General features: G+C 68.7%; 378 protein-coding genes, 10 pseudogenes, 1 CRISPR repeat array and 1 riboswitch (1 of these 390 only partly in view). Of the genes and pseudogenes, 230 read left to right on the top strand and 158 right to left on the bottom strand.

Going from position 1 to position 461,373, the window contains the following annotated elements:
• From rplO to ACOQPP_RS07205, 31 genes are all read left to right on the top strand, one after another.
• Nucleotides 1-364, top strand: partial view of a 50S ribosomal protein L15 gene (gene rplO / locus ACOQPP_RS07355; protein WP_419164852.1) — the 3' portion only. The gene continues 77 nt to the left of window position 1, outside the view; only the last 364 of its 441 coding nucleotides appear in the window; its start codon lies beyond the left edge, outside the window; the stop codon is at nt 362-364.
• Between the two features lie 3 nt (nt 365-367).
• Nucleotides 368-1,726 (top strand): preprotein translocase subunit SecY, encoded by a 1,359-nt coding sequence (gene secY / locus ACOQPP_RS07350; RefSeq protein ID WP_419164805.1) that lies wholly within the window; start codon nt 368-370, stop codon nt 1,724-1,726.
• The gene (locus ACOQPP_RS07345) at nt 1,726-2,388 is read left to right on the top strand and encodes an adenylate kinase (protein ID WP_419164806.1); all 663 of its coding nucleotides are present in this window, start codon (nt 1,726-1,728) and stop codon (nt 2,386-2,388) included. The genes secY and ACOQPP_RS07345 overlap by 1 nt, the downstream gene beginning before the upstream one ends.
• Entirely contained in the window at nt 2,385-3,164 is a 780-nt protein-coding gene (gene map, locus ACOQPP_RS07340) for a type I methionyl aminopeptidase (protein ID WP_420636186.1), read from the top strand. Before ACOQPP_RS07345 ends, map begins: the two co-directional genes overlap by 4 nt.
• A 1-nt stretch (nt 3,165) precedes the next feature.
• Nucleotides 3,166-3,384, top strand: a complete 219-nt coding sequence (infA, locus tag ACOQPP_RS07335; protein ID WP_419164808.1) for a translation initiation factor IF-1 — start codon at nt 3,166-3,168, stop codon at nt 3,382-3,384.
• Nucleotides 3,385-3,458: 74 nt separating this feature from the next.
• Nucleotides 3,459-3,575: a 50S ribosomal protein L36 gene (gene rpmJ / locus ACOQPP_RS07330; protein ID WP_419164809.1), complete on the top strand. Its 117-nt coding sequence runs from the start codon at nt 3,459-3,461 to the stop codon at nt 3,573-3,575.
• Nucleotides 3,576-3,956: a 30S ribosomal protein S13 gene (gene rpsM / locus ACOQPP_RS07325; protein ID WP_419164810.1), complete on the top strand. Its 381-nt coding sequence runs from the start codon at nt 3,576-3,578 to the stop codon at nt 3,954-3,956.
• Nucleotides 3,957-4,024: 68 nt separating this feature from the next.
• Nucleotides 4,025-4,405, top strand: a complete 381-nt coding sequence (gene rpsK, locus ACOQPP_RS07320; RefSeq protein WP_419164811.1) for a 30S ribosomal protein S11 — start codon at nt 4,025-4,027, stop codon at nt 4,403-4,405.
• Nucleotides 4,406-5,038 carry a 30S ribosomal protein S4 gene (rpsD, locus tag ACOQPP_RS07315; RefSeq protein WP_419164812.1) on the top strand — a complete coding sequence of 211 codons (633 nt, stop codon included), beginning with the start codon at nt 4,406-4,408 and terminating at the stop codon, nt 5,036-5,038. It begins immediately after the preceding gene.
• A gap of 119 nt (nt 5,039-5,157) precedes the next feature.
• Nucleotides 5,158-6,255, top strand: coding sequence for a DNA-directed RNA polymerase subunit alpha (locus tag ACOQPP_RS07310; RefSeq protein WP_419164813.1), 1,098 nt, complete (start codon nt 5,158-5,160; stop codon nt 6,253-6,255).
• A complete protein-coding gene (gene rplQ / locus ACOQPP_RS07305) occupies nt 6,245-6,607 on the top strand; it encodes a 50S ribosomal protein L17 (protein WP_419164814.1) in 363 nt (120 codons plus the stop codon). Before ACOQPP_RS07310 ends, rplQ begins: the two co-directional genes overlap by 11 nt.
• Nucleotides 6,608-6,627: 20 nt before the next feature.
• A complete protein-coding gene (locus ACOQPP_RS07300; RefSeq protein ID WP_419164815.1) occupies nt 6,628-7,131 on the top strand; it encodes a hypothetical protein in 504 nt (167 codons plus the stop codon).
• 7 nt (nt 7,132-7,138) lie between these two features.
• Entirely contained in the window at nt 7,139-7,330 is a 192-nt protein-coding gene (rpmB, locus tag ACOQPP_RS07295) for a 50S ribosomal protein L28 (RefSeq protein ID WP_419164816.1), read from the top strand.
• Between the two features lie 56 nt (nt 7,331-7,386).
• Nucleotides 7,387-8,160, top strand: a complete 774-nt coding sequence (locus ACOQPP_RS07290) for a uroporphyrinogen-III synthase (protein WP_420636185.1) — start codon at nt 7,387-7,389, stop codon at nt 8,158-8,160.
• A complete protein-coding gene (hemB, locus tag ACOQPP_RS07285) occupies nt 8,153-9,130 on the top strand; it encodes a porphobilinogen synthase (protein WP_419164818.1) in 978 nt (325 codons plus the stop codon). The genes ACOQPP_RS07290 and hemB overlap by 8 nt, the downstream gene beginning before the upstream one ends.
• A 50-nt stretch (nt 9,131-9,180) precedes the next feature.
• Nucleotides 9,181-10,143, top strand: coding sequence for a GDP-mannose 4,6-dehydratase (locus ACOQPP_RS07280; protein ID WP_420636184.1), 963 nt, complete (start codon nt 9,181-9,183; stop codon nt 10,141-10,143).
• Between the two features lie 50 nt (nt 10,144-10,193).
• On the top strand, nt 10,194-11,522 hold the full coding sequence (locus ACOQPP_RS07275) for a UDP-glucose dehydrogenase family protein (protein ID WP_419164820.1): 1,329 nt from the start codon (nt 10,194-10,196) through the stop codon (nt 11,520-11,522).
• Nucleotides 11,519-12,478: a UDP-glucuronic acid decarboxylase family protein gene (locus ACOQPP_RS07270; protein WP_419164821.1), complete on the top strand. Its 960-nt coding sequence runs from the start codon at nt 11,519-11,521 to the stop codon at nt 12,476-12,478. Before ACOQPP_RS07275 ends, ACOQPP_RS07270 begins: the two co-directional genes overlap by 4 nt.
• 17 nt (nt 12,479-12,495) lie before the next feature.
• The gene (locus ACOQPP_RS07265; protein ID WP_420636183.1) at nt 12,496-13,266 is read left to right on the top strand and encodes a glycosyltransferase family 2 protein; all 771 of its coding nucleotides are present in this window, start codon (nt 12,496-12,498) and stop codon (nt 13,264-13,266) included.
• Between the two features lies 1 nt (nt 13,267).
• Nucleotides 13,268-14,185 carry a tetratricopeptide repeat protein gene (locus ACOQPP_RS07260; RefSeq protein WP_420636182.1) on the top strand — a complete coding sequence of 306 codons (918 nt, stop codon included), beginning with the start codon at nt 13,268-13,270 and terminating at the stop codon, nt 14,183-14,185.
• 20 nt (nt 14,186-14,205) lie between these two features.
• A complete protein-coding gene (gene bamD / locus ACOQPP_RS07255) occupies nt 14,206-14,946 on the top strand; it encodes an outer membrane protein assembly factor BamD (protein WP_419164824.1) in 741 nt (246 codons plus the stop codon).
• Nucleotides 14,927-15,571, top strand: a complete 645-nt coding sequence (gene nadD, locus ACOQPP_RS07250; protein WP_419164825.1) for a nicotinate (nicotinamide) nucleotide adenylyltransferase — start codon at nt 14,927-14,929, stop codon at nt 15,569-15,571. The genes bamD and nadD overlap by 20 nt, the downstream gene beginning before the upstream one ends.
• Nucleotides 15,565-18,933: a preprotein translocase subunit SecA gene (gene secA / locus ACOQPP_RS07245; RefSeq protein ID WP_420636181.1), complete on the top strand. Its 3,369-nt coding sequence runs from the start codon at nt 15,565-15,567 to the stop codon at nt 18,931-18,933. The genes nadD and secA overlap by 7 nt, the downstream gene beginning before the upstream one ends.
• 10 nt (nt 18,934-18,943) lie before the next feature.
• Nucleotides 18,944-19,378, top strand: a complete 435-nt coding sequence (locus ACOQPP_RS07240) for a hypothetical protein (protein WP_419164827.1) — start codon at nt 18,944-18,946, stop codon at nt 19,376-19,378.
• Complete coding sequence (locus ACOQPP_RS07235; protein ID WP_419164828.1) at nt 19,375-20,565, top strand: aminotransferase class I/II-fold pyridoxal phosphate-dependent enzyme; 1,191 nt, start codon at nt 19,375-19,377, stop codon at nt 20,563-20,565. Before ACOQPP_RS07240 ends, ACOQPP_RS07235 begins: the two co-directional genes overlap by 4 nt.
• Nucleotides 20,562-23,714 carry a glycosyltransferase gene (locus ACOQPP_RS07230; protein ID WP_420636180.1) on the top strand — a complete coding sequence of 1,051 codons (3,153 nt, stop codon included), beginning with the start codon at nt 20,562-20,564 and terminating at the stop codon, nt 23,712-23,714. Before ACOQPP_RS07235 ends, ACOQPP_RS07230 begins: the two co-directional genes overlap by 4 nt.
• Nucleotides 23,711-24,292 (top strand): hypothetical protein, encoded by a 582-nt coding sequence (locus tag ACOQPP_RS07225; protein ID WP_420636179.1) that lies wholly within the window; start codon nt 23,711-23,713, stop codon nt 24,290-24,292. The genes ACOQPP_RS07230 and ACOQPP_RS07225 overlap by 4 nt, the downstream gene beginning before the upstream one ends.
• A gap of 10 nt (nt 24,293-24,302) precedes the next feature.
• Entirely contained in the window at nt 24,303-24,728 is a 426-nt protein-coding gene (locus ACOQPP_RS07220) for a hypothetical protein (protein ID WP_420636178.1), read from the top strand.
• Nucleotides 24,729-25,166 carry a type II toxin-antitoxin system VapC family toxin gene (locus ACOQPP_RS07215; protein ID WP_420636177.1) on the top strand — a complete coding sequence of 146 codons (438 nt, stop codon included), beginning with the start codon at nt 24,729-24,731 and terminating at the stop codon, nt 25,164-25,166.
• Nucleotides 25,147-26,298: an NAD-dependent epimerase/dehydratase family protein gene (locus ACOQPP_RS07210; RefSeq protein WP_420636176.1), complete on the top strand. Its 1,152-nt coding sequence runs from the start codon at nt 25,147-25,149 to the stop codon at nt 26,296-26,298. The genes ACOQPP_RS07215 and ACOQPP_RS07210 overlap by 20 nt, the downstream gene beginning before the upstream one ends.
• Nucleotides 26,265-27,614 carry a glycine cleavage T C-terminal barrel domain-containing protein gene (locus ACOQPP_RS07205; RefSeq protein ID WP_419164834.1) on the top strand — a complete coding sequence of 450 codons (1,350 nt, stop codon included), beginning with the start codon at nt 26,265-26,267 and terminating at the stop codon, nt 27,612-27,614. Before ACOQPP_RS07210 ends, ACOQPP_RS07205 begins: the two co-directional genes overlap by 34 nt.
• Before the next feature lie 46 nt (nt 27,615-27,660).
• Here ACOQPP_RS07205 and ACOQPP_RS07200 read toward each other — a convergent pair whose 3' ends face one another.
• From ACOQPP_RS07200 to ACOQPP_RS07190, 3 genes are all read right to left on the bottom strand, one after another.
• Nucleotides 27,661-30,225, bottom strand: a complete 2,565-nt coding sequence (locus ACOQPP_RS07200) for a GcvT family protein (RefSeq protein WP_419164835.1) — start codon at nt 30,223-30,225, stop codon at nt 27,661-27,663.
• A gap of 82 nt (nt 30,226-30,307) precedes the next feature.
• Nucleotides 30,308-33,475 (bottom strand): VPS10 domain-containing protein, encoded by a 3,168-nt coding sequence (locus ACOQPP_RS07195; protein ID WP_420636175.1) that lies wholly within the window; start codon nt 33,473-33,475, stop codon nt 30,308-30,310.
• Between the two features lie 167 nt (nt 33,476-33,642).
• Nucleotides 33,643-33,954, bottom strand: a complete 312-nt coding sequence (locus ACOQPP_RS07190; protein ID WP_419164837.1) for a helix-turn-helix domain-containing protein — start codon at nt 33,952-33,954, stop codon at nt 33,643-33,645.
• 267 nt (nt 33,955-34,221) lie between these two features.
• Between ACOQPP_RS07190 and ACOQPP_RS07185 the strand changes: the two genes are divergently transcribed.
• The 5 genes from ACOQPP_RS07185 to ACOQPP_RS07165 all read left to right on the top strand — a co-directional run bounded on the left by ACOQPP_RS07185 (nt 34,222) and on the right by ACOQPP_RS07165 (nt 37,773).
• On the top strand, nt 34,222-34,446 hold the full coding sequence (locus ACOQPP_RS07185) for a hypothetical protein (protein WP_419164838.1): 225 nt from the start codon (nt 34,222-34,224) through the stop codon (nt 34,444-34,446).
• Complete coding sequence (locus tag ACOQPP_RS07180) at nt 34,409-34,723, top strand: type II toxin-antitoxin system RelE family toxin (RefSeq protein ID WP_420636174.1); 315 nt, start codon at nt 34,409-34,411, stop codon at nt 34,721-34,723. Before ACOQPP_RS07185 ends, ACOQPP_RS07180 begins: the two co-directional genes overlap by 38 nt.
• 70 nt (nt 34,724-34,793) lie before the next feature.
• Nucleotides 34,794-35,981, top strand: a complete 1,188-nt coding sequence (locus tag ACOQPP_RS07175; RefSeq protein WP_419164840.1) for an ATP-binding protein — start codon at nt 34,794-34,796, stop codon at nt 35,979-35,981.
• A gap of 404 nt (nt 35,982-36,385) precedes the next feature.
• Nucleotides 36,386-37,105: a nucleotidyl transferase AbiEii/AbiGii toxin family protein gene (locus ACOQPP_RS07170; protein WP_419164841.1), complete on the top strand. Its 720-nt coding sequence runs from the start codon at nt 36,386-36,388 to the stop codon at nt 37,103-37,105.
• Between the two features lie 8 nt (nt 37,106-37,113).
• On the top strand, nt 37,114-37,773 hold the full coding sequence (locus ACOQPP_RS07165; RefSeq protein WP_420635323.1) for a hypothetical protein: 660 nt from the start codon (nt 37,114-37,116) through the stop codon (nt 37,771-37,773).
• Nucleotides 37,774-37,905: 132 nt separating this feature from the next.
• Here the strand turns inward: ACOQPP_RS07165 and ACOQPP_RS07160 are convergent, their stop codons facing one another.
• Entirely contained in the window at nt 37,906-38,148 is a 243-nt protein-coding gene (locus ACOQPP_RS07160; protein WP_420636173.1) for a hypothetical protein, read from the bottom strand.
• Nucleotides 38,149-38,985: 837 nt separating this feature from the next.
• The gene (locus tag ACOQPP_RS07155) at nt 38,986-39,123 is read right to left on the bottom strand and encodes a hypothetical protein (RefSeq protein WP_420636172.1); all 138 of its coding nucleotides are present in this window, start codon (nt 39,121-39,123) and stop codon (nt 38,986-38,988) included.
• A gap of 261 nt (nt 39,124-39,384) precedes the next feature.
• On the opposite strand from ACOQPP_RS07155, the gene ACOQPP_RS07150 reads away from it, so the two are divergent.
• Entirely contained in the window at nt 39,385-39,513 is a 129-nt protein-coding gene (locus ACOQPP_RS07150; protein WP_420636171.1) for a hypothetical protein, read from the top strand.
• A 332-nt stretch (nt 39,514-39,845) separates the two neighbouring features.
• Here ACOQPP_RS07150 and ACOQPP_RS07145 read toward each other — a convergent pair whose 3' ends face one another.
• Nucleotides 39,846-40,778, bottom strand: coding sequence for a hypothetical protein (locus tag ACOQPP_RS07145; protein ID WP_420636170.1), 933 nt, complete (start codon nt 40,776-40,778; stop codon nt 39,846-39,848).
• Between the two features lie 661 nt (nt 40,779-41,439).
• Entirely contained in the window at nt 41,440-42,489 is a 1,050-nt protein-coding gene (locus ACOQPP_RS07140; protein WP_420636169.1) for a hypothetical protein, read from the bottom strand.
• Nucleotides 42,490-42,904: 415 nt separating this feature from the next.
• On the opposite strand from ACOQPP_RS07140, the pseudogene ACOQPP_RS07135 reads away from it, so the two are divergent.
• Nucleotides 42,905-43,510, top strand: a pseudogene (locus ACOQPP_RS07135) (IS21 family transposase); the annotation flags it as partial.
• A 307-nt stretch (nt 43,511-43,817) separates the two neighbouring features.
• Here the strand turns inward: ACOQPP_RS07135 and ACOQPP_RS07130 are convergent.
• A protein-coding gene (locus ACOQPP_RS07130; RefSeq protein ID WP_420635870.1) for an IS3 family transposase occupies nt 43,818-44,941 on the bottom strand; the annotation gives its coding sequence in 2 pieces (ribosomal slippage) (nt 43,818-44,665 and nt 44,665-44,941; 1,125 coding nt in all).
• A 142-nt stretch (nt 44,942-45,083) separates the two neighbouring features.
• Here ACOQPP_RS07130 and ACOQPP_RS07125 point away from each other — a divergent pair.
• Both ACOQPP_RS07125 and istB read left to right on the top strand, forming a co-directional pair.
• Nucleotides 45,084-45,923 carry a Mu transposase domain-containing protein gene (locus ACOQPP_RS07125; protein WP_420636168.1) on the top strand — a complete coding sequence of 280 codons (840 nt, stop codon included), beginning with the start codon at nt 45,084-45,086 and terminating at the stop codon, nt 45,921-45,923.
• The gene (gene istB, locus ACOQPP_RS07120; protein ID WP_420636167.1) at nt 45,920-46,738 is read left to right on the top strand and encodes an IS21-like element helper ATPase IstB; all 819 of its coding nucleotides are present in this window, start codon (nt 45,920-45,922) and stop codon (nt 46,736-46,738) included. The genes ACOQPP_RS07125 and istB overlap by 4 nt, the downstream gene beginning before the upstream one ends.
• 847 nt (nt 46,739-47,585) lie before the next feature.
• Here the strand turns inward: istB and ACOQPP_RS07115 are convergent.
• The 6 genes from ACOQPP_RS07115 to ACOQPP_RS07090 all read right to left on the bottom strand — a co-directional run bounded on the left by ACOQPP_RS07115 (nt 47,586) and on the right by ACOQPP_RS07090 (nt 53,061).
• Nucleotides 47,586-47,699, bottom strand: coding sequence for a helix-turn-helix domain-containing protein (locus ACOQPP_RS07115; RefSeq protein WP_420636166.1), 114 nt, complete (start codon nt 47,697-47,699; stop codon nt 47,586-47,588).
• Between the two features lie 398 nt (nt 47,700-48,097).
• The gene (locus tag ACOQPP_RS07110; RefSeq protein WP_420636165.1) at nt 48,098-48,601 is read right to left on the bottom strand and encodes a hypothetical protein; all 504 of its coding nucleotides are present in this window, start codon (nt 48,599-48,601) and stop codon (nt 48,098-48,100) included.
• Nucleotides 48,571-49,335, bottom strand: coding sequence for a relaxase/mobilization nuclease domain-containing protein (locus tag ACOQPP_RS07105; protein ID WP_420636164.1), 765 nt, complete (start codon nt 49,333-49,335; stop codon nt 48,571-48,573). Before ACOQPP_RS07105 ends, ACOQPP_RS07110 begins: the two co-directional genes overlap by 31 nt.
• Nucleotides 49,325-49,663, bottom strand: a complete 339-nt coding sequence (locus tag ACOQPP_RS07100; RefSeq protein WP_420636163.1) for a plasmid mobilization protein — start codon at nt 49,661-49,663, stop codon at nt 49,325-49,327. Before ACOQPP_RS07100 ends, ACOQPP_RS07105 begins: the two co-directional genes overlap by 11 nt.
• Before the next feature lie 213 nt (nt 49,664-49,876).
• A complete protein-coding gene (locus ACOQPP_RS07095; RefSeq protein WP_419164847.1) occupies nt 49,877-50,347 on the bottom strand; it encodes a helix-turn-helix transcriptional regulator in 471 nt (156 codons plus the stop codon).
• Nucleotides 50,348-50,838: 491 nt separating this feature from the next.
• On the bottom strand, nt 50,839-53,061 hold the full coding sequence (locus tag ACOQPP_RS07090) for a Calx-beta domain-containing protein (protein WP_420636162.1): 2,223 nt from the start codon (nt 53,059-53,061) through the stop codon (nt 50,839-50,841).
• A 573-nt stretch (nt 53,062-53,634) separates the two neighbouring features.
• On the opposite strand from ACOQPP_RS07090, the gene ACOQPP_RS07085 reads away from it, so the two are divergent.
• The 7 genes from ACOQPP_RS07085 to ACOQPP_RS07055 all read left to right on the top strand — a co-directional run bounded on the left by ACOQPP_RS07085 (nt 53,635) and on the right by ACOQPP_RS07055 (nt 64,151).
• Entirely contained in the window at nt 53,635-54,567 is a 933-nt protein-coding gene (locus ACOQPP_RS07085) for a site-specific integrase (RefSeq protein ID WP_420636161.1), read from the top strand.
• Nucleotides 54,568-55,700: 1,133 nt separating this feature from the next.
• Complete coding sequence (locus ACOQPP_RS07080) at nt 55,701-57,080, top strand: ATP-binding protein (protein ID WP_420636160.1); 1,380 nt, start codon at nt 55,701-55,703, stop codon at nt 57,078-57,080.
• 4 nt (nt 57,081-57,084) lie between these two features.
• The gene (locus ACOQPP_RS07075) at nt 57,085-60,333 is read left to right on the top strand and encodes a hypothetical protein (RefSeq protein ID WP_420636159.1); all 3,249 of its coding nucleotides are present in this window, start codon (nt 57,085-57,087) and stop codon (nt 60,331-60,333) included.
• Nucleotides 60,334-60,575: 242 nt separating this feature from the next.
• A complete protein-coding gene (locus ACOQPP_RS07070; RefSeq protein ID WP_420636158.1) occupies nt 60,576-61,223 on the top strand; it encodes an NYN domain-containing protein in 648 nt (215 codons plus the stop codon).
• Between the two features lie 279 nt (nt 61,224-61,502).
• Entirely contained in the window at nt 61,503-61,886 is a 384-nt protein-coding gene (locus tag ACOQPP_RS07065; RefSeq protein ID WP_419165050.1) for a DUF6575 domain-containing protein, read from the top strand.
• A gap of 35 nt (nt 61,887-61,921) precedes the next feature.
• Nucleotides 61,922-62,659, top strand: a complete 738-nt coding sequence (locus ACOQPP_RS07060; protein WP_419165051.1) for a DUF1828 domain-containing protein — start codon at nt 61,922-61,924, stop codon at nt 62,657-62,659.
• Nucleotides 62,660-62,858: 199 nt separating this feature from the next.
• Entirely contained in the window at nt 62,859-64,151 is a 1,293-nt protein-coding gene (locus ACOQPP_RS07055) for a hypothetical protein (protein WP_419165052.1), read from the top strand.
• Nucleotides 64,152-64,287: 136 nt separating this feature from the next.
• Here the strand turns inward: ACOQPP_RS07055 and ACOQPP_RS07050 are convergent, their stop codons facing one another.
• Nucleotides 64,288-65,367, bottom strand: coding sequence for an IS630 family transposase (locus ACOQPP_RS07050; RefSeq protein ID WP_420636157.1), 1,080 nt, complete (start codon nt 65,365-65,367; stop codon nt 64,288-64,290).
• Nucleotides 65,368-65,696: 329 nt separating this feature from the next.
• On the opposite strand from ACOQPP_RS07050, the gene ACOQPP_RS07045 reads away from it, so the two are divergent.
• The 8 genes from ACOQPP_RS07045 (at nt 65,697) to ACOQPP_RS07010 (ending at nt 75,594) form a co-directional block, all read left to right on the top strand.
• Complete coding sequence (locus ACOQPP_RS07045) at nt 65,697-67,631, top strand: nitrilase-related carbon-nitrogen hydrolase (protein ID WP_420636156.1); 1,935 nt, start codon at nt 65,697-65,699, stop codon at nt 67,629-67,631.
• A gap of 125 nt (nt 67,632-67,756) precedes the next feature.
• A complete protein-coding gene (locus ACOQPP_RS07040; protein WP_420636155.1) occupies nt 67,757-69,055 on the top strand; it encodes a lamin tail domain-containing protein in 1,299 nt (432 codons plus the stop codon).
• Nucleotides 68,983-69,357, top strand: a complete 375-nt coding sequence (locus tag ACOQPP_RS07035; protein ID WP_420636154.1) for a DUF3006 domain-containing protein — start codon at nt 68,983-68,985, stop codon at nt 69,355-69,357. Before ACOQPP_RS07040 ends, ACOQPP_RS07035 begins: the two co-directional genes overlap by 73 nt.
• Before the next feature lie 69 nt (nt 69,358-69,426).
• Nucleotides 69,427-69,633 (top strand): ribbon-helix-helix protein, CopG family, encoded by a 207-nt coding sequence (locus ACOQPP_RS07030; protein WP_419165056.1) that lies wholly within the window; start codon nt 69,427-69,429, stop codon nt 69,631-69,633.
• Nucleotides 69,630-70,034, top strand: a complete 405-nt coding sequence (locus ACOQPP_RS07025) for a putative toxin-antitoxin system toxin component, PIN family (RefSeq protein ID WP_419165057.1) — start codon at nt 69,630-69,632, stop codon at nt 70,032-70,034. The genes ACOQPP_RS07030 and ACOQPP_RS07025 overlap by 4 nt, the downstream gene beginning before the upstream one ends.
• A 113-nt stretch (nt 70,035-70,147) precedes the next feature.
• Complete coding sequence (gene ggt / locus ACOQPP_RS07020) at nt 70,148-71,887, top strand: gamma-glutamyltransferase (protein ID WP_420636153.1); 1,740 nt, start codon at nt 70,148-70,150, stop codon at nt 71,885-71,887.
• A gap of 81 nt (nt 71,888-71,968) precedes the next feature.
• Complete coding sequence (ggt, locus tag ACOQPP_RS07015) at nt 71,969-73,711, top strand: gamma-glutamyltransferase (RefSeq protein ID WP_420636152.1); 1,743 nt, start codon at nt 71,969-71,971, stop codon at nt 73,709-73,711.
• The gene (locus ACOQPP_RS07010; RefSeq protein WP_420636151.1) at nt 73,708-75,594 is read left to right on the top strand and encodes a CocE/NonD family hydrolase; all 1,887 of its coding nucleotides are present in this window, start codon (nt 73,708-73,710) and stop codon (nt 75,592-75,594) included. The genes ggt (ACOQPP_RS07015) and ACOQPP_RS07010 overlap by 4 nt, the downstream gene beginning before the upstream one ends.
• Here ACOQPP_RS07010 and ACOQPP_RS07005 read toward each other — a convergent pair.
• Both ACOQPP_RS07005 and ACOQPP_RS07000 read right to left on the bottom strand, forming a co-directional pair.
• Entirely contained in the window at nt 75,591-76,367 is a 777-nt protein-coding gene (locus ACOQPP_RS07005; RefSeq protein ID WP_419165061.1) for a DUF6263 family protein, read from the bottom strand. The genes ACOQPP_RS07010 and ACOQPP_RS07005 overlap by 4 nt on opposite strands.
• A 136-nt stretch (nt 76,368-76,503) precedes the next feature.
• Nucleotides 76,504-76,752, bottom strand: a complete 249-nt coding sequence (locus ACOQPP_RS07000; RefSeq protein WP_420636150.1) for a hypothetical protein — start codon at nt 76,750-76,752, stop codon at nt 76,504-76,506.
• 467 nt (nt 76,753-77,219) lie between these two features.
• On the opposite strand from ACOQPP_RS07000, the gene radC reads away from it, so the two are divergent.
• The 22 genes from radC (at nt 77,220) to ACOQPP_RS06890 (ending at nt 98,511) form a co-directional block, all read left to right on the top strand.
• Nucleotides 77,220-77,903: a RadC family protein gene (gene radC, locus ACOQPP_RS06995; RefSeq protein ID WP_419165063.1), complete on the top strand. Its 684-nt coding sequence runs from the start codon at nt 77,220-77,222 to the stop codon at nt 77,901-77,903.
• Between the two features lie 111 nt (nt 77,904-78,014).
• A complete protein-coding gene (locus ACOQPP_RS06990; RefSeq protein WP_419165064.1) occupies nt 78,015-80,237 on the top strand; it encodes a RelA/SpoT family protein in 2,223 nt (740 codons plus the stop codon).
• A gap of 16 nt (nt 80,238-80,253) precedes the next feature.
• Complete coding sequence (uvrB, locus tag ACOQPP_RS06985; protein ID WP_419165065.1) at nt 80,254-82,290, top strand: excinuclease ABC subunit UvrB; 2,037 nt, start codon at nt 80,254-80,256, stop codon at nt 82,288-82,290.
• Nucleotides 82,287-82,772: a tRNA (adenosine(37)-N6)-threonylcarbamoyltransferase complex ATPase subunit type 1 TsaE gene (tsaE, locus tag ACOQPP_RS06980; RefSeq protein ID WP_419165066.1), complete on the top strand. Its 486-nt coding sequence runs from the start codon at nt 82,287-82,289 to the stop codon at nt 82,770-82,772. The genes uvrB and tsaE overlap by 4 nt, the downstream gene beginning before the upstream one ends.
• A complete protein-coding gene (gene tsaB, locus ACOQPP_RS06975; RefSeq protein ID WP_420636149.1) occupies nt 82,766-83,473 on the top strand; it encodes a tRNA (adenosine(37)-N6)-threonylcarbamoyltransferase complex dimerization subunit type 1 TsaB in 708 nt (235 codons plus the stop codon). Before tsaE ends, tsaB begins: the two co-directional genes overlap by 7 nt.
• Nucleotides 83,460-83,924 carry a ribosomal protein S18-alanine N-acetyltransferase gene (rimI, locus tag ACOQPP_RS06970; RefSeq protein ID WP_420636148.1) on the top strand — a complete coding sequence of 155 codons (465 nt, stop codon included), beginning with the start codon at nt 83,460-83,462 and terminating at the stop codon, nt 83,922-83,924. The genes tsaB and rimI overlap by 14 nt, the downstream gene beginning before the upstream one ends.
• An 85-nt stretch (nt 83,925-84,009) precedes the next feature.
• Nucleotides 84,010-84,450, top strand: coding sequence for a single-stranded DNA-binding protein (locus ACOQPP_RS06965; RefSeq protein WP_419165069.1), 441 nt, complete (start codon nt 84,010-84,012; stop codon nt 84,448-84,450).
• 31 nt (nt 84,451-84,481) lie between these two features.
• A complete protein-coding gene (gene ccsA / locus ACOQPP_RS06960; protein WP_419165070.1) occupies nt 84,482-85,300 on the top strand; it encodes a cytochrome c biogenesis protein CcsA in 819 nt (272 codons plus the stop codon).
• Entirely contained in the window at nt 85,297-86,676 is a 1,380-nt protein-coding gene (gene hemA, locus ACOQPP_RS06955) for a glutamyl-tRNA reductase (RefSeq protein ID WP_420636147.1), read from the top strand. The genes ccsA and hemA overlap by 4 nt, the downstream gene beginning before the upstream one ends.
• 75 nt (nt 86,677-86,751) lie before the next feature.
• Entirely contained in the window at nt 86,752-87,702 is a 951-nt protein-coding gene (locus tag ACOQPP_RS06950; RefSeq protein WP_419165072.1) for an NAD-dependent epimerase/dehydratase family protein, read from the top strand.
• Nucleotides 87,702-88,463, top strand: a complete 762-nt coding sequence (locus tag ACOQPP_RS06945; RefSeq protein WP_419165073.1) for a MotA/TolQ/ExbB proton channel family protein — start codon at nt 87,702-87,704, stop codon at nt 88,461-88,463. Before ACOQPP_RS06950 ends, ACOQPP_RS06945 begins: the two co-directional genes overlap by 1 nt.
• A gap of 43 nt (nt 88,464-88,506) precedes the next feature.
• Nucleotides 88,507-88,929, top strand: coding sequence for an ExbD/TolR family protein (locus ACOQPP_RS06940; protein WP_419165074.1), 423 nt, complete (start codon nt 88,507-88,509; stop codon nt 88,927-88,929).
• A complete protein-coding gene (locus ACOQPP_RS06935; protein ID WP_420636146.1) occupies nt 88,926-89,609 on the top strand; it encodes a TonB C-terminal domain-containing protein in 684 nt (227 codons plus the stop codon). The genes ACOQPP_RS06940 and ACOQPP_RS06935 overlap by 4 nt, the downstream gene beginning before the upstream one ends.
• Before the next feature lies 1 nt (nt 89,610).
• On the top strand, nt 89,611-90,972 hold the full coding sequence (locus ACOQPP_RS06930) for a hypothetical protein (protein WP_420636145.1): 1,362 nt from the start codon (nt 89,611-89,613) through the stop codon (nt 90,970-90,972).
• Nucleotides 90,973-91,124: 152 nt separating this feature from the next.
• The gene (locus tag ACOQPP_RS06925) at nt 91,125-91,769 is read left to right on the top strand and encodes an OmpA family protein (protein ID WP_419165077.1); all 645 of its coding nucleotides are present in this window, start codon (nt 91,125-91,127) and stop codon (nt 91,767-91,769) included.
• The gene (locus ACOQPP_RS06920; protein ID WP_419165078.1) at nt 91,770-92,540 is read left to right on the top strand and encodes a tetratricopeptide repeat protein; all 771 of its coding nucleotides are present in this window, start codon (nt 91,770-91,772) and stop codon (nt 92,538-92,540) included. It begins immediately after the preceding gene.
• A gap of 26 nt (nt 92,541-92,566) precedes the next feature.
• Nucleotides 92,567-93,070: a transcriptional regulator NrdR gene (nrdR, locus tag ACOQPP_RS06915; RefSeq protein ID WP_419165079.1), complete on the top strand. Its 504-nt coding sequence runs from the start codon at nt 92,567-92,569 to the stop codon at nt 93,068-93,070.
• A 4-nt stretch (nt 93,071-93,074) separates the two neighbouring features.
• Entirely contained in the window at nt 93,075-93,866 is a 792-nt protein-coding gene (gene tatC, locus ACOQPP_RS06910; protein WP_420636144.1) for a twin-arginine translocase subunit TatC, read from the top strand.
• 164 nt (nt 93,867-94,030) lie between these two features.
• Nucleotides 94,031-96,901, top strand: a complete 2,871-nt coding sequence (locus ACOQPP_RS06905) for an LPS-assembly protein LptD (RefSeq protein ID WP_420636143.1) — start codon at nt 94,031-94,033, stop codon at nt 96,899-96,901.
• Nucleotides 96,902-96,966: 65 nt separating this feature from the next.
• Nucleotides 96,967-97,953, top strand: a complete 987-nt coding sequence (locus tag ACOQPP_RS06900; protein WP_419165082.1) for a polyprenyl synthetase family protein — start codon at nt 96,967-96,969, stop codon at nt 97,951-97,953.
• A 42-nt stretch (nt 97,954-97,995) separates the two neighbouring features.
• On the top strand, nt 97,996-98,238 hold the full coding sequence (locus ACOQPP_RS06895; protein WP_419165083.1) for a hypothetical protein: 243 nt from the start codon (nt 97,996-97,998) through the stop codon (nt 98,236-98,238).
• 39 nt (nt 98,239-98,277) lie between these two features.
• Nucleotides 98,278-98,511: a Sec-independent protein translocase subunit TatA/TatB gene (locus tag ACOQPP_RS06890; RefSeq protein ID WP_419165084.1), complete on the top strand. Its 234-nt coding sequence runs from the start codon at nt 98,278-98,280 to the stop codon at nt 98,509-98,511.
• Between the two features lie 16 nt (nt 98,512-98,527).
• Here ACOQPP_RS06890 and ACOQPP_RS06885 read toward each other — a convergent pair whose 3' ends face one another.
• Entirely contained in the window at nt 98,528-100,360 is a 1,833-nt protein-coding gene (locus ACOQPP_RS06885; protein ID WP_420636142.1) for a peptidylprolyl isomerase, read from the bottom strand.
• Between the two features lie 267 nt (nt 100,361-100,627).
• Between ACOQPP_RS06885 and ACOQPP_RS06880 the strand changes: the two genes are divergently transcribed.
• The 24 genes from ACOQPP_RS06880 to cas2 all read left to right on the top strand — a co-directional run bounded on the left by ACOQPP_RS06880 (nt 100,628) and on the right by cas2 (nt 127,271).
• Complete coding sequence (locus tag ACOQPP_RS06880) at nt 100,628-101,443, top strand: tetratricopeptide repeat protein (protein WP_420636141.1); 816 nt, start codon at nt 100,628-100,630, stop codon at nt 101,441-101,443.
• Nucleotides 101,440-101,913, top strand: a complete 474-nt coding sequence (aroQ, locus tag ACOQPP_RS06875; protein WP_419165087.1) for a type II 3-dehydroquinate dehydratase — start codon at nt 101,440-101,442, stop codon at nt 101,911-101,913. The genes ACOQPP_RS06880 and aroQ overlap by 4 nt, the downstream gene beginning before the upstream one ends.
• Nucleotides 101,910-102,995 (top strand): M24 family metallopeptidase, encoded by a 1,086-nt coding sequence (locus ACOQPP_RS06870; RefSeq protein ID WP_419165088.1) that lies wholly within the window; start codon nt 101,910-101,912, stop codon nt 102,993-102,995. Before aroQ ends, ACOQPP_RS06870 begins: the two co-directional genes overlap by 4 nt.
• Before the next feature lie 49 nt (nt 102,996-103,044).
• The gene (gene efp, locus ACOQPP_RS06865; protein ID WP_419165089.1) at nt 103,045-103,608 is read left to right on the top strand and encodes an elongation factor P; all 564 of its coding nucleotides are present in this window, start codon (nt 103,045-103,047) and stop codon (nt 103,606-103,608) included.
• Between the two features lie 2 nt (nt 103,609-103,610).
• The gene (gene accB, locus ACOQPP_RS06860; protein WP_420636230.1) at nt 103,611-104,090 is read left to right on the top strand and encodes an acetyl-CoA carboxylase biotin carboxyl carrier protein; all 480 of its coding nucleotides are present in this window, start codon (nt 103,611-103,613) and stop codon (nt 104,088-104,090) included.
• 16 nt (nt 104,091-104,106) lie between these two features.
• Nucleotides 104,107-105,447: an acetyl-CoA carboxylase biotin carboxylase subunit gene (gene accC, locus ACOQPP_RS06855; protein WP_419165091.1), complete on the top strand. Its 1,341-nt coding sequence runs from the start codon at nt 104,107-104,109 to the stop codon at nt 105,445-105,447.
• A gap of 33 nt (nt 105,448-105,480) precedes the next feature.
• Nucleotides 105,481-105,906: a 2-phosphosulfolactate phosphatase gene (locus ACOQPP_RS06850; protein ID WP_420636140.1), complete on the top strand. Its 426-nt coding sequence runs from the start codon at nt 105,481-105,483 to the stop codon at nt 105,904-105,906.
• Entirely contained in the window at nt 105,906-108,203 is a 2,298-nt protein-coding gene (locus tag ACOQPP_RS06845) for a DNA translocase FtsK 4TM domain-containing protein (protein ID WP_420636139.1), read from the top strand. The genes ACOQPP_RS06850 and ACOQPP_RS06845 overlap by 1 nt, the downstream gene beginning before the upstream one ends.
• Nucleotides 108,200-109,135 carry a LolA family protein gene (locus ACOQPP_RS06840; protein WP_420636138.1) on the top strand — a complete coding sequence of 312 codons (936 nt, stop codon included), beginning with the start codon at nt 108,200-108,202 and terminating at the stop codon, nt 109,133-109,135. The genes ACOQPP_RS06845 and ACOQPP_RS06840 overlap by 4 nt, the downstream gene beginning before the upstream one ends.
• The gene (rimO, locus tag ACOQPP_RS06835) at nt 109,126-110,574 is read left to right on the top strand and encodes a 30S ribosomal protein S12 methylthiotransferase RimO (protein WP_420636137.1); all 1,449 of its coding nucleotides are present in this window, start codon (nt 109,126-109,128) and stop codon (nt 110,572-110,574) included. Before ACOQPP_RS06840 ends, rimO begins: the two co-directional genes overlap by 10 nt.
• Nucleotides 110,571-111,884, top strand: coding sequence for a glutamate-1-semialdehyde 2,1-aminomutase (gene hemL, locus ACOQPP_RS06830; RefSeq protein WP_420636136.1), 1,314 nt, complete (start codon nt 110,571-110,573; stop codon nt 111,882-111,884). The genes rimO and hemL overlap by 4 nt, the downstream gene beginning before the upstream one ends.
• On the top strand, nt 111,881-113,527 hold the full coding sequence (lnt, locus tag ACOQPP_RS06825) for an apolipoprotein N-acyltransferase (protein WP_420636135.1): 1,647 nt from the start codon (nt 111,881-111,883) through the stop codon (nt 113,525-113,527). The genes hemL and lnt overlap by 4 nt, the downstream gene beginning before the upstream one ends.
• The gene (locus ACOQPP_RS06820; RefSeq protein WP_419165098.1) at nt 113,524-115,569 is read left to right on the top strand and encodes a TonB-dependent receptor; all 2,046 of its coding nucleotides are present in this window, start codon (nt 113,524-113,526) and stop codon (nt 115,567-115,569) included. The genes lnt and ACOQPP_RS06820 overlap by 4 nt, the downstream gene beginning before the upstream one ends.
• 27 nt (nt 115,570-115,596) lie before the next feature.
• Nucleotides 115,597-116,502 (top strand): histone deacetylase, encoded by a 906-nt coding sequence (locus tag ACOQPP_RS06815; protein WP_420636134.1) that lies wholly within the window; start codon nt 115,597-115,599, stop codon nt 116,500-116,502.
• On the top strand, nt 116,499-117,941 hold the full coding sequence (locus ACOQPP_RS06810; protein WP_420636133.1) for an isochorismate synthase: 1,443 nt from the start codon (nt 116,499-116,501) through the stop codon (nt 117,939-117,941). Before ACOQPP_RS06815 ends, ACOQPP_RS06810 begins: the two co-directional genes overlap by 4 nt.
• On the top strand, nt 117,938-119,719 hold the full coding sequence (gene menD, locus ACOQPP_RS06805; protein WP_419165101.1) for a 2-succinyl-5-enolpyruvyl-6-hydroxy-3-cyclohexene-1-carboxylic-acid synthase: 1,782 nt from the start codon (nt 117,938-117,940) through the stop codon (nt 119,717-119,719). Before ACOQPP_RS06810 ends, menD begins: the two co-directional genes overlap by 4 nt.
• A gap of 83 nt (nt 119,720-119,802) precedes the next feature.
• The gene (menB, locus tag ACOQPP_RS06800; protein WP_420636132.1) at nt 119,803-120,663 is read left to right on the top strand and encodes a 1,4-dihydroxy-2-naphthoyl-CoA synthase; all 861 of its coding nucleotides are present in this window, start codon (nt 119,803-119,805) and stop codon (nt 120,661-120,663) included.
• Nucleotides 120,660-121,544 (top strand): 1,4-dihydroxy-2-naphthoate polyprenyltransferase, encoded by an 885-nt coding sequence (locus tag ACOQPP_RS06795; protein ID WP_420636131.1) that lies wholly within the window; start codon nt 120,660-120,662, stop codon nt 121,542-121,544. The genes menB and ACOQPP_RS06795 overlap by 4 nt, the downstream gene beginning before the upstream one ends.
• Nucleotides 121,541-123,082 (top strand): class I adenylate-forming enzyme family protein, encoded by a 1,542-nt coding sequence (locus tag ACOQPP_RS06790; RefSeq protein WP_420636130.1) that lies wholly within the window; start codon nt 121,541-121,543, stop codon nt 123,080-123,082. Before ACOQPP_RS06795 ends, ACOQPP_RS06790 begins: the two co-directional genes overlap by 4 nt.
• 105 nt (nt 123,083-123,187) lie before the next feature.
• Nucleotides 123,188-123,613, top strand: coding sequence for a hypothetical protein (locus ACOQPP_RS06785; protein ID WP_420636129.1), 426 nt, complete (start codon nt 123,188-123,190; stop codon nt 123,611-123,613).
• 25 nt (nt 123,614-123,638) lie between these two features.
• Nucleotides 123,639-124,808, top strand: a complete 1,170-nt coding sequence (locus ACOQPP_RS06780) for an aminotransferase class V-fold PLP-dependent enzyme (RefSeq protein ID WP_420636128.1) — start codon at nt 123,639-123,641, stop codon at nt 124,806-124,808.
• Between the two features lie 49 nt (nt 124,809-124,857).
• Nucleotides 124,858-125,052, top strand: coding sequence for a hypothetical protein (locus ACOQPP_RS06775; protein WP_420636127.1), 195 nt, complete (start codon nt 124,858-124,860; stop codon nt 125,050-125,052).
• A 278-nt stretch (nt 125,053-125,330) separates the two neighbouring features.
• A complete protein-coding gene (cas4g/cas1g, locus tag ACOQPP_RS06770; RefSeq protein ID WP_420636126.1) occupies nt 125,331-126,965 on the top strand; it encodes a CRISPR-associated endonuclease Cas4g/Cas1g in 1,635 nt (544 codons plus the stop codon).
• A gap of 12 nt (nt 126,966-126,977) precedes the next feature.
• The gene (gene cas2 / locus ACOQPP_RS06765) at nt 126,978-127,271 is read left to right on the top strand and encodes a CRISPR-associated endonuclease Cas2 (protein ID WP_420636125.1); all 294 of its coding nucleotides are present in this window, start codon (nt 126,978-126,980) and stop codon (nt 127,269-127,271) included.
• A gap of 217 nt (nt 127,272-127,488) precedes the next feature.
• A CRISPR array of direct repeats spans nt 127,489-129,137; the repeat unit is 36 nt; unit sequence CTTTCCGGGGCGGATTCGCCCCGGCCTCATTGAAGC.
• Nucleotides 129,138-129,151: 14 nt separating this feature from the next.
• Here the strand turns inward: cas2 and csb2 (ACOQPP_RS06760) are convergent.
• The 6 genes and pseudogenes from csb2 (ACOQPP_RS06760) to ACOQPP_RS06735 form a co-directional block, all read right to left on the bottom strand.
• Nucleotides 129,152-129,916: pseudogene (gene csb2, locus ACOQPP_RS06760) on the bottom strand (type I-G CRISPR-associated protein Csb2); the annotation flags it as partial.
• Nucleotides 129,913-130,836 carry a type I-G CRISPR-associated protein, Cas3-extension family gene (locus tag ACOQPP_RS06755; protein WP_420636124.1) on the bottom strand — a complete coding sequence of 308 codons (924 nt, stop codon included), beginning with the start codon at nt 130,834-130,836 and terminating at the stop codon, nt 129,913-129,915. The pseudogene csb2 (ACOQPP_RS06760) and the gene ACOQPP_RS06755, both read right to left, overlap by 4 nt.
• Nucleotides 130,833-133,655: a type I-G CRISPR-associated helicase/endonuclease Cas3g gene (gene cas3g / locus ACOQPP_RS06750; RefSeq protein WP_420636123.1), complete on the bottom strand. Its 2,823-nt coding sequence runs from the start codon at nt 133,653-133,655 to the stop codon at nt 130,833-130,835. The genes ACOQPP_RS06755 and cas3g overlap by 4 nt, the downstream gene beginning before the upstream one ends.
• A complete protein-coding gene (gene csb2, locus ACOQPP_RS06745; RefSeq protein ID WP_420636122.1) occupies nt 133,648-135,351 on the bottom strand; it encodes a type I-G CRISPR-associated protein Csb2 in 1,704 nt (567 codons plus the stop codon). Before csb2 (ACOQPP_RS06745) ends, cas3g begins: the two co-directional genes overlap by 8 nt.
• Nucleotides 135,352-135,353: 2 nt before the next feature.
• Nucleotides 135,354-136,517 (bottom strand): annotated as a pseudogene (gene cas7g, locus ACOQPP_RS06740) (type I-G CRISPR-associated RAMP protein Csb1/Cas7g); the annotation flags it as partial.
• Between the two features lie 142 nt (nt 136,518-136,659).
• Nucleotides 136,660-137,816 (bottom strand): IS3 family transposase gene (locus ACOQPP_RS06735; RefSeq protein ID WP_420636121.1). Its coding sequence is split into 2 segments (ribosomal slippage): nt 136,660-137,567 and nt 137,567-137,816, totalling 1,158 coding nucleotides; the frame shifts between segments, so codons are not numbered across the junction.
• A 748-nt stretch (nt 137,817-138,564) separates the two neighbouring features.
• Here ACOQPP_RS06735 and ACOQPP_RS06730 point away from each other — a divergent pair.
• Nucleotides 138,565-138,921, top strand: a complete 357-nt coding sequence (locus ACOQPP_RS06730) for a hypothetical protein (RefSeq protein ID WP_420636120.1) — start codon at nt 138,565-138,567, stop codon at nt 138,919-138,921.
• 88 nt (nt 138,922-139,009) lie between these two features.
• On the opposite strand, the gene ACOQPP_RS06725 is transcribed toward ACOQPP_RS06730, so the two are convergent.
• From ACOQPP_RS06725 to ACOQPP_RS06695, 7 genes are all read right to left on the bottom strand, one after another.
• Nucleotides 139,010-142,222: a hypothetical protein gene (locus ACOQPP_RS06725; protein ID WP_420636119.1), complete on the bottom strand. Its 3,213-nt coding sequence runs from the start codon at nt 142,220-142,222 to the stop codon at nt 139,010-139,012.
• A 10-nt stretch (nt 142,223-142,232) separates the two neighbouring features.
• Nucleotides 142,233-143,483, bottom strand: a complete 1,251-nt coding sequence (locus ACOQPP_RS06720) for a hypothetical protein (protein WP_420636118.1) — start codon at nt 143,481-143,483, stop codon at nt 142,233-142,235.
• Entirely contained in the window at nt 143,480-143,824 is a 345-nt protein-coding gene (locus tag ACOQPP_RS06715; protein WP_419165125.1) for a 4a-hydroxytetrahydrobiopterin dehydratase, read from the bottom strand. Before ACOQPP_RS06715 ends, ACOQPP_RS06720 begins: the two co-directional genes overlap by 4 nt.
• Before the next feature lie 135 nt (nt 143,825-143,959).
• Nucleotides 143,960-144,157, bottom strand: coding sequence for a hypothetical protein (locus ACOQPP_RS06710; RefSeq protein ID WP_420636117.1), 198 nt, complete (start codon nt 144,155-144,157; stop codon nt 143,960-143,962).
• Nucleotides 144,158-144,311: 154 nt separating this feature from the next.
• A complete protein-coding gene (locus ACOQPP_RS06705; protein WP_420636116.1) occupies nt 144,312-146,126 on the bottom strand; it encodes a DUF2207 domain-containing protein in 1,815 nt (604 codons plus the stop codon).
• Nucleotides 146,123-146,671, bottom strand: coding sequence for a LemA family protein (locus tag ACOQPP_RS06700; RefSeq protein ID WP_420636115.1), 549 nt, complete (start codon nt 146,669-146,671; stop codon nt 146,123-146,125). Before ACOQPP_RS06700 ends, ACOQPP_RS06705 begins: the two co-directional genes overlap by 4 nt.
• Before the next feature lie 10 nt (nt 146,672-146,681).
• Nucleotides 146,682-147,170, bottom strand: coding sequence for an EVE domain-containing protein (locus tag ACOQPP_RS06695; RefSeq protein WP_420636114.1), 489 nt, complete (start codon nt 147,168-147,170; stop codon nt 146,682-146,684).
• 159 nt (nt 147,171-147,329) lie between these two features.
• On the opposite strand from ACOQPP_RS06695, the gene ACOQPP_RS06690 reads away from it, so the two are divergent.
• Both ACOQPP_RS06690 and ACOQPP_RS06685 read left to right on the top strand, forming a co-directional pair.
• Nucleotides 147,330-148,121 (top strand): PhzF family phenazine biosynthesis protein, encoded by a 792-nt coding sequence (locus tag ACOQPP_RS06690; RefSeq protein ID WP_419165131.1) that lies wholly within the window; start codon nt 147,330-147,332, stop codon nt 148,119-148,121.
• A gap of 128 nt (nt 148,122-148,249) precedes the next feature.
• Complete coding sequence (locus ACOQPP_RS06685) at nt 148,250-148,984, top strand: hypothetical protein (protein ID WP_420636113.1); 735 nt, start codon at nt 148,250-148,252, stop codon at nt 148,982-148,984.
• A gap of 32 nt (nt 148,985-149,016) precedes the next feature.
• Here the strand turns inward: ACOQPP_RS06685 and ACOQPP_RS06680 are convergent, their stop codons facing one another.
• The 7 genes from ACOQPP_RS06680 to ACOQPP_RS06650 form a co-directional block, all read right to left on the bottom strand.
• Nucleotides 149,017-150,225: a PQQ-dependent sugar dehydrogenase gene (locus ACOQPP_RS06680; protein ID WP_420636112.1), complete on the bottom strand. Its 1,209-nt coding sequence runs from the start codon at nt 150,223-150,225 to the stop codon at nt 149,017-149,019.
• Between the two features lie 14 nt (nt 150,226-150,239).
• On the bottom strand, nt 150,240-152,675 hold the full coding sequence (locus ACOQPP_RS06675; RefSeq protein ID WP_420636111.1) for a choice-of-anchor B family protein: 2,436 nt from the start codon (nt 152,673-152,675) through the stop codon (nt 150,240-150,242).
• Between the two features lie 35 nt (nt 152,676-152,710).
• The gene (locus tag ACOQPP_RS06670) at nt 152,711-154,642 is read right to left on the bottom strand and encodes an FG-GAP-like repeat-containing protein (protein WP_420636110.1); all 1,932 of its coding nucleotides are present in this window, start codon (nt 154,640-154,642) and stop codon (nt 152,711-152,713) included.
• Between the two features lie 13 nt (nt 154,643-154,655).
• Nucleotides 154,656-155,777: a YncE family protein gene (locus tag ACOQPP_RS06665; protein WP_420636109.1), complete on the bottom strand. Its 1,122-nt coding sequence runs from the start codon at nt 155,775-155,777 to the stop codon at nt 154,656-154,658.
• Between the two features lie 39 nt (nt 155,778-155,816).
• Nucleotides 155,817-158,231, bottom strand: coding sequence for a choice-of-anchor B family protein (locus tag ACOQPP_RS06660; protein WP_420636108.1), 2,415 nt, complete (start codon nt 158,229-158,231; stop codon nt 155,817-155,819).
• Between the two features lie 77 nt (nt 158,232-158,308).
• A complete protein-coding gene (locus tag ACOQPP_RS06655) occupies nt 158,309-159,349 on the bottom strand; it encodes a hydrolase (protein ID WP_420636107.1) in 1,041 nt (346 codons plus the stop codon).
• Nucleotides 159,346-160,596: a cytochrome P450 gene (locus tag ACOQPP_RS06650; RefSeq protein ID WP_420636106.1), complete on the bottom strand. Its 1,251-nt coding sequence runs from the start codon at nt 160,594-160,596 to the stop codon at nt 159,346-159,348. Before ACOQPP_RS06650 ends, ACOQPP_RS06655 begins: the two co-directional genes overlap by 4 nt.
• A 119-nt stretch (nt 160,597-160,715) precedes the next feature.
• Between ACOQPP_RS06650 and ACOQPP_RS06645 the strand changes: the two genes are divergently transcribed.
• Nucleotides 160,716-161,126, top strand: a complete 411-nt coding sequence (locus ACOQPP_RS06645) for an alpha/beta fold hydrolase (protein ID WP_420636105.1) — start codon at nt 160,716-160,718, stop codon at nt 161,124-161,126.
• 99 nt (nt 161,127-161,225) lie between these two features.
• Here the strand turns inward: ACOQPP_RS06645 and ACOQPP_RS06640 are convergent, their stop codons facing one another.
• Genes ACOQPP_RS06640 through ACOQPP_RS06630 form a run of 3 tightly spaced genes read right to left on the bottom strand, consistent with a single transcriptional unit; the run spans nt 161,226 to nt 165,619 of the window.
• Nucleotides 161,226-162,296 carry a hypothetical protein gene (locus ACOQPP_RS06640; RefSeq protein ID WP_420636104.1) on the bottom strand — a complete coding sequence of 357 codons (1,071 nt, stop codon included), beginning with the start codon at nt 162,294-162,296 and terminating at the stop codon, nt 161,226-161,228.
• A gap of 59 nt (nt 162,297-162,355) precedes the next feature.
• The gene (locus tag ACOQPP_RS06635) at nt 162,356-163,792 is read right to left on the bottom strand and encodes an FAD-binding protein (protein WP_420636103.1); all 1,437 of its coding nucleotides are present in this window, start codon (nt 163,790-163,792) and stop codon (nt 162,356-162,358) included.
• A 9-nt stretch (nt 163,793-163,801) separates the two neighbouring features.
• Nucleotides 163,802-165,619, bottom strand: coding sequence for a DUF885 domain-containing protein (locus ACOQPP_RS06630; RefSeq protein WP_419165143.1), 1,818 nt, complete (start codon nt 165,617-165,619; stop codon nt 163,802-163,804).
• A 132-nt stretch (nt 165,620-165,751) separates the two neighbouring features.
• Between ACOQPP_RS06630 and ACOQPP_RS06625 the strand changes: the two genes are divergently transcribed.
• Entirely contained in the window at nt 165,752-165,940 is a 189-nt protein-coding gene (locus tag ACOQPP_RS06625) for a hypothetical protein (RefSeq protein ID WP_419165144.1), read from the top strand.
• Nucleotides 165,941-166,273, top strand: a complete 333-nt coding sequence (locus ACOQPP_RS06620; RefSeq protein WP_419165145.1) for an OsmC family protein — start codon at nt 165,941-165,943, stop codon at nt 166,271-166,273.
• Here the strand turns inward: ACOQPP_RS06620 and ACOQPP_RS06615 are convergent.
• Together ACOQPP_RS06615 and ACOQPP_RS06610 are read right to left on the bottom strand one after the other, a co-directional pair.
• Nucleotides 166,262-166,354 carry an HNH endonuclease gene (locus ACOQPP_RS06615; RefSeq protein ID WP_420636229.1) on the bottom strand — a complete coding sequence of 31 codons (93 nt, stop codon included), beginning with the start codon at nt 166,352-166,354 and terminating at the stop codon, nt 166,262-166,264. The genes ACOQPP_RS06620 and ACOQPP_RS06615 overlap by 12 nt on opposite strands.
• Before the next feature lie 142 nt (nt 166,355-166,496).
• Nucleotides 166,497-167,255: a UPF0149 family protein gene (locus ACOQPP_RS06610; protein ID WP_419165146.1), complete on the bottom strand. Its 759-nt coding sequence runs from the start codon at nt 167,253-167,255 to the stop codon at nt 166,497-166,499.
• A 196-nt stretch (nt 167,256-167,451) separates the two neighbouring features.
• Here ACOQPP_RS06610 and ACOQPP_RS06605 point away from each other — a divergent pair, with 196 nt between their 5' ends.
• Entirely contained in the window at nt 167,452-167,712 is a 261-nt protein-coding gene (locus tag ACOQPP_RS06605) for a type II toxin-antitoxin system Phd/YefM family antitoxin (protein ID WP_420636102.1), read from the top strand.
• Nucleotides 167,713-167,716: 4 nt separating this feature from the next.
• A complete protein-coding gene (locus tag ACOQPP_RS06600; protein WP_420636101.1) occupies nt 167,717-168,130 on the top strand; it encodes a type II toxin-antitoxin system VapC family toxin in 414 nt (137 codons plus the stop codon).
• Between the two features lie 19 nt (nt 168,131-168,149).
• On the opposite strand, the gene ACOQPP_RS06595 is transcribed toward ACOQPP_RS06600, so the two are convergent.
• Nucleotides 168,150-168,887: a UPF0149 family protein gene (locus ACOQPP_RS06595; RefSeq protein WP_420636100.1), complete on the bottom strand. Its 738-nt coding sequence runs from the start codon at nt 168,885-168,887 to the stop codon at nt 168,150-168,152.
• Between the two features lie 256 nt (nt 168,888-169,143).
• Between ACOQPP_RS06595 and ACOQPP_RS06590 the strand changes: the two genes are divergently transcribed.
• From ACOQPP_RS06590 to ACOQPP_RS06580, 3 genes are all read left to right on the top strand, one after another.
• Complete coding sequence (locus ACOQPP_RS06590; protein ID WP_420636099.1) at nt 169,144-170,694, top strand: solute:sodium symporter family transporter; 1,551 nt, start codon at nt 169,144-169,146, stop codon at nt 170,692-170,694.
• Nucleotides 170,695-170,816: 122 nt separating this feature from the next.
• A complete protein-coding gene (locus ACOQPP_RS06585) occupies nt 170,817-171,059 on the top strand; it encodes a ribbon-helix-helix domain-containing protein (RefSeq protein WP_420636098.1) in 243 nt (80 codons plus the stop codon).
• Nucleotides 171,056-171,478, top strand: coding sequence for a type II toxin-antitoxin system VapC family toxin (locus ACOQPP_RS06580; protein ID WP_420636097.1), 423 nt, complete (start codon nt 171,056-171,058; stop codon nt 171,476-171,478). Before ACOQPP_RS06585 ends, ACOQPP_RS06580 begins: the two co-directional genes overlap by 4 nt.
• Nucleotides 171,479-171,514: 36 nt before the next feature.
• On the opposite strand, the gene trxB is transcribed toward ACOQPP_RS06580, so the two are convergent.
• The 4 genes from trxB to ACOQPP_RS06560 form a co-directional block, all read right to left on the bottom strand.
• Entirely contained in the window at nt 171,515-172,480 is a 966-nt protein-coding gene (gene trxB, locus ACOQPP_RS06575) for a thioredoxin-disulfide reductase (protein ID WP_420636096.1), read from the bottom strand.
• A gap of 105 nt (nt 172,481-172,585) precedes the next feature.
• Entirely contained in the window at nt 172,586-173,107 is a 522-nt protein-coding gene (locus ACOQPP_RS06570; RefSeq protein WP_420636095.1) for a hypothetical protein, read from the bottom strand.
• Nucleotides 173,108-173,207: 100 nt separating this feature from the next.
• Complete coding sequence (locus ACOQPP_RS06565) at nt 173,208-174,236, bottom strand: 6-bladed beta-propeller (protein ID WP_420636094.1); 1,029 nt, start codon at nt 174,234-174,236, stop codon at nt 173,208-173,210.
• Nucleotides 174,233-175,489 carry a 6-bladed beta-propeller gene (locus ACOQPP_RS06560; protein WP_420636093.1) on the bottom strand — a complete coding sequence of 419 codons (1,257 nt, stop codon included), beginning with the start codon at nt 175,487-175,489 and terminating at the stop codon, nt 174,233-174,235. Before ACOQPP_RS06560 ends, ACOQPP_RS06565 begins: the two co-directional genes overlap by 4 nt.
• Before the next feature lie 132 nt (nt 175,490-175,621).
• Here ACOQPP_RS06560 and ACOQPP_RS06555 point away from each other — a divergent pair, with 132 nt between their 5' ends.
• Nucleotides 175,622-176,083: a hypothetical protein gene (locus ACOQPP_RS06555; protein ID WP_420636092.1), complete on the top strand. Its 462-nt coding sequence runs from the start codon at nt 175,622-175,624 to the stop codon at nt 176,081-176,083.
• Between the two features lie 43 nt (nt 176,084-176,126).
• On the opposite strand, the gene ACOQPP_RS06550 is transcribed toward ACOQPP_RS06555, so the two are convergent.
• Together ACOQPP_RS06550 and ACOQPP_RS06545 are read right to left on the bottom strand one after the other, a co-directional pair.
• The gene (locus ACOQPP_RS06550) at nt 176,127-176,930 is read right to left on the bottom strand and encodes an AAA family ATPase (protein ID WP_420636091.1); all 804 of its coding nucleotides are present in this window, start codon (nt 176,928-176,930) and stop codon (nt 176,127-176,129) included.
• Between the two features lie 28 nt (nt 176,931-176,958).
• The gene (locus tag ACOQPP_RS06545) at nt 176,959-178,191 is read right to left on the bottom strand and encodes a helix-turn-helix domain-containing protein (RefSeq protein ID WP_420636090.1); all 1,233 of its coding nucleotides are present in this window, start codon (nt 178,189-178,191) and stop codon (nt 176,959-176,961) included.
• 366 nt (nt 178,192-178,557) lie between these two features.
• On the opposite strand from ACOQPP_RS06545, the gene ACOQPP_RS06540 reads away from it, so the two are divergent.
• Entirely contained in the window at nt 178,558-179,646 is a 1,089-nt protein-coding gene (locus ACOQPP_RS06540; protein ID WP_420636089.1) for a DEAD/DEAH box helicase, read from the top strand.
• Nucleotides 179,647-180,046: 400 nt separating this feature from the next.
• Here the strand turns inward: ACOQPP_RS06540 and ACOQPP_RS06535 are convergent, their stop codons facing one another.
• On the bottom strand, nt 180,047-181,519 hold the full coding sequence (locus tag ACOQPP_RS06535) for a ThiF family adenylyltransferase (RefSeq protein WP_420636088.1): 1,473 nt from the start codon (nt 181,517-181,519) through the stop codon (nt 180,047-180,049).
• Between the two features lie 379 nt (nt 181,520-181,898).
• The gene (locus tag ACOQPP_RS06530) at nt 181,899-182,141 is read right to left on the bottom strand and encodes a hypothetical protein (RefSeq protein WP_420636087.1); all 243 of its coding nucleotides are present in this window, start codon (nt 182,139-182,141) and stop codon (nt 181,899-181,901) included.
• Nucleotides 182,142-182,236: 95 nt separating this feature from the next.
• On the opposite strand from ACOQPP_RS06530, the gene ACOQPP_RS06525 reads away from it, so the two are divergent.
• The 5 genes from ACOQPP_RS06525 (at nt 182,237) to ACOQPP_RS06505 (ending at nt 189,262) form a co-directional block, all read left to right on the top strand.
• A complete protein-coding gene (locus ACOQPP_RS06525) occupies nt 182,237-182,581 on the top strand; it encodes a helix-turn-helix domain-containing protein (protein ID WP_420636086.1) in 345 nt (114 codons plus the stop codon).
• Between the two features lie 51 nt (nt 182,582-182,632).
• Nucleotides 182,633-182,839 carry a hypothetical protein gene (locus ACOQPP_RS06520; RefSeq protein ID WP_420636085.1) on the top strand — a complete coding sequence of 69 codons (207 nt, stop codon included), beginning with the start codon at nt 182,633-182,635 and terminating at the stop codon, nt 182,837-182,839.
• Nucleotides 182,840-182,960: 121 nt separating this feature from the next.
• The gene (locus ACOQPP_RS06515) at nt 182,961-184,337 is read left to right on the top strand and encodes a hypothetical protein (protein ID WP_420636084.1); all 1,377 of its coding nucleotides are present in this window, start codon (nt 182,961-182,963) and stop codon (nt 184,335-184,337) included.
• 120 nt (nt 184,338-184,457) lie between these two features.
• Nucleotides 184,458-187,472 (top strand): tetratricopeptide repeat protein, encoded by a 3,015-nt coding sequence (locus ACOQPP_RS06510; RefSeq protein ID WP_420636083.1) that lies wholly within the window; start codon nt 184,458-184,460, stop codon nt 187,470-187,472.
• On the top strand, nt 187,469-189,262 hold the full coding sequence (locus tag ACOQPP_RS06505; protein WP_420636082.1) for a CRTAC1 family protein: 1,794 nt from the start codon (nt 187,469-187,471) through the stop codon (nt 189,260-189,262). The genes ACOQPP_RS06510 and ACOQPP_RS06505 overlap by 4 nt, the downstream gene beginning before the upstream one ends.
• Here the strand turns inward: ACOQPP_RS06505 and ACOQPP_RS06500 are convergent.
• Nucleotides 189,243-189,761: a hypothetical protein gene (locus ACOQPP_RS06500; RefSeq protein ID WP_420636081.1), complete on the bottom strand. Its 519-nt coding sequence runs from the start codon at nt 189,759-189,761 to the stop codon at nt 189,243-189,245. The two genes, ACOQPP_RS06505 and ACOQPP_RS06500, sit on opposite strands and share 20 nt — an antisense overlap.
• Entirely contained in the window at nt 189,727-190,827 is a 1,101-nt protein-coding gene (locus ACOQPP_RS06495) for a hypothetical protein (protein ID WP_420636080.1), read from the bottom strand. The genes ACOQPP_RS06500 and ACOQPP_RS06495 overlap by 35 nt, the downstream gene beginning before the upstream one ends.
• Nucleotides 190,828-191,021: 194 nt before the next feature.
• On the opposite strand from ACOQPP_RS06495, the gene ACOQPP_RS06490 reads away from it, so the two are divergent.
• From ACOQPP_RS06490 to ACOQPP_RS06475, 4 genes and pseudogenes are all read left to right on the top strand, one after another.
• Nucleotides 191,022-194,657: an FG-GAP-like repeat-containing protein gene (locus ACOQPP_RS06490; protein WP_420636079.1), complete on the top strand. Its 3,636-nt coding sequence runs from the start codon at nt 191,022-191,024 to the stop codon at nt 194,655-194,657.
• Nucleotides 194,658-194,666: 9 nt separating this feature from the next.
• Nucleotides 194,667-194,783 (top strand): annotated as a pseudogene (locus tag ACOQPP_RS06485) (cupin domain-containing protein); the annotation flags it as partial.
• 74 nt (nt 194,784-194,857) lie between these two features.
• Nucleotides 194,858-195,013 (top strand): hypothetical protein, encoded by a 156-nt coding sequence (locus ACOQPP_RS06480; protein WP_420636078.1) that lies wholly within the window; start codon nt 194,858-194,860, stop codon nt 195,011-195,013.
• Between the two features lie 409 nt (nt 195,014-195,422).
• Nucleotides 195,423-196,127, top strand: a complete 705-nt coding sequence (locus ACOQPP_RS06475; protein ID WP_420636077.1) for a hypothetical protein — start codon at nt 195,423-195,425, stop codon at nt 196,125-196,127.
• Nucleotides 196,128-196,242: 115 nt separating this feature from the next.
• On the opposite strand, the gene ACOQPP_RS06470 is transcribed toward ACOQPP_RS06475, so the two are convergent.
• Nucleotides 196,243-196,476 (bottom strand): hypothetical protein, encoded by a 234-nt coding sequence (locus ACOQPP_RS06470; protein WP_420636076.1) that lies wholly within the window; start codon nt 196,474-196,476, stop codon nt 196,243-196,245.
• A gap of 948 nt (nt 196,477-197,424) precedes the next feature.
• Here ACOQPP_RS06470 and ACOQPP_RS06465 point away from each other — a divergent pair.
• Nucleotides 197,425-197,652: a hypothetical protein gene (locus ACOQPP_RS06465; protein ID WP_420636075.1), complete on the top strand. Its 228-nt coding sequence runs from the start codon at nt 197,425-197,427 to the stop codon at nt 197,650-197,652.
• Between the two features lie 127 nt (nt 197,653-197,779).
• On the opposite strand, the gene ACOQPP_RS06460 is transcribed toward ACOQPP_RS06465, so the two are convergent.
• Nucleotides 197,780-198,115 carry a hypothetical protein gene (locus tag ACOQPP_RS06460; RefSeq protein WP_420636074.1) on the bottom strand — a complete coding sequence of 112 codons (336 nt, stop codon included), beginning with the start codon at nt 198,113-198,115 and terminating at the stop codon, nt 197,780-197,782.
• A gap of 28 nt (nt 198,116-198,143) precedes the next feature.
• Nucleotides 198,144-199,388, bottom strand: coding sequence for an AAA family ATPase (locus ACOQPP_RS06455; protein ID WP_420636073.1), 1,245 nt, complete (start codon nt 199,386-199,388; stop codon nt 198,144-198,146).
• 371 nt (nt 199,389-199,759) lie between these two features.
• Between ACOQPP_RS06455 and ACOQPP_RS06450 the strand changes: the two genes are divergently transcribed.
• The 4 genes from ACOQPP_RS06450 to ACOQPP_RS06435 all read left to right on the top strand — a co-directional run bounded on the left by ACOQPP_RS06450 (nt 199,760) and on the right by ACOQPP_RS06435 (nt 201,392).
• A complete protein-coding gene (locus ACOQPP_RS06450) occupies nt 199,760-199,921 on the top strand; it encodes a hypothetical protein (protein ID WP_420636072.1) in 162 nt (53 codons plus the stop codon).
• Between the two features lie 256 nt (nt 199,922-200,177).
• Nucleotides 200,178-200,528: a cupin domain-containing protein gene (locus tag ACOQPP_RS06445; RefSeq protein ID WP_419162246.1), complete on the top strand. Its 351-nt coding sequence runs from the start codon at nt 200,178-200,180 to the stop codon at nt 200,526-200,528.
• Between the two features lie 69 nt (nt 200,529-200,597).
• The gene (locus ACOQPP_RS06440; RefSeq protein ID WP_419161624.1) at nt 200,598-200,969 is read left to right on the top strand and encodes a helix-turn-helix domain-containing protein; all 372 of its coding nucleotides are present in this window, start codon (nt 200,598-200,600) and stop codon (nt 200,967-200,969) included.
• A gap of 6 nt (nt 200,970-200,975) precedes the next feature.
• On the top strand, nt 200,976-201,392 hold the full coding sequence (locus ACOQPP_RS06435) for a TipAS antibiotic-recognition domain-containing protein (RefSeq protein ID WP_420636071.1): 417 nt from the start codon (nt 200,976-200,978) through the stop codon (nt 201,390-201,392).
• Between the two features lie 125 nt (nt 201,393-201,517).
• Here ACOQPP_RS06435 and ACOQPP_RS06430 read toward each other — a convergent pair.
• Nucleotides 201,518-201,778, bottom strand: a pseudogene (locus ACOQPP_RS06430) (Uma2 family endonuclease); the annotation flags it as partial.
• 68 nt (nt 201,779-201,846) lie between these two features.
• Here ACOQPP_RS06430 and ACOQPP_RS06425 point away from each other — a divergent pair.
• Nucleotides 201,847-202,062, top strand: coding sequence for a hypothetical protein (locus tag ACOQPP_RS06425; protein ID WP_420636070.1), 216 nt, complete (start codon nt 201,847-201,849; stop codon nt 202,060-202,062).
• Between the two features lie 55 nt (nt 202,063-202,117).
• Here ACOQPP_RS06425 and ACOQPP_RS06420 read toward each other — a convergent pair whose 3' ends face one another.
• Nucleotides 202,118-202,666 carry a Uma2 family endonuclease gene (locus ACOQPP_RS06420; RefSeq protein ID WP_420636228.1) on the bottom strand — a complete coding sequence of 183 codons (549 nt, stop codon included), beginning with the start codon at nt 202,664-202,666 and terminating at the stop codon, nt 202,118-202,120.
• Between the two features lie 137 nt (nt 202,667-202,803).
• On the opposite strand from ACOQPP_RS06420, the gene ACOQPP_RS06415 reads away from it, so the two are divergent.
• Nucleotides 202,804-203,019, top strand: a complete 216-nt coding sequence (locus tag ACOQPP_RS06415) for a hypothetical protein (protein WP_420636069.1) — start codon at nt 202,804-202,806, stop codon at nt 203,017-203,019.
• Nucleotides 203,020-203,046: 27 nt separating this feature from the next.
• Here the strand turns inward: ACOQPP_RS06415 and ACOQPP_RS06410 are convergent, their stop codons facing one another.
• Nucleotides 203,047-204,273, bottom strand: coding sequence for a Uma2 family endonuclease (locus ACOQPP_RS06410; protein ID WP_420636068.1), 1,227 nt, complete (start codon nt 204,271-204,273; stop codon nt 203,047-203,049).
• Nucleotides 204,274-204,448: 175 nt separating this feature from the next.
• On the opposite strand from ACOQPP_RS06410, the gene ACOQPP_RS06405 reads away from it, so the two are divergent.
• Both ACOQPP_RS06405 and ACOQPP_RS06400 read left to right on the top strand, forming a co-directional pair.
• Nucleotides 204,449-207,670 carry a sialidase gene (locus ACOQPP_RS06405; RefSeq protein ID WP_420636067.1) on the top strand — a complete coding sequence of 1,074 codons (3,222 nt, stop codon included), beginning with the start codon at nt 204,449-204,451 and terminating at the stop codon, nt 207,668-207,670.
• A gap of 91 nt (nt 207,671-207,761) precedes the next feature.
• Nucleotides 207,762-209,402: an amidase gene (locus ACOQPP_RS06400; protein ID WP_420636066.1), complete on the top strand. Its 1,641-nt coding sequence runs from the start codon at nt 207,762-207,764 to the stop codon at nt 209,400-209,402.
• A gap of 158 nt (nt 209,403-209,560) precedes the next feature.
• On the opposite strand, the gene ACOQPP_RS06395 is transcribed toward ACOQPP_RS06400, so the two are convergent.
• The 5 genes from ACOQPP_RS06395 to ACOQPP_RS06375 all read right to left on the bottom strand — a co-directional run bounded on the left by ACOQPP_RS06395 (nt 209,561) and on the right by ACOQPP_RS06375 (nt 213,621).
• Entirely contained in the window at nt 209,561-210,346 is a 786-nt protein-coding gene (locus ACOQPP_RS06395; protein WP_420636065.1) for a DUF4097 family beta strand repeat-containing protein, read from the bottom strand.
• 67 nt (nt 210,347-210,413) lie between these two features.
• Complete coding sequence (locus ACOQPP_RS06390; protein WP_420636064.1) at nt 210,414-211,271, bottom strand: DUF4097 family beta strand repeat-containing protein; 858 nt, start codon at nt 211,269-211,271, stop codon at nt 210,414-210,416.
• Nucleotides 211,271-212,005 (bottom strand): zf-HC2 domain-containing protein, encoded by a 735-nt coding sequence (locus ACOQPP_RS06385; RefSeq protein ID WP_420636063.1) that lies wholly within the window; start codon nt 212,003-212,005, stop codon nt 211,271-211,273. The genes ACOQPP_RS06390 and ACOQPP_RS06385 overlap by 1 nt, the downstream gene beginning before the upstream one ends.
• A gap of 57 nt (nt 212,006-212,062) precedes the next feature.
• Nucleotides 212,063-212,785, bottom strand: coding sequence for an RNA polymerase sigma factor (locus ACOQPP_RS06380; protein ID WP_419165182.1), 723 nt, complete (start codon nt 212,783-212,785; stop codon nt 212,063-212,065).
• Nucleotides 212,737-213,621, bottom strand: coding sequence for a DMT family transporter (locus tag ACOQPP_RS06375; RefSeq protein ID WP_419165183.1), 885 nt, complete (start codon nt 213,619-213,621; stop codon nt 212,737-212,739). The genes ACOQPP_RS06380 and ACOQPP_RS06375 overlap by 49 nt, the downstream gene beginning before the upstream one ends.
• 112 nt (nt 213,622-213,733) lie before the next feature.
• On the opposite strand from ACOQPP_RS06375, the gene ACOQPP_RS06370 reads away from it, so the two are divergent.
• The 3 genes from ACOQPP_RS06370 to ACOQPP_RS06360 all read left to right on the top strand — a co-directional run bounded on the left by ACOQPP_RS06370 (nt 213,734) and on the right by ACOQPP_RS06360 (nt 217,516).
• Nucleotides 213,734-214,600, top strand: coding sequence for a cyclase family protein (locus ACOQPP_RS06370; protein WP_419165184.1), 867 nt, complete (start codon nt 213,734-213,736; stop codon nt 214,598-214,600).
• Nucleotides 214,601-214,731: 131 nt separating this feature from the next.
• Nucleotides 214,732-216,477, top strand: coding sequence for a gamma-glutamyltransferase (ggt, locus tag ACOQPP_RS06365; RefSeq protein WP_420636062.1), 1,746 nt, complete (start codon nt 214,732-214,734; stop codon nt 216,475-216,477).
• A gap of 7 nt (nt 216,478-216,484) precedes the next feature.
• Nucleotides 216,485-217,516 (top strand): Fic family protein, encoded by a 1,032-nt coding sequence (locus ACOQPP_RS06360; RefSeq protein WP_419165186.1) that lies wholly within the window; start codon nt 216,485-216,487, stop codon nt 217,514-217,516.
• Here ACOQPP_RS06360 and ACOQPP_RS06355 read toward each other — a convergent pair.
• The 3 genes from ACOQPP_RS06355 to ACOQPP_RS06345 form a co-directional block, all read right to left on the bottom strand.
• Nucleotides 217,476-218,225 carry a hypothetical protein gene (locus ACOQPP_RS06355; protein WP_419165187.1) on the bottom strand — a complete coding sequence of 250 codons (750 nt, stop codon included), beginning with the start codon at nt 218,223-218,225 and terminating at the stop codon, nt 217,476-217,478. The two genes, ACOQPP_RS06360 and ACOQPP_RS06355, sit on opposite strands and share 41 nt — an antisense overlap.
• Nucleotides 218,222-218,797 carry a PadR family transcriptional regulator gene (locus ACOQPP_RS06350; RefSeq protein ID WP_419165188.1) on the bottom strand — a complete coding sequence of 192 codons (576 nt, stop codon included), beginning with the start codon at nt 218,795-218,797 and terminating at the stop codon, nt 218,222-218,224. Before ACOQPP_RS06350 ends, ACOQPP_RS06355 begins: the two co-directional genes overlap by 4 nt.
• A 94-nt stretch (nt 218,798-218,891) precedes the next feature.
• A complete protein-coding gene (locus ACOQPP_RS06345) occupies nt 218,892-220,580 on the bottom strand; it encodes an N-acyl-D-amino-acid deacylase family protein (protein WP_419165248.1) in 1,689 nt (562 codons plus the stop codon).
• A 197-nt stretch (nt 220,581-220,777) separates the two neighbouring features.
• On the opposite strand from ACOQPP_RS06345, the gene ACOQPP_RS06340 reads away from it, so the two are divergent.
• Both ACOQPP_RS06340 and ACOQPP_RS06335 read left to right on the top strand, forming a co-directional pair.
• Nucleotides 220,778-221,623, top strand: coding sequence for a prohibitin family protein (locus ACOQPP_RS06340; protein WP_419165189.1), 846 nt, complete (start codon nt 220,778-220,780; stop codon nt 221,621-221,623).
• 151 nt (nt 221,624-221,774) lie between these two features.
• The gene (locus ACOQPP_RS06335; RefSeq protein WP_420636061.1) at nt 221,775-222,725 is read left to right on the top strand and encodes a PDZ domain-containing protein; all 951 of its coding nucleotides are present in this window, start codon (nt 221,775-221,777) and stop codon (nt 222,723-222,725) included.
• A 34-nt stretch (nt 222,726-222,759) separates the two neighbouring features.
• On the opposite strand, the gene ACOQPP_RS06330 is transcribed toward ACOQPP_RS06335, so the two are convergent.
• The gene (locus tag ACOQPP_RS06330; RefSeq protein WP_420636060.1) at nt 222,760-223,845 is read right to left on the bottom strand and encodes a PA0069 family radical SAM protein; all 1,086 of its coding nucleotides are present in this window, start codon (nt 223,843-223,845) and stop codon (nt 222,760-222,762) included.
• Nucleotides 223,846-223,920: 75 nt separating this feature from the next.
• Nucleotides 223,921-224,544: an outer membrane beta-barrel protein gene (locus ACOQPP_RS06325; protein WP_419165192.1), complete on the bottom strand. Its 624-nt coding sequence runs from the start codon at nt 224,542-224,544 to the stop codon at nt 223,921-223,923.
• Nucleotides 224,545-224,691: 147 nt separating this feature from the next.
• Here ACOQPP_RS06325 and ACOQPP_RS06320 point away from each other — a divergent pair, with 147 nt between their 5' ends.
• Nucleotides 224,692-226,464 carry an amidohydrolase gene (locus tag ACOQPP_RS06320; RefSeq protein ID WP_419165193.1) on the top strand — a complete coding sequence of 591 codons (1,773 nt, stop codon included), beginning with the start codon at nt 224,692-224,694 and terminating at the stop codon, nt 226,462-226,464.
• A 13-nt stretch (nt 226,465-226,477) separates the two neighbouring features.
• Here ACOQPP_RS06320 and ACOQPP_RS06315 read toward each other — a convergent pair whose 3' ends face one another.
• The 6 genes from ACOQPP_RS06315 to ACOQPP_RS06290 all read right to left on the bottom strand — a co-directional run bounded on the left by ACOQPP_RS06315 (nt 226,478) and on the right by ACOQPP_RS06290 (nt 234,425).
• Nucleotides 226,478-227,605: a hypothetical protein gene (locus ACOQPP_RS06315; RefSeq protein ID WP_420636059.1), complete on the bottom strand. Its 1,128-nt coding sequence runs from the start codon at nt 227,603-227,605 to the stop codon at nt 226,478-226,480.
• 18 nt (nt 227,606-227,623) lie between these two features.
• Entirely contained in the window at nt 227,624-228,379 is a 756-nt protein-coding gene (locus ACOQPP_RS06310) for a hypothetical protein (RefSeq protein ID WP_420636058.1), read from the bottom strand.
• A 152-nt stretch (nt 228,380-228,531) separates the two neighbouring features.
• Nucleotides 228,532-230,367 carry a DUF4153 domain-containing protein gene (locus ACOQPP_RS06305; RefSeq protein WP_420636057.1) on the bottom strand — a complete coding sequence of 612 codons (1,836 nt, stop codon included), beginning with the start codon at nt 230,365-230,367 and terminating at the stop codon, nt 228,532-228,534.
• Nucleotides 230,364-231,530 carry a pyridoxal phosphate-dependent aminotransferase gene (locus ACOQPP_RS06300; protein WP_419165197.1) on the bottom strand — a complete coding sequence of 389 codons (1,167 nt, stop codon included), beginning with the start codon at nt 231,528-231,530 and terminating at the stop codon, nt 230,364-230,366. The genes ACOQPP_RS06305 and ACOQPP_RS06300 overlap by 4 nt, the downstream gene beginning before the upstream one ends.
• Nucleotides 231,527-233,476 (bottom strand): cation:proton antiporter, encoded by a 1,950-nt coding sequence (locus ACOQPP_RS06295; RefSeq protein WP_420636056.1) that lies wholly within the window; start codon nt 233,474-233,476, stop codon nt 231,527-231,529. The genes ACOQPP_RS06300 and ACOQPP_RS06295 overlap by 4 nt, the downstream gene beginning before the upstream one ends.
• Nucleotides 233,477-233,507: 31 nt before the next feature.
• Nucleotides 233,508-234,425, bottom strand: coding sequence for a DUF3810 family protein (locus ACOQPP_RS06290; RefSeq protein ID WP_419165199.1), 918 nt, complete (start codon nt 234,423-234,425; stop codon nt 233,508-233,510).
• Nucleotides 234,426-234,564: 139 nt separating this feature from the next.
• On the opposite strand from ACOQPP_RS06290, the gene ACOQPP_RS06285 reads away from it, so the two are divergent.
• Nucleotides 234,565-235,116 (top strand): hypothetical protein, encoded by a 552-nt coding sequence (locus ACOQPP_RS06285; protein WP_420636055.1) that lies wholly within the window; start codon nt 234,565-234,567, stop codon nt 235,114-235,116.
• A 48-nt stretch (nt 235,117-235,164) separates the two neighbouring features.
• On the opposite strand, the gene ACOQPP_RS06280 is transcribed toward ACOQPP_RS06285, so the two are convergent.
• From ACOQPP_RS06280 to ACOQPP_RS06265, 4 genes are read right to left on the bottom strand one after another with little or no spacing between them, the layout of a single operon-like run.
• Nucleotides 235,165-236,820, bottom strand: a complete 1,656-nt coding sequence (locus ACOQPP_RS06280; protein ID WP_419165201.1) for a hypothetical protein — start codon at nt 236,818-236,820, stop codon at nt 235,165-235,167.
• Nucleotides 236,821-236,871: 51 nt separating this feature from the next.
• Complete coding sequence (gene folK / locus ACOQPP_RS06275; RefSeq protein ID WP_419165202.1) at nt 236,872-237,414, bottom strand: 2-amino-4-hydroxy-6-hydroxymethyldihydropteridine diphosphokinase; 543 nt, start codon at nt 237,412-237,414, stop codon at nt 236,872-236,874.
• Nucleotides 237,411-237,782, bottom strand: coding sequence for a dihydroneopterin aldolase (gene folB, locus ACOQPP_RS06270; protein ID WP_419165203.1), 372 nt, complete (start codon nt 237,780-237,782; stop codon nt 237,411-237,413). The genes folK and folB overlap by 4 nt, the downstream gene beginning before the upstream one ends.
• A complete protein-coding gene (locus ACOQPP_RS06265; protein ID WP_419165204.1) occupies nt 237,782-238,567 on the bottom strand; it encodes an SDR family NAD(P)-dependent oxidoreductase in 786 nt (261 codons plus the stop codon). The genes folB and ACOQPP_RS06265 overlap by 1 nt, the downstream gene beginning before the upstream one ends.
• Nucleotides 238,568-238,752: 185 nt before the next feature.
• On the opposite strand from ACOQPP_RS06265, the gene ACOQPP_RS06260 reads away from it, so the two are divergent.
• The 4 genes from ACOQPP_RS06260 (at nt 238,753) to ACOQPP_RS06245 (ending at nt 240,726) form a co-directional block, all read left to right on the top strand.
• Nucleotides 238,753-239,199, top strand: a complete 447-nt coding sequence (locus ACOQPP_RS06260) for an alcohol dehydrogenase catalytic domain-containing protein (protein WP_420636054.1) — start codon at nt 238,753-238,755, stop codon at nt 239,197-239,199.
• Nucleotides 239,200-239,386: 187 nt separating this feature from the next.
• The gene (locus ACOQPP_RS06255) at nt 239,387-239,653 is read left to right on the top strand and encodes a hypothetical protein (protein ID WP_419165206.1); all 267 of its coding nucleotides are present in this window, start codon (nt 239,387-239,389) and stop codon (nt 239,651-239,653) included.
• Nucleotides 239,650-240,015 carry a hypothetical protein gene (locus ACOQPP_RS06250; RefSeq protein ID WP_420636053.1) on the top strand — a complete coding sequence of 122 codons (366 nt, stop codon included), beginning with the start codon at nt 239,650-239,652 and terminating at the stop codon, nt 240,013-240,015. The genes ACOQPP_RS06255 and ACOQPP_RS06250 overlap by 4 nt, the downstream gene beginning before the upstream one ends.
• 138 nt (nt 240,016-240,153) lie before the next feature.
• Nucleotides 240,154-240,726, top strand: coding sequence for a zinc-binding dehydrogenase (locus ACOQPP_RS06245; protein ID WP_420636052.1), 573 nt, complete (start codon nt 240,154-240,156; stop codon nt 240,724-240,726).
• Between the two features lie 60 nt (nt 240,727-240,786).
• Here the strand turns inward: ACOQPP_RS06245 and ACOQPP_RS06240 are convergent, their stop codons facing one another.
• The 5 genes from ACOQPP_RS06240 to ACOQPP_RS06220 form a co-directional block, all read right to left on the bottom strand.
• Nucleotides 240,787-242,460: a serine hydrolase domain-containing protein gene (locus ACOQPP_RS06240; RefSeq protein WP_420636051.1), complete on the bottom strand. Its 1,674-nt coding sequence runs from the start codon at nt 242,458-242,460 to the stop codon at nt 240,787-240,789.
• A 125-nt stretch (nt 242,461-242,585) separates the two neighbouring features.
• Nucleotides 242,586-244,256, bottom strand: coding sequence for a serine hydrolase domain-containing protein (locus ACOQPP_RS06235; protein WP_420636050.1), 1,671 nt, complete (start codon nt 244,254-244,256; stop codon nt 242,586-242,588).
• A 52-nt stretch (nt 244,257-244,308) separates the two neighbouring features.
• Nucleotides 244,309-245,466, bottom strand: coding sequence for a CapA family protein (locus tag ACOQPP_RS06230; protein WP_420636049.1), 1,158 nt, complete (start codon nt 245,464-245,466; stop codon nt 244,309-244,311).
• Between the two features lie 20 nt (nt 245,467-245,486).
• Nucleotides 245,487-246,962, bottom strand: coding sequence for an amidohydrolase family protein (locus ACOQPP_RS06225; RefSeq protein WP_419165212.1), 1,476 nt, complete (start codon nt 246,960-246,962; stop codon nt 245,487-245,489).
• A complete protein-coding gene (locus tag ACOQPP_RS06220) occupies nt 246,959-247,576 on the bottom strand; it encodes a HEAT repeat domain-containing protein (protein WP_419165213.1) in 618 nt (205 codons plus the stop codon). Before ACOQPP_RS06220 ends, ACOQPP_RS06225 begins: the two co-directional genes overlap by 4 nt.
• A gap of 206 nt (nt 247,577-247,782) precedes the next feature.
• Between ACOQPP_RS06220 and ACOQPP_RS06215 the strand changes: the two genes are divergently transcribed.
• Together ACOQPP_RS06215 and ACOQPP_RS06210 are read left to right on the top strand one after the other, a co-directional pair.
• The gene (locus ACOQPP_RS06215) at nt 247,783-250,932 is read left to right on the top strand and encodes a PD-(D/E)XK nuclease family protein (protein WP_419165214.1); all 3,150 of its coding nucleotides are present in this window, start codon (nt 247,783-247,785) and stop codon (nt 250,930-250,932) included.
• Nucleotides 250,929-254,510, top strand: coding sequence for a UvrD-helicase domain-containing protein (locus tag ACOQPP_RS06210; RefSeq protein ID WP_420636048.1), 3,582 nt, complete (start codon nt 250,929-250,931; stop codon nt 254,508-254,510). The genes ACOQPP_RS06215 and ACOQPP_RS06210 overlap by 4 nt, the downstream gene beginning before the upstream one ends.
• 10 nt (nt 254,511-254,520) lie before the next feature.
• Here the strand turns inward: ACOQPP_RS06210 and ACOQPP_RS06205 are convergent, their stop codons facing one another.
• The gene (locus ACOQPP_RS06205; RefSeq protein ID WP_419165216.1) at nt 254,521-255,099 is read right to left on the bottom strand and encodes a hypothetical protein; all 579 of its coding nucleotides are present in this window, start codon (nt 255,097-255,099) and stop codon (nt 254,521-254,523) included.
• A 150-nt stretch (nt 255,100-255,249) separates the two neighbouring features.
• Here ACOQPP_RS06205 and ACOQPP_RS06200 point away from each other — a divergent pair, with 150 nt between their 5' ends.
• The 7 genes from ACOQPP_RS06200 (at nt 255,250) to ACOQPP_RS06170 (ending at nt 263,442) form a co-directional block, all read left to right on the top strand.
• Entirely contained in the window at nt 255,250-256,293 is a 1,044-nt protein-coding gene (locus ACOQPP_RS06200) for a M14 family zinc carboxypeptidase (protein WP_420636047.1), read from the top strand.
• 6 nt (nt 256,294-256,299) lie between these two features.
• Nucleotides 256,300-258,123 (top strand): M66 family metalloprotease, encoded by a 1,824-nt coding sequence (locus tag ACOQPP_RS06195; protein WP_420636046.1) that lies wholly within the window; start codon nt 256,300-256,302, stop codon nt 258,121-258,123.
• Entirely contained in the window at nt 258,120-258,680 is a 561-nt protein-coding gene (locus ACOQPP_RS06190; protein ID WP_420636045.1) for a hypothetical protein, read from the top strand. The genes ACOQPP_RS06195 and ACOQPP_RS06190 overlap by 4 nt, the downstream gene beginning before the upstream one ends.
• A gap of 40 nt (nt 258,681-258,720) precedes the next feature.
• Nucleotides 258,721-260,688 (top strand): S9 family peptidase, encoded by a 1,968-nt coding sequence (locus tag ACOQPP_RS06185; protein WP_420636044.1) that lies wholly within the window; start codon nt 258,721-258,723, stop codon nt 260,686-260,688.
• On the top strand, nt 260,685-261,179 hold the full coding sequence (locus ACOQPP_RS06180) for a hypothetical protein (protein WP_420636043.1): 495 nt from the start codon (nt 260,685-260,687) through the stop codon (nt 261,177-261,179). Before ACOQPP_RS06185 ends, ACOQPP_RS06180 begins: the two co-directional genes overlap by 4 nt.
• The gene (locus ACOQPP_RS06175; RefSeq protein WP_420636042.1) at nt 261,176-263,113 is read left to right on the top strand and encodes a prolyl oligopeptidase family serine peptidase; all 1,938 of its coding nucleotides are present in this window, start codon (nt 261,176-261,178) and stop codon (nt 263,111-263,113) included. Before ACOQPP_RS06180 ends, ACOQPP_RS06175 begins: the two co-directional genes overlap by 4 nt.
• Before the next feature lie 122 nt (nt 263,114-263,235).
• Complete coding sequence (locus ACOQPP_RS06170) at nt 263,236-263,442, top strand: hypothetical protein (RefSeq protein WP_419165223.1); 207 nt, start codon at nt 263,236-263,238, stop codon at nt 263,440-263,442.
• Nucleotides 263,443-263,452: 10 nt separating this feature from the next.
• On the opposite strand, the gene ACOQPP_RS06165 is transcribed toward ACOQPP_RS06170, so the two are convergent.
• The 5 genes and pseudogenes from ACOQPP_RS06165 to ACOQPP_RS06145 form a co-directional block, all read right to left on the bottom strand.
• Entirely contained in the window at nt 263,453-265,159 is a 1,707-nt protein-coding gene (locus ACOQPP_RS06165) for a serine hydrolase (protein ID WP_419165224.1), read from the bottom strand.
• A 252-nt stretch (nt 265,160-265,411) separates the two neighbouring features.
• Nucleotides 265,412-265,573: pseudogene (locus ACOQPP_RS06160) on the bottom strand (DNA-binding protein); the annotation flags it as partial.
• Nucleotides 265,563-267,893: a PQQ-dependent dehydrogenase, methanol/ethanol family gene (locus ACOQPP_RS06155; RefSeq protein WP_420636227.1), complete on the bottom strand. Its 2,331-nt coding sequence runs from the start codon at nt 267,891-267,893 to the stop codon at nt 265,563-265,565. The gene ACOQPP_RS06155 and the pseudogene ACOQPP_RS06160, both read right to left, overlap by 11 nt.
• 137 nt (nt 267,894-268,030) lie before the next feature.
• Nucleotides 268,031-270,100: a prolyl oligopeptidase family serine peptidase gene (locus tag ACOQPP_RS06150; RefSeq protein WP_420636041.1), complete on the bottom strand. Its 2,070-nt coding sequence runs from the start codon at nt 270,098-270,100 to the stop codon at nt 268,031-268,033.
• Between the two features lie 33 nt (nt 270,101-270,133).
• Nucleotides 270,134-270,748, bottom strand: a complete 615-nt coding sequence (locus ACOQPP_RS06145; RefSeq protein ID WP_420636040.1) for a DUF6962 family protein — start codon at nt 270,746-270,748, stop codon at nt 270,134-270,136.
• A 668-nt stretch (nt 270,749-271,416) separates the two neighbouring features.
• Between ACOQPP_RS06145 and ACOQPP_RS06140 the strand changes: the two genes are divergently transcribed.
• The 13 genes from ACOQPP_RS06140 to ACOQPP_RS06080 all read left to right on the top strand — a co-directional run bounded on the left by ACOQPP_RS06140 (nt 271,417) and on the right by ACOQPP_RS06080 (nt 291,544).
• The gene (locus ACOQPP_RS06140) at nt 271,417-272,499 is read left to right on the top strand and encodes a S9 family peptidase (RefSeq protein WP_419165229.1); all 1,083 of its coding nucleotides are present in this window, start codon (nt 271,417-271,419) and stop codon (nt 272,497-272,499) included.
• Between the two features lie 31 nt (nt 272,500-272,530).
• Nucleotides 272,531-275,761, top strand: coding sequence for a leucine-rich repeat domain-containing protein (locus ACOQPP_RS06135; protein WP_420636039.1), 3,231 nt, complete (start codon nt 272,531-272,533; stop codon nt 275,759-275,761).
• Between the two features lie 127 nt (nt 275,762-275,888).
• Complete coding sequence (locus tag ACOQPP_RS06130) at nt 275,889-276,539, top strand: Ig-like domain-containing protein (protein ID WP_420636038.1); 651 nt, start codon at nt 275,889-275,891, stop codon at nt 276,537-276,539.
• 2 nt (nt 276,540-276,541) lie between these two features.
• Nucleotides 276,542-279,052, top strand: coding sequence for a hypothetical protein (locus tag ACOQPP_RS06125; RefSeq protein WP_420636037.1), 2,511 nt, complete (start codon nt 276,542-276,544; stop codon nt 279,050-279,052).
• Nucleotides 279,053-279,132: 80 nt separating this feature from the next.
• Nucleotides 279,133-279,546: a hypothetical protein gene (locus ACOQPP_RS06120; RefSeq protein ID WP_420636036.1), complete on the top strand. Its 414-nt coding sequence runs from the start codon at nt 279,133-279,135 to the stop codon at nt 279,544-279,546.
• Nucleotides 279,543-279,938 carry a type II toxin-antitoxin system VapC family toxin gene (vapC, locus tag ACOQPP_RS06115; protein ID WP_420636035.1) on the top strand — a complete coding sequence of 132 codons (396 nt, stop codon included), beginning with the start codon at nt 279,543-279,545 and terminating at the stop codon, nt 279,936-279,938. The genes ACOQPP_RS06120 and vapC overlap by 4 nt, the downstream gene beginning before the upstream one ends.
• 53 nt (nt 279,939-279,991) lie before the next feature.
• The gene (locus tag ACOQPP_RS06110) at nt 279,992-282,514 is read left to right on the top strand and encodes a CehA/McbA family metallohydrolase (RefSeq protein WP_420636034.1); all 2,523 of its coding nucleotides are present in this window, start codon (nt 279,992-279,994) and stop codon (nt 282,512-282,514) included.
• On the top strand, nt 282,511-283,017 hold the full coding sequence (locus tag ACOQPP_RS06105; protein WP_419165235.1) for an NUDIX domain-containing protein: 507 nt from the start codon (nt 282,511-282,513) through the stop codon (nt 283,015-283,017). Before ACOQPP_RS06110 ends, ACOQPP_RS06105 begins: the two co-directional genes overlap by 4 nt.
• 42 nt (nt 283,018-283,059) lie before the next feature.
• Nucleotides 283,060-283,437, top strand: coding sequence for a transposase (locus ACOQPP_RS06100; protein WP_419165236.1), 378 nt, complete (start codon nt 283,060-283,062; stop codon nt 283,435-283,437).
• Nucleotides 283,438-283,969: 532 nt separating this feature from the next.
• Entirely contained in the window at nt 283,970-284,914 is a 945-nt protein-coding gene (locus ACOQPP_RS06095; protein ID WP_419165237.1) for a LysR substrate-binding domain-containing protein, read from the top strand.
• 409 nt (nt 284,915-285,323) lie between these two features.
• Nucleotides 285,324-288,953, top strand: a complete 3,630-nt coding sequence (locus tag ACOQPP_RS06090) for a leucine-rich repeat domain-containing protein (RefSeq protein WP_419165238.1) — start codon at nt 285,324-285,326, stop codon at nt 288,951-288,953.
• Nucleotides 288,954-288,957: 4 nt separating this feature from the next.
• The gene (locus ACOQPP_RS06085) at nt 288,958-290,337 is read left to right on the top strand and encodes an Ig-like domain-containing protein (RefSeq protein WP_419165239.1); all 1,380 of its coding nucleotides are present in this window, start codon (nt 288,958-288,960) and stop codon (nt 290,335-290,337) included.
• A gap of 127 nt (nt 290,338-290,464) precedes the next feature.
• Nucleotides 290,465-291,544, top strand: a complete 1,080-nt coding sequence (locus ACOQPP_RS06080) for an IS630 family transposase (RefSeq protein WP_420636033.1) — start codon at nt 290,465-290,467, stop codon at nt 291,542-291,544.
• Nucleotides 291,545-291,661: 117 nt separating this feature from the next.
• Here the strand turns inward: ACOQPP_RS06080 and ACOQPP_RS06075 are convergent, their stop codons facing one another.
• Complete coding sequence (locus ACOQPP_RS06075; RefSeq protein WP_419165240.1) at nt 291,662-292,687, bottom strand: hypothetical protein; 1,026 nt, start codon at nt 292,685-292,687, stop codon at nt 291,662-291,664.
• Between the two features lie 442 nt (nt 292,688-293,129).
• Here ACOQPP_RS06075 and ACOQPP_RS06070 point away from each other — a divergent pair, with 442 nt between their 5' ends.
• From ACOQPP_RS06070 to ACOQPP_RS06060, 3 genes and pseudogenes are all read left to right on the top strand, one after another.
• Nucleotides 293,130-293,834 (top strand): transposase, encoded by a 705-nt coding sequence (locus ACOQPP_RS06070; protein WP_419165241.1) that lies wholly within the window; start codon nt 293,130-293,132, stop codon nt 293,832-293,834.
• Between the two features lie 502 nt (nt 293,835-294,336).
• A pseudogene (locus ACOQPP_RS06065) lies at nt 294,337-294,831 on the top strand (phage integrase central domain-containing protein); the annotation flags it as partial.
• A gap of 109 nt (nt 294,832-294,940) precedes the next feature.
• Nucleotides 294,941-296,668 carry an IS1634 family transposase gene (locus ACOQPP_RS06060; RefSeq protein ID WP_419164016.1) on the top strand — a complete coding sequence of 576 codons (1,728 nt, stop codon included), beginning with the start codon at nt 294,941-294,943 and terminating at the stop codon, nt 296,666-296,668.
• 931 nt (nt 296,669-297,599) lie between these two features.
• Here the strand turns inward: ACOQPP_RS06060 and ACOQPP_RS06055 are convergent.
• Nucleotides 297,600-299,054, bottom strand: a complete 1,455-nt coding sequence (locus ACOQPP_RS06055; RefSeq protein ID WP_420636032.1) for a sodium:solute symporter family transporter — start codon at nt 299,052-299,054, stop codon at nt 297,600-297,602.
• 233 nt (nt 299,055-299,287) lie between these two features.
• On the opposite strand from ACOQPP_RS06055, the gene ACOQPP_RS06050 reads away from it, so the two are divergent.
• The 3 genes from ACOQPP_RS06050 (at nt 299,288) to ACOQPP_RS06040 (ending at nt 301,446) form a co-directional block, all read left to right on the top strand.
• Complete coding sequence (locus ACOQPP_RS06050; RefSeq protein ID WP_419163846.1) at nt 299,288-299,794, top strand: hypothetical protein; 507 nt, start codon at nt 299,288-299,290, stop codon at nt 299,792-299,794.
• A gap of 31 nt (nt 299,795-299,825) precedes the next feature.
• Nucleotides 299,826-301,121, top strand: a complete 1,296-nt coding sequence (locus tag ACOQPP_RS06045; RefSeq protein ID WP_419163847.1) for a pyridoxal phosphate-dependent decarboxylase family protein — start codon at nt 299,826-299,828, stop codon at nt 301,119-301,121.
• A gap of 76 nt (nt 301,122-301,197) precedes the next feature.
• Nucleotides 301,198-301,446 (top strand): hypothetical protein, encoded by a 249-nt coding sequence (locus ACOQPP_RS06040; protein ID WP_419163848.1) that lies wholly within the window; start codon nt 301,198-301,200, stop codon nt 301,444-301,446.
• A 9-nt stretch (nt 301,447-301,455) separates the two neighbouring features.
• Here the strand turns inward: ACOQPP_RS06040 and ACOQPP_RS06035 are convergent, their stop codons facing one another.
• The 5 genes from ACOQPP_RS06035 to ACOQPP_RS06015 all read right to left on the bottom strand — a co-directional run bounded on the left by ACOQPP_RS06035 (nt 301,456) and on the right by ACOQPP_RS06015 (nt 305,759).
• Nucleotides 301,456-302,349: a Kdo hydroxylase family protein gene (locus ACOQPP_RS06035; RefSeq protein ID WP_420636226.1), complete on the bottom strand. Its 894-nt coding sequence runs from the start codon at nt 302,347-302,349 to the stop codon at nt 301,456-301,458.
• A 14-nt stretch (nt 302,350-302,363) separates the two neighbouring features.
• Complete coding sequence (locus tag ACOQPP_RS06030; RefSeq protein ID WP_420636031.1) at nt 302,364-302,759, bottom strand: RidA family protein; 396 nt, start codon at nt 302,757-302,759, stop codon at nt 302,364-302,366.
• 91 nt (nt 302,760-302,850) lie between these two features.
• Complete coding sequence (locus tag ACOQPP_RS06025; RefSeq protein ID WP_420636030.1) at nt 302,851-304,968, bottom strand: PQQ-dependent dehydrogenase, methanol/ethanol family; 2,118 nt, start codon at nt 304,966-304,968, stop codon at nt 302,851-302,853.
• Nucleotides 304,969-305,043: 75 nt separating this feature from the next.
• The gene (locus ACOQPP_RS06020; RefSeq protein WP_420636029.1) at nt 305,044-305,463 is read right to left on the bottom strand and encodes a type II toxin-antitoxin system VapC family toxin; all 420 of its coding nucleotides are present in this window, start codon (nt 305,461-305,463) and stop codon (nt 305,044-305,046) included.
• On the bottom strand, nt 305,460-305,759 hold the full coding sequence (locus tag ACOQPP_RS06015; RefSeq protein WP_420636028.1) for a type II toxin-antitoxin system Phd/YefM family antitoxin: 300 nt from the start codon (nt 305,757-305,759) through the stop codon (nt 305,460-305,462). The genes ACOQPP_RS06020 and ACOQPP_RS06015 overlap by 4 nt, the downstream gene beginning before the upstream one ends.
• Nucleotides 305,760-305,901: 142 nt before the next feature.
• On the opposite strand from ACOQPP_RS06015, the gene ACOQPP_RS06010 reads away from it, so the two are divergent.
• Together ACOQPP_RS06010 and ACOQPP_RS06005 are read left to right on the top strand one after the other, a co-directional pair.
• Nucleotides 305,902-306,156: a type II toxin-antitoxin system Phd/YefM family antitoxin gene (locus ACOQPP_RS06010; RefSeq protein ID WP_419163853.1), complete on the top strand. Its 255-nt coding sequence runs from the start codon at nt 305,902-305,904 to the stop codon at nt 306,154-306,156.
• On the top strand, nt 306,137-306,574 hold the full coding sequence (locus ACOQPP_RS06005; protein ID WP_419163854.1) for a type II toxin-antitoxin system VapC family toxin: 438 nt from the start codon (nt 306,137-306,139) through the stop codon (nt 306,572-306,574). Before ACOQPP_RS06010 ends, ACOQPP_RS06005 begins: the two co-directional genes overlap by 20 nt.
• On the opposite strand, the gene ACOQPP_RS06000 is transcribed toward ACOQPP_RS06005, so the two are convergent.
• The gene (locus tag ACOQPP_RS06000) at nt 306,571-308,346 is read right to left on the bottom strand and encodes an N-acyl-D-amino-acid deacylase family protein (protein WP_420636027.1); all 1,776 of its coding nucleotides are present in this window, start codon (nt 308,344-308,346) and stop codon (nt 306,571-306,573) included. The two genes, ACOQPP_RS06005 and ACOQPP_RS06000, sit on opposite strands and share 4 nt — an antisense overlap.
• 181 nt (nt 308,347-308,527) lie before the next feature.
• On the opposite strand from ACOQPP_RS06000, the gene ACOQPP_RS05995 reads away from it, so the two are divergent.
• The 6 genes from ACOQPP_RS05995 to ACOQPP_RS05970 all read left to right on the top strand — a co-directional run bounded on the left by ACOQPP_RS05995 (nt 308,528) and on the right by ACOQPP_RS05970 (nt 319,297).
• Complete coding sequence (locus tag ACOQPP_RS05995; protein WP_420636026.1) at nt 308,528-310,564, top strand: S9 family peptidase; 2,037 nt, start codon at nt 308,528-308,530, stop codon at nt 310,562-310,564.
• A 25-nt stretch (nt 310,565-310,589) separates the two neighbouring features.
• Complete coding sequence (locus tag ACOQPP_RS05990; protein ID WP_420636025.1) at nt 310,590-311,813, top strand: CaiB/BaiF CoA transferase family protein; 1,224 nt, start codon at nt 310,590-310,592, stop codon at nt 311,811-311,813.
• A 165-nt stretch (nt 311,814-311,978) separates the two neighbouring features.
• Nucleotides 311,979-314,273: a tetratricopeptide repeat protein gene (locus tag ACOQPP_RS05985; RefSeq protein WP_420636024.1), complete on the top strand. Its 2,295-nt coding sequence runs from the start codon at nt 311,979-311,981 to the stop codon at nt 314,271-314,273.
• Between the two features lie 268 nt (nt 314,274-314,541).
• Nucleotides 314,542-317,754 carry an amidohydrolase gene (locus ACOQPP_RS05980; RefSeq protein ID WP_420636023.1) on the top strand — a complete coding sequence of 1,071 codons (3,213 nt, stop codon included), beginning with the start codon at nt 314,542-314,544 and terminating at the stop codon, nt 317,752-317,754.
• 109 nt (nt 317,755-317,863) lie between these two features.
• Nucleotides 317,864-319,063, top strand: a complete 1,200-nt coding sequence (locus ACOQPP_RS05975; protein WP_420636022.1) for a hypothetical protein — start codon at nt 317,864-317,866, stop codon at nt 319,061-319,063.
• Nucleotides 319,064-319,072: 9 nt separating this feature from the next.
• The gene (locus ACOQPP_RS05970) at nt 319,073-319,297 is read left to right on the top strand and encodes a CoA transferase (RefSeq protein ID WP_420636225.1); all 225 of its coding nucleotides are present in this window, start codon (nt 319,073-319,075) and stop codon (nt 319,295-319,297) included.
• A gap of 95 nt (nt 319,298-319,392) precedes the next feature.
• On the opposite strand, the gene ACOQPP_RS05965 is transcribed toward ACOQPP_RS05970, so the two are convergent.
• A complete protein-coding gene (locus ACOQPP_RS05965) occupies nt 319,393-321,282 on the bottom strand; it encodes a KGGVGR-motif variant AAA ATPase (RefSeq protein ID WP_420636224.1) in 1,890 nt (629 codons plus the stop codon).
• Between the two features lie 1,150 nt (nt 321,283-322,432).
• Nucleotides 322,433-323,773 carry a M24 family metallopeptidase gene (locus ACOQPP_RS05960; RefSeq protein ID WP_420636021.1) on the bottom strand — a complete coding sequence of 447 codons (1,341 nt, stop codon included), beginning with the start codon at nt 323,771-323,773 and terminating at the stop codon, nt 322,433-322,435.
• A 251-nt stretch (nt 323,774-324,024) separates the two neighbouring features.
• Between ACOQPP_RS05960 and ACOQPP_RS05955 the strand changes: the two genes are divergently transcribed.
• The 3 genes from ACOQPP_RS05955 to ACOQPP_RS05945 all read left to right on the top strand — a co-directional run bounded on the left by ACOQPP_RS05955 (nt 324,025) and on the right by ACOQPP_RS05945 (nt 327,695).
• A complete protein-coding gene (locus ACOQPP_RS05955; RefSeq protein WP_420636020.1) occupies nt 324,025-325,110 on the top strand; it encodes an endonuclease NucS domain-containing protein in 1,086 nt (361 codons plus the stop codon).
• A 197-nt stretch (nt 325,111-325,307) separates the two neighbouring features.
• Nucleotides 325,308-326,000, top strand: a complete 693-nt coding sequence (locus tag ACOQPP_RS05950) for a DUF433 domain-containing protein (RefSeq protein ID WP_419163863.1) — start codon at nt 325,308-325,310, stop codon at nt 325,998-326,000.
• 213 nt (nt 326,001-326,213) lie between these two features.
• Nucleotides 326,214-327,695: an amidohydrolase family protein gene (locus ACOQPP_RS05945; protein ID WP_420636019.1), complete on the top strand. Its 1,482-nt coding sequence runs from the start codon at nt 326,214-326,216 to the stop codon at nt 327,693-327,695.
• 21 nt (nt 327,696-327,716) lie between these two features.
• On the opposite strand, the gene ACOQPP_RS05940 is transcribed toward ACOQPP_RS05945, so the two are convergent.
• The 5 genes from ACOQPP_RS05940 to ACOQPP_RS05920 form a co-directional block, all read right to left on the bottom strand.
• Nucleotides 327,717-331,922, bottom strand: a complete 4,206-nt coding sequence (locus ACOQPP_RS05940) for a hypothetical protein (protein ID WP_420636018.1) — start codon at nt 331,920-331,922, stop codon at nt 327,717-327,719.
• Nucleotides 331,919-333,151 carry an ATP-binding protein gene (locus ACOQPP_RS05935; RefSeq protein ID WP_420636017.1) on the bottom strand — a complete coding sequence of 411 codons (1,233 nt, stop codon included), beginning with the start codon at nt 333,149-333,151 and terminating at the stop codon, nt 331,919-331,921. The genes ACOQPP_RS05940 and ACOQPP_RS05935 overlap by 4 nt, the downstream gene beginning before the upstream one ends.
• A 108-nt stretch (nt 333,152-333,259) precedes the next feature.
• Nucleotides 333,260-334,273 carry a YpdA family putative bacillithiol disulfide reductase gene (locus tag ACOQPP_RS05930; protein WP_419163867.1) on the bottom strand — a complete coding sequence of 338 codons (1,014 nt, stop codon included), beginning with the start codon at nt 334,271-334,273 and terminating at the stop codon, nt 333,260-333,262.
• 105 nt (nt 334,274-334,378) lie between these two features.
• Nucleotides 334,379-335,023, bottom strand: a complete 645-nt coding sequence (locus ACOQPP_RS05925) for a hypothetical protein (RefSeq protein ID WP_420636016.1) — start codon at nt 335,021-335,023, stop codon at nt 334,379-334,381.
• 82 nt (nt 335,024-335,105) lie between these two features.
• Nucleotides 335,106-335,507: a hypothetical protein gene (locus tag ACOQPP_RS05920; RefSeq protein ID WP_420636015.1), complete on the bottom strand. Its 402-nt coding sequence runs from the start codon at nt 335,505-335,507 to the stop codon at nt 335,106-335,108.
• A 212-nt stretch (nt 335,508-335,719) separates the two neighbouring features.
• Here ACOQPP_RS05920 and ACOQPP_RS05915 point away from each other — a divergent pair, with 212 nt between their 5' ends.
• The 3 genes from ACOQPP_RS05915 to ACOQPP_RS05905 all read left to right on the top strand — a co-directional run bounded on the left by ACOQPP_RS05915 (nt 335,720) and on the right by ACOQPP_RS05905 (nt 337,244).
• A complete protein-coding gene (locus ACOQPP_RS05915; RefSeq protein ID WP_420636014.1) occupies nt 335,720-336,502 on the top strand; it encodes a class II aldolase/adducin family protein in 783 nt (260 codons plus the stop codon).
• A 138-nt stretch (nt 336,503-336,640) separates the two neighbouring features.
• Nucleotides 336,641-336,844 carry a hypothetical protein gene (locus ACOQPP_RS05910; protein WP_419163869.1) on the top strand — a complete coding sequence of 68 codons (204 nt, stop codon included), beginning with the start codon at nt 336,641-336,643 and terminating at the stop codon, nt 336,842-336,844.
• A complete protein-coding gene (locus ACOQPP_RS05905) occupies nt 336,780-337,244 on the top strand; it encodes a type II toxin-antitoxin system VapC family toxin (RefSeq protein WP_419943554.1) in 465 nt (154 codons plus the stop codon). The genes ACOQPP_RS05910 and ACOQPP_RS05905 overlap by 65 nt, the downstream gene beginning before the upstream one ends.
• 100 nt (nt 337,245-337,344) lie before the next feature.
• Here ACOQPP_RS05905 and ACOQPP_RS05900 read toward each other — a convergent pair whose 3' ends face one another.
• From ACOQPP_RS05900 to ACOQPP_RS05865, 8 genes and pseudogenes are all read right to left on the bottom strand, one after another.
• The gene (locus ACOQPP_RS05900) at nt 337,345-337,635 is read right to left on the bottom strand and encodes a hypothetical protein (protein WP_419163870.1); all 291 of its coding nucleotides are present in this window, start codon (nt 337,633-337,635) and stop codon (nt 337,345-337,347) included.
• Nucleotides 337,635-338,262, bottom strand: a pseudogene (locus ACOQPP_RS05895) (FAD-dependent oxidoreductase). The gene ACOQPP_RS05900 and the pseudogene ACOQPP_RS05895 overlap by 1 nt, the downstream one beginning before the upstream one ends.
• Complete coding sequence (locus ACOQPP_RS05890; RefSeq protein WP_420636013.1) at nt 338,259-339,146, bottom strand: hypothetical protein; 888 nt, start codon at nt 339,144-339,146, stop codon at nt 338,259-338,261. Before ACOQPP_RS05890 ends, ACOQPP_RS05895 begins: the two are co-directional and overlap by 4 nt.
• On the bottom strand, nt 339,143-340,213 hold the full coding sequence (locus ACOQPP_RS05885; protein WP_419163872.1) for a hypothetical protein: 1,071 nt from the start codon (nt 340,211-340,213) through the stop codon (nt 339,143-339,145). Before ACOQPP_RS05885 ends, ACOQPP_RS05890 begins: the two co-directional genes overlap by 4 nt.
• Before the next feature lie 110 nt (nt 340,214-340,323).
• The gene (locus tag ACOQPP_RS05880) at nt 340,324-341,532 is read right to left on the bottom strand and encodes a winged helix-turn-helix domain-containing protein (RefSeq protein ID WP_420635104.1); all 1,209 of its coding nucleotides are present in this window, start codon (nt 341,530-341,532) and stop codon (nt 340,324-340,326) included.
• Nucleotides 341,529-341,723, bottom strand: a complete 195-nt coding sequence (locus tag ACOQPP_RS05875) for a hypothetical protein (RefSeq protein WP_420636012.1) — start codon at nt 341,721-341,723, stop codon at nt 341,529-341,531. Before ACOQPP_RS05875 ends, ACOQPP_RS05880 begins: the two co-directional genes overlap by 4 nt.
• Before the next feature lie 261 nt (nt 341,724-341,984).
• Complete coding sequence (locus ACOQPP_RS05870) at nt 341,985-344,318, bottom strand: ATP-binding protein (RefSeq protein ID WP_420636011.1); 2,334 nt, start codon at nt 344,316-344,318, stop codon at nt 341,985-341,987.
• A gap of 128 nt (nt 344,319-344,446) precedes the next feature.
• A pseudogene (locus tag ACOQPP_RS05865) lies at nt 344,447-345,681 on the bottom strand (IS256 family transposase).
• Here ACOQPP_RS05865 and ACOQPP_RS05860 point away from each other — a divergent pair.
• On the top strand, nt 345,599-350,089 hold the full coding sequence (locus ACOQPP_RS05860) for a leucine-rich repeat domain-containing protein (RefSeq protein ID WP_420636010.1): 4,491 nt from the start codon (nt 345,599-345,601) through the stop codon (nt 350,087-350,089). The pseudogene ACOQPP_RS05865 and the gene ACOQPP_RS05860 overlap by 83 nt on opposite strands.
• 108 nt (nt 350,090-350,197) lie before the next feature.
• On the opposite strand, the gene ACOQPP_RS05855 is transcribed toward ACOQPP_RS05860, so the two are convergent.
• A complete protein-coding gene (locus ACOQPP_RS05855) occupies nt 350,198-350,968 on the bottom strand; it encodes a SprT-like family protein (RefSeq protein WP_419163842.1) in 771 nt (256 codons plus the stop codon).
• 22 nt (nt 350,969-350,990) lie between these two features.
• The gene (locus ACOQPP_RS05850; RefSeq protein WP_420636009.1) at nt 350,991-353,150 is read right to left on the bottom strand and encodes a prolyl oligopeptidase family serine peptidase; all 2,160 of its coding nucleotides are present in this window, start codon (nt 353,148-353,150) and stop codon (nt 350,991-350,993) included.
• Between the two features lie 154 nt (nt 353,151-353,304).
• Here ACOQPP_RS05850 and ACOQPP_RS05845 point away from each other — a divergent pair, with 154 nt between their 5' ends.
• From ACOQPP_RS05845 to ACOQPP_RS05820, 6 genes are all read left to right on the top strand, one after another.
• Nucleotides 353,305-355,317, top strand: a complete 2,013-nt coding sequence (locus ACOQPP_RS05845) for a M1 family metallopeptidase (RefSeq protein ID WP_419166177.1) — start codon at nt 353,305-353,307, stop codon at nt 355,315-355,317.
• A 35-nt stretch (nt 355,318-355,352) separates the two neighbouring features.
• Nucleotides 355,353-355,691, top strand: a complete 339-nt coding sequence (locus ACOQPP_RS05840) for a hypothetical protein (protein WP_419166178.1) — start codon at nt 355,353-355,355, stop codon at nt 355,689-355,691.
• 24 nt (nt 355,692-355,715) lie between these two features.
• On the top strand, nt 355,716-356,651 hold the full coding sequence (locus tag ACOQPP_RS05835; RefSeq protein ID WP_419166179.1) for an ABC transporter ATP-binding protein: 936 nt from the start codon (nt 355,716-355,718) through the stop codon (nt 356,649-356,651).
• A complete protein-coding gene (locus ACOQPP_RS05830) occupies nt 356,648-357,481 on the top strand; it encodes a hypothetical protein (protein ID WP_419166180.1) in 834 nt (277 codons plus the stop codon). Before ACOQPP_RS05835 ends, ACOQPP_RS05830 begins: the two co-directional genes overlap by 4 nt.
• Before the next feature lie 58 nt (nt 357,482-357,539).
• Nucleotides 357,540-357,779, top strand: a complete 240-nt coding sequence (locus ACOQPP_RS05825; protein ID WP_419166181.1) for a hypothetical protein — start codon at nt 357,540-357,542, stop codon at nt 357,777-357,779.
• A gap of 115 nt (nt 357,780-357,894) precedes the next feature.
• Entirely contained in the window at nt 357,895-359,643 is a 1,749-nt protein-coding gene (locus ACOQPP_RS05820; protein WP_419166182.1) for a stage II sporulation protein M, read from the top strand.
• On the opposite strand, the gene ACOQPP_RS05815 is transcribed toward ACOQPP_RS05820, so the two are convergent.
• From ACOQPP_RS05815 to ACOQPP_RS05790, 6 genes are all read right to left on the bottom strand, one after another.
• On the bottom strand, nt 359,621-360,853 hold the full coding sequence (locus ACOQPP_RS05815; RefSeq protein ID WP_419166183.1) for a DUF58 domain-containing protein: 1,233 nt from the start codon (nt 360,851-360,853) through the stop codon (nt 359,621-359,623). The two genes, ACOQPP_RS05820 and ACOQPP_RS05815, sit on opposite strands and share 23 nt — an antisense overlap.
• 86 nt (nt 360,854-360,939) lie before the next feature.
• Complete coding sequence (locus tag ACOQPP_RS05810) at nt 360,940-361,887, bottom strand: AAA family ATPase (protein WP_419166184.1); 948 nt, start codon at nt 361,885-361,887, stop codon at nt 360,940-360,942.
• Complete coding sequence (locus ACOQPP_RS05805) at nt 361,884-363,146, bottom strand: DUF4350 domain-containing protein (protein WP_420636008.1); 1,263 nt, start codon at nt 363,144-363,146, stop codon at nt 361,884-361,886. The genes ACOQPP_RS05810 and ACOQPP_RS05805 overlap by 4 nt, the downstream gene beginning before the upstream one ends.
• Complete coding sequence (locus tag ACOQPP_RS05800; RefSeq protein WP_419166186.1) at nt 363,143-363,856, bottom strand: DUF4129 domain-containing protein; 714 nt, start codon at nt 363,854-363,856, stop codon at nt 363,143-363,145. The genes ACOQPP_RS05805 and ACOQPP_RS05800 overlap by 4 nt, the downstream gene beginning before the upstream one ends.
• Entirely contained in the window at nt 363,853-364,755 is a 903-nt protein-coding gene (locus ACOQPP_RS05795; RefSeq protein WP_419166187.1) for a hypothetical protein, read from the bottom strand. Before ACOQPP_RS05795 ends, ACOQPP_RS05800 begins: the two co-directional genes overlap by 4 nt.
• A gap of 31 nt (nt 364,756-364,786) precedes the next feature.
• Entirely contained in the window at nt 364,787-366,055 is a 1,269-nt protein-coding gene (locus ACOQPP_RS05790; protein ID WP_419166188.1) for an ATP-binding protein, read from the bottom strand.
• A gap of 189 nt (nt 366,056-366,244) precedes the next feature.
• Here ACOQPP_RS05790 and ACOQPP_RS05785 point away from each other — a divergent pair, with 189 nt between their 5' ends.
• On the top strand, nt 366,245-367,288 hold the full coding sequence (locus tag ACOQPP_RS05785; RefSeq protein WP_419166189.1) for a hypothetical protein: 1,044 nt from the start codon (nt 366,245-366,247) through the stop codon (nt 367,286-367,288).
• Here the strand turns inward: ACOQPP_RS05785 and ACOQPP_RS05780 are convergent.
• From ACOQPP_RS05780 to ACOQPP_RS05760, 5 genes are read right to left on the bottom strand one after another with little or no spacing between them, the layout of a single operon-like run.
• Entirely contained in the window at nt 367,263-367,757 is a 495-nt protein-coding gene (locus tag ACOQPP_RS05780; protein ID WP_419166190.1) for a DinB family protein, read from the bottom strand. The two genes, ACOQPP_RS05785 and ACOQPP_RS05780, sit on opposite strands and share 26 nt — an antisense overlap.
• Nucleotides 367,754-369,151 (bottom strand): hypothetical protein, encoded by a 1,398-nt coding sequence (locus ACOQPP_RS05775; protein WP_420636007.1) that lies wholly within the window; start codon nt 369,149-369,151, stop codon nt 367,754-367,756. The genes ACOQPP_RS05780 and ACOQPP_RS05775 overlap by 4 nt, the downstream gene beginning before the upstream one ends.
• Nucleotides 369,152-369,159: 8 nt before the next feature.
• Nucleotides 369,160-371,118: an alpha-amylase/4-alpha-glucanotransferase domain-containing protein gene (locus ACOQPP_RS05770; RefSeq protein WP_419166192.1), complete on the bottom strand. Its 1,959-nt coding sequence runs from the start codon at nt 371,116-371,118 to the stop codon at nt 369,160-369,162.
• The gene (locus ACOQPP_RS05765; RefSeq protein ID WP_420636006.1) at nt 371,115-372,530 is read right to left on the bottom strand and encodes a DUF3536 domain-containing protein; all 1,416 of its coding nucleotides are present in this window, start codon (nt 372,528-372,530) and stop codon (nt 371,115-371,117) included. The genes ACOQPP_RS05770 and ACOQPP_RS05765 overlap by 4 nt, the downstream gene beginning before the upstream one ends.
• Nucleotides 372,531-372,546: 16 nt before the next feature.
• Nucleotides 372,547-374,067: a glycogen synthase gene (locus tag ACOQPP_RS05760; RefSeq protein ID WP_420636005.1), complete on the bottom strand. Its 1,521-nt coding sequence runs from the start codon at nt 374,065-374,067 to the stop codon at nt 372,547-372,549.
• Nucleotides 374,068-374,252: 185 nt separating this feature from the next.
• Here ACOQPP_RS05760 and ACOQPP_RS05755 point away from each other — a divergent pair, with 185 nt between their 5' ends.
• The 3 genes from ACOQPP_RS05755 to ACOQPP_RS05745 all read left to right on the top strand — a co-directional run bounded on the left by ACOQPP_RS05755 (nt 374,253) and on the right by ACOQPP_RS05745 (nt 377,850).
• Complete coding sequence (locus ACOQPP_RS05755) at nt 374,253-375,053, top strand: alpha-amylase family glycosyl hydrolase (RefSeq protein ID WP_419166196.1); 801 nt, start codon at nt 374,253-374,255, stop codon at nt 375,051-375,053.
• Between the two features lie 504 nt (nt 375,054-375,557).
• A complete protein-coding gene (locus ACOQPP_RS05750) occupies nt 375,558-377,384 on the top strand; it encodes a hypothetical protein (protein WP_419166197.1) in 1,827 nt (608 codons plus the stop codon).
• Between the two features lie 4 nt (nt 377,385-377,388).
• Nucleotides 377,389-377,850 (top strand): carboxypeptidase-like regulatory domain-containing protein, encoded by a 462-nt coding sequence (locus ACOQPP_RS05745; RefSeq protein WP_419166198.1) that lies wholly within the window; start codon nt 377,389-377,391, stop codon nt 377,848-377,850.
• A gap of 405 nt (nt 377,851-378,255) precedes the next feature.
• On the opposite strand, the gene ACOQPP_RS05740 is transcribed toward ACOQPP_RS05745, so the two are convergent.
• A complete protein-coding gene (locus ACOQPP_RS05740; RefSeq protein ID WP_419166199.1) occupies nt 378,256-378,627 on the bottom strand; it encodes a glycogen/starch synthase in 372 nt (123 codons plus the stop codon).
• Nucleotides 378,628-378,646: 19 nt separating this feature from the next.
• On the opposite strand from ACOQPP_RS05740, the gene glgB reads away from it, so the two are divergent.
• Complete coding sequence (gene glgB / locus ACOQPP_RS05735) at nt 378,647-380,635, top strand: 1,4-alpha-glucan branching protein GlgB (protein ID WP_419166200.1); 1,989 nt, start codon at nt 378,647-378,649, stop codon at nt 380,633-380,635.
• A 22-nt stretch (nt 380,636-380,657) separates the two neighbouring features.
• Here the strand turns inward: glgB and ACOQPP_RS05730 are convergent, their stop codons facing one another.
• The 3 genes from ACOQPP_RS05730 to ACOQPP_RS05720 all read right to left on the bottom strand — a co-directional run bounded on the left by ACOQPP_RS05730 (nt 380,658) and on the right by ACOQPP_RS05720 (nt 387,227).
• Nucleotides 380,658-384,635, bottom strand: a complete 3,978-nt coding sequence (locus ACOQPP_RS05730; RefSeq protein WP_420636004.1) for a M66 family metalloprotease — start codon at nt 384,633-384,635, stop codon at nt 380,658-380,660.
• Between the two features lie 154 nt (nt 384,636-384,789).
• Nucleotides 384,790-386,007, bottom strand: coding sequence for an ATP-grasp domain-containing protein (locus ACOQPP_RS05725; protein ID WP_419166202.1), 1,218 nt, complete (start codon nt 386,005-386,007; stop codon nt 384,790-384,792).
• A complete protein-coding gene (locus ACOQPP_RS05720) occupies nt 386,004-387,227 on the bottom strand; it encodes an ATP-grasp domain-containing protein (RefSeq protein WP_419166203.1) in 1,224 nt (407 codons plus the stop codon). The genes ACOQPP_RS05725 and ACOQPP_RS05720 overlap by 4 nt, the downstream gene beginning before the upstream one ends.
• Nucleotides 387,228-387,337: 110 nt before the next feature.
• On the opposite strand from ACOQPP_RS05720, the gene ACOQPP_RS05715 reads away from it, so the two are divergent.
• From ACOQPP_RS05715 to ACOQPP_RS05695, 5 genes are read left to right on the top strand one after another with little or no spacing between them, the layout of a single operon-like run.
• On the top strand, nt 387,338-388,561 hold the full coding sequence (locus ACOQPP_RS05715; RefSeq protein WP_420636003.1) for an ATP-grasp domain-containing protein: 1,224 nt from the start codon (nt 387,338-387,340) through the stop codon (nt 388,559-388,561).
• Between the two features lie 18 nt (nt 388,562-388,579).
• Nucleotides 388,580-389,560 (top strand): hypothetical protein, encoded by a 981-nt coding sequence (locus tag ACOQPP_RS05710; RefSeq protein ID WP_420636002.1) that lies wholly within the window; start codon nt 388,580-388,582, stop codon nt 389,558-389,560.
• 8 nt (nt 389,561-389,568) lie between these two features.
• Nucleotides 389,569-390,756, top strand: a complete 1,188-nt coding sequence (locus ACOQPP_RS05705; protein WP_419166206.1) for an alpha/beta hydrolase — start codon at nt 389,569-389,571, stop codon at nt 390,754-390,756.
• Nucleotides 390,753-392,024 carry an ATP-grasp domain-containing protein gene (locus ACOQPP_RS05700; protein ID WP_419166207.1) on the top strand — a complete coding sequence of 424 codons (1,272 nt, stop codon included), beginning with the start codon at nt 390,753-390,755 and terminating at the stop codon, nt 392,022-392,024. The genes ACOQPP_RS05705 and ACOQPP_RS05700 overlap by 4 nt, the downstream gene beginning before the upstream one ends.
• Nucleotides 392,021-392,773 (top strand): esterase family protein, encoded by a 753-nt coding sequence (locus ACOQPP_RS05695; RefSeq protein WP_420636001.1) that lies wholly within the window; start codon nt 392,021-392,023, stop codon nt 392,771-392,773. Before ACOQPP_RS05700 ends, ACOQPP_RS05695 begins: the two co-directional genes overlap by 4 nt.
• On the opposite strand, the gene ACOQPP_RS05690 is transcribed toward ACOQPP_RS05695, so the two are convergent.
• From ACOQPP_RS05690 to glgP, 4 genes are all read right to left on the bottom strand, one after another.
• Nucleotides 392,770-393,285 (bottom strand): DUF2335 domain-containing protein, encoded by a 516-nt coding sequence (locus ACOQPP_RS05690; protein WP_419166209.1) that lies wholly within the window; start codon nt 393,283-393,285, stop codon nt 392,770-392,772. The genes ACOQPP_RS05695 and ACOQPP_RS05690 overlap by 4 nt on opposite strands.
• Entirely contained in the window at nt 393,282-393,566 is a 285-nt protein-coding gene (locus tag ACOQPP_RS05685) for a hypothetical protein (RefSeq protein ID WP_419166210.1), read from the bottom strand. The genes ACOQPP_RS05690 and ACOQPP_RS05685 overlap by 4 nt, the downstream gene beginning before the upstream one ends.
• A gap of 287 nt (nt 393,567-393,853) precedes the next feature.
• Complete coding sequence (locus ACOQPP_RS05680; RefSeq protein WP_419166211.1) at nt 393,854-394,099, bottom strand: hypothetical protein; 246 nt, start codon at nt 394,097-394,099, stop codon at nt 393,854-393,856.
• Nucleotides 394,100-394,949: 850 nt separating this feature from the next.
• Nucleotides 394,950-397,070, bottom strand: a complete 2,121-nt coding sequence (gene glgP, locus ACOQPP_RS05675) for an alpha-glucan family phosphorylase (RefSeq protein ID WP_419166212.1) — start codon at nt 397,068-397,070, stop codon at nt 394,950-394,952.
• A gap of 285 nt (nt 397,071-397,355) precedes the next feature.
• Between glgP and ACOQPP_RS05670 the strand changes: the two genes are divergently transcribed.
• On the top strand, nt 397,356-399,053 hold the full coding sequence (locus tag ACOQPP_RS05670) for an alanine/glycine:cation symporter family protein (protein WP_419166213.1): 1,698 nt from the start codon (nt 397,356-397,358) through the stop codon (nt 399,051-399,053).
• Between the two features lie 12 nt (nt 399,054-399,065).
• Here the strand turns inward: ACOQPP_RS05670 and ACOQPP_RS05665 are convergent, their stop codons facing one another.
• From ACOQPP_RS05665 to ACOQPP_RS05630, 8 genes are all read right to left on the bottom strand, one after another.
• Entirely contained in the window at nt 399,066-399,527 is a 462-nt protein-coding gene (locus ACOQPP_RS05665; RefSeq protein WP_419166214.1) for a hypothetical protein, read from the bottom strand.
• Nucleotides 399,528-399,530: 3 nt separating this feature from the next.
• Entirely contained in the window at nt 399,531-400,109 is a 579-nt protein-coding gene (locus tag ACOQPP_RS05660; protein WP_419166215.1) for a PadR family transcriptional regulator, read from the bottom strand.
• Nucleotides 400,110-400,238: 129 nt separating this feature from the next.
• Complete coding sequence (locus ACOQPP_RS05655) at nt 400,239-400,817, bottom strand: VOC family protein (protein ID WP_419166216.1); 579 nt, start codon at nt 400,815-400,817, stop codon at nt 400,239-400,241.
• Nucleotides 400,814-401,593, bottom strand: a complete 780-nt coding sequence (locus ACOQPP_RS05650; protein WP_419166217.1) for an SDR family NAD(P)-dependent oxidoreductase — start codon at nt 401,591-401,593, stop codon at nt 400,814-400,816. The genes ACOQPP_RS05655 and ACOQPP_RS05650 overlap by 4 nt, the downstream gene beginning before the upstream one ends.
• The gene (locus ACOQPP_RS05645; RefSeq protein ID WP_419166218.1) at nt 401,590-403,713 is read right to left on the bottom strand and encodes a S9 family peptidase; all 2,124 of its coding nucleotides are present in this window, start codon (nt 403,711-403,713) and stop codon (nt 401,590-401,592) included. The genes ACOQPP_RS05650 and ACOQPP_RS05645 overlap by 4 nt, the downstream gene beginning before the upstream one ends.
• Nucleotides 403,714-403,717: 4 nt before the next feature.
• Nucleotides 403,718-404,530 carry a GNAT family N-acetyltransferase gene (locus tag ACOQPP_RS05640; RefSeq protein WP_419166219.1) on the bottom strand — a complete coding sequence of 271 codons (813 nt, stop codon included), beginning with the start codon at nt 404,528-404,530 and terminating at the stop codon, nt 403,718-403,720.
• Nucleotides 404,527-405,684, bottom strand: coding sequence for an o-succinylbenzoate synthase (gene menC / locus ACOQPP_RS05635; protein ID WP_419166220.1), 1,158 nt, complete (start codon nt 405,682-405,684; stop codon nt 404,527-404,529). The genes ACOQPP_RS05640 and menC overlap by 4 nt, the downstream gene beginning before the upstream one ends.
• Nucleotides 405,685-405,981: 297 nt before the next feature.
• Nucleotides 405,982-408,780 (bottom strand): DUF5916 domain-containing protein, encoded by a 2,799-nt coding sequence (locus ACOQPP_RS05630; protein ID WP_419166221.1) that lies wholly within the window; start codon nt 408,778-408,780, stop codon nt 405,982-405,984.
• 95 nt (nt 408,781-408,875) lie between these two features.
• A riboswitch (SAM riboswitch) is annotated at nt 408,876-408,949 on the top strand.
• A 38-nt stretch (nt 408,950-408,987) separates the two neighbouring features.
• Between ACOQPP_RS05630 and metH the strand changes: the two genes are divergently transcribed.
• The 4 genes from metH to ACOQPP_RS05610 all read left to right on the top strand — a co-directional run bounded on the left by metH (nt 408,988) and on the right by ACOQPP_RS05610 (nt 415,294).
• Complete coding sequence (metH, locus tag ACOQPP_RS05625) at nt 408,988-412,731, top strand: methionine synthase (RefSeq protein WP_419166222.1); 3,744 nt, start codon at nt 408,988-408,990, stop codon at nt 412,729-412,731.
• The gene (locus ACOQPP_RS05620) at nt 412,728-414,596 is read left to right on the top strand and encodes a bifunctional homocysteine S-methyltransferase/methylenetetrahydrofolate reductase (RefSeq protein ID WP_419166223.1); all 1,869 of its coding nucleotides are present in this window, start codon (nt 412,728-412,730) and stop codon (nt 414,594-414,596) included. The genes metH and ACOQPP_RS05620 overlap by 4 nt, the downstream gene beginning before the upstream one ends.
• A gap of 67 nt (nt 414,597-414,663) precedes the next feature.
• On the top strand, nt 414,664-414,903 hold the full coding sequence (locus ACOQPP_RS05615; RefSeq protein WP_420636000.1) for a type II toxin-antitoxin system Phd/YefM family antitoxin: 240 nt from the start codon (nt 414,664-414,666) through the stop codon (nt 414,901-414,903).
• A gap of 10 nt (nt 414,904-414,913) precedes the next feature.
• Nucleotides 414,914-415,294, top strand: a complete 381-nt coding sequence (locus ACOQPP_RS05610) for a type II toxin-antitoxin system VapC family toxin (RefSeq protein ID WP_419166225.1) — start codon at nt 414,914-414,916, stop codon at nt 415,292-415,294.
• Between the two features lie 157 nt (nt 415,295-415,451).
• Here the strand turns inward: ACOQPP_RS05610 and ACOQPP_RS05605 are convergent, their stop codons facing one another.
• Nucleotides 415,452-417,935, bottom strand: a complete 2,484-nt coding sequence (locus ACOQPP_RS05605; RefSeq protein ID WP_420635999.1) for a tetratricopeptide repeat protein — start codon at nt 417,933-417,935, stop codon at nt 415,452-415,454.
• Between the two features lie 202 nt (nt 417,936-418,137).
• Between ACOQPP_RS05605 and ACOQPP_RS05600 the strand changes: the two genes are divergently transcribed.
• On the top strand, nt 418,138-419,100 hold the full coding sequence (locus tag ACOQPP_RS05600) for a hypothetical protein (RefSeq protein ID WP_419166227.1): 963 nt from the start codon (nt 418,138-418,140) through the stop codon (nt 419,098-419,100).
• A gap of 4 nt (nt 419,101-419,104) precedes the next feature.
• The gene (locus tag ACOQPP_RS05595) at nt 419,105-420,520 is read left to right on the top strand and encodes an amidase (RefSeq protein ID WP_420635998.1); all 1,416 of its coding nucleotides are present in this window, start codon (nt 419,105-419,107) and stop codon (nt 420,518-420,520) included.
• A gap of 1 nt (nt 420,521) precedes the next feature.
• On the opposite strand, the gene mazF is transcribed toward ACOQPP_RS05595, so the two are convergent.
• The 3 genes from mazF to pheA all read right to left on the bottom strand — a co-directional run bounded on the left by mazF (nt 420,522) and on the right by pheA (nt 421,956).
• The gene (gene mazF, locus ACOQPP_RS05590; protein WP_420635997.1) at nt 420,522-420,851 is read right to left on the bottom strand and encodes an endoribonuclease MazF; all 330 of its coding nucleotides are present in this window, start codon (nt 420,849-420,851) and stop codon (nt 420,522-420,524) included.
• Nucleotides 420,852-420,862: 11 nt separating this feature from the next.
• Nucleotides 420,863-420,997 (bottom strand): hypothetical protein, encoded by a 135-nt coding sequence (locus ACOQPP_RS05585; RefSeq protein WP_420635996.1) that lies wholly within the window; start codon nt 420,995-420,997, stop codon nt 420,863-420,865.
• Between the two features lie 71 nt (nt 420,998-421,068).
• Nucleotides 421,069-421,956, bottom strand: coding sequence for a prephenate dehydratase (pheA, locus tag ACOQPP_RS05580; protein WP_420635995.1), 888 nt, complete (start codon nt 421,954-421,956; stop codon nt 421,069-421,071).
• A 183-nt stretch (nt 421,957-422,139) separates the two neighbouring features.
• Here pheA and ACOQPP_RS05575 point away from each other — a divergent pair.
• Nucleotides 422,140-422,562 (top strand): annotated as a pseudogene (locus ACOQPP_RS05575) (6-bladed beta-propeller); the annotation flags it as partial.
• A gap of 657 nt (nt 422,563-423,219) precedes the next feature.
• Here ACOQPP_RS05575 and ACOQPP_RS05570 read toward each other — a convergent pair.
• Nucleotides 423,220-426,561 (bottom strand): Ig-like domain-containing protein, encoded by a 3,342-nt coding sequence (locus ACOQPP_RS05570; RefSeq protein WP_420635994.1) that lies wholly within the window; start codon nt 426,559-426,561, stop codon nt 423,220-423,222.
• 258 nt (nt 426,562-426,819) lie between these two features.
• Here ACOQPP_RS05570 and ACOQPP_RS05565 point away from each other — a divergent pair, with 258 nt between their 5' ends.
• On the top strand, nt 426,820-428,064 hold the full coding sequence (locus ACOQPP_RS05565; RefSeq protein WP_419166232.1) for a 6-bladed beta-propeller: 1,245 nt from the start codon (nt 426,820-426,822) through the stop codon (nt 428,062-428,064).
• 89 nt (nt 428,065-428,153) lie between these two features.
• Complete coding sequence (locus ACOQPP_RS05560) at nt 428,154-431,408, top strand: VPS10 domain-containing protein (RefSeq protein ID WP_420635993.1); 3,255 nt, start codon at nt 428,154-428,156, stop codon at nt 431,406-431,408.
• Nucleotides 431,409-431,486: 78 nt separating this feature from the next.
• On the opposite strand, the gene ACOQPP_RS05555 is transcribed toward ACOQPP_RS05560, so the two are convergent.
• On the bottom strand, nt 431,487-432,440 hold the full coding sequence (locus tag ACOQPP_RS05555) for an aldo/keto reductase (RefSeq protein ID WP_420635992.1): 954 nt from the start codon (nt 432,438-432,440) through the stop codon (nt 431,487-431,489).
• 212 nt (nt 432,441-432,652) lie between these two features.
• On the opposite strand from ACOQPP_RS05555, the gene ACOQPP_RS05550 reads away from it, so the two are divergent.
• Together ACOQPP_RS05550 and ACOQPP_RS05545 are read left to right on the top strand one after the other, a co-directional pair.
• Complete coding sequence (locus ACOQPP_RS05550; RefSeq protein WP_419166235.1) at nt 432,653-432,907, top strand: type II toxin-antitoxin system Phd/YefM family antitoxin; 255 nt, start codon at nt 432,653-432,655, stop codon at nt 432,905-432,907.
• Nucleotides 432,865-433,302 (top strand): type II toxin-antitoxin system VapC family toxin, encoded by a 438-nt coding sequence (locus tag ACOQPP_RS05545; RefSeq protein WP_420635991.1) that lies wholly within the window; start codon nt 432,865-432,867, stop codon nt 433,300-433,302. The genes ACOQPP_RS05550 and ACOQPP_RS05545 overlap by 43 nt, the downstream gene beginning before the upstream one ends.
• A gap of 42 nt (nt 433,303-433,344) precedes the next feature.
• On the opposite strand, the gene ACOQPP_RS05540 is transcribed toward ACOQPP_RS05545, so the two are convergent.
• A complete protein-coding gene (locus tag ACOQPP_RS05540; RefSeq protein WP_419166237.1) occupies nt 433,345-434,256 on the bottom strand; it encodes a hypothetical protein in 912 nt (303 codons plus the stop codon).
• A 206-nt stretch (nt 434,257-434,462) separates the two neighbouring features.
• On the opposite strand from ACOQPP_RS05540, the gene ACOQPP_RS05535 reads away from it, so the two are divergent.
• Both ACOQPP_RS05535 and ACOQPP_RS05530 read left to right on the top strand, forming a co-directional pair.
• Nucleotides 434,463-435,017: a DinB family protein gene (locus ACOQPP_RS05535; protein ID WP_419166238.1), complete on the top strand. Its 555-nt coding sequence runs from the start codon at nt 434,463-434,465 to the stop codon at nt 435,015-435,017.
• Between the two features lie 93 nt (nt 435,018-435,110).
• On the top strand, nt 435,111-435,470 hold the full coding sequence (locus tag ACOQPP_RS05530; RefSeq protein ID WP_419166239.1) for a hypothetical protein: 360 nt from the start codon (nt 435,111-435,113) through the stop codon (nt 435,468-435,470).
• A gap of 267 nt (nt 435,471-435,737) precedes the next feature.
• Here ACOQPP_RS05530 and ACOQPP_RS05525 read toward each other — a convergent pair whose 3' ends face one another.
• Both ACOQPP_RS05525 and mtnA read right to left on the bottom strand, forming a co-directional pair.
• Nucleotides 435,738-436,847 carry a hypothetical protein gene (locus ACOQPP_RS05525; protein ID WP_419166240.1) on the bottom strand — a complete coding sequence of 370 codons (1,110 nt, stop codon included), beginning with the start codon at nt 436,845-436,847 and terminating at the stop codon, nt 435,738-435,740.
• 107 nt (nt 436,848-436,954) lie between these two features.
• The gene (gene mtnA, locus ACOQPP_RS05520) at nt 436,955-438,055 is read right to left on the bottom strand and encodes an S-methyl-5-thioribose-1-phosphate isomerase (RefSeq protein WP_419166241.1); all 1,101 of its coding nucleotides are present in this window, start codon (nt 438,053-438,055) and stop codon (nt 436,955-436,957) included.
• A 102-nt stretch (nt 438,056-438,157) separates the two neighbouring features.
• Here mtnA and ACOQPP_RS05515 point away from each other — a divergent pair, with 102 nt between their 5' ends.
• The 6 genes from ACOQPP_RS05515 (at nt 438,158) to ACOQPP_RS05490 (ending at nt 444,973) form a co-directional block, all read left to right on the top strand.
• The gene (locus ACOQPP_RS05515) at nt 438,158-440,272 is read left to right on the top strand and encodes a prolyl oligopeptidase family serine peptidase (RefSeq protein ID WP_419166242.1); all 2,115 of its coding nucleotides are present in this window, start codon (nt 438,158-438,160) and stop codon (nt 440,270-440,272) included.
• A 28-nt stretch (nt 440,273-440,300) separates the two neighbouring features.
• Nucleotides 440,301-442,247, top strand: coding sequence for an NAD(P)-binding protein (locus tag ACOQPP_RS05510; RefSeq protein ID WP_420635990.1), 1,947 nt, complete (start codon nt 440,301-440,303; stop codon nt 442,245-442,247).
• Nucleotides 442,247-443,014 carry a glutaminyl-peptide cyclotransferase gene (locus ACOQPP_RS05505; protein WP_420635989.1) on the top strand — a complete coding sequence of 256 codons (768 nt, stop codon included), beginning with the start codon at nt 442,247-442,249 and terminating at the stop codon, nt 443,012-443,014. Before ACOQPP_RS05510 ends, ACOQPP_RS05505 begins: the two co-directional genes overlap by 1 nt.
• 111 nt (nt 443,015-443,125) lie before the next feature.
• Nucleotides 443,126-443,416 carry a type II toxin-antitoxin system RelE/ParE family toxin gene (locus ACOQPP_RS05500; RefSeq protein ID WP_419166245.1) on the top strand — a complete coding sequence of 97 codons (291 nt, stop codon included), beginning with the start codon at nt 443,126-443,128 and terminating at the stop codon, nt 443,414-443,416.
• Nucleotides 443,416-443,721, top strand: coding sequence for a HigA family addiction module antitoxin (locus ACOQPP_RS05495; RefSeq protein ID WP_420635988.1), 306 nt, complete (start codon nt 443,416-443,418; stop codon nt 443,719-443,721). Before ACOQPP_RS05500 ends, ACOQPP_RS05495 begins: the two co-directional genes overlap by 1 nt.
• Before the next feature lie 34 nt (nt 443,722-443,755).
• Nucleotides 443,756-444,973 carry a hypothetical protein gene (locus ACOQPP_RS05490; RefSeq protein WP_419166246.1) on the top strand — a complete coding sequence of 406 codons (1,218 nt, stop codon included), beginning with the start codon at nt 443,756-443,758 and terminating at the stop codon, nt 444,971-444,973.
• Here ACOQPP_RS05490 and ACOQPP_RS05485 read toward each other — a convergent pair.
• The gene (locus ACOQPP_RS05485; RefSeq protein ID WP_419166247.1) at nt 444,970-445,686 is read right to left on the bottom strand and encodes a pyridoxal phosphate-dependent aminotransferase; all 717 of its coding nucleotides are present in this window, start codon (nt 445,684-445,686) and stop codon (nt 444,970-444,972) included. The two genes, ACOQPP_RS05490 and ACOQPP_RS05485, sit on opposite strands and share 4 nt — an antisense overlap.
• A gap of 299 nt (nt 445,687-445,985) precedes the next feature.
• On the opposite strand from ACOQPP_RS05485, the gene ACOQPP_RS05480 reads away from it, so the two are divergent.
• Both ACOQPP_RS05480 and ACOQPP_RS05475 read left to right on the top strand, forming a co-directional pair.
• A complete protein-coding gene (locus ACOQPP_RS05480) occupies nt 445,986-446,183 on the top strand; it encodes a hypothetical protein (protein WP_420635987.1) in 198 nt (65 codons plus the stop codon).
• Between the two features lie 130 nt (nt 446,184-446,313).
• Nucleotides 446,314-446,397 carry a hypothetical protein gene (locus ACOQPP_RS05475; protein WP_419166605.1) on the top strand — a complete coding sequence of 28 codons (84 nt, stop codon included), beginning with the start codon at nt 446,314-446,316 and terminating at the stop codon, nt 446,395-446,397.
• A gap of 9 nt (nt 446,398-446,406) precedes the next feature.
• Here ACOQPP_RS05475 and ACOQPP_RS05470 read toward each other — a convergent pair whose 3' ends face one another.
• The 3 genes from ACOQPP_RS05470 to ACOQPP_RS05460 all read right to left on the bottom strand — a co-directional run bounded on the left by ACOQPP_RS05470 (nt 446,407) and on the right by ACOQPP_RS05460 (nt 448,960).
• Nucleotides 446,407-447,426: a nucleotidyl transferase AbiEii/AbiGii toxin family protein gene (locus tag ACOQPP_RS05470; protein ID WP_420635986.1), complete on the bottom strand. Its 1,020-nt coding sequence runs from the start codon at nt 447,424-447,426 to the stop codon at nt 446,407-446,409.
• Nucleotides 447,419-448,015 (bottom strand): DUF6088 family protein, encoded by a 597-nt coding sequence (locus ACOQPP_RS05465; protein WP_419166606.1) that lies wholly within the window; start codon nt 448,013-448,015, stop codon nt 447,419-447,421. Before ACOQPP_RS05465 ends, ACOQPP_RS05470 begins: the two co-directional genes overlap by 8 nt.
• Nucleotides 448,016-448,135: 120 nt before the next feature.
• Nucleotides 448,136-448,960 carry a pyridoxal phosphate-dependent aminotransferase gene (locus ACOQPP_RS05460; protein ID WP_420635985.1) on the bottom strand — a complete coding sequence of 275 codons (825 nt, stop codon included), beginning with the start codon at nt 448,958-448,960 and terminating at the stop codon, nt 448,136-448,138.
• 335 nt (nt 448,961-449,295) lie between these two features.
• On the opposite strand from ACOQPP_RS05460, the gene ACOQPP_RS05455 reads away from it, so the two are divergent.
• Nucleotides 449,296-450,336, top strand: a complete 1,041-nt coding sequence (locus ACOQPP_RS05455; RefSeq protein WP_420635984.1) for an Ig-like domain-containing protein — start codon at nt 449,296-449,298, stop codon at nt 450,334-450,336.
• Nucleotides 450,219-452,486: a leucine-rich repeat domain-containing protein gene (locus tag ACOQPP_RS05450; RefSeq protein ID WP_420636223.1), complete on the top strand. Its 2,268-nt coding sequence runs from the start codon at nt 450,219-450,221 to the stop codon at nt 452,484-452,486. The genes ACOQPP_RS05455 and ACOQPP_RS05450 overlap by 118 nt, the downstream gene beginning before the upstream one ends.
• A 56-nt stretch (nt 452,487-452,542) precedes the next feature.
• Here ACOQPP_RS05450 and ACOQPP_RS05445 read toward each other — a convergent pair whose 3' ends face one another.
• Together ACOQPP_RS05445 and ligD are read right to left on the bottom strand one after the other, a co-directional pair.
• Complete coding sequence (locus tag ACOQPP_RS05445) at nt 452,543-453,727, bottom strand: pyridoxal phosphate-dependent aminotransferase (protein ID WP_419166252.1); 1,185 nt, start codon at nt 453,725-453,727, stop codon at nt 452,543-452,545.
• Nucleotides 453,724-456,336, bottom strand: a complete 2,613-nt coding sequence (gene ligD / locus ACOQPP_RS05440) for a DNA ligase D (protein ID WP_420635983.1) — start codon at nt 456,334-456,336, stop codon at nt 453,724-453,726. The genes ACOQPP_RS05445 and ligD overlap by 4 nt, the downstream gene beginning before the upstream one ends.
• Nucleotides 456,337-456,527: 191 nt before the next feature.
• On the opposite strand from ligD, the gene ACOQPP_RS05435 reads away from it, so the two are divergent.
• The 4 genes from ACOQPP_RS05435 to prfA all read left to right on the top strand — a co-directional run.
• Entirely contained in the window at nt 456,528-457,385 is an 858-nt protein-coding gene (locus tag ACOQPP_RS05435; RefSeq protein ID WP_419166254.1) for a Ku protein, read from the top strand.
• Nucleotides 457,386-457,430: 45 nt separating this feature from the next.
• The gene (locus ACOQPP_RS05430) at nt 457,431-459,974 is read left to right on the top strand and encodes a penicillin acylase family protein (protein WP_420635982.1); all 2,544 of its coding nucleotides are present in this window, start codon (nt 457,431-457,433) and stop codon (nt 459,972-459,974) included.
• Between the two features lie 137 nt (nt 459,975-460,111).
• Nucleotides 460,112-460,369: a 50S ribosomal protein L31 gene (rpmE, locus tag ACOQPP_RS05425; protein WP_419166256.1), complete on the top strand. Its 258-nt coding sequence runs from the start codon at nt 460,112-460,114 to the stop codon at nt 460,367-460,369.
• Nucleotides 460,370-460,462: 93 nt separating this feature from the next.
• Nucleotides 460,463-461,373 (top strand): peptide chain release factor 1 (gene prfA, locus ACOQPP_RS05420; RefSeq protein WP_420635981.1); only part of this gene is annotated, 911 nt, incomplete at its 3' end.

Genomic DNA, 461,373 nt, shown 5'->3' with positions numbered 1-461,373 from the left:
GTCGGGAAAGACATCGGGGCGCGGTCACAAGGGTCAGAAGTCGCGAAGCGGCGCCTCGATCCCGGCCTGGTTCGAGGGCGGGCAGATGCCGCTCTACCGGAGGACGCCCAAACGGGGGTTCAAACCGCACCGGCGAACGGAATGGCGGATCGTGAACCTGTCGGATCTGGTGCGGGTCGAGGGCGGCGAGATCGATCCCGGGACACTTGAGGCGAGCGGAGTCATCCGCCGCACCGACCGACCGGTCAAGATCCTCGGACGCGGCGACCTGGATCGGGCGCTCGACGTCCGCGCACACGCCTTCAGCGCCTCGGCCCGTGCGAAGATCGAGGCGGCCGGCGGCACCGCCCGGGTCATCGAGTAGGGCATGGCGAACGCTCGGAACGCGGCCGCCGCCGCGGCGAACATCTTCAAGGTGCCGGAACTCAAGGCGAAGATCCTCTTCACCTTGCTCTGCCTCGCCCTCTATCGGCTGGGCTCGCACATCACGACCCCCGGCGTGGACGTCGTGGCGCTGCAGTCGCTGGCCGGGCAGTTCCAGGGCACGATCTTCGGGATCTACGACCTGTTCGTGGGCGGCGGCCTGCAGCGCGCGACCGTCTTCGCGCTCGGCATCATGCCCTACATCTCCGCGAGCATCCTCTTCCAGCTTCTCGCGGCCGTCATGCCGGCGATCGAGAAGCTCCAGAAGGAGGGAGAGGCAGGGCGCCGCAAGCTCACGCAGTGGACCCGGTACACGACGGTCGTCCTCTGCATCGGACAGTCGTACACCTACGCGCTGTTCCTCGAGTCGCAGGCCGGCGCCGTGCTCGATCCGGGGCTCGGTTTCCGACTCCTGACCGTGCTGATGCTGACCACCGGTGGCGTGTTCGTCATGTGGCTGGGCGAGCAGATGACCGAGCGCGGCGTCGGAAACGGCATGTCGCTGCTGATCTTCTTCTCCATCCTGCAGGGCTTCCCGGGCGCGGTGATCAACACGTTCGAACTGTACCAGGCGGGCGGCATCACGCTGCTCCGCCTCGTGCTGCTCGGGGCGACGCTGGTGGCGGTGATGGCCGCGGTCGTGGCGCTGACGATGGCTCAGCGCAAGATCCCGGTGCAGATCCCGAGGAAGGTCGTCGGAAGGGGCCGCATCCGGGAGGGCCAACGGTCGTTCATCCCGCTCCGCATCAACTCGGCGGGGGTGATGCCGATCATCTTCGCGCAGTCGATCATCATCATCCCGGGCACGCTGGCCGCGTTCATGGGGAATCCGGGGCCCGGCAGTTCCGGCGCCCGCCGCTTCATCTACGAGATCAGCCAGGCGCTCCAGGTAGGGACGTCGTGGTACTACGGACTTTACATCGTCCTCATCATCTACTTCACGTACTTCTACACCTCGATCATCTTCAACCCGGCCGACCTGGCGGAGAACCTCAAGCGGCAGGGCGGGTTCATCCCGGGCGTCAAGCCGGGCGCGAAGACCGCCGACTATATCGATCACGTCCTGACGCGGATCACCCTGCCCGGGTCCGTCTACCTCGCGCTGATCGCGGTTCTGCCTTACGTGATCTTCTCGATCTTCGACCTTCAGACCTTCGTCTTCGGCGGCACCTCGCTGCTCATCGTGGTGGGGGTCGCCCTCGATACGATGCAGCAGCTGCAGCAGCACCTCCTGCTGCGCCAGTACGAGGGCTTCATGAAGAAGGGTCGGGTCAAGTATCGCGGCAAACAGCGATACTTGTGATGGGCGTACGGCTGATCATCATGGGCCCGCCGGGGGTCGGGAAGGGCACCCAGGGCGAACTCCTGGCGGAGCGGTTCGGCATTCCGCGCCTTTCGACCGGCGACATGATCCGGGCGGCGCTGAACGCCGGTACCGCCCTCGGCGAGCGGGTGCGGGTCTACTACGAGGCGGGCGATCTGGTCCCGGACGATGTCGTGCTGGGACTCATCGCGGAGGCGTTCGACGGCCCGGAGACCGCCGGCGGGTTCCTGCTCGATGGATTCCCGCGCACGGTGGCGCAGGCCGATGGACTCGGCGAGTTGCTCGCCGCGCGTGGCCTCGAGCTGGACGCGGTGCTCTCGCTGGAGGCGCCGGAGCCGGAACTCGTCGAACGGATCTCCGGCCGGCGGGTGTGCGAGGCGTGCGGCCTCGTGACCCACGTGCGCGCGGTGGGGGACGACGCCCCGTGCCCGGCATGCGGCTCTTCGCTGATCCAGCGATCCGACGACCGCGCGGAGACGGTCCGCAACCGCCTCTCGGTCTACCGCGAGCAGACCGAGCCCCTGCTCGCGTACTACGCACGGTCCGGGCCGGGGCTGACCGCGGTGGACGGGCTGGGGACGAAGGAGGCGGTCCGGGATCGGCTGCTCGCCGCGCTGCGCCGGGCGGAGACGGCAGCTTGATCCGGCTGAAGTCGCCCGGCCAGATCGAGGCGATCGCGGCGGCCGGGACAATCGTCACCGAGGTGCTGGAGATGGCGGCCGCGCGGGCCGTGCCGGGACGCAGCACCGGCGAACTGAACGAGATGGCCGAGGCGATGATCCGCGATCACCCCGGGGCCACACCGGCCTTCAAGGGACTGTACGGGTTCCCGGCCACTCTCTGCACGAGCATAAACGACGAGGTCGTGCATGGCATCCCGTCGTTTCGGCGCCGACTCGAGCCTGGCGACATCGTCAGCGTCGACGTCGGGGTCAAGTACGACGGACTGTTCGCGGACGCGGCGATCACGATCCCCGTCGGCGAGGTGGCGCCCGGCACGGCGCGCCTGCTCGACGTCACGGAGGAGGCGCTCGAGGTAGGCGTGGAGGCCGCGCAGCCGGGATCGCAACTCGGCGATCTGGGGTGGGCGATCCAGACGCACGTCGAGGCCGCCGGCTTCAGCGTGATCCGGGAACTCGTGGGTCACGGGGTGGGCGAGGCGCCGCACGAGGAGCCGCAGGTTCCGAACTACGGGGTGCGCGACCGCGGCTTCAGGATGCGGCCGGGGCTCGTCATCGCCATCGAGCCGATGGTGAATGAAGGGCGGCCCGGAATCCGCACACTGGACGACGAGTGGACCGTCGTGACCGCCGATGGCCGCCTGTCGGCCCACTTCGAGCACACGGTCGCCGTCACGGCGGACGGGCCGCGGGTCCTGACCCGCGTAGCAACTCCGGCAGCGGCAGGGGAGATCTGATTTGGCGAAGGAAGAACCGATCCAGATGACGGGGGAGGTCACAGAGGCGCTTCCGAACGCGATGTTCCGGGTGGAACTCGAGAACGGGCACCGGATCGTCTGTCACGTGTCCGGCAAGATTCGCATGAACTACATACGGATCCTGCCCGGAGACAAGGTCGCGGTGGAATTGTCGCCGTATGATCTGACGAGAGGGCGGATCACATACCGATATAAGTGAGCCGTACGTTGTTCGGACCGGTTCGGGCTGCTAGCTTTAAAGGCTGTCATAGAACCACCACCAGAGGACGAGACATGAAGGTTCGTTCCAGCGTCAAGCGCATTTGCGAACACTGCAAGGTCATTCGCCGCCGCGGCGTCGTGCGCGTGATCTGCAGTCGCGATCCGAAGCACAAACAGCGGCAGGGATAAATGGCACGCATAGCCGGAGTCGATCTTCCGCGGAACAAGCGGATCGAGGTGGGCCTGACCTACATCTACGGAATCGGCCATTCGACGGCGCGCAACATCCTGGCCGAGACCGGGGTGGGCGCCGACGTGCGGGTCTATCAGCTGTCCGACGACGACGTCAACAGGCTGCGCCGGGTCATAGAGAACCACTACAAGGTCGAGGGCGCGCTGCGCACCGAGACCTCGATGAACGTGAAGCGTCTGATGGACATCGGATGCTATCGCGGGATCCGGCACCGGAGGAACCTGCCCGTCCGCGGGCAGAGAACGCACACGAACGCCCGCACCCGGAAGGGGCCGCGCCGCGCCGTGGCCGGGAAGAAGAAGGCGCCGCGGAAGTAGGCGCCGCGGAAGCAGGCGCCGCACCGACAGGCCTCACCACGTCCGCCCAAATGGAGAATGCATAGGGAATGGCGAAACCCGTACGAAAGAAGAAGCGCCAGGTCGACGCCGAGGGCGTCGCCCACATCAAGGCGACGTTCAACAATACGATCATCACGATCAGCACCCTGACGGGCGATACGGTCGCCTGGGCCAGCGCCGGCAAGGCGGGCTTCAAGGGCTCGAAGAAGTCCACGCCGTTCGCCGCCACGATCGCGGCCGAGACGGTGGGACGGGAGGCCGCCGGCATGGGAATGCGGCGCGTCCACGTCGAGGTGCAGGGACCGGGGTCCGGCCGCGAATCGGCCATCCAGGCGTTGCAGGCCGCCGGCCTCGCGATCCGCTCCATCAGGGATGTGACGCCCATCCCGCACAACGGGTGCCGTCCACCCAAGAAGCGGAGGGTGTAGATGGCTCGATACACCGGCCCCGTGTGCCGGCTCTGCCGTCGCGAGGGGGAGAAGCTCTTCCTGAAAGGGAAGCGCTGCTTCACGGAGAAGTGCGCCATCGAACGGCGCGCCTTCCCTCCCGGCGAGCACGGAGGCGGTCGTCGTCGACGCCGCCAGTCGGAGTACGCCGTGCAGTTGCGGGAGAAGCAGAAGGTCAAGCGGATCTACGGTCTCGCGGAGAAGCAGTTCCGGACGCTGTTCGAGAAGGCCTCGCGCGTACCCGGCGTGACGGGTGAGAACCTGCTCGTCGCCCTCGAGAGCCGGCTCGACAACATCGTCTACCGCCTCGGCTTCGCGCCGTCGCGCAAGGCGGCGCGCCAGCTCATCAGACATCGTCACCTGCGGGTCGACGGGGCGACCGTGGATGTTCCCAGCTTCGCCGTGGCCCCGGGAGCCGAGGTGTCGGTGGCGCCCCGGGCGAGACAGTTGCCGGTGGTCATCGAGGCGATCGAAGACCGCAGGTCGCGCGATCAGTTGTCGTGGCTCGGCGTGGACTACAAGGCGGGGACCGGACGGATGCTCGAACGCCCGTCCAGGTCCGACATTCCGCTGGCGGTCGAAGAACAGTTGATCGTCGAACTCTACAGCAAGTAGGCGGGTTCGCCACGGCCGGGGTTCGCCACGGCCGTGGTCCGCCCCGCCGGGCCGCGGGTGGTCCCGGCTCGGAACAAAGACAGCTCGGAACAAGACACAGAACAGAGAGTGGAGCGCATATGACGGTGTCGGTAGATCTCGCCGGCCTCGTGCTTCCGCAGGCGATGGAGGAACAGCAGCGATCCGAGGAAGGATCGCGGGCGTTGTTCCTCCTCCAGCCGCTCGAGCGCGGGTTCGGACATACGATTGGCAACTCGATCCGGCGGATCATGCTGTCCTCCCTGCCGGGCGCGGCCGTGTGGGCCTTCCGGGCCGACGGTGTCCAGCACGAGCACCAGACGGTCGACGGCGTAGCGGAGGACGTTCATCAGATCATTCAGAATCTGAAGCGCCTCGTACTCGTCATGGACGAAGACAAGACCGAGGCGCAGCTGACGCTTTCGGCGCACAAGGCCGGTCCCGTGACCGCGAGCCTGATCGCCCAGCACGCGTCGGTCCGGGTGGTCAACCCGGACCTCCTCCTCTTCACGCTGCAGGAAGATCTGCCCCGGCCTCTGACGCTCGATCTGTGGGTGAATCGCGGCCGCGGTTTCGTGATGGCCGAGCAGCACGCGCCCCCGGACGAGGCTGACGGGAGCCGGACCTTCCCGGTTGGGACGATACGGATCGATTCCGTCTACAACCCCGTGACGCGCGCCAACTTCTCCGTGAACGAGACCCGCGTGGGGCAGCGCACGGATTTCGACCGACTGGAGGTGGATGTAGAGACGAACGGGGCGCTGAAGCCGGCGGAGGCGGTGTCGCAGGCGGCGGAGATCGCGAGGCTCCACCTGTCGTACTTCAGCCGCATGGGGAGCGTGCCCACGCTGCCCGAGGTCGCACAACCGGACGGCAAGGGGGATGGGGGACAACCCGTCGATTCGGGTCTGGTGGAGTTGCTGGCACGTACCCTCGACGAGTTCAGCGAGATCTCCGCGCGCTCGCGGAACACGCTCGAGCGGCAGAATATCAGTACGCTCGCGGATGTCGTGGTGCGGTCCCGTGACGAGATTCTCAAACTCGAGAACTTCGGCGAGAAGTCCCTCGAGGAGGTTGCGGAGGTGCTCGGGCAGCACGGCCTTCGGTTCGGGATGTCGTTCCAGCGTGGCGACGACGGTAACCTCTACCTGCTGGACGATCTGGCGGAAAACGGGGCCCGGGGCGACGATGAGGCATAGAAAGAAGGGACGGGAGCTCGGCCGGACGCGCAGCCACCGGAAGGCGATGCTGCGCAACATGGCGACGAGCCTCATCCTGCATGAACGGATCCGGACGACCGAGGCGAAGGCGAAGGAGTTGCGACCGTTCGCCGAAAAGCTCATCACTCTGGCGAAGAGGGGCGATCTGCACAGCCGCCAACTCGCGGGCCGTCAGATCGCGGATCGAACGGCGCTGAAGAAGCTCTTCGAGCACCTTGGCCCCCGTTTCGAGCAGCGGCCGGGCGGATACACCAGGATTCTGAAGTTGGGTGCACGGCAGGGCGATGGCGCGGAGCTGGCGTTTATCGAGCTCACCGACCGCGAGGCGTGAGGAACCAGGAGAGGAGACACATGTCCAACAGGGGCGAAGGTGGGCTTGGCGTAATTCTCGGCATCGTGGCGATTGCGGCCATCGCCGCGTTCATGTACTGGCTCAATCTCCAGTCGCAGGGGATCGCGGCGGCGCGCATCGCCGCCGAGGAGGCCGAGGTGGAGGCCGCTCGGGATCTGAACGCCGGGGATCTCCTCAACGATCCGCGGGGAGCGGTCGGGCGCCGCGTCGTCATCGAGGGGATCCGCGTAGCGAGCGGCCTCGGGGAGGGTGCCCTCTTGCTGGCGCTCACCGACAGCCTCGCCTATCCCGTCCTCCTGGAATCCGATCCGATTCAGCGCCTCCGGATGGCGGACGTCACGATCTACGGCGGCGACAGCGTCTTCGTGTCGGGCGCGGTCTACACATTCAACGATTCGATCGGCGCGACCTGGGTCACGGCAGGGGCGGTGCGCGAGGACATGGCCGGGATGATCCCCACTTCGCCGACCTTCCTCCTCGCCGATTCCGTGTTCGTGCACTGAGCGAACCATGGCGAACTTCTGCTACATCTGCGGCAAGGGACCCGGCGTCGGGAACCACGTGAGCAACGCGAACAACAAGCGCAAGCGGCGCTTCATGCCGAACCTGCAGCGCGTGAGAATCGTGGAGGAGTCGGTGCGGCGTCGCGTGCGCGTGTGCACGCGGTGCATCAAGGCGGGAAAAGTCGTCAAGGGAGCTTGACCCGGCCCCCGCCAACCCCTGCCACCGCCCCGCCCCTGGCCGGCCAGCACGTTCTGGTGACCCGGCCGCCCGGGCAGGCCCGCCCTTTGCGGGACCGGCTCGAGGCGATGGGGGCCACGGTCACGACTGCGTCCACGATACGTCTCGTCCCGCCGACCGACCCCCGGGGGCTGCCCCGCGCCGCGAAGCGCCTGGCCGCGTACGACTGGGTGGTCGTCACGAGCGTCAATGCCGTCGAGCGTCTGGCGGAGGCGCTTCGGGCCGAGGGTCGGGCCGACGCGCTGCGGGCGTGCCGGCTGGCCGCGGTGGGGCCGTCGACGGCGGAGGCGGCGCGGGCACACGGAGCCGCGGACTGCCTCGTGCCGCCGGTGTATCGCGGCGAGGCGCTCGCCGACAGCATCGTGGCGGCCACCGCGTCCGGGACACGCGCGGGCACGCGCGTGCTCCTCGTGCAGGCCGAGGGCGCCCGGCCCGTGCTTCGGGAGCGGCTCGTCGCGGCCGGAGCGGAGGTCGAGGTCGCGCCCGCCTACGCCGTCGACGTCAACTGGCCGGTTCGAGCGGCTCTGCTCGAGTTCATCGAACTCGGGCGCGGAGACTGGTTGACCTTCACCGCCTCTTCCGCCGCCCGAGCCTTCGTGCAACTCGTGGGTCCGCAGACCGGAGGCGCCCTGGTGGCCGCCATCAGCCCGGTGACCGCCGCCACCCTGTCGGAGCTGGGGCTTCCCGTGCACGTCGTGGCGGCGACACACTCGATGCCCGGGCTGCTGGACGCGTTGACGCGGGCGGCCGCGCGGCCGGGCCGTCGTTCCGCGACATCCGGCCGTGTCTGAGGCGCCGTTTCCGGTCTCCCGGCCCCGCCGCCTCCGGCGGACGGCCGCGCTGCGGGAGCTGGTCCGCGAAACGCGGCTCGCGGCCTCGGATCTCATCTACCCGCTGCTCATCGATGATCGGGGGCCGGCGCGCCAGCCGGTCGCCTCCATGCCGGGGATCGACCGCTTCAGCGTTGAAGCGGCCGTGGACGAGGCGGGCGAAGCGTTCGAGGAGGGGATCCGGGCCGTGCTCCTGTTCGGCCTTCCCTCGAGCAAGGATGCCCGGGGTTCGCGGGCGGACCCCCCGGACGGCGTGATCCAGCGAGCGCTCCGCGCGCTGCGCGAGGCGCTTCCCGACCTGGTGCTGATCACGGATGTGTGCCTGTGCGAGTACACGGATCACGGCCACTGCGGGCTGCTGGAGGGCGATCGCGTCGCCAACGACCCGACGCTGGAGCGGCTGGCTTCCCAGGCCGTGAGCCACGGGGCGGCCGGGGCCGACATCGTGGCGCCGTCGGACATGATGGACGGCCGCGTCGCCGCCATCCGGGCCGCGCTCGACGAGGCCAGCCTCGAGGACGTGGCCATCCTGTCCTACGCCGCGAAGTACGCGAGCGCGTTCTACGGGCCCTTCCGGGACGCCGCCGAGTCCGCTCCGGCGTTCGGGGACCGGCGCGGATACCAGATGGATGTACGCAACGCGGATGAAGCCCTGCGCGAAGTCGGTCTCGATATCGCGGAGGGGGCGGATCTGATCATGGTGAAACCGGCGCTGCCGAACCTCGACATCGTGCGCAGGGTGAAGGACCGGTTCCGGCGGCCCACCGCCGCGTACCAGGTGAGCGGCGAATACGCGATGATCGAAGCGGCGGGCGCGAACGGCTGGCTGGACGCCGGGGCGGCTCGCCTCGAGGCCGCGTACGCGATCCGCCGCGCCGGCGCGGACCTGATCGTGACCTACGCCGCGCGGCGCCTCGCGCGGGCGCTGTAGCCCGCGATGCCACGACTCCGCCCCAAGGGGACGCCAGGGAGGCCGGTGCCGTGAGGGTGCTGGTCACGGGCGGCGACGGGTTCATCGGGCAGCACCTCCTCGCCCACCTGCTGGCGGGGGACTGCGACGTGACGGCGACGTCCCTCGCCGGGACGCCGGCGGACGGGACCCTTTCACGGGCGGAGAGGGGCGCGGTCGAGTGGCGGAGGCTGGACGTGCGCGACGGCGCGACGGTGGCCGCGGTGGTGGACGCCGCCCGGCCCCGCCGGATCTTCCACCTCGCCGGGTACTCGTCGAGCGCGGAGGCGCGCGCCCGGCCCGCCGACGCGCTGGAGGTGAACGGCATGGGCACGCTGAACGTCGTGGAAGCGGCGGCCCGGGCCCGGTCGGACGTGGAGACCGTCCTCGTCGCCGGCTCCGCCGACGCGTACGGCCGCGTCGACGACGGTCCGATCGGAGAGCGTACGCCGCTGCGGCCGTTGAGCGTGTACGGCACCACCAAGGCCGCGCAGGACGTGATCGCCCGCGGGGCCGGCCCGGCCCTCGGCGTGAACGTCGTCGTGGCGCGGCTCTTCCCGCTCGTCGGGCCCGGCCAGCGCCCGGTGTTTGTGCTCCCGAGCTTCTGCCGCCGCGCGCTGGCGATTCGACGGGGCGCCACCGACTCCCGTCTCACGGTCGGCAATCTCGACATCGCCCGGGATTTCACGGACGTGCGGGACGCGGTGCGGGCGCTGCGGGCCCTGGCCGATCTCGACCGGCCGCCCCACCGCGCCTGGAACGTGTGCTCGGGAAGGGGGACGCCGGTCCGGCAACTGCTCGAGTGGGTCATCGAGGTGGCCGGGATCGAGCCCGAAGTCGTGCGTGACTCGACCCTCGTTCGGCCCGGCGAGCCCGAAGCCGTGATCGGCGACCCCGGACGGCTCTCCGGGGCGACCGGGTGGCGCGCGGAGCGCGACCTGCGGGCCTGCGCGCGCGCGACGCTCGACTGGGTCGCGAGTTCCGACGCCGCCTGAGGGCGGGTCGCGAACCTCGATCAACCGAAGAAACGGGAGCGGAAACGCCGATGGAAGTCACCGTGATCGGCACCGGGTACGTGGGGCTCGTGGCGGGGTCGTGTCTGGCCGGCGCCGGGAACCGCGTGACATGCGCCGATGTCGACGAAGCGAGGATTCGACGGCTCAACTCGGGGGAGGTCCCCATCTACGAGCCGGGGCTCGAGCCCCTGATCACCGAGAACCTCGCGGCCGGCCGGCTACGCTTCACGACGGACGCCGCCGAAGGGATCCGGACGGCGGAGGTCATCTTCATCGCGGTCGGCACGCCCCCGGGGGAGGACGGGTTCGCCGACCTCGGCTTCGTGCGCGCGGCCGCCGGGACGATCGGCGAGCACCTGCGCCCGCATGCCGTCGTGGTCACGAAGAGCACCGTGCCGGTGGGGACGAACGAGATCGTGCGCGCCGAGATCGCGCGCCGCACCGACGTCCCCTTCCACATGTGCGCGAACCCCGAGTTTCTGAAGGAGGGCGACGCCGTCGCCGACTTCATGTATCCGGACCGGGTCGTGTGCGGCGTCGATGCGGACGTCGCGCGCGAGCGCATGACGGAGCTGTACGAGCCGTTCAGACGGTCGGGGAACCCGCTCATCTTCATGGACATCCCCTCGGCGGAACTCACCAAGTACGCGGCGAACGCGATGCTCGCCGCGCGCATCAGCCTCATGAACCAGTTCGCGGAGCTGTGCGAGCGGACCGGCGCCGACATCGAGCGCGTGCGGCGGGGGATCGGCTCCGATCCGCGCATCGGGCCCGCCTTCCTCTACGCCGGCGCGGGATACGGCGGAAGCTGCCTCCCGAAGGACGTCGAGGCGCTCATCCGGTCGGCCGCGGAACGCGACCTCGACCTCACCATCCCGCGCGCGGTGAACGAGGCCAACGACCGCCAGAAGACGCTCCTCGTGCGGAAGATCCGGCGGCGGTTCGGCGAAGACCTGTCGGGGAGGCGCTTCGCCCTCTGGGGGCTCGCCTTCAAGCCGCGCACGGACGACATGCGCGCGGCGCCTTCCCGCGCGATCGTGGCCGCGCTGAGGGAGCGTGGCGCCTCGATCGTGGCGCACGACCCGGTCGCGATGGACCCGGCGCGCGACGTCTACCTCGGAGACGAGGTCGAGTACGGGGCCGACGAATACGAGACGCTGGACGGCGCCGACGCGCTCGTCCTGGCGACGGAGTGGCTCCAGTACCGCCGCCCCGACTGGACCGCGGTCGGCGAGCGCATGGCCCGGCGCATCGTGTTCGACGGGCGGAACCTGTTCGACCCCGAGCGCATGGCGGAACTGGGGTTCGAGTACTATCCGGTCGGCCGCAGGCAGATCGGCCCGGAGGTCGTCGCGTGAGACTCGTCGTCACCGGGGCCGCCGGCTTCCTCGGGTCGCACCTCACCGACCGGCTTCTCGCCGAGGGACACACCGTCCTCGGCATCGACAACCTCATCACGGGGAGGCGGGAGAACCTCTCGCATCTCGAGGACGATCCCCGGTTCCGGCTCCTCGAGCGCGACGTCTCGGAGCACCTCGAGATCGAGGACGAACTCGACGGCATCTTCCACCTCGCCTCGCCGGCCAGTCCCGTCGACTACCTCCGTTTCCCGATCCAGACACTCAAGGCCGGCGCGCTGGGCACCCACAACACGCTCGGGCTCGCGAAGGCGCGCGGCGCCCGGCTCCTGCTCGCGTCCACCTCGGAGGTCTACGGCGATCCGCTCGTCCATCCCCAGCCCGAGTCCTACTGGGGCCACGTGAACCCGATCGGGCCGCGCGGCGTGTACGACGAGGCGAAGCGCTTCGCCGAGGCGATCACCATGGCCTACCACCGCGCCCACGGAGTCGACACGCGCATCGTGCGCATCTTCAATACCTACGGCCCCCGCATGCGCCCCGACGACGGCCGCGTCGTGTCCAACTTCATCGTGCAGGCGCTGAGGGGGGAGCCGCTCACCATCTACGGCGACGGCTCGCAGTCCCGCAGCTTCTGCTACGTCTCCGATCTGGTGGAGGGGATCTGGCGTCTGTTCAACGCTGAACTCCACGCACCCCTCAACCTGGGGAACCCGGGCGAGTACACGATCCGGGCCCTGGCGGAACTCGTCGTCGCGGCCACCGGTTCCGCATCGCCGCTGGAGGCTCGTCCGCTGCCCACCGACGATCCCAGGGTGCGGCGTCCGGACATCTCGCTCGCCTCGGCGGAGCTGGGCTGGACGCCGCGGATTCCGCTCGAGGTCGGTTTGCGGCGCACGGTGGCTTACTTTCAGCGGCTGCAGGCGCTGGGCCGGCTGGAGACGACGCCGGATTGAACGGCCGGGGAGGCGGAATGCGGGAGACGGGTCGGGCGCGGGTTTCCGTGGTCATGCCCATCTACAACGAGGAGGCGACGCTCGAGACCATCGTGCGGCGCGTGAAGGAGGTCGCGCCGGAGGTCGAGCTGGTGGCGGTCGACGATGGCTCGCGGGACGCGTCGGGCGCCATCCTGCGCCGGCTCGAGAAGGAAGGACTGGTCGACCGGGCCCTCGTCCACGAGAGGAACCGGGGCAAGGGGGCCGCGCTCTCGACCGGGTTCAGGGCCGTCCGCGGCGACATCGTGATCGTGCAGGACGCCGATCTCGAGTACGATCCGGCCGAGTATCCGCGCCTTCTGGAGCCGATCCTCGCCGGGAGGGCGGACGTGGTGTACGGGTCGCGTTTCATGGGCGGCCAGCCGCACCGGGTGCTCTACTATTGGCACTACGTGGGCAACCAGTGGCTGACTCGGCTGTCGAACATGGTCACGAACCTCAACCTGAGCGACATGGAGACGTGCCACAAATGTTTCCGGCGAGAGGTCATCGAGGGCCTCACGATCGAGGAGCGGGCCTTCGGCGTCGAGCCGGAGCTGACGGCGAAGATCGCCCTCGGCGGGTGGCGTGTTTACGAAGTGGGGATCTCCTACGCGGGCCGGACGTACGCAGAGGGCAAGAAGATCAACTGGCGCGACGGGCTCTCCGCGGTGCGCTGCATCCTCCTGTACGGACTGGTGCGGCGCTGGACGCGGAAAGGCGTCGCGGGCGCCCCGCGGCGGGCAACCCGGGAGGCGGACGGGAACTGAGATGGTGACGATGCGACGGGCCGGTGGACGGACGAACGGGATTCTGATCGCGCTCGCGCTCGCGGCGTGCGGGGACCCCGTGGACCCGTCGCTCGTGCGCGGCGACCGCTATCTCGCCGTGGGAGACGCGGACAAGGCGATCGCCGAATACCTCCTCGCCCGCCGCTTTCGGGGCGACACGGAGGAAGTGCTGCTCAGACTCGGGCAGGCGTACGCGGCGCGCGGCGATGTCGCCGAGGCGATCACGGTCTACGAGACGCTCACGGAGCGGGATCCCGGACTCCGGCACCAGGCGGCCGCCGCGCTCGCGGGGATCGCGAGGTCCGCCCGCGAGCGGGGGGCGAGGGAGAACATGTCGAGGGCGCTGCAGCCTCTGCTCGGGTGGGGCATGGGCTACCTCCCCGCGGATCTCCAGCGTTCGCTGGCCGACTACTACGCCCGGGCGGGGGACGAGGCGCTGTCGCTGTCGCTCCGTCTCGCGCTCCTCGACGAGGATGGCGATCCCGATCCGGCCGTTCTGTACGAGATCGGCCTCGCCTACAGACATCTCGGCGCCTGCACGCGCGCGCTGCCCTTCTTCAGGGGATACCTCGACGCGGTGGAGGACTCGGACCGGAACCGGGGTGCGGCCAGCTTCCAGTACGGGGACTGCCTCTACGCGTCGGCGGACGAGGACCGGGCCGAGGGCCGCCCCGCGACCGCGCTCGAGAAGCTCGATGAGATGGTGGGACTCGGGGTGCAGCGGCCCCTCATGGTCGACGCGCACTTCCTGCGCGGCGAGCTGCAGCTCGCCCTCGGCGATACGAACGAAGCCCTCGTGAGCTACGCGCGCGTCATCGAGCTCAACCCGACGCGCACGCACGCGCTCGTCCGGCGCGCGGAGGAGCGGATGCGCCAGATCCGCTTCGGGTTCGAATGAGGCGGGGAGCCCGCACGGCCGTGTGCGCCGCCGCCCTCTCGCTCGCGGCGTGCGCGAGTTCCGGCCCTCCGGGCGATCTGTCGCCCCCGGACCTCTTCCAGTGGGCCCACGACGAGTTCGACGCCGGGGAATACCGCCGGGCCGCCGACGGCTTCCTCGCCTTCATGATCCGGGCTCCGCTGAATCCGCTCGCGGACAGCGCCCAGTTTCTCGCCGCCGAGGGCCACCTGCGGGCCGGAAACGAACTCGACGCGGTGGAGGAATTCCGCCGCATGGCCACGGGCCGGCCCAACAGTCCCCTGGCCGACGACGCGCAACTGGGGTTGTGCCGCGCCTATCTCGCCGCCTCGCCCAGGGTCACGCTCTCCCAGGAGTACACCCGGCGGGCGATCGAGGAATGCGGCCGCCTGCTGCAGTTCTTCCCCACGACCCCGTTCCGCGAGGAGGCGGAACGCCTCATGGCGGAGGCGCGCGCCAAGCTCGCTCGCAAGAGCTACGAGATCGGGAAGTTCTATCAGGACACCCGCCGGCTCCCCGAGTCCGCGATCGTGTACTTCGAACTGTCCCTCGCCGAGGAGCCTTCGGAGGACCTCCTCCCGGACCTCCTGTGGCGCCTCTATCAGGTATATCGCCGCGTCGGGTACGAGACCGAGGCCGGCAGCATCCGGGAGCGGCTCCTGGCGGAGTTCCCCGACTCGGAGGAAGCGCGGAATGCGGCCGCAGAGGAAGACCCCGCGGAGAATGCCGCCACCCTCCGCTGATCGTCCGTTCTCCGGTCGCCGGATCGGCGTCTTCGGGGGCAGCTTCGATCCTCCCCACGTCGGACACGCGATCGTCGCGCGGGAGCTGGTCGAGCAGCTTCGCCTCGAACGCCTGCTCGTCATTCCGGCCGCCGACCCGCCCCACCGCAGCGCCGTGCTCCCCGCCGCGACCCGCTTCGAGCTGACCCGGCGGCTCTTCCGCGGCATCCCCCGGATCGAGGTCAGCCCGCTCGAGTTCCGGCGCTCCGGACCCTCCTTCACCGTCGACACGCTGGAGGAGCTGGCGCGACAGTTCCAGGACGACCGGCTGATCCTCGCCATGGGCGCGGACCGGTTCGCGGCGCTCGACGGCTGGAAGGACCCCGACCGCGTCCGGGAACTCGCCCGGATCGCCGTGATGCCGCGGGGAGGCCGGGAGCCGGTGTCCCCCCCGGCCGCAACGCCGATAGACTATCTTGTCGTGAACGTCACACGAATCGATGTTTCGGCGAGCCGGATCCGGCGCCGTCTCCGCGAGGGGCGTTCGGTCCGGCACCTCGTTCCCGAGTCGATCCGACACGATGTCGAGCGCGCCCTGGCCGACCGGTCGGGCAGGCCCCGCAACCCAGCGAGTCCCGGATGTTGAAGAACGTCGTCACGCAGGTCTTCGGAACGCGCTTCACGCGCGAGATGAAGCGCATGCGTCCGATCATCCAGCAGATCAAGGAGCACGAATCACGGCTGGCGGACCTCCCGGAAGAGGCGCTGGCGGCGCAGACCGTGAAGTTCCGCGAGACCATACACGAACGGACCTCGACGTTCGAGGATGCCGTCGAAGCGCTCCGGGAGAAGCGTCGCTACACCGAGAATCCGGCCCGCCGCGCGGACCTCACCGAGCGGATCGCCGTGACGGAGGGCGAACTCAACGAAGCCACCCAGGCCGTGCTCGACGACATCCTGCCCGAGGCGTTCGCGACGGTCCGCGAAGCCTGCCGGCGCCTGCTCGGGGCGGAGATCCTCGTCACGGGCAACGACATGAGCTGGGACATGGTCCCGTACGACGTGCAGCTCATCGGCGGGATCGTCCTCCATCAGGGGAAGATCGCCGAGATGGCGACCGGCGAGGGCAAGACGCTCGTCGCCACCATGCCCATGTACCTCAACGCGCTCCCCGGCCGCGGTGCCCACCTCGTCACGGTCAACGACTACCTCGCCCGCCGCGACGCCCAGTGGATGGGCACTGTGTTCGACTACCTCGGACTCTCGGTGGGCGTCCTCGAGGACACGGAGCCCGGGAGCGAGGAGCGGCGGGCCGCCTACCGGGCCGACATCACGTACGGGACCAACAACGAGTTCGGGTTCGACTACCTGCGCGACAACATGGTCATCGAACTCCGGCAGCGGGTACAGCGCGGACACGCCTACGCGATCATCGACGAGGTGGACTCGGTCCTCGTCGATGAGGCCCGGACCCCGCTCATCATCTCGGGCCCGGCGGGCCGCGACGAGCGCGACGTGTACCAGAAGCACAATGCGCAGGTGGCGGCTCTCGCCCGCAAGCAGACGCGGATGGTCAACCGGCTCGTGGCCGACGGCACGAGGATACTCGAAGCGGCCGCGGAGGAGGAGGACCAGGAGCAGCGCCGGGAGGCGGGACTCAAGCTCCTCGCGGCGCAGCGCGGCGCCCCCAGGAACAAGCGGCTCCTCAAGCTCCGCACGCGCTCGGGCGTCAAGCAGCTCATCCAGCGCACCGAGGCCGACCTCATGCGCGAGAAGCGGCTCCCCGAGATCGACGAGATGCTGCTCTACTCGATGGACGAGAAGGGGCACACGATCCAGATCTCGGAACCGGGCCTCGACGTGCTCTCGCCCGACGACCCCGAGGCGTTCGTGGTCCCGGACATCTCCGAGGACGTGAAGCACGTGGAGGACGACGAGTCGCTGGGCACCGATGAGAAGCGGGAGGAGATCGAACGGATCGAGCGCGAGTACGCGGAGAAATCGGAGAAGATCCACGTCATCCACCAGCTCGTGAAGGCGTACTCGCTGTACGAGAAGGACGTGGAGTACGTGGTCGAGAACGGCGACGTCGTCATCGTCGACGAACACACGGGCCGGAAGATGCACGGGCGGCGCTGGTCGGACGGGCTCCACCAGGCGGTCGAGGCGAAGGAGAACGTGAAGGTGCGGGGCGAGACCCAGACGCTCGCCACGATCACGATCCAGAACTACTTCCGCATGTACGACAAGCTGTCCGGGATGACCGGGACCGCGGAGACGGAGGAGGGCGAGTTTCACTCGATCTACGGTCTGGAGGTCGTGGTCATCCCGACCCACCGGCCGGTGCGGCGCGTCGATCACGACGACGTGATCTTCCAGACCAAGCAGGAGAAGTACGCCGCGCTGATCGACGAGATCGAGCGCATCAACGAACAGGGCCTCCCGATCCTCGTCGGGACGACGAGCGTCGAGGTGTCCGAGGTCATCTCGCGCATGCTCAAGCGCCGCGGGCTGGCGCACGAAGTGCTGAACGCGAAGCAGCACGAGCGCGAGGCCATCATCGTGCAGAACGCGGGCCAGCCGGGCGCGATCACGATCGCGACGAACATGGCCGGCCGCGGCACCGACATCAAACTCGCCTCACCCTGCGTGCAGTGCGACGTGTGCGGGATCCGCTCAGACACGCCGGCGTTCGGGCAGACCGGCGAGGAAGCGGATCTGTCCCGGGCCGAGATCAAGGAACGCGGCTGCGAGGACGAACCCCCCTGCGGCCTCCAGATCCTCGGCACCGAACGGCATCAGTCGCGGAGGATCGACCGCCAGCTGCGGGGCCGCTCCGGACGCCAGGGCGACCCCGGGGCCAGCCTCTTCTTCCTGTCGCTGGAAGACGACCTCATGCGGCTCTTCATGCACGAGCGCGTGGCCCGGATCATGGACCGCCTCGGGGTGGAGGAAGGCGAGGTCATCAGCCACCCGTGGATCACGAAGTCCGTCGAGCGCGCTCAGAAGCGGGTGGAGACCCAGAACTTCGACGCCCGCAAGCGGCTGCTCGACTACGACGACGTGATGAACCAGCAGCGCGAGGTCGTCTACGACCTGCGCCTGTACGCCCTCGAGGGAGGCGAGGACCTGAAGGGCGAGACGTGGGAGATGATCGAGGAGGCGATGCGGGAGGAGATGGACGAATACGTCCCCTCGGAGAGCCCGCACGACCAGTGGGACCTGGCGGGGCTGAGGGAACACCTCCTGATCGAATATTTCCTGCACAACGACTTTCTGCCGAGGGTGGGGGAGGAGGCCGCGGACCCGGGCAAGGAGGCGAGCGCCGACAACTGGGCGGCGGCGGACCGGGTCCACGAAGCGGTCCTCGCCAGCGCGCTCGAGCAGTACCGGGCGAAGCTCGACAGCTTCGGGGAGGTGTGGGAGCAGGTGCTGCGCTTCATCGTCCTTTCCGTCCTGGACGAGAAGTGGAAGGACCACCTGTACGACCTCGACCACCTGCGTTCGTCGATCCAGTTCCGGTCGTGGGGTCAGAAGGACCCGCTCGTCGAGTACAAGAAGGAGGCGTACGAGATGTTCGTGAGCCTCATCACGGACATCCGCCAGACGGTGGCGAACCGTTTCTTCCGGATGCGGGTCGAGGTCCCGCCGCCGGTGCGCCCGCGGGCGCCGCAGATCACGGGGATGAGCGGTCCGGTGGAGCCGGGGGCCGGCGCGGCGGGGCGGCTGCCCGGTCCGGATGCGGCTGCGGGGCCGGGCCGAGCGGGCGGCGCCCCGGGCCAGGCGCCCGCTCTGGAGCCGGCCTTCTCGGCCACGGGCGTCGCGGCCTCGGCCGCGGTCCGGGATCTCACCCCGGACGACACGGCCGCCCGGGCCGCGCTCCGGGGCGGGCGGCCCCGCCGGGCCGGCCCCCCCGCGACCGCCGCCAAGGCGCCCGGCCGCAACGCGCCGTGCCCGTGCGGGAGCGGCAGGAAGTACAAGAAGTGCCACGGCCGGCCCGGCGGCTGAGGCCGGCGCCGTGACCCGACGCAGCGGGCCGCTCGCCGCCGCGATCCTCGTCATCGGGTGCATCGGCGACGCCGAGCCCCCCGACCCGGCGCCCGCCACGAGCGCCGCGGACCCGGCCGCGGCGGCCCCCGACTCCATCTACGCGGCCGACGCCGTCGATGTCGCTCTGCTCGAATACGCGATCGGCATGCCGACCCGGCTCCCGGCCGGCCCCACTCGGCTCCGCCTCAGCAACCAGGGGTTCGAGGGGCACAACCTCAAGCTCGTGGATCCGGAGAGCCGGGCGGTGCTGTGGGAGACCGAAAGGGACGTCGAAACCGGCGAGGTGCGCCTGGTCGAACTCGACCTGCCGCCCGGAAGCTACACCGTACTCTGCGACGTGGCGGGCCACGACACGCGCGGCATGCTCATGACCCTCACCGTCGAGGCCACCTCCGACCCATGAGTTCGTTCCTGAGGTACGTCCCTCCCATGGGGATCTACGAAACGCTGTACGCCTTCCTCGGGGCGTTCGGCACCTACATGGGGGAACGCGGCACGCATCCCTGGAGCCAGGGCTTTCCGCGCACCGTTCGACTGCCGGACGGTCCCGGCCTCCCGTCACGCGTCACCGTGACTGCGGAGCACCGCAAATACCCCAAGGCGTGGGGCCTGCCCGCGCTGCGGGAAGCGATCGCCCGCTACTACCGGGACTCGTACGACGTCGCGATCTCGGCCGACAACGTGATGGTGTTCGCCGGGGGACGTCCCGCGATCGTCGCGCTCCTCCTCTTCCTCGAACCCGACATCGAGGTGCGGGTCGCGTCGACGGAATACACGCCCTACTACGACATCCTCGAACGCCTGCGGCGGTCCTATCATCTCGTGCACAGCGGGGCGGACAACGGGTTCCGGCCCCCGGTCGGCGCCTACACGGCGCCGGGCGACGGGCGGACGCTGATGCTGGTCAGCAACCCCTGCAACCCGACCGGCGTGACGCGGACCGGCGACGAACTCCGCGCCCTGGTCGCGGCTTCGAGGGCCGACGGCATGGGGCTCCTCATCGACGAGGCCTACGAACTGCTGCACGCCCCGCCGGTGAGCGCCCTCGCGCATGTGGACGACATCGAGGACGGCAACCTGTTCGTCGTCGGCGCGGCCACCAAGGGGCTGCAGGCGCCCGGCATCCGCATCGGCTGGGTCGTGTCGGCGAAGCGGCACATCGACGTGCTCGGGAACTTCTCGTCCTTCGGGATGGGCGGCGTGTCGCACCCGTCCCAGTGCTACGCGGTCGAGCTTCTGCACCCGGATCGCGTGCCCCGGGTTCGCGAGGCGGTGCCGGCCTTCTACGAGAGCCAGCGGAACCGCTACGGAGAGGCGTTCGAGGCGCTGGGACTCGAGCTGTTCTCGGGCGACGGCGGCTTCTACCACTGGTGCCGTCTCCCCGATGGCCTCGGCGCGCAGCACCTAAACGAGCGCCTCTTCCAGCGCGGGGCCGCGATCCTCAAGGGGACCGACTGCGACATGGCGCGCCGCGGGGACGCCTCGCCGCTGGCGAGCTTCTTCCGCTTCTCCTTCGGCCCCCTCGCCCCGGAGTCGTTCGAGGCGGATATCGCCCTCCTGGGCGACGCGCTGCGGGATGGCACGCAATGATGTCGGGATCTCTCGAACGGATCAGGAGCGCGTGGCGCGCGCGATGCCGGCTCCGGCGGACGACCCGTTCCCGGGAGGGCGCCGACGCGCGCGCCGGGACGTCTCACGTCGGCGGCGGGCCGCGGCCGGCGGCGGTGCGCGGCAACGACTGGCGGCAGGTGCGGCTGCCGGAGGGCGGGAGCTTCACGCCCACGCTCCCGGTCAGCGTCATCGTGCCCTGCTTCGAGGCGCCCGGAGCGCTGGCGCTGACGCTGGCGGGGCTGGAGCGGCAGGACTACCCGCGGGAGCTGTTCGAGGTCGTCATCGTCGACGACGGCTCCGAGCCGCCGCTACGCCCCCCGGCCGGGACCCCGCTCGACGTGAGGGTGGTGCGCCAGGAGCGGCGCGGGTTCGGGCTCGCGCGGGCGAGAAACGCCGGCGCGCGGGCGGCGGCGCACGGCATCCTCGTGTTTCTCGACGGCGACGTGATCCCCGAAGCCGGGCTGCTGGCGGCCCACGCGCGCTGGCACCATGCGGTTTCGGACGCGTTGACGCTGGGCTTCTGCGCGTATGTGCAGGCGGCGGGCATCGATGCCGGGGCGGTTCGTGGCCGGGCAGGCTCGCTGCGGGCGCTATTCGCGGACCGGCCCGCGGATCCGCCGTGGCTGGAGCGCCACATGGCCCGCACCGCCGACCTGACCTCGGCGCACGAGGACCTGTTCCGGGCCGTGACCGGGAATAACCTGGGGATCGGCAAGGCGTTCTACCGCGAGGTGGGCGGCTTCGACGAGTCATTCCGGCGCTACGGGGGTGAGGACACCGAATTCGGCTACCGGGTGCAGACGCGCGGCGGGCTGCTGGCGCCGGTGCGGGAAGCCTTCGGCTGGCACCAGGGGCGCTTGGCGGACGGCCGGGAAGGGAAGGCGCGGGACCAGCACCTGCAACGTGCGAAGCTCGGCCACTGCATCGCGGACCCCGGATTTCGCCGCCCCGTGCCGGGCCGGTTCTTCGCGGTGCCGCGCCATGTGGTCACCGTGGAGGCCGGGGACGTCCCGGCGGCGCGCGTCGTCGCGGCGGTCGAGGGTCTGCTCGCCGACCCGGGGGGTGATCTGGCGGTGCGGGTCGAGACGCCGGTCGCGCGCGCCGACCTCGGTCCCGCGTGGCTCGAGGCGCATTTCGGGGCGGACGCCAGGGTGCGGGTGGCGCCCGAAGGCCCGGCGCGCGCATCGGCCCGCGCGTCGGTCCTCGAGGCGGCGCACGAGGCGGCGCTCGAGGCGTTTCCGGCGTCGCCGTTTCACATCCGCCTTGGCGCCCGCGCCACCGTGCCCCGCGGCCTCGTGGAGCGACTTCACACCGGGCTGGGCGACGCCGTGGTGGCGACGGCCAGGCTCGCGGGCGGCTCGCGCGTATCCATCGCCCGGGCGTGGGGGCTGCATCGCGCCCGGCGCACGGGGCTGCCCGTGGCTGCGTTCGGCGACGCGCGCAGGTTGAAGGCGGCCGCCGTACGGCCGCGCCCGGTCCGCGGCGCGGTCCTCCTGCGCCTGCCCCCGTCCGCCCGTGCGAATCCGGACCCGCCGCCGCGCCGCGCGCTGCGCGCGAACACGGCCCGGGTGTGGGCGGAGGCCCGGCACATCAGGGGGATCCACACCGCCTGGCGCTTCCTCGCCTGGCTGGCCGTGGCGCTCCGCTGGCGGCTCGGTCAGGCGCGCGCCGCCGTGGCGGCACCGTCACGGGCCGCTGCGACGCGCTCTTCGAGGCCGACGCCGCCCCCTGGGCCGACCCACTGGGACCCCCCGCTGGGGACCCGGATCGCGGCTCTGGGCCCGCGCGCGCGGGCCGTGTTCCGGGCGTCCTCGCGAGTCGCGCATGAGCTGGACGGCGGGCCTGTCGACGTTGCGCTGGCGGACACGGAGGACACGGCGGCGGTCATCGGCGTGCCCACGGTGCGTCTCGACGCGGCGCCGACGCTGGCGGTTCCCGCCTTCGACCCGGCGGCGCACAACCCGGTCGGCTGGGTGAGGGAGGTGGAGCCGCGTGCCGCGTGCGTGGGGCCGCGGCGCCAGCTTCCGTCGTGCGTGCGCGCGCGCGAAGTGCCCCTGGCCGAGCGCAGCCGTCTCGTGCGCTACCACCATGTCGAGGACGTGGGCGCCTTCCATGCCGGGCCGCCCGAGCGCGCCGGCACGCTGGTCCGGATCGCTGCCTGCGGCGTGCCCGTGCATCTGGCCGACCACGACCCGGCGCTCGAGACACTTCTGGGCCCCGAGCTTCATGAGCTCATGAGCGCCCCCATCGGCTATGACGGCGCGGAGGCGCGCGAGGTGCTCAGCATCCGCATGCGGCGTACGGCGCTGCGCGTGCACTCGCTCGGCGCCCGCGCCCGGCAGCTGTGCGAGGCGGCGGGCGTCGACCCGCCGGAGTTTCCCCTTGTGTCGGTATTGCTCGCGACCCGGCGGCCCGGGCGCCTGGCGGCGGCGGTGGCGAATGTCGCGCGCCAGGATTACCCCCGCCTCGAGCTGGTGCTGACCCTGCACGGCCCGGGCTTCGAGGCGGACGAGGTGGCGTGCGCCACCGCCTCCCTCGGCGCGCCGGTGACGGTGCTGCGCCTCGACGAAGACCACCCCCTGGGCACGGTGCTGAACGCGGCTTCGACGGCTGCCGCCGGCCCGCTGCTGACGAAGATGGACGACGACGACGTCTACGGAGCCGAGCATCTGTGGGACCTGGTGCTGGCGCGCGAATATTCCGGGGCGTCGCTGGTCGGCAAATTCCCGGCGACCGTCTACTTGGCGCACCGGGACCGCACCGTGCGCCGCCGCCGCGTGCGCAGCGAAATCTGGTCGCACTCGATCACCGGCGGCGCCATGCTGATCGCGCGTGCGGATCTCGGACGCGCCGGCGGCTGGCGCCCGGCCCGGCGCCACGTCGACGCGGCGCTGATCGAGGATGTGGACCGCATCGGCGGCGGCGTGTACCGGACCCACGACGCGGGCTACGTCCTGGTTCGCCACGCCGAGGGCCACACCTGGAAGGCGGCCGATGCGGCGTTCCTCGCCCAGGCCGAGTCGGTGTGGCCGGGCTGGCGCCCGGCGCTCGCCGGGATCGAAGGCGTGCCGCCGCCGCGTCCCGACCCCGCGCGGCGCGGGACGTCCGGGGCGGGGATGGCGCAATGATCTCGCACCGATACCGCTGCATCTACATCAAGGTGCCCAGGTGCGGCAGCACGACCCTGCGCGACTGGTTCCTGGACCACGGCAGCGGGCGCCACAGCTTCAAGGCCGGGTGGTACGGGGGGATCCTGCCCGACCGGATGCAGTCGGTGACGCGGGTGAGGTTCACGCACGAGAACTGGTTCCGGCGGCAGACGGTGACGGTGAGCGCGGTCTCGTCGGCGTGGGGTACGGCGACGCTTACGCACACCTACGACGGCACGGTCTACGCCAGAACACGGCCGCCGCCGGTGGTGACGGTCTCCGTGGCGTCCTCCGACCGCCCGGACGAGGCCAGCGTGAAGGACGACGAAGCCGCCCGGCTCTGCGCCGCGCTTGGCGCCGGAGAAGAGGTGACCCGGGCATCATTGGCCGCGGCGTTGTGGAAGGAGGGAGCCTTGAGCGATACCCAGCTCGCCGCCCTCGACAGTCTCGGGAACGGGGACGGCGAATATGACCTCGGCGATCTGCTCTCCTGGATCGAACGCTGCCAGCGGGGCGAGGAGTGCTGCGCGGGATCCGGGCCCGCGCCGGTTCCATGACCCGGTGGTCGTGGGCGGCGCTCCTGGCCGGGGTGGCTTCGGCCTGGGGGACGGCATCGCCGGGCCGCGCGATGACGCGGCCGGTGGCGCGATACCGTTGGCGGTAGTGGATCCCGGCCTCCCGCAGGTCCGGTTGACGGCCCCTCCCGAAGGACTTCAGGCTCAGGGACCTGACCGTGTACGAGACCGTGATCTCCCGCTGAGGGGGACGCGCGGCCGGCTGACCGGCACGCCGCACTTCGGGCTCGGGCTGTCGGAGGCCGGACGCGACTTCCGGCTCGGCGCCGTGCCGCTGTACGACCTGCGCGTCGACCTCATTCTCGAAGCGACCCGCTGGGAGGCCGCCGCCGCCCGGCCCGAGCACGGACTCACGCTGAGCGGCGCCCTGCTGCCGGCAGGGGTTCCGAGATTGACGAGGCCACGGCCGACTCGGTAGGTGAAGGTCCTCCTCGACGCCAACGCCTACTCACAGCTCATGCGGGGGCGCCCGGAGGTCGCCGGGATCGTTCGCGGCGCCGGCGAGCTTCTCATGTCAACGGTCGTACTCGGCGAACTCCTGTATGGATTCAGATGTGGCTCCCGTACCGAGGCGAACATCGCGGAGATGCGCGCCTTCCTCGAGAACCCGTACGTTTCTCTCCTGTCGGTGGGGCCGGTCACCGCAGATCGGTATTCCCGAATCGCGGTTTCGCTGCGAGCGAAGTGTCGCCCCATTCCTTCGAACGATGTCTGGATCGCTGCCCAGGCGATGGAAACGGGCGCCGATCTGGTCTCGGCCGACGGTCACTTCGAGTATGTGGATGGAATCGCCTGGGTGCGTATCCCGGCAACGTCATTATTGGGGAGGACCTTCGATGAGGATGACGCGACGTGAATTCACGGGAACCTCGCTCGCGGCGGCGGGAGCTGCGGCGCTCCCGGCCCTGGGTGCCGCGGCATGCACGGGGGAGACTCGCCCCTCGCCGGACTCCGAAGGCGCCGCCGCCGAAAGCGCGGCCCGGCCCGGGCGGTTGCTCATCCTGGGAGGCACCGGTTTCATCGGCCCCCACATGGTGCGGCACGCCCTCGAGCGGGGGCACGAGGTCACCCTCTTCAACCGCGGGCGCACGAATCCCGGTCTCTTCCCCGGCGTCGAGACGCTGATCGGGGACCGCGACGGGGCCCTCGACGCGCTGCGGGGGAGGGAATGGGACTACGTCATCGACAACAGCGGCTACGTCCCCCGCCTCGTGCGCGACTCGGCCGGCCTCCTGCGCGATTCCGTCGGCCGCTATCTGTTCACCTCCACCGGTTCCGTGTACGACTTCGACCAGGACGAACTGCCGGAAGATGCCGGACTCCTCGAGGTGACCGACCCCGAGAGCGAGGATGTGGGGCGGTACTACGGGCCGCTCAAGGTGATGTGCGAGGAGGCGGTGCGGGAAATCTACGGCGGCCGCGGCACGATCGCGCGCCTCCACGTCGTCGCGGGCCCCGGAGATCCCACCGACCGCTTCACGTACTGGCCGGTCCGGATCCACCACGGGGGCGAGGCGATCGCGCCGGGCGACATGGACAACCCGGTCCAGTTCATCGACGTGCGGGACCTGGCCGAGTTCGCCATGCACCTGCTGGAGCAGGACACCGGCGGGATCTTCAACGTGGCCGGCCCGACGCTCGACGAGACCCGCATGGACGAGTTCCTGTACGGCATCCGCGCGGTCACGACGTCGCGCGTGTCTTTCGCGTGGGTGGACGAGGACTTCCTCGCGAGCCGCGAGCCGCCCACCCGCTACCCCCTCTGGTACTCGCAGAACGGCCCCGCGAGAGCGCTGGCGCGCGTCCGGTCGCACCGTGGCGTCGAGGCGGGTCTCAAGTTCCGCCCGCTCGCGGTCACGGCGCGCGAGACCCTGGACTGGTTCCTGAGCGAGCCCGAGGAGCGCCGCCGGCAACTCCAGCTGAACCTCGAGCGCGACGCCGGGATCCTCGAAGCATGGCGCCGCCGCAGCCCGCGGGCGGACTCATGACGGGCGCGCCGGGATCGGGCCAGCCCCCGAGCGTGGACCAGTCGGACCGGATCGTCCCCATCAACCTGCGCCAGAGCGGACGGACGCCGGTCGAGATGCTCATCTCCACCCGGGTCCGGAAGTCGCCCTACTGGCACCTGTCGCACCTGGCGGGCTGCTGGCGGGCCACCGTCTACAACCGCATCTACCACCCCCGCGGCTACGCCCGGCCCGAAGAGGGGGGCGCGGCGGCGGAACACGAGGCGCTCACCCACCGCGTCACGCTGTGGAACGTCGCCGTGGAGCGGCAGATCCGCGTCAGGGGACCCGACGCCGAGGCGTTCGTCGACTATGCGATCACGCGCGACGCGACCCGGATCGAGCCGATGCGCGCGAGGTACGTCATCCTCTGCAACGAGCGCGGCGGCATCCTCAACGACCCGGTGCTGCTGCGGCTCTCCGGCGACGAGTTCTGGTTCTCGCTGGCCGACTCCGACCTCCTGTTCTGGCTTCAGGGCGTGAACGTCGGCCTCGGGATGGAGGTGGAGATCGACGAGATCGATGTCTGTCCGCTGCAGATACAGGGGCCGAAGTCGCTCGATCTCATGGTCGATCTCGTGGGAGGGGCCGTCCGCGACATCCCCTACTACGGGCTCATGGAGGCGGAGATCGCGGACTGCTCCGTGGTGGTCTCGCAGACCGGGTTCTCGGGGGAGAAGGGATACGAGATCTATCTCCGGGACGCGACGCTGCACGCGGGGACGCTGTGGCGAGCGCTGCTGGAGGCGGGAGAGGCGCACGGGCTGATGGTCACGGCCCCCGGCCACCAGCGCCGGATCCAGGCCGGGATCCTGTCGTGGGGACAGGACATCGACCACGAGACGAGCCCCTTCCAGTGCAACCTCGCCTACCAGGTGCCGCGCGAGAAGGCGGGCGACTACATCGGGCGGGCCGCGCTGGAGCGCCAGCGGGCCGAGATCGAGGCCGGGCGCTCGCCCTTCGCCCTCGTCATGGTGGGGATGAAGCTGGGCGGCCGGCCGGTTGACGACTACGCGCCCGACTTCTGGCTCGTGTCCGCCGCGGACGGCGGCGACCCGGTCGGCTACATCACCTCCCCGTGGTACGCCCCGGAGCTGGGCTGCAACATCGCTCTCGGGTACGTGCCGCCCGCCAAGTCCGCCATCGGCACGGAACTCGCCGTGTGGCTCCCCGACGAGTACGCGAGCGAGCCGGCCCGGCCCGAGCCGGCCCGCGTGTGCGAGGTCCCGTTCCGCCCTTCGGTGAACCCGAGCGCCCGCGAGGTCGCCCTTGCCCAGGGGCGCGACGCCGCCCTGTAACCCGAATGCCGGCCGCCGGCTCCGGTGCACCGCGGCCGGCCCCGGGTCATGATCTCATGCGGGCGCCGGACGGGTCGAAGAGCGCGCTGCCGGCGGCCACGGTCACCGGGAAGGCTTCGTTCATGTAGAGGACCCGGAGCCGCGTGCCGGGGGCGGCGAGTTCCGGCGGGAGGTACGCCATGAGGAGGTACTTCCCCACGGAGGGGCCCATCCCCGCCGATGTGACGCGGGACTCCCTTCCGCGGGCGTCGACGATGCGCTCCCCGTCCGGCCCCAGCAGCGGCTCGTTGCCCCCGGTGGGGAAACGGGCGAGGCCGGAGGCGTCGGCGTGGCCGTCCATGGTGAGCGTGCGGAGCACCGCGGCGGGGCCTGCCTCCCGGGCCTCGAGGTACGCGGCCCGGCCGATGAAGTCCGCCCGCTTCACGCGGGGCCGCGCCAAGCCCGCCTCCACCGGCGAGTACTCCGACGTGAGTTCGGCCCCCATGAGCGCATATCCCTTCTCCATGCGGCCCGTGGTGCCGTAGACGCCGGCGCCCACCGGACGCGGGCCGAACGCCCGGCCCGCCTCCCACACGGCGTCCCACACCCGCGGCGCGAGCGCCGCCGCCACGTAGATCTCCCACCCGCTCTCCCCCACATACGAGATCCGGCACATCGTGACGGGAATCCCGCCCAGCGGGACGTCGCGCACCGAGGCGTAGGGGAACGCGGCCTGAGAGAGCTTCGTCCCGGAGATCGTCCCCAGCAGCGCCTCCGCCCGGGGACCCCACACGCCCAGCGTGCACATCCCCTCCGACAGATCCTCGAAGCGGACGGAGCCCGCGCCGGAGCCCTCGCCGGAGCCCTCGCCGGAGCCCGCGTCCGGCAGGTGTTTGCGGAACCAGGCCGCATCGCGCGCGCCGTCGAAGGCGCCGGTCACGATGCGGAAATGGTCCGCCGCCAGCCTCTGGATGGTGAGGTCCGCCCGAAACCCCCCGTCCGGAGTGAGCAGCGGGGTGTAGATGGACGTGCCGGGCGGCCGGTCGCATGCGTTGGCCGCCATCCCCTCCAGATAGGCGAGCGCCCCGGGGCCCGACACATCGAAGATCTGGAACGCGCCCAGGTCGACGACGCCGACCTTCTCGCGCAGGTGCAGGTGCTCGGCCTCGATGATGGGAGACCACCACCGGCGGTCCCACTCGTGCGGCCGGTCGGCCACGCCGTACCGCTCGACCAGCCCGGCGTTCGACTCGTACCACTGCGGGCGCTCCCAGCCGCGGGCCTCGTAGTACACGGCCTCCAGGGCCTCGGTGCGGGCGTGGAGCGCCGAACGGTTCACCCCGCGGCCGGATTCCCACTGCTCGCGCGGGTGGACGATCCCGTACGTCTTGTTGAAGTGCTCCCGGGCGCGGGCCCGCACATGCCGGCGGGTGCGCTCGTGCGGCTGGAAGCGGGTGACGTCCGACCCGTGCGGGTCGCACAGCCGGGGATGGCCGTGCGTGATCCACTCGGCCATGAGGCGCGCCGCGCCCGGGCCCTCCTTGATCCACACGGCCGCCGCCGACCACAGGTTGGCCACCTCGGCGGTCTCTCCCAGCACCGGCTGCGCGTCGGGCGTGAGCGAGAGGAGGCCGTTGATGGCGTATCCGATCTCCGCGCCCTCGAGCAGCTCTCCCATGATCTCGCGCGCCCGCGCGAGCTGGGGTGAGAAGTCGTCCCCCGTGAACGGCATCTCCGTGGGGGAGAGTTCCGACGCCTCGCGAGAGGGGATCTCCTCGGGGCGCACCAGGATGGGACGGTGCGCGTAGGATCCGACCTCCATCGCTTCGTGGCTCTGGCGCTCGTACATGAATGCGTCCATGTCGCGCACGATGGGGTGGCCGATCTCGTTGCCGGTGGCGAGGAGGACGTCGACCGGGCCGAGGTCCGCCATCTGGTGTACCGCCGGCGTGAGCGGAATCGAGGCGCCGGCCATCTCCGCCACGAGAGGGCTCCACACGCCGCAGGCGATGACCGCGTGCTCGACCTCGATGCGGCCGCGCGCGGTGAGGACGGCCCGCAGGCGCCGCCGGCCGCCGCGCAGGGCCGCGACCTCGAGTCCCGTAACCGCCGTGTCGTCCAGGACCGTGAGCGCGCCGCGGGACAGGGCCCGCTCCCGCATGAGGGTTCCGGCCCGCACACCGTCGACCACGGACACGGACGGGGTCCAGAAGCCGCCCACGATGACGTCGGGGTTCACGAACGGGATCCGCTCGGCCACCTCCGCCGGCGTGAGCAGCTCGGCTTCGATGCCCCACGCCCGCGCCGAGGTCATGCGGCGCCGCAGTTCCTCCATCCGGGCCTCGGTGCGGGCGACCTCGGCGCCGCCGCACGTCGTCCGCACACCGAGCGCCTCGTACTGCCGCTGGCTCTCCAGCGTCAGCATCGCGACCTCGCGGTCGTGGTCGGTGGGGAAGATGAAGTTCGATGCGTGGCAGGTGGAGCCGCCGGGGTCGGGCAGCGGGCCCTTTTCGATGAGGACGAGATCGTCCCAACCCCGCCGCGCGAGGTGTTCGACCAGGCAGCTGCCGACGATGCCGGCCCCGATGACGGCGATGCTCGCCGCGGTCGGTTGAGACGCGCGTTCGCTCACGGCCCCGTATGCCAGCGTCTGCGAAGCCTCCTGCTCGGTGCGGCGACGGGCCGCCTGCCGACGGCCCGCCCCCCTCCCGGCGTCAGCTTCGCGGCGGGATCCGGATCGGGTCGCCGAGGTCCGGCATGACCCCGAGGTCGCCCAGCAGCGCCTCCAGCGCCGGCATGCTCCCGGTCAGAAGCGCGTTGATGCGGTCCGCGACCGGCGGCAGCGCCTCCCAGGCCCGGTCGATCCGGTACACCTGATCCGCCGTGGGCTCGCCGGACCAACCTTCCATCTGCGAGATCCCGGTCCCCCCGGCGGCGTCGCCGAGGTCGTCACCGACCTCCTCGAGTTCGCCGGAGATCTCCTCGGCCATCGCCTCGATCCGCTCGCGATCGCCCTCGCCGACCTCCGCCTCGTCCAGCAGGGCCCGGATTTCGTCCAGCCGGCCGTTCATGGCGCCGATCCGCTCCCGCGCGTCGCGCACCGGGGCGGCGAGCGCATGGGCCCGCATCATCGCGTCCTGCCGCGCCACGAGCGCCGCCTGGCCGGCCTCGCGCCGCGGATCGAGCCGCACGCCGACGTCCGCCGTCTGGCTCTCGCCTCCGACCGTGAGGCGCACCGTGTAGGTGCCCGGGAGCACACGCGGCCCCGCGCCCGGCGGCGGCCCGCCCCGGAAGCCCCCGCCGTCCCCGCCGTCCGCCTCGAAGGCGCGATCGACGCGGAAGTCCCACACGACCTCGTTCAGACCGGCCTCCCCGGAAGCGTCCATCGTGCGCAGCACATCGCCGCCGTCGAGGACCTCGAGGCTCGCCCCGTCCGAGTCGACCCCCTCGCCCAGGTAGTAGCGCAGGGCGATCCCCGCCACGGGGTTGGGGGCGATGAAGGTGGCGGGCTGGAAGGGCCAGTCCATCCCCATCGACCACATCGTGCCGCGCCGGGCGCCGAACAGCCGGAAGTCCGAGGCGAACACGTCGGCGGCCATCTCCTCCAGCGCCGTGATGTCGTCCAGGATCCAGATGCTGCGCCCGTGCGTCCCCACGACGAGGTCGTTCTCGCGCGGGTGGATCGCGATGTCGTCCACCGCGACCGTCGGCAGGTTGTTCCGCATGCGCCCCCACGACTCGCCGCGGTCGATCGACAGGTAGACGCCGATCTCGTTCCCGAGGAAGAGGAGATTCGGGTTCCCCGGGTGCTCCCGGATCACGTTCACCGACCACCCGTCGGGGAGGCCGGCCGTGATCCGCCGCCAGCTCGCGCCGTGGTCCTCGCTCACGTAGGCGTGCGGCGCGTAGTCGTCGTTGCGGTGTCCGTCGAAGGTCACGTACACCCGTCCGTCCACCGCGGAGGAGGTCTCGAGACGGCTGACGTATGTACGGGGCGGGACCCCGGGGACCTGGTCGATCACGTTCGTCCACGTCGCGCCGCCGTCGAGCGTCACCTGCAGGTTGCCGTCATCCGTCCCCACGTAGAGGGCGTCCGGCGAATGCTTCGACTCGGCGAACGCCGTGATGTTGCCGTAGTTCGAGATTCCGTCGTTGTCCGACAGCGTCTCGTCCGTCACGATCCGGCCCATGATCTCCAGCGTGTCGCGGTCGATCGCCTTCGTAAGGTCCGGGCTCGCCTCTTCCCACGTCGTCCCGCGGTCGCTGGACCGGAACAGGTGGTTGCCGCCCAGGTAGATCGTCGCCCGGTCGTGGCGTGAGATCGCGAACGGGGAGTCCCAGTTGAACCGGTAGCGGCGCGGCTCGTCGTCCTCCGCCTCATCCCCCGTCGGACGCGGCACGGGCCGGATCGACTGCCCTTCGCGCGTGGCCACATCGATGCGCGCCATGTTCCCGCCCTGCGACTCCGAGAACATGATGTTGGGGTCCATGGGGTCGGAGTGGTTGTGGAACCCGTCCCCGAACCACATGTGCGTCCACTCGCGGTTCCGCACGCCCCACGTCGACTGCGTTCGGTGCGGAGCGCACCAGTTTCCGTTGTCCTGCAACCCGCCGCACACGTTGTACGGGTCGCTCATGTCGACGTCGATCTCGTAGAACTGGCCGATCGCCATGTTGCGGATCGAGCGCCAGGTGACGGACCCGTCGCGCGAGAAGGCGAGCCCGCCGTCGTTCCCGTCGATGAGGTGGTTCGAGTCGTTCGGGTTGATCCACAGCGCGTGGTGGTCGGAGTGGATCTGGTCCGTCGCGTTCCCCGGCCACCAGGTGCGGCCGCCGTCGTCCGAGGCCGAGGCCTGTACGCCGGCGATGTAGATCCGCTCGGGGTTGTTGGGGTCGATCCGTATGAGGGAGAAGTACATGGGGCGCGGATTGCGGTCGCTCATGAACTCCCACGTCTCGCCGCGGTCGGTGGAGCGGTAGACGCCCTGGCCCTCATGCGCCTCGACGATCGCGTACACGAGGTTGCCGTCGCGGCGGTACACGTCGAGCCCGACGCGGCCCAGTTCGCCCTCCGGCAGCCCCTGCTCGAGCCGGGTCCAGTTGTCCCCGCCGTCCGTCGTGCGCCAGATGCCCGAGCCGCCGCCCCCGGCCGCGAAGCCGAAGCCCGTCCGCTGCCGCTGGTAGGTCGCGGCGAAGAGCGTGTTCGGGTCGTTGTGATCCATGACGAGGTCGATGATTCCGGTGTGTTCATCGATATGGAGGACGTTCTCCCACGTCTCGCCGCCGTCCGTCGTCTTGAACAGGCCGCGCTCCTCGTTGGACCCCCAGAGGTGGCCGACCGCCCCGACGTAGACGACGTCCGGGTCGCGCGGGTCGATCCTGATGCGGCTGATGTGCCGCGTGTCCTCGAGTCCCACGTGCGTCCAGGTGCCGCCCGCGTCCGTCGACTTGAACACGCCGACGCCCCACGGCGAACTCTGCCGGTTCGCCGGCTCGCCCGTCCCCACCCACACCACGTTGGGGTTGGACGGGGCCACGCTCACCGCCCCGATCGAGGCCGTGGGCTGGTCGTCGAACACGGGATCCCACGTCATCCCGTCGTTCGTCGTCTTCCACACGCCCCCCGCGCCGAGGCCGACGTAGAAGATGCGCGGGTCGCTCTCGACCACCGCGAGGTCCGCCACGCGGCCGCCCATGATGGCGGGCCCCAGCTCCCGGAAGTCGAGCACCGAGGCCGCGTCGGCCGCTCGCTCCGAAGCCGTCTGGGCTGCGGCGATGCCGGGGAATAGGGCTCCCAGCGAGAGCGAAAGGAGAGCGAGAAGGGGAACGAGAAGGGTGACGGAGAAGCGTGAGCACCGTTCGAACTTCGACTGGAACGCCATCGGAACCTCCGGGGTGACGGCGGACGACTGCGGAGAAGCGGGACAATCCGCACAGTGGCCCGCCCCGTCCCCGTCGCGCAAGACGGTCCCGCCGTCCGCAAGCCCGGGGCGTCGTCGCCGAGGCACCCTGCAGGATGCAAGCGGCGGGTCCCCGCGCCCAGCCTACGTTACGGCGTCGCCAGCCGGTCGACGGTGTCCGGGTACTTGCGCGCCATCGGCATCAGAGCCGCGGCGGCGTGAGGGGGGGAGGACCTGCCTTGCTCCCAGCCCTCAAGCGTCCGCACCGGGACGCGAAGCAGGCCGGCGAACACTCCTCTCGATACGTTGAGTTCATCCCGGATCCCCCGGATCGTCTCGGGCGAAAGCCGGGGCAGCGGCCGCGGCACCCGCGTCGTACGGAGCGTGAGCTTGCCCGCACGGTGGTCCCGGACCTCCCGCAGGCCCTCCAGGACCTCGGCCGCGATATCCCGTTCAGCCATGTTCGATCTCCTCCACCACCTTCCTCCAAGCCGTCTTTTCGGCCCGGGTCATCGAGGTGCGCCGGCAGGTGTCGCGTGAACGTCGTTGTCTCGACGAAGAGCATGCCAATCCATACGTGGTATGAGTACATATAAAGAAGATGCCGCCGCCACGTTTGACGGTCGGCGCCATTTGCTCCCTGCACGACTCGCGACGCGGGATTGGCAGCGGAGGATAGCAGATGATAGCATGCGGGAGGCTACCCCTTCCCGGGCCGAGGAGATGTCATGGGAAAAGTGCAGATAAACGTCCGCGTGGATGCCGCGGTGAAGAACGCAGTGGAGGGTTACTGCCGCCCCAGGGGCGTGGCCATGAATCACTTCGTTCAGGAAGCGCTTCTGGATCGCCTTGAGGAACTCGAGGACATTGAGGATCTGAAGAAGATCCGACACGAACCTACCCGGCCGTTGGCCGATGTACTCAGGGAACTCAAGCTCGATGGCGCGCTATGATGTCGAGATCTCTCGAACCGCCGAGAAACAGCTTCGCAAGCTGCCGCGAGCCGACCAGGAACGCGTAGCGCGCAGGATGTCCGCCCTAGCGGTCGACCCGCTCCCCGCGGGGACGCGAAAGCTCACGGATTACGATGATGTGTTCCGCATCCGAGCGGGAACGTATCGGATTCTCTACAGCGTGGCGGAAGCCGCGCTGATCATCATCGTCCTGCCAGTTGGTTCTCGATCACGACGGCGCGACCTTTCTCGTCCTCCGCGATCGGGTCAACGCTGAAGGAACCGGCGTCGGACCAGAGAATCTCGGTTGACAAAATGACGGGACAGTCGTCATTTTGACCGACATTATGACGACATTGCCGCGATTCCTCGCCCTTCCGCGAGGCAGCTTCTTCCTCTTCGGCCCGCGCGGGACGGGCAAGACCACCTGGCTGGCCTCGGCGCTGCCGGATGCTCTGGTCGTGGACCTGCTGAAGCCGGAGTTGTACCGCAGGCTGGCCGCCCGCCCGGAACGCCTCCGCGAACTGGTGCATGGCGCGCCGGCCGGAGGCGATGTGGTCGTCGACGAAGTCCAGCGCGTTCCCGAACTCCTGAACGTCGTGCACGACCTCATGGAGTCCGGGGGGCGGCACCGGTTCGTCCTCACGGGCTCCAGCGCCCGCAAGCTCAGGCGCGGCGGAGTGAACCTTCTCGCGGGCCGCGCGGCGATGCGCTCCATGCATCCCTTCATGGCCGGGGAAATGGCAGGGGGGGCGGCTGGCGGAGCGGGGCGCCGCTTCGATCTCGATACATGCCTGCGGCTCGGGACCGTTCCCGCCGTGGTCTCCTCGGAAGATCCGGCGTCGGCGCTTGCCGCCTACGCGGCGCTCTACGTGGAGCAGGAAGTGCGCGCCGAGGGCCTGGCCCGCAACGTCGGCAGCTTCTCGCGCTTCCTGGAAGCGGCGGCCTTTTCTCACGGCGCATCGCTCAACGTCAGCGCCGTCGCCCGCGAGTGCGAGACGAGCCGCACCACGGTCGCGGGCTACCTGGAGTTGCTCGAAGACCTTCTGCTCGCCTTCCGCCTGCCCGTGTTCACGCGGCGCGCCAAACGCCGCCTCGTGGCGCACCCGAGATTCTTCTACTTCGACTGCGGCCTGTTCAGGAGCCTGCGGCCGGCGGGCCCGCTCGACCGGCCTGCGGAGATCGGCGGCTCCGCGCTGGAAGGGCTGGTCGCGCAGCACCTTCGAGCGTGGCTGGCGTATTCGGGAAGCGATGCGAGCCTGCACTACTGGCGCACGCGGTCCGGGACCGAAGTCGACTTCGTGCTCTACGGGACGGGAGGGATTTGGGCGTTCGAGGTCAAGAACACGGACCGGGTACGGCCCGAGGACCTGCGCGGCCTGGCCGCATTCGGCGACGAGTACCCCGAGGCGCGCCGGGTGCTCCTGTACAGAGGGACGGACCGGCTCGCCGTGCGGGACATCCTGTGCCTCCCGGCCGGGGACTTCCTCGCGCGCCTGCACCCGCGACAAGGGCTGAAGCATGCCATCGGATAGGGAGCCCCGGCTCCGGCGTACCGAGCAGGCTCGCCTCTTTCTTCTCACTTGGACGATTTCGCGACAAAACCGTCCATGCCGAGGACGATTTCGTAATGAAAACATCCATATCACTCACCGCGTAGATCGCCTGCGGGTGCAGCCACCGGTACAACGATGGTCGCGGCCGTGGCGAAATCACTCCCCGCCGCCGGCAGGCTCGTGGCGGACGTGCGAGGTAACCCACACCAGCTACCTTCCGTCACCTCGATTCGCACCGCCAACGGCCTGCTCGCCTCGCACGTCACGGTTATCTTCGGAGCGGTGGCGATAGCTTACACCCGAGCCGGTTCCGCGAAGGGGCGACGCTCCCCGCCGCGCTCGGCGGATCAGGCGCAACATCGTCGAAAGGACCCGGTCCACCCATGGCCAAGCTCGACCTGCCCTCCGGACCCGATGAACTGCTTGAAGCGGTCCGGAAGCCCCTCGCGCACCACTTGGGTGGCGAACATCACATGCGCCTCGGCGGCGGCACCGCGCTCGCCGCGCGATGGCGCCATCGGCACAGCACGGACGTCGATCTCTTCGTGGATCCCAAGGACTACGAGGGGTTGTTCGGGAAGGAACAACAGTTTCGCGCAGATCTCGAACGTCACGCCCCCAGTGCCCAAAACGTCGTGATCGAGCCGGGATTCGCGCGCATTGTCCTGATGGACGGCGGAGAGGTCAGCATCTCGACCAGTCCCTCGCTCACCTCCTATCCCGTGTCCAAAGACACCGTCCGCGGCACGCGTGTGCCGCTCGAAGCCACGGCCGAAATCCTCGCGAAGAAGCTCCGCTACCGCATGATCCAAAACGCACAGATCCTCCCGCGCGACCTCTACGACATCGCGTTCGCCCGGCGGAACGCGTCCGTTGCGCTTCGCACTGCGCTCTCAACGCTCAAGGTAGAGCACCTACAGGACATTGACGCCGAATTGGGCTACCTTCGCCCCGGCTGGATCGAGCGGCATCGCCAGCCCCTCATCGCCCCGTTGCGCCGGGCCGACGCCGCGAACGCCGTCGGCATCGTTCGCGGGGTGCTTCAGCAACACATCCGTTCGAGACCGCCGCGTGGCGACCGCGGATTCACCTGGGAGCGCTGAACGGATCCATGCTCGATCTTGCGGAGGTCCGACACGCGTACCTGCATCCGCCACCGGACGATCCAAAGCGGGTTCTCACTCGCGAGGAGCTCTACGCGCGCTACGAGCGGCGGCGGGTCGAGGGGTGTCTGCGTCGCGGGGGGGACCCCCGCCGGGAAGGCCTAGGCGAACACGGTTCCTTGATCGGCGGTCCGGACAAACCGCTCACGGCGTTCGGAGTCCAGCCCGAGCGCGCCGGGCGTCTTCAGCCCCTGCCGCTAGCTTGGTTCGACTATCCCCGGGCACGATTCGCCTCCCCGCCACCCGGCGGCACCGACGAAGTGCACGACTTCTTCGCCGCGCTCGCCGCCGATCACTTGGCGGGCATGCCGGACCGGCCCAGCGGCGCAGGGCTGGCCCGCACCTTCTGCTCGGCCCGACTCAAGGGGCGCGAGTGGTCGCAGCTGTGGCACGTCTTCGCGTGCATCCGCATCTGGGATCTCAAACGGCTTCTTTCCAGAGGCGGGCTGTCGGTCTACGAAGTGGCCCGCGCCATCCACCTCTCCGATACATGCCGGGCCGAAGTCGTCACTTGGATCAACCAGTTCGCGGTGCCTCCCGGGGAACAGGGAGACCTCGCCTTCCCGGAAGAGGACACCGGGCCGTCCATCGTCAATGAGGCTTCCTGACACGCCGGTTTCCGCCCTACCCTACCCCTCGGGAACCGAAGATCGTCGATCCTGGGCGATCCTACGGCCCGTAGATTACCCGAATAGCCTCCGGACCGAGCGGAAACGGCCTGAGAGCCTGTCGCGGAGCCGTCAGGTGTCGATCCTCGCTCTCCGCCCACCAGAATAGGCCGCCCAGTCGTTCATGAGCCGACGCCGCCGCTCGGACAGGTCGGTGCGCCGGTACGCGGCTTCGACCCGGTTGCGGACATGTGGGCCCAGTGCTGCCTCGGCGACCTCACGGGGGTGATCGGTTTCCTCGGCCGCCCAGTCCCGGAACGACGACCGGGCCAACAGCGGAGTAGGCTGGCTCACAGCCACGTTAGAGTGGCCCAAGTCAGCCTTCCGGCCGCCGCCGTAACGCCCCTCCGGGCACTGCCCACAACCCCATCAGCAAGTCGCGCGCGATCAGTGGTTGTACCTGGGACTCAGTACCCAGACTACGAATCTCTCCATGGCCCGAGCCTTGGCCGGATCATCTACCTCAATAAACCGGAGGTCCATGTGCTCGATCCTCGGTCCAAGCGCCCAGAACAACTCGCAGAATTGTTCGTTGGAATACAGGTCCTTCCTCGACGAGAGTCCAGCACCTTCCATGGCGATCCGCTCCGCAAGGGTTGCAGCCGTGGCTTTCCGAGGACGAGCAGGTGGCCGGGGAATGTGTTGAAGGATGCGCGCCCGGAGGTGGTTGGTCCGCGTTGTGGCCACACCGACGTACAGGTGGCCCTCCCCTGGTTCGCTGAACAGATAGACGCCGGATACCATCGGGATCTTTCGGCGCTCGGACGGATAAACGGGAGGTCTGGCCAGAAGCTCGCTGACGCGACTAGCAAGGAGGTCCGCGTGGTACCGGATGTCATCATTCATGGCCATAACGCTAGCTTCTCAGCCTTGTGGTCACCAGCCGCAGTGACGACCAGGACGACCGACGCCCTTTACTCCTTGGCGACGGCGGCACGCTCGCTGCCCAACGTCGCCGCGCACCCCTCGGGGACCGATGATCGTGGATCCTGGGCGATCCTACCGGCCCGTAGAATACCCGAAATAACCGGTGGATCGACCGGTCAGGACCTTGGAGCGCACTTAAAGCCGCCTCCACCTACGACACAGACCGCCCCAACGCTTCCATGACCTTTCGGCGGCGCTCCAGCAGGTCGGGCGGGGGCTGTAGGCCTAGCCTCGGCGAGGGTCCGCCCCGCACTCCGAGCAGGTCCAGAACGCACCGATGGCGTTCTTCCATTCGTCAAAGGTCTCGAAGTCCTCGCGGCGTGGCTCTTCCGGGGTGTCCCCCTCGGTGTCGGCGGGGATCATCCCTGAATCCGCCGCGCACTCGCGGCAAATGAGCTTTGTCTCCATTTCGGTCCCTTCTTGTTTGACTCTCGCTCGCTCCAGCCTATCCCGCCGCGAGCCCGCGCACTAGTTGGTGCCCGTTTTGCACGCATCGGCAACTCCCTGGCGTCGGCACAAACCCTTATCGTATGGCTAAAGATAACCGCTTGCCCGACCCCATTCCACCCGATCCACCGTCCTCCTGTCTCTGTTTCTTCAATGGTGACAACGACTTAGGAGTTAATGGACGGGAACCAGCTAGCTGCTCAGGCCCATGTCCACCGCAATGCCGCCAAACTGCTGATCGCCCAAGCCGACATGATCCAGCGTGAAGATGCGATGTTCGAAGATCCCTCGGCCGCGATCAACTGATTCGAGCAGCTCCGCCCGGTCACGGCCGCGCCACGGCGGAAGCCGCGGGAGGGAGAGACGCGCCGATCTGCCAACCGGCAGGAGGCAACGGCAGAAGGACCGCCGTGGGAGCGAGAGACACGCACGCTTGGCCGGGTATCGGTCTGTCTAGGTGCCGTCCAATTGATGCTGTATTCCGGCTATTTCAGTACGGCGGATCCAGGTATGATCTAAGGAGCACGAATGGGAGATCGTGCAGCCCTGATTGAACTTACGTGGCTTCTTACCATGATTCGCGCCACTCGTGCTCCGCTTACCGTTCACCCACCTTTCAGTCGCGCGACACAAGTCCCTCACACCAGCCCATCCTTCGGTGTGGACACCTCTCCGCCAGCGATCGTTGCAGTCCCTTCGGCGGCTCCGTCAGCTCCCCCGCCCGCCATACTCCATCCACGACCCGCCGCATCGCTCACAAACTCCCCCACACCCTCGATAGTGTTCTCGGCAGAGTTCAAACACTTCGCAATAAACTTCGGCGCCATATAAAAGATGCGTGGTTCATCCTTCGTACCTATTCTGTCGAACCATTCTACCGGCCATTTCCTATTCGTCATCTGCTTCTCGAAGCTCTTGCGCTCCCCCAAGGGCCATTCAAGTCCACAATGTAGCATTTTATTTCGGTACGCAAACAGAGCTTCTAGTGTCTTCTTCAGATCACTTGGCAAATAGCTTTGCATCTGAAAGGCACATATGAACTCCCAAATTCCATCGACGATATTTTGCCGTGGTTCGCGACCTCTCCATACCCAATGACAATCCCACTGTCGCTCTCTCCAGATCCGCCAACGTTTGTGCTGACTTGGCATCGGTTGGCTATCTGTAATACTTTCTCCTATTTTATAGAACGTCCAATAAAACAGAGATTCCATTAGCGGAGCGATCAACCCCACTGCCGCCATGCTGTGCGCCGTGGCTTGATAGAAATGTTGCTCAACACGCTCCGTCCATTCGTCGAATGCTCGTTCTGTGAACCCATCCGTCTCAATTTCGGCTCGGATTTCGCCAATCGCCGTCCCAATTGCGTTATCGACTGTATCGTTTCGGCCTAGCAAACCACGAATGGCTATCAGCTGTGCCTCGTAGTTTACTGGATACAGGAATCCAAGTCCCAAATCTCGAGGGTCTACGTCCGGAAACGTATCCTGGAACGTTTCTGCGTCGTGTTCCAGGTTGTAGGGGCTCTCGCCAGTCGGGAGCCCTTTCTCTTGCGTTGAACGATTCGCCATTGTTGTTCTCGCTTTCTTGCTTAGGTTTGTCGGCCGGTGGCGAGGTGACCCCCGCTCACTGCGGCTCACTCCACCAGCGCCGCGTCGAGGTCTCGCCCAGAAAATCCCGTACATGTCAAGTCAATATAGCTGTGTTCGCCCGGCCCAACCATCGGGAACGGGTTCATCAGCGTGTGCAGCGGGATGAAGATCTGATCGGCCTCCTGCTTGGACCGGGCTGGGACCGCGACAAACGTCGGGGTCGATGGCCAACTCGCCCAGGGTGCGGCCGCACCGTTCGTCTTCCCCGCCCTTCCTGGCGCAGCGACGTGTACGACCCGAAAGGTCAGGGTCGAACTCGATCTAATGGGAGATGTCCCGGCATGTGAGAAACGCGATTATCCACGAAGAACTCCGACCCGACATCTCTCAGGAAGCGATTGCCAGACTCAAGCTCTTACCTCAACTCAAGTCTGGCATCTAAGTGCTGGCATCTTAGGGGCTCTCGGAGGGAATGCCTGAATTCGCTGATGGAGCCGGTTAGTGCCATAGGTGTGAGAGTGGTCTGGTGGACATCCGTTCGAAGGCAACCGAGATGCGGGCGGGCGTCCGCCGCGGTGGCAGTGGACGCACCCGGCTGCGGTCTGAATCACGACCTGCGGCCGCCTTGGCATTGGGCTCGTCACATTCGGAGCGTGTTCGACATGGCACCGGATTCAAGCACGTCCGCCAGGCGATACAGATCGCGCGAATGCATCCCCAGGCTGTTGTCGCGCCAGAGTCTGCAACGAATCCCATCGATGTGGCTCTCCGAGTCGGGTGGCGCGTGCTGGCCGGCTTGATAGAAAAGGAGTCTGCTTCCACCGTACATCCACGATGTCGAAAAGCCCGGCGGCCGCAACTGTTTCCAACGCCGAAACTCTGGCAACTCTTCGCCGCCGGCATCCATCCAAGTGTGTTGTCCAACCTGAACGACGACCAGGCCCAACGAGCTAGGCACCAGACCCCAATCGCCGTGGTTGTCTTTCATGGCTGCTCGTGCGCCTCGCGCTACTTGTCCCCCGAGGCGTTGCAACCGCGCCGCGCCATCGAAGAATCGGAAGGTCGCGATCAGGCTTTCGACCACACGCGGAAGGAAGATGGGATAGGGCGTGTTGCTCTTTAGGAGGTTCGCCCCGTGCATTCCGGTCGATTCCTTGAACTTGGTTGTGGGTTCCGCGTAGTACCGGGTGTCCGTGTATACCCGGCTAGCACCCCCGTACGAACTGTCGTATACAGTCAGCAGGTCCGAGATCGTCAACGTCGGCTCGCCAACCAGTTTCAACCGTACATTCAGGTCACACCGAGCAAATCTGTCGTCCGCGTCCCGACGATGCACATCGTCAAGGTCTTGGTACAAATCCTTGAGCGAGTGGTGTTTGCCAGCGTCCTTCTCGGACCGCATCAGATCGGCCTTCATCACAAGTTCGGTGGCCATGACCAGCAGGTGGAGTGCGGGCATCATGCCGACGACCGACCTCGGAGGTCGTCCGGTAGGCATCACCGCTTGATGCGCTGACAGATAGTGCTGCGCGAAACGCGCCATGAGTTCCGGGTCGCCGTGCTGATCCACGACCGTACCGTCCTGGATTGTCCCTTCGCCGCTGGGCAAGACTTCCCGAGTGGCGGTTAGGCACACGGCCGGATACTGCACAGTGGCCAAGAGCTCGGTGTTGTCCCTGATGTCGATCATCGCATGCATGTGCTCCAGCTCGCCCCCGCCGCCGGCCTCGTGAAGGGCTGACGCTGCGCTAGCTTAACCGATGTGGTACGACATCTCTGTTCGGATTTCCCGGCCACAGTTGGCGCAGGTGTACGGCCGCTCGACTTGAACTGGCCGTCCGAGCGTGGCCACGGTGTGGCGATAGATGCGAACAGGTCCAGGCAAGAATTCTTGCTGGCCACACTGATGACACTGTCCTTCCACAAGTTCCCTCGTTGCTATGGATGTTGCGGCGAACCGCGAACGTGTCAGGCTGCGCGGATGCTCTCCCAAGTGTAGCGCGACAATCAGGATGAGAAGCCAGCGACAATCAGGGTGAGAGAGCCGGAGGTGGTTGTGGCCGGCCCGAAGTTTGGTGTTTTCCCCTTGAACGGAGAGACGCCAAGTGCCGGGCCGACACATCACGGACCACCAGAAGGAGCTCTACATGACGCACCGGAAGAAGGACCGTCCCGCGCTGGCTGCGGCGAGGGCGGGGTTCAGCACGGCGACGGCGTACCGGATCGAAGCGGATCCCGGGCGGTCGTCGGAGAAGAGGAAGCCGAGGGAGCGAAGGCGCCCGGATCCGCTGGCGGGGATCTTCGAGGAGGAGATCGTACCGCTGCTGGAGGCGAGCCCGGGGCTGCGGGCGGTGGCGCTGTACGAGGAGATGATGCGGCGCCATCCGGATCTGCACCCCGGGGTGAGGCGGACGCTTGAGCGGCGGGTGCGGGGCTGGAAGGCGAAGTACGGGCCGGAGCGGGAGATCATCTTCCGGCAGAAGCACGAGCCGGGGCGGCGGGGCCTGTCGGACTTCACCGACGCCGGGGCGCTGGGGGTGAGCATCGCCGGTGAGCCGCTGGTGCACAAGCTGTACCACTTCCGGCTGGAGTACTCGGGGTTCTGCCATGTGGCGGTGGTGCTGGGCGGGGAGAGCTACGTGGCGCTGGCCGGGGGGCTGCAGGATGCGCTGTGGGCGCTGGGCGGCGTGCCGAAGGAGCACCGGACGGACTGAGGTGGTCTTACTTCGTTGGACAGTCCGAGGGCAAAGTTAAGGTGGATTCCGAGTGGTTGTGAGAGCCCTCGGGAGCCTTCTCCGTGTGTTCTCTCGGGGTGGATGCTCCACCCATGGGTCCTCCCCCGGCAGGGGAGGGACAGGTTCCAAAATGAACCCCGGCCGGCGGGAGGGGAACCCGGTCGGCGACGGGGGCTTGGCCGCGGGCGGAACGAGGTGCGCGGCATGGGGAGATCCCAGGCTTCTCCCGCGCCCCGCTGCTGCTTTGCGAAGGCGACCGTCGGCGCACGCCGAGATCCGCCGTTCACACCGCCCCCGTGCCGTTGCGGTAGGCCTCGCCCGGCGTCCGTCCGCCGAGGGACGAATGCGGACGCACCTCGTTGTAGAAGTCGAACCACGAGCCGATGATCCGTTCGGCGTCCAGCCCGTCGCGGAGTTCGTGAAGGTACACCGCCTCGTACTTCAGCGACCGCCACAGCCGCTCGATGAAGATGTTGTCGAGGAAGCGGCCCCGGCCGTCCATCGAGAATGCCACGCCCGCGCCCAGCACCCGGTCGGCGAACGCCTCGCTGGTGAACTGGGCGCCTTGATCCGTGTTCAGGATCTCCGGAGCCCTCCAGCCCAGCGCGTGGTCCAGGGCTTCGACGCAGAACGACGCGTCCATCGTGTTCGACAGCCGCCACGCGAGCACGTGCCGGGTCGCCCAGTCCATCACGGCCACGAGGTAGAAAAAGCCTTGCGTCACCGGAACATAGGTGATGTCCGCGCACCACACGTGGTCCGCCCGCGAGATCGTGAGGCCGCGCAGCAGATAGGGGAAGACCCGGTGCTCCGGACCCGCCACGCTAGTGCGCGGCCGCCGGTAGGTTGCCTCCACCCCCATCAGGCGCATGAGCCGCCGGATCCGGTGCCGGCCCGCGGCAACGCCCTCGCGACGCAGATGCCGCACCAGCTGCCGGCTTCCGTAGAACGGATACGCCATGTGCAGCTCGTCAATGCGACGCATGAGCGCCAGGTTCTCCGCGCTCTCCCCCCTCGGCCGGTAGTACAGCGACGACCGGCTCACGCCCACCAGCGCGCACTGCCTCGAAAGACTCAGCGGTCCGTCCCGCTCGATCATCCGCCCCCGCTCCGCCCGGCTCAGCGCTTGAGCCCGCGCCGAAAAAAATCCCGCTCGACCGTGAGCTCCCCGATCTTGGCGTGCAGCTCCCGGACCTTCGCCTCGTGCTCCTTGGCGAGCTTGCGGCCCGCGCCCCCGGCGAACACCTCCGGCAGCCCCTCGAGCAGCTGCCGCTTCCATGTGCTCACCTGGTTCGGATGAAGCTCGTGCCGCCTCGCGATCGCCTGCACGCTGTCGTGCTCGCGCAGCGCCTCCAGCGCCACCCGCGCCTTGAACTCCGGCGTGAACCGCCGTCTCTTCCCAGCCATCTCGGTGCCTCCCGTTCCGTCCTGGAATCCACCTTAACGACCTGTCCAAAAAACTGGGACCACCTCAGACAGCCTGTCGGCGGCGTTCCGGAACCTGAAGCGGGAGGCAAGGGAGGATCTGACGGCGCGGTATGAGGCGCTGTTGGATGACTACGACATGAAGGGGAGCCGGAACAACCGGGGCCGGGCCCACGAGAACGGTTCGGTCGAGGGTCCGCACGGACACCTGAAGCGGGCGATCGAGGATGCGCTGCTGCTGAGGGGCTCGCGGGACTTCGAGACGACCGGGGAGTACCGGGCGTTCCCGGGCCAGGTGGTAAGCCGCCGCAACGCCCGCAACCGGGAGCGGATCGACGCGGAGCGGGCGGTGCCGGGGCCGCTGCCGGGGCGGCGCAGCGACGAGTTTGAGGAGACGCTGGTGCGGGTAACGACCACGGGCGGCTTCACGTTGCGCCGCGTGTTCTACACGGTGCCCTCGCGTCTGGTCGGACACCGGCTGCGGGTGCGGCTGTACGACGACCGGCTGGTGGTGTACGCGGGCACGGAGCAACTCATGACGCTGCCGCGGGGCCACGCGGGCCCGGGAGGGCGGCGCGGGCGGGTCGTCAACCACCGGCACGTGCTGCCGTCGCTCAGGCGCAAGCCGATGGCGCTGCTCAACTGGGTCCACCGCGACGGCCTGTTTCCCCGCGGCGCCTACCGCCGCGCCTTCGACGCGCTGCGCGAAGGTCTGGACGACCGCGAGACCTGCCGCCGGATGGTGGACCTGCTCGCCCTGGCCCACGACCACTGCTGCGAAGCCCGGCTGGCGGCCGAGATCGACCGGGGACTCGATGCCGGGGAACTCCCCGATCCGGAGCTCCTGCGCAAGCGCTTCCCGCCGAAGCCGGACGGCATCCCGGATGTCGGCATGGCCCTGCCGCCCGTGGCGGACTACGACGACCTCGGTGCCCCCGCCCCGCACGCCGGAGGACTCTCATGAGCGACCGTTTCGTCGTGGATCCGCCGCAACTCGACCTGCTGCTGAAGCAGCTGCGGCTGCCGACCATGCGCGCGCTGTGGCGTGGCTTCACCGAGCGTGCGGACCGGGAGGGCTGGTCGGCGGCGCGCCTGCTCGCCGCGCTGGCCAGCCAGGAGGTCACCGACCGCGAGCGCCGGCGCTTCGAGCGGCACCGGGCCGAGGCGAAGCTGCCGCCGGGCAAGACGCTCGACAACTTCGACTTCACCCTCGTGCCCGCGGTGTCGAAGGCGCGCGTGGGAGTCCTGGCGAGCGGCGACACCTGGCTCGATGAGGGCGCAAACGTGCTTTTGTTCGGGCCGCCCGGCACGGGCAAGAGCCACTTGGCAGCGGGTCTCGGGCTCAGGCTGGTCGAGAACGGGTTCCGGGTGCTCTACCAGCGCACGGCGAACCTGGTCCAGAAGCTCCAGGCGGCACGCCGGGACCTCGCCCTCGAAGGAGCCATCCGCAAGCTCTACAAGTACCATCTGCTCGTCCTCGACGACTTCTCCTACGTGACCTCGGAGAATGCGGAGACCAGCGTGCTCTTCGAACTCATCGGCGCCCGCTACGAGAACCGCTCGCTCCTGGTGATCGCCAACGAACCCTTCAGCGCCCGGGGCAGGATCTTCGGCGGCGACGCCATGACCCTTGCCGCCGTCGACCGCCTCGTCCACCGCTCCCACATCTTCGAACTCAACGTCGAGAGCTACAGGCGCCGGGCGGCCATCGCGGCCAGGCGGGCAGAGGCGGGGGAGCCGGCGGACGGGACGCAAGCGGGAGGACCGGAATCGGGCTGACGCGGCCACGAAAACGCTTCGATGTCTGTCGAAAGACCGGCACAGGGCCGAGGATGCGGCTCTGAACGGCGCCCAGAGCCGTCCAAGGGCGCATCAACGAAGCTTCGAACCCCTCCGGATCGCCCAAGCCGGGGCGAAACCGCCCGGTTCCGGGCAATCCCGGCCGCAAACGGCCCGAGGATCCGCCCGCAGAGACCGCCGAACAGGGCTTCACCCTACCCTTACCCCTCAAAGAATCCGCGCTCCACCGCCCCGCCACCCCGCGCCCTCTTGCCCCGCGTCCCCGAAACCGCCTACATCCTCGCACTCGTAGCGTCGCGACCCCTCGTTCTCACCTTGATTGTCGCAACGTTCTCATCCTGATTGTCGCTGGACACCCAAGCTAACCGCACGATAGGTTTCGGCGTACAGTCTGGAAGATAAGGAAGTGAGCGGACTCGCCCCGAAACAGGTGGTCTTCGGTCACGTCTACTCCGGCGGCGACATCCGGCTGACCGCTCCTGCCGGCCCAGATCATCCGGTCTCTGTGCGCACCTGTTCGATCGAGGCACCAGGGGTCCGGTGCTCGTCGAGCAGTGCCCTTCCCGATTGGACGCGCTGCCTGAGTCTCTCGCGCGGCGGACTTCGGGGAGGCGGTCCCGGCAAATCGTTCCGGCTAACCGGTTCGCGGAACAAGGTCCCGCGGGCTCTCGGCGACATCGGCGGAGACGATACTGATGCGACCGGGATTCCCGCCAATCGATTCGGTTTTCCCGCTATGGTGACACCGAGCAGTCAGATTTCGACGAACGGCAAGAATGGCAGATCGTGCAGTCCTGTATGAATTTAGACGATTTCCCGCCGCGATTCACGTCCTCCGCGCTCCGCTGATCCAGCGGTAAATTGTCTGACGGCTGATCCCCAGTTCGCGGGAGATCTCCGTAACCGAGTCCTTCGTCCAGGTTAGTTTTCGCAGAAGCACGCGTCGCTCCCATCCGATCACGGCGCCTCCCCTCTCGACGTGGAAGACGCCAAGTTCTGCATCCCCGGACGGAGCGGCTGCTCCACCCGGCCTACGGAACGACGGATGTGTCACGTTTTCGGGCCGCCATACCTGTCACTTTTCACCCGCTACCGACAAAGGCGTGAGCACCACTGACCGACAAATGCGAACGAACGCGATTCCCGCAGTTTGACGCGACTTCCTCGCCATTCCAGCGCGGCGAGAACAGAATCGGCGTATCGGCAGGAAACGCAGATCGTGCAGTCCCAGTTAGACTTATACGATTTTCCGCCGTGATTCGGCTCACCTGCGGCATGAGCGGACAACCTCTTCAAGGCCTCCGTCAACTGCCTCTCCAACTCGCTCATACAGTTCCCTCACTCTCTCGACAGCTTCAACGCCGGACGGTCCCCGTCCACCCACCAGGGCGGATCGGCCAGCACCCCGTCCGGCACCACCACGAACCGCTCGCCCTTGATCTCGTGGAACACGAGCCCCCAGGTGTCCACCTCCAGCTGGGCCAGCGTCCGCCGGGCGTCCTCGATGTCCCGATTCAGTTCGGCGCGGGTCTCGATCCGGTTCTGGATGCTCCTCGACAGCCAGCGCATCGTCGCCCAGCTTCCGCCGAAGAAACCGAGCCAAAGGCTCAGGCCGACGATCAAGGGCCGTTGCCACGCCTTGGCCAGCAACTCGCGTACCTTGCCGGTCGCCTCCTCCGTATCGCGCTCGATGGAACGCAGCGCGTTCCTCGCGACGCGCCGCGAGTTCTCGCCGAGCCGCTCCAGCTCGCTCGCGGTCAACTCCTCGATCTCCCGTCTCTCGCTCTCCAGCCGCTTCCGCAGCCGGTCGGTCAAATCGTTCGCGGTCGAAGTTCTCTCCATACAGTTCTCCTTTCAGCCGCCACCGGTCCCCGCTCTCGGGGTCCAGCGCGGTGAGGTAGTCCTTGCCCTGGCGCGGCACTTCGAGGCCCGCCTCCCGCAGCGCGGCGACGACATCGGCCCGGTTCCGCGCCGTGCCGTGCTCGACGCGCTGGAGCAGGTAGTCGCGGATCAGGTCTCGGGGGGAGGATTCGAGCCGTAGTCCGGCCCGCAGCCGCGCCGCCTCGATGTAGGCGCCGGTGGCCGGGTTGCTGCACCCTGGCCCGCGCGGGATCGTCCGGCCGAGCCCAGCCGTGTTCGTGGTTGAAGGCGTCCCGGAGGGGACCGAAGGTCTTCTCCCAGCCCGGTGGGGCGATGTTGAGGCTTCGCCCGGTTTCCAAGTCGCACCGCGGGGCGAGGATGTGGACGTGAGCGCCGCCACCGCGCTCGCGGTGCAGCACGGCCGCCCAGGCGTAACGGTCGGGTTCGAGCCCGGCCCAGGCCGTGTCCTCGAAGGCGTCCAGGACCGTCTCGATCTCGGCGTCGGTCGGCTCGTCCTCCGGCGCCCACGCGATCACGCCGGACGTGTACCTGTGCTCGAAGTCGAGCGAGTCGGCCACGGCGGCCACTTCGTTCGGATCGCCCCGGAGGACTTCGACGCCCTCGCGCGGCTTCCCGGCCGTGTCCCGCTCCCCGAGGAGGTAGTCGGCCGCGTCGCGCGCCGAGCCGGTTCCGCGGGCCAGGAACTTAACCAGCATCCGCGTCCGAACTCTCGACGGGAGCCAGCGCCGCGAGCGTCCGCTTGATGGCGATGAGGTGGCCGATCACCTCGACGGCTTCGATGGACCCCCGGTGGGTGTTCGCCCACCGAGCGATCTGGTTGAGGTTGTTCCCGATCCGCGCGATCTGGCGGGTGCGCTCGCGCTCGACCTCGGCGTGCGCCACCGTCCAGGTGCGCGTCCGGCCCACCGACCGGCGCACCAGATCCGACAGCGTCAGGCCCGCGGACCGCGCCTTGGCGTGCCACTCGGCACGCTCCGCCTCGCTGGCGCGGACCTTCACCCAAACGGCCCGTCCGGCGCTCACGGCGCGCCGTTTCCGTTTCGGGGGTCAGAGGGGGCACGGCCCCCCGCCAGCCTCTCCTGGGGACACGCGAAGTGTGGCCACGGAGAGTATGCTGGCTCCCCGGCCTTAGCGGCGTCCGACAAGCCCGTGCGCCGCCGCCGCGGGTGCCCGGACTCGACGCGGCGGACGGGCCTCCTCCGCGTGCTCACGCGGCCCGAGGATCTTGGGCCGGGCTTACCCTCGCACACGCTGCCGCCTATGCGCCCGCACACCGGCGCTCCGCGCGATCCGCTCGCGGATCCAGTTCTCCACCTCGGCCTCGACCCAGCGCACCACGCGCTCGCTCAGCCGGATCGCCTGGGGGAAGCGACCCTCGGCCGACCACCGGTAGATCGTGCTCCGCGACAGGCCCGTCCGCGCCTGCACCTCCGATACCCGCAGGAAGCGGGTCGGCGGTCTCGTTCTCCGTTCCATCGCGTTCTCGGTCTCCGCTCTGCTCTTCCGCGTTCTCCTCGCCCGCGCCCCGGGCCTCGACCTCCGGGTTCGGCCGGGAGGAGCCTGCGCCCTGCCCGGGTCCTGGTCGAAGCCTGCGATGTACGCCAGAATCCGGTCCGCCGTCCTCAGCGACGGCGAGCGTCCCCGCGCGATCTGGCGCAGCAGGTTCGGGTCGCCCACCGCCTTCATGCCGAGCGTCGTCGGCCTCATGCCCGTGCGTCCCAGAAACGCGCTTACCCGTGTGTTGAATTGCTCCTCCAGGGTCTCCATGACTGCGGTTCCAGCCGTGTCAAGGACCTCAACGGTGAAGAGGTGTTTTCGAGGAAGTCAACTCTTAGGAAATCTCCTAAGTGTCCCTCCTGTCCGATGTTGTCCGACGTGTCCGTGCTGTCCGGGAGGCCGCCGCCAACGCGGCGGCGAAGCACCTCCGTTGGGCGGTCTGGGGAATGCCGCTGGGCGGATGTCGCGAAGCCCGGTCGGCGGTGGGGATGGGAGCCGCCGATGCGGGGCTGTCCGGGCGGCGTGGCGGATGGGGAGCGCCGGGGGAGCCGTGCCGGCGGGACCGCCCTTTCGGACGGGGATCCGAGGCGGACGGCCGAAGCGGTGCGGCCCGGTTTCTCGGGAACACCAACCGGAAAGAGGGGCGCGCCGGCCGGCGCACCCCTCTTCACACCATCCTTCCCTCTCGGGCGTCCCGCGCCCTACCGCCCGAGGGCGGCCCTGTAGTCCTCCGGATCGTCGAGCGCGTAGTCCTCGCCCGCGACCTGCAGAAGCTCGACGCGGTACAGCGTTGCATCGGCTCCGGGCGGCGTCAGGATCTCGACGACCGCCGCGCCCGAGATCGGCCCGGCCACGATCACCAGCCGGCTGGTCGGCGATGGCTGGGCGGCCTGGACCACCTCCAGGCCCTGCGCGCGCACGGACTCGATCGCCGGTCCGTCGATCCGGAGCACGGCCCCGATGGCGCGCGACCCGGCCGGAACCGAGAACCGGACCGCGAGCGGCCCGGCGGCGGCCTCGCTCACGCGCGCCTCCTCGTCCGGCGGCCGCACGATGCCGTCGCCCATGCCGCACGCCGAAGCGGCCAGCGCAACCACCAGGGCCGCGCCCCATGCCGCGAACCCCCGGCGGCGCGTGCGGACCGAACGCCCCGTCCGGGCCTTCGAGCCCCGCCGTCCGCCGCTTCCGCCGCCGCCCGGGACTCCGCGGTTCCGCGTCCCGCCGCTCCCGCTCCGGCCCTTGCCGGGCGGCGCGGCCGGGTCGCCGACCGGCGAGGAGGGGCCGACGCCGCAGTCCGCCGCCCCGCGCCCGCAGAGGTGCCTCCAGGCGAGCAGATCGCCCAGATCGTAGCGGCCGTTCCGGTTGCCCAGCCGGTCCAGCGCCGCCAGCCGCGCCTCGTCCAGCTCGCCCTCGCCCAGCAGGACCGCCGCCGCGGCCTCGACCGGCACGCCCGCCGCGAGCGCCAGCGCCCGCTCGTGGCTCAGCTCCGGATCGTCCGCGTCCCCGGCCGCATCGCTCGACGCCGAACTCGACGCCGGACCCTCGACCGTCGCCGACAGCGAGTGCGACAGCGCCCGGCCGTCCTTCGTGCAGACCGCCGCCGGGGTGCCGCAGGCCGCCCCGGCCGCGAGCGTCACCGTCACGTCCGCCAGCGAATCCGGCTCGACCGTCAGCTGCCACAGGTCCCGGCGCCGGTTCACCCGACCGGCCTTCGTCGCCCGGCCCCCGGCCACCGCCACCACGTCCTCCCGCAACCGCCGGCCGTTCATCCAGCTGAGCGGCTCGCTGAACGCCACCCGGAAGGTGAACGCCGTCTCCCCGTCGTGGGACGCCGGCATGTCCCGGAACTCCGCCGTCAACGGCGGCGCCGTCTCGCTGTTCCGGATCGTGCCCGTCGCCTTCGCGTCCGCAATCGTTGCGCCGGAGGCGTTGCTCAGCACCAGCGTGAACGTCTCTCCGTCGTCCTCCACGGCGTCGTCCGTGATCGGCACCGACACCGTCTTCTCGGTGTCGCCCAGCGCGAACGTCAGCGTGCCCGTCTTCTCCGTGTAGTCGGACCCCGCCGCCGCCGTCCCGTCACGCGTCTCGTAGTCGACCGTCACATCCGAGCCCGGATTCCCGTCGAGGCTCACCGTGAAGTCGAGCGTTGCGTCCTCGCCCTCGGTCGCCTCCGCGTCCGCCACCGAGAGCGCCGAACTCCGTGTGGTTTCGCCCCGGGTGGTCACCGTCTTCACGGCAGACCACTCGCCGTAGCCGTCGCCGCTCAACGCCTGCACCAGGACCTCGTATCCGACCTCCGGTTCGAGGTCCGTGCGCTTCACGCTGGTCGGCGGGCTGTCGCCGCATCCCTTTCCGGTGCCGCGAGAGCCGGGATAGGACTGCTTCCGCTTATTGATATCGCCGCTCGGGTGGCGGAATTCGACGAGGTAGCACTCGATCGGGAAGGTGCCCGCGTCGGCCGCGTCCCAGCGCACCTCCAGCGTCCCGTCCTCACCCCGCGGCGCCGTTACACGCACGTTCTCCGGCGCCGACGGCAGCAGGCGCGTGTAAGTCAGCACCACCCTGACCGTGTCGCCCTCTTCCCAGTCGAGGTCGGGTCCGGAGGGAAGACTACTGGCTCGAAAACCGTATTGACCTGTACCGTTAGCACCGAAGTTCGCCAACGGAAACTTCGAGTTGCGGATCCAGAGCGTGATTTCTCCGACGTTGGTTCCGGGTGCATTGCCGGAACCGTCCACAGTAAGATTGAGGTTGCCGCTGTCATCCAAAAACAGGTCTTCCACGGTGAATTCATAGTCGGGGTCGAAGTGATTTTTGTGGGGAGGGGACCAGGGCGGGTAGTTGAACGTCGCGCTGGTGCTGAGTTCTCCCCAGTTTTCGATCTCCGAGTATCCAAGATAATCGTTGGACTCCCCCACCGTCATGGTGGTGCTCCAGAGGTAGAAGTTCGTGGTCTGCGCCTCGGCCGGCCCCGCCGACAGGGCGATGGCGCCGGCAAGCCAGAGGCACGCGACAACGGCTGTCGCGCGGGCGGCACCGAAGAGCGCGCGCCGCGCACCGGCGAGGCGCGCGAAGCCGGCCGGCCGGCTGGCGGCGGTTACGGTGTGTCGAGAGGAACGGCCGCCCCCGCGGGACGGCCGGCGGTCAGGCGGCGTTGGCGGTCTGGGGGAACCTGATTCGGCGTTCGGCCCTCTGCGCTCCGCACTCGCGACCGTAACCCGTCGCATGCCGCACCGGGCTATCTCCGTTCGACCGTTCATTCGCCTCTCTCCTCGATGAATGACAGCCGGGCACGGATGTGGGACGACTCGCTGACTCGGCTGCCTGTCTAACTTCCACGCGGACCCTCCTACCGCTCCTCTCGATAGCTCGCGATAACTGGTAGTTATCGAGCGCAAAGTGCTCTGCGCGTATATCCTTGTACCGGAGTCGTTTATGTCCGTTTCAGCACCGGAATCGTGACCCCCCTTCCCGACCCGGCCACTTCGTGGTCACAAATGGGCGAGCGCCTGGCCGAGGTCCTGGAAGCCGCCGACGACGGCTACCTCAGCGGCAACACCGTGCGGGCGCTGAGAGCCGACCTGGAGCGGTTCGCGGCGTGGTGCGCCGAGCGGGGCTTGAGTCCGCTGCCCGCGCGCGCGGCCACGGTCGTGGCCTACGTCGAGGCGATGGAGAGCGTGCGCGCGCCCGCCACCGTGCGGCGCTACGTCTCGAGCATCGCCGCCGTGCACAAGGCGGCCGGGAAACGGAGCCCGGCGGAGCACGCCACGGTGCGGCGCGCCCTGAGCCGAATGCGCCGGCGCAAGGGGAGCCGGCAGGAACAGGTGGAGGGCCTGACCTGGGCGCTCCGGCGGCGCCTGATCGAGGTCGTCGGCGGCGGGGAGCGCCTGATCGACATCAGGAACCGCGCGATCCTGGCCGTGGCCTACGACGCCATGCTCCGCCGCTCCGAGCTCGTGGCGCTGCAAGTCGGTGACGTGACGATGGATAGGGGCGGTTCGGCCTCGCTGCTCGTGCGCCGCGCGAAGACCGATCCGGAGGGCGGCGGGGCGGTGCTGTACCTGCACCGCGACAGCGTGAGGATGCTCAAGGAGTGGCTCGGCGCGAGCGGGATCGGCGAGGGGCCGCTCTTCCGCTCGATGCGCAAGGACGGGAGCGTCGGCGGGGCGCTCCACGGGAGCCAGGTGCCGCGCATCTACAAGGCCATGGCCGAGCGCGCCGGGCTCCCGGCGAAGGTCGTGCGGAGGCTCTCCGGGCACAGCCCCCGGGTGGGCGCGGCCCAGGACATGATCGCCTCGGGAATCGGCATCGCGGCCATCATGCAGGCCGGGCGCTGGAGGAGTCCCCGGATGGTGCAGCGCTACGGCGAGCGGCTGCTCGCGAAGCGCAACGGCGCCGCCCAGCTGGCGCGGCTGCAGAAGCGCCGGTGAGAGGCCCGCCGGGCGGAACCCTTGGTGCCGATGACTCCGAATGGTTATCGTTGTCAACGGTAGGATAGCGCTCGATAACTACCAGTTATCGCGAGCTATTTTTCAAAGATAGCCGATAAGTGGTGAGCGATTAGTGACCACGCGGGCACAGGTCGTGGCCCGTTAGTGACTTCCCGCGCGAAACGCGCTGTCCACTCCCGCTTGGTCCGGCGGAAACCTGGCCGGACCGATCATTCGGGGCCTCCAGCGGGCTCCGCGCCACCCTTCTGCGGGAAGTGGAGCATCGCCAGCTTGCCGACCGTCCGGTCGGTGGTGGCGGCGCTATCGGCCACGGGACCGGGCGCGAAACGCCGCGGGCAGTATCGGTCGCGTCCGACCTGTCTTCAGCTACATGGAACGTCGCGTTGGGAGTGTTCGGGATCCCCCTCCGAGGGCGGGGGACACAGCGTCCTTACGGCTTCTTGGGGAGGCCGTAGTGGGAGGGCCGCGAGGGGAAAGCGATTCCCGCGAATTGAGGCGATTTCCCCGCCGTTTCTGGACGACGGGAGCAGGTACGATCGAAGGGCAGGAAACGCAGATCGTGCAGTCCTGTAAGTAGTTAGACGATTCCCTGCCTTGATTCGCGCCATTCTCAACCTGACGGCCCGTAGATTCCCCGAAGCCAGACTCCGAGCCTCCAAGAGACGCGCAGTACGAGATGGAACGGCGGCGGTAATCAGAGCAGGTCGAAGCCTTGCGGCCGCTGGATCTGACGCGCCGGCGCGGGCGGGACCACGACCATGGTCCGAGCCGCGGGCCATCCGTCAAGTCCACGGGCCAATCGCCTGGCTCTGGGCGGAGCGCCGCGGCCATCGGCAGGCCGCCGTCCGTGTACGGCGCAGCACCTCGTAACTTCCACGCACCATCGGCTTTCTGCCGAGCAGGCTCCTGGAATGTATGATATGGACGATATTGCGACGAAAACGTCCACTTTATGGACGATTTAGCAATAAAATCGTCCACAGAACATCGGTAACACCCACCGCGATGCTTGATGTCCATGCCCCGACACCATACTGTCATTTCCGATGAGGAATCTGGCTGGATCGTAGGCGGCGGGGGCTGGATTGCCTGGCGTTGACGACATTCGGGGTATGTTGGCCCGCACGGGCTGGTGGAGCCATCCACGCTCGTGGGTTCTGGCCGACCGCGATCTTCGCCGAGCGGCCCGGGCACCTTTCGATTACTCGGCGAACGTACTCGACGATCTTCGGCCGGGCGGTCTCTACCTGCTCCGGGGGCCCAGACGGGTCGGGAAGTCGGTCGAGGTCAAGAAGACGATCCAGCGCCTCGTAGGGGATGGCCGCGATCCCAGCAGCATCGTTCACTTCGCCACCGACGGCCTGTTGGCCGAGGATCTCCGGCGAATCGTGGATGTCGCGTCCGAATTCACGCCGCCGGAGGGGCGGCGTCACTGGTTCTTCGATGAGATCACCGCCATCGCCGACGGGTGGCCCGCCGCAATCAAGTGGCTGCGGGACAACGACGCCCGCTTCGGAGACGACACCGTCGTCCTCACGGGATCGTCGGCCGGGGATCTGGGGGAAGCCGTCAGGGCCCTCGCTGGCCGTCGCGGCGGCGTCCCGGACCCGGACCGCGTCCTCCTGCCGATGTCCTTCAGGGCCTTCGTCCGCGCACGTTCCGACATCGACCTGCCGGAGGACGTCCCCCCGCTCTCCGTGGCGGATCTCGTCCCGTCCGCCCTGCCGGAGCGGGTTCGGGCGCTCGCGCCGTGGCTGAACCAGCTCGTCGAGCAGTGGGATGCCTACATCCGCGTGGGCGGCTTCCCGCAGGCCGTCTCCGCCGCTGCGGCCGGTGACGACACCTCCGGGGAACTGTGCCGCGACCTCTTCCAGGTCATCCACGGCGAGGCTTTCGCGCGGGCGGCGTGGTCCCAAGCCCAGTCGGCCGCGTTCACGACACGGCTGGCGAAAGGGCTCGCCTCTCCGACCAACCGCCAAGACATCGCAACCGATCTCGGCACCTCCCGGCAATCCGTCGGCCGACGGATCGCCGCGCTGCGGGAAGCGTTCGTCGTCTGGCCCTGCTATCCGGAGCGCTCCCTCCGCCCCGCGCTTCGGTCCCAGGAGAAGACGTACTTCGCCGACCCCGTCTACGCGCGCCTCTTCCCCCAGGCCGTACCGCCCGATCCCGGCCCAATGTCGGAGCAGCAGCTGGGCGTGGCGCTCGTCCGGTCGTTCCTGCGCGAAGACCCCGCCTCGTACCTGAACTTCGACTCGGTTCTCTATCACCGAACGGGCGGGCGGCGGGAGATCGACTTCGTGGGATCGGCGTTCGGCGACATGGCCATCGAGTCCAAGTACGTGGACGGCGAGCGGTGGGCTCGCGGGGCGGCCGTGATCCGGGGATCGAAGTGGCGCGGCCTCGTGGCGACGCGGCGGGCGATGGACACCCGCGACCCCGAACTCATCGCGCTCCCGACGGGAATGCTGGTGTGGCTCATCGGAGGCTGACGTGGTGAGGGACCCGTTGTACCGGAAAATCGAGCAGCGGCTGGGCGAGAGGCTTGATCCCCACCTCTTCGAGCGATGTGCGGTGGAGTTGCTGCGTGACGCATATCCGGGACTCGCTCCGGTCACGGGCGGTGCCGACGCCGGGATGGACGGCGCGATCCCGAACGCCGTCGGCGAGCCGCTCCCCTTGATCGCGACGACCGCGGAGGACGTTCTCCGCAACCTGACCGGCAGCCTGGAGTCCTATCGGTGCGGCGGGGGTAACGCCACGGCGGCCGTGCTGGCGACTTCGCAGGCGCTCACGCCGCGGAGACGGCGGAACCTTGAGGCCCGCGCGACGGCGCAGGGCTTCACGCTCCGCAACATCCATGACAGGGCCGACTTCACGGGATGGCTGTATCGCGACTCGAAGTGGCGGATGGAACTCCTTGGCCTCGCGGGCGATCCCCCCGCACTGTCGGCGCTTCCCCGCTTCGTCAGCTATCGGACCGTTCACGCACTGATCGGCCGGGACGTGGAACTCGACTGGCTGCGCCGCCGCAGGGGCGACGCCTTGGTCGTGGGGCAGCCCGGCGTCGGGAAGACGGCGCTCTTTCTGGAGCTGGTCCGGGAAGGGCGCGGGCTGTTCGCGGTGTCGGACGATCCCGGCCAAATCGCCGACGCGTTCCGGGACAACCCCGTTCGATTCATCTTCCTTGATGACGCGCATCTCCGGGAGCCACTGCTCGATCTCCTGATCCGACTGAGGGAAGAGCCGGGCTTCGATTTCGGAATCGTGGTGTCGACTTGGCCGAGCCGCGCGCAGGCGCTGGGGCTGCGCCTCTACTTGCCGAGCGACGAGGTCTTGGCTGTGAAGGGCCTTTCCCGCGAACAGGTCGGGCAGATCATTCGCCGGGAGCAGCCGCAGCTCGGGGAGAATGTGATAGGCGAGATCCTCGACCAGAGCGAGGACCCGCCGGACGAGGTGCTGCAAGTGACGGGTTCGTGTCGGCCGGGCCTTGCGATGACCCTGGCTCGCCACACGGCCCGGTTGGGACTCAAGGACCTCATCGGCGGCGGATTGCTCCTCGATGGCCTGAGGCGAGACTCCGGGCTGTCGACGGCGGGTCTCCATTACTTGGCGACGCTCGGCCTGGGAGGACGAACCGGCATGAGGCTGGGTTCGGCGGCGAGAGCGTTGGACCAGCCCGAGATTGAGTTGGCGGAAGCCTTGGACCCCCTGTCTGGGACCGGAACGCTCACCGATACCCCGCACCGCGCGCTCGCCGTCCAGCCGGCGGCATTGCGTCACGCCCTCGTGGCGCGAACCTACTTCTCCGGCGGGCTGAGGTTGTCTTTGCCGTCGGCCATGGAAGAGGTCGAGGATGCCGTCGCCTGCACCGAGACGCTGCTCGGCGCGCTCGCGCGCGGCGCTGCGGTACCGCACGAACGCATCCAGAACCGGCTCCGGCGCCACAGGGAGGCGGGCGTCGGGAACCGGCCCCTCGACCTGTACGCGGCGACGGGGGTGGAGGGGGCACGGTGGGTGTTGGAGAACTGCCCAGACCGCGCATCGTCGATCGCCTCCGATGCCCTGAGGTTCGCGCCCGAATGGGCCCTCGGCAGGCTCATCTCTCTCGCGATCGAGCCCGAATCCCGCGACCGTCGCTGGGAGACGGAATTCCGCGGCGGGTTCCATGCGCTTGAGCAAACGCGTTCGGGAGACCTCGTCGGGGCGATCGGCGTCTGGGTGCGGGCGGGGCGGCCGGGTTCCGATGCGGTGGACCGCCGCCGCCAACTCCTCCGCGCGCTGGCGGAGCACGGGGCGTTGGTTGAGAAGGGCCGGGAAGCAGCCGCTGAACTCGTTCGCTCGTGTTTCTCGCTCGGCTTCCTCCGCATGCGGGGGGATCCCGTGAGCGTTGAGAAATTCACGATGGGGCTGGGCTCGCTCACGAACGACGATGTCCGGCGTCTGGCGCGCCTTTGGCCGGAGGCGATGGAACTGCTCCGCAATCTCGGAGACCCCGGAATCCGATGCGCGCGGAGCGTGATCCGGCGCTGGGTCACCGGTCCCCGGGTCCCCGGTGAACTTCCGGAGACCCGTGCCACGTCGCGTACCGAAGTCACCCGGATGCTTGAGCTGGCCCTGAAGGGGTGGGAAGAGCCGGGTTTCGTGCACTGGGCGCACGACATCGTTCGTGAGCACAAGCTGAAGGTGGCGGTGCCGAGAGTCGACGATCCAACCGTTGTCCGGCTGTTCCCCACGCTCGGTCAGCGGCTGTCGTCGGACCCCGCGGCCCGACACTTCGATGCCGCCGCCCGGCGGTTCGCCGAACAGTGGCGCCGCGAAGAGCCGGGCGTCGTGGCCGGGCGCATGCTGCGCCTGAAACGCCAAGGCAAGCTGAGCGGCCACCACGGGACGCGTCCGCTGGACCTGATCGCGGTTCAACTGGCCGAACTTGTCGACGACCCGTCAACGTGGCTCGATACATTCGCCGGTCGCCCGGTGCCGGAGGAATGGGTCGGCCCGTTCCTCGCCGCAGCCGTCGCCGCCGATCCCTCAGGTGAGGCCCCCTGGCGGACGTTGGAGCGTCTCAACGGGCACGGCGCGGGCATATGGGCGGGTCTCCAGATCGGTCTGTACCTCCGCGACCCGCCGTCCGTGGCCGTTGAGCACGTCATGGCCGCAGCGCGCGAAAACGCCGGCGTGCTGCGGGATGCCGTGCACTGGCCCGACGTTCCCGGTGAGTGGAGAATCCGGTTGCTCAAGGACCGGGACGAAACGGTTCGCAAGGAAGCGGCCGCCGCCCTCTGGGACCTTCACCAGCGCGAACGTCCGCCGGGCGCGATCGGCATACTCTGGGAAGCGGCGGCGGTGACGTGCGGCGAGCCCGAGCTGCTGCACGATGTTCTCCGCCGTGACAGCGACGCGGCGAACGCTTGGATCCTACACCATGCGGAAGAGAGCTCACGACGGAAGGATGAAGGGATCGCTGGGATCGAGGACCCGCTGGAGTTCCCGTTGTCCCCGGAGGACATGAGAATCATGGCGGAGAACGTTGGCCAAGGGTTGGCGGAGGGTGACACTCGTTACTCGCTGAACACCGAACTGCTCGCCGCCGCACGGGACAACATCGACCCGGAGGACCGGCGCAGGCTCATCCGGGACATCCCGTCCGATGCCGATCCCAGGTTCTTCGGATATCTGGTCGAGGCGACCGGAACCTCTATGCCGCCCTCCTCGCGCGGCGCGCCCCGCGCGGGGCGCACCTAGCGCCACTGTGGACGGAACCACCGCCAGCCAACCCGGACGAACTGGCCCAGTTGGCCAGGGAGTATGGCTACACCGGGGCCCATCTGGAGCACCGCCCGTGGTAGCCCATGGGGCCGGTGCGTTGGTCTCGGACGCGTCGAACCCTATTTTCGGACTCGCCGACCCTGCGGAGCCCGATCTCCCGTGCAGAGTCCCAAGTGGGCGAGGGATCGGCGGAGGCGGCCACCAAACGGAGAAAACACATGGAGTCGTGCTTCATCTACTGGGACCACTCGAACATCTTCATCGAGGCCCAGCGTCTCGCGGAGGAACGAGAGGAAGGACCCGGGGCTCGATACCGCGTGCGCATTCAATTCGACCGTCTGTTGACTCTCGCGCACGCCGAACGGTCCGTGACGAGAGCGTACGCGGCCGGTTCGGTGCCGCCCGAGCTTCGACACCTGTGGAACCGCATGGAGGCCCAGGGCATCGAGGTGAGCCTGTTCGACCGCGGCGAGGTCCACCGAGGCGAGCAGGACATGCCGGATCGCCTGCTCCAGCTTCGGATGCTCGAAGACGCACTCGACTACAACGGCGATCCCGGTATCGCGATGATCCTCAGCGGCGACGGGACCGGCTATCTGGAAGGTGCCGGTTTCCACCGGACGCTGGAACGGATGCACGGGAGGGGATGGCGCATCGAGATCCTGTCTTGGGCGAATTCCTGTAACCAGCGTATGCGGCGCTGGGCGCAGGAGAACGGGGTCTTCGTGGCCCTGGACGACTTCTATGAGGCGATCACGTTCATGGAGCCCTCCCGGCCGGGATACGAACTGGCCGCTCCCAGGGATCCCGCAGCCCTCGACCTGTCGCGTCGCGAGACCTCGCCGCCGGGTTTACCGGCTCCATAGTCCCGGACCGCGAACGAGATGGCCCTCGCCAGCCACGGAAGCTATCGAGAGTCCCTGCCGCCGGACTGCCCTCTGGAAACCACGCCGGGCCTGCGGTCTGTCCGTGCTCGCGGAGCGTGCGCTCCGGCTTCCGACACTTCGGGGGCGGTTGATTTGCCGCCTTCGGCTGCGCGAGGGCGCGGGCCGGATTCAGTAGACCCGGACGCGGATCGCATCACACTTGGTGGCCGCTGGCTGGCCACGACATCCTGGCCCACTGTAACGCGTGAGACCGGCCCCATGACGACGATCACCCACGTTTCGACTCTGTTCGATTACGATGGCCCGCAGCTGTTCGAGGCCCGGGACGCCGCAGGGAATCCTTATCTCGGCCTGCTGGTTCCATCGCCAGAAGCCAACGAAGAGCGCTGCCTCGTGGTCGCAGTGACCGCCAGCCGGTTGCGCGGGTTCCGCGACGGCCACATCGACCTGCGCTCCGCCATCCTCGACGCTGCCAAGGATGTCTGGTATCTGGCGAGGGGTTGTCCAGATCTCGGCCACGGCGTGGAGATCGAGGCGCAGCCCGCTCCGCTTTCCGGGGGAGACCTGCTGCCGGACGAGAGCTTCTTCCTGCCGAACGCTCCCGTCGAGTTGCCGGGCGAAGAGCCCACCGTGCGGCCGTGAGGATGGAGGGGATAGTCAAGGCCTTCAGGGAGAAGGTGTGCGAACAGGTTGAACTCCTTCCCGAGGGGATCAACCGGTACCGGGTGCTCACGCCGTTCGAGTTTGACGACGGCGACGGCTTGGTCATCGTGCTGAAGCAGGATGCGGGAGAGTGGGTCCTCACGGATGAGGCCCATACGTTCATGCGTCTGACGGACGACATGGATGAAGCGGATCCGCGCCGGGGCACGCGACAGAAAATCATCCGCAACGCCCTCGCGGCGTTCGGGGTCGAGGACAGGGATGGCCGCCTCGTTCTCCCCGTTCCCGGCGACCGTTACGGGGACGCGCTGTTCTCCTTCGTTCAGGCGATCATGAAGATCGCCGATGTGTCCTACCTGCAACGCGAGCATGTCCGCTCGACGTTTCTCGATGATCTGCGTTCGTTCCTCGCGGAGTCCGTCCCCGGGGAGCGCCTCCTCTTCGGCTGGCAGGACCCCGTGCACGATCCCAACGGGATCCATCCCGTGGACTGTCGAATCGACGGACCCGCCGAGCCACTCTTCGTCTTCGGAGTCCACAGCGACGGGAGAACGCGCGACGCCACCATTACGCTGCTTCAGTTCGAGAAGTGGCGGATCGCGTTCCGGTCCCTCGCCGTCTTCGAAGATCAGGAAACCATCGGGCGCAAGGTTCTGGCTCGCTTCACCGACGTGTGCGAGCGCCAGTATTCGAGCCTGGGCGGGAACAGGGATCGAATAAGGGGCTACATCGAGCAGACCGTGGCCGCGTGATGAGAGGCGGGCGAAGGGACGACGATCGATCCCAAGGGGCTCAGACACGAACCGTCGCAAAGTCCCAAGGGGGCATGAACAAGGTGGAACTTACCAGGCGGCATATCCTCTTCCAGGAGACCGGGACAACTACCGCCAGGCCATCTTCGCCGCCATGGGCGTCCATCCCCGCTGAGTCCCGATTCATGTGCGCCCGACGATGGATATTCTGAATCTGACGAGGCTGATCTCGGAAAGGGCTGCGCCGCCGCTGAGCCCGCTGCCTCTCGCCCATTTGGGCTACTACGATCAGCTACGGCACCACCGGTGCTTCATCACGCACGGGATGCTCACCATTGCCTCGCGAAACATGGCTCACCTGCAGCGCACCCGACGGCAACTTGGGCACGACGACCTCTCCAATCCTGCCGTGCAGGCCGCCGTGCAGGACGCAATGCTCCGCAATCAGGCTTCAAAGCCCAGTGCCGGCCGACGCTGGCTCCTTGAGGTTACTACGTGGGCACCGTGGTCGGTGTATCTGTGTCTCCTTCTCGCAGAACTCGAACACTACCGTCGGCAGCAGACCCCGGACGTGTCCTACGCGCCCGTCAACGCCTACCTGCACGAAGCCTTACCCTTCACCGATCCTCTTGAAGTATTCCGCGACAAGTTCCTGCACCCTAAGAAGCCCGTGCGGCTCTTCGAGATTCTCCAAGAGTTCATGGCTGCGACAAGTGGGGAAGGCATCGACTATTCGACCGTGGCTTCGATAGGCCAAGGAGTTGTCGACGACTACTTGGGATGGCTCCACGCACGCTTGTACCTCTCCTTGGTGGACCAGAAGTCGCGGCTATCAAAGAGCCGAACGGAGCAAATCGAACGGGTTCTGGCGCTGCCTCTTCCTCAGCCCCCAGGCCAACCGGCGCATGATGTGGTCCAGATGCGGATACAGCCGCAAACCGCAGCTTTCCTCAACGAGATGCAATCAGTGGGATTGGAACTTTCGGCCTCGACGGAAGCGGAGTTTGTGCACCTGTTGCTTCCATCGATTGCAATTCGCAACGAACGTCTTGCTCGGTCCAACGCGAAGATGGGACACGACGGCGCGGCGTGGGCCTCCGGGGGAGACCCGCGAGCCAGCTCGGCAAGGCGGCGAGGCGCCGCGAAACGGGCGGAGGAATCCGAGTTCGAGGCGTCGTGTGACGCCGTCGCTTGGGCACTGCTGCACGATCCCGTGCGGATCTACAGAAAGACGTCCAGGCAGTGGGACTTCAAGGTTGAAGCCATCGAGGACTTGGCGACGGATGAAGCGTTTCGGAAGTACAGTGGCCTTCGGAATATGGTGTTTCACGTCGGCCCCGGGCATGGTGGCTCGAGGGGCGCTGTTCCCGCCGTGGATTGGGCCGAGGCCTTCAGGAAGAGCGACTACACGCAGGTCGTGGCTGGACTGCTGAGGTTGTGCGGCTCCGGCCGGTTAAGGCAGAAGCGCCTCCAGGACCGGCGCGGAGTATGATCCACCCTGATTCGCGGATAGACTGCCGATAGATGCCATGATTCCTGCTTTCATCACGGCGGCTCAGATAGAGGAGGCCATTCGGCGGATTCGTCGCGATGGCGTTCCGCGCCGGAGACGGAGTCGGCGATACTGCCTAGTGTAGTGCCGCTAAAGTGGAGTTCGCACGGTTCACTTTCGCCAGGATGTCCTCCACGGCGGCGGTCCACTTGAACGGCGCCGGGTCCCGGTTCCGGTCGTCGATGTAGGCCGTGATCGTGTCGGTCAGCTGCTTCACGCTGGTCACGGCGAGCCGCTTGAGCTGGCGCTGCGTCAGCTCCGAGAAGAAGCGCTCGACGAGGTTGAGCCACGAGGACGACGTGGGGATGAAGTGGAACTTCACCCGGGGGTGCTTCTCCAGCCACGCCTCCACCCTCCCGTGCTTGTGCGTCGAGTAGTTGTCGAGGATGACGTGAAGGTCCAGCTCCGGATCGACCCGCGTCTCCACCTCGGCCATGAAGCGGAGGAACTCCCGGTGCCGGTGGCGGGGCATGCACTTGTGGATCACCTCCCCGGTCGCCACGTCCAGCGCCGCGAACAGGGTCGTCGTCCCGTGGCGCTTGTAGTCGTGCGTCATCGTGCCGCACCGGCCCTTCTTCCACGGAAGCCCCGGCTGCGTGCGGTCCAGCGCCTGGATTTGGCTCTTCTCGTCGAAGGCGAACACGACCGCCCGCTCCGGCGGGTCCACGTACAGCCCCACCACGTCGCGGAGCTTCTCCACGAACTCCGGGTCGGTCGAGAGCTTGAAGGTGCGCGTGAGGTGGGGCTTCAGCCCGTGCGCGCGCCACACCCGCCCCACCTGGCTGTGGTGCACCCCGGCCGCCTCCGCCATCAGGCGCGTGCTCCAGTGCGTCCCCCGCGGAGGCTTCTCCTCCAGCGTCCGGCGCACGATCTCAGCCTCCACCTCCGGCGTGATGCTCGTTCGCGGACGCCCCGCGCGGGGCCGGTCCTCCAGTCCCGCCGGACCGTCCGCCTCATACCGGTCCAGCCAGCGCTTCACCGTCGGCAGCGAGACGCCCACCTCCCGGCGTAGAGCCCGGGCCGACAGGCCGTCGGCCGAGCCGAGGATGATCCGGGCGCGCTCGACGCGCCGCTGCGGGGTCGTGCGGGCCCGAACCCAGCTCTCGAGCTCCTTGCGGTCCCCGGGTCGCAATCGGATCCTTCGTATCTTGGGCATGCATGAAAGATAGCACCCCCTCAACGTTATGTACATCGCTCTTTAGCGGCACTACACTAGTGGTGGATGGCGCCCACTATCCTCCAAAGTTAGCGATTTCACTGGCCCACAAAGTCGCTACGGGCCGACCGTTGCCCTCGAACGAATTCTCCGGCGGTGCCGAGTCCAACGGCTTCCTGCGAGCCCGCGGTTATGAAGTCGTCGAGCACGGTTGCGCCGGTAGACTGCGGACCGGAAGCCGGATCTCTCCTCCGCGCGGAATTCCGGTCCCGGACCTCGCGCGGAACCGCGTGCGGAACGGCCCGGCAGGTTCGCACAAGTCCGGTGCCGTGAGGGCACGACATCCGGGGGCGCGTCATTCCGAGCGCTGCCGGGAATGCAAGACAAGGGTTGGGGAACTGCTGGAGCGGATCTACGGGGCCTGTCTGCCCAATCACCGGTTCCCGTGGCCAACGAACGTCTCTTCCTACGTCGGCACTGCGGTCTTCCCAACCCTCCGCAATGTGGTCGAGGCCCTGGAGAAGCACGGAGGGTTCCGGCACGAGGAGTTCGTGAGGGCGGCGACGCTGGCGCCGTGCGACTTCTGGGTTCCCGACCCGGGGTTCGTGGTGGAGTTCGATGAGAGCCAGCACTTCTCGGCGCCTCGCAAACTGGCGCTCTCGCACTATTCCGACAGCGAGCAACTCGGATTCTCGGCGAGACGCTGGATGGCGCTGTGCGAGCGGCACAACGCCAGGGACCGCGATCCTCCATACCGGGACGAGCAGCGGGCTTGGTATGACACGCTCCGCGACCTCGTACCGTTGGCGGAGGGTCTCGAACCGACGGTGCGGCTGTACGCCCGCGACCATGTCTGGTGTTCGCTGAACCCGGAGAGCGCCGCGGATCGGCAGCGTTTCTCGGACGTTCTCCGTACGGCCACCCTGCGGGCGGCGCTGGTTTTTCCGCGGATCGGCACGGGGACGGGAGAGGGAGTACCACCGATTGTGGCGGGAGCCCGGGAGCCCGATGTCCCGACCGTCGACTCCTTTCGCGGCGAAGCCGTCGACTTCGTGCTCTTTCCCGAGAGCTACGTCTCGGCGTCGGACCATGTACGCCTCGGTCTGTTGTCAAGGCTCTCGCAGGATTTGCAAGCGACATTGCTGGTGGGCGCGGTCGAGGTGGCCGCGAACTCCGAGGGGCGACCGGTGGAGTGGCAGATCCTCCTCCGCTTCGAGCCCGACGGTTCCCGGCATCGCCAATACACCAAACACTCCACCGCCGCCGGGGTCGCATTCGAGAATCCGGATTGGGAGCCGACGGCCGCGCTCCCGACCTTCGAACTGGGTGGGGTCACCGCGGGGGCCACAATCTGCCATGATCACTATCTGGGCCTTCTCCCGCGTTTCCTCGCGGAGAGAGACGCCCGCATATGGGTCAATCCGAGTTTCGACAACGTCAGAGCCAACAAGTGGTCGGCGGTTCTGCGCCTCCGGGCCGTCGAGAATCGTTTCTTCGCCCTCTGCACGCTGCACGATGACGAGACGAAACACGCCCGCACACGTCCATTCGCGTTCTCGCCGAATGGTAGTGAACTGCGGGCGCGGCGGGCAGGTTCAGCGGAGGCAAGACCTCTGTCGGACTGCAAGGAGTCCGGGGCCATCTACGTAGTCGAACTCGATACGAACATGGCCGGGAAGCCGCTCGACTTGTCGCGGCTCCCACTTCCCGCGAGAGCGGCAACCGAACGGAGGTCGACACCCCGAGACGCCGTCCGGGTCGCGGTGAGAGACGGCCGGCCGGTGGTTCGAGGGCGCTCGGGGTGGCGAACCGTGGCTCAGCCCGGGACGTATGTCGAGACCGGGCGGGGACCGGTGTACGCCGGGGTCGTGCCCAATGAGCGGATTCTTTCCGCAGCCGCCTGTTTCGGCGTCATCGACCGGGCGAAGAAGCAAGGAGGCGCTCCGATCATTTGGAACGCGTGGGATGACCTGCCAACCGATCCGGCGCGTCTGGGCTTCCTCATGTTCGGTCGGGCGATCGAGTGCTGCGCGCCGGTCGTGATCTCCGACCGATCCGGGATTCGCGAACTGGTCGAGATTACGCAATACAAGGACCCGGTTCGCCGACCCGTAGGAACGACCGGAGACACGATCCTTGATCTTCAAAACGCCCGAGGTCTGGACAGCGCGTTCAAGATCGTCGCGGAACACCTGCGCGGGGATATGAAGGGGATGGCGCTGGAACGCTACCGGAGTCTTACAGGACCCGCTACCGATCCCTGAGCGCTCACCGCCTCCACGAGGGGCTCTTGTCTCGCCGTGATCGGACAGGTCAGTTGGCCTCCATGTTCCAGTGCCGCGTGAAGAGGTCCCCAGGGCGGGGGATTGGGCGCTACTCGCCTGCCCGCTTGCCTGCCGTTGTGTCGCTCGCGGCCCTGCTGTCCGTCGCTGCCTCCGCGGCTCCCGCACGCGCGCACGAGGGCGCGCCGCCCGCCGAGACGCGTGTCACCGCTGCGGGCCGGTCCTTTCCTGCCTCACCGGCCGACTCCGTCCTTCGGATCATGTTCCTCGATGTGGGGCAGGGGGACGCGGTGCTCGTTCAGGCGCCCACCGGCCAGGTCGCGCTGATCGACGCCGGACGCGGCGCCGTCGTTCCAATCCTCCGGCAGTTCGGAGTCGGCGAGATCGACCTGCTTGTCGCGACGCACCCCCACGCGGACCACATCGGCGGCATGGTCCGCGTGATCGAGACGTTCCCGATCCGCTTCTACATGGACAACGGCCAGCCGCACACGACTCAGACCTACCGGCGGCTGCTGGCCGCCCTCGACGCGCGTCCCGGGATCACATACCTGGAGGCTTCGCCGCGGACGCTCGCGCTCGGGGAGGTGGAGATCGAGGTGTTGCCGCTACTCCCGCGCGGGAGCACGGAACACAACGATCGCTCGGTCAGCCTGGCAGTGCGCTACGGGCACTTCACGGCCTTCCTCAGCGGCGATTCGGAAGTGCGGCAGCTCAGCCACCTCGTCGAGCAGGGCGCCGTGCACCAGACGACCGTGCTGAAGGCCCCACACCACGGGAGCGACAACGGCTTCACATCGGCTTTCCTCGATATGGCCCGGCCCGACGTCGTGGTGATTTCGGTGGGACGCAACCCGTACGGCCACCCACGGCCCGCCGCTGTGCAGGCATACGACGCGTCGGGGGCCACGATCTTCCGTACAGACCTGCACGGCCATGTGTTGGTGCGTGGCCGTCAGAGCGGCGACTATGAGGTCGCAGTCGGTGGAAACGTGGCGCTTCGCGGCAGCGCGCGCGGCGATGATCCGGGGCCCGTTCGCATCCCGGTGCCCGGGTCCGACCCCGGAGGCACGCGGGACGTCGGCATCCGGATTCGGGTGCACGCCGATGCCCCCGGCAACGATCATCGGAACCCGAATGGCGAGTACGCGGTGATCGAGAATCTCGAGTCCGAAGACCGGGCGATCGGCGGCTGGACGCTCTGCGACCGGGCGAACCACTGCTTCACGTTTCCGCCGGACGCGCTGCTGGCGGCCGGCGGCCGGCTCGTCGTCCACACCGGCTCCGGACAGGCGGACGGCACGCGGTACTACATGGGTCGGAGGCAGGCGGTGTGGAACAACGGCGGCGACACCGCGACGCTCTACGACAGCGGGGGGGCGGCCGTGGTCATGTTCAGCTATTGAGCGCCGACCGGCCGGGGCCCGGTGCCGATCTACACGGCGACATCTGGGTGGTAGACCGGGTGGAAGGACCGGTTGCCGTACTGATACGTGATGGCGATGAGCGCTCTCGGGACGTGCCGCTGCAGGAGTTGCCGGCCGGCACTCGGCCCGGAGCGGTTCTGCGCGTTCCGAGCCCGGGCGGCCACCCCAACTGGTCCGCCGCCATCCTTGACGACGACGCGCGCCGCACTCGACTACGGGAGGCGGAAGAAACACTGGCCCGGCTGCGACGACGCGATCCAGGCGGCGACGTGAAGCTGTAGACCGCCCGTCCGGCCGCCTTTCCCGTCCCCGACCGGTGTCGTACATTGTATGACATGAAAACGGCGACCGTGACCATCAGAATCGATCCTCGGCTGGAGCGTCGGCTGAGTCGCGCCGCCGCGCGGAGCGGACGGAGCAGAAGCGCGTTCGTCCGCGACGCCCTGGAACGTCAGCTCGCGCTTGACCGGCTGGCCGATCTGCGCCGCCACATCACACCGTTCGCGGAAGCCCGCGGATACCTCACGGACGAGGACATCTTCCGCGAAGTCTCTTGAGGATATTCCTCGACACCAACGTGCTCGTCAGCGCACTCGCCACCCGAGGCCTCTGCTCCGACGTGCTTCGAGTCGTGATCGCGAATCACTCGCTCATCGCGGGCGAGACGGTGCTTCAGGAGTTGCGGCGAGTTCTCGACAAGAAGTTCCGAGTCCCGCGTGCCACGATCGAAGCGGCCGACGAATTCCTTCGCGAGGCGGCGGTGGTCGTGACTGCGGCCGCCCCGCTCTCGATCGAACTGGTCGACCCGGACGATGTGCCGATCCTCGGGGAGGCCGTTGCCGGGAAGGCTGATGTTCTGGTCACCGGGGACCGGGATCTCCTTCGGGTCGCAGGGGAGGCGCCGGTGGCGATTGTGAGCCCGCGGGGGTTCTGGGACACCGTCAGATCGGAGAGCTGAACTGTCCGGTCCGCGCTGCATTGAGGCGCCTCGGCACTCTCGGTAGCTCGCGCATTTCTGCGGCGCCACACTAGGATCAAGGTCTGCGATCCCCCCTGCCCAGGAGCCGTTCGATGAAACGCCGAGACTTCCTCGCCACTTCCGCCGCGGCCGCCGCCGGTTCGAGCCTCATCGCCTGCCGTCCGCCCGGGACGTCCGCCGCCCCGCCCGTCACCTCCGGGCAGTGGGGTTCCGGCGACTACTCGCACGTCCCCGGTCTGGCCGGGCCCGCGCACGGGACCGTGTGGGGCCGAACGGGCGTGACGGCCTGCTCCGACTACTACGCCTCCCTAGCCGGCACGATGACGATGATGCGGGGCGGGAACGCCATCGACGCGCTGGTCGCCGCGTGCGCCACCCTCAACGTGTCCGACCCCTACATGTCCGGGATCGGCGGCTTCGGCGGCTACATGCTCATCTACCTGGCCGAGGAGAACCGCGTCGTCGGGCTGGACGCGCTCGGCCGCTCCCCCGCCGCGTCATCTCCCGCCACGATGACGCTGGACGACTTCGCGATGGGCTACAAGGCCCCGATCGTGCCCGGAGCCTTCAAGGGCTGGGCCGCCGCGCTCGAGCGCTACGGCACGATGAGCCTGGGCGACGTCTTCGAACCCGCCATCCAGCTCGCCGAGGACGGTTTCGTGATCTCGAAGTTCGACGAGCGCTACACGCAGTCGAGCGCGGACAAACTGAGCCGCTACCCGTCGACCACGCGCGTGTTCTTCCCGAACGGCCGCCCGCCCCGCATGGGCGAGATCATCAGGCAGCCCGAACTCGCCGCGAGCATGCGGCACCTCGCCCGCGTAGGGGCGGACGACCTGTACAAGGGCGAACTCGCCGACCGCATCGTCGCCTTCCTGGCCGAGAACGGCGGCCACATGACGAAGGCCGATCTCGAAGGCTACGAGGTCGAGTGGAGGGAGCCGATCACGACGACCTTCCAGGGGCACGACCTGTTCGCGATGCCGCCGGGCTCGTGCGGGATGTCGATGTTCCAGGCGCTCAACATCATGGACGGCTTCGACCTCGCGAACATGGACCTGTACGGGTCGGAGTTCGTGCACCTGTGGCTCGAGGCGTTCAAGCTGGCTCTCGCCGACGACGACATGTACAACACCGGGAAGGAAGACGTGGAGATCCCGGTCGACATGATCATCTCCAGGGGATACGCCGATGAGCAGCGGGCCAGGATCGACCCCGCGCGCGTCGCCTCCTTCTCCGGAGCCCCGCTCCCGTTCTTCGGGACGACGAGTCTCTCCACGGCGGACCGCCGGGGGAACGCGGTCGCCTTCACGCAGTCGCTGGTCAACGGGTACGGGAGCGGCGTGATCGCCGGCGACACGGGGATCTTCCTCAACAACGGCCACATGTTCGGCTTCGTGCTGGAGGAGGGTCACGTGAACCACCTCGAGGGCGGAAAGCGGGCCAAGGGCGTGATGACGCCGTGCATCATGATGAAGGACGGGGACCTGTTCGCGGCGGTGGGGGCGCAGGGCGGCTACACGATCCCGCAGACGGTGGGGCAGGTGATCACGAAGCTCGCGGTGGCGGGCATGGACATGCAGCTCGCGATCGCCTCGCCGCGCATGTGCGTCAACCGGGGCGGCGGCCGGACGCCGATCCCGGAGGACTCCGTCACCTACCTGGAGGCGGGATTCCCGCCCGAGGTCTACGAGGAACTGGCGGAACGGGGCCACTATCTGGCCGAGCCCGGCAACCTGGGCGGCGTGCAGGGTGTGTACCGGGATGCCGAGACGGGCGCCCTCGCCGGGGGGTCCGACCCGCGCCGCGATGGGCACGCGATCGCCTGGTGAGACGGGGACGGGGGTCTTGAGCGGCGGACTACTCCCGGTCTAGGATCAGGGACTGCGATCCCCCCTGCCAGGAGCCGTCCCATGAGACGCCGAGACTTCCTCGCCACCTCCGCCGCCGCAGCCGCAGGCTCCAGCCTCATCGGCTGCCGTCCTCCCGAGACTGCGAGCGCGACCACCACCGCAGGCGGGCAGTGGGGCCCCGCCGGCGATTCGAACGTCCCCGGCCTGCTCGGGCCCGCGCACCGGACCGTGTGGGGCGCGCGGGGCGTGACGGCCGCCGCCGACTACTACGCGTCGCTCGCCGGCACGACGATCATGATGCGGGGCGGGAACGCGGTGGACGCCATCGTGGCCGCGGCCGCCATGCTGAACGTGTCCGAGCCCTACATGTCCGGGATCGGCGGCTTCGGCGGCTTCATGCTCATCTATCTGGCCGAGGAGAACCGCGTCGTCGGACTGGACGCGCTCGGCCGTTCCCCTGCTGCTTCGTCGCCCGACAACATGACCCTCGACGACTTCGCGGCGGGGTACAAGGCTCCCATCGTTCCCGGAGCCTTCAAGGGCTGGGCCGCCGCGCTCGAACGCTACGGCACCATGAGCCTGGGCGATGTGTTCGAACCCGCGATCCGGCTCGCCGAAGACGGTTTCGTCGTCTCGCGCTTCGACGAGATCCATACGAACGGCGCCGCCGCCGAGAAGCTCGGCCGCTTTCCCTCGACGATGCGCGTCTTCTTCCCCAACGGACGCCCGCCGCGCATGGGCGAGATCATCAAGCAGCCCGACCTCGCCGCGAGCATGCACCGCCTCGCCCGGGAGGGCGCGGACGACTTCTACAAGGGCGAACTCGGAGACCGCGTCGTCAGCTTCCTGCAGGAAAACGGCGGCCACATGACGAAGGCCGACCTCGAATCGTTCGACGTGACATGGAAGGAACCGATCACGACGACGTTCCAGGGCCACGATCTGTACGCGATGCCGCCGGGCTCGTGCGGGATGTCGATGTTCCAGGCCCTGAACATCATGGACGGTTTCGACCTTCCGAACATGGATCTGTACGGGTCGGAGTTCGCCCACCTGTGGCTCGAGGCGTACCGGCTCGCCCTCATCGACGACGACCGCTACAACACGGGGAAGGAAGACGCCGATATCCCGGTCGACATGATCATCTCCAGGGAATACGCGGACGAGCAGCGGGCGAGGATCGACCCCGCGCGCATCGCCTCCTTCGCCGGGGCCCCGCTCCCGTTCTTCGGGACGACGAGCCTCTCCTCGGCCGACCGCTGGGGGAACGCGGTCGCCTTCACGCAGTCGCTCGTGAGCGGCTACGGGAGCGGCGTGATCGCGGGTGACACCGGAATCTTCCTCAACAACGGCCACACGTTCGGCTTCGTGCTCGAGGAAGGGCACGTCAACCACCTCGAGGGCGGCCAGAAGGCGAAGGGCGTGATGACGCCCTGCGTCGTCATGAAGGACGGCAACCTCGTCGCGGCCGTGGGCGCCGCGGGCGGTTACACGATCCCGCAGACCGTCGGGCAGGTGATCACCAAGCTCACCGTGGGCGGCATGGACATGCAGCTCGCCATCGCCTCGCCGCGCATGTGCCTGAATCGCGGCGGCGGACGGACTCCGATCCCCGAGGACTCGGTCACGTATCTCGAGGCCGGGTTCCCGCCCGAGGTGTACGAGGAGCTGGCGGACCGGGGGCACAATCTGGCCGAGCCCGGCAACCCGGGCGGCGTGCAGGGGGTGTACCGCGACGCGGAGACCGGCGCCCTCGCCGGCGGCTCGGACCCGCGGCGGGACGGCCACGCCATCGCCTGGTGAGAATCAGGCGGTGCGCCCCCGCGGCGGCCGGGCTGGCGGCGCTGGCCGGCCTCGCCTGCGGGGACGGCGCCTCAACCGCCGGCGACCATGGCGCGGTTGCGGCGCCGGTGAGCGCGCTCGTCCGCAACCAGGCCCTGCACGTGCCCATGCGGGACGGCGTCCGCATCGCGGTCGACGTGTGGCTGCCCGACGGTATCCAGCCCGGGGACCGACTGCCCGCCATGATGCGTGCCACGCGCTACTGGCGCGCGCGGGACGAGGTCGGCGTCCCCCTCCAGGAGACCGCGAACTTCGCCGAGGCCGAGCGCTGGAACCGGGCCGGCTACGCGCTCGTCCTCGTCGACGGGCGCGGGAGCGGGGCCTCGTTCGGGATCCGCCGCTTCGAACTGGCCGAGGACGAGGTGCGCGATTACGGAGAGGTCGCGGACTGGATCGCGGCCCAGCCCTGGTCCAACGGACGGGTGGGGGCGTACGGGGTCTCCTACGCCGGCAACACGGCCGAGATGCTGGCCGTCAACGGAAATCCCGTCGTGAAGGCGGTCGCGCCGCTGTTCAACGACTTCGACAACTTCGGCCACCTCATCTTCCCCGGCGGCGTGCTCACGGTCGGCTTCCTCGAGGACTGGTCGAACCGCACCCGCATGCAGGACCTGAACGACATGTGCGGTCTTTCGGACGCGACCGGGCCGGCGTGCGACGAGGTGCTCGGCCGCGTGACCGGGGTGAAGCCGGTCGACGCCGATCACGACGGGTCGCTGCTCGCGGCCGCGGTCGCGGACCACGAGGCCAACACCGTGCCCTTCGAGGCGGCGCTGGAGTACGAGTTCCGCGACGATCCGTTCGGCCCCTACGGCGAGACGAACGTCGGGCACCGTCGCAGCCCCTCCGGCCACCTGCCGCAGATCGAGGGCTCCGGCGTGGCCATGTTCCTCAGGGTCGGCTGGCAGGACGCCGCCACCGTGAACGGCACCCTCGGCCGCTACAACACGATCTCGAACGCCCAGCAGGTCTTCATCGGCCCGTGGGATCACGGCGCTTCCAACGACACGGACCCCTTCAAGCCGGAAGACACGCCCGTCGACCCCGACGCCGGGACGCAGTTCGAGGAGTTGGTCGCCTTCTTCGACGCCCACCTCAAGGAAGACGGGTCAGGGGAGACACCGACCGAGATCCACTACTACACGCTCGGCGCCGGCCGCTGGACCCGCACCGAGACGTGGCCCCCCGAGGGCTTCGACGAGGTGACGTGGTACTTCCGCGAGGACGGCGCGCTTTCGACCGAAGCTCCCGCCACGGAAACGGGGGAGGACCGCTACACGGTCGACTTCACGGCCACGACGGGAACCCGGAACCGCTGGTACACGAACGGCGGGGGCGGCGATGTCGTGTACGGGGACCGGCGGGCCGAGGATGAGAAGCTGTTGACCTACACGAGCGCGCCCTTCGCGGTCGATACGGAGATCACCGGCCACCCCGTCGTCACCCTCCACCTGGCTTCAACGGAGACGGACGGCGCGTTTCTCGTCTATCTGGAGGATGTCGCCCCGGACGGGACGGTGCGGTACCTTACCGAAGGACAGCTCCGCGGGGTGATGCGGGCGGTGACCGCCGACCCGCCGCTGTACCGGAAGTACGGGCCGCACCGCGGCGAGTCGCGCCCGGACGCCCTGCCGCTCGTTCCGGGAGAAGTCGCCGAACTGAGCTTCGATCTGTGGGCGATGTCGGTCCTGATCCGGGCCGGACACCGGATCCGGGTCGCCCTCGCCGGCGCGGACGCCGACACCTTCCTGCGCTATCCTCGCGACGGCGGCGTCCCGGATCTGTCGGTCCGGCGCAACGCGGTCCATGCCTCCCGCATCGTGTTGCCGATGAGGTCGCCCTAGCCCGGATCGGTCACGAGTTCGAGTGTAATGGTCGTCTCCATCGGCATGGCCATGCCCCCCATCCCCATCTCGACGCTCAGCTGGCTCTCCTGACGCACATACCTGCCCTCGTCTACAGCCACGACGAGCGACCCGCTCAGTTCCCCACTGAGGCTCATCGGCATCCCGCCCATGTCGAGATTCGATTCCACGGGGCCCGTGAAGGTGATCGTCGCCTGACCGTCTTCCAGGCTGGTGAAGGTGTACGTGAACTCCACCTCGATGTTCTGCGTCGGTCCGCCCAGCGACAGGGGGACCGGCACGATAGCCGTCCAGGAATCCCCCGCGGCGACCTCGGCCTCGGGTAGCCAGAAGAAGTTCGACCCCTCCAACAAGCCCTGCGCCGCCGCCTCGGCCTCATCGCCCACGGCATCGTCGGCAGCGACGTTCAGCATTCGGCCGCGCGGGTCCATCTCGATCGTAAAGGCCCTTCCCGAGAGATCCGGCGGCGGGGGACCCCCGGGCGTGCTCACCGTCATCGTGGACGAGTCGATCGCCGTGCGCGCACGAATGACCTCGTCCGTCGCGCTCAGGATCGTCTGCGTCTGATGCGCGCGGAGCGTCATGGAGATGGGCATCATCGGATTCTGCATGCTCATCTCCATGGAGTAGACGTAGAGGTTCACCTGGCCCTCGGGCGGGGCGAGCCGGAGGAGCGACTGCCCGCTCAGGGGGAGAGCGAAGGCGAGGGCGATCATGGTGGCGGTGCCGGCACCGCGCCGAACTGATTTCATTGGTTCTCCTCGAGGTACTGGGATTCCGGTAGCGGCCCCGTTCTCCTTCGGCCTCCGCCATCGGGCGCCCGCAACCTGCACTTTCGGGCCCCGGGGGGCCACTCGTTCTTCGCGATCATGTGTTACGGATCCGGTGTCATGGATCCGGCATCAGTTCCAGGGTGGTCGTCGAGTTCGACTTCATCGTCATCCCGGCCATGCTCATGTCGAGGTTCATCCGGCTCGTCTGGCTCTGGTAACGGCCCTCGGCCAGGTTCACGACCGTCGTTCCGGTCATGGTCCCGCTGCCGCTCATCCCCACGCCACCCACGTCCAGATTCATGTCGATCGGACCCTCGAACGAGAGGGTCGCGCGGCTACCCTCCAGGCTGACGAAGGTGTACACGAGTTCACATCCATGGACACCGTTCCGTCGGGCCCCATCGGTAGACTCATCGGCGCGTCGAGCGTCCAGGAATCCCCGGGGCCGACCTCCTCTTCGGGCAGTACGTAATAGTTCGACTCCCCGAACATGCTCTCCAGGCTCAACCCGGCATCATCCGGCAGACCTTCGGTCTCGATGAAGCGAAGCATTCCGCCACGCGTGTCCATGTCGAAGGTGAAGGCGCTTCCGGAAAGGTCCGGCAAGTCGTCCATCCCCGGCATGGCCATCGCCATCGTCGTGGCGGCGGGCTCCGGAGCCCGCGCCCTCGAGCGAACGGCTTCGGCCCCGGCTGGCTGGTTGGCCCATCGCCGCCAGCGAGCCCGCAAGTTGCGCGATCGGGCGCGGACAGGCCACCGGCTCCGAGGGCGATATGCCTTGCCTTACCCCGCGGTTGAGACGGGATTCATGCGCGCCGCGATACATTTCGCATGGCTCCGAAGATCCTGGAACTCCCGGCCAGCGAACGCCCGCGGGAGCGGTTGCGCCGCTTCAGCGCCGACGCTCTCTCGACGACCGAACTGCTCGCGGTCGTGCTCGGGGCCGGTGCTACAGGGCGCTCGGCGGTGGACGTGGCGGGCGGCCTGCTCACCGCCTTCGGCGGCTCGCTGCGCGAGATGGGGAGGGCGGAATCCGCCGCACTCGAGAAGACCGCGGGGATCGGCCCCGCCCGTTCGGCCGCGGTGGCCGCCGCGCTCGCGCTGGGCCGGCGTCTCGCGGCGGAGCCCGCGCGCGCCAGCGCCCGTATCCGCAGCCCGGCCGACGTGTTCGGGCGTCTCGGCCCCCTGCTGCGGGACCGCCGGCAGGAGGAGTTCTGGGTCATCTACCTGAACACGCAGAGCGAGGTCCTGCTCGAGCGACGCCTCACCGTCGGGCTCCTGAACAGCTCGCTCGTCCACCCCAGGGAGGTGTTCGCGCCCGCGATCGCGGCGGCCTCCGCTTCCGTGATCCTCGCCCACAACCACCCGAGCGGCGACCCCGAGCCTTCGCCCGAAGACATCGCCGTCACCTGTCAACTCGTCGAGAGCGGCCGCCTGCTGGGGATACCCGTCCGCGACCACGTCATCCTCGGCGACCGCGGATACGTCAGCCTCCGCGAACGCGGCGTCTGCTAGCCCGCGCTGCGGCGGCGTGCCGGTGGGGCGCGCCGAAGTTGCGTCCCTCTGCTACCTTGAAAGGTTGTAGGAGCGAGCAGGGCGTGACTTCGCACGATCGGAGCGCGAAGCGTGGAGAGCAGCGTCAAGCAGGCAGCCGGCCGGGCCGCGCCGGGAGCGGGCCCGCGTTCGCTGCTGCCCCGAGACTTCATGAAGGCGATCGAGGGGTACGAGGATCGACTCGACCTCGATCTTCTGGCGCTGGCGTTCCAGTACAGCCTCGAGAAACACGAAGGCCAGAAGCGTCGCTCCGGCGAGGACTACATCCGCCACTGTGTCGAGGTGGCCAAGATCCTCATCGAGATCCGGCTCGACACCGTGAGCCTCGCCGCCTCGCTGCTCCACGATGTGGTCGAGGACACGGATACGACGCTGGATGAGATCCGGACCGAGTTCGGCGACGAGATCGCCATCATCGTGGATGGCCTCACCAAGATCTCGCTGTTCGAGTTCGGTTCGATGGCCGAGCGCCAGGTCGAGACATACCGCAAGCTCCTCCTCTCCATGGCGCGCGACGCGCGCGTGATCCTGGTCAAGCTCGCGGACCGCCTCCACAACATGCGCACGCTCGAGCACATGCCGGCCGGCGCCCGCGAGCGGATCTCCCTCGAGACGCGCGAGATCTACGCGCCGCTGGCCCACCGTCTCGGAGTCGCCAGACTCAAGTGGGAGCTCGATGACCTCGCCTTCAAGTTCCTGGAACCCGAGGCCTACCGGCAGCTCGTGGGGGAGGTCAAGGCCACCCGCAGGGAGCGCGAGGGCCTGATCCGGCGCATGGAGGAGCCGCTGGGAGCCGAACTGGCGGCCGCGGCGATCCGCTGCGAGGTCACGGGCCGTCCCAAGCACCTGTGGTCCATCTACGGCAAGATGATCAAGCGCGACGCGCCGTACGAGGAGGTCTACGACACGCTGGCGATGCGGATCCTGGTGGACTCCGTGCGGGACTGCTACCACGCGCTGGGGATCGTGCACAACAAGTGGACCCCGCTCACCGAGCGCTTTCACGACTTCATCGCCACGCCGAAGTCGAACATGTACCAGAGTCTGCACACGACGATCTTCGGCCCCGGCGGCGCCCTGTACGAGATCCAGATCCGCACGCACGAGATGCACCGCACCGCCGAGTACGGGATCGCGGCCCACTGGCGCTACAAGGAGGGCCGGCCGGGGGACGAGGTCGACGACGAACTCGCGTGGTTCCGGCAGGTGCTCGAGTGGCAGCAGGAGACGCGCGAGCCGGAGGAGTTCATGGAGTTCCTCCGCATCGACCTCTTCCAGGACGAGATCTTCGTCTTCACCCCGGCCGGCGACGTGAAGCAGCTGCCGAAGGGGGCGACCCCGATCGATTTCGCGTTCGCGGTCCATACCGAGATCGGGCTCCACTGCGCCGGAGCGAGGGTGAACGAGAGGATCGCGCCGCTCAGCCGGCCGCTGCGGAACGGAGATACGGTCCACATCCTCACGTCTGACTCCCAGTCGCCGAGCCGGGACTGGCTCGGCTTCGTCCGCAGCAGCAAGGCGCGGCACGATATCCGGCAGTGGATTCGTCGGGAAGAGGAGGAGTCGGCCATCGGTCTCGGCAAGGAAATCGTGCAGCGCGAGTGGAGGCGCCGCCGACGCGGGAAGGTCGACGAAGCGGCGATCCGGAAGGCGTGCGGGGCGCTCGGGTACGACACGCCCAATGCCCTCCACGCGGCCACCGGGCGCGGGGATGTCGGACTCACGCGCGTGATGCGGGCGATCCTCCCCGAAGCCGTGCCCGAAGTGCCGGAGAAGACGCCAAGCCCCCTCAACAAGCTCGTGGACAAGGTCTGGGGCGGAGCGGGGAAGGGGATCCGGATCCAGGGGATGGACAACCTCATGGTCCGCTACTCCCAGTGCTGCCAGCCGGTCCCCGGCGACAGGGTCATCGGCTATATCACGCGCGGGCGGGGCGTTTCCATCCACCGGCAGGACTGTCCCAACGTACTCAACCTCTCGAACGCCCCGGAACGCCGGGTCGAGATCGAATGGGAGGAGCACGGCCAGCGCCGCTTCCTCGTGCGGATCATCATGGAGGGGACGGACCGTCACGGCCTGTTCGCGGACATCGCGCGCGCCGTGAGCGACACGGGCACGAACATTCAGTCGGCCGACATCAAGGGCGTCGAGGGCGGGATGCGGGGCCAGTTCGTCGTGGAGGTAGAGAACCTCAGCCACCTGCAGAAGGTCATGCGCCAGGTGCAGGGCGTGAAGGGCGTGCTCTCGGTCGAGCGCAAGGAATCCTTCGGCGAGAGCGACCTCACGCTCGAGTAGCGACTCGAGTACCACTATGCCCAGTTTCGATCTTCAGCTTCCGTTCGAGCCGATGGGGGACCAGCCCGCCGCGATTCGCGAGCTGGCGGACGGCGTGCGCCGCGACGAGAAATGGCAGACGCTGCTCGGCGTGACGGGGAGCGGCAAGACCGTGACGCTGGCGGCGATGATCGCCGATGTCAACCGTCCGACGCTCGTCATGAGCCACAACAAGACGCTCGCCGCGCAGCTCTATGGTGAACTGCGACAGTTCTTTCCGCGCAATGCGGTCGAATATTTCATCTCTTACTATGACTATTATCAGCCGGAAGCCTATGTGCCGTCCACGGATACATACATAGAGAAAGACGCGTCGATAAACGAGGACATCGATCGCCTCCGGCTGCGCGCCACGTCCTCGCTCATGGAACGGCGCGATGTGATCGTCGTCGCCTCTGTTTCCGCCATATACGGACTCGGAGACCCGGCCGGCTACCGGGAGCTGATGCTCACGTTGCGCGAGGGACAGGAGATCTCGCGGCGCGAGATCCTCTCTTCGCTCGTGCAGGTCCAGTATTCCCGAAACGACCTCGACTTCGTGCGCGGGACCTTCCGGGTGCGGGGTGACGTCATCGAGGTCCTCCCGGCGTACGAGGAGCAGGGGGTGCGGATCGAACTCTGGGGTGACGTCATCGAACGCATCTCGAAGATCGATCCGATGACCGGGGTCACGATCACGCGCCTGCCCGAGACGTCGATCTTTCCCGCCACCCACTACGCCACGCTGGGCCACCGGCTGGAGGAGGCCCGCGAGGCGATCTACGTGGAACTGGAGGAGCGGCTGCTCCACCTGCGGCGCGAGGGCAGGCTGCTCGAGGCGCAGCGGCTCGAGCAGCGGACCCGTTTCGACCTCGAGATGCTCACGGAGGTGGGCTTCTGCCCGGGCATCGAGAACTACAGTCGGCACCTCGACCGGCGGGCGCCGGGCGAGCGTCCCTACTGTCTCCTCGACTATTATCCCGACGACTATGTGGTGGTCGTGGACGAGTCCCATGTCTCGATCCCCCAGATCGGCGCTATGTACGAGGGCGACCGCAGCCGCAAGCGGACGCTGGTCGAGTTCGGCTTCCGGCTGCCATCGGCACTCGACAATCGGCCGCTTTCCTTCAAGGAATGGGAGGAAGTCGTGCCCGGCGTGATCTTCGTCAGCGCGACGCCGGGCGAGTACGAACTCCGGAAGAGCGGCGGCGTGGTCGTGGAACAGTTGATCCGGCCCACGGGCCTGCTCGATCCCGCAGTCGAGGTGCGGCCGGTTCGCGGGCAGGTGGATGACCTGCTGGGCGAGATTCGCCGCCGGACGGAACGGCGCGAGCGGGTGCTCGTGACGACGCTGACCAAGCGCATGGCGGAGGACTTGTCGGAGTTCCTGGCCATGCGCGGGGTGCGGGTGCGCTACCTGCACTCCGACATCGCCACGATCGATCGGGTGAAGATCCTCCGCGACCTGCGGCTCGGGACGTTCGATGTCCTCGTCGGAATCAACCTGCTGCGGGAGGGGCTCGATCTCCCGGAGGTCTCTCTCGTGGCGATCCTCGACGCGGACAAAGAGGGTTTTCTGCGCTCGGACCGTTCGCTCGTGCAGACGATCGGGCGGGCGGCCCGCAACCTCGCGGGCAAGGCGATTCTGTACGCGGATCGCGTGACGGACTCCATGCGCCGGGCGATGGACGAGACGGCGCGGCGGCGGGAGGTGCAGGCGGCGTACAACCAGGAGCACGGGATCGAGCCCCGCTCCATCGTGAAGTCCGTGCGGGAGATCCGCTTCTCGACCGCGGTCGCCGACGCGCGCGAGGCGCAACCGGCGGTCTTCGAGCGGGAGGGAGCCTACGAGAAACTGTCGGCGGAGGAGCTGGCCGACGTCATCGAGAAGGACATGCGCGCCGCCGCCGCCGCGCTCGACTTCGAGACCGCGGCGCGTCTGCGCGACGAACTGTTCGAGATTCGCGCGCGGATCGATGGCGGGGCGCGAACGCGTCCCCCCGGGCTGCCGGCTTCCGCGGCGGATCCGGCATGAGAACGGCGGTCCTCGACGAGGCGGGGCTCGTCCGCTGGGGGCGTGCACTCGGGGAGACCGCCGCTCGCGAGACCGTCTTCGTCGCGCTCCTCGGACCCCTGGGGGCCGGGAAGACGCGTCTCGCGCAGGCGGCGTGCTCCGGGGCCGGCGTGCGCGACCCCGTCACGAGTCCGACCTACACGCTCGTCCACTGGTACGAGGGAGACCGGGGGTCCGTCGCCCACGCGGACCTGTACCGCATCCGCGACGCGTCGGAGCTGCCGGGGCTGGGCTGGGAGGAACTCGAGTCCCACCCGGGGGCGGTCTTCGTCGAGTGGGCGGAGCGAGCGGGCGGGGAACTCCCGCCCGACCGGTGGGAGGTCCGGCTCGAGTTCGCCGCGGGCGGAGCGCTGCGGAACGTGACGGCGCGGGCGCTGGGGGACGCCCCTCCCATCCCGGACCCCGCCCTTCACGCCGGGGCGACTCGGGCGCCCTCATGCTGACCCTGGCGCTGGAGACGAGTACGCGGCTGGGGAGCATCGCCCTCGGTCGCGGCGACGAGTTGATCTCGGAGTGCGCGCTTGCGGTCCGGGCCACGCATTCGGAGACGGTGCTCGACGAAGTGGCGCGCCTCCTCGCGCGAGCCCGCGTTGACGCCGGCCGGGTCGAGCGCCTCGTGATCGGCGCGGGTCCCGGCTCGTTTACGGGGGTGCGGATCGCGGCGGCGCTCGCGAAGGGTTGGTGTCACGCGCGGGACGTGCCGCTCCATGCCTACTCCAGCCTGCGCTCCGTCGCCGCCTCCGCGGGGCGCGAGCGGGTGTGCGCGCTGTTCGACGCCCGCCGCGGCGAGGTGTACGGGGCCGCGTACCGGAGGGGCGGGCTGGAGGGTCCGGTCCTCGGGCCCGCGGCGTGCGCCATCGAGGCGTGGCTGGACCGGCTCGACGACCCGGCCGCCTGGTCCTTCGCCGGGGAGGGGGCGATCCGCCAGCGGGCCGCGATCGAGGCACGCGGGGGAGGCGTCCTCCCGGCCTTTCTCGGGGTGCCGCGGGCGGCGGCGCTGCTCTGGCTCGCCGAGAGGATCCCCCGGGGCCGCGTGGACGACATCGAGTTGTGGGAGCCCCGGTACGTCCGGAGTCCCGGCGCCGAACGCCAGGCCCGCCGCCAGGCCGCCCGCCGGGGTGGGCGCCACGGTGGACGCCGGTAAGCCGCCGCCCCGGATCCGGCGGCTCGCCGCGGCCGACCTTCCGCAGGTGGTCGCGATCGAGGAAGCGAGCTTCGCCGCGCCGTGGTCCGCGCAGACGTTCCGGAACCTCCTGCGGCGCCGCGACGCCTGTCTCTTTTCGGCGGTCGCCGAAGGCGAGCGGGTCGTGGGGTACGCCGCCGTGTGGTTCGCCGGCCCACAGGGAGAACTGGGGGACCTCGCCGTCGACCCGGTCGAGCGCCGCGGCGGCATCGGGGCCCGCCTGGTGGAAGCGGTCCTCGCGGAGGCGCGGTCGCGCGGGGCGCGGCAGATCTTCCTGGAAGTGCGCGAAGGAAACCGCGGCGCGCAGGGCCTCTACCGCGGCTGCGGCTTCGAGGTCGTTGGACGGCACCCCGCGTACTACGCGGGCCCGACCGAGGACGCGCTGACCATGCGCCGGTTGCTGGCCCGTTGATCCTCTTTCGGAACCTCCGAAGACATCATCTATTGTCCGGCGAAGGTCCGGCGGAACACTCGATCGATCATCCGGGAGGCGGAAGATGGCGCGCAGTCTGAACAAGGCCACACTCATCGGGAACCTGGGGGCGGACCCCGAGGTTCGGTCCACGAACGCGGGGACGCGGGTCGCAACGCTCTCCGTGGCGACGAGCCGACGCTGGACGAGTCGGGCCGGCGAGCCGCAGGAGAAGACGGAATGGCATCGCGTGGTCTGCTGGGACAAACTCGCCGAAATCTGCGAGCGGTATCTGAGCAAGGGAGATCGCGTGTACGTCGAAGGGCGGATCGAATACCGCCAGTGGGAAGGACAGGATGGCCAGACGCGCTACACGACCGAGATCCGCGCGCTCGAGATGATCATGCTCGGGAGCGGCGGGGGCGGCCGGGAGAGCTACTCGAGCACGGAGGCGGGGCCGGCGAGGTCGGACTTCTCGGAGTTCTCGAACAAGTCGGTGGCGGGGGAGGACGACCTCCCGTTCTGACCGTCCGGAGACGCAACGTCGACCCCCCGGCATGTCGATCCGGATCCTCCTGACCGCCGCCCTCGCCTCGTACGCGGGCGCCTGGCTGCTTCAGATCGCCGATTTCAGGGGGGGCGGTGCGGCGCGCCGTCCTCCTTCGGGCGTCCTTGCCATCGGGGCGGTGTGCCTCCATTCGGCGGCGCTGCTCGCGTTCTGGTTCACGTACGGAACGCCGCCGCTGTCAGGCTTCGGGCCGGCCTCCGCCTTCCTCGCGTTCGCCCTCGCCACGGGATTCCTGCTCGCGAGTCGCGCGCGCGAACGCTGGTCGGCGGGCCTCCTGGTCCTGCCCATGGTGATCGCGTTGCTTGCGGCGAGCCTCGTTGCGGGACTCGCGCCGACCCTGGCCGATCCGCGCCTGCGGGGGCCGTGGCTGGTGGCCCATGTGCTCCTCGTGTTCGGCGGATGCGCCAGCCTGCTGCTCGCCTCCGTCGCCGCCTCCATGTATCTGTTTCAGTTCCGCGCCCTCAAGAGGAAGGATTTCGGCAACGTGTTCCGCTTCTTCCCCTCGCTCGAGAGTCTGGATCGGATGAATCGGATCGGACTCGCCGGCGGGCTTTCCGCGCTTGCGATCGGGCTGCTGGCGGGGTGGAGCCTCTCCCTCACGTTCGGACGCGGTCTGGCGCTGGGGGACTCGGACGTGGCCTTCGGCCTCCTGACGTGGGTCGTGTACGCCGCGGCCCTGGGCGCCCGCCGCGGGACGCGCGGGTTCGGGCCCCGGCCGGCGCGGGTCTCGGTGGTCGCGTGCGTGGCCAGCGGTGTCGGGTTCGTCGCCCTCCGGGTGCTCGGGCCGGCCACGGAGTTCTTCCTGTGACGGGTTCGCGGAGCCGCCCCGGAGCGGAGGGCGCGCGCCCTCCGGCCGATACGCTGCTCGTCGTCGGCGTGAGCCACAGGACCGCGCCGATCGATGTCCGCGAGCGCTTCGCGCCGGGGCGCGAGCGGATGGCCGAGTGGGTCGAGGGCCTCGTCGCCACGCCGGGCGTCTCGGAATGTGTCGTCCTCTCGACATGTAACCGCACCGAGTGCTATCTGGCCGGAAGCGGCGTCCACGAACTGGACGCGATCGCGCGGGAGGCGCTGTGCCGCGCCTCGGGCCTCGGGGCCCAGGGGGCAGGCTACCTGAGAACGCTGGGCGGGGAACGGGCCGTGCGGCATCTGTTCCGGGTCACGAGCGGGCTGGAATCGCTCATCGTCGGCGAACCGCAGATCCAGGGACAGGTGCGGGGCGCCTACCGCGAGGGGCGGCCGACGGCCGCCGGGCCCGTCCTTCATCGCCTCTTTCAGTCCGCGCTCGGCGTCGGGGGCCGGGTGCGGGCCGGGACGGCGATCGCGGGCGGCGTGACCTCCATTCCGGCCGCCGCCGTCAGCCTCGCCCGCAAGGTGTTCGGCTCTCTCGACGACCGGGCCGTCCTCGTCCTCGGCACCGGCGAGATGGGACGGCTCACCGTGAGATGCCTGAGAAGGGAGGGCGCCAGCCGCCTCTTCATGGCGAGCCGCAATCCCGCCCGGGCCGAACGCGCGGGCCGGCCGTTCGACGCCCTCCCTCTGGGGCGCGAGGCGGCGCTGGAGAGCCTGCATCGCGTGGATCTCATGGTGACGTGTACCGAGTCGGAGGCCGCCTTCGTGCGGGAGGAGCACGTCCGGCGTCGGGGGACCGGCGGGAGGCCGCTCCTCATCCTCGACATCGCGGTCCCCCGCAACGTCGATCCGGGGGCGGGCGATGTCGGCGATGTCTTCCTCTACAACATCGACGACCTCCGCCGAGTCGTGGACCGGGCCCGCGCGGCGCGCGAGTTCGAACGTGAACGGGCCGACGCGATCATCGAGCGGCACGTCGGCAAGTACTGGGCGTGGCACCGCAGCCGGCGAGCCGACCCGGCGGTGCGGGCGCTGCGCGACACCGCCCGCCGCCTCGTGTCGGACGGACTGGCCGGGCGCCCGGCGGGGCCTCGCGAGGCGGACGCGGACGAAGCCCTGCGGCTGGCGAGTCGCGCCGCGCTGAACAAGCTTCTGCACGGCCCGACGCGGGCGATCCGGTGGCTGGCCGAACAGCCCGGGGGCGACGCATTCCTGCGTGCGCTGGAACCATGGCTGGCGGCCGGTAGCGGGGGGGCGCCGCGGGCTGCTAGTGTAGACGCGCTGGCGGCCCGGACGGTCGGATCTCGACGGACGCGCGAGGGCACGGACTGAGGCGGATCCCGGAGGCGGATCCCGTTCGCAGGCCCCGGGGACAGTGGAACGGGTGGGGAAGTCAGGAGAGAGTGGATGAGCCCTGGCAGGGTGCTCGTGACGGGTGGCGCCGGCTTTATCGGATCTCACGTCTGTGAAGCGTACCTGGTGCAAGGCTGGGAAGTGACCGCGCTCGACAATCTGGACGGCGGGCGCGCCGCCAACGTGCCGCGGGGCGTACCCCTCATCGAAATGGACATCCGCGACGAGGGCGTCCGCCGGGTCTTCCGCGACGGCGGGTTCGATGTCGTCAACCACCACGCCGCGCAGGCGAACGTTCGCGACTCGGTGTCCCGTCCGCGTCACGACGCCTCCGTGAACGTCGACGGACTCCTCAACCTGCTCGAGTGCGCTCTCGAGTTCGGCCTCTCCCGGTTCGTGTTCGTCTCGTCGGGAGGCGCCCTCTACGGGGAGGCGGCCGAGTTGCCCATCCCCCGCACGGCGCCGAAGCGGCCGGTGTCGCCCTATGGCGTCGGCAAGCTGGCCTCGGAGCACTACCTGGATGCGTTCCGTCGCCTCCGGGGTCTGGAGTACGTCGCCCTGCGCTACGCGAACGTGTACGGCCCGCGTCAGGATCCTCACGGCGAGGCCGGCGTGGTCGCGATCTTCGCCCGGCGCATCCTCGCTGGCGAACGACTCGTCGTCTTCGGCGACGGCGAGCAGACGCGGGACTTCGTCTTCGTGAAGGATGTCGCCGCGGCCAACGTCCTCGCGACGAACGCCGACCTCCCCCGGGCCGGCGGGCTGGACGACGTCGCCTTCAACGTCGGCACGGGAGAGCGCACGAGCATCAACGCACTGGCAACCGCCATGATCGAGATCGCGGGTCGCGCGGTGGGGATCGCGCGCGAACCCGCGCGCCCCGGAGACCCGATGCACAACGGCCTCGACTGCTCGGAGATACGGGCCCTCGGCTGGAGCCCGGCCCATTCGCTGGACGCCGGTCTGCGGGAGACCTGGGACTTCATCGCCCGGGAGGCCGCGTGATGACGGCGGTCGCGATCGTGGCGGCCAAGGTCGTGGCGGCCAAGGTCGTCCCGGTCGTTCAGCAGCTCCCGGAGCGGGTCATCGATTCTCCGCTCGACATGGTGCTGGGCGCCACGCTCCCGACGAAGATCATCCTCACCGTGCTCGCGGCCTTCTCGCTCGTGTCCTGGATCCTCATCATCTGGAAGTTCCGCGAGTTGCGCGCGGTGAACGCGCAGGCCGACGACTTCGTGTTCGCGATGGCCGGGTCCGCTGACCTCGCGAGCCTCAACGACCTGCTCCGGGAACTCGAGGATTCCCCGTTCAGGAGGGTGTTCCGGGAGGGGATCGCGTTCTTCTCCGATCTGCGTCCGGGGGCCCTCGCGACCCGTCATGTCGGCGAGGGTCTGAGTCCCACGCAACTGGAGGCGCTGTGGCTGACGCTCGAGAAGAGTCTCTCCGAGGAAAGGGACGAACTCTCGCACGGGTTGCCGTGGCTGGCGATCATCGGATCCGTGAGTCCCCTGCTGGGTCTCATGGGGACGGTCGTGGGCGTGATGAACTCGTTCATCGGCATCACCTCCCAGGGGTCCGCGAACATCGCGGCCGTCGCGCCGGGCATCGCGGAGGCGCTGACGACCACGGTCGCGGGCCTCGCCGTCGCGATCCCGGCGGTGATCGCATACAACCACTATGCCTCTCGCCTGCGTCTCTTCACGGGGGAACTGGAGGGGTTCGCGAGCGAGTTCGTGGGATCGCTGGCGCGCGAGGGCCGCGTTTGAGCCAGGCGCACGGGCCGCCGGCGGAGCGGGGGAGGCAGCGGGAGTGAGAAGACGGTTCACGCAGCGGGGGGACGGGACCGGAGCGGTGGCGGAGATCAGCGTCACGAGCCTCGTCGACGTCGCCTTCACCCTCCTCATCATCTTCATGATCACGGCGCCCATCCTCCAGGGCGGGATCGAGATCGACGTGCCCGAGGCCGCCTCCGGGCCGCTGAGTGCCTCCGATGCGCTCGTCGTCTCCATCGACGCGGGGGGGCAGATCTACCTCGATGACGTTCCGGTGACGTACGAGGAGTTCAGCGCCGCGATCGAGGCGGCGCTGGAACGCTTCGATTCGGACAACGTGTTCATCAAGGCGGACGGCGATATCGCGCTGCGCCTGGCGCTGCGCGTGATGGGAAGAATCGACGAAGCCGGCGGGATCGTGAGCATCGTGACCGAACCCGAACCGCGGCGCCGGCCGTGAACCGGGATTCGGAACGCAGCCGCGAGCGTCGCCACGGGGGGCCGCCCCGGCAGGCCCTGTACGGCTCGTTCGGCGTGCACGGAGCCTTGGCGGTGCTGGCCTTCCTCGGCAACGCCGCCCTCCGCCCGGTGCAGATGCCGCGGGCCGTTCGGGTCAACATGGTGGCGGCCGCCCCGGAGGACGCCCCGATCCGGCTCGACCCCACGCCGCCGGAGATCGCGGAGGAGGAGTACCGCCCGCCGCCGCCCGAGCCGACGCCGGATCCGGTTCCGCAGGTCGAGACGCCGACCGTCGAGGCCGAGGCGCCCGTCGAGCGCGAGCCCGAGCCGGAACCCGCCCGGGCCGAGGAGGTCGGGGAGGAGATCGAGAGCATCCGGATCGCCGGCGACGCCTCGGCCTACCCCGAGTACCAGCAGAACATCATCCGCCAGATCCAGCGCTACTGGCGGCCGCCGCAGGGGGCCCGCGACCTGCGGGCCGAGGTCTACTTCATCATTCACCGCGACGGCCGGGTGAGCGGGCTCGACTGGGTCGCCAGGTCGGGGAACCGGACCTTCGATCTCGTGGCGATGAGCGCCGTGGAATCCGCCGGCCTCGCCGAGGCCTTCGGACCGCTGCCGGAGAATTTCCCGGCCGACGCGCTGGCCGTCTCCTTCTTCTTCGACCCGAGCGGCCGCTGACGTGGCAGCGATCCCGCCCGCCCCGATCCGGCGCGCCCCGATCCGGCGCGCCGCGGTGCGATGGGCCCCATGGGCCCTGGCCCTCGCCGCCTGCGCCGCTCCACTCTCGGCCCAGGAGCAGGAGCCGGCCGGCGCGGTGCGTCTCGGGCTCACGTACGAACCGGGCTACGTGCCGGGCATGGTCATCGTGCCCGTGAGCGCCGCGACGGGGCTCGACCCGTTGGCCGAAGCGGTGGGCGAGATCCTGCGGACCGATCTCGACTATTCGGACCGGTTCGACATCATCGAGCTGCCCGACACGGTCTCCCTGAGCGGTCCCCAGAACTACGCGCTGTGGAACCAGCTCGGAGCCGTGTGGCTCGTCACCTCGGAGGTTTCCTTCGCGCCGGGGACGCAGACCCCCATCCTCCGGGTCGGCCTGCACGATGTGGTGTACGGGAACCTCGCCAACGTGCAGGCGTTCAGCCTGCCCGAACCGGGAGCGGACGACTTCCGCATGGCCATCCACCGGGTGTCCGACCAGATCGTGTCGTGGGCGACGGGAGGGCAGCGCGGCATCGCCGCGACGCGGATCGCCCTCAGGCGGAAGGACGGCGCCGGTTCTTCCCACATCCTCCTCATCGACAGCGATGGCCACAATCCGCGCCGCCTCTCCGGCGGCGGACAGAACGTCTTCTCCCCCGCCTACTCGCGCGACGGGATGCGTCTCGCGTACACGATCCAGGACGAGACCGGGCACTTCGCGCTCGTCGAAGCGAACCTGATCACCGGCAGCCGCCGCACCGTGGCTTCGGGGACGCTGCTCATGTCGCCGGCCTACGCGACGGACGGACGGCTGGCCTACGCGGAGGGAGTCGGCGGGGGGTCGCGCATCCTCTTCGAAGGAGCGGAACTGCTGACCGAGGGCCGGGGGCGGGCGCTCAATCCCAGCTTCTCTCCGGACGGGGCGTGGTTTGCGTACGAGGCCGCTCCGGCGGATGAACCACAGATCTACGTGCGGCGCATCTCGGGGGGGCCCGCGCGCCGGATCAGCATCTACGTGCGGCGGGAAGACACGAACGCGGCCGGACCGACCTGGTCTCCGAACGGCGACCGGATCGCCTACGCGGCGCTGAGTAACAGTCGGTGGCAGATCTTCACCGTCAACCCCGATGGCACGGACCGGCGCATGCTGACCCGGCGAGGCGAGAGCGAGGACCCGAGCTGGGCGCCCGATGGAAGGCACATCGTCTTCGCATCGCGGGACGCGCAGGGCTCCGCGATCTGGATCCTCGATACCGCGACGGGGCGCGCCCGGCTCCTCACGGCGGGACGCCTCGACGGCCTGCCCGACTGGTCGCCGCCGCTCCCCCCCGGCTCGTGAACGAGGGGCGGTTCGGCGGGTTGCGGCGTGGCTGGGCCGCGATAGGTTACGAATCCGTGGTGAAGCGGACCCATGGGTGGTATGCCTATTCAGGTCGTGTTCGTAACATTCCGCCAACCTCAGGCTCGGCGACCCGCAAAAAGGAGACCTCGATGCGGCTTAGCTACCGATTCGCTCCTGTTCTCGTCATCGCGCTGCTGGCAGCGGCGTGCAGTGGAAACCCGGAACCGGAGCCGGTTCCGCCGCCCCCGCCGCCTCCGCCGCCGCCGGCCGTGGATGATGGCTCCCGCCTTGAGGCCGCCGCCGACCGCATCTGCGAGCGCGCGATGGCCGCCATGCAGTCCGGGGACTACACGACGGCGCGCGAACTGCTCGAGCAGGTCGTGCGCGACTACCCCGGCACGACGTGTGCCGAGTCCGCCCCCGCGCAGATCGAGCGCGCGGTGGCGGGCGAGGCGATCGTGGCCCGGATTCACTTCGACTACAACGTCGCGGACATCACCGACGACGCCGCCGAAACGCTCCAGCGCAAGGCCGACGCGCTGCGCGCGTACCCCGAGGTCCGTCTCAGGATCGAAGGGCATTGCGACGAGCGCGGCTCGCTCGAGTACAACCAGGCGCTCGGCTTGAGGCGCGCCCAGGCCGCGATGGAATACCTCGGCAGCCTCGGAATCGACGCGGGTCGGCTCGATGTCGTGACCTTCGGCGAGGAGCAGCCGCTCGCGAGGGGCAGCAACGAGTCGGCCTGGCGCCAGAACCGCCGCGGTGAGTTCGTGGTCACGGATGGGGACATCTAGGTGAGCCGGGCGGCGGTCGCCGTGTTGTTGGGCGTTGCGGCCGCCGCCTGCGCGTCCCGGGCGGACGTGGAGGAGATGGGGGATGCCCTCCGGGAGGATATCCGCGCGCTCGAGGAAGGGCAGCGTCTCCTCCTCGACCGGGTGGAGGGCAGTCTCAACAGCCTCGAGACTTCAAGCGAGCGACGCGACGCGACCGGACGCGGGGAGCTGGAGCGGCGGACGAGCCGCCTGGAGGGCCTGATCGAGCAGCTCATCCTACACGCCACCCAGAACAACCAGTTGCTCGCCGACATCTACGAGAATCAGCGTCTCGCGGGGGCTCCATCCCCGATGGGAGGCGCGACGGGAAGCCCCCGGCCCGCCGACCCCGGCCCGGTTTCCACCTCCGGGTCGGAGGAGGCTCCCCAGTTCTACGGGATGGCCCTGGACACGTACAATCAGGGGCTCCTCGAGTCGGCCCGCGGGGCGTTCCGCGACTTCATGGTCCAGTGGCCCCGCCACGAGCTGGCGCCGGATGCCCAGTACATGCTCGCCCGCACGTTCGAGGACGACGAGGACCTCGGGAACGCGCTCGAGGAGTACCGCCGCCTGACCGAACTCTACCCCAACTCGGACCGGGCCCCGGCGGCGCTCTATCGCCGCGGGGTGATCGAGGCGGAGCGAGGCAACACGGCGCTGGCGCGGCAGTTGTTCACCCAGATCGAGAGCGGCTATCCGAACAGCCTCGAAGCGCCGGCGGCCAGCCGGGAACGCGAGAGGCTGGGCGGTTAGCGCCGAACCCGTGACCCCTGACGGCCGTGCAGTGCCCTCGCTGTGACGACCCCGAACATCGGGTCGTCGATTCCCGGACGAGTCGAGGCGGGCGTGCGATCCGCCGCCGCCGCGAGTGTCTCTCGTGCGGCGAGCGGTTCACCACCTACGAACAGGTGGAGCGGGAACCCCTCATGGTTCGAAAGAGCGATGGCGGTTCGGAGACCTACGATCGCGGGAAACTCCTCGCGTCGATTCGCCTCGCCTGCGCCAAGCGTCCCGTCTCCAACGACGACATCGAATCCCTGGTGGATGAGGTCGAGGAGCAGTTGGAGGCGGAGGGCCCGCGCGACGTAGCGAGTCGCCGCCTCGGTGAGCTCGTGATGGATCGGCTCCGCGCCATGGATCAGGTCGCGTACGTGCGCTTCGCCAGCGTCTACCGGAACTTCCAGGACACGACGGAGTTCATGGAGGAGGCACGCCGGCTGCTCCGGCGCGCGGGGCACAGCGCGGCGGGACAGGCGGATTTGTTCTCACCAGGGAGTGATTGAACCGATGGGTCTCCGACGACAGGCGGACGGCTCCCCCGAGCAGGCGGAGATGCCTTTCCTCGATCATCTCGACGAGCTGCGCTCGCGGCTCATCCGGGCGCTCCTCGCCCTGCTCGTAGGTCTCGTGCTGGGGCTCGTGGCGGTCATGCAGTGGGACGTGCTGGGGATCGTGCAACGTCCGATCGTGGAACTCCTGCCGGGTGAGAACCTGAACTTCTCCAGTCCGACTACCCCCTTCGTCTTGATACTCAAGCTGGGTTTCATCGTCGGGCTTCTGACGGCGTTCCCGTACATCGCGCTCCAGGCCTGGCGCTTCCTCGCCCCGGCCCTGTACGAGAACGAGCGCAAGTTCGCCATCCCGGCGATCAGTGCGGGCACCCTGCTCTTCATCGCCGGCATCTCGATGGCGTATTTCCTCGTGCTTCCGCTGGGGCTCAGGATCCTGCTCAACTTCTTCAGCGATCAGCTCACTCCGGTCATCATGGTCGGGGAGTACCTGACCTTCGCGACGAGGCTGATCCTGGCGTTCGGCCTCATCTTCGAGCTTCCGGTCGTCCTCGTCTTCCTCTCGCTGCTCGGCATCGTGACGCCGGAGGGGCTGGCGAAGTACCGGCGGCACGCGATCGTCGTGATGGCGGCGGTGTCCGCGTTCCTGACGCCGGCGGATCCGTACACCATGCTCGCCATGATGGTGCCCATGATGCTCCTTTATGAACTCTCGGTCGTCGCGACCCGGGTGCTCCGCCGGCGTCGGCGCGAGGCCGCGCGCGCCGCCGGGGAAGGAAGTTCCGCCTGACGGCACGCGACGCTTCCGGCGTCCGCGCGCCCCGCGGACTTTACGGGCTCCTTGCGCTGGCGGCGCTGCTCGGCGGCCTCGGAGGCGCGGAGACCGCGCGGGCAGCCCCGGCCGGTCCCCGCCCCCTGCGCCTCGCGGCCGCGGCCGACACCGACACTGTGGTCGTGACGGGGCGGGATTCGCTGCCGGCGGACTCGACGACCCGCGATGCGCTGAAGGCGCCCCGGCCCGACTCGGCGGCGCAGGCGGACTCGGCCGCGGGCGTGGACCCCGCCGCGCGCGCGGAACCCGCCGCCGCGGGTGATTCGGCCGCCTCGGACACGCTCGAGACCGCGCCGGCGGACCCCTCCTTCCCCCAGCCGGACGACATCTTCGGCCTGCTCCTCGAAGAAGCCGGCTATCAGGCGGTTCAATATCGGGGGCGCCGCGTGCAACTGGATGTGGGCGAGGAGGCCGTGCACCTCGAACGCGAGGCGCAGGCGAGCTACGAACAGGCCACCATCGACGCGGACACGATCACGTACCGGGCCGGTCTCCAGTTCGTTCGCGCCTGCGGCGGCATCTCGATGACCGGGCAGGGGCAGGACGCGGTCTCGGACCAGTGCCTCCACTACGATGTCTCGGGGACGAAGGGGACGATCCTCGATGCCCGGAGTTCCTTCTCGGAGCGCGGCTCCGAATGGTTCACCCGGGGGAACACGACCTTGCGGGGTTCCGGCACCGCCTTCGTCGAAACCGGGAACTTCACGTCATGTGACGTCGAGCGCCCCCACTACTACTTCCGGGCCGGCCAGATCAAGATCGTATCGAACGACATCATCGTGGCGTGGCCGGTCACGCTGTACATCCAGGACGTCCCCGTCGCGTGGTTGCCATTCTTCGCCCAGGATATCCGCGACGAGCGGCGAAGCGGCTTCCTGCCGCCCCGCTTCGGCGTCAACGACGTCGTCGCGTCCTCCAGCAATACCAGGCGGAGCGTCACCGACTTCGGGTACTACTTCGCCTTCAACGATTTCATGGACGCGCAGGCGACGGCGGACTGGTTCAGCGGCCGCTTCACCCGCCTCAACGGCGCGCTCCGGTACCGCTCGATAAAGAAGTTCTTCCGGGGCAACATCCTGACGAGTTACAGCGTCGGGAACGAGAAGACTCTTCAGTTCCAGATGCGGCACAATCACGAACTGACGCCCGTGACCGACATCAGGGTCAACGCCAACTTCGTGTCGAACACGACGGTCTTCGAGCGGCAGTCGTTCAACCCCGCCCAGCAGACGCAGCGCATCTCCTCGGACGTGGGCATTCAGCACCGCTTCCCGTTCGCTTCCGTCAACCTCAGCGGCAGCCGCCGCCAGGACCTCGGCGCGCAGAAGGGGCGAACCGACCTCACGCTGCCCAAGCTGCAGATGACGTTCTCGCCGCTCACGCTCTTCCGGGCGCCGCAGAACCGGAGCGGACCGTTCAACAACATCGTCGTGAGCGGAGGGATGTCCGCCTCCCGCCTCGATCGAACCCGGGAGGAGCAGGACGGCCAGCGGACGGAACGCGCCTCCGCGAACAGCGCGATCCGGATCGGTTCCTTCGGGGTGAGCGGGAACGCGAACTTCGATCGCCAGCTGAAACTTCCGTTCGAGCCGATGGCCGGTGGCGGGGAGGGAGCCGATTCGACGGTTGCCCCGGAGCGGCCGCCGGGCGTGACGAAGCTGACCTACGGAGCGCAGGCCGACTATCAGGTCGACCTCATCGGAAGCACGACCTTGCGCCCCACCGTCACCATGGACGCGAGCCAGTTCCGGTCGGGGGACACGAACGGGGAGTACGTGACGGCCCCGATGCGCTTGCGCGTCGGCGCGGCGGTCTCGACCGATCTGTACGGGTTCCTGCCGGGATTCGGCCCCTTCGAGCGCGTCCGCCACAAGGTTTCGCCGCGCTTCCACTACGACTACTCCCCTGCCGTGGAGGCGTCCGACTCGCTCCTCGCGATCCCCGGTTTCCCCGTCTCCAACTCGAAGCAGGAGAACCGGCTGCGCCTGACGCTGAACCAGACGTTCGAGGCGAAGCTGCGCGAGGAGGTCCAACTGGACCCCGAGGCGCAAGCCCACCTCGAGGGCCGCTCGCTCGAGGGCGACTCCCTCGGGGCGGCGACCGACTCCGTCCCACTGGCAGGGGATTCGCTCGCCGTGGCGGCGGACCCGGGGGCGGTCGCCGCGGACCCGACCGCCGTCGCGGTCGCGACGGATCCGGAGAGAGGGGTCCAGGATGCGCCGCCCGGCACCGGATCCGGGACCGGAGATCCGGACGCGCCGCAGCGCGCCCAGCCGCGCCGCAACGTGGTGATTCTGGGGATCAACTCGAGCCCCCTCACCTTCGACTTCGCGCGCGAGAACCTGTCGCCGCTGACGACGGATCGCTGGTCGCACCGCATCAACTCGGACCTGCTACGCGGCCTCTCGCTGAACATGTCTCTCGACCTGTTCGAGGGCAGCGGCGAGGAGCAGAGCTTCGCGCCCATCCTGTCGAGCCTGACGGGCAGCTTCACGTTCAGTTCGGCCAGCGGACTCGGGGGCCTGCTCGGCCTCGGGGGCGGCGGCGGGGGCAGCCAATCCGCCGCCCAAAGCCGCTTGCAGACCGCGACCGATTCGCGGTACCGACTGCAGAGTTTCGACGAGAATCCGGACGCACAGGACCCCGGCATGCGGGCCGGCGGCCCCTGGACCCTGTCGCTGACCTATTCCATGCAGCGGGGCCGGGAGAGCGAGAGTTCGCGAGACCGCCAGTCGCTCAATGCCGTCCTGTCACTGAATCCGACGCCGAACTGGCGACTCGCCTGGCGGACGAGCTACAACCTCTCGGAGGGAGAGTTCGGCGAGCACCTCATTACGCTGGACCGGGCCCTCCACCGCTGGATGGCCACCTTCATGTTCGCGCGCTCGCCCAACGGGAACTTCATCTTCCAGATGAGCGTGAACCTTCGCGACGCGCCCGACCTGAAGTTCGACTACGACCAGCAGACGCAGGATCGCCCGGGCCAATTTTGACATTCTCGGGCGCGAGTCCGAAATTCCCGAAGCACTTCACGCGCACCTCGCCCGCCGAGGAGGTCATGCTCCCAATCGCCGCCATCGGTCTGGAACAGGTCCGCCTTCCCGTCAGGGATCGGCTTCACGCCGTCGAGGGGGAGCTCCGCGACATGGTCCCGTCCGGGTTCGAGGCGCTCGATGAAGTGGGAGATTACCTCTTCGAGCGATCGGGCAAACTGCTCCGCCCCACGCTGTTACTCCTCTGCGACGGGATCGCGGGCCGGCCATCCGCGGACGCCGTGAAGCTGGGTGCCATCGTCGAACTGCTGCATGTGGCGACGCTCGTCCACGACGACGCCGTCGATCACTCCGCCCGGCGGCGCGGGCGGCCCACCGTCAACCATCGGTGGACCCATCAGGTCGCCATCATCGCGGGGGACTATCTCTATTCCCGCGCCGTGATCGAGGTCTCGGCCCTGGGGAAGCTCGAGCTGGTGTCGATTCTGGCGCGTACGGCGAACCGGATGACGGTCGGTGAGATGCGGCAACTCGTGCTCCACGACCGCCTCGATTTCACGCGGGACGACTACGAGGATCTGTGCGAGCACAAGACGGCGTCGCTCATGTCCGCGGCCTGTGAACTCGGGACGCTGTCGGGGGGGGCGGCGCACCGCGGCGCGATGCGCGCATACGGGCACCATCTCGGGATGGCGTTCCAGATCGTGGACGACCTGCTCGACTACACGTCGTCGACCGAGGTCATGGGAAAGCCTCCGGGACAGGACCTGCAGGAACACAAGGTGACGTTGCCCCTGATCGCCGCACTCCCCAAGATGGAGTGGTCCGAACGTCGGGCCGTCGAGACGCTGTTCGCGGATCCCGCACCGTCCGCCGGGGCCGTGCGCGAGATCGTCGATCTCGTGGAGGCGCGCGGCGGCGTCGATTCGGCGCGCGAAGAAGCCCGCTCGCGAGCCGGCCGGGCGCGGGACCAGCTCGTTGGCCTGACTCCGGGTCCATGCCTCGAAGCGCTTAGGGCCGCGGTCGATTACGTCGTGGAGAGGGTACGGTAGCCGGTGGAGATTGGAGGGAGACGCAGGCCGTCCCCGATACGGGTGGCGCTCATCATCGTGGGCGGTTTCGTGCTGGGGGGGCTTCTGACCGAGCTGGTGGCGGTTACATTGCCTGCGTCGGCGGCCCGACAGTTCTTCGTCACGACGGTTGCGATCTCGCTGGAGCCCCTGGCCTTCGACGTCAAGGTGCTCGCGCTCTCGCTGGGACCTATCATCCTGCGCGTGAACTTCCTCAGCGTCGTGGGCGTAGTCCTGATAGCCTGGTTCGCGCGATCGCTCCTCTGACCGGGACGAGAGAGACGAGCCACAAGCAAGGAGTCTGAGATGTTCGGTTTAAGCCCGTGGGAGCTGTTGCTGATTTTCCTCGCGATCCTGCTCCTCTTCGGGGCGAAGAGGTTGCCCGAGATCGGGAGTTCCCTGGGCAGGGGGATTCGCGAGTTCAAGGGCTCCATCAAGGAAGTCGAGGGCAACGTACGAGGCGAACTCCCCAAGGAGACGTCCGCCCCGTCCGCACACCAGGAGACCGCGCAGCCGCGGACCTCGAACACGGAGGTCTAGCTGTTGGCGGACCTCGTCAGAAGGTAGGCGCGAACGGCGCATCCTCGGGGACGAGCAGCCGTTCCCGGTGATCCTCGACGAGCGTCCCCTCGCGCAGGGCGGCCAGCCACTTCTGGACGTATTGCCGGGATCGCTCGAAGCGTAGCTGCGTCAGGACCGCATCCTTCACCTCTTCGAACCCCTCGCGGGTCGCGTCCTCGCGTTCGAGCACTTCGAGGACGACCACCCCGTCGCCCGCGTCCAGCGCCCCGCTGAGTTCACCCATCTCCGCCCCGAAGGCGTAACCGATCGCTTCGGTGCCCTGCCCGAGCCCCGGGACGAAATCGCCGCGGCGGAACAACTCGGTCTCCTCCACCGTCCACCCGAGACCTTCCGCCGCCTCGTCGAAGAGGGCGCCGGCCTCGACCGCGCCGAGCAGATCCCGGGCCAGTTCGGCGGCCCGCTCCTTCTTCTTCTCGACGATGAGCTGCAAGCGAATCCCGATCCCCGCCTCCTCGACCGGGATCCGGGACTCGTCGCGCAGCCCGAGCAACTCGAACAGGTGGAAGCCGGTCGGGTTCTCGAACGTCTCCGACAGATCGCCGATCTGGGCCTCCGGGCCGAGCGCCCAGTCTCTCGCGACCCCGAGCTGTCCCGCGCCGGGAATGAAGTCCACGCCGTCGAGGAGCTGGACGTCGGTGCGTACCTCCACGCCCAGCGAATCGGCGGCGGTCGTGAGGTCGGTCCGCAACGCGACTTCCTCCAGGTCGTCGAGGAGCGTGAACACCGAGTCCTCGGTGGCGTCGGAAGCCTCGAAGGGGAGATAGATCTGCCGTAGCGCGAGCGAGTCCGCCGTCCGCTCGTCGACCTGCAGGACGTGGAGGCCGAACGGCGTCTCGACGGGGTCCGTGACCTCGCCGATCTCCACCGCGCCGGCGGCCTCGACGAGTCTGGGGTCGTAGGCGGCCGCCGGACGCTTGCCCATGAATCCGCCCTCGGCGCCCGAAATCGAATCGGCGGACTCGGCGGCCGCGACGGCGGCGAAGTCCTCGCCTCCCCGCACCCGTTCCGCGAGCGCCGCGGCCCGCTCCCGGACGGCCAGCGAGTCGGCCGCGGAGGGGCGGAGCGAGACGCTCACCATGTTCACGCGGGCGCTGGCCGGCCGCATGTACTCGTCCGCCCGCTCGTCGTAGACGTCACGGATTTCGTCTTCCGACACGGAGACCGCCGAGTCCGGCACGAGCTGGGTCGGGTTCAGGTGGACGAACCGGACCCGCGCCCGTTCGTTCGTATCCCGGTAGAAGCGCCAAGATTCGTCGTCCGAGACGTAGATCCCGCTCTCCACCAGCGTCTGCAGTTTCGCGCGGGGCAGGATGGAGCGGTAGTAGTTCTCGATCTGCAGCAGCTGCGTCTCATCCGTCGCCGGATCCGTGAAGAAGCGGCGGTATTTCTCGATGTCGAACTGTCCGTCCGTCTGGAACGCCGCGTAGCTCAGCATCTCCTGCGGCGGCTGCGTGAGGAAGGCCTGGCGTACTTCCGCGTCCGTCACGCGGACCCCGAGCCGGTCCAGCTCCGCCTGGATCAACGTCGCGCCGATCAGGCTCTCCCACGCCCGCTCGGTCACGACGCGCACGTCCTCGTCCGTCATGCCGCGGTCGACCTGGCGGTTGATCGCGAGCTGGTTCTGGAGGAAGATGTTCCACTCGTTGTAGCGGATATCCCGCCCGCCTACCTGGCCCACCACGGGGTTGACCTGTCCGCCGAGGTTGCCCCCCTGCATGGCATTGATGCCGTCGAACACCAGCCAGCCGACGAAGGCCGCGGCCATGATGCCCATCACCAGGGCTGCGCTGCCGCGCATCTTCCGCATGAACATGAGCGCCGAAACCTGCCTGTGACGTGAATCGAGTCGCCCGAACGGGGACGTGACGGGGCCGGGATCCCGAACGGCCGTCCGCGGCTGCCGTCGCATCCCGTGGTTGATCGAAAAACGTAAGCCGGGCCCGCGGTTCGGGCAACGAAGCTCGTGGGGCGGCGGTGCGGACCCCGGTTCGTTGACAACGAAAAAAAACGGTCGGTATGTTGCCCGCTCCGGGCCGGAAGGCCCGACGCGACCGCTTCTTCCCCGGCGACGCCCGTGCCCACCGACCATCATACCGAGGAGATCGCGGACCTCCTGCGCCGCCGGGAGGCCGAACCGCGGACCCATACCTTCGCGCGTTTGGCGGAACTCTACCGGGGGCAGGGCGACCTGGAGAGCGCGCTACGGGTGGTTCGCGCCGGGTTGGCGAATCATCCGCACTACGTCACCGCCCGCCTGGTTCACGCCCGCGTGCTCGGCGAACTCGGACAGGCTTCGGACGCGGTCACCGAATTGCAGCGTATCCTGGCGTTCGACGTGGAGAATCCCATCGCGAGGGCCACGCTGGGTCGGCCGGGCGACGGGTCCGGCGCGGCGGCCGGCTCCGCGGAGCGATGGAACGGGCCCGCGCGGGCCGCCGCGACGAGGCGCTGGCTGGGGCGGCTGGACGAAGCGTGGGGGGGCGGCCGGCGGGCGGATGCGCCGGCGACGGTGGCGCCGGCCGACCGGCCCGCGCCGGAGGGGCCCGAAGGGTCCGGAGCCGCGATCCCGGACCCCGCCGCGGCGGATCTCGACACCGTCACGCTGGCGGCGCTCTACGTGCGGCAGGGTCTGTTCGACCGGGCCATCGGCGTCTACGAGCGAATGCTGGCGCGGGACCCCGGCAATACCCGTCTCGCCGTGGCGCTCGAGGAGGTGCGCCGGAGCGCGCGCGAGGCGGTCGGCGCGCAGCCGGAGGGCCCCGTCGCCGTGGCGCGGGAGGTCTCCATCCGGGAGCAGCTCCGGCGCATCCTCGACGGCGAGGCGCCGGAGAAGCCGTCCCGCGAAGGGTCGTGGCGAGAGTGGCTGGCCGGTCTGGACCATCCGCTTTGAGCCTCAAGCGGATCGGCGTTCTCAACGGACCGAACCTCAACCTCCTCGGCCGCCGCGAGCCGCGCCACTACGGCACGCAGACGCTGGCCGAGATCGAGGCGCTACTCCTCGCGCGCGCGGAGGCGGCCGGCGCGGCGCTCATCTTCTTCCAGTCCAACGACGAGGGAGAGATCGTCGACTGGGTGCAGGCGAACACCGATCGCGTGGACGCCTGGCTCGTCAACGCGGCCGCCCTGACCCATACCAGCGTGGCGTTGCGCGACGCGCTGGCCGGCTCGGCCCGTCCCTTCGTGGAAGTCCATCTCTCGAACGTCTTCGCCCGCGAGCCCTTCCGGCACACATCGCTCCTCTCCGATCTCGCGGTCGGTGTCATCGCGGGCTTCCGCGCGTCGAGCTACCTGTTCGGCCTCGAGGCGTTGGTGGAGCACCTGGGAGCGAGGGGAGAGACGGGGGCGGACGAAGCGGAGTGAGTGCCCACGAAGCGCGGCGCCTCCGGCTCGCAGCGACGGCCGGGGCCGCGGGCCACGGCTCCGTTCTCGTCACCGCAAGGTCGAGCGTCCGCTATCTGAGCGGGTTCACGGGCTCGGCGGGCGTCCTGTGGGTCCCGGTCGAGGGGGCGCCGACGCTCGTCACCGATTCCCGTTACGAGGAGCAGGTGCGCCTCGAAGTCGAGGATTCCGTCCCGGTCCACATCACTCGCGGAGGCTGGATTCCGGGTGTGGCCGACGTGGCGGCCGGCGCGCGGGGGCCCACGTCTTTCGAGGCCGAGAGCCTCACCGTTGCCGAGTACGAGGCGCTCCGCGAGGCGCTTCCGGGGATGGCGTTCGTCTCGTGCCGAGATCTCGTCCGAAAGCTACGGCAGGTCAAGGACGAGGAGGAGTTGCGCGCCATCGAACGAGCGGTGGCCGTCGCCGCGTCCGCCTTCGACCGCCTGCTGGCCGCCATCGACTGGTCCGCGGCTCCGAGCGAGCGCCGGGTCGCGACGGCGCTCGAGGCCGAGCTTCGCCGGGGAGGTTCGGGTCCACTTCCGTTCGACCCCATCGTGGCGGCGGGGGAGCGGTCGGCGCTCCCTCACGCGACGCCCTCCGAACGGCGCATCGAAGCGGGCGACCTCCTGCTCCTCGATTTCGGCGCACGCGTCGATGGCTACTGCAGCGACATGACGCGCACCTGCGTGCGTGGCGTCCCCGAGCCCTGGCAGGTCACGATCCACGAGCGGGTGCTCGAAGCCGGGGCGCGCGCCCGGGAGACGATCCGCGCCGGGGCGAGCTGCCGCGCCGTGGACGCCGCGGCGCGGGACGCCCTCGCGCGACACGATCTGGACGACCGCTTCGGTCACAGCACCGGTCACGGGATCGGGCTCGACGTCCACGAGGGGCCGAACCTGTCCGCGCGTTCCGACGAGACCCTCCGGGCGGGGAACGTGGTGACAGTTGAACCGGGCGTGTATCTTCCCGGTCGCGGCGGCGTGCGCATCGAGGACGATGTGCTGGTCGAGGCGTCCGGGGCCCGCACGCTGACCCGCCTTCCGCGCGCCCTCGTCGAGCTCTAGCGGTCGCACGGGCCGTCGGCGCCCGGCTCCACAACGAGACCCGGAGACCATGGCAGATACTTCGGACTTTCGCAGAGGGATGGTGATCGAGTTCAACGGCACCCTCTACTCGATCACCTACTTCCAGCACGTCAAGCCGGGGAAGGGCGGCGCCTTCGTGCGCACCAAGCTCAAGGACGTGATGGAGGGAGGCGTGATCGACAAGACCTTCCGGGCCGGCGAGAAGGTGAAGGAGGTCCGGCTGGAGCGGCGTCCGATCCAGTACACCTACACCGACGGTCAGCTGTACTACTTCATGAACATGGAGACCTACGAGCAGATCCCGCTCTCGGGAGAGCAGATCGGCGAGGACCAGCTCCGGTATCTTCAGGAGAACATGGAGTGCCAGGGTCTGAACCGTGATGGCGTCGTACTCTCGGTCGAGCTGCCGCAGTTCGTGGAACTGGAGATCGTGGAGACGGAACCCGGCGTTCGCGGGGACACGGCCCAGGGGGGCGCGAAGCGTGCCCGGCTCGCGCCGGGCGCCGTGGTACAGGTTCCGCTCTTTCTCGAGGTCGGCGACGTCGTACGTGTCGACCGGACCGAAGGCAAGTACATCACGCGGGTGACTTGACTATGGATATGGACTGGCTGAAGGGGCTCATCAAGCTGGTCGAGGAGTCCGGCGTGGACGCCCTGGACATCGAGCTGGTCGGCTCGGAGTTGGGGGATCCCACCAGAGTCCGGATCCGGAAGTCCCCGCGCGTCACGGCGGCGGCCGGAGTGGCGGCACCCAGCGCCGGCAGCGTTCCCGGACCGCAGGCGACCGCACCGCCGGCGCCCTCCGCCGCCTCTGACGCGGCCCCCTCCGAGATGCTGTTCGAGGTCCTGTCGCCCATGGTCGGGACCTTCTATCGGGCGACCGCGGTCGGTGCGGATCCGTTCGTCTCCGTCGGCGACCGCGTCGAAGCCGGCCAGACGCTCTGTATTCTGGAGGCGATGAAGCTGATGAACGAACTGCAGTCGGACGTCGCCGGCATCGTGCGCGAGATCTCGGCCGAGAACGCCGATCCGGTCGAGTTCGGCGAATTGCTCTTCCGCATCGAGCCGGACTAGCGGCCGGGCGGGCATCATGTTTCGCAAGGTCCTGATCGCCAACCGGGGCGAGATCGCGCTCCGTATCCTGCGCGCGTGCCGCGAACTCGACATCCGCACGGTCGCCGTGTACTCGGAGGCCGACCACGATTCGCTCCACGTGCGCTTCTCCGATGAGGACATCTGCATCGGCCCCGCCCTCAGCCGCGAGAGTTACCTGAACGTCCCCCGCATCCTCGCCGCCGCCGAGATCACCGGTGCGGACGCCATCCATCCGGGCTACGGGTTCCTGGCCGAGAACGCCGAGTTCGCGGAGATCTGCGAACGGAGCGGCCTCGTGTTCATCGGTCCGACGCCCGAGCAGATCCGCCGCATGGGGGACAAGGCGGAGGCGCGGCGGACGATGACGGAGGCGGGCGTGCCCGTGGTCCCGGGCTCGGCTCCGTTCGATGACGCGGACGAGGCTTTCGAGGAAGCCCGCCGGATCGGGTTCCCGGTCATGATCAAGGCGTCCGCCGGCGGCGGGGGGAAGGGGATGCGGGCCGCCTTCGAGGAGGCGGATTTCCGGAGGCTCTTCTCCGTGGCCCGGAACGAAGCCGAGGTGAGCTTCGGCGATCCGACCGTGTACATCGAGAAGCTCATCGGCCGGCCGCGCCATGTGGAGGTTCAGATCGTGGGCGACCGGCACGGACGCGTCACCCACCTGGGCGAGCGCGACTGCTCGAGCCAGCGCCGCCATCAGAAGCTCATCGAGGAGGCGCCCAGCCCGGCCGTGACGCCGGAACTCCGGGAAGCCATGGGCGAGGCGGCGATCCTGGGAGCCCGTGCGATCGGGTATCAGAGCACCGGTACGGTGGAGTTCCTGCTCGCGCCCGACGGCGAGTTCTATTTCATGGAGATGAACACGCGGATCCAGGTCGAGCACCCCGTGACCGAACTGGTGACCAGCGTCGACCTCATCAAGGAGCAGATCCGGATCGCGGCGGGAGAGAAGCTGTCGGTCCGGCAGCCCGTGGAGTTGCAGGGCCACGCGATCGAGTGCCGGATCAACGCGGAGGATCCGGAGCAGGGGTTCCGGCCATCGCCCGGCACGATCACGGCGTTCCACGCCCCGGGCGGCCCCGGCCTGCGCGTCGACACCCACATCTACGCCGGCTACGTCGTCCCCCCGTACTACGATTCCCTCCTCGCCAAGCTCATCGTGTGGGGCAAGACGCGGGAGGAGGCCCGGGTCCGCGCGTACCACGCGCTGGATGAGTTCACCCTCGAGGGCGTCCCTTCCACGGCCCCCTTCCTCCGCAAGATGCTCGCACATCCGGATTTCGTCTCGGGCAAGATCGACACGGGGTTCGTCGAGCGGTTCCTGGCCCGCGCCTGAGCGGCGGTTCGCCGTGAGCGCGATCGACGTCCTGTGGCTCCCCACGCGCCCGGCGAGTACGACCGGGCGACGGTCGCCGGGCGGACGCTGCGGGCGGTGGCGGGCGACGCGGCCCGCGGCGGGGGCGGCGTGGCGATCGTGTGCGCCGGGCGGCGAGGCCGCGTGAGCATGGACGACGCGTGGTGCGCGGGTCATCTTGTAACGCGGCTCGTCCAGGCGGTCGCGGGGGCTACATTGACCGATGGCGCGCGAGCCGCGCAGGCGCTCCGTACGGAGTTGGGCCCGCCGACCCCGGCCGGCCTCGCCTGCACCGCGGCCGGGCGAGCCCTGCGCGCCATCGGCCGGGCGGACGACCTCCGGGCCTGCGCGGCCGTAGACGATCTCGCGGTCGTGCCGGTCCGGCGTGACGGTGCCCTCGTCTCTGACAGGGGCTGCCAGGGTGGGGAGGAGGACGTGTGATGGTGGATGAACGGCAACGGCGCGAGGTGCTGGGCGTCGCGCTGATCCTGCTTGGCCTGCTCGTGGCGTTCGCGCTCGTCTCCCCGGCGCTTGCCGGCGATGAGAACAACTGGATCGGGACCGCCGGCCGCCGGCTCCACGGTGCGCTCGACTCCGCGCTCGGGCCCCTCGCCGCACTGCTCGCGATCCCGGCCTTCGCCTGGGGCGCGTACTTCCTGGGCTGGGGCGGCCGAGGGCGGGCGGTGCGCGGGACGATCCTCTCCGTCGTGCTCCTCGTCACCCTCCCCGCGCTGTTCTGGCTCATGGCGCCGCGGCCCGACGCGTCCGCCCCCTCCGTGGGCTGGCTGGGCGACAACGCCGGGCGGGGTCTCGAGATGCTGTTCGGCCGGGTCGGCGGATCGCTGATCGGCGCGGGCGTGCTCGTGCTCACCCTCGTCGTCACGATGCGCTGGTCGCTGGCCGGCGCGGTGGCGGCGGGAGGGAGGGCGACCGGGCGCGGGCTGGTCGCAAGCGCGCGTGGCGCCCGCGGGCTGGGCCGCATCCTCGTCGGCCGGTTCCGGCGGGAACGGTCGTCCCGGGCCCCCGGCCCGCCCGCGAGACCGGATCCGCCCAGCGAGGCCCGAAAGACGCGCCGGCCCGCGAAACGGAAGACGACGCGCGCGGCGGCGAAGCCGGACCGCGACCCCGCGGCAAAGCCGGACCGCGACCGCGCGGCGGATGAACCGTCCCCCGTCCCGGAACTCGAGGAGTTCGGGGATCCCGACTCCCGCGACCTCCCGCCCGTCGATCTGTTCGACGAACCGGAGGGGCCGGGGAGCGGTCTCGGCGTGCGCGACCTCGATCGCCTGGGCGAGATTCTCATCGAGAAGCTGGCGACCTTCCGCGTCGCCGGTGAAATCGGAGGCTGGACGACCGGCCCCGTCGTGACGCAGTTCGAGGTCGTCCCCGCCCCCGGCGTGAAGGTGGGACAGATCTCCGCCCGCGCGGACGACATCGCGCTCGCCCTGAAGGCGCCATCCGTCCGGATCGTGGCGCCGATTCCCGGCAAGGGGGCCGTGGGAGTGGAGGTCCCCAACCCCGCCTCGGAGATGGTCCTCGTGCGCGAAGTGCTCGAGAGCCCGGCCTACCGGCGGGGGCGCCAGAAGCTGCCGCTCGCGCTGGGGCGCGACCTCTCCGGAAAGCCCGTGTGCGCGGACCTCACCCGCATGCCGCACCTCCTCATCGCCGGCCAGACGGGATCCGGCAAGTCGGTGTGCATCAACGCCCTCATCACGAGCCTGGTCTGCCGCTACGTGCCGGCCGAACTGCGCCTCCTGATGGTGGATCCCAAGATGGTGGAACTGTCGGTCTACGGAGACCTGCCCCACCTCCGCCATCCGGTCATCACCGACAACGATGAAGCCGCGTCCGTCCTCAAGTGGGCGGTGTACGAGATGAAGCGGCGGTTCGGGCTGCTCTCCTCGAACGGCTGCCGGAACGTCGGGGAATTCAACGGCCGGATCGCGGGCGGCCGCAAGGTGTTCCTGCCCAAGCGGGGCGTGGCCGACGGGCCGGCGCCCTACGAGGAAGGCCCGCTCCCCTACATCGTGCTCGTCATCGACGAACTCGCGGACCTCATGATGACGGTGCAGTCCGAGGTCGAGACCCCGCTCGCGATGCTGGCCCAGAAGGCGCGGGCGGTGGGGATCCACCTCGTGCTCGCGACGCAACGCCCCTCGGTGAACGTCCTCACCGGTCTCATCAAGGCGAACATCCCGAGCCGCATCGCCTTCCGGGTCGCGTCGAAGATCGACAGCCGCACGATCCTCGACATGAACGGGGCGGAGAGTCTGCTCGGGAACGGAGACATGCTCTTCCTGCCCCCCGGCGAGTCCGACCCCGTCCGCATCCAGGGCGCCTACATCTCCTCGGAGGAGACCGAACGTCTGCTCGACTGGTACCGGGCCCAGGCGAAGGCGCGCGCCGAGGCCGAGGCCGAGGCCGAAGCGGCCGCGGAGCGCGACATCCTCGACCTGCTGAAGGAAATTCAGGAAGAGGAAGGCGATGCGGCGGTGTCGGACGAAAGCGCCGGGGACCGCGACAAGCTGTTCCGCCAGGCCGCGGAGATCGTGGTCTCGCATTCCGCCGGCTCGACCAGCCTTCTGCAGCGCCGGCTCAGGATCGGCTACGGGCGGGCGGCGCGCATCATCGACCAGTTGCACGCGGCCGGGATCGTGGGACCCGCGGAGGGGTCCAAACCCCGCGAGGTGCTGGCGACGCTGACGGATCTGGACGAAGGGACGGTCGACGAGGCATGAGGCTCCGGGAAGGGCGGATTCTCGCAGCCGCGGCGCTGGTCGCCGGCCTGTCCGCGGGCTGCGCCGACCGTGGTTCGTCCGCCGGGGCCGAGGCGCGCGCCCGGCTCGAAGCCGAGTTCGGACGGCGCGCGGAGGCGCCCGAACCGGCGCGCGAGGCCGCCGCGGCCGCCGGGAGCCAGCCGGCCGCCGGGAGCCCCCCGATGCCCGGCGACGCGGGGGAGTCGCCGGCGTCCGATGCCGCCGCCGACCCGGCGCCGCCCGCCGACGCGGGGGCGTCCGACCCGGGAGCGTCCGACCCGGTGCCACCCGGCCCGGCGCCCGGCGAGGTGGGCGTCGACTCGCTGCTCGCGCTCGCCGACGCGGCCTACGCCGGGCTCGACCGCCTTCGCGCCGCCTTCTCACAGCGGATCGAGAACCCGCTGCTCGGACGGACGCGCGAGGGGCACGGCATGTGGTACCAGGCGGGCCGAAACCGCTTCCGCATGGACTTCGAGGTCCCGGCGGACGACATCTACATCGCGGACGGCTCCTGTCTGTGGCTCTACGAGCCCTCGCTCCACGACCAGGTTATGGTCTCGCGCCTCGATGAGGGGGTCGAACTCGGCAGCATCGACATCCTCGGCCGTCTGCTCTCCGAAGCCAGGATCCGCTACGACGCGGTGGACGCGGGGGTCGAGGCGATCGAGGGGACGGAGACCCGGGTCGTGGCGCTGACGCCGCGACAGCTTCCGGCGCGATACGTGGAGGTGCGCCTCTGGATCGGGGTCGCCGATCACTACGTCCGCCGCTTCCGGGTCCGGGAGGAGAACGAGATGGTCCGCACGGTGACGCTCACGCGGCTCGAACCGCAGGCGCCGATCGATACCTCGCTGTTCGCGTACGCGCCCCCCTCGGGGGTGCAGATCTTCCCCGGCGACGTGCGATGCGACTAGGCCTCGTCAGCCTCGGCTGCGACAAGAACACGGTCGACTCCGAGCGCCTGCTCGCGGAACTCGTCGGCCGCGGCGCGGAGCGCACCAGCCCCGCGGACGCCGAGGTAATCCTCGTCAACACCTGCGGGTTCATCGACGCGGCGAAGGAAGAGTCCATCGAGACGCTCATCGAGGCCGGTCGCATGAAGAGCGACGGATCGTGCCGCGGCGTGGTGGCGGTGGGGTGCATGGTCGAGCGCTACCGCGACGAGCTGGAGGGCGCGCTGCCCGAGGTCGATCTGCTGCTCGGCCTGCGCGATCTCGACCGGCTCGTGCCCGAACTGCGCGCCCGCGGCCTGCTGAACACTCCGGCCCCGGCCGGAGGCGTGCATCCGGGCGAGCGGATCCCCGTCGCGTCCCGGCACGTGCGCTACCTGAAGGTGAGCGAGGGGTGCGATCACGGGTGCGCCTTCTGCGCCATCCCCCTGTGGCGCGGGAAGCACCGCTCCTTCGAACTGGAGCGGATCGTCGCCGAGGCGCAGCGCCTCGAGGCGCAGGGTGCGGTGGAGGTGAACCTCGTCGCCCAGGACCTCGCCCACTGGGGTCGGGAACGCCGCGACGGGACGGACATCGCGACGCTCGTGAAGGCGCTCCTGCGCGAGACATCGATCCCCTGGTTCCGGCTCCTGTACATCTACTCGGCCGGGCTGCGCGAGCCGCTCGTGGAGCTGATGGCGTCCGAGCCGCGGCTCCTCTCCTACATCGACATGCCGATCCAGCACGCGAGCGACACCGTCCTCCATCGCATGCGCCGGCCCGAGCGTGCCGCGACGCTGCGGAAGAAGGTCGCGTGGCTCCGCGACGCGATCCCCGGGCTCACCCTGCGGACGACGGTCCTCGTCGGTTTCCCGGGCGAGACGGACGCGGAGTTCCGCGAGCTGGTGGACTTCCTGGACGAAGTGCCCTTCGACCGTCTGGGGGCGTTCGCGTTCTCGCCCCAGGACGGGACGCGCGCGGCCGCGATGGACGAGAACTGCGTGCCCGCGGGTGTCGCTCAGGAACGCCTCGAGGAGGTGCTGGTGGTCCAGCGCGCGGTGAGCGGCGAACGGCTCGCGGCGGAGGTCGGCCGCGAGCGCACGGCGATCGTCGACGGGCCGGCCGGCGCGGACGATCCGGTGCCGGGACTCCTGTACGAGGAGGGAGCGCCCGGCGCGGCACAGGTCGGCCGCGTCGAGAGCCAGGCGGACGATGTGGACGGCGCCACGGTGCTCGTCGGCGCGGAGGGGCTCGCGCCCGGCTCGCTGGTGCGCGTCGGGATCGAGCGGGCGGCCGACTTCGACCTCGCCGGACGCGTGCGGGAGGTCATCCGGGAGGCGCCGACCCGGGCCATGACGGCACCCGCGGCCGCCCCGGGGCGCGGGCTCCCCGTCCTCGGGCTCGACAGCGCCTGGGGCCGGTGAGGGCGGGCCCGCGGCAGCCGCCCGGCGCGTCCGACTGGATCCGCCGGGCCCGCGCGGTGATGCCGGGCGGCGTGAGTTCCCCCGTGCGGGCGTTCGGCCCGGTCGGCCTCCCGCCGCTGTTCGCCGCCCGTGGCGAGGGCGCGCGCATCTTCGACCACGCCGGCCGCGGCTACCTCGACTACGTCCTCTCGTGGGGCCCGCTCATCCTCGGACACGCGGCCCCGCCCGTCGTCGAGGCCGTGACGCGCGCGGCCCGCGACGGCATGAGCTTCGGGGCGTGCCACGCGCGCGAGGTCGAACTGGCGGAGCGCCTCGCGGCGTGGGTGCCCGGCGTCGAGATGGTGCGCTTCGTGAACAGCGGCACCGAGGCGACGATGTCGGCCGTGCGGCTGGCCCGCGCCGCGACGGGCCGCGACCTCATCCTGAAGTTCGAGGGGTGCTATCACGGCCACGCGGACGGGTTTCTCGTCGTGGCCGGGTCGGGCGTCGCCACCCTGTCCCTCCCCGATTCGCCCGGGGTGCCGGCGGCCACCTCCGCCCTCACGCTGACCGCTCCGTACAACGACCTCGAAGCGGTCGATGCCGTCCTGGCCGAACACGGGCCCCGGGTGGCCGCCGTCATCGTCGAACCCGTGGCCGGGAACGCCGGCCTCATCCCGCCCCGCAAGGGTTTTCTCCAGGGGCTGCGCGACGCCTGCGACCGCGCGGGGGCCCTCCTCATCTTCGACGAAGTGATGACCGGGTTCCGCGTCGCCCGAGGCGGTGCACAGGAACGCTACGGCGTCACCCCGGACCTCACGACGCTCGGCAAGGTCGTCGGCGCCGGCCTCCCCGTCGCGGCCTGCGCCGGACCCCTCGACCTCATGCGGCGCGTCGCCCCGGAAGGATGCGTGTACCAGGCGGGGACGCTGTCCGGGAACCCCCTCGGCATGGCGGCGGGCCTCGCCCAGCTCGAGGAACTCGAGCGTACCGACCCCTTCGCGCCGCTTGAGCGGCGGGCCTCGACGCTCGTCGAGGGGATCCTGACGGCGGCCCGTGCCCGCGGCATCCCGGCCTGCGGGACCGCGATCGGGTCCATGTGGGGCGTCTTCTTCACCGAGGGCCCGGTGGTCGACTTCGACGGCGCCCGCCGGGCCGACACGGAGTTGTTCGCCCGCTACTACCGGGCGTGTTTCGAGCGCGGCGTGTTCTTCGCACCCTCCGCGTTCGAAGCGGGGTTTCTCTCCACGGCCCACACCGACGCGGATATCGAGAACACGGTTGCCGTGGCGGGTGAAGCGATGGACGCGGCGCTGGCAGGTGCAAATTGAGCTGGCGGGACCGGGTCGTCCCCGAGCGGGCCGGCCCGCTGGTCGCCGGCGGGATGCTCATGGGGCTGGCCCATCCCCCCTTCCACCTGCTGGTGACGTCGTTCGTCGCGCTCGTCCCGTTCATCGTCTGGCTCGAGGGACTCCCGCCCACGGCCGAGGGGCGGAAACAGGCGCGCACCGGAGGGTTCTTCTTCGGGCTCATCTACTACACGCTCGTCCTGTACTGGCTCTTCGTGGCCCTCGTGTTCTACACCTGGTGGGCCGTGTTCGCGTTCCTCGCGCCCATCCTCATCCTGTCGGCGTTCATGTCGTGGGTGGCGGGCGCGATACATCTGGTCCGCAGCCGTTTCCGGTGGCCGCTCTATCTCGTCTTCCCGGTCTTCTGGACGGCGGGAGAAGTGCTGCGCGCCCACTTGCTGGAGGTCTCCTTCCCGTGGATGCAATTCGGCGACTCCCTTTCCGGCTACCCGATCCTGATAGGCGCGGCGGATCTCGTGGGCTCGCGCGGCCTCTCCTTCTGGCTCGCGGCGGCCAACGCCCTCATCGCGATGGGGTTCCTCGCCTTTCGCGCGCGGGGGTGGCGGGCGGCCCGCGGACCGGCGCTCGCGTTGCTGGTCACGCTGGCGGGACCGGTCGCGTACTCGGTGGCGCGCTGGCAGACGCTCGAGACCCGCACCGTGGCCCGGGTGGGCATCGTGCAGCCGAACGTGCCCCAGCACCTGCGCGATCTTGATCCCGTCGCTTCGACGGACAGCGCCTTGCGCGCGACCGCGACGCTGACGTCGCCCTGGGTGGGCCGCGAACGCATGGACCTCGTGATCTTTCCCGAGACGATGCTGCAGGCGACCGTCCTGGATCCCCTGCCTTCCTACCCCCATCCCGGCTGGCCGGCGGCCCAGGAGTGGGCGGAGGGGATCGTCGCCACGCAGGAGGCGGAGGTCGTCGTAGGGGGGCGCGGAGGGGACGACCTCGGCCCCGGGAGATACCAGCCGTTCAACTCCGCCTACCACTTCCGCCCCGGCGACGGCCTCGTCAACCGCTACGACAAGCGTTTCGTCGTGCCGATAGTGGAGCGGGTCCCCTTCGTGCCGCCGGAATGGCTCAGTCGCATCCCCTACACGGGCGGATTGGGCGTCGGGGACTGGCAGTCGCCGATCGAGATTTCGACCGAGCGGGGGACCGCGGCCTACGGGACGATGATCTGCTACGAGTCGATCTTCTCCCCGCTCGCGCGGCACTACCGCCGGAACGGCGCGGACTTCCTCGTCAACATCACGAACGACTCCTGGTACGGTCGGGACGCGTGGTGGAGCCGTTCGAGCGCGCTGTGGCAGCATCCGGCGCACCTCGTCATGCGTTCGATCGAAACCCGCATGGGGGCGGCGCGGTCGGGGCTCACGGGGGTGTCCATGATCGTGGATCCGCTGGGCCGGGTCTCGCACCGGACCGAACTGTTCGAGCCCGCCGCGTTCGTGGCCGATGTGGCGACGACGGACGGACTGACGGTCTACGTCCGCTTCGGCGACATCGTGGGGACGACGGCGGCGGTCGTGGCGATTCTCGCCCTTTGCGCGTCCATATGGGGACGGAAGGTCGACAAGGTCGAGGTGGAACGGTCGAACGAGGCGCGCGAAAGCGGATGAGACGGAGACTCCTGCAGTGGCTGGCGGCCGCGGTCGTGTGCGCGGGCGGGCCGGGCGGCGTCGCGGGGCAGGTGCCGGACACGCTGCGGCGCGACACGACCGTGTTCCGGATGAGGGAACTTCGCATCGAGGCCACGCGGCCGATCGCGAGCGTCTCCGGCGCCAGCGCGGTGCGCCTCAGCCTCCAGTCGCCGCGCGTCGCCGCGGTCCCGCTGCTGGAGCAGGCTCTGCGGGAGCTCCCCTTCGTGCAGGTGCGGGAGAACTCGCGCGGCGAGGCCCAGCTCACCCTGCGGGGGACGGAATCACGCCAGCTCGCCGTGCTCGTCGATGGGGTGCCGCTCACCCTGGGCTGGGACGCGCGCACGGACCTGTCGCTCATCCCCATCGACGCCGCGCGCGAGATCGAACTCTTCCGCGGGATCTCGTCCGTCCTGCACGGGCCGAATGTCCTCGGCGGTGTCGTGTCGATCGAGATCGGGCACGGCAGCGTGGACCCGGCCCGCCGGCTGAACGGCGCCCAGGGCGGCGTGGACGCGACCGGGGCGATGTTCGGCGGCGTGCGCCTGGGCCGCACCTGGAGTTCCGGCGACGGGGGGCTCTCCGTGCAGGGCGGCGGCGCCTGGCGCTCGCGTGACGGCGTGCCCCTTCCCGGCGGCGTGACGCAGCCGGCCGGGGCGGACCCGGAGCGGCGTCTCAACAGCGATCTCGACCACGCGAGCGCCTTCTTCACGGGCCGGTACGAATCGGAGGCGGGCGGCTGGGTATCGATGTCCACCTTCGGCTACCGCGCCGCCAAGGGGGTCCCTCCGGAGCTTCACGTCCGAAGCCCCCGCCGGTGGCGCATCCCCGACACGAAGCGGTTCGTGGGGACCGTCTCCGCGGGGACGGCGTGGGGCCGGACGCCGCTCGGGACGGGGGATTTCGAGGTCAGCATCGGAGTCGACGCGGGCGACGCGCAGATCGACGAGTTCGACACGCTGGCCTACGAGGAGATCGTCGGGCAGGAGTTCGCGGAGGACCGCACGCTCACCCTGCGCGCGCTGTCGGACCACGAACTCGGAGCGGGCGTGCTGCGAAGCGCGCTGACGTGGGCGGAGACGCGTCATGTGGAGCGGCTCGTGCCCGGCGACCGCTCGGTCTTCCGCCAGCGTCTGCTGAGCCTCGGGGGAGAGGCCGAGTTCCCGCTCGCGGGGTCGGGCGGCGGGTTCTGGTCCGGCGTCCGCATCAGCCTCGGGGCGAGCTTCGATCGCGGCAGTACGCCGGAGACGGGCGGGCGGCAGGCCCGCGAGGCGATCGATGACTGGGGCGCGCGGATCGGAGGCTCGGCTCAGGTCGGCCGCCGCGTTCGGCTCCACATGGGGGCCAGCCGCCGCGTGCGCTTCCCATCGCTGCGCGAACTGTACTCGGGCGCGCTCGGCCGCTTCGTCCCCAACCCGAACCTCGCGCCGGAGGCGCTGCGCGCCCTGGAGAGCGGCGTCACCGGCACGATCGACGCGTTCGGGGCGGAGGTCGAGGCGCAGGCCGTCCTCTTCCTCCAGAGTTTCTCGAACGCGATCGTACGCACGGGGCTGGGGGATGGCCGCTTCCGGAGGGAGAACCGGCGGCGCGTGGACGCGGGGGGGCTGGAACTCCTCGCCGACGCGCGATGGGGAGGGCTCTCGCTCGGGGGCGACCTCACCTGGCAGGACGTGAACGTGACGGACGAACGATCGCCCGGCCTGAGTCCCCGGCCCGAGTACCAGCCCGCGATCGCGGGAGGGGTTCACGTCGAGGGTCCGCTCCCCGCGGGGCTCCGCGCGCGGGCCGCGGTGGAGGTGGTCGGCCGTCAGTTCTGCGTCGATCCGGATCTCGGGCGCGATGTCGCGCTCGACCCCACGACGCGCCTCGATCTCGTCGTGAGCCGGGAATTCGCCATCGGAGGACCCATGGGCACGCTCCAGACTTCGCTGTCGCTCGACAACCTGGCCGACGCGGCGGTGTTCGATCAGTGCGGGCTGCCCCGGCCGGGCCGCCTCCTTCGTCTCCAGTTCCGGCTCTTCTAAACGGTCCCGGGGCACGGAGCGCCGCGCATGAGGGTCAACTACAGCCCGGGATACACCGTGCCGCTGCCCGGCGGACACGCCTTCCCGATGGGCAAGTTCGCCGCGCTGCGCGAGATTCTGGAACGGGACGGGCTCATCTCCCCGGCGGAAGTCGTCGAGCCGGGCGAGGCCTCGTGGGAGGAGTTGGCGCTCGTCCACACCCCGGCCTACCTGTCCAGGCTCCGGCACGGCACGCTGGACCGCGAGGAGGTGCGGCGCCTCGGGCTCCCCTGGTCGCCCGCTCTCGTGCGGCGGTCGCGGCTCGCCGTGCGGGGGACGGTGAACGCGGCCTGGATGGCGCTCGAGGACGGCGTGGCCGCGAACCTGGCCGGGGGCACGCACCACGCCTTTCCGGACCACGGAGAGGGGTTCTGCGTGTTGAACGACGTGGGCGTCGCCGTCCGGATGCTGCGGCGGGGCGGCTGGATCCGGCGCGTGCTCGTGGTCGATCTCGACGTCCACCAGGGGAACGGGACCGCCGCCGTGTTCGCCGCCGACCCCGATACCTTCACCTTCTCGATGCACGGGGAAGGGAACTACCCTTTCCGGGAGACGCCGTCGGATCTGGACATGGGGCTGCCCGACGGGACGGGAGACGACGAATACGAGGAGGCGCTGCTGAGATTTCTCCCTGAAGCGCTGGCGCGGTCGCGGCCGGATCTCGTCTTCTATCTCGGCGGGGTCGATGTGCTCGCGGGCGACCGTTTCGGACGCCTCGCCCTCACGAGGGCCGGGCTCGAGCGGCGGGACCGGATCGTCATCGGCACGATTCGCGGCGAGGATCTGCCGCTCGCCCTGCTCCTCTCGGGGGGCTATGCCGCGACGCCGGAGCTGACCGCGGAATTCCATGCCGTCGCGCACCGGACGGCGCGCGAGATCGAGAGCGCGGCGTGAAGGCCATCGAGTACTCCCGCCGCCAGTCGGAGCCCGCGACGGCGGAGTCCGCGCGGGAAGAGGGGGAGAGCTACTTCGCCAGCGTGACGCTCCGCCTGCCGAGTCTCGAGCCCGAGGCGGTGCTCGCGACGCCGCCGATCCGCGTGCGCGGCTTCTGGCAGAGCGGTCCGCACTGGATCGCTCACGCGGGGACGGCGGCCGAGATCGACAGCCGGGAGGGCGAGCCGCCGCCCTCGGCCGCGGGCGCGATCGCGTGGACGCGGGAGCGGGCCCAACGGCTGTTCGCGGCCCGCTGGGTTCACGATCCGGACGGCGAATCGCGCCGGCCGCGCCTGCACGGCGGCTTCGCCTTCGACCCGCGGCCGGACGCGGATGGCGAGCCCGGCTTCTGGGATGTCTTCCCGGGCGCCCGCTTCGTACTGCCCGCCTACGAGGTGGAGACGGATGATCGCGGTGCCCGGCTGACGGTGACGCGCCGCTTCGCGGCGACCGTTCCCGGCGACCAGGCGATCGACGCGCTGCGGAGGCGGGCGACGCGCACGCGGGAGCAACTCGCCGAACTGGAGCGCCGGGGCGCCGGACCGGGCCCCGTCCCCCCGGCCACGGCCTTCGACGAACCGGTGGGCCCCGAACGCTGGCGGCTGGGCGTCGAACGGATCCTCGAGCGCATCCGGTCCGGCCGCGTCCGCAAGGCCGCGCTCGCCCGCCCGCTCGACATCACGCTCTCCGAACCGCCGGATTCGGCCGCCGTCCTCTCGGCCCTCCGGAGCGCGAATCCGATCGCACACCTGTACCTGATCCAGTTCGCGCCCGATCGCTTCCTGGTCGGCGCCGCCCCCGAACTGATCGGATCGCTGCGGGGCGACCGCTTCCGCACCATGGCCGTCGGAGGGTCGACGCCGCGGGGCGCGGACCCGGTCTCGGACGCCTGGCTCGGGCGCCAGTTGGTGCACAGCGGCAAGAACCGCGAGGAGCACATCATCGTCGTCGAGGACATCATCCGGCATCTCCGTGCGGCGGGGGTGCGGGCCGTGGAGGACGTCTCCGAGCCGGCTCTGTTGCGTCTCCCCCGCATCCAGCATCTGCGGACCGAACTCGAGGCGGAGACGCCGCCCGGGACCCACGTCCTGTCGCTCGTCGAGGCCCTCCACCCGACCGCCGCCGTGTGCGGCGATCCGCGCTCCGCCGCGCTGAAGCTGATTCGGGCCGAGGAACCGGTGGGCCGGGGGTGGTACGCGGGGCCGGTCGGCTGGTTCGACGACCGCGGGGATGGGGAGTTCGCCCCGGCGCTGCGGTCGGCCGTGTGCCGGGGTCCCCTCCTGCGGCTCTACGCCGGCGCGGGGATCGTGAAGGGCTCCCGCGCCCGCGCCGAATGGGACGAGACCCGGGTGAAGCTGCAGACGATGCTGGGAGCGCTCGGGGTCGCGCGAGTGCCGTGAGCGGGACGGGTCCGACAGCCCCCAACCGGAACACGCTGTGGGCGCGGGCGCTGGCCGACCGGCTGGCCCGCCTCGGAGTGTCGCACGTCTGCGTCGGGTCCGGCTCCCGGTCGGCACCGCTGGTCGAGGCGTTCGCCGCGGACCGGCGCTTCGTCGTCCACCCGCACGTGGACGAGCGCTGCGCCGCCTTCTTCGCGCTCGGGACCGGCGCGGAGAGCGGCCGTCCGGCCGCCGTCGTCACGACATCGGGGACCGCGGCGGCCAACCTCTACCCCGCGGTGGTGGAGGCGAGCCAGAGCGAGATTCCGCTGCTCGCCCTCACGGCGGACCGGCCGGCGAGCCTCCGCGGGACGGACGCGAACCAGACCATCGACCAGGTCGACCTCTACGGGCGCTATCCCCGGGCCTCGATCGATGTCGCGCTCCCGGAAGCGAGCGAGACGGGGCTCGCCCGGCTGGGCGCCGCGGTGGAGGCGGCCTGGCGTGCCGCGACGGGGGCGCCGGCCGGGCCGGCGCACCTGAACCTGCAGTTCGCCAAGCCGCTCGAGCCCACCCGGGCGCCGGGCGACGTGCCGCCCGGGCTCGAGGCCCGTCTGCCCGACCCGGAGGCGCCTCCCGGCGATCCCGGTCCGCCGGCGCCCGACGCCGGGGCCGAGTTGGCGGCGCTCCTGCGCGCCGCGCGGCGACCCCTGCTCGTGTGCGGCCCGAACCACCGTCCCGAGATCGGGGCCGCCGCGCTCGCGCTCGCGGCCCGGACGGGCGCGCCGCTGGTGGCGGATCCGCTCTCGGGCGCCCGCTTCGGCGCCGGCGCCAGCGATTGGACGATGGGGAGCGCGGACCTCTGCCTCGGCGACGCCGAAATCGCCGCGGCGCTCCGCCCCGACCTCGTCCTCAGGATCGGCCGGGCGCCGACCTCCGCCTGGGTGTGTCGCTACCTGGAGCGGCACGGGGACGTGCCCCAGGTCCTCCTCGACGCGGCGCACCGGTGGCGGGACCACCTCGCGACCTCCTCCAGGCCGCTCACCGGCGATCCGGCCGCCACGCTCGCCGGGGCGACATCCTCCGGCGCGGGGGAGGCGGAACCCGGGTGGGCCGACCGGTGGCGGCAGCTCGACGCGGCGGCGTGGACGGCGGTCGCGCCCGCGCTGGCGGACGGCTGGTTCGAGGGCGCCATCGCCGCGGCCGTGGCGGAGGCGCTGCCGGAAGGGACGCCCTGGTTCATCGGCAACTCGATGCCCATCCGCGACGTGGATGCCTTCGCGCGCCCGACGGACCGGCCCCTCCGCGCCCTCGGGTTCCGTGGCGCCAGCGGCATCGACGGGAACGTGAGCGGGGCGCTCGGGGCCGCGGCCGCCTCGGGGCGGCCCGCCGCCGCCCTCGTCGGGGACCTCACGCTGCTCCACGACGCCGGGGCGCTCCTCGCCCGCCACCCCGCCGGCGCGCGACTCCACATCGTCGTGATCCAGAACCGCGGCGGCGGGATCTTCCACATGCTCCCGATTCGCGAGCACGACCCGCCGTTCACCCCCTTCGTCGTCATGCCCCAGCCCGTCGACCTGGGAGCGGTTGCCGCCGCCGCCGGAATCCCGCACCGTCCCGTCGCGTCGGTCGCCGAACTGAGGGAGGCGCTGGGGGCGCACCGTGGGCAGCCGGCGGGCACCGGGCCCGGACCCCCGGGCCTCCGCCTCACCGAAGCTCGCATCGACCGACACGACAACTGGGAACGGCGAAGCGCCGTCATCGAACGCGCCCGGGAGGCGGCGCGCGCGGCGCTCTGAAGACCCGCCGGCCCGCTCGACGAGAACTGCGAGACGCCGAGGCGGCCGCGCCTCGAGGCCCGCAACCTGACGGAGAACCCAGCATGGCAGAGACCTTCACGCCGCCGGAGAGCGGCGTCGTCTGGCAGCCGGTCGGCGAGTACGGCGACATCACCTATCACAAGACGGACGGGATCGCGCGCATCGGCTTCAACCGCCCCGAGATCCGCAACGCGTTCCGCCCCGACACCCTGTTCGAGATGTACGCGGCCTTCCAGGACGCGCGGGACGACGACCGGATCGGCGTCGTCCTCCTCACCGGGAACGGCCCCTCCGCGGACGGGAAGTGGGCCTTCTGTTCGGGCGGAGACCAGCGCGTGCGCGGCGAGGCCGGATACGTGGGGAAGGACGGGGTCGCCCGCCTGAACGTGCTCGACCTCCAGCGCCTCATCCGTTCGATGCCGAAGCCGGTGATCGCGCTCGTGGCGGGATACGCGATCGGCGGGGGGCACGTCCTCCACGTCGTGTGCGACCTCACGATCGCGGCGGACAACGCCGTGTTCGGACAGACGGGCCCCAAGGTGGGAAGCTTCGACGGGGGTTTCGGCTCCTCCTACCTCGCCCGCTCCGTGGGTCAGAAGAAGGCGCGCGAGATCTGGTATCTGTGCCGCCAGTACGGGGCGGAGGAAGCCGAGCGGATGGGGCTCGTCAACAAGGTCGTGCCGCTCGACCGCCTCGAGGCGGAGGGAGTCGACTGGGCGCGGGAGATCCTCGGGAAGAGCCCGCTCGCGATCCGCTGTCTCAAGGCCGCGCTGAACGCGGACTGCGACGGACAGGCCGGCATCCAGGAGTTGGCGGGGCACGCCACGATGCTGTTCTACATGACCGAGGAGGGACAGGAGGGGAGGAACGCCTTCCTCGAGAAGCGGGCTCCCGACTTCCGGCGGTATCCCTGGCGCCCGTGAGGGCCGGCGGCGCGGGCGCGTGGCTCACCGGCGCCCGCCTGCGCACCCTCCCGGCGGCGGCCGGACCCGTCCTCGCGGGCGGGGGGCTGGCGTGGAAGGAGGGCGGTTTCGCCGCGGGCCCGTTCCTCGCGGCGCTCGCGGGGGCGCTGCTGATCCAGATCGGGACCAACTTCTCGAACGACTACTCCGACTTCGCCCGCGGCGCGGATACGGAGGACCGCCTCGGCACCCCGCGCGTGACCCAGGCCGGCCTCCTCTCGCCGCGGGCCGTCCGGACCGGAGCGGCGGTCGCCTTCGCCCTGGCGACGGTCGCGGGGGCGTACCTCGTCGCGGTGGGAGGGTGGCCGATCGTATGGATCGGGGCGGCGGGGATCCTGGCCGGGATCTGCTATACGGGCGGGCCGCGGCCCTTCGGCTACCACGGCTTGGGGGACCTGTTCGTGTTCGTCTTCTTCGGCCCCGTCGCCGTGGCCGGCACCGCCTACGTGCAGCTCTCGCGCTGGGCGCCGGAGGCCGTGCTCGCGGGGGTGGGGGCGGGGGCGCTCGCGACGGCGATCCTCGTGGTCAACAACCTGCGCGACCGGGAGACGGACGCGGCGGCCGGCAAGCGCACGCTGGCGGTGAGGATCGGGCCGACCGCGACGCGCGTGCAGTACTCGGTGCTTCTCGCCACCGCCGCCGCGGTGCCCCCCGCCGGCGCCGCGGCCGGGCTGTGGCCGCCGGGCGCGCTCCTCGCCTCCGCCGCGCTGCTGCTCGCGGCGCCGCCCCTCCGCACCGTGTGGAGCCATCGGGACCCGCGCGACCTCAACCCCGCGCTCGCGGCGACGGCCCGGGCCACGGGGGCGTACGGTCTCCTGTTCGCGCTCGGGTGCCTGCTGTGACCGGCCCGGGGGCTCCCGGCCCGGGGGCTCCCGGCCCGGCTTCGGGATTCTCCCTCGTCCAGCGGGACGGAGGGTGGTCCGCCGCGGAAGTTCGCGCCGCCAGCGACCGCGTCGCCGCGGTGCTCTCGGAGGCCGGGGCGGGTCCGGGCGTCGTCGTGGCGCACCGGTTCGGGCTGGACCCGGAGGGCGCCGTCGCCCTGGCGGCGATCGCGGAGGCGGGCGCGATTCCGGCGCCGGCTCACCCCGGATGGACCGATTTCGAGCGAGACGCCTTCCTCGCCGCGCTGCGGCCGGCCGCGGCGCTCACGGGCCCCGGCACCGCCTGGCCGGCGCCGGGATGGACCGACGAGGCCCTCTCGGTGCCCGGAATCGGCGAGATGAGGCTCCACCACCGCCGCCCCGCCGAGCCGTCGGCGACGACGGGCGGCGAGGCGGACGAGGAGATCCATGTGGGGGTCGAGACTGGGCCCGCGGGCGGTGCGATCCTCGCCACCTCGGGGACCGGGGGCGTGTCGCGCTTCGCGGTTCACGAGTGGCGGTCGCTGAGGGCGAACGCCGAGGCGGCGAACGAACGTCTCGCCTTCGGCCCGGACGACCGGTGGCTCGCGACGCTGGCCTGGGCGCACGTCGGGGGGCTGGCCGTGCCGCTCAGGGCCGCGGCCGCCGGCGCCTCGGTGGGGCTCGCTTCTCCGCGCTTCGACGCCGCCACCGTCGCCCGGGCGCTCGGCGCACTCGCCATCACGCACGTGTCGCTCGTGCCGGCGATGCTGCACGGGCTGCTGGAGGCCGGCGCCCGGCCGCCGGGCTCCCTGCGCGCGGTCCTGCTCGGCGGCGCGGCGACCCCGCCGGATCTGCTCGACCGTGCGCTCGGAGCCGGGTGGCCCATCGCCCTCACCTACGGACTCACCGAGGCGGGCTCGCAGGTCGCCACGGCGACCCCCCGCCAGCTCCGGGCGGCCGACCGCTCGTGCGGCCGCCCCCTGCGCGGCGTCGAGGTCCGCATCCGGCCCGCCGAAGGCAGGGATGAGACCACCCGGGCCGGGCAGCCCCCCGCCCCCCCCGGCCACATCGAGGTCCGCGGCCCCACCCTCTTCCGCGGATACGTCGGAGACCCCGCGAGACCCCGCGGCGACTGGTTCGCGACCGGCGATCTCGGCCACCTCGATGCGGAGGGTCGCCTCCACGTGACGGGCCGTCTCCGCGACCGCATCGTCAGCGGAGGCACGAACATCGACCCTCTCCAGATCGAAGCCATCCTCACCGCGCACCCCGAGGTGCGGGAGGTCGCCGTGATCGGCTTGCCGGACGAGAGGTGGGGCCAGGTCGTGGCCGCCGCGGTCGCCGGGGACGACCCCGAACTCGCGGTTCGTCTGGACCCCTGGTGCCGCCGCCGTCTCTCGGGCGCCCGAGTCCCTCGCCGCTGGGAGGTGGTCGAACGACTCCCCCGCACGGCGACGGGCAAAGTGGACCGCCCCCGCCTGCGCGCGCTGCTCGCCGGGCGGTCCGGGGAGACCCCCGGCGATCCGGCGACGGGTTGAGACGCGCTTGATGCGCGGGGGACCTCCTGCGGAAGAAGCATCTTTGACAATCGCGGGCGGTGTCGAAGATCTTTCGTTCCGACGCCCACAGGAGCCCTCTCTCACATGACGAAACTCAACGGTCGCGACGCCGAGCTGGTCGAGGCCATCGTACAGGCGGTGGATGCCAGGTTCGAGTCGAGGTTCGCCGGCATGCACGAAGAGTTCGTCGGCCTCCGCACGCAGTTCGACGGCCTCCGCACGCAGTTCGATGGCCTCCGCACGCAGTTCGTCGACCTCCGCGAGCGGTTCGTGCTCCTCGGGGACGGATTCGTCGGTGTGCGCCAGGAGTTTGCCGACGCGCGGCATGAGTTCGCCGACGTTCGGAACGAACTCGTTGCCATGCGCGAGAGGCAGGTCGCCGACCACGAGCGCATCGATGCGCGCTTCGACCGGCTGGAGGCACGCGTGAGCGTGGTGGAACTGCGAATCGCCGAACTCGACGTTCCGCGACGTCCGGCGGGCTTCACGACAACCGACCCCCCGTGCTGAGCTGCCCGCAGGCAGCCGGAGCCCATTGACCACCGCCATCGCACCCGCACTCGCCTGCCAGAAGGGCCGGTTCGCGCTCGACGAAGGCGCCCACTTCCTGAACTGCGCCTATCTCGGCCCCCTGCCGCGCTCGGTCGCGGAGGCCGGGATGGAGGGCATCCGCCAGAAGCTCTCTCCGACCCCGTTCCCGAGCACGGCGTTCTTCACCGACTGCGACCGCGCACGGGAGCGCTTCGGGCGCCTCGTCAACGCCGCGCCCGAGCGAATCGCGCTCATCCCCTCCGCGTCCTACGGGATCGCGGCCGTGGCCCGGAACCTGCCGCTGGAGGCGGGGCGGAACATCGTCATCCTCGGCGAGCAGTTCCCGAGCAACGTCTACGCATGGCGGCGGCGCGCGGCCGAGGACGGCTGCGAGGTGCGGACCGTCGAGCGCCCGGGCCCGCCCCCCTCCGGTGCGCTCTGGAACGAACGGCTCCTCGAGGCGATCGACCCCGATACGGCCGTTGTGGCCCTCCCGCACTGCCACTGGACCGACGGCACCCGGATCGACCTCGAGGCGGCCGGACGCCGGGCCCGCGAGGTCGGCGCCGCGCTCGTCATCGATGGCTCACAGTCCATCGGCGCCATCCCGTTCGACGTCGAACGCATCCGCCCCGACGCGCTCATCAGCGTGGGGTACAAGTGGCTCCTCGGCCCGTACCAGACGTGCCTCGGCTACTTCGGCCCCCGCTTCGACGACGGCGTCCCGCTCGAGGAGACGTGGATCTCGCGCCGCGGGTCCGAGGACTTCCAGGGCCTCGTGGACTACACCGACGCGTACCGGGGGGGCGCCGCCCGCTACGACGCGGGGCAGACATCGAACTTCATCCTCATCCCCATGCTCATCGAGGCGCTCGACCGGATCCTCGCGTGGGAACCGGCCCGCATCCTCGACTACTGCCGGCAACTGCTCGCGGGTCCGGCGGAGGAACTGCGGGCCCGCGGGTGGGCGATCGAGGACGACGCGTGGCGCGCCGGACACATCCTCGGCGTCCGCCTCCCCGAGGGGTGCGACCTCGCGGAACTGGAGGCGCGCCTGGCCGCCGCCCGCGTCTACGCCTCCCTGCGCGGCGACGCGCTGCGCGTCTCCCCCAACGTCTACAACGACGCCTCCGACGTAGAGGCCCTCCGACGCGTCCTCGCGGCCTTCGTGTAGACAGGGCCCGCCGCTACCGCGCCACCGGGAACTTCATTACCATCGAGCCATGAAGATCCCGGGTGAGATAGACGTTCCGCAGCATCTGGTCGTCGCGGTCTGCAAGCGGTGGCGGATCGCCGAACTGGCGTTGTTCGGTTCCGTCGTACGGGAAGACTTCGGACTGCGGGGGATCGAGAAGAGTCGCAACTACCTGCGTAGAAAGGCGATCCTCCGATCGGCCAGGACCATCTATGCGGGATGACGAAGCCTGGCTCCTGGACATGCTCCGGGCAGCGCGCGATGCCGAAGAGTTCGCCTCGGAATTGACCTAGAGCCCTTGGTGCCGCCCGAAGAAGCGTAGCGCGCGGCGGTCTCCGGAATACGGGCTATCTCGTCCACTTGGAGACGCTCATGGAAGGCAGAAAGACGCGGATTACACCGAGTCGGCGGGCAGCCCCCCGTATCCCCCGGCCCGTCCGTCTCGACGCTTCACCCGCGCGCGAAAGTGCTCGATCCCCAACCCCCTTCATCCCGGCACGGATGGTCAACGAGTGGGTCTACTGTCCGCGGCTCGCGTATCTGGAGTGGGTCGAGGGAGAGTGGGCGGAGAGTTCGGATACCGCCGAGGGCAGACGTGCCCACAGCCGCGTGGACAAGGATTCGGGACGGCTGGCGGCACCGGAAGAACTCGGGAGAGAAACGGCTCGCGTCCGCTCCGTCACGCTGTCATCCGAGCGGTTGGGCGTCATCGCCAAAATGGACTTGCTCGACGTACGCGACGGCCTCGTCATGCCCGTGGACTTCAAGAAAGGAAAACGCCCGCACGTCGACGTTGGGGCGTACGAGCCGGAACGCGTCCAGCTCTGCGTACAGGCGATGATCCTGGAAGACAACGGCTACAACGTCGAACGGGCCGCGATCTGGTACGCGGCTTCGCGCGAGCGCGTCCCGGTGATCCTGGACGACGAGCTGCGCGCAAGGACGCTGGAGGCGATTCGAGATCTTCGCGCGGCCGCCGAGAACGGCGTGCGGCCGCCTCCTCTGGAGGATAGCCCCAAGTGCCCGCGCTGTTCGCTGGCGGGAATATGCTTGCCCGACGAGACGAACCTGTTCAGGACGGGACGCACTCCACGTCCACTCAATCCCTCGGATGACCCGGCGCTGCCTCTATACGTCCAGACCCCGGGCGCAAGGCTGCGCAAACGGGGCCGGCGGCTGATCGTCGAAATGGACGAGGACAAGGTGGAAGTGCCGCTAATCGACGTCTCCCAGGTGGTCCTGTTCGGGCCCGTGTCGGTTACGACGCCTGCTCTTCATACGTTGATGCGCGCCGAGATACCCGTGTCTTGGTTCTCCACGGGAGGCTGGTTTCTCGGCCATACGATCGGTACCGGTAACGGCAACGTCGCGGTGCGCGAAGCCCAATACCGCGCCGCGTTCAGCGACGAGCGCCGACTCGGCTTCGCGCGGGGGTTGGTCGACGCCAAGATTCGCAACTCGCGGACGATGCTGCGCCGGAACTGGCGCGCGGAACGCGGTGGCGAGGGGAAGGAAGAGGCGCTGGCCAGACTGACGCGTGTCGCCCGCCGGGCGCGTCATGCGGAGAACGTGCAGGAACTCCTCGGGTGGGAGGGCGAGGCCGCGGCGATCTACTTCGGGCGCTTCGACCGCATGCTGGCCAAGGGCCGCGACAATGGTCTCGGCGAGTTCTCCTTCACCACACGCAACCGCCGTCCGCCATCGGATCCCACCAATGCAATGCTGTCCTTCGGATACGCGCTTCTGGCGCGGGCCATGACGCACACCATTTCCGCAACGGGCTTGGATCCGTACATGGGCCTCTATCACCGTCTGCGGCACGGGAGGCCCGCCCTGGCTCTCGACCTGATGGAACCCTTTCGGTCGATCGTGGCTGACTCCACCGTCATACAGGTCGTGAACAACGGCGAGATCAAGCCGGGCGACTTCGTCATGAACGGGACCGCTTGTTCGCTCAAGGCGGCGGGGAGGCGGGCGTTCATCGCCGCCTTCGAGCGTCGGGTGGATACTCAGACTACGCATCCCGTGTTTGGCTACAGCGTGTCGATGCGACGCCTCATCGACGTCCAGGCCCGTCTCCTCGCTCGCCACTTCCAGGGCGAGATCGCCTCCTACCCGCACTACCTTCCGAGGTAGGACCGGCTCCCGGTGGCGGCGGAACGCGTGTATTTCGTAACCTACGATATCGCCGACCCGAAGCGTTGGAAGAAAGTCTTCAAGACGATGAAGGGGTACGGGTACTGGTTGCAGTTGTCGGTGTTCCAGTGTCGGCTCACGGCCCGTCGTCGCTCGGAGATGGCGGCTGACCTTGAGGAGCTGATCAAGCCATCGGAAGACCATGTCCTCATCGTTGACGTGGGGCTGGCCGACCGCGTGAGCCCACGCGTCGAAAGCCTCGGGAAAACGTATGCTGCCCCCACGAGGCGCGCCCTCATAGTATGACGTGGGGGCGGGACTGCCTGGCTACGGCGCGAGCACTCCGGTGCTGAGCGTTGATCCGGGAGCGGTCGCATCGACCGTTAGCGAAGGCCGGGCAACGCCTTAGCTATTTGACAATCAGGTGTGTGTGAGACGTTATTAGTCCCATCGCGGCCTCGAAGCCCAGCGGTCGCAAACGCCCCGGCATCCCGTTGTTGGACAAAGACGTGGCTCGGGGTGGCTTTCCGGGGCGGATTCGCCCCGGCCTCATTGAAGCGACTTGATCCGCACGCGGTCGGGACGGAGCAGCCGCAGGCTTTCCGGGGCGGATTCGCCCCGGCCTCATTGAAGCGACGGGTACCCGAAGGCGTGGCAGTCCGTCGAGAACAGCTTTCCGGGGCGGATTCGCCCCGGCCTCATTGAAGCATCGAGGCGGACGGCGACTGGGCGCACCGCGAGGCGCGCTTTCCGGGGCGGATTCGCCCCGGCCTCATTGAAGCCATGATAGAGGGCCGTAGTGGCATCTTCCGGGTTACCGATGGGCTTTCCGGGGCGGATTCGCCCCGGCCTCATTGAAGCCGGTAAGGGTGTCCGGGAGGCTGTTCCAGAATCGGAATTCCGGCGGCTTTCCGGGGCGGATTCGCCCCGGCCTCATTGAAGCGGCGACTACGTCATCCAGATCTTGTAGCATGAGAGGGCGGCTTTCCGGGGCGGATTCGCCCCGGCCTCATTGAAGCAGCCCGAGACGCCGCAGGGCCAACTCATCGGCGGCATCCTTTCCGGGGCGGATTCGCCCCGGCCTCATTGAAGCAACCAGAAATGGTCACCAGTCTGCGCGGACGTCCCCTCGCCACCTTTCCGGGGCGGATTCGCCCCGGCCTCATTGAAGCAAACGGGACGGTAACAACCATCGATCGTTACGGCGCGACGGACTTTCCGGGGCGGATTCGCCCCGGCCTCATTGAAGCGGCGAGAGAAGACAACGCTCCGAACTCGCGCGAGAGACAAGCTTTCCGGGGCGGATTCGCCCCGGCCTCATTGAAGCAGCCATTATCGGACGGGTGCGCGCATCGCTTCGGACGGCATGTCTTTCCGGGGCGGATTCGCCCCGGCCTCATTGAAGCTGCTGTCCGTTCAGCGCGGCGCTGTAGGCCGGATCCTGCTTTCCGGGGCGGATTCGCCCCGGCCTCATTGAAGCGACGTCAGCCGGGCAAGCGACCTCGCGGGCCGGGCCACGAGCGTCTTTCCGGGGCGGATTCGCCCCGGCCTCATTGAAGCACTCCGGCCACCTGTGCTCCAGTGATGGGACCGGCGCCATGACTTTCCGGGGCGGATTCGCCCCGGCCTCATTGAAGCTGATCGGCGCGCCGTGCTCGACCGCACTGCGGCAGAAGTTGGGGCTTTCCGGGGCGGATTCGCCCCGGCCTCATTGAAGCCTGCCACACCTGCGATGTCATCCATCGTAGAGAACCCCACTTTCCGGGGCGGATTCGCCCCGGCCTCATTGAAGCCCTGGACGCGTGGGCGTTGTGCCTCGTGGACGTCAGCCTGCTTTCCGGGGCGGATTCGCCCCGGCCTCATTGAAGCAGCCGTACGCCTTGGCCCGTGTCGCGCGCATGCCGGATCTTTCCGGGGCGGATTCGCCCCGGCCTCATTGAAGCCCCTCGGGCCGGAAGATCGTCGGCCACCAGGACAGGATCCTTTCCGGGGCGGATTCGCCCCGGCCTCATTGAAGCGACCCAGCGCCCCATCGACCGGCTCACCGGCCGTACGAAGGTCCTTTCCGGGGCGGATTCGCCCCGGCCTCATTGAAGCTTCTTTGCGAGGCGCATTCCGGCCGGGCAGCGTCTCTGCCTTTCCGGGGCGGATTCGCCCCGGCCTCCTTGAAGTGACATACACAGGCCGTAGCCTCGAAATCGGCCCGCTCCCAGTAGGACCGGTCCGCGTATCGGTTCGTCGAAGGTCAGAAGGGCGTGGCTGTGCTCGCAACGGCCCCCGTCCGCTTTGCGAGTCACCTGCACGAACTTCTCGGCTGGCGGTATGCCGCGGAGGACTGGAGTCGGGTGCAGTCGCACTTTTCGGGGGCGGGGAAGTCCGATGTGCCCGCAGGCGGTCTTCACGCTCTCGGCCGCTCTCTTCCACCGATCTGCACCATTGTAGTGACGGTTCAGGACGACGGGAGTCACGCTGGCCCAGACGCGCGAACCGTGTTCGCCGCCGGTCCAAGCCGTAGGACTGAGGTTCCACGGCGGATCCGCGCGCGTGTCAAGCGCAATCTCACAATCGAGATGCCGACCGGCGAACAATCGATGCCGCCGCGGCAGTCCGGTGTCCGGATCGCGAAGGATGGGCTCGAGACAGTTCCGAGCGTCCTCTCGAGCAAGGTGGCGCGGCAAGACCACGGCAAGCCCCTTGATTCTTCCATCCGCGCGCGCAGAATCCACGAAGGGCAGCGGCGTCAATCCCAAGTGCGGTTCTTTCGTCGGCTCCCCGTCCGTGGTGTGGCCGCTGAACCACTCCGGCGGCGGTTGTTCTGGGCATTCCCGCAGGAGGAGCCCGCGAAGCGCTTCTGTCACCCTGAGCGTCTCGCACAACGAAACGTGTTTGCCCTGGAGGAGAAGAACCACGAGAGTCGGCTCAAAGACCGAGTGAGGCACCGAGTCGGTCATTGCGGCGCTTGATTGTCTTGCCAGAGGATCTCCGCCGGAGCGAACGTGCCGTAGCCTCCTTGGCTGGACCGCCGTATCGAAGCTTGTAATACCGCCGAGACGCCCCAGGATCGAAACCAGTGCCGCCTGTCGTCAGCAGCTCCGTGGGCGTGAGCTAGGAGCGATGTGACGGCGCCCAGCGAAGCAGGTTTCCACCATAGCGGCCACGAGTAGTGGCCCTTCTTCCACGTTCCCGAACAACCACGCGTCAGTGTGCGGCCACGGGTACCGAAGACGGGGTGCAGGCTGAGTCCAAGAATCGCCAGTGCCTCCACTCCAGGGTTCGAGAGCTTCTTGTCTTCGGATGGATTGTTTGCCGTCAAGGCGTAGGTCCGATCATCGGCCACGTCCCACATGAACGACGGGAGCTTGCTCGCATAGGTCCATGGGCCCGTGAGCGCAGCCTTGACCTCCTCGGGCTTGACGTTCTCGAGTATCTTACGGGCCATAGCAACGAATCTCATCTGTCCCGCTGCAAAATAAAGGTCGGTTGGTTTCGCCGAACCCTTATTGTCCACACTGCCCTCGGCGACGAGTGCCGCACTCAGCGACGCGGCTGGTCCGTTCTCCTGAACACTCTCCAGATAGACGCGAATATCTCCCCGAGCGAGCTTCAAGTCGTCTGCTCTAGCGAGCGGTACCCCACCGGGTCCAGCTGGATTCAGCGCGGCGCCCTTGCTCCACTCCCTGAAGACCGGGATGGCCTGATCCACAATGCAGTCGACCGGGAATTCGTCAACCACGGCTCGCGGAGCGATGTCGTCACTCCACCACAGGCGCGGCTGCGGCTGGGTTGAAGCGAAGGCGACCTGAACCCCGAGACCCCCCAAGAATCCCAGCGGGTTTGTGCCGTCCAGTCCGGTGAGACGGGTTCCGGTCATGTTCGTTCCTCATTTGCGCTTTGCCTTTGATCGGCAAGTCGCAGGACGGTTTCGAGCCACGCCAACCCGTGGTAGCCGTAACGTTCCACGAGCCGCCAGAATCTGTCGGCCATGTCCGGTGCCATCGAACTCCTGGCAAGATCCGAGTTTGCTTCGAGCGAATGTCCCTCAACGGTGTGGGTCAATGTCTGAGGGTCGGGATCCTCGAGAATAGGCGGTAGCGGACGAGCCCAACCGTGGTGGGTCGCGACCAAGTGCAGAACCAGCTCGGGATCATGCGCCGACGCGAGGATATCGCCGCTGGACTGAATCATTGCGACACTGGCGATTTCGTGGCGCATCCCAGCCGGATATCGCTGCACGCGGCGCACGTCCGGAGGAGACTTGCCGAGCGGCTCATCAAGCATCGCCAACTGCACGCGGTCGCCCCCGACCAGCTGCTCTTGGAAGCGCGGGTCTACCTTCCCGAGATCGTGTAGCCGCCCGGCCAAGTGCAGGTCATTCACAAGGGTGGCCCCTACTCCAAGGCGCTCCGCGAAACCCCTCGCCCGCGCTGCGACCCCGTCAAGATGCTGACGAAGCGTTACGGCGCTGCCGGTCATGGATCCCGCGTCGTCGGAACCGTCCATTACCGAGGGATCGATAGTCGGTCGGCCCGCAACGGGATCGCGTTGGGTCAGAACATAATATCCTCCACGCGCGTCACCCTCGCTCGGTTGGACGAGATGGTGCTCGAAGGCTGTGCTAGTCCGCCTCTCTGTTTCTCTGCGGGCACCCAGGATATCGAGCACTTCGTAGAGCCACGCCGGGAGCCGCGCCTCGCCGGCGGCCTGCTCTTCCAGCCACTCCTGCACGCGCTCGTGTATCGAGCGAACCTGCCCGTCAAGCTCGTCCTCTGGTGCGGGAGGATCGTGTGAGAACGAGGCTGTCGAGGACAGTCTCATGTCGAGCCGCAACGTTACTCTGCGCTGGTGCGCGAGCTGAGCTTCGTCGCCGAGGTCGGCGACGGTCTCCGTCGAGGACGGATCCCATGTGCCGGCTCGCAGGCCACCCCGGTCGGGGTCCACGACCAGAATATCGCCGGGGCGAATGTCCTGAGCCGAGTTGACCCACTCCGGCCCCTCGCCGATTCCACGCCACCGAATGCAATCCGGCACGCGGTAGTCATCGTCCGCGCCAACGTCGGCGATCGCTACCACGTCGGCGAAGTCAATCTCCTCACGGCCGCCCAACCAGGACTTCGCTGCGTGAATCGGTATCGGCAGAGATTCGGCCTGCCGGGGAGGGACCAGCCTTAGCGCATCGGGAGTGCGGTCGTGACGCCACACTATCGAGACATCGGGGGCTCGGTTCCGTTCGTCGATCCCATGCAGGAACCAGTCGACTGGTGGTTGAATGATCGGCTGGGGGTTGGTCTGCACCCACGCATCCATGTGCGTCTTGAGCAGCAAGGGCGCTGTGAGTCGTGGGGCGAGGGCCTCGGCCGGGAAGTCGGCGAGGGAGTCCGCTCCAACATCTATCGATCCACCGTTCATGCGCCGCTGGAGTTCGGCCCAGGTCTCCTTGACCGCGTCGCCGTAGATCGGATCGGTTCGCTTTCCCGTTAGTTCCGGCTTGATCCCCAGAATCCAAGCTGGTGCCGACGCACCCCGGCGTTCGGAAAGGGTGCCGCGACGGTCAAGCCTGCCGAAACGCTGCCGGAGGCTGTCGACGGGGGCGCACTCGGTGATGAGCGCGTCGAAGCTGAAGTCCGCCCCCACCTCGATCGCCTGCGTGGCCACCACGACCGTGAGTTCGTCGTCGGTCTCCGACCGGCTGGGATCCACCGCGGGCTCGATGGCGCTGACCGCCTGCACGCGGTCCAGCGGACGCATGCGTCCGGTCAGGAGATGTGTCTTGAAGCCCGCGCCGGCGAGCACCTCGTATGTTGATCGGGCGGTCCCAACGCGATTCACGACGACGCCAAGCGTGCTTGCGGTGACGCCCTCTCGGGACTTCGTGATGTCACGGATGAGCTTCAGCACGGTGGTGGGCACCGCTTTGCGGTTTCCCACCTGCTTGAGCCGAGCACTCTTTTCGGCGCGAACTCGACGTTGAAGCTCGGGACAGCCCTCCACATCTTCAATGGGATCCAGACGGAAGGGTTCACCGCCCAGCTCGTCCGGTGTGGCGGACATCCGCACAGTCTGGAATCGCCTCGGAATCGGACCGAAGGGAAGTCTGGAGGCCTGCTCCAGCGTCTCCGCGAAAGGGACACTCAAATGTACTTCGTCTAGGATCACGAGACAGTCGTTACCTGCCAGTCCCGCATGGATCGGGAGCATCTTGGGAGTCACCCCGTAGCCGCGGAAGAGAAGACGCGAGCCGAACTGGTCCACGGTGGAAACGAGCACCCACGGTTGGTCCGGCCGCAGCGTCCACTCCCTGCTGATCGGAATGCCGCCGCGTAGGGCCATCACACCCAGCGGCTTGCCCCCAGACAGGGCTTGAAGCCGTTCGTCCACGCGGCGGAGAACGTCCGTTGAGCCGGCTCGTATTCGATCCCGGACCCGATGGGCGCGCACACACACCTGGTCGACGACGATGCGCCGGTCGATCACGAACACGATGCGTCGAGGTGCCGTCTCGGGTTGCGCAGCAAGCGCGAACACCGCGATGTCCAAGGCGGCTGTCTTGCCGGTTCCGGTCGGCAAGTCGATGACCGTTGGCCACCCTTGGGCAAGCACTTGATCAGCGAGTCGCTCCTGCCACGGGAAAGGCTCGTAGCCATGAACGTCCCGAAAGAAGGGGCGGAAATCGCTGCCCGCGACCTCAGCCACTAGTCACGTCCCGTTCACCCCGTTGGGTCGAGGGCTCGGCCAGCGGGCGCATCAGGCCTAAACCCACGAACCGGCCAGCCCCGAGCGTTAGTGGCCCACGAACAGGATCAGCGAATAGCAGCTCCGCGTGCACGAGTTGGCGCCTCACCGGTTTCCCCTCGCGTCCGGCTTGGCGGAACGCAGGGAACTGCGCGACCTTCCGCGCCCCCCTTATCAAGGGAGAGAGAGACATCTTCACCACCATCGGCGCGGGAAGGCCAACATGGGTACAAGCAAGCCTCACAGCTGCTTCCGCGCGCCCCCACGCCTCCCGGCGAGCTGCGGCGCTTCCACGCGAGAGCGAACCAGGGTGCCTCGGGAGGGCGATGGGGATGGCGGAGACCCATCGGCGGGACGGTCCGCGCCAGATGCTGGACCGCAACGAGATTAGATCCACAGGTCCGACGACCCTCCGTAGTCCAAGCTCATGATCGTGGCCGAACTTCAGACTCAGCTGCGGCGTGGAAATTCCCACACGCCGGGAGGCGGCGCGCTCCCACCCGCCGATCGAGCGGTAGATCGCATCCTGCGTCGTCTCAGCAGAAGCGTTGGGCACGGATACGGCCAACCCGAGGATCCGTCCGTCCGCGTGCTCGAAGGCGACATGCGGGATCGGTACGATCACCATGTGAGGCATCGATGTCGGCGTTCCGTCGTCGCGCACACCGCTAATACCCTCCGGCAGGGGACGCTCGGCCCGAGACAGGATCTCTCGCCGCATCGCCGCCGCCAGTTCGACGGCACGCGACGACAGGTATGCGCGGGAAGCGGGATGGAACTCGAAAACGATCCATTCTCCAGCAGTATTGGGCCTCGCTATCGGCTCCTCCTCCGTTACTTCCGCGCCCCGATAGCGGGCCACAACGTACGGCAGCGCTCTCGGCCGAACCTGCTGATGTCGAAGATGAAGACCCTCCAGCGCCGTCAACTGGCCGGCTCTTACGGCCCGCATCCTTGTGCCCCCTCCGTTGACGACGACCAGATGCGTGGGATTCGGCGGCTCCTCAACGATGCGGCACGATACGAGGGACGAGGAATGTCCGAGACGAGTCACGCGGGCGAGCAACCGGTCGAGCGCATCCTTGACGCCATCGGAAGGGCATGTGTTCCAGATGTACGTGACGCGGGGGACATCCGGAGAAACGGACGGGAACGCCCGTTCCTGTTTGCCTCGGCCGTCCGGCAACATCGCCTCTGCAGACTTGACGGGCGTCTTGCCCACCCTGGCCAGCGTGTCCCCGAGATTCTTCTTCCTGGCCAGCTTCTTCTGCATGCGGTCGGCCTTTGTTGTCACCTCGCCAGCCGACCTAACGAGCTCCGCGTGCAGCTGGTCGCATAGCTCGTAGAATTCGTTCGGCCTCTTTTGCCGTAACGCGCGGTCAAAGACCGAGGTGTCGTTCACGGGCACAAAATGCGACAACACCCGTCGCGGGACGGCATCGGACGCAGCAATCGCCGGAGCGGGTTGGCGTTCAAGCCATTCAAGCGCTCGCCGCTCCAGAGGGTCGTTCTCGTCCGCCCACGTCGCGACAAACGCGGAGAAGAGGCGGGCCGGGTGCGGCGGCCACTCGCCTAGCCGACGATCATTGTGCGATGTCGCGACATACCGGCCTGCGAGGAAGTTCACCTCGACCGCGAACTGCCCTGCATCGAGCATCGTCAGGCTTCCAAAGGTACGGCCACGGCCACCTTGCGGCTCCGCCTGATCAGCTCAAGAAGCTTCGGTGCCGGTTCTAGGCGAATCTCGTCCGCCACCCAGGGGATTCCGACATCGGCCGCGTGCGCGACACTCTCGTCGAGGAGCTTCACGACCGTCGTCCGGTCTACCTCGATGACTTCGGCGGTCGAGCCATCTCGCGCCAGTAACTCGATGCGTGGCGGGTGCGTGGGCAGAAGGAGGCACCGGGACCGGAGATCGAAGTCCACCTCGTACTGGTATGCGACTGCGGCGACGCCCAGCGCAGCAACCGCCGTGCGCGCCGCCTGCTCCGCAGCCAGATCGAAGCCCTTGAACCGCAGTCGGCGCAGCCCTGCGAACGAAATCACGGTGGTCTGAAGGGCCTTGGAGATCGTCGCGCCGCCGGCCTGTCCGTCGATGGACGGGGCAACGTTGCCATGATTGATCTTGGAAGGCTGCCCGGCTTCGCCGCTCGTCCCACCCCTTGTGGCGTACACTAGCTTGCCCTTCTTGTCCTTCTTTGCTCTCGCCTCGTCGAAAGTCCACACTTCGTCCGAGTCTTCGCTGTTAAAAGCCCGGTCGTCGGTGGCCACCTTCTCGATCTGAAGCGGGTCGATCCGGCTCCCTACCTTGTTGCCGATCACTGCGTCGAGACCCACGATTTCCGAGACGTATTGACGCTGAAACTTCGAGCCTAGCCCACCCTTGGGGCCCGTGGAGTCCCACAACCCGAAGAGGAGCGACGTGGGAGAGTGGCGGTACATTTCTGTTGCGTCGCGCGGAGTGGCGCCCGTGATCGCTCGCCCGATATCCGAGAACCGAAACAGCGTGCCGTCCAAGAGGCTGTCCCGGAAGATCGCGTCCGCCAAGCGGTGGGGGGCCTCCAGCACCGTCAACCTCTCGTAATCCGTTAGACCGCCGTCGCCGCTAAAGTCAACGTACGGGACCGGAAACGAGAGTTCACCACGCTCCCATCCCTCCAGCAGCGCCAGCTCGGCGCGATTGGCCTGGGACGCTACTGAGTCCAGGAGGACGGTGACCGAAATCTCTTCGGAGTCGCCGATTCGCCGTTCCTCAACGGCGTATTTGTGGTCTGCCTGTCCGTCCACGGCGTACGAGGGCGGAAACACCTTGTCGCCGTCGCCACCGGCCGGCTTCTGGGCTTACCCCGTTTCAGTGGACAGGTGAAAGTGGTGGTTTCCTCCTTTCTCGCCACCTCGCGGGAGAGAAGAGCGGTCGCCGCGCCGAAGGCGTGGCGGACCGTGGGAGAGGGACGCGGCCCGGGGGTCACGCCGCCTCCCCTTTCTCGCGCGCCTCGAAGCTGGCGGGCGACTCGTAGCCGAGGCTCGAGTGCCGCCGGCGCGGATTGTACCAGCCCTCGATGAACCGGAACACCTCCCGGCGGGCCTCGCCGGGCGTCCGGAACGAGCGCCGCCAGATGAGTTCACACTCCAGCGTGGCGAAGAACGACTCGCACATGGCGTTGTCGTAGGCGTCGCCCACCGAGCCCATCGAGGGCCTGACCCCGGCCCTCCGGCAGCGGCCGCCGAAGGCGTGGGACGTGTACTGGCCGCCTTGGTCGCTGTGGTGGATCACCTCCTCGGGGCGCCGCCGCGCCAGCGCCATGTCGAAGGCGTCCAGCACCAGGGACGTCCTCAGGTGCGTCGCCATCGACCAGCCCACGATGCGGCGGCTCCAGGCGTCGAGCACGACGGCCAGATAGAGGAAGCCCGCCCAGGTGGGCACGTACGTGATGTCGGCCACCCAGAGTTCGTCCGGTCCGGAGGCCGAGAAGTCTCGGTCCACGAGATCCGGCGCGGGCCTGGACTTCGCGGCCCGCTTCGTCGTACTGCCCTTGCGGCGCCGGCTCACGCCCTCGACCCCGGCCGCCCGCATCAGCCGGGCGACCCGGTTCACGCCCGCCTCGCGGCCCCGGGCCCTCAGCTCGGCGTGGATCCGCGGCGCCCCGTACGTTCCGTCGCTCATGGCGTGAATCTCAAGGATCTCCCCGGTGAGCGCCGCGTTCGCACGCGCCCGCTCCGACGGCTCCCGCGTCCGCCACGCGTAGTACCCGCTCGGGGAGAGTCCCAGCAGGCGGCACATCACGCGCACCGGATAGGCGGCCTGGTGATCGCTCACGAACCGGAACCCCCTCGGGGGATCGATCCGCTCTCCTTGGCGAACCAGGCCGTGGCTTTTGCCAATATGTCGCGCTCGATCTTCACACGGCGCAGTTCGCGCTTCAGTTCCCGGACTTCCTTGCGCTCAGCCGTCGTCAGACCGTTGGTGCGACGCCCCTCGTCCAGATCGGCCTGTTCCACCCAGCGCCGGATCGCCGTCGCCGAGGGCTCGAACTCGCGAGCCAACTGGTCCGCGCTCTGCCCCGCACGGACCAGATCCACCATCCGCGCCTTGTACTCCGGCGCGTATCTCCGTCCCGACATGCGACACCTCCTCGTTGTGACCAACGCTCAAAGGTGTCCACCAACTCGGGGTAACTCCAGTTGAACTAGGGACCGCTTGTGGCAAACGGCCAGTTCCAACTCTAACGACCGGTTCGAGCGTGGATCGCGTACCGCAGCTTCAGCCCGGTGGGCGCGGGATCCCGCGTCGGACTCGAACCACCGTGCCAGCAGTTTCCTCCACCATCGCTGGATCCGTCCCGCCCCCTTCGCGCGCGACACTGCGGACGCGGCCGGTGGCCTGTTCGATGATCAGCGCGGCCCGGCCCCCGCGCCCCCGGTCCAGCGCCGTCGAACCCTCGGGGCCCGCTCAGCGTCACGCGGTCCAGCGCCTCGGTCCAGGCCGGGTCGAAGGGGATCGCGAAGGCGAAGGCGCCGTTCCGGTCATCGATCTCCTGCGGGGCGAAGGTCCACGAGAACAGTCGCCGCCCCGCCGCAACGGGACTTGGGACAGACGCTGAGGCGGGAACCGGCACGGGCACAGGCGTCGACCCGGAGCCGGTCCCACCCGCAAAGACTGGCCCAAAGCGCTTTCACGGAAGTGTGGACATCGATCCCGTTCGGGCCGGAAAGATAGTGGCGCAGATCGCGGAGGAGGTAGTGTGTCCCAGGTTGGGTGTAGGGTGTAGACGGGGAAGGCCGGACGGTAGGCACAGGCAGGATTTGCGGCGCGTACCAGATGCGGCCGGTGTAGCACCACGGGTATGCGACGTTGAGGAGCGGGGAAGGGATGATGAAGAATCCGGATCGGTGGATCGCGGGGGCGGGCGGCCTGGTGTCGCTTGTGACGCTGTTTTCCCTGTGGTTCAGCGGAGTGTGGCATCTCGGTACGCGGTTGGGTGCGGTCGAAGCAGGGATCGAGGGGGCGGAACGGCGCTTGGAGGCTCGCGTCGAGGGGGCGGAACAGCGGCTGGAAGCCAGGATCGACGGGGTGATGCAGCAGGTGGCCGGCGTGGACCGACGGCTGGATGGTGTGGAGCGGCGCCTGGATGGCGCGGACGTCCGGCTGCTCAGCATCGAAGAGACGCTTCGGGAGCGCAACGCCGTCTCGGTACCGGGCGGGCCGGGGATGCCGCTGGATCGGTAGTGCCCGGGGGAATCTTCCCCCGAGCGTCCGCAGGGGCATCGCGCGACCCGCGATGGGATCGGAGGCGGAACGCGTGCGGACCGGGACCTCAGCCCCTTGGGCGCGGGAGCCCACGTAGGATTCGAGTCTCCCCGCCAGCGGTTTTCTCCAGCATCGGTGGTACCATCCCGTGCCCGTCGCGGACGACGGCGCGGACGCGGCCGGTGGCCCCGTTGACGATGAGCGCGGCCCGGCCACCCCGGGCGCGGTCCAGCGTCACCGCCCCTTCGGGACCCGTCAGCGTCACACGGTCCAGCAACTCGCCCCAGGCCGGGTCGAAGGGGATCGCGAACGCGAACGCGGCGTTACGATCGTCAATCCGTTCCGCAGCGAAGCTCAGGGAGAAGAGCGGTCGGCCCGCCGTGTCCACCCCCACCAGCCGGTAGGGGCCCGGCGCGGGAGGCAGCTTGGCGGCGGTTGCGTGCGCGAAGGCGGGTTCCAGCCGCAGCGCGCCGTCCATGATTCCGCCCCACAGCAGCAGCATGGTCCCGCGGTGTGCGGCGTCTTGCCGGATCGAGGCGACGCCGCGCGACATCGGAACGCCCGCCGCCCGGGCCGCGGCCGCGAGGCGGTACTCCAGCATCCTCGTGAAGCTGTAGTCGCTGATCCACTGTGGATAACAGTAGGACATCAGATCGCGGTATCCCTCGGGACCGAACAGGTGGCCGAGGCCGGAGCCCTCGATATCCCCGAAGTCGTGACCCCACGCGCCGATGGTTCCGTCCATATGGGGGTAGTCGGCGTCCACCCGCCCCGGGTCGGCCACGGGGTCGTCGCACGGCGTATGCGGGCGGCCGAGGTTGTGGCCCAGTTCGTGCGCGAACACCAGTTGCAGGCGGCGGGCCTTCTGGAGGCGTCCCTCGGCGTCGTGGGAGCCCGTGAGCGAGGTCCGTCCCCCGAGCAGCCCCTGGCCGTCGATCCAGAACGCATCTGGGTGCCGGGAGAGAGGGGCCGGCACCCCGAACAGGCCGCTGTAGTGTTCGTCCGTGTCGCCCGCCTCCATGGTGCGGAGCAGTTCGATCTCATGCAGGAGTCCGGCGACCCCGTCCGCCGTCGTGTCCGCCCACGTGAAGTAGGGCTCCCGCAGGGTCACCTCCAGGTCGCCTACGGGCAGCACGGTTCGGGCGTACCTCAGCACGCTCGCGGCCAGCGGCGAGCCGCCCCCCGCCGCCGCGGCCGCCAGCTCCGCCGCGAACTCCGCCACTCCGTCGTTGACCCCCCGGTTGGCTTCGGACAGGTACTGCACCGGGACGAGCGTCACCCGCAGCGGGGGCACCTCCCGCACGTCGAGGTCCTGCCGCCCCTCGGCCGGAAACCGCGGAAGGCTCGATGGCGCCAGCGGCACCTCCCCCGCCGCGTCCAGTTCGACGACCACGCTGACCCCGGGTTCGAGGATGTCTCCCGGGATGACCGCGTTGAAGGACCGGTCGAGGCGGCTCTCATCGACCTCGCGGGGGATGCCGCCTGCCGGGGACTCGAGCGCCACCCGATGAATCTCGTCCTCCCCGCGGAAGAAGAGAGCCCGCGCGCCCGGCCGGAAGCTGTTCACCTCGTCACCGGTGGCGAAGACGCGGAGCAGCGCCCGCCGCCGAGCGACGAGCGGAACGCCTCCGCCGAGATCCTGGGTCGCCTGGGTCAGATAGGCGGCGGGGACGGAGACCTCCAACGTCCCCGGGTTGGCCACGACCAGCGGGTCCCCCGCCACGACATCGAAGCCGTCGCAGCGCTCGAGGCACAGTTCCGACAGCGCCGCCTCGGTGCCGAGCGTCACCGAAATGGCGTCGTTCGAACCGTCGTCCGGCATCAGCGTCACGCCCGCGCTCGCCGTCGCCCCGGCCGGGATCCGCAGCGAATCGACGGAGAGCGTCCCTCCGCGGGCCGACAGCGGCAGACTCATGGCGAACGGCGCGCCCTCGGCGAGCCGGGCCTCCAGCGTTACCGGACCCCCCGCCATCGCGTCCTCATCGTCCGTCCGCACCAGTTTCAGCGTGAAGGCGAAGGTGACCGGATTCGCCGCCAGGCCCAGCCGTTCCAGGTTCCAGAGCCCCGCGAACACACGGGGCGGAAGCCCGGTCAGTTCGTTATCCCCCAGATACAGCTCGCGCAGCCCGCCAAGGCCGCCGAACACTCCCGCGGGCACCTCTCGCAGCCGGTTGTCGAACAGGGAGAGCCACTGGAGCCTGCGGAGGCCCGAGAAAACCCCCGGCGGGAGTTCGGCGAGATCGTTCCCCGCCATATTCAGAACCTCCAGGCTGGACAGATCCGCGAAGATCTCCGCGGGCAGCCGGGTCAGCCGCTGACCCGCGAGCGAGAGCCATTCCAGGCCGGTGAGGTCGCTGAAGTCGGCCTCGCGCAGCGCCGCGAGGACATCGCCGGGGTCGGAGACCGGGTCGTCCGCGGTGCGGTCCAGTCCCAGCGACGCGAGCCCGGCGAGATCCTGCTGGTCGGGATCGGAGCAGGCGTCGGCCCGGAGCCGCTTGACGATGCCGTCCCGTACCGCCGGCGTCCGGTCGCACACGCCCTCCCGGATCACGACCACCGCCGCCGCGGGTGAGGCCAGCACGTAGCCGGTCCCGCTCCCGGGCCGCTCCAGCGCGATGGTGAGGACCTCGCGCGGCGGCTCGATCTCGTCGTCGTCGGCGATGGCGATCTCGATCCTCGCCCGGCTCGCCCCCGACGGCACCGCGACCGAGCCCGAATCGCTCGCCAGGTAGTCCGCCGTATCCGCGTCGTCCGTGAGACGGGAATCGTCCACGCCGAGCCTGTAGCGGACCGCGAACGGGGCCTCCGCCGGCTCCCCCAGCACGACATCGAGGAGCGCGGTCCCCCCTTCGCGCGCCTGCGCCACGCCGAACGTGAAGGCCAGCGCCGCGCCGACGGTGACCTCGAAGCGCTGCGTGGCCGCGAGCCCGTCCGGATCCACGGCCGTCACCGCCATGTCCGCGGTGCCCCGCGCGACCCCCTCCAGCGTCACCACGCTCCCCGAGACCGACGCCCGGGCCACGCCGGGATCCGGCGACCGCGCCGTGTAAGTCAGCGCATCGCCGTCCGGATCGCGGAAGTACGGGACCACGTCCACATTCGCGATCTGCCGGAGAGGCAGATCCAGCGCGGGGATCGCGTCCACCCTCAAAGGCGCCCGGTTCTCCCGGGGCTCCGGCGAAGTCGCCTCCGGCCCGCAGGCCGTCACCCACCCGGCCGCGGCGGCCACGAGCCCCAGCAGGGCCGCGCGGGCCCCTCTCGACAGCGGAGAGCCGGGCACCGGACGCTCGCTAACCGTGCATGTCCGACTCCGGTGCGCGTCCGGGCCCCTCGACGCGCCGCACCATGACCCCGCCGCCGCCGTCGCTCCGGGCTTTGAACCCGAGGAGGTGGAGGAGCCCGACCACGACGCGGTTACGCGCCCGGCGCGCCAACACCACGGCGTCGCTCCGCTCGGGGTGCGCCCGGACCCCCGGGAGCCAGGTCGCGAGCCGGTCCGCGCCCACGACCCGCAGGAACCGGGAAAGGACCAGCCACGCCGGGGCCAGCCGCCGCGCGATGAAGAACCCGTCGTCCCCCTGCCGCTGGTAGAGAGGGAGGAGGATGCGGCCGGCGCGCACCGCCCGCACCGGACCCGCCCGGTCCGCGCCGACTTCCTCTCCGGCCTCGATGCGGTCGAAGTTCGTGAACCCCGAGTGCATCCGGAACCCGTCCTCCTCCGAGACGGCGTGCCGGTAGCGGACGTCCAGCACGCGCGGAAGGCCCTCCGCGCGACGGGCCAGGCGACCTCGACGCTCCGCCGACCCCGGTGCGCTCCCCGCCTCGAGCAGCCCGAGCGCCTCCAGCAGGATCCACACCGCGTCCTCGTGTGCCTCGACGGACGAAGGCGCCTCGTGCCGTCCGCCCTCGAAGCCGATGCTTCGCCAGCCCAGGCGGTCGAAGTACTGGAGCAGGGCGCCTTCGATCTGTTCCTCCAGCCCCAGGACCACCGGGACCGGGAGCCGGAGCGCGAGTTCCCGGTTCTGGAGCGTGTCGCCGACCGTCGTGAAGGGCGCGCTCTCCGACGATGTCGTATGGAGGTCCAGCACGCAGACCGGCCCGCGGGCCCGCCGGCTCTCGTCCCGGATGGCCGCCAGCAGGTCCCGCTGTTCCAGGAGTTCGGCGCTCCCCACCATCGGGAGTTCGTCCGCCTCGCGGGCCGCGCCGCCGCCGACCGTCTCCCCCTGCCGCAGCGATGCGAGAACCGCATTCACGCGGTCACGCTGCCAGATGCGGTTCAGGTCCTCATCGATGAAGCGCCTCCCCGCCTCCAGCGCCCGCAGATTGCCCCGCAGCCCCACCAGGTCGCCGCGCATCGGGAGGCCGCCGGCGGAGAGTTCCTCCAGCACCCGTTCCAGCGCCGTGCCGCCCGCGGGTTCATTGCCGTGCAGGGAGGCGATACAGAGGAGGAGGGTGCCCGGTTCGCTGCCTCGACACGAGCCGATCCGACGCCCGGGGTCTCCCTGTCCGTCTGTCGCCAGCGAGCAGGTCGGGCGTTTCACGCCCGCGGTTGCTCGAGCGTTTCCGTCTTCGCGGCGAAGACGAAGTCACTCTCGGTCAGCCCGTCGATCTTGTGCGTCCAGATGCGGACGACGACCCGCCCCCAGGCGAGGAACAGGTCCGGGTGGTGGTTCTGTTGCTCGGCGAGTTCACCGACGCGATTCACGAACCCGAGCGCCGTGACGAAGTTCGGGAAGCGGTATTCCTTCTCGAGGTGGTGCCCGTCGATGACGCGCCACCCGCCCCCGAGTTCCTCGGCCAGCGCCTCGAGCGCCGGACCTTCGAGCGGAGGGACGCCCCCCCGGCAGGGGATGCACTGCTGCTGAGCGAGCGGTATCGACATGGGTTGATCTCCGTGGCTGCTCCCCGGCGGCCTCCCCGAACGTGAAGGGGGACAGACAGATAAGAATTGCCGCATCGGCGCGGCGACGCAACGCTTACGGGGGCGTCAGGCCGCGTCGGGGCGCGTCGGGCCGCGTCAGGCCGCGTCGGCGACCGCCTGCCGGACCTCCTTGTAGTCCGGCTCCACGCGCGGGTCTTCCGATACCCACGCGTACGCCACCTTCCCGTCCCTGCCGATGACGAACGCCGCCCGCTTCGCGACCCCCCGGAGCCCCATCAACTCTTCGTACAGGACGCCCCAGTCTCGCGAAACGGTGCGGTTGAAGTCGGACACAGGAGGACGATCCGCTCGCGGCCCAGATGGTCCGCCAGGTCGATCGTGCCTCGGGCCTCGTGGGCGAGCGTGAACGGCTCCACCCGGTCGCCGACCGAAATCTGCATGAATTCTCCTCTCCCGGATTCCAGGAACGTGCCTCTGGAAGGTGCTGCTAGAAGGCGCCTCCGCCTCCACCCCCGAAGCCACCCCCCGAGAACCCTCCGCCGGAGGAGAAACTCGAGCCTCCGACGCTCCGCGGTCCGGCGCTGCGCGGGGCGGACTGCATGACGCCGTGTGTTTCCGCCGACATGCCCTCGAGACTGGACACGAAGACGTGGGCGTTGAAGGCCTGGAAGGCGTGCCCGCGATACCACTCCGGCGGCTCGCGGTACAGGTCGGCGAAGGCGCGCGCCCACTGCCCGGCGACGCCGAGCGCCATCGCGTACGGGAGGTACTTCTCGAACATTTCCGGACCGGTGATCATCCGCCTGTAACGTTCGCCCTCGACCCGGGTGAGGAACTCCTCGAACCCCTTCACCTGGCGCAGCAATTCGGTCCCGCGCTTCGTGCGCGCAGGCATGAAGCAGCCGAACCCGATGATGACGAGGGCGGATAAGGTCGCGGCCAGTATGATGGCGAGCGGTGCGAGCTGGAGCGTCCGCTCCAGGAGTTGTCCGCCGAAGAAGATGGCGATGCCGACGAAGAACCCGAGCCCCACGTACTTGCCGGCCACCCTCGCGGGCGACTCCGAGTAAACGCCGTGCTCGATGAGCGTCGCGAGGAGCTGCGACTTCAGGCGCGGCAGATCCTTGTAGAAGCGGTCCTTCAGCTCCGAGAGCCTGCGGGTGCGTCCACCATCGAACACCGCCTCCAGGAGCGCGGATTCGTGCGGGGCCAGCGTCCCTCCGTCGGCATCGGTGCGGCGGAAGACGTAGTCCTTGTCGGTGAGCAGGCCCAGCACCCGCTTCTCCTCCACTTCCTCGATCGTCAGGCGGCCCCGGACCGCGAGATCCACCAGCGTGGCCGTGATGTCCCGCAGGTCGGCCCGATTGTCGATGATGACGCCGACCTCGGCGGGGCTCAGTTGCTCGGGTGGCTCGTAGCGCGGTTCGATGGACCCGACCTCCGGGTCGCGGCCGCGCTCGTGCCACCGGCGGTACATGAAGGCGAAGGCGAAGAAGGGGAGGAAGAGCGGCCAGTTCGCGAACAGGTACGTCGAGGCGAGGCCGATGGCCGTGGGCCGCTCCACGACGCCGGCATCCCAGCCGATCCCGATCGTGAGCCCTTCGCGGAAGGCGAGGGGCCGGTCGGCCCGTATATCGACGCGAGCCCCCGCGACCTCGACGACCGCGTCCTGCCCCGTCGAGCCGTAACCGCCGGTGAAGGCGTGGGCGCGGACGCCTGTCGCGGCGGCCGGAAGCCGCACCGTGGCGCTCGCCGCATCGATCGGGAACGGCCACTCGGTCCCCGTCACGTTCCAGTACAGCTCGTCGTACGCTTCAATGACGCCTTCTTCATCCTCGCCCGCGCCGTGGAACAGGAGCCGTTGCCGCACCTCATAGGCGAGCCGGACGGTGCGGACCGCGTCCTCGGCGCCGGGGATCCAGATCTTGATCTCGAGATAGCTGCCGTCGCGATCCGCCTCGTACCGGAGGGCGTTACCCGCCTCGTCGGTCACCGATTCGACGGAGAGCCGGAACCCCTGTCGCAGTCCGTAGCTGCGGTATTCGAGCGGGATGGTGCGGAAGATCCCGTTGTACCGGCCTTCGAAGCTCGGACGGATCGTCTCGGTCACCTCGATCGTGCCGCTCTCCAGGACCCGGATGTCGGCGTGGAAGCTCTCCAGCCGCCAGGAACGGTCGTCCTGCGCGACTGTCGGGGCGGGGAAGGAGCATGCGAGGCCGAGGAACGCACCCGCCGCGACGAGTGCCGCTTCGGCCGCCCTGGCCGCCGCGCGGGCCACGCGCCCGTTGCGTCTCCGGATCACGAGAAGTTCACCCTGGGGCCCTCGCGCTGACGCTCGTCGTCGAGGGTGAAGAATTCCTGTGGCCGGTGGCCGGACAGGCTGGCCAGGAGGTTGGTCGGGAAGACCCGGGTCTTCGTGTTGTAGTCGCGAACGACCGCGTTGTAGTAGCGTCGCGCGTTCTGGACCGAATCCTCGATCTCGTCCAGGGAGCCCTGGAGCCCGGTGAAGGCCTCGACCGCCCGCAGTTGCGGGTAGGCCTCCGAGAGGGCGAACAGGTTCCCGAGCGCCCCCGCCAGCATCTCCTCCGCGGCGGCCGCCTCGGTCGGGCTCTGCGCGCTCATGGCCCGGTTTCTGGCGTCGGCCACGGCCTGCAGCGTCTCGCGCTCGTGTCCGGCGGAGCCCTTCACCGTCTCCACGAGGTTGGGGATGAGTTCCCACCGGCGCTTGAGTTGCACATCGATGTCGGCCCACGCGCCGTTCACCCGCACGCGCAGACGAACGAGGCTGTTGTACATGCCGATGAGGACGGACGCGATCACCGCCAATACGATCAGGAACCACAACATGGACCTCTCCCTATTCCCGCTGGCCGTCTCCCCGCCCGAGGCGGAGGATGATCTCGAACTCCTCCTTCGTGACGGGCATCACCGAGAGGCGCATGCCGCGCCTCATCACGTTGATACTCTCCAGGCCCTTCGTCTCTTGCATCATCTGTCGGGTCACCGGGGTCGACAACGTCTCGACATACCGCAGGTCGGGGCACCACCAGCGGGGGTTGTCGGGGCTTGATTTCACGTCGAAATACCCGCTCCCGGGGTCGAACTGGGTCGAGTCCGGGTGCGCGGGGCCGGCGACTTCCGCCACCCCGTAGACGCCCAGCACCGCGGTGTTGGAGTGATAGATGAGGACTTTCTCGCCCGGGTTCATCCGGTCGCGCATGAAGTTCCGGACCTGATAGTTGCGCACGCCGTCCCACTCGGTCTCGCCATCCCGCGCGAGATTGTCGATCGAATACACGTCGGGCTCGGTCTTCGCGAGCCAGTAGCCCGTAATCTCCACCGGCATGTCACACCCTCCTCCAAACCGCCCGTTTCCGGACGGCACCGGCGCCGTCCCCGAATGGGGCAAATCTACCGGCCCGGCGCCCCGCGGTGAACCCGAGGTCGTGGCGGAGGCGGTCGCGGTGCTATTTTGTCATGTGACGCACCGACCCACGGAGATAAAATGAAGATCCCCCTATATCAGCTCGACGCGTTCTCGGACCGGCCGTTCGAGGGAAATCCAGCCGCCGTCTGCCCGCTCGATTCCTGGCTGGACGACGCTGTTCTGCAGAAGATCGCGGCGGAGAACAACCTCTCCGAGACGGCCTTCTTCGTCCCCGGCGGCGCGGGGTTCGGCCTCCGGTGGTTCACGCCGCTCGCCGAGGTCGACCTGTGCGGGCACGCGACGCTGGCCACGGCGTGGGTGATCTTCAACCTGCTGGAGACGGACCGCGGCACGTTGCGCTTCGACACGAGGAGCGGAGAACTGGTCGTGCGGCAGGGCGAAGACGGGCTGCTGGTGATGGACTTTCCCGCCCGCCCGGCGGTACGGCGCGAGGCCCCGCGGGCGCTCGTGGGGGGGTTGGGCGCCGAGCCGGTGGAGGTCCTGGCCGCCGAGCGGGACTACCTGGTCGTGTTTGCCGCCGAGGACGACGTGCGCAAGCTGAAGCCGGACTTCGCCCGCCTGCGCGGCCTGGACCGGCTGGGGATCATCGTGAGCGCCCCGGGGGAGAGCGCGGACTTCGTGTCGAGGTTCTTCGCGCCCAGCGTCGGGGTCCCGGAAGATCCGGTAACGGGCTCGGCGCACTGCACGCTCGTCCCATACTGGGCCGCGCGGCTCGGACGCGGCGACGCCCCGCTCGAGGCGCGGCAGATCAGTGCCCGCGGCGGCCAACTGATCTGCCGCCTCCTCGGCGACCGGGTGACGATCGCGGGTCACGCCGCTCCGTACCTCTCCGGGGAGATTACCCTGTGAGACGGGCCGGTCGCGGAGTTGTGACGTGGTTCGAGGATCCGCAGTCTACGAGACGACGCACGGTGGACGGAACGGACGTTCAGGAACCTGCGGAGGAGAACATGCGCTCGCGGAGATGTCGAACCAACGTGCCTGGCATTGCGGCCGGACTGATCCTGCTGGTGGCGCTCGGCCCGGCGGCCGCGGCGGCACAGCACCGCGGCGCACCGTTCCCGGACCCGCCCTCGCGAGGGGGCGGCGCGCGCTGGGAACTGGGTGCGCTGTTCGCGGTCATGTCGCCGCGGGGCCACTTCGGCAGCCTCATCAACGAGGGCTTCGGTGCGGGCTTCAGCGCCTCGCTCGGCTTCGCGGATACCCCCGCCTTCCGGGTCCGGTTCGACGCCGGATACGTGAATTACGGGTCGGAGACCCTCGGCGTCCCCGTGTTCGCGGTCACCGAGCGGATCATTTCCGACATCGTCACCCGTAACAACATCGGCTACCTGGGTCTCGGACCCGAGATCCGGCTTCCGTACGGTCCCGTCCAGCCCTATGTGAACGGGTTCGTCGGGCTTGGCTATTTCTTCACCGTGAGTTCCGTCGAGCGGTGGGAGCTGTTCGAGTCCTTCGATTCGGGGACGACGGTCAACTTCGAAGACATCCGTCCGGCCTACGGGTTGGGCGGGGGGCTCGCGATCCCTCTCAACCGTTCCGGGAATCCCGTCATGCTGAGACTCGAGGTGCAGTACCGGCGGCACGGCCGGACGGAATACCTCGTGCCGGGCAGCCTCGTGGAGGACGGGCTCGGGAGCACGTCGTTCACCCCGATCGCCTCGGACGCGGACTTCATGCTGTTTCAGGTGGGCGTGACGCTGGGGCTCTGACGCCCCCGCCGCCGGGGGCGCCGCCGCCGGGGTCAGGGTTGGCGGCGCTCCAGCCGGGCCACGGAGCCGGCGATGTCCACCACGTAGAGTTCGCCCGACCCGTCGACGCCGAACGAGGACACGGCGCCCAGGCTCCCCACGTCCCAGCTTCTCTCGTCCGTCGCCTGTCCGTCATCGAGCCGGAAGCTGCGCAGGAAACCGGTGCAGAAGTCCGAGTAGAAGTAGAGTCCGCCGATCTCCGGAAGCTGTGAGCCGCGATAGACGTACCCTCCCGTCACCGAGCAGGCCCCGCCGCCATGGCCGTATTCCACCACCGGGAGCGTGAGGCCGGACATATCGCACCCGGAACTCTGGAAGCACGTCGAGCCCTCCATCGTGTTCCAGCCGTAGTTGACCCCCGCCGCGCCCGCCGGCACCGCGTTGATTTCCTCGATCTCGTTCTGGCCGACGTCCGCCACGTACAGGACATTCCCTTCGGGATCGAAGGTGGACCGCCACGGATTCCGCACGCCGATGGCCCAGATCTCGCCGCGCGCCCCCTCCTCCCCCACGTACGGATTGTCGTCCGGGATCACGTAGGGGTCCCCTCCGTCCACGTCGAGGCGGAGGATCGAACCGTGCAGCGTCCCGGGGTTCTGCCCGTTGCCGAACGGGTCGCCCGCCCCGCCCTCGTCGCCGAGGAAGATGTACAGCATCCCGTCGGGGCCGAACTGGAGCATCCCCCCGTTGTGGTTCGTCCGGCGCTGGGTCACGGTCAGGATCTGCTTCGCCGAGCCGGCGTCCAGCTGGCCGGGGTCGCCCGAGAGAGTGTATCGCGCCACGACCGTGTCGTCGTCCGTGTCCGTGTAGTAGACGAAGACGTGGCCGTTGTCCGCGTATCGCGGGTGGAAGGCCATGGTCAGGAGGCCGCCCTCCGACGCCGTGCCCACCCGGCCGGACAGATCCAGGAATGGGGTGCCGAGCAGCTGTCCACCGGCGTCCGCGATGCGAATGCGCCCGGTCTTCTCGACCACGAAGAGGCGCGGATCGCCGGGCGGTGCGGTCAGGAAGACCGGCTGATCCAGCCCGCTCAGGACCGTATTCGCCGCCAGTTCAAAGGCAACGGGCTCCGGTGGCGGGGGCTCCGGCGGCGTAGGCGGGGCAGGGGCCGGGCCTGTTCCATCCGAGCAGGCCCAGCCGGCCACCGCCGCCAGAACGGCGAGTCCTCGCGCCGCCAGCGGCCGGCGGGCCGCGGCGGTCACACGGCGCGATTCCCTCAGGGCACGAGTTCCGGCCGGCGGTACCTGAGGAAGAACACGCCCTCCTTGCCGCTGGAGACGACGATGGTCCCGCTCGCGAAGAAGGGGTAGTTCGACCACGAACCGTCGAACGTGACGGACTCGTCCCACGGCACCGTATCGAAGAAGCCGACCTCGCGCGGGTTCTCGCGGTCGCTGATGTCGAGCACCCGCAGCCCGCTCACGTAGTTCGACTGGTACATGAGATCGCCCACGATGTAGAGGTTGTGGTCGATCGTGAACGTCTCCCCGAAGTGCTCCTTGGCCAGGATCGGGTCGTCCAGGTCCGACACGTCCCAGATCAGCGTGCGGCTGGCCTCCATGTCCGGGTCCGTCCCCGCCTGCTGCGCCGCGCCGACCGAGGCCATCTCATCGAGTTCGTCGTTCTGGTAGAAGTATCGCTGGTCCTCGGTGAGCCATCCCTGGTGTGTGTAAGCGGCCGCCGGATAGTCGGCCGTGGCGAGCGTGGCGGGATTGTCGCGATCCGTGACGTCGGCGATCACGACCGCGGTCTCGTTGGAGCCGAAGCAGATCTCCTTGCCGACATGGTCGGCGTCCGGCCCGTGGTAGTTGACGCACTGCGCGTCGTGCGTGTACCCGGTCCGCCCCTGGCCCGTACCCTGCTGCGCGTGGCAGCCCACGAAGCTCGGCGCCTTCGGATCGCTGATGTCGATCATGTGCAGCCCGCCGCCGCACGTCTCGCCGCCGCCGCTCGAACCCACGCTGTACGCGGTCGCGGTCTCCTCGTTGATCACGATGTTGTGGGCGCTCGCGATCCCCTCGTACACCACATCGGGGTCGAACTCGACCGGCGCGTTCCGCACGTCGCGGAGCCGCGTGAGATCGAATACCTGCATCCCGTGCCGGCCCGCGTTGTCCGCCACCACGAACGCGTGGTCCGCGTAAACCTTGATGTCGCGCCACGACTGCGTCAGCGAGCCCGGCGTCTTCGGCAGGTTGCCCAGATAGACGGGCGCCGCGGGATCGGAGATGTCGATGAACGCGGTGCCGTCGGTGCGGCCTGCGATGGCGTACTCGCGGCCGGTCTGCGGATCGGTCCAGCCCCACACGTCGTTGGTCTCGATGCCGCGGTCGGTGCCGCCGATCTCATCGAGCGGGAGGAAGGAAAGCACGTCCACCTGGTCACAGGTGAACTGGTCCGCCATTCCGTCCTCGGCACAGTCCACCTCGGTGAGCGCTTCCAGCGGACGGCGCTCCTCCGGGATAAAGATCTTCGCGGTCTCGGCCCAGCGTCCGTCCCGGTTCTCGAGCACGACCGCCGAACCCATCTGCGCGTCGTCGCCCGGCTGTCCGACGACCGCCATGTCGCCCGCGGCCCACATGGCAAGGCCGAAGCCATCCCCGGCGTCGGTGCCGGGACCCGCGTTGATCTTTGTCACCGCACCGAAGCGCCCGGCCTCGGGATCCCACGAGAACGCATAGATGGCGCCGAACATGTCGGCCCCGGGAGCGCTGATCCACAGTTCGCCGTCGTTCGCCGCGAAGCCCGCGCCGAAGCCCGCGCCGGGCTGCCGGTCGAACGCCGCCAGCGATCCGGTTCTCACCCATTCACCGGAGGGACGTCGCTCATTGAGAAGCACTGTGCCCGCCCCGCCGTCGGCGCCGGGCAGGCCGAGCATCGCGTGGTCACCTTCGATGCCGACGGAGACGGACAGGACCCCATTGGGCGCGAGGACCGCGCGAGGCTGCGTCTCGTCGCCCGTGAACCCGAGCCGCCCCTCCTGCACCCAAGCCCTGCTCGCATCGCGCCCGAACACGTACCCGGCGCCGGCAAACCGCGGGCCCGCGACCGCGCCGACGATCACGCGTTCGCCATCGGTGTGGACGCTCCAGCCGAAGAGCTCCAGCTGCGGAGCCGGATCGGACGGGGTCAGGATGCCCTGCTCGATCCACTCGCCATCCGACCCGCGCTCGAACACCCACGCCGCGTCGCCGGTGACGACGAGCAGGTCGCCCGCGAGCGAGGCGGCGATGCCGAAGGCCGCACCGAGAGGTACGCTCTCGGGCCGCAGGTAGCGCTCGAACTCCCAGCTGTCGCCCGATCGCCGGTAGATCAGCACGCGGCCGTCATTCTGACGATCGTCGTTCTGGTCGAAGGCCGGCGCCCCCACGAGCAGTCGGTCGCCGTCGACGACGACGAAGCTGCCGAAGAGGTCCGGTCCCTCGTGGTCGGGTGCGCGAAGCGTCCCCGCCTGTTCCCAGCCCCCGGCGCCGCGTTCGTAGACATGCAGCGTGCCGGGCGTGGACTCCCCTTCGGGCGAAACCGACTCGCTGACGATGATCCGGCCCTCGTCAAGCACGACGGTGCCGCCGAACTCCTGGGCTTCCGCGGCGCCGGCCAGGAAGAGGCCGCAGGCGGCCGCGGCGAAGAACGTCCTGCTTCTATCGATCATTGAACACACCCTCTGCCTTGAATCCCGGTCACGGATCAGCGTCGTTCGAAGTAGTACAGGCCGCCCCCGGCGGTGCCGACGATGAGGTCGAGGTCTCCGTCCCCATCCAGGTCCCCGAATTCCGGGGTCGCGAACACCGGCAGTTCCTCGGGGTCGGGGAACCGGCTCTCCGCCTCGACGAAGCTCGGTGACTCCGGCCCGCCGTCGTTCCGGAAGTAGCGGATCCCGTCGGACTCGGTGCCCACGATGAGGTCCAGGTCACCGTCCCCGTCATGGTCGAGAAGCTTGGGGAAGCTCCGCCGTCCGATATCGATCTCCCCGTATTCGTCGCTCACCAGTTCGAAGCTCGGACTCGAGGCCGACCCCGTGTTCTCGTAGTAGTTCAAGGCTCCGGACGACTCCCCGATCATCAGGTCGAGATCTCCATCCGCGTCGAGGTCGCCGAGGGTCGGCGTCGCGTTGCTGCCGCGAGTGATCTCGACGAACGCGGAGTCCACGAGCGTGAATCGGGGTTCCGTGGCCGAGCCGTCGTTCCGCACGTACCGGATCTCGTCGCGCCATGTGCCGAGCAGCATGTCGAGGTCGCCGTCCGCGTCCAGATCGCCGAAGGCCGGCGCGTTGTGATAGGCGCCCGGCAGCTCGAACCGGCCCCTGCGGCGGAGTACCGGCTCCGTGGCCGTCCCCTCGTTCTCGAACAGGAAGACGTACGAGTTCCTCAGGTCGCTCGGGTCGATCTTGTTGCCGATGAGGAGGTCGAGGTCGCCGTCTCCGTCGAGGTCCACGAGCGACGCCACGCTCTCGCTGCCCACATCGATCTGGGAGATGAAGCGACGCGTCCGCAGTTCGAAGCTCCCGTCGGACTCCTGGGAGAAGAGCATGAGGTTGTCGGCGGTCGTCGTGTTCGCGTTGTACGCGCCGCCGAGCACGCCCATCAGCAGGTCGAGGTCGCCGTCCCCGTCGTAGTCGCCGAAGGTGGGCGCGTTGTAGCCGCTCGTCCGGATCGGGTCGTCGAGGGGGAAGGGGCGCGGCTCGACCCGGAGGTTGGGGGCCTCGCACGAACCGGCGTTCTCGATCAGGAGCAGCCCCGCCTCGAAGAAGTCGCCCCAGAACATGTCGGTGTCGCCGTCCGCGTCGTAGTCGGCGAGCGCCATCGTGTTCGCGCCGTGCAGGGTAGGGCGGGGCCCGTCGCTCTCGCCGTCCGAGCCGTCCGGAGCGTCGAAGGGCGGCACGGCCCCCGCCGCGGCCGGGTCGGCGATGATCTCGATGTCCTCGAAGCGGTCGGTGATGTGCCGGAAGGGCGACGCGTTCTCCCCGATCGCGCCCGTGGCCTCGTAGCGGGTGACGGTCCCCACGAGCCGCCCGATGAGGAGGTCGAGGCGCCCGTCGCAGTCCATGTCCGCCGCGTTCGGGATGTTCTGGCGGTCCGAGAAGATCGCCTCCCCGCGCGTGTCCCTGAGCGTGTCCGCGATGAGTTCGAACACGGCGCCGCCCGTCGTCCCCGTATTCCGGTACAGCCGCATGTAGCTGAAGGGCGACTCGGCGAGGAGGTCGCGGTCGCCGTCTCCGTCGACATCCACGAAGCGGAACCACTCGCCGACCTCGAGCTCCGCGTAGTCCTCCGGGCGCCAGGTGTGCCGCTGGCCCTCGGGCGAGTCCTCCCGCTCGAAGAAGAGCAGCCGGTCCGTCGTCTCCTGGACGAAGAGGTCGAGGTCACCGTCGCCGTCGATATCCACCCACTGCGGGCGCGGCACGTTGAAGCCCCCCAGGAAGGGGATCTCGTACGGCGTCCCGGATTCGTCAAACACGGGGAACGGGGTCACGGAGCGGGTGAACCCCGGCTCCTCTGCGACCAGGTCAGGACCAGACGGTGGAGAGACGCCGCTCGAGGCGCAGCCCGCTGCGACCAGGGCCGCAGCCAGCGCCCCCAGCGGTGTCCGCGTGCTTCCGACTCGTGCCTGGTCGCTCATGCCGCGGCGGCCTTCAGCGCAGCCCGGAGGCGAGACCGATGCCGGACGCGTAGGGGGGCGTCTCGATCAGGTCGATGATCTCGCGCGTCGCGGTGTCGATGACGACGACCGTCCCGCCCGGTGCGTCGTACCCCATGCGGTCCGAGGACTCGTAGCTCCCCGTCTCGTTTCGATTGGCCACGTAGAGCCTCGATCCGTCCGGTGAAAGGGCGCTCCCGTGCGGCTCGGCGAGGCCCTCGCCCCGGATCACGGCGGCCACCGTCCAGTCGGAAGCGTCCACCAGCGTCACCTCGTTCGCGCCCAGGTTGCCGAACCAGATCCAGCGTCCGTCCGCGGACCAGCTCGGGTGCCAGGGCCGGGCCCCCACGTCGACCTGTCCCACGAGTTCCGGGGCCGTGGGCTCGGACACGTCGAACACGAGGAGCTTGGCCGTCATCTCCGCCGTCGCGACGAGCGTCCGCCCGTCCGGCGAGATCGCGTACTGCACGAGCACATGGGGCATGTCCCCCGAACCGGGGAGCCGCAGCAATTCCGCTTCGCCGCTCTCGGCCTCCACGGTCACGACCGAGTTCTCACCGAGGCTGCCCGCGTAGACCCAGTCGCCATCCGGACTCGCCAGCAGGGCGTGCGGGCGGGGGATGAAGACGTCGTATTCCTCGACGTCCATCGACGTTCGGTGGATGCGCCCGATGCGCTGCGGAGGGTTCACCGCCGCCATCGAGCGCCCCACGAAGAGCCACGGCTCCGCGGGATGGAGCGCCAGCAGGCCCGGACGCTCGAACTCGACGGAGGCGACGAGGCTGTTCTCCCGGTCGAACTTCAGCACCTGATTCGCCGCGATCAGCGACACGTACCAGAACGATCCGTCGGGCTCGACCGCGATGTGGTGCGGCTTCGCGTTCGCCCCGTAGCCCATGGCTTCCAGGTCGATGACCTCGACGACCTCGTGCGTGGCGAGATCGATCACGGTCACCGCCGCGGCCTCCTGGTTCGCCACATAGAGGTAGGGGCCCTCCGCAGCCGTCTCCGGAACCGGCCTCGTGACCGCCCCTCCCGCATGGATGGCCGCGAGCCCGGCGATCCCCAGGGCGAGGAAGCCGGGCCGCGCGGCGCTCATGAGCCTCTTCAACATCATCCGTAACTCTCCATCCGTCGGGATTTACTCCCTCGGGCGTTACGGGACCAGTACGGGCTTCTGGTATTTCACCATGAACAGGCCTTCGTTGCCGCTCGTCACGATGATCGTGCCGCTCGCGAAGTACGGATAGTTGCTCCACGAGCCTCCCATCGCCGGACCCTCGGCATACGGCACCGTGTCGATGAAGCCGACCTCCGTCGGATTCTCGGGGTCGCTCACGTTCAGGATCCGGAGCCCGCTGTTGTAGTTCGACTGATACATGAGGTCGCCGACGACGTAGAGGTTGTGGTCGCTCGCCGTCGACTCGCCGAAATGCTCCTTGACGAGGACCGGATCGTCGAGATCGCTGATGTCGAAGATCATCGTGCGCGTACCCTCGAACGGCGTCTGGAGCTCGTCGAGTTCGTCGCCGAGATAGAAGAAGCGATGATCCTCCGTGACCCAGCCCTGGTGGGCGTAGCCGACGCTGGGATAGGTGGCCGTCGACACCGGGACCGGGTTCGCCTTGTCCGTGACGTCCGCGATCGAGATGTCCGTCTCGTTCGAGCCGAAGCAGATCTCCTTGCCGGCGTGCTCCCGGTCGGGCCCGTCGTAGATGAGGCAGAGGGCGTCGTGCGAATAGCCTGTCCCGCGGCGACCCGTGCCCTCGTGCCCGAAGCAGCCGACGAAGCTGGGCTCGGTGGGCTCGTTGATGTCGATCATGTGAAGACCGCCGCCGCACGTCTCGCCGCCGCCGCTCGAGCCCACGCTGTACGCGAAGCCCGTGCTCTCGTTGACCACGATGTTGTGTGCGGACGCGATCCCGTCGTAGTGGGCGTCCACCTCGAAGGTCACTGGATCGCTCCCCACATCGCGGAGATGTGTGAGGTCGAAGATCTGCATCCCGTGCTCGCCCGCGCCGTCGGAGACGATGAAGGCGTGGTCCCGGAAGACCTTGATGTCGCGCCACACGCTGCCGCGGGCGCCCTCGGTCATGGGCAGGCGGCCGACGTAGCGCGGGTTCTCGGCGTCGGTGATGTCGACGAACGACGCCTGGTCCCTGAGGCCGACAAGGGCGTATTCGCGGCCCGTCCGCGGGTCCGTCCAGCCCCACACGTCGTTGACCCGCGTGCCCCGGTTCGCCCCGAGCGTCTGCACGGGCATGAACGAGAGGATGTTGATCTCGCCGCAGTCGAAGTCCGCCGAGACCCCTTCCTCGCAGCCCACTTCGTGCCCGTTGACCGCGGCGTAGTTCGTCGCGTCGCTCCACACCTCGGCGGCCTCCATCCACTCGCCGTCGTGCCGCTCGAAGATGTAGGCGGTGCCCATCCGGTAGTCCTTCCCGCCCGCGACGATGACCGCGATGTCGCCGTCCACGGCGATGTCCGCACCGAACCCATCGCCCGCGCCCCGGTTTGAGGCGTTGAGCGTGCCCGCGAGCCCGAGGCCGCCATTCTCGTCGCTGCCGTAGCGGACAACCTGCCCCTCACGCCCCGTGCCCACGCCGGCGCCGCCGATCCAGAGTTCACCGTCGATCGCCGCGAAAGAGTTTGCGAAGCCGACTCCACCGAACCGGCCCCCTCCACCTACGCCGACGACGGGCGGGAAGAACCGGCCGGCGGGAGTCCAGGCGTCGTCACCCTCCGGAGTGAACGCGTACGCGACGCCCACGCCCCCCGCGCCACCGGCCCCGACCATGAGTCGGAAACCGCTCTCCGTGTCCTCCCCGTGCATGGCGCTCCCAAACCCCGCGCCCTCGCTCGCGTCGGGGGCGGTGAGAGGCTCCGGCGTCGCGGTCCATGTCCCTTCATCGCCACGCATGAAGAAGTAGACGGCTCCCGCCCCGCGCGCGGTTCCCATCGTGGCTCCCGGGGCGCCGATCGCCGCCACCTGCCCGTCCGTCAGGACCGCCGTGCCGAAGCCATCGCCGTCCGCCGCCTCCGGGGACGCCGCGAAGCCGACTTCGCTCCAGCCCGAGTCAACCCGCTCGAACGCGTAGACGCGACCGGCGGAACCCGGTGCCCGGCGGGTCCGCTGCTCCCCTGCCGTGACAAGCGCGACATCACCCGCGATCGCGCCGCCGGTCCCGAACGAGAGGCCCTCCGGAAGTTCGGCCGGGCGCAGCGTCGCGACTTCCTCCCAGCCACCTTCGCTTCGCTCGAATACGTAGGCCGCTCCGGGTGAGCCGACGAGCATCCGATCGCCATCGACCGAGAGCGAGGTCCCGAAACCGCCGCCCTCTTCAGCCGCGTAGGGAGCAAGTTCCGCCGCGACCGCCCAGCCATCGGGGCCCTTCTCGTACACGTAGACGACGCCGGTCGAGGTCTGGCCGCCGCTCTCGGCGATCAGAACCTGGCCGGACGAGACCGCGACGCCCCGGCCGAAGCCCTGGGCGTCGACGGGCTGCGCGAGGTACATGAAGGCGGCCGCGACAGCCGCGAGTACAGCCGCGAGTCGAGTAGGAACGCGCATGACAACCTTCCATTCAATGAGACCGAAGAACGTGGGCGAACCGCACATGGGCGAACCGCACACGACAAGCAGAACTTTTATAAAACAACCTGAGCCCCTTCGGCGTTGCTCGCGGTGCGCGCGGCGGAGAGCGCGGCGGAGATGTATTCGGCGATCGTCTGCTCGAGCCAGCCGCGGGGGCCCGTGCCCGATCCGCGGCCGAGGAAGCCGAGGTGTCCTCCGCGTTCCGTGAGCTGAAGCGACAGATTCGGCTGGCGCCGGATCATGTCAACCGGTATCGAAGCGGCGGGCGCGAGGGGATCGTCCCGCGAATGCAGGAGGAGTGCGGGAATCGTGACCGACCCCACGAACTGTCCGGAGCTGCAGCGCTCGTAGTAGTCCGCGGCGTCGCGGAAGCCGTGTAGCGGCGCCGTCAGCAGGTCGTCGAACTCACGGAGCGTTCGGGCGCTCGCCGCCCCGGGGGCCACCGCGTCCGGGAACCTCGCCGCCTTCTCCCGTGCCTTGGCCCGGAGGCTGCGCAGGAAGCGGCGGCCGTAGAGACGACTGGGGCCCCGGTCGAGTGCCGCAGCGCTCGCCGCGAGGTCGTAGGGCACCGAGATGACGGCCGCGGCACGGAGACCGCGATCGGACCGGTCCCGACCGAGAAGGTTGAGTAGCGCGTTGCCGCCCAGGGAGAATCCGGCGGCCGCGCGGGGTACTCCCGGGTAGCGCTCCCCCACCCAGGCCAGCGCGCGCTCGATGTCGTCGGTCTGTCCCGAGTGATAGGCTCGCGGCAGGCGATTCGGTTCGCCGCTGCAGGACCGGAAGTTGAGCGCCACCGCCTGGATGCCCGCGGCCGCCAGCGCCTTGCTCGTCGTGACCATGTAGCCGGAGCGCGCGCTCCCCTCGAGTCCGTGGAGGAGAAGACACGTCCCCGCCGGATCTTCCGGCCCTCTCCACAGGTCGAGATCGATGAAGTCGCCATCGTCGGTGTCGAGCCGAACCCGGTCGTACCGGGGCTCGGGGCGCCGGCGCACGATGCGCCCGACCACGGTCTGCAGGTGGGGATTCCGGAGCCCGGGCGCCGCCTCGAAGGCGTCGGGCGGTGGCGTGCCCCGAGTCCGACGGACGGATTTCACGCCGCGACACGCAGAGGGAGTGCCGCGAGCCCCCGGATCACCGTCGACGTCCGGTAGTACGGCTCGCGCGCCGTGAGTTCAATCGTGCCGAGCGTGCGTAGCGCCTCCGTGAAGATGGCGCCTGCCTCCATGCGCGCGAGCTCCGCGCCGATACACTGGTGGACGCCGTGTCCCAGCGATGCGTGCCTGGGGCCCTTGCGCGTGATATCGAAGGTGTCGGGATTCTCGAACGCGGCTTCGTCCCGGTTGGCCGATCCCGTGAGCAGGATCGCTCCATCGCCGGTCCTGATCGTCCGCCCCCGCACGATGACGTCCGCCTTCGCGATCCGGAAGTCCGTCTGCACCGGGCTGTCGAAGCGCAGCATCTCGTTGATCGCATCGCGCACCCGGTCGGGCTCTTCGCGCAGGCGTTGCATCTGCTCTCGATGGCGCACGAGCGCCAGCATCCCGTTCCCGATGAGATGGGTCGTGGTCTCGTTGCCGGCAATCATCAGCACGCTGAGCATGTCGCAGGCTTCAACCATGCTGATCCCCTCGCCCGCGGCAGCCAGCCTTGCCAGCGTGCCGATGGCATCGTTCTCGCTCGATTGGGTCCGTTGACGCAGCAGCGTCATGAAGTAGCGTCGGATCTCGGAGCCGGCGATGTGTGCGGCTTTGCGCTCCCGGCGTGTGGCGATCAGCTCGAGTAGCCGGGCGCGCCTCCGCGACCATGCTTCCCAGCGGCCGTATTCGTTCTCGGAGAGCCCCATCATCGCCAGCATCACCCGCATGGCGAGCGGCTCCGCCACTTCGGCGATCCAGTCGATCGTTCGCCGCCGCGCTGCCCGCTCGATGAGCTCAGCCGCGGTGTGCGCGATGGTGTCGTCCAATGCCTCCAAGCGCGCCTTCGTGAAGGCCTGGGCGGCGCACCTGCGCAGCCGCGTGTGTTCGGGGGGGTCCACGAGCAGGATGCTGTAGTCATCCGGGGCCGGCGGGAGTACGCTCCGGGTCGTTTCCCGCCACCTCGGGTTGTTGGAGAAGCGCTCGTGATCCTTCGCCGCGGCGAGTACGTCCTCGTAGCGCGTCAGCACCCAGCTTCCAAGAATCGCGCTTCGATGCACGGGGCTGCGCCGGCGCAGCCGTGCATACGTCTCATAGGGGCTCTGGATGACGCTCCGCGACAAGGGGTTATAGGTCGCGCCGCTCCTTGCCTTCTCCCCGATGCTGACCGCGTGTGCGCCCAGGCTCCGCCACCGCCGTCGGTTCATCGGCCCGCCCGCCTCGCGAACGGCTCGTCGAGGCACATGGCCCCCCTTACTTTTTCGCGGTGAAGTATCCGATAGCCGCGTCGCGCGGACGGCCGACCCCTGCGGAGGGACCATATCCCGTGCCGCGACCACAATTGCACCAGTACACCGTTGCGGAAGCAAGTTCCCGCCGCTGGCTCTACGTGCTGCACGGCATCTACGGCACCGGCCGCAACTGGGCTTCGTTTGCCCGCCGGCTCGTCGCCGGGCGCCCGGAGTGGGGCGCCGTGCTCGTCGATCTCCGGCTGCACGGACATTCGAAGGGCTTCGAACCGCCGCACACGCTGGCGGCGTGCGTGCACGACCTCCTCGGGCTGTCGGCGGCGCTCGAACGGCCCGTGGACGCCGTCCTGGGGCACTCCTTCGGCGGCAAGGTGGCGCTGATGATGGCGGTGGCCGTCACGCCGAGCCAGGCATGGGTGATCGACGCATCGCCCGGGCGCCGCTCGCCGGGCGGCGGCGCGGCTGAACGGCGGCGTGCACGCCCATGAGCTTCGCGGCGGCCACTGGCTCCATGTCGACAATCCCGGCGGCCTCCTCGGGCTGGTCCGCGACCATCTCGCATAGCGGGGACCGTCCCGACGATCCGGCTACCAGACTTCGTACCACGTTCCGGGAATGGCCGCCGCCGGCGCCGTGAGCCGCCTCGCGGCCGTGGCGACCGCGCACGCGTCGAAGCGCAGGTCGATAGTGTGGCCGGCGAAGTCGGCCGCCACGCCCAACCCGCCCTCGATCCCGCTCGCGAGCGTGCCGCGGACCGAGATGTCGCCGTTCAGCAGAAGCGCACCGCCGACGAGGATCAGGCCGTTCCACGCGAACCCCCCGTCGAGCGTCAGATCGCCTTCCACCACCAGAGCCCCGCGCCCGCTCGAAGCGGCGCCCAGCGTGGCGGACCCCGGGATCCGGATGGACGGCCACCCACCGCCGAGCCCCGGTCCCGGCCACGGATCGGGAGGCACGGTGGCGTCGGGTTCCGGACCCCAGGTGGCGAGCAACTCCGTCCAGCGGATTCCCGTCTCCGCCGCCACGGACACGCTGCCGGGGATCCACTGGTCCGGGGGAGATCCCGAAATCGTCAACAGCGAATCCGGCGCCGGCGGCGGTCCGCCCCAGTACGCGACGCCCGCGACGGGGGAGGGCTGCTCGGGACAGGCGCCCCCGAGGGGGTCGAGGCCGGAGATCGCCCCTTCCGGCGGCGGGCCGCTCACCCCGCCGAACAGGACGAGCGCCCCGGGCAGGCGTGGAGGCCCCGCCACCCACATGAGCTGTCCCACCGACCGCTCGAACGTCGCGCCGCCCGAGACGATCTCCCCGCGTGACTCGACGCGGAACACCGTTTCCCCCGGCCGCAGGTCGATCAGCGGCTCGAACGTGACCGTCGCCGTCCCGCCGCCCAGGCCGACGGGAGGGACGGAGGGGTTCGGCCCCTCGGCCAGGGCGAGCGCGGTCGCGAGCCCGCCCTCCGCCACGTAGAAGGCCTCCGTGGCGCGCGCGAAGGCGCGGGCCGACTGGCCCTCGAGCCAGGTGATGAGAAACCCGCTCGCCGCCAGGAGCGACACGAGGAGCAGCACGAGCATCGTCCAGGGCAGGGCGAAGCCGCGGGAATGCCGACGCGTGAGGACGCGTGCTCCGAACCGCCGGATCTTGCCATGCGTGTACATGCCGAGTACGTGCCCGGCGGGATCAACGCGACGTCAACGCGGCCTCAACCGGGGATCGATCAACGGTCCTTCGAAGCGGATCCGAACCCCTCCGAACCGAACAGCACCTCCCGCACGAACGCGTTTCTGAACACGCCGCGGGGGTCGCAAGCCTCGCACACCCGCCTGAACTCGCTCAGGCCCGGATACCTGTCCTCCACTTCCACTCCGTCCGGCGGAAACCACTTTCCCCAGTGCAGCCGGGCCCCGAACAGCGACGACATGGCGTCGGCGAGGAACGCGGCGACGCGTTCGAATCGGGCGTACGGTCTGGTGAGCGTTATGAGGCTGATCGCGTACCAATCCCGGGCCGGCAAACCGTCGCACGAAGCCATCGAGATCAGGGTGTCGTCCGGCCGTACGCGACGAACGCAGATGGGATAGTGGTGGACGTACGATCCGCGCAGCGCCTCGAGCCCGGCCACCGCACCCAGCGAGTCGATCCGCGAGCGCGTCCCGGGTGAGAGTTCGTGGCCACGGTCGTCCGCCGCCTTCAATACCTCGCGGACGAAATCGAGCGCCGACGCGAGCTGCCCGCGCGGAACGAAGACCTCCATCTCGAGGTGGCGAAAGAGGTCATGACGCATGCGAAGCTGACGGTCGCTGCGGTCCGTGACTCGCCACCGGGGGAAGATGACCAGGGGCAGAATGCGCCGGAACACGAGGTGCACCAGGCGGCGGCTCCGCAGCAGCGATGCGGAGAACTTCAGTAACAGATGGAAGCGCACGTCGATCTGGGTCAGCCAGTACACACGGTAGAGAGCCGCGCCCCCCGACCGACGGTTCTCATCGGCGACGCTGCGCTCGTGCGCCAGATACCTCCACGCGTGCGGCATGAGATAGAATTGCTGCAGCGGCGCGTCCCCTTCCTTCTCCAGCACCGCGTCCACACCGGGCCTCCACGCGCACCTCTCGCGCACGTAGTACTGCGGCACGCAGGCCAGCGTGACCTCGAGGACGACGCCCAGCGCCCCGACGGAGCAGCGCGCCGCCCGCAGCATGGGTCCGGAATCGACCGTGAGCACCCTCGCAGTCCCGTTCGCCCCGTAGCACGCGATGCGCATGGACTGGACGTAGTGGGACATGGAGTGGCGCCCGCAGCCGTGCGTGCCGGTGGCGACCGCCCCCGCCACGGTCTGGCGATCGATGAGCCCGATCGACGGCAGCGTGAGTCCCCGGCGGGTGAGGCGTTTCAGAAGGGCGCCGATGCGGCACCCGGCGCCCACCGTCACGCGGGTGCGGCTGTCGTGTACGCGTACGTGCCGAATGTGCCGCAGGTCCACGAGCGCGTCCGGAGTCTCGATGCCCCGGTTCCATGAGTGCCGGGCGCCCACCGCGCGGACCGTCCCGTCGCGGTGTTCGTCCAGGAGCTGAACCACCTCGTCTTCGGTCCGCGGTCTGTACCGATGGCGAGGTGTGAAGCGGATGTTTCTCCCGAAGTTCGTTGTGGACCTCACGACGCGCAGCTAGCCATCGGCTTCCGCAAGCCAGCTGTCGATCGCTTCGCCGAGGGCGGGCAGGCTCAGAGCGCCGTTCTCCAGCACCCGGTCGTGGAACTCGGCGATCGAGAACGCCTCGCCGAGTTGTGCCTCGGCCTGCGCCCGCAGCCGGGAGATCTCGAGTTGCCCCAGCTTGTAGGCGAGCGCCTGGGCCGGCGACGCGATGTAGCGGTCCACCTCGTTCTCGATGTTGACCTCGGCGAGCAGCGTGTTCTCGCGCACGAACGCGATCGCCTGCTCGCGCGTCCAGCCGTAGGCGTGGATCCCCGTGTCGACGACGAGCCGGCTCGCCCGCCACGCGTCGTAGGAGGCGAGCCCGATCCGGCTCAGGTCGTCCGCGTAGAGGCCCATCTCGTCGGCGAGCCGCTCCGCGTACAGCGCCCAGCCCTCGACGAAGGCGACCGAACCCAGGTGTTTCCGGAACTCCGGCAGGCCCTCGACCTCCTGGGCGATCGCCGTCTGCAGGTGGTGGCCCGGGATCGCCTCGTGGAAGCTGAGCACGTCCGCCTGGTAGCGCGGGCGGATCTCCGGCCGGTACGTGTTCACGTAGTACGTCCCCGGTCGCGATCCGTCGGGAGCCGGCTCCCGGTAGTAGGCGAGCACGCTCTGCGGCGCCTCGTACAGCGGGATCGGCCGGATCACCATCTCCGTCCGCGGCGGCGTGCCGAACCACCCGGGCATGGCCACGGCGGCGCGCGCGTACGCCTCCTCGGCCAGCTGCACGATCTCCCCCGGCCAGCGGAAGAACATCTCCGGGTCCGAGCGCAGCCGCGCCTGGATCTCGGCCAGGTCGGAGGTGCCGAGGACGTTGGAACCCAGCGCCCGCAGTTCTTCGTGGATCCCCTCGAGTTCCGCCAGCCCCCGCTCGTGGATTTCGTCCGGCGTGAGATCGAGCGTCGTCAGGTCCCGGATCAGCGCCTCGTAGCAGGCCGGGCCACCCGGAAGGCTGGAGAGCCCGATCTCGCCGCCCTCCCGAGCGTGGGGATACAGTTCGTCCCGCAGGAAGTCGCGCAGCCGGGCGTACGCGGGACGGATCCGTTCCGTCGCCGCCTCCCGGATCCCGGCCCGGAAGTCGTGTCGCGTCCCCTCCGGCCACGCATCGAGCCGCGTGCCCGCCGGCGCGTAGATCGGCCACTCCTCCACCGGCCGTTCGAGGAGCGCATCGAGTTGGACGATCGTCCGGTTCACCGACGCGCGCGCGGCGACCCGTCCCGTCTCCAGCCCCGTTCGCAGGTTCGAGATGTAGTCGTCGATGTAGTCCGCGAACGCGTTCCAGCGCCGGATCATGCGCTCGCCGTCCACCGGCGTGTCGAGCGGCTGGGCGCCCACGATGTTGAGGAAGTCGAGTTGGAACCCCTCCCGGTGATCCACGACCCACACCTCGAGATCGCACGTCTGCTGGGCGATCTCTCCCCTGAGCTGGTGGTCGAGTGCGAGATGCGTCAGGCGCTCGTCCGGGGGCAGGGAGGAGAAGTCGACCGCGGCGAGCGCGTCCACGAGGGCGCGGACCTCGCGCCGCCGGTTGTTGCGTCCCGAGGGAGAGATGTCGCGCACGCGGTCGTCGAGGCGGTGCGCGCCGAGGTAGGTCGCCTGCAGCGGGTGCCAGGCCAGATACGCGTCCCAGAAGCGGTCGGCGAGCGCCGAGAGGTCGTTCTGCACGGGTGCTTCCGCCGTGTCGGCCGCCCCCTCCCCGCACGCCGTGACGCCGGCCGCCAGGAGGACCGGAACCGCGCACCAGCCCGGCAGTCCGCCCCGAAGCCGACCGATTTCGCGGGTTGACGTCATGCTGGCGGCTCTCGATCCTTGGGTTCGCTTGATCTCCGAGTCTCGCGTCCGGGCCTCGCGTCCGGGCCCGACTCTCGCTGACCGAAAATGCGACGGGCCGGGAGCGCCCGTAAAGACAGAGAAGGAGAACCCGTGTCCGATCCGTTCTACACCGCCCGCGCCCGCCTCGAGAAGGTCGAAGGGGTACACCGCCGCGCCCGCCTCGAGGAGGGGACCGAAATCGACTTCGGCGTCCACGGCCCCATCAAGTCCCACTACCGGATCGATGCCAGGGACCTGCCGCTTCCCGTCGACTACCAGGTGGCCGCCACCGGCGCCTGAATGCTGGGCACGCTCAACGGCGCACTGGAAGTGCGCGGCATCCGCCTGGCCCCCGAAGACATCAGCGCCGACGTGGAGGGAATCAACCGCCTCCGCGACCGCATGCCGGCGCTGGAGGAGATCATCGTCCACTACCGGCTCCGCGTGCCCGCCGAGGCCCGGGAGACGGTGGACCGCGCGCTCGCCAGCCACGGCGCGAAGTGCCCCACCGCCCGTTCGCTGGAGGGCGCGATCGAGGTGAGCTGGACCGCCGAGATCGAGGAGACGCCCCCGGCCTCGAAACGCGGTGCCGGAACCAACGGGAGCGGTTCGCGGGCGCCGCTAGACGATTGAGTCGCTCTTCTGTCGGTTACAGTCTGCGCAGAGGATCCGGATGTTGTCCATGGCGTTCCCGCCGCGCGTGGCGCCGGGCAGCCGTCACCTCTTCGTCGCGCGCCCGGATCTTCCGGAGCCGGTCGAGCTTCGCGTCGTGCTTTCGCGACCGGTCCCATACGAGAAGGTCGACATCCTCGGCCGGCAGATCGGGGTCCGCCCAGAAGAAGCCGGAACTTGTCCGCTACAGGACGCGGAGGCGGCCGCAGCATTTCTTGTACTTGCGGCCGCTGCCGCAAACGCACGGCTCGTTGCGGCCGGGGCGGGGCGTCCGCGTGGCCGGCCGGGCACGGTCGTGCTCCGGATCCCGCAACTCCTTCTGAATCGACACGCCGCCCCTGCAGTAGGCCATGAGACTGTGGGGAAAGAAGATCCACGCCTCGTCGATGATATCCGCCAGCGAGATTTCGGACATCCCCTCTGGCGCCTCCTCCAGCGCCTCCTCCAAGGCGTCCTCGGCGAGGCTCTTGTCGGCGAACACGGCGAGCGTCGACACTGCGGCGTGCCACTCCTCGTCAAGGTCGTCGCCAAACTCGTCCCAGTCCTCCCGCAGCCAGAAATGCCCCTGAACAAAGCCTCGCGACCATTGGCGGAGGGGCGCGTCCGGTTCGACGTTCTCCTCCACCTCCTCGCGAAACATGACCGAGGCCGGAAGCCGGCCGTTGCGGTAGCGGACGTCCGCGTTGATCGCGTTGTAGAGAGACAGCAGGATGCCGAACAGGTGGTTGGCTTCGTCAACGGAATCGAACTCCGGCATCTCTCCCCCGAAGGCGAACTCGATCCACTCGGACGGCATGACCGGGATGGGCGCGGCGGCCACCGCGAAGAGGAACCCCTCCAACTCGACAAGGGCCATCGTGCCCTCCGGCCGGGCGGAGTTGGACAGGAAGTCGTCCAGTTCGGCGCGTTCCCGCGGTGTGGGGGGTGCGCTGAGTTCGGTCACAAGGGCTTCCGGTCCGGAGGCGTCGGTTTGCCCGGTTCGCGTTCGGGCCGGGCGGGGTGCGGGCGTTCCTCCCGTGCGCGTGCGCGACGAAGCTACGGGGCATGCGCCCGTCCGGCGAACGAAACGCAGACCTTGCTCGCGCGACGCCTGCGGACTAGTCTGCCGTCTAGTCGGATCTGTGGGCCGAGGAGGGCGCGTGAGCAACACCTGGCAGGTTCAAGAGGCGAAGGCACGCTTCAGCGCGCTCCTTGAGACCGCGTTGAAGCAGGGGCCGCAAGTTGTCACGAAACGGGGCGTCGAGACTGCCGTCCTGGTTCCCATCGACCACTGGCGCCGATTGGAGAAGATGGCCAGACCGAGCCCGAAGGAGTTGCTGCTTGCCCCCGAGGCCCGAACGGACTCGCTGGTCCCGCCGCGCCGGGCAATCCCACAGCGAGAAACGCCGCAGTTCGACTAGAATCTTGTATCTCCTGGATACCAACGTCGTCTCGGAACTGAGGCGACCGAAGCCGCACGGCGGCGTTCTGGCGTGGTTTCGCGAGATTCCTGAAGCGGACCTGCGTATCTCCGCGGTGACGATCGGTGAGATTCAGGCGGGCATCGAAATCACCCGGGAGCAGAATCCGGTCAAGGCGGCGGAACTGGAAGACTGGCTCGGTCAAGTCCTCAAGACGTTCGACGTTTTGCCGGTTGATGCGGCCGCCTTCCGGGAGTGGGCCGGGCTGATGCGCCGGCAGTCGGAGACGCTGTTGCAAGATGCCCTGATCGGCGCCGTCGCCACCGTGCACCGGCTGACTGTGGCGACTCGCAATGTGCGTGATTTCGAGCGGCTCGGGGTGAAGACCATCAACCCGTTCGCGCACGGGGAGGGATGACCCTGCCTGCCGCCCGGGATCACACCAGCCTGAGGCGGCCGCAGCACTTCTTGTACTTCCGGCCGCTCTCGCAGGGGCAAGGCTCGTTGCGACCCGGACGGGGGACACGAACGGCGGGGCGGGGCGGGTCTTCCAGTTCGCGCATGTAGTCCTGAAGCGCCAGGCCGGTCCCCGCGTAAATCGCCGCGCAGTCGGCAAAGAACTCGTGGGCGGTTTCGAGTACGGTTTCGACCGAGCCGCCGGCCCATTCCATCTCCGCCGCCGTCGCCTCGGCGACCGAACGGTCGGCCCAGACGCCCAGCGCCCAAAGCGACATGGACAGTCCCTCGAGCGCCTCCTCCCCGAAGTCCCGCCACTCCTCTTCAAGCCAGAGGTGCCCCTGAACGAAGCCGCGCGACCACTGGGAGACAGGGGAGTTGGAGTCGAGGTTCTCCAGCACTTCGTCCCGGAATCCGACCGAAGCCGGCAGGGCGCCGTCCCGCTCCCGCACATCCGCGATTACCTCGTTGTACAGCGACATCAGGGCCATCAGGATGCGCTCGGCTTCCGCCTCCGAATCGAAGTCCGGCGGCTCGCCGCCGAAGACGAGGGCAAGCCAATCCGAGGGGCGGCGGAACACCGGCGCGGCCGCCAGCGCGAAGAGGAAGCCCTGAACTTCGATCAGGGTCATGGTCCCTCCCGGCTGGCCCGGCCGAGACAGGAAGGCTTCCAGGGCGGCGCGATCCGCCGGCGAGATGCGTCCGACGAGTGCCGTCACATCACACCGACCGCAACCGGCCGCGGCACTTCTCGAGCCGGAAACGTCCCTGAGCGAGTCCCGCAACCACTGGCAGAGGGGTGGGTCGGGTTCGAGATTCGACTCGACATCGGCTTCCGAACAGGTGGTGTGAGGGTGGCGTGAAGAGAGCGGTCAAAGCGGAGCCCGTATCGGCGGCAGCGGTTCGCCTGGTGCCTGGCTGCATTGGCCGGGGCTTCGGCGCCCCGTCTTCCGGCTCGCGCAGCGAAGGTACGGCATGGGCGCCGGACCAGCGAACATGACCTTTCAGCGGCTCGACATCGCGGCGTTCGCGGGGTTTCTGCTCCTCGTCGTGGGCGTGTCGCTGTACGCGTCACGCGGGAACAAGAGCGCGGCCGGGTACTTCCTCGCGGGACGCAACCTGCCCTGGTGGCTGATCGGCTTCTCCCTCATCGCCTCGAACATCTCGACGGAGCACTTCGTCGGCATGGCCGGGCGCGGCTACGACCTCGGCCTCGCGATCGCGAGCTACGAGTGGATGGCGGCCGTCACCCTCGTCCTCGTCGGGCTCTTCTTCCTGCCGCGGTTCCTGGCGGCGGGGATCTACACCATCCCCGAGTATCTCGAGTTCCGCTACGACGTTCGCACGCGCACCCTGATGGCGGGCTTCATCCTCGCGGCGTACGTGCTCGTGGCCCTCGCGACGGTGCTGTACTCAGGCGCGCTCGCCCTGGAGTCGATCTTCGGCCTCGACATGTCGGCCGGAATCTGGCTCATCGGCGTGCTCGCCGGGGGCTATACGATCTACGGGGGACTGAAGGCCGTCGTGTGGTCCGACCTCATCCAGGGGGTGGCGCTCCTCCTGGGCGGCGTGGTCGTCACCGTGCTCGGGTTCCGGGCCATGGGCGGCCTCGGTCCCTTCCTCGAAGCGGCCGACGGGAAGCTCCACACCGTCCTCCCCCTCAACCACCCGGAGATGCCGTGGCTCGCCGTGTTCATCGGCGGGCTGTGGATCCCCAACATCTTCTACTGGGGACTGAACCAGTTCATCACGCAGCGCACGCTGGCGGCGCGGAGCCTCGCGGACGGACAGCGAGGGCTCTTCCTGGCGGGCTTCATCAAGCTGTTCATCCCGTTCATCATCATCTTTCCCGGGATCATGGCGGCGGAACTGTTCGCGGATCAGGTGACGAACCCGGACCAGGCCTACCCGGTGATGATGCGGGAACTCCTCCCGGCGGGGCTGACGGGCCTCATGTTCGCGGCGCTGTTCGGGGCGGTGATGAGTTCGCTCGACTCCATGCTGAACTCGGCGGCGACGATCTTCAGCGTGGACCTCTACAAGCGCCACCTGCGGCCGGAGTCTTCATCGCGGCGCCTGATGGCGGTGGGACGGGTGACGACGGGCGTGCTCGTGGTGGTGGCCTGCCTGTGGGCCCCGCTCGTGGCCCGGGCGCCGAGCGTGTTCGAGTACATCCAGATGTTCTGGGGGTTCATCTCGCCCGGGATCGTGGCGGCGTTCCTGTTCGGGATCTTCGCGCGGCGGACGCCGCCCGCGGCCGCCTTCGGGGGGATGGTGCTCGGGATCCCGGTCTACGGCCTGCTCCTGTGGACGCTGCCGGAGGTCGCGTTCCTGCACCACATGGCGATCACCTTCCTGGCGATCAGCGCCTATATCGCGGTCGTGACGCGCGCGCGGCCGCTCTCGGCCCCGCGCCGGTTGCCGCGCGCCGCGGACGGCGTGGATCTGACGCCCGCCACCGGCGCCGGATTCTGGGCCGGCGGCGTCATCGCGGGGGCGGCCGTCCTCTACATCATCTTCTGGTGAGCCGGAGGAGGGTCACCGCCGCCGAGCGATGCCGGGTTGACCCATCGCTACGCTGGCAGTAATACGCCAAGCGGTAGTATGGTATCACCTTGAGACGTGATACTCGCCACGGAGGGCCGGCCATGATGAGACCCATATCGCTGAAGATGCCGAGACACCTCGCTCGGGAGGTCTCCGAGGCCGCGCGCCGGCGTGGCGTCAGCAGGTCGGCCCTGATTCGAGAGGCCCTCGAGACATTCCTGCGCAGGGAGAGGGCCGCGCCAACCGTTTCCGCTCTGTCCCGGGCGGTCGATCTCGCCGGCGCCTTTCCCGGGCCGGACGACCTTTCGGTGAATCCGGACTACATGCGCGGCTTCGGCCGGTGAACCCGGAGATCATTCTCGATACAGGCCCATTGATCGCCTTCCTCAACTCCCGGGATCGGCATCACGGTTGGGCGCGGGAACAATGGGCCCGGGTCGGACCCCCGTTCCTCACCTGCGAAGCCGTCATCGCCGAGGCATGCTTTCTCGCTCACCGTCTCGCATCCGGAGCGCCGGAAGCGGTGGTCTCGCTTGTCGAGCGGGGTGTCCTCGATGTGTCGTTCGGGCTGGCGGATGAGGCGGCTGCCGTCGCGCGGATGATGAAGAAATACGATGACGTGCCCATGTCCCTGGCGGATGCGTGTCTCGTCCGAATGTCCGAACAGCGCCCGGGAAGCGTGGTCCTCACTCTGGACGGCGACTTCAGGATCTACCGGAGAAGCGGACGCCAACCGATTCCGACTCGGATGCCCGATGCGTGACGCGGAGCACGATCATCGCGGTCCGAGACGCTGTGGTCAGCCGGCCGTGCCGTTGTGGGCCAGGAAGCGCTCGGCCTCGAGCGCGGCCATGCACCCCGTGCCCGCGGCCGACACCGCCTGCCGGTAGTAGTCGTCCATGACGTCGCCCGCCGCGAACACCCCCGGCACGTTCGTCTCCGTGCGCCACGACGTGGGCAGCCGCACGTAGCCGTTCTCCTTGAGGTCGATCTGGCCCTGCAGGAAGCCGGTGTTGGGGATGTGGCCGATCGCCACGAACATCCCGCCCACCTCGATCTCGGACGCCTCGCCCGTCACGGTGTCGCGCAGCCGCAGGCCGGTGATCACGTCGTCGCCCATCACCTCCTGCACCGTCTTGTTCCACAGGAAGCGCATCCTGTCGCTGGCGAACGCCCGCTCCTGCATGATCCGCGAGGCGCGAAGCTCGTCCCGGCGGTGGATCAGCAGCACCTCGCCGGCGAACTTGGTCATGTAGAGGGCCTCCTCCATCGCGCTGTCTCCGCCTCCCACCACGGCCACGACCTGCCCCCGGAAGTGGGGCAGGGCCCCGTCGCACACCGCGCACGCGGACACCCCGCCGCCGCTCTGCGCAAGCCGTTCCTCGCCCGGCACGCCCAGCCAGCGCGCGTTGGCCCCCGTCGCCAGGACCACGGTCTCCGCGAGGACCTCCTGTCCCTCGGAGGAGCGCAGGCGGAAGGGACGTCGGGAGAAGTCCACCTCGACGATGTCCCCGGTGACGACGCGGGTGTCGAAGCGCACGGCCTGCTTCTTGAAGTCCAGCATCATGTCGATGCCGCTGACGCCGTCCGGGAAGCCCGGGTAGTTCTCCACATCGGTGGTGAACATGAGCTGTCCGCCGGGGACCATGGTGCGGCTCCCCGCGCCTTCGTAGACGAGCGGGTTGAGGTTCGCCCGGGCCGCGTAGATGGCGGCCGTCCAGGCCGCGGGCCCCGAGCCGATGATGACCAGAGTCTCAGTATTCATCGTTATTCATCGTTCTGTATTGGTTTCTCGGTCTTCGTCCGGAAGACCGCTCGTTGCTGGTGATGAGATCCGTGCCGGGGGGAAGATATCACCCCTGTCGACCCGTCAGTCGAAGATCTCGTCTTCCCGGAAGCGGGTCCACGATGTGAACACGGGGAAGGGGGACGGTAGGGCGCCGTCCGGATCGTTCACCCGGAACCGGATCCGCTCCTCGTCGAACACGTCCCGGACCGAGATCGAGATCTCCTGAACCGGAATACAGTCGTCGCAGGGTGTGGTGAGCGTCCGTCGCGAGGGGGGCGCGGTGAAGACGAGTCTGATTTCCGCGCCGGAGGCGGACTGCTCGATGCGGTATTCGGAAGAGGAGATCTCCCACTCGTGGATCGCGTGGTTCCCTTCGGCATACTGCGCCCACAGACGCAATCCATCGAAGAAGTCGAGGATGACGCCCTTGCGGGGACTGCCGTCCACGTGCGGATCGAACTGGCGGAACGAGCGGTCGTCCAGCGCCGCCCGGATTTCCGCTTCTTCGATCTCGGGGACGGGCTCGAACGAGCCCTCCGAACCGCAGGCCGCTCCGACGAGCCCGATCGCGAGTATGGTGACCCTGCTCACAGTGCTTCTCATGATTCCCCGTGTTCGCGCGGTATGAACCGCTTCATACCGCTCCCGTACCCCAACGGGGAACGGGCGGTTCGCGGGGTCTGTGACGGGCTACGGCGACTTGTCAGGGGATGTGGTACTCGTAGACGCCGAACTCGTCGCCCAGTCCAAGGGCGTAGACCGTCGGGAAAGAAGCGGCGAAACCGCGGATCGAGGTGCGGTCGAACACATAACGCCCCGTGATGCGACCCCCGAGGTCGAGCACCCAGAACTCCCAGGGATTCACGTCGAGGCTTTGCGGGGATGCGGTCAGGAAGAAAGAACCCTCCCGGAGGGCACCCGGCGGGCTCACCCAGAATTTGCCGCCGCTGATGCGCCGACCGCCCCGGTCGACGAGACGGGAACGCTCCATCATTTCGGTGAAATCCCCACGCCATTCGGCCAGGACGTGCTCCAGTTCCGCGAAACCGACCTCCGCAGCGACCGACCCGTCCAGCTCATACAACCGTCCCTCCGGGATTGCCGGTTTGAGGACGGACAGCAGCCCGTCCCCAACATGATCGAGCGAGAGGCCGATATCGCCCGTCTCGGTGTAACTCCCGTCGCCGAACGAGCCCAGGCTACGGTCATCGATGTGGATGAGTTCAAAGAGGGTACCAGCCGGGCCCGGCGTCACAGCGAGCAGCGTGTCGGAGATGGCGGCCATATCCCGTAGCCGCCGGTCGAACCTGATCTCGTCCCGCATCTCGCGAGTCGCGCGATCGAAGAAGATGAGTTTTCCGTTGCCTTGGTCGAACACCGTTACCTGATCCGTCCCCACCGCAAAGTCCCGCAGGTTGCTTATCTCGCCAGGGCCTTCGCCCCTTCGGCCGAAGTAGCCGGCGAACTCGCCATCGGTAGTGAACTCCACGATCCTCTGGTCATCAATGTCGCGGGCAAGGAGGTGCCCGCGGACCGGGTCGAACTGCAGATCGGAAATTCGGCTGAGCCAGGCTGTCGCGGCCGTCGTGTCGTGACGGACGATCGTGCGGACGCGCTCAAGCGTGATCGGTCGCTCGAGCGAGGCGGACGCGTCGGCCTCCGCGCCGGAGCAGGCCGCCAACCCCGCGGCGAGGAACGGAAGCGTCCATCTGAAGCCGTTCGCAAGAATCATCCCCCCACCTCGATCCTGAAACGGACGACGCGTTCGACGCCGAGCGCGTCGCGGGTCACGGCCCATACGTTGTCGCCATCGAAAACCGGCTGCGGGTAGTCCGCGAAACCCTCCGGCGGCACCACCGCGCCCAGGTAGGTGCCGTCCGGCTCGAATACGTCGTAGCGGAGCGGGGAGGGCCAGGTCACCGGGTCGGAGCGGGGGTTGTCGGGATCGTAATCCTCGTTCTCCAGGCGGTAGGCGTCCGTCCAAACCCTCACCCAGATCCGGCCGTCCCGGCCGGCGATGAGGCCCCGGAAGGGAGGCTTCGTCTCGGGGATCGGGGGTCCGTTCCAGCTCCAGTCGGGCTGGGTCAGGCGCATGCTCCGCGTCGTGTCCTCGCGGTAGTAGCTGCGCTCGGCCTCCGACACGGCGACCGGCTCGTAGACGCGCTCGATGCGGAGCACGCCGGCATCGCCCTCCACATCGATGCGGTAGTCGGTCGACACGCCCGTCACGAAGTGTCCGTCCGGGTTCAGGGTCCAGTGACGCCGCGCCGTCAACGGAACGGGCGATGTCACGGAGCGTTCGAACATGGGGACGTAGACCTCGACGGCGGGAGGTTCGAAGTCACCGCGGGGCGGGACAAGCGTGTCTTGCTGCACGCCGTCGGCGCCCAGGACGGCCACCTGTTCGACGACGTCTCCGGGCACCGGACTCTGCGGTGCGGCGACGAGGATCCGGCCGAGCCGGTCCACGAACAGCGGCTTGAAGGGCAGGACGAAGGCCCCTGCGTCGTAGCTCCACGCCTCCGTCTCGTTCGGTTCGGGCCCATAGACCTGGATGCGCATGTTCAGGGGATCCTGTGCGGCGACCCGACCCCCGGGCAGGACTGCGAGCGACCCGGTCGTGCTCAACTCGCCCGGCCCCTCTCCCGGTCCCCCGAGAGTCTCGATGTGGGCACCGTCGGCGTCGAACCCGCGGACGTTGAGGGCCTGTCGGTCCAGCACGTACACCCGCCCGTCATCGTCCACCGCGATCGACCCGATGGCTCCGAAGAGAAGCTCCTCCGGTCCCTCCACCTCGCCGATCGAGAGCTGCGGAACCAGCCTGGCGGCGGCGCCCCACACGCTTCCCGACAGGGTCCGCACCACGGTGGTGTCGCCGCGGGTCTCGACCACGACGTCGGGACCGGCGCCGGAAGCCCCCGCTCCGGCATCACAGGCAGCGAGAGATGTCGATATGATGAGGCCGGTGAGTGTCCTTGGCGGCACGGGCTCTCCTGGGCTTCGCGCTCCACGACCCACTCCGGTCGCAACAGCTCGCCGTGCGCTGCCGCCTCCCGGTCCGGCGTGCAGATAATCTATTATAAACATAGTAGGGTGGCACCTGCGGCCGGCCAACCCGTGAGCGGCTGGAGCATGGTCCTGGGGCTCGAGTGTGGTCGCCCCTCGATCCGGTTCGGCATCGACCTGGACTTGTATCGCCTCAACGCCGAGGACTTCGTGTTCGGTAGTGCCGTGGGAGTTTCGAGTCTCCTGGCCCGGCTCGGGCACGAGTTCAGACTGGCGGGGAACGGCGGCGGGCCGTGGGTTGTCGTGGCGGCTCAGGCCGGCGTGGTCCGGGCTTCCCGAATCCCAGGATCCTATACGGCGATCCTGCACAGCGGGCGGCAACTTGCCTTCGACTGGGACGTCGCGGCGGGTGGCAACCTCCGCCTGGGGTTCCCTGTCTCATCGCGCTGGTCCGTGTTGTTCGATTTCGCCGTGCGGGCTAACTCCCTGTCCACGTTCGAACCGGGAGGGAGGCCCGGGCTCCGAACGCTCGTGGCCGTCCCGGTTCGTGTGGGCGCCCGTCTGGCCCTCTGAACGCTCTCGGGAGAGAGGCGATAGCGTCTCCGCGCGCCCGCGATCAAGCCTCCGCGGTGGACGACACCTCCTCCTCCCGCGCGGCTTCTGCCTGCCGTTGCCGAACCGCTTCGGCGCGGGCCAGTGCGTCGTTACGCGCCTGTCTTAGCGCGATCATCACATTCTTGATCGAAGGCTCTCCGTCCGGGAACCTGTCTGGGGCGTGCGTCGCATCCTTCGTCATCGGGTCTCTCCCGGTAGAATAATCTCGGCGTCCTAACCCTTCTCGCGCGCCTGCGTGCGGCGCGGCCGGAACCTCCCGGATGCGCCGTCCGAGGGGAGGCAACGGCAGGATGTCAGCACTCTCCGACGCGGCGACGAGGGTCGCGAACCCGCCCGAAGTGTCGTAGACCTGCCATTCGTCGGCAACGGGGCGGTACAGTTCGACGAAGTTGCTCCAGCTTCGCTCGAACCGGCGGCGGGCGACCGTTTCGGGGATGTCGTGGCCGCCCTCGCTCACGCGCTGGGCGACCCGCCTGACGACGTGATCCGCCGAGGGCAGCCGGAGGTAAACCATACGGATCCGGTACCCCTGCTCTCTCCACTTGACGAGGCGGCGCGCGTAGCCCCGGCCGCTAAGGGTCGTCTCGAACGCGAAGTCCCTCCGCTTTGCCGCGTACGACTCCATCCGCTCGAGCGCGATCCTCCCGGCACGCTGCGCGGCCGCGTCGGGCGCGTCTGGATTCAGCTGCGCCGCGATCATGTCGCCGTTTACGAAAGGAATCTCCGACCCCGCGAATTGTAGGTATCGTCGCGAAAACGTTGTCTTGCCGGCCCCGTTGGGACCGGCGATGGCCAGCACCTTCATGGATTCCCCTGTAAGTTGGCTGCACGGATCAATACGGACGCGCGGCCCAAGCGAGGTCGAGCAGTTCCCCGTCGTCGATGGCCAGCTTCCGGCCGATCTCCAGGAGTCGACCGCGAGAGATCGCCTCTTGGCGAAACGCTTCGATCACCAGGCGCACGATCTGGGCGCGCAAATGACGGTGGCCGTCGGCATCCCTCGCGCCCGTCCTTCCCGGCTCGCCCAACAGTCGGATGTACCGGTTTCCGATGTCCCTCTGATCCAGGAGCGCGGCAGACTCCGCAGCTGAGGTGTGTTTGAGACTCTTCAGCCGCGAGAGCGCCGCCTCGAAGCCGACCTTGAAGTGGCGGGCGATCTCCCCAACATCAGCGTACGTGATCCGTTGGGATCCGGGCCGCTCCCGGACCACGGCTCCGGTCACGACATCGTTAGCCACGTCGAAGAAGGCGCGGGTGTGTCGGCTGGGACGGCCCTTGCCGATCCGCCGCAGCCGCTCCGCGACACCCCCCGGCGGCATGATGAACGCGGCGGCGAAGGCGTTCGCACGAGTTTCGCCTCGCTCGGACGCGTTGTCCCGCCGCGACGTGACCACGGTCCGGGAGCGGTCGAACAGCGCGTGCGCGTACTCATGAGCGTAGGCGAACCGCTGCCGCACCGGGCCGTGCCGCCGGTTGACCATGATGGCGAAGCCCGCGGCCGCGTGGTTCACGAACAGCCCCGAAAGGCTGTCGGGCAGGTGAGTGGCCGCCGTCCAGATCCCTTGGTCGTCGACGAGGTCGGCCATATTCGAGACCGGCGTATCGCCGAGTCCGAGACGCCGGCGCTCTTCCCGCGCGATGGCCTCGCCTTGCCGGATGGCGTCGCTCGCGGATGCAGTGCGCGCGGCGTAGTTCGGAACCGCCGGTTCGACGGCCCCGCCCAGCAACCGCCGCAGCGATGCCCCCTCCCGGCACAGCGTCGCGCCAAACCGCACCGCGTGGCCCACCTCCGGATCCCGCGCCATCTCCGGAACAGCCCGGCGCAGGACGTGAATCATATCTTCCGGTCGCGGCTCATCGTCCGACGCGAGGAAGTACGAGGCGGGGAACCCGTACAGGTCGATGAGTTTGGTGAGTTCCAGCGTCGAGACGTTGCGCGTGCCACCCTCCATCTTGCTCAGCGACGTGCGCGGCAGTCCCAGCGCATCCGCCACCTGCTGCTGGCTCAGCCCGCACTCCTCCCGCGCCCGGCGGAGTCGCCCAGCCAGCCGTGCCCCGGTGGTCATGGCGTCACCTTCTCGCCCCTCTTCCCTTCGCTACTGAACCATCGCCGTCGCCGAGCGACGAAGGCCGCCAGCCTAACGTTCAGTTATCGAACTAACAAGGATGAACACGTTGCGTGATGTTCCTAAGGATCATTCTCGTCCGCCCCTTCAGCTCCGAGGTCCGACCCGGGTACGGCGAGGAGCGTGACGCGCCCGACCGCTTGGCTCGAGTCTTGACGATGGCGCATCTGCCGGGGGAATATGCCCTGCGCCAAATCCGATACTGGTCTGTGCCGGGAGATCCATCGGCGCCCGGACCGGTCGCGATTCGCCCACAACGCCAAGAGCGCAGCATCAACTCAACTTCCCAGCCCGCCCCGAGTGCTCATGGACGTATTCGACTTCCGTAACCGAGTCGTAGAGGACTACGGAGCTTACGTCCGCAGCTTCATCACGATTCGCGATGAGCGAGTCCACCAGAAGGTGAAGGAGGAGATGGAGGGCGGTTTCCTCTGGCCCGCCCCGCTCGTCCAATTGAACCCCTCGTTTCAAGATGGGGACCGGCTCAAGAATCTCGTTGCCGAAGGACTCCTGCACCCGGAATGCCTGAAGATCTTCCGCGCAAAGCAGGAGGATGGTGCGTCCGGGCCGCCGTTTCAGCTGTATCAGCATCAGGTCGAGGGGATTCGGGCCGCCGCTGCGGGAGACAACTACGTCCTGACCACCGGCACCGGATCCGGGAAGTCGCTCGCCTACATCGTCCCCATCGTGGACCACGTAATGCGTCGCGGCAGCGGCCGGGGAATCCAGGCCATCATCGTCTACCCGATGAACGCCCTCGCGAACTCCCAGATCGGCGAACTGGAGAAGTTTCTCCACCGCGGCTATCCGGAAGGCCAGCCGCCCGTCACCTTCGCCCGCTACACGGGCCAGGAGAGTGCCGAGCGGCGAGCTGAGATCATCAAGGATCCACTCGACATTCTCCTGACCAACTACGTAATGCTCGAACTCGTGCTCACGCGTTTCGGTCATAACGAAGAGCAGCTTGTGTCTGCGTCGCAGGGCCTTCGCTTCCTCGTACTGGACGAACTGCACACGTACCGGGGCCGACAGGGTGCCGACGTGGCCATGCTGGTTCGACGAGCCAGGCGGGCGTGCAGGGCGGATCGGCTGATCCACATCGGGACCTCCGCCACGCTTTCCTCGGGAGGGCCGTGGCCGCAGCAACAAGCAGAGGTCGCTCGGGTGGCGAGCGGTCTCTTCGGTGCCGAGGTAAAGCCGGACCGGGTCATCGGTGAGACGTTGCGCCGGGCGACCAAGGAGGCGGACCTGACAGATCCGTCGTTCCGGGTGGCGCTGGCCGACCGGGTACGCAGCGGCACCGCCCCTTCCGTACTGCAAGACTTCCTGGCGGACCCGTTGTCCTCGTGGATTGAGTCGACACCACCGATCGGCTGTTCAGCGTCTGGCGCATGATCGAGAGGACCGGCTTCGGCTGACGCCACCCCCGGCTCTCACGCTCTTTCGCTCTTCCGAGGACAACGCCGGGACCGGTGTCTCCCGGCGCCAAATCACGCCCCCTCAAGCCCCGCCCGCCGAGCGAAGAACCCCGCATCCCCGCCTCGGCGCCACCCAAAAACGGCTTCCCGGCAGGCTCTTCGGCCCATAATCCGCCACCCAACGTCATAATGATGCCTCGCCAGAGCTACGCGCTTGTTTTGGGACTAGGCGCCCGAGTCCATTCGCGGACGAACGACCGATCTCTCGGGGACACCTCTTGGTGCCTTGGCTCCGGCCGAAGCGGCTCGACCTCGGGACGGCCGGAAGCTCCCGCTTCTCAGCGCCGGCGGTTGTGCAACGTCAGCTGGACTACGTCCTACAAGACTTCAGCAGGGGGCCAGTGCGATGGTGCCGATACCCATGCCTCCGCGTTGCCCTGATCACCCCAGCCGCGCACACGGCGGCATGCGCATTTGTTGCTTGCCTCCTGCTCCCATGCGATGACCTCGAACTCGTGAGCAGAGAGGTTCATTTGAATTCGTTCGAATGGGGGGGCGAAGCGTCCCGTCACCCAGCCAACGACATAGCCTGCCGCCAGCGCACCCGCGGTCGTCGTGAGGTAACCCACCGTGTTGAGCTGAGGGACTTCCTCCCAGTAGGCACTATCTGGTTTGCCGCCCGGGTTCGCCGCCTGGGCCGCCAAGCGCCGAGACTCGCGTTCCTGCTCGGACATGAGTTCTTGCGAAACTCGGCGCGGATTCACGATCCCACGGCACACGGCGCAAGGATCCGCCGGCAGCCAGCGGAGGAGCTGCACCACTTGGCCACGAACGACTCCGTCGCTTCCTTCCAAGGCAACACCGCAGTCGATCGCGGGGATCAGGTAGCGCACCACCAAGTCGCTCAGCGCGAGCCGACTGTGCTGCTGATCTGTACACCCCATGACTACGTCTGCCTCTACAAGCTTGTCGACAGCGAGTTCCTGAGGAAGCGCTCCGCGGATAGCTACGACTTCGCATTTCCTGTTGATTTCGTTCACGTGATCTCGGGCAATCTCCGACTTCCACCTACCCGTATCCACATCGGATGCCCAACTGCCGTGAACCCGTTCGAGATTGGAGGCCTCAAGGTTGTCGGGATCCACGATGATCAGCCTGCCCACGCCAGCGCGGGCCAACACTTCAATGGCCGCAGAGCCCGTCCCACCAGCCCCCACTACGCCGACGGTAGCCTCCCGCAGTCTGCGTGCCGCCTCGTCGCCAAACGCGGCGGCAAGGCGGGCGACGGTCTCAAAGTCGCCGGCGTCACATCCATCCTCAGGATTGATATGAGCCGGTTCGGAGTCGGACGAAAACCGCGCAACCGGGTGCCATCGGCCGGCATGGAACACACGCCCACCGAACACGACTTGGCCATTGATCACGGAAACGATCAAGCTGACGTACGGTCTCCCGGGAGCAAACCCGGAAAGGTAGTCTGCAAGGTACGTGTCCATGTCGTCGTCGATCAGACTCGGCACGGGCGGGCAACCCTCTGGATGGCTGTGAACAACACCAACCGCCAGCGGGTGCGCCTCCGCATGGAGTGCGATACGCAGCGTATACGGCTCCAGGATGGCTACGTGGTCAACTCCTTCATCTAGTTCTGCAGACCTCGGCGCCTCGATACTCGCCAAGGTGAGGGCCAAGGTGTCACCCGTGTCGCGCCACCCGAACCTAACGAACGTGGCCCACTCTCTCGTCGGGTAGCGAGAGAAAACCAAGCGGAGTAGCTGCTGGCGTTCGGGATTGCTCATCCGGACGACGACGCTGCTTACTCCCGTGCTGTTCAGTTCAGATGGGCGAGCCATGCGATCAACTGATCCAGATAAGTGTGAAATCCGTGGCGGTTCGGGTCCCAAGGTGGGCCTCCTCCTCCGCTGTGGGGATGATAGCTGGCGAGCTGCCATTCGCGGCCACCGGCACTGATGAGACCCTGGCTGTTCCGTCCACCCTTGACGAGCTCAAGGAAAGGGGAGCCCACAGGTAGGCCGGCCAGATCGATGATGCCTCCAGGGTACCCGCTGGGTACGGGTACGACGACATCTGACGCGGCCGGAAGACCTTTTTCCTCCCCGGCGGTTGGAACGTCGAGATAAACGACAACGGGTCGCGTGCCGGCAACTAGTTCGGCTACCTGCCCACCTTCTGCCAAGACGCGGAGTTCGCGTGTTATCCGATCGTGGTTCATCAACCCCCCTCTACGATCCTCCTCGTCACGAGAAAATGATCGTCATGCTTCACTTCGATCTCGTCTTTCACTCCGATCTCAGGCTTCTCGGAGCCCTCGTCACGTCGAACCACCGCATTGTCCGGGGGAACGTCCACGAGAAGCGCGATGTCCCCTCCGGTCATCCGCGGCTTGACCCCGTCGCCCTCGTCGAACTTGCGACGGTTGACGTAGATGTTCAGATGGCTCTCCACCGCTGCCATTTTGTCCCTCCTTGTTTCCATCCGTAGACTACGGTATACTTGATCGTAGCGGACGCTACGACACCGTAGAGTTACGGTATACGCATCGTGAACACATGTCAAGGGAATACGCCAAGAACGTGCAAGGGCTTCCCGAACGCCTCCGACAAAACCGCAAGATGCGCGGCCTAACGCAAGCTGAGTTGGGCGCCAAGGCTGGGATTGCTGCGGCGTCCGTCTCACACTTCGAGACCGGACAACGTGCGCCGTCCGTGGCGTCTCTCGTTCGTTTGGCCGATGCCCTTGAGTTGAGCACCGACACGCTTCTCGGCCGTGGGTCCGCGAATTCCACGATGCGGGTCGACCCCATTTTTCTCCGAGCGTCGCGATCGAGCGCGAAGACTCTCGACTTGGTCAAGAAGGTGACCGAGGCCTTGATGGATGAATCCCAGGAGAAGTAAAGAGTTCGTGCTGGTGGCGGCTATGGAGGCCAATCGGATATCGGAGGGCGCATGATTTCTCCCGAGGGTCGTAAGGCGATGTCCCCTGAACGGCGGCGCGATGCCGAGGACAAGATTGTGGACGACCTCGAACAGATGAAGCGAATCCTCGAAGAGGCTCGACGGACGGTCAAGCCGATCGTCAAACGCGAGTTGGCGGCCGAGGTTATCAGTGTCGAGCTATTGAACACCCGGCTTAAGAATGCTCGTCGAACCTGACGGACACAAATATCCAAGCCAGAGAATTCGAGTCCATCCGCTCGACGGCGAGTTCCACGCGCTGTTTCGGGAGCCAGTTGGACCAGTTGACTCCGTGTGGCCTCCCCTCCAGATGAAGTACATGGATGTCTATCTGAATTCTCTCGGCTGCAGAACGATCGTACACGAACGCCACTACATCGACCGGCATTATATTGAAGATTTCGCGCTTTTCTACGCTCGCAGCCTTCGCAATTATCCCAATTTCTGTCAACGACTCCATTTTTTTTCTTCCGAGTTCGATGAAGAACAATGGTCTGGCCTCGTTGAGAGGGTCAACATGGGAGATCGCAGTGCGATTGAGCAGCAGCTAGCAAAGCAGTATCTGGGTTTCATGGTAGTGAAGCCACTTCCCGGATCTCCGATTGGCCGAACAGTTCTCAAGACGTTTGGGCCCGACGCTGCGGACGGAAGGCGGCGCAGGTTTGGTGCGACTCGCTCATATCACGTCAACCTCGCCGGCCTCTCTTTGTCGGTCCAGGGTCTAGCCTTCCAGCAACAGGATCGGGGCGTGAGTGCTTGCGCCACCACCGCCCTGTGGTCTGCTCTTCAGTGCGCGGCGCCGCTGGAGCACTTTGCTTCGCCGACACCAGCGGCGATAACAGAAGCCGCCTGCCGCTATATGATCCCAGATGGGAGAGCTCTACCATCTGAAGGTCTAAACGTAGAACAGCTTTGTGAAGCGACTCGCACGAGCGGCCTTGCACCTGTGTTGCTTCGCTCGATGTCACCGCTTGAAGACAAGGGTCATCTCGCTACCTATTTGCAATCGGGTTTCCCCGTCGTACTGGGGATTGTGCCGTTTGGAGAGGGCGAAGCTCACGCTGTGTGCGGCGTAGGTCTTCGTTTGGGGGAAGTTATGCCGCGGACCGATCCAAACGTGAACTACGCCGATGGATCGAGCGCAGTGCAGGGACTCTACGTGCACGATGACCGGCTTGGCCCGTACGCATTTGCTTGGCTAAAGGGGACGACCGTTAACGGAAGGGTGACAACATCTCTGGAACTGCAGTGGCCTGATGACCGGCCCGCCGAAGAATGGCGACTGTTCGCCATGTTAATCCCTGTTCCACTAAAGCTGCGACTGTCGGCCGGTAGGCTTCGAGCGCTGGCTCATGAGATAGCCGAAGCCGTTGCCGTGAGCATACCTGTAGCTGAGGATCTGGAGGTGCATACGCGGTTTTCCAGAGGTGTTGCGTATCGTGCGTCCGCTTTTGGTTTTGGTCTTTCTTCGTACGGATTCCATGCGCTCACGAATGAGATTGTCTTGTCACGGTATGTAGGAGTAATCGAGTTAGTAGCACGGGACGGTCCTGTCGCCGACGTCATACTCGATGCTACCGAAACGAGCCTTAATCCAGCCGTCTTGGCGATCGTGCGCCGAGAGGGAGTTTCTCGTGCGCAGGGAGCGCCACTTCTATTGCTTGCGAAGCTTCTCGGCACAGCGGCAATCAGCTAGCAGCTAGCCAAGGGTCTTGTCAGACAAGACCTGATTGGTGTGTGACGGAGGTTCGGTACTCACCCACGGCTTTAGGGCCGATTGCTTGCGCGGGCCGTCCGCTTACGGTTTCGTTGACGCATGAGCGGACGAGGGCGGGACCAGGGCCCGGAAGTACGGAACGGGGCCGACTCCAGGGCGGCGGGCGGCTCCGCTGCGGACACCCGCCCCGGGCGGCCGGTGCTGCGCTCCATCCTCGGAATCGGGCTCCAGCGCTGGCTCCGGTTCGGTCTCGGGGTCGCCGTCTTCATGCTGGCGAACACCCTCTACCTGCTGGCGAACCGGCTCGCGGACGGGCTCGGGCTCGAGTTCTTTGCCGTGGGGGAGAACTCGCTGCCCAAGCTGTTCCAGACGATGGTGCTTACCCACACCGGGGTGGGGCTGCTCTTGGCCGCGATCATGTTCGGGTTCCTCGCCGCTCACCTCCCCACGGTCTGGAAGCGAAAGCACCGCGCCTCCATTCTGACCGGGATCGGGATGGGGCTCGTGGGCGGCATCCTCGTCCTGACGGGGCTCTTCATCCTGACCGCGGCCGCGAGCCGGGAGAACAACTGGGCGTGGTGGGCGCACGTGGGGAGCGCCGTCCTCATCGTCTCCGCCTACGCGGGGCACCGGCTCGTGAGCTACGCCCGCCCGCCGCGCGTCCGGGCCCGCCGCTTCGCCCTCGCGACCGGCGCCGTCGTCCTCGTCCTCGTCGCGGGGCACAGCCTCACACACCGCGGACTCCAGCTCACCCCGGAGGCCGAAGCCGCGCTCGCCCGGGGTCTCAACGAGGGGCCGGGGGGCCGGGACCGGGACGTGTCCCGCTTCGTCGAGGCCGACTTCGTGCCGCAGGGGCTGGTCCCTCCGACGAGCCCGTTCTTCCCGGCGGCGACCACGACGAGCACCGGTACCTATCTGCCCTCACGCATCATCACCCGCACGGGAGCGGGAGATCTCGCGGCGCAGGCGGCCCGGGAGCGCGCGGCGCGCGTCCGCTCCGAGGTCGAGCGGCGGGGGTTCGCGGCCGACGAACTGATTGGCGCCACCCAGTGCGTGCGCTGCCACCCCGATGTGACGGCCCAGTGGGCGACTTCGGCGCACCGCTTCGCCTCCTTCAACAACCCCTTCTATACGGCCACGATCGAGAACATGCGGAGTGAGTCGCTCGAGGCGGGGCCGGACGTGATCGCGCACCTGCGGGAGTTCGGGCTGGAGCCGGACGCGGCGGGGCGCGTGAAGAGCAAGTGGTGCAGCGGGTGCCACGACCCGGCGCTCATGCTCGCCGGCGCCATGGATGCGCCGATCGACCCGGCCACCGTCGAGGCGCAGGCCGGGCTCACCTGTCTCGCCTGCCACGCGATCGACCGCATCCACGACAACACGGGCAACGGCAACTACAACATCGCCGACGAGCAGGAGGACCCGTACCTCTTCGCCGACGCCGAGGCGGGCACGCTGGGCGCCTACCTGCACGACGCCGCGCTCAAGGCCAAGCCGTCCGTCCACATGGACCAGCTCCTGAAGCCGGTGCATTCGACGTCGGAGTTCTGCGCCACCTGTCACAAGGTGAGTCTGACGGGGCCGGTGAATAACTACCGCTGGCTGCGCGGCCAGAACGAGTACGACGCCTGGCACGACAGCGGAGTGGCGCGGAACGCCTCGCGCACCTTCTACCTCCCGGCGGCGGCCCGGGTGTGCCAGGACTGTCACATGCCGTCCGAGGAGGCGCCGCTGGGCGACGTGTCGGCCGAGAACGGGCGCGTGCGCTCACACCGCTTCCTGGCGGTGAACACGGCGCTCCCGTTCCTGCGGGGGGACACCGCGACCCTGCGCCGCATCGAGGACTTCCTGCGGGATGAGAAGCTGCGCGTCGACATCTTCGCGATCCGGCGGGGCCCCGGCGACGAGCCCGAAATGGGGCTGGATCTGTCGCCCCCCAGCGTGTCTCCGGGGGAGACCATCACCTTCGAGGTCGTGGTCCGGAACCAGGGAGTGGGGCACACCTTCCCCGGCGGGACGAACGACTCCAACGAAGGCTGGCTCGAGTTCGAACTGGAGGATGACGGGGGACGGCGGATCGCGATCAGCGGCGAGATCGGGCCGGACGGGCACCTCGATCCCGACGCGCATGTGTTCAAGGCCGTGATCCTCGACCGCGAGGGGCGGCCGATCCAGAAGCGGAACGCGCAGGACATCCATGTGACGGCGGCCGTCAACGTGATCGGCCCCGGGAACGCGGATGTGGCCCACTTCCAGGTGACGCTGCCGCCCGATCTCCCGGTGGGCTCGCTGACGGCGAGGGCGCGTGTCCTGTGGCGGAAGTTCGACCGCGCCTACACCGAGTTTGCGTTCGGGGCCAACCCGGAGGGGTTCGCGGAGTTCGACGACGTCCCGGACCTGCCGGTGACGGAGATCGCCCGTGACGAGGTCGTCATCGGAGTCGGGGGCCGCGTGGATCCGGTCTCCGCGGACGACCAGGGCGAGCAAATCTGGGTCCGCTACAACGACTACGGGATCGCTCTCCTCAGGGAAGGGAACACCCGCCTCGCGGAGCGCCCGTTCCAGCGCGTGGGAGAACTCTTCCCCGGCCGGGTGGACGGGCCGCTGAACCTCGCGCGCATGGCGTTGCGCGCCGGCAACCTCGATGACGCGTTCGACAACCTCGGGCGAGCCGAGACCATCAGCCCGGGAGACCCTCGCGTGGCGTGGGTGTGGGGCGGGGCCCACCAGGAGGACGGGGTCTACGATGCTTCAGAGGCGGCCTACGTTGCGGTGCTCGACGCGTTTCCGGAGGATCGCGAGGCTTGGTTCCAACTCGGGCGCACGCGATATCTTGCCCGCCGGTATGAGGAGGCGGTCGAGGCGTTGGACCGGACGCTGGCCATCGATCCCGAGCACCGGCAGGCGCACTATAACCGTATGCTCAGTCTGCGGGCGTCGGGGCGTGACGAGGAGGCGGCGCTGGCCGAAGCGGCGTTCGAGCGCTACCGGATCGACGAGGCGGCGCAGGCGATCACGAGGTCCTACAGGGCGGAGAACCCGGGCGTGAACCTCATGGCACAGGACATCCACACGCATGAACTGCGGCCCGCGGGCGGCGGCGGAGGTCCATGAGCGCTCACAAGACCGTTCTCCTCGTTGCCGTTCTCCTCGCTCCGGCGGCGACTTCCTGCGGTCCGGGCGGGGCGGAGCGCGAGGAGGCTCCGGCCTACACCGAGACGCGGCCGAGCTTCACGGAACGCACGGGGGATGACGCGTCCACCGCGATCCGGTTCACCGACGTCACCGCCGCGGCGGGCATCGACTTCGTCCACGCGACCGGAGCCTTCGGCGAGAAGTGGATGCCCGAGACGATGGGGAGCGGCGTCCTCGTCCTCGACTACGATGGAGACGGGTGGCCCGACCTATTCTTTGTGAGCAGCACCGGCTGGGAGGGGCACGCCGAAGACTGGGGCGCCACGTCCATGCTCTTCCGCAACCTCGGCGACGGGACGTTCCGGAACGTGACGGTAGAGGCCGGACTGGGGCGGCCCATCTACGGGATGGGAGGGTCGGCGGCCGACTACGACGCGGACGGAGACACGGATCTCTACGTGACGGCGGTCGGCGACAACCGGCTGTACCGAAACGACGGGGGGCGCTTCACCGATGTGACCTCCGAGACGGGGACGGCGGGCAGCGCACCGGGCGCGGCGGATCCGGCGTGGTCGACCGCTTCGGCCTGGTTCGACGCGGACCGGGACGGCTGGCTCGACCTTCTCGTGTGCAACTATGTGGACTGGACCCCGGAGACCGACCTCTTCTTCAGCCGCGACGGCGTGAACAAGTCCTACGCCACCCCCGAGGAATACAACGGCGAGTCCTGCCGTCTCCTGAGAAACGAACCGGGCGGGAGCGGCTCCGACGCCAGCCCCCCCGCGCGGCGGTTCCGGGACGTGACGGCCGAGTCGGGTCTCGACAACCCCGACGGAAAGTCTCTCGGTATCGTGATCGACGACTTCACCGGGGACGGGCTGCCGGATATCGCGATCGCGAACGACACTTATCAAAACTTCCTGTACGAGAATCAGGGGGATGGGACGTTCGTCGATGTGGCGCTCGATGCGGGCATCGCGTTCGACGAGTTCGGGCGGGCGCGCGCGGGGATGGGGGTGGACGTCGGGGACATCCTCAACCGCGGGCAACTCTCGATCGCGATCGGCAACTTCTCGAACGAACCGGTGTCGCTGTTCACGCAGATCCAGGAGGATCTGTTCCAGGACCTGGCGGGGGCCGCGCGGCTCACGCGCTCGACGCTCCTTCCGCTGACGTTCGGGCTCCGCTTCGCGGACCTGGATCTGGACCGATATGTGGACCTGGTGCTGGGGAACGGCCATATCGAACCGGAGATCGAGGCGATCCAGGGGGACGTGACCTTCGCCCAGCCGCCGCAGCTGTTCCGGAACAACGGGCGCGGGGGCTTCGCCGACATCGGCAGGCTGGTGGGCGGCGGGTTCGACCAACCGATCGTGGCGCGGGGGGTGGCGACGCTGGACTTCGACCGCGACGGGGACCTGGACCTGGTGATCTCGACGAACGGGGGTCCGGCGAAGCTGTTTCGGAACGACCTCGGGCCCGGGCCCGGCTGGGTGCGGGTGCGTCTGGCGGGAGCGGCGCCCAACCTCGGGGCGGTCGGTGCGACGGTGAGGGTGTTCGTCGGGGACGCCGGGCAACGGTTCGTCGTGTCCACGGCATCGTCGTATCTGTCGCAGTCCGAGGCGAACCCGGTGCTGGCGGGCCTCGGCGGGGCGCCGCGGGCGGACAGCGTGGTCGTCGTGTGGCCGGCGGGGGGTCGGAGCGTGGCCGGGCCGGTCGAAGCCGGAGAAGAAGTCCTGGTCTCGGAACTCACATCCCCCACACGGTGATGCGCTTGCCGTCCGGGGCCGTCCGCGGCTCGCGGAAGATGCGCTCGTCCCAGCTTCGCGTCTCGCGCATGTCGAAGATCACGAGGTGTCCGGCGTCGGTGTCGGAGATGTCCATGTAGGCGGCCGTCTGCTCCAGCCCGCGCTCGATGGTGCGTTCGCGGCCGCCCCTGAGCAGCTTGCACTCGACCGCGAACCTGTCGGCCCGGCCCGTCTCCCGCGGCCACACGACGAGCAGGTCCACCCGGCGGCTCCCGAGCGCGTACTCCCGCTCGATCCGCCCTGCCGCGTTCACGATCCGGTGCAGGAACGCCTGCAGCACGAGCTGCGGTCCGGCCTCTGTGTACTGCGCCCGCTTGATCCAGTGCTCCGAGTTCTCGCGGAAGAACTCCTGGAACGCCGCCAGCAGCTTGTCGAGGTCGAGACGTCCGTCCGCGTCAACGTACGATGCCGTTCGCCGGGGGATCTCATCCTGGAGAACCCAGGTCAGCTCCCTCGGCACGACCTCGGCATAGATCGGGTTCGCGATCCGGAGGGGGGCGTCCGGAGCCACGAGCCCCAGATCGCGCACGTACTCGCGGTCGCGGTCGGAGTACGTCGGCGTCGCCACCGCTGAGGAGCGGCTCGATGACGCGGCGCACGCGCGGCTCGCGCAGCTTGTCGGCCAGCTGGTCGATGTGGGTGTCGCGGCGCAGGATCAGCGCCTCGCGCGCCTCGAACACGTCGGCCTCGGAGAGGGGCCGGTCACGGAGACGGAGCGCCTGGTGCTCGAAGCACAGCTCCCGCGCGAGCGCGTTGACGAGCCACGGCTGGCCGCGGGTCTGCTCCCACACGGCGTCGAGCGCCTCGGGCGCGAACGCCTGCCCGGTCTCGGCGGTGTGCTGCCCGAGCAGGTTCCGGACTTCGGTCTCGGTGAAGTCGCCGAGGCGCAGCGACTCGGCCTTGATGTTGAAGGCGCTGCCACCCGCGATCACCTCTCTCTCGGAACTTGCATGGATGCGGTAGTCGCGCACGTCTCGGATCCCGCACAGGACCACGCTCCCCGGGAAGTGATCCGGGCGACGGACGTAGCCGGCCCGCAACTGGCGCAGCACGGAAACGAGCGAGTCTCCCACGAGGGCATCGATCTCGTCAAGGAGCAGGACGAGCGGACGCGGATCCGCAGTGCACCACCGGGCGAGGAAGTCCCCGAGGGCGCTGTCGGGCCGGGCGGTGGCGTCGAGGGAGGACGCGGCGTCGGCCGTAGCGGCATCGCCCAGCGTGTAACGGGCCTCCATGGCGATGCCGTCGAGGATGGCCCCGATCGCGCGGCCCACGTCCTCGCGGGCCGTCTGCGCGGGTTCCACGTTGACGTAGGCGCACCGGTAGTCGCCCTCGGCGCCGCCGTTGAGCAAGTCCCGCAGGGCCAGCAAGGCGGAGGTCTTGCCCGTCTGTCGGGGAGCGTGGAGGACGAAGTACCGTTCCCGGCGGACGAGAGCGAGAACCTCGGCGAGGTTCAGCCGTTCGAGCGGCGGAATGCAGTAATGCTTGTCGGCCCGTACCGGCCCAGCCGTGTTGAAGTCGCGCATGATCCCAAGCTCAACGCCCCGCGTGCGGGGAGCAACCGTGCCGATCCGCCGGAATCGCGTCCGCAACCGTGTTGAAACCGGACAAGTTATGTGCTAATAGAGCGGACGGGTTGCATGCCCGTAACGCAACCGGAGGCGGTTGAGCGGATGCCGAACTCATTGGGATTGGCCATCGGAAGGGAGGGTGGGGAGCGTTGACGAAACCGGAGTGGCGCCGCTGGCGCGGCAAGGTGTTGCGGCGGGATCGGCGTCCGGGCACAGGCGTCTCCGCTGCGGCGGGCGTTGGCGCCTTCGCGCTGGTCGTCGCGTGTGGGGAGGCGGGGCCGCCGGTTCCGGAGGCGTCGCTGGCGGAGATTCTGGCAGCGCGGGGGACGGCGGACGCGGCGCTCCAGCAGGACCGCCTCCAGGACGCGCGCGCCGAGTACCAGCGTCTCGTGGAGATGGCGCCGGCCGAAGCGGCGGGATACGCGGGGCTCGGGCTCACGGCGCTCAAGGCGGCGGACTACGAGACGGCGGAGGAGAACCTCGTCGAGGCGCGGGAGCGGGTGCCGGACGACCCGGAGTTGGCGCTCGCGCTGGCCACGCTGCGAATCGAAACGGGTGACTTCGAGGAAGCGCGGGCGCTGCTGGACGAGACGTTGGCGGCGGACCCGGGTCACGCACGCAGCCTGTGGGGGCTGGCGGAGCTTGAGGCCCGGGCTGCCGGCTTGGCCTCCGATGCCCGCGTGGACGTTCTCGCGCGCTTGGCGTCGGCCGCACCGGGCAACCTGGCCGCGCTCGCCACGCTGGCCGATGCGCAACTCGCGCGCGGCGAACTCGACAACGCGCTCGGCACCCTGGAGGGCCTGCGCCAGATCGCGCCGGATTTCCGGGACCGGCCGCGCGCGGCGTTCGAGGCCGCCGAAGATGCGATCCTGGATGGCGACGCCCCGACGGCGCGCAGCCAGTTCGCCGAGTTCCGGGCGGCGTTCGAGGTGACCTCGCCCTACCAGGCGAGTCTCGAAGAGCTGAGGCAGCCGGGCGGCCCCCTCGCCGGCGTCGCGCAACTCGACTTCAGCTTCCTCGTCTCGCTCCGCGTCCAGGAGCCGGAAGCCGTCCTCGCAGCACTCCGCTATACGAACGCGTCCGCACTCGCCGGGCTGGAAGCGCTTGCCGGTCCGCCGGAGACGGGCGCCGGGGCCGGGGCCGCGATCGGCGACTTCGATGGGGATGGCGACGAAGACCTGCTGTGGAGCCGGGGAGGGGAAGGGCGCGTGCTTCGCGTCGACCTCGGCCGCTACGTGGACGCCTCCGACGAGGTCGGGCCGATCGACGCGGGAGATGCGGAGACCGCGCTCTGGGTCGACTTCGACGACGACCGCCGGCTCGACGTCTGGTTCGCCGGGAGCGCGCCGCGCGCCTACCGCAACGACCCGGCCGGAGGCTTCGGGGAGATCGCGCTCCCGGCGGTTGCCGGGGCGGGTTCGGCCGGAGTGGGTTTGGACGGCGCGGCGGCGGGCGCGGCCCACGCAGTCTTCGCGGCGGACCTCGACCAGGACGGGGATCTCGACGTGTTCGAGGCGCACACGGGCGCAAACCGTCTCTTCCGCAACAACGGCGACCTCACCTTCGCCGAGATGGCGGCGGACTTCGGACTCTCGGGGCCCGCGGACGGCGACACCCGCGACGCCGCCTTCGCCGACCTGGACAACGACCGCGACCTGGACATCGTCCTCGCGGAAGGGGCGGGCGGTCTCCGCCTCCTGGACAACGAGCGCGCGGCCACCTTCGCCGACCGGACGGAACGCCTCTCCGGCGCGGGGACCGGCGCGGCCACCCGCGACGGGGCCGAGGAAGCGCAGGCCGTTGCGATCGGCGATGTGAACGGGGACGGCTGGCTCGACATCGCGGCCGCCTTCGCCGACCGTGTCCGCCTGCTCCACGGCTCGGCCTCCGACGCGTTCACGCTCGCCGCGACCGTGCCGCTGAACGGTCTCGCACCGCGCGACCTGCTCTTCGTCGACTTCGACAACGACGGCCGGCTGGACCTCGCGGCCGCCGGCGAGGCCCCGGCCTCGGGCGCCGCCCCCGAATCCGGCGCGGCGTCCGGCTCCGGTCTGCGGCTGTTCCGCAACGAGGGGCAGGGGCGTTTGCGTCCGGCCCCCGAATTCCTCCCCGATCTCCCAGCCGCGCTGCGAACCGTTCGGTCGTTCGACTACAACGAGGATGGCGACGCCGATCTCCTCGTCCTCGGCGGCGACGGGAGCCCGACGCTCCTGCGCAATGACGGCGGCAACGCGAACCACTACTTCAGGCTCGACCTCGCCGGGCTGGGCGAGGGAAGCCGCAAGAACAACCGCTTCGGGATCGGCGCCCGCGTCGAGGTGCGGACGGGGGATCTCTTCCAGGTCCACACCGTTACCGACCCGACCACGCTGATCGGCCTCGACGGACGCCTCAAGGCTGACGTGGTCCGCGTCTACTGGCCGAACGGCGTGCCTCAGGACCTCTACTTCCCGGGCACGGACCAGGATCTCGTCGAGCAGCAGACGCTCAAGGGTTCCTGTCCCATGCTCTACGTGTGGGACGGGGACGGGTTCGAGTTCGTGGGCGACATGATGTGGAAGAGCGCCCTCGGCATGCCCCTCGGCATCCTCGGCGGCGGCCAGCGCGCCTACGCCCCCGCCTTCCCGTCGCAGGAGTACCGGCGCCTCCCCGACGGCGTGCTCCAGCCGCTGGACGGCGAGTACGTGATGCAGATCACCGAGGAGCTGTGGGAGACGATCTACGTGGACGGCGTGAACCTCGTCGCCGTCGACCATCCCTCCGAGATCGACGTGTATGTGAACGAGGCCTTCATCCCGCCCGCGCCCATCGATCTGGAGCTGTGGCGGGTCGGGGAGCGGCACGCCCCGGTCTCGGCCACGGACGAGGACGGGCGAGATCACCGCGCGGCGCTCGCCGGGCGTGACTTCGACTACGTCTCGTCGTTCCGACCCGGCCGCTTCCAGGGGATCGCCGAACCGCACGAACTCATCCTCGACCTCGGGCCCGAGGCGGGCTCGGGCGACGTCACGCTCTTCCTCACGGGATGGATCTTCCCCACGGATGCGAGCATCAACGTGGCGATCGGGCAGTCGGACGCGCTGCAGCCGCACTTCCCGGAACTCGACGTGATGGGCCCCGGGGGCGAGTGGCAGCCCGCGATCCCCGGCCTCAGCTTCCCGTCGGGCAAGGACAAGACCGTCGTCGCCGACCTGCGCGGTCTCTTCCCGACCGCCGACCGCCGGGTGCGGATCCGGACGAACCTCATGGTCTACTGGGACGAGGCCTTCTTCACGACCGGCGCCGCGCACCCCGCGGCGGACGAGGTTCGGGTCACGTCAGTCGCGCCCCGGGAGGCCGACATTCACTATCGCGGCTTCGCCCGAGAATTCAGAAAGGGCGGCCGCTACGGCCCCCACTGGTTCGACTACGATTCCGTCACGGTCGCACCGCGCTGGCACGACCTGTTCGGCCTTTACACCCGCTTCGGGGACGTGACCGACCTCGTGGCCGAGGGCGACGACCGCTACGTAATCCAGAACGCGGGCGACGAGATCACGCTCCGCTTCGAAGCAGGAGCGTTCCCGGCGCTCCCGGACGGATGGAGGAGGACGTTTCTCATCTATTCGGACGGCTGGGTGAAGGACGGTGACCTCAACACCGCGACCGGAGACCGGGTCGTGCCGCTCCCGTCGCGTACGCTGTCGGGCTATCCACCGACGGCGGAGGAGAACCGCGCCGCGTTCCCCGAAGCGGAACTCGCGGAGTCCCTCACGCGTGTGATCCCGCCCCCGGAGGGGCGATGAGAGTCGCAGGAGTTCGTGTGGCACGACCACGCGGACACGGACGAAGCGTTCTTCGTCCTCGAGGGAACGCTGCGGATCGACCTCGCCGACCTCGCCGTCGAGATCGGCCCCGGCGAACTCTACGTCGCACTGTGAATCGTTGCCGTAAACCCCCGTATGTTAAGCATTTCCGTTTCGGAGAGGAGTCGGCAGCCCCCAGCGTGTCCCACCCCGCGAGCCAACCCGACTGCTTGTTCGAGCGGCGCGGTCGGAAGCTGCGTCTGGACGATCTCCACGTCGCCGCGCCGGTCATCGTGATCCACGGCCCGGCGTCCGGGGAGCCCGGCGCAGTGATCCAGGAGGAGACGCGACCGTGACCGAGACTTGGAAAGAGGCGGTGCTGCGGATCGTTAGTGCCCAGGACGGTGAGATCCCGGTACCGGACATTTATCAGGAAATGGAGGGTCACCCGTTGGTTACACGTCGCCTAATGGAGATGCGGTACGGTCGGCCCTACTACCATCATTATGTTCGCTCCGCGTTGGATAAGCTCAACAAACGAGGAGACGTTCGGCGCGTTGGGCACGGACGTTACGTTCGAGGCAGGAAGCCGTGACCGGGATTCAATCTGCCGAAGTTCCCAATAGCACACCTGAGAAGACCCGGTACGGCTTTCGCGGAGACAAGCTCTACCAGCGGAGCGCGCGAAGGGCGCTGCCGATTCTGGTGAGGCAAGCGAACGCCAGACGCCGCATCGAATACGGAGCTTTAGCCGCCGAACTTGGGATGGAGAACCCTCGGAACCTGAACTACCCCTTGGGCGCCATCGGCAATGAATTGCTGAGGTTGGGGGAGACGTGGCAGGAAAAGATCCCGCCGATCGAGGTCCTGGTCATCAACCGGTCGTCTCGGTTGCCGGGGGGACTCGTCGGCCCAGGCGAGGCGGAATACGAGGATGCGAGCATGGCTGGCAAGCGTGCGATCGTAGCCCCGCTGTGGGAGGAGGTCTACTCGTTCGGACGCTGGGATGACGTTCTAAGTCACTTCCGCCTCGATCCGGCCGTGGCTCCGACGCTAGCGACCGGACGGGGGCTAAGCCTCCGCTCGGAGGGGGAATCTCGAGAGCACAAGGCCCTCAAGAGTTTCGTCGCCGATCATCCGGTGACAATAGGAGCGCCGGCCTCCACCGCTCCGGGGGAAACGGAGTTTCTGTTCCGCTCCGGCGACCGCGCGGATGTCTTGTTTCGTGCGAGCCGGGAATGGATCGTCGCCGAGGTGAAGTCGGAGATTTCGACCCCGAGCGACCTCGAACGAGGGCTGTTTCAGTGTGTGAAATACAAGGCCCTCTTGGAGGCGACGTTACACGCCGAACAACGGTGCGTGAGCGCGCGCACCGTCTTGGCCCTCGCGAATCCGCTCCCGAACGAACTGATTCCGTTGCGGAACACGCTCGGCGTCGAAGTGGTTGTTGTGGATCGCGGGGCCGCATGATCCGCAACCTGCTGGTCGTTGCGAATGATTGCGACGGTCTCGTTTGCCGGGAGGCGCGTCATCATCGCCCAACCGCAGCCTCTTGATGAACGGTGGGGAGTTCCCCCACACCTTCCTACGCCACGTCGGTGCTCCATGCCGCAAGCTGCGCTTTCGTCGCCTTCTCGAGCCGGTAGTAGCCACGACGCGGAGATGTGATGATGAAGCCACGGACAGGCTTATCGTGCTTCGCCAGCCAGCGACATGCAAAGTAGATGGCAGAGCCTCCCCCGCCGCGCGGCCCGGCGTACCCGTGCTCGAGCACATGGGCCACCACGTCGTGGAGTCGGATCTTCTTGATTCTGGCCATCCAAAGCGATCAGGCCCAGCACCAACGCATCGTCCCTGAAGAGCCCCCCGTAGCCCTCGGTGCCCGTCCTACGCAGGTCGTCCGCGACGGCCGGTGAGAGCGGGAATGGGTCATCGCTCGGGTCCGTGCTGCTCAGTCGCGGATGCGTGATGTCCTTCGGCCGCCGCCTGCCGCGCAACGAAGGATGCACCAGGACGTGCCACTCGACCTCGGACGGAATGGCATCGCGGACTTGCCGAAACCGAGCCTTGTCGAAGTCCCCACCCTGGAACACGACGACCTGCGGCGCGAGCAGGCGCACTTCCTTCAGGAACAGCCCTCTTTCGAGTTGGGGGTCGACGAACGTGCAATCCTGCGCGCCACCCTTATTCCGTCGGCCTACCGTGACCCACTTGTAGAAGTTTGTCAGGGCGATGTAGGAAAGCGGATTCGATCGCCCTGCGCCTTTCCTCGAAGTGCTGGAGTCGACCTGGCGTCTCGTCGGACCCGATGTCGAGCCCAACGATGAGCAGCTTCTTCACATCGGGGTCCGCGCCGTACCTCGATCCGATGTACGGATAGGCCGCGAACTTCCGGTCAGCTTGTCGCGGCGTTGTCCCGTCTCCCGGATCGATCTCCATGTCGCAAGAAAAGCGCCGGTATAGGGCTTCCACCCGCCTGCGGTACTGGACCGTCAAGGCGGAGACTCGTGACGCACCGCCCGCAATACGTTGATGGCGGCAAGCAAGGTGTCGATGGGCTTCTTCGTACCCAGGAGCCTCCGGCCGGCCGCTTCGATGCAGCTCTTGGACTTGGTGATGGCTCTCCCTCAAAGGCTCCACGAGTTCGGCTATTACGGGTCGATTACGGCGCGGCCTTCCTTCCGCCTTCCAGTCGTCCACCAAATCTGCCGTAGCCTCGGCGAGACGTGCCAGGGTTTGTGACCTGAATGCATCGACCAGGGCGTGGTTGTACCTGCTCCAGGAACGCCTCGACAAGGCTTGGTTTCTTGGTCATTACTTCGTCGCTTCTCTCCTTCCTCAGAAGAGGGAGATCGTCCTCGACGGCTCGCGCCAGAGGGGAGGCCAGGCCATTCAGCGTATCTCCGGCGTCAAGCGCCGTCACGGTGACGACCGGGACATGCAGCTCATCGGTTTCGACAAACGCGACCAAGCCTTTGGGGCCGAAAGCGGATGACATGTCGGGCAATCCAGCCCCTGCAATGAGCGTAGCCGAGGTAGCGTCCGTCCGGCGAGAGCACGTCGATCGGCCACGGTCTTTCGATTCCCGGCTCCATGCTCCGCTGGACCCACAGCGCTCCATCTCAAGTGACCCGCAGCGCCATGCGTAACTTGCCGGGACCATCTCCGGGGCGGTCGAACTCGACGATGAATTCGCCCGTCGCGTCCACGACGATCACGCGTTGAGCACCACCTCTCGAGGCGTCCAGCACGTACAGGTTCCCCACTCGGTCGAACCCGACATCCCGAATCGATGAGAACTCTTCCCACGCCTCGGCCGCTACGGCCGATCCGATGCGGTACACGAACTCGGCTTCCCCGGACAGCGGACGATCCTCGCCGGGAAGATCGATGACGGTCCGTGCGGCTATCGGGCTCGAGAACGCGAGTACCGATGCCAACACTGCTTGCGTCTTCATCAACCTCTCCGTTGCGGTGGTCGCCCGATCACTCATCCATGAATCCTCTGAGGACGAGGTTCTCGAACAGCGCGTCTTCAGCGGGACTGGTGAGCCCCTCCGCGATTTCGAGATCCTGAAACAGCGGCGCGTTCGCGCCAAGGCGCTGGATCTCGGTTCGGTGGTCCACGCGCCGGACGTTGAACAGCGAGATGTCATCGCTGTCCCTCGCGCGCGCCTCTCGCAGGATGGCGCTGCACAGGAGCAGCGAATGGGTGGTGACGATCACCTGACGCCCCTGGTCCAGGGCCAGCGAGGCGAGCAGGCGGGCGATCAGTTCCAACCGCCTGGGGTGTACGCCGTTCTCGGGTTCCTCCAGCGCGACGAGCGAACCGCCCCACGGATTCACGACGATGGCGCACAGGGCAATGACTCTTAGGGTGCCCTCGGAAATCAGGCGGGCCGAGTACGTAGCCTCGCCCTCCTGCGTCCACAGGTCGAGGGTGCCCTGCTGTTCGTTCAGCTGCACATGCAGCGCGTCGATGCCCGGTACGATCGACCGGAGCGCCCGGCCGACGGCGTCGAAGTGGTTCCGGGACTGGGCCCGGATCTTGTACAGGAACGACGCGATGCATTCGCCGTGCTTGCCGATGTCGAACACGTCCGCCGGAGACTGCTGCCTCCGCATCGCGGTCCGCGGTTCCAGGTAGTACGTGCGCCAGTTGAGGAGTTCGTTGCGGACATCCTCCAGCCACGGATATCCGTCGCCGGCCAGACTCCGGTCGGAGAGGAGGGCGTGATTCAGCCCCAGCGCCTCCTGGCGCGGGGAACCGGGCTTCCCCTTTCGCCGAACGCGAACGGTGTTCCGATGCCGCTCGATCACCGCCGTGGCGTTCTTCCGCTGGCGACCCGCCTTCGTGAGTTGAGTCAGATACTCGTCCCTGACGCGAAGTTCGCCCGACGTGAAGTCCATCTCCGGCTGCACGCGATACCGATAGTTGCCCCCTCCGTGCGTTGAGACATCGGCCTCCAGCGTGAAGGAGGCGGCTCCGTTCCGGAACAGCGCCGGCCATCCCCCGGATCCGAACTGGAAGGTCTCAAGGGGGTATCCCCGCAGCGGCTCGAAGGCGTCGGCCAGCGTACGCTGGTTCCCGATCCACGAAAGCGCCTGGATGGCCTCGAGAAGATTGCTCTTCCCGGCCGCGTTGGTGCCGAACAGGACCGCGAGTTGCGGCAACTCGACCGTCACGTCGGCCAGAGACCTGAACCTCCGAACCGTGAGCCTCTTGAGCATCGGGCTTTCCTTGGTGGTCCGTCCTCCGTCACGCACGACAGAGCCGAAACGCGTCGACCGGTTCCGGTCAGGACGGAGAATAACGTACCCATCATCCTCCGTCCCATCTTTGCGGTGCGGCGTCATGCTTTCGCCCATGGGCTGGCGGTCCTCCCCAGGAAGCGGGAAGCCGGTCTGCGGGTCAGGGAGACGGGATGATCGGAACGGACGAAGCGCGCCCCGGAGGCGTTATGATACAACAGCTTGGTGGGGAGCTGGGCCGAGATCCGCCGGTTGGCCGCGGAAGGGCCCCGGGACGAGCAGACCGGGCTGCTCGGAGTCGACGACGGAGGAGCGACATCGTGAACATCGAGGCACCACGAGATCGGGATATGAAACAGCTCACGGTTAGAGGCCTCGGGGACGACCTGACCTCGGCGATTCGCCGCTTGGCGAACCGTGACGGAACATCGCTCAACCGGGCCGCTGTCAAGCTTCTGCGCCGGGGGGCGGGGCTGGAGGACGGACAGGCAGCCGACACGGTCGGGTCGTAGCTGGACCACCTCATCGGATCCTGGAGCGACGCGGAGGCGGACGAAATCGAACGGGCACTCAAGCACTTTGAAACGATCGACGAAGCCATGTGGGAGTGAGGGTGAGACGCGGCCGATCTGGCGTCGGCCGACCACCACTTCGAGCATGTGGAAGGAATCGCATGGGCTCGCCCTCAGGGATGATCGTGATGTCCGGGAGGCTCCGGTGACGACCGGCGAGAACCAGGAGGTGGAGGGTCGGGGATTGAAGAACGTCGTGAACCTGGAGAAAAAGTTCGGTCTGCTCACGGAGTACTGGCAGCCGCGGATCGTCGCGGAACTCAACGACTACCAGTTCAAGATCGCGCGCGTGAAGGGGGAGTTCGTGTGGCACGACCACGCGGACACGGACGAGGCGTTCTTTGTCCTCGAGGGCACGCTGCGGATCGACCTCCCCGATGGCGCCGTCGAGATCGGCCCCGGCGAACTATACGTCGTCCCGCGCGGCGTGCGGCACCGCCCCGTCGCCGAGGAGGAAGTGAAGCTGATGCTCGTCGAACCCCGCGGCGTCGTGAACACCGGCGACGAGCACGACGACCTCACCGCCGAGTCGGACGTCTGGATCTGAGAGGGCGGTTTGTGGGAACGCACGAGGACTACGACAAGATCGACGCAGCAGAGGTGTAGGAGGCGTACCATGACGATCCGACCCATCAGGAACGAGGCCGATTACGATGCGGCCCTCGCCGAAATCGATCGCTTGATGGGCGCCGCTCCCGGCACGCCGGAGGGCGATGCGCTCGAGGTTCTCGTGACGCTTGTCGAACGCTACGAGGCGGAGCATTGGGTTATCGACGCACCGGATCCGCTCGCCCTCATCGAACATGTGATGGAGGCCCGCGGTCTACGCCAGAAGGATCTCGCGACGGTGATCGGATCCCAGCCGCACGCCTCGGAGGTGCTGAACCGTCGCCGTCCTCTCTCTCTGGCCATGATTCGCGCCCTCGCCGCGGAGTGGAGCCTGCCCGCCGACGTGCTCGTTCGCGAATACGAACTCGCGACGCCCTGAATCGCCTTGGTCGGCGGGGGCTCGCTCGCGGACGAGGCGCGGGAGCGCTGGGGGCACACGGACGCGTGGCAAAAGTCCGTCCAGCGGACCCGGGGCTACACGGAGGACGACTGGGCCCGGATCCGGGCCCAGAGCGACGGGGTGTTCGAGCGCATGGCCGCGCTGATGGCCGACGGCGTGCGCCCGACGTCCGCGGCCGCCATGGACCTGGCCGAGGCGCACCGGCGCCACATCGACCGGTGGTTCTACGCCTGCACTCCCGACATGCACCGTGGGCTGGCCTCCATGTACACGGCGGATCCCCGCTTTACGGCGTACTTCGAGGAACGACACGCGGGCCTCGCGGCTTTCGTCGCGGATGCCATCCGGGCGAACGCGGCCCGCGCGCGGAAGGGGTCCGGCAAAGACCGCCGCACGGTATAGAAGCTCGGGGCGGTCAGCGCTCTGGAGAGAAGATCTCCCCCAGGTCGATCGTGCCGACCGGCTCGCCCGCGACGCGAACCGGAAGAGATTCCTTGAATCGATCGTGGACGACCTCGTCCCCCGAAGCGCCACACGTCGATGGCCGGCTCGTCGGGGTCTTCGATCCAGTATTCCGGCACACCCTGCCTCTCGTCGAGTCGGAACTTGATGCTGCGGTCGCGGCTCGCCGTCGAGGGTGAGAGGATCTCGACGACGAGGTCCGGCGGCCCGGCGATCCCGGCCTCCCCTACGATCCCGCGACGCTCGGTGGACACGAACATGAGGTCCGGTTGAACGCCCTCTCCCATCGCCGGGAACCTGACGCCAACGGGCGCCCGGACGCTCAACGCGGGCTCAACTCAAGCTTGCCAAGAGCCTCAGGTCATGCCCTTGTAAAGACATGACCAGTCTTGCTTTGGACCTACCCGAAGACCTGCTTGAACGCCTTCGTCGACAGGCGCGAGAGAGCCAGCTCACGATCCGCGAGGTGGTGCTCACCGCCATCGAGCGCGAGCTGGAGCGGTGGGAATTCCGCGAGCACCTGGCTACGCCTGCGACGACCGGTCTCGGCATCGAGGCGGCCCGGTTGATTCGCGGAGAACGCAGGCGGCGCGAGGACGGGGACTACTGAACCCGGGGCCTTACGCCGTCCTGCGCCCGAGGCCCTCCCTGGTTCTCCCCGAACTTTATAAGTCGGAGTCGAACACGGCTTTCAGGTCGACCGAGCCGATCTCTTCCGCTCCGAGCCTGACCGGGAGCGTCGTCGCGAAGCGCTCGTGCGCGGGCTCCTCCCCGAATCGCCACACATCGACGGCGTTCTCGTCCGGGTCGACGATCCAGTACTCGCCCACACCCTGCCGTTGGTAGAGCCGGAGCTTGATGGTCCGGTCGCGGCTCACCGTTGACGGGGAGAGGATCTCCACGACGAGGCCGGGTGCCCCGACGATCCCGGCCTCCCCGATGATCGCCCGACGCTCGTTGGAAACGAACATGAGATCCGGCTGAACGCCCTCGCCCGTCGCGGGGAACTCGACGCCGACCGGTGCCCAGAACAGTTCTCCGTACTCCGGCTTGTGGAGGAGGGGTTTGAGGGCGTCGTAGAGCGCCCTCGTGAGGCGGTGGTGACGGATCGACGGGGCGGGAGTCACGTAAGCGTCGCCCTCGATCGCCTCGTAGCGATTGCCGTCGTCCGGCATCTGCTGGACGTCCTGCCAGGTGATCGAGGGAAGCGGCATGGTCGGCACATCATAGCTCCGGGCGGGAGTCGTCTCCAAATCCAACCCCACGGTCGCCCGGACTCTCAACCGGCGCTCAACTCGCGCTTGCGATCACCCTCAGGTCGTGCCCTTGTAAGGACATGGCCAGTCTTGCGTTGGATCTGCCCGAAGATCTGCTCGAACGCCTCCAGCAGCGAGCGCGTGAGAACCGCCTCACGATCCGCGAGGTGGTGCTCGCCGCCATCGAGCGTGAGGTGGAGCGGGGGGAGTTTCGCGAGCACTTGGCTTCGCGCCCGGCGACCGATCCAGGCGTCAAGGCGGCCCGGTTGATCGGCGAAGAGCGCGGCCGGCGCGACGGCGGGGGCGACTGAGTAGGCCTGAGGCCGAGATTCGGAGATTCAGAGGTCAGAGGCGAACACGGCCTCCAGGTCGATCACGCCCACCTCTTCGGCGCCGAGCCTGACCGGGAGGGTTCCGCTGAAGCGCTCGCGCGCGGGCTCCTCCCCGGATCGCCACACATCGACGGTGTTCTCGTCAGGGTCGACGATCCAGTATTCGCGCACACCCCGGCGCTGGTAGAGGCGCAGCTTGAGCCCCCGGTCACGGCTCGCGGTGGACGGTGAGAGGATCTCGACCGCGAGGTCCGGAGCGCCGGTGAGCCCGGCGTCCGTGATGATCTCCCGACGCTCTTCCGACACGAACAGCAGGTCCGGCTGGACGCCTTCTCCCGTGGCCGGAAACTCCACGCCGAACGGCGCCGGCACGACCACACCGTGCCCGGGCTCTTCCAGGAGGCGGTCGAGCGCCTTCCCCAGCCGCCAACTGACACGCTGGTGGCGAAAGGTCGGGGCGGGGGTCACGTATGCGTCGCCCTCGATCGCCTCGTAGCGATTTCCGTCGTCCGGCAACTCCTGGACGTCCTGCCAGGTGATCGAGGGAAGCGGCATGGTCGCCACATCATAGCTCCGGGTCGGGGTCGCTTCCAATTCCGAGCCTATGATCGCCGCCTTCATCATCCCGCCCTCAACGGGGGGAGGCGTCCCGGTTCGGCGCGCCACGGCCTGTCGGACGGGCTGGAACAATTCGCGCGAGAAAACGACCTCGAGGTCGATGACGCCGACCTGTTCTGCGCCGAGCCGAACCGGGAGTGTCGTCGTGAAGCGCTCCTCCTCGGGTTGCTCCCCGAACCGCCACACGTCAACGGCGTTCTCGTCTGGATCGACGATCCAGTACTCGCCTACCCTCTGCCTCTTGTACAGGTCGAGCTTGACCCCGCGGTCGCGGTCTTCCGTCACCGGAGAGGTGATCTCGATCACCAAGTCCGGTGCGCCCACGAGCCAGGCCTCCGTGATGATCTCTCGCCGTTCGTTGGACACGAACATGAGGTCCGGCATGACGCCTTCGCGCGTCTCGGGGAACTCGACGGCCGTCATGGTGACGAACGTCTGTCCGTATCCCGGCTCATCCAGGAGGTGAGCGAGCGCCGTGAGGAGCTCCCCGCAGACAAGCTGGTGACGCGTGTTCGGAGCCGGAGCGCCGTACAACTCGCCATCGATCGCCTCGTGGCGACGTCCGTCCTCCGGCATCTGGAGGGCGTCCTGCCAAGTGATGTAGGGGAGTGCCATGGTCTACTCAGGATAGGTCGGCAAGCGAGCCCCAGCCACTTTCGGGGCACCATCTTCCGCTCGTCGGACTCCCGCGGTGGTCTTGTCAGCCGGGCTGGGCCGGCGCACCGTGCTCAACGGCCTGAATCCGTGATCGTTTCGAGCAATCGTCCAGTCTCAACCCGGCGAGGTTGCCATGCGCGTCCGACCCTTCTGCGCGTTCACCGCGCTTCTCATCCTCTCGCTTCCGGCGATCACGCCGCTGGCGGCGCAGAGCGCTCCCGATCCGGCGGCCTACGAGACGCTGCGGTGGCGGAACATCGGCCCGGAGGGGAACCGCTTCAGCGCGGCGGCGGGGATTCCCGGCCAGCCGTACACCTACTACGTGGGCGCGGCCTCGGGCGGGATCTACAAGACGGCGGACGGCGGGGTGAACTGGGACGAGGTGTTCGACGACCAGCCGGTGCAGTCGATCGGGTCGCTCGCCGTCTCCGTGGCCGATCCCAACATCGTCTGGGCGGGGACCGGAGAGGGGAAGATCCGCAGCCACATCTCGGTGGGGCAGGGCGTCTACAAGTCGACGGACGCCGGCGAGACGTGGACCCTCATGGGGCTCGAACCCACCGGACGGATCCCGCGCCTCGCCATCCATCCCTCGGATCCCGACATCGTCTTCGTCTGCGCGCTGGGCCATTCCTACGGGCCGCAGCCGGAGCGCGGCGTCTTCCGAACCATGGACGGCGGGGACAGCTGGGAGCACGTCCTCTTCATCGACGAGGACACGGGATGCTCGGACATCGCGATGGATCCCTCCAACCCGCGCGTCCTCTTCGCCGGCACCTGGCAGCTCGAGATCCACACCTGGGGGCGGACGAGCGGAGGGCCCGGGGGCGGACTGCACGTGTCGCGCGACGGCGGGGACTCGTGGGAGAAGCTGAACGGGCCGGACAACACGATCGGCCTGCCGAAGAAGCCGGTCGGCAAGGTCGCCGTGGCCATCGCGGCCTCGAACCCGCGGCGCGTGTACGCGATGCTCGAGACGGGCGACGGGATCCCGTGGGACGGCGAGCCCACCGAGAGCGGCCAGCTTTGGCGCTCGGAGGACGGCGGCCGGACGTGGTCTCTCATCACGCGCAACCGGAACGCGATGGGACGTCCCCACTACTACTCCCGCGTCGTGATTTCGCCCGACGACGAGGACGAGGCCTACTTCCTCACGGCTTCGTTCACGGTGTCGACGGATGGCGGACGCACGCTGGATGTGACGCCGCGCCCGCGGGCGCCGGGCGGGGACCACCACGACATGTGGATCGATCCCACGGATACCGACCGCATGATCGTGGCGCACGACCAGGGGCTTTCCATTTCGATCAACCGCGGGAAGACGTGGTTCCGGCAGCGGCTCACGAACGCGCAGATGTACCACGTGACGGTGGACAACGCGGTCCCCTACAACGTGCTCGGGAACAAGCAGGATGAGCCGACGTATCGGGGCCCCAGCAACAGCCGCATCCTCGGCACCCGGCGCATCAACCACATCCCGCGCGCGATGTGGCACCACGTCGGAGGCGGCGAGAGCGGCTTCGCCACGCCGGATCCGACGGATCCCAACATCGTGTGGTCCTCGGCCTCGGGATCGGGGATGGTGGGCGGCATCGTCGTCCGCTACGAGGAGGAGCGCCGTCAGTACCGGGCGGTCGAAGTGTGGCCGGAGCAGAGCCGGGGCGCCGCGTCGGGGGTTCGCTACCGCTTCGTGTGGGATGCGCCGGTCCACATCTCCCCGCACGACAACGAGACGGTCTACGTGGGGAGCCAGCACGTGCACCGGACGCGGAACCGCGGGCAGAGCTGGGAGGTCATCAGCCCGGACCTGTCGCTCAACGACCAGAGCCGGATGGGACTCTCGGGCGGGCTCACGGGCGACAACATCGGGGTCGAGTACGCGGGGGTCGTGTTCGGGATCGCGGAGTCGCCGATCGAGCCGGGGCTCATCTGGGCGGGCACCAACGACGGCCGCGTCCACATCACCCGCGACGGGGGCGCCAACTGGACCGACGTCACCGGCAACGTGGACGGGCTGCCGGAGTGGATCGCCGTGCGCAGCATCGCCGTCTCGCGCTACGACGCGGGCACCGCCTACATCGCGGCGGACGGCCACCAGGTGAACATCCGCGACCCGCACGTCTACCGGACGCGCGACTTCGGCGCCTCGTGGGAGAAGATCACCGACGGGATCCCGCCCAGCATGCTGAGCTACACGAAGGTGATCGTCGAGGATCCGGTGCGGCCGGGGCTCCTCTACGCGGGCACGGAGAACGCGGTCTACGTCTCCTTCAACGGCGGGGATGACTGGCAGTCGCTGCAGAACAACCTGCCGGCGGCGCCCGCGTCCGGGATCGTGGTCCAGGAGCACTTCAACGATCTCGTGGTCGGCACCTACGGGCGCGGGTTCTGGATCCTTGACGACCTGTCGCCGATCCAGCAGCTGACGCCGGAGGTGATGGCGTCGGCCTCGCACCTGTTCGCGCCGCGCGACGCGTACCGCTTCCGGCCCATCACGCCGCCTTCGATCCCCTACGACGATCCGACCATAGGAGAGGATCCGGAGTACGGGGCCTCGCTCAACTACTGGCTCGCGGCGGAGGCCTCCGAGGCGCCGACGATCGAGATCCTGGACGGGTCGGGGACGGTCGTACGCACGCTGGAGGGTCCGAACCGGGTGGGGGTGAACCGGATCCACTGGGACCTGCGGGATGAGCCCAACGAGCCGATCCGGATGCTCACGCCGCCAAGGTACGCGGAGCACATCGACGTCGGCGAGGAGGGAAGGGCGGCGCCCGGCGGGCAGCGGATCTCGATTCTCATGCCGCCGGGGCGGTACGCGGTGCGCCTGACGGTCGATGGGGCGATGCACGAGCAGCCGCTGACGGTGCTGAAGGACCCGCACTCCGGGGGGACGGAGGCGGACATCGCGGAGCAGATCGCGTTCATCCGCGACGTGCGCGAAGACGTGGTGCGGGCGGGGGAGGCGGTCGAGCGGGTGGAGGCGATGCGGGTCCAGCTGCGGACGCTGGCGCGGTTCGCGGAGGACGAGGACCTCTCCGCGTCGGTCGAAGATCTGCGGCAGAAGCTGATCGACCTGCAGGAGACGATGGTCGACCTGCGCCTCACCGGTCAGGGTCAGGATGGTGTGCGCTTCGAGGCGCGGCTCCTCCAGAAGCTCGGCTACCTGACGGGCGCGCTGGCGATCGCGGACTTCCCGCCCACGGACCAGCAGATGGAGGTGAAGGTTATCCTCCGCGCGGCGCTGGAGGCGCACCTGGCTGAGCTTGAAGAGCTGGTTCGCACGGACGTCGCGGCGCTCAACGAGACGCTGCGCGGCCTCGGCATGCTCATCATCACCGACGACGCGTCCTGAGCGGCGCGGGGCGTGCCCCGGACGTTCCCGCGGGAACGTCTTTCGGACCCGGAGTCGAGCATCGAGGGCTGCTGAAGAGAGGAGGAGCGCCATGATCGATCGCCGACAGTTCATCGGAGCGAGCGTCGCGGGGGGCCTGGGGGCGGTGGCCGCGGCCTCGGGGTGCGCGCCCGGAGACGGGTCCGCCGGCGCCGCGGCGGGGAGCGCGGCGGGCGCGGAGGGCGTGCCGCCGTTCGAGCTGGACGAGGTGACAGTCGACCAACTCCAGGCGAGCATGGCGTCCGGCGAACGCACCGCGCGTTCGATCGCCGAGTTGTACCTCGAGCGTATCGAGGCGCTGGACGGGCAGGGGCCGGAACTGCGCTCGATCATCGAGATGAACCCCGACGTGCTCGAGATCGCCGATGAACTGGACGCCGAGCGGGCGGCCGGCAACGTGCGCGGGCCCCTGCACGGGATCCCGGTAGCGCTCAAGGACAACATCGATACGCACGACCGGATGACGACGACCGCGGGATCGCTCGCGCTGGAGGGGTCGATCCCGGCGCAGGATTCGGGCGTCGCCGCTCGGTTGCGCGAGGCCGGGGCCGTCATCCTCGCCAAGGCGAATCTTTCGGAGTGGGCGTATTTTCGGGGTGAACGCGCGACCAGTGGATGGTCGGCGCGGGGCGGGCAGTGCCGGAACCCGTACGCGCTCGACCGGAATCCATGCGGGTCGAGTTCCGGGTCGGGCGTCGCGGCGTCGGCCAACCTCTGCGCCCTCACGGTCGGGACCGAGACGGGCGGCTCGATCATGTGCCCTTCGTCGAGCAACGGGATCGTCGGCATCAAGCCCACGGTGGGGCTGTGGAGCCGGGCCGGCGTGATCCCGATCTCGCACTCGCAGGACACGGCGGGCCCCATGTGCCGGACGGTGGCCGACGCCGCCATCCTGCTCGGCGTCTGCACCGGCGTCGATCCGCGTGATCCCGCTACCGCGGCGAGCGAAGGGAACGCGCATGCCGACTACACGCAGTTCCTGGACCCGGCCGGACTCAGGGGCGCCCGGATCGGAGTCGTGCGCACCTTCCCCGGCTTCGACCCGCGTGTGCTCGCGCTGTTCGATGAAGCCATCGAGGCGATGCGGGCGGAGGGGGCTGTCATCATAGACCCCGCGAACATGGACGCGGCCGCGTGGAACGACCCGCTGTCGCTCGTGGTGCTCGAATTCGAGTTCAAGACCGACCTGAACGCCTACCTCGCCGGGCTGGGGCCGGACGCCCCGGTCAAGAGCCTCGCCGAGGTGATCGAGTTCAACGAAAGGAACGCCGAGCGCGAGATGCCTCATTTCGGGCAACAGCGGCTGATCGCTTCCGAGCGCAGAGGGCCACTCACGGACCCGGAATACCTGAACGCGGTGGCCACGATCCAGCGCGCGAACCGGGAGGACGGGATCGACCGCCTGGCGCGCGAGCACGGTCTCGACGCCATCGTCGCGCCCACCCGCGACCTCCCGTGGCCGACGGATCACATCAAGGGCGACCGGCTCGACGGGGGGTCGTCAGCCGCGCCGGCCGCCATCGCCGGCTTTCCGGACATCACGGTGCCGATGGGGTTCGTGCGCGGGCTGCCCACCGGGATCTCGTTCTTCGGTCCCGCGTGGACGGAGCCCACGCTGCTCAGGATCGCCTACGCCTACGAACAGGCCACCCAGGAACGGCGCGCTCCGACGTTCGCGCCCACCCTTGGCTGAACTCGGTCCCGAGGTTGCCTCGGGCACCCGTCGGCAAGCAGGTTTCGCTTAGATACCCGCCGGCAGCGTGCTGTCGGCTCAAGGGCCGCTCCTTCGGGGTGGCCCTTGCTTTTTTGGGAGACGGTATGAGGACGACCCGCGGGCTGGTGAACCCCCCCTCAGCCGCCGCGGACGAGGGCGATGCTGCCGTTGACGGTGCGGAGTTCGATGTCGGGGCCGCCGCCGCCGATCTCGCCGGAGGCCGACTTCGGGCCCCACCGGCCGCGGATCGTGAGCGGGAACTCCGTGTCGATGGCGCCGTTCACCGTGCGGATTTCGACATCGGCTTCGGTGCCGTCCGGCAGGGCGAGCCGGATGCCGCCGTTCGTCGTCCTGAAGCGGAGATCGTCGCGGAGCCTGCCCGATAACTCCGCCTCTATGTCTCCGTTCACCGTCTGGGCGGACAACGCTCCCGCGGCCTGCACCGCGATGTCGCCGTTTACGGTCCTCGCCTCCACGTCATCGGCGAGCCCGCGTGCCTCGATCTCACCGTTGATCGTGCGGGCTTCCAATGCGACGCCCTGCGGGACCTCGATCGTGAAGTGCACCTTCACGTCGTTGTTGCGGACGCTCATCCGGTAGTCGTCGCCGCGCCCGCACCGGTTCGGGTCCCGTCCTCGCCGCGACGGGTAGACCGCGCAGATCAGGACCCCGCGGTCGTCCTCCACGACCTCGATCCGGACCGCGTCGGGATCGTCGTCATCCCACTCCTTCCTCACCCGGACCCCGACCTGGCTCGCGTCCGTCGCGCGGGCCGTGATGGACCCGTTCACGTTGCGGATCGTGACCGCGTCCCCGCGATCCACGGACCCCTGCCACTCGAAGTCCTGTGCCTGCGCTCCCGTCGTCCCCCAGGTGACCAGCAACGCCGCTGCGACGGCGAGTTGTCGGGCTGAATTCCGCATCGTCCTGCTCCTGGTTCCGGTCCTCGCGAGCCTGCCTTCCGCCGGCCCGCGGTCTGGTTGTGATTCGCTATTCCCGTTCCTCGTCCAGGTCCGGGGTCCTCTCTCCCGGCCGGATGAGGAGGATGTCTCCGTCGAACGACCTCAGCGTGACGGCGGCCGATCCATCGCCGACCGTGAACTCCCCCGCCCGCAGGCGCCCGCCGCGGAACTGCACGGGGAAGGAGGGGATGAGTTCGCCATCGAAGGTCGACACCGAGATGCTCGCGCCGGACCCTTCGGGGAGGGCGAAGGTCACGTCTCCGTCGTGCGTGCTGAAGGAGTAGCTCCCTCCCTCGTAGACGGTGCCGTCGTACCAGAGGTCGCCGTCGACCGCCGACATGGAGAGGGCCCGCACGTCGGCGTTCGTGACGACGATGTCCGCGTCGATGCCGTTGACGGTCACTTCGCCCGTCGCCCGGTCGATCCACACGTCGCCGTCGGCCACGTTCACGGAGGCGGGCCCCGTGTTCGCCAGCCGTACGTCGCCGTCCAGTGCCGAGACGTTGACCCGTGCGGCTCCGTCGATCTCCACATCTCCGTCGGCCGTGCTCGCCAGTACGTCCCCTCGGACGAGGCCCGCGACGGTGATGTCGCCCTCGCGCCCGGTCACCGTCAGGTGGACATCCCGCGGAAGCCACACGGACAGGTCCGCATCGCTGCCGCGCTCTCTCGCGCCGATGTGGATCACCCCGCCTCCGGAGGCGACCCGGACCCCGGCCTCTTCGCCCTCCATCAGGATCCGCGCCTCGCGGCCATCGACACCGGTCACATGGACATCGCCCTCGGGGAGCGCAATCGCGATGCGGGCGCCCGCGGGGACGATGAACGTCGTGTCGCGCGCCGGCTCGCCGAACGCGAGCGCGAGGAGCAGGAGTGCGGGCGCCATCAGTCGCTCGCCGCGAGCTGCGCGGCCTGGGCGAGGAACTCGGACTTTCGCTGCAGCGTGCTGGTCATGTGCTGCCGGAGATAGGGATCGTCCGGGATCTCGCGGAGCGCCGCGCGTGCGTCCTCGATGGCCCGGTCGATCGTCACCAGAGCGCGCCGGATTCGCGCCACGGTCTGCGGCGGTAGCGGCCGCTCCGAGTCGAACAGCACCCGCTCGAGTTCGGCGATGAGGTTGGCGTATTCCTCCGCCCTGGCCTCGCCGTCGGCGCCGTCCGAGACGGGTTGGGCCGCAGGCGGGAGCAGGGAGGGGAAACCGAGGGCGGGGGCGTCACCCGACGCGTCGCTCCGCGCTCCGGCCATCCACACCAGCGCCCCGGACAGCCAGGCCAGCGCGATGGCCGCGGCGAGCTGGGGAGCGAAGCGGGCGATCCCGCGCGCGGCGGGCCGTCGCCGGCCTCGCAAGTCGTCGTCGTCCGGCGCGGCCTCGGACAGATCGCCGTCGTCCGCTCCGATGCGGGCGGCGATGCCCGGCCACAGATCGCCGGCCGGCGCCCGGGGGCCGACCTTGCCGGCGCGCTCCACCACGGCCTCCAGCTCCTCGAGCGTGCGCGTGCAGTCCTCACAGCTCTCGAGGTGCCGTTCGAGCAGCGTCTCCTCCTCGGGTCCGAGCCCGCTGTCGAGATACTCCGACAGTCGATCCCGAAACCGATCCCTCGGATGTCCGCCGTCCGTCATGCGCTGAACCCTCCTCGCCTTGCGGCCCGACGCCGGATGGGCGTCACGCGGCGCGCCTCACGCATCGAGGTGCCGTCTCATGATCATCCGCGCCCGATGCAGTTGCGACTTCGACGTCCCCGTCGTGATCTCCAGCATCTCCGCGATCTCCCGGTGCTTGTATCCTTCGATATCGTGCAGCACGAACACCTTTCGCGCCCCGCGCGGCAGCCGCTCGATCGCGACCTCGAAATCGAGCCGGATCTCGATGCTGTCGCGCGGCGCCCGGGCCCGGGCGAGCGGCAGTTCGTTTCCCACTTCGCGCTCTCGTCGCGCCCCGACGGCCCGCAGCCGGCTGTAGACCACGTTCACGGCCAGCCGGTGGAGCCACGAGCCGAACGCCGCCTCGCCGCGGAACGTCTCCAGCTTCTCCCACGCCCGCACGAACACATCCTGCGTGAGTTCGTCGGCGCGCTCGCTCCCGGCCAGCCGGCAGACGACCGCGTACACCCGCCCCACGTGGGCCCGATAGAGCCGCTCGAACGCCGCCGCGTCGCCGAATGCCGCCTCGCGTACGTCCGCCGCGACGCCGGGGGGGACCCGCGGCCCCTCCCCCGCGTCCGACTCGTGCCGCCTCGCTTCGCCGTTCGATTCGATCGCTACCTGGCCCTTCCGGCCCGCGTCCTCGTTCGCTTCATGAGACGCGCCCTGTACCGGGAAGGTTGGAGCCCGCCTTCCGTCCTCGGGGGCGATCAGGAGTGGGCATCGACGGATTCCGGCTGCCGTTCGAGGCGGAGCCACACGACGCCGGCGAGGATGAGCAGCGCGCCGAGCCACTGCCCGCCCGTCAGGCGGTCGCCGAGAACGAGCGCCGCCAGCGTGAGCGTGACCGCCGGCTCGACCGTGGCGGCGATCGCGGCCCGCGCCGGACCGATCCACTGGATCCCGACTAGGAACGCCGTGATCGGGATCGCGGTCGAGAAGAGCCCGATCGCCGCGATGAGGGCGAGCGGGGCGGGTGCCAGGGGTACGCCGAGTCCACCGGTGACGAGGGCGGTCAGGGCGATCACGACCGCGGTCGAGGTGATCACGGTCGCCGTCGAGGAGACCGGGGGGAGCCCCTCGAGAACGCCGTGGCTCCATACGATCCACGCCGCCAGCAGCACGACGGAGAGCACGATCAGGCCGACGCCGAGTGCGTCCCCCGACCCGACACCGAAGCCGACGGTGAGCGCGCAACCGGCCGTCGTGAGGGCGAGGGCGGCGATACGCCGCGAGGTGAGGCGCTCGCCGACCCAGATCCGGGCCAGGAGCACGGTCATGGCGGGATAGGTGAAGAAGACGAGCGTCGCGAGCGAGGCCGGGAGCCGGTCGAGCCCCAGCATGTAGCACATGGCGTTGAGAGCGTAGAGCGCGCCGAGCAGAACCAGCTCCACCACCCGCCCCCGGGGCGGACGCGGGCGCCCGGTCGCGAACACGAACGCCCACACGAGCCCGCTCCCGAGCACGAAGCGCCACGCCAGCAGCGGCAGCACCTCCACCCCCTCGGCCAACGCGAGCTTGGCCAGCACGGCGAGGGCGCCGTACCCCAGCGAGGCGATGAAGACGACGAGGAGGCCCCGCGTGATGTTGCGCATGAACGAATCTCGCTTCGTCCACTCCGCGTCGCCACTTTCACTCAGAGGGGTCATGGCAGGGATGAGGCCCCGCCGGCATACGAAGAGGCACCGGAACAAGGGAGGGTAAGCGATGACGAGTTCGGACTTCCCGCGCCGGAGCGCCGGCGTCGTAATCGCGTGTGCGGCGCTGGGGGCGTGCTCGATCTGGGTCGAGACGCCCGACGACCGGCGGGCGACACCCTCGGCGGCCGCGGCGGAACTGGACCTGGCGGAGTTCGAGATCGTCGATCTCACGCACGCCTTCGGTCCGGAGACGATCTACTGGCCAACGGACACGGCCGGGTTCCGGATCGACGAGTTGGCGTTCGGCGAGACCGAGGGCGGCTACTTCTATGCGGCCTACGCGTTCGCGACCGCCGAGCACGGGGGAACGCACATCGACGCGCCGATCCACTTCCACGAGGGCGGGGGAGACGTCGCTTCGATCCCGCTGGAGCGGCTGATGGGGCCCGCGGTCGTCATCGACATCACGGCGCAGGCCGCGGCCGACGCCGACTATCGGCTGACGGCGGCCGATGTCGAAGCGCACGAGGTGGAGCACGGGGAGATCCCGGTGGGCAGCCTCATCCTGCTCCGCACCGGGTGGAGCTCGCACTGGCCGGACGCGCTGGACTACCTCGGCGACGACACGCCGGGGGATGCGTCCAACCTCCATTTTCCCAGCTACGGCGAGGAGGCCGCGCGGCTTCTCGTCGAAGTCCGAGGCGCGGCGGTCCTCGGCATCGATGCGGCGTCTATCGACTACGGTCCCTCGACCGACTTCATCGTCCACCAGGTCGCGGCGGGCGCTGGCGTGCCCAGCCTCGAGAACCTGACGAATCTGGACAGGCTCCCCGCGAGCGGCGCGACCGTCATCGCCCTGCCGATGAAGATCTCGGGCGGATCGGGCGGGCCCCTGCGGGCGGTCGCCCTCGTTCCCCGCGCCGGAGGGGGCTGAACGGCCAGCTGCGGTCCCCTTTACGGCCGTTGGGAATCGCCCGACATTGCGCGAGATCCCGGGCTCGTCGCTCCGCCGCACGGGCGTCGCGCGGGGAGCCCGGTGAGGTGTCTCTGCCCAGAGGAGGGGTCTTGATCACCAGGAAGCGCCTGCCCGCGTTCGCCGTCCGCACCTTCGCCCTGTCGGCGGTGTCGGTCTCGCTCGTCCTCTCGCCGCTCGCCGCGCAGTCCGGCCGCATGGCCGCGCCATCCCGCGGCGGCATGGTCGTGAGCAGCCACTACCTCGCCTCGGAAGCGGGCCAGGAGATCCTCGAGCAGGGCGGGAACGCGGTCGACGCGGCCGTGGCCACCGCCTTCGCGCTGGCCGTGACCCTGCCCTCCGCCGGCAACGTCGGCGGTGGCGGCTTCCTCGTGTACCACGGGGCCGACGGTGAGGTCACGACCTTCAACTTCCGGGAGAAGGCGGCGCTCGCGGCGACCGAACGCATGTACCTGGACGAGACGGGCGAGGTCCGGGACAACTCGAACCGCATCGGGCTGCTCGCGATCGGCGTCCCCGGAACGGTGGCCGGGATGTGGAAGGCCCACCAGCGGCTGGGCCGTCTGCCCTGGTCGGACCTCCTGGAACCCGCCATCCGGCTGGCGGCCGAGGGGATGCCGTCCACGTGGGCGATGCGGAACTGGCTGCGCTCCCTGCCGGGCCGGGCCGGGCCGCTGTACGATGCGACGCGCGAGGTCTTCCTCAAGGACGGCGTCCGCATGTACGAGCCGGGGGAGACCTTCAGGCAGCCGGACCTGGCCGAGACGCTGAGCCGCATCCAGCGCGACGGGCATGACGGCTTCTACCGCGGCGAGACCGCGAAACTCCTGGCCGGCTTCATGGCGGAGCACGGCGGCCTCATCACGGAAGAGGACCTCGCCCGCTACGAAGCCGACGAACTGACCCCGATCCACGGGACGTACCGCGGCTACGATGTCTACTCGATGCCGCCGCCCAGCTCCGGCGGGACCGGACTCGTCGAGATGCTCAACATCCTGGAGGGATACGACCTCGCGGAGATCGGGCACAACTCGGCGCTCTACCTCCACCTCCTCACCGAGTCCATGCGGCGCTCGTACGCTGACAGGGCACTTTATCTGGGAGATCCCAAGTTCAATTCTGACATGCCGATCGATCGCCTGACGTCCAAGTCGTACGCCGGACAGCTGAGGTCGAGCATCGACATGGAGCGCGCGTCGCGCAGCGACTCGGCCGCCTTCAACACCGTCTTCGCGGCGGAGAGCGAGGAGACGACGCACTACTCGGTCGTCGATGCCGAGGGCAACGCGGTGGCCGTGACCTACACGCTCGAGTTCGGGTACGGCTCCAGCATCGTCGTCCCCGGCGCCGGCTTCCTCCTCAACAACGAACTCGGCGACTTCAACGCGATTCCGGGGCGCACGAATTCCCGCGGCACGATCGGCACGCCGCCCAACCTGGTGGCGCCGCAGAAGCAGCCGCTGTCGAGCATGACGCCGACGATCGTGGCGCGAGACGGGCGGCCGGTGCTGGCGATCGGGAGCCCCGGCGGCCGCACCATCATCAACACCACCCTCCAGGTCGTGCTCAACGTCGTGGATCACGGGATGACGGGGTCGCAGTTCGGGCGCGCGATCGAGTCGCCGCGCATCCACCACCAATGGCTTCCGGACGTGACCTCGCTGGAGGAGTGGGGTTTCTCGCCCGATACGAGGCGCCTGTACGAAGCGATGGGTCACGCGGTGAGGACCCGCGGCGGGCAGGGAAGCGCGATGGGGATCCACATCGACTGGGACACGGGACTGCGCTGGGGAGCCGCCGACAGCCGCGCCTTCGACGGCGGCGCGCGCGGAAACTAGCCGGCAGATGCAGGTGGACGCATCCGGCCTTTCCGGGGAAGGCGGCTATGAGCCCCCCTTTCGCGTCACCCCGGAGATCGTGCGCCATGTGGCCGACATCGGCGAAGCCATGGGCAGGATCGAGTCGGAAGGCGGCGATAACGTTCGCCCCGCGCTACGGCGCGCCAATCGTATCAGGACCGTACAGAGCACGGTCGAGATCGAAGGCAACACGCTAGGCGTCGAAGAAGTCGCCGCCGTACTTGACGGCAGGCACGTCCGGGCGCCGCCCCGCGACCTGCTCGAGGTCCGCAACGCGTTCGCGGCATATGAGGCGATGCCGGATTGGACGTCGCACTCGGTCGCGGACCTGCTGCGGGCGCATCGGACAATGATGGACGGACTCATCGAGGCGCCCGGCCGCTTTCGAACCGGCGGTGCCGTCGTCGCGGGCCCGGAGGGCGTGGTCCACATCGCGCCTCCGGCCTCCCGTGTGGAGTCCCTGATGTCGGCCCTGCTGGGTTGGCTTGAGGAGACGGACGAGCATCCGCTGATCGCCAGTTCCGTGTTTCACTTCGAGTTCGAGTTCATCCACCCCTTCGCCGATGGCAACGGGCGTATGGGCCGGCTCTGGCAGACGCTGATCCTCGCCCGTTGGAAACCCCTCTTCGCCGCGCTGCCGGTCGAGAGCATGATTCGAGACCACCGCGCTGGCTACTACGAGGCGCTGCGGGAGAGTGGCCGGGCGGGCGAGTCCACGGGTTTCGTGGAATATGCCTTGCGGATGATTCGCGAGGTCGTGTTGGAGCACGTACGAACCGAACAAGTAACCGAACAAGTGCGCCGCCTTCTTGCGGTCATGGATGACAGCGCACTGTCCGCGAGGGAACTGATGTCGCGTCTGCATCTGACGCATCGCCCGAATTTTCTCTACAACTACCTGCGGCCCGCGTTGCGTCACGGTTTCATCGCGATGACCCGGCCGGACGCGCCGCGGGCCCACAACCAGCGGTATCGCCTCACGCCGAGCGGGCGTCATCGGGCGGCGGCGCCGGGTTGAACTTCCGCCGGTAGTAACGGGTCCAGATGACGATGGCAGGAATGCCGATCACCGTCGGCAGAATCCATGGTACGACGGCGAGCGGTCCCGCGATCTCGTAGGCCCACAGGCGCGGCGCCCCGAAGACGGCGAACGCGGTGTGGAACGCGATGCCGCCACCCAGCATCGACCCCATGTGGCTGTAGAACCATCCCATGCGCTCCGACCCGGGGGCGCGCATGAGCCGCAGCATGCCCCTCCCCGTGAAGAGGCCGACCGGGCTCAGCCCCAGCAGGATCGGCGAGATGTCGGACCACACGCCCAGCGCGTACGCGATGACGGTGACGCTGCCGGCGATGGACGCCCAGCCGAGCGCTTCGTGAAACGGGGTCCGCAGCGTCTCCGGCGCCCGGCGCGTGGCCACGACGCGCAGCGCCTGGCGCACCATGGCGAACGTCGTCACCCCGAGGTAGCCGAGGAACAACGGGAAGCCGTAGAGGTCGGGACGCTCGGCCACGCCGATGCCCTGGCTCAGATAGGCGACGATACGTCCCGCCGAGGCGGTGACCGCCGACAGCGTCACGACGTAGGCGCAGTAGGTGTAGACCCGGCCCGCCCGCACGTGCGCCCGGCCGCCCTTGCGAGCGAACACCGGGATCCAGAACGCTACGAGACCGACGAACCCGGTGGCGACGTGCGCCCAGATGAGGACGCTGAACAGCAGGGTCATGATTCGGAGCCGCGCGGGGAGGCGAGCCGCCGGTCGATCGCCGCCAGCGTCTCGTCGCACCAGGTCACCTTCGATCCGATGGAGTGGATGCCCATCCGCAGGGTCGCGAACTGGTGGAACCCCGCGTCGCTGTAGCGCTCCGGCGCCTCGCCGTGCGCGGCGATGATCTCCCGTTCGACCGCCCGCAGTTGGGCGAGCCAGCCCGACAGGTGGTCGCGCAACGCCGTCATGAACGCGCGCGTCTGGCGAATGTCGCCGATCGCGTCCATGAAGTAGAGCTGGGCGAGGTACGCGAACCGCTCCGTGCCGACCGCCGGGTCGCCGCGCACCCAGTGCAGCAGCTCCGCCCGGCCCTCGTTCGTCAACGTGTACACCCGGCGGTTCGGCCCCTTCGGGGACGGCTCGAGCCGGCTCCTGAGCAGCCGTCGACGCTCGAGACGCTTGAGGGTCGGGTAAATCTGGCTGAGTTCGGCCGACCAGAAGTGCCCGACGCTCTCGCTGAACGCCGTCTTGAGGTCGTACCCGGTGGCCGGCTCGCGCAGCAGGCCGAGAAGGATGTGGTCGAGGCTCATGGGTCAGGCTCCGAAGCTATAGCAACTACGATATAGCTACTATATAAAACCTTCTATAGCCTGTCAAGACCGACCAAGGGGGGGACCGGAGGCGTCAGCGGGGGGCGCCCTCCCATCCGGGTCCCCGCACCACCTGCCCCGGGGTGGCGCCCGTGGGTTCTCCCTCCGACAGGACCTGCACCCCGTTCACGAACACGTCGCGGACGCCGGTCGCGAGCTGGTGCGGCTCCTCGAACGTGGCGTGATCGGCGATCGTCTCGGGATCGAACACCACGACATCGGCGAAATAGCCGGACGCGAGCCGGCCGCGCCCCTCGATGCGCAGGTTGGCGGCGGGCAGCGACGTCAGCTTCCGAACCGCTTCCTCCAGCGGGATGACGCCCTCGTCGCGCACGTACCGTCCCAGAAGGCGCGAGAAATTGCCGTACGCGCGCGGGTGGGTGCTGGATCGCACGAAGGGTTCCTCCGGGGCGAGGGATCCGGCGTCGGAGCCGAAGCTCACCCACGGGAGTGCGATCTGACGGCGGACGTTGTCCTCCGACATCATGAAGTAGACCGTGCCCACGCGGCTGTCGTCCCGCACGACGAGGTCCATGGCCGTCTCCTCGATCCCGGTGCCGCGGGAGGCGGCGACCTCGGCCAGCGTCCGGCCCGTCAGGTACTTCAGCGAGTCCTGCCGGAAGCCGACGAGCAGCGCGCGGTCGGGCGAACCGGCGGCGAGGAGCAGGTTCTCCCACTCGCCGGTGGGCGTGCGCATCTCTTCCGCGATCCGCCCCCGCGTGGCGGGATCGCGCAGCCGCTCGATCATCGCATCGTGGCCGCCCTCGTGGATCCAGGGCGGCATCGCGGCATCGAGCCCCGTCGATCCGGCCGTGTAGGTGTACATGTCCGCCGTGATCTCGAGCCCCTCGGCGCGCGCCGCCTCCACACGTTCGATGACCTGGTCGAGCTTGTCCCAGTTCTCGCTGCCCGCCGCCTTGAGGTGGTAGATCTCCGCCCGCACGCCGGCTTCGCGCGCGATCGTGAGGAGTTCGTCCACCGCTGCGAGGAGGCGGTTCCCCTCGCTCCTCATGTGTGAGATGTACCCGCCCCCGTACTCGCCGGCCGCGCTCGCGAGCGCGATGAGTTCGTCCGTGCCGGCGTAGAACGCGGGGGCGTAGATGAGCGACGAGCCAACGCCCAGGGCCCCCTCGCGCATCGCGTCCCGCACGAGGTCCTGCATGCGGCCCAGCTCCTCGACCGTCGGGGGCCGGTCCGCATGGCCGATCTCGTGTACGCGCACGGTCGTGGCCCCGATGTAGGAGGCCACGTTTGTCGCCACGCCGAGCTCGACGAGGTGGTCGAGGTATTCGCCGAGCGAGGTCCACGGCACCTCGAAGCGCACGTCCCCCTGCCGCTCGACCATGTCCCGCTTCATGTCGGGATTGAGCGGTCCCATGGACGAGCCCTCCCCGTATACCTCGAGCGTCACGCCCTGGCGGATGTCGCTCAGCGACCGGCCGTCGACGAGGAGCGACTCGGTCGCCCACGAGAGCATGTTGATGAAGCCCGGTGTCACGGCGTGGCCGGTGGCATCGATCGTCGCCGCCGCCGTGGCGCCCGCGAAGTCGCCGATCCCGGCGATCGTGTCGCCGGCGATCGCCACGTCCGCGATACGGGGCGGGCCGCCGGAGCCGTCGTAGACCGTGCCGCCGCGGATGAGGACGTCGTACTCGTTCGCGGGGACGGGGGCCGAGCAGGCCCACGCGGCGGCGAGCGCACCCGCGAGGGCCGTTCGCGTCATCCGGGTCGGGGCGGCGCTGCCGTGAATCCGTCGAGGCATGAATGCTTCTCCGGCGAGAGGGTAGGTGTGGCCAGGTGGATCTTACCGGCCCGGTGGGGCCGGTGCGACCGCGCGGTTACCTTGCCATGGGCAAACAGACCCGCCCGCCCGCGTCGACGGCGCGGGCGATGCACATTCCAGTCTTGGGAGGACGAAAAATGTCGAATTCTGTGAAGTCGCTGCGGCTCGGTACAATCGCCGCGGTCGCCGGGGTTTTCCTGGTCCTGATCCTCTTCGTGTTCGGCTTCAACCGGGTGGACCAGTACGAGGTCGCGGTCAAGCGGAACCCGGTCACCGGGGCGGTGGCGTCCCGCCCGTACACGCAGGGTCTGTATCATAGCGTGCTGCGGTCCTGGACCAACTATCCCCTGCGGGAGGTCCAGTATCCCGCCGGAGGACAGGCCGAGCGCCTGGACGCGCTGACCTCGGACCAGCTTCAGATCGCGGTCGATGCGGCCTACCGCTATCGCATCAACGCGGACAGCGCCGTCCATCTCTACCTGACCGTGGGGAACGAGAACGCCGTCTCCGCGTTCGTCTACAACACCTACCGCTCGGCCATCCGGGACGCGATCGCCGAGATCGAAGCCTCCGAAATCCTGTCCACGGAACGGACCGGGATCTCCGCCCGCATCGAGGCTCTGATGACGAGTCGCCTGAATCCGCGCGGGGTCGAGATCACCGACTTCTTCGTGCGCGAGGTCGCGCCGCCCGAGACGATCCGGCAGGCGATCGAATCCAAGCTGGCGCGCGAACAGCAGGTGCAGTCCGAGGAGTACCAGACCCAGGTCGTGGTCGAGCAGGCGAACCAGCAGCGCGCGGAGGCCGAGGGGATCCGCGACGCGCAGGACATCATCGCCCAGAGCCTCGCGGGCGTGTCGGGCGAGCGCTACCTGCACTGGCGCTACCTGGAGATGCTCGGGAAGATCGGTGAGGGGACGAACAACATGGTCATCGCGCCGACCGAAGGCGGGGTCCCCCTCTTCTTCGCTCCGAACCGCTGACCCCGGACGCCGGCGCGCCGGCCCGGGGCAACCGACGGCCGACCCGCGAGTGTCCCACCCGACGAAGTAGACGGAGCGGCCATCGAGCCGCGATCGTTCACTATCCGGTGCGAGGCGCGCCGGCGATCGGGGAGCACCCGGAGGGGGATACATGAATCAGGAATCGAGGAAGTCGCTCGCCGCAGCGCTCGGCGCGGCGCTGCTCGCGGGGCTCGGGGTCGGAGCCGCACCCGTCACGGCGCAGGAGGAGGGCGAGGACGACTGGCGCGGAAGAGTGTCGATATTGTCTTCCGGCAGCGGCGGATATCTGGGCGTCGAGATCCGCGATGTCGATGAGGAGCGCGCCTCGGACCTCGGCATGCCGCGGCCATACGGCGCCTTCGTCAGCGATGTCGCCGCCGAGGGACCCGCGGACGAGGCCGGCCTCAACGACGGGGACGTGATCGTGCGCTGGAACGCCGAGCGGCTTGAGAGCGTCGCCCAGTTGCAGCGGCTCGCGGGGGAGACGCCCCCGGGCCGCGAGGTGCAGCTCACGGTGCTCCGCGACGGAGCCGAACGCGAGCTGTCGGTCGAGCTCGGGTCGAAGCGCTCGGGGCTGAGCCAGGCCGTTCGGGGCGGCTTCGTCGTCAACCCGGCCACCTCGTCGCGAGGGCTCACATGGATCTCGCCGCCGAGCGTTCAGATTCAGCCCGGCCGTGGCGGTGCGAATATCCAGTTCTTCGGTCGCCCGCGACTCGGCGCGAACGTACAGACGCTGGGCGACCAGCTGGCGGACTACTTCGCCGTGGAGGGCGGCGCGCTCGTGACGTCGGTTTCCGAGGACTCGCCGGCCGCCGCGGCCGGCCTGCGGGCAGGGGATGTGATCGTCGGCATCGGCGACGAGGACGTCGACAGCCCGGGCGATCTTATGCGCACGCTCTCCGGCCTCGAAGCGGGCGAGGTGTCCGTCCGCATCGTTCGCGACGGGACGGAACACACGCTCACCGTGGAGTTGGAGGAGGTGGACCGGATCTTCCGGTGGCGCCGCGGAGACGACGACGGAGAGGTCGAGGTTCGAAGCTCCGGGCCGGCCTCGTTCCGTCGCATCGCCCTGCGCGTCTGACGGTCGAGTTCGCGAGCCGGCCGGCCGCACAGCGTCAGCCGGTCGGCTCGTCGAACAGGCCCAGTTGCGGTCCGGCCCGCGGCGGCCGGAAGTGCTCCGTCGAGAGATCGTAGTCGCGCGGCTCGATGCCGTGCTTCGCGCGCGCCAGGTCGAAGAGCCGCTGGACCTGCTGCGCGAATGGCCCGCGACCCCGCATCCGCTCTCCGAAAGTCGACGCGTAGAGGCTCCCGCCCCGCAGGTCCCGCATCCGGTTGAGCACCTTGTCGGCGCGATCCGGATAGTGCCGGCGGAGCCAGTCCTCGAAGAGCCCGGCGACCCCGTGCGGGAGCCGCAGCATGATGTAGATGGCCCGGCCCGCCCCCGCCCCGGCCGCCGCCTCGACGATGGCCGGAATCTCGTGATCCGTGAGCCCCGGTATCACGGGCGCCACGTTCACCCCCACGGGGATCCCCGCCTCGGCGAGTCTGGCGATCGCTTCGAGCCGACGCTCCGGGGTGGAGGCCCTCGGCTCCATCTTCCGCTGCAATGATCGATCCATCGTCGTCACGGAGAGCTGAACCTGCACCGCGTCGTAGCGCGCAAGTTCTCGCAGCAGATCGATGTCCCGCGTCACGCGGTGGTGCTTCGTCACGATCCCGACCGGGTTCCGCGCCTCGACCAGAACCTCGAGACAGCGGCGTGTGAGGCCCAGCCTCCGCTCCAGAGGCTGGTAGGGGTCCGTCACGCCGCTCAGCACGAGCACCTGCGGTTTCCACCGCGGTGAGGCGAGTTCCTGTCTCAACAGTTCGGGCGCCTCCGGCTTGACCAGTATCCGGCTCTCGAAGTCGAGCCCCGCCGAGAGGCCGAGGTACTCGTGCGTCGGCCGCGCATAGCAGTACGCGCAGCCCGTCTCGCAGCCCCGATACGGGTTGAGGCTCGCGTCGAATCCGAGGTCGGGACTGTCGTTCCGGGAGATGATGGACCGGGACCGATCCTCGAGGACCTCGGTCTTGGGATCCGTGTCCGAGGCCAGGGTCCAAGCCTCTCGTTCCACGGCAAGGGGGAGGAAGCGGTTCTTCGGGTTGTGCGCGCTTCCGCGCCCCCGGATCGATGGGCGCCGGTCCGTGACCGTAGGCGACATGGGCTCCCGAGCCTGTTTTCGGCGTTTATTCGGTTACGGGTTGCGCAATATGGGGGATGTTCGGCGGGGATTCAACTAGAAGCTGATGCCGAGTCGCAGCGTCAGGGTGTCGAGGCGGGGCTTCCCGTCGCCCCGGAGGACCGAGGACCCGACCGGGACCTCCGAACCCATGAGTGAGTTGATCCCGAACCCGTAGCGCACCTCGGGCCACAGACGGAGGCCCAGGTCGAGTTCCAGGCCGGCGCCGAATTCCGCACGGATGGGACGCGCCGTGAACAGGTCATCGACCCCCGCGAGGGTGCTCGACGGGAAGGTGAAGACGGGTCCCGCCAGCAGGTAGGGGCTGACCGACGGGAGCGGGATTCGAATCCGCACGTCGACGGGGATCTCGAGGAGGTCGATGTCGAACCGGACCTGCTCCTCGCCCGCCGTCGCGACGAGGCTCGGGACGCGGTGATACACGAGGGCGGGCCGCAGCGCGAAGGAGGCGAGATTGACGTTGAGGAAGATCCCGATGTGAAAGCCATCGTTGAGATCGGTGAAGTCGAAGCCGCCGGCAGGCAGGAAATCGCCGAGGGCGTCGCGGTTGTAACCCGCCAGGACACCGACCTGCGCGTGAGCGGTGGACGGAACGACGCAGGCCAGGCTCAGCACCACCCACCCCCACCGAGATCGAGCGCTCCTCTTTATCCGCGTCACCACGTTCCCCTCCCAACATCGGATTCGGCCCTCGAAGAACGTACGCACGACGGCTTTGGACGGGAAAGTACGCAACCGGCGTCGGTGCGACGCGCGCACGCGTTCGATATGATGACCCGTCACCTTCACTTCCAGGGTCAGGGTACCATGATTCGACGCACCGCATTTGCGCGCCGTTCCGTTTTCCCGCTTCTCCTCTTCGTCGCCGCGGCGTGCGCGACCGACGCCGGGGAGAGCCCCGAAGCGGCGGGCGCCGACGTCTCCCCGCTGCCCGAGGGGGTCGCCGAACTCGTCCTCACCAACGGAAAGATCGCCACGCTCGACGGCCGGGAAGCGGTGGTGAGTGCCCTCGCGGCCAGAGACGGACGGATCGCCGCGCTCGGCGCCGACGACGAGGTCGCTGACTGGGTTGGCGAGGGCACTCGGGTGATCGACCTCGGGGGGCGACTCGCGATTCCGGGCTTCATCGAGGGGCATGGCCACTTCATGGGCCTTGGGAATGCGCAGATGATCCTCGATCTCACGACCGCGGACACCTGGGACGACATCGTCGCCATGGTGGCCGAGGTGGCGGCGGACGCCGAGCCCGGGGTCTGGATCAGCGGCCGGGGGTGGCATCAGGAGAAGTGGAGCCGCCCGCCCGATCCGATGGTCGAGGGGCAGCCGGTGCACGAAGGCTTGAGCGCGGTGAGTCCGGGCAATCCGGTGATCCTGACCCACGCGAGCGGCCACGCCTCCTTCGTGAACGGGAAGGCGCTGGCACTGGCCGGGATCGACGCCGACACGCCCAACCCGCCCGGGGGCGAGATCGTCCACGACGCGGCGGGGCGTCCGACCGGCGTCCTGCGCGAGACGGCGCAGGGTCTGGCTCGGCGGGTCTTCAACGAGGAGGGGGCGGCGCGCTCGGAGGCCGAGCGTGAGGCCCGGGCGCGCGAACAGGTGCGCCTCGCCAACGAGGACCTGCTCCGCAAGGGGATCACGAGCTTCCAGGACGCCGGATCGGGCTTCGGGACGGTGGATCTGCTCAGGACGCTCGCCGATGAGGGCGCGCTGCCGGTCCGGATGTACGTGATGCTGCGGGGCGGGGCAGAGGCGCTCGCGGGGCGGCTCGCCGAGTACCGCATGATCGGCTACGCGGACAACCGGCTCACGGTGCGGTCGATCAAGCAGGTCGTGGACGGGGCGCTAGGCTCGCACGGCGCGTGGCTCCTCCAGCCCTACGCGGACATGCCGTCATCGACCGGCCTCGCCACGACGACGCCCGAAGAGATCGAGCGCGTCGCGCGGCTGGCGATCGAGCGCGGATACCAGGTCAACACGCACGCGATCGGGGACCGCGGCAACCGCGAGGTGCTCGACCTGTACGAGCGCACCTTCGCCGATCACCCGGACCGCAGCGACCTGCGTTGGCGGATCGAGCACGCGCAGCACATCGACCCGGCGGACATCCCGCGCTTCGCCGGGCTGGGCGTGATCGCCTCCATGCAGGGGATCCACGCCTGCTCCGACGGACCCTGGGTCATGCTGCGGCTGGGCGAGGGCCGGGCGCGGTCGGGCGCCTACGTGTGGCAGGACCTGATGCGAGCCGGGGCGATCGTCACCAACGGCACGGATGTGCCCGTGGAGGACGCCGACCCGCTGGCGAGCTTCCACTGCACGGTCACGCGCCTCATCGAGGGCGGGTCGACGTTCTTCGATGGCCAGGCGATGACGCGCGAGGAGGCGCTCAAGTCGTACACGTGGGCGAACGCCTACGCCGCCTTCGAGGAGGACTTCAAGGGAACGCTGGAAGTCGGGAAGCTGGCCGACATCACCGTCCTGTCACGGGACATCCTGACGATCCCCGCCGACGAGATCCTCCAGACCGAGGTCGACCACACCATCATCGACGGGCGCGTGGAGTACAGCCGGGAGAACTGACCGGGCCGTCGGCTCACCGGCCCCGCGAGCCTGCCACTTTGTGGGGCCGCTCGTGCACGGCGCCGTGTTCGACCTGGCTGCGGATGACCCAGTCGTAGTCGGCCGCGAACAGCGGCTCGCGCGGATTCGCCGCGGGCCAGCCCTCGAGCGGGATGAAGGCCCCGGCGACCGTCGCCATGCCCCCGTCCTCGATCACCGAGTCGAACGGGTTCCGGTACTCGGCCGTGATGCGGTAGGTGTTCCCCGGGACGACGAGCGCCCCGACGCCGCGGCCCTGGTGCATGAGCATGGGGATGTCGACGATCCGTCCGCCCCCATCGACTCTCGGCCGTACGTCATACAGGACTTCGCCGGTGGTCAGGTTCCGGAACGTGAGCCGGGTCGCATGCGCGTGCAGGTGTCCGCCCATCCCGATGATCAGCCCGCGGATCGCCGGGCTGGCGTCCCAGGACTTCGTCGAGCGTCCGGGCGGAAGGTCCCACGCCTTCGTCGCGGAGACCTCGGGGTACATGGCGTCTACGTGGAACGGCGTCACGGGATACAGGGGCAGCGCCTCGTTCCGCTCGTACTCGAGCGTCAGATGGACGGTGACGCCCTCGTAGGCCTCCTCCGTCGGGTTGTGCAGCATGGTCAGCGCGAGGAAGGTCGCGCCCCCCCGCACGGGGAGACCGAACAGCCAGCCCGGCATGCGTACCGGCGGCGTCTCATGGCTCGCGGCGAGCACCCTCAGCATGATCGGCAGGAAGAGTTCGCGCCGTCCGGGCTCGAGGAGGTTCATGTGGTGCAGGACGACGCGCGGTACGGGCTCTCCGTCCGCGTCGAGGATATGGGTCCGGTAGCCGCGGATCGTCATGTCGAAGGGGAAGACGCCTTCCTGCACGGGAAGCTGTTCCATGTGGTGCGAGGAATGCGCGGGCAGATCGATCGGCCCCAACACGATGGCGAGTTCCTTGCGCCCCGGATCGTTGACGACGCGGATGCTCTTCGTCGACGTGGTCGGCTTCGGATCCTCCGTCGTCATGGCGTGGCCGGCGTGCGCCTCCTGGGCTACGGCTGGCGCCAGTCCGGGCAGGTTGACCGCGGCGAGGATCCCGACGACGGCGACCGGAGATCGGTGGCGGCGGGACCCCATATGGCTCAACGCTGGCTCAACGCTGGCTCAACGCGTGTCGGACGCTTCCAGATCCTCCAGCAGATCGAGCAGCTTCTCGAGCCACTTCTTGACCTTGTCCCGGTCGACGCCGGCGTCCAGTTGCACCGAGAGCTGCGGGCCGGAGCGTTCCGCCTCCGTGGCCGCGGCGCGTCCGCGCAGCACCCTGTGCAACTCCGCGTGCGGTGCTCTCGTGACGTCCAGCTCGATGGTCCCGGCGTCCGGCCGGAAGATCCCGGCGTCCAGCCAGATGGTCTCGCCGCCGAGGCCGACGTGGAGGCGCACATCCTCCCCGGAGTCCAGAGTCTGCGTCTGGTCGGCCCACAGCCGCTCACGGCGCTCCAGGGTCCGTGCCAACCGCGCGTTCGACCTGATCGAGATTCGCCCGTTCGGCGCGCGCAGGATCCGCTGCGCCCCGAGCCTCTGTTGAAGTCCTTCCAGAAGCCTCTCCAGGACATCGCGGGGCGAGTGCGCCCGGGCGTGCCCGAGCCGGTCGACGAACGCGCCCGCGGAGTGCTCGATCGCGCCATGCACGGCTCCGGCGGCGTCCGCTGCTCGCCGGACCTGCGCCGCGGCGAGGCGTGGCGGAGCCGCGAGCGCGCCCGGCGGATCGAGGACTTCGAGGACGTCCGCCACCAGTCCCATCGAGGCGCTGCTGATGCGGGCCGGTCCGGCCAGGTCGGTGAGGTGGGAGACGGCAGCCCAGGCATAGAGGAAGACGGCCCAGACAGCGAACGCGGCGACGGCTTGTCGGATCAGCTTCACGTCGAATACTCCGCGGGAGAAAAGTCGGCGACCCGGTGAATCTACGAATCCGCGCCGTAGCGGGTTTCGCCCTTCAATGTGACAGAACCCCGCCGCAAAGGGTTGTGTTCCCTCACGGGGCCGGCTCCGGGCCGCGGGCCGCGCGAAGACGGCTACGGATCGGGGTCTTCCTCGCGCCTGAACAGCACCGTACCCCTCACGCTGACGGGCCGTTGTTCGTCGTCGGTCAGCCGGACGCGCAGCGTCGTGATCTGGATCCGGACCGTGACGCCCGCCTGGGTGAAATCAAGGTGCAGTGAGTCGGGCGGCAGTTCGACGCGTCCGGGCGCGGTCGGGATGCCCGACCGTGACGCCCGGGCGATCAGCCCTGCGAAGGAGGCGGTCGCCAACTCCGTCTCGCCGAGACGGATCCTCGCGCCGAGGCTGTCCGCCGTGGCGTCGAACGCCAGCGTATCCCCATCGAGCATGCGTCGGCCGGTGAGGAGGTTCACGTCGAAGAGCGCACGATCGAAACCGGACAGGGGGACGGCGGCGTCCCGGCCCCCGGGGGGCGAGATCCCGGTGAAACCGCGGGGGTCCGGCAGCAACCCCTCCCCGGGCGCGAGGCCGAAATGGTCGGCGATGAGCGTGGCGCGGCGCCCGGCTTCGGCCCACGAAGAGGGCGCGGTCCCGTCCCCGATCGTGTCGACCGTGGCCACGCCACCCTCGAACCAGCCGTCGATGCCGGCCGTCCCGTGCCAGCCCGCCAGATAGGCCAGGATGTCGTTGATCTGCCGCCAGTCTGCGGCGGGAACCTCGACGGGGATCTCGGCCGCCGCCGGCGAGACCCTTCCCTCCCGCAGCACCCCGTGCGCGGTCAGCAGGCCATCGAGTCGTCCGACCTGGCTGCGCTCCGCGACATCGTACGCGGACCAGGGGCCGACGAAGGTGAGGAGGCCGAGCACGGCCAGACTGAGCGGAATCCCCTTGATCTCGCGCGACCGCGACACCGCGTAGAAGAGGGCGGTGGCGCCCAGCCAGACCGCGAGGACGAAGAGCAGGTAGCGGCGCTCGGTGATGCCGTACTGGCCGATCCGCTGCGTGATGGCGAGCAGCAACATGGCGACCGACGGGAGGAGCGCGATCCAGAAGATCCGGGCGTACCTGTCGATCCAGGCGTGGCCCTCGCGGCCGCGCCGGGGGTGGACGAGGAGGAGCGAGAAGATGCCGAGCGCCGCGAGCGCCGAAACGAGATAGCCGATCCAGCCGCTCGGCCACGTCGTCGTGATCACCACGCGTCCGAGGTAGGCCGTGAGGATGACCAGGTACAGGGAGACGAGCGGAAGCAGCACATACTGCGCGAAGACGCGAAGCCCCGGCGGATAGTCGTCTCGCCGCTCCAGCGGCTCGAGGTCACGCGGTACGCCCGCGAGAAAGAACCAGGTCTGAAAGACGAAGCCGAGGAAAAAGAGCAGTCGCGGATAGTTGAGATCGTCTATGTCGATCCCGAACAGATTGTCGATGCCGGCCATGGCGAGCGCCAGCCCGCCGAACAGGACGTAGGTGTAGATGCCGCCGAGACAGAATCGGAAGAAGAGGGTTCGATTGAACTGCCAGAAGCCGTTCGGCTCGCGGACCCCGAGATAGGCGACGAAGGCGACCATGAGGTGCAGCGTGGCGCTGAAGTGGAAGTAGCGCATCGCCGTGATCGGCTCACTCCAGTTCGGCCAGCGCCAATAGAACAGGAGGAGCACGGCGAGGCCCAGCGCGCGGAGCGCCCAGTGTTGTACGGCTGCGAGCCCCCGGCGCTCGGCGAACAGCGTCAGGCCCGTGAGCAGGGGCAGTCCGAGGCTGGCCGCCGCGACGGGTCGCAGGGCTTCGAACGTGTCCGCCTCCACGGCCTTCATGGCGGCGATGGCGGCGACGAACCCGCAGAGGAGGACGACCGGGAACCGCTGCGCGGTGGCCCATGCCGCCGAGGCGAGGCGCTGGATCGAGGGCAGCTTCATACGCGGGCCCTCACGTTCACGAGGCGCTCGGCCGCCTGTTCGAGGACATCTTCCGTCTTGCAGAACGCGAAGCGCACCAGCTTCCGCCCGTCCGCCGGGTCGTGGAAAAAGCTGGATCCGGGGACCGGCGCGACCCCGATCTCACGCGTGAGCCAGAAGGAAAACTCGTCGTCCGGCAGATCCGAGAGATCCGAGAAGTCCGCCAGCACGTAGTACGCGCCCTCCGGCTCCCGGCAGCGGAACCCCGCCTCCACCAGCGCGGGGTAGAAGAGGTCCCGCTTCGCGCCGTAGAAGTCGGACAACCCCCCGTAATACGAGGCGGGGAGCATCTCGAGTCCGGCGGCGACCCCCTCCTGCAGCGGCGCGGGGGCGCCCACCGTGAGGAAGTCGTGGACCTTCCGGATGGCGTCGGACAGCTCCGGGTGCGCGATGATCGTCCCGATCCGCCACCCCGTGATGGCGAAGGTCTTCGACGCGGCGCCGATGGTGATCGTCCGATCCCGCATCCCCGGCAGCGTGGCCATGGGGATGTGCTCCGCGCCGTCGTAGAGGATGTGCTCGTACACCTCGTCCGTGATTGCGTAGGCGTCGAACTCCTGGCACAGGACCCCGATCTTCTCCAGCTCCTCGCGCGTGAAGACCCGGCCCGTCGGATTGTTCGGAGTGTTGACGATGATCGCGCGGGTCCGGTCGCTGAACGCGGCCCGCAGGACGTTGAAGTCGATACGCCAGTCGCTGGTCAGCCGCACGAAGACGGGGGTCGCGTCGCAGAGCGTGGTGTCGGGGCCGTAGTTCTCGTAGAAGGGCTCGAACACGATGACCTCTTCGCCGGGATCGACCACGGCCAGCAGCACGGACATCATCGCCTCGGTCGCCCCGCAGGTCACCGTGAGGTGCTTCTCCGGATCGACGTCGAGACCGTACCACTCGCCGTAGGCGGCGGCGAGCGCGTCGCGATACCGCTTCGCGCCCCACGTGATCGCGTACTGGTTCACGTCGTCGTAGATCGCGCGCGCCGCTCCGATCTTGAGCGTGTCCGGCGACTCGAAGTCGGGGAAGCCCTGCGAGAGATTGATCGCGCCGTGCTCGTTCGAGATCCGGGTCATCATGCGGATGACGGACTCGGTGAAGCCGTGCGTCCGCCGAGCGGTATGTATGTTCATGAACTCCGTTCTTCCTCTTCTTCTTCTGCTTCCGGGTTGGCGGAATCTTCCCCGGGGTCTTCCGTCCGCGTGGCGGAGGCCGGGCGGTCCGGCCGTCGGAACCCGGCGCCTTCGAGCCGGGGCTCCACGAGTTCCCCATGATCGCGCAGCCAGCCGAACCAGACCACATCTCCCGACTTGAGAACGGTGTTCGTGGACACCGGCTGCTCGCGCCTTCCGCGCCGGTGGACGAGCGCGAGGGCGGGGAACTGGCGGTCGGCCAGCGCGTCCAGCTGCGTGACGCGCAGCCCCGGGGTGCCTTCGAAGATGAGCGGTTCGATCACGACGCGGTCACGCCGAAAGTGGTGCGCCCAGCGCTCGTAGTCGATGCCCGACCCGAACAGCACGGCGGCTTCGCTCTCGTCCACCTGCTCCGGGCCCACACCCGGGGTCAGCGGATCTATGGCGACCAGGCGGGCGACGCTCGGGGCGGCCTCTCCCACGCGTTTCGCGATCAGCAGGTTCACGCCTTCGTTCGGGGTGAGGGCGACGACGGCGCGCCGCGATTCGACCCCGGCCCTCACGAGGGTCCGCGGTTCGTTCGCGTTGCCGAGTACGATCCGGAACCCCTCACCCTCCGCGACGCCCGCCTCGGTCGGGTTGGTGTCGACGAGGACGATCGGAGCGTCGCCTGTTCGCGCCGCCCGCAGCGTACGCGCGAGGGCGCGTCCCACCGGATTGGCCCCTACCACGACGAACCCGTAGTTGGACGGCTTCCGCACCCGCAGGAGTCCGGCCATGAGCCCGCCCGTCCCCCCGAGTACGACTACGGTGACGGCGATGACGAGGAACACCATCGCGCGGAGCTGATCCCCCTGTGCCTCCATCCCCATGTGCGCGAGTTCCGCCGCAAACAGGGACGACACGGCGAAGGCGACGATGCCGCGCGGTGCGAGCCAGGCGAGGAAGGCCTGTTCGTTGCGCTCGAGTCCCGCTCCCCGCGTGCAGGCCAGGACGCAGAGCGGGCGGACGAGCACGACGAGCACGATGACGGTCACGATGCCCCCGGCGCCCAGCGCCCACACGTCGGCCAGGTCCACGGCGGCCGACAGCAGCACGAAGAGGAGGCCGACGAGCAGGTAGGTGAGTTGCTCCTTGAACTCGACGAGTTCGCGCGCGTGCCGCGGACCCATGTTGCCGACCACGAGCCCCGCGATCGCGACCGTCATGATGCCGCTTTCGGGCAGGAGGGCATGCGAGGCCTGGTAGAGGGCCAGAACCATCGCGAGGGTGAAGATGTTCCGCAGGTCGGACGGGACCGCCCGGCGCAGCCTCAGCAGACCGCCGATCGCGACCCCTCCCGCGACCCCGATCACGAGCCCGAGCCCGAGCCGTCTGGGCAGGCCGAGGACGCCCGCCCCCACCTCGCCCGCGGTCGAGGCCAGCGCCACCTCGAAGGCGACCACCGCGAGAATGGCCCCGACCGGGTCGATGAGAACGCCTTCGGCTTCGAGGATCGTGCGCAGCTTGTTCCGGAGGCGGATCCGCCGCGTGAGCGGGTTGATCACCGTGGGGCCCGTGACGGAGACCAGCGCGCCGAACAGCAGCGCGACCTGGAGACTCCAGCCCAGAGCGAGCATGGCCGTGACCGTCGCCCCGGCGATCGTGATCAGCGCCCCGAGCGTGATCAGACGGCGGATGACGAGCGCTTCGCGCCGCAGCCGGCCGATGTTGAGCTGAAGCGCGCCCTCGAACAGGATCACGGCCACCGCGAGCCCAACGATGGGGTTGAGGCCTTCGCCCAGCGTCTCGGGCCGCACGAGGTTCGCGAACTCGGGCCCCAGCAGGATGCCGGTCGCGAGCAGGAAGAGGATGCCGGGCACCCGGACGTGTCGAGCCACGGATTGCACGACCACGCCCGCGGCGAGCGCGAGCGCGAACGTGAGTGCGGGATCCTGGAGATTCACGGTATGGGGGCCGCGGCTCCGCGGGTGGGCATCAGGTCCCTTCCACCGGCTCCCGCTCGATGGCGAGGAGGAAGTTCGTGAACCCCTCGTCGTAGTCGGAGAGGCCGTTCTGGCCCGTGAACTTCATCCGGGCATCATAGGCGTTCTTCATGATCGGCCCCACGACGCCGGCCAGCCCGCCCTCGTTCGGGTGACGCAGCTCGAAGGCCGCTCGCAACTCCTCACGCAGACCCGCGTCGACGAGCATCTCGTTGTACGCGGCGGCGTCCCGGTCGGCGAGCACCCATAGCTGGCGGTCGAGCCGCTCGCAGAACGCGGATTGCTCGAGCACGGGTTCGCCGGAATCCGCCAGCGCGAGGTAGCCGAGGATCTGCGCCTCGACTTCCTTGAGGTACCCCTTCCGGTGACAGAACTCGTGCGCGATCACGTGCGGTTCGAACACCCCCGTGCTCCGGAAGATGGCGACGTCGCCGGTCAACGGGTCCGCCGCCCCGAGGGCGAAGGGGAACACGATCTGCGCGAGCATGAAATCCCGAACCTGCGCGCTCGTCTCGAGCCGTTGCCCCGTGAGTTCGGCCAGGAAATCGGTCAGCCGGAGGTCGACCTGCTCGGCCAGTTCCTTCCGGGGGGTCCGCATCGGGAGGTAGTTGTCGTTCAGGCGGGCCACGAGACGTTCGACATCCCCCAGGCGATCCTTCTCGGAGGCCGGGGGCGGACGAAGCGGGTCGAACCCGAACGCCTCCTCGAAGTCCACCCGCCGGGCGTCCGCGCGGATCGCCCAGTCGATGGCCGCGCTCCCCGCGTACACGCCGAGCGCCGCCACCTGGAGGGCCCGGCCGGCCGGGCTCGCGCCGAAGAGAATCCTCGCCGCGAGGGGGGCCGCCAGAAGCAAATCCGAAGGCGCGATCGGGAGGTACGTCGCTATGTTGGGGATCCGGAGTCTGTCCATGGGTCCTCGTCCGCGAGTAGTGCACGAAAGTCCGGAATCCGGGGACGCGTGGCAACCGTATGGGGCGAAAGGGCGTCCGTGGGGCATACGCGCGCCGACGCCCGCGCGCTCGCGAGTCCGGACAGAGAGGGAGGGGAGCATGCGTCGAAGCAGGTCGGGGTCGTTGCGAGTCGTGCCGGGGGTCGCGCTGGCGATCGCTCTCGGCGCCGTCCCGCTCGCGGGGCAGGAGATCAAGGTCGGGGGACAGGTCAGCTTCGGGGACGACGCGGACTTCGGACTCGGCCCGCGCGCGCAGGCGGCCGTCCCCTGGGTCGCCCCGGGGGTGTGGGTCGCCGCTTCCTTCGACTACTTCTTTCCCGATTCGGGTCTGGGGGACCCCGGAGGCGACTACGACTACCGGGAACTCAACGTGAACGTGCTCGGGGACCTCTCGATCGCCCGCGCGACGAACCTCGTCCCGTACATCGGCGGTGGCGCGAACTTTGCCTGGCAGGAGGTCCCGTCCGGGTCCGATGAGGGATCCGATGACGGCTCCGACGAGGGCGAGGGAAGCTCCGAAAGCCTCTTCGGCCTCAACCTCGTCGCCGGGTTCCGCTTTCCGCTCGTCGGATTCACCCCCTTCGTCGAACTGAGGTACGAACTGCAGGGGGGTGGACAACTCCTCATCGCCGGCGGGATCCTGCTGCCCTAGCAGCTTGGCCGCGCGAGCCGCCCGCGCCGGAGGGCGCTGCGGGGGCGGTCAGAATCGTATGCCGCCGCCGAAATTGAAGGCCCACCTGGAGGTCTCGGAGCCTGAAATGCCGCCCCCGAACCGGTATCCGACGTTGACGTTCGTCACCTGCGCGAACGAGGACAGCGGTGAACCCCCGAAAATCGTGACCCCCACGTTGCCCCCCAGCCTCGTGTCCTGATCCGGATACCAGGCGCCGCCGTAATCGACGAACGCGCCCACGCCGATCCCGGTGATATTGGCGAAATTGTCGACGAGATAGGAGCGGTGCTCGAGCGTCGCCTGGAGCGTCCGGGTCCCCACGAAGGCGTGCGGTCCCCACAGGCGGGGGAGGATCTGGAAGCCGATGTCGTGCTCGGACCCCGGGCGGGGAGACTCCTGGACCCCTCCGATGGCGCGGAGGAAGGTCGTGTTCCGGTCGGTCGCGCGCACGGCCGCCGTGCCGCTGCCGTACACGTAGCCGGAGTCGAGGCCCGCGGCGTTGAACAGACCGCCGCCGTCGAGGCGACCCTTCAGGATCGCCGAGCCGGCCCGCCTGCCGGATGAGAGGAGGAGGCGCGCGCCCACCCCCGTGGACGCGTACCCGAATTCCTCATGCGCGAGCTTCAGGGAGAAGAACACGTAGTCGCTCAGATTCTGATCCTCTTCGGCGAAGCCGTTGAAGCGCTCCACGCGTTCGAACCGCGCGCGCTGCCACTCCACGAATGCGCCGACCAGGCCGTAGACCGAATCCGGAACCGTCGCGTATAGGCTGTCGACATCCACTTGGGGATTCTCCAGCCGCATGTGCTCCTCGTGGCGGACCTCCAGAGTGGCCCCCACGCGCAGGAACCCTCGCGCGCTGGCGATCGGGGCAAGCGTGCCCGTGAAGCGGTTGATCAGCGCCCGCCGCCGCCAGTCGATCGTCCGGAGCGAGTCCGGGTGATCTCGTCGGTACTGCGGGATCCGTCCCCGGAAACTCCGCCCCTCGTAGTAGAACGCGGACCGATCCGAGAACGAGCGGAAGGGGTTCGAGACAATCCACGAAACGACGTCGCGGTCCGACAGGTTCTGCCACGTTCCGCTGGCCCACAGCCGGGTCGACCCCACCCGGTTGGACGTGAGCCGCAGGTCCATCCCGTCGCGGTCCGTCTCCCGCACGTACCACACCCGCATCGCGTTGCCGGTGCCCGCGAGGTTGGTCTCCGTGACGCCGAAAGTACCCGTGATCGTGCCGTCCGATGCGAACCGGCCCGTGAACCGGGGCTGCAGGCTCCAAGCTTCGCGGGAGCGCACGTCGAGCGCCAGTTGGCCGTCGACCCGAGCCGTGTCTACGCGGACCCGGTGAAAGAGGCCGAGGCGGCGGAGGTTGCGCTCGCTCTCGGCGGCCAGCAGGGAGTCGTACGGCATCCCCGCCCCGAGGAGGAGTTCACGGCGGATCACCCAGGCGTGTGTCATCGCATGCAACCCGTTCCCCAGGCGGTAAATGAAGTTTTCGTCCGCCTGTTCGGGGAGGAACACGTCCCGCCGGGTGATGATGACGGTGTCGATGATCGCGCCCGCGCCCGTCCCCTGGGCAGGGGGGGATGCCTGCGCGCGCGCCTCGGGCGCAGTGGAAAGGCCCATCAGGAGCAAGATGCGAGCGACGTTCGCGCCCCGGAGCGGGGCGGGGTGAATGCCCCTCACCGGGGGGCCTCCGACCGGATCATGGGGCCGGAAGGTACGGTGGTCCCGCGGTCACGGCCACCGTACATCGTCGCGTCTCCTGACCCCGGGTTCGTCGCTGAAACGGGCGGCGATCTCGCCGAGTGTCAGCCCCTCGATGGGGTGCCGGAACCCCGGCGCCACATCGGCCAGCGGCAGCGCCAGGTATGCGCGCGTGAGGATCTCGGGATCCGGCAGCCGCAGGTCGTGTCGGTCGACGATGAGCCCCTCCACCGCCGCGATGTCGATGTCGATCGTGCGGGGCGCGTTCGGGTCGGAGGTCCTCCGGCGTCCCAGCCGCCGCTCCAGCGGGCGGATCACGTCGAACTTCAGTGCGCTCGGGCTGCGCCCGGTCGTGAGACGCAGGGCCGCGTTGAGGAAGCGGGGCGTTCCCGGGCTCCCCACCGGATCGGCTTCGTAGATGGCCGAGAGCGCCTCGATGCCGAGCACTTCGTCGAGCGCATCGAGGGCCGCGAGGATGTGTCGCTCCGGCTCGATGTTGGATCCCAGCGCCAGGAGGACGGTGCGCCGCACGGCTTCCGGCTCGCGGGCGGCCGCGGAGCGGTCCGTCTTCACGCGTAGTCCGCCGCCGAACGTTCGACTTCAATCCCGACCGATCGCGCGTAGCGCAGGGCACCGGGCTTCTCGACGCGGACCTTCGCGCGTTCGGCGCCGAAGTCCACGATCGCGATCCGCGCGAGCTGGTGCGCGAGGGCTTCCACCAGATACGGCTCGGCCTCCTCGATGTGTGCGATTATGCGCTTCGTGAGCGTCCGGTAGTTGAGCACGTGCCCGACATCGTCCGACTCGCCGGCGGTCCGGGCATCCACGGCCAGAGCCATGTTGATCACGATGTCCTGTTTCTTCTCGCGTTCCCACTCGTTGACCCCGATGATCCCTCTGACGAGGAGATCGCGGATGATGATGGTGTCGCGCGCCGCCATCAGCCTCTTCCTCCCGGCAGCAGGTGCTCGCCGCCATCCACATGGATCGTCGCTCCCGTCACGTAGTCGTTCGCGGCCAGGAACACGGCCGCCTGGGCCACATGCGCCGGCTCCCCCGTGCGCGCGAGGGGAACGCGGCGACCCTTCCGCGCCCATTCCGCGTCCTCCGCCGTCTCGCCGGGGGGCGGGAGGATCGGGCCGGGTACGATGGCATTTACGCGTACGTCCGGTCCGAGTTCCCGCGCGGCGGTCTTCGTCAGGTGCAGGAGGCCCGCCTTGCTCACCCCGTGCGGCGTGAACCCCTTCCAGGCGGCGACGCCCGCCATGTCCGACATGTTGATTATGACGCCGGGCGCCCAAGGTTCCCCGAGGCTGCCGCGCCGGTCCACGACGGCCCCCATGCGGGCGGCAGCCCGCTGCGTCATGAGGAAGGGCGCGCGCAGGTTGAGTGCCTGAACGGCATCCCACTCGGCGATGGTTACTTCGTCTAACGGAATGCGCTCGAAGCTGGCCGCCGAGTTCACCAGAATGTCGAGGCGGTCGAAGCGCGCGTCGAACGTCTCGAACACACCATCGAGCTGCGCCGGGTCGGTGAGGTCGGCAGCGGCGGTCGCCGCCCGGCGGCCCACGGCTCGTACGTCGTCGGCGGTGCGCTCGGCGGCCTCCAGCGAGGCGCGGTAATGGATGAAGACATCGCACCCCGCCTCGGCCAGGCCGAGCGCGAGCGCGCGCCCCAGTCGGAGGCCCCCTCCGGTCACGAGCGCGACCGTCCCTTCAAGCTTCACTTCGTTTTCTCCGTCCCCGAGAGAGAGCGCGCGCGCGGGTGTCGAGCGCCGTGAATGTACACGGTCCTCGCCCGAAGAGGCATTTTGCGGGGGCATTGCCTCCGGGAACCCGCGGGCGCCCGATTGCCCCGCACGATCCGGAATCCGGCGCTGGGCCGGTGGACGGCCCCGCGCGGAGGAGGCGCGTGAGAGCGATCTGGTACGAGACGACGGGCCCCGCGCGAGAAGTGCTTCGGTTCGGGGAACTTGAGGCGCCGGCGCCGGGGCCGGGAGAGGTCCGCGTGCGGATGGCGGTCTCGGGCGCCAACCCTTCCGACACGAAGCGGCGGGCGGGCTGGATCGGCCTGTCCATGCGTCACTCGCGAATCGTCCCCCACTCGGACGGCGCCGGGACGATCGACGCGGTGGGAGAGGGAGTGGACCCGGCGCGGGTCGGGGAGCGTGTGTGGCTCTGGAACGCGCAGGGGGCCGAACGGCCGTCGGAACGGCGGCGGATTTCGTCACCGTTCCCGTCGACCGGGCCGTGGCGCTGCCCGAGCACGCGTCCTTCGCCGAGGGAGCCGGGCTCGGCGTACCGGGCTGCACGGCGCACTACGCCGAAGCGGCGCGGGTTCTCCGGTGTGTGGCGGTGACTGCGCGTACCTCTCAAGCGGCAACGTGCCCTGCGGGCCTCAACCCAGCAGCTTGAGACTTCGGGCCGTTGCAATCCGTTGAACCCCGCGCGTAGACTTCCGTGTATGGTTTAATGACGGGTGGTTGTTGGGCCGCTCCAACCTCTTCTAGGGGACCGCTGAAAACCATCGATTCGGAGGGGGGGAGATGAATACATTTGCCGTCATGATCCAGGCACCGGAAGTACGGACCATCGAGAGCCTACATGACAAATACGAACCCGACAACGTGTACCGAATCAACGCCACAACCTTTCTGGTCCGAACGAAGCAACTCGCAGAGAATGTTTCCGTTGCTGCCGGGATCAAAGGCGAGGAGAGGTTCGTGTCCGGGGTCGTTTTCAGGCTCAACCGGTCCTACGCCGGTCACGCTGCTCGTTCGCTGTGGGAGTGGTTGAAGGAGGATGAGGGATGACCGCCCTGGAAGAACAGACTCCCGAGCCCGGGGTCGCGGGTTCAAGCGACGCCGCGCGTAAAGCGGGGTGGTGGCGCCATCCGAATGCGGGCATGGCGGCAGTGCTGATTGCGTGGTTCGGTTTGACGTGGACAATGCTGCGCAGTACGAAGGAAGACATCGCCGCAGTTGAGGCCCGCTTGAAGGAGGACATAACCGCAGTTGAAACCGGTTTGAAAGAGGACATCACGGGAGTCGAAACCCGTCTCGGCAACCATCTGGTCCGCGTTGAGGGCCGTCTTGATCGCATTGTGGAAATCCTGCTTGACGACGCGCGTCGCGCGAGCGCCGAAGGTCAGCAGGAAGAGGATGCGTCTAGATAGGTGGCTGCTTCTCCGCTAGAGAATCCCGCGAAAACCCCCCGGTTGCTAGGTAACAACGGACAACACAACTAGCGGCTTCTCTCTCGAATCTCCTTACAACACAAGGCTTTTCGAGGTCGGCCCACGGCTCACTACGCGGTGTACGGGAGCGGGCCGGTCGGCGGCCGCCGAATCCTCGTCCAGGGGGGCGCCGGCGCCGTGGGCCACCTCGCGGTGCAACTCGCCACCCTCGGCGGGGCGGAGGCGATCGCGACGGTGAGCGGCTCCGCCAAGGCGGCGGTCGCGCGCGAGGGCGGGGCGCGGCACGTCATCGACTACCGGCGCGAAGATGTGGCCAGCCGGATTCTCGATCTGACGGAGGGTGAAGGCGTGGACCGCGTGATCGAGGTGGACCTCGCCGCCAACCTCGGCACGGACGTGGCGGTACTCCGCCGGAACGGGACCATCGCCTCCTATTCCTCGACCTCGGGTCCCGAACTACGGCTCGACTACTATCCGCTCGCCTTCAGGGACGCGCGGATCCACTTCGTGCAGGGCTATCTGCTCCCGGCCCCCGCGCGCCGCGCCGCGATCCGGGACCTCACGACCTGGCTCGCCGCGGGGAAACTCGAGGTCCGGATCGCGAAGGCGTTCCCGCTGGCGGAGACCGCCTCCGCCCATGAACTGCTCGAGTCCGGCCGCGCCGGCGGGAAGGTCCTCGTCGAGATCTGACCAGCGACGCCCCGGCGCTCGGAGGCCGTCAACTCCCCGCCGCAGCGGCGCGTGGCCGGCTTACTGCACCCGCTCGAAGCGGAGGTCCCAGACCCGGCCCTGGCTCAGGCTCGCCTGATTGACGCGGCCGCCTTCGCCCCGGTGGAAGATGTAGGTCGTGCCTCCCCGGGTGAAGGCGTCGGGATAGACGGGCTCGAGCGCCTCGCCGTCCCCGTAGCGATCCCTCAGCACGAGGCTTCCGTCCTCGATCTCCACCCAGTACGTGACCTCGGCCTCGTCGCTGTGGTAGGCCCCGACATAGGCGGCGAGGGCGGCCGCCGTGGGTGCGAACGCGCCCACCGGCTCGATGCGGACGTCATCGGCCACCGGCGTGTTCATGATCGCGGCGGGCCTCCCGCCCTCTCCGGTCCCCTCGAAGGCGATGGACACGCCGTCCGGGGAGACGAACTCCGTCTCGCTCACGGGCGTGAGTTCCAGGCCGCCGAGTCCGCTGCCAACGCGCAGGGACGAGCCGTCCGCGGTCAGCTCCATGAACTGCCCCGTGCGGGTGTCCCGGTACCCGCCGGCCAGTCCGGCGACGCGGGCCGGGTCGAGTTCCACCCCCGCCACGTCATCGGCCGCCGACTCCTCGCCGACGGCGTCGCCGAGGTACAGTTCGGCCACCTCGCGGGCGAGTCCCCCGGGGTTGGCCGGCCCCGCGTTGCACATCACGGACACGGCCACGCCGTGGTCCGGGAAGCGCGTCAGGAAGCCACGGTACGCCGCGGTGCCTCCGGAGTGCTGCACTTCGCGCACGCCCCTGTAGTCGCCGACGAAGAGCCCGCCGGCATAGCTGATCCGTCGCCCGGTCGAGAGCGTGCCCTGCTCGTGCATGAGACGGATGAACTCGGGGCCGCCGACATCGCCCGTGTCCAGGTTGCGGGTGAACCTGAGCAGGTCTCCCACCGTCGTGAGCAGGCCGCCGTTCCCGTGCACGTTCTCGAACGGCATCAGCATGTGCCATTCGCCGTCCTCCCCTGGCGTGTATCCGACGGAGCGCTCCTCCACGATCTCGGTGAAGTCGTCGCGCCACTGCGTCTTCGTCATCCCGAGCGGGCCGAAGATCCGCTCCTGCGAGAACTCGTCGAAGGTCTGCCCCGTCACGCGTTCGACGAGCATCGCCTGGAGGTTGTATCCCGTGTTCGTGTAGGAGTAGTAGAGGCCCGGCTCGTAGTTCAGCGCGCGCTGCCGGCTGGCGATGTCGAGCGCGTGCTTGTGCGTGTGGATACGGGTGGTGCGCGCCCAGCCCTCGATGCCGGCGACCGACCCCCAGTCGCGCAGCCCGCTCGTGTGATGGATCAGCATGCGCACGGTGATCGGCTCGCCGTAGTCGGGCATCTCGGGGAAGTACTCGCGGATGTCGTCGTCGAGATCGATCCGTCCATCGAGTGCGAGCAGGATCGTGGCCGCCGCCGTGAACTGCTTCGAGACCGACCCCGGTTCGAACACGGTCTCCGGCGTGTTCGGGATGTCCCATTCCAGGTTGGCCTGGCCGTAGGCGCGCGCCATGACCTGCTGTCCGTCTCTCGCGACGGCGAAGGCGCACCCCGGTCCCTCCGGGTCGGCGAAGTCCGAGAACACGGCGTCGAGAGCCGCCAGGTCGACCGTGTCTCCCCTCGAGTCACCGGGGCTTGCGTCCGCGCAGGCGAGTCCCGCGGCGAAGGGAAGGATGAGCGTCCAGGGCCGTGTCTTCATCGTCTTCCTCCTGACTGAATTGCGGAACGCGAGGCCTCGTGAACGGCTGTAGCCGTCGGATCGGCCAACGATGCAATGTCGGTGCCCGCACGCGCCCCGTCGAGATCTGGCGCCCGGGGGGGCATCTATGGGACGCGGTCGAGGCGGAGGTCCCAGACCCGTCCCTGGCTGAGACTCGCCTCGGTGACGCGTCCCCCGTCGCCCCGGTGGAAGATGTAGGTGGTCCCCCCCCGGGTGAACGCGTCGGGGTAGACGGGGTCGAGCGTCTCGCCGTCGCCATAGCGGTCCTTGAGCACCAGGCTCCCGTCCTCCACCTCGACCCAGTACGTGACCTCGGCCTCGTCACTGCGGTAGGCCCCGGCGTAGTCGGCGAGGTCGGCCGCCGTCGGCGAGAACTCACCGACCGGTTCGATGCGCACGTCCACGGCGCCCGGTGTGTTCATGATCGCAGCGGGTCGCCCACCCTCCGCCCCCGCCTCGAACGCGATGGACACGCCCGCCGGTGCTGTGAACTCAGTCTCGCTCGCCGCCATGAGCTGAAGCCCCCGCATGCCTCCGCCCAGGCGCAGCGACGAACCGTCCGCCGTCAGTTCCAGATACTGTCCCGTTCGTGTGTCCCGGTATCCTCCGGCGAAGGCGGCGACCCGTGCCGGATCGACATCCGCTCCTGCCGGATCGGCGGGGGACGCCTCGGTGATGGCGTCGGCGAGGTAGAGTTCCGCCACCTGCCGGGCGAGTCCGCCCGAGTCGGCCTCGCGCGCGTTGCACATGAGGGAAACGGCCACACCGTGATCGGGATAGCGGGTCAGGAAACCCCGGTACGCGGCCGTGGACCCGGAGTGCGAGACTTCGCGCACCCCCTTGTACTCGCCCACGCGGAGCCCGCCGGCATAGCCGATCCGCCGACCCGAGTCGAGCGTTCCCTCCTCGTGCATCAGACGGATGAATTCCGGGCCGCCCACGTCGCCCGTGTCCAGATTCCGAGTGAACTTCAGGAGGTCCCCGACGGTCGTGAGCAGCCCTCCATTCCCGTGCACATTCTCGAACGGCATGAGCATGTGCCATTGGCCGTCGTCTCCCCGCCGGTAACCCGCGGAGCGCTCTTCGACGATCTCGGTGAAGTCGTCGCGCCACTCGGTCTTCGTCATCCCGAGCGGCCCGAAGATCCGCGCCTGCGAGAATTCGTCGAAGGTCCGTCCCGTAACGCGCTCCACGAGCATCGCCTGGAGGTTGTATCCGGTGTTCGTGTAGGAGTAGTAGAGGCCCGGCTCGTAGTTCAGCGCGCGCTGCCGGCTGGCGATGTCGAGTGCGTGCTTGTGCGTGTGGATACGGGTGGTGCGCGCCCAGCCCTCGATACCGGCGACCGACCCCCAGTCCCGCAGCCCGCTCGTGTGGTGGATCAGCATGCGTACCGTGATCGGCGTGCCGTAATCGGGCATCTCGGGGAAGTACTCGCGGATGTCGTCGTCGAGTTCGATCCGTCCATCGAGTGCGAGCAGGATCGTGGCCGCGGCGGTGAACTGCTTCGAGACCGACCCCGGTTCGAACACGGTCTCCGGCGTGTTCGGGATGTCCCACTCGAGGTTGGCCATCCCGTAGGCGCGCGCCATGACCTCCTGTCCGTCTCTCGCGACGGCGAAGGCGCAGCCGGGCCCTTCGGGATCGTCGTATTCGGCGAACACGGCGTCGAGGGCCGCGAGTTCGACCGCGCCGTCCGGCGATTCGCCGGAGTCCGCCTGCGCGCAGGCGAGTCCCGTCGCGAGAGGGAGGGTGAGCGTCCAGAGCCGTGTCTTCATCGTTCCGCTCCTGATCGTTCTGCTCCTGAATGGGGTTCGAGACCCGACCCCATCAACGTCCGATGTCGATGACGCCCTCGTCCCCTTCGATGCGGAGGGTGGTGCCCAACTCGGCAGACCGCGTCCGGATGTCTTCGAGCAGGGTGCGGGCGGCGTCGCCCTCGAGGACGTACGGCCGAGAGAGGTCGTCTCCGCGTCCGGCGAGGGGGAGGACGTCGACCCGGGTCACGCCGTCCGGCCCCATGTGCAGGCGGACGGCGATGTTGTCCATCCAGTAGTCGTGACCGTGCCCGAAGATGAAGTTCCCCATCGAGTAGACGATCGGCTTCCCGTCCCGGACCTCGATCCCCCGCGGCACGTGGGGATGGTGGCCCAGGATCGCGTCAGCTCCGGCGTCGAGGACCTCGTGCGCGAAGGCGCGCATGCCGGGGTGGACGTCCTGGCTGTTCTCGATCCCCCAGTGGAAGCTCACCAGAACGAGATCCGCCTGGTCGCGGACGCGGGCGATGTCCTCGCGGATCGGGAACGGGTCCATCGGGGCGACGCCCGACTGTTCCGGGGTCGCGAACGAGGAGCCGCCGTCGTTGACGAACTGGGCATAGGCGAGGAACGCGATGCGGAGGCCGCGGCGCTCCAGGACGTACGGGCGTCGGGCATCCTCGAGGTCGCGTCCGGTCCCGGCGTGGCCGACCCCGGCCCGGCTCAGATGGTGGATCGTGTCGAGCAGCCCCTCGCCCTCGGCGTCCAGCGCATGGTTGTTTGCGGTGGCGACGATGTCGATGCCGGCCCAGGCGAGGGCGTCGGCGAACGCGATGTCCGCCGCGCGCAGGACATCCGCCGCGCGGCGCAGCGGATAGCGGGCCTCCTCCGTCCGGTCGTCGAACGAAAGGCCGTAGCGGTGCGCCCGCAGGTGGTGCGCGTTCTCGCCGATCAGCGTGGTACCGAGCGCTGCCTCGAGGAAGGCCCGGGATTCCGGATTCGCGGCGTAGGGAACGCGGATCCAGCCATCCTCGCGGTCCCACGGGACGCCGCCTCCGCCCCGCTGCGGGGCGTCGTAGAACATCGAGGGCGCCCTGGTCGTTCGCGACCACTCGATGTCGCCGACCGCGACGAACGTGATCTCCTGCCCGGCGAGCGGATGGGCCGCGGGGACGAGCGCCCAGGCGCCGGCGAGGAGCGCGAGCGGGATCCTGCGGCGGGCTGAGGGCATGGGAACCTCCGGTCGCGGGGTCACTGGGTCGGCGCCGCGGCCAGGATCCGGGCCGGGTCGAGCAGAAGCCCGTCACGGACGACGCTCCGGATGCGCCGCGTGTTCCGGATGTCGTCGAGGGGGTCGGCCTCGAGGAGGACGAGGTCGGCGACGAGTCCCGGTTCGATCGAACCCCGGTTCTCCTCCTCCCTCAGGATGCGCGCGTTCTCGAACGTCGCCGCCGTGAGGGCCTCTCCCGGCGAGAGTCCGGCATCGACGAGGAATTCCATCTCGTGGTGCAGCGAGGCCCCCGGAGCGACCTGCGGCTCCGGCGCGTCGGTCCCCGCGAGCAGCCGGACGCCCGCGTCGCGAAGCATGCCGGTGAGGCGCAGGTATTTCTCCCACGTCCCCTCCCGTACGGACAGGGGGGCCGCGCCCCAGTCGAGGATGCGCACCTCGCGGTCGCGGTCCCAGAAGGCCTTGAGCCGGGCCGGCATCGGATCGTGGTCGGGATGTCCGTAGACCTCGGGGAGGTCCATGAACAGCAGCGTACCCCAGAAGACCATCAGCGTCGGATCGACGTGGACCTCGTGTTCGGCGATAAGGTCGACGAGGCGGCGGCACTCGTCCGAATCCAGGTTGATGGAGTGCCGGTCCTCCGGATCGTCGAGGAGGAAGTTCGACACCGTGTAGATGTGTTCGATGCAGTCCAGACCGTCGCGCACCGCGTCCGCCGTGTGGTAATCGAGGAGGTGTCCGGTCACGACGAGGCCATGCTCGTGGCCGGCCTCGATCACGCGTCTTCCGATCTCCCTCCCCGTGCCCACGTAGACCTTCAGCGTCTTCACGCCCCACGCCGCCATGTCCGCCACGAAGGGTTCGACCTCCTCTGGCGTCCGGAGCGCCCAGCCGACGTCCGGATGCCAGGGGGGGTCGCCGTCGATCAGGAAGCTGCAGCGGAAGACGCTGGGCGAGATCTCCGGGTGGTCGTCGGCGAAGAGTTCGACGAGGCGCTGGGCCGGGACGTTGTCGCCCGTGCTGCGGATTGAGGTGACCCCATGGCCGAGGTAGAAGGGAAGGACCTCGTCGCCCGTCATGTGCGACTGGTAGAGGATGTGGCTGACGTGTACGTGCGCGTCGATGAGGCCGGGGAGGAGGAAGAGGCCGGCGCCATCGACCCGCGTAGCGCCCTCCGCGGCGTCGCTGCCGGGGCCGAGTTCGGCCGCGGCGGCGACGACCTCGATGCGGCCGTCCCGGACGAGGACGCTGGTGTCGGGGCGCATGGTGCCGGTGCGGGTGTCGAAGACGCTCGCCCCGTGGATCAGCAGCGGCGGCGCGGGCCCCGCGCCGGAGTCGGTCGCCTGCGCGCGGTTCGCTCGGGTGCGGTCCATCTCCCCGGCGCTGGATCCGCAGCCCACGGCCAGTCCGGCGCCGGCCAGCGCGGCGCCCCGCAGGAAGTCGCGCCGCTCGATCGAGCCTTCGCGGCCGGGCGCTCCCGGGTCCGGCGGCGTTCTCACGACGGTGCGCCTCCCGATGCCGCCGTCGCGGCGGCCCTGTGGCGCTTCAGGCCACCCTCTGCGTGAAGCCGGAGCTTCCGGTCCTCTTCCTCCGCGAGAATTCTCCGGAAGACGGAGGTCACGCGCGGGTCGGGCGGGAGATGGTGGGCGAGCATCGCGACCGCCTGCCGTCGCACCCTGAGGCTCTCGTCCGTCGCGATCCGCTCCAGCAGCAGCGGGATCGGATCGACGGGGTTCGGGCCGTCCTTGCAGGTCTCGCAGGCGAGCGAATGAACGGCCCACACGCGCACCTGACTCTTCGGATCGCCCAGGAGAGGAACCAGGGCGCGAAGGGTCTCCGCGTCCGCGAAGTTGTCGGCGAACAGGGCGCACCAGCGGCGCACCTGCCAGTCGGGGTGCCGGAGACCGGCCCGGATGTGGGGCAGGGCCTCCTCCCCGCGCTCATGGAGGGCGAGGAAGGCGGGCATGCGGTTGGCGGGAGTCGCGAACTCCTCGACCAGTTCGGCGGCCGATGCACCCGGGCGAAAGGGCGGGGCGGCAGCGATCATCCTGCGGATCGTCGCCGCGTGCGCCGACTCGTGAAGCTGGGTGCCGCAGCGCGCGCCTTCCGTCATGCCGTCCCGCTCACGGTGAGGGTCGTCCGGCGCCCCGGATAGCGCGACACCCGGGCGCCGACCGCGACTTTCGGGGCCCGAAGCGACCCACCGGCCCCGAAACGGATCCTGCTCCTGAGAATCGCCGGGCGGACTCGGCGCCGTCAAGCGGGGACCGGCGGGCGCCTGTTGATGGCGGCTTGCGGCCATGGCGCTAGGTTGTGCCCATGTCCGCGCCATCCGCCGAGTTCATCGTCTCCCCCACCGCCGCCGTGCGCCTCGCCGCCGCGCGAGGCTGGCTCGAAGCGAGGCCGCCCGGTGCCGAGGCGACGATCATCGGAGAGACCCTCGCAGGCCCGCACGACCTCGTGCTGCGTGCGGCTCGGGCGGCGGGGGCCGCGATGGGTTGGCGCCGCACGACGCTCTCACTCCTGGCCGGGGAACTCGGCCTCGCGCCCCTCGCCGCTTCCCGCCTCGCGGTCGGGGATGGGGCCGCGCGCGACGCCATCATCGCCCGCGCCCTGATGCGGCTCGATCCGGAGGAACTCGGCCGCCTCGCGCGCGTGTCCGACACGCCGGGCTTCATCCGTGCGATGGGCCGAGCGCTGCGTGAACTGCGGATGGCGGGCATCGCGCCGGCGGGGGTGGCCGGGACCGACGCCCAGTTGGCCGCGTTCGCCCGTGCGGTCGAGGCGGAGTGGAGCGCGGCCGGGCTGACGGACCGGGCCGGCCTCCTCGAGGCCGCGACGGGGGCGCTGGGCGACCCTGACTTGCGCCACCCGGCCCTGGGGCGGCCGCTGCTGGTCCTCGATGCCCGGATCTGGACGGAACTGGAGGGGCGATTCGTCCGCGCCCTGGTCGGACGCAGTCCGGTCGTGCTGGCCACGGTCGCGGAGGGAGACCCCCGCACGCTGGCCGCGCTGCGGAGGGCCGGGGCGCAGCCGCTCGATGCCTCGCGGATGCCACCCGCTGCGGGCGGTGCGATCGGTCGTCTGCACGCGCATCTGTTCGAGCCGGCGCCGGTCCCGCACGAGCCGGACGACGCCGTGACGGTCTTCTCGGCGCCCGGGGAGGGGCGGGAGGCGGTCGAGATCGCTCGGCGCCTCCTCTCCCTCGCCGAGGCGGGCACTCCGTTCGACCGCTGCGCCATCCTCCTTCACCGGCCGGAGGATTACCGACCCTACCTGGAGGAGGCGCTGGACCGAGCCCGCATCCCCGCGTGGTTCGCCGCCGGCGTGCGGCGCCCCGATCCCGCGGGGCGGGCGTTCCTCGCCCTGCTGCGCTGCCGCGTGGAGGATTATTCGGCCCTGCGCTTCGCCGAATACGTATCGATCGGTGAAGTGCCGGACCCCACGGACGGAGAAGAGCCTCGGCGGGTGCCGCGCCGCTGGGAAGACCTGCTCGTCGAAGCGGCCGTCGTGGGCGGGCTGGATCGCTGGGAGCGACGGCTCCACGGCCTTGCGGAGGAACTCGACCTCAAGCGCGCGGCGCTGGCGGACGAGAATCGCGACGATCCGCGTATCGAGCGCATCGATCGATCGCTGGCCAACCTCGCCTGTCTGGAGGACTATGCGTTACCCCTGCTGGCCGACCTCTCCACGCTGCCCGGCGAAGCGCCCTGGAGCGAGTGGCTGACCGCGTTGAGCGCGCTCGCGAGCCGCTCGCTTCGCCATCCGGAGAACGTGCTCGCGGCCCTGTCCCGTTTGGGGCCGATGGGTCCCGTGGGTCCGGTCGAACCGGACGAGGTGCTGCGGGTGCTCGGGTCGCGGCTGGGCAAGGTCACCCGCCCTCCGGGCGCCCATCGCTACGGCCGCGTCTTCGTCGGTTCGATCGACGCGGCTCGCGGGCTCGCGTTCGACGTGGTGTTCGTCCCCGGCATGGCCGAGCGGGTGTTTCCGCCCAAGATCGCGGAGGATCCGATTCTCCTGGACGAGGTCCGGCGAGCCCTGGCGCCGAATCGACTCGCGACGAACGCGGACCGGGTCGCGAACGAGCGGCTCGCCTTTCGGCTCGCCGCCGGCGCGGCAGGGGAGCAGGTCGTCCTCTCGTATCCCCGCATCGAGGCGATGAAGGCGAGGCCCCGGGTCCCCTCCTTCTACGCGCTCGAGGCCGTGCACGCCTCGGAGGGACGGCTGCCGGGTTTCGAGGAACTCGCCAAGCGGGCGGAGGATGTGTCGGACGCGCGGATCGGCTGGCCGGCCCCCAAGTCGCGCGAGAAGGCGATCGACGAAGCCGAATACGACCTCGCGGTACTGGACCACCTCGGCCTCCGCGGCGACCGCGCGGTGAGGGCCGCGGGGCATCTGCTGCACGCGAACCCTCATCTGGCGCGCGCCCTCCGGTTTCGCGCCTACCGGTGGGAGGTTCCCCGGTGGACATGGGCGGACGGTCTGGTGCAGTTGCCGGAGGAGGCGGCGGCCACCCTGGCGGATCGGTCGCCCGTCGCACGCCCCTATTCGGTCACCTCTCTGCAGCACTTCGCCGCCTGTCCCTACCGGTTCTACCTGCACGCCATCCAGGGACTGCGTCCGCGCGAGAGACCCGTCGGCATCGAGGCGCTCGACCCGCTCCAGCGAGGCTCGCTCGTGCATCAGGTCCAGTTCGAACTGCTCACGCGGCTGCAGGCCGAGAGCGGGGAGGACCGGCCCCTGCTGCCGGTGGTCCCCCGGAACCTTACGCGCGTTCTGGAGCTTCTGGAGGAGGTGCTGGAGAGCGTCGCGGCGGACTTCAAGGATCGTCTCGTGCCCGCGATCGACCGGGTCTGGGACGACGGGATCGAGTCCATCCGTCTCGATCTGCGCGAATGGCTGCAGCGCCAGAGTCTTCTGCGGACGCCCTTCGAGCCGTGGCGCTTCGAGCTCTCGTTCGGGCTTCCGCGAGATCCGAATCGCGACGCGCACTCCGTCCTGGAACCGATCGAACTCGAGACCGGACTCAAGCTTCGGGGCGCCATCGACCTCGTCGAACGCACGGCGGACGGCGTGCTTCGCGTCACGGATCACAAGACGGGACGCCACCGGGCGAAGCCGGGCGCGATCATCCAGGGGGGCGAACTGCTCCAGCCGGTCCTGTACGGGCTCGCGGTCCAGGCGTTGTTCCCGGACGCCCGGGTGGATTCGGGCCGGCTCTACTACTGCACCACCGATGGCGAGTTCAGGGATCACGCGGTGCGGCTGGACGAGCGGGCGAGCGAGGCGGCGGGGCTCCTGAGCGATGTCGTCCTCAACGCCTTCGCGGCCGGACGGTTCCCGGCCCTGCCGCGCGAGGGCGCGTGCAGGTGGTGCGACTATCGGCCGGTGTGCGGGCCGGATGAGGAGCGCCGCGTCAGGCGCAAGCCCGCGCCCGTCGAACTCCGGCGTCTCAGGGAATGCCCGTGAACCGGCCCGCGCGACTCGCCGACCAGGACGCGCGCGACGCGATCCTGAACGACCTCGATGAGACGCTCTTCGTCGAGGCGGCCGCGGGGACCGGCAAGACGACGGCGCTCGTCGGGCGGATCGTGGAGGTGCTGAAACACGGCCGCGGGACGCTCGAGGACATCGTCGCGGTGACCTTCACGGAGAAGGCCGCGGGCGAGATGAAGCTCCGCTTGCGCGGTGACATCGAGGCCGCCCGCGCGGGCGCGGAACCGGGTCCGGCCCGCGACAGCCTCGCTCGCGCTCTGGAGCAACTCGAACTCGCGCATATCGGGACCATCCACGGCTTCTGTGTCGATCTTCTGCGCGAGCGGCCGGTCGAGGCCGGGGTGGATCCGGCTTTCCAGGTCGCCGCGGAGGACGAGGCCGGACGGTTTCTCGATGTCGCGTTCGAGCGCTGGTTCCGGGAGGCGCTCGCCGATCCGCCCCCGGGAGTCCGCCGTGCGCTGCGCCGGGGCTACGCCCGGAACTCGGGCGGCCCCCGCGCCGCGCTGCGCCGGGCGGCGGGCCGCCTCGTCGACCAGCGCGACTTCGACGCGGCCTGGTCCCGCCCCGCATGGGACCGCGCAGCCGAACTCGACCGCGCCGTGGATCTCCTGCGGGCGCTCGCGGACCTGGCTCCGCGCGCCGCGCGGCAGGACGACTACCTGACCCAGAACCTGCGCCATATCGAGAGCCGGCTGCGCGAACTGGATCTGCGCGAGGAGGTCCGCGGGCGCGACTACGACCAACTGGAGGCCTGGTTGGGGAGGTTCGTGCGGGAGCGCTGGCGGGGCTGGAACTGGCGCGGCTTCCGATCCCGGCAGTTCGGGGCCGGCCTCGCGAAGGCGGACGTGATCGCGCGGCGGGACGGGGTGAAGGCCGAACTCGAACGCATCCTCGCGCTGGCGGACGCCGACCTGGCGGCGGACCTCCGCGAGGAGCTGTGGCCGGTGACGTACGCCTACGAGGAAGTCAAACGGCGGGAAGGCCGTCTCGACTTCGTGGACCTCCTGATCCGCTCTCGCGACCTCCTGCGGGACGACGCCGGGATACGCGGGCACTATAGAAGCCGGTTCACCCACTTCTTCGTGGACGAGTTCCAGGACACCGACCCGCTCCAGGTCGAGATCATCCTCCTCCTGTGCAGCGACGATCCGGACGACGCGCACCCGGAGCGACTCACCCCCGTTCGGGGGAAGCTGTTCGTCGTCGGCGATCCGAAACAGTCGATATACCGGTTCCGCCGGGCCGACGTGATGCTGTACGAGCGGACGAAACGCCGGCTCGCCGGGGCGGACGCCAGGGTCCTGCATCTGTCGACGAGCTTCCGGTCCCAGCCGCGGATCCAGGCGGCCGTGAACGGGGCCTTCGAGACGCGGATGACCGAGACCGAAGACGGCAGCCAGGCGCGGTATGTGCCGCTCGCTCCGTTCCGGGGGGATCTCGAGGGGCAACCCGCCATCATCGCGCTCCCGGTGCCGGAACCCTATGGCAGTTACGGCTCGATCTGGAAGCGGGCGATCGAGGAATCCCTTCCCGTCGCGGTCGGAGCATTCGTCGAATGGCTGGTCCGCGAGTCGAACTGGACCGTGACGGACCGGGAGCGGCCGGGGGTCCCCGTCCCCGTCCAGCCCCGGCACGTGTGTCTCCTCTTCCGGCGCTTCCAGATGTGGGGCGATGACGTCACGAGACCCTACGTGCGCGCGCTCGAAGCCCGGGCGATCCCCCACGTCCTGGTCGGCGGACGATCGTACTACGACCGTGAGGAGGTGCTGGCGGTCCGGAACGCGCTCACGGCGATCGAATGGCCGGACGACCGCCTGTCCGTCTATGCGGCGCTCCGAGGTCCGCTCTTCTCGCTCGGGGACCGCGCGCTGTTCGAGTTCGGCGCCGAAGTGGGCCCGCTTCACCCGCTCGCCGGTTGGGGGGGAGGGGACCGCGCCGATCGGGTGGCGGACCTCAAGCCCGAGTTGCGGGCCGTGGCCGAGGTCCTGCAACTCCTCGGGGAACTTCACCGGTTCCGGAACCGCCGACCCCTGCCGGAGACCATCCTTCGGCTGCTCGGGACCGTGCGCGCGCATGCGGGCATCGCGATCTGGCCCACGGGCGAACAGGCGCTCGCCAACGTGCTCCGGGTCGTCGACCGGGCGCGAGCCTTCGAGCGCAGTGGAGCTCCCTCCTTCCGGGCCTTCCTCCATCGCCTCGAGGACGAAGCGGAGCGCGGCCAGGCCGAGGAGGCCCCGATCGTCGAGGAGGGGACCGAAGGCGTGCGGATGATGACCGTGCACAAGGCCAAGGGCCTCGAGTTCCCGGTCGTCCTCCTCGCCGACATGACCTGCAGCGCGACGTTCGAGACGCCCACGCGCCATGTGGACGCGGCGAAGGGGTTGTGGGTCCAGCCGCTGTGCGGCGCGGCGCCGCGGGACCTGCTGGACAACCGGGACCTCGAACGGAGACGGGACATGGCCGAAGCCGACCGGCTGGCCTACGTGGCGGCGACCCGCGCCCGCGACCTGCTGGTGGTCCCGGCGCTCGGGGACGGGCGCGACGGCGAGGGAGGGACCTCCGGCGCAGACGGCGAATGGTGGCTCGATTCAATGAACCGCGCCGTATACCCGCCGCCTGGAGCCCGTCGCGAGCCGGCCTCCGCCGAGGCGCTGGGGGTCCCTGCCTTCGGCACCGAGTCGGTCCTCGAGCGTCTGGACAGGCACGGCGAGCGCCGGCCCACGCCGCGCGAATCCGTCGCGCCGGGCGTTCACGTGTCCGAGGCCGGGACTCCGGTCGTGTGGTGGGACCCGGCCCTCCTCCACCGCGAGGCCGACGCGCTCGCCGGAGAACGCCAGAAGCGGCTCCTCGATGTCGAGAGGCAGGAGCAGCACACGTTCGATGTCGAGGCGGGACGCCGCGCGCACGAGGCGTGGCAGGCCGCCCGCGAGACGAGTCTCGGGGCCGGGCGAAGCGCGTTGGTGCAGGTCGGCACCGCCAGGGCGGTGGCGCGCGCGGCGGCCGAGGCGGGGACGCCGCTCGCCTCCGGAATGGGAGTCGAATGGATCGCCGTCCCCCGTCCTCCCGACGAGGGTCCGGACGGGGACGGGCGCCCCGGGGGCGAGAGCTTCGGCACGCTCGTGCACCGGATTCTGGCGCAGGCACCCCTCGACGCGGAGGCCGAGGAGGTCGGTCGACTGGCCGAAGTCCTGGGCCGGGGTCCGGGGAGCCCGGCGACCGAAATCGCCGCGGCCGGCACCCTCGCCGCGCGCGCCCTCGAACACGAGGTCCTGAGGCGGGCCCGCGCCGCCGCGGCCCTCGATCCCGGCGCGGTGCGGCGCGAGGTCCCGGTCTTCCAGGCGGACGAAGACGGGGCCGTCGTCGAGGGGGTCGCGGATCTCGCCTTCCGGGAGATCGAAGGGTCGGAAGCGCGTTGGGTGGTGGTCGACTACAAGACGGATCGGCGAGCGGGGGAGGGCCGCGCCGCGTATGAGGCGCAGGTCGGCTGCTATGTCGAGGCCGTGCGGCGGGCCACGGGGGAGCCGGCGTGCGGGATCGTGCTCGCGCTCTGACGGTTCCCGGTCAGGGCTCCGCGCCGTACTTGTCGCGATGTAGCTCGGCCGCCCGGGCGGACCACTCGGTCAGCCGGACGCGCGCCCCGAACCCCTCACCCAGCTCATCGATGTCCCGGGCGCTCCACAGAGCAATGTCCCGATACGTCTTGTGGCCCAGCTCCCTGAGCCGCCTCTCGAAGGCGGGCCCGATCCCCTTGATCCGCTTCAGATCGTCCGTCTCTCTCGGCGCCTGGGCGGCGGCGGAGCCGGACGGACGGGAACGGAAACGCTCTTTCCGCGCCCCCCTCTCCGCCGGCCGCGTTCTTGCGGGCGCCCGCCCGCTGGTCTCGAATCTCGACAGACGTGCGTGGAGCCGGTCGCGTTCGGCCTCCAGCCTCTTCCGCCGCACGTCGGAATCGGCCTTCACCCGTTCCAGCACGCGCCGCGCGTCGTCCTCGACGGCGGCGACGCAATTGTCGAAGTTTCGCTTGAGCGTCAGCTCTCGCCCGGCGATGTGTCGGCCACGGATCCACCACCCGAGGAGGAAACCCGCCCCTGCCACGAGCATCAGGAATGGTATCGCCGCCAGCGTAAGAGGCTCGATCATCGCTCGGGACGGGGTCCGGGGCCGAGGTTCATCCTCCGTCCGCGACTGTGTGACGCGGAGGGGACGTGAATGTAGGGTTCATGCGGAGGCAGCCCAACCCCGAAGGAGGTCGACATCGCGATCCGGTTCGCGGGACGTTTCGACGAGATCGTGGTCGCCGAGCAATCCCTCCCGGAGTGGGGGGTTGCGCTCGGGATGTCGCGGGAGGGGCGGCCGATCTTCGGTCACCGCTTCGGCCGCGGCCCCGCGGCCGTGAGCCTCCTCGGCGGCTGTCATGCGGACGAGCCCGTCGGGCCCCGCCTCCTGCGCCGCCTCGCCGGATACCTGGCGGGACTCGAGGCGGACGATCCCATGCTCACGCGCTATCAGTGGTGGATCATTCCTCATATCAATCCCGATGGGGAACTCCGGAACGCGGCTTGGCAGGACCCGGACGCCGTCGGCTACGACCTCGGGCGGTATCTGAACGGGGCCGCGCGAGAGCTTCCGGGCGACGATATCGAGTTCGGCTTCCCGCGCGACCCCGGCGATTCGGGCGCTCGCCCCGAGAACCGGGCGGCGTACGGCTGGTGGCGTTCCGCCGATCGTCCATTCGTGCTCCACGCCTCGCTGCACGGCACGCGATTCGCGGCGGGGCCGTTCTTCCTCATCGACCGCGCCTGGGAGCACCGCTGTGAAGGGCTGAAGACGGCCTGCCGCGAGCACGCCGAGAGGCTCGGCTACGTGCTCCACGATGTCGAGCGACATGGCGAGAAGGGGTTCTTCCGGTTCGAGCGAGGCTTCGCATCACGTCCGGATTCGAAACGCATGGCCGCGCACTTCGAGGAACGCGGCGACTTCGAGACGGCGTCCCGCTTCCGGCCGAGTTCGATGGAAACCGTGCGCTCGTGCGGGTATGATACCCTCACGCTCGTACCCGAGATGCCGCTCTTCCTCCTCCCCGGCGTCGGCGATGCGCCGGGACCGCCGGATCCGGTGGCGGAACGCTGGTACGCGCGGCTCGATGCCTGGAGGCTGGAGTTGTCGAGAGGATGCGCGCCCGAATCGATCACCCGCGACGCGACGGCCGAAGGTCTCGTCGCGATGCCGGTTCGCGATCAGATGGCCTTCCAGTGGACGTTCATCACGGCGGGGCTGCGGCAGATTCGCGACCCCCGGGATGGAGAGGGATGGTTGAGGCGACATGATGGTTGAGGCGACATGATGGTTGAGGCGACGAGACCGGTTCTTCGAACGGTGGCGGTGGCCCTGTCCCTCGCCGCGTGCGGAGACCTCGCGTCGCAGCCGGATCGCATCCCGCGGATTCTGGAGATCCTGCCGCCGGATACGAGCGTTCTCGAGGGTGAGAGCGCCGGGTATCGGCTGAGGGTGCTGGACGAGGACGGCGTGGCGTTCCGCAATATCCCCTCATGGGCGCCGCCGGAGTGGTCCGTTTCCGACCCGGTGGTCGCCACCGTCGGGCCGGATGGCCGGGCGCAGGGCCTCGAGGCCGGCCACGAGGTACGGGTTCGGGCGGAGCTCGCCCGGTTGAGCGCCGGAGCCCGGCTGCGCGTGAACCCCCGCAGCGTGAAGATCGAGGCCGCCGCGGTTCACATGACGCAGGCGGTCCAGACGCTCGGCGGGGACGTGCCCCTGATCGCGGGCCGGGCCGCGCTCCTTCGCGTCTTCGTCGCGGGCGACCGGACGAGCTTCTTCCGGCCTCGCCCGCTGGCCACGTTCTACGAAGACGGCGCGCCGATCCACACGATGCGCCTGGATCCGGCCCTGGATCGGATACCGGTTGCCGTCGACGAGGGCCGGCTCGATCGATCCTTCAACGGGGAGGTGCCGGGGTGGGTCCTGCAGCCGGGGGTGGAGTTGGCGGTGGAACTGGACCCGGAGGGGATCGTCCCCGCGATCACGGGGAGTGACTTGCGGGTGCCCGCCCAGGGACGGCTGGTTCTCGATGTACGCGCGGTTCCGACCCTGGACCTGACCGTGGTGCCCGTGCTGCACGCCCTGGACGACCGGGCGGTACTGACCTGGGTCGACGGGATCACCGCCACGGGCCCCAAGATGACGTTCATCCGCTCCATCCTGCCCGTCGGGGAGCTGGAGGTTACGGTCCACGAGCCCTACCGCACGTCGGCGGACCTCACGACGAGCGGAGGCTGGTTCGAGGTCATCCGCGAGATCAACGTGCTTCGCCTCGTCGAGGGAGGGAGAGGCTACTACTACGGCGCCTTCGCGAGGCCCTCGGACGCTCCGTACGGGGGTCTGGGCTACATCGGTCGGCCGACCAGCGTGGGCCAACTCGATCTGGATACGTTCGCCCATGAACTGGGCCACAACATGGGGTTGCGGCACGCGCCCTGCGGCAGCGCGAGCAATCCCGATCCGAACTTCCCCTACCAGGACGGCTCGATCGGAGCGTTCGGGTACGAGACCCGCGCCGGGATCACGCAGATCGTGGACCCTTCCGAGTATCGGGACCTGATGACGTACTGCGATCCCAGCTGGATCAGCGACTACCACTTCGTGCGGGCACTGAACTTCCGTGTGTCGCGGGAGTCGCTTACACCGACCGATGCTCCCGAGACGACGCTGCTCCTCTGGGGGAGTATCGGAGAGGACGGGCTCCTGCTCGAGCCCTCCTTCATCATCGAGGCGCCCCGAAGGCTGCCGGTCGAGGACGGCCCTTACCGCGTGGAGGGCTTCGACCGCGGCGGGCGACGCCTCTTCTCGCTCGCGTTCTCGCCGGATGAACTCGAGTTCGGAGGGGGGCAGTTCGCGTTCGCCATCCCGTACGAGGCGGCCTGGGCGGGGCGGGGCGGGCTCGACCGGATCCGGCTCGCGGGCCCGGAAGGTTCGGTCGCGCTGCCGCGGTCCGGGGGGCGCCGGGTGGCCCTGGTCACGGACCCCGACACGGGCCGCCTGCGCGGCGTGCTCCGGGACGGGGCGGAGACGCCCGCCTGGGCGGCCGGCATGGATGTCGTGCTGAGCGACGGGGTGCCGGGCGGCGGGATCTCGGGGCCGCGCGAATGAGCGCGCGCGGGAGTCGGGCGGGCCGCGGGGTGGCCCTGGGGATGGCCGCCGCGTTGACCGCCGGTGCCGCCGTCGCGCAGCAGACCTCGGCGGAAGTGCGCGGCGGGTGGATGGTGGGGAACCACACGTCCACCGAGGCGGGTCTCGAGTGGGTGCCGGAGTTTTCGTACGAAATCCGCGTCAGGAGGCAGGTGCGCCCGGGGATCACGCTCGCGGCCGGCTACATCCGGACCGCGTTCGGCTGCGAGGAGGGGTTCTGTCGGGGGAGCGAGCCGACGGTGACCGGAAACCACGCCGCCATCGGGGCGGAACTGTTCCGGGGCGCGCTCTGGGCGCGGATCGGTGCCCTCTACGGCGCCATCCGCGTAGGAACGCAAGGGGAAGCGCCGCAAGCCGGCCTCGGTGTCGAGGCGGGCGCGGGGATCCGGATCCGCGTCGGCCGGCTGCGCCTCGGGCCGGGTGTGTCCTGGCGCCGCATGTTCGCCAATACGCCCTCCAGTGCCGACCACGCCGTCGCGCTGGGGATCGATCTGGGCGTAGGATTGGACCTGGACTAGCTTCCGCGCCAAAGGCGCCGACAGAACCCCGGAGGGTCGGATGAACCGCTCACACCCCCCGCCCCGAGCCTCGCGACTCTTCCTCTCCACGCTCCATGCGACGGCGCTTGCCTCCGCCCTCTGCGCCCGCCCGGCCTTCGCGCAATCGCTCGACGACTGGCTGAGCGTGTCGCGGGTCGGGGAGTTCGTGTGGTCCGCCGACGGGGACGCCTTCTACTACACATCGAACGCGCACGATTCGGGCACGCTGGCGATCTTCCGCATCGCTTCGGATGGCGGCGATCCCGAGGGGCTCGCCTGGCCACCGGAAGGCACCCGTCCGGAGCCGGCGCAGAGCCTCGGAATGTCTCCCGGCGGCGATGAACTCGTCTTCGTCTCCGCCCGCTACTTCCAGGGCTACGACAACCTGTGGCGGATCCCCACCGCCCCATCGGGTGCCGCGCCGACCCCGATCACCTTCAACGACGCGGTCATCGAGACGGCGCCGACGCTCTCGGCGGACGGCCGCACGGTCGCCTACCAGGTCCGCACCCCTGCGGGCCCGCGGATCTTCCTCCGGGATCTCGCCGACTCCCGCGCCTGGCCCCGTCTCTTCACGACGGGCGACGCGAACGAGACCTCGCCCCGCTTCTCCCCGGACGGTCGCTTCATCGCCTTTTCCAGCGGCGGCGACATCCGGATCCGGGCCGTGGGCGGCACCGAGAGTCGCGTGATCGTGGACCCCGCGATCGGAGGGGGGAACGGCGGCTTCGCGTGGTCGCCGGACGGCACCCGGCTCGCCTTCGCGAATGGTCGCAGCGGGTGGGCCCAGGTCGCGGTCGTCCGGATCGAAACCGGCGACGTGACGCCGATCACGTACGACGAGCGCGAGCACGGCGGCATCTCCTGGTCTCCCGACGGGCGCCGGCTCGTCTTCACCCGCTCCGACGCGTCCGGCTTCTCGAACCAGGTCGTGGTCGCCCCGGCGGACGGGATGGGGGCGACGCGCGCGATCACGGGCGGGAAGGGCCGGCGCTCCCGGCCCCGCTTCTCACCCGATGGAGACGAACTCGCCTGGATCGAGCAGTCGGACACCCGCACCCCGGACATCTGGAAGACCGCCTGGAACGGCGGAGAGTGGGGCGAGCGGCCGGTCCAGGTCACGAATTCGATGGGACGCATCGACCCGGAGCGGCTGAGCGAGGCGGAGGAGGTGTACTACCCGGGCCCCGACAACCTGCCGATCCCGACGCTCCTCTACCGCCCTCGTGACTTCGACCCGTCCCGCACGTATCCGGTGATCGTCCGCCTCCACGGCCACCCCGGGCAGTGGAACCACTCGTTCGAGATGATGCGCCAGTACTGGGTGCAGCGCGGCTTCGTCGTCGCGGCCCCCAACCCGCGCGGAAGTCGCGGCTTCGGGCAGGGCTTCCACGATCTCCACATCGCGGACTACGGCGGGGTCGAGTTCCAGGATGTGATGAACGTCCTCCCCTTCCTCGAGGGGCTCGGCTACGTCGACATGACGCGCAAGGCGACGTGGGGCGGATCGGGCGGCGGCTACATGAGCCTCGTCATCGCCACGGAGGCGCCGGACGCGTTCCAGGCGCAGGTGATCCGCGCGCCGGTCTCCGAGTGGCGCCTGCTCGCCAACGACCGTTTCGCCGCCTCGGGACGGCACTGGACGGCCAGCCGCACCCCGCGTCGCGAGCGTTCGGAGTTCGGCGGGCCGTACGAGGAGATCCCGGAGGAATACGAGGAACGATCGCCCGTCAACTTCGTCGACAACGTGCAGGTTCCGCAGTTGCTCCTGCAGGGTCTGAGGGACGCCGCCGTGCCCCCGCGCCAGTCCCAGGTGTGGGCGGAGCGGATGCGCGAGGCGGGGAAGGGCGACCTCCTCTCCTACATCGAGTATCCGGACGAGGATCACAGCCTGAGGCGCTACAAGGCGACCGTGCGCGACATCCTCGAACGCATGGACGCGCTCTTCGCCCGACACCTGCGACCGAACACGGAGTCCGCGCCATGAGAGCTCGACTGGCCGCGCTGATCGCTCTTACAGCCGTCCTCTGCGCCTCCATGCCCGCGTCCGCGCAATCGTACGATGTCCTGATCCGGAACGGGCGGGTGCTCGACGGTTCGGGGAATCCGTACTTCCGCGCGGACATAGGGATCCGCGGCGACGAGATCGTGGCCGTCGGCGACCTCCCCGGAGCGACCGCGGACCGGGTCGTGGACGCGGCGGGGAAGTACGTGACGCCCGGCTTCATCGCCCTCCAAAAGCTGGTGGGGAAGACGCTGGCGGAGGTGTCGGCGGAGCGCGGGGAGACGCCGTTCGAGACGGCGATCTGGCTGCGGATGAACGGTTTCGACCGCCCGGGCGGCGTCCTCTGGATGGCGCAGGCGGTGGGGACCGAGGACATCGTCGTGAACGGCGAGTTCGTGGTGGACGACGGGGCGCCGACGGACGCCCTCACGGGAGAGGTGCTGCGCCGGCCGGGGTCGAAGGCGGCGGCGTGAACGACGCGAATCGGTTTCCCGGAACCCCGTGGATCGCCTCGCTGATCCTGGCGTCGGGGGCGTGCGTGGCACCTGGCGATGCGGTACCCGGGGGCGGCGGGCCGGCGGAACTCGACCTCACGCTCGACAACATCCACCGGACCAACGCGGGCGTGCGCGGCGTCGCGATCTCGCCGGACGGCCGGTATCTCGCGGTCTCCGGCTCTGGACCCGGGGGTTCGGGTCTGTACCTCTCGGAGCGGGGCGACGCGGGCGGGTTCGGGTCGCCCGGCTTCTGGCTCCAGGGCTCGAACCCGGCCTGGGCGCCCGCAGGCGACCGGATCGCCTTCGCGGCGGGCGGCGAGATCCGGGTCGCGGAGGTCGGCGATGTCGAAGCGCGCCCCGTGATGGACGCCATGGAGGGCGTGCGGGCGCCCGCGTTCTCCCCGGATGGACGGACCATCGCCTTCTACTCGACGGAGAGCGGCCACCAGGATGTCTGGCTGGTGCCGGCCGACGGCTCGGGCCCCCCGCGCCAGTTGACCGACGCCGCGATGGCGCTCGACGATCCGCGCTTCGCGCCCGCCTGGTCTCCGGATGGGGGCGAACTCGTCTACGTCTCGAACGCCTCCGACTACTGGCGCGACGACCTCTGGATCGTCGAGGTCGAAACCGGGGACCGTCGGCAGCTCACGCGGACGCTGATGGCGATGTCCACGCCCGTCTGGTCCCCCGAGGGCGACCGGATCGCCGTGTTCGGCACCGCCAGGGACGAATACTGGTACGAAGACCTTTCCTACATCTACGTGGTCGAGGACCTGGACGCTGCGGCCGGGCCCGCGGAGCGGATCGTGGACATGCAGGTCTACGCCACCGACGCGGCCGTGCGGCACGCCCCGTCGTGGTCGGCGGACGGCGGGTCCATCTACTTCCCCTACCTGGAACGCGGCACGGTGAACGTGTGGGCGGTGCCCGCCGCGGGCGGCGTGGCCACGCGCGTCACGCACATGGAGGGGACGATTTGCGGCCTCAGCCATGCCGCGGGCGCCGGGAGCCTCGCCTTCGTCCACGCGTCGCCGACGCGGGGAGGGGAAGCGTACGCCCTGGATCTCATCGGCGGGGTCCCGCAGCGGCTGACCTCGTTCGCCCCCGTCTGGCGGTCCGTCGAGGCGCCCCGGGAGATCGCCTATTCCAGCTTCGATGGACTCCGGATCCAGGGTTTCCTGTACCGCCCGCCGCAGCTTGCCGAGGGAGCGAGTTGTCCGGCCCTCGTCCAGGTGCACGGAGGCGGGACGAATTCCTACCAGCAGGGTCTGAACCTCACCGAGCAGTACCTCGCCTCGAAAGGGTTCGTGGTGCTCGCGATCAACTACCGGGGGGGATCGGGGTTCGGGCGCGAGTTCCAGGATCTTTCCGTCGAGGACTGGCTGTGGGACCAGGCGCGGGATGCGGGCGCGGCGGCCGACTTCCTCCGCACCCTCCCCTATGTGAACGGCAAGGTGGGGATCTACGGCGGCAGCTACGGGGGGAGCATGTCGCTGTCGGCGATCAGCCTCACGCCCGACAAGTTCAATGCGGCGGTCCCCATGCGGGGCGCCTACTCGAAGCTGAACACGCTCGAGTACACGGACCGGCTGGGGAAGATCTTCTCCGTCACCGGGCACGGCGGCACCCCCGAAGAGCGGCCCGACACGTACGCGAAGAGCAACGTCGTGTCGCGCATCGCAGACATCACCGCCCCCGTGCTGCTGATGCATGGGGAACTCGACCGCCGGGTGCCGATCCAGAACTTCGAGCACGCCGTGGCCGAATTCGAGCGACTCGGGAAGAGCGTCGAGGTGAAGACGTACCCGGACGAAGCACACGGTTTCCGGAACCCCGACAACCGCGTCGACACCTATTCGCGTCTGGAGGAGTTCTTCACCCGCCATCTCGGCGGCTGCGCCGCGGACTGAAGCGCGCTCCCGCCCGGCGGGAAACCGGGCGCGCGCGCCTCTCGTACGAGGTCACCGTGAGGGCGGGCGACCGCCGACCGCCGCTTCGATGACGTCTCGAGAGAAGATTCGAGGGGATAGACGTGAGGAATCCACCTGCCGCCGCCATCATGAGCTTTCTCGTCCCCGGTCTGGGGCAGTTCTACAACGGGAAGATCCTGCGCGGGCTGTTCTGGTTGCTCGTGACCCCCGGCCTGTGGATCGGCACGGGTGGCGCGTGGGGCTGGGTCTGCCACCTGGTGTCCGCCGCGACGGCGTACGGCTACGCGAAGAGGTTCTCCGGCCGCTGATCCGGGTCCCTCAGGGGATGCGTTCGAAGCGGCCGTAGTAGTCCATCTCGACGCCGGTCACGCGTGCCATGTCGTCCAGCACGAATGAGACGCCGATCCGAACGTCGCCGAACCACGCGTCGAATCGGTCGACATGCCAATGCTCGAGGGGCATCTGGACTGGCCGTTCCCGACCATCGAACTCGGCGACCAGCCGGGGCGCGTCCGTGGGCTGTCCGGCCGAGCCGGCAGCTCCATTCGCCGACCCACTGCCGCTGGCGCCCGCCGAGGCACTCGCAGCCGGACGCTCGTGCAGCCCGGGCGTCCCGTCCCAGCGCCCCAGGCGGCCCTCCGCGGGCATGAGGGGCGGAACCGGTTCGTCCGTCAGGCGAATGCGGAGTTCACCCGCATAGCCGTTGTGATAGGTCCCGGCGTACGCCTCGAGCGGCACGGAAGGACCCTGGTCGAGCCGGGCGGCCTGACGCTCCGCCTCCGCCTCGAAGACCCGCCGGTTCCCCTCGGCGACGCTCCGCTCGTGTTCCGCATGCCAGTCGCGGCTCCGCAGTTCCTCGGTACCCAGGAAGCGTCCGAGCGCCCACTGCGTGAGCACCCAGGGAAGCTCGGAGTTCCGGTTGGTCGTCGCCCACACGCCGAACCCGTGTTCCGGCGCCAGCGCGATCGAGCAGTTGAACCCGAGTGCGTTCCCGCCATGACCGACGGCGGTGACGTTCCCGAACCTCCCCGTGGACCAACCCATCGCGTACGCTCCGGGTCCCTCGAACGGCATCCAGCTACTCGGGTTCGGTATCACCGTGTGCGGCGTATGCATGAGTTCCACCGACGAGCGGGAGAGCGGCGGGTTCGGGTGGGTACCGACGTGGAACCGCATCCACTCGGTGATCTCGTCCGCCGACGTGATCACACCGCCCGAGGGCACCGTCACGTCCTCGGCGTACTGCCAGGGCACGGGCTCCAGCGGCAGCCCCGTGGTCGCCGCGTTCCCCTGGAACCTCCGTTCAATGATGGCGTGCGGCTCGGCGTGATTGGGACTGGCGTTGGCGGGCCCCATGCGCGCCGTCGTCGTTGTCATGCCCAGCGGATTCCAGAGCCGCTCACGCGCGTAGGAATCCCAGTCCGTTCCCGAAATGGTCTCAACGAGATGACCCGTCAACACGAGCATGTCGTTCGTATAGCCGTAACGATCCCGGAACTGATGGGCGGGCTCGATGTGGGGGAGTCGGGTCAGATAGTCGCGCCGGTCCACGACAAGCGGGCGCAGCGGCTGGTTGCTCCCGGTCCCAACCCGGTGCGTGACGATGTCGCGAACGCGGATCTCCTGCGTCGTCCACGGATCGTGCAGGCGGAACCACGGGACATGGTCCGTGATGCGGTCGTCCCATGACAGCCTGCCGTCCTCGACCAGGGCGGCCAACGTCGCCGCCCCGAAGGCCTTGGAGCACGACCCGATGCTGAACAGCGTCCCTCCGTCCACGCGTTCGGCCGTCCCCAGCTCGCGGACGCCGTAGCCGGTGGAGAGGAAACTCTCACCGTTGTGTACGATGGCCAGGCCCAGACCGGGTACCTCCCAGCGTGCCATGGCGTCCTCGACCCACGCGTCGATCTCCTCGACCGAGGGAGGGGGTGGGGCGGACGACTGCGCGTGCACACCCGAGGCTGGAAGCAGCAAAGCCGTCTGCACCACCACGAGCAGGGCCAACAGTCTTCTGGATGACGGCATCTGAACCTACCCTCTCATCGTTCGGTGCATCCCGGATGGGCGATCTTCTACGGTTCCGTCAAGACGGCGTGCTGGTCAAGACGTGGTGTCGTGCGCTGGTCCGGCGCGTCGGCGACCGTGGTAGAGGCGACCCAGGACCTCTGGTCCCAACGTCACGGGAGCGTCAGACACAGCGAGTTCCAGAAGCAGGTCGCGTCGTGGCGCCGAGTACAGGACCGACGCATCGAGCAGGGCGGTGAAACTGCCCAAGCGTCAGTAACCCAATCCAAGTTCCTGCGCCTGAGCCGCGAGCTCGTCCAGGACTTGGCGGCGATCTTGGTCGATTCGCTCCTTGTAATCCAGCCCGTCATCGAGCCGAACGCGCCGGTGCGTCCCAACCTTGTGGTAAGGAATCTTCCGTGTCTCAAGGAGTTGAGTCGCCAGGAAGTCCGAACACCCACAGGACGGCGCCGGCCGCCGTCACGATGCGCTGTTCGCCGTCCACCTCGAACGACATCGGGTTCGTGCGGACGGCGGCGCCCGCCTGGAAGTCCCACAGCGGTTCTCCCGTCTCCGCGTCGAGCGCGAAGATGTTGCCCTCGTTGCTCCCGCCGAAGACGAGGCCGCCCCGCGTGGCCATGACCCCGGCCCACGGAGGGGAGAGCAGGGGAAACTCCCACCTGACGTCTCCGGTGAGTACGTCCAGCGCCTTGACCGCCCCGCTCGCGTCGTCGCCCGACAGAGCCTGCTCGCCACCACCGAGGAACGGCTGTCCCGGCTCGTACTCGATTTCGGACTTGTAGTAGACGGCCCCCATGATCCGGGTCGCCTGATAGAAGAGCCCGGTATCGGGGCTGTACGAAGGGCTGAACCAGTTCGCGGACCCCTGGAGGCTCGGCCACACGAGGTTGCCCTCCTCGGTCGGCTCGGTGCCCGGGATCACGATCGGGCGGCCGTTCTCGTCGAGACCCTCCGCCCATGTCTGCTTCGAGTACTCGACCCCGTGCAGGAACTCGCCCGTCTCGCGGTCGAGCACGTAGTAGAAGGCGTTCCGGTTCGCCGTCACGAGCAGCTTGCGCGGCTCTCCCTCCCAATCGGCGTCGACGAGCACCTGGATCTCCGTCGCGTCCCAGTCGTGCGTGTCGTGGGGCGTGTACTGGAAGTACCACTGGATCTCGCCGGTGTCGGGATCGAGGGCCAGGATGCAGTTCGTGTACAGGTTGTCGCCGGGGCGAGCGTCCCCGTTCCAGTCGGGCGCCGGGTTCCCGGTCGGCCAGTAGAGCAGGTCGAGTTCGGGGTCGTAGGAGCCCGTGAGCCACGTCGACCCGCCGCCGTGCTCCCAGCTGTCGCCGCCCCACGTCTCGCTCCCCGGCTCGCCGGGCCGGGGGATCGTGTACGTCCGCCACACGAGGGCGCCGGTCTCGGCATCGTAGGCGTCGATGAAGCCGTTCGCGCCCGCCTCGGCGCCGGACATGCCGACGATGACCTTCCCGCCGAGCGCGAGCGGGGCCAGGGTCATCGAGAAGCCGAGATCGTTGTCCGCGACCTCCACCTCCCAGCGGACCGCACCCGAGCGGGCGTCCAGCGCCACGAGGCGGGCGTCGAGCGTACCCACGAAGAGGGTTTCGTCGAGGATGGCGACGCCACGGTTCACGCGCGGAAAGCCGATGTTCTTCGTGGAGGCCGGCACGTCAGCGGACCAGTACCAGAGGCGGCGGCCCGTCCGCGCATCGAGGGCGCTCACGTTGCTCGGCGGCTCCGTCACGTACATCACGCCGTCGACCACCACCGGCGTCGTCTCGATGAGTCCGCCGCTCATCTGGTAGGCCCAGATCACCTTGAGGTCGCCCACGTTTTCCCGGTGGATCCGGTCGAGGGCCGAGAAACGGTGCGAGGCGTAGTTGCCCGAATACGTGAGCCAGTTGTGGGGTTCGGCGTCGGCGTTCACGAGGCGCTCGAAGGGCACCTGAGCGGCGACCCCCGCGAGGCCTCCCGCGCAGAGGAGCACGCACGCCGCGAGCGCGGAACCTGCCACGAGGGCGGCGGGCCGGGGCCGCGTCATGATCCCTCTCCCAGAGCCGCGAGGTAGGCGACGAGATCGTCGATGTCCGCTGCCGTCATGTTCTCCGCGGCGGGCATCAGCGAGTGGTCCAGTTGCTTCTCGAGTTGCACGAGGTCTTCCTTGCGCAGCGAAACCGTGCGGCCCGAGATGGACCGCAGCTGAATCGTGAAATCGTCCTCTGTTGACGCGCATGCCGGTGATGACGCGCCCAGCGCGCGTGACCGCCCGGATCGGCAGGTATCCCCTGAATCCCCGCAGAATCCCCCGCCTGGAGACCGGAAGCTCCACCTCCGGCGTCCTCAGCGCCGCGTAAAGGTAGTCGGCGCCGCGCCGAAGCCCGATCCCCGTGAGTTCGGGGCCGATGCCGGCGCCTCGGCCGTCGACGACGTGGCAGGAGTAGCAGTCACCGGCGGCGGAGAACACCTCGCCCCCTCGCGCCGCGTCTCCCGCGATCTCCACGGCGGTGCCCTCCCCGACGGAAAGGACGTGGGCGGCGACGAGTTCCACCTCGAGGTCGGGGAGGAGATTCCCCCGCGTTCCCGGCATGCCGGTGCCCGGGATTCCGCGCCGGATCACCCGGACCATGGACGCATGATCCGGTGCGCGGGAAAGGGTGGGGCGCGTGAGACTCGGCCCCTCGCCTCCCTGTCCGAGCATCCCGTGGCAGCGCCCGCAGTGGGCCTGGTAGAGCATCTCGCCGCGGACGAGGCCGGCTTCCGTCACCTCGGGCGGCTCCTGGCCCAGGCCGGGGCCGGCCGGCACCAACGCGCCCGCCACGAGCGCGAGACCGCACAGGCTCAGTCCCTGGCGTCTCCCTCGGCGACGGAACGTCACGGGACGAGCGCCTCCGGCTCCAGAACCCAGCGTTCGAGCCAGACGACGTTCCGGGACATGAGATCTCGCTGTAGGCGAGGTGACCTTACTCCGTGTGGCTGATCAGGATACAGGACCAACTCCGTGGGCGCCTTCCCGATCGCGCGCACCGCCTCGAAGAACTGAATACTCTGTTCGGCCGGCACCCTCTCATCCTTCTCCCCCACCTGAATCAGGAGCGGTGTCGACACGTTTTCCACATGACGGTATGCGGAGCGCTCCTCGTACAGTTCCCAATCCTCCCACGGTTTCGGGCCGAGGTAGGTGTGGTAGAACTCGGGGATGTCCGTCTGCGAGTACATCGAGATCAGGTCGTTGGCGCCCGCCCCCGCGCTCGCCGCCTTGAAGCGGTCGGTCTGCGTGATCCCCCAGTAGGTGTGGTGCCCGCCGAAGCTCCACCCGCTGACGGCGAGCCGGTCGGGGTCGGCGATCCCGCGCTCGATCATCGCGTCCACGCCGGAGTCGATGTCGATCCAGTCGCGCCCGGAGATGTCCCCGCGATTGAGGCCGCGGAAACGCTCCCCGTAGCCGCTCGAGCCCCGATAGTTCGGTTGCAGGACGGCCAATCCCATGCCGGCGTAGACCTGTACCGGATAGGCGCCCCGCGTCCCGTTGAAGCGGTCCGAGGAGATGCCGGAGGGGCCGCCGTGGATCACGAGGACGAGCGGGACGCGGTCCCCCTCCTCGTAGCCGACAGGGAGGATGAGCACGCCTTCGATCTCCTCGCCCCCGGCGCGCGAACTCCAGCGTTCGACCCGCTGCTCGCCGAGCGCCAGGTCGGCCACCCGGGGGTTGACGTCGGTCAGCCGTTCAGGGCGGAAGTCGGCGCTTCCCGTCACGAAGATGTCCGGGGGAGCGGCGCCGTCCTCGGCCGTGAAGGCGAGGACGCTCCCGTCATCGGACGTGGAAGCGCCGGTGTAGTAGTGCCGTCCGTCCGTGAGATCGAGCGGTGCGCCCGCCGCGGCTCCGTCCTCGAGGTCGATCCGGTACAGCGTCGCGCCCGTGCGCCGGGCCGCCGCGACGATGAGCCGCGAGCCGTCGACGCGCACGAGGTTCGCGTTCGCGTCCAGCCCGGCCGTGAGCGAGACCGCCTCCAGGGCCGTGCCGTCTTCCGCGAACGGCACGCGCCACAGCTGGCGATTGAAGGTGCCGAGCAGATGTCCGGAGCCGGACACGATGAGGCCGGCCTCGTCGTCCCACGCGACCGGGTTCTCCCCGCCCTCCATCGAGGTGACGCTGCGCGCCTCGGTCTCCGGGCCCGACTGCACGTAGGTCGCCCCGTGGTAGTTCGTCCGCAGCACGGGTGACGAGCGCGCGCCGAACGCGAGCGCTCGCGAATCGGGGGACCACACGAGGGCCTGCACATGGAGGCCGTCCGGCGACCACCTCACCGCCTCGCCCGCCACGTCGTCCTCCAGTTCGGCGACGTAGAGCTGCGACCACTGGTCCGTGTAGACGGAATCCCACACCATCGGGCGGCCGCGGAGTTCCTCGAGTTCGCGGTCGGCCTCGGTGGGCGGCGGACTCGCGGTGAATCCGAGCCGCCGACCATCGGGGGCGAAGCGGAAGCCTCCGACGGATGTCTCGTGAGACGTCACCTGCCACGCCTCGCCTCCATCGGGGCGGATCCCGTAGACCTGCCGCTCCCCTTCGCGGTCCGAGGAGAAGGCGAGCCAGTCCCCCGAGGGGTGCCAGACGGGCGAGTCATCGGAACCCGGGCGGAAGGTGAGCTGGCGGGCGTCGGCGGGGCCGCCCGTCGCCGGCACGACCCAAACGTCCGTCTCCTGCCGGTCCTCCTCCATGTCCCGTCCGGTCACGACGTACGCCACCCAGCGGCCATCCGGGCTCATGGAGAGCTGGGACAGGCTCTTCAACTCGAGAACATCCTCGACCGTCATCGGACGGGCGTCCTGCGCCGAGAGCGGGGCGGGCCCCGGGCGGAAGCCCGGATCGCCGGAGGGACCGACCGAGACGAGCAGGAGACCGATCGCGAAGGGGCGAAAGCCCGGGGAGATCACGGCACGCATGGCACTCACCTGAGGTTCGGGACTCGTCTCACGTTACTCGCCGCTCACGCCCCGGAACAACAGGACGAACGCGACCGCCTGCACGACGTGGTACAGCGCGTTGTGGTCGAACCAGACTGGATGGATCGGGATCTGCAGTTGCTGGATCGCGGCGGCGGCGAAGGTCAGCCCGAAACCGATCAGCGCCTCGCGGCGGCTCGGGGTTGGCCCCCGCCGGTACAACCGGGCGAAACGCACCGTCAGATAGATGACCGCGGGCAGGTAGAAGACGATCGCCATCGCGAACGCCTGCCGCCCCGCGAGCACGAGCGCGACCCACGCGACGAAGGCGGCCAGCACGATCCGTGTGAGCCGCCGGCCGCCGGCCGAGATTCCGCCCACGCGCGCGCCCAGCCCCCACGCGGCGAGACCCGTCGCCCCCACCGCGAGGATGGTGGCGGGCCAGAGGACGCGGTAGCCGAGCGTCGTCGCGTCGCCGAAGAACCCGTGCACCGTCCCTCCGAACAGCGCCGCCGCGCCCGCGCCGGCGAAGAGCCCGATCGCCCACGGCCGCAGTTCCGCCCTCACCCTGGATCCGGCCCGCCAGGCGAGGACCGCGCAGAGCAGGGTCAGCCCGTAGTCGGTCAGCGTTACGGCAGGCTCGGTCACGGTCGTGCGGCCTCCAGGTGCGGCTACAAGTGCTGGAAGAATCGTCGCATCGTCCCCTTCATCGGTATTGTCGCGCCGGGGCGGAGGGCAATACTCATGGAAAACCGCCGGAGCCGCGATCTCTGCCGTTTACCCGACGCAGGAGGAACGGTGTCGCGACCTTCGCCGTCTCTCACCCTCGAAAACATCTTCAGGGGAGGCGGTGGGGCGGGACGTGCCGTCCTCTCGCCCGACGGGGAGATGATCGCGGTTTCGGGGCCGGCACCCGACGGCGGAAGCGGGATTTACCCGGTGCCGGCGGGAGCGGAGGCCGACGGTCCCTCCACCTTCTGGCTCCGCGGCGGCTCGCAGACCTGGTCCCCCGATGGAGAGCGGATCGCGTTCCTCACCGGGGGCGCGCTCCACGTCGGCGCGGCCGGCGGGACGAGTGGGGCGGTCGTTGCACGACGACGTGTGGCTGATCGACACGGGAACCCTCGAGGCGCACCGGATGTCGACCTCGCTCATGGCCTCGTCGAATCCCGTGTGGTCCCCGGACGGATCGAGCCTCGTCCTCATGGGGACGGCGAAGGACGAGTACTGGTACCAGGATCTCGCTTATCCATACCGCATCGACCTCGATTTCTCCGGGCCGGCCCCGAAGAGCGGCGCGCGAGGCGCCGATCGAGATGCAGATATGCGCGACCGACGCGATCATGCGCTTCGATCCGCACTGGTCGGGAGACGGAGAGCGGATCCATTTCCCGTACCGGCAGCGGGGCGCGTTCGAACTCTGGTCGGTTCCGGCCACCGGCGGCGTGGCCACGCGCGTGACGAACGTGGGCGGCGCCCGGTCGTCGCTGCACGCGACCCCGGACGGGCGACGCGCGGTCTTCGCCCGGGACGCGTCGACCGAGGGCAGGGAAGCCTGGCTACTGGACCTGGAGGGGGGGACGCCGCGGAGGCTGACGTCGTTCTCGCCCCGCCTCGCCGGCGTCCAGCGGCCCACGGAGATCTCGTTCCGGAGCTTCGACGGGCTCTACGTGCGGGGCTTCCTGTATCTGCCGCCCGCGATCCGGCGCGCGCTCGCCGACGGCACCGAACCTCCCAGCTACCCGGCGCTCGTGCAGGTGCACGGGGGCGGGACGAACTCGTACCTGCGGGGGACGAACCCCGTCAAGCAGTATCTCGCGAACGAGGGGTTCGTCGTGCTGGCCATCAACTATCGGGGCGGTTCGGGCTTCGGGCGCGAGTTCCAGGACCTCTCCATCGAGGATTGGCTCAACGACCAGTCCAGAGATCCGGGGGCGGCTGCGGACTGGCTGCGGAGCCAGGCATACGTCAACGGGCGCGTGGGGATCTACGGCGGGAGCTACGGCGGCATGCAGTCCATGTCCGCCATCACGCGCACGCCCGACAAGTTCGACGCGGCCGTGCCGATGCGCGGCATCTACTCCGAGGCGAAGACGCTGCCCTACGCGGACCGGGTCGGGAAGATCTTCGCGATCACGGGACACGGGGGCACGCCGGATGCACGCCCCGAGATCTACGCCAAGACCGAGACCCTCGACCGCATGGACCGGATCACCGCGCCCGTCCTCATCATGCACGGCGAATACGATGTAAGGGCCCCGTTCGAGAACTTCGAACTCGCGGTCGAGCGGCTGGAGGCGCTTGGCAAGGAGTTCGAGTCGACGACGTACCCGCAAGGCAGCGGTGGTATGCGGTATGCATGTGCATTATTCTATACATTCCAGGAGGCATCGAGTTGAAGACGGTCTTCCCACAACCCGCGGGCACAGCATGAGACACTCCACGGCGAATCCAGACGAACGCATCGTACGCACCCCTCGAAACATCGTGCTGTCGACTGCCCTCCTCGGCGCGCTGTTCGGGCTACTCTCCTGCGGCGGGGAGGACACTACGGCGCCACCCCCGACTGCGCCTCCGTCGGCTCCAACGCCGAGCCGGGTCACCATCGAGCCCGAGCAGATCGTCGTCGTGGCGGGCGACACCGTCCGTCTGAGGGGCCGCGTCCTGGATGAGCGGTCACGGATCATCTCCGATGCCCCGCTGACGTGGACGAGCAGCGATCCGGCGGTCGCGTCCGTCGATGCGTCGGGCCTCGTGACCGGGATCAAGGAGGGACAGGCGAGCATCACCGCCACGTCCGGACCAGTCAACGCCTCCGCGCCCGCGGTGGTGCAGAGCCTGGACCGCGCGACGCTCATGGACCTCCACGACGCGGCCGGCGGAGCGAGCTGGACGAACCGGGAGAACTGGGGGTCCGAAGGACCGATCGGCAGCTGGTACGGCGTCGAGGCGAACGCGGACGCCCGCGTGACGGCGCTGCGCCTGAGCGAGAACGGGCTGAGCGGGCAGCTCCCTGAAGACCTCGGAAATCTGGCCTTCCTCACCGAACTGCGGGTGAACGGAAACGAGGGCCTCTCGGGTCCCATCCCGTCCTCTCTCGCCGCGCTGGCGATTCAGCAACTTCAGTACGGCGGCACGATGCTGTGCACGGTGAGAGACGAGGCGTTCCAGGCGTGGCTGAACGCCATTCCGACGCGCGACGGCGAGTTCATCGCCTGCAACGAGGAACGGTCGGACCTCATGAAGCTCTACGAAGCCATGGGCGGACCGAGCTGGACGGAATCGGAGAACTGGGGGACCGACGTGCCGCTCGGGAACTGGTTCGGCATCGCCGTCGATTCGACGACGGGGCGGGTCACGCAGATCGACCTGAACCGCAACAACCTCTCGGGAACGGTCCCTCCGGAGATCCGATACTTCCCGCACGTGCGGCTGCTGCGCCTGGACTACAACCGCCTCGAAGGCGAAATCCCGCCGGAAATCGGCGAACTTACCGAGCTGCGGCGGATGGACATGGACGGCAACGAGTTCAAGGGCCAGATCCCGCCCGAGATCGGGAACCTCGTGAACCTCAGAACACTCTGGATGGGCGGGAACCAAATGAGCGGCCCCATCCCGCCCGAGCTTGGCCAGATCGACAGCCTGCGGATACTCCACCTGTATGAGGCCCGGTTCGACGGTTCGATTCCGGAGGAGTTCGGCGCGTTGACCGAGCTGCTGTGGCTGGACGTAAGCGACACCCGCATCGATGGCCCGGTGCCCGGGACCCTGGGAGCACTCGAGAAGCTCCAAAGGCTCGAACTTACCGGGAACAGGCTGTCGGGCCCCCTTCCGGCGGAGCTTGGCCAGATCGACAGCCTGCGGATACTCCAGCTCAACGACAACATGATCGACGGCCCCCTCCCGGCGGAGCTTGGCCAACTCGACAGCCTCCTCCAGATCTCGGCGCAGAACAACATGTTGTCCGGCCCGGTGCCGCCGGAGTTCGGTGGCATGGACGCCCTGATCTGGTTGCACATCCAGAACAATCCCGACCTGTCGGGGCCGCTGCCGGATGAACTGACGTCGATGACGGCACTCGAGGAACTGATCGCGTACGACACCGGGCTGTGCGCACCCGCCGAGCCCGAGTTCCGAGCCTGGCTGAACGACGTGGTCGCGAAGTGGCGCGTCCAGTCGTGCGGGGCGGAGGGACACGCCGAGGCCTACCTGACGCAGGCGACACAATCGCGCGAGTACCCGGTCCCGCTCGTGGCCGGCGAGAGCGCGCTGTTGCGCGTCTTCGTCATGTCCGAAGCGACGACGACCGAGAACATCCCGCCGGTGCGGGCCACCTTCTTCGTGGACGGGGCGGAGGTGCACGTGGCGAACATCCCCGCCGGATCGTCCGCGATCCCGACGGAAGTGCAGGTGGGCGAACTCGACCTGTCGGCCAACGCCGAGATCCCCGCCGAGGTGATTCAGCCGGGCCTGGAGATGGTAGTGGAGGTCGACCCCGACGGGACCGTCGATGCGGCGCTCGGCGTGGCGAAGCGCATCCCCGCCGAAGGGCGGGCGGCGGTGGAGGTGAGGGAGGTGCCCCCGATGTACCTGACCCTGGTTCCGTTCGTCTCGACCGCGGACAACAACCGGGAGGCCGAAGTGTTCGTCGCCGGCGCCACGGCGGACGACGACCTCTTCTTCGAGACGCGAACCCTGCTTCCGGTGGGTGCTTTCGAGATCACGAAACACCCGAGCGTGACGGTCAGCTCGAACAACATCTTCGATATGCTGGACGAGATGGATCGAATCCGGATGTTGGAGGAGGGGACTGGACACTGGATGGGTCTCAACGCGAACCCCGCGGGGGCCGCGGGCGTCGCGTACCTGGGGGCCATCCCCAACCCCAACCGCAGCAAGATCAGCGTCTCCCTGTTGAGCGAGTCCACGATCGCGCACGAACTGGGACACAACCTGAACCTGAGCCATGCGGACTGCGGCGACCCCGCGGGCGTAGACCTGACCTTCCCGTACGACAACGCGCGGACGGGCGTGTGGGGATACGATCCGCGCGACGGAGGGTCGCTGGTGCCCCCCGACCTGGCGGATCACATGAGCTACTGCGATCCGGCGTGGGTCAGCGACTACTACTTCACGAACGCGCTGCGCTTCCGGCTCGTGGATACGGTCGAGGTGTGGCCGGCCGCTTCACGGACCCTGATCGTCTCGGGCGGCGCCGCCGCGGACGGGACACTCCACCTCGACCCTGCCTTCGTCGTCGAGACGACGCCCGTCGTGCCGCGCTTCGGGGGGCCGTACGAGCTGACCGGCAGGCGCGCGGATGGCAGCGAGCTGTTCTCGGTCAGCTTCGATATGCAGGAGATGTGGGACGGCGACGGGCGCTCCGGCTTCACCTTCGCGCTTCCGGTCCAGGCCGAGTGGGGGTCGGAGCTGGCGAGCCTCGCGCTCACCGGGCCAGGGGGCACGGTCGAGATGCGGGAGGGGAGCGAACCGCCGATGGCGATCATGCGCGACCCGGTGACGGGCCACGTGCGGGCCATCCTGCGCGACCTGCCGGCCGGCGCCATGGGCCCCGGGGCCCTCGATGCGCTGGCCCCCGAGCCGGGGCTGAACATCATGGTCAGCGGCGGGCTGCCCGGCTCGGCGGCCTGGAGGCGCTGAGGTCGGCCCAGGCGCCTCCGGAGGGCGTCTCCAGGTACAGCCGCAAGGCACCGGGCCGCGCGTTCCGTCTCTCAGGGCGGGGCGCGCGGCCCGGCGCGGCTTTGGTATCCTTGCGGATGATAGCCCGTTGACGACCCGCCGGCCCGGTGGCGAACCCATCGCAAGGCAGACCAGCACGACTTCCGGCCGGAGTTTCCGCGCCACACGCGGCCGGCTGGCCCGGCACGGTGCAGCCCTCGCCGTTATCCTGGCGCTCCTCTCCTGCGGCGAGGGCGTCACGCCGCCTCCCCCACCTCCCCCCGCGCCCGCGCCGCAGCCGGCCACGGTCACGCTGGAGCCGAATCCGGCCGTGGTCGTTGCGGCCGACACCGTCCGCCTGGTGGCGCGCGTCCTGGACGAACGTGCCCGGGTCATCTCCGGTGCGCCCGTGACATGGACGAGCGGCGATCCTGCGGTCGCGACGGTTGATGCCACCGGTCTCGTGACGGGCCTCAAGGAGGGACGGGCGAGCGTCACCGCCACCTCCGGGCCCGCCACGGCGTCCGCGCCCCTCACGGTCCGGAGCCAGGACCGCGCCACGCTCATCGACGTGTACGACGCGGCGGGCGGAGGCGGCTGGACCGGGAAGGACAGCTGGACGACGGACGCGCCGCTCGGAAGCTGGTTCGGGGTCGAGGCCAATCCGGACGGGCGGGTGCTGGCGCTGCGCCTCAGCGAGAACGGACTGCGCGGCCAACTTCCGCGGAACCTCGGGACCTCGCCCTCCTCACCGAACTGAGAATGGATGGAAACGCGCTCACGGGCCCGTTGCCCCTGTCTCTCGCGCGGCTCGGCCTCCGGGAACTCCACTACGCCGGCACGATGCTGTGCACGCCGAGCGACGAGGCGTTCCGCGAATGGCTGAACGCCATCCCCTCGCGCGATGGCCCGTATCTGGAGTGCAACGAAGAGCGAGCCGACCTGGCGAAACTCTACGAGGCCATGGGCGGTCCGAACTGGATCAACGGCACGAACTGGCTCAGCGATCAGCCGCTCGAGAACTGGTACGGCCTCCTGGTCGATGAAGCGGGGAGGGTCACCGGGATCAACCTGATCGACAATCGACTCGCAGGGCAGATTCCACCGGAGATCGCGAGATTCCCGCGCCTGAGGTTCCTCGGGCTGGATTTGAACCGCCTTACAGGTCAAATCCCGGTAGAACTGGGCGCCCTCCCCGAACTGGGGTTGCTGGGTCTCGCCGGGAACGACCTGCGGGGCCATATCCCGCCGGAACTGGGGAATGCCACGCGACTGGTCCAGGTGTCCCTGAACGACAATCAGTTGAACGGCACTGTCCCGCCGGAGTTGGGAAACCTCGTCTACCTTCGGCAGCTGTACCTGAACAACAACTTGCTCGAGGGTTCGATCCCGCGTGAACTCGGAGCCCTCTCCGACCTTCAGCGGCTGAGGCTCTCCAGCAACCTGCTCGAGGGAGCGGTGCCGCCGGAGCTGGGTGAGCTGGGGAGCCTGCAATGGCTCGACCTCGGCGGAAACGACCTCTCGGGTCCCCTGCCCGCGGAACTCGGCCAACTCGATCGGCTGCAAGCGCTGTGGCTGGGGGACAACATGTTCTCCGGCTCGGTGCCACCCGCGTTCGGCGACTTGAGAGCGCTGGAGCAATTGCACCTTCAGAACAACGAAGAGCTGTCGGGTCCGCTCCCGGAGAGCCTGACTTCGGTGGGTCTCGAGGAGTTGCTTGCGGGCGGCACGGCGCTGTGCGTGCCCGACCAACCCGCCTTTCGGACCTGGGGGGAAGCGATCCTGAAGCGGCGTATCCGGCCGTGCCGGGCGGAGGGACAGTCGGACGCCTATCTGACGCAGGCCGTGCAATCGCGTGACTACCCCGTCCCGCTCGTGGCCGGAGAGAGCGCGCTGCTCCGGGTGTTCATCACGTCCGGTGAGGAGACCTCCGCGGCGATCCCGCCGGTCCGAGCCACGTTCTTCGTCGACGGCGTGGAGACCCATGTGGTGGAAATCGCCGCCGGTTCATCCCCGATCCCGACAGAGGTGGAAGAGGGCGAACTCGACCTGTCCGCCAATGCGGAGATCCACGGCGCGGTGATTCAGCCCGGCCTGGAAATGGTCATCGAGATCGATCCCGGCGGGACGCTCGATCCGGGACTCGGGGTGGCGAAGCGTATTCCCGAGACGGGACGGGCGCCGATCGACGTGAGGGCCATGCCCACGCTCCGCCTCACCCTGATCCCGTTCATCTGGACGGGTAACAACGATCCCGCCGCCGTGACGCTCGTCAGCGAAATCCATCCGAACCACGAGATCCTCTGGCAGACGAACAATCTGCTTCCGGTGGGCGCCTTCGCGATCACGAAACACCAGAGTGTCACGATCGCCTCGAACAGTGCGTTCGCCGTGTTGAACGAAGTCGGACGCATCCGGGCGATCGAGGGGGGCACGGGACACTGGAAGGGTCTCCTGCCCGAACCCGAAGGCGCCGGAGGCGTCGCATATATCGGTGGCAAAGTGAGCATGTCGCAGCTGAGCGAGTCCACGATCGCGCACGAGCTCGGGCACAACTTCAACCTGTACCATGCGGATTGCGGGAGCGCGGCGGGTCCGGATCCGACCTTCCCCTGGCCAAACGGGGCGATCGGGGCCTGGGGGCACGATCCGCGCGACGGCGGGTCGCTCGTGCCGCCCGACTGGGCGGACCTGATGAGCTACTGCCCCCCCGAATGGATCAGCGACTACTACTTCACGAACTCGCTGCGCTACCGGCTTGTGGACGAGGGCGCGGCGTCCCGGGCCCCGGCCGCCGCAACGAGGTCGCTCCTCGTATCCGGCCGTGCCACCGCGGACGGCGTCCCGTCCCTGGATCCCGCCTTCGTCATCGACGCCTCCCCGGTAGTCCCGCGCTCCGGGGGACCGTACGAGTTGACGGGAAGGCGAGTGGACGGAAGCGAACTCTTCTCGCTCAGCTTCAATATGCCGGAGGTCGCGGACGGAGACGGGCGTTCCGGGTTCACCTTCGCGCTGCCGGTGCGCGCGGAATGGGAGGCGGAACTCGCGAGCCTCTCGCTCTCCGGTCCGGGTGGTACCGTCGAGATGCGCGAGGGGAGCGAGCCGCCCCTGGCGATTCTGCGCGATCCGCGGACGGGCCAGGTAAGGGCGATACTCCGCGACCTGCCCGCCGACGCCCTCGCCCGCAGCGATCTCGACGCGCTCGCCCCCGCGCCGGGCCTTGAAGCGATGATCAGCAGCGGGCTTCCAGACGCGGCGGCCTGGCGGCGCTGACCGCCGGAAGGTGCCGACCCTGACGGGTCCTCCGAGTTGACGGTTTGCCCCGGTCGAGATGAGTAGACTACACTCATGATATGAGTAAGCGTTTGCAGGTCGTGGTTTCCGGTGCCGAGTACGACGAGATTCGGGATGCCGCCGGGCGCAACCGGGAGACGGTTTCCGCCTGGGTCCGGCGCGAGTTGCGGCAAGCCCGAGCCCTTGAACTCCAGGGTCGCGCCACGGTCGTCCCGGAGACGCGCCCCATGTACGGGGAAGCAGAGCCATCCCTGTCCGGGAGGGTGCGTGTCGAGTTGACCGTGACCGCGCGCCTGCTGGACACGATTCGCGAGCGATACGGTTTTGCGGATCGGTCCGCCGCCGCAGAATTCGCGCTTCGGCGGATCGCGGTGGTGCCGATGACCAGGGAGGAAGCGCTCGCCATGCAGGGCACCGGATGGGGCGGCGACCTCGATGAGCTGCGGGCCGGCGACCCGGGGGATCGCTGGTGATCGCAGACACGTCGGCCTGGGTGGAATACCTCCGCGATACGGGAAGTCCGACCCACCTTGCGCTGCGATCCCGGGTCCAGTCCGGCGACGCGATCGCCACGCCCGCGCCGGCGCTGCTGGAACTCCTGGCCGGATGCGGGACGGAGCGCGAGGCGGCAGCCGTCGCGCGTCTTCTCGCCCGCTTCGAGATATTGGGTACCGGCGGCTTGGCCGACTTCGAAGACGCCGCGCTCATCCACCGCACCTTGCGCCGGCGAGGTCCGACGATCCGGTCTGTTCTCGACTGCATGGTCGCGGCCGCCTCGCTGCGGATGGGCCGTCCGCTCCTGGCCCGCGGCCGCGACTACGATACGATCGCCCGCCACTTCGAACTGGATCTGGTCAGGCTGTAGGTCTCGTGCCCCGCCCAACGATTCCGGCATCTCAACTCGACAGGTGAACCGCCATGCGACCGCGTCCGGCCGTCATCCCTTCCTTCGCCCACCCCTCCGTCCGGGGCCTCTCGCTGCCGGGTCTCGCTGTTTGGGGTCTGGCTGCTCTCGGCCTGGGCTTCGCCCCGGCTTCCGCGGCCGGACAGTGGACGCACCGCTACCCCAAGGTCGCCGGGTACAACCACCACGTGTACCTCGAGGGCTACGAGCTTCCGATGCTCACCAGCGGACCGATCGATCCGGCTCCATCGCCGGACGGGGCGCGGCTTGCGTTCGCTTCGCGCGGCTGGATCTGGGTGATGGATCTGTCGAGCGGCGTCGCTCGCCGTCTGACCCGGGGTGGCGAGATCGATGCACGCCCGGCATGGTCGCCCGACGGGCAGGTCATCGCGTTCGTTCGCGATGACACCCACGATACGGAGATCGTCTGGGTCGCCGCGGCGACGGGGGCCGAGCTGGGCCGAGTCGACAGCCCCGGGATCGAACTCGACCCCGCGTTCTCCACCGATGGCACGAAGCTGTTCTACTCGTCCGCCGAGGCTGAGGCCGGGACGCTGGATCTGTGGGCCGTAGACATCGCGAGCGGCGTGAGGCGGCCGGTCACCAACGCGCCCGGGATCGAACTTAAACCCCAGCCCGGCGAGAGTTCTCTCGTCTACCTCGCAAAGGGCGGTGGACGCGACCGCGTGGTCGTGCGCTCGGGCGGTTCCCCGGAGTCGCGCACACTCATCGAGGGCAACATCGCTTCCATGGCCCGGCCCGCCCTGAGTCCCGACGGGTCCACCGTCGCCGTCAACTGGCCGACCCACGATGGCTGGGACCTCCGCCTTCTGAACGTGGACGACCCAGGGCCCTCGATCCTCCTCGCGTCGGGCGGTCTGCCGCTGACCCCTGCCTGGGATCCGTCCGGCGAGTGGGTGTACTTCTCGGAGGCTGACGACCGGGAACGGCTGCGGCTCAAGCGCGTCCGCGCCGCGGGCGGACCGGTGGACGAGGTCGACGTGGTCGGCTGGGACTGGGGCGCGCCGACGGCCACCATCCGGATACGGACGATGCGGGAGGAAGGCGGTCCCCCGGTCCCGGCCCGGCTCGAGGTCGTGGACGGGTCCGGCCATCCCGCGGTCCCCGACGCGTCCCCAGCGCGCTTCGACGGCCAGAGCGGGCGCGTCTTCTTCTATTCGCCGGGCGTGATCGAAGTCACCGTTCCGGTCGGCGAGGTCACGGTCTCGGCAGTCCAGGGCCTCGCGACGCCGGAAGCATCCGCGACCGTTCAGGCGGGGGCCGAGGCCGGGACCGCCGAGGTGGCGGTCGTGCTGCCCTCCGTGTGGGACGCGCGCGCCGGAGGCTGGAGTTCCGGCGAGCACCATTTCCATCTCAACTACGGGGGCCTGTACGACCTCTCGCCGGGCGACCTGCCGCCCATGATGCGGGGCGAGGCGCTCGACTTCGCCACCCCGCTCCTTGCGAACCTGCACAACCGGTTCGAGGACCAGGACCTCTGGGCCTGGAGCGAGCCCGGCGGTCCCCCGTTCGTCCGCTTCGGGCAGGAGGTCCGGTCCCATTTCCTCGGCCACCTCGGGCTGATCGGGATCGACGACCTGTTCTGGCCTTGGGTTTGGGGGCCCGGCTACCAGGTCTACGGGTCGGACGACCGGCGGAACGCGGACGCCCTCGGGCACGCGCGCGCGCAGGGAGGGCTGGCGTACTACGTGCATCCGGTCAGCTCGCGGGGCGCCGAGCGCGCGACGCCGTGGGCGGAACTGCCGGTCGCCGAACTTCACGGGAGCGTCCCGGTCGAACTCGTCGCGGACGCGGTCCTGGGCGACCTCGACGCGCTCGAGATCGTCTGCCTGTGGAGTGACGAGATACTGACGTCCCAGATCTGGCACCTGCTGCTCAACGCCGGGATCCCGGTCGCCCCGTCGGCGGGCACCGACGTGATGACCGATTTCTACCGGACGATGGCCGTCGGTACGGCGCGCGTGTACGCACAGACCGGCGGGGCCCGGAACTGGCCCGCCTACATCGATGCGCTGCGGAACGGCCGGAGCTTCGTCACGAACGGCCCGTTCCCGGATTTCCGTTTGGGCGAGGCCGGTCCGGGCGAAATCGTGGCTTCCGGCGAGACCTCGTGGACGCTCTCCGTCTCCACCGCGACCGAAGTCGACCGGGTCGAGGTCCTCGTCAACGGGGAAGTGGTGTGGACGGAGGATGGACTCGGAGCGCCCGGCACCCGTCGCTACGGCGGCGATCTGATGCTGCCGGAGGGGGGCTGGGTCGCCGCGCGCGCCGTCGGCGGTGAGGCGCGGTGGCCGATGATGGCCAACTATCCCTTCGCCCACACCGCACCGGTGTGGATCGGGAGCGTCGGCAGTTCCGATCCCTTGGCCAGGGCGGCGGCGGCCGCGGACCTCCTCGGCATCCTCGGCGCGGCGCGCGAGCGACTGATCGCGGGCTACGGTGGCGCGGACATCCCCAACCTGCTCGGCCGCTTCGACGCCGCGCGCGAGCGGCTGGAGGCGCTGGCCGCGCGATGACCCCGGACGACCGGGCCGGCCCCCGGCGTGCGCCGACCCGCCGCGCGATCGCCCTGATCATCGAACAGCCCGGGCGGGCCGGGGCGTCGGAAGCCGCGGACGGGGGACCGCGCTGGCTCACCGTCCGGCGCCCCGATGACGATCCCGACCTGCCCGGCGTGTGGGGCCTCCCGGCCGGATCCCGCGCCGAAGGGGAGACCGCCGAAGCCCTCGTCCATCGCATCGGGCGTGAGAAGCTGGGCGTGGAGACCGCCGACCTCGGCCCCCTGAGCGAAGGCTGCGTCGACCGCGACGGCTACCGGCTCTCGATGCGGCTGCACGCCGCCCGGATCGAATCGGGTGATCCCCATGTGCCGCAACCGATCCCCGGCGTAACGCAGTACTCGGCTTGGCGTTGGCAGGCCCCGACCGCGCTCCGGGACGGCGCGGAGAGCGGATCCCTTTGCTGCCGTCTCGCCTTGGACACGGCCGCGGCGCCGAACCCTGGCAGTCCGTGGCAATAACCCTGCTGCATTCGAGCGGCGATCCATCTCGCGGTGGACGAGGTGTCCGGGCGGTGCGGGGAGACGCCCGGCCAGGTGCTGGCCGACGCGGGCTACTGTAACGAGGAGGATCCGGCGGCTCTGGAGGCGCGGGGGATCGACGGCTACGTGGCGCTGGGCCGGGAGGGCAGGGGGGCCGGCAAGCCCGACCCGGAGAAGCAGCCGGCGAGGGCGCGCATGGCGAAGAAGCTGGCGGCTCCGGAGGGCCCGGCGGTGTACGCCAGGCGCAAGTGGATCGCGGAGGCGCCCATGGGCTGGATCAAGGAGGCGATGGGGTTCCGGAGGTTCAGCCTCCGGGGCCTGGAGAAGGTGCGCGGCGAGTGGGACCTCGTGTGCCTGGCGCTCAACATGAGGCGCCTCCACGTCCTTCAGGCAGCGTGAGGGGCCGAAAATCCGTGTCAAGCGTCCCCCGGGGCACAAAAAGAGGTCCGCGGCCCCGCCCGAACGCCGCCCGCCGGGCCGTCTCCCCGCCTACAACGCGTTCCCGTCCGGAAAACGACCGACACTTCGGCTCGCGAGACCCCGCGGGCGGCATCCGATGGCTTCCGCCACGCTCCTGCGGCGCAGGCTCCTGCCAAGGTGAGGTACCATGGGCTACCTTAACACCGACAATCCCAAGATTCCGCTGAACAAATGCTCGGGGAGGGAAGGTGTCCGCGGCAATATGCCACCTCATATCATGCCTATGGCATAATGTAGCTGGCGCACATGCTGCTTGCTGACAGTAGAGAAAATACTAGTTATTGCTATGACAACGACAAATTGTTTCAAATCGAAATTGTACGAGGCGCGGTATTCGATCGCCCAGCCCTCGCTCGGTGTTGCGCGCCGCGAACTGGCTTGCCGCCACCGCGGCAATGCACGACCCTACTGGAATGTTCTGCAAAACCGCACCGTTCGGAGGTTGACGACCGTGCTGCGCCTACCCCCGCTCGAAAGCCTGCGATTCTTCGAAGCCGCCGCCCGCCATCAGAGCTTCGCCCGCGCGGCGAGCGAACTCGACGTTACGCCGGCCGCGGTCGCCCACCGCATCCGGACGCTGGAGAAGCACCTCGAGGCCGAGTTGTTCGACCGCCGCTCGCGCGGGGTGCGCCTCAACCGTCGCGGGCGGGCGTATCTGAAGGAGGTGCAGCGCATCCTCGCCGATGTGCACGGGATCTCACAGCGGCATCGGCGCGAGGCGCCACGAGTCGGGATCGTCTCGGTCGAGGCGGTGGCCGAGAGGTGGCTGGTGCCCAGACTCCCCTCCTTCCGGGCGGCGCACCCGGACATCGCCATTGAGCTCGAGACGAACCATCGCGGCGTCGACCCGCAGCGGTCGGACTTCGACTGCTGGCTTGCCTACACCGGAGAGACCTCGGCGCCGCGCCCGCTGACGCGACGCGAGGATACCCTGTTGGAGGAGACGCTCTACGAGGAGCAACTCGTGCCCGTCTGCAGTCCCGTTCTGCTCGCCGCGCGGGGCCGGCTCGGGAGTCCCGCCGAACTGCACGACTGGCCCTTGCTATACGATCTTGGATGGGACGCCGACTGGTCGTACTGGTTCGCACGTCAGGGTGAACTCACGCCGGACCTGTCGCGGGCCTCTGGCTTCCGCCTCTACAGCATGGTGATTCAGGCCGCCGTGAACGGGATCGGGGCCGCCATCGGGCGCCCGATGCTGATCGCCCGCGAGCTGGACAGGAGAACGCTGGTCCCGATCTTCGACCGCCAGGCCGAGGCGCCCGAACGCTGTTGTCTCATCACGACGGCGGCCTCCCGGCACAGGCCCGAAGTCCAGGCGTTTCGCAAATGGGTCCTGCAGGAGGCCAAGACCGCTGCCCGCACCGTCGCCGACCCGGTTCGAACAACGCCTTAGCAAACCACACGGAGCCTGGCGGCCTTCAGTCCGCGCCCGCCGGCCACACGTGAAGGAGGACCTCCCCCCAACAAGTTGGACGCCCGACCTCCGAGCTCATGGTGCTTAGCCCTCGCGGTACTTCTACGAGTTCGAGCCACCCGGTCAGCGACTCCCAGGGGATCCGGTCGGCCAGATCGAGCTGTGAGGTACTGTTATTATTGGCATTGAATAATATTTTTGTCGTATTGACATGACAACCTCACCCCCCACAGCGTGACTCTCCCGTCGTAAGCGGTTGAGCCGAGCACACTGGGCGTCTCCTCCCGGCCGGCCTCGGTTCAGAACCACGAGATGAAGATTATCGATGCACAGTCAGACGATACATCGAATTGATAGAAGATCGAGCCTGTGTTACCCGTGGCCATTTATGCGACGGAGCTCCCGGCTCGCCCTGGTTCCCGTCCTGTTCTGGGCCGCCGCCTGCGGCGATGCCGCCGGGCCGGAGCCCCAACGAAACCGCCCTCCCCGGGCCATCGGAACGGTCTCCGACCTGATTCTGCCCGCGGGGGAGACCGCGACGGTCGATATGGCGGAGCACTTCAGCGACCCGGAGCAGGGCGCGCTCCGCTACCAGCCCCATACAGCGAACGCAACGGTGGTCTCGGTTTCGGCCTCGGGAAGCGTCGTCACGATAATGGGGGTCTCGCCGGGTATCGCCACGATCATCGTGACGGCCACCGACCCCGGGGGCCTCGCCGCCCAGCAGGCCTTCCAGGTGTCGGTACCCGCGCCGCCCGTCATCGAGCTTGCGGCACAACTCGCGGCGGTGCCCGAGGGTGGCGCCGCCGTGGTGGCTCTCATGCTTTCGGCGCCACCGCCCACCGCAATCAGCGTCGCCTACACGCTCGGCATCGATGGTATCGAGGAAACCGAAGATGCGGACCCGGTCGATTTCGGAGGTGCGGCGCAGGGCGTGGTCGAGATCGCGGCGGGGATCGCGGAGGCCTCCATCGAGATTCAGGTCACCGACGACGACGACATCGAACCCACCCGCGAGATCTTCACGGTGACCCTCGATCCTCCCGCAGCCGACGCCGGGTACGAGCTTGGCGCGCTGAAGAGGGTCGTCCTGGAGGTCGCCGAGGGAGTCTGCGACCGCACGCCGGCGGTCGCGGGCGCGATCGTGAAGCAGGCGGGCGTCGAAGGTTGCGCCGCGGTCGAGGACTCGCATCTGGCGGGGATCCTGACTCTGTTGTTTGGATTCGCGCAGTCGGTCGAGTCCTGGCGGGCTTCCCTCGGCCGATGGCGGGCCGGCGAATGCCCTAGCGAAGACTGGTACTACACGGGCGATGCCGGCCGCCCCGGCGGATCCCTCGACTCTCCCGGGTGCGAGGTGGGCCCGGCGGCCACCGGGAGCACCGCGCCGGCGGCGGATGGAGTCTCGGCCCACGGCACCGGCATCACGACTCTGAAGGCTCGGGACTTCGCCGGCCTGCGGCGTCTGAACCAGCTGGTCCTGACCAACTCCGAACTTGCGGAGTTGCCGCCGGGAGTGTTCGACGGCCTCGGTAACCTGGAGCAACTGTTTCTGTATGAGAACCGCATCTCGAAGCTGCCGCCGATGCTCTTCTCGGATCTGGGCAGCTTGAGGACCCTGGTTCTCGCGGGCAATCGGCTGGAGGCGTTACCGGAAGGCGCCTTCTCGGGCCTGTCGAGTCTGGAGGAACTCGGCCTCGAGCGCAACGAAATCGGGGCGTTGCCCGCGGGATTGTGGCGCCTCGTCAACCTGACGAGCCTGCAGTTGAACGGGAACCGGCTCACGGAACTGCCGGCCGCAGTCACCGGCCTTCCCAATCTGGAGTTTCTGTCGCTTAGCCGTAATCGTCTGACCAGCCTGCCGGCGGAGATGCCCGCCGGCGTGGAGTATCTGGATCTCAGCTTCAACGAACTCGCCGAACTGCCGGCGGGGGCGTTCCGGGGCGCCGCGAGGCTGACGAGCCTGCTTCTGGACGATAACCGGCTTGCGGCGCTGCCCGCGGGAGCGTTCTCCGGTCTTGCCGGCCTGGCTACGCTGCAGTTGTCGAACAACCGGCTGCGTGAGCTGCCCGAGGGCGTGTTCACGGATCTCGTGAGCCTGACCAGACTGCGCCTGGGGGGCAACGAGTTGACGGCGTTGCGGGCGGACGCTTTCTCGGGGCTTTCCAGGCTGGCGTGGCTGTCGCTGGAAAAGAACAGGTTGGCCGAACTTCCCGGCGGTGTATTCGCCAACCTTCCCGGGATTCAGAGACTGTGGCTCTCGGGAAACGAATTGGCGACGCTGCCGTCGGGCATCTTCACGAACCTCCAGGCCCTCGAACTGCTGGCTATGGCCGAGAACGAGATCGCCGATCTGCCGGCCGGGACGTTCGCGGGACTCTCGAGCCTTACGATACTCTTTCTCGTCAGGAACCAGCTTGCGGACCTCCCGGCGGACCTGTTCTCGGGGCTGGACGGCCTCGAGGGGCTCTACCTGAACGAGAATCAGCTGAGCGAGCTGCCGTCGGGCCTGTTCTCGGGGCTCACCCGACTCGAACGGCTGTCGCTTGAAGACAATCCGGGGGCTCCGTTCGAGCTCGCGGTCGAGGTCGAACGCGCCGACAGCGACGACCTGCTTGCACCGGGTCCCGGGGCCGTGACCGCCCGGCTGGCGCAGGGCGCACCGTTCGCCATGCGCATTCCGCTCTCCGCATACGCCGGTCAGCTGGACGGGGAGGCCGTGGTGATCGGGGCCGGCGAGGCGACGGGCTCCGAAGTCACCGTAACGCGTGACGAGGGAAGCCGGACCGGCGTGCAGGTGAGCGCGGGGCCGGCTCCCTCGAATCCCCACGGCTTCAGGGGATTCAGGATCGTCCTCAGCGACCCGCTCGTGCTGTTCGGGGAACTCGCGAACCGCGCTCCGTTCGCCCTGCGCGAGATCCCGTGGCAACGGCTGCGCGCGGGGGCGGAAGGACCGACGTTCGCGGCCTCTTCCTTCTTCAGGGATCCGGACGGCGACGAACTGGCGTACGAGGTGGCGACCGACGATCCCGGCGTGGCGTCCGTCACCGTCATGGAGACCCGGATCATGGTGGTACCGGAAGCGGGGGGGACCACCTCGGTCCTGGTAACGGCAAGCGACCCCGCCGGTCTCAGCGTCAGTCTGCCGTTCGCGGTGCATGTCCGGGATCCCATCCCGGGGTCCTACGACATCGATGTCGTCTTCGCCGATTCCATCTCGGAGGCGCAGCGGGCGGCGGTCCACGAGGCGGCGGACTGGTGGATGACGATCCTGGCGGACATGGAACTGCCGGACATGCCGACGGGCGAACTGACCCGGCTGGGCTGTGGCGACGTATTCGCCGACGTGAGTACCGGCACGATAGACGACCTCTTGGTCGTGGTGTCGGTGCGGGAAGTCGACGGCCCGCGCGGCATCCTGGCGGGCGCGCAACCCTGCGGCGTCCGGGAGGGTTCGATGCTTCCCTTCCTCGGTGTCGTCATGGTCGATGCGGACGATCTCGAGTTGCTGGAGGCGGAAGACCAGCGCGAGCTGGTCCTCCATGAGATGGGCCACGTGTTCGGTATCGGGTCTCTCTGGAACCGTTTCGAGCTCCTGCGGAACCCATCTCTGCAGCTTGGGCAGGACGCGGATACGCACTTCTCGGGACCCCTGGCGATCGCCGCTTTCGACGACGCGGGCGGCGGTACCTACACGGAGGGCGAAAAGGTGCCGGTGGAGAACCGGGCGGGCCCCGGCTCCGGCGACGTGCATTGGCGGCAATCGGTGCTGCGGACGGAGTTGATGACGCCCTACGCGTCGATCGGAACGCCCGACCCGCTGAGCGCCATTACGATCCAGTCCCTCGCCGACCTGGGCTACGTCGTCGACCTCAACGTGGCCGAACCCTTCACCCTTCCGGGAGCGGCGGATGCGGCCGCGGACCAACCCCGCCTGATCCATCTCGGCGACGACGTGCTCAAGAGCCCGATCATGGTGCTCGACCGGAACGGACGCGTGACCGACGTGATTGGAGGCTGAAATCGTGATTCCCGCAATGCTGCCGGAGCGAAGGGTTTTCCGGACCGGGCTGGCGATGTTCGCCGCCGCCTGGGTCCTCGGGTGCGGCGACTCCATGACGATGGCGGACGAACCCGCGCCCGCTCCCAACCGTCCACCCGCGGCCGTGGGAACCATCCCGGCCGCGACTCTGGCCATCGGAGAGTCCACAAGCCTGAACGTCTCCACCTATTTCGAGGATCCGGACGGGGATCCGCTGACCTACCGCGCGGAATCGACCGATCCTTCGCGAGTGAGCGCGACCCTCTCGGGGACCGATCTGACGATCACGGGGATCGCGAGCGGGACGGCGACCGTCACGGTGACCGCGACCGATCCGGGCGGTCTCATCGCCGCGCAGAACAGCGGCGTCACCGTACTGGCGGAGAACCGGGCCCCAGTGGCCATCGGGGCCGTCCCGCGGCAGAGCATGGACGCGGGAGGTTCGCTCATGGTGGATGTTTCCTCCTACTTCTCGGACCCCGACGGGGATGTGCTCGGTTACGAGGCGGCGTCGACCGACACCGATGTCGTGACGGCCGTCGTGTCCGGCAGCGTCGTGACGATCAACGCGGTCGCGGACGGGACGGCGACGGTGTCGGTGTCGGCGACCGACCCCGATGGTCTCTCGGCGACGCAGGGCATCGAGGTCGTGGTCGGACGGGAGTCGGGCGGCTTCCGGGACGATTTCGAGTCGGACGAACTCGAAGGATGGGACATCACCAGCGCCGGCGCGGCACTGTCCGAGGGCGTCCTGCAGCTCACGAACGCCTCGGCCGGACTGCCCGGGCGGGCGGATCGCCCGCTCGAGGTGGACCTGCTCGACTGGGAGATACGCGTCAGCCTGGGGCGCATCCACGACGATGTTACGGCGCGCCTTGTCGCCTATACCGGGTTCGCGCAGATCCCGGCGTTCGCGATCGAGATCGGGTCCGGCTTGGAACTGAGGGGAGAGGACACCAACTTCCGCATGCTGGTTTTGGAGTCGCGTGGCGGCGAGAGCCAGTGGCAGGTCGCTGGTGGCGCCTATCTCGACGCGCTCAGTGACAGTGCCGGGGCACTCGCTGAAATCAGCCTTTCGCTCAAAGGCAACGTGCTGTCGGCAGCCTTCGGGGACTCGACGGTCAATGCCGAAGACGTTCCGGCGGACGTTCCGATCAGTGCGAAGAAACTGATCCGGGTGGGCTTGTGGACCGTACCGTTCGGAGATGAGGCGGAGCGAACCGCGCTGTTCGACTGGATCGAAGTCACCGGTTCGGAAAGCTCCGCGTTCCTGCCGCCCCCCACCGCCCTCCGCCGGGACCACCCTACGGTGATGAGGAGCGCGAACCGCGGGCTGCGGGGCCGAGCGGCCGGAGATCTGTAGCGGTGCCGCGCGTCTTGCCTTGTGGGGCAGCGAAAGTCGGCAAACGGATTGGGAACTCCGGTCCGCCTAGTGTAGTGTCGCTAAAGCGCGATGTACAAGCGGTGGTAGGCATGCTATTTTTCCACGCATGCCTAAGATACGAAGGATCCGGTTGCGACCCGGGGACCGCAAGGAGCTCGAGAGCTGGGTTCGGGCCCGCACGACCCCGCAGCGGCGCGTCGAGCGCGCCAGGATCGTCCTCGGCTCGGCCGATGGCCTCTCGGCCCGGGCTCTGCGCCGGGAGGTGGGCGTCTCGCTGCCGACCGTCAAGCGCTGGCTGGACCGGTACGAGGCCGAGGGTCTCGCCGGACTGGAGGACCGGCCGCGCCGGGGCCGTCCGCGAACGAGCGTCACCGCGGAGGTGGAGGCGGAGGTCGTGCGCCGGACGCTGGAGGAGGAACCTCCCCGGGGGACGCACTGGAGCACGCGGCTGATGGCGGAGGCGGCCGGGCTCCACCACAGCCAGGTGGCGCGGATCTGGCGGGCGCACGGGCTGAAGCCCCACCTCACGCGCACCTTCAAGCTCTCGACCGACCCGGAGTTCGTGGAGAAGCTCCGCGACGTGGTGGGGCTGTACGTGGACCCGCCGGAGCGGGCGGCCGTGTTCGCCTTCGACGAGAAGAGCCAAATCCAGGCGCTGGACCGCACGCAGCCGGGGCTTCCGTGGAAGAAGGGCCGGTGCGGCACGATGACGCACGACTACAAGCGCCACGGGACGAGGGCCCTGTTCGCGGCGCTGGACGTGGCGACCGGGGAGGTGATCCACAAGTGCGTGCCCCGCCACCGGCACCGGGAGTTCCTCCGCTTCATGGCCGAGGTGGAGAAGCGGACCGATCCGGAGCTGGACCTTCACGTCATCCTCGACAACTACTCGACGCACAAGCACGGGAGGGTGGAGGCGTGGCTGGAGAAGCACCCCCGGGTGAAGTTCCACTTCATCCCCACGTCGTCCTCGTGGCTCAACCTCGTCGAGCGCTTCTTCTCGGAGCTGACGCAGCGCCAGCTCAAGCGGCTCGCCGTGACCGGCGTGAAGCAGCTGACCGACACGATCGCGGCCTACATCGACGACCGGAACCGGGACCCGGCGCCGTTCAAGTGGACCGCCGCCGTGGAGGACATCCTGGCGAAAGTGAGCCGTGCGAACTCCACTTTAGCGGCACTACACTAGACAGGACTCCGGTCGCGCGCGGGGATCGGGCGCAGCAATGACGGCCCTCCGCTACGAGGAGGATGAGGAAAGGCCCGCTACGCCGGAGCCGTAACGGGCCTTCCCTCCCGGCTGCGGCTACCAGATATGGTTGGAGAGAGCGTGGTCCAACGGGATTGTCGGGTCAAACCCCGTCAGTGAGTCGTCCGTCCTACCGTCAACTTCGATCCAGTCGAACAGACTGGTTACTCCGGTGGCTCCTGTCGCCGCCCGGCCAGCCAGCCAGACGGAAGCAACTGTTGTCGGCATCCAACCGGCAGCAGTACCCTCGAAGAGGAGCGCCGTCCCCGCTTCCGCGTGGTATCGCCCGCCGTTGAACACCAGCTCGATCTCGGTGAGTTGACCCGGAGCGTCGTCAATGGCCTCGGACGTACCGGACGCCAGCACCGTCCAGGATCCCTTTGCCACGTCAAACACTCCGAACCAGTAGTTAACGGGTTCGTCGTTCACCATGGTCGGTCCGATGTCCAGTCGGTACAAGGGGAATGGAGCGTCGGTTGTCCTCAGGAACAGCGCCGGTGTCACACCCTGATCCGCCCGCCCCATGCGAACGGCGATGCTCCAGTCCGAATCGAGCGGCGCAACGAGGTTGCGCACCACCCGGCCCATTTCCGTGCCTGAGTGGTTCGTCAACCACAGCCTCCCGCTGGCGACCACCGCCCCTGCCTGCGAGGAGCGCCACCGTGAGAGGCTTTGTTCGGACTCGAACTCCTCGCGGAGCACCGTCGAGGCCGGGCCTACCGTAGCCTGGATAGTCTGGGTCGCCCGCAACCCATCGGCATCGGCCCCCGTTACGGTGATAGTTGCCATGCCATCGGTGACGCCACGAATGGAGACGACGTTCCCAGCCACGTTCGCCGTGGCCACGGCGGCGTCCGACGATTCAACCGTAAAGGTCAGCTCGTCGCCGTCCGGATCCACGAAGAACGGAGACACGTCCACCTGGGCTTCGGTCCCCACGTTGACCGACTGGGGCTGGATCTCGCCACGGGCTTCCGGGGCGCGGTTGGCCACGGGCGTTAGCTCAGGTGTTGCGATCGAGTCTTCGCAGGCCGTCACCAGGAGAAGCGCCATGGTGGTGATTGGGATCAGAAGCAGGCCCACAGGAGTATGCCGACGCCCCCGGGAGGCCGCAAAATTGCGTGTTGTATTCATAGCTAGATTCTCAATTTGATGTTGGAAACCGCGCAGGCGAAACAGCCCCGCGACTCGCGCGTACAGCAGGCGAAACGGCGCGAGTGAGGGTGTTTACCACCTTGGCGCGCGCAATGTTCCCGTATAGCGCACCCGGTTTTTCTGGACACCCGTCCAGCATGGATCGACCTTGCGGGGTCCGGAGAGAGGGGGTGCGAGGATGTCAGAGACACCGACGGAGGCCGAGGGTCCACCGAAGCGCTGGAGCGCTGGCGGCGGATGTTCCTGGAGGGGGCCCAGGAGGGCCTGAAGACGAAGAACGCGCCGGACGGGGAGCTGATGCGGACCCGTGCGAAGCTTGGGGAGATGACGATGCGGGTGGAGCTTCAGGCGGAGCTCCCGGATCCGGACGGTGCTGTCGGAGAGCCCCTTCGTGGGCGAGGGGCACCGGAAGGTGCGGGCGCGTCTGGCGGCGAAGGGGATCGCCGCGGGCAAGAACCGGGTGCCGCGGCTGATGCGGGAGAACGGACTGCTGGCCCCGGTGAGGCGGGGGCGCCCGCGGGGCGACCGGAGCCACGGTGGTCGGATCCAGACCGAGCGTCCCGACGAGCTGTGGGGCACCGACGCGGCGCGGTTCCGGACGCGGAGGGAAGGCTGGTGCTGGTTCTTCGGGGAGGAGGACCACTGCGTGACCGACGTGGTGGGGTGGCACGCGGCGAAGAAGGGGGACCGCTGGGGCGGCCCTGGAGCCGGTACGGCAGGGCGTTCGCGCCCACATGGGGGGCTCTTCGCCAAGGCGGTCGCCTCGGGCCTCGGCCTCAGGCACGACTGGGGCTCGCAGTATCGTTCGAAGGCGTTCCAGGCGGAGATCAAGTGGCTCGGGATCCGCTCCACGCCCGCGTACGTGGGCGAGCCCGAGTGCAACGGCGTCGTGGAGCGGTTCATCCGCACGCTGAAGGAGGAGTGCATCGACCTGAACGACTTCGAGACGCTCGAGGAGGCCCGGGAGGTGATCGGGGCCTTCATCGAGCGCTACAACGACGGCTGGCTCCTCCAGAGGCACGGGTATCTGACCCCGGCCCGCGCCCGCGACAAGCTCAGCCGCAGGGCAGCCTGATGGTTAAGCCGTCCCTCTGTCCAGAAAACCGGGACCACTACACCCGGCTCCGTTGGGCCCTTGTTCACTGGCAAGCGGCCCCTTCCCGACGAACCAATCGGAGGTAATGGGATTGCCGCCTGGCGGTCGTCCGCTGCGGCCGGAGAGGGTCGATTCGAGGGGCTCGGGGCCATTGTGTATCCGTTGATATGTGATACACAGGTAGGATACAAGACGTGCGTAAACCCTTCCGGCCGCCTTAGTGGCGCGGGTGGAGACGCCGGTACGCTACGCCGACGGCGGGCGCGACCTGTACCTCCGCGTCTACCGGATGAAGTCCGGGCGTGTCTCCAAGTCCGGGGGCCAGCGAATTCGAGTGGGAGGGAGACCCACACATCTCAGACTGAGCTCTCACCAGGTCGTGACGCTCAAGAAGGCGAGGGAGAAGGCGTTGGAGAACAGGCGGGCGGTCCACTAGGACCACGACCCGCGAGACGCGGGGGTTTCCACCTTCGAGTCGGCCTTCGAGAAGGTGATCGCGATCCACTCGCCGACCTGGAAGAACACATCCCGCATGGCCGGGCAGTGGCGGCAGACGCTACGGGACTACGCCCATCCGCGCATCGGCCGGAAGCGGGTGAGCGAGGTCGCGACGACCGACGTGCTCGCCATCCTCAAGTCCATCTGGTCGAGCAATCCCCTTAGTCAGAAACAAGGCCGCCGCGTCCCCCCGCTCGGACCTCCTGGGCCGGAGGCGCGAGGCCATGGAGGCCTGGGCCGCATACGTCGCTGGCGAGCGTCGAGACCCGGAGGCCGAATCGGTCCGCTGAGGCGCTGGCGCATGACCGGCCCCCCTTCGAGGCCGAGCTTGGGGCTCGGTTCGCAGGCGGTCGGCGCATGTCGATGCCGTGCGCGGACGAGGGCATTGCCCCCGGCTGCGGAGAGCCTCGGGCGGCTGACTCTCGTCCGCGAGACTAGCCCGAACTTCCGCGTGAATCGGGGCCGCTGCAGGCCGTAACTCGTTAACGGGGAACCGCATACGCGGCTTCATGCGCGGTTCTCGGTACCCATGTAGCGTAAGATGCATAGCGTTGCCACGATGTGTTGTATGCGTTATGTTTATGTCCATGTACGTCGAGCGCGTCCCCAACCGGAACTCCCCGCCCGCCGTCCTTCTGCGCGAGTCCTACCGCGAGGGCGGCAAGGTCAGGAAGCGCACGCTGGCCAACCTCTCGAAGTGGCCCGACGAACTCGTCGAGGGGCTCCGCATCCTCCTGAAGGGGGGCGTCGCGCTTCCCTCGATGGACGACGCGTTCGAGATCCTTCGCTCCCGGCCCCACGGCCACGTCGCCGCCGTCCTGGGCACCCTTCGCGCCCTGGGGCTCGAGAAGCTGCTGGACCGCCGTCCGTCCCGGGAGCGGGCGCTCGCCGTCGCCATGATCGTCGCCCGCGTCCTCGACCCCCGCTCGAAGCTGGCCACCGCGCGCTCGCTTGGCGGGGAGACCATGAGCCACACGCTGGGCGGGGAGCTCGGCGTCGGGGACGCGGACGCGGACGAGCTGTACCGGGCCATGGACTGGCTGCTGAGGCGCCGGGACCGCATCGAGCGGCATCTGGCGGGGAGACGCCTGGCGGACGGCTCGCTGGTGCTGTGCGACGTGACCTCGACCTACTTCGAGGGCCGCAAGTGTCCGCTCGCCAGGCGGGGCTACTCCCGCGACGGCAAACGCGGCAAGCTCCAGATCGTGTTCGCGCTGCTGTGCGACGGAGAGGGGTGTCCGGTGGCCGTCGAGGTGTTCGAGGGCAACACCGCCGATCCGGGTGTCGTCGGCGCGCAGGTGGCGAAGCTGCGCGAGCGCTTCTCCCTGTCCCGGATCGTCTTGGTCGGCGACCGGGGGCTCATCACCGGCGCCCGCATCCGGGAGGAGCTGCGGCCCGCGGGGCTGGGGTGGATCACCGCCCTGCGCGCCGACGCGATCCGCAAGCTCGCCGGCGGCGGCGACCTCCAGCTGTCGCTCTTCGACGAGCGGAACCTCGCCGAGATCGAGTCGCCCGACTATCCCGGGGAGCGGCTGGTCGCGTGCCGCAACCCGCTCCTGGCCGCCGAGCGCGCCCGCAAGCGCGAGGAACTCCTCGAGGCCACCGAACGCGAGCTGGAGAAGGTCGCCGCGGCCACGCGGCGCGAGCGGAGCCCGCTCACCGACCCCGAGAAGATCGCCGTGCGCGCCGACCGCGCCCTGCGATCCCGCAAGGTCGGCAAGCACTTCGACACCGAGGTCGCCGGGGACGGCCGCTTCGCGTACGCGCGCAACGAGGAGCGCATCGCCGCCGAGGCGGCCCTGGACGGCATCTACGTCATCCGCACCAACGTGCCCGCCGACGAACTGCCGGCCGGGGACGTGGTCCGCTCCTACAAGAGCCTCAGCCGCGTGGAGCGCGCCTTCCGAAGCTTCAAGAGCGTCGACCTCAAGGTCCGTCCCGTCCACCACCGCCTCGAGGGGCGCGTGCGGGCCCACGTCTTCCTCTGCATGCTCGCCTATTACGTCGAGTGGCACATGAGACGCGCCCTCGCCCCGCTGCTCTTCGACGACGACGACCCCGACGCCGCCGAGGCCCAACGCGCCTCGCCCGTCGCGCCCGCGAGACCCTCGCCCGCCGCGCGCGCCAAGGCCGCCCGCAAGCGCACTCCCGAGGGGCTGCCCGTCCACAGCTTCCGGACACTCCTGGCCGACCTCGCCACCCTCACCAAAAACCGCGTCCGACCCGTCGCGCCCGGAGCCCCGGCCGCCGACATCCTCGCCCGTCCCACCCCCCTTCAGGCCGAGGCCTTCCGGCTCCTCGGCGTCAAACCGTGACCCGTACCCAGTAGCACCCACCCCCGAAATCGAGTCATGTGACCACGTCGCAACAACTTGCCGCGTTCCGGGCTGCGGAAGTTCGGACTAGCGCCGGTTGCGGGCGAGCAGTTCGCGCAGCGCCGCGTCGTCCGCGATGTCGCCGGACCAGCCGTAGGCGGCGGCCACGGAGGCGTCAAGTCAGCCTTCGCGAGCTTCACCCGGGACATGACTTCCGCGTACTCCAACCCAAGCAGCAGCGGATGCCTCCTGAGATAATTGTGGAAATCAGTTTCCGAGGCACCCTCTTTCGTCAGGAGTTCCCTGTAGCCTTCCACCGCGATCTCAACATCGTCCGCCAGACTGCGTGCCGGGTCGACCATGGCAACCGACCGGCGACCTTCGGGAGTTCTACCAAGCTCGTTGGCTACTGCGCGTGCTACATCCCCCCCTCAGATTTGATCCAATTCCTTACTACGGCCCCAGGGGAGGGGGCGTCCTCCCCTATCCCCGCAGATAACATGGAACGAGCGCCGCCGATTTCCCGGAGCATAGCGTGTCGCCCCGGCTTTCGCTCGGCCCATCGCGTGAGCCCCTGCCTGTCGGCACTCAGTTCGAGGATCTCGTCCTGTCGGCGGGGATCGGCGACCGCCTTTCTGACCTCACGAACCATACTGATGCTGTTCACCCCGAACTGGCGCATCAGGTAGCTTCCCGCCGCCCCTGCGTGAGCCTCTGCCAGATAACGGTGAATGCGCACGACGAACACGTAGTTCAGGTCGTCTGTGTGGAGTGGCCCGTCGGATGACCGTACCACGGTTCATCATAACTGGTTGCAATATATGCCGTTTACGAGATTCCCGCAGAATAGCGCTGCTATTCTCCCTCGTCGCGCCTTGTCACGCGAGCGCCTCGCCGCTCTCGTTGCGACGCAGGCTTTTCCCACGGGCTGCTAGAGCTTGATGTCGAGCCCCTGCGCCGCCTCGAGGGGGGGAGCCACGAGTCCGCAGCCCACGTAGGCGGCCAGCGAGAGCGCCATCGCGGGGAACACCTCGTGCACGGCCCCGGAGAACGGGACCCAGTCCCAGCACAGGAGCACGATGAACCCGGTGAGGAGCGAGGCGACCGCCCCCGCCCCCGTGCCGCGCCGCCACAGCAGCCCGAGCACCACCGCCGGGAAGAAGCACGCCGCGTAGAGGCCGCCGGAGAACGCGGTCAGAGTCACGATACTCCCCGGCGGGTTGAGCGCGAGCCACGCGGTGATGATCGCGAACAGCGCGACCCAGAATCGCGTCTGGGCCACAGCGCGCCCCTCCTCCACGTGGCGAAAGAACGAGATCACGTCCCGTTCCCAGGTCGAGGCCATGACGAGGAGCACGCTGTCCAGCGACGACATCGCGGCCGCGAGCATCGCGACCAGGATGAACGCAGCCGGGAGCGCGGGCAGGATCCCCGCGTCGCCAAGCAGCGTCGGAACGACCAGGTCCGACTCCGTCAGCCCGCTGCCGATCACCGCGTGCGCGTACAGCCCGATCGGAAGGAGCAGCGTGTACACGCCCAGGAAGGCGATCGTCGACACGATGAGGCCGCGCCGCACCGCCGTCGGATCGGCGAGCGCGTAGAACCTCGACAGCTGTCTCGGGTCGACGATGAACTTCAGCGTCCCCGCCACGATGATCCCGATGAGGACGGGGAAGGGCATCGCCGCGTCCCAGCGGAAGAGCCCCTCGGTGGCCGGCGCCGCGCGGATCGCGTCGAGGGCCCCCAGCCCGCCGGCGCTGCGTAGCGTGCCCCAGAAGAGGAGGACGGCCGCGATCGACATCACGACGCCCTGCACGGCGTCCGTCTTCACGACCGAGATGAATCCTCCCACGGCCGTATAGAAGACGACGATGAGGAAGACGAAACCGATCGCGGCCGCGTAGGGGATGTCGAGGAAGATCTCGAGCAGGTTCCCGATTCCCTTGAACACGGCGATCATGTAGAGAAAACTGGCGGAGATCACGATCAGCGCCGCCAGGAAGCGGGCCATTCCGCTCTCGAAGCGGAAGCCCACGTAGTCCGCGAGCGTCACCGAGTCGACCGCCCCCGTGAACGCGCGCAGACGCGGCGCGACCCACACCCACGCGGAGAGCGAGAAGATCACCACGGCGGGCGCGACGAGAAGCCACGCCGCCCCATACGTGTACGCCTGCCCGGAGAAGCCGACGAAGCTGTTCGTGCTCGAGTAGGTCGCGAAGAAGGAGAGGCCGAGCACGACCCCTCCCATCGTCCGGCCCCCGATGTAGTAGTCCGCTCGTCCCTTCGTCCCGCGCCGGCCCTCGATCGCGTGACGCACGAGGATCGCGCCGTAGATGGCGAGGAGGGCGACGGAGATCCAGTGCGTCTGCAGCCAGGCCATGGGCATTCAGGATCCCGGGTACGGAGTTTTCGGGTACAGGTACGGGAGTCGGGCAACCCGGTATCTGACCGGAAACCGGATCGCCTGACAAGGGTACTGACCGAGGGGTCGCGCGGCGCTCGCAATCTTCGCCGCGAGGCTGCCCAGGGCCGACGCACGTTGCTCGGCCGATGACACGATACAAGTATCATTCCGGAGAGCACCGCAGGCGCGGCGCAAGGGCGCCCGGCACGCCTGAGGTGAAGACCGGCACACACAAGGAGGCAGCCTTGCGTCCCATTCTTGAAGATCGACCGGCCTGGATCAGAAACATCGTCGGAGCCGTGGTCGGCTACCTCGTCATCTTCGTGCCAGGGCTTCTCGTCGGGGCGGTCGCCTTGATCTTCTCGTTCTCTTCGTCTCTCCCGTTGGAGGGAGTGGGTTGGTGGTTGATAATACCGATCCTTCTACTGGGTCTGGTCCTTCATTTCGCCGCCGGCTTCGTCTCGTCCCGCCTCGCGGGGAGTCGTGCGGCCGCCTGGATCCTGATTGCTCTGCTCGTCGGTCCCGGTTTGGTGCAGAGTGGTTTGTCGATCTCGTTCGGCAATGCGTCCACGCCCGGAGGGCTGGGGTGGGGCGGAATCGTGGCCCTCCCGGCGTTGTTGTTCGGGGGGACCGCGATGATCTTGTTATACGCAGGCCTGATCGCACTCCCGGTGCTGATTGGAGCACGGTACGAGGAGCAGCGCCGCTGGGCCTCGATATAGTTCATCGACACAGATCAAGGGGGCGGTCGGCGTGGAACAGGCAGCGAGTACCCTGAGTCGCGAAGTCCGGACGCGGAAGCAGCTCCCCGAGCAGGGGATCGGCTGGGAGACGCTCAAGGCCGAGTTGGTTCGACGGAAGCTCGCCGACTACGACTGGAGGCACGGACGCGTCCCGTACCTGGTCTACTTCGTCGACGAAGCCGTGAAGCGCGTGCAGGACGAGTCGCATGCGATGTTCTCGGTCGAGAACGCGCTCTCCGCTCACAGCTCGTACCCCAGCCTCGGCGTGATGGAGGACGAGATCGTCCAGATGGGCCTCGAGCTGTTCAACGCGCCCGAGGATGCCGGCGGGCAGTTCACCTCCGGTGGCACCGAGAGCATCTTCCAGGCCGTGAAAGTCGCGCGCGACATGAAGCGGGAGGCCCGGTCGGACCTGGGGCGGTTGAATATCGTCGCGGCCTACAGTCGCCATCCCTCGGTGGACAAGGCGGCGGCGATCCTCGACCTCGATATTAAATACGTGGATTGTCGCGCGGACTATCGCGCGGATGTGGACGCCATTCGTGAGGCGATTGACGAGGCGTCCATATTCATATATGCCGGAGCGCCCACGATCTACTACGGGCTCGTGGACCCGATGCGGGAACTGGGCGAACTGGCTCTCGAGACGGGCGTCCGTCTGCATTCGGATGCCTGCTACGGCGGCTTCATCTCACCCTTCGCGCGCGACCTCGGCTATGCGATCCCCGAGTTCGATCTCTCCGTGCCCGGGGTGTCCAGCCTGTCCGCGGACCTTCACAAGTTCGGCTTCGCGCAGAAGGGCGCCTCGCTCGTCCTGTTCGCCGATGGGAACGACCTCGAGTACGCGAGATACGTGGTCCCCGACCTGCCCGGAGGTTCCTACGCGTCTCCGACGGCCCAGGGCTCCCGCTCGGGGGGTGCCGTGGCCTGCGCGTGGACGATGCTCCAGCACTTGGGCCGGGAAGGGTACCGCGAGGTCGTCCGCGGAATCATGGAGACGACCGAAGCGGCGGTCGCGGGGGTACGGGCGATCGACGGCCTGTACGTGTTCGAGCCGGTGGGCGACACGAACCTGTTCCGATACGATGTGGAACCGGGCGAACCGTTCAACATCTTCGCGGTCGCGAGGCTGATGAACGAGCGCGGCTGGATGATGGGGCAGCACCGGGAGCCGCCCGCCATCCACCAGCCCATCACGCTGGTGCACACGCCGGTGCTCGCAAAATACCTCTCCGACCTGGCCGCGTGCGTGGCGATCGCCCGCCGCGACCGTCTCCAGGACTCCTTCCTCGACGGCACCTACTGAATCGTTGATGCGTCGTTGACGCCCGACGCGTAACTCAGCGAGAGGTTAGGTTGAGTGCCCCGAGAGAGGAAACGAGATGACGCCTGAAATGTGGACGATCATTGGGGTGGGGATCGCGCTGGCGGCCGCGCTCCTGCCGGGACAGCGCGCGCTGCGCAAGGATCTGGCGGCGCTCACCGGAGACGTTAGCGACCTCCGGGGCGAGTTTGCCGAATTTCGGGAGCGTATGGCCCGCGAGATGGGTGCGCTTCGGGAGCGCTTGACGCGTCAGGAAGGGTTGTTCGAGGGTTTTTCTCGCCGAAGGAAGAACCCGAAGACCATCTGAATCCGGGTCTTAACCTGAGGACCCGCGCAGGATGTTGATCGGGGCGAGGTCCGGACGTCTGCAGGCGGCGAGCCGGACGATGAAGGTGTCGACCAGGGCGTGCTGGCCGGACACGCTCGCATGGCTCACCATGTCGGTGAGCGCCATCCAGGCGGAGAAGGGCGGGAAACGGATCTCCCGCCACGTCTCGTCCCGCTCCTGGAAGGATGGCGTGTCCTTCATGTAGTTGTGGAAGCGCCGCATGAGGCGGTCGTACGGACTCGCGTCCGCCAGCACCGCCTCGGCGAGCCCCACCTTGGCGATCGCCCTCAGCAGGCGCCCCCGCAGTCGGTCCACGGGGCCCCGCTGCAGCGATCCGCCGCCCGTGACTCCGGCCTCGGCGCCGCAGCGCGCGAACACGTCGGGGAAGGTCCCCCTGGTGCTCCACACGCGCTCTTCGTCCGGGTTCACGTTGACGAAGAAACGCAGGATCCGATCCCCATCCGTCGCCCCGTAGGCGCCGGCGTCGAAGTGGATCCGTTCGTTGCTCGCGTGCGCGGAGAGGCCGCGGCCCCGCTCCTGGATCGGGCGGAAGCTCGTCGTCCCCACCGTCCACCCACGCGTGAGCGTGGGCAGGGTCTCCCTCAGGAAGGCGCGGACGCGGGCCCCGTGCGCGGTAAGGGTGGCAAGAGCCGCGTCCCGCAGCCCTCCCGGGCCCTTCACCCCGCGGAGGCGCCCGCTTTCCGGGTGGTAGCTGACGTTCTTCGCACGTAGTTGACGCGGCAGTTCTTCGCGAAGCCGCTCCAGGGCGCGATCCGGCGGAAGCTCTACCGGACAGGCGGGGAAGAAGACGATCTCCCCGCGCTCCAGCGCATCGGCGAGATCGGGCCGGGGCCCCGCACCGGGGCCCGCTTCGGTGACCAGATCCCGCCCCGGGGTCAGTTGCGGGAGCCGATCGCCATCACCTCGAACCGCGCCCCGAACAGGAGCGGGCCCGAGCCGAGGAAGGCGCGCGCCGGGAAGTTCTCCGTGAAGTACGTCCGGTAGACCTTGTTGAACACGTCGTAAAGGTCCACGTCGGAGCAGAATACCTGCACCGAGACGAGGTCATCCATCGTGATCCCGGCCTCCTCGACCGTGTTCTTGATGGACTCCATCACGACCCGGGCCTCCTCCTCGGCGTCGTTCGGCGGACGGCCGTCCACGAGACCGATCGATCCCGAAACGAACAGCAGATCCCCCACCCAGACGGCGCCGCTGAAGGGGAGGACGCCTTCCTCGCTCGCGTGCCGAGGGTTGATGTACTCACGCTGGGCTGAGAGATCAGGAGCCATGGCAGCGAACCCTCCGACTGCAAGAAGTGAGACCAGGATCAAGCGCTTCATGTGATGGTTCCTCTCGTTTGGCTATAGTGGAATGTGACGCTCAGTTCGCGCCGCCCACCGTCTCCTCCTCGGCCGTCAGCGACTCCCTCGCCTGCGAGATGATGTAGGCCTGGATCAGCCGCACCTGCTCGGCGTCGAGCAGGCCCTCGTAGGACGGCATCCCCTGCGGCTCCCGGCTCCCGCCGAGGACGATGTCCTCGAAGTTCCGGTGCACGATGTTTGTTGCCCTCTGCAGGTTCGGCATCGAACCCTCCGAGCCGCCGCCCGCCCCATGACAGTGGCGGCAATACTGCACGTACAGTTCGCCCCCGCGCTCGAGCGACGCCCCGTCCGCGGGCAGATCGAGGTCCGGCACGTTCACCGGCCGCTTCCGCTGCGGCATCGGCATGGGTTCCGTCCCGCCGAGGACGAAGGTGAAGATGCGACCCTGCTGCTCGTAGATCGCCGCCTCGCCGTAGGGGGCTCCGCTTCGACCGCGCGAGCCGCCCCAGCCCGCCGCAACCGACACAAGCTGCTGCCCGTCGACCAGGTACGTCACGGGACCGCCCAGGATGCCGAGGTTCGTTGAGACCTCCCACAACTGGGCGCCGTTCTCCGCGTCGTAGGCGACGAAGCGGCCGTCCCCGCCGCCCTGGAACACGAGGCCGGTCGTCGTCGTCATGGTCCCGCCGTTCCAGTAACCGAGGAGCGACACCGTCCACCGCGCCTCCTGCGCCTTCGGGTCCCACGCGACGAGGAATCCGGCGTCGTCCCTCGCCCCGTAGCGGCTCCGGTGCCCCACGTTGTTCACCCGTGGCCCGAAGCTGTGGTCCTCGATTCCGAGGTCCGTGTACACCCAGTCGGGCGGCTCGCTGCGCTCGACCCAACCCTCCTGGATCGGCAGGTACATGAGCCCCGTCTCGGGGTTGAACGACTGCGGCTGCCAGTTGTGCCCCCCGAGGGCGGCCGGCGTGATGAGGGTCCACACTTCGGCGTGCACGGCTTCCGGCCGGTCCGTCGGGCGGCCCGTCTCGAGATCCAGTCCCTCGGCCCAGTTCTGGACGATGTATTCCTTGCCCGAGAGGAACTCGCCGGTCTCCGCGTCGAGGACGTAGAAGAACCCGTTCTTCGGGGCCTGCATGATCACGCGCCGCATGCGCCCGTCGAACTCGAGATCCGCGAGCGTCATCGGCTGGACGGCCGTGTAGTCCCAGTGGTCGCCGGGCGTCGTCTGGAAGTGCCACACGTACTCGCCCGTCTGCGGTCGCAGAGCGAGGATCGAGGCGAGGAAGAGGTTGTCGCCGCCTCCGGGGCTGCGGAGGTTGCGCGACCAGGGGGAACCGTTACCCGTCCCGATGTAGAGGAGGTCGAGGTCGGGGTCGTAGATGATCGAATCCCACGCGGTCCCGCCTCCGCCCGCGATCCACCACTCGCCGCTCCACGTCTCGGCCGCCATCTCCATGGCCTCGGACTCGAACCCGTCCGCCGGGTTGCCGGGCACCGTGTAGGTGCGCCACACGAGTTCGCCGTCATCCGCGTCGTAGGCCGAGACATAACCCCGCACCCCGTACTCGGCCCCGCCGTTGCCGATGATCGCGAGTCCCTGCACGACGCGCACCGCGCCCGTGATCGTGTAGGCCTCGTTGGGGTCGATCGTGAGCGTCTCCCAGACGACATCGCCCGTCTCGGCGTCGAGCGCGATGAGGCGTCCGTCGATGGTGCCCACGATGACCTTGCCCTCGTACAGCGCCACCCCGCGGTTCACCACGTCGCAGCAGGCGAGCCGGCCGCGGATGCGCGGAACCCCCGGGTCGTGGCGCCACAGCCGCTCGCCCGTGCGCGTATCGATCGCGTGCACCACACTCCACGGCGAGCTGATGTACATGACGCCGCCCACGACGAGGGGTGTGGCCTCGACTCCGCCGCGCAGTTCGATGTCGTACGTCCAGGCGAGGCCGAGTTCGTCGACGTTGTCCCGCGTGATCTCCTCCAGCGTGCTGAAGCGGTCTTCCGCGTAGTTGCCGCCGTAGGTCAGCCAGTTGCCGTCCGGGCGGGCCGCCGCGAGTACCGCGTCCGTCACATCGCGGGCGCTCCGGACGCTTGTCGGCTCGGGCGGCGCGTCCGCGGTGCAGGCGGCGGCGGGCACGAGGAGCAGCAGGGCGTGGAGTCGCGTGCGCATGGGCCTCTCCCGATCAGGGGGGGATGGAGTCCGACCTGAACGTTACACTGTAGGATGTCGCGGGTCACGACCAATTCATAGAACCTTGAACCCCTCGCGGTGTGCCGCGGCGGAAAGCCGATCGTCGCTGCTGACGAGGTCAAGCTGCTGTGGGTCTTCGGCTGCGGCGGTGAGCGCCGCCGCCAACTGCAGTGCGTCGGCCCCCCGCAGCGGGTGAAGCCGAAGCAACCTGATCGCGCGGCTGCGGACCTGCTCCAGAGGCTCGATCTCCAGCCAACTGGCCGCCAACCGACGAAGCTGCTCCAGGGACCGGTCGAGCCCGCCGCGTTCGAACCGCCGCTCCCGGTGCAGGCGGTTAAGAGCCGATGCGCACTCGATGCGGCTTCCCCACCACGTCACGATCGCTGGATCCTGCCGGATCGTTGCACGGCGCTCAGTGCTTCCCGGCTCGTCCACGAGAAGCGCCACGAGAGCGGAGGAATCCCAGTATTTCACCGGCCTTCTCTGCGCTCGGCCACGATCATCTCGCTGGCGCTGGCGCCCTCGGTCATCCGTACGGCGGGAGTACTCAGGAAGCGTTCGACATTCAGGGATGTTCGAGGAGGGGCCGCAACGCCTCGGCGCACGAGCTCCGCCGCAGCCTGGTCGGCGCCCAGGTCGTCCGCGCCGCAGGGTTCGATGCGCGCCACGGGCTTTCCGCGGTGCGTGATCAACACCGCCTCCCCGCGACGGACATCGCTCAGCAGGCTACTGAGGGCGTTCTTCGCTTCGCTCACGCTGGCTCGTCTCATCTGGCCATTCTGGCCACATGGATATGGCCTGTCAAGCGTCGGGAGCCGGACGCGATTGTGCCATCGCCCCCCTGATCTGGTATCGTAACCGGATGAAAGTTATCTTGAGTTTATCTTCAATGCTTCTTTAGGAGAACGACCGGTGTCAACCACGATCAACGTAAAGACGCTCAGACACGAGATGGGACGGATCATCGAGCGCGTGAGGAAAGGCGAGGACTTCACGGTCCTCTACCGGAGCCGTCCCGCGTTCCGGATCGTGCCCGTAGGCGCCGGACTCGATCTCGGGCCGGCAGAGGCGGATTCGCTCTACGGAGCCGGGGCCGTGGGGAAATCGAGCGACGGACTCACCGCGGCGGAGCACGACCGGATCCTGTATGGCGAATCCGGTTCCTGATCCGGCGCTCTTCGTCGATACGCCGGGCTGGATGGCCATGGCCGACGAGGGAGACGCCATGCACGAAGCCAGTCGGCGCGAGCGCGACGCCTGCCTGCGCGCCGGGGGCGTCCTCGTTTCGACCGACTACGTGATCGACGAGACTCTGACGCTGATCCGCGTGCGGTTGGGATTGGACGCGGCTGCCAAGTGGTGGGCGCAGATCGACGCGAGCGCGCGGATCCGATGGGAATGGATCGATCCCCTGCGCGCCGAGAAAGCGCGAAGCTGGTTCTTCCGGTGGAGTGACAAGGACTTCTCGTTCACGGACTGCACCAGCTTCGTCGTCATGAGGGAACTTCGACTCCGCACCGCGCTGACCACGGATCGCCACTTCTCGCAGGCCGGGTTCGAGACGGTGCCAGGCTCTACCGGCTAGTTCGCGGAGCTCCCGGGACGCAGAACGACCTCGCCGGGAAGCGCGTCGGTGAACTCGCCGCCGTCCACCGTGAACACCCCGTTCACGATCACGTAGTCGATCCCCTCGCTGAACAGGTCCGGCTCCAGCACCGTGGCCCGGTCGCGGAGGCGCTCGAGGTCGAACACGACGAGATCCGCCCTGTACCCCCCGCGCAGGAACCCCCGGTCGTCCAGCCCGATGATGCGCGCCGGCAGGCCGGTCATGGAGCGGACGGCGAAGGGCAGGGAAATCGCCTTCAGGTCCTTCACGTAGCGGGCGATCTTGCGCGTGAAGGCGCCGAAATGTCGGGGATGGGCGCCGGGCCGCGAGGCGAACTGCGGCACGCCCTCGACCCCGCTCACGGCGGCGTCCGAAGCCGTCGCCGTGTAGTCCCGCCGGTAGTAGTTGACGATATCCACGTCGTGGATCCCGTAGCCGCGGGTCCAGGCGCCGCCCAGCACGTCCGGGTACCCGTGCAGCGCCATGTGGACGACGACCTCCTCGTACGTGACCCCCATCTCGCTGCCCAGCTCCTGCAGCGTCCGGCCCACGAACGCCGAATCCGGGTAGCCGACCACGACCACCCGGTCGGCCCCTCCGTTGTGGTCGACGATCCACGCGATGTCCCGGGCGATGAGGGCCCGGAGTTCGGGGTCGGCCCAGCGGCGTTCGAGATGCCCGCGGGCGTCGTCGAAGATCCCCTCGTTGTTGTAGACGGGGCTGTCCCGCCCCCCGCTCGTGTCCACGGTGTCGTGCACCAGACTCCAGCGCGGGATCATGGGACGAGGGCCGCCGCCGAACGTCTCGTACGGATAGACGTCGAGATACACCTCCAGCCCCTCCGCGCGAGCCCCGTTCACGACCAGCGTGTCGAGCCCGGAGCGTCCGAAGCTGGACCGGCCCCGGGCCTTGTGGTGGCTCGCTACCACGCGGATCCGGGCCTGGCGGGCGATGTTCACGGTCTCCTCGAGCCCCTGGGTGCCGTCCACCGGCCAGCCGTCCGCGTTGCTCGGAAGCTGCCACAGCGGCATCTCGGCCTCGCTGCGCTGGTGGGCGATGTAGAAGCCGTCGTACGGCGCCACCGCGCCGGCGAGGGCGATGACCTCCTCCGGCGTGCTGAAGCGGGCGGGCCGGTACTCGACGCCGGCCCCGAGCCCCCGGGCGCCCGCCTCCATCCCCTCGCGCACGAGTTCCTGCATGCGGGCGATCTCCGCCTCCGTGGCGGGCCGTTCGTAGTCAGCGCCCATCACCTCGGCGCGTACCGTGCTGTGCCCGACCATGGGGACGAAGTTCATGGCGTGGCCCATCTCGCGGAGGGACGCGATCTCGTCCCCGAGCGGCCAGGTCGTGGTGCGGCCGTCCGCGCCGCCGAGGACCGTCGTCAGCCCCTGGCTGTTCAGGCTCCTGGCCCGCCGGGCCTCCAGGTGCTCGGACGTCAGGGCCCGGTCGGCGTGCGAATGGAGGTCGATGAAGCCCGGCGTGACGTACATTCCCGTCGCGTCCACGATGCGCCCGGCCGTCGCGTCCCGGAGGCTGCCGATCCGCTCGATGCGGTCCCCGACGATGCCGATGTCCGCCGCGAACCAGGGGTTCCCCGTGCCGTCGATCACCCGCCCGTTGCGGATGAGGAGGTCGTACTCCTGCGCGGCGAGCCCGGGAGAAGCGGCCGCCGGGCCGAGGACCGCGAGCGTCAGGAGGACGAGGGTCGCCCTTGGCTGAAGGGACGGGTACCCTGCCGGAAACCGAGTCATGTCATTCTCCCGGGGACGGGCTCTGGAACCGAGGCTCTTCGTTCACGGAAAGCTGCGCTGGACGCGCAGAATAACGCGGTGGTTGCCCGCCGGTCGAATCCGGAGGATGTTTCCGGACCTGTTCCCATTCTATGCCCATTCGTCGCCCATTAGTGGACGCGAGCCATGCGGGGAGCCGAAGATGGATGAGAGAAGCCGGATGAAGAGGATCGCCCTGGCGCTGTTCGCCGCCGCGGGCGCCCTGGTCGCCGAAGCCGCGGCCGCGCAGCAGCACTTCCAGCCCATGGACGTGTTCGAACTCGAGTACGCGGCGGACCCCCGGATTTCGCCGGACGGCGGGCAGGTCGTCTACGTCCGGACGTCGATGGACATCATGCGGGACGCGAAGAAGTCCGAACTGTGGGTCGTGAACGCCGATGGATCGAATCACCGCCGGATCGGGGCGGGCGGTTCCCCGCGGTGGTCGCCCGACGGGACGCGGATCGCCTACACAGCGGACGGCCAGATCCGCGTGCGCTGGATGGACACCGGCGAGGAGGCCACGCTCACGCAGCTCATCGAGTCGCCCCGCGGCCTCCGCTGGTCGCCGGACGGGCGCTACCTTGCCTTCAACAAGCTGGTTCCGTACCCGGCACCGAGCCTTGCCCCGCCTCCCCAGCCGCCGGCCGGCGCGGAGTGGGCCGATCCCCCCATCATGGAGGACCGCTTCAAGAACCGGCAGGACGGCGTCGGCTATCTGGACTTCGGGTACGACCACCTCTTCATCGTCCCGGTCGAGGGCGGGACGCCCACGCAGATCACGTCGGGCGACTTCCAGCACCAGAGCCCCTCCGCGTGGACGCCGGACGGAGGGAGCCTCGTCTTCTCTTCGAACCGGAACGAGAACTGGGTCCACGACTACCGCAATTCCGAACTCTACATCGTCTCGATCGCGGACGGACAGGTACGACAGCTCACGGACCGTCCCGGACCCGACCGGAGTCCGGCCGTCTCCCCCGACGGACGACGGATCGCCTTCGTCGGATACGAGGACCGCACGCGCACCTACCAGGTGAGCCAGCTCCAGGTCATGAACCTGGACGGGAGCGGGAAGCGCGTCCTCGCGGGCGCCCTCGACCGCAGCGTCGCCAGCCCTGCGTGGGCCTCCGGCGGGAGCGGCGTCTACTTCCAGTACGATGACGAGGGGAACTCGAAGGTCGGCTTCGTGTCTCTCGACGGCGAGCTCGAGGTGCTGGCGGAGGATCTGGGAGGCACGTCGTACGGTCGCCCCTACGGCGGTGGATCCTTCAGCGTCGCCAACGACGGGAGCTTCGCCCTGAACCAGACCCGGCCCGAATCCCCGGGCGAGGTCGCTGTGGGCGCGAGAGGTCGCGGCGTGCGCCGCATCACGTCGCTGAACGAGGACCTGCTCGCCAACCGACTTTTGGGTGAAGTCGAGGAGATCTGGTGGGACTCGTCGTTCGACGGGCGTCCCGTCCAGGGCTGGATCGTCAAGCCGCCCGACTTCGATCCGGGCCGCCGCTATCCCCTGATCCTCGAGATCCACGGCGGGCCGGTCTCGAACTACGGAGACCGCTTCTCGGCCGAGATGCAGCTCCTCGCCGCGGCCGGCTACGTCGTCCTTTACTCGAACCCGCGGGGGAGTACGAGCTACGGCGAGGAATTCGGGGATCTCCTCTACCACAACTATCCGGGCCAGGACTACGACGACCTCATCTCGGGAGTCGACGCGGTGATCGAGCGCGGGTACATCGACGAGGACAACCTCTTCGTCACCGGGGGGAGCGCCGGCGGCATCATGACCGCCTGGATCGTCGGCAAGACGGACCGCTTCCGGGCCGCCGTGTCGCAGAAACCCGTCGTCAACTGGATCAGCAAGACGCTCACGGCGGACAACTGGTACGGCTACTACTTCAGCCGATATGAAGGACTGCCGTGGGAGAACCCGGAGCCGTACTGGGAGTTCTCGCCCCTCTCCCTGGTGGGGAACGTGACGACGCCCACCCTCATCGTCACGGGCGAGGAGGACCTGCGGACGCCGCTGTCGGAGTCGTACCAGATGTTCCACGCCCTCAAGCTGCGCGGGATCGACACGGCCGTGATCCGGCTCCCCGGCGCCTCGCACGACATGAGCCGCCGCCCGAGCCAGCTGATGGCGAAGATCGCGAACATCGTGGCGTGGTTCGACAAGTACCGGACGATTCCCACGACCAGCTGATTCCCTCGAATCCGGAGACCACACCATGAGCGACTCCGGCCGGCCGCTGGCGGGAGTGCGCGTCCTCGCGCTTGAGCAATACATGTCCGCGCCCTACTGCACGCTGCTACTGGCGGACGCGGGGGCCGAAGTGATCAAGATCGAGCGGCCCGGGACCGGCGACCCCCGGCGGGCCATCCCTCCCTTCGTGGAGCGAAACGGCGTCCGCATGGGCGTCGGCTTCATGGCCTACAACCGGAACAAGAAATCCCTCGCCCTCAACCTGAAGAGCGACGAGGGACGCGACCTCTACCGGTCCCTCGTCGTGAAGTCGGATGTCGTGGTGGAGAACCTGCGGCCGGGGTCGGTGGACCGGATGGAGCTGGGATACGAGGCGCTGTCGGAGTTGAATCCGGGGCTGATCTACGCCGCCGTGTCGGGGTTCGGGCGTCTGCCCGGGCGCGAGGGGCCGTACGGAGACTGGCCGTCCTTCGACGTGGTGGCCGAGGCGATGGGCGGGGTCATGCACATGATCGGCTTCGCCGACAAGCCCCCGTCGCCCTCGATCTACGGGATGCCGGACCTCTACGCCGGGATGGCCGCGGCGCACGGCGTCTCGATGGCGCTCTACCGGCGCAGCATGACGGGGCGGGGCCAGTTCGTGGATTCCGCCATGTACGACGGCGTGTTGTCGCTGAACGAGCGCATGATCTCGCTCGCCGCGAACACCGGGGCGCGGCCGGCGCGCGGCGACGCTCCGGGTTTCTACCCGCGAGGCCCGATGCCGGTGATCGATGGCTACGTCGCCTTCACGATCCCGGACGAAATCATGTGGCGTCGCTTCTGCCGCATGCTGGATCGCACCGACCTGCTGGACGATCCCCGCTGCGATTCCCCCGCGGCCCGCACCGAGAACCGCGCGTTTCTGGACGAGGTCGTCGGGCCCGTGTTCGCCAGACTCACCCGCGACGAGGCCGTGCAACGGCTCCTCGAGGTGGGCGTCCCCGCGGGGCCGGTGCAGACCTCCGACGACCTCCTCGCCTGCCCGCAACTGGAGGCCCGCGGCGTCAGGGTCTCCGTCGAATACGAAGGACTGGGCGAACTCCAGTTTGTCCGTACTCCGCTCCTCACGTCCGACGCCCCGGACGTGCCGGTGAACCCCGCGCCCACGCTGGGCCGGGACACGCGACAGGTCCTCACCGACGTGCTCGAACTCTCCGACGCGGAGGTCTCCCGCCTCGCGACGGAGGCCGTGATCGGTACGGATTAGCACCAAACCGCTTCATCGGGCTCTTGTCCGGTCTCTGGAGCCCGTGGTACTCGAAGCGGACCGGGTGCGGCGGACGAAGGCGTAGGCTTGCCATGGGTCGTTCAGCGGACCTAACCTGCTGACATGGACACGCCGCAAAGTCCTCCCTCCTCACACCCGTCACGGGTGAGCCTGGCGCGCGAACTGATCCAGCGGCGCGTTCCTCACATCCTGGCCATCTACGCCGGGGCATCATGGGGGCTGGTCGAGTTCACGAACTTCGCCGTGGACGAGTTCCTGCTCTCGCCGCACTGGACGCGAATGGTGCTGGTCACGCTGTTCGTGCTGCTGCCGAGTGTCTTGATGTTTGCCTGGTTTCACGGAAAGCCGGGGCGGGACAGAGATTCGCTGGCCCGGACCGAGCGGATCGGTATTCCCGCCAATCTTGTGCTGTGCGCAGTCGTGCTGTGGGCGCTCTACGGGGGAGAGGAGCTGGGCTCGGTCACGACCTCGCTCACTGTGGAGACGGAGGACGGGGAGACCATCGAACGAGAGGTCCCCAGGACCGGGTTCAGGAAGACCATGGCGCTCTTCCCCCTGGATCTCGGCCCCGGGATCGCAGAGGACGAATCGTGGATCTCCTACGCGGTTCCCGAGGCGCTGGTGCTTGACCTCATGCCGGACGATTTCTTCGCGCCGATCCGCCTCTACCGGTATGGGTCGTACGCGCGGGAGCGGGGGTTCGACAGCTTCGCGGCAGCGCCCCTCGCGCTCAAGCGCGAACTGGCACAGGAGGTGTACGCGGGGTTCATGGCGGCCGGCGAGATCGACCGGGTGGACGACCTCCTCCGCGTCACCCTCAGGCTATATGGAGTGGGCGACGGATCGCTCGCGAGAGAGGCCGTCTACGAAGGGACCGACCTACTCGCGCTCGTCGACGAGATGTCGGCCCCGGTGAAGGCCGCGCTGGGGATTCCGGCCCGTGAAGGCATCGAGGACCTGCCCGTGCGGGGACGGCTCTCGGAGAATGCCGCCGCTGTGGAGGCGTTCTTCAAGGGGATCTTCCGCCAATTCGCCCACCGGGATGCCGAAGGGGCCATCGAATACCTGGCCACCGCCACCGCGCTCGATCCCAGCTTCACCGTGGCCCAGTACACCTTGTACGCGGTGCTGCAAACGTTTGCGGAGGGCGAGACCGTTGCCGTGGCTCCCCTGGTGGCAGCCATGGAGAACCTGTACCGAATGCCTGAGCGCTTCGGCTTCCAGGTGAAGGCGGACTACTACAGGCTCACCGGGGAGATGGACCGGGCGGCGGCCGTGGTGGGGATGTGGATCGAACTGTACCCCAACGATGTGAACGCGCTGCGCAGCCAGGCGGAGATCCAGATATCCGGGGGCGATTGGGAGGAGCTGCTGGCGACCTTCGCCGCGATCCGCCGCCTCGATCCTCTGGACGGCGGACCGATCCTGGGGATGGCGCAGGCGCACGAGCAGCTGGGCAATTATGACCAGGCTTTGTCCCTGCTGACCGAGTATGTAGGGCGGTTCCCGGGAGAGGCGTTCGCGTACACGCGGCTGGCCGACTTCCATCGGCGGCGCGGCAGGTATGACGACGCACGCGAAGCGATGGAGCGCGCCATCGTCCTGGAGCCTTTGGCAGCTGACCTCGTGCGGGAACTCGCGGGACTTGACCTGGACATCGGCCGATTGGACGAAGCCAGCGCCGGGTACGAGCGTTCGTTGGCGCTGGCCCGTACTCCGCACCGGAGGGCGCAGGCGCTCTGGGGGCTCACACACTACCACCACCGCCGCGGGGAAATGGCCGACGCGATCCAGGCGATCGAAGCAAGGCTGCAGGAGGAATCAGGCGTCGAGACGCCGCTCGGTATGGCTTTCAGACGGGCCGGGGACATCCTCGTCTACCTTGACGCGGGTCGCCTTGAGGAGGCGGGCGCCCTCCTGGCGGAATTGCAGGCACAGTCCCCGGCATTGCTGTCCACCTACTTCCCGCGCGTGGCAGTGCAGTTCGCTCTGGAGGCGGAGGGCCTTGACGCCGCTCTGGAGGCGCAGCGGCGGGCATCGGAGATAGTGGAGTCCGGGGGTCTGGAAGGAAACCGCCCCGACCTCCTGGGGAATCTGGGTCTGATCCGGGACCGCGGGGGGGACTACGAGGGAGCGGCGGAGAGCTTCAGGGCGGCGATCGCGTTTTCGCCGCAGGGGAGATTCCACCGCGGCACGGGACGGGCGCTGCGCCAGGCGGGTCGGCTGGACGAAGCGGAAGTCGAGCTACGGGAAGCGTTGCGTCTGGTTCCAGCCGATCCGCACGCGCACGTGGAGATGGGGTTGCTGATGGAGGCAGGGGGGGATGTTGAAGCGGCGGCGGAGCACCTGATGAGCGCGCTCGCCGTGTGGGAGAATGCCGACGAGGACTTCGAGCCGGCGCGGGAGACGCGCGCGAAGCTGGCGGAGTTGGGGGGGTGAGGAGGCCGGCCCCCCCTGACGAGCAGCGTCGCGCTCAAGACGAGGTCGTCCGACCCGTGTTCGCCGAGCGCGTCACCGTGGACTACGACGGACTCGGAGAACTCCGGTTCGTTCGAACCCCGCTGCTCAGACCGAAGTGCTCGAACTCTCCGACGCGGCGGTCTCCCGCCTCGCGGCGGAGGCCGTGATCGGTACGGAGTAGGGGACACGCAGTACAGATTCGGGACGTTCCCGCGGGAACGCCTTTCCCACTGCAGGGAGGATGTCGATGCGCAGTCATCCGATGATCTCGCTTTCGCTCGCGGGCTGCCTCGTTCTCGGAGCGGACGCGGAGGCGCAGGAGACGGCGGACGACGTCGGCGGGCTCGCGACGGAGGGACTCCCGCTCGAGCCCACGCGGGAGATCCGCTTCCGGACGGACCGCGGTTCGTGGATGTCGGTCGACGTGAGCCCGGACGGCGCGACGCTCGCCTTCGATATGCTCGGCGATCTGTACACGCTGCCCATCGAGGGGGGCACGGCCACGCCACTGCTGACCGGTCCCGCCTTCGAGAGCCAGCCGCGCTTCAGCCCCGACGGCTCCGACCTCGTGTTCGTCTCAGACCGGAGCGGAGGACAGAACCTCTGGATCCTCAGCCTCGACGGGACCGACACGACGCAGGTCACCCGCGGCAACGACAACCTCTACACGTCGCCCGAGTGGTCGCCTGACGGCGATTACCTCGTGGCCTCGCGCACCTACAGCCCGCTCGGCGGGGCCGCGAAACCCTGGCTCTTCCACCGCGACGGCGGAAGCGGCATCGCGCTCATCGATGAACCCGACAACCTGAAGGCAATCGGGGCCGCCTTCGATCCCACCGGCCGGTACGTCTATCTCGCCCAGGGAACCGGCGACTGGACGTACGACGCGGCTTTCCCGAAGTACCAACTCACCCGATACGACCGCGAGACCGGTCGTCGCGCGACCCTCACGAGCCGGTACGGATCCGGCGTCCGGCCTGCGGTTTCCCCCGATGGCGGCACGCTCGTCTACGGCACGCGCCACGAGGATGCGACGGGCCTCCGCGCCCGCGACCTCGCGACGGGAGAAGAGCGTTGGCTCGCCTACCCGGTGCAGCGCGACGACATGGAGAGCCGCGCCACGCTCGACATCCTGCCGGGTTACGCCTTCACGCCCGACGGGGCGGCGGTCGTACTCTCCCACGGCGGCCGGTTGTGGCGGGTTCCGGTGGCTGGAATGCAAGAAACGGACGGCGGCGACGCGGTCGAGATTCCGTTCGAGGTCGACGTGGCGCTCCATGTGGGCCCGCGTCTCGACTTCGACTATCCGATCGAAGACGCGCCGACCTTCCAGGTACGTCAGATCCGGGACGTCGTCCTCTCGCCCGACGGGAGCCGGGTCGCCTTCACGGCGCTGGGACGCCTCTATGTGATGGGAGCGGACGGCGGGGTCCCGAGGCGGGTCGGAGAGGAGATCGAGGGCGGGCTGGCGGAGCCGTCCTGGTCGCCGGACGGGGAGACGCTGGCGGTCGTAAGCTGGGACGAGCCGGAGGGAGGCTACCTTTGGACCGTCTCGTTCGATGGCGGCGCGGCGCGGCGGGTCTCCGACCTCCCGCGCTTCATGCGGTCTCCCGCCTGGTCGCCCGACGGGGGCCACATCGTGCTGCTCCAGGCGCCGGTGCGGGCTCGACTGGCGGGAGGGGCGGGAAGCCAGACCGACATCGTGTGGTACGACCCGGCGGGCGATGGCCCCACGGTCGTGGCCGAGGCAATGGGCCGCTCGGAACCCCACCTCCGACGTGATCAGCCGGACCGAATCTACCTGCACGCGGGTTCGCGCGGCCTCGTCTCCGTGCGCTGGGACGGCACCGACGAGAGGGAGCACCTCAAGGTCACCGGCTTCTCGGCCACGCGCGGCGGGTCACCCGCCAACGCCTCGTCGATCCGGGTCGCGCCGAGCGGCGACCGCACGCTCGCCAGGGTGGGGAACGACCTGTATGTGGTGACCCTGCCGCAGATCGGTGCCGAGGCGCCCACGATCTCGGTGCGCGATCCGGACGGGGCGGCGGTCCCCGTCACCCGCGTGACGGAGTTCGGCGGGGAATTCCCCGCCTGGAGCGCCGACGGCGGTACGGTCGTATGGGCGCTGGGGAACGCGTACTTCCGCTACGACCTGGCCCGGGCGCGCGCGGTCCACGACAGCCTGGAGGCGATCCCGGCCGACACGGCGCAGGCCGCCGCGGCGGAGCGGGAAGAGGCGCGCTACCGCCCCGTGGAGGTGCGCGTCGAGCTGCAAGCGGACCGCGACCTGCCCGTCGGGCGTCTCCTGCTCAGCGGCGCCCGGATCATCACCATGCGGGGCGACGAAGTGATCGAGCGCGGCGACGTGCTCATCGACGGAAACCGCATCGCCGCCGTGGGACCCTCCGGCACTCTCGCCGTCCCCGACGACGCGGAGACCCACGACGTGAGCGGCATGACCATCATGCCCGGCTTCGTGGACACCCACGCGCACCTGCGCCCACCCCGCGATATCCACACGACACAGCCCTGGGGCTACCTTGCGAACCTCGCGTTCGGAGTTACGACGACGCGCGACCCCCAGACCGGCGTGTCCGACGTCCTCACCTACGCGGACCGCGTGCGCTCCGGAGACATCCTCGGGCCCCGCATCTATTCCACCGGCCCCGGCGTGTTCGGCAACTATCAGCCCGGCGAACCGATCCGCGATCTCGACCACGCGCGAGACATCCTCACCCGCTACGCGGACTATTACGACACGAAGACGTTCAAGATGTACCTGGCGGGAAACCGCCAGCAACGACAGTGGCTCGTCATGGCCGCCCGCGAACTGGAACTCATGCCGACGACCGAGGCCGGCCTGGACCTGCAGCTCGATCTCACGCACGCGATGGACGGCTACCCCGGCATCGAGCACAATCTGCCCGTCTATCCGCTGCACAGTGACGTCGTCCGATTGTTCTCCGAGACGAAAGTCGTGAATACGCCCACGCTCGTCGTCTCGTTCGGCGGACCGATGGGCGAGATCTACTGGTTCACCAGCGAGAACGTCCACGATCACCCCCGCCTGGCCCGGTTCACGCCCCACGAGACGCTGGACGCCCGCACGCGCCGCCGCGCCGGTGCTTCGGGAGCGGTGGGCTGGGCCGTCCCCGAGGAGTTCGTGTTCGAGGAGAACGCCGCCTTCCTGGCCGAGGTCGTCGCCGAGGGCGGCCTCGCGGGCGTCGGCAGCCACGGCCAGCTCCAGGGCCTCGCGTACCACTGGGAGCTGTGGATGGTCGCCTCGGGAGGCATGTCGAACCACGACGCACTGAAGGCCGCGACCATCTTCGGCGCGAACGGCATCGGCCTCGAGCGCGAACTCGGCTCCGTCGAGCCCGAAAACTGGCCGATCTGCTCGTCCTGTCGGAGAACCCGCTCGAGGACCTGCGCAACTCTCTTGCGATCGAGCGCGTCATGATCAACGGACGCCTGTTCGAAGCCGAAACGCTCGACGAGGTCTGGCCCCGCCAGCGCCCTCTGGGCTACCGAGGCTTCGTTGCCGACGAACCCGACACAGGGAGCCGCGATTGAGCATCGATGGACGGGCTACCTCTCGACATACCGCACGGTCTGTTGCGTGGGGCTGCTGTGTTTCCGTTCTCGCATGTGGCGAAGCGAGCGTCGATCCCTCGCTCGTCACGCAGCGGGACAGCGCCGGCGTCCAGATCGTGGAGGCGTTCCGCCCCGCCTGGGGCGATTCGAGCGGCTGGACCGTCGACCCTGGGCCCATCCTGGACCTGACGCGGTCCGGCCAGGGCGAGGACCACGAATTCTACCGGGTCGGCGGCGTGACCCATCTCTCCGACGGCCGTGTGGTGGTCTCGGGTCAGCAGGAGATCCGACTCTACTCCGCAGCAGGCGAATTCCTCGGGTCGTTCGGACGGGAGGGGGAAGGGCCTGGCGAGTTCCGACAGATCTGGGGCATGGAGCGAATCTCCGGCGACACCCTCCTCCTGCTCGACTACGACGAGCGCGTCACCGTGGTCGCCCCCGACCTGACCCTTTCCCGCACGTTCACCCTGCCGTTGTTCACGGATGCGATCTACGACCTCGGCGGCGGCACGCTCCTGGTGCAACTCGGTTACGGCAGCATGCGGATGTACGAAGGCACCGGCGGGCTACGCCGGGAGCCGTGGTCGCTGTGGCGATTCGACGTGCACGGCACCCGGATCGACAGCATCGGCGAGTCGGCGGGTTTCGAGGAGCTGATGATCACACGGGGTGAGAGTCTGCTCAGCACGGTCCCCTTCTTCGCTCGCGTCAGCCAGGTCGCCACCCGCGGAGGCAGGATTCTGCGCGGTTCGGCCGACGCCATGGAGGTGGAGGAACTCGCGGCGACCGGCGGGCTGATCCGCCTCATCAGGATCCCCGACTATCCGCTGGAACTGACGCCGGATGAAATCGACGCCGCCCGGGAATCGCTCGGCGAAGACCCTGGATCCGTTACGATGCAGATGTTCGAGGCGATGTCGGGGATGCGGCCCGCCTACGCGGACATCATGGTCGACCCGTCGGGAGCCATCTGGCTGGAGCGGTACCGGGCACGCCACGAACGGGAGTCGCCACAGAGCTGGCTGGTCCTCGACCACGATGGCACATGGCTCGGCCAGCTCGTGATGCCCGCCGGATTCAGCCTCCACGAAGTCCAGACGGACGCACTCCTCGGAGTCTGGACCGACGCCCTCGACGTCGAACACCCGCAGCTCCTGCGCCTCCGCCGGAACTGAGCCTTCGACCTGCTGAACGATCCCCGCCTGGAATCCGCCGACGCCCGTACCAAGAACCAGGCGCTCCTCGACGAAGTCGTCAGGCCCGTGTTCGCCGAGATGACGCGGGACGAGGCCGTCCGACGGCTCCTCGATGTGGGCGTCCCGGCGGGGCCGGTGCAGACCTCCGACGACCTCCTCGCCTGCCCACAACTCGAGGCGCGAGGGGTGCGGGTCACTTCGCGACGAAACTAGCCGCTCCAGTGCCTCTCGAATCCCCACTCGGGGAGTCGGCGGTGAAGCCGGATCGATTAGCCGCTGCAACGCGTGGGAAAAAGTGCTCAATTCGCTCAGGTTGCAGCCGGCTCTGTGATCCGCATGAAGGCCGGAGCGACGTCTTCACCTGACACCAGACGGCGTATCTCGCCGCAATGCGCACCGAACTGTTCGTATGTGACGCGGGTGTAAGACCAGCAACTTATGGCACTCCGCTGCCCTCGAACGGCTTCTTCAGCTGCTGCCAAATAGGAGTTGGCGTCATCGTACCGCCTCCCGAACCATGCGGCGACTGCGAGTGCCTGTAGAGCGTTTGCATCATCGAGCCAATGTGACTTGTCCTCCCCAACATCGAGCGCATGCAGCACGCGCTCGAATATCTCGGGGTCGGGTGTACCGGTACTCGCCCAAACGGCCATCGCCAGATTGAACGCTGTCGGTAGAATCGAAACACCCTTGCCCTGGTCAATTGCGCGTTCGAATAACCCACGAGCCTCCCCAAACTTGGCAATCGACATGTAGGCAAAGGCAAGATTCCATTGCCAAGTGTCTCTTTCTTCAGCAGCTACGTCACCACCGGATAGGATTCGTTCCAAGATTGCGGCGGCTACGCATCTCTCTTGGGAAGAAAGGTTAAGGTCGTCAGCCACTTCGGCTTGATCAGAACGCGACAAGCCACGGATTACAGGGCTTCCGTCCACATAAGTGGTGCGGTCTTCCCTTCGTGCTTCCAGCATATTGAGGCCCCGGAAGATCAGACTGTAGCTTATCTCGTCGTTAGGAACAGAGGTCTCGACGGGACTCTGAAAGAACAACATAAGTGCTTCGGCGGCGCCCTCATGGTTACCCGTTACGTGTCGAGACTCAGCAAGTCTCATTTGATGTCTCTTGCTCAGCGACCCCAGTTCAGCCATTCTCTCGAACAGATCAGCGGCATCGAGAATCGAACCACGGTAGTAGCTGGTTTCTGCCAGCTCACCCAGCACACCGGCGTCTTCCGCGTACTCTTGTCGTATCTGACCTAGGAACGTCTCGTCGGGCAACTCCTGTGAACTCTTCCCTGCGTCTCGGAGATAGTCGAGAACCCCATCCCTGTCGTGTACATTGAGGGCACGTATCTTCTTTGTCAGTTGCCGGTAGGAGCCGGCAAGCGATGTTCGAGGCCGAATCCGAGTGTAGATTGGTTGGGTCAACAAATCCATACTCTGGTACTGCCTGACTTCAAGCAAACGGCCCTGTGGGATGGAGAGCTCCTTCCGAAAGGCTTGACGATGCTCCGTTAGGATGTCGTCCTCGTCGTCGGCATCAGGTATCGAGGCCATCACAAAATGCAAAGCAATGTCCTGCTGTCTACGCGGCGTCGTACCCTCGTCACGTATCGACTGCACGACCCCCTTCATCCCGCGCAAGCTCTGGTCGTCAGGTCGAAACAGCGTCACGACGGCATCCGGCAGGTGGCGTGTACAAATACCTCCGACGTCCGTGAAGCCAGTACGGGAATCCAGGAGAACATAATCGACATGGAGTGCTTCCCACTGTGCTCTCATGTCCTCGAACATCACGTATCCGTCGTAGTCCACGTAGAGCTCATTCCAGTCAATCGCGTTCAGACGGCTGCCATAGCTGCTGTCGATTCGGCCGGCAGGCATTAGTGAAATCGCGCCGCCGCAGTTGTCGGGAGTGGCATCCACGATGTGGTCAGAAACCTCTGGGGCCCGCATGGTCTTCATATAGGTACTGACGTACTCCACGATCCCGGGGTGATCGAAGTTGGCGCTCACGCCGGTGTTGGTTGTTCCGCGGGGAGTGGACTTCCAACGGTCGGCATGGATTGCGGGTGCCTCAAGATCAAAATCAATGACGAGTACGCTAAGTCCCGCTTGGGCCATCTCATAGGCAACATTCAGCAAGGCTAGGGTGCGACCGACGCCGCCCTTGAACGAATAGAACGTGGCTACGTACATCAAGCGACCGCGCTCCGGGGGCTCCAGCCGGTGGCCTTGCGGCGGTAGGTACCTTCAAGCTCTGGGGAGAGACGGACCAAACGGATCGAGGCACGGGTCCCCACTGCGGCTGCTCTGCCGGACAGACTCTCTTGGTTCGCGGACGAACGGAGGCGATCAACGTTAACACAATGGTGTAACAATCGCAGATAGCGATCGCTAGAAGTGTTCTGAATCACTTCGCGGCGTTCCCAGCGGGCCAGAGTTGCCTCGCCAAAACCGGTCAACCGTGCGAAGGCGGCGCGGGACATTTTGTGCCGGGCACGGAGGGCACGGATCTCCTTGGGCGTGAGGACGCCAAGGTGTCGGCAGACGACATCGTGTTCGATGATCGCGGCGGCTTGGCCTGTAAACGAGACGGTGCAACTCGCGCAGGTGTGGACAGGGATATCAGCGCTGAGTTCTACCGCGTTGCAGCCTACGCCGTAGATGAAGGGGTTTCGAACGAGTGCGGTCTTGAGTCCGGGAGTCCCGCACATTTCACAGGCAGCAGGTCCCTCGATTTGATCGAGAACGGTCGGTTTCGAAGCGATTTTACTCATGGTCGCGCTCGCTGGGGTGGAAACTTCGCAGCAGGGCCGTACTCCCTCCGCGGAATTGGAGCTTCACGTAGATGAGTGGCAAGCCGGGACCTAGTTTTTCGCAGAAAACCCATGCCCTCTCGCCCGGGGGTTGTTCCAACGCGATTTCAGTCAACGGGATATCCGACTCGAGGAGGCGAACGATCTCTCCCCACATGCCGCCTTCCGTCAGGGGCTGGCCGGACTCGGGATGAGCCACCTGCCGAAAGCGCACATCTGTCGGTCGCTTCGTTGTGAACACACACGTTCGTCGGCCCTTCTGGATCAGTGTGATCAGCTGGCGGCGTATCTCTGGATGCTGGTCGGGTTCGCCCCCCTCGGGGCGATCCTGGGCTACGCTCATGCGCGATGCCGATCATATGATGCCACATTGGCTTGTGCAACGGCCGTACTCCTAGCTTTCTTCGACGCTGATGATATCATATGATCTGATACGGCGAAAGGTTCCCCGCGAGTGTAGGTGCGTTCCCTGGGGCTCTCCGCCCTCGGCCGCTGCGAAGCACTGGCAACAGCGGTGGTCGAGGCAGTCGCTACCGGATCAGGTGCAGTTCGGTCTGACGTCGGAGCATCCAGCGGATCTCGCCGTCGAGCGTGACTTCGGCCTCCTCCTCCTGGGCCATCCGCACCGGCTGGCCGTCCCACTCGGGCACCGGGGTCGTCACCTGGAGTTCGGTCGAGAACCACATACCCGGGATCACCGGAGGATCGCCGCGGCCGGGGACGCCCGTCTGGTAGTCCCATAGCCCGATGAGCGGACCCGCCCCGTGTCCGTGGTCGCCGATCGGGTGCGTGTACATCGTCCCGTTGAGTCCCTCCGCCCGCATCTTCTCCAGCACCGAGGCCAGGATCTCGTTTCCGGTGCGGCCGACCTTCGTCTCCTCGAGGAGGATGTCCTGCAGGCGGTTCGAGTTTGCGAGCGCGCGCCGCAGGCCCGCGGGCGCCTCCGTCTCGCCTTCGCGTAGGATGTAGGCCATGTGCTGGGTGTCGGTCGCCAGTCCGAACGCGACGAGTCCGAAGTCGCAGTGGAGCACGTCCCCCCGCTCGATCACCGGCGTCGTTACGCCCCCCATGTCGACCGCCCGCCGCTGCACCGACACCGAGGGCTGGAACCAGGAGTCGAGACCCAGGTCGTGCACGCGCTGGCGCATCCACCACACGACATCGGCGGTCGTGGTCCGGCCGGGGACGATCACGACCTCGGAGAACGCCGTGCCGATGATCTCGTGCACGACCGCCTGCATGCGGCGGTAGACGGGAGTCATGGCGGGCACGCGCATGGCCAGGTAGTCGATCGCCAGCAGCGGCTCACGCACCACGCGGCTCGCGAGATCGGGCCCGAGCGCCGCCTCCATCTGCTCCCACTCACCCGCCGTGAGTCCGTCGGCGAAGTTGTGGTCGTGCGAGATGTTGACCGCGATCCGCCGCGGGTCGCGCTCGCGCACCATGTCGGCGAAGAGATTCCACTGGTCCTCGCCCCACAGCTCCGCAGCCCTGCCGTCCGGGGCGGTGGCCGTGGCCCGCACCGCCTCGTAGACGCCCCCCTGCGACGTGCCCCCCAGAGCCAGGCGCTCCACGCCGTGCTCCGGTCCCCGGTCGTGGAAGATGTAGATCGTCCGACGCCGCGCCGCGAAGGTCGTGGGGGAGACGAGGGCCGGGAAGACGGGATCCTCGTTGTACTCCCGCATGGCCAGGACCCACATGTCCACGCCGTGCCTGCGCATCAGCATGGGCAGGTTGTTCTCGAGTCTCTCCTCGAGCCACGCCTGCTGCGTCCGCGCCTGCTCCCGCAGCGTCCCGAAGGGCCGCTCCGCCCGGTAGTCGCGGGCCTGAGCCTCCAGCCCGACCCCGGGAAGGGGGACGATAGCCGCCATCGACAGCGCTATGGCCGCGAGAACTCGGCCTCCCCGCGGGCTGGCTCCGCTCCGACCAAGGGAAACTCGGTCCTCTCGGTGGGCACCTCTCCTTCGGCCCCGGACCGATTCGGCGGTGGGTGGTGCGACCGTCGGCATCATCTGACCTCGCATTGTCGGAGTGAGGAGTAGGTGTCCCGTTGCTCTCCAGGGGTCACGGCCGGCAATCTTGCGGCCCGGCGGACGGCGATAGCGAGAATCAAGGTGACCGGATGAGAGTGTTCAGCATAGGGGCGGACGACGACTTCACCGAGTACGAAGCTCGGGAGTTCGAAGCCGAGCATGAGGAAACCGTGCTCCAGAGGTGGCTCGAGGCAAACCCCGACGGAATCCTGGAGGACAGCGGCATCCTGATCATTGGGCGAGAGGTCTCAACGAACCTCGGCGGATTCATAGATCTGCTCGGTCTAGACCGCCAAGGGAACGTCGTGGTCGTGGAACTGAAGCGAGACCGCACGCCGAGAGACACGATCGCGCAGGCTCTCGAGTACGCGGCGTATGCGGAGCGACTCGACGCAGATGGGCTGGAGCGGATCCTTCGAGCCTACGAACGAGATGAATCACTTAGTCTCGCCGACCAGCATCGGAAGTACTACATGCTCGACGACGCCGAGGCAGTGGCCTTCAACAAGGACCAACGGGTCGTAGTCGTTGGCCAGGCGGTGACCCCTCAGATCAGACAGACCGCAACATTCCTGGGGTTGAAGGGGGTCGACGTCACCTGCGTCGAGTTCACCTTCTTTCAAGCAGAGGGCGGCCGCCGTTTGCTGTCTCAGGAGATCGTCGTGAGCGGGTCGCGCCTGCAGCCGGGTCCGGTTTCCGGCACGCGGATCAGAATGACGGAGATTCACTTTCTCGAGTCTTGCGACGAGCACGGCAAGGCGGTCTTCTCCCGAATTCTGAGCTGGGCGCGACGTAACTCCATCTCCATCAAATGGGGTCGAGGCTTCACCGCGGGTGTCGATCTCGATGGGAAGAGAGTGCTCGTCTGTGAAGCGTATGCGCGGGATACGGATTGGCCGCAGCACCTGTATACCCCCCTTCGTAATCGTGCGTCGGGCCTTCCCACGGCAGCGGTTCCCGAGGCGGTCATCGACTCCCTAGCCTCGCAGGCTCAGGTCACGGGACTCTTCACGGACACGGGTAAGAGCATGAGGTGTGACATTAACCGCGCGTTTGCGGATGCCGAGGTAGACGCACTCCTGGCATGGTTGGAATCCGTCAGACAGGCAATCATGAACCATGGCCCGGAGACGCCGCCCGAATCGCGTGCTGCACTCCATGGAGGTGACGAATAGGTTCTTCGCGGGCCGGCACCCCCAGATGATACAGGCTGGCACGGCCCCCACCCCGCTGTTGCTGTTGACGGTGCCTTCGGGACCAAGCCGCGTGCGTTGTTCCTCGGATGAGAGCACGGCCGTAGCTTGGCGGGCGTCGACGCTCTTGAGAGAAAGAGAGGCCCAGCGCCGTTGACCGACCGGTACCCCGAGTCGTCATGAGCGGCTCGCCCGCCGATGATCTTAGAGACCGTCCGTCCTACCCGGCCGCCGAAGCAGGACGTCTGGTAGGCCTGAATCCAGCCCGCGTACGCCGCTGGTTCAAGGGCTACGACTACATGCACGGTAGCGCGGTGCGCCACCAAGCTCCGGTTGTCAGGCGGCGGGGCGATCGCGGCACATCGTACGCTTCGTTTCTGGATCTTGTAGATCTGTTATTCGTGAAACAGTTTCTCGATCACGGCGTTTCCCTTCAGCGAGTCCGCGCGGCGCTTCGAGAAGCTTTCGAGATTCTTGGGACGACCCGAGCCCTGAGAGAGACCTTCTTCACTGACGGGAATGACGTCTACGTCAAGGTGCGTGACCAGGGTGATGCGATCCTTGAGCTGCTCTCCGGTGGGCAGTGGACCATCGCGCCCGTCATAAGACAGCTCTCAACCCAAATCGAGTTCGACTCGCCCGGAGGGCTGGCGCGCCGCTGGTATCCACTCGGCCGCAAGGGGCATGTGGTACTCGATCCCTTCGTATGCTTTGGTCGGCCGGTGGTTGTGGGACGGGGCATCGCGACGGCGAGTGTCTACGACCTCTTTCGCGCGGAGAACGAGAGAGCGGAAGCTGTCCGTGCCTGGTGGGAGTTGAGTGACAGGGAAGTTGAGGCGGCGGTGGAGTTCGAGCGACGCCTCGCGGCATGACCTTCTTCGTTGACAACAATCTCGGCACCGCGCTGGCCGCAGGTATGAAGGGGTTGGCCACGGATAAAGGAAATTGCCGCCAAGACCCAGCGACCTTTTCATTCAGGGTGCTCCCCACGGGGACAAGGTTCAAGCCGCTTCCATTGGACTGAATCGCTGCACGTCTGGAAGAAGGCCATTTCGGCACCAGGGAAAGCGGAAACGGAGCGAGAGATGATGGAGCGATGGCTGTGGCACTCAAGACGACTCCGCCGGGAGGGCCCGGGGTGGCCGGAGCTGATGGAGTACGGCTTGCTTGCTCTCGCTCTGGCCATTCCGGCGTCGGCAGCACCCGCTCAGGTAGCCGCGCAAACCCTGGCGGTCACCGGGGCCACCGTCATCGACCCTCTGGCCGACGCGCCTCTGACAAACGGCGTGGTCGTGATGGAGGACGGGCGGATCACCGCGGTGGGAGCGGCGGACGCCGTGGACGTTCCCGCGGGAACGGAAATCATCGACGCGCGGGGCAAGTACGTCATCCCCGGCCTGATGGATGCCAACCTTCATCTCTACCTGAACCTCGATCTCGAGACCCTTATCAAGTACGAGGGCCGCTATCACGAGATCGTGCTGGAGGCGGCGCAACTCACGCTCAAGACCGGGCAGACCACCGTCTTCGACACCTGGGGCCCCCTGGGCGCGCTGGCGAAGGCGCGGGACATGATCGACGCCGGAGAGGCGCCGGGTAGCCGCATCTACTTCGCCGGCAACATCATCGGCTTCGACGGGCCTCTCTCGACGGACTTCCGAGGCGAAGCGGCGGCGCACGTCAGCAAGTCGTTCGTACGCCGCACCAACGAGGCGTGGGAGCACGGGACGGGCCGCGACCTGATGTGGATGACGCCCGATTCCGTGCGCACCGCGATCCGCCGGTACACGGACACGGGGGTCGACTTCCTCAAGTACGGCTCCAGCAGCCACGTGGAGATGTTCTTCATCTCCTTCTCCGAGCGCGTGCAGCGCGTGATCGTCGAGGAGGGACACCGGGCGGGCATGACGGTCCAGACGCACACGACCTCGGTCGAGAGCCTCGACATGGCGATCGAGGCGGGCGTGGACATCATCACGCACGGCGACATCTCCGGCCCCGTCGTCCCCATCCCGATGGAGACGGTCCGGAAACTAGTGGAGCGGGATATCGCCGTGTCCGTGCTCCCGATCACGCAGCGGCGCCTCGACGCTCTCCAGAAGCACAACCCCGACGGAACGCTCACGCCCTACATGGCCGTCGCCCACGAAAACCAAGCGCGGATGATCGAGGCGGGCGTCTCGATGCTCCTCTCGACTGACGCCGGCATCAAGCACCCGGTGCTGCTCGCCGAGTCCGGCACGATCGCCTCGGACACCGTGGACCAGCGGGTAAAGCTCGGCGAGGGCCATTTCAACGCGATGGCCGCGCTCGAGGAACTCGGGATGGCGCCGATGGAGATCCTCCGGTCGATGACGAGCCACATCGCCCGCGCCTACGAGATGGAAGAGGAGATCGGCTCGCTGCGGCCGGGAATGATCGCGGACCTCGTGATCCTGGACGCCAACCCGCTGGAAGCGGCGCGGAACTACCGAGCCATCCACGCCGTGATCAAGGACGGCCGCCGAGTGGACATCGATGCCCTCCCTGTCGCCCCGATCATCAGCGTCCTGAAGCCGGACAACTGATTCGGGCGAACCCCGGTCGGATCATGGACCGGCGGTGGCGTACTTCCCGGACGGACTTACATCGATCACGACCATGCTGATCTTCGCGCGCTGCTCGGGAGACAGCTGCGCTTCAAGTCGCTCCTTCAACTCGGCGGACGTCTTCGGCAGGCGTCCAACAGGGGGAACGGTCGTCCGGTCCCGTCCGAACCAGAAAACGACATAGAGGCCGTATCCTTCCGATTCCGGTGCCCGCGTGTACTTCGCGATGAGTTGCTCCTCGGCGGACCGCCACACTTCGCGGTGTGTGCTCTTCTTGAGTTCCAGCGGGATGGCGACCCCTGACCCCAGGGCGACTCGAATGTCTGCCCGTTTGTCGTCGGCGTATCGAACTTCAGGTGAAGCGTCCAGATCGTAGGGACGGAGGATCTTCTTCAGGTCGGAGAGAAGAGTATCCCTGCAATCCTCCTCGTGCTGCGGGGCGGTGGGCCGCCGCGATCCGGGATCGCGGTGCCAATACTGAAGCCAGTCGTTCGTCTCACCGTCCCGGATGTGTCCCGCAAGTCGCTCCAACGCGTTGAGCAGCAGGGCGACCAGATCTGCGGCGCTCCTTGGGGGTCCGCCCCTCAGCGTGTCCTGGATGCTGGCCAGAGCAGGCGCTTCGTGCGTCGCCCGACGCCGTCTCGCGGCTTGCTGGTCCCGCGCGTGAGCGAGTTCTCCGCTCCATGCGCTCAAGCCCGGATTGGAGATCAGCGACTTCAGGGCGGTGGCGGTCTGCTCGTCTGTACGGCCGGCGAGGCCATTGATCCAGGCCGACATGACAGGTTCGAACTTCAGCCGGGCCGGCTGGTCGTGCCCTATGAAGCCAGCGCGCTCCGGTGGGACGAATCGCGGCAGCCGACTCCCGAAGACCCGAATCAGGGTGGCAAGTTCGTCTGCCTCCCAGGCTTCGGCAGGGATTCGGATGCGCATCCAGCGATCGTGCGAAACGAAGAAGTCCGCAGCATGACGCACGCGCACGTCGCTCCCGCTGCTGAGGAAATCCGTGAGTTCCGGCAAGCACTGTTGTCTGGCGACGAACAGTCCGGCACTCAGCCACTGGGCTCGCTGGGCCACATCCATGCCGCGACGTTCGAGCCGTTTGAGGACCAGTTTCCGTAGTGCAGCGGCCGACATGTTCCTTGTGGCCAGGGCCGCCCACAGCGCCACGCGCAAGGCTTCGCACTGCGGCCCGCTGCACCGGCTGGGGAAGACGGTGAACAGCCGGCTGACGGCGAGCGCCGCCACCCGCCCGTAAGCGGAATCGAAGGCCAGAGCCCAGAGGTGAGGCTCCGGTGACTGTTTCGCGCGCACGCGAGCCCGGTGTACCGCCACGAGAGCGTCCGCCACCGCCCCCGGGCGTGAGGCAAGTGCTTCGAGATACCACGCAGGTCGAGTCTCCGCTCGTGGTCCCGCCAGGAGCGACGAGTGCTTGCCGGGCATGTGTGAAACGAAGTAGTAGCCCAGCGCGCGCCTAAGCTGCTTCGCGTCCAGACGGTCCAGCGGGTCTGTTCCCGCGCGTTCCCCTTCCGCCAGTCCCGCGAGGAAGGGAAGGGCGAAGTAGGACATTTGGTTGGTCTCGTGCAGGTGGACCGTCTCGTCCAGGTCGGGCAGATCGTCCCGGTCCAGCAGGCTGCGGAACCCTGACAGCGTCGCGGCCACGAGCGCTTGGTCGTCCCCAAGCTCCGATCGGAGTCGCGTGACCGCCGTGGCTCCCGATCCCTCCTCCGCGAGCGCCTCAAGATATCTCTGGGCAAGGTCGTGGAGCATGGCAGGCGGGCAGCGGCCTTCCGCGAGTCCCGCCGCGTGTTCGCGAACCGACGCCCCATACTCCTGCTGCCGTTCTCGAACGCGGGCTTCAAAGGCGGCATGGCGCTCTTTCCAAGCGGTGTCCTCGCGTTCCCAGCGGGCTCTCGCCTGCGACCGATCGTCGTTCCACGCCTCCAGGACCGGAGTCCCCCGCACCGCCCGGGCGACTTCGTCATCAGCGAGGGCGGACCCCCAAGCGGGTTTCTCGAGGACCGACCACGAGGCAAGTTCTCGCGCGACCTCCGGTTGCGTTGCCGCCAACTCCACTGCGGTGTCCAGACACCACTGACGGAACCCACGAGGTGGATCCTGGCCCAGGAACTTGTCTCCGACCGATCCATCGAGCCGCCGCACTCCCATCTCGGTTGCCTTCTCCGTCAAACCACGCAGGAGGAGCCTACGCTGGGTGTCCACGCGCGACTTTAGCCAGGTCTCGATTCGATCTCCGGCATCGGAGAGGAGACCCCGCGTCACGATGTTACGGCAATGAGCCGGCATCAGGCCCGGGTGCTGCTGACCGGCCTCCACGAGACCGAACCAGACGTAGAGAGCTTCAACACTCAGATCGTCGCCGAACAGGTCGAGCCCGCGGGCGAGCAGCTCCAGCACGACATGCTCGAACCCGTGCTCTTCGAGCCGCGGGATCGCTTCCGATGCGCGACTGCACAGCGAGTCGAGCAAGTCGCGAACCTCCGTCTCACCCGACCGGTCCACGAGATCGATCCAGAACTTCTGGTAGACGTCGTACCGGCGGGTGACCGGCGGGACCGCCAAGTAGTCCCAGATCTCTGCGGGCGGCATGTCCTTCGGATACAATCGGTCCAGCAGGGTGCCGAGCAGCCTGTTCGCGTCGTCCGATACGCGCCCTTCGGCGAGCAAGCCGCGCATTGCGGAGCTTCTGGCCGGGTCGTCGCGGAGAACGCGGTCGAAGGCGACGAGCGCCCGGCACCGAACATCGGCGCCCCACGTGGAGTCGCGGAGGATATCCTCCAACCTCTGGCGGTCGGCCTCGGATTCGGCATCAGGGGCGATGCGGTCGTCCGTCCCCCGGCGACGAACGCTTGCCGAGAAACCGGAGAGCAGAAGCCAAACGAGATTCTGCCGGGCTTTCGAGCGCTCCGGAGACGACGTCAACCGCCAGAGTTCCGAGCGGCCTCGGCCCCCGGCCAGAGCCCCGAGCGCGACCGACGCGGGCCACGCGGTCGTTAGGGCGATGCTGCCTTCGAGGTGCCCGAACACTTCCCTCCGATCCTCGGACGTGAAGCCGCTCGCATCGCCATCGAACGCCACGGCGACTGGATCCGCTTGAATCAGCGTTCCCCGGGCAGCGGGGTTGAGAGCGGCGAGCCAGGCGGCAAGCCCCCGGAGGTCGGGCAGGGGAATCCCGTCGTGACCCATAACCAGCGACAGCGCGCGCCTGACGGTGACGCCTTCGTGGGATCGGATCCGTTCGTTCAGATATCTGGCGCCCAGGAACTCGGCCAAGAGTCGATGAGTCGGAGCTCGGAACGCGGCGGGACCACGGAATAATCCGGACTCCAGAGCGGCGAGCAGGGTATCGCGGTCCCCACCCTCCACTTCATGGAGGGAGAGGATGCCGGGATCGTCCGTGTCAGTTGGCGTCCACCCACCCTTGCCCGCGATCAACATCAGCGCCGACAGCTCTCCGGCCGCGCTCAGAACCGCCTCTCGGGAGGGCCGCGCGATCCCCCGGCGGGCGTCCCGGTGTTCAGGGTTTCGTTCCCTGGAAAGCTCCCGGCAGGCGCGCCCGAACGCTTCCGTGGGGCTATCGGGCCAGCCGGCCGCGCCCACGGAGTCGAGGAGTACGCCGAGCAACTGCGGGTTCCAAAGGAAGGAATCCATCCCGTGCTCGAAGGCCTCGATCATGAATGCGTTGGCGTCGTCTCTCCGCAGGGAAACGATCTGCCGAACGCCCTCACGACCCAGTGGGTTCAGCTGGAGGACCCGAATCGGTTGACCTGTCAGGGAGGCAAGCTCCCGGCGGTCTCCGTGCTCCAGCCAGCTGCCGGTACGGCACGACAGGCGGAACGGCGGGTTCCCCAGCGTCTCGATCCGGGTCAGGACCTTGTCCAGTGGCGATCTCGGATCCGCGCCGCCAGCGCGCACCTCGTCCAGTCCGTCGATGAAGAGCGGTCCTGCCTGCCACTCGGGGTGGCTCTCGAGGTCCCGGTTCATGAACCGTCGGGCCGGGATCGGATCGGGAGCCCGCACCCGTTGGGCTTCCGTCTCGAATGCCGTGCTCTTGCCCAGACCCGGCTCCCCCAACAGGACGTAGCTGTGGTCCGAGCGGAAGTCGGCGAGCGACAGGCCCTCCTCGCCGAACCGCTCGTCGTCCTCCGGCTCGACCAGGCGGACGGTGCGAGGTGCGGGCGAGTTCATGTCTCGTCCAGCCAGTCGTCGGCGCTCAGCGAGAGGAACTCGTTGAGGGGAATCCCGCCGGTGCCCACCACCAGCGTTCCGGCGTCCGGGAAGCGGTCGGCGAAGGCGTCGAGGCCGGATGCCTTGCTTGATTTCCCGCTCTTGACCTCGATCCCGAGTAGATGGGGACCGCGCGCGACGACGAAGTCGACCTCGTGCGGAGGGTCGCGCCAGAAGTGGAGCCGGGTCGCCGTGGCGCGAGTGTTGTGCAGGTGCGCGCCCACAGCGCTCTCCACGAGCCGGCCCCAGTAGGACCGATCGGCCCGCGCCTCTTCGAACGTGTAGCCCGACGGCGCCGTCATCAGCGCCGTGTCTAGCACGTTGAGCTTCGGGGACGACGCCCTCCCCAGGTGCGGAGCGGGTGTGTAACGGGATAGCCCGGTCACCAGTCCGGCGTCGGAAAGAAGATTGAGGTAGCGCGCCAGGGTCGTCGTGTTGCCGGCGTCCTGTAGCTGGCCCAGCAGCTTGTTGTAGGACATGAGTTGGCCGGAATACCGAGGCGCCAGGTCCATCAATTGGCGCATCAGCGCCGGCTTCGTCACCCGTGTGAGGCCCACGATGTCCCGCTCGATGACGGGCGCGACGATGGCGCACGCAATGTGATCCCGCCAAGCCACGAGTCGTTCGGATCCCGGCCCGGCCGGCAGCGCGCCCGGGTAACCGCCGAAGTAGACGTATTCGTCCACGGTGAGATCGAACGCAAGCGCCATCTCCCCGAGCGACCAGTGCGTCGCCGGCATGGGGGTGAAACGCCCCGCGAGGCTCTCGTTCAGTCCGGTCAGCATCTGCCACGGGGCCGACCCCAGGATGACGACCCGCAACTTGCGTTTCGCCCGGCGGTCTCCATCCCAGAGTCCCTTGACGACGTTGGACCAGCCGGGAATGTGCTGGATCTCATCGAGAACCAGGACGAGGCCCCGGTCCAGACGTTCCGCCGCGCGACGGGCTCGTTCCCAGGTCCCGACCAGCCACTGCTCGTCTCGGGCACTACCGGTCGGGATCGCATCCACCCCGGCCAAGAGTCCCGGCGCTTCGGACTCGTCCGGCGTGGGGTCATCGAGCGGCACGTACCAGCACCTCCGCCCGGCCGCCTCCAACCGGCTTCGTCCTTGGCGGGCGATCGTCGTCTTGCCCGTCTGGCGCGGTCCCGTGATCGCCACGATCCGCATCGTCGTGTCCTCAGTCAGCAACCGCAGAAGTCGGTTGACGTGAGGACGTTCGTAGGCAGCCATGCGGGATATGATACGTTATTGAGTAAACTTACTCAAATACGTATCTGGCGAACCGCAAGGCCGGGGTCAGCGGGGCCTGTTCACCAAGTGGGCGGCGATGAGGGCGCCGTGCTCGCGGCCGTTCTCGATGAAGATCTTGTTGGCGTTATAGCCTGCGGCGATCACGCCGGCGATGTAGACGCCCGGCGCGGTCGTCTCCATGGTGCCGGGGTCGTGCGCGGGGATGCCCGTCTCGGGATCCGTGGGGACGCTTAGGGCGGTGAGCAGGGCGGCGTCCGGCCGCCATCCCGTCATCGCGAGCACCCAGTCGTTCGCGACCTCGGTCTCCGTCCCCGTCGCCTCCTCGATGATGGTGGCCGTTCCGGGTCCGAGGCGGGCGACCCGGGACTCCCAGTGCATCGGGATCTCCCCGCTCGCGATCCGGTTCTCGATGTCCGGGCGCACCCACGGCTTGACCCCCCGGTCCACCGTGTCGGCGAAGTGGACCATGCGGACCCGGACGCCGTTGCGGTACATGTCCAGCGCCGCTTCCACGGCGGAGTTCCCGCCCCCCACGACGATCACGTCCTGATCGAACAAGGGGTACGGCTCCTTGTAGTAGTGGATGATGCGGTCGCCCGCGTCTCCGGCTTCGAGCCCCAACCGGTTCGGCTCTCCGAACCCTCCCGTGGCGAGGACGACCGCCCGCGACGTGATCCGGCTTGCCCGTCCGTCGCGTGTACGGATGGAGAGCGTGAAAGCGCCTTCCCCTCGCGTGATGCCCGTCACCTCCTCGTATTGGCGGACCTCGACCCCGTGGTGGGCGACGACCTGCCGATAGTAGGCGAGCGCCTCGCGGCGGGTGGGCTTGGGATCGGGAATGGTGAACGGTACGCCGCCGATCTCCAGCCGTTCCGCGGTGGAGAAGAAGGTCATGTAGGAGGGATAGTGGATCAGTGACTCGGTGACGCATCCGCGGTCGAGGATCGCGTAGCTCAGCCCGCGCTCCTGCACGGCGATCGCCACGGCCAGGCCACAGGGGCCGGCCCCGACGATGGTTACGTCAAGCGGTTCCGACTCGGCGATGGAATCCTGGGGCACCCGCACCTCTCCGGAGAACTCGTGAGCGCGGGATGGTAATCACTGAACCGGAAACGGGGAACCGGGAGGGGGTCAGCCGCCTTCCGATCCGGTTTCGTCTTCGGCCTACGGCTCGATGCAGACCGGCTGGCGTTCGATCAGCGCCGCGCGGTCCTCGTCTTCGATGGCCTTCCACGCGTCCGGCGGCGTGCCTACGAACGCGTAGCACGGGGGAGCCGGCACGGAACCCCCGAACCCGGCCAGCCATTTCTCGGTTCCCTCCACCCTCGCCCCCCACCCTTCATCGGTCTCGGCCAGTTCGACCCGGAAGTACTCGGGCAGATCGTGGTCGGAGAGGGCACCGAAGCCGGACAGGTTGTCGAGTTGCCGGGCGTAAGCTCCGCGCGCCTGTCGGTGGTTGTCCTGCGCCGCGATCAGGGCCTCGAGGCTCGCGATCTGACCTTTGCGGGTGCGCTCCGCCCACTCCTCGGTCAGCACATAGGTTGCGCCGTTTCGGACCTGGATTCCGAAGTGCTCCTCGATCCAGATCCAGCACACGATCTCCACCCAATAGATGTCGTAGTCCGTGTAATTCCACTCCGACGGATCACCATCGAACGGTTTGTGATCGATGATCAGGACCGTCTCCGGCATGCCGGGATCTCCGCCCGCGCGCTGGGCACACTTGTGCGAGTCCGGCGACCCGATCTCGCTCCCGAGGTGCAGGGCCCCGCCGGAGACGAGCAGGAGTGCGGCGACGATGTTCGGCATGAGATCTCCCCGCGGAATCCTCCACCAACCTTGGCTTCCACCCCGCGAACGACCAGAGCGGCGGGGTTGTGACAGCGGAGCGTCATGTGCCGTGACTCTCCGCCGCGGGATGTCCCTCGCGCGCTGCGCGCCTGAACAGGAAGGCCGATCCGACCCAGAGCGCGACGAAGACGGCGTTTGAGCCCAGGATCTCGAACACGGATGTGACCGGGGAATGGTGCTCCCCGGTGATCAGCGCGATGACGGCGACCGACGCCTGCGCGAGTGCCGTTCCGAGCAAGGTGCGCGCCATTCCCCGTGGCCGGAGACGGGCGACGATGGCGCCTACGATTCCGACGGCGAGCACTCCGGCGTACATGAGGTCGGCGGAGTCACCTTCGGCCCCGATGAGGCCGACGGCTCCGATCACCCAGACCAGGATGAATGCCGTCGCAAGTGCGGCGCCGAGGCCCAATCGGTATGCCGACGTTGTTCTCACTCTCATTCGCTTCTCCCCTCGCCGCCGCACCGCGTCACGTGTCATGGCTGTTTCGGGCTCTAGCCGGCGGAGCCTCGATGCATGGGACATCCGCTCACTCCTGGAATGTTGCACACGGAATGTAATCCCGGCGCTGTGGGTGAGCGGACGCCGCTTGATCCCTCGGGGGCCGCGGGTGAGTTTTGGCGGAGACTCCCAACGCCCGAAGGAGGCAGGTGATGAGCACGGTCGAGACCGCTTTCGCTCCCGCTCCGTCCCCGACGGAAGCCGGCATGGACGACGCCGCGATCCGGCGCGCGCGCGTCGATTTCGCGGCGGTGCACCGGATCATCGTGCACGAGAACATGCACGAGGGCACCTGGAACCACTTCAGCTGCAAGGTGCCGGGGAGGCCCGGACACCTGCTCATCACGCCCGGGCAGATGCACTTCTCCCGCGTGACGGCCAGCAACCTCGTCGAGGTGGGCCCGGACGGGGGTCCCGTGGGCGGGGAAGGACGGCTGAACGTGAGCGCGTGGGCGATCCACGCGCCCATCCAGCGCGCGCGCCCCGATATCATGTGCGCGTTCCACATCCACGCCCCGTACAGCACCTCGCTCGCCTCCATCGACGGCTGGAGACTGGACGAGCGGGGGAGCCAGAACGCGGCGGTCTTCTACGGGAACTGCGCATACTTCGGGTACGAGGGGATCGTCACCGAGGCGGACGAGGGCGAGAGCATGGTCGAGGCCCTCGGCGACAAGCGGGCGCTCTTCCTCGCGAACCACGGCGTGCTGGTCGTCGGCGACACGATCGAGAAGACGATGCTGTGGCTGTACCAGCTCGAGCGCGCCTGCATGAACGAGATGCTCGCGCTCCAGACGGGTCGCAGCCTGCGGCGGATCCCGGTCGAAGCGGCGCAGCACAACGCCGACATGTCCGTCGAATCCATGGGCGAGGCCGGCTACCTGGAGGGCATGAAGGAAGTGCTGGACGCCGAAGGCCAGGACTACGCCACCTGACCCCCCGCGCCCTCCGGGAGGAGGATGCCGGGGCTTGCACAGCTTGGGTAAGTCGTCCATCTTACCCTCATGCGAACCACTATCTCCACAAAGGGGCAGCTCGTACTCCCGGCTGAGCTTCGGCGCCGAGACGGCGTCGTGCCCGGCCAGGAATTCGAGATCAAGCGGCTCGGGCGAGGAGTCTACCGACTCGCTCGCGCCCCGGCGGCGGTGAACGAGGGTCTCGTCGACCACCTCATGGCCTGTCCCGCGAAGGGCTGGTTCGTACCGGTTCCGTCTGATTCGACCGCCGACCTGCCCGCTCCGGGAATCGAGGAGCCGGCCGATTCGATACCTCGTTGACGCGAACGTCCTTTCCGAGGCGACCAGGACGAGACCTGATCCGCGCGTCGTCACATGGTTGCGGAACCACGAACCGCAGATCGTCGTCAATCCGGTCGTACTCGGAGAAATCTGGTACGGAATAAGATTGGTGGCGCCCGGGAAGGGTCGCGAGGCGCTCGAGTCGTGGTTCGAGGAGGCCGTTCGCAGGATTCAATGCGTCCCGCTGGATGCGAACACGGGGCTCCGCTGGGCGGAACTCCTGGCGCGTCTCCGTTCCCGGGGACGGCCGATGCCCGTCAAGGACAGTTTGATCGCGGCGACCGCCCTCGCCCGCGGGCTGGTTGTGGTCACGCGGAACCGAAAGGACTTCGAGCCTGCGGGAGTCGAGATCCTCGACCCATTCGAAGGTGGCGATTAGCCCCGTCACGACCTGGCCAACTGTCCGAGAACCCGGCTTGCGATGTGTTCGCCGATCGCCAGGCAGGCGGTCGCGGCGGGGGAGGGCGCGTTGAGCACATTCACGACGCCAGGCGCCGAAAGCCTCGGTAGCTCAGCGCTTCCAGCGCGTCCGGCACCCGCCCGGAGAACCGGCCGTAGGCCTCTCGACCCCAGGCCCACACCGCGTTCGGGCCGAGTTCGACGCGCCCGGCCACGTTGCGCGTGAAATGAGCGCCCAGATGCGGCAGCCGGGGATCCGGAACCGGGTAGATGTGGCCGCGCACGCGGTCGGCCGCGGCTCCGGAGAGGCCCCAGTATTCGCCCCGGAAGGGGAGGACGCGGAGGCGGGGATCGTGGCCGAGGAGCCGCATCACCCGGTCGACGTGCAGCCCGGCGCAGTGACGACGACGCGGGCCTCGATGTTGCCCGGCGGCCCCACGAGGCGGGTGCGGGTCGGGGTGCGGCGGGCCTCGCGCACCTCGAAGCCGGTGCGGATCTCGTGGCCGGCGCGGGCCAGGTCCGCCGCGAGGGCACGCGCCACGTCGGCAAAGTCGACCGCCCCGGTGGCAGGTACGTGGAGCGCCTCGATGCCGCCCGCGTGCGGCTCGCGCTCCGCGATTCCGTCCGGGCCGATCCGCTCCATGGCCGCGCCGTTGGCCGTGCCGCGCCGTTCGAGTTCATCGAGGGCCGGGAGCTGATCGCGCGATGTCGCGACCACGATCTTGCCGGTGCGCGTGGTCGCGATGCCTCGTTCGGCGCAATACCCGGAACAGCCGGGCGCTCCCTCCAGTGCAGAGCCGCGCCTTTAGCGACCCGGGCGCGTAGTACAGACCGGCGTGGATGACGCCGCTGTTCCGGCCGGTCCGGTGTACCGCGACCTCCGGTTCCTTCTCGAGCACCGTCAGCGAGAGGTCCGCGCGGGTGCGCCGGATCGCGTCCGCCACGGCCAGCCCGACGATGCCGCCTCCGACGACGGCGATGTCGAGCGGTTTCGTCATCCGCCTCCCGCGCCAGCCCTCGTTCCGACGATGCATTCGGGGGTCTCGCCGCGGACCCAGGCGGCGAGCATCTGCCACTCCGGATCGTCCATAGAGGCCCAGCGTCGAGGGCCGCCGTGGAAATAGTCCCCGCCCGCGTTGGGAGCGAGGGGATGCGTCAGGAGCCGGCTCATCATCGGCTCGCCCGGCTCCACGTAACGGCGGGCGATGGCGAAGTTGCCGCGGGATTCCTGCTGGTCCCAGAAATCGCGACCCTCGGGGATGTGGCGGGCGAAGCCGCGGGCGCCGGATTCGTGACAGTGGATGCACTCCACGTCTCCCGGGCGCTTGTCGAGGAAGACCCGCTGTACGCAGTCCCGGAAGAAGTCGAAATCGAGTCGGGGCGGAGCCGGGCGCTCCACCGGATCGGCGGCCGCCACCCAGTCGGCCATCGTCTGCCATTCCGGGTCGGACTTCGATTCGAAGAACTTCCCCCCCACATGAAACGGAGCGCCTCCGGCCGCGACCGTGAGCGCCTTTCTCAGAAACCGGCTCCGATCCGGGTCGCCCGGCATGACGAGACGGGACACGACCTCGAAGTTCCGGCGGGAATCTTCCTCCGACCAGAACACCTCGCCCTCATCCGTCTCGCGGAGGCGCTCCAGGCGAAGCGGCGTCCCCTGTTCCGCATGACACGTGACGCAGGGCGCCCGTCCAGGTCCCCATCCGCCGCGGTCCGCGAGGAAGATGGGTTCCACGGTCTCGCGGTAGCGTTCGAAGCTCAGGGGTTCCTGACCCATCGCCTCGCTGGGGCCGGGAGCCGACGCCATCAACGCGAGGACGAGCGCGCGACCGAACCGCCGGCGAGAGCCGGTCTCCGGCCGCAGGGGCACACCCGATCTCACGGGAACACCACCGTCTTGTTCCGTTTCGGCGTCTGCCCCACCGGGATGCGGGCGATCTCCCTCATCTCCTTCGTATCGACGACCGACACGTCGTTCGACCCCGCGTTCGCCACGTACAGGTAGCGGCTGTCCGGCGTCATCGTGAGCCAGTCGGGGATGTGGCCGACCTCGACCCCGCCCACGTACTCGAGGTCGGGGAGCGACCACGCGTAGACGTGTCCGTTGGGCTTGCTCGTCGACCACAACTGGCGTCCGTCCGGCGACACCGCGAGCCCGTGTCCCGGCGATCCCTGCAGCGCGTCGTTTGTCACCCGCGAGATCGGGAGGCTGGGCATGTCCAACTTCCGCACGACCCTGCGTTTCTCGAAGTCGACCGCATACACACCGTGGTAGTTCGAGATCTGGACGAACAGTCGCTTCGTGGACCCGTCCGGATGCGCTTCGAATGCCATGGGACGCACGCCCCCATCTGCATAGCCACCGGTGGTGCGCCCGCTGAAGTGGAGCGACCAGATCGCCTCGTCGATCGAGGTGTCGATGATCGTCAGCGTGCGCGCGCCGATCATGCCTGCCGCGACGTGCCGTCCGTCCGGCGACATGAACACGTTGTGCACCGTCCCCAGCGTGGGGATCGACTTCACGACCTCGCCCTTCTCCAGGTCCACGACATCGACGCAATTGCAGTCCGCAATGATCGCGACGTAGACCTTCCGGCCGTCATTGGAGATCGCGACGTTGTGCGGCCGCCCCGAGAGCGGGATGCGCTCCACGACCTTCATGACGTCGGTGGGGACGATCTCCAGCGTGCGATGGATCTCGTTGCTGAAGTAGAGCGTCGCGCCATCCGGCGCCGCCGCGACCCCGTGCACCTTGGGGATCCCGTCGATCACCTGCACGACCCGGTTCGTCGCCGGGTCGATGATGTGGACGTTGTCCCCCGCCGAGTTCGTCTGGACGATCCGCAACTTCCCGGACTGGGCCGCGGCCGGCGCCGCGAACAAGACCGTAAGCGACGCGAGGAGGACCGGGAGTCGAACTTCGCGGCTTACCGAGAGATGAAGTCTCATTCCGTGGACCTCCTGTGCTGGCGGCAGTTCGGTCTCGCACGCTACCCCGTCCGCACCTTTTCCTCAGCCTCCCCACACGGTACGCCATCCCGTCCGGCGTGGTCCAGCCTTCACCGCGAAGACATCTCCATGTCGGCGACACCAAGGAAGTCCGCCAGATCCGCGATGGTTTCGTCCAGCCTGGCGCGAAAATTCCCAGTCGGTGCGAAGTCGGGCTCGAAGTGGAGTGCGCGGATCTCGAGCAGTCTCCGGTCGCGGTGCAGTTTCGGGTCGAGGCGGCCCACGAGGCGGCCGTCGTGCAGGATCGGCAGGACGTAGTAACCGTACTTCCGCTTCGCGCGGGGAACGTAGATCTCGAGGGTGTACCTGAAATCGAGGAGTTCGGCGGCCCGCTTCCGCTGCCAGAGCAGGGAGTCGAAGGGGCAGATGAGCGCCGTCCCGGTGGGCTCGGAGAGGTCGCCGATCATGTCGAGGTGCGCGGGCAGGGCGTAGCACGGGCCGGTGAGGCCCTCCACCTCCACCTCGGCAATCCGCTTGTTGCGGAGATTACGGGCGATCGCCCGACGCCTCTCGGCCGCGTTCAGTTCCGGCGCCGTGAAGTAGTTGACGAGGTGCCGTTCAGGAGCGATGCCACAACCGGAAAGCCCGATGAGGAGCCAGCTGTCCTGGTACTCCGTCGGCGACGCCACGGGCCCCTCGGGATAGACGCGCTCGGCCAGGTCGTAGATGCAGCGGAAATGACGCCGGTCGCTCACGGCGAGCCGGCCGTCGTGCCACAGCAGCTTGAGCGACCGTTTGTCCTCGCGCCGTCGCCACCCGAGAGAATCCGTTTCCTCGCCAAGTTCCTCGGGCCGCGGCGCAAAGTCGGCGCTCTCCAGCGGCCCCCCGGCGCGCAGCCGCCGCAGCACCCGCCGCTTCGACGCTGTCGACGTGGCGTACCGGTCCCACCACTTGCGGCTCGACCAGCTCGGGGGCGGGAAGCGGCGCATGCGCCGGCGGCCCAGCGGAAGATGTGAGATGGGGAGGATCGAGGCCTCGTGTCCCCAGTACTCGTACGCCAGCCGTTCCCCGTACACCCAGCGGTCCACACGCGTCCGGTCGTAGGAACCGAAACGGCTCCAGAGCGTGAGATAGTGGGCGCGATCCACGACGTTCACGCTGTCGAGTTGAAGCGCCCCCGTCCGCTCGAGGTGGTCGACGAAGGTGCGCCGGTCGAGCGGCGTGGAGCCCCGCGACTGCACGAGACCTTGCCGGTGCAGCCACAGCCGGACCACCGCGTCCCGCGAGAACCGGGGAGGTGTCCGGCGGATCGGTGTCATTCGGGCGTCCGCTTCGAGTGGTGGCGTGGCCCGCTGCCTGGTTTGGCGAGGCGGAGTTCGTCGAGCGGGACGTAGTAATGGACGTGGCGGCGCCCGTTGGACCCGAGGTCGCGCCGCGCGTCCTCCGCCAGCACGCTGCCGCGCTTCGTGATTCGGTTCCCTTGGCCGGTCAGGAGCCGACCCCGAAACATGAGCGCCACACGGGAGCCGACCCCGATTCCATGCGAGCCGCCCGTGTGGACCCAGGTGAAGTTAGGCTCCAAGACGTGCGGGGACCGAGCGGGGGCATCGTGTTCCCGATCCCGAGCATCATCCCACCTCCCAGTGGGCCTGCCGTCGTGGGCTGCGCGCGCTGCCCACCGCCCGTCCAACATACCGAAGATGCGCGCGGTGTCCGAATGCCCAGGGTCAACATCTGTTGGTTCCTGGGTCCGGAGGCGAACAAGCCTGAGTCACCGGGGCGACGACGAGTCCGGGGGAGGGCAGCGGTAGCCGACCCCGCGCTCGGTGAGGATGTAGGTGGGCGCGGCAGCGTCGTCGCCGAGTTTTCCCCGGAGCTTCTTCACGACGGTGCGCACGCGTCCGGTGTCTTGCAAGTACCAGTGCCCCCACACCTTGCGGAGGAGCGCCTCGGTGGTCACCACCCGTCCTCCGCTTGCGAGGAGGATGCGAAGGAACTCGAATTCGATCGGCGTAAGAAGGATCTTGCGGCCGCCCAGGTTCACCCGGCGTCGTCCGCAGTCCACGGCCAGATCCCCGAGCACGAACGTCTCGGGCTCGGCCCGGCGCCGGAGCGCCGCGCGGATCCGCGCCACGAGTTCGGTGGGGGAGAACGGCTTGACGATGTAGTCGGCCGCGCCGGTCTCGAGCGCCCTGGCGATCATTTCTTCCCGCCGGTAGCCGGAGATGAAGATGACCGGGAGATCGGCCAGCTCCGGGACCCGCCCCATGACTTCGATCCCGTCGGTCGAGGGAAGCATCAGGTCGAGGAGAACGGGGCGGGGCTTCTCGGCCCGGATGATGATGGAGAGCTCATTGGGGTCGCCCGCCACGATCGGGGCGTAGCCCGCCCGGGAAAGCACGTCGCGCACGTAGCGGAGCGTCTGGGGGTCGTCGTCGACCACGAGGATCCGGGTCTTCTCCCCCCTCTCTACGGACGGGGGCCGATCATCGGACGGGGCTTCCGCGGGTGTCTCCGGGGCGATCGGGACTGTGAAGGTGAAGCGCGCCCCGAGGCCCGTGCCTTCGCTCTCGGCGCGGATGCGACCGCCGTGCGCTTCCACGAGACCCTTGCAGATCGTGAGACCGAGCCCCGTGCCTCCCGCGAGCCTGGTCCGCTTCCGGAAGAGGTTGGGAAGCCGGTCGGGCGGGATCCCCCGGCCCTGGTCCGCGACCGAGATCGAGACGTACCCGTCTTCGCGCGCTCCCTCGACCCGGATCGGGGGCGACGGACCGGCGTGCTGGGCCGCGTTCGAGAACAGGTTGCTCAGCACCTGGACGATGCGTTCGGGGTCCGCCATCACCCACGGCAAGTCCGGAGGAAGGTCGACAATGATGGCGTGCTGGCCGCCGCCGCTCAGGAAAGCGGTCCGGGCGCGGTCCACGAGCGTCATGATGCTCGTGGGCTCGGGCGCGACCGTGAGCGTGCCCGCTTCAATGCTTCCGGCGTCAAGCAGGTTCGAGATGAGACCGCGCATGAGGTCGGCCTGTCCGTCGATGATGCGGAAGAACTGAAGCAACTCGGCGCTGGGCGGAACAGGCAGAGTTCCGAGTACGGTAGCCGTCGAGCCCTTGATCGAGGTGAGCGGTGCGCGAAGCTCGTGGCTCACCATGGCGAGGAACTCCGCCCGCTGCCGCTCAAGCTCCTCGAGCGGAGCGAGGTCCTGCATCGTGACCACGACCGACACGGCCTCTTCTTTTCCCGAACGGATGGGAGTGGCGTTGATGAGCGTCCGGACGCTCCTGCCGTCGGGTACGGAGAGCTCGATCTCCTCGGCCCGCAGTGCTGCGGCGCCGTCGAACTGCCGAGCCAGAGGCAACTCCCGGAGCGAGATCTCCTGCCCGTCCGTGAGTCGCGCGGTGAGGACCCCCAGCAGTTGCTCCGCCGGGTGTCCCGGTGTGCGCAGGCCGTCGACGATGCGCCGGGCCTCACGGTTGACCGACACCGCCCGGCCGGTTCCGGCGTCAAAGACGACAACGCCGACCGGCGAGGTCTCGATGAGCGCTTCCAGGTCGGCCCGCGCCCGCTCGACCTCCCGGTGTGTGCGGGCATTTGCGATCGCGGTCGCCGCCTGCGAGGCGAACAGAGTCAGGATCTTCTCGTCTTCGGGCGTGAACTCCCCTCCCCCCTCTCCGTCGCCCAGGAAGAGGCTTCCGAGATGTTGGCCGCGGTGGCGCATCGGGGTTCCCAGCAGACGCCTCGATCCCCAGGGGTTTTGTGAAAGGCCGAGCGATCGGAGGTAGCCAGGCAAGTCGGCCTCGCGGAGCGGCTCCGAAAGGTCGCGCAGGTGCGCGAAGAGACGAGGTCCGTCGGGCCACTCGAGCATCTTCCGGCGCTCTTCCGGCGAAAAGCCATCGGTGACGATCTCCTTGACCGCTCCGCGCTCGTCGAGCGTGGCGATCACGCCGTAGGCCCCGCCGGTAAGCGCGCAGGCAGTCTCGATGGCCTCCTCGAGTACGGTCGCCGGATCCAGGCGCGCGTTGATGCGCAGGATCGCCTCGCTCAGCCGGGAGATGCGGTCGTCGGAGCCCGCGTCCCCGCGCCGTGTCGAATCTCGATCGTTCATCGCTCCACTCCCAGTCCAAAGGGTGGTGGGCCGAGCCGGCAGAGCCGCCACCGAGCGCTTGAGGGCGCTCTCAGGACGCTCCCGACGGGTAGAGGATAGAGGTCGGGTCAATAGGTGTGTAAACGTCATCAGGCGGCGATCCTCTCCCGACCCTCGGGGACGGGCTTTCCGTCCTCGAACCTTCTTCCCTCGTACACGTCCCGCAGCAGCTCGGGAGCGTTGAGCTTCCGGAACCGCTTCTCGGCCACCAGCAGGAGCCGCCGGATCAGCGCCGTGGCGTTGTCCACCCGCTTGAACCGCTTCGCGGCCGTCGTGCGGAGGCGGACCGAGGCGAACGGGCTCTCCACCACGTTGGTCGTCCTCAGGTGCCGCCAGTGCTTCTCGGGGAAGTCGTAGAAGGCGGTCATGCGGTCCCAGTCGTCCTCGAGCACGGACACCGCCTTGGACTGCGCGTCCGCGTAGCGGTCCCGGAAGGCGTCTCTCGCCTCCTTCGCCGCCGCCCGCGAGGGCGCGTACGCCGCCGCGCGCGGCATCTCCCTCGCCACGGCCTGCTCCCTTTTCGGCAGCCGGTCCAGCACGTTGGTCGTCTTGTGGTTCCAGCACCGCTGCTCGGCGGTCTCCGGCCACACCGTCCGCGCCGCGCCCCGGATGCCCAGGTTCCCATCGGCGGCGAGGAGCCTCGGCGTCGCCAGCCCCCGAGCCTTCAGGTCCCTCAAGACCGCCGCCCACGACTCCGTCGACTCGCGGTAGCCCGGCGTGACCGCCAGCACTTCCTTCGTCCCGTCGCTCATGGCGCCGATGACGACCGGCAGGGCCGCCTTGTCCTTCTCGAGACCCGCCTTCACGTAGATCCCGTCGGCCCACGCGTACACGAGCTCACGGCCTTCCAGCGACCGCCGGCTCCACGCCTCGTGCTCCGCCGTCCACCTCGCCCTGAGCCGCCCGACCGAGGACTTCGACAACGGCGCCCCGTCGCCCAACAGCCCCCTCAAGGCCAACTCGAAGTCGCCCTCGGCCAAGCCGTGCGGGTACAGCTCCGGGATCAGCTCCCCCACCTCCCTCGTCCGGCGCTGGAACAGCGGCAGCACCCGGCTCTCGAACCGTTCCTCCAGACCCCGCACCCGGGGCCGCCTCACCTCGATCGTCCCCGAACTCATCGCCGGACGACGCGGCTTGCCGTACCCGTTGCGGTAGCCCGGAGGCGCGTCCACCGCCGCCCGCCGCTCCGACTTCATCCGGCCCAGGAGTTCCGTGACCTCCTCCCCGGCGCCTGCTGGATCATGTCCCGCGCCCGCTCCCGCACCCACGCCTCCAGCGTCTCCCACGCTGGCCCGGCCAACCTCTCCCGCTTATCGTTGCCCATGAGGCGACGTCCTTTCTCCGGGTCTCCCCCCGGATCCGCTGTTACTGGTCAGCTGAAAGGTACGTCGCCTCCCTTTTTACACACCTTTTGGTCCTACCTCCTCGCATTGCTGTTCGTGCTGTCCTGCGGGGAGTCACCAACGACACCGGCGAGGCCGCCTTCACCTCCGCCCGCGCCCCGGCCCGCGACCCTCTCGGTAAGTCCGGCGGAGGTGACTCTTGCCGCGCTCGGCGAGACGGCGCGTCTGACTGCGGAAGTGAGGGACCAGAACGGCCAGGTGATGGCCGGGGCGGCCATCGCGTGGTCGAGCAGCAACGGTTCTGTCGCCACGGTAAACGAATCGGGTCTGGTGACGGCGATAGGCAATGGCGGCGCGACGATCACCGCGCGCGCGGGTGCGGCGTCCGGGACCGCAGCCGTGACCGTAGAGCAAATCCCCGCAGGTATCACGATTGCCCCGGGGGCACTGACGCTCGTCGTTGGTGATACATCTGTACTCGAGGCTACGGTGGCTGACGCCAATAGCCATCGGGTGGCCGGCGCGGGCGTCACATGGTCGAGTGCGAACTCATCCGTGGCCACGGTCGACTCGACCGGGCGGGTGGTCGGGGTCGGCCCAGGATCCACCGAAGTCACGGCGGCCTCGGATTCGCTTGGCGCATCGGTGGACGTGGATGTGATCGCCCGTTCCAACGACCGGGAGGTGCTCGAAGGCCTGTACCGGGCCACGGGTGGCGACAACTGGACCGACGACACCAACTGGATGACCGAAGCGCCGCTCTCGGACTGGGCTGGCGTGCGCACCGACCGCAACGGACGAGTCGAAGACCTGTATCTGCGCGACAACAACCTGAATGGCACGATCCCGGCCTCTATCGGCCAGCTCGACCAACTCTTCGCTCTCGACCTGAGCGGGAACTCGCTCCGCGGCCCAATCCCTCCCGAATTGGGGATGCTGAACCGATTGCGCGACTTGTCCCTCGGTCACAACGAGATCTCCGGCTCCCTACCGCCCGAAATGGGCGGCATGACGGGTCTTCGCTATCTGGCGATCTCCAGCACGAACCTGTCCGGCCCAGTCCCCGAGACGTTCGCTCGCCTCGCCTTGACGCGCTTTTACTTCGCCGAGACGTCGTTGTGCGTGCCCCCTTCACTTGTTGCGTGGCTCGCGCAGCTTGAGGACGCGAACGATCCAGTCTCGTGCGTTACCGCCCCCGCGGACAGGGAGGTACTCGTCGCCCTGTACAACGCTACGGGTGGAGCGAATTGGGAATACCGTGACAACTGGTTGAGCGACCTCGCCATCGACACCTGGTACGGCGTTGAAGCCAACGCCGAGGGCTATGTCACGACTCTCTTCCTGCCGGCCAACAATCTGGCCGGGCCTCTGCCTGCGGAGTTGGGCGACCTGGGCCGCCTCGAGGTGTTGAGCCTGTGGGGGAACGATCTGAGCGGCCGGATCCCGCCGGGACTGGGCAGGCTGACGAGGCTGCACCAGCTGACGCTGTCCTCGAACGAACTGGAGGGATCGATTCCCCCCGAACTCGGGAGGCTGGTGAACGTCGACACGTTGAACCTGTCTCGTAACCAGCTTGCAGGACCCATCCCGCGCGAGCTGGACAACATGGTGGCATTGGAGCGGCTGGCGCTCCACAACAACCGGCTGAGCGGGCCGCTGCCGCCGGAGATCGGCCAACTGAAAAACCTCAAGCATCTAGTGCTCAGCGACAACGCGATCGAAGGCCCGTTGCCGCCGGAACTCGGCGACATGGCTTCTCTTGAACGCCTGACTCTTACCCGAAATCAAGTGTCAGGCCCGATTCCGGCCGAACTTGGCAGGCTCGGTTCGCTGAAGCGACTCGAACTTTACGGAAACCAGATCGACGGCCCGATTCCAGCGACGCTCGGGAACTTGACTTCGCTCGAATCGCTGAACCTCGCGAACAATCGCCTGACGGGCGGCATTCCGCGCGAACTGGGCGAACTGTCAAATCTCAGATTCATGGGCTTGTTCGAAAACGCGCTGAGTGGCCTGATCCCCGCTGAACTCGGCAACCTCGAGAAACTCGAGACGATGTCGCTCGGCAGCAATCAGCTCACGGGCGTCATCCCGCCCGGACTGGGGGCGGGGCTCTCCGCGCTTGAGACCATGGGACTCAGCCGTAACAATCTCAGCGGTCCGATACCGCCAGAGTTGGCCGCCCTCTCCTCGCTGACCACTCTGTCGCTCTTCAGCAACAATCTGTCCGGGCCGCTTCCGTCCGAGTTCAGCGATCTCGACAACCTGGAGAACGTGTGGCTCTCGCGTAACCCGGACCTGCAAGGGCTCCTCCCGCGCAGTCTTATGAACATGGAGTCCCTGTCGAGTCTCAGTGTCTTCGAGACCGGACTCTGCGGGCAGCTCGATGGCGAATTCCAGGCATGGCTGGGCCAGATCGACGCAACGCTGGAAGAATGCGATGTGACGCGGGTCGAGCGGCTCGCGCTGTCGGAGTTCTTCGCGCTGGCCGGCGGCGACTCGTGGACCCGGAGCGGCGGCTGGAACACGAGCGCGGGCGTGGACAGCTGGCACGGCATCACCACCAAGGGGGGACGCGTGAGCCGCGTCGCGCTGGCGGACAACGGCTTGACGGGGCCGGTGCCGCCGGAGATCGCGAATCTGACGACGCTGGAGACCCTGGACCTCGGCGACAACCGTCTCGCCGGGGAGTTTCCGATCGCGGTCGCCACCATGGCGGACCTCACCTCGATGCGATTCAGGGGCAACGAGGAAATGGCGGGTCCGCTCCCCTTCCGCCTGACCGAACTCACACGACTGGAAGCCCTGGAATACGAAGACACGGGTCTCTGCGCCTCTCCGGCGATGACGTTCCAGGACTGGCTAGGGCGGATCGATGTCGTGGTCGGAGCCACCTGCGGGAACGCGGATGAGGTCGGATTGTCGCTCCCCGTAGTGTATCTGACGCAGGCCATTCAGAGACCGGCCGACGATGTCCCGTTGATCGCGGGGCGCGAAGCGCTGCTGCGCGTGTTCCTCATGAGCGACGCGCCGTTGGCGTTTTTCGAACCGGAGGTCGTGGCGACCTTGACGCGCGCCGGCGGGGAGGTTCACCGAGTCACGATTCGGCGAGAGGGCGACCTGCTTCCTGTGGCCGTGGACGAATCGGACCTTCGCCATTCCTACAACGCCGTGATTCCGTCAGAGTATATCCGGTCAGACGTCGAACTAGTGGTGGAGGCGGACCCCGGCGGGGTCGTGCCCCGCGCTGCCGGGAGCCAGATTCGCTTCCCGGCCTCCGGCGGCAGGCCGCTGAATGTGATCGACGTGCCCCCCATGGAGTTGACGATTGTACCCGTGCTGGAGGCGGCCGCGCCCGACTCGTCGATCTTTGAATGGACCGACAACATCGACGATGACAGTCCGGAGGTGGGTTTGCTCCGCTATGCCTTCCCCTTCTCGGAGTTCCGGGCGCGGAGCCGGGCGACGTACGTCACATCGCTCGACCTGACCGACCGGGCGGAACGGTGGAGCCTGATCCTCGAACTGGAAGCGGTGCGGGCGATCGAGAATGGCCGGGGCTATTGGTACGCGGCGGCGGCGAGCGTGAACGGAACGGTGCGCGGGCTCGCGCGTCTGGACGGCCGGCTGAGCCTCGGCAAGCCTTGGGGTACGGAGCTCGCCCACGAGGTAGGGCACAACCTCGACCTTCGCCACGCACCCTGCGGGAACGCCCTCGGTACCGATCCGGACTTCCCGCATGCGAACGGAGGCCTCGGTGCATGGGGATACGACTTCCGCGACGGCACGGTGGTGTCCGCGGAGCGCCGACGGGACATCATGGGGTACTGTTACGAACGGAGCTGGCTCAGCGACTACCATTATGAGAAGGTGATCGAATACCGGGCGCGGGTGGAAGGGGATCGGGCGCGGGCGGCCATCGCCGCCGAGTGGCCGAGGTCCGAGATGCTCGTGCTATGGGGCGGCGTCGTGAACGGCCAACTCAGACTCGATCCCGCGTTCCGAGTAACGTCGCCGGCGCGGCTTCCGGAGGAGACCGGCCCGTACCGCATTGAGGGCGTTGGCGGTGCAGGAGAAACAGAATTCTCGCTGCGATTCACGCCGGGAGAGGACCAGTTCGGCGACAAGTATTTCTTCTTTACGATCCCGATCGAGGCCGGCTGGGCCGACTCACTCGACCGCATCACGCTCACGGGGCCGGAGGGTGTGGTGAGCGTGGGTCTGGACGACGACCGGGCGATATCGGTCGTCACCGACCCGGGGACGGGGCGGATCCGCGCCATCCTGCGCGACTGGAAGGGCGATCTCCCGGCCGTGCTGGCCGAGATCGGAGGCCTCGACGTGTCGACCTCCAGGGGGCTCGAAGATGCGGTCAGACGGCGCCGATAGGAAACCGCCGGCCGGCCGTTGGCCCCGGGGCGAAGCCGGTGCTCGAATAGCCGAGGTATTTCTGCGGCACCTGCTCGCAAGAGGTTCGCAGTCAGGCTCAGGAGATGATCACGCCCCCCGGTCGGGTTCGGCGAGTCGGAGCTTGTCGAGCGGCACGTAGTAACGGGCGTAGCGCTGCCCGTCGGACCAGCGGGGGGCCCGCGCGTCCTCCACGAGCACGGTGGCCCGCTTGGTGATCCGGTTCACGCGTCCCGTCAGAGGCCGGCCACGAAAGGCGAACGTGACCCGGGAGCCCACCACGATTCCGTCCCGGGCGGCGCGCTCAGAGCGTGTGATGAGTTGATGGGTGAGCGCCCGATGAAGGAAGAGCCGCCTCGCGATCCCCTGGAAGCGCGACCGTCCGCAATGGCTCTCGTCCCAGCTGAGCCACTCCGCGAGGTGTACCAGTTCGTGCTCGAAGATCCGCTGCAGAGCCTCGAGCCGGTTTCGGCACGGGAGGCCGCATGCCGTCACATCCCGGTCGTCCTCCCCGAACCCGTCGAAGAGAATCGACGTGGCGACCGCGATCTCGAAGCGCGGGGCCCTACCCCGGCGCTCGATGCGGGTGGTCTTGCCCCCCGCGCGCGTCATCCGCCCGGAAAGCCGGAAGGTGAGCGTGTTCGGCCCCAGGATCCGTCCGCACAGACCGTCCAGAAAGCGCCCGTCATAGGCCGCGAACAGGGCTGCGAGATCGTCCGGGCCGATCTTGGTGAAGTTCGGTTCGCGGAGGTCCGAAGACCGGCCGAGGAGATCACTCGCGATCTCGTCCGTCCACGCGCGGGCGGCGGTCTCCCCCGGCTCCCGGGTGAGGAGGAGCCTGGAGAGAGCTTCAGTCGACACGGGGGGGCCGGTGTCCGGCGGCCTAACGCGCCCCGTCCGCGGCCGTGACCGCCTCCGAATCCAGGTGCGTCAGGAACCAGGTCAGGATCCGCTCGGAGACGTCCATGACGAACTTCGGCTCGCGCGGCCCGTGGGGCGTGCGAGGATACACGATCATTTCGGTCGGGATGCCGCGACGGTCGAGCGCCCGGTAGAACTCCTGCCCCTGCGTGAACGGGACGCGCAGATCCTCCGCTCCGTGAATCACCTGCGTCGGCGTCACCACGTTCGCGATGTGGTACATCGCCGAGTGTCGCTCGTAGCGCTCGTAGTCTTCCCAGAACTCGATCCCCATGTGTCCGACGAGATAGTCCTGAATGTCCGTCGTCGTCGTCATGGAGATGAGGTTGGGGAGTCCGGCCCCCATGCTCGCGGCCACGAAGCGGTCCGTCTGCGTGACGGCCCACGACGTCATGTATCCGCCGTAGCTCCAGCCCATGAGCAGGAGACGGTCCGGGTCCGCCACGCCCATCTCGATCACATGGTCGACGCCCGACATCAGATCCCGGAAGTCGCCGTATCCCCAGTCCTGGAAGTTGGCATAGCGGAAATCCTTGCCGTAGCCGGTGGACCCGCGCGGATTCGGCCGCAGGATCGCGAACCCCTGCTGGGCGAAGTACTGCAGCATGTACGCGGCGGGAGCCCCGGTGAAGCTCTGGCTGAACACGCCGCCGGGACCGCCATGCACGTTCAGGATGAGCGGCACACGCTCCCCCTCCTCATAACCCACGGGGTAGGTGAGCAGGCCCTCGATGTCGAATCCCTCGGTCGACCTCCACGAGACAAGCCGGGTCCGGCCCATCTCGGGGCGCGGCACGCCCGCATGGACGTCCGAGACCCGGCTCGGCGCGTACCCGTTCGTGGGGGAGACGAACACATCCCACGGCTCGTCGGGCGTCTGGTATGTGAAGGCCATGTGGCTCGCGTCGTCCGTGAGCGCGACCGAGCCGACCACTCCGTCCCCGTAGGAGATGAACCGCATCCCGCTTCCATCGGCCGAGACAGCCATCACGTGCCGCCGCGTCCCGAGCGATTCGAGCAGGAGGAGTTCGGCGGCGTCGCCCGACCAGCCCAGGATGGACGCGCTCCGGTTGGGCGTCTCGAGGCGCCTGGCCTCGCCCCCGGCGAGGGGCATGACGTAGACGTCGCCCAGCCCGATCGGCTCCGGCTGGTTCCCGGTCGAGACGTACGCGATCCACTCCCCGTCCGGCGCCCAGTGCGGGCTCCGCTCGATGCCGGCCCCGGTCACGAGCGCCGCGACCTCCCCGATCGCCGCCGGGTCGTCTCCCTCGGCGAGGATCTCAGCGATCTCCGCTGCGTCCGGCACTGAGGTCGTCGAGACGTCGCCGCTGAGTCGGCCCGTGTTGATGCGGGGGTCCGCCTGATGCGAGAAGGCGATCTTCTCCCCGTCCGGCGCCCAGCTGAACCCCGTGATGTGGAAGTCACCGGCGGTCAGCCGCACCGGCGTGGCGGGATCGTCCGACTCCGGGTCGATCGCGGCCACGTACAGGTGCGAGAACTTGTAGTTCCGGTCCACGAGGATGACGTCCCGCTTTTCCTCCCTCGCCTTCTTCTCCTCCGCGGTCTGCGGATCCCGCATGAGGAAGGCGATCCGCGTCCCATCCGGCGCCCAGCGATACGTCCCCACCGAGCCCTCCGCGTGCGTCAGTTGCCGGGCTTCGCCACCTCCCAGCGGAAGCGCCCATACCTGGCTTCCGGCTTCCCCCTCGCCCTCGCGGCCGGTCGTGAAGCTCAGCCACCCTCCATCGGGCGAGAACTGGGGCGCCCCCGCGGAGGCATCGCCCCGGGTCCACTGCGCGGGGCGTGACCCGTCGGCGTCCGTCATCCAGATGTGACTCAGATACTCCGACTTCTGTCCCTCCATTAGCGGCTCGCGCACCACGAAGGCGATGCGGGAGCCGTCGGGGGAGATCGCGGTCCCCGAGACCGCCCGGTAGCGCATACTCAGTTCCGGAGACCACCCCGCGTCCTCCTGGGCAGTGGCCCCCTGCGGTGGGACGGCCATCAGCGCGAGGAGCGCCGCCACACCGAGGGTGCGACCGAGAGAGCGGAGGGAGCAGCCGAGAGAGCAACGGATCAGGCGGAGCGGGGTGTCCGAAGTTGTGAACATCCTCGTAACCATCGGGGAGCCTCCTGCGAGTGACGTGGCCGGTCCCGGCATGATGTCCCCCGCACCCGATCCGATTCAAGAGGCGGGTGACCCTCGAGGGGCCATCCGGGTATGTTGGGGCCGGCGATCGGGACCGGCGAAAACAGTTCAAGGCGAAGGATTTCGGATGCGACGGACCATGGCGGCGTTCTGCGCGCTGCTCATCCTGCCGGCCGGCGGTCTGGCCGCGCAGGAAGAGAGCAGCGAGCAGCGGGAAGCGGCGGAAGCGGCCGAACTCGCGCGCCGCGACTCGCTGCGGCGGATCTTCGATCCCGCGGGCGCCTTCGCGCCGCTCGATCTCCCCGAGCCCGGACCGTTCCGCGACGCCGCTGGCGCACCGGGCGCCGAATACTGGCAGCAGCGCGCCGATTATCAGATCAAGGCGAGCCTCGTCGGCGACCGGATCGAGGGCACCGAGCGCATCATCTACACGAACAACAGTCCCGATTCCCTCACGAGCATCTGGGTTCAGCTCGACCAGAACCTCTTCCGCGAGAACAGCTACGGGGCGCTGAGAGCGGAAGAACTCGACGGAGATGTCCGACACGGCGGCTTCTTCCGGGACGGAGGCTTCGTGATCTCGGGGGTGCGGGTCGAGCACGAAGGAGAGATGACCGTCCCCGAGTACCGGACCGAGGACACGATGATGGAGATCCTCCTCGACGAGCCCCTCCCGCCCGCGGGCGCGCAGGTCGAGGTCGACATCGACTTCGCGTTCGAGATCCCCGAGAGCGGCGGCGACCGCATGGGGCAACTCGACATCCGGGGCGGGATCATCTATCAACTCGCGCAGTGGTATCCCCGCATGTTCACGTACGATGACGTGAACGGCTGGAACCAGTCCCCCTTCCTGGGGCAGGGCGAGTGGTATCTGGAGTACGGCGACTTCGACGTGGAGTTGACGGTCCCGCGCGACTTCGTCGTCGTCGCCACCGGGGAACTGCTGAATCCCGAGGATGTCCTCACCCGCACGCAACTGGACCGGCTGGCGGAGGCGCGGGCCTCGGAGGAGACTCTACACATCATCGAGCCGGACGAGGCGGGAGACGATGAGACGCGGCCCCGCGGCGAACTGCCGCTGACGTGGCGCTTCCGGGCCGAGAACGTGCGCGACTTCGCGTGGGCCGCGTCGGACCGCTTCGTGTGGGACGCGGCGGGGTGGGAGGACGTCCTCATCATGTCCGTCTATCCCGAAGAGAGCATCGGCGGGCGAGGGGTCAGCGGCTGGGAGCGTTCGACGGAGTATCTCCGCCACAGCGTGGAGTACTATTCGGAAGAATGGTTCCGCTATCCGTATCCGGTGGCGATCAACGTGGCCGGGCTCGCGCTGGGGATGGAGTACCCCATGATCGTGTTCTGTTCGTGGGAGTCGCGTGGCGCGTTCCTCTTCTCCGTCACCGACCACGAGATCGGACACACCTGGTTCCCCATGATCGTGGGCTCCGACGAGCGGCGATACGCGTGGATGGACGAGGGTTTCAACACGTTCATCAACTACTACTCCGGGATCGAGTTTTCGGGCGGCGAGCCGATTCTGGGCCAGTTCATGTCGCCGGCCCAGATCGCCGTGGATACGCAGCGGCCGGGGCACGCGATCCTCACGCCGGCGGACAGCATCCCCGAGGAGGAGATCGGCGTCCTCGCCTACAACAAGCCCGCCGCCGTCCTCGTGCTCCTGCGCGAGGAGGTGCTCGGTCCCGAGGTGTTCGACGAGGGGTTCCGGGAGTACATCCGCCGCTGGGCGTGGAAGCACCCGCAGCCGGCCGACTTCATCCGCACGATGGAGGACGTGTCGGGGCAGGATCTCGACTGGTTCTTCAAGGGCTGGATCTACGAGGACGCGGTACTCGACCAGGCGATCGCCTCGGTGGAGAGGACGGGGGACACGACCACGGTGACGATCGAGAATCGAGGCGGGATCCCGATGCCGCTCGAGATCCGGATCCTGTACCGGGGTGGGGACGAACAGCGACACGACGTGCCGGTCGAGGCGTGGCAGGTGGACGGCACCTATGTGCTCGAGGTGGTCGACGGGTTCGTGCGCAACGTGCAACTCGACCCCGACGGCATCCTCCCCGACGTCAACCGCGGAAACAACGTGTGGGGCCGGGGCATCATCGGCCGAAATCCGCCCGGGTAGAAACCTTCTCGCCACCCCTTTCGTCCGGATTCGCCATGGAAGACACACTCATCCCCCTGGTCGGGATGTTCTTCGTGATCGGTGTCCCCGCGCTCGCGCTGGCGACCCGGTTCGCGCTGCGGCCGCTGATAAGGGATCTGACCCAGGCGCTCGGCCCCCAGAGACGCGACCGTGAAGCGATCGCCCGGCTCGAGGAGCGAATCGCCCATCTGGAACGCGAGGGCCGGGAGCGGGACGAGAGATTGAGCGAGCTGGCGGAAGCGGAACTGTTCCGCCGGCGCCTGGAAGAGCGCGGCGGCGGCGCGGGGACCACGGAGACGCGCGGCCAACTCACGAACCCCGCGGGCCCGGATTCGCCAGCGCCGAGCCTCTGACCGACCACTTATTCGGGACCGAACATGGCGATCATCGATACGGAAGCACTCTCAAAACGATACGCGGCCCTGCGCGGCGAGGGGACGCTCGCTGTCGACCAACTCTCCGTGCAGGTGGAGCCCGGGCAGGTGTACGGCTTCCTGGGCCCGAACGGGAGCGGGAAGACGACGACGATCGGCATGCTGCTCGGGATCATCACCCCGACCCGCGGTTCGTTCCGGCTCTTCGGTGGCTCGTCGCCGGCGGAACTCCACGCCGCGCGCCAGAGGATCGGGGCCACGCTCGAGTATCCCAACTTCTATCCCTACCTCAGCTGCCGCGACAACCTGCGGCTCGTGGCGAGGGTGAAGGGAAGGGATGAGACCGAGGTCGCGGAGGCGCTCGAGGTCGTGGGACTCGCCGCGCGCCAGAAGACGAAGTTCAAGGCCTGCTCGCTGGGGATGAAGCAGCGGCTGGCGCTGGCCGCCACGATGATCGGCGACCCCGAACTCATCATCCTCGACGAGCCGGCCAATGGCCTCGATCCTGCCGGGCAGCGGGAGATCCGCGACATCATCCGCGAACTCGCCGCGCGCGGGAAGACGATCTTCCTCTCGAGCCATCTGCTTCACGAGGTGGAGCGCACCTGTACCCACGTCTCGATCATCGAGAGCGGCCGGCTCATCCGCGAGGGGAGCGTGGACGAGATTACCTCCGCCCGGACGGTGGCCGCGGTGGGCGCCGACATGGACATGGAAGCGCTGCAGCTCGCGGTGACCGAGTTCGAGGGTGCGAGCAACACCCGGGTCGTGGACGGCCGGGTGCTGGCGCAACTCGCGGGCGGAGGGCTCTCGGAGCTGAACAGGTTTCTCTCGGAGCGTGGGATCTACGCTTCGCACCTGTCGCTGGAACGGCAGTCGCTGGAGGACGCGTTCATGGAGATCACGGGCGGGGCCAACGGGTTCGGAGAAGTGCAATGAAGGGCGGTCGGGTATTCGGCGTGCTGCTGCGCAACGAGTGGTTCAAGGCGCGGAAGCGGATCGTCCTGTGGATGGCGCTCGGCTTCTACGCACTCGTCACGTTCATGGACAACGCGTACTCCTTCTTCGAACGCAGCGAGGGCTTCCGGCTCCCGGACATCTGGGCGTCGGTGTTTGGCGACGACTCGGCCATGCTCTTCATCTTTGCCGCCATTACCCTGATTCTGTTGACGGCGACGGAGTTCAGTTGGCGGACGGCGCGGCAGAACGTGATCGACGGCCTGTCGAAGTCCCAGTGGTTCTGGGGCAAATCCCTGTTGTTGCCGATGGTGGGCCTCGGCTTCATCGCCGCGCACACACTGATCCCGGGTGTGCTGGCGCTGATTCGCACCGATATGGGAGCTGCCGAATCGTCGCTCGTGCCGCTTTCGGTCTTCCAGGCGGCAGGCGGCCTGACCCTCGCCTTCCTGAGCGTGGGAGCCTTCGCCTTCTTCCTGTCCCTGGCGATCCGCAAGACCGGCGCGGCGCTTGCGGTATGGTTCCTGTGGATCGGCGCCATCGAGTTCGGGATGCTCCCCCCGCTCGTTCAACGTTTCCTGCCCGCCTATTCCGACCGGCTCGAGTACCTTCCGTGGAGGAACGTCTTCCCGCTCCTTGAGTTTCGGTATTACGACGCCCCGGCGTTCGAGCGGATGACCGCCGCCGCGGAGGCGGCCGGTCGCTCGGCTCCCGAGGCCGTCGAGCTCGGCTCGCATGTGATCATGGCCACCCTCTGGACCGTGCTCTTCATCGGCGGCGCCTTCATCTGGTTCCGCCGCCGCGACCTGTGACGTAGTGGTGTCTTGCACTCCGGGGGTCGGCGTGTAGCCTTGGCGCAAGGAGGACGCCATGAGACTCAATCCTGTGTACAGGAACCGCTACGGGAAGATACCGCAGCGCTCCATCTTCGCGGCCGGCTTTGCATCGACGTTCTTCTCCACGTGGTACTGGGCGAGGTCGATGGACGAGCCGGGGTTTCTCCTCATGGCCCTCGCGGTTGCGACCACCGCCACTGCCGGGCTCCTGGTGGGCCTGGAACTGGCGCTGTTCCTGGTCCCCGGCTTCCGGAGTTCGCCGGGCAAGACGTGAGCGAGTGGAGAGTGATCCCCCGGGCGGGGATCGATGAGGCGTATCGGCGGTCTACGGCGGGGGCGCGGGACGACGACTGGTCCCGGGTGTTGACCTGCCGGCCGACAAACGGCTGATGCCTGAAGCGCGAGGTGGTCTGCACCGCCGCATCGCGTTGGAGACGCCGGAACACGTCCGCCTCGAATACCAACTCGCGGATCTGGGCTCGCGGGCCGCCGCCCTTGCCCTCGATCTGGCGATCATCGTGACGACGATCCTGCTGCTGGTCCTCGTCCTGAGGTTCACGGGGGCGCTCGGGGGTGCGGGTGCGGGATTCGGGACGGCCGTCCTCTACATCGTCCTCTTCTTCGCCACCTGGGGCTATTTCCTCTTCTTCGAAGCCGTATGGGACGGACGCACGCCGGGGAAACGGGCGCTGGGGCTGCGTGTTCTGCACGACGGCGGAGAGCCGCTCTCCTTCCAGGGCTCCGTCCTCCGCAACCTGATCCGCTTCGTCGATCTGCAGCCGGGCGTCACCGGGATGGCGGGGGCCGCGACGATCCTGTTCAACCGGCGCGCGCAGCGGTTGGGGGACATCGTGGCGGGCACGATCGTGGTCCGGGACACCGGGGGCGGCGAGATGTTCGGGGACGAGGTCGAGGTTTCGGGCCGCCCGACGCTCTCCCCCGAACAGTTCGAACTGCTGGCGGGATACATGGCGCGTCGGGAGGGACTGGAGCCCGGGGTGCGGGCCCGGGTCGCGAGTTCCGTCTGGGGTGCCCTTCGCGAATCGGTCGGCGGGGATCTCGCCGAATCGGAGGCGGATCCCGACGCGAGGCTCGCCCATGTGCACGGGGCGGAGGCGCCGCGGCACGCCGCGGGCCGAGGAGGGGCGAGTCTCCAGGCGGCGGCGATGGCTCGGGAGCGGCGGGAGGCGTGGGAGGCGTACACCGCGCTGGTGGAGAAGGGACGCGCCCGCGGCCTGGGGGCGCTCACCGAAGAGGAAGTCCGGGCGTTCGGGCGTCTCTACCGCGGTGTGACGGCGGATCTGGCTCGCGCCCGAACCTACGGCGCCTCGCCGGCGATGATGGAGGCGGTGGAGCGGTGGGCCGGCTCGGGGCACAACCTCCTCTACCGGGCGAAGGGGCGGGCGGCGGTCCCGCTCGGGCGCTGGGTCGCCCGCGAGTTCCCGCGGGCGGTGCGGCGCCACCGCTGGCCTGTGCTGCTGGCCGCGCTCCTGCTCTTCGGTCCCATGCTGGCCTCGTACGGCGCCGTCCGTGACGTGCCGGCGCGGGCGCGGGCGATCATGCCGCCCGGGATGCTGGCCCGGGCCGAGAACACGGCGCGCGGGGACCCCGACGCCGCCTACCTCGAGGTCGGGGGTGCCGAGATGCCGGCGCTCTCATCGATGGTCATGACGAACAACGTCGGCGTCACCTTCACCGCCTTCGCCGGCGGCTTGCTGGCCGGGGTGGGCACCGTGCTCATCCTCGTCTTCAACGGGGTCCTCCTGGGCGCGGCCTTCGGGTTGTACGCGAACAACGAGGTGCTTGGGGTGATCCTCGCCTTCGTGTTTCCGCATGGCGTGATGGAACTCACCGCCATCTGCCTCGCGGGCGGGGCGGGACTGGGTCTCGGGTCCGCGCTCCTCGTCCCGGGACGCCGGACCCGCAGGGAGGCGCTGAGGGAGCGCGGGCGGGCGTTCCTCTCCCTGCTGGGGGGCGCGGTCCTTCTCCTCCTCATCGCGGGGCTGGTGGAGGGCTTCTATTCGCCTTCCGGGCTGCCCGCGGTGGCGAAGTTCGCGTTCGGAGGCGCCACGGCGGTTCTTCTCGCCGTCTACTTCGGGTTCGCGGGTCGGGGAGTCAGAGCAGCCCCCGTTCCTTGATTTCGACGTACTTGTCCAGGGTGCGGACGAGCGCGTCTCCGGGCGGCGTGTCCACCACCAGGATCCCGGACTGGCGCATGACCCGCAGCGTCGTGGCACGCGCCTGTACGAGTTCCTCGGCGGCCGCTCGGTGGAAGGCCCCGGCGGGCGTCGGCGCCGTCCGCGCCGCGGCTTTCTCGAGGGCGGGGTTGCGGATCGCGACGGCCAGCGGGAGGTGGGCGCGCCCGATCCTGGTGAGCGAGGTGACGAGGGCCTTCGAGACGGCCTCGTCGATCACGTCGCAGAACAGGATGACGAGCGCCCGCTTGCGGAACGTCCGCGCGAGCGTCGCGAAGGCCAGAGGATAGTTGGGTTCGACGGGCCGGGTCTCCACGCCGGCGAAGATCCGGGCCAGCGCGCCGGGGTCGGCGCGGCGGGGCGGCGAGACGTGCCGGATGCGGTCGTCGAACACCATGGCCCCGATGCGGTCGCCGAAGTTCCGGGCCCGGGTGGCGAGCATCATCCCCGCCGCGAGGGCGAAGTCGACCCGCTCCCGGTCCTCCAGCCGCTCGCGCATGTGGCGGCCCGCATCGATCGCGAGCACGATGTTCTGGCTCCGCTCCGCCTCGTAGTTGCGCACGACGAAACGCCGGCGCCGGGCCGATGCCTTCCAGTCGATGATGCGGGGGTCGTCCCCCTCGGCGTAGTCGCGCAGGCTCTCGAACTCGCGCCCCTCGCCCCACTGCCGGCTGCGGCGGGCCCCCGCCGTCCGCAGTCCCCACCGGAGTGCATGGCCGCTCCGGTCGCGCAGCAGCCTCCGGATGCCCGGCTGCACCTGCAGCGTGTCGGCGGTCTCGATGGTGGACCGCCGCCACGCGAACCCCCACGGCGACCGGGTCCGCAGGTGGATCGCGCCCAGAGCGAGGAACCCCCGCGTTCGGGGCCGTACCTCGTAGCTGCAGCGGATGGTCGAGTCGGCGGGGAGATGCAGCCGCACCCCGTCTTCCCATTCATCGGTATCGCCGGGGTCGGGGAGGCGCCGCAGGCTGGGGTCGAGGTCGTCCGTGAGCCGGAGCGAGAGGGCGCGGCGGGTGGGGTTCACCACGTCGATCGAGACTTCCGTGACTTCGCCGAGTGCGGCGATGCGCGGGACCAGCCGGGAGGCGGACGGCAACGGGGTCCGACGCCCGTCGAGCCAGGCCACGAGGAGGATGATCGCGTCCGCCGCCAACCCGCCCCCCCCGGATACCAGGAAGAGGAACGACGCCAGCCCCAGCAGCCACAGCGTTCGGCCGCCGGGGATGAGGACGACGCGCGCTATCGGGGCGCCTCGAGCTTTTCGAGGAGGGCCTGCAGTTCGTCGTCGGAGGAACGCCCCTCGACCTCCGCCTCGGCCGTCAGCACGACGCGGTGCCGCAGCACGGGGAAGGAGAGCGACTTCACGTCGTCCGGAGTGACGAAGTCCCGGCCGCACAGGTAGGCCTCGGCCCGGGCGGCCTGGAAGAGGGCGACGCCCGCCCGGGGGCTCGCGCCGAGAGCGAAGGCCGCGTCCTCCCGCGTCGCGCGCACGATATCGGTCACGTAGCGCCGGATGCGCTCGTCCATGTGAACCCGGTTCACCGCGTCCCGGGCCGCGAGCAGCGACTCGCGCTCGAGGGCCTTGCCCATGGGATAGGTCGACTCGTCGTCCGCCCGGAACCCCGCCTCGTGCCGGTCGAGGATCGCGCGCTCCGCCTCTTCCGGCGGGTAGTCGATCACGATCTTCATCAGGAAGCGGTCCACCTGCGCTTCGGGGAGGGGGTAGGTCCCCTCGTATTCCACCGGGTTCTGGGTCGCGAACACCGTGAACGGCGCGGGGAGCGGGCGGGTCGTGCCGTCGACCGTGACCTGACGTTCCTCCATCGCCTCGAGCAGCGCCGCCTGCGTCTTGGGTGGCGCCCGGTTGATCTCGTCGGCCAGGAGGAGATCGGTGAATACGGGCCCGGGCCGATAGCGGAAGTTCCCCCGCGCCTCGTCGAGCACGCTCACGCCGACGAGATCGGTGGGCATCAGGTCGGGGGTGAACTGGACCCGGCCGAAGTCGAGCCCCAGTCCCTTGGCCAGCGCCCGCACGGAGAGCGTCTTGGCCGTACCCGGCACGCCCTCGAGGAGCGCGTGGCCCCGGGCCAGGAGTGTGATCACGAGCTGTCTGAGTACGACCTGCTGGCCGAGGATGACCTGCTCGATGTCGCCGAGCAGGCGCAGCGCCGCGTCGGGCGTCGTCATGGTGTGGGTCTCTTCGTGAGGTGATCGTCGATTCCGGCGGCGATCATGGTCAGGTCCACCGGATCGGCGCGCAAGCCGCGCCGAATGCTCGCCAGCGCGGGGTGCGCTCCGCGACGCGCCTCCAATTCCCGGACCAGCGCCTCGGCCTCGGGGAGGTCCCGAGGCGGCGGGCGCCGGGCCGTCCGGGCCAACCGGGCCAGGAGAAGGAGCGCGGCCGCGCGGGCCGCGCCAGCCTTCTCGTACAGGTCGCCGAGGGCCGAGACGTGTTCGAGCGGAGATCGCCGCTCCCGGTCCGGAGGGGCCACCGATGTCATCGGCGACCCGAAACGAAGCCCCGCGCACACGAGGGCCAGGAAGGCGGCGACCAGAACGTGGAACAGGGTCCGTCCCCCCGGGGTGCCGAGGGCGAAGCCGGCCCAGCGCCGCGCGGTGCTCTCGTAGCCGCGGATCCCCTGATGGAACTCGTCGAAGAAGACGGTGTCCGCCGGGGCGGTGTGCGTCAGCAGGGCGCGGATGACGAGGAGTGCCAACGGATCCTCCCCGGCGCGCGCGTTCGAGAGCGACGCGTCGTCGCTCAGGACGAGGACGCGTCCGGCGCCGAGCGGCATGAGACCGGCCCCGATCCACCTCCGGTCTTCGCTCGTCCCCGTCGTGAGGAGCCTCTCCACCGGTGCGATCGAACCTTCCGAAGCGACGTCCGGTCGCCGGGTCTCCCCGCGCTCCGCCTCTACGCGCTCCAGGAGGCTGCGTTCCGTCACCCGGCGCAGCACCCGGCGGGGAGGGTGAGGCGAAGGCAGACCCTCCGTCAGGGGATGAGAGACCCACTCCGGATTCTCCACGTCGCCTTCCCGAGTCATTCGGAAGGCGACGCCCAGCGAGTCCATCAGCGGCGTCACTCGGAACGTGCCGTAGACGGTCGGGACGAGGAGGGGTGCGTACACGAGCGTGCCCCCCGCCCGCACCCGCTCGAGGAGTGCGTGTACCTCGGCGGGACTCGGCACGACCTGCGGCGAGAGGAGGACGATCGCCCCCGGCACCGGTTCCGCGTCCGCGAGCGGGGTGATGCGCGGCGCCGTGGGCCGTCCCAGGCGCGCGATGCCGCGCGCGAGTGCCGCCACCCCGTCCGGCGTCGTCCGGAAGAAGCTGCGCTTGACGTCCGCCGCGGCGCGTCCTTCGGGACGGGTGAAGAAGGCGGCGAGTCCGGCGACGAGCGCGATCGCGGTGACCCGGCTTATGGTCCTGCTTCTCGCTCTGTTCACGGTGCGTCGGACTCCGAGGGTTCGTCCGGACCCCGACATCCCGCGTCCCGGGCCAGCGCCTCCAGATCCGCGTACCCCACGGGAGTCGGCGCCTCCTGGCCGAAGGAGAGACGCTGGAAGGAGCGGAGGAATCTCTCTCCGGCTCCGGCGTCGGGAGCGGCCTCACGCCGCTGCGGATCGATCTCCAGGGCGTAGTCACCGGGCGTCTTGGAGGGGTGGAACGCCAGCGCCCCCCGCTGGTCCAGCGTGAGGAGGAAGCCCCGGTAGAGGGCGCTCGCGGCGGGCCGGAAGTCTCCCTTCCCGGCCCTTGCTCGGGCGAGGCTCAGCCACTCCCCGGCGGACCGGGGCGCGCGGCCGGACCCGGCTCCATCATCGCTCTTGCCGGAACCTCCAGCGACCCACCCCGGAACGTGCCGGAACGCCACGACGCCCAGGGCCACGAGGGCGGCCAGCGGAATCAGGATCGCGAGGACCGTCATGAGCCCGGTCCCCTCGTCGAACAGGAGCTGGCGCAACCATTCCCAGGCGTCGCCGATCGCCTCGCCGATCCACTGCATGATCCGCTGCCGCAGCGGCAGGGCCACCGTCACGAAGTCCGGCTCGGCGAGGATCTCGCGCAGGACGGCGGACATCTCGTCCGGCGAAGGGAGCGGGTCGGCCGGAGGTCCCTGCCCCCCGCGCGGCGAGGCCGGCCAGGGGAACCGGATCAAGGCCCGTCCGTCGCCATGGCGGCCGCGGTGGTCTCGAGATCCGACGCCTCCAGGCGCACCCTCCGGTCGTGGTGGAGGAAGAAGACGGTCGCCACCCCGAACGGCGTGGTCAGGGCTCCGATCAGCAGTTCAACGGTGTTCTGCACGGCGATCCATCCGCCGCCCACGGTGCCGACCGTCTCGGGCGACGTGAACATCTCGAAGCCTCCCGAGAACGCGAAGAGGCCGAACGAAACCGCGTTCTGGATGATGAACGCCACGAGCATGATACCGAGGACCCGGAGCCGCGCGCCGCGGGCGAGCTGAAAGGAGCGGCGCAGGGAGGCCGACGCGGAGCGCCCCTCGAGCAGGACGGCCGGCAGGATCGCGAACGTGATCGAGAACCACAGCGCGAACACCAGGAGGGCTGCGGCGAGGCCCATCGGCACGAAGACCACGAGCGCAAGCACGAGACTTCCAAGCGACGCCACCGCCAGCGCGAGCATCATTCCCAGCATAATGACAACAAAGCCGGCGATGGCCACGAGCAGGATGGCCATCAGGTGCGCTCCGAGCGTGCTTGGGAAGGGGCGGAGAACGCCGCGGTAGGCGCTCTCGAGCGATGTCTGGCCGTCCTCCAGGCGGGCGCGCATCGCGATGGCCACGGCGACCGTCCCGGCCCACGAGACGATCATCGCGAGGAGCACGATGAGCCCGTCGAATCCGACGCCTCCGAAGTCCGGATTCCCGGCCGCGTCGATGCCCGTGCTGGGTGTCCCCAGGGCGAGGACCATCGCGTATGCCGGAAGCGCGCCCACGAGGGCGATGAGGAAGTAGAGGCCGAAGTCACGCCGGTAGAACTGGATGGCGCCGTCGAGGATCTCACCGAACCCCAGCGGTCTCTGCGGTATAACCGTCATTCCGGCACTCTCCGTTCGTCGGATTGCCCGCTCAAATTGCCCGGTTCCACGGGACCGCCAGTACGCGCTCCGTGAGCCAGTACGTGTCCCGGCCGCCGTGGATGATGACCCCCGCGGGAACCGCGTCGCCATAGTCTCGCATGAAGGTAGTCAGGTGGCGCGCATCCGCTACGCGGAGCTGCTGGCGGCTCTTCACCTCCACCGGAATCAGTGCGCGCGGCGTCTCGATGACGAAGTCCACTTCGGCGCCCTTGCTGGTCCGCCAGAACAGGATGTTGGGTCGGTGCGTCCGAATCTCCCGCCACGCGAAGAGATCGCCCGCGATGAGATTCTCCAGATGCGCCCCCGTCGGCTCGATGCCGCCCGCCAGGTGTATCGCGAGTCCGGGATCGCTCCAGTACAGTCTCGGCTGCTTTACGAGTCGCTTGTTCCGATTGACGGTGTAGGACTCGACTCTCAGCAGCTGATACGAGACCTCCAGGAGATCGAGGTACCGCTGCGCCGTCGTCGAGGGAATCCCGGCATCTCTCGCCAGGCTGGCCTGGTTCGAGAGGCCGCCGAGGCGAAGGGCCGTCGCGCGCACGAGCCGCTGAAATCCGGTGAGGTTTTCGATCGCCGCGAGTTGTCGCAGATCACGTTCCAGGTAGGTGCGCAGGTAGGCCTCGAACCAGGCCCCCCGGTCCGCTTCGGAGGAGAGGTTCAAGGCCGGAAACGGGTATCCGCCGCGACGGGCGGGGTCCTTCCACGTCTCCCGATCTTGCGCGGTCGAATCCCCGGAGGGAGGATCGGCGGGCGCCGCAGCGCTGACACCGGAGACTGCGTCGATCCAGTCCCCGGGCGGCTCATCGAGAAAGACGTCCCAGCGCCCCGCCGAGCCCCCGCCCGCGGCCTCGCCGCGTGTCATCGGCCAGAGCGTGACGTACACGGCCCGGCCCGCGAGCGTCTCCGACACGCCCTTCATCAGGTCGAGGTTCGCGGACCCGGTGAGAAGGAAACGCCCCGGAGTCCGGTCCGCGTCGACGGCCCGCTTGATCGCGAGCAGCAGTTCCGGAGCCCGCTGGATCTCGTCGAGCGTGAGGCGGGGAGCGCGCGCCAGGAGCGCGTCGGGCTCGCGCCTTGCCTGGTCCAGCACGCCGTAGTCGTCCAGGGTCAGGTACGCGCGCCGATCACCCTCCAATTCCCGGGCGAGGGTACTCTTCCCGGTCTGTCGCGCGCCGGTCACGACGACCACCGGGAAGGCTTCCAGCCTTGCCCGCAGCGTGGTCTCGAGAAGCCGCGGCAGATATGGAGCGGGTCTCACGGGATTCACCATCCTCCAGGGTACATCACACCCAGGGTGTGGGCTATTATAACCCAGATGATGGGTTATTTGTGTCTTTCACGCAAGAATCGGAACTGCGATCCGTTGGTCCTCGTCAGCCCGCGTTCTCGTGGCGCCCGGAGCCGCTGCACCACACGTTGACGTGGACACGACTCACCCGGAGGGGCCGTGTACCAGACGTGTATGTTCTGCAAGAAACCGCTGGGGTCCAACCAGGTCGTCGAGTCCTTCCCCGTGGGACGCCGACTCGCTTTCGACGCGGCGAAGGGGCGGCTGTGGGTGGTGTGCCGGAAATGCCTGCGTTGGAACCTGACGCCGCTGGAGGAACGCTGGGAGGCCGTGGAAACGTGCGAACGCCTCTTCCGCGCCACGCCGCTTCGTGCTTCCACCGACAACATCGGGCTCGCTCGCCATCGCGAGGGTCTGGAGTTGGTCCGCATCGGCAAGCCACCGCGCGGAGAGTTCGCCGCGTGGCGCTACGGCGACCAGTTCCGGCGCAGGGTGCGGAACCTCGGGTTCGCCCTTGTCGGCGGTGTGGCCGCCAACTTCGTGTTCGCGAGTGTGCCGGGCACCCTGTTCACCGGCGGCGTCTGTGTCCTCCTTCTCTGGTCCACGACCCGCACTGTGGCGAAGGTCCGGGTCGACGGCGAATCAGCGACTGGCCAGGAACCGGTCGAACAGGGGACGGTCGTCAAGTTCAAGCACACGAATATTCGCTCGATCCGGATGCTCCCCGCCGAACACGAACCCGGGTTCACAGTCGACATCCACCAGGGGATAGAGGGGATCCAGAGGATACGGACCGCGTCGTTCGCCGGCCAAGACGCTCACCGGGTCGCGGCGGCCGTGTTGCCGATACTTAACGCGAATGGCGGCATGCGACGGACCGTCCAGGCCGCCGTTGCCGAGATCGAGGCTCAGGGCCATCCGAGCCGCTACGTCGCCCGGGCCGTGAGAGGCAACCCTGATGTCGACCGGGAAAGCCCCCCGGGGTTCGTCACGAACATGCGCAAGCCGACGCGGCTCGCGCTGGAGATGGCGCTGCACGAGGAGCAGGAACGGCGCGCGCTCGAAGGCGAGCTATGGGTGCTCGAGCAGGCGTGGCGCGAGGCCGAGGAGATCGCTGCGATCGCGGACAAGCTGCTCCTCCCGGCCGGGACCGACGACTTCTTCGAGAAGTACGGGGCTACTCCAGAATCCGGTCGCCGATGAGGTAGGTCGCGGCCTCCCACTCGTCCAGCGGCGCGGCCCAGTCGCGGTCGCGGATGCGGCGCAGGTAGGTGATCTGCGCCAGGTGGTAGAGATAGTGTTGGGCGATGTGGATCACGGTGTCGCCCATGCGTGACGTCGCGTCGCCGTCCAGCGACGTGCGCTCGGTGAAGAGGTCGTCGTCGTCGCAGGCGTTCAGTTCGGTGATGATCTGTTCCTGGATCCTGCGCATCCGCGCGCCGATCTCCTCGGCTGAACCGGGGCCGTCCTCCTCGATCACGGGCACGATGCCTAGCCGCTTCAGGAACCAGATGTCGACCCGGTACATGTGGCGGCAGATCTTTCCGATCCCGCGCATCCCGTCTGCGGGCTGCCAGTCGAGGTCCTCGCGCGAGATCCCGTCGAGGACGGCGAACAGCGGCCGCCGCGCGGCTTCGAAGATCTCGATCGTCTGTGCGATCTTCTGTTTCATCTGTTTGCGGATCCTCCGGGAGGCAGGCTCTTTGAGATGAACTCGACGGCGCGCGGGATGGCGCCGGTCAGAGAGAGAAAGTCGTGTCCGCCCCCCTCGTAGATGAACGCCTCGAAGTCGGGCGACGCACGTCCCAGGGCCTCCATGGTCCGGATCAGGGACTCGGCCTGGGTGACGGGAACGGTGAAGTCCGCGGTCCCGTGGTGCAGCTGTACCGCGGGGAGGTCGGCGGCAAAGAGGACGGACGATCGCCGGACGAGTTCGAGACGCGCCTCGGGAATGGTGATTCCGCCCCGGACGAGGGGTTTGATCAGGGTGGAATCGAGGTGGATGAGACCCGGCAGGTCCCATGGCCCGTCCAGCGCCGTCTTCCAGGCGATCGCGCGGATCCACCGGTCGAAGAAGTCCGTCGGACCGAAGAAGGCGACGACGCGCTCGACCCGTTCGTCGCGGATCGCGGTGAGGAGCGCGACGCCGGCCCCGCGGCTGCCACCGAGGATGCTGAACGTGCCCGGTCTGGCCTCCGGAGTGGACTCGAAGGCGACGTTCACGAGCGCGATGGCATCGTCCACATCGTAGTCCCAGTGCCCGGAAGGGCCCTCTGAGACCCACGCCCGGTCGCCGTATCGCAGCGATTCGCTGCGGAACGAGGGGATCACGTATGCGAAGCGGGCGCTGAGGTCGCCCAGCGCCAGCGCGACGACCTGCAGATCATCGACCGAGACGCCCCCGTCGCCTCCGTGGGCATACATGAGCACGGGCAGGCTCTCGGGCTCCGCGCCGGCGGGCACGATGATCGCCCCGAAGTGGCGTGCACCCGTCACCACATGGGAGATGATCCGGAGCGTGGCGGTGGACGTTCCGAGCGTCATCTCCTCGGAGAGTTCGACCGACACTCCAGCCGCCGACACGTCGCGCCGGGCCCAGTCTTCGCGTACCGCCCCCACCTCCGCCGCCGAGGCCGGTGCGAAGAGGGCATCCAGCTCGGCGTCCAGGTCGATCGTCTCGGCGCCGACCATGGCGGTAGCGGCGCCGGCGGACACCGTGAGCGTCTGGCGTCCGGGGGCGGACCCCAGCGTCCACGTCGTCACGGCTTCGCCGTCGCCGGCGGAGGCGGTCGAACTCGGATCCGCACTTCCGTTCCCGGTTGCCGGTGTGAACGAGACGGTGACACCCGAGGCAGGGCGTCCAGCCGCATCGAGCACTCGGACCACGATAGGCTCCGCCGCCGGTCGGCCTCCGACCCCGCGCTGGTCTCCACCCGACACGAGGACGACGCTAGCGGAACCGCCGCCGGCGGGCGTGACCGGGTCGGCGTCCCCGCCCCCGCATCCGACCACAGCGGCGAGGACCCCGAGAGCCGCGCGTCGGCACAGCCATCGCCGCCGGTGCATGCCGGCGTTCATCTCCGGTTCCCCACGGATCCGGATCCGCCGCCCGGGGTCAATCGGACGCGCGCGCCGCCGGCCGACGCCGGCCACGCGAGTTCGATGATCTCTCCCTGATCGATCCACTCGAAACCTCGTTCGGACCGGGCCAGTGTGACGATGCGCTCCGTCGACTCGGCGGCGGCGGGCATCGCTTCCACACATGCCGGGTGCGCGAGCGGCAGGCGGCAGGCGAGCACCGCGCCCGCGGGAACGCCGGAACTGCTCCAGTCGAGGCTCGCTTCGATGCGACCGTCGTCGTGGATGTCGAGCGTCTTCTCGAGGCGCGCCGGGCCCGGCTCGGATGCGAGGCGGAAGCGGATCCTCCGCGGCTCGACCTCCGGCGGGGCGGCGAGTCGGAACGCGTGCAGGCGCCAGTCCGCAACGACGGCCGGGTCGGAGGACTCCGCATCACGGGCCCCGTCGAGCGCGATCTCCTGCATGAGTGCGAGAGGCACCGGATCCGGGGAAGGGGGCACGGGCGCTTCGGGCTGTCGATCGTGGACCGACGTAATGCCCCCTGCGGCCGATGCATCGCCGGGGTGTCCCGGCGTGGGGCCGGTGGACGTCGCGGTCCCGTCGTGGGGATCGCGATGGTAGGCCTCCAGCCGGCGCGCCAGCACATCGGCGTAGTTGGCTGCGTCCGCAAAAACCATGAGCATCTCGATCGCTCCTCCCCTCGCGGGACTGATGACGACGGAACAGCGGGAGGAATGGACCCAGATCTCCTCATGGCCGTCGAAGTCGAAGTCGACTAGTTCGTACGCGATGTCCTCACCCTCCCTCAGGTAGAGTTCGGCAGCAGCAAGCTCGCGCCAGATCGCCTGTCGCAGGTGGGGAAGGTAGACGCCGCCGAACACCCCATGCCAATAGGCGTCGTTGCACTGCGCGCGAGCGATGGCCCGGCGGGCCTCGCGGGGGTCGCCGCGCTGACGGCACAGCCGGGAGAGCCTCAGCACCGCTTTGTGCATGCGGTTCGACTCAGGGTATTTGCGCAGAAACCCCTTCCAGTGACCGCCGCGCACGAGCGCACCATGGTCCGTTTCGGCGAGTCGTCCGAGGCGAAGCGCGGCGGGGCGGGGAAGCGTCCACTCCTCCATTTCCCGGTACGATCCGGCGGCGGGATAGACGAGCCCGCCGCTCGGTCCGGCCGCCGCCTCGCCCGTCGTGACCAGTTCCAGTTCATCCCGTCCCCGCATGTCCTCGAGCGCATCCAGGAACGCGTCGAGCCACCCGCCGTCGTACACCCACGCGCGGGTGCCCGGCCACCCTCCGAACTTCTCGCCGTCATCGCCGAGAACGAGCTGGTGGCGGCCGGCCCTCCTGCGCTCCCCGAAGAAATCAACGATCTCCTCGACCGGCCGAAACGGGATCAGATACCGGAGTTCCTCATCGATGGGGAGCAGCCGGAGCGGGTGTCCGTCGCTCTCCGTCGTATAGACGCGGTCCAGCTCCGTGCGCTCGAGTCCGCACGCGAGGACGTGCCGGTCGTCGAGGAGGGTGTATTTGATTCCCGTGCGCGCCACATCGGCAGCCAGGTCGGGCTCCCACACTCGTTCGGTCAGCCAGAGCCCGGTGGGCTCCACGCCGAAGCGGGCCGCGAGGTCCGCGCACATCCACTCGATCTGCTCGAGGCGATCGCGCGGCGGGAGCGCCGCCAGGATCGGCTCGTACCGTCCGGACGCGAGCAACTCGATCCGCCCGTCCGACACGGGAGCCCCGAGGTGATCCAGGAAATCCGGAGCCTGGTCCTCGAGCCAGTCGAGCAAGGGTCCCGAGACGTGCAACGTGATCGGATACGCCCCCCGAGCATGGATCGCATCGAGCAAGGGCCGGTACACGCCCGCCAGGTGGTCCGCAAACACGTGGTCGAAGTTGCCCACCGGCTGGTGGAGGTGGATCGCAAACGCGAACCGGAGCGGGGGTCCGCTCATTCGCGCCGCCCGCGAAACTCACGCTGATAGATGGCGGCGGCGCTCCCGACTTCGGGGTCGTTGGTCGGCGCCGAAGCCAGCCCCTCGACGAACGAGCGCTCGAGTTCCGCCGCGCGGGCCGGCGCGAGTCCCCCGAGCCGGTCCAGCGCGTGCGCGGCGTAGCCCAGGACCTGGGTCGTCTCGATCCCCGCCACATCGTCGAAGAACCAGGCACACGACGTGAACATTGCGGCCCGGTCCCTCATCATCTCGGCGAGTGCGAGCGTGTCTTCCCCGGCCCCCTCCTCGGCGACCTCCCGGGCCAGTTCGGCCAGGCCCGCGGGCGCGCCCAGACCTTCGCCCAGCTGAAGCAACGTCCGCCGGGGCTCCGACACGCGCCCCCGGGCGAGGGTCTCGTAGGCCTCATCGAGTCCGGCCGCCAGCGACTCGAGCGCGGTGCGGAGGGGAGCGCGCCACCGCTGCTGGGAATCGAGGTGAGGAGCCAGCCGGCAGCCGCAGTCCGCGCGCCAGCGTTCGACGCCGTGCGCACAACTCCAGGAGCTGGGTTCGCGCAGCGTCACCTGGGGAGGGGCGCCGGCGCGGGCCAGCACCGAAGCGAAGTTCTCGAGCCTCAACTCCCGATGCGTGCGGACGCGAGAGATGACTCGCATCAGCGTGCGGTCGGCGCCCCGATGATGGTGCCCGAACGTCTCACCGTCCGTCGCCAGCGCGATCAGGGACGCGCCACCGTGGGCCGAAGCCTGAAGTCCGTCGATCCAGGTGTCGCGGCCTTCGAGCAGCGCCCCGAACGCGACACCGTGCGACAGACCGCCATCGTACACGAAGACGGAGATCTCGCGCCCTCCGCCGAGCCTGATCCGCCCGACTCCGCCCGGCGGCGGCTCGGCGATCTGGTGCGGCGCGAGGATCGTGAACGCGACGCCCTCCGCCGCCAGTACCTCGAGCGTAGCCATGTCGACTGCCGTCTCCGGCAGCCACAGACCCTCCGGCGGCCGCCCGAAACGCCGCTCGAAATCGCGCAGCCCCCAGCGCACCTCCGTCTGCTTCTCTCGGCGCGAGGCGAGCGGGAGGATGATGTGGTGATAGGGCTGGGCGACCGCGTTCCCCTGACCCAGCCGCGCGCGGCTCGCGCGGTCTCCGCGGACGAAGCCGTCGTGGACGTTCGGGTGTTCGCGCTCGAGCCACCGCGCGAGGGTCGGACCGAGGTCGAAACTCAGCCACTCGAAGGCGCCCGCCTCGGCGAGCGGCGCGTAGCACTCGGCGGCGATGCGCTCGTTCCAGTTGTCGAACGGGGCTGCGGTCGGCTCGCGGCGGATGCGGTCCGTCCACGGGTCTTCACGAGGAGGCTGATAGAAATGGCCGTGGATGACGACCGCCGCCGGGCTGGGTGGCGATGCGGACGTTCCCGTCACAATACCGCTGAGCGGTTCAGGCGTCCGGGGCATGCGCCGCGAGTGCGCGACGGTACACGTCCAGGTAGCGCTGGGCGCTGCTCGCCCAGCCGAAGTCACGCGACATCGCCTCGACCATGTGCTCGGCCCACGCCTCCGGGCTCCCGCCGTAGAGCGCCGTGGCCCGGCCCAGCGCGACCTCGAGATCCTCCGAGGTATAGCCGTCGAACAGGAAGCCCGTCACCTGATCCTCGATGGTGTCGGCCAGTCCCCCCACGCGGCGGGCCACCGGAAGCGCCCCGTACCGCTGGGCTCGCATCTGCGTGAGTCCGCAGGGTTCGTAGAGCGACGGCATCAGCAGGAGGTCGGCGCCCGCCAGCAGCCGATGCTCCTTGGGCTCGCTGAAGTCGGTGTCGAGGGCGACGCGGTCGGGATGGCGTGTCGCGATGTCGCGGAGCGCCGTCTCATACCGATCCTCTCCCGCGCCGAGAAAGATGAACTGGCCTTCGGCCCGCTCCAGCAGGCCGCCGTCCAGCAGCAGGTCGAGTCCCTTCTGGCCGACGAGCCGCGCCGTCATCCCGTACAACGGTTCGCGAGGGGCCTCGGGAAGGGAGTATTCCCGCTGCAGCGCTCCCTTGCACAGCGCCTTCCCGGCCTGATCGGACCGCGAGAACGTTGCCTCGATCTCCCGGTCTGTCGCGGGATCCCAGACATCGAGGTCAATCCCGTTCAGAATCCCCAGAAAGCGGTCGCCGAGCTCGATGAACGAGCCGTGGAGCCCGAAGCCCCCGGCCGTCGTGCGGAGTTCGTGCGCATGGGTCGGACTCACCGTGGTCGCGTAGTCCGCAAACACGAGGCCGCCCTTGAGCAGGTTCAGATGGCCGTAGAACTCCATCCGTCTCCAGTGGAAGAGTTCCCGCGGGAGCCCGAGTTCCTGAAGGACTTCACGCCCCTGAAGCCCCTGGTAGCCTGCGTTGTGGATCGAGAACACGGTCGCCATGCGGTCGTGCGCCTCCCGGCCCGCGAACCTCGTCCTCAGAAACACAGGCGCCAGCGCCGCATGCCAGTCGTGCGCGTGCACGACGACCGGCACGTTGGCCAGTTCGGGAAGTATCTTGAGCGCAGCGAGATTGTAGAACGCGAACCGGATCGGGTTGTCCTCGTAATCTGCCCCGTCCTCGCCGTAGATCCCCCCACGGTCGAAGAATCCGGGATGGTCGATGAACAGGACCCTCGGGTTCCGGCGCGGACCCGGATGCTGGAGGATTCGCGCTTCCTCCACCCGCGGTCCCACGCGCACGCGGAATGCGTCCGCGATCGGCTCCAGGTCGGGATAGGCCTCGCGCACCGCCCGGTACAGCGGCATGAACACGGTGACCGGCGTGCCCTGGGCGGCCTGGAAGGTCGCGATCCCCCGCACGGCCTCGGCGAGACCGCCCGTGCGCGCGTACGGCCAGTATTCGGTGACGAGGTGCACGACCGCGAGCTCCTCGGCGGGGCGTACCCCGCGGCGCGCGCTCTCCGTCATCGGCTTGGCGATCGTGGGCATCCGGCTCATACTTGGGGAAGATCCCGCGATGAGGTGGCAGATCGAACACCAAAAAACTAGCGGCCCGCCCGGACCTCTCAAAACCCCGGCGCGGGACCCTTCGTTCCCCCTCTCGGCCGCCGACCTGGAGCCGTTCCGCGCGGGCCGGGAATCCGCGCTGTACGACCTGCTCGGCGCGCACCCCTGCGAGCGCGATGGCGCAGCGGGCACCCGGTTCGCCGTGTGGGGTGGACAAGGCGGATCCCGTGGGCCGGGCCATGGAGGTGAGGCCCGGCACCGCGTCGCGCGTCGTCGCCGGAGACCCATACCCCTGGACGGACAGGACGTGGCTGGAGGGCAGGCGGCAGCGTTCGGCCCCGGCAGCGCCGGTCTCCATCTATGAAGTCCACCTCGGCTCCTGGCGCCGGCATGCGGACGGATCCTGGCTCGGCTACCGGGCGCTGGCACGCGAGTTGCTTCCCCATGCGGCCGATCTCGGGTTCACACACGTCGAGCTTCTGCCCGTCACCGAGCACCCCTACGACGCGAGCTGGGGATACCAGACGCTCGGATACTTCGCCCCCACGTCCCGCTACGGGACCCCCGACGACTTCGCCTACTTCGTGGACAAGGCGCACCGTCTCGGGCTGGGCGTCGTGCTCGACTGGGTCCCGGGTCACTTCGGACCCGACCTCCACGGCCTGAGGACGTTCGACGGCGCGCCACTTTATGAGATGGGCGAGGAGACGAGGGCGGTCCATCCCGACTGGGGCACGCTCGTGTTCGACTTCGGACGACCCGAAGTCGTCTCCTTCCTCCTCTCGAGCGCCCGCTACTGGATCGAGCGCTACCACGTCGACGGCCTGCGCGTCGATGCCGTGGTGTCTGTTAGCGTGAAGGTCCGCGTGGAGGGCTATCTCGCCCGCGCCAAGGCGAAGCTGGGCTTGCACAATCGGCGCGAAATCGTGCGCTTCGCTCTCGAGGCCGGACTCCTGCGGGACGAGGGCGAGCGCTAGGCCGTTCGGCCCCTCGACCCCGCGCGCGGGAAGGCCGCCAACCATCCGCCCGTCCCACCGTTGCACGGGCGACCGCCCATTCTCCCGACCGCCGCCGTGACAGGACCTGTCGGGTTGGCTGTTGTAGACCCGCGTGATCGTCTCCCGTTCGGGTTCCGCCGGTAGGGGGTTTTCCCCGCATGGCTTGGGGGTGATTTCCCTCACGAATTGCAGGGTTTTCCCTCTATTGAGGGCTGCATGCACTGCCGATTATTGGAGTATCGGTCCGGACCGCCGAAGCGGCTGAACCCGCCCCCTAGCGTCAGGTCTGCGGGAGTCACGACCACAAGAAATGATCGCGAAGCCGCGATCTCTCGCCACCCGGACTCGGGAAGCATGCGCGTGCTCGAAACTGACGCTGAAGCGCAATGAAGTGGGATCTCACCGTCGACGGAGGCGAAGGCCCCGGCTGCACGGCCAAAGTTGTGCGGCCCAACAGTTCACCATGTACCTTGGGAGGTCAGCATGAAACGCTCGATCATGGCAGCTGCAGGACTCGTAGCGTTGGTCGGTTGTTCCGATGTGGAAGGGCCCCAAGCTGAGGAGAGACCGAGGTTTTTGCGAGAGCCGCTAGAGGTATCCGGGCGCCCTGTTGCTCGGAATCAATCTGACGTGCCTACGGCGAATATGGCCGCTCGGAAGTGGTTCGATCTCTCGATCAATGCGAGCGGTGCCCTCAAACCCGACCAGCCGATCAATCCCAGCGTGACGTACACGGCAAACTTCGCAACCACCGACGCCGACCTGCGCGTTACTCTCCCGGAGGTCGAATCGGCCAAGCTGTCCGATTGGGGCCAGGCGTACAAGACGCCGCTGGGGATTCAGTTGCCGGCCAAGCTTGAGTCGAGCCAGGGATTCTCGGCTGGAGGTCAGGTCACCCAGACAACGAGCTTCTCTATCCCGGCTGCCGGCATCTACAGAGTGCATGCGAGCGCGCGATCGGAAAAGGTCCAGGCGGACGAGACTACCAATCGTACCCAGCCCGCGACTCATGCAGTTGTTTGGCTACTGGTCGAAGAGACGGGCGGGCGCATTCTCGAGGACTTCGATCCCGACGCTGTGCCCGATGGCTTCTACCGGCAGCCGGGGCCGTTTCGGGAGGTTAGTACTGGTGAGCCGAAGCCTACGCAAGCCGGCTTCAGCGCGCTCGTGGAGCCCGCCGTCGAGTTGATCAGAAAGCTCTTCGGCGCACAATCTTGCGGCTCTGGTGAGGTCTGCATTTCCTTCGTGTATTACGACATGGATCTCAACGGCAATCGGGCGATACCCGGTATCTACTACGAGTACGAGATCGTTGACGGCCCCGACGACTACGAGGATTCCGGCTCCGGATACGCCGATTCCGAGGGAACGGCTGAGGTCAGCTGCCCTGTCTACGGCGCGAGAGGCGACGGAACCGCGATCTTCAGAGACTCGAAGGCGCGGGTTGTACCCCTAGCGAACAGCAGCTTCGACTTTGGTCACGGAGACTGCGGCGAGGAGCTGCAGTATCAGCTGCGGTCGCTGGAGAGCCGGACGTGGGTCATCGCGTGGCATTCCATTCGCGATGCCGAGGAACTGTTTCCGTCTCGCTCCACCGTTACGATCAAAGTGAACCCTCCGAGGCTCCCGGAGGAGGGGTGCAACTTCCTGACGGGCGAAGAAGCGATTCGGATAGTCGAGGACGCCAACTGGGACTGCATCTGGGGCGGGTACGGCATCTTCGTCTTTTCGCATGAGTACGGCCACGCCGTTCACGACGAGCTGTTGGGAGACGTCGCGTGGTTTGATCAAGACATCTGCCGCAATCATGCGCCAAATGTAGTGGTGGATCTCGGGTGCGCCTACAACGAGGGCTGGGCGGACTACTTCGGCATGAAAACTCAGACCACCGTCTACGCCAACGACATCGACCCCGACCCGCGCTTCACCGAGACGATTCTTGAGGGAAACTCGTACTACCGTGCTGGCGAGGACGGCAGCTTGGATGAAGGGACCGTCGCCGCATTCTTCTATGACCTCCTCGACGCGGCCGACGAAGGACATGACTCGCTGAGCATCAGCGCCGAGGATCTCTACGAGGTCATGGACGATTGTGAGGTTCGGGAGGGGTCGGAGTGGGTCAGCCCGGGCGGGATCGATCATCTGATCTGGTGCCTGGAGGCGGACGTAGACAGCTCGATAACGGGAGGCGACGACTACTTTCCGACCCGCGACCCTCACCCGACTCAGGAGAATCAGAGCAACCACGCGTGGGTTGAGGGTCATGTGCGCCTGCTCTGGCTCAAGAATCTGTACGGGGAAGGCGGTTAGAAACATGGTTAACTGGCATGGCACTATCGCCGCCTATCTCGGGCTGATCATGGCGGGATGCGGAGCGGATCCCGCGGTTCCCCCGTCGGTCCCGCCGCTGGATGGTGGGCAGAGCGGCCTGAACATCGCCGGCACGGTGACGGACTCTGCTGGCAACGGAGTGGGCGATGTCAGGGTCGAGGGTTTTGTGAGAAGAGATGCTGACGGAATCGCGTGCAGAAATCCATCCGGGCCGACTCGTGACGCGCGTACGCGTGCGGATGGACGGTACCAGGCAAGGTTTAGACTTCCGCTGTCCGGCGGCACGTGGCCCGGCTGCCTGTCCCTGACGTTCACGCCGCCGGAGATCTCGGGGCTAAGGACCGTGTCGATCGACAGCATGCGGGTGACGGTCTACGACCAGTGGGATCCCGCACTCAAGAGGGACACTCTGAGGGTGAACGTCGTACTGCCGCCCGTGCCGTAGCCACGCGGGTCATGGATGACGGTTTGGAGGGGTCAGCCGAGCGAGGGGACGTTGCTCGGCTGACCTCCTCCCGGGGGCGCACCGAGGTCAGCGCCTTAGCCCGGATTTCTACCACGCCGCCCGGGGGCGGCCCGCGGGAGGCGATTCCGGGATAGTTGGCCGGAAAATGGCCGGACTTGGCGTGCGGGGATAGCCGGAGATCGCCATGCCGCCCTTGTCAGAGCGGGTTTCGAGCGATTCGCGGCGGATCCCCGGTGCGTGGAGACACGGGTGCCTTCCTCCCGGGCGGGGCGGCGGGTACGGAGCCGGTGGCGGCAGGAGTGTGACGGCGCCGCCGGGTGAGGCCGGGACGCTGGAGGTGAGCTGGGAGGAGCCGGACGTCGGGGGCACTTTTCCGATTGAGTGTTACCTCCCACGGTCGAAGAATCCGGGATGGTCGATGAACAGGACCCTCGGGTTCCGGCGCGGACCCGGATGCTGGAGGATTCGCGCTTCCTCCACCCGCGGTCCCACGCGCACGCGGAATGCGTCCGCGATCGGCTCCAGGTCGGGATAGGCGTCGCGGACGGACCCGTACAGGGGCATGAAGACGGTGACCGGAGTGCCCTGGGCGGCCTGGAAGGTCGCGATCCCCCGCACGGCCTCGGCGAGACCGCCCGTCCGCGCGTACGGCCAGTATTCGGTGACGAGGTGCACGGCCGCGAGTTCCTCGGCGGGGCGTACCCCGCGGCGCGCGCTCTCGGTCATCGGCTTGGCGATCGTAGGCATCCGGCTCATACTTGGGGAAGATCCCGCGATGAGGTGGCAGATCGAACACCAAAAAACTAGCGGCCCGCCCGGACCTCTCAAAACTCCGGCGCGCGACCCTTCGTTCCCCCTCTCGGCCGCCGACCTGGAGCCGTTCCGCGCGGGCCGGGAATCCGCGCTGTACGACCTGCTCGGCGCGCACCCCTGCGAGCGCGATGGCGCAGCGGGCACCCGGTTCGCCGTGTGGGCGCCGCGAGCGGAGGCCGTGAGCGTCGTGGGCGCCTTCAACGCCTGGGAGGCGGGGCGGGATCCGATGTCCCCGGTTGGCGACGCCGGCGTGTGGGAACTCTTCCTCCCGGGTGTGGGGCCGGGCGCCCTCTACAAGTACCATGTACGCTCCGGGGCGGACGGAACGCCCCGCGACGTCAACAAGGCGGATCCCATGGGCCGGGCCATGGAGGTGAGGCCCGGCACCGCGTCGCGCGTCGTCGCCGGAGACCCATACCCCTGGATGGACAGGACGTGGCTGGAGGGCAGGCGGCAGCGTTCGGCCCCCACCGCGCCGGTCTCCATCTATGAAGTCCACCTCGGCTCCTGGCGTCGGCATGCGGACGGCTCCTGGCTCGGCTACCGGGCCCTGGCCCGCGAGCTGCTACCCTATGTGGCCGATCTCGGGTTCACACACGTCGAGCTTCTGCCCGTCACCGAGCACCCCTACGACGCGAGCTGGGGATACCAGACGGTCGGATACTTCGCCCCCACTTCCCGCTACGGGACTCCCGACGACTTCGCCTACTTCGTGGACAAGGCGCACCGTCTCGGGCTGGGCGTCGTGCTCGACTGGGTCCCGGGTCACTTCGGACCCGACCTCCACGGCCTGAGGACGTTCGACGGCGCGCCACTTTATGAGATGGGCGAGGAGACGAGGGCGGTCCATCCCGACTGGGGCACGCTCGTGTTCGACTTCGGACGACCCGAAGTCGTCTCCTTCCTCCTTTCGAGCGCCCGCTACTGGATCGAGCGCTACCACGTCGACGGCCTGCGCGTCGATGCCGTGGCTTCCATGCTCCATCTCGACTATTCCCGCGAGGCGGGGCAGTGGGAACCGAACGAACTCGGCGGCCGGGAGAATCTCGGCGCGATCGCCTTCCTCAAGACGCTCGCGAAGACGGTCCGCGAGCGCTTCCCCGGCGTCCTCCTGTTCGCGGAGGAGAGCAGCGCGTGGCCGGGAATCACCGCGTCCCCGGACGAAGGGGGACTCGGGTTCGACTTCAAGTGGAACATGGGGTGGATGAACGACACGCTCCGGGTCCTCGGCACGGCGCCGGAGCGGCGGCCGCGGCTACACACCCGGCTGACGTTCTCGCTCCACTACGCGCACCAGGAACGGCACCTGCTTCCCCTGTCGCACGACGAAGTCGTCCATCTCAAGCGCCCTCTGCTCGAGAAAATGCCGGGACCGGACGAAGAGAAGTTCGCGACCCTTCGCCTCCTGCTCGGCTACATGTGGACCCATCCGGGCGCGAAGCTCCTCTTCATGGGTGGCGAACTCGGCCAGCGGCGGGAGTGGGACGAGGAGGGGTCGATCGACTGGGAGCTGCTCGATGACCCGTCACACCGCGGGATCCGGCGCTGGGTGCGCGCCCTGAACGAAGTCTATGTCCGCGAACCGGCACTCCACGCGCTCGACCACAAGCCGGAAGGGTTCGAGTGGCTGGATGTGCACGACGCCCGGCACAGCGTGCTGAGCTACGTACGCTGGCGCCCTGACTGGGAGGACTTCGTCGTCGCGGTGGCCAATTTCTCGGCGACGGCCTGGCCGGAGTACCGGGTCGCCCTGCCCGCCGCCGGCACCTATCAGGTGCTCCTCGACAGCGGCGACCCCGCGTTCGGAGGAGGCGTCCGTACGCAGCTGCCCGAGTCTGCGGAGGAGGTCGATTACCTGGGGCGCCCGGCCGCGCTCACAGTCGACCTGCCGCCGCTCGGCTTCCTCGTCCTCCAGCGGACCGAGAGGTACAGGGCAACGGGCACGGGCTGAACGCCCGCCGCCCGCTGCTCGATTAGCGCCGCCACGCCTCGCCGTCCGGTATCCCCCGGCTGAACAGTACTTCGAGGCCCGGGTCGGGCGAGGCGGCGGCGACCGCGTCTGCCCGGGTCACGGTCGTCGTCGGCAAATCGTGCAGGATGCCACGCACCGTCCCCGTTCGCGGGTCGCGGAGGATCGCCGCCGGCCGGTCGGTTTCCCCATCGAGCGTGACCGATCCGCCGGGTCCCGAAAGCGTGATGCTCGCCAGGTCGCGCCCCCACCCCGGTCGCACGGGGAGCACGAAGGCGAAGCCGGAACTGCCGTCGCCGTCGGCCACCTCGGGCATGTCGAATCCGAAAGAGAACAGCTCGTCGCCGGCGGCGGAGTGTCCGGAGAGCCGGTACGCACCGTCCGAGCGCGGCAAGTCCGGCGGTGCATCGACCAGGACGGCCGGTTCGAGGAACGGTACGCCGTCAGCGTCCACGCCGCCCCACAGGAGCATCGCCCTCGTCCGCTGCGCGCGATCCGGGAGCCCCACGCTGTCCGCATCGCTTAGACGGAAGCGAAGCGCGTTGGTGAAGTGGTAGTCGCTGATCCAGTCTGGCGGCCCGCAGTACGACATCAGGTCCGGTGTGGGAGGCTGCACCAACCGGCCGCCGTCACGGGAATCGTAACCCCAGGCCCCGATTGACCCGTTCGCGTAGGGGAACGAAGGGTCGGGGCCGCCGGCTAAACCGCACGGCGCGTGGCGGAGATTCAGGTTGTGACCGAGTTCGTGAGCTATGACATCCGGGGCCGGCAGGGAGAAAGTCGACCGCCCGGGGAGCTTGGCCACTCCCCTCACGGGTCCCAGCAAGGGGCGCACCATCATTCCCTTGTAGTGGCCGGTCCCGCCTTCCAGGGCCCGAATGACGGCGGTCTGGTTGAGTAGAGCGCGCGCGCTGTTGGTCGAGGTCAGCACGGGCTCGTGCGCCGTGACCGCCAGATCGCCGATCGGCAGCAACGCGCGCGCGTCCCCGAACATTTCGTGGTTCTCAGGGTCCGCTGTCATCTCCCTGACGAGGTCCACGATCGACGAATCCTGCGTCTCGCTCCAGATGAAGGGGATCAGCGTCAGGTCGAACAGCGGCACGGCCCGGACCTCTACCGGCAGCCGCCCCGTGTCCGGGATCCGCGTTGCAACCCCCAGGCTCGGATCCAGTGTCCCGTCCGGGTCGACTTCGATCACTATCTCGAGCCCCGGCTGAACGACATGGCCCGGAATCCCGGCGTTGGCGGACTTCGAGAGATCGCTCTCGTCCACCGTGGTCGGGATGGGCTCGGACCGGCGCGGAATGTCCTCCACGTGCGTCTCCGTGCCGTCCCGGTAGAACCGGGCCCGGACCGCCGGAATCCCTTGGCTGGTGGTCCGGCTCGCCGTCGGGAACACACGCAACAGCGCTTTCCTGCCCGCCACCAGCGGGACGGGAAAGTCACGTGACTGCACCGCCTGGGTCAGGTACGCGGCCGGCAGGTCTCCCTCGACGCAGGGGGCGATCCGGCGCTTGTAAATCCCGGCCAGCCACACCTGGAACCCGGGGTCTGACGGCGCGCACAGGCGCGTGCCCGCGGCCAGGAGCACGTCGAGCCGGTGAAGCGCCGCCATCTCGATTGGAAACGGCCCCGCCATGGACCGGTTGTTCGAGAGGGACATCTCCTGCAGGCTCGCCATGCCGCCAAACTCGCGGGGCACGGGGCCCATCAGCTTGTTGTCGTCGACGACCAGGTGCTCCAGCATCGAAAGGTCGCCGAGCTGTCGCGGGAGCAGGCCCGTCAGCTCGTTGCGGCGGAGGTCCAAATACGTCAGCGAGGAGAGACTGCCGAGTTCGGCGGGGATCGCTCCGGAAAGGGCATTGTCGCGCACGGACAGGACCCTCAGGGTGGCAACGTAGCCGAGTCCCGGCGGGATCGTGCCCGTCAGGGCGTTCCCCCACAGGAGGATCCGCTCGACGCTGGCGAGGCCGCCGAGTTCGCGCGGGATCGGCCCCGTAAAGCCGTTGTCCTGCAGGAGAAGCTCGGTAAGGCTGGAGAGATTGCCGAGTTCGGGGGGGATCGGACCGCTCAGATCGTTACCATGCAACTCCAGCCACGTCAGGTTGGAGAGATCCCCGAGTGCGGGCGGGATGGTTCCCGTCAGGCTGTTGCCCCACAGTTCCAGTCGCTTCAGGCCGGAGATGTTGCCGAGTGCGGCGGGGATCGGGCCTTCGAGTTCGTTCTCGCCGAGCGCCAGCAACTCAAGGCTGGAGAGGCCGCCGAGTGCGGGCGGTATCGCGCCCGTGAGTGCGTTTCGCCCGAGGTCCAGCGTCGTCAGGTTGGAGAGTTCGCCAAGTGCGGGCGGTATCGGGCCCGAAAGCTCGTTCTCCGCGAGGTCCAGCTCCACAAGATTGGAGAGGCCGCCGAGTTCGGGTGGGATCGGGCCCCTGAGATTGCTTGACTGAAGGGCCAACCGCGCCGCGCGGCCCTCGCCATCGACCTCGACCCCGTACCAGTCCTCCAGCGGCGCGTTCGTCAGCCAGTCTTCGCTATTGCCCCACGTCGGCCCTCCCGTCGCCTCATACAGGATTTCAAGGATCTTGCGGTCCGAGAGCGGCTCGCACTGGATGCCGGTCCCCTCGTGCGACGGAATGCCGCTCAGCCAGGCCTGGAATGCCGCCTCTGCCGGGGCGCACAATTGGGTGTCTGCGTAGTCGAGTTCCCGCAGCGAGAGTCGCGCCAGTGTCCGTGGCAGCCGGCCCGCGAGGACGTTGCCGCCGATGCGCAATATGGTCATGCGCGACAGTTCCCCCAGTTGCGCGGGCAATCGGCCGTTCAATGCGTTGCGGGCAAGATCGAGTTCCGTCACCCGGCCGAGGGAATCGGCCGTGACGCCATACCAGGAGGCCACGGCATCTTCGCCCGTCCAGCCGCCGGACTGCGTCCAGCCCGCGCCGCCAGTCGCTTCGTAGAGCGACTCGAGTGCGGCCACGTCGGTCGCGTTGCAGGAGGACGCCGCGTCGGCATCGTGGTTCTCGATGCCCTCCAGCCACTCCGCGAAAGCGGACGTGCCGGGCACACAAACCCTGCTCCGTCCGAGATAGAGGTCGTCGAGGTGGTCAAGTTGCACGAAGCCCCGCGGGATGGGGCCGGTGAGTTCGTTCCCCCAGAGGTACAGCGACGTCAGGTTGGCGAGGCCGCCGAGTTCCGCCGGGATCGGGCCCGTGAGGTCGTTGGAATGGAGGAGCAGGTCCGTCAGGGAGGCGAGGCCGCCGAGTGCGGGCGGGATCGGGCCTGAAAGTTGGTTCCTGCCAAGGCCGAGGTACCCCAGTTGGGCGAGGCCGCCGAGTTCCGCCGGGATCGGCCGAGAAAGTTCGTTCCTGGCGAGGGCCAGTGTTCTCAGGTTGACGAGGGCGCCGAGTTCCGGTGGGATCGGGCCCGTGAGATTGTTATCGGAGAGGCGCAGGTACGTCAGGTTGGTGAGCCTGCCGAGTTCCGGTGGGAGCGGGCCCGAAAGCTCGTTGATGCCGAGGTCCAGCGTCGCGAGGTCGACGAGGCCGCCGAGTTCCGCCGGGATCGGGCCCGTGAGATTGTTGGCGTAGAGGCGGAGATACCACAGGTTCGTGAGACTGCCGATTTCGGAGGGGACCGGGCCCGAGAGGCCGTGCGATACCCACGGCTTTCCTATGCCATCCCCCCGGCCAGCCAGATCAAGACGCCGTACCCGCCCGTTACGGTCGGTGTCCACCCCGTACCACTCTCCCAGCGGCGCGTCGGTGAGCCAGTTCTGGCTGTTGACCCAGTTCGGCCCGTCGGTCGACTCGTAGAGCGCCACCAGCGCCGCCCGGTCCGGGTCGACGGACGTCGGTAACGCAGGGGGCGGCGCGGGTCCGGCGGGGTCGTCGACGCAGGAGAGGAACCCCAGCGCGGCGAGCCATCCCGCCGCCGGCCACCACCGCCCGCCCCGACGACGGGCGCAACTCGCTGGTTTGTCCGTCACACTCGCCTCGCGAGGCTCGCGGTCCGTCACATGTAACCGAATCTCGTACGGCCCCGGACAAGACGCGCCCTGCCGTATGGATTGGATTATTATGAGTTCGGCGTCGGGTGGACACCAGAGACGGCGGCGACCACGCCTTGACGGCGGCGGCGGGTCAGGCCGCGTAGAGCTGAAGCCGCGTCGAGAACTCGCCGGCGATCGCTTCCAGCGCCGCCATGTCGGGATGCCGGAGGAAGATCATCCCGTCGGACACGAGGGTCGCCTGCCAGTTGCGGCGGGGCGCGCCGATCGGGAGCAGATCGAGGCTGCACACCCGGTCGCCGTATTCCTGCAGCAGGGGGCCGAGCCCCTCGATGCGTTCGATCCGGCCGTGTCCCCGTGCGCGTTTCACGATCCAGCAGGCGTTGTACTTCCGCTCCACCGGCTGTGACCACGTCGCGTGGACGACCCCTTCGGCCCAGCCCCGGTAGGTGTCGATGTCGCTCGCGTAGTTGATGAGATCGACGGTCCGCACTCCCGGCGGGCGCGCGGCGATCTCCCCGAACACGGCTTCCCCGTCCGCCGTCCGGTACCACTCCATATGCGTGTACCCGGTCTCGAACCCGAGCGCGGCCAGGACGGCGAATCCCATCTCGCGGCCGGCGGCGACGTCCTCCGCTTCCACGTCTCGCAGCGCGTACGTAATCGGGCTCAACCACTCGTGCATCTTGGACTCGAGCGCCCGCGGCCAGTACCGGCAGATGTTGTAGTGGGCGACCATGCCACCGACCGTCAGGGTGTCGAAGGTCATGTCCTCGCCCTCGATGAACTCTTCCACCGTGACCTGGGGGACGTGCCGCAGCGCGGGGAACACCTGCTCGAGTTCACCCTCGGAGTCGACGCGGTAGGTGTCGGCCGAGCCGGCCCCGGCCACCGGCTTCACGATGAGCGGGAACCCCACCCGCTCGGCCACGTCGCGGCACTCGGCGATACTCGTGGCCCTCCCGTGGCGCGGCGTCCGGATGCCGGCGTCGTCGAGCACGTCCTTCATGATCTCCTTGTCGCGGAAGGGCAGCGTCTGCTCGACCGTCGGCCCCGGGAGCTCCAGCATCTCCCGGAGCCTGGCGGCGAGGATCATGTAGGGCTCCCACAGGCACTCCACGCGGTCGAGGCGAGTCTTCGCGGCCAGAGCCGCCACCTGCCGCATGACGTCGGCTTCGTCGGCCAGCGACCGCACCTGCAGGTGAGTCGCCACGCTCGCCCGGGCGATCTCGGGCAGTGCCGACCCGGGCTGGTCTCCGAGCCCGATGACCGTCGCACCCACCTCCGCGAGCCCGCGCGTGAAGTATGGCATCTCGGCCGGATACCCCGGCGAAATCATCAGTACATTCATGTCCCCAGCTCTACTCGAACGCGGGTGATGATCCTTCCCAGCGCCTCCTCGACGACCTCGGTCTCCGGGTGGCGCACGATGATGTAGCCTTCCCCTTCGTAGGACGCGCTCTGGGCCTGTCCCGCGCGCGGAAGCCGCCACTCGACGCAGAGCGGCCCCAGCTCGCGCGCAACCTCCTCGAGTCCCGCAACACGCCGCACCGGTCCGCGCCCCCGACCGCGGAGATACGCCGCGCCCGCCGCGTAGGGCCGGGCCGGCGGATCGAAATCGTCGAAGACCATCAGCCGCGCCCACGCCCGGTAGAGATCGAAATCGTGCGCGTGCGAGATGAGCGTGACGAACTGCGCGCCGGGTGGCCGGGCCCCGACCTCGGAGATCGCCACCGCCCCATCCGGGCGCCGGAACCATTCCATGTGGCTGAGTCCGGTATCCATGCCCAGGGCGTCGAGGGCCGGCGGGGCCACGCGGCGGATCTCGTCGTAGCGCGGCGGGTCGACTTCGCGCGGAAGGAGTACGCACCACTGGATCCAGGGCTCCCGGAGCACCTCGAGCGGAGAAGGCAGGTAGTGGTTGATCGAGTGCCACAGGAGGCGCCCCCCGATCGACACCGCGTCGAATGAGTGTTCCTCGCCCACCACGAACTCTTCTATCAGCGTGGGCCGGTCCGCGCTGGGACGGGACATGGCGATGGCGGTGCGCAACTGGGCGGGGGTCTCGACGCGGAAAGTGCCGCGCGCGCCCGAGCCGGCCGGCGGCTTCACGATGAGGGGGAACCCGGTCTCGGCGGAGAAGGCGGTCGGTTCGGCCTCGTCCCGGACGAGTGCATGCCGGGCACAGGGCAGGCCGTGGGCGCGAAGCACGTCCTTCATGCGCGACTTGTCGCGGAAATTGCGTGCGGCCTCCGCTCCCATGCCGGGGAGCCCGAGTGTGTCACGCAGCTCTCCGAGTGGCACCTGGAGGTCTTCGAGCGCCCCGAGGAGTCGGTCGACGGAGCCGAGGTCGCTCGCGAGTTGCCGGAGCCCGACGTGGATGCCCTCCGCCGATAGCGCGTCATCGACCCGCGCGTACGCGGTGATCCGCTGGCGGAGCGACGCCGGCGCCTTCTCGATGGGCTCCTGCGTCACGACCCCCAGACGCACGTCGGCGAGCCCCGCCGCGGCTTCCAGAAAGCGCAGCGTGGTAGGGAGATAGAACGGAGCGACGAACGCGACGTTGGGCATGGACCTTCCAGGTCTTCCGACATCGGCGGGCCGGATCCGGGCCGCCGGGCTGGCGTTTGAGAGGAAGGACTGTACAATGCCGGGCCCTCAAAGTGAAGGTTGGACCCCTGATGCACGTCGTATTCGTCGAACCCCGATTCCCAGGGAACCAGAAGGACTTCGTCCGTGGTCTGCACGAAGTCGGCGCCGAAGTGTCGGCGGTCGGCGAAGCGCCGCTCGACGCGCTGGGCTCCGACCTGCATGCGTGGCTCACGTGCTACGAGCAGGTCGGCTCGGTCTGCGACGAACCCGCGCTCGCCCGGGCTGTGCAGGCGATCCATCGGCAGCGGCCGGTCGATCGCCTCGAGGCCACGGTCGAGGCGCACATCCTTCCGGTCGCCCGCGTGCGGGCAGCGGCGGGGCTGGCCGGCACATCGGTCCGTACGGCGCACCTGTGCCGCGACAAGCCGGCCATGAAGGACGCGCTGCGCGAGGCGGGCGTGGCCACCGCGCAGTCGATGGGCGGGGGCGATGCGGGCGAGATCCTGAAGTTCGGTCGCCGGGTGGGCTATCCCCTCATCGTCAAGCCTCGCGCCGGGGCCGGCGCCTCGGGCACCTATCGCGTGGAGGACGAGCCGCGGCTCGCGGAGTTGCTCCCGACACTCGGAGTGGGCGTGGGTGCCGAAGTTGCGGTAGAGGAGTTCGTCGACGGACACGAGGCGTTCTACGACACGCTCACCGTCGGCGGCGTGGTCGTCCACGACTTCATGACCCACTACTACCCAAACGTGCTCGAGGCGATGCGGACGCGAGAGGTCTCGCCGCAGTTCATCGCGACGAACCGGATCGACACGGCCGCGCCCTACGCCGAGGTCCGGGAACTGGGGAAGAGGGTCATAGATGCGCTCGAGATCGGGACCTCGGCGACTCACATGGAATGGTTCTTCGGGGACAAGGGGCTCAAGTTTTCCGAGATCGGCTGCCGGCCGCCCGGCGTGAGAGCCTGGGATCTGTACTGCGCCGCCAACGAAATGGACGTGTATCGGGAATGGGCCGCCTGCATCGTCCACGGCCGAAAGGCGCAGAAGGCCTCTCGACGATACTCCGCGGGCATCGTCACGCTGCGCCCCGAGTCCGATGGGCGGATTGCGGGGTATGAGGGTCTGGACAGAGTCGAAGCACGTTTCGGAGAGTGGGTCATCGACGTGCACCTTCCGCCCCCGGGCACCCCGACCCAGCCGGTGGAGGCTGGCTACATGGCGAACGCGTGGGTCCGCATGCGGCACCCGGACTACGACGAACTGCGCAATATGCTCGACGCGGTAGGCCGGTGGGTCAGGGTTCGCACCACATGAGCGCCACATGAGCGCCACATGAGCGCCAGGCGGGGTCGCTCGACTCCGGCGACCGCGCCGCCCGTCGTCCTCCTGGGGCCGCGCGACGGCCGGAACACGCTATCCAACGTGATCGAAGAGCTGGAAGCCGCGGGCGCGGTGTCACCGGACTCGCGCATCGCGGCCGTCACGGCCGGGTGGCGGGAAGCGCAGGTCGGCCTCTTCGATCCCCGCCTCGCGGCGCGCGTGGTCGATCTCCAGTTGTACCGGCGTTCGGCCCGGGTCGCCGACGCGGATCCGGAGTTGGCCCGGGCGCGCCGGGAGGCGCAGGACCGGCTCAAGCTGCTGCGCCGAGCATACAACGTGCGGCTCGCCGGCTGCATCGACGCCTACGTCTGCCTGGTAGACCTGCGGGGGGACGCGTCGGTTCTGTCGGCGGAGAGGGCCGAGGCGCTTGAAGCGATCCGGCGACTCGACGACCGTCAGCTCTCCCGGGCGGCCGAGATCCGGTCCGAGTTCGAGTGTGCCTACACCCCCGAGGCGCGAGACGCGGTGCGAACGCAGCGCAGCGAGGTCGAGCGGCTGCTCGAAGACACGGCAGCCGTCGTCGTCGCCGGCGGACACGTCGGTCTCCTGCTGAGTCGGCTGCGTCTGTTCGGCGGCCGGGAACTCCTGGGTGAGCGGGCCGTGATCGGCCGTTCGGCGGGCGCCATGGTGCTCACGGACCGTGTCGTGCTCTTTCACGACCGGCCGCCCTGGGGCGCGGGAAACCCCGAGGTCTTCGACGCGGGCCTCGGCCTGGCCGAGGGCATCGTGGCGCTGCCTCACGCCTCCGCTCGTCTCGTGCTGGACGACCGGGACCGCACGTCGCGGCTCGCGGCGCGCTTCGCCCCCGCGGCGTGCGTGCTCCTCGACCCCGGTCAGCGGATCGACCGCGCCCCGGCCGGCTGGAGCGGCCACCGCGGAGTCGAACGCATCGACCGGGCGGGCCGTTGCGTCAGCCTCGGCGACGCCGCGTAACCGGGCCGATGACCTTCGACGCCCACACGCGGGCGCACGGGCCCGCCACGCCCATGCCGCGATCGGCCCTCATCGCTGCCCTGGAGGAGCGGCTGGCGTCCGATCCCGAAGCGATGGACGCGTTTCTCGCCGCCCACGAGTTCCCGCTCGCGGAGCCCCCCCTCTACACCTTCGTCTACCGAGGCCCCGCCGAGGGCGTGCGGCTTCGACACTGGGTGCACGGACTGCAGACATCGGCGCCGTTTCGCCGCATTGCCGGAACCGATCTCTGGTGCTACACGTTCGAGTTGCCGGACGAATCCCGGGTCGAATACAAGGTCGAGGTGCTGAGGCACGGCCGGGCCGAGTGGGTCCAGGATCCCCTGAATCCGCTCCACGCGCGCGACCCGTTCGGCGCCAACTCCGTCGTGCAGGCGCGCGGATACGAGATCCCCGACTGGACCCGCGAGGACGCCGAGGCGCCCGCCGGCGTCCTGGATGAACTCGTCGTCGAGAGCGGGGTGCTCCGTTCGGCCCGGCACGTGAGCGTGTACCGGCCGGCGGAGTTTCGCGCCACGCGGAGCTACCCCCTGCTCATCGTCCACGACGGCGCGGACTACGTCGAATACGCGAGTCTGCGCCAGGTGCTCGATCAGCTGATCCGGCGGTTCGAGATTCCCGAGATTGTCGTGGCTCTGCTGCACCCCGGCGACCGGATGTCCGAATACGCGGCGGACCCCGGACACGCCCGGTTCGTGGTCGATGAGTTGCTGCCGCGGCTCGAGCGCGACTACCCGCTGCTCCCCGGGGCCGAGTCGCGCGGCCTCATGGGGGCCAGCCTCGGGGCGGTCGCCTCCTTCCATGCGGCGCTTCGCTACCCGGGCCGCTTCGGCCGCCTGCTCCTCCAGTCAGGCTCTTTCGTGTTCACCGACATCGGCGACAACGAGCGCGGGCCCGTGTTCGACCGGACCGTCGCCATGATGAATGCGTACCGGGCCGAGCCCGCCCCGCTGGCAGAGAAGGCGTTCGTCTCCGTGGGCGTCTACGAGGCGCTCGTCTCCGAGAATCGTGCGCTCATCCCCGTGCTGCGCCGGGGCGGCGTGGACGTGCGATTCGTCGAATCACGCGACGGGCACAACTGGGAGAACTGGCGCGACCGGCTTCGCGAGGGCCTCTCGTGGCTCTTCCCGGGCCCGCTCTGGATGGTGTACGAATGACCGCGGCGGCGCCCGAGATTACGCGCCGTATCGGCCTCTCGCTGGGGGCGGACCTCTGCTGGCCCATCGCCTATCGCAAGATTCTCGAGCGGCTGGATCTCCGGATTCCCGCCGCGGACGGCACCGTGCGCTTCCAGGTCGAGGACGTCACGATCGAACCCTTCGACCTGCAGAAGCGGGTCGGCTACGACCTCGTCATCGACCGCCTGACGCACTGGTACTTCCCGACGCGCGAGTGGATCAAGAAGTCCGTGATCATGGACGACCTCTACGTGTTCAACAATCCGTGGAGCGTCCAGTCGATGGAGAAACACAGCACCTACTGCGCGATGATGAAGCTGGGTCTCCCCGTCCCACGGACGTGGCTGCTCCCACCCAAGTCGTACGAGCCCAGGGACGACCTCGCCGTCACCCTCCGCCGCTACGCGCGGCTGTTCGATCTCGCGGACGTGGCGCGCGACCTCGGCTACCCCCTCTTCATGAAGCCCTATGACGGGGGCGGCTGGCGCGGCGTGTCACGGATCGAAGACGATGACTCGCTGCGGGCTGCGTACGACGGGAGCGGCAAGTTCGTGATGCACCTGCAGCAGGGAGTGGAAGCGCACGACCGCTTCGTCCGCTGCGTCGGGCTGGGACCACAGACACGCGCCGTTCTCTACGACCCCGGCGCCCCGCAACACGACCGGTACACCCTCGAGCGGGGTTTTCTCGGCGCGAGCGACGCCCGCGAGATCCGCGACATGACGCTCACGATCAACGCCTTCTTCGGGTGGGACTTCAACTCCTGCGAAGCCCTCCGCAGCGGCGGGCGGTGGATGCCGATCGACTTCGCGAACCCGTGCCCTGATTCGCAGGTTACCTCGCTCCACTATCATTTCCCCTGGCTCATCAAGGCGAACATCCGCTGGTCCATCTTCTGCGCGGCGACCCGGAGGCGAATGCGCATCAACCTCGACTGGCAACCGTTCTTCGACGCGTGCCGCGCCGGGATGACGCCGAAGGAGAGGATCCGGGTCTGCGGCGAAATCGCCGAGGCGCGCCTGGAGACCGACCGATTCGTGGATTTCTGCGATACGCATCTCGGCCATCTGGACGAGGTGGCCGACGAGTTCTTCGGCAGCGAGGCGGCCCGCGACGCGGTCCACGCGAAGGTGTCGTCGCTGTATCCGGATCACGAGATTGGCGAGTTCACCGATCTGTTCTTCAACCGCATCCAGGCTGCCCGGCGGGAAGAGCCGCCCGGCAGCGTACCCATCCTCGCGTCATGAAGCTCATCACAAGCTGGTGGTCGGACCGTCTCGAGCAGGAAGTCAACGTCGTCCGCTGGGGCGAGGTCGGCGTCCCCCTCCTCATGTTCCCGACCGCCGCCGGCGACGCGGAGGAGATCGAGCGCTTCCTCGTCCTCGACACGGTGGCGGACTACCTCACGGACGGTCGTCTCAAGGTCTATTCGTGCGACAGCGTGGCCGGCCGCGCCATGCTCGGCCGGGAGGGGACGCCCGAGCACCGCATGCGCGTGCTCAACCGGTTCCAGGATTTCGTCGGCTACGAGTTCGTCCCCTGGATCCAGGACGACTGCAACGACCGCTCGATCGACGTGATGGCGGCGGGATCCTCCATCGGGGCCTTCAACGCGCTGGCCATGCTGTGCCGCTTCCCGGACGCTTTCTCGCACGCGCTCTGCATGAGCGGGACCTACGACCTCGGGCGGTTTCTGAAGGACGAGACCGGGATCGAGGCCGGGATCACGGAAGACTTCTACTACGCGTCCCCTCTGCACTACCTGCCGGATCTAACGGGTGAGACGCTCGACCGGCTGCGGGAACGGTTCGTCCTCTTCGCGTCCGGACGCGGGCGCGCCGAGGACATCGACGAGTCGTGGCGCATGGCGTCGCGGCTGGTGGGGAAGGGCGTGCCGAACCGGGTGGACGACTGGGGCGAAGACTGGCACCACGACTGGCCCACATGGCGCAACATGCTCGTGCAGTACCTCGACGAACTCCTGCCGCCCCGCTAGGAGCGCGAGCCGTCGCCGTCCCTCCGGGTGGGCGTCTCCTCGTCATCCTTGCCGGAATCCTCCGAATCCTGTGGCGCTTCCGATTCCCCCTCATCGGGAGTTCGGAACAACCGGATCACAAGAATGGCGATCATGAGAAACAGCAGAATCCCTGCTCCGATGAAGGGCCTGCCCGCGACGATAGACCCAAACCCCGAAAGGACCAACAGCGCATCCATCGCTGGAGGCCATACCGCCCCGGCCTTGACGGCGAAGACGCGTGCTTCTGTCGTCTGGCGTTCCATGCCCCTGCGATGCTGACCCTGTTCCTGAAACTCGGAGATGATTACGTCGGCCGCACCGGGGACGGCCTCGTTGAACTCCCGAAGAAGCGCAGGGGGAGGCAGCGGTGCGCTCCAGGAGGTCTCGGTGTACCGGACGCGCATCCGTTGGCGTTCGGTGCGCTCAGCCGGGGTCTGCTCCTCAGGTCGGTCGGGAAGGTTCTTCTCGTCCCCGTTGTCGGCTTTGCTCACCAGCCCGGAAATAGATCTGCTTGGCCCCCATGCTCGACGGCCTCGATCTCCTCGGTAGGCTCAAACGAGGGAGAAACGAGTTCTGGCGGCTCCTCCGGGTAGCCATGCTCCACGAGCACGCACCAACTGGCGACGTTGAGATCGTTGAGCACGACGCCAAGATCGTTGAGCACGACGAGGAAGTCGGGGGGGTGCGAACGTCGGGTGAGAGGAGAAGCTCCGCTCAAAGGCACGAACTTCCGAGCCGCGTAGTCCCGCACGGCGCGGGCAATCTTATCCATCCCTAAGGCCTCCAGCCAGTGGTCTTCTACCTCGTTCCTTTTCTTCGTACACGGCACAAGACAGCACGTTTCGACGCCGCAAAAGTGTGCCTCGTGTGACACGTAATGCAAGCCCGGAGGCGCACCTGCCTACCGAACCGTCCGCGCGGCGACGTAAGCCCATACCTGCTGCTCGCGCGGCGTCAGTTTCCGAGGCTTGGGCGCGAAGCTCTGTCTGGCGGCTGCGCGCCTGCGGGCGGCTTTCTCGCGGATCTCCCGAAGCGAAAGGTGCGGCGTTTCGCAAATCTCTAGCTCCCCTCGCCGCCGAACGCCATCCCTAACCGATGCAGCGCTTCCCGGGATACTCCGGCGTCACGAAGTGTCGCTTCGAGTTCATCCATTCGACGCTGCCGCTCCGGCGGCAAGGGCGTGTTGTTGCGAGCCATGTTCGCCTGTGCGCGGAACAGCACCGCGTACTCGATCAAGTCCCCGAGCTTGCCGCCCTCGCCCTCTACGGCAGAAAGAGCCTGCCGGAACTCATCGTGTTGTTGCATCGCCTCCTGCATCCATGGCGGGGCAGCGTCGTATAGGTCACCCATCGCTTTCTCCTTCTCCGGTCTTGGCGGCAGCCCACTTGCTGCCGGCCGCTATAGTCGTGAGGTCGGCGGGTGCGCGCGAGGGGTGGCTACATACTCCGGGCAGCGGTTAACCGAAGATCTTAATTCCGGGAGTCCTTCAAGGGATCGAAGCCTGCGAAACCGCTTCGCGGTTTCTTGACTCCGATCTTAGCTCGAAGAGTGAGAGCGAAGGGGGCAAAGGACTGCGGCAAAGGACGACCAAAACTGGGGCAAATCACGACCAACCGGGACAAGAAACGACCAAACACCCGGCGTTTCGGCCAAGGCGGTCGTCCCGAGCCCCCGTCTCGTCGAATCGCAGCTGTCACGGTCTACGGTCTGGCGCGCTTTTGCGCCTAGGGGCGGTCCCGTCGGGTCGGATCGACTTAGACCGGCGAGCTACTTCTCGACCTCTCGGCCGCCGTCCACGCTTCTCGCCTGCCTGCCGCTCTCGGCTGGCTCGGACTGCGCTGGGGGCTTTGGACGGACACCGTTGTGACCCCCGCCGGACTCCTTGCCCCGCAACCGCGCTTCCACGTCCGAGGCAACCGCGCTTCCACGTCCGAGGCAACCGGCCTTCCGACCATCGGGGGACACTATACAGCGGGCGGTCCCATGTTCCGCAAGACGCGAAATGCACGCAAGCGATGCGGCTAGATGCACGAGCGCCCCGGCCCGCCGGCCGAGGCGTTGCCCGCGCGACGGTCGGACGCTAGTCCGTTGTTGCGCATCATGGAGAATGACGCCTAGGAGCGCGAGCCGTGGCCCTCCCTCCGGGGATGAGCCGCTACCTGTGAGTCGGCGGGTCGTCGCCGTCGGAGAGTCCACGCAGCGCCGGGACGTAGTAGTCGCGGGCGTACTCTCGCACCATGCGTTGGGCGGTGAACCGCGCGCCGGCCACCTCGATGGCCCGCCGCGCCCGCTCGATCCAGCCCCCGGGGGCGTCGTCCCATGAGCCCTCGCCCGGCCGGTCGTAGAAGAGGGGGACGACTTCGTCCTCGAGAAGGCGGAAGAGGTGTTCGTGGTCGTGGCGGTCCGTCTCCTCCTCGGTCGCGTCTTCCGGCGCGCGCGGCAGGATCCAGCCGTTGTCTCCCTCGAATCCCTCCTCCCACCACCCGTCCTTCGTCGCGAGTTGGGGTACGCCGTTGAGTGCGGCCTTCATCCCGCTCGTCCCGCTCGCCTCCAGCGGGACGCGGGGCAGGTTGAGCCACAGGTCGACGCCCTCGACGAGGCGATGGGCCGTGTGGAGCCCGTAGTTCTCGATGAAGGCCATCCGTCCCTCGAACCGGGGGTCCCGGGTGTGCTCGTAGATGCGTTGCAGGACCCGCTTGCCCTCGTCATCCCGCGGGTGCGCCTTCCCCGCGAAGATCAGTTGCACCGGCCGACGCGGATCGGAGAGCATCGCCAGCAACCGGTCGGGGTTGCGGAAGACGAGGTCCGCGCGCTTGTACGCGGCAAAGCGCCGCGCGAAGCCGATCGTGAGCGGATACGGGCTCATGAGCGTGCCCGCCCCGACGAGGTGCTCCGCTTCCGGCCAGTGTTCGCGCCAACGGCCCCGGGCCTCCTCGCGCATCAGGTCGAGGAGTCTGAGCTTGAGCCGGCGGCGCACCCGCCACAGGTCCTCCGCCGGGAGACGGTCATCCAGTAGACCGCGGATGTCCTCATGCATCCACGTCCCGAGGTGTACGCCGTTCGTGACGTGCCGGATCGGGACATCCCCGGCCGGCCGGTTCGCCCACAATCCGCGCCAGATCTCCCGACTGACGTGGCCGTGGCGCGTGGAGACGCCGTTCACCCGTCGTGACAGCCGGATCGCGGCCGCCGTCATGTGAAAACGGTCGCGTCCCTCGTCGTCCGGATGAAGCCCCAACCCCAGTAGTTCGTCCCGCGCTTCGATCTCCTCCCAGAACTTCTCGCCCGTCCAGTCCCGCATCTGAGCATGGGAGAACACGTCGTGACCGGCAGGCACGGGCGTGTGTGTGGTGAATGCGGTCGAGGCGCGGACGCGGGCCACGGCGTCGGGGAAGGGAAGACCCTCCCGCATGAGGACCCGTACCCGCTCGACCATCATGAACGCCGCGTGGCCCTCGTTGGCGTGCCACGCCCTGGGCTCGATTCCGAGCGCCGCGAGGACCCGTACGCCCCCGACGCCCAGCAGCGCTTCCTGGCGCAGCCGGTGGTCGACCCCACCCGCATACAGCTGGTGCGCGAGGCCGCGGTCCGCCGGGTCGTTCTCGTCCAGGTCCGTGTCGAGCAGGTACAGCGGCACGCGGCCGACCCGGACCCGCCAGGCTCCGACGTGGATGCGTCGGCCCGCGCCCTGGATCCATGTGAGCCAGGGCACGCCGTCCGCCCCGCGCAGTCGCTCGAGCGGCGTCAGCCGGGGATCGAGCGGATCATCGGCGTCCTCCTGCCAGCCGTCGGGGCCCAGCGTCTGGTCGAAGTAGCCGTGCGCGTACATGAGGCCGACGCCTGCGAGAGGGACGCCGAGTTCCGAAGCGGCCTTCAGGTGGTCTCCGGCCAGCACCCCGAGCCCTCCGGAGTAGATGGGGATGGACTCGTGCAGAGCGAACTCGGCGCAGAAATAGGCGATCGGGGTGGCGGCGAACTGGGGGTATCGCCGCTGGAACCAGGTCGACTCGCGGCTCGCAGCCGCGTCCACCGCTGCGCACAGCGCGTCGTAGCGCGGCAGAAACGCCGGATCCCCGGCCAGGGCGCGGAGGCGCGCGTCTCCGACCTTCCGAAGCAGCGCCACGGGATTGTTCCGCGACCGACGCCACAGCGGCGGGTCGATGGCGCGGAAGACGGACCGCGCCTCCCGGTTCCACGTCCACGAGAGGTTCGTCGCGAACTCCCACAGCCGCCCGATCCGGGCCGGCAGGCCGGGACTGTGTGTGTCCGCCGTCATTGCGTCCCTGTCATTGCGTCCCTGTCATCGCCTCGGATCCGCACCCACGTCTGCCCTCGTGTGTTTCGGGTGAGCGTGTCGGATGTGGTTTCGGGGCCCGGTGTTGGAGCGACGCCGACTCCGGGCCGCCGCTGGCGCGAACGAACTTACCGATCCGGGGGGGGCGCGACAGGTACCGGCCGCCCCGCCATCGGCGGACCGGCGAGCCGCTGGCGGTTGCAGCCTCGGCAGCCGGTGGCCAAACTCAGCGCTACTCCTGCCACGGCTCCTCAACAGGGAAACCGCATGGACTTCGCCACAATCGTCGACTGGCTCGACCGAAACATCGCGCAGTTCGGGATCACGATCGCTGGAGAACGCCTGACGCTTCAGGTCCTCCTCCTCCTCGGCATCGGGACCTACCTCACGCTGAAGCTGGGCCTGCCGCAGATCCGCAAGTTCGCGCACGGCGTGGCGGTGGCCACCGGCCGTTACGACGATCCCGACGATCCGGGCGACGTCACGCACTTCCAGGCGCTGACCACCGCGCTCAGCGCCACGGTGGGGATCGGAAACATCGCCGGCGCCGCGATTGCCATCCACCTGGGTGGTCCGGGAGCGCTCTTCTGGATGTGGATGACTGCCTTCCTCGGCATGGCGACGAAGTACAGCGAGGTCACGCTGGCGCAGAAGTACCGCGAGGTCGACGAGGATTCCGCCAAGTACAGCGGGACGGTCTCGGGCGGACCCATGTACTACATCGAGAAGGGCCTCGGGCCGCGCTGGAAGCCGATCGCCGCTTTCTTCGCCGTCATGCTTGGGTTGACCGCGTTCATGACGGGGAACGCCAACCAGGCCAACACGGTCGCCGACGCGATGCTCTCCGAGTTCGGGATCGCCACGTGGATCACGGGGCTCGTCACCTCGACCCTCGTCGCGCTCGTTATCCTCGGCGGGATCAAGCGCATCGGCCGCGTCACGAGCATCCTCGCTCCGGCCATGGCGATCGTCTACGTGAGCGCCGCGATGCTCATCATCATCCTCAACATCGACCAGGTGCCGGGAACCTTCGCGCTCATCTTCCGGGAGGCGTTCAATCCGACGGCCGGCGTGGCGGGCACCGGTGTGGGCGCGTTCCTCGTCACGCTGATGTGGGGTGTACGCCGCGGGCTGTTCTCGAACGAGGCGGGGCAGGGCTCCGCACCGATCGCGCACGCCGCCGCGAAGACGGATGAACCGGTGTCGGAAGGCGTGGTGGCGTTGCTGGAGCCATTCATCGACACGATCGTCATCGTGACCATGACGGCGCTCGTCCTGATCATGACCGGGGCCTGGAACGAACAGGTCGACACCGAGATCGCGCTCGAGGGAGGGGATCTCAGCTACGTCGTGCTCGACGAAGGCGGCTCATCAGTGCCGACGGATCCGACCGGGACGATCCGCTACACGCTGGGGCGGCCGGGCGTGACGAGCGAGCCGCATGTGGCGTGGCACGAGGTTTCCGTGCCGCAGTTGTTCGAGGACGAGGCGCACACGCAGCCGTTCAGCGGTGCCGTCGATCCGGCGCGTGCCGTGGCGGTGGCCGACGACGGGCGGGAGCTGACGGTGCTCTACGGGCAGGCCTACGAGACGGGCGCTCCCCTGACGCAGATGGGATTCCAGCGCGGCCTGTCGCCGCTCGGCGACTGGGGTCACTACATCGTGATCTTCTCGGTCTTCCTGTTCGCGATCTCGACGGCGATCTCGTGGAGCTACTACGGCGACCGCTGCGCGAACTACCTGTTCGGACCGCGGGCGATCATCCCCTACAAGCTGGTCTTCGTGGCGATGCACTTCGTCGGGGCGGTGCTGCCGCTCGCCGTGGTGTGGTCACTGGGGGACATCTTCCTGGCCATCGTCATCATCCCGAACCTGATTGCGCTCATATTCCTGGCGCCCCAGATCAAGGAGATGACGGAGTCATACTTCACCCGCACCCCGTGGGAGCGGCACGTGAGACGCTAGCCGGGACGCCGGCTAGGACGGCGGTCGGGCGAAGGCCCGCGGGCTCCCGGTCCGGAGTGCGCGGGCCGCCTCGACGTATTCCTCGAGGCTGATGCGGCCGTCGACATAGCGGCGCTGGAGGTGGGCGACGGCCCGGTCTTCGGGTCTCGGGCTCGCGGTCGCGATGGCTCTGCCGCCGTCGCGGACGGGGGCCCGGTCAAGACCGCGGTTGGAGCGGGTCGAGGGTCTCCGCGCGCGCCGTTCGAGACGAGCCCGCGCGCCCGAAGGCAGGAACCGGGCGATGTCTCGCACGAGGCCCTTCATGTCCGCCGCGCACTGCGCGAGCAGGCCAGGCCAGGCTCGATGCGTGGTACCGAGGGCGCTCCGGCCCACACGCCCCAGCTTGCCGAGGGCCCGTTGCAGGTCGCCCCGACCCCAGCCCTGGCGACGGCAGAGCCATACCGCGATCACTCCCAGAAGCGCGAATTCAAACATGGCTCACGCCTCCCGGGTCGCGGCGGATCCGGGCTCCGGCCACGCGGTCTCGATCTCGCGGGCGGCACGGTCGAGGATTGCCTTGACCCTCGCCAGAGTTTCCGGATCGCCGTGCCCGCCCGTGGCCCGCTCGAAGCTCACCTGGGCGAGGTGGATGAACGAGCGCGTGACCTCGCGCATCGCGGCCCCGGTGAAACGCTCGCCCATGTTCACGAAGCGGCCGAAGATGTCCCGGGTCCGGGAGCCGTGTTCCTCGAGGAAGGCGTGGCCCTCGGACGTGAGCTGGTAGACGCGCTTGCCGTCCTCCTGCGTCGAGGAGACGTAGCCCTGGTCTTCCAGCAATTGGAGGGTGGGGTATACGGAGCCCGGGCTCGGCGTGTAGAGGCCGCCCGACTCCTCCTCCAGCCGCCGCATCAGTTCGTAGCCGTGCATCGCCTCGTCGGCGAGGAGGCGGAGGAGGACGAACTTCAGTTCGCCCTTCCGTACGATCCGCCGCTTGGGGCCGAAGCCGCCGGAGAAGCGGAAGACGCCGGGGCCACAGCAGTTCGCCCAGGCGCCGAGTCCATCCCGGTTCGTGAACATCTCTCGTCCTCCGTAACGCTCATCATGCCGACGTGTCTCGATATATCGGAACACTATTCGATATATCGCGATGTGTCAAGAGGCGAGGAACGCGGGAGGAGAAAGCGGGGGGGCGGGCCGGCGAAGGCGTCAGCTCGCGGCGGGAGCGGGCTCCCACAGTTCGACGCGTGCGCCCGTGGGGTCGACGATCCAGGCGAACTTCCCGTACTCGTAGGCCTCCGTGTTCGGGTCGACCCAGACGCCGCCCCCGCCCCCGCGTAGAGACGCGACGAGCCCGTCGAGGTCCTGGACGCGCAGGTTGACACCGCCGATCCCCGTCACCCTTCCGTGATCGACCGGGGGTTCCGAGGCTGCCGCGGCCTCGCAGCGTTCCACCCGCCGCCCGTCCGGGTCGATCATCCAACCGCACCGGCCCTCCCGCATCGTCAGGCCGTCGCCGCCCTCCGGGAGCGTCTCGGCCAGCGCCTCGAGGTCGCGCACGAGATAGCGCACGACCACGGGCGGGGTACCGGGATTCAGGCGCTGCGAGGCCTCATCGACGAAGTCGAGCCGGGTGTCGGAGGACCGTCCGCTGTCGACGTCGCGCCAGGTGAAACGGGCCCCCTCTCCCGCGGAAAACCGGAGCCCGAGGTGGCGGCGGTACCATTCGCGCACATGAGCCGGGTCTGGACATCCGATGAGGAGTCCGGCGAATCCTGCGACGCTCATCCCCCGTCGCGGTGGATGTGGTGTATGCTGCCCTGGCTGTTCGAGAGGACCACGACGTCGGCCACGTTGATGTGGGGTGGGGCGTTGAGCACGAAGGAGACCACCTCCGCGACGTCTTCCGCTCGAAGTGGGTGCGTGCCCTCGTACACCGCCCGGGCGCGTGCAGCGTCGCCGCCGAAGCGGACGAGGGAGAACTCGGTCTCGACCATGCCGGGGTTGACCCCCGACACGCGGACCCCCGTACCCAGGACATCGAGGTTCGATCCCTCGGTGAGCGCCTGGACGGCGTACTTCGAGGCGCAGTAGACGCTCCCGCGCGGGTAGACCTGCCGGCCCGCGATGCTCCCGATATTGACCACATGACCCGAGTCCCGCGCGAGCATGGCCGGCAGGAAGGCGCGCGTCACGAACAGCAGCCCCTTCACGTTCGTGTCGATCATGCGGTTCCAGTCGTCGACATCGGCGTCCTGGACGAGCGCCATGCCCGCGGCGAGCCCGGCGTTGTTGATGACGATGTCGGGGGCCCCGGTCGCGGCCGTGAGCCGGTCCGCCTCGGCCACCACGGCCTCGTGATCGCGGACATCGACGACACCGGTCCGCACGTTCACTCCGGTGGTCGAGGCAATCTCCTCCGCCAACTGTGCGAGCCGGTCGGAGCGGCGGGCCCACAGCACGAGGTTCGCGCCATCGCGGGCCAGCCCGCGCGCGATCGCCTCGCCGATTCCCGCGCTGGCCCCGGTGACGAGGGCGAGTTGTCCCGCGATGCGGGCCGTCAAGGCCTCGCGCCTCCCGCGGCCGCCGACCCGCCGAGATGCGCGTCCAGGAACGCCGCCGCGCGCTCGAAGGCCTCGAGCCAGTTCCGGTGCAGGAGGAAACCGTGCACCTCGTCGGGGAAGACGAGCTGCTCGACTTCAACGCCGCGCGCGCGGAGCGACTCGACCAGGTCCACGGACTCGGAGAAGGGCACGTTGCGGTCGTCGTCGCCGTGGATCAAAAGCACCGGAGAGCGCCAGCCGTCGATCCAGGCCATGGGGGAAGACTCGAAGGCGAGCCGCGCGAAGGCTTCTCGCGTCTCGGGCTGGTAGGATGGCACGAAGTTGCGGATGACGACGTTCCAGTCGTGTACGCCGTGGATGTCGACCCCCGCCGCGAACACGTCGGAGTTCCGAGCGAGCCCAAGCGCCGTGAGGTAGCCCCCGTAGGATCCGCCCCAGAGCGCGATCCGGTTCGGGTCGATCTCGTCGCGCTCGGCGAGGTAGTGGCCCGCCGCGATCACGTCCCTGTACTCGCTCGCCCCGCGCGCCCCGTAGTTCAGCGCCTCCCGGAACTCGAGGCCGTAGCCCGTTCCGCTGCGATAGTTCACCGAAAGGACGACGTAGCCGCGGCTCGCGAGGTACTGGTTCAGGGCGTAGGTGTTGTGGTAGTAGCGCAGGTAGTGCCAGCCAAGCAGCATCTGACGCCTCGACCCGCCGTGGAAGAAGATGGCGGCGGGCCGGCGCCCCTCCGCGCCGGTGGAGGGGAGGAAGATCTGCCCGTGGATGAGCATCCCGTCCTCGGAGCGGAACGTGACCTGCCGCGGTTCCACGAGGCTCTCGAACGGGAAAGCGTCCGGCATGAAGGCGTCGACGAGCGGCCGCCGCTCCCCTCCGGTCTGGACCTCGGCGTGGGCCGGCGTTCGCCCGTCGGAAGCGATGAAGCCCAGTACGCCGTCCGCCGTCACGGCGGGGCTCCACTCGATACCGGTTCCCGAAGTGAGGGCCTCGGGCGTTCCCCCGGGGGCCACGCGCCACAGGTGCCGTCGGTCGATATCGCCCTCGTTGGATGAGAAATAGACGGATTCTCCGTCGGGCGCGGGGAGTACGTATTCGACCTCGAAATCACCCGGCGTGAGGTGCGTCGCCTGGCCGCCCGCCACCGGGACCGAGTACAGATGTTGCCAACCCGTGCGCTCCCACGGGAACAGGAAATGGTCCGAGGCGAGCCACGCCAGCGCGGGGCCGCTCACGCCCCGGAAGGCGCTGCCGCTGCCCGGCAGCGCGCGCCACGCTTCGCGCGCCGTCCCCGTCTCGATGTCGGCCACGCGGATGGACCAGGGGAGGGCGCTGCGGACGGGCGAGAACGGGAGGCGCCCCCCCTCGTTGGGGACGCGGATGAAGGCGATCCGGGTTCCGTCCGGAGACCAGACGGGGTCGCCGTCCCGGTCCAGACTCGGGTCCAGATAGCGGACGGATCGGTCGTCGAGCCCGAATACGCCGACGAACGCGTGATCGCCGCGGTTGCTCACAAAGGCCAGCCGGTCCCCCGCCGGAGACCAGGTGAGCGACCCCGCACTGCCGCGGATGCGGAGAAGGGGGCCCGCGGGCTCCGACCCGTCGAGCGTCACGGTGTAGACCTGCCCGCGGTTCAGGAACGCGACGGTTCGGCCATCGGGGGAGATGGCGGGTGAGGTCCCTTCCGCCAGCGATCGGGCGGCGCCATCGAGGGACGCGACCCACACCATCCGGCTCGCCGGCTCCGGCTCGGAGCGCGGATTCGGGATTTCCCCGGCGCGGTTCGGCCCGCCGCCGCGCACGAAAACGATCTGACGCCCGTCCGGCGTGAACCGCAGTTGCGACAGGTCCTGTCCGTCGTCCTCGGACCAGGCTGCAAGCTGACGGCCGACGAAATCGGGCCCTTCGGCGACCCAGATGCCGCGGGCGCCGCGGTCGTACCGGACCCAGGCGAAGGCCGAGCCCGAGGGCGCGGCGACGAGATCCGTCGCGAAGGGGGCGGAGAGGATGTCCTCGACGGTGTACGGCGTCTGGGCTTCCGCACCGGCCGCGGCGAGGGACGCGAGGAAAGCCCACATCCCGGCGGCCGCCGCCTGCGTGCGCCGTGAACTCTGCGTCTGGCTCATGGCGTCAGTTCCGACGCAGGACGTAGAAGCAGCGATCCGCCTTGATGTTCGCGACCAGGCTCTGCACTTCATATCCCCTCCTGAGATAGGTCAAGACCGCGTCGCGCACGGTCTCGCGCCACCTTACCAGCGCTCCGTCGGGGGGCAGCGATTCGACATTCGCCGGAATCTCGACGAACACCTCCTCACCCCCGGGCAGTCCGTCGCCCGCCCCCTGTATTCCGTCCGGCCGCGGCACGACGTGGGCCGGATCCGGCAAGGGAACCGCGAGACGGCCGGCGGACCTCGAGGATCCCTCCTCGAGCGCCCGGCGGGTCTCCGGTCCGTCGAGATCCCACCGGACTATGAACCGGTCGGTATCGCCCCCGGCGTGCAAGGGGCTCCCCGTATCCGAGCCGTACATGTTCGGCACGTAGCGAAGCACCGTCGCGCCGAGCCGGTTCAGGTTCACGTGCGCGTTGCGGGCCACCATGGGGTCGTAGGTCCAGAAGATGGTGCCGATCCTGCTCGAGAGGACAGCCTCGCGCTGAAACAGCTTCAGCTCCCGGCCCAGCCCGCCCCCGCGCGCGGACGGATGAACGGCCAGCATGTGGGACCAGTGCGCCTCGACCCCTTCGAAACGCCCGAGAAGCGAATAGACGAAACCGATGAGACGGTCCTCCTCGAACGCTCCTCCCGCGAAGCCGCCGATCTTCTGCGATACCTGCAGGACGGACGCGGGCACGATGTCCGCGAACCCCTCCCCCCAGGTCGTTCGCTGGAGGCGGACGCACGCGCGCAGTTCGTCGAGGGTCTCCAGCGGGCGGAACTCGGTCACGCCGGGACGCCGGGGGCGGCCGCGGCGAACGTCTCGGACCGGCGGGTGAGCGCTTCGACGCGTTCGGTGTCCACTTCGACGCCGAGGCCCGGCCGGTCGCGAGGCACGGTCACGAAGCCGTCCGCGCTCATCGTCCATTCGGGCGTCACGATGTCCCGCGTCCAGTAGCGGGCGCTCGGCGACAGGTCACCGGGGAGTTCGAAGTTCGGCATCGAGGCGAGGGCGACGTTGTAGGCCCGGCCGATCCCGCTCTCCAGCATGCCGCCGCACCAGACCGGGACGCCGGCGTCCCGGGAGATGTCGTGGATCCGGCGGGCGCTCCGGAACCCGCCGACCCGCCCCGGCTTGATGTTCACGATCCGGCCGCTCCCGAGTGCGAGCATGTCCTCGCAGGTGGCCGGGTCGACGATCGATTCGTCGAGGCAGAGCGGGGTGTCGATCCGTTCCTGGAGCCGCGCGTGGCGCACGAGGTCTCCGGCCGCGAGCGGCTGCTCGATCATGATGAGGTCGAACGCGTCCAGCCTCGCCAGGTGGTCCGCATCCTCCAGCGTGTAGGCCGCGTTCGCGTCGACGGCGAGCGGCATCCGGAGCCCTAGCGCCTCGCGGACGGCCGCGACGTACTCGAGATCCTTTTCCGGACCGATCTTGAGCTTGACCTTCCGGTAGCCCTGATCGACCGCCTGCCTCGCCTTCACCACGAGGTCCGCGGGGGAGGCCTGGAGCCCGATGGAAATCCCCGTCGGGACCCGGCTCCGCGTCCCGCCCACGAGCCGGGAGAGAGAGACCTCCGCAGCCTCCGCGGCCAGTCCCCAGAACCCCATCTCGATCGCCGCCTTGGCCATCGGGTGCCCCTGCACGCCGTCGTCCAGAAGGGCCTTCACGACCCCCGGCCCTTCGATCTCCCGCCCGAGGATCCGGGGCAGAAGCCAGCGCCGCAGCGCGAGCCAGGCGGTGTCCACCGTCTCGGGGGAGTAGTTGGGAAGGTCGCCGCAGACGCACTCCGACCAGGCCGTGACGCCGCTTTCGTCGCGGAGTTCGAGCAGGAGGATGCGGCGATTCTCCATCCATCCCGACGAGATGACGAACCGCTCCTTCAGGGGCAGTTCGATCTCTCGCAGCGTCACCTCGACCAGGCGCAGTGGGCTTGTCGGCAAGGATTCGTCTCCGGGCGGGAACAGGCCGTCAGCGGCAGCGAAACATCCGCTCCGCCAACCTGCACCCCAAATCAGCCCGTGGCAAAACCCGGCGTGAGCGCCGAGAGCGGTGAGGCGCTCGCCTGACAAGGCGCGACGAGGGAGCATAGCAGCGCTATGTGACCGAGGAGCAACGCAGAGCGAAGCGGTTCAGGCGAGATGGATCGCCGCTCGAACGTAGCCGGGCTTTTGTCGCGGGCTGTCGCCCGTGGCAAGACCCGGCGTGAGCGCCGAGAGCGGTGAGGCGCTCGGCGGGGATCAGATCGAGAGGTAGTGGCTCACCTTTACGATGAAGACGTTCTCCGCCGGCGCCAGGAACAACCCCTCGAGGTCCCGGTTGATGTCGAAGTTGCCGAGCAGGACGCTCTCGCGGCGGGCGTGCTGCCACACGAGGAAGAGTTCCGAACCCGGGCGATACTCCCAGCGGAACACCGCGTTGCCGCGCAGCGAACGGATGTTGAAGTCGCGGTCCCGGGTCGAGTAGTCCAGCACGCCGTCGGTGTTGAAGTCGAAGTAGCGCACGCCGTCGAAGGCGCAGGTCGTCCCGTCCGTGCATCCCGTGACGACGCCGTTGAAGCGGTAGGCCCGCCCCTCGGCATGGTCGAGGAAATCAAACGATCCGGCGGTGGCGAGCTGCCGGTAGCCGCGAAAATCGCCCGAGGAGAGCAGGGGCTGCGCATAGAGCTGGAGGCTCAGGTCGGGCGTGAAGGACACGTTCAGACGGGTCTCCATCGAGAAACTCGTCCGCTGGAGGTCGCCGAACAGATACCGCGTACCGTACGTCGGCCCGTACGTCAGGGTCTCCGTGCGGGTCACGTACTGGGCCCCGTCCCGTCTATTCGAGTAGTTCGGGCCCAGGGAAAACCGCCAGTTGGGAACGGGACGGAACGAGAAGTTCAAGCCGGTATTGAAGTCATGTCCACGTCCCTGTGCCGCCATGCGGTAGGAGAAACGCGGCGACACGTGGAAGGCCCGGCTCCGATCCGTGTTCGCGTCCACGCGGACGTTGAACTCCGCGGGCTCGGTCATGAGCGGCCCCCCGCGCGTCTGCGTGTCGGACTGGCTCTCGGGGGAATACGAGACATTCAGGTTCAGGCCCCAGTTGTTCAGGAAGGTGAACCTTCCGCTCAGCCACGCGGCGCCCGTGTCGTAGGACCGCCGCCAGTTGTCCCGGTCCCGCACTTGCTGGAGCAGCGAATGACGGAAGTTGTGGTAGGTGAAGAGGCTTATGTTGTAGTTGCGGAACAGATCGCCGGGGGTGATGTCCCGATAGCTGATGCGCGCGCCCGCATCGAGCCGTTCCCCGCTGGTCAGGAACCCGAAGTCGTTGACCTCGAAGCCGGGGGTCTGCTGTCCGAACCACGTGCCCCACGTCCAGTGCTCGCCCTCCTTCTCCAGTTGGACCCGCCAGTCGCTCCCGAACATGGAGGTGGCGGTGGAGTCGACCGCCAGGTAGGTGGCGTCGGGACGCTGGAAATAGTGGGTCGGATTGCGCTGCAGCCGCACGAGTGCATCGCTGGAGCCCCGGACGAGGCTGCCCGAGTAGAAGCCCCACAGACGGTAGTCGCGGCCGCGGCGGCCGCCCCACTGATGCTCGAAGTCGAGCCCGAAGCTGAACGCCTGCGACGGCAGGTAATCGAACGATCCGCTGCCCGGAAGCTCTCGCTTCAGCCCGGTGCCGATGACGCCGATCTTGCTCGCGCCGCCGCGCAAATCCTGCTGAAGCCTCAACACGGCGTGCTCGGCCTGCGGCTCGGCCACGAACCGTCCCAGGGAATCCGGCCCCGCGAAGTACGCCTGCCCCATCTCCTGCCCGGTCACCGCCGCCAGCGCGCCGACGGAGAGACCGCCCTGCGTCCGGCCCGTCAGCTTCGCCGCCCCGAGGATGGACGTCAGATGCGGCGTATCGCGGTAGTCTGCCTCGTAGGGCCCGGATCCTCGCGGTTCCCGCCCGATCCGCCGGCTGAAGAAGAGCGCCTTGCCGCCGCCCATCCGGCCGCCGCGCGAGCCGGCGAAAGTGAAGATCTGCGCGTCGCGCACGAAGAACGGGCGCTTCTCCGGGAAGAAGGTCTCGAAGGCGGTGAGGTTGATGACCTCGGGGTCCACTTCGACCTGGCCGAAGTCCGGATAGACTGTCGCGTCGAGGCTGAACGCGGAGCCGATTCCCATGCTCAGGCCCAGGCCCCCGCGCGGCTCCATCTCGCTGCCGTCGAAGAGCGGGTTTCCGATGTCGGCGGGCGCCGTGTGGTACTGGGACACGGCGAACGGCCGCACCTCGAACCGCCGGCTCGAGCGCGCGAGCTGGAGCCCGTCGATCGTGCCGAACTGGCTCACGCGTCCCCGGGCCGTGCGCGACTGGAGGGCGAAGTAGTCCGTTTCGTTGGTCTCGAGACGGCGGCGCTCGAAGTTGATCCCCCAGGTCTGCACGCCGGGCCGGGCTTCGTAGCGGATCTGCGAGAGCGGAATCCGCATCTCGACCGTCCACCCCTGGTCGTCGACCTGCACGGCGGAGTCCCAGATCGCGTCCCAGTTTCCGTCCTCCTGGGTATCGCCGAACAGGTACTTGTCGGTCTCGGCGCCGGCGGCGCTGACCTCGAACTCGTAACCGGTCAGCCCGTCACGGTTCGGATCGAGCGAGAGCTTGAAGGAGTCGAAGGAACCGCGTTCATCCCGGCGGGTGAGGCGCGCCCGGATCACCCTCGGGTCGCTCTCGTACATGCGGGCGGCGACGTAGAGGGCGCCGTCGTCGAACACGACCCGGACCTCGGTCGGCTCGGACGGCTCCGCGCCCTCCAGCGGCACGCCCTGGACGAAGTCGGTGATGATGGGGGCCGGCTGCCACGCGGGATCGTCGAGCCGGCCATCGATCGAGAGTTCGCCCTCGCGGCGTACCGCCTCCACGGCCGCGGGGGCCACGCCCCCGCTGAAGACGGTCGCCACGGCCGCGGTCGGCGAGAGCGACGGTTCCTGCGCCGAGAGCCCCCACCCCGCCCCTGTTATCGCCAGAACCGCGAGGGCGAACGCCACGCGGCCCGCTTCACGTCGTCGCTTGTCCATATGAGGCGAAACACGTCCCTTCGTCACGCTGTTTAACCGCGTGCGCGTGTTCGGTTTCGTCGCGATGGCGGGTGCGCTAGTTTTCGCCCGCCGGAAAATCCGGCCGTGGTGATTTGAGGCAGCTTGCAGCCACGCTAAACAATCGCTAAAGAGCCACGCCCCGGGCGCGATCTTTGGCGACCGGGATTTTTTTTGCGGGTGAGGGCCGTGGCCAACAGTCGTGAGTCGCGCAGCGTACAGATCCGGGAGGCGCTCAAGAGGCGCATCCTGATCATGGACGGTGGCACCGGGACGATGATCCAGGGCCTCGGCCTCGATGAGACGGCCTACCGCTCGGGCCCCCTCGCCGACCACGATCGTCCCCTGGCCGGCAACCACGACGTGCTGTGCCTGACCCGGCCCCGGGATATCGCGTCGCTTCACCGCGCGTACCTGGAGGCCGGCGCCGACTTCATCACGACGAACACCTTCAACGCGCAGGCCATCTCCCAGGCAGACTACGGTATCTCCCCGGAGCACGGGAACGCCCGCCTCATCCACGACCTGAATGTAGCGGCCGCGAGGATCGCCCGGAGGGAAGCGGAGCGCGCAACGCGGCTGGATCCGTCGCGCCCGCGGTTCGTGCTCGGGAGCATGGGACCGACCAACCGGACGGCCTCGCTCTCGCCCGACGTGGAGAACCCGGCCTTCCGTGCGGTCACCTTCGACGGACTGGCCCGCGCCTATCGCGCCCAGGCGGAAGGGCTGATCGAAGGGGGCGCCGACGTGCTGCTCGTGGAGACCGTGTTCGATACGCTGAACGCGAAGGCCGCCATCTTCGGCATCCTCGAACTCGCCGCGGAGCGGGGCGAGGCCATCCCCATCGCGGTCTGCGGCACGATCACGGACCTGTCGGGGCGTACGCTGTCCGGCCAGACCGTGGAGGCGTTCTGGCTCTCGGTCCGCCACGCGGATCCGATCTTCGTCGGGCTCAACTGCGCGCTCGGCGCGGCGGAACTGGACCCGTACGTGGCGGAACTGGCCACCGTCGCCGACGCGCCCGTGAGCTGCTACCCGAACGCGGGGCTGCCGAACGAGTTCGGCGGTTACGACGATACGCCCGAGCACATGTCCGACCTGCTGGGCGACTTTGCGGACCGGGGGCTACTCAACGTCGTGGGTGGGTGCTGCGGCAGCGGGCCCGAGCATATCCGGGCCATCGCGGACCGGATGGACGGAGCGCGGCCGCGGCGGATCCCGGTGCTCGACCCGCTGCCCCGGTTCTCGGGGCTCGAGCCGCTGGTGATCCGGCCGGACACGCTGTTCGTCAATATCGGGGAGCGCACCAACGTCACGGGTTCGGCCCGCTTCAGGCGTCTGATTCGGGAGGACGCGTTCGACGAGGCGGTCGAGGTGGCGCGGGACCAGATGCTCAACGGCGCGCAGCTTCTCGATGTGAACATGGACGAAGGGCTGCTCGACTCCGAAGCCGCCATGACCCGGTTCCTGAACCTGATCGCGGCGGAGCCCGACATCGCGCGCGTGCCGATGGTCGTCGACTCCTCGCGCTGGGAAGTGATCGAGGCCGGGCTCAAGTGCGTCCAGGGCAAGGCCATCGTCAACTCGATCTCACTCAAGGAAGGGGAAGCGGTCTTCCTTGAGCAGGCGGCCCTGATCCGGCGCTACGGGGCGGGGGTCATCGTCATGGCTTTCGACGAGCGGGGTCAGGCCGACACTGTCGATCGCAAGCTCGAGATCTGCCGCCGGGCCTGGAAGCTCCTGCTCGGCGCCGGCTTCCGGTCGGAGGAGATCATCTTCGATCCCAACGTGTTCGCCGTGGGCACCGGGATGGCGGAGCACGACGAATACGGGATCGCCTTCATCGAAGCGGTGCGCCGCATCAAGCGCGAGCTGCCCGGAGCGTCGACCAGCGGCGGAATCAGCAACATCTCCTTCTCCTGGCGGGGGAACGACCAGGTACGCGAAGCCGTGCACACGGCGTTTCTGTACCATGCGATCGCGGCCGGTCTCGACATGGGGATCGTCAACGCCGGCCGGCTCCCCCTGTACGACGACATCGCCCCCGAGCTTCTCGAGGCGGTGGAAGATGTGCTGCTCGCCCGGCGTCCCGACGCGACGGAGCGGCTCACGGATCTCGCCGGGCGGATCGGCGAACAGGGGGTGCGGACCCGGGTGGACGACGCCTGGCGGTCACGGGGCGTCGAGGAGCGGCTCGAGCACGCGCTCGTGGAAGGGATCGTCGAGTACATAGAGGAGGACGCCGAGGAGGCCCGTCTCGGGTACGCCCGCGCGCTCGACGTGATCGAGGGTCCGCTGATGGCCGGAATGAACCGGGTGGGCGACCTGTTCGGCAGCGGCCGCATGTTCCTGCCGCAGGTGGTCAAATCCGCGCGCGTCATGAAGCGGGCCGTGGCGTTTCTCGTCCCCCACCTCGAGGCCGAAAAGCAGGCCACCGCTGAAGGGAGGCGTGCGGCCGCGGCACGAAAGGGGAAGGGGACGATCCTCCTCGCCACGGTCAAGGGAGACGTGCACGACATCGGGAAGAACATCGTCGGCGTGGTGCTCGAGTGTAACGGCTACGACACGCTGGACCTCGGCGTCATGGTGCCTCCGGAGCGGATCCTCTCGGAGGCCCGGTCGCACCGTGTGGACATCATCGGCCTCAGCGGTCTCATCACGCCGTCGCTGGACGAGATGGTGCGGGTGGCGAGCGAGATGGAGCGGCAGGGGTTCGACGTGCCGCTCCTGATCGGCGGGGCCACGACCTCCCGGAAGCACACCGCCGTGAAGATCGAGGAACGCTACTCCGGCGCGACCATGCACGTGCTCGACGCGTCCCGGGCCGTCGGGGTGGTGGGGAAGCTGCTGAGCGACGACCGGAGGACCGCGTTCGTCGAGGAGACACGGGCCGAGTACCGGCGCATCCGCGCCGAGTTCAGGGACCGGCAGCGACCACTCGCCTCGCTCGCGGCCGCGAGAGCGAACCGGCTCTCGATCGACGCGCGCCGGCCCGTCGTGACGCCGCGCGAGCCGGGGGTCCGCGTCTACGACCCGTTCCCGCTGGAGGAGCTCGTCGACTACATCGACTGGACGCCCTTCTTCCAGGCCTGGGAGATGAAGGGGCGCTTCCCGGGTCTGCTCGATCACCCGGTGCGCGGCGCGGCGGCACGCGAATTGTACGACGATGCCCGGCGGCTCCTGGATCGCATCGTGCGCGACGGGTCGCTGACGGCCCGGGCGGCCGCGGGGCTGTATCCGGCGAATGCCCGGGGCGACGACATCGTCCTCTTTTCGGCCGATCGCGGTCGCGAACTGCTGACGGTGCCGCATCTCCGGCAGCAGATGGACCGGTCGTCGGGTCCGAACGTCTGTCTGGCCGACTTCGTTGCCCGGGAAGCGAGCGGCGTGGCGGACTGGAACGGAGGGTTCGCGGTCACCGCCGGGATCGGGCTCGAGGCGCTGTGCGCGCGCTTCGAGGCGGAGGCGGACGACTACGGGAGCATCCTCGCCAAATCGCTCGCCGACCGCCTGGCCGAGGCGCTGGCCGAACGCCTGCACGAGATCGTGCGGACGGAGCTGTGGGGGTACGCGCCGGAAGAGAAGCTCGACCACGCGGCGCGGATCGCGGAGGCGTACGTCGGGATCCGGCCGGCGCCGGGATATCCCGCCTGTCCCGACCATTCGCAGAAGGCGCTGCTGTTCGATCTGCTCGGCGTGGAGCGGCGCCTCGGAATCTCGCTCACGGAGAACTACGCGATGCTGCCGACCGCATCGGTGAGCGGGTGGTACTTCGCGCGACCGGAGGCGCGGTACTTCGGTCTGGGCCGCATCGGTCGCGACCAGGTGGAGGACTACGCGGAGCGGAGCGGGGTCTCGCTCGAGGAGGCGGAGCGGCGGCTGTCGCCCAACCTTGCCTACGACCGCGAGGTCGCGCTGGAGGCAGCGGGATGAGCGCGCGGCTGCGGGAGTGGATCGAGGGGGATGCCGTCCATGTCATCGATGGCGCGATGGGCACGGTGCTTTACGAGCGCGGCGTGTTCGTCAACCAGTGCTACGATGAACTGAACCTTACGCAGCCCGATCTGGTCCTCGGGGTCCACGCGGACTACGTGCGCGCCGGGGCGCAGTTGGTCGAGACGAACACCTTCGGCGCGAACCCGGTCAAGCTGGAGGCGTTCGGGCTGGACGGCTCCACGGAGGAGATCAACGTGGCGGCCGCGCGGCTCGCCCGGCAGGCGGCGGGCGAGCGGGCGGAGGTGCTGGGGGCGATCGGGCCGCTCGGCATCCGGATCGAACCGTGGGGCCCCACCTCCGTCGACGAGGCCGCGGCGCTGTTCGGTCGCCAGGTCGCCGGCCTCGCGGAGGGCGGGGTCGACGGCTTCATCCTCGAAACGTTTTCCGATCTCGACGAACTGCTGCAGGCGCTGCGGGCGGTGCGGCGCGTGGCGGGCGACGCGCCCGTCTTCGCCCAGATGACGTTCGGCGAAGAGGGGTACACGGCGTACGGCGCGCCCGTCGAGGCGGCGGCGCGGACGCTGGACGAAGCGGGGGCGGACGTGATCGGGCTCAACTGCTCGGTGGGGCCGTCGGCCATGCTGTTCGGGATCGAGCGCATGGCCGCCGCCGCGGAGCGTCCCGTCTCGGCGCTGCCCAACGCGGGGCTGCCGCGCGACATCGGCGACCGGAAGATCTACCTCGCGAGCCCGGAGTACATGGCCCGCTACGCGCGGCGCATGGCCGAGGCCGGGGCCCGCTTCGTGGGGGGCTGCTGTGGCACCGGGCCCGAGCACACGCGTCTGACGGCGACGCTGCTCGGGACCAACTCGCACGAGCCGGTGCGGGTGGCGGTCGCCCGGCCGACCGAACCGGGCGGCGAGCCCACGACCGATCCGCCACCGCTGGCCGATCGCTCGGCCCTCGGACGGAGACTGGCGGCAGGCCGTTTCGTCCGCGCCGTCGAGGTCACGCCGCCGCACGGGTGGGACCCGAGCGAGTTGCTGGCGGGTGCCCGCCGGCTCCGCGACGCGGGTGTGCACACCGTCCACATCGTCGACGGTCCCGCGCACCGGAGCCGGATCGCATCACTGCCCGCCGCCATCGTCATCGAACGCGAGCTGGGCATCGAGACGGTCCCGCACTACGGCTGCCGCGACCGCAACATGCTCGGCATGCTGAGCGATCTGCTCGGCGCCGCCGCGGCCGGTCTCCGCAACCTGCTGCTCATCACCGGCGACCCGCCCCGCGGCGGCCCCTACGACACCGGCGGCGTGTACGACATCGACAGCATCGGCCTCACGAACGTCGTCCAGCAGTTGAACCTCGGCCTCGACCCGGGCGGCAGCTCGATCGGCTCCCCCACCTCGTTCGTGAAGGGTGTGGCCGTGAACCCCGGCGCTCTCGATCCGGAAGAGGAGATCCGCCGCTTCGCCTGGAAGGCGGAGGCGGGCGCGGACTTCGCGGTCACCCAGCCGGCCTTCGACCCCGAGGCGTTCCTTGCCTTCGTCCGCACGATCGAGGAGTTCGGCGTGCCGATCCTCGTCGGCCTGTGGCCGCCGTTGTCACTCGAGAACGCGGAGTTCCTGGCCCACGAGGTGCCCGGCGTCGACGTTCCGACCGCCGTTCTCGACCGCATGGCCGCGGCCCGGAACCGGGGAGGGGAGGCGGCCGCTCGCGAGGGCATCGCCATCGCCCGCGAGATGCTGGACGCCGTACGCGCCCACGTGGCCGGCGCTCTCGTCAGCACCCCCGGCGACCAGGTCGACCGCGCCGCCGCCGTGTTGATTGATGGTGAGCTTGATACCCGGCGAGAATCTTGACACGACCCCCTGATCGGGTGAGACTTAGTCGGACTTAGCCAAGGCGGGCTCGATGGTGAAAGTGAACATGCACGAAGCCAAATCACAGCTCTCTCGCCTCGGCAGGCTGGCTTGGGCGGGCGAGGAGATCGTCATCGCGAGAGCCGGTGAGCCGTACCTGCGGCTGGAGCCGTACCGGGAGCCTCTGCGGGAACGGAAGCTTGGGGGGCTGGAGGGAAAGATCCGGCTGTCCGAAGACTTCGACGAACCCGATCAGGAACTCATGGTGCCGATGGAAAGCTCGAAGATCTTCCCGGACGAGGACTAGCAGTCCGCCTGTGAGACGTCTCCTTCTGGACACGCACGTGTTCCTGTGGTGTCTGTCCGATGTCGCGCGGATTTCGGATCTTGCCCGCTCCGCGATCGTCGATCCCCGCAACGAGGTCTTTGTGAGCGCGATCACGGGGTGGGAAATCGAGGCCAAGAGAGCGAAGGGACGCCTTGACGCTCCCGAAGGGCTGTCCACGCTGGTAGAGAAGAGAGGATTCACGCATCTGCCGCTGGAGTTCCGGCATGCCGAAGAGGCGGCCCGGTTCCCGGTTTTGCACCGCGATCCGTTCGATCGGTTCCTGGTCGCCCAGGCTCGCGCGGAGGGGCTGACGCTCGTGACCGGAGACCGCCGCGTTCTCCAATACAACGTCCCCACGATGGCCATTTGACTCCAGCGGCCCCCCGGCGGCCAGGTCGACCGCGCGGCAGCGCACCGAAGACGACGCAGGTGTCAAGTAATCCTTGACTACTCGCGGCGGGCGCTGTGCCAACTTGTAAGCAACGCTTACAGGTTCGAACCGCCTGTCAGGCGCCCCCGCGCCAAGGTCAGGCGATCCGGCCGGAGTGCAGCGGGAGCGCCTCGGCCGCACCAACGAAGAATGCTACTTGGCCCTCCTCGTGGTCGTCGAGAAGCTTTGAGGGAATGTCGGGGTCGTTCTTGAGAAATTGCATCGTCTCCGAATCGGCTGTGGTTCCTGGGCTGATTGAGGCGGCCAGTGCCTGGCCCGTCGGCCTCAGTTTGTCGAGTTCGGCGAGCAAGGCGCGGGCCTCGCGCGCGGGCTCGAACGATTCGTCTGCGGACTCCCACGCGGCGAGCGCGCTCCGCAGGTGCTCCACCGCGCCCGCGGCGTCACCTCGGGCTTCCAGCACCAGGGCCATCTCCAGGTGCGCCCGCGGATCGGCCGGTCTGAGGCGCAGCGCTTCCCTCAACTCCTCTTCGGCCTCGTCCGGACGGCCCGCCTTCCGCAGCGCCCGTCCGGTTCGGCGGTGTAAGTTGCGGCCGGGATCCTGCGCCATCGCATCCCGGTAGTTCGCGACGGCCGCGTCGTAGTTCCCGTCGAGTTCCTCGATCCGCCCCAGGTCGCCGGTCAGGGCGGGGCGCAGCACGCCGAAATCCGCCGCTTCCATCGCGTCGAGCGCGGCGTGGTGAGCGCCTCGGGCCGCGTCGATGTCCTCCGCCCCGAGGGCGATATGAACCTGCCAGTGGGGGACGTGGTACTCGCTCAACGGCGGCTGAAGCTGAGAACGCAGCTCTTCGAACAGGGCGACGGCGTCGTCGTACCGGCCCGCATCGAGATAAAGGTCGATGTCGGAGAACCGGCGCTGAACGACCTGCATCGGCGTCTCCGCCGGGGAGATCTCGTCGAACCAGGCGTCGGCCATCCCGATCGCTTCTTCCATCTCTCCCCGGAACCTGTAGTACTCCCGCAGACCCTCCAGGGCGGCGGCCCTCTGCACCGGCGTGCGAGCCGCCTCCAGCGCCCCCTCATACCCCGAGAGAGCGCTCTCGAACTCCCCCACACCAAGGTCCAGCGAAGCGAGTTCGCCCAGCAGTTCCGGCATCCGGGGCTCCATGATGATGGCCCGGTCCAGATAGTCGCGCGCGCTGTCGTGATCACCGCGTCTCCGCTGAATCCGGGCCAGGTCCAGGTAGCCGCTGTAGTCCTCCGGAAACCTCTCCACGTATTGCCCGAGCGCCTCCAGCGCCCGGTCGATGTCCCCGAGTTCCACGTGCGCCTGGGCCAGAGCCCTGAGCAGAGAATGTTCGGTCGGATTCAGCCGGTACAGCGTCCCGAGTGTCCCGACCATTTCCTTCCAATCTCCCCTCAGCAGCTGCACCCCGATGTATTTTCGGAGGGCCGCCGGATCCTCGGGATGGAGTTCGGCCCACATCTCGAGGACGGCCCACGCCTTCTCCGGCTGCTGCATCATGAAGTAGTAGTCCGACTTGATCCCGAAGCGCATGCGTTCCGGGAGCCGGTAGAGGTGGTCCATGGCCGCCTGAATCGGGGCGACGGCTTCTCCGGGACGGTTGACGCTCAGGAGCAGCACGGCCAGCTGGTACTGAGCTATCGTGAACGTGGGATCGAGGGCCGTCGCGGCGCTCAACCCCGCCACGGCAGCGTCCAGATCCGGCGGATTGGTGAGCAGCTTCGGATAGCTCTGGCCGAAGGCCTCCCACGCCGCGTCATTCCCGGTCAGCCGTTCCCGCACCGCGAGGTCTTCGACCTCGTCGCGGTCGGGGATCTCCAGTGCGTCGGCGAGAGCCTCCGACATCTCGTCGATGAGCGCCAGATAATCGGGCCCCTCGTGGACCGTTTCGCTGACCTGCGAGCCACTCGCCGCGTCGTGCAGAGTGAGCGTGAGGCGATATTGGTCCTCCACATCTTCGATCGTGCCACCGACGATGAAGGCGGAGTGGAACTCCGCCGCGACCTCGCGCTTGAGTGAAAGGGGTATGTCTCTCAGGGCCGGAAAACCGAGTTCCGCCAGCCGCTGCATGAACGCGGCAAAGAGAAGCGGCTCGAAGAAGTCGTCCGCGGCCAGGTCCAGTTCGAGCACCAGCGGAGCCATGTACGTGAGCCAGGCCTCCTCCTCGTCCAGGCCGGGTCCCGCGTCGAACGGGAAGAGAGCCGTCCGCTTGCGGAACTCCGCCTTCGGCACCACGCGTTCGACGGTCTCGCCGTCCTCCGTCTCGACGGACACCGCCGTGGTCGCCGCCCCCAGATCCTGGCCGCCGAAGAGAAGAAGCAGGACCGTCGCCGCGACGGCGAGGTTCGCGGGAATCCCGATCTTCTCCGCCAGCGGCACCTCGTCGCGGCCCTGTCGGCCGTGGAACCACGCGAGCATGGCCACGCTCGGCAGGAGGAGCAGGACCGCCGTCAGGACGACTCTCGTCCAATGCGGCGAGAGGAGGAATTCGTCGACCATGAAAGCGGTGAACTCGACGAGTGCGAAGGAGCCGCCCGCGTAGATGACGAGCACGTGGGGGACACGGCGCTCGAACAGGTTCCTGGCCAGACTCGCCATAGACGATCTCCTCACCGGGGATACTCGGCCGGGGCGACCGTCCGAGGTACCGAAGTTTGGGCCGCTGGCGGATGCCCGCGCAACTTGCGGGAAGCCCCGCAGGCGAGAGGCTGCGGGACCGCCACGAGGCGGAAAGGGTATCGGCGGCCACAGGGAGTCGGCGCAGACCTTCGGGAACTTCGGACACAGGACTGGAATCGATATGAGAATTGCCCGCTCTGACCTTGGGCGTGCCCTCGTGGCCGGGATGTTCGCCGGGGCCGCTCTCTTCGCGGCCTCGGACGCTTCCGCGCAATGGACGCGGGGTTTCTATCTCTCGATGGACGTGGGTCTCTCCCAGGGGGCGAACACCGAGGCGGCCCTGTCGGGACCCAACAGCCCGACGCGTTGCGACCGGCTGCTGTACCCGAGTCTGACGGACGCGCCCACGGACACGGCCTGCCTCGCCGGCACCGAATTCGGAGGGCTGTATTCCCATGCCCCGGAGGCGGGTCTGGGCGGCAGCGTTGCGGTCGGGTACGGTTTCGGGGCCTTGAGCGTCGAGGTCGAACTCTTCCAGCGGCATCAGATCATCCACAATACGCTGTTCACGTTGGGGGACGCCTCGGGCGCCGTGATCACCGGCAAGGACACGGAGTGGAGCGCGGACCGCCCGCCCTGGGGCGACATCTCGGAGTTCCGGGGGCGGCAGTTCTTCGCCAACGTCTACTACGCCTTCCGCAACCCGAGCCGCCTGACCCCCTACGTCGGCGTCGGGGGAGGGATGTCGCAGCTCGACTTCCGCTACTACCTCGGTTTCGCCCGCAAGTCGATCGTGGAAGGCTACCTCGAGGTCTTCGGGGGGGACCGCGCGAACCCCGGCGCCTCGCCCGACTGGCAGCGCGCCGCGGCGGGAACGGTCAGCGAACTGACGGTGGACGTGGCCGCGCCCGACCTGGGCTTCCAACTCCTCGGCGGGGTGGACTTCGCCTTCTCGCCCCGCGCCTCGCTGGGCCTCAAGGGCCGCTGGGTTCGGGTTCCCGACGTCGGCGTGGATGCGCAGTGGACGACGGTCCGCAGCCACGCGCCGGTTCACGCGGACGGCACGACGCCCTTCGTCTCCACGCTCGATTTCTCGAAGCTGGGGCACTGGGCGATCAGCGCCAGCCTGAAGTACGTGCTCTAACGCGGTGAGTCGGCTGGCGCTTCAACGGGTCGCGGCGAACGTCCGGCGCGGCGACGGGGTCGCGCGACGGGAGGCCGAGGCGGCGATTCGGTGTCACGAGGCGAGCGATCTTGGCGCGTACATCGCCTTCGACCCCGAGGCGCTCCGGGAGCAGGCGGACGCCATCGACGCGGCGGTCTCTCGTGGCGAGGACCCGGGCCCGCTCGCCGGCATCGCGACCTCAGTCAAGGACCTTTACGCGCTCGACGGAACCCCGCTCCACGCCGGGTCGAAGCGACCGCTCCCGGCGTGGCCCGAGGGATTCCTCGTCCAGTCGCTCCGACGTCTGGGCGCCGTGTTCACCGGGAAGGCGCACACGGTCGAGTTCGCGTTCGGGGCGGTCGGGCTGAACCCCAACACGGGGACCCCCGTCAACCCGTGGGACCCCGCCGAGCACCGTGCCCCTGGCGGGTCGTCGGCGGGCGCGGGCGTAAGCCTGTGGGAAGGATCGGCCCGGATCGCCCTCGGTTCGGACACGGGCGGCTCCATCCGCATCCCCGCCTCGGCGACCGGCGTGGTCGGCATGCGCTCGACGACGGGCCGCTGGCCGACGACGGGCGTCGTCCCCCTCAGTACGACGCTCGACACGGTGGGGCTCCTCACCCACACCGTAGAGGATCTCCGGTACGCTTTTCGCGCCCTCGACCCGCTGGCGGGGCACGCGGGGGAAACCGCGGATGCGGCGCCGGAGGGGGTTTCGGGGCTGCGGATCGGCGTCCCCGCGTCCCGCCTCTGGACGGACGCAGAACCCGGGATTGCGGCGGTCGTCCAGGGCGCCCTCGACGAGCTGAGCGCGGCCGGCGCCACCCTCCTCGAGATCGACGCGCCCGAACTCGACGAAGCCGGGGAGCGCTACTTCGACGGCAGGATCGTGCAACCGGAGTTCCTGGGATTCCTCGAGCGAGAACTGTCGGAGTGGATTCCGCTTCTACACTCGATCATCGGCAAGCGGCTGGGGGCGGCGGGCGACGTGCGCGCGACGGACTATCTGGCCGCCCTCGACGGGCGCCGCCGCCTCTCGGCGCGCGTCCACACACGACTGGCCGCCGAGCGCGTCGACCTTCTGGCGACGCCCACCCTCCCGATCGCGCCGCCGCCGCTCGCGGCGCTGTCGCGCTTGGGCGCCTATCGCGACGCGAACCGTCTCATGCTCTCCGGGACGTGCCCCGCGAGCATGCTCGACCTGTGCGCGATCAGTCTCCCCGCCGGGCTCGACGGAGAGGGCATGCCCGTCGGCCTTCAGCTGATGGGCCCGGCCGGTTCGGACCTCACGATCCTCCGCCAGGCCGCCGTTGTGGAGTCCGTCCTCGGTACGAACCTGACGCGGCTGGGCACGCCGCCCCGGGTCAGGGCATCATCTCGCGCCGAACTGCGAGAGTGACTTAGGGCCGGCCGAACAGGACCGAGAGTTTGGCCAGAACTTCACCCACCAGGGCCGGCGGGGCCTTGCATACATACCGCGTTCGTCGGGCGTGCCAGTCCAGGCTCTTCGCCTGGTCGGCCAGCACGACTCCGGCAACCTCTCCCGTTGCGGGAAGCGCAACTTCGAAGGGATAGCCCTTCCGCCGTGACTTGATGGGACAGAAGAGCGCCAGGCCGCTCTTGCGGTTGTAGGCTCCGGGGCTGAGAACGAGTGCGGGCCGATGTCCGGCCTGCTCGTGGCCGGCCTGTGGCGTGAAGGCAAGCCATACGAGATCCCCGGCGTCAGGCACATGTGGTGGTTCTACCACGCCTCCCTGCCTCGCGCGGGTCCCGTGTCGACCTCCTCGTGTAGCGTCTCCGGCGACATCCGGGCCAACATCTCGTCGAGGTCATGGGCGTCCTTCCGCATCACCAACCGGTCGCAACGCGGCACCATCTCGATTCTGGATCCCTCGCGGACACCCCATTGCTCCGCCACCGGCTTCGGAATGCGAAAACGGTTGGGAGTCAAGAGGAGGCGCGGGGGTAGGAGCCAAGGATCTTGAAGAACGACGCGCGGGCGCGGATGCTCTCGAGCGCCTCCGCCACGACGGGATCTTCGCGGTGTCCTTCCATGTCGATGAGGAAGATGTACTGCCCGAGGCTGCTCTTCGCGGGTCGTGATTCGATCTTGTGCATATTGATCCGCCGGTCCGCCAGTTCACCGAGCACTCCGTGGAGTGTGCCGGGTCCGTCGGCGGAGAAATCGAAGCAGATCGACGTCTTGTCCCTCCCCGTGGGCTTCGCGTCCTCGCGCCCCAGCACGACGAAGCGGGTGCGGTTGTTCGGCACGTCCTCGATGTCGGCGGCCGCCACGAAGGCACCCAGCACCGTGGCGGCCCGTCGGCTTGAAATCGCGGCGGCCGGGCGCCCGCCGGCCTTCATGTCGTGTACCGCGCTGACCGTGCTCAGCGAGGCCACCGGCTCCACCCCGGGCAGATGCCGCGCGAGGTAGCCCCGGCACTGCGCGATCGCTTGGGGGTGCGAATAGACGACCCTCACCTCTTCCGGCACGACTTCCCGCGCCGTCAGGAGGCAGTGGTGGATCGGGAGCACGACTTCCCGACGGATCTTCAGGTCCGTGCGATGCACGAGCAGGTCGGTCGTGAGCGTGACGGCGCCTTCCGTGCTGTTCTCGAGCGGAACGATGGCCTCGTTGACGTCCCCGTCTTCCGCCGCCCGCACCACGCCGGGGATGTCCCCGAACGCGACGCGCACCGCGGCGGGATCGTATTCGACCGCCGCCTCTTCGCTGAACGTCCCCGGCGGGCCGAGATAGCCGAGCCCGACCTGTCCGTCCGTGTTCGCTCGCGCGGATGCCGGGGTCTCCGCTCCCACGTCGCTGGTGTCGTCCATCCGGCAAGATACGCCCTTTGCGCAGAACGCGACGTGAGTCCTGATGGGACAGGAAGCCATTGCCGCCTCGCCGGCGTAGATTCCCGGCCTGGTTTTAGCGGCCGTAGCCGCTGACGTCTGCGGGAGAGGCGAGGAGTGACCCGGATAGATCGAGATCTGCTGCTGCTGGCGGCGCTCGGGGCGATGACGGCGGGGTGTGACCGAGGCGAGGCGGGCCCCACCCGCACGGTCGTTGTGGACAGCGCCGATGTCGCGATCGTGACGAGCGACCCGCTGAACTCGGACTGGCGCTGCACGGTGGGGGATCAGCCGTTCTTCGCGGTGGGCGACGCTCTCGGCGACGAGCGATACGAGTTCTACAACGTGCGGGGAATGGCCCGGCTCTCCGACGGCGCGGTGGCGATCATCGACCGGCGGGACCAGCGCGTCCGAATCTTCAGCGAGACCGGCGAGTTCGTGCGTTCGATGGGCAGGCGTGGCGAGGGACCGGGCGAGTTCCGCAATCCCCTGTCCATGTGGGCGCTCCCCGGGGATACCCTGTGGGTGAGCGACTATCGGCCGCAGCGCTTCCTCGTCTTCACCGCGGACGGCGAATTCGTCCGCCTGGTCACGCTGGATCCTCTCTACGCGAACCCGAGCCGGGGCGGCGGCGTGTTGTCGAACGGGTTCTCGGTCGACGTGCGCGAGGAAGGGGGCGGGTACGACTACCGGACTCCGACCGGGACCCTGATGGTCCTGGCCGGTCCGCGCTCCGGGCCTCCCACCGGATCCATCAACCTGACACTCGGCCCCCTCTTCCAGGCGACACCGTCCATCGATGCGAACGACGTGACGATCGCGATCGCCAACGGGAGAGATCCGGAAGTCCGGTTCCGACGGAGGCTGACGGGCCGCCTTCCGCCGCCGCTCAATCCGCGTCTATCTTCGGCGGACGATCAGCCGCCGTCGTTGACTACGCCCGGAGCCTCGCCCCGCATCCCGTGTCTCCTCTCCTTGCTGCTGGCGCTCTCCCTCCTCACACCGTTCGCCGGTCTTGGCCACCCGAGCCCGCTGGCGGCGCAGCAAGTCGCCCGGGGAGCGGTCACGCTCGACTCCGCCTTTCTGGCAGGATACCGCTGGCGGAACCTCGACCCCGACTGGGGTGGGCGCTCCATCGCTCGTGGGCGGGGTCATCGGACGGCCGCGGGAGAGGTGCTTCGGCGTTTATCCGGCGACCATAAGCTGCCCGCGCCGAGGCGGCACACGGTTCGGCGCGGGCCGGGTCTACGGTCGCCAGGCCTCGGGCCCGGGAATCCCCCGGCTGAACAGGGTCTCGAGCCCCGGCTCGGACGAGAGGACGGTCGCTTCTGCGGAGCCGCCGACGAGCGCCGCGGGCGGAAGGTCGCGCAGGAATCCCCGCACGTGGCCGCTCACCGGATCCAGCAGGATCGCCATGGGGCGGTCGGTGTCCCCATCGAGCGTCGCGCTCCCGTCACGTCCCGTGAGCGTGATGCTCGCCAAGTGCCCGGGCCAGGCTGGAGCGGCCGGCAGGGCGAACGCGAAGGACGATCCGCCGTCGCCGTCCGCCGTCTCGGCCATGTCGAAGCGGAATGAGAACAACTCACGCCCTCCCGCATCCCGCCCGGTGATCTCGTGCCCGCCGCCGGACAGGGGTAGGCTCGGCGGCGCGTTGACGAAGAAAGCGGGTTCCAGATACGGCTGACCCTCGCCGTCGACCCCTCCCCACACAAGGAGGGTCGCGGCCGCGGGTCCGGAAGACGCTTGCGGCGTACCCTCGAGGGAGGTTCGGTAACCGAGCGCGTTTGAGAAGTGAAACTCGCTGATCCATGGCGGATGGCAGTAGGACATCAGATCGAAGGTGCCCGGCGCGACGAGTTCTCCGCTGCGGGCGTCGTACCCCCAGACCCCGATCGACCCGTCCGAATAGGGGTAACTCGTGTCGGGACTGGAGGCACCGCCGCACGGCGCGTGGTCCAGGTTAAACTCATGCCCAAGCTCGTGCGCCACGACACGGGCGAAGGGTGTGCCGAAGATGACGCCATCGCCTCCCGACAGGCCCGCCGAGCCCCGGATCTGGGAGCTCATCGTGGCCCACCAGTAGCCGGCGCCCCCCTCGACCGCGCGGATCGCCCGTGCCTCGCCCATAAGCTCAAAAGGTACGTTGGTAGAGGTGACGACCGGCTCGTGTACGCGAAACTCGAAGTCGCGAACGGGCAGGAGATCGCGCGTCATCCAGAACAGACTGTGCTCCGGGCTGAGTTCCGCGGCGAGCTCCAGAATCGCCGAATCCGGCGCGGTGCTCCAGATAAACGGAACCATGGTGAGTTCGAGTGAGGGCATCCGGTGAACGTCGACCGCCATGCGGCCGGTCTCGGGGATCCGTGTCGCGACACCCAGGCCGGGATCCAGAGTCCCGGCCGGATCGACCTCGACCACCATTTCCAGTCCGGGCTGCACGATCTCGCCCGGGATGTTGGCGTTGGCAGACTTTGACAGATCGCCCTCGTCAATCTCGGTCGCGATGGGAGTTGCCTGGCCGGGGATGTCCGCGACATGGCGCTCCACGCCGTCGATGAAGAACGTGGCCCGGACGGGGGGCATGTGGGTGCCGGCGGCGGCGGAGTCCGCGACGAACACCCTCAGCAACGCGGAATCGCCTGCTACGAGGCCGACCGGAAAAGAGCGCGATTGCACCGCCTGCGTCAGATAGACCGGGGCGGGGTTCTCATCTGCGCACGAGGGGATCCGCTTGCGAGGGATTCCATTCAGCCATCGCACGAACGCTGCGTCTCCGGGGGCACAGAGTTCGGTGCCGGTGGCTAACAGTGTCTGGAGTCCGGCCAACGCGCGGAGGCTCAGTGGAAGGGCGCCGGAAAGCCCCGGGTTGAAAGACAGGGTGAGGGAACTGAGACGGGTCATTCCTCCGAACGAGTCAGGGATCGCTCCGGTCAGTCGGTTACCGGACACGTCCACCTGCTGTACGCTGGAGAGTTGTCCCAACTCCGGCGGTATCGGTCCCGTGAGTTGATTGTCGTACAAGTGCAGTGTGACCAGTACGGAAAGACCGCCGAGTTCCGACGGTATCGGCCCGCTCAGACTGTTTTGCTGTAGGCGCAACGTCCGCAGGATGCGGAGATTCCCGAGTGCGGGCGGAATCGGGCCCGTATGGCCCGTGCCGTGGTCGGGATGGGTGCCGAGAAACAAATGCTCAAGCGACTGCAGGTTGCCCAGTTCCGGCGGTATCGGGCCCGTCAATCGGTTTCCATGCAGCCACAGGCTTCGCAGACGGGAGAGTTGTCCGAGTTCGGGCGGAATAGCGCCGTGGACGCCGGGCCCCCGGACCGCCGTCTGGGCGATCACAAGGCTGGTCAGGGCCGAGAGGTCCCCGAGTTCGGGCGGGATGGGGCCCGACAGGTCCGTATAGAGGAGGGTTAGCGTCCGGAGGTTCGACAGGCTCCCGATTTCGGGCGGTATCGGACCCCTCAGCCGGTTTTGGCTAAGGCTCAGGTCGGCCAGCTGCGACAGCGAGCCGACTTCAGGCGGTATCCAACCCATCAACCCGTTGGTGGACAATGACAGTCTCGTGACTCGGCCCCGCTCGTCCGTGGCCACTCCGTGCCAGTCGCGGAGCGGCGCGTCGGTAAGCCAGCCGGAGGCATTCGTCCATTCGGGCCCGCCCGTCGCATGATACAGCACCTCCAGCGCGGCCCGGTCGGGACTGGTGACCGTGATCGTCGACGTGGCGGCAGCCGTCCCGGACGCGACCCTGATGGTCGCGCTCCCCTCGGAGATGCCCGTGACGAGGCCGGTCTCGTCCACCCGCGCCAGGGCCGGGTCGCTCGACGACCAATCGAAGGCCGCGCCCGGCACCGGGCGGCCCTCCGCGTCGAACGCCTCGGCCACCAGCCGCAGGGTGTCTCCCGGGCCGACCGCGGCGGTCTCCGGCGACACGGCCACGGAGGCCGCTTCCTCTCTCACCGAAACGCGTGCCTTGCCCGATGCCTCCCCCACCCGCGCCGTGATTTCGGCCTCCCCCGCCATGAGGGCCCGGACCAGCCCCGCAGAGTCGACAGCCGCAACCGACTCGTCGCTCGACGACCAGTCGAAGGCCGCGTCCGGCACCGGTTGGCCCTCCGCGTCGAACGCCTCGGCCACCAGCCGCAGGGTGTCACCTGCGAGCAGCGTGTCCGCCGCCGGCGTGACCGCGACCGTGTCCGCTCGTTGCGCCACCGTCACGGCCGCGCTGCCCGACGCCGGACCCGCCGTGGCCGTGACCGCCGCCGAGCCGTTGCCCGCAGCCGTCACCAACCCCGAACCGTCCACCCCCACCACGGATTCGTCCGAGCTCGACCACGTGACGACCCCTCCGGACATCGGACGACCGTTCTGGTCGCGCACGTCGGCGGCCAGCCGTGCCGTCGCGCCCAATGCCGCGAACTCGACCGTAGCCGGCGTGACCGCGACCGTCGTCGGCCGCGGTGCGGGAGGAGGCGGCGGGACGGCCGTCGTTGTGGAGTCGCCGCACGAGACCCCGGCGCCCAGAGCCAGGAACAGTGCCAGCGCCGCGCTACGGGGCCGGCGCAGGCGTCTCCTGTCCAGGTTCACGCGGATTTCACGCTGCTCGAGTACCTATTATTAGGTTCGCCCGGGCGGCTCCGGCGTATGTGGCCGATCGGGTCCAAAAACGTCAGGGGGGCATGATCGCTCAAAACATCATCCTAAGCAAGGCGGATGGCGGCGCGCCACACCCTAATCGGGGTGGAGGCGAGGAGGAAGCGGCGGAGTTGCGGTGACCATGACGGGACTCAATCGTCCACGGAGAAAAGCATCTACCGGAACGGAGCAAGAAAAGGGAGGCTCGGCATGACCTTGCTGACGGGAACGCGTCGCAAGTGGCAGTACTTCCTCGTTGCTGCCGTGGTTGTTGCACCGGGCCTCAATCCCACAGAGGTCGAGGCACACGCGCCGCAGTCGGTGGTGGACAGCGCTGGGATCTCGATCGTGACGAGCGACCCTTTCGGCTCCGATCGAGGCTGTACCGTGGGTGACGAGCCTTTCTTCACGGTGGGCGACGCTCTCGGCGACGAGCGGTACGAATTCTACACCCTCCGCGGCATGGCCCGGCTATCCGACGGATCGGTGGCGATCATCGACCGCCGGGACAAGCGGGTCCGCATCTTCAGCGAGGCCGGCGAGTTCCTGCGCTCCATGGGCGGAGAGGGCGAAGGTCCGGGCGAGTTCCGCAATCCCCTGTCCATGTGGGCCCTGCCGGGCGACACGCTGTGGGTGGGCGACTACCGACCCCAGCGGTTCCACGTCTTTTCCCCCGACGGGGAGTTCATTCGAGTCGTTACGCTCGACCCCTTCTACCTGAATCCGAGCCGCGGCGGCGGCGTTCTTTTGAACGGAACCTCCATCAACCTGCGGGAGGACCTCGAGAAAGAAACGGACTTCGGAACCCCGCAGACGCTGTTCGTGGAGGCGCACGGCCCGGACGGCGTCCTTTCCGGAACACTGCTCACGCTCTCAGGACGGCGCATGGGTTCCGTGGAGAGCGCGCCACACTTCAGGTTCGCCCCTCTGTTCGATGCGGGTTCCGATGTCGATGCCGATGGAACGACGATCGCCGTCACCTCGGGGCGGGATCCCGGAGTGCGTGTACTGGACGAGCAGCTTCGCCTGCACCGGATCATCCGGTGGATCGAAGAGGACCGGGAAGTGACCCGGGCCGATGTCAGGGCCTGGCGCGAAGAGTATGTGAGACAGCAGCGCGAGCGTGACTTGGGGGATTTCGCCGAAACCCTTCGGCCGCAGACCGCCGCCCTCCTGAGCGATGAGCGCCCGGTGGCCGACGTCTTCCCCGCAGCCTCTTCCGTGACGGTCGGCCGCGATGGACGTATCTGGGTCCGGCGCTACCCACGGCCGAGAGAGACGACGGGATGGCTGGCCTTCGAACCGGAGGGCGACTTCCTCTGCCACCTGGATCCGGTGCAGGGGCTCCAGGTCTATGAATTCGGCTCCGACTACATCCTGGGGTCGCGACGCGACGCCCTCGACATCGAGTCGGTCGTGATGTACGAACTGATCTCCCCGAACCAGTCGCGCTAAGCGGCGGCCGCCTTCCGCCGGCCGGGAATCCGCGTCTATCTTCGGCGGACGATCAGCCGTCGTCGTCGATTCACGTACGGAGCCTCGACATGAGCCGGATTCCGCGCATTCTCATCTACCTGCTGGCGCCCGTCCTCTTCCTGAGTTCGAGCGATCCACGTCCGCTCGTGGCGCAGGAGGTTGCCACCGGAGCGGTGACCCTCGACTCCGCCTTCCTGGCGGGATACCGCTGGCGGAACCTGGGTCCCGACCGGGGAGGCCGATCCATCGCCGTGAGCGGCGTCGTGGGCCGGCCGCAGGAAGGGTACTTCGGCGCCACCGGCGGCGGGCTGTGGAAGACCACGGACGGGGGCGAGAACTGGGTTCCCGTCACGGACTTCAAGATCAGTTCGGCTTCGGTGGGGGCCGTCGCCGTCTCCGAGACCGACCCGAACCTTGTCTTCATCGGTACGGGCGAGACCTGCATTCGCGGCAACATCATGCCGGGCGACGGGGTCTACCGCAGCCGCGACGGGGGCGAGACGTGGGAGCACGTCGGGTTCTCCGAGTCCCACGGCATCGCCAAGATCCGCATCCATCCCACGGACCCCAACATCGTCTACGTCGCCTCGTTCGGGAAATACGGCGCGCCCAGTGAGGAGCGCGGACTCTTCCGGAGCACGGACGGGGGCGACAGCTGGGAACGCGTGCTGTTCCGCGACGAGCGCACGGGTGCCGTGGACATCGCGCTCGACCGCAACGACCCGAACGTGCTCTACGCGGCGCTGTGGGAGGCGTTCCGGAAGGAGTACACGATGTCGTCGGGCGGCCCCGGGAGCGGGATGTTCAAGAGCACCGACGGGGGCGACACCTGGACGGAGATCACGCGGAACCCCGGCATGCCGGCCGAGGGTGTGGTGGGGCGGATCGGACTCGCCGTCTCGAGCGCCAACTCCGGTCGGGTCTTCGCCCTCTTCGAGCACGCGGACGGGGGGCTCTTCCGCAGCGATGACGGCGGCGAGACGTGGGAACTCGTCAACGACGAGCGCCGCATCCGGCAGCGCGCCTTCTACTACACGCACGTCTTCGCCGACCACCACGATCCGGATGTCGTGTACGTGCAGAACACCTCGCTCTTCCATTCCACGGACGGGGGCGTCACGTACGAGGTGATCAACAACGGGACGCACGGGGACTTCCACGACTTCTGGATCAGCCCGGAGGACCCCGCCCACCTCATCGTGGCCAACGACGGCGGTGGGGCGGTGAGCTTCGACACGGGGCAGCACTGGACCGACCAGGAGTTCTCGACCGCGCAGTTCTACCACGGGGTGACCACGGCCCACGTCCCGTTCCACGTCTGCGGCTCGCAGCAGGACAACAGCACGCTGTGCCTGCCGTCGGCCTGGAACGCGAGCCGCCTCGGCCTCGGCCAGGCGCCGGGGTTCGGCGGCGGGCAGCCCGCGAGCATCACCGAGGGTTCGATGGAGGTCGCGTACCGCGCCGGGGGTGGGGAACCGGGCTACATCGCGCCCGACCCGAAGGATCTCGACATCTTCTTCTCCGGCACGAACAACGGGCGCTACATCGACCGCTTCAACCGGCGGCTCGGCACTTCGCGCGAGGTGAACCCCTACCCGTGGTTCTACTCGGGCGAGCCCGCCAGCGAGATGGTGGAGCGCTGGCAGTGGACCTTCCCCATCATCTTCTCGCAGCTCGACCCGAACGTCCTCTACGCGTCCTCGAACCGGCTCTGGAGGACGACGAACGGGGGCGACGACTGGGAGGCGATCAGCGACGACCTCACGCGCGCCGATCCCATGACGCTGGGGCATTCCGGCGGGCCCATCACCGGAGACATGAACGGGCCTGAGGTGTACGCGACGATCTTCTCGGTCGGGCCCGGCAAGGTGGACATCGACGTCATCTGGGCAGGCTCCGACGACGGGCTCGTGCACGTGACCCGCGACGGTGGCGCGACGTGGACGGACGTGACGCCGCCGGACATGCCGGAGTTCGGGCGCGTGAGCCAGATCGACGCGTCGGCCTTCGAGGCCGGGCGGGCCTACGTCTCCGTGCGGAAACCGCTCCTGAACGACCTCTCGCCCTACATCTGGAAGACGGACGACTACGGGGCGACCTGGACGAAGATCGTGAACGGGATCCGGGGGGACGCCTATGTGCACGCGGTGCGCGAGGACCCGAACCGGGAGGGGCTACTGTACGCGGGGACGCAGCACGGCATGTACGTCTCATACGACGACGGGGCGAACTGGCAGGAACTGAACCCGGGGTTCCCGGACGTGCCGGTGTCGGACGTGATCGTGGAGCACAACGAATTGGCGATCGCCAGCCACGGCCGCGGTTTCTGGGTGCTGGACAACATAGCGCCGCTACGGCAGGCGCGGGCCGGCATGACCGACGAGCCGGCTGTCCTGTTCGATTCCCCGATGGCCTACCGGTCGGCGAACGGAGCGACGCTCTCGTGGTGGCTTGGAGATGCGCCGGACGAGGCTCGGCTCGAGATCCTCGACGCGTCGGGCCAGGTGCTGCGCACATACGAGCCCGCAGCGCGTCCGGACCCGGCGACGGAGGGGGACTCGGCGGCCGCGGAGGGGGACTCGGCAACGGTGGAGGGTGTGGAGCCGGCGCCCCCGGCCCGCGACCGCTGGGCGGGTCCGGCGCTGCCTGCCGAAGCCGGCCTCAACAGGCTGCAGTGGGATCTGCGCACCGATCCGGCCGCGACCTTCCCCGGCATGATCCTGTGGGGCGTGCGGACGATGGCGCCGACCGTGCCGCCGGGGACGTACACGGTGCGTCTGACCGCCGACGGCGAGGTGCGGACGACCGAGGTGGAGGTCGCCCGACACCCGTGGATCGAGGGCGTGACGGACGAGGACATGCAGGAACAGTTCGAGTTCGGGATGCGGATCCGGGCGCGCGTGGACGAGGCCAACTCGGCGGTGATCGCGATCCGGCGCGTGAAAGCGCAGCTCGATGATCGGTTGGAGGCGTCGGACGACGCCGGGCTGGAGGACGCCGCCGACGCCCTGAGGACCGCGGCTTCGGAGGTCGAAGGCAACATCTACCAGGTGCGGAACCGCAGCAATCAGGACCCGCTCAACTTCCCGATCCGGGTGAACAACCGCCTCGCGAATCTGCTCTCGATGTCGGAGCGCGGCGACGGACGCCCGGGGAGCGGCATGTACGAGGTGTTCGAGATCATGGTCGCCGAACTGGAGGGCTACACGGGCCGCCTGCAGGAGGTGTGGGCGAACGAACTCGCGGCGGTGAACCGCGAACTCGAACGCCTGGGGCTCGCGCCGGTGGACCCCGCCGACGAAACGGTCGAACTCGTGTCCTGAGTGGCTGGCGGCCCGGCGGCGACGTTCCCGCGGGAACGCCCCCCCGGGGCTCCGCTCAGCCGACCTGCGGTGGGTCGGTCAGCCGGCCTCGGGCAGCTGGCTCACGTACTCGATCATGCGCGCCTGCTGATCCTCGTCGGGGAGCCGTCCCATGCCGCCGCCGAGGTTGTCGACCATGTGCTCCGCCCTGCTCGTCGCCGGCGTGACCACGGTCACGGCGGGGTGCGCCGCCGCGAACTTGATGAAGAACTGGGCCCACGAATGGGCGTCGAACTCGCTCGCCCACTCCGGCACTTCGCGGTCGCCCACGCGCGACCATAGCCGCGTGCGACCGAACGGGACGTACACGAGCACGCCGATCTTCCGTTCCGCGGCGAGCGCCAGGATCTCCTCGGCCGCGGTCACGTTGTCGACCGCGTAGTCGACTCCGATGAAGTCGAGGGGATAGTCCCGCATGGTCTGCGCAAGCACCGGGTACCGGCGTTCGCTCGTGCTCGTGATCCCGATGTAGCGGACGCGGCCCGCCGCCTTCAGCTCCTCGAGAATCCCCACCTGCACCGGCGGATCCCCCAGGTTGTGGACCTGGATGAGGTCGATGACGGGCACGCCGAAGTACTCGAACGACTGCTCGATCTGGGCCCGCGCCGCAGCGGGGTCTGCGGAGCCGCCGCCCCGCCTGGCCACGTTCACCTTGGTCGCCCAGAAGATGCGCTCGGAGATGCCGAGGTCCTGGCAGATGGCTCCCGCCACCCGCTCGGAGGAGCCGTAGCCGGGAGCGGTGTCGAACACCGAGCCACCGCCGTCGACAAGCGCCTGCATCACCTCTTCGAGCTGCGTGACGTCGTCGCCGCGCGCCACGCGCTGGAAGGTCGCGGAACTGCCGAGGCCGACGATCGGCAGCTCCTCCCCGGTGGAGGGGACGGGCCGCGTGATCATCTCCTGGCCCTGGAAGGCGCGCAGGATGCGGGGGTTGAGGGAGAGGGCCGCGCCCGCGGCGGCGGTGGAAAGGAGCCAGTCGCGTCGAGTGACCATCGGTCGAATCTTCCTCGTGCTGGGGTTGGGCCGAACGCATCAAGCCGGACAGGGCCGACGGGGAGCTAAACACTTCATGCGGCCCAGCCGCTGCACAATCTCCCGTCAGCATTTGACCATGGTCATGACCATGGTTCTATTGAGAGTGCGTTGACCCCATTTTACACGCTTGGAGCGGACGTATGGAAGCAGATCAAGAGGGGCCCGCGGGCATGCCTCGGACCATCAAGGCATCGGAGTTCAAGGCAAAATGTCTCAAGCTCATGGATGAAGTCGCAGAGACCGGCGAGGAGATCGTGATCACGAAGAACGGCCGCCCCGTGTCGAAGCTCGTGCCCTGTACCGAGAAGCCGGAGACCCTGTTCGGACGGTATCGCGATGTCATCCGGATACATGGCGATATCGTGGGGCCCATGCCCCGGGAGTGGTGGGATCAAGGGGAGGACGACGGAGAGGATCTGTTTTGATCCTGCTCGACACGCATGTCCTGCTATGGCACGGGCGTGGAGACCATCGTCTCGGGCGGCGTGCGCGCCGGATGGTCGAGCGTGCATTGCCCCGGAGACGCGCGGCGATCTCGGCCATATCCTTCTGGGAGGTCGCCATGCGCGTCCACAGTGGGCGGCTCGACCTCCTCGTGGACCCGGAGGCCTTGCGTCGCGACCTTCTCACCCAGGGACTCGTCGAAATCCCGGTCAGTGGTCTCATCGGCGTGCGCGCGGGACTGCTGGCGGGCCTGTCGGGCGACCCCGCCGATCGGCTGATCGTCGCCACGGCTCTCGAGGGTCACCAGTTGCTGACCGCCGACCGGCACATCCTCGACTGGCCCGGCAAGCTTAACCGGATGGACGCGACCGAGTAAGGTGGATCGGCCGGGTCCTCTCTCGATTCCCCCGGAGTTCGTTCAGGCGGCGTCCGCTTCCAGCGCGGCGACCTCGGCCATGATGCGGTCGAACTGGGTGGCGGCGTGGTGCGGGGCGAGGTTGCACAGATAGACGTGCGCCGCGCCGAGGCGCCGAAGGGCGACGATCGTCTCCGCGCAGTGCCGTTCCGGAGTGACGCCCGCCTCGAACGCGGCCGCCACCGCCTCCAGGGGCACGGGGAAGAATCGGGACAGGCGTTCCAGCACGCTCCGCCGGCCGTTCCTGTAGTAGAAGACACCGAACGAGCCGGGGATCGCGAGGCCCTCTCGCTCCGCGCTCACGAGCCACCGCTCCACGCGCGGCAGGTCGTGGTGAGAGACGACCTGCGTGAGGTAGTAGTCCGCTTCGTATTCCGGGGCCGTGGCGAAGCCGATCTGTTCGGCGATCGGGCGGTGCAGGTTGACCCAGCCGCCGAGAGACAGCCCCGGCGCGCGGTCCCGAAGCTGGTGCCGCAGCATGTAGCCGCGCGGAACGCAGCGGGCCGCCCCGCGCACGCGGTCGCCCCCCGTCACGGTGAGGCTCTCCACGCCGCGTTCCCGCGCCCGGTCACCGTAGCGGAGGCAGTAGTCGAGCGGGTGGAGGCAGGTCAGGAAGGGGACGACGCGCCACGCCTCGACCTCGTTGGCGAGGTTGGCCGTGAGGTGCTGCAGGTTTTCCTCCTCTTCCTCCCCCACGGCGCTGTCCGTGAGCATGAGGAACGCATCTCGCGCCGCGAGGCCACGGATCGCGTGCGAGAGGTCGATCCACATGTCCATCGCCCCCCCGCGCGTGAGCCCGCTCCGGGGCGGGCGCAGTTCAACGGTGGCCGTCGGCGCTTCGTCGCGCAGCCGCTCCACGAACCGGCTGGAGCCGGCTTCCGGGGAGATGTGTCGGGGGCCTGGAGTGTCGTTCACGGCGGAAGAACTCGCCTCGCGCGAAGGGTGAGGCCGCTGGCGGCCGGCTGTCGGGTGGCAGGAGGATGCGGGTCCGGAGCCCCGTTGCAAAGAAGGGGGAGGGCCGTTCCGTTTGGGGCCGCGGCCGGACGGGTAAGGGGAGGGGCAGGCTCTGCACCGGGTTCGGGCCCGCATTCTCAGACGGAGCCCTCTGGAGGCGAGTTCAGGTGACGGAAGAAGCGATCGTGGGAGACGGCGCGCTCGCGGAGGAGATCCTCACGCTCCTCGCGCGTACGCCGGGAACCGTGCGGGTTCTACTGGAGGACCTGCCGCCCGAACTGCTGTACGCGGACGAGGGGGAGGGGACGTTCAGCCCCTTCAGCGTGCTCGGCCACCTGATTCAGGGCGAAATCGACGACTGGATCCCACGGGCGCGCTGGATACTGGAGCACGGCCGGGAGCGCCCGTTCCCGCCCTTCGACCGCTTCGCGCACATCGAGCGAACGCAAGACCGCTCGCTGGACGAACTGCTAGGCGAATTCGAGACGCTGCGGGAGACCGGCCTCGCGGCGTTGCGGGAGGTGATCGCGGGCGGGGCCGAGCTCGACGCGGGGGGGCTTCACCCGGAACTGGGCGAGGTCACCCTGCGGCAGCTACTCGCCACCTGGGCGGTGCACGATCTCAACCACATCGCCCAGATCACGCGCGTCGTCGCCCATCAGTTCGAGGGTGAGGTCGGGCCCTGGAAGGCGTACCTTCCGATCCTGCACCACGACGGTTAGAAGACCTCGCGATCCTGTCCTTACATGTCGCCATCTGGTGGCGGGGGCGGACCGGTAGCGGGGGCGGACATGCGAGGATAGCGTTTTGCCACCATGGACTGGATTCAACCGCTCTACACGCGAGGCGAGGTCGACCGCGCCGGGAAGAAGCTCGCTGTCACGGGTTGGGTGGGTAACGGGCGGGGCGAGCCGGACACCCGCCATGAACTCGCGATTCTGAACAACTGGCGGGCGGCTCAGAGCTTCCCTCTCAACACGATTCAGATGGGGCTTCGGCGGCGGGCGAGGAACATCGAGCCCGAGGCCATCGTCTCCCAGCGCCTGAAGCGGGCCCCGGCCACGATCGACCGTCGCTCGAAGATGAAGCACGAGCTCATCCGGGAGGTGGACTACATCCAGTGGCCCAAGCCGTCCGGCTACCGCCGTAAGAGGTTTCAGGAAGTCGGAACTTAAGGGGGCCGCACGATTCTACGAAGAGAGAGAAGAAGAAATCCGCGGGATTGATGGCGCCGAGGTCGTTCTTGTGGCAATGGACTCCGTGGCAAGCCTGCGGGCGGCTTACCCGAACTACCTGTTCGACACCGATCTGTTCATCGAGGAACTTGATCTTGCGACGCGGAGACAGGTACACCTGCCTGGACACCCACTTCACCGGCGAAGCCGGATACGCTAAGCCGCCGCTGGTCCCGCACCACGGCGGGTGGCGGCGGGTTCGAGCGGTTATCTGCCTCCCGGGTCGATCCGCCAGACGTCGACATGGTCCAGATCGAGGCTGTCCCGCCGGATCGTGACCATGTGCTCCGGACCGAACGCGGGAGCGGCGTGCTCCCTCTGCGGGCGGACGGGGAGACTGGCGAGGAGTTGACCCTCTGCGTCGAACAACTCCCAGCGGTTGCCGGCCGTTCGGACGACCTCCACCCAGAGTCTGCCGTCGGGCGCGACGAATAGTGCGGCGATAAATGGCTTGCCGTCCGGGCGGCCGGGACGTCGCGGATCGCAGGAAGCATTCGGATAATCGGCGCGGAACGCCTCGAACGCCTGATTGGCGGCCGCCCACTCTTCGTCCGATACCGGCTCGGCCGGTAGTGCCCGTTCGATCACCCTCAGGGTATCGGCGTCCCCGCGAATCACCGCGATCCTGTAGGCGTCGGACAGCGCCACGTACATCACGCCGCCGGGGCCGGGATGCTGGACGAGGCGTGCCCGGAAGGGAACGTCGAAGAGACTCATCCCTCCGTCGTACCGGCAGATGATCGTGGAGCCGGCGCTCGCGGGCGACCGTACATATGTCAGCGTGTCACCTGTAACGCCGCGGCTATCGTGGCCTACGAACACGGACTCCAGGCCCGCCGGGCCCGTCCGCAAGCCGGCGGCGAAGGCCTCATCCACCCCGACTGGAAAGAAACGAAGCTGCGCCGGTGAACCAGTGAGGCCACCGGGCACCTCCCGTTGGCCGAGCCACGCTCCTTCGGCGGAAAACTCCCCGATCCGTCCAACTCCAAAGTCGAGCGTCAGGAGTCGATCTCCGACCCACGCCACGGAGTACAGACCGCTGAACTCGCCCGGGCCCTCGCCGAATCGACCGAAGGTGCGCCTGTGGGCCCCGTCCAGACCGAACACTCGGACTTCGTGGTTGAGGTTGTCGCCGACGAACAGGGCGCCATTCGGCCCGAGGGCGGCGCTGGGGACAGATCCGAACTCGTCTGGCGAGGCGGCGTCCGTAAGGGACTTCGGGCCGATGGATACGACCGGCGTGAGTTGCCATTCGGGCGGTGTCCCGGTGTTGGTCACCCGGATCACGAGCCCAACGGAGTCCACCGTGGTCGTCAAATCGCCCCCGCCCGATGGTGAGCCCGAATCGCAACCCCCCGCCAGGGCAGCTACCAGCAAGATCGGCAAGGCGGGACCGGACGCAGCCAGCCCGGGGTTGCGGATCGTCATTGAACCCCCCGGGAATGGCGATCAGCTTCCGCCTCGGCGACGGCGGCGGCCAGCGAATCGATGTACGGCGGGCGGTGGATCCCCCGTTCCGTGACGATCCCGGCCACGAGGTCGTGCGGCGTGACGTCGAAGGCGGGGCTGTAGACGCGGGCCTCCTCGGGGGCGAGGAGAGGGCCGAAGCCCCGGCGAACTTCATCCGGATCCCGGTGTTCGATCGGGATGTCGGCGCCGGTCGGCGTGCCGAGATCCACTGTCGACGTCGGGGCGAGAACGTAGAAGGGGACGCCGTGGCGGTGGGCCAGCACGGCGAGGGGGTAGGTGCCGATCTTGTTCGCCACGTCGCCGTTGGCCGCGATGCGGTCGGAGCCGACGAAGGCGATGTCCGGCGGGGTCGAGGCGAACAATGACCCGGCCATGTTGTCGGCGAGGATCGTGACCTCGATGCCGGCGCGTGACAGCTCCCAGGCGGTGAGGCGGCTACCCTGCAGCAACGGGCGGGTCTCGTCGGCGAACACGCGGACCCTGCGGCCGGACTCGGCGGCGACGTAGACCGGCGCCAGCGCCGTGCCGATACCGCCGGTCGCCAGCGCCCCCGCGTTGCAGTGCGTGATGACCGCCTCGCCGCCCCGCAGCAGCCTGGCAGCGTGCTCGCCGATCGCCCGGCACATGCGACGATCCTCGGCGTGAATGGCGTCCGCTTCGGCCGCCAGCAGCGTGGCCAGTTCCCCGGCGGCCCCGGTCGCCGCCTCCAGACGGGCCCGTAGGCGGCGGACTGCCCATACGAGGTTGACGGCCGTCGGCCGTGCGTCTGCGAGCCGATCGGCCCAGCCGGCGAACCGCGCTCGCAACTCGTCCGGGGAGACGCCCTCGGCGGCGGACTGCCGCGCCAGGGCCGCGAGGCCGATGGCGGCGGTGATCCCGATCAGCGGCGCGCCGCGCACGCGGAGGCTGTAGATCGCCTCTACGAAGTCGTCCAGCGTCGACAGTTCCTTCTCCTCGAACACCCCGGGAAGCAAGGTCTGATCGAGGATGATCGCGCTCGTCCCCCGGGGGGCCCAGCGAATGGTCTCCGGAATCGACAACGCGGGATCGGTCATGGCGTGCAACTTATCCGGCGACGTGAAACGCGCTACCTTTGCTGGCCCGGGCGGGGCTTCCAGGTACGCGGACCCCGCGAGATCGCAATCGCAGGAGGCGTCATGAAGTCGTCACGGCAACGCGCGGCGTTCGGCCGCAGGTCCCTCTTCTTCACCTTCACCTCGGTGGTCGCTACAGTCGCGCTCGCGGTCTCTCTTGTGCCGGCCACGCGGCTCGCCGCGCAGGAACGGGACCCGAACCACTTCGGGCCGGCCGATGTGTTCGAACTCGAGGTCGCCGGCGACCCCCGCATCTCGCCGGACGGCTCGCAGGTCATCTACGTGCGCACGTTCATGGACATCATGACCGACCGCGAGCGGCGTAACCTGTGGATCGTCGACTATGACGGCTCCAACCACCGTCCGCTTCTCACGGGCCAGCGGAACTTCTCGTCGCCGCGCTGGTCGCCGGACGGCACCCGGCTCCTCTACGTGGCGAGCGACGAGCACGGGAAGTCCCAGCTCTACCTGCGCTGGATGGACACCGGCCAAACGGCCATGCTCACGCACCTCGAGCAGGGCCCCGGCGGGCTCTCGTGGTCTCCGGACGGCCGCACGATCGCGTTCAGCATGTTCGTCCCCGACACGCCGCCTCCCTTCGCGAAGATGCCGGCCAAGCCCGAAGGGGCGACGTGGGCGCCCCCCGCCACGACGTACGAACGGCTCTTCTACCGGTCGGACGGACGGGGCTTTCTCCCCCTCGGCTATTCGCAGGTGTTCGTGCTCCCGGTGGAGGGAGGGACGCCGCGCCAGGTCACCCACGGTCCCTACAACCACGGCGGGACCCCGGAGTGGACGCCCGATTCGCAACACCTCCTGATCTCGGCCACCCGGCGCGACGACTGGGAGTACGTGCGTGACTCGGAGGTGTTCGAGGTCTCCGTGGCGGACGGGTCGATCCGGCAGCTGACGGACCGCCAGGGTCCCGATCAAAGCCCGAAAGTATCGCCCGACGGCCGGCTCATCGCCTATACGGGGTACGACGACCGCTTCCTCGGGCACCAAGTGTCGAAGCTCTACGTCATGAACCGGGATGGGTCGGGCTCACGCCTCATCGCAGACCAGCTCGACCGCTCGATCGGCAACCTGCACTGGGCGAGCGACGGGCAGGGACTGTTCTTCCAGTACGACACCGAGGGGAACACGCGTCTGGCCCACGTCGACCTGGACGGGACGGTGACGGACATCGTGTCCAGCGTTCAGGGCCTGTCGCTGGGCCGTCCTTACGGCGGCGGCACCTTCTCCGCCTCGGGCAACGACAGGTTCGCCTACACCTACGGGACCCCGGACCACCCCGCGGACCTCGCGGTGACCAGCCGGGACGGCGCCTGGCGGCGGCTCACGCATCTGAACGAGGATCTCTTCGCGCAGAAAGCGATCGGCGAGACCGAGGAGGTCTGGTACAAGTCGTCGCACGACGGACTGGACATTCAGGGCTGGATCGTGAAGCCGCCGGGCTTTGATCCGAGCCGCCAGTATCCGCTCGTGCTCGAGATCCACGGCGGGCCGTTCGCCAACTATGGAGACCGCTTCAGTGCCGAAGTCCAGCTCTATGCGTCGGCCGGCTACGTCGTCCTCTATACAAACCCGCGGGGCAGCACGAGTTACGGCGAGGACTTCGGAAACGAGATTCACCACGCGTATCCCAGCTACGACTTTGACGATCTCGTGTCCGGGGTCGACGAAGTGATTTCTCGCGGATATATCGACGAAGACCAGTTGTTCGTCACCGGGGGGTCCGGCGGCGGCGTCCTCACGGCCTGGATCGTGAGCCACACGGACCGCTTCGCCGCGGCCGCGTCGCAGAAGCCCGTCATCAACTGGTACAGCTGGGTTCTGACGGCGGACATGGGCGGCAGCGGGGGCCTCAACTACTGGTTCCCGGACGCGCCGTGGAACGCGCTCGAGCACTACATGGAGCGTTCGCCCATCCACCACGTGGCGAACGTGACGACGCCCACGATGCTCATCACGGGCGAGGTCGACTGGCGGACCCCGATGTCGGAGTCGGAGCAGTTCTACCAGGCGCTGAAGATCCGGAAGGTGCCTTCGGTTCTGGTCCGGATCCCCGAGGCGAGCCACAGCATCGGCGCGCGACCGAGCGGCCTGATCACCAAGGTGGAGCACATCCTCGCCTGGTTCGAACGCTACCGGAAGGCCGGGACGACGACGCAATGACCCGTGATTCGAGCCGGGGAGTGATGAGATGAAGGGCCGGGATCTGGGTCTCGCCAGGGAGATCACGCGCCGCGACTTCGTCCAGTTGGCGGGGGCGGGGATCGCGGGTTCCGCGCTGCTCGGGTGCGGGACGGACGGCGGCGCGGGTCGCGGGCCGGAGGTCGCCGCCGGCGCGGGGCCGGGTGCGCCCGTCGAGCCGTGGTCCGAGATGCTCGGGGCGGACTGGTACGGGCCCGGCGGGGTGGGGGACTACGCGCCTTCGCATGGGAACACGCCGGAACTCGTCCGGCTCGCGCACCGGCTCAGGGATGGTCGTCCGCCGTCCGCCGACGTAACGGACACGGGGGAGCGCTTTGACGTCGTCGTCGTCGGAGGCGGCCTCTCCGGGCTTTCCGCCGCGCACCACTTCAAGCGGCACCGGCCGAACGGGCGCTGCCTCGTGCTGGACAATCATCCGGTGTTCGGCGGCGAGGCGAAGCGAAACGACATCGAGGTCGACGGCGTGCGGCTGGCCGGCCCGCAGGGGTCGAACGACTTCGGCGTGCGTCCGCCCACGGGCGAACCGGACGACTACTTCACGTCGCTGGGGATCCCGCGCGAGTTCGAGTACGCGCCCTACGAGGGGGACGTGCAGGCGCCGCTCGAGAACTACGGCTTCATGCACTGGGTACAGGACCAGTTCTCCGTCGGACACCATTTCGGCGGAGGCGGCGGCTGGTCCGGTGGCGGGGCGGGCCACTGGGTGAAGGAGTTGTGGGACGATCCCTCGGGTGCGCCCTGGACACCCGAGGTCCGCGCCGGCTTCGAGCGCTGGCGCGCGGCCCGGGTCGGCGACCACATGCCGCCGGACGCACCGGGAGGCGCCGACAACCCCGGGGTCTGGCTCGACGGGATGACCCTCAAGACGTACTACGAGGATGTGCTCGGCCTGCCTCCCGAGGTCACGGCGTACGTCGATCCCATCCTGGCGAGCATCATCGGCCTCGGATGCGACGCGGTCTCGGCCTGGTGGGGGATGCACTTCGATCTACCCGGATTCGGGGGGCCGTCGCGCTACGACGGCATGACCTTCCACTCCTTCCCGGGCGGGAACGCCGGCATCGCGCGGTATTTCGTCAAGGATGTGGTGCCGGATGGGATTGCGGGCGGGCCCGGTCTGGGAGACGTGATCAATGGGAGCATCGGCTTCGGCAGCCTCGACCGCCCGGATCAGACGGTCCGGCTGCGGCTCGGGGCGACCGTCGTCGACGTCCGGCACAGGGGAACCGGCGATGGGCGGGTGCTCGTCACCTATGTACACGGGGACCGGGCGTATTCGGTCGAGGCGGACGGGGTCGTGCTCGCGAGCGGCGGGTGGATGAACCGCTACGTGGCGGCCGATCTGCCGGACGGGCACCGGGCCGCCTACGAGCACTTTCAGCACGCCCCGATCCTCGTGGCGAACGTGGCGCTCCGGAACTGGCGCTTCCTGGACCGGCTCGGCATCGCCGCCTGCATCTACGAGGGCGACCTCGGCTTCTCGTGCAACATCCGCCGCCCGATGTATGCGGGCGACTACCGGCCGCCGTTCGCTCCGGACCGGCCGGCCATGCTGACGTTCTACATCACCTTCGAGTCGCCGGGTTCGTCCGCGGCGGACCAGGGGATGGCCGGCCGGATGGAGATGCTGAGCACGCCCTTCGCGGAGTACGAGCGACGGCTCCGCACGCAGATGGTCGCGCTGTTCGACGAAGGGGGCTTCGACCCGGCGGAGGACATCGGGGGTCTCGTCCTCAACCGCTGGGGGCACGCCTACGTGGCGCCGGGGCCGGGCTTCTTATTCGCGCGGGGAGGTGCGCCCGCGCCGCCCGACGTGATCCGCGAACCGTTCGGCCGCGTCGCGATCGGTCACTCCGAACTGCGCGGGCACCAGAACTGGACGGGCGCCGCGGCAGAGGGACGGCGCGCCGTGGAGGCGGTCCTGGATCTGATCTGATGCGAATCCCTCGTGGGCGGCGCAGCCTTGCGTTCCTCTCCATCTGGGGGCTGGCGGGCTGCGCGTCCCCGGTCCCGTCCATCGACTACGAGATCCTGGGGACGTTCCCGCACGATCCGGCCGCCTACACGCAGGGCCTCCTCTTCCACGATGGCCACCTCCTCGAGAGCACGGGCCGTTACGGGGAGTCGAGCGTGCGGCGGGTCGACGTGCCGACGGGCGAGGTCGTGGCGCGGGTGGCCGTGGACTCCGCGCTGTTCGGGGAAGGGCTGGCCCGCGTCGGCTCGGAATTGATCCAGCTCACATGGAAGTCGGGCCGGGCCTTCGTCTACGACCTGGAGAGCTTCGACCTGCTCCGCGAATACGCCTACGAGGGAGAGGGATGGGGGCTCTGCTTCGACGGCGAGTCGCTCTGGATGTCCGACGGGTCGAGCGCCCTCGAGCGCCGGGATCCGCGGACGTTCGCGGTCCTCGCGACGGTGGAGGTCACTCGCGACGGGTCGCCGCAACGGCGGCTGAACGAACTGGAGTGCGTGGACGACCGGATCTACGCCAACGTGTACCAGACCGACCTCATCGTGCGCATCGACAAGCAGACCGGCGCCGTGCTCGGTGAGATCGACCTCTCCAGTGTCCCGCTCAGCGCCCGCCGCCCCGGCGACATCGACGCCGTGCTGAACGGCATCGCCTACGTCCCCGAGACGGGCGTCTTCCTTGTCACCGGCAAGCTGTGGCCCAAGCTGCTCGCCCTCCGGCTGGGGGAATAGCAACGGGGCATCGCACTCGCGCCGGCGGGTTGGCCGACGTCGCGAAACGTGTCTGCGACACCTGCTTCCGGAGCACTTGCAGAGCGAACGGTATCACCGTACACTTGACGCATGATCATTGGCTCCGTCCGCCACCGGGGACTGCGCAGGCTCATTGTGGCGGACGATGCCCGCTTTCTGCGGCAGGATCAGGCGGGTCGGGTTCGCAACATTTTGACAGCGCTGATTCTTGCCGACGACTTGGCCAGCTTTGTTTCCGATGCACCGCGCGGGTGGCGCGTCCACAGACTTTCGGGTGATCGACGTGGCGAATGGAGTATTTCCGTATCGGGGAATTGTCGGATCACCTTTGAGGAGCGGAACGGCTCTATCCACCAGCTGAACTTGGAGGACTATCACTAATGGCTGGAGAGGGGATCAAGGTGAATATGACGCCTTCCCATCCGGGCGACTTCATCCGCACGGAGGTCATCGAGGACCTGGATCTGAGCGTCACCAGGGCGGCCGAGATTCTGGGGGTTCGTCGGGCAACCCTATCGGACTTGCTCAACGGCCGCGCCTCGCTATCGCCGGAGATGGCGTTGCGGATCGAGAAGGCCTTTGAGGTGAGGATGGAAATGCTGCTGCGCATGCAGGCCTGGTACGACGCCGCTCGGATGCGGGCGCGAGCCGGCGAAGTCCGCGTCAAACGCTACGAGACTGCCTGAAACGCATCGCTATCGCTTACGGCCCCGAGAGTCCATGGCTACGAAGGTCTGGCTCGCATTGTTGTGTTGCTTCCCGGTCGCCTGCCGGGGCGCGGTCGCCGACCGTGGCGGCCCGCCCGCGGCGATTCGGGACAGCGCCGGGGTCCGGATCGTCGAGAACGAACGGTCCGCGGAGACTTCACGGCTGGGGTGGCGGGTCGGACCCGAACCGAGCGTTTCCATCGGCGCCCTGGAAGGCGAGGAGCCGTACCTGTTGCACTGGGCCACGGCGAGGATGTTGCCGGATGGCCGGATCGCGGTGGCGAACGGCGGATCGGATGAGGTGCGCGTGTTCGACCCGTCCGGTCGCCACGTAGCGACATGGGGAGGGCAGGGCGAAGGCCCCGGCGAGTTCTCGGGCCTGACTCAGGTCGCGCGCTGGCCCGGCGACTCGCTCGTGGCGTGGTACTCCCACGGGCGCTCGATGTCGGTTTTCGACGCCTCGGGCAACTTTGGCCGCTCTTTCTCGCTCCAGAGCGCCGAGACCGAGTCGTGGCTTCGCCCCCGGCCCGTGGAGGCGCGGCCGGACGGGACGATCCTGTCCCTGAACGATCCGGAAGGCGCCGACACCGCCGTGGTCGAGATCCGGGACGGCGAGGGCGCGCTCAGCGCGTCGCTGGGCACGCATCCAAACATGATTGTGTTCGTCGAGACGGACGAATACGGGAACAGGGAGCTCTCGTCACCCGCCTATGGACCGGCCTTGCGACTGGCGCTGTGGGGCGAGCTTGTCGCCGTCGGTCACACCAGCCGGTACGAGATCAGGGCATTCCGGGCGGACGGATCGCTGGCGCGGATCGTCCGGCGAGATGATGCGCTCCGCGCCCCCGTACAGGCCGATCTCGGGCCCTTTGTCGAGGCGCAAATGTCGATGCTGAGCGAGAGCGGCTTTCCAGCGGAAATGCTGCCGGATGCCCGGCGTTCCCTGGAATCGACGCCGCTCTCGGAGACCTTTCCCGCCTTCTCCCGGATCGTGGCCGACGCCACGGGTTACCTCTGGGTCCGGGAATACGACTACCCACGGGAAGAAAGACCGGCACAGCTCTGGTCCGTGTTCGACCGCGAAGGGCGGATGCTGGGCTTCGTCGAGACACCCCGGAGACTCGGGATCCTGGAGATCGGCGAAGACTATCTTCTGTGCTCGACCCGCGATGACTTTGGGGTGCAGTTCATCCAGGTGTGGCCGCTGGACCGCTCGGCCACGGGGAGCTAGAGGACGCGGGCGAAGCGGTCGCGGAGGCCCTGTAGGCGGGCCACGGGTTCGTTGCTGAACACGAGACGGAGCCGGTACTCGGCCTCGGGTCCACCCCAGGCGTCCATGGGGGTGGCGGCGACCTCCGCCCGGGCCAGCAGCCGTCCCTGGAGTTCGCGTGCGGTGAGCCCCATAGGTCGGGTGTCGACGAGGAGCGACCAGCCGCCGGCTGCGGGCCGCACCGGGTAGTCCCGCAGCGTCTCCAGCACCGCGCCGCGCCGCCGCTCCCAGCACCGCACGCTCGCCGCCACGTCCTCCGCTTCGTCGGCGGCGGTCAGCGCGGCCAGCGCGCCGGGCTGCCCGATCCCGACCCCGGTGACGACGTTGTAGATACCGACCTTGGCCACGTCCGCCAGGACGGCGGCCGGCCCCACGACCCAGCCCACGCGCCACCCGATCATCCGGTACTCCTTCGAGACCGAACCGACGGTGAGCGTGCGGTCGCGCATCCCGGGCAGGCCAGCCGGGTGCAGGTAGGGCCGCCGGTCGTAGAGGATGCGCTCCATGGCCGCGTTGTAGATGAGCCACAGGTCGTGGCGCTCGCACAGTTCCGCGACCGCGGCCCAGTCGTCGGCGTCGAGCACGCCGCCGGAAGGCATGGATGGGTTCATGATGAAGAGCGCCCGCGTCCGGGCGTCGACGCGCGCGGCAAGGGCGTCGAGAAGGTGAAGCACAGGCGACGACGGCCGGTCCGGCCCGATCGCTGCTTCTTTGGGGCGGCGCCGATGCCGCTGGTGACCTGTACGTCCAACCGGCGTTCCCGGTCGACGCGCTACCCGCATTTCCCCATCAAGACGGGGAGTACCGACTTGATGGGACAGATGCGGATGGACGCACGCTCTTCTCACTCGGCTTCGAGATGCCGGAAGTGTCCGATGGAGACGGGCGTCGGGCCTTCGCGTTCGTCCTGCCCGTGCAAGCGGGGTGGGCGGGTGCCCTAGACCGGGTAACGCTCTCCGGCCCGGGAGGATCCGTGAGTCTCGACGGTCCGAGTGATCGACCGATGGCCATCCTGCTCGATTCCCGAACCCGTCGCGTTCGCGGCATCCTGCGTGACCTGCCGGGCGCTCTGCGGACCCGTGCCGACGACGCGGCCGCTATCGCACCGCGCCCCGGTGTGGAGGTGCTGTTCAGCCGCGGGATCCCCGACGCGGAGGCGTGGCGGCGCTAACGGGTGTACCAGACCGACCTCATCGTGCGCATCGACAAGCAGACCGGCGCCGTGCTCGGTGAGATCGACCTCTCCAGCGTCCCACTCAGCGCCCGCCGCCCCGGCGACATCGAGGCCGTGCTGAAACGGCATCGCCTACGTCCCCGAGACGGGCGTCTTCCTGGTGGTCGGCAAGCTGTGGCCGAAGCTGCCGGCCCTCCGACTCGACGGGTAGCCCGCGGTCTCAGCCGTTGTTGGCTCTCTCCTCGATGTCGGCGCACCGACTCATGAGTTCGTCGAACTGTTCTTCATCATCGAACAGCATGCCGTCGCGGATCATGCGTTCGTAGTCGGCGGCGAGCTCGTCCCGGAACGGGCCCCGGGGGCGCAATTGCAAGCCACCTGAAACGGCGGCTTCGTAGTCGATCCAATGTCCCGCCGCGTCCTTCTCTCGAAAGAACATCGACTTGTGGCGAGCGACCGACTGTGCCAGCTGCCGGTCGGCCAACGCCCTCTCCGCGAAGCCGGCGTCGTCCAGACGAACGAGGTCGTGCCAGTGTCGCGAGAGACGTGTCCCCCGCTGCCGCCGCCGTCGCCGACAGAAGACATGGATGGCCGTAGCCTTCTCCCAGAAGGTGCGCTCGGCCAGCATGACCGAAGGACGCGCGGAGGGAAAGCGAACCTCGGGCACGAACCTGGCCGCGTCACAGTCGGTCACCCGCTCCCGGCGCGGCTCGCCGGTCGAGCGTGCGCCGAACTCCACCAGCACTTCCGGTCCGACGAAACCGTAGTCCTCGATAAGTGGCCTGTAACCGACACGGATCCGGTTCCCGTCAGCTCGGACCCGTGCGGCCGAGCCATTTCGAGCCAGCCCATCGCGGATCGTCGCGACGGCCACTGCCTCCGTCCATTCCGCGAGCCGGGTCCGAATTATACGAGTCCAGCGCTGTTCCTGGCTCCGCGTCGGGGGAAGCGCGTCCTCGCCAGCTCCAGCCACCAGTTCGGGGGCGAAGCGACGGATATCGTAGGTGACGTCGACATCCTCGGAAAACCGGCGGATCGCCTGGTAGGCCTTTGCCAGCGACGTCCCTCCCTTGAACACCAGATCCGGGCCGAACGGTGCCCCGAAGAGCACGGCGAGAGTCTGAACGACCCGGATGTCCTTCTCCAGCAGATGTGGCGGCCGCCCGCTGAGGCTCGAGGCGGATCTGAGAACCTCACGCCTGTCGGATGTGGACAGCGACTGGAACGAGACGTCAGCCACGAGCTACCAGGGCGCTTACGGGCGTGGCGATCCACGACGGGAGGGTCGCACGTGCAGCGGCCAGCTCGGCGAGATCTGCCGCGGAGAGTCCGCGCTGGATGGCAGCGAGGTTCTGTTCCACTTCCCCCGGCCCCAGCCAGGCCAGGGCTCGGACGACCAGGCCGGCCGGTCGTCCCGGCGCCACAAGTTGCCAGCGAGGGCTATGACGTAAGCGGACGGTCATCGCGTACAACTGCAGCGTTCGGCTCGGTCCCGAGGTGAGGTAGACCAGCCGTACCGGGACCTGTGTCGTCAAACCGAGGACGTTCGCCGCTGCTCCCCCGCAGGGGACGATCGCTTCTCCCCACAACTCAGCCAAGGCGGTGATGACGGCTCCGACAGCAGGTGCCCGAATGCCGAACCGGGTCTCTATCGGTCGGACGTACACGCCCCTGCAGACTCGGAGCAACTGTCCACGGCGAGCGAGGCGCGACAGGGCCTGGTCGACGGCGGGGCGGTTGCCCAGGTGAAGCAGCGCGTTCGGGCAGATCGGCGCGCCCTCGGGTAACGCCGCCGCGTGTTCCCGGATTCGGCGCGGCAGACTTGGCACACTCGTCAACGGTGCTCTCCCAGGATCGTGTGTCAGAAACTAGATGATAATACTGACACCTGCGAGCAGCAAGAATGGCGCAGCCCGGGACTGGCAGCCGCTCCGGCTTTCTACGGTCGGCTAGAGGATGCGAGCGAAGCGGTCACCCAGGGTCCGCAGGCGGGCCACGGGTTCGTTGCTGAACACGAGACGGAGCCGGTACTCGGCCTCGGGTCCACCCCAGGCGTCCATGGGGGTGGCGGCGACCCCCGCCCGGGCCAGCAGCCGTCCCTGGAGTTCGCGTGCGGTGAGCCCCATAGGGCGGGTGTCGACGAGGAGGGACCACCCGCCGGCCGCGGGGCGCACCGGATAGTTGCGGAGCGCCTCGAGCACCGCCTCGCGCCGCCGCTCCCAGCGCTCCACGCTCGCGGCCACGTTCGCTGCTTCGTCCGCGGCGGTCAGCGCAGCCAGCGCACCGGGCTGCCCGATCCCGACCCCGGTGACGACGTTGTATATCCCCACCTTGGCCACATCCGCGAGGACCGCCGCCGGTCCCACGACCCAGCCCACGCGCCACCCGATCATCCGGTACTCCTTCGAGACCGAACCGACGGTGAGCGTGCGGTCGCGCATCCCGGGAAGACCGGCCGGGTGCAGGTAGGGCCGCCGGTCGTAGAGGCTGCGCTCCATGGCCGCGTTGTAGATGAGCCACAGGTCGTGGCGCTCGCACAGTTCCGCGACCGCGGCCCAGTCGTCGGCGTCGAGCACGCCGCCGGACGGCATGGATGGGTTCATGATGAAGAGCGCCCGCGTCCGGGCGTCGACGCGCGCGGCGAGGGCGTCGAGATCGAGCCGCCAGCCCGTAGAGGGATCGAAGGCCCAGGGCGCGAGCCGGGGGGTCGCCCCGGCCAGCCGCACGCGCTGGAGCATGCCCGCGTACGTGGGGTCGGTGAGGATCACTTCCACGGCGCCGACCTGTCGCCGGAAGCCCTCGCCGGCGATACCCCCGTGCGCTGGCGCCGAAGACAGATCTGTCGCCGACCTTATCCGGGGCGAAGAGCGGCGACAGGCAGGGATCCGGGAGCAGTTCCTCCGGTCCGCGGCGACGAAAACGGTCGTGGGAGACCACCGAAGAGTAGCGGCGCGTAGCGCGTCTTCAGCCCGCTGCGGATCCACACTCTTCCGACGCCCCGTCGACCGCGACCGATGTTGCGCCCCCTCTCAGCGCACTATATATCGTACAGCGATACTATCATAGCTCTATACATTGGGCCAAGGTGCACGAAGCTGCCGGCTCGAAGATGTATAGCGACGAAGGGGGTTGTATGGAGTCTACCGCCAAGGACCGTGGGCGGATCTTCAGTTGGATTGGTCCCTCTCAAGCCGCGCCGGGGCGCTCGGCGACTGCGGGTTTTCTGCTGCTGGCCTTGCTCTCCTGTGGGGGCGAGGACGCGACAGCACCGCCCCCGCCGCCTCCGCCGCCGGAGAGTCCGCGTCCGACCCGGATCACCATCGAGCCGGATCGGATCGTCCTCGTGGCGGGTGACACGGTCCGTCTGACGGGCAGCGTGCTGGATCAGCATGGGATGGTCATCCCCGATGCGACCCTGACGTGGGCGAGCACCGATCCCGCGGTGGCGATGGTCGATGCGTCGGGCCTCGTGACGGGGGTCACGGTTGGGAGGGCAAGCATCACGGCCGCCTCGGGAGAGGTGAACGCCTCCGCCGCCGCGACGGTGCAGAGCGTGGACCTGGCGACGCTCATGGATCTGCACGAGTCCACCGGCGGAGCGGACTGGACCAACCGGGAGAACTGGGGGGGGGAGGAACCGGTCGGCAGCTGGTACGGCGTTGAAGTGAACGAGGGCGGTCGCGTGACGGCTCTGCGCCTGAGCGAGAACGGGCTGAGCGGCCAGCTCCCGAAGAACCTCGGCGATCTGGCCTTCCTGACCGAGCTTCACGTGGACGGCAACGAAGGGCTCTCCGGCCCCATCCCGGTCTCTCTCTCCGCCCTGAGCATTCAGCAACTGCAGTACGGCGGCACGATGCTGTGCACGGTGCGGGACGAGGCGTTCCAGGAGTGGCTGAACGCGATTCCGACGCGGGGCGGGGAGTTCATCGCCTGCAGCGAGGAGCGATCCCACCTCATGGCGCTCTACGACGCCATGGGCGGAGAGAGCTGGACGAACGAGGACAACTGGGGGACCGACGCGCCGCTCGAGGACTGGCACGGCATCACGGTCAACTCGAATGGGCGGGTCACGGAGATCTTCCTGCACTCCAACAACCTGACGGGAGAGATCCCCCCGAGATCGGGCATTTCCCGGAACTGCGGAACCTGAACCTGGGGAGGAACCAGCTCCGGGGCGAGATCCCGCCGGAAATCGGCCTCCTCACCGAATTGCGGGAGTTGGGCCTGCAAGACCTCAACGACTTAACGGGCAGCATTCCCGCGGAGATCGGGAATCTGGCGAATCTTGAAGAACTCTGGCTGTACAATACCGGACTGGCGGGCGCCATCCCGCCCGAGCTCGGCAACCTCGCCAGCCTTCGACTGCTCATCCTGCACGGCTCCCGGTTCAGCGGTCCGATCCCCGAGGAGCTCGGCAGGTTGACGGAACTAGAGCAGTTCTGGCTCTGGAACAACATGATCGACGGACCGCTGCCCGCCAGCCTCGGAGGGCTCGAAAACCTCCGGGTCCTCGTCCTCGGGAACAACCGGCTGACGGGGCCGATTCCCGCAGAGCTTGGCCAGCTCGGCAGCCTGCGGACACTCGAACTCGATGACAACATGCTCGACGGGTCTCTGCCGCCGGAGTTCGGCGATCTGGTGGCCCTCCGATCGCTGCACGTCCGCTACAATCCCGACCTGTCGGGTCCGTTGCCGGACGAACTCACCGCGCTGGCGGCGCTCGAGGACCTCCAGGCGGGCGGTACGGGGCTGTGCGCTCCCACCGATCCGGAGTTCCGGGCCTGGTTGAACGAGGTCGTCACGAAGTGGCGCGTCCGGTCGTGCGGGACGGAATCACACGCCGAGGCCCACCTGATCCAGGCGACACAGTCACCGGAGTTCCCGGTCCCGCTGGTGGCCGGAAGGAGCGCGCTGCTGCGGGTGTTCGTGATGTCCGAGCAGGAGACTATGGAGACCATTCCGCCGGTCCGGGCCAAGTTCTTCGTGGACGGGGCGGAGGTGCACTCGGTGGATATCTCCGCCGGGACGTCCGCGATCCCGATGGAGGTTCAGGTGGGCGAACTCGACCTGTCGGCCAACGCGGCGATCCCCGGCGAAGTGATTCAACCCGGCCTCGAGATGGTCGTCGAGGTCGATCCGGATGGGACCGTCGATCCGGCGCTCGGCGTGGCGAAGCGGATCCCCGCCGAAGGGCGTGCGGCGGTGGAGGTCCAGGAGGTACCCCCGCTGTACCTGACGCTGGTCCCGTTCGTCTCGACCGCAGACGGCAACCAGGGAGCCGTGACCTTCGTCGACAGCGCCACCCCGGGCCACGAACTCCTGTTCGAGGCGAGAACCCTGCTCCCGGTGGGCGCCTTCGAGATCACGCGACATCCGAGCGTGACGGTCAGTTCGAACGACATCGTCAACATGTTGGATCATATGGAACAGATTCGCACAATTGAGAACGGGACCGGACACTGGATGGGTCTCACCCCGAACCCCACCGAGGGCCAGGGCATCGCGTATCTCGGGAGTGACGGCCCCAACCTCGGGAAGGTCAGCGTCTCGAACCTGAAGGCGGGGACGATCGCGCACGAACTCGGACACAACCTGAACCTGACCCATGCGCCGTGCGGGGGTCCGGCGGGCGTCGACTGGACCTTCCCCTACGCGGACGCACGAACGGGTGTGTGGGGGTACGATCCGCGCGACGGAGGCTCGATGGTGCCCCCGGACCGGGCGGACCTCATGAGCTACTGCGAACCCGTCTGGATCAGCGACTACTACTTCACGAACGCGCTCCGTTTCCGACTCGTGGATCCGGTCGAGGTTTGGCCGGCCGCTTTGCGGACCCTGATAGTCTCGGGCGCCGCCGCTGCGGACGGGACCCTCCATCTCGAACCCGCGTTTGTGGTCGAGACGACGCCCGTCGTGCCGACTCTCGGCGGGCCGTACCAACTGACCGGCCGGCGCGCGGACGGGAGCGAGCTGTTCTCGCTGAGCTTCGCCATGCAGGAGGTCATGGATGGCGACGGGCGTTTCCGTTTCACATTCGCGCTTCCGGTACGGGCCGAGTGGGAATCGGAGTTGGCGAGCCTCGCGCTCGCGGGGCCCGGCGGCACCGTCGAGATGCGGGAGGGGAGCGAGCCGCCGACAGTGATCATGCGCGACCCGGTGACGGGCCATGTACGGGCCATCCTCCGTGACCTGCCGGCCGGCGACCTCAGCGCCGGGGCCCTGGACGCGCTGGCCCCCGAGCCGGGACTCGAGATCATGGTCAGCGGCGGATTGCCCGCGGCGGCGGACTGGAAGCGCTGAGACCGCGTTCAAGCGGCCGCCTCGCCGTGAGGCAGGCCGCGGTCCCAGCTATAGGACTATAGGACGTGGGCGAAGCGGTCGCCGAGCGTGCGGAGGCGAGCCGCCGGTTCTCTGCTGAACACAATCCGGAGCAGAGACGCGGCGTCGGGTCCGCCCCACGCGTCCATCGGAGTAGCCGCGACGCCCGCTCCGGTCAGCAGGCGTGTCGATAGCTCGCGGGCCGGGAGGCCGAGCGGGCGGGTGTCGACGAGGAGGGACCACCCGCCGGCCGCGGGGCGCACCGGATAGTTGCGGAGCGCCTCGAGCACCGCCTCGCGCCGCCGCTCCCAGCGCTCCACGCTCGCGGCCACGTTCGCTGCTTCGTCCGCGGCGGTCAGCGCAGCCAGCGCACCGGGCTGCCCGATCCCGACCCCGGTGACGACGTTGTATATCCCCACCTTGGCCACATCCGCGAGGACCGCCGCCGGTCCCACGACCCAGCCCACGCGCCACCCGATCATCCGGTACTCCTTCGAGACCGAACCGACGGTGAGCGTGCGGTCGCGCATCCCGGGAAGACCGGCCGGGTGCAGGTAGGGCCGCCGGTCGTAGAGGATGCGCTCCATGGCCGCGTTGTAGATGAGCCACAGGTCGTGGCGCTCGCACAGTTCCGCGACCGCGGCCCAGTCGTCGGCGTCGAGCACGCCGCCGGACGGCATGGATGGGTTCATGATGAAGAGCGCCCGGGTCCGGCGCCCGACGCACCCGGCGAGCGCGTCGAGGTCGAGACGCCAGCCGGCCGCCGGATCGAAGGCCCAGGGCGCGAGCCGGGGGGTCGCCCCGGCCAGCCGCACGCGCTGGAGCATGCCGGCGTACGTGGGGTCGGTGACGATCACCTCGTCGCCCGGGTCCACGGTCGCGAGGAGCGCGTTCAGGAGGCCCTCCGTGCCGCCGGCGGTGATCACGCACTCCCGGTCGGGGTCGTACGTGCGCCCGGCCAGACGGCCGACGTGCCGGGCGGCCGCCGCCCGCAGGTCGCCCCGGCCCGTGAAGGGCAGGTAGCTGTTGGCGGCCGGCGATTCGAGCGCCGCGCGGGTGGCGGCCAGCGCCGCCGGGGGCGGCCGCAGGTCGGTGTCCAGGTTCTCGAGGCGGAGGATGTCGGGATCGCCCTCTGCCGCCCGCGCCACCGCGTCGATGTCGAAGCCCGGGATTCCGGACAGCCGCCCGGGCGGCGTGCGCCCGCGCCCCTCCGCTCCGCTCACCCGCCCATCCTCCGCTGCAGCGCCTCGAGCGCCGCCATGAGGTCGGGTGCGTCCGACAGCACGCCCAGCAGCGGATCGGGGTCCAGCGCCCGCGCCCGCTCCGGCATGGTGCGGATCGTGAAGTCCTCCATCGACAGTCCCTCCTCCACCTCGGCCCAGCGCAGTGGCGCCGACACCGTGGCCCCCGCCCGCGGCCGCACGGAATAGGGCGCGACGACGAGCCGCCCGCGCCCGTTCTGGACGTAGTCGATGTAGACCTTCCCGTCACGTCCCGATGGGTTCCGGACGATCGTCGCCCGGTCGGGAATCTCCGCCGCCACCGTCTTCGCGAGCAGGAGCGCGAGCGTCCGCGACTGCTCGTAGTCCAGCTGCCCGCCGAGCGGGATCATCACATGGATCCCCGAGGAACCGCTCGTCTTGGGATAGCTGGGCAGCCCGATCTCCCGGCACAGGGCGCCGATCGTGCGCGCGACTTCGACCACCTCCCCGAACGGGGCGTAGACCTCCTCCCCGTCCCGCTTGTGCTTCGGGTCGAGGTCGAGGAGACACCAGTCGGGCCGGTCCAGGCCCCCGATGCGGCTCGCCCACACGTGGAGCGGAATCGCCCCGAGGTTCGCGATGAACACGAGGGCGGCGGGGTCGTCGGCGATGAAGTAGTGGATCTCCCGCTCGGAACCCTCGCTCCAGATCGCCTCGGTGCGCACCCATTCGGGCTGGAAGCCGGGCGCGTTCTTCTGGAAGAAGGACTTCCCGTGAATCCCGTCCGGATAGCGCGTGAGCACGAGAGGTCGGTCCTTGAGAAATTTAATCAGCCACGGAGCGATATCATGATAGTACGCAATGAGATCCCCCTTCGTGTATCCCTCCTCCGGCCAGAAGACCTTGTCCAGATTCGAGAGCGACAGTTCCTCTACAGGTGGGGGAGACGTGTCCACCCGAACGGGATCGGCGAGGGCCGCGCGCGGATCACGGGGAAGTCGGCAATCCGTGGGGAGTACGTGTTCCGCATCCTTATCCGAGGTCGCCCCGTCCCCCTCCTCCGGGACGGGGAGGAGTCGGAGGAAGACGGGGTGCCGCAGAAGACCTCCATCGGTGACCTCCTTGTACCGGATCTCGGCCACGAGTTCGGGCGCGACCCAGGTGTGATCGTCTCCCGCGGGGGCCGGTGTGACGAAGGGAGGCCGCTCCACTCGCAGCGCGTCGAGGTCGGCGCGAAGCTCGGACAGGAGCTGCTCGTTGAAGCCGGTCCCGACGCGGCCGAGGTAGTGAAGGGCGAGTTCGGCGCCGGCAGGCTCGGCGGGGGCGTAGGCGCCGAGGTGGAGGGCGCCGAAGCCCGTGCGCGAGCCCGCCGGGGTCGTGAAGCCGACGATGACGAAGCGGGCCTGGCGCGCGGCGTGGATCTTCCGCCAGTCGGAGGAGCGACCGCCGACGTACCGGGAGTCGGCGCGCTTGGCCATGATCCCTTCGAGTCCCATCTCCTGGACCTGCCGGAAGAGCGCCTCTCCGCAACCCTCGAAGTGTTCGCTGAACCGGATCGGCCCCGCTTCCGGCACCACGTCGCGGAGGAAGCGGCGCCGCTCGGAGAGCGGAAGGTCGCGCAGATCGTGGTCGTCGAACGCCAGCAGGTCGAAGGCGTAGAAGCTGGCCGGCGTCTCGAACGAGGCCCGCCGCACATCGAGCGGGCGCGACAGCCGGGCCCGCTTCTGCAGATGCCGGAAGCTGGGGTAGCCCACCGCGTCATGGACGACGACCTCGCCGTCAAGCACCACGCGGCGAAAGGGGAGCTTGCGCAGCGCCCGCGCGATCTCGGGGAAGGTGGGGAGGGCTTCATGACCGTTCCGGGTGAGGAGGCGCGCCTCCCCTTCGACGGCGGAGGCCAGCATGCGGTAGCCGTCCAGCTTCAGCTCGAAGTGCCAGGCGGTGTCATCGAACGCGTCCTCGCGGGGTCGGGCGAGCATGAACTCTACATCGGCCGGGTCGACCCGCCGCTCCGGGGTGCGGGCCCGCTCGAGGGCCGCAGCCAGATCCTCCCCCGGATACCAGCCCCGCTCGCGCTCGGCCATCTGCTCGACGGTGAGGCCCGAAAGGATCGAACCCTCCGGAAGGGACCCGTCCTCCAGAATCGGGTGCCCGCCGCGCCGCTCGCGGATGAGCAGCCATTCCCTGCCGGTCTCCCCCTTCTCCAGCCGCACGAGCGTCCACACGCCCCTGAGCTTGTGGCCCCGCAGCTCGAACAGGAGCTTGCCCGATTCGAGCCCCTCCTCCGGGTCCTCGAGCGGCATCCAGCGGCCGATGTCCCACACGATCATCTCGCCGCCCCCGTATTCGCCGGCCGGAATCACCCCCTCGAACTCGATGTACTCGACGGGGTGGTCCTCGACGTGGACGGCGAGCTTCTTGTCGACCGGATCGGCGGAGATGCCCTTCGGCACGGCCCACGAGACGAGGACGCCCCCGATCTCCAGGCGCAGGTCGTAGTGCCGACGGGTCGCGGCGTGCAGCTGGACCACGAACACCCCGACGCCGATCCCGGGCGCACCGCCGAAGGGCTCCGGCGTGCGCTCGGAAGCGCGCTTTTCCCGGTACTTCTCCAGCTTTCCTCGGGGCATGCTCGCGGCGCTGACTCTCGAAGGGGTGCCTCGACCCGTCTCCCCGCGCGCAGTTCGCCGCGGACGGGCGACCCGCGGGCGCGGTAGTTACGATCCGGCCCGGAACCTATTATTCCGCCCCCGGGTTCGGCATGCGCCCGGTTTTTCGGAGACACGCCACGGGTTCGGCGTGAAATGGAGAGACGACAGGCATGGCTCCTCGACCCATCGCGTCGGCGACGATCTCGTTCGGGCTCGTTTCGATCCCGTGCCAGCTCTTTTCGTCCGCCCGGAACTCGCAGCAGGTCCGCTTCAATTTCCTTTCGCCCGACGGTACCCGGGTGAAGCAGCAGTACGTGGACGCGAAGACGGGAGAGCCCGTTCCGCGCCCCGATCTCGTGAAGGGATACCAGTTCGCGAAGGACCAGTACGTCACCTTCACGAAGGAAGAACTGAAGGCGCTGGAGGCCGAGGCGACCCAGGCGATCGAGATCGTCGAGTTCGTGCCGGTGGACCAGGTCGAACGGGCGTATATCGGGAAGACGTACTACCTCGGGCCCGGGAAGGGCGGCGACAAGGCCTACCGGCTTCTCGGCGCCGCGATGAGGAAGACGGGCTGGGCCGCTCTCGCGAAGTACGCCGCGCGCGGAAAGCAGTACCTGGTGCTCGTGCGCCCGGTCGGCGCCCACCTCGTGCTCGAGCAGTTGCACTACGCGAGTGAGGTACGGGACATCGCCGCCGTACCGGCGGGGGAGGGCGAGGTCCTCGACGCGGAACTGTCGCTCGCCGTTCAGTTGATCGAGCAGATCGCCTCGGACACCTTCGATCCGTCGAAGTACGAGGACGAGGTGGGACAGCGGATGCTCGAAGCGGTCGAGCGCAAGGTCGCCGACGGGACCGAGATCACGGCGCCGGTCGAGGAGGAGACCACCGCCCAGGTCATCGACCTCATGGCGGCGCTTCGGGCGAGCGTCTCGAAATCCGGGGAGTCCGGTTCAGAGGAAGCCGGGGACGAGGCGAGCGACGAGGCGAGCGCGGCGTCGAAGCGGAAGAGCGCCACGGGCTCCTGAGGGACACAACTCCAGACCGAAGCAACGTTTAGCAAGGAGAATCCGATGCGGATTCGAGCCATCGCGCTGTTCGCCCTCTTCATCATGCTGCCGGTCTGGCGGGATTCCGGGGCGGCGCCGGCCGGCGCCCCGACCGTCGACCTTCCGCGGGACGCCATCGGGGGCGACCGCGCGCTGGCGCCGACCCGCACCGAGACGCTGCGGGTGCCGGGACTCGAGGCGCGGGTCGAGATCCTCAAGGACCTGTGGGGGATCTCCCACATCTACGCCGAGACGGAGCACGATCTCTTCTTCGCGCAGGGCTACAACGCCGCGCGGGACCGTCTCTTCCAGTTCGAGATGTGGCGCCGCCAGGCGACGGGCACCGTCTCCGAGATCCTCGGTCCGCGCGAACTCGAGCGGGACCGCGGGGCCCGCCTGTTCCAGTACCGGGGAGATCTGGAGGCGGAGTTGAACCACTATCACCCGCGCGGCGCCCGGATCATCCGGGCCTTCGTGGACGGCATCAACGCCTGGATCGCCGAGACGGCACGCGACTCCGATCTCCTCCCGATCGAGTTCGAGATGCTGGACATCCGGCCGCAACCGTGGACGCCGGAGATCGTCATCTCGCGCCACCAGGGCCTGCTCATGAACATCGGGCAGGAGCTGAACCTCGGGATCGCCGTCGCCGCGGTCGGGGCGGAGCAGGTGAAGGACGTCTCCTACTTCCACCCGGGGGAGCCGGACCTCGAACTCGATCCCGCGATCGACGGGCCGCTGCTCCGGAGCGAGATCCTCGACGTCTACCGCGCCTTCCGCGGTCCGGTCCGCTTCCGTCCCGAGGACATCGCCCCCCGGTTCCGCGCCACCGCCTCGGATGGAGGCACGGAGCTGGCCCTCGCGGGTGAGGCCGTGGACCCGTGGGGCCCGGAGGGTGAGCGACTCGAGGCGGAGTGGCCCGGGACGGGGAGCAACAACTGGGTCGTGGCGGGGAGCCGCACGCTGAGCGGGCACGCGATCATGGCGAACGACCCGCACCGGGTGCAGGCGGCGCCCTCTCTCCGGTACCTCGCGCACCTGGTCGGCCCCGGCTGGAACGTGATCGGCGGCGGCGAGCCGGTGCTGCCGGGCATCTCGATCGGGCACAACGGGTACGGCGCCTGGGGCCTGACCGTCTTCCAGACGGACGCGGAGGACCTGTACGTCTACGAGACCCACCCGGATAACCCGAACCGGTACCGGTACGAGGCTGCCTGGGAAGCGATGCGGGTGATCGAGGATGAGATTCCGGTCGGGGGGCAGACCGCGGTGCGCGTCCGACACAAGTACACGCGGCATGGGCCGGTGGTGTACGAGGACCGGGATAATCACGTCGCGTACGCGGTGCGCGCGGGGTGGATGGAGATCGGCGGGGCGCCCTACCTCGCCAGCCTGCGCATGGACCAGGCGAAGACGTGGGAGGAGTTCGTGGACGCCTGCAACTACTCGAACATCCCCGGCGAGAACATGGTGTGGGCCGACGCGGACGGGAACATCGGCTGGCAGGCGGTGGGGATCGCCCCCATCCGGCGCAACTGGTCGGGGCTCGTTCCGGTGCCCGGAGACGGCCGCTACGAGTGGGACGGCTACCTCGAGATCCGCCACAAACCGCACGTCTTCAACCCAGACAAGGGGTTCTGGTCGACGGCGAACCAGAATCTGGTCCCGCCCGGCTACGAACACCGGGACGCGGTGGGCTGGAGCTGGAGCGACCCCTTCCGGAGCGCGCGCATCGACGAGGTCCTCGCCACGGGCCGCCGCTTCACGATGTCGGAGATGATGCAGCTCGCGACGGACTACGTGTCGCTTCCCGCCCGGTCCCTCGTCCCCATGCTGCGGGCGGTGGAACCGAGGGGCGGGTCGTCGTCGCGCGATCGCGACAGGGCCGAGGCGGCGCGGCGCGACCTCCTCGACTGGGACTTCGAGCTCGCCCCCGACTCACGCGAGGCGGCGATCTACGTATCTTGGGAGCGGGAGCTCCGGAGCCAGATGGGGCCGCTCGTCGTGCCCGCCGAAGTGCGGAGCCAACTCGGTGGCCTGTCGCTCAAGAAGATCATCGACTGGCTGGGCTCGCCGCCGACCTGGTTCGCTCCCCTGGGGGATGGGGATCCGGTGGCGGGTCGCGACGCGTTCATCGCCCGCACCTTCGCGGACGCGCTCGACGGGCTCGAGGAACGCTTCGGGTCGGACCCCTGGCGCTACGGAGACGCGCGCTTCAAGCACGTGCGCCTGCGGCATCCGCTCTCGGGCGTCGTGAACGCCGAGATGCGCGAGCGCCTCGAGGTGGGCACCCTCCCGCGCGGCGGCAACGGTTCGACCGTGAACCAGTCGGGGGGTGGGGACAACCAGACCTCCGGCCCCTCGTTCAGGATCATCACGGAAGCCGGCGACTGGGACACGGCCGTGTTCACGAACAACCCGGGACAGTCGGGGGATCCCGATCATCCCATGTACCGGAACCTGTTCGAGGGCTGGGCGACGGACCGCTTCTTCCCGCTCTACTACTCGCGCGACCGGGTGGAGGCGGTGGTCGCCGACCGTGTGGTGCTCTCGCCCGACGGCGGGTAAACGGCGGCGGTACGGGTCCGGCCTCCGCCCCCGCATGGACGCGTTTGCAGCGGTTGCATGGGCACGGCTAGATTATACGGCTCACTCGGAAATGCCTCCGTCCGGTCGGAGGCGGGCCACCAGCGCAGGGACGAACGATGAAGGCAGGCATACATCCGGAATACGCGCCGGCGAAGATCACCTGTGCGTGCGGCCGGGAGACGGAAACCGGTTCGACGGTCGGCGAAATCCACGTCGAGATCTGCTCGCATTGCCACCCGTTCTTCACGGGCCGGCAGAAGCTCGTCGACACGGCGGGCCGGGTCGAGCGATTCCTGGCCAAGTACGGTGATCGCGCGAGCCGTGGCGCGGAGAGCGCGGAGAGCAAAGCCGAGGCGGCCGCGGCAGATGCCTGACCGCGCGCAGCCGCGCCGACGCCTTCGAACGCGACGGGGTCCCTCGGGGCCCCGTTCTCGTGTGGGGACCTGATGTCGGACGGTGACGGACTCGTGGCTCGTCTTCGTCAGGCCGTTGAACGTTACGACGAACTCGCGCTGCGGATGGCGGAGCCCGAAGTGCTGTCCGATCTCGGGCTCCTGAAGGAACTGGCGCGCGCGCATTCGGCGCTCGGGCCGCTGGTTCGGGCCGCACAGCGTCACTTCAAGCGGCTCGACGACCTGAGCCAGGCGCGCGAGGTCGCCGCCGAGGCGGACGGGGAACTCGCCGATCTGGCGTCCGAGGAGGCGGCCGAACTCGAGACCGAACGGGAAGCGGCCGAGAGCGAGCTTCGCCGGCTCCTCGTTCCGAAGGACCCGCTGGACGATCGGCCCGCCGTGGTCGAGATCCGCGCCGGGACCGGCGGCGACGAGGCCGCGCTCTTCGCGGCGGACCTGTACCGGATGTACACGCGCTTCGCGGCCGAATCCGGATGGGTGACCGAACTCATCAACACGAGCGAGGGCGCGCTCGGCGGCGTGAAGGAGGTCGTCTTCGTCGTTCGGGGGGCCGAGGCGTACGGGCGGTTGCGCTACGAGTCCGGCGTGCACCGCGTACAGCGGGTGCCGGAGACCGAGAGCCAGGGCCGGATCCACACGTCGGCGGCGACCGTCGCGGTGCTGCCCGAGGCGGAGGATGTCGACGTCAGGATCGATCCGGCGGATCTCAAGATCGACGTATTCCGGTCGTCCGGCCCCGGCGGCCAGTCGGTCAACACGACGGACTCCGCGGTGCGCATCACGCACCGGCCCACCGGGCTCGTGGTCTCGTGCCAGGACGAGAAGTCGCAGCACAAGAACAAGTCGAAGGCGCTGCGGGTGCTGCGCAGCCGGCTTCTCGACCGGATGGTCGCCGCTCAGGAGGCGGAACGGGCGCGCGAGCGGCGGACGCAGGTGGGCACGGGCGACCGTTCGATGAAGATCCG

This window comes from Candidatus Palauibacter sp., assembly GCF_965222475.1.
In the GTDB taxonomy this organism is placed as follows: domain Bacteria; phylum Gemmatimonadota; class Gemmatimonadetes; order Palauibacterales; family Palauibacteraceae; genus Palauibacter.
This window is presented reverse-complemented; position numbering and strand designations above follow the sequence as displayed.

Excerpts from the sequence above, each read along its gene's own strand:
- secY (WP_419164805.1), top strand. The coding sequence starts at position 368 with ATGGCGAACGCTCGGAACGCGGCCGCCGCCGCGGCGAACATCTTCAAG.
- ACOQPP_RS07345 (WP_419164806.1), top strand. The coding sequence starts at position 1,726 with ATGGGCGTACGGCTGATCATCATGGGCCCGCCGGGGGTCGGGAAGGGC.
- rpmJ (WP_419164809.1), top strand. The coding sequence starts at position 3,459 with ATGAAGGTTCGTTCCAGCGTCAAGCGCATTTGCGAACACTGCAAGGTC.
- rpsM (WP_419164810.1), top strand. The coding sequence starts at position 3,576 with ATGGCACGCATAGCCGGAGTCGATCTTCCGCGGAACAAGCGGATCGAG.
- rpsK (WP_419164811.1), top strand. The coding sequence starts at position 4,025 with ATGGCGAAACCCGTACGAAAGAAGAAGCGCCAGGTCGACGCCGAGGGC.
- rpsD (WP_419164812.1), top strand. The coding sequence starts at position 4,406 with ATGGCTCGATACACCGGCCCCGTGTGCCGGCTCTGCCGTCGCGAGGGG.
- ACOQPP_RS07310 (WP_419164813.1), top strand. The coding sequence starts at position 5,158 with ATGACGGTGTCGGTAGATCTCGCCGGCCTCGTGCTTCCGCAGGCGATG.
- rplQ (WP_419164814.1), top strand. The coding sequence starts at position 6,245 with ATGAGGCATAGAAAGAAGGGACGGGAGCTCGGCCGGACGCGCAGCCAC.
- ACOQPP_RS07300 (WP_419164815.1), top strand. The coding sequence starts at position 6,628 with ATGTCCAACAGGGGCGAAGGTGGGCTTGGCGTAATTCTCGGCATCGTG.
- rpmB (WP_419164816.1), top strand. The coding sequence starts at position 7,139 with ATGGCGAACTTCTGCTACATCTGCGGCAAGGGACCCGGCGTCGGGAAC.
- ACOQPP_RS07275 (WP_419164820.1), top strand. The coding sequence starts at position 10,194 with ATGGAAGTCACCGTGATCGGCACCGGGTACGTGGGGCTCGTGGCGGGG.
- ACOQPP_RS07265 (WP_420636183.1), top strand. The coding sequence starts at position 12,496 with ATGCGGGAGACGGGTCGGGCGCGGGTTTCCGTGGTCATGCCCATCTAC.
- ACOQPP_RS07260 (WP_420636182.1), top strand. The coding sequence starts at position 13,268 with ATGGTGACGATGCGACGGGCCGGTGGACGGACGAACGGGATTCTGATC.
- nadD (WP_419164825.1), top strand. The coding sequence starts at position 14,927 with ATGCCGCCACCCTCCGCTGATCGTCCGTTCTCCGGTCGCCGGATCGGC.
- secA (WP_420636181.1), top strand. The coding sequence starts at position 15,565 with ATGTTGAAGAACGTCGTCACGCAGGTCTTCGGAACGCGCTTCACGCGC.
- ACOQPP_RS07235 (WP_419164828.1), top strand. The coding sequence starts at position 19,375 with ATGAGTTCGTTCCTGAGGTACGTCCCTCCCATGGGGATCTACGAAACG.
- ACOQPP_RS07230 (WP_420636180.1), top strand. The coding sequence starts at position 20,562 with ATGATGTCGGGATCTCTCGAACGGATCAGGAGCGCGTGGCGCGCGCGA.
- ACOQPP_RS07225 (WP_420636179.1), top strand. The coding sequence starts at position 23,711 with ATGATCTCGCACCGATACCGCTGCATCTACATCAAGGTGCCCAGGTGC.
- ACOQPP_RS07210 (WP_420636176.1), top strand. The coding sequence starts at position 25,147 with ATGAGGATGACGCGACGTGAATTCACGGGAACCTCGCTCGCGGCGGCG.
- ACOQPP_RS07205 (WP_419164834.1), top strand. The coding sequence starts at position 26,265 with ATGGCGCCGCCGCAGCCCGCGGGCGGACTCATGACGGGCGCGCCGGGA.
- ACOQPP_RS07195 (WP_420636175.1), bottom strand. The coding sequence starts at position 33,475 with ATGGCGTTCCAGTCGAAGTTCGAACGGTGCTCACGCTTCTCCGTCACC.
- ACOQPP_RS07190 (WP_419164837.1), bottom strand. The coding sequence starts at position 33,954 with ATGGCTGAACGGGATATCGCGGCCGAGGTCCTGGAGGGCCTGCGGGAG.
- ACOQPP_RS07185 (WP_419164838.1), top strand. The coding sequence starts at position 34,222 with ATGGGAAAAGTGCAGATAAACGTCCGCGTGGATGCCGCGGTGAAGAAC.
- ACOQPP_RS07180 (WP_420636174.1), top strand. The coding sequence starts at position 34,409 with ATGTACTCAGGGAACTCAAGCTCGATGGCGCGCTATGATGTCGAGATC.
- ACOQPP_RS07175 (WP_419164840.1), top strand. The coding sequence starts at position 34,794 with ATGACGACATTGCCGCGATTCCTCGCCCTTCCGCGAGGCAGCTTCTTC.
- ACOQPP_RS07170 (WP_419164841.1), top strand. The coding sequence starts at position 36,386 with ATGGCCAAGCTCGACCTGCCCTCCGGACCCGATGAACTGCTTGAAGCG.
- ACOQPP_RS07165 (WP_420635323.1), top strand. The coding sequence starts at position 37,114 with ATGCTCGATCTTGCGGAGGTCCGACACGCGTACCTGCATCCGCCACCG.
- ACOQPP_RS07155 (WP_420636172.1), bottom strand. The coding sequence starts at position 39,123 with ATGATCCCCGCCGACACCGAGGGGGACACCCCGGAAGAGCCACGCCGC.
- ACOQPP_RS07150 (WP_420636171.1), top strand. The coding sequence starts at position 39,385 with ATGGACGGGAACCAGCTAGCTGCTCAGGCCCATGTCCACCGCAATGCC.
- ACOQPP_RS07145 (WP_420636170.1), bottom strand. The coding sequence starts at position 40,778 with ATGGCGAATCGTTCAACGCAAGAGAAAGGGCTCCCGACTGGCGAGAGC.
- ACOQPP_RS07140 (WP_420636169.1), bottom strand. The coding sequence starts at position 42,489 with ATGATCGACATCAGGGACAACACCGAGCTCTTGGCCACTGTGCAGTAT.
- istB (WP_420636167.1), top strand. The coding sequence starts at position 45,920 with ATGAGCGACCGTTTCGTCGTGGATCCGCCGCAACTCGACCTGCTGCTG.
- ACOQPP_RS07110 (WP_420636165.1), bottom strand. The coding sequence starts at position 48,601 with ATGGAGAGAACTTCGACCGCGAACGATTTGACCGACCGGCTGCGGAAG.
- ACOQPP_RS07105 (WP_420636164.1), bottom strand. The coding sequence starts at position 49,335 with ATGCTGGTTAAGTTCCTGGCCCGCGGAACCGGCTCGGCGCGCGACGCG.
- ACOQPP_RS07095 (WP_419164847.1), bottom strand. The coding sequence starts at position 50,347 with ATGAGGCCGACGACGCTCGGCATGAAGGCGGTGGGCGACCCGAACCTG.
- ACOQPP_RS07090 (WP_420636162.1), bottom strand. The coding sequence starts at position 53,061 with ATGACGGTGGGGGAGTCCAACGATTATCTTGGATACTCGGAGATCGAA.
- ACOQPP_RS07085 (WP_420636161.1), top strand. The coding sequence starts at position 53,635 with ATGGGCGAGCGCCTGGCCGAGGTCCTGGAAGCCGCCGACGACGGCTAC.
- ACOQPP_RS07080 (WP_420636160.1), top strand. The coding sequence starts at position 55,701 with ATGTTGGCCCGCACGGGCTGGTGGAGCCATCCACGCTCGTGGGTTCTG.
- ACOQPP_RS07070 (WP_420636158.1), top strand. The coding sequence starts at position 60,576 with ATGGAGTCGTGCTTCATCTACTGGGACCACTCGAACATCTTCATCGAG.
- ACOQPP_RS07065 (WP_419165050.1), top strand. The coding sequence starts at position 61,503 with ATGACGACGATCACCCACGTTTCGACTCTGTTCGATTACGATGGCCCG.
- ACOQPP_RS07055 (WP_419165052.1), top strand. The coding sequence starts at position 62,859 with ATGGATATTCTGAATCTGACGAGGCTGATCTCGGAAAGGGCTGCGCCG.
- ACOQPP_RS07050 (WP_420636157.1), bottom strand. The coding sequence starts at position 65,367 with ATGCCCAAGATACGAAGGATCCGATTGCGACCCGGGGACCGCAAGGAG.
- ggt (WP_420636153.1), top strand. The coding sequence starts at position 70,148 with ATGAAACGCCGAGACTTCCTCGCCACTTCCGCCGCGGCCGCCGCCGGT.
- ggt (WP_420636152.1), top strand. The coding sequence starts at position 71,969 with ATGAGACGCCGAGACTTCCTCGCCACCTCCGCCGCCGCAGCCGCAGGC.
- ACOQPP_RS07005 (WP_419165061.1), bottom strand. The coding sequence starts at position 76,367 with ATGAAATCAGTTCGGCGCGGTGCCGGCACCGCCACCATGATCGCCCTC.
- radC (WP_419165063.1), top strand. The coding sequence starts at position 77,220 with ATGGCTCCGAAGATCCTGGAACTCCCGGCCAGCGAACGCCCGCGGGAG.
- uvrB (WP_419165065.1), top strand. The coding sequence starts at position 80,254 with ATGCCCAGTTTCGATCTTCAGCTTCCGTTCGAGCCGATGGGGGACCAG.
- tsaE (WP_419165066.1), top strand. The coding sequence starts at position 82,287 with ATGAGAACGGCGGTCCTCGACGAGGCGGGGCTCGTCCGCTGGGGGCGT.
- tsaB (WP_420636149.1), top strand. The coding sequence starts at position 82,766 with ATGCTGACCCTGGCGCTGGAGACGAGTACGCGGCTGGGGAGCATCGCC.
- ACOQPP_RS06965 (WP_419165069.1), top strand. The coding sequence starts at position 84,010 with ATGGCGCGCAGTCTGAACAAGGCCACACTCATCGGGAACCTGGGGGCG.
- ccsA (WP_419165070.1), top strand. The coding sequence starts at position 84,482 with ATGTCGATCCGGATCCTCCTGACCGCCGCCCTCGCCTCGTACGCGGGC.
- ACOQPP_RS06950 (WP_419165072.1), top strand. The coding sequence starts at position 86,752 with ATGAGCCCTGGCAGGGTGCTCGTGACGGGTGGCGCCGGCTTTATCGGA.
- ACOQPP_RS06945 (WP_419165073.1), top strand. The coding sequence starts at position 87,702 with ATGACGGCGGTCGCGATCGTGGCGGCCAAGGTCGTGGCGGCCAAGGTC.
- ACOQPP_RS06925 (WP_419165077.1), top strand. The coding sequence starts at position 91,125 with ATGCGGCTTAGCTACCGATTCGCTCCTGTTCTCGTCATCGCGCTGCTG.
- tatC (WP_420636144.1), top strand. The coding sequence starts at position 93,075 with ATGGGTCTCCGACGACAGGCGGACGGCTCCCCCGAGCAGGCGGAGATG.
- ACOQPP_RS06900 (WP_419165082.1), top strand. The coding sequence starts at position 96,967 with ATGCTCCCAATCGCCGCCATCGGTCTGGAACAGGTCCGCCTTCCCGTC.
- ACOQPP_RS06890 (WP_419165084.1), top strand. The coding sequence starts at position 98,278 with ATGTTCGGTTTAAGCCCGTGGGAGCTGTTGCTGATTTTCCTCGCGATC.
- ACOQPP_RS06885 (WP_420636142.1), bottom strand. The coding sequence starts at position 100,360 with ATGCGGAAGATGCGCGGCAGCGCAGCCCTGGTGATGGGCATCATGGCC.
- efp (WP_419165089.1), top strand. The coding sequence starts at position 103,045 with ATGGCAGATACTTCGGACTTTCGCAGAGGGATGGTGATCGAGTTCAAC.
- accB (WP_420636230.1), top strand. The coding sequence starts at position 103,611 with ATGGATATGGACTGGCTGAAGGGGCTCATCAAGCTGGTCGAGGAGTCC.
- accC (WP_419165091.1), top strand. The coding sequence starts at position 104,107 with ATGTTTCGCAAGGTCCTGATCGCCAACCGGGGCGAGATCGCGCTCCGT.
- ACOQPP_RS06845 (WP_420636139.1), top strand. The coding sequence starts at position 105,906 with ATGGTGGATGAACGGCAACGGCGCGAGGTGCTGGGCGTCGCGCTGATC.
- ACOQPP_RS06840 (WP_420636138.1), top strand. The coding sequence starts at position 108,200 with ATGAGGCTCCGGGAAGGGCGGATTCTCGCAGCCGCGGCGCTGGTCGCC.
- rimO (WP_420636137.1), top strand. The coding sequence starts at position 109,126 with ATGCGACTAGGCCTCGTCAGCCTCGGCTGCGACAAGAACACGGTCGAC.
- ACOQPP_RS06820 (WP_419165098.1), top strand. The coding sequence starts at position 113,524 with ATGAGACGGAGACTCCTGCAGTGGCTGGCGGCCGCGGTCGTGTGCGCG.
- ACOQPP_RS06815 (WP_420636134.1), top strand. The coding sequence starts at position 115,597 with ATGAGGGTCAACTACAGCCCGGGATACACCGTGCCGCTGCCCGGCGGA.
- menB (WP_420636132.1), top strand. The coding sequence starts at position 119,803 with ATGGCAGAGACCTTCACGCCGCCGGAGAGCGGCGTCGTCTGGCAGCCG.
- ACOQPP_RS06785 (WP_420636129.1), top strand. The coding sequence starts at position 123,188 with ATGACGAAACTCAACGGTCGCGACGCCGAGCTGGTCGAGGCCATCGTA.
- ACOQPP_RS06775 (WP_420636127.1), top strand. The coding sequence starts at position 124,858 with ATGAAGATCCCGGGTGAGATAGACGTTCCGCAGCATCTGGTCGTCGCG.
- cas4g/cas1g (WP_420636126.1), top strand. The coding sequence starts at position 125,331 with ATGGTCAACGAGTGGGTCTACTGTCCGCGGCTCGCGTATCTGGAGTGG.
- ACOQPP_RS06755 (WP_420636124.1), bottom strand. The coding sequence starts at position 130,836 with ATGACCGGAACCCGTCTCACCGGACTGGACGGCACAAACCCGCTGGGA.
- csb2 (WP_420636122.1), bottom strand. The coding sequence starts at position 135,351 with ATGCTCGATGCAGGGCAGTTCGCGGTCGAGGTGAACTTCCTCGCAGGC.
- ACOQPP_RS06730 (WP_420636120.1), top strand. The coding sequence starts at position 138,565 with ATGATGAAGAATCCGGATCGGTGGATCGCGGGGGCGGGCGGCCTGGTG.
- ACOQPP_RS06715 (WP_419165125.1), bottom strand. The coding sequence starts at position 143,824 with ATGTCGATACCGCTCGCTCAGCAGCAGTGCATCCCCTGCCGGGGGGGC.
- ACOQPP_RS06700 (WP_420636115.1), bottom strand. The coding sequence starts at position 146,671 with ATGTTGTGGTTCCTGATCGTATTGGCGGTGATCGCGTCCGTCCTCATC.
- ACOQPP_RS06695 (WP_420636114.1), bottom strand. The coding sequence starts at position 147,170 with ATGCCGGTGGAGATTACGGGCTACTGGCTCGCGAAGACCGAGCCCGAC.
- ACOQPP_RS06690 (WP_419165131.1), top strand. The coding sequence starts at position 147,330 with ATGAAGATCCCCCTATATCAGCTCGACGCGTTCTCGGACCGGCCGTTC.
- ACOQPP_RS06675 (WP_420636111.1), bottom strand. The coding sequence starts at position 152,675 with ATGATCGATAGAAGCAGGACGTTCTTCGCCGCGGCCGCCTGCGGCCTC.
- ACOQPP_RS06670 (WP_420636110.1), bottom strand. The coding sequence starts at position 154,642 with ATGAGCGACCAGGCACGAGTCGGAAGCACGCGGACACCGCTGGGGGCG.
- ACOQPP_RS06665 (WP_420636109.1), bottom strand. The coding sequence starts at position 155,777 with ATGATGTTGAAGAGGCTCATGAGCGCCGCGCGGCCCGGCTTCCTCGCC.
- ACOQPP_RS06660 (WP_420636108.1), bottom strand. The coding sequence starts at position 158,231 with ATGCGCGTTCCTACTCGACTCGCGGCTGTACTCGCGGCTGTCGCGGCC.
- ACOQPP_RS06650 (WP_420636106.1), bottom strand. The coding sequence starts at position 160,596 with ATGAACCGACGGCGGTGGCGGAGCCTGGGCGCACACGCGGTCAGCATC.
- ACOQPP_RS06640 (WP_420636104.1), bottom strand. The coding sequence starts at position 162,296 with ATGTACACGCATGGCAAGATCCGGCGGTTCGGAGCACGCGTCCTCACG.
- ACOQPP_RS06630 (WP_419165143.1), bottom strand. The coding sequence starts at position 165,619 with ATGACGTCAACCCGCGAAATCGGTCGGCTTCGGGGCGGACTGCCGGGC.
- ACOQPP_RS06620 (WP_419165145.1), top strand. The coding sequence starts at position 165,941 with ATGCTGGGCACGCTCAACGGCGCACTGGAAGTGCGCGGCATCCGCCTG.
- ACOQPP_RS06590 (WP_420636099.1), top strand. The coding sequence starts at position 169,144 with ATGGGCGCCGGACCAGCGAACATGACCTTTCAGCGGCTCGACATCGCG.
- ACOQPP_RS06585 (WP_420636098.1), top strand. The coding sequence starts at position 170,817 with ATGATGAGACCCATATCGCTGAAGATGCCGAGACACCTCGCTCGGGAG.
- trxB (WP_420636096.1), bottom strand. The coding sequence starts at position 172,480 with ATGAATACTGAGACTCTGGTCATCATCGGCTCGGGGCCCGCGGCCTGG.
- ACOQPP_RS06570 (WP_420636095.1), bottom strand. The coding sequence starts at position 173,107 with ATGAGAAGCACTGTGAGCAGGGTCACCATACTCGCGATCGGGCTCGTC.
- ACOQPP_RS06565 (WP_420636094.1), bottom strand. The coding sequence starts at position 174,236 with ATGATTCTTGCGAACGGCTTCAGATGGACGCTTCCGTTCCTCGCCGCG.
- ACOQPP_RS06550 (WP_420636091.1), bottom strand. The coding sequence starts at position 176,930 with ATGAAGGTGCTGGCCATCGCCGGTCCCAACGGGGCCGGCAAGACAACG.
- ACOQPP_RS06545 (WP_420636090.1), bottom strand. The coding sequence starts at position 178,191 with ATGACCACCGGGGCACGGCTGGCTGGGCGACTCCGCCGGGCGCGGGAG.
- ACOQPP_RS06540 (WP_420636089.1), top strand. The coding sequence starts at position 178,558 with ATGGACGTATTCGACTTCCGTAACCGAGTCGTAGAGGACTACGGAGCT.
- ACOQPP_RS06535 (WP_420636088.1), bottom strand. The coding sequence starts at position 181,519 with ATGGCTCGCCCATCTGAACTGAACAGCACGGGAGTAAGCAGCGTCGTC.
- ACOQPP_RS06530 (WP_420636087.1), bottom strand. The coding sequence starts at position 182,141 with ATGGCAGCGGTGGAGAGCCATCTGAACATCTACGTCAACCGTCGCAAG.
- ACOQPP_RS06525 (WP_420636086.1), top strand. The coding sequence starts at position 182,237 with ATGTCAAGGGAATACGCCAAGAACGTGCAAGGGCTTCCCGAACGCCTC.
- ACOQPP_RS06520 (WP_420636085.1), top strand. The coding sequence starts at position 182,633 with ATGATTTCTCCCGAGGGTCGTAAGGCGATGTCCCCTGAACGGCGGCGC.
- ACOQPP_RS06515 (WP_420636084.1), top strand. The coding sequence starts at position 182,961 with ATGGATGTCTATCTGAATTCTCTCGGCTGCAGAACGATCGTACACGAA.
- ACOQPP_RS06510 (WP_420636083.1), top strand. The coding sequence starts at position 184,458 with ATGAGCGGACGAGGGCGGGACCAGGGCCCGGAAGTACGGAACGGGGCC.
- ACOQPP_RS06505 (WP_420636082.1), top strand. The coding sequence starts at position 187,469 with ATGAGCGCTCACAAGACCGTTCTCCTCGTTGCCGTTCTCCTCGCTCCG.
- ACOQPP_RS06495 (WP_420636080.1), bottom strand. The coding sequence starts at position 190,827 with ATGCGCGACTTCAACACGGCTGGGCCGGTACGGGCCGACAAGCATTAC.
- ACOQPP_RS06475 (WP_420636077.1), top strand. The coding sequence starts at position 195,423 with ATGGAGAACCCTCGGAACCTGAACTACCCCTTGGGCGCCATCGGCAAT.
- ACOQPP_RS06470 (WP_420636076.1), bottom strand. The coding sequence starts at position 196,476 with ATGGCCAGAATCAAGAAGATCCGACTCCACGACGTGGTGGCCCATGTG.
- ACOQPP_RS06460 (WP_420636074.1), bottom strand. The coding sequence starts at position 198,115 with ATGAAGACGCAAGCAGTGTTGGCATCGGTACTCGCGTTCTCGAGCCCG.
- ACOQPP_RS06455 (WP_420636073.1), bottom strand. The coding sequence starts at position 199,388 with ATGCTCAAGAGGCTCACGGTTCGGAGGTTCAGGTCTCTGGCCGACGTG.
- ACOQPP_RS06450 (WP_420636072.1), top strand. The coding sequence starts at position 199,760 with ATGAAACAGCTCACGGTTAGAGGCCTCGGGGACGACCTGACCTCGGCG.
- ACOQPP_RS06440 (WP_419161624.1), top strand. The coding sequence starts at position 200,598 with ATGACGATCCGACCCATCAGGAACGAGGCCGATTACGATGCGGCCCTC.
- ACOQPP_RS06420 (WP_420636228.1), bottom strand. The coding sequence starts at position 202,666 with ATGCCGCTTCCCTCGATCACCTGGCAGGACGTCCAGCAGATGCCGGAC.
- ACOQPP_RS06410 (WP_420636068.1), bottom strand. The coding sequence starts at position 204,273 with ATGGCACTCCCCTACATCACTTGGCAGGACGCCCTCCAGATGCCGGAG.
- ACOQPP_RS06405 (WP_420636067.1), top strand. The coding sequence starts at position 204,449 with ATGCGCGTCCGACCCTTCTGCGCGTTCACCGCGCTTCTCATCCTCTCG.
- ACOQPP_RS06400 (WP_420636066.1), top strand. The coding sequence starts at position 207,762 with ATGATCGATCGCCGACAGTTCATCGGAGCGAGCGTCGCGGGGGGCCTG.
- ACOQPP_RS06395 (WP_420636065.1), bottom strand. The coding sequence starts at position 210,346 with ATGCGGAATTCAGCCCGACAACTCGCCGTCGCAGCGGCGTTGCTGGTC.
- ACOQPP_RS06390 (WP_420636064.1), bottom strand. The coding sequence starts at position 211,271 with ATGGCGCCCGCACTCCTGCTCCTCGCGCTCGCGTTCGGCGAGCCGGCG.
- ACOQPP_RS06385 (WP_420636063.1), bottom strand. The coding sequence starts at position 212,005 with ATGACGGACGGCGGACATCCGAGGGATCGGTTTCGGGATCGACTGTCG.
- ACOQPP_RS06375 (WP_419165183.1), bottom strand. The coding sequence starts at position 213,621 with ATGCGCAACATCACGCGGGGCCTCCTCGTCGTCTTCATCGCCTCGCTG.
- ACOQPP_RS06370 (WP_419165184.1), top strand. The coding sequence starts at position 213,734 with ATGACGAGTTCGGACTTCCCGCGCCGGAGCGCCGGCGTCGTAATCGCG.
- ACOQPP_RS06360 (WP_419165186.1), top strand. The coding sequence starts at position 216,485 with ATGCAGGTGGACGCATCCGGCCTTTCCGGGGAAGGCGGCTATGAGCCC.
- ACOQPP_RS06355 (WP_419165187.1), bottom strand. The coding sequence starts at position 218,225 with ATGACCCTGCTGTTCAGCGTCCTCATCTGGGCGCACGTCGCCACCGGG.
- ACOQPP_RS06350 (WP_419165188.1), bottom strand. The coding sequence starts at position 218,797 with ATGAGCCTCGACCACATCCTTCTCGGCCTGCTGCGCGAGCCGGCCACC.
- ACOQPP_RS06345 (WP_419165248.1), bottom strand. The coding sequence starts at position 220,580 with ATGACGCGAACGGCCCTCGCGGGTGCGCTCGCCGCCGCGTGGGCCTGC.
- ACOQPP_RS06340 (WP_419165189.1), top strand. The coding sequence starts at position 220,778 with ATGTCGAATTCTGTGAAGTCGCTGCGGCTCGGTACAATCGCCGCGGTC.
- ACOQPP_RS06335 (WP_420636061.1), top strand. The coding sequence starts at position 221,775 with ATGAATCAGGAATCGAGGAAGTCGCTCGCCGCAGCGCTCGGCGCGGCG.
- ACOQPP_RS06330 (WP_420636060.1), bottom strand. The coding sequence starts at position 223,845 with ATGTCGCCTACGGTCACGGACCGGCGCCCATCGATCCGGGGGCGCGGA.
- ACOQPP_RS06320 (WP_419165193.1), top strand. The coding sequence starts at position 224,692 with ATGATTCGACGCACCGCATTTGCGCGCCGTTCCGTTTTCCCGCTTCTC.
- ACOQPP_RS06305 (WP_420636057.1), bottom strand. The coding sequence starts at position 230,367 with ATGAAGCTGCCCTCGATCCAGCGCCTCGCCTCGGCGGCATGGGCCACC.
- ACOQPP_RS06300 (WP_419165197.1), bottom strand. The coding sequence starts at position 231,530 with ATGAACATACATACCGCTCGGCGGACGCACGGCTTCACCGAGTCCGTC.
- ACOQPP_RS06290 (WP_419165199.1), bottom strand. The coding sequence starts at position 234,425 with ATGGACAGACTCCGGATCCCCAACATAGCGACGTACCTCCCGATCGCG.
- ACOQPP_RS06285 (WP_420636055.1), top strand. The coding sequence starts at position 234,565 with ATGCGTCGAAGCAGGTCGGGGTCGTTGCGAGTCGTGCCGGGGGTCGCG.
- folB (WP_419165203.1), bottom strand. The coding sequence starts at position 237,782 with ATGGCGGCGCGCGACACCATCATCATCCGCGATCTCCTCGTCAGAGGG.
- ACOQPP_RS06255 (WP_419165206.1), top strand. The coding sequence starts at position 239,387 with ATGAATACATTTGCCGTCATGATCCAGGCACCGGAAGTACGGACCATC.
- ACOQPP_RS06250 (WP_420636053.1), top strand. The coding sequence starts at position 239,650 with ATGACCGCCCTGGAAGAACAGACTCCCGAGCCCGGGGTCGCGGGTTCA.
- ACOQPP_RS06240 (WP_420636051.1), bottom strand. The coding sequence starts at position 242,460 with ATGAAGACACGGCCCTGGACGCTCATCCTTCCCTTCGCCGCGGGACTC.
- ACOQPP_RS06235 (WP_420636050.1), bottom strand. The coding sequence starts at position 244,256 with ATGAAGACACGGCTCTGGACGCTCACCCTCCCTCTCGCGACGGGACTC.
- ACOQPP_RS06230 (WP_420636049.1), bottom strand. The coding sequence starts at position 245,466 with ATGCCCTCAGCCCGCCGCAGGATCCCGCTCGCGCTCCTCGCCGGCGCC.
- ACOQPP_RS06220 (WP_419165213.1), bottom strand. The coding sequence starts at position 247,576 with ATGACGGAAGGCGCGCGCTGCGGCACCCAGCTTCACGAGTCGGCGCAC.
- ACOQPP_RS06215 (WP_419165214.1), top strand. The coding sequence starts at position 247,783 with ATGTCCGCGCCATCCGCCGAGTTCATCGTCTCCCCCACCGCCGCCGTG.
- ACOQPP_RS06205 (WP_419165216.1), bottom strand. The coding sequence starts at position 255,099 with ATGATCGAGCCTCTTACGCTGGCGGCGATACCATTCCTGATGCTCGTG.
- ACOQPP_RS06195 (WP_420636046.1), top strand. The coding sequence starts at position 256,300 with ATGATGGTTGAGGCGACGAGACCGGTTCTTCGAACGGTGGCGGTGGCC.
- ACOQPP_RS06190 (WP_420636045.1), top strand. The coding sequence starts at position 258,120 with ATGAGCGCGCGCGGGAGTCGGGCGGGCCGCGGGGTGGCCCTGGGGATG.
- ACOQPP_RS06185 (WP_420636044.1), top strand. The coding sequence starts at position 258,721 with ATGAACCGCTCACACCCCCCGCCCCGAGCCTCGCGACTCTTCCTCTCC.
- ACOQPP_RS06180 (WP_420636043.1), top strand. The coding sequence starts at position 260,685 with ATGAGAGCTCGACTGGCCGCGCTGATCGCTCTTACAGCCGTCCTCTGC.
- ACOQPP_RS06165 (WP_419165224.1), bottom strand. The coding sequence starts at position 265,159 with ATGCCGTCATCCAGAAGACTGTTGGCCCTGCTCGTGGTGGTGCAGACG.
- ACOQPP_RS06155 (WP_420636227.1), bottom strand. The coding sequence starts at position 267,893 with ATGCTCTACCAGGCCCACTGCGGGCGCTGCCACGGGATGCTCGGACAG.
- ACOQPP_RS06150 (WP_420636041.1), bottom strand. The coding sequence starts at position 270,100 with ATGCGTGCCGTGATCTCCCCGGGCTTTCGCCCCTTCGCGATCGGTCTC.
- ACOQPP_RS06140 (WP_419165229.1), top strand. The coding sequence starts at position 271,417 with ATGCAGATATGCGCGACCGACGCGATCATGCGCTTCGATCCGCACTGG.
- ACOQPP_RS06135 (WP_420636039.1), top strand. The coding sequence starts at position 272,531 with ATGAGACACTCCACGGCGAATCCAGACGAACGCATCGTACGCACCCCT.
- ACOQPP_RS06125 (WP_420636037.1), top strand. The coding sequence starts at position 276,542 with ATGGATGGAAACGCGCTCACGGGCCCGTTGCCCCTGTCTCTCGCGCGG.
- ACOQPP_RS06120 (WP_420636036.1), top strand. The coding sequence starts at position 279,133 with ATGAGTAAGCGTTTGCAGGTCGTGGTTTCCGGTGCCGAGTACGACGAG.
- ACOQPP_RS06110 (WP_420636034.1), top strand. The coding sequence starts at position 279,992 with ATGCGACCGCGTCCGGCCGTCATCCCTTCCTTCGCCCACCCCTCCGTC.
- ACOQPP_RS06105 (WP_419165235.1), top strand. The coding sequence starts at position 282,511 with ATGACCCCGGACGACCGGGCCGGCCCCCGGCGTGCGCCGACCCGCCGC.
- ACOQPP_RS06090 (WP_419165238.1), top strand. The coding sequence starts at position 285,324 with ATGCGACGGAGCTCCCGGCTCGCCCTGGTTCCCGTCCTGTTCTGGGCC.
- ACOQPP_RS06080 (WP_420636033.1), top strand. The coding sequence starts at position 290,465 with ATGCCTAAGATACGAAGGATCCGGTTGCGACCCGGGGACCGCAAGGAG.
- ACOQPP_RS06060 (WP_419164016.1), top strand. The coding sequence starts at position 294,941 with ATGTACGTCGAGCGCGTCCCCAACCGGAACTCCCCGCCCGCCGTCCTT.
- ACOQPP_RS06055 (WP_420636032.1), bottom strand. The coding sequence starts at position 299,054 with ATGCCCATGGCCTGGCTGCAGACGCACTGGATCTCCGTCGCCCTCCTC.
- ACOQPP_RS06040 (WP_419163848.1), top strand. The coding sequence starts at position 301,198 with ATGACGCCTGAAATGTGGACGATCATTGGGGTGGGGATCGCGCTGGCG.
- ACOQPP_RS06030 (WP_420636031.1), bottom strand. The coding sequence starts at position 302,759 with ATGGCTCCTGATCTCTCAGCCCAGCGTGAGTACATCAACCCTCGGCAC.
- ACOQPP_RS06025 (WP_420636030.1), bottom strand. The coding sequence starts at position 304,968 with ATGCGCACGCGACTCCACGCCCTGCTGCTCCTCGTGCCCGCCGCCGCC.
- ACOQPP_RS06015 (WP_420636028.1), bottom strand. The coding sequence starts at position 305,759 with ATGAGACGAGCCAGCGTGAGCGAAGCGAAGAACGCCCTCAGTAGCCTG.
- ACOQPP_RS06005 (WP_419163854.1), top strand. The coding sequence starts at position 306,137 with ATGGCGAATCCGGTTCCTGATCCGGCGCTCTTCGTCGATACGCCGGGC.
- ACOQPP_RS06000 (WP_420636027.1), bottom strand. The coding sequence starts at position 308,346 with ATGACTCGGTTTCCGGCAGGGTACCCGTCCCTTCAGCCAAGGGCGACC.
- ACOQPP_RS05995 (WP_420636026.1), top strand. The coding sequence starts at position 308,528 with ATGGATGAGAGAAGCCGGATGAAGAGGATCGCCCTGGCGCTGTTCGCC.
- ACOQPP_RS05990 (WP_420636025.1), top strand. The coding sequence starts at position 310,590 with ATGAGCGACTCCGGCCGGCCGCTGGCGGGAGTGCGCGTCCTCGCGCTT.
- ACOQPP_RS05980 (WP_420636023.1), top strand. The coding sequence starts at position 314,542 with ATGCGCAGTCATCCGATGATCTCGCTTTCGCTCGCGGGCTGCCTCGTT.
- ACOQPP_RS05965 (WP_420636224.1), bottom strand. The coding sequence starts at position 321,282 with ATGTACGTAGCCACGTTCTATTCGTTCAAGGGCGGCGTCGGTCGCACC.
- ACOQPP_RS05960 (WP_420636021.1), bottom strand. The coding sequence starts at position 323,773 with ATGGCGGCTATCGTCCCCCTTCCCGGGGTCGGGCTGGAGGCTCAGGCC.
- ACOQPP_RS05955 (WP_420636020.1), top strand. The coding sequence starts at position 324,025 with ATGAGAGTGTTCAGCATAGGGGCGGACGACGACTTCACCGAGTACGAA.
- ACOQPP_RS05950 (WP_419163863.1), top strand. The coding sequence starts at position 325,308 with ATGAGCGGCTCGCCCGCCGATGATCTTAGAGACCGTCCGTCCTACCCG.
- ACOQPP_RS05945 (WP_420636019.1), top strand. The coding sequence starts at position 326,214 with ATGATGGAGCGATGGCTGTGGCACTCAAGACGACTCCGCCGGGAGGGC.
- ACOQPP_RS05940 (WP_420636018.1), bottom strand. The coding sequence starts at position 331,922 with ATGAACTCGCCCGCACCTCGCACCGTCCGCCTGGTCGAGCCGGAGGAC.
- ACOQPP_RS05925 (WP_420636016.1), bottom strand. The coding sequence starts at position 335,023 with ATGCCGAACATCGTCGCCGCACTCCTGCTCGTCTCCGGCGGGGCCCTG.
- ACOQPP_RS05920 (WP_420636015.1), bottom strand. The coding sequence starts at position 335,507 with ATGAGAGTGAGAACAACGTCGGCATACCGATTGGGCCTCGGCGCCGCA.
- ACOQPP_RS05915 (WP_420636014.1), top strand. The coding sequence starts at position 335,720 with ATGAGCACGGTCGAGACCGCTTTCGCTCCCGCTCCGTCCCCGACGGAA.
- ACOQPP_RS05900 (WP_419163870.1), bottom strand. The coding sequence starts at position 337,635 with ATGCGGCTCCTCGGCCACGATCCCCGCCTCCGCGTCCTCCCCTTCCGG.
- ACOQPP_RS05885 (WP_419163872.1), bottom strand. The coding sequence starts at position 340,213 with ATGAGACTTCATCTCTCGGTAAGCCGCGAAGTTCGACTCCCGGTCCTC.
- ACOQPP_RS05880 (WP_420635104.1), bottom strand. The coding sequence starts at position 341,532 with ATGACACCGATCCGCCGGACACCTCCCCGGTTCTCGCGGGACGCGGTG.
- ACOQPP_RS05875 (WP_420636012.1), bottom strand. The coding sequence starts at position 341,723 with ATGTTTCGGGGTCGGCTCCTGACCGGCCAAGGGAACCGAATCACGAAG.
- ACOQPP_RS05870 (WP_420636011.1), bottom strand. The coding sequence starts at position 344,318 with ATGAACGATCGAGATTCGACACGGCGCGGGGACGCGGGCTCCGACGAC.
- ACOQPP_RS05860 (WP_420636010.1), top strand. The coding sequence starts at position 345,599 with ATGTCCCGCGCCCGCTCCCGCACCCACGCCTCCAGCGTCTCCCACGCT.
- ACOQPP_RS05850 (WP_420636009.1), bottom strand. The coding sequence starts at position 353,150 with ATGGTTACGAGGATGTTCACAACTTCGGACACCCCGCTCCGCCTGATC.
- ACOQPP_RS05845 (WP_419166177.1), top strand. The coding sequence starts at position 353,305 with ATGCGACGGACCATGGCGGCGTTCTGCGCGCTGCTCATCCTGCCGGCC.
- ACOQPP_RS05840 (WP_419166178.1), top strand. The coding sequence starts at position 355,353 with ATGGAAGACACACTCATCCCCCTGGTCGGGATGTTCTTCGTGATCGGT.
- ACOQPP_RS05835 (WP_419166179.1), top strand. The coding sequence starts at position 355,716 with ATGGCGATCATCGATACGGAAGCACTCTCAAAACGATACGCGGCCCTG.
- ACOQPP_RS05830 (WP_419166180.1), top strand. The coding sequence starts at position 356,648 with ATGAAGGGCGGTCGGGTATTCGGCGTGCTGCTGCGCAACGAGTGGTTC.
- ACOQPP_RS05825 (WP_419166181.1), top strand. The coding sequence starts at position 357,540 with ATGAGACTCAATCCTGTGTACAGGAACCGCTACGGGAAGATACCGCAG.
- ACOQPP_RS05820 (WP_419166182.1), top strand. The coding sequence starts at position 357,895 with ATGCCTGAAGCGCGAGGTGGTCTGCACCGCCGCATCGCGTTGGAGACG.
- ACOQPP_RS05810 (WP_419166184.1), bottom strand. The coding sequence starts at position 361,887 with ATGACGACGCCCGACGCGGCGCTGCGCCTGCTCGGCGACATCGAGCAG.
- ACOQPP_RS05795 (WP_419166187.1), bottom strand. The coding sequence starts at position 364,755 with ATGACGGTTATACCGCAGAGACCGCTGGGGTTCGGTGAGATCCTCGAC.
- ACOQPP_RS05780 (WP_419166190.1), bottom strand. The coding sequence starts at position 367,757 with ATGAAACAGAAGATCGCACAGACGATCGAGATCTTCGAAGCCGCGCGG.
- ACOQPP_RS05775 (WP_420636007.1), bottom strand. The coding sequence starts at position 369,151 with ATGCACCGGCGGCGATGGCTGTGCCGACGCGCGGCTCTCGGGGTCCTC.
- ACOQPP_RS05770 (WP_419166192.1), bottom strand. The coding sequence starts at position 371,118 with ATGAGCGGACCCCCGCTCCGGTTCGCGTTTGCGATCCACCTCCACCAG.
- ACOQPP_RS05760 (WP_420636005.1), bottom strand. The coding sequence starts at position 374,067 with ATGAGCCGGATGCCCACGATCGCCAAGCCGATGACGGAGAGCGCGCGC.
- ACOQPP_RS05755 (WP_419166196.1), top strand. The coding sequence starts at position 374,253 with ATGGCGCAGCGGGCACCCGGTTCGCCGTGTGGGGTGGACAAGGCGGAT.
- ACOQPP_RS05750 (WP_419166197.1), top strand. The coding sequence starts at position 375,558 with ATGAAACGCTCGATCATGGCAGCTGCAGGACTCGTAGCGTTGGTCGGT.
- ACOQPP_RS05745 (WP_419166198.1), top strand. The coding sequence starts at position 377,389 with ATGGTTAACTGGCATGGCACTATCGCCGCCTATCTCGGGCTGATCATG.
- ACOQPP_RS05740 (WP_419166199.1), bottom strand. The coding sequence starts at position 378,627 with ATGAGCCGGATGCCTACGATCGCCAAGCCGATGACCGAGAGCGCGCGC.
- glgB (WP_419166200.1), top strand. The coding sequence starts at position 378,647 with ATGAGGTGGCAGATCGAACACCAAAAAACTAGCGGCCCGCCCGGACCT.
- ACOQPP_RS05725 (WP_419166202.1), bottom strand. The coding sequence starts at position 386,007 with ATGAATGTACTGATGATTTCGCCGGGGTATCCGGCCGAGATGCCATAC.
- ACOQPP_RS05720 (WP_419166203.1), bottom strand. The coding sequence starts at position 387,227 with ATGCCCAACGTCGCGTTCGTCGCTCCGTTCTATCTCCCTACCACGCTG.
- ACOQPP_RS05715 (WP_420636003.1), top strand. The coding sequence starts at position 387,338 with ATGCACGTCGTATTCGTCGAACCCCGATTCCCAGGGAACCAGAAGGAC.
- ACOQPP_RS05710 (WP_420636002.1), top strand. The coding sequence starts at position 388,580 with ATGAGCGCCAGGCGGGGTCGCTCGACTCCGGCGACCGCGCCGCCCGTC.
- ACOQPP_RS05705 (WP_419166206.1), top strand. The coding sequence starts at position 389,569 with ATGACCTTCGACGCCCACACGCGGGCGCACGGGCCCGCCACGCCCATG.
- ACOQPP_RS05700 (WP_419166207.1), top strand. The coding sequence starts at position 390,753 with ATGACCGCGGCGGCGCCCGAGATTACGCGCCGTATCGGCCTCTCGCTG.
- ACOQPP_RS05695 (WP_420636001.1), top strand. The coding sequence starts at position 392,021 with ATGAAGCTCATCACAAGCTGGTGGTCGGACCGTCTCGAGCAGGAAGTC.
- ACOQPP_RS05685 (WP_419166210.1), bottom strand. The coding sequence starts at position 393,566 with ATGGATAAGATTGCCCGCGCCGTGCGGGACTACGCGGCTCGGAAGTTC.
- ACOQPP_RS05680 (WP_419166211.1), bottom strand. The coding sequence starts at position 394,099 with ATGCAACAACACGATGAGTTCCGGCAGGCTCTTTCTGCCGTAGAGGGC.
- glgP (WP_419166212.1), bottom strand. The coding sequence starts at position 397,070 with ATGACGGCGGACACACACAGTCCCGGCCTGCCGGCCCGGATCGGGCGG.
- ACOQPP_RS05670 (WP_419166213.1), top strand. The coding sequence starts at position 397,356 with ATGGACTTCGCCACAATCGTCGACTGGCTCGACCGAAACATCGCGCAG.
- ACOQPP_RS05665 (WP_419166214.1), bottom strand. The coding sequence starts at position 399,527 with ATGTTTGAATTCGCGCTTCTGGGAGTGATCGCGGTATGGCTCTGCCGT.
- ACOQPP_RS05660 (WP_419166215.1), bottom strand. The coding sequence starts at position 400,109 with ATGTTCACGAACCGGGATGGACTCGGCGCCTGGGCGAACTGCTGTGGC.
- ACOQPP_RS05655 (WP_419166216.1), bottom strand. The coding sequence starts at position 400,817 with ATGAGCGTCGCAGGATTCGCCGGACTCCTCATCGGATGTCCAGACCCG.
- ACOQPP_RS05645 (WP_419166218.1), bottom strand. The coding sequence starts at position 403,713 with ATGAGCCAGACGCAGAGTTCACGGCGCACGCAGGCGGCGGCCGCCGGG.
- ACOQPP_RS05630 (WP_419166221.1), bottom strand. The coding sequence starts at position 408,780 with ATGGACAAGCGACGACGTGAAGCGGGCCGCGTGGCGTTCGCCCTCGCG.
- ACOQPP_RS05620 (WP_419166223.1), top strand. The coding sequence starts at position 412,728 with ATGAGCGCGCGGCTGCGGGAGTGGATCGAGGGGGATGCCGTCCATGTC.
- ACOQPP_RS05615 (WP_420636000.1), top strand. The coding sequence starts at position 414,664 with ATGCACGAAGCCAAATCACAGCTCTCTCGCCTCGGCAGGCTGGCTTGG.
- ACOQPP_RS05605 (WP_420635999.1), bottom strand. The coding sequence starts at position 417,935 with ATGGCGAGTCTGGCCAGGAACCTGTTCGAGCGCCGTGTCCCCCACGTG.
- ACOQPP_RS05600 (WP_419166227.1), top strand. The coding sequence starts at position 418,138 with ATGAGAATTGCCCGCTCTGACCTTGGGCGTGCCCTCGTGGCCGGGATG.
- ACOQPP_RS05585 (WP_420635996.1), bottom strand. The coding sequence starts at position 420,997 with ATGGTGCCGCGTTGCGACCGGTTGGTGATGCGGAAGGACGCCCATGAC.
- pheA (WP_420635995.1), bottom strand. The coding sequence starts at position 421,956 with ATGGACGACACCAGCGACGTGGGAGCGGAGACCCCGGCATCCGCGCGA.
- ACOQPP_RS05565 (WP_419166232.1), top strand. The coding sequence starts at position 426,820 with ATGACCTTGCTGACGGGAACGCGTCGCAAGTGGCAGTACTTCCTCGTT.
- ACOQPP_RS05560 (WP_420635993.1), top strand. The coding sequence starts at position 428,154 with ATGAGCCGGATTCCGCGCATTCTCATCTACCTGCTGGCGCCCGTCCTC.
- ACOQPP_RS05555 (WP_420635992.1), bottom strand. The coding sequence starts at position 432,440 with ATGGTCACTCGACGCGACTGGCTCCTTTCCACCGCCGCCGCGGGCGCG.
- ACOQPP_RS05550 (WP_419166235.1), top strand. The coding sequence starts at position 432,653 with ATGCCTCGGACCATCAAGGCATCGGAGTTCAAGGCAAAATGTCTCAAG.
- ACOQPP_RS05530 (WP_419166239.1), top strand. The coding sequence starts at position 435,111 with ATGGACTGGATTCAACCGCTCTACACGCGAGGCGAGGTCGACCGCGCC.
- mtnA (WP_419166241.1), bottom strand. The coding sequence starts at position 438,055 with ATGACCGATCCCGCGTTGTCGATTCCGGAGACCATTCGCTGGGCCCCC.
- ACOQPP_RS05515 (WP_419166242.1), top strand. The coding sequence starts at position 438,158 with ATGAAGTCGTCACGGCAACGCGCGGCGTTCGGCCGCAGGTCCCTCTTC.
- ACOQPP_RS05510 (WP_420635990.1), top strand. The coding sequence starts at position 440,301 with ATGAAGGGCCGGGATCTGGGTCTCGCCAGGGAGATCACGCGCCGCGAC.
- ACOQPP_RS05505 (WP_420635989.1), top strand. The coding sequence starts at position 442,247 with ATGCGAATCCCTCGTGGGCGGCGCAGCCTTGCGTTCCTCTCCATCTGG.
- ACOQPP_RS05500 (WP_419166245.1), top strand. The coding sequence starts at position 443,126 with ATGATCATTGGCTCCGTCCGCCACCGGGGACTGCGCAGGCTCATTGTG.
- ACOQPP_RS05495 (WP_420635988.1), top strand. The coding sequence starts at position 443,416 with ATGGCTGGAGAGGGGATCAAGGTGAATATGACGCCTTCCCATCCGGGC.
- ACOQPP_RS05490 (WP_419166246.1), top strand. The coding sequence starts at position 443,756 with ATGGCTACGAAGGTCTGGCTCGCATTGTTGTGTTGCTTCCCGGTCGCC.
- ACOQPP_RS05455 (WP_420635984.1), top strand. The coding sequence starts at position 449,296 with ATGTATAGCGACGAAGGGGGTTGTATGGAGTCTACCGCCAAGGACCGT.
- ligD (WP_420635983.1), bottom strand. The coding sequence starts at position 456,336 with ATGCCCCGAGGAAAGCTGGAGAAGTACCGGGAAAAGCGCGCTTCCGAG.
- ACOQPP_RS05435 (WP_419166254.1), top strand. The coding sequence starts at position 456,528 with ATGGCTCCTCGACCCATCGCGTCGGCGACGATCTCGTTCGGGCTCGTT.
- ACOQPP_RS05430 (WP_420635982.1), top strand. The coding sequence starts at position 457,431 with ATGCGGATTCGAGCCATCGCGCTGTTCGCCCTCTTCATCATGCTGCCG.
- rpmE (WP_419166256.1), top strand. The coding sequence starts at position 460,112 with ATGAAGGCAGGCATACATCCGGAATACGCGCCGGCGAAGATCACCTGT.